Genomic DNA, 461,373 nt, shown 5'->3' on the forward strand with positions numbered 1-461,373 from the left:
CACCGCGGGAGCGGAGTGAAAAAGAACCTGAAACCGTGCGCTTACAAGAAGTCAGAGCCCAATTAAGGGGTGATGGCGTGCCTTTTGTAGAATGAACCGGCGAGTTACGTTTGCATGCAAGGTTAAGTTGGGAAGACGGAGCCGCAGCGAAAGCGAGTCTGAATAGGGCGAAAAAGTATGCAGGCGTAGACCCGAAACCGTGTGATCTACCCCTGTCCAGGGTGAAGGTGCGGTAACACGCACTGGAGGCCCGAACCCACGCACGTTGAAAAGTGCGGGGATGAGGTGGGGGTAGCGGAGAAATTCCAATCGAACTCGGAGATAGCTGGTTCTCCCCGAAATAGCTTTAGGGCTAGCCTTGGAGTCGAGTATCATGGAGGTAGAGCACTGATTGGGTGCGGGGCCCGCGAGGGTTACCAAGTCTAGTCAAACTCCGAATGCCATTGATATATATCCAGGAGTCAGACAGTGAGTGCTAAGATCCATTGTCAAGAGGGAAACAGCCCAGATCATCAGCTAAGGCCCCCAAGTGTGTGTTAAGTGGGAAAGGATGTGGAGTTGCACAGACAACCAGGATGTTGGCTTAGAAGCAGCCACCATTTAAAGAGTGCGTAATAGCTCACTGGTCGAGTGACTCTGCGCCGAAAATGTAACGGGGCTAAACACACCGCCGAAGCTATGGCAAGTCGTAGGTTTCACTTCTTCTTTGAAGAAGTGTTTAGCGACGATTAACATTCGTCGAAATCAACCGCTAAGGTTGTTCAAGAATTCGACTAAATGTATGTTCTTCAGCTAAACACAAACCATCGAAGTTGAAGTGAAGCCTACGAATTGGGTAGGGGAGCGTTGAATACGGGTTGAAGTCATACCGTAAGGAGTGGTGGACTGTATTCAAGTGAGAATGCCGGTATGAGTAACGAAAAGATAGGTGAGAATCCTATCCGCCGTAAGCCTAAGGGTTCCTGAGGAAGGCTCGTCCACTCAGGGTAAGTCGGGACCTAACGCGAGGCCGAAAGGCGTAGTGGAAGGACAACAGGTTGAAATTCCTGTACCACCGTAGTTGTTTGAGCGAAGGGGTGACGCAGAAGGATAGTGACGCGGACTGATGGATGTCCGTCCAAGCAGTGAGGCTGGTGAGTAGGCAAATCCGCTCATCGAAAGGCTGGGCTGTGATGGGGAGCGAAAATTGCAGTAGCGAAGGTCATGAGTTCAGGCTGCCAAGAAAAGCCTCTAGTGAGACGAAGGTGCCCGTACCGCAAACCGACACAGGTAGGCGAGCAGAGCATGCTAAGGCGCGCGGAAGAACTCTCGTTAAGGAACTCGGCAAAATGACCCCGTAACTTCGGGAGAAGGGGTGCCCCGGTAGGGTGAATAGCCCGAGGGGGCCGCAGTGAAAAGGCCCAATCGACTGTTTAGCAAAAACACAGGTCTGTGCAAAGTCGTAAGACGACGTATACGGGCTGACGCCTGCCCGGTGCTGGAAGGTTAAGGGGAATGGTTAGGCGTAAGCCGAAGCTATGAACCGAAGCCCCAGTAAACGGCGGCCGTAACTATAACGGTCCTAAGGTAGCGAAATTCCTTGTCAGGTAAATTCTGACCCGCACGAATGGCGTAACGAATTGGGCGCTGTCTCAACGAGAGATCCGGTGAAATTTTAATACCTGTGAAGATGCAGGTTACCCGCGACAAGACGGAAAGACCCCATGGAGCTTTACTGCAGCTTGATATTGGACTTTGGTACGATCTGTACAGGATAGGTGGGAGCCTAGGAAGCATGAGCGCCAGCTTGTGTGGAGGCGCCGTTGGGATACCACCCTGATCGTATCGGAGTTCTAACCTGTCGCCCTGAATCGGGCGAAGGGACCGTGTCAGGTGGGCAGTTTGACTGGGGCGGTCGCCTCCTAAAGCGTAACGGAGGCGCCCAAAGGTTCCCTCAGAATGGTTGGAAATCATTCGAAGAGTGTAAAGGCAGAAGGGAGCTTGACTGCGAGACCCACAAGTCGAGCAGGGACGAAAGTCGGGCTTAGTGATCCGGTGGTACCGAATGGAAGGGCCATCGCTCAACGGATAAAAGCTACCCTGGGGATAACAGGCTTATCTCCCCCAAGAGTCCACATCGACGGGGAGGTTTGGCACCTCGATGTCGGCTCATCGCATCCTGGGGCTGAAGTAGGTCCCAAGGGTTGGGCTGTTCGCCCATTAAAGCGGTACGCGAGCTGGGTTCAGAACGTCGTGAGACAGTTCGGTCCCTATCTGTCGCGGGCGTAGGAAATTTGAGAGGAGCTGTCCTTAGTACGAGAGGACCGGGATGGACGTACCGCTGGTGTACCAGTTGTTTCGCCAGAAGCACCGCTGGGTAGCCAAGTACGGAAGGGATAAGCGCTGAAAGCATCTAAGCGTGAAGCCCCCCTCAAGATGAGATTTCCCAAGTAGTAAGACCCCTTGAAGACGACGAGGTAGATAGGCTGGGGGTGGAAGTGCAGCAATGCATGGAGCTGACCAGTACTAATCGGTCGAGGGCTTATCCTAAATGATTCGTAAGATGAAAACTTTCTATCCAGTTTTGAGGGTGTAAACCCCATGTTTGGTGACAATGGCGAAAGGGAACCACGCGTACCCATCTCGAACACGACCGTTAAGCCTTTCAGCGCCGATGGTACTTGGACCGAAGGGTCCTGGGAGAGTAGGACGTTGCCAAGCAAAGAAGAAGTCTACTGCATTTGCAGTAGGCTTTTTTGTTTTGCATCGTTTATGCAAAGGTTTTGTTTTGTATAATGAAAGCTATTTTTAAGTAGTACTGTAATGCTATTTTTAAGTTTATTAGAAAATCCACTTGTACGTGATGCAGCAGATGGATATATAATGCCTAGAGTTCCTTTAACTAATCGCTCTGATGTTGCTCAAGTTATGCTTAAAGCAATAGTAGATCAATCTACTGTAGGAAAAGAACTGATTGTGGCTTCAATACCAGAAAACAGTTAACAGTAAAGAAGCTGGCTTAAAATGCGCACTTATGTAAATCATTTAGTGAGCGATAGCTGATAGGTTCAAGTCTTGCTTAGCTGCACAAAAAAGAACCTTTCATCAGAAAGGTTCCTTGAAAAAGTGGTTGCCATACCACTAATTTTTTATAAATAATTTAGGCGCTTGTCCGAAATATCTATGTCATTATTATAGTTAATTTTATTGCAGCAATCCACTAGTAAATATAGGTATGCCAGTGAATGAAAAATTGAATATATGATAACTTAAATTGATTCATAGTCGATGTTCCCAGGCAATCCTAGTCCACCGCGTTTATTTAACAGTATTTCGCAATCGTAATAAATGAGCAAGGGTTGTACCTTCAATTGATACAATTACGCCCTCCATTGCCCGTATATGTCGCTCTGCTGTTCTGATATGTCCATAAGCCTTTTCCATTGCGGCAAGGGCAAGGAATAATACTGTAAAACCATTAAGAAGCTTTGAGCAAATGATGAAAAATGCTTAATCCTTAGAGCAGTTCACTAGTCGCATTTGCCATTTACTTTTTATGAGTGTTGCTTACCTAATACGCTGGCAAGGAAAATAAATGATTAATTGTCTCAATTTATATTTGCATAAAAATGCTAGTGTATTGACATTACACTATCGTCCTTCTTAACACTAGCATTAAATTTAAGACACTTCTTCATAAACGGAAACCTTGTTCCGGCCATTACGCTTAGAACGATATAGTGCTTGATCGGCATGAATTAATGCTACCTGCAATGTATCCTCTGCTTGTCGATCCACCTCGGCAACGCCGAAGCTTGCTGTTACTTTTAATTCAAGGTAATTTGCTTTCAGCGGATGATCACTTACGTACTGTCTTAAGATTTCAGCAAAATGTTCTGCTTGATCAAGATTATAATTGATTGGAGCGAACACAAATTCTTCACCGCCAAATCGAGCTAAGATCGCATTGTCTGGCAATAGTTTTTTGCAGCAGCCACTTATATGAATAAGCAAACGGTCGCCCATATCATGCCCATAGTTATCGTTAACTGATTTAAATCGATCAACATCTAATAAAACAAACGAAACAGGAACAGTTTGTTCGGTATCGTTAAGCTGTTGATTGACCAGCTTGAAAAAATGCGTACGATTATATATCTTAGTTAAGCCATCATAAAATGCCAGCTGCTCTAATTCACCTTGTAGTTGTTTGAGCTCTGTAACATCAATAAACATCATAAGGCTACCTACGATCTTATTGTTATATTGTTTAATTAATGAAGTTCGTACTTGAAAATGTTTAGGTCCAGTTTCACTTATTAAGGAAAGTTCATGGATTTTATGAGGGTTATTTTTATAGTTCGGTACGTTTGCTCCTGTGAGATCTTTCCATAACTGATTTACACTGTAACCAATCATTCCTTTCTTTAATTGTGGAAACATAAATTTAGCTCGTATATTATAATCAACTAATCGCTGATTACGATCTAACACAATTACTCCTTCGCTCATATTATCAAATATCGTTTCTTTGGCGATTGGGATGAGTGATAACATATTTTCAGATAGAACCGCCCATATATAGAGAGCAGAGGAAATAAAGATAACGATCGGTACAGGATCGATACCAGCAGGAGTTACACCAATTAAATAAAGGAAAGCTGTAATCATCGGAATGAACTGACCTAGAAGTAAAACGACGATTGTAGCGCGCGAGCCCTTTTTCGTTACGATTAATCTCATGAATAGAATAATAATCGCATACAATAGGCAGCCAAACGTAAGAACTCCTTGTACCACATACCAAGGCCCAATTTCAATTTCGACAAATGGCAGTCCGTATTGAGGATGTTCCACTATCGATTTGTAATAAAGATGATGATACGAATTTGTTGCAACTAGGATAAAAGTAATCATTGGTATTGCAAATAAGATGAATAAATAGCGAAGCTTTATCCTCCTGCCTAAGCATTGCATAATAACACATAACCCAAGAGGAACTGAGATTGGCATTCCTATATATTCAATTGTTGTCCAAAACATAACCTGTTCCAAAGTGCTGCTTGTTAAGCCAATCGCATAGGCAAAGCAATAGACGCAGAGGGATAGTGTATATACGATAAATGTATTGGCACCTTGAATATCTTTCTTGCGAAAGAAAGCATACGTACAAAGAAAAAAATTAAAAACACCTGACACACAAATAAGAGTGATATATGTTGTTAGAGTTGAATCCATTCATGTCAGTTCCAATTAGGAAAATATGACTATAGTGTTAAGTGTACCATAAATCACAATATATGCAGTTAAAGTTAATGTAAATTTTAAAGAGTTTATTTTCGGTTGACAATCAATTTATGATTGGCTATACTGTCTGTAATCTAATATGTAATACTATGAAGGAGCGAAGTAGTAGCTTTGCCGCTGTTCTAGAAAGTCAGGGGGCGATGGAACCTGATACATGCAAAGTTTACGAATTACACTCTGGAGTACTTGGGTAATGCCAAGCGGCTTAGCGACCGATATTTCGCAATGAGTGGCATAGTACGATTATACTATATACTATGCAATTTGGGTGGTAACGCGGTGAATCATCGTCCCTTTTTCTGCTGATCAGAGAAAGGGACGTTTTTTATTTAAACAAAATATAGGGGTGGTTAGATGAATATTATTGAAGAATTGGAGTGGCGCGGTGCGATTAATCAGCAGACAGATGCTGAAGGCTTGCGCAAATTAACTGAGGAAAAGTCGGTTTCTTTATACTGCGGAATTGACCCTACCGGAGACAGCATGCATATTGGACATTTAATTCCGTTTATTATTTTGAAAAGATTCCAGCTTGCTGGTCATCGTCCTGTCATTTTGATTGGGGGTGCTACTGGTACGATTGGAGATCCTAGTGGACGTACCTCTGAGCGGACACTGCAAACGCTTGAGCAAATTCAAGCGAATGTTGATGCATTAACGGTTCAAATGAAAAAGCTGTTTGTTACTGAAGGCGATAATGCAGTTCGATTAGTAAATAACTATGATTGGATTTCAAAAATTAATGTTATTGAGTTTTTACGAGATTTCGGTAAAAATTTCAGTATAAATAATATGCTGGCGAAGGATGTAGTCGCAAGTCGACTAGAGAGCGGTATTTCCTTCACGGAATTTTCTTATCAAATTCTTCAGTCAATTGACTTTTTACACTTATATCGTCATGAAGATGTGCAATTGCAAATTGGCGGCTCAGATCAATGGGGAAATATTACAGCAGGACTTGATTTGATTCGTAAGAAGGAAGGCGCAGAAGCAAAAGCGTTCGGTTTAACGATTCCTCTTATGCTGAAATCTGATGGAACAAAGTTTGGTAAAACTGCTGGCGGCGCTGTTTGGCTTGATCCGAAAAAGACTACGCCATATGAATTCTACCAATTTTGGGCAAATACTGATGACCGCGACGTCATTAAATATTTGAAGTACTTTACGTTCCTAACAAAAGATCAAATTGATGAGTTAGCTGAAAAAGTGGCTACTGAGCCGCATAAGCGTGAAGCACAAAAAGCGTTAGCTGAAGAAATGACTCGTTTTGTTCACGGAGAAGAGGCGCTAGCACAGGCAAAACGTATTACCGCTGCACTATTTAGTGGTGATATTGCTTCGCTAACTGCAGAAGAAATTGAGCTAGGTTTTAAAGAAATGCCGACATATACAGCAACGAAAGAATCCAAGAACATTGTTGATTGGTTAGTTGATCTAGGCATTGAGCCATCAAAGCGTCAAGCTCGTGAAGATGTATCCAATGGTGCTATCTCCATGAACGGAGAAAAAATTAATGATTTGAGCTTTGTTGTAACAGCAGAGCACGCAATTGGCGGTAAATTTATTATTATCCGCAAAGGTAAGAAAAACTACAGCCTTGTACGTATCGAGGAATAATAGAAAATGGCTAGAAGCTCACATAGCTGGAGGAGCTTCTAGCCATAACTAAATGTTTCCTTCAATTATTAGTTGGAGCTCAATTGAAAAAATACTTGTTCTCGGTCTGAAATTTACTGTCTGCGAAGCTTATAGTGAACGACAGCGGTATAGAGCATTTTTTCATGTAATGGGTGAAATGTTGCTTGATGAGTGACGCTATAAGGTTCAAGCAACAGTGCCTTGTTATTATCGATTTGCTGAGCTATTTTATTTTCTAGCTCTTGAAGTGAAAACGCTTCATAAAACTCGATTTTATTTTCCATTAAATCCAGTTGAAAACCCATAATTTATCATCCTTTTCATATATTGTTCATATTTTTTAACAATAGTACAGTTGTTTTAGTGTACACTATGTATAGCACAGGAAAGGAGGGGGCATTGTGGCAGATGTACCTGGATCCGTATGGTTTTTTAGTGTAATTATTATTGCCATAATAACTTGGATTACATTATGGGTAACTAAAAAAGCATACTCCAAGAAATGGGATAAAGATGAATAAATCAATTCGTAGCTGTTTCTAAATCCTAAGAGGGAGAAGAAGCAGCTATTTTTATTGATTAAAAATAAAATGAAAACAAAAAAACTTCTTCGCCATAAGGAGAAGAAGAATGAGTCAAAATGGTGCCGCCTAGAGGACTTGAACCCCCAACCTACTGATTACAAGTCAGTTGCTCTACCAATTGAGCTAAAGCGGCGCAATATAAGTGCCACAATATGAAAGTGACGATTGGAAAAATGGTGCCGCCTAGAGGACTTGAACCCCCAACCTACTGATTACAAGTCAGTTGCTCTACCAATTGAGCTAAAGCGGCACAACAGATTTCGTCGAGCACGTTTGTTATTATTGCACAGAATGTTTCAGAAATCAATACTTGAAATTAAAGATTAAATTTTTCGACAATTAAGTGGTATAAAATAGAGGCTGGGACAAAACCCAGCTAAATGAAAGAAAACTCCTGGTGCTCTACAAAGTAGAATGCCAGGAGTTCATTTTTTACATACAAAAGGAACACTTTCTGTTAAAATTTAAGTATCTCACCCCAAAAATTTCAAAAGAAAGGTGTTCCTTATGTTTAAAGATTATAACATGAATCAATTAGTTTTGCCTCTAAATTTAGAAGTTAAATTAGATAAACATGATATCGCATTTGCCATTCATCATTTGGTCGAAAGTATTCCAGATGAAGCGTTTCGTTCGTTTGTTCGTCGTGACGGTTGTCCAGCCTATCATCCGCGCATGATGCTCAAGATCATTCTATGCGGCTACACTCAATCTGCCTTTTCTGGTCGTAAAATTGAAGCTCTTACGAAAGACAGTATTCGGATGATGTGGTTAGCTCAAGGCTATGAACCTTGCTACCGTACGATTAATCGTTTCCGTGTTCATCCTGTGATGAAAGACTTACTCCGCCAGTGCTTCGTTCAATTTCGCTCGAAGTTAGTGGAAGAAAAGATCATTACCCAAGAAGCGATGTTCATTGATGGAACCAAAATTGAAGCCAATGCGAATAAGTTCACCTTTGTATGGAAAAAAGCCGTGGACAAACATCATGCTCGGCTCATTGAAAAGTCGAATCAACTGTACAACGAGTTATTGGAACAAAAGATCATTCCAGAGCTTGAACATGAGCAAGAACTCTCTACGGAAAACTTACTGGAGATCGCAGAACACCTTGAGCGAGTGGTTGAAAGCTATACAGAAAAGATCGCAGCATCCGAAGATACGAGTGAACGAAAACAATTACGAAGCAAGCGAAAAGCACCAAAACAACTACTCAAGCAAGTCCGTGATTGGATGGAACGAAAAAACATGTACAAGCTTCATCAACAACGATTCGGAAAGCGCAACAGTTATTCCAAAACCGATCCTGATGCAACCTTCATGCGAATGAAAGATGACTACATGAAGAATGGACAATTGAAGCCTGGATACAATGTACAAATTGCAACCGAAGGACAATACACACTGGCTTATGGTATCTATTCCAATCCAACGGACACCAAGACGCTTATTCCTTTTCTTGATGAAATTGAAACCCATTATTTTGACTTGCCTACCTATATCGTAGCGGATGCCGGATATGGAAGTGAGCAAAACTATGAGGATGTGATCACGAAGCGCAAGCGTGTTCCATTAATAAAGTATACGATGTATGAGCGTGAGCAAAAGAGAAAGTCTAAAACCGATCCATTTCAAACAAGTAACTGGCACTATGATGCCGAAAAGGATCGTTATCTTTGTCCAAATGGACAGGAACTAACGTTTCAACGCTATACCATACGCAAAGATAAAGATGGGTTTGAGCGACAATTCAAGATCTATGCTTGTGCGGATTGTACAGGATGTCCTTTCCGATCCTCATGTACGAAAGCACAAGAAGGAAGACACCGACAACTGATGATCAATGCACGTTGGGAACAACAAAAAACCTATGTAAGAGAGCAGCTTTCAGGAGAAAAAACAGGGGAGATCTACCGTCAACGAAAAATTGACGTAGAACCAGTTTTTGGATTCTTGAAGGCTAATTTAGGTTTCACTCGCTTTTCAGTTCGAGGAAAACGGAAAGTTGAGCATGAGATTGGACTTGCCTTAATGGCAGTAAACTTAAGGAAATATGTGCTACGAACGTAGCATAGCATTAGAAAAACAGAGCCTAAAATGAGCAAACGGTGAAATCTTTGAACAGATTTCACCGTTTGCTTGTTTTAAGAGACAAGTTTTGTCCCAGGCTCTTTGGTTTTTATTATTTTTTATATCTATTGATTAAGCCGTTTCTTCATCAGTGGCTACTATTCGTTCATTAATTTGCATTTCAATTTTGCGAATACGGTTTTTGCTTGTTTCACGCACAATAAACGTTAGGTTTTCATAATCTAATCTTTTTCCTGGTTTCGGATCTTGCAAATTACTATAAATCCAGCCGCCAATTGTTTCTACCTCTTCTTCCTCGAAGGATACTCCCGTAAGTGTATATAACTCGCTTAATAATACTTTACCGTCTAGTAAATAACAATTTTCATCCAACAGTTCGATTTCTTTGCGCTCATCTGTATCAAATTCATCACGAATTTCCCCGACAATTTCTTCAATAATATCTTCGATCGTAATTAGCCCTGATGTTCCTCCATACTCATCAACTAATATTGCAATATGAACGCGTTCTTGCTGCATGCGTCTAAGTAGAGTTTTAACCGGAGTAACTTCTGACACGGTTAATACAGGATGAATTAGTGATTTAAGATCAAAATCAACATTATCCCGACTATATTCAAGGAAAAGCTGCTTCGTATTGATCATCCCAACAATATTATCTTTATTTTCCATTGCAACTGGGAAGCGTGTATATTGTTCTCGACGAATAATTTCTAAGTTTTGTTCAAAGGAATTATTAGTATATAAACATACCATGTCAGTACGCGGTACCATTATTTCTTTTGCAAGCAGCTCATCAAAAGCAAAAATACGACTTACATAACCATATTCCGTGTTATTAATTTTGCCACTTTGATAACTTTCATTCAAAATAATTTGAATTTCTTCCTCAGTATGGGCTTCCTCATGTTCCGTAGCAGGCTTTAACCCAAACATTTTTACTAGCCCATTAGCAGATCCATTTAATGTCCAAATAAAAGGATAAAGTAACTTATGAAACCAAATTAATGGCTGAGCTACAAGAAAAGTGATTTGCTCTGCTTTTTGAATCGCCATCGTCTTCGGGGCTAGTTCGCCAACAACGACATGTAAAAAAGTAATTACGATAAAGGCAATTCCAATAGATAATGGATGGCTAAGATTTTCTGATAAGCCAAGATCGTCGAATAACGGAGTTAAGATTGCTTTTACTGTAGGCTCGCCGAGAAAACCAAGACCCAAAGCTGTACATGTAATTCCAAGCTGACAAGCGGATAAGTAAGCATCAAGATTACTAATAATTTTTTGAACTGAAAGAGCTCCTTTTTTTCCTTCTAGCGTTAATTGATCGATTCGGCTAGAGCGTACCCGAACAATTGCAAATTCCGCCGCAACAAAAAAACCAGTTAAAAAAATTAATAATGCAACCATGAACAACTTCAGACCTATGTCCATTTTTTTTCTTCACTATCCTTTTTCTTTATAATAGTTTTACTTCCTTAATTTATATCATAGCGAAAACACCGATGATGGTTCAACTCGACAAAGGCTGTGAAATAACGTTATTATTACCTTTTGTCGCAAAAAGAACAGTAAACAGATGAATAAAGCTATTTTACATAAGAAGCATCATGTTTTCGCTTGTTATCACAGTTTTATGTAGTAGCTGGTGATTTATTACCAGTTATTTTTCACTTAGGTGAAAACGCTAATCTGTGATATACTAAAAGATATATGTGAAATCAACTATTAAATTCTTAAAATAATTGCCGATAAAACTTTATATAGTGTTGTGTGAACTGGAGGATGACTGATGGATATCAATGCTATGAAGGCAGCTAGTCTTCAACAGGCGAAATCACAGTTGAATTATTATACAGGAAAAACTGTACAAGATTCAGATAATAGAACTTTTCAAGAGTTGCTAGAGCAACAAGCGCAACAAAAAGTTTGGGATCCTAAGCTTGGTGAAGCAATTCAACAAGATCAGCAGGCTGAACAGCAAGTTTGGGGCAATTTAAACGGCGTAAGTTATGTTCAGGAATATGGACAATTTGAAGCAACACCAGTATATGGTGGACTTAGTGCAGCAAGCGCTGGTACTATAGGCTCAAGCTCAGTCGGTTCTAGCCCAAGCAGCTACGATGATTTAATCGAAGCTGCGGCTGCGAAATATGGTGTGCCTTCAGCATTAATTAAAGCAGTAATACGTACGGAATCTAATTTTAATGCAAACGCTATTTCTTCTGCAGGGGCAAAAGGCTTAATGCAACTGATGGATGGCACAGCAAGAGGACTAGGGGTAAGTAACTCTTTAGATCCTGCACAAAATATTGAGGGCGGAACCAAATATTTATCTATGCTTTTGAAAAAATATAATGGTCAAGTTGATATAGCACTAGCGGCATATAACGCTGGACCAGGACGAATCGATTCACTTGGCATTAAGTCTATTGCGGATTTCAAGGAAAAATACAGCTTATTGCCTAGAGAAACGCAAAGATATGTAGGTAAGGTTAATGCTGCAATGGCTTAATTTTGAATGAATGATTAAATGATATAAGGACGGGAATTCGTGCTTCGCCAATTGAAAAGGTGGCGGGGGTTTCGCGGTTCCCGTTTTTGTTGTATATTGTACGTTGGTGATGGAAACTGTACGGAAGAAGGGAACAATTATGCTTTATTTTGACCATTGTGCATCAACTCCTCCACATGAGGATGTTGTGCGTACGATGATGGAAGTGATGACAAAGCATTATGCTAATCCGTCTTCACTTCATGGTGGCGGCGTTGCGGCTGCTAGGCTGTTAGAAAAAGCAAGAGAACAGCTTGCTTCATTAATGAAAACAGAAAAAGGTCGCTGGATATTTACTTCCGGAGGAACTGAATCAAATAATTTAGCTATAAAAGGTGTAGCAAAAGCATTACAGTCACGCGGTAAACATATCATTACGAGCAGTATTGAGCATGCTTCCGTTTATGAAACTATGGCACAGCTTAAAGCAGAGGGGTTTGAAATAACAGAGCTTCCTGTAAGTCGCGATGGGCACGTACAGCTCGATGATGTGAAAGCTGCGCTGCGTGATGACACCATATTGGTAAGTATCATGCATGTTAATAATGAACTTGGAACGGTTCAGCCAATTGCAGAAATTGGACGCATGTTACAATCTTATCCAAAACTTAAATTCCATGTAGATGCAGTGCAAAGCTTAGGTAAGCTGCCAATTGATATTGAAGGCTGGGGAATTGATTTATTGAGCGGCTCTGCTCATAAGCTGCGAGGTCCAAGAGGAGTAGGTTTTCTTTACGTGCGGAATGGCTTGCAGCTTGCACCTATACAGACAGGCGGTTCACAGGAGTTTTCTCTCCGCGCAGGAACTGAAAACGTTGCAGCTATTGTAGCAAGTGCGAAAGCATTGCGTCTGGCAATAACGAGTCAAGAGAAGCGAGCGCAAACGGCTGAGCAGCTCGCTGCTCATTTACGAGCAGGAATTGCAAAGCTACCAGAGCTAAAATTAAATGGCGGTGCACCACTGTCTCCGTTTATTGTACATTTTTCGTATCCAGGTATGAAACCTGAGGTTGTCATTCATATGCTGGAGCAACATGGAATTTTAGCATCGACACGATCTGCTTGTTCATCTAAGGACGATAAGCCAAGTCGTGTCCTATTAGCGATTGGTGCAACGCATAGCGAGGCTGCAGGCGGTATTCGCATTAGTTTTGGCGAGGAACATACTATGCAAGACGTAGACAAGCTGTTAAATGCACTGCATCAAATTATACAATCACTTAAACACCTTGAGAGGGGAAGTAAACATTGAAATACGATCGCATCGTGCTGCGATATGGTGACTTAACGATGAAAGGTCGCAATCGCAAAGTTTTTGAAGATAAAATGCTGAAGTCAGTTAAACGTGCTATGAAGCCATTTCCTGAAGTGACGTATTGGCGCACCTATGGGCGGATGCATGTATTACTAAATGGCACAGAGCATCAGCCGGTAATGAATCGCTTAAAGGATTTGTTCGGAATTGTCTCCATTAGCCCGGTTATTTCAGTTCCTTCAGAGCTGGAAAAAATACAGGCGGCCGCTTTAGAAATTATGGAATCATTGCCCAAAATGCCTGCAACGTTTAAAGTGACGGCTAGACGCGTATGGAAGGCATTTCCACATGGATCGCATGAAATGAACCATTTGGTTGGAGCTTATATTTTGCCTCGCTTTGCAGATTTGAAGGTTGATGTGCATCATCCAGAACTAGAGCTTAAGCTTGATATTCATGAGGAAGCAACTCATATTTATTGGGAGACGATTCCAGCCTCAGGCGGGTTTCCATACGGTACAAGCGGTAAGGCGATGCTGCTATTATCAGGAGGGATTGATAGTCCGGTTGCTGGTTGGTTAGCTCTGCGTAAAGGTTTGGAACTTGAGGCAGTGCATTTTCATAGCTATCCATTTACGAGCGAGCAGGCAACTGAAAAAGTTAAGACGTTAACACGCCGACTTTCTTATTACAGCGGTGTACCAATTCGCTTGCATTTGGTACCATTTACTGAAATTCAAACAAGATTTGCCCACAGCAATCAAGAAAATTTGACGATTACGCTTATGCGTCGGGCTATGTTGCGAATTACTGAGCAGCTTGCTGCAAAAGTGAAAGCAGGCGGTATAGTTACTGGAGAAAGCCTAGGCCAAGTAGCTAGTCAAACTTTATCAAGTATGAACGTTATTGGGCGTGTCGCTAATTTGCCGATGATTAAGCCGTTAATTACAATGGATAAACAAGAGATCATTGAAATTGCTCGAAAAATTGATACGTACGAAACTTCTATTTTGCCGTTTGAGGATTGCTGTACGCTGTTTTTACCAAAATCTCCAAGCACAAATCCTAATTTGCGTGTTGTAGAACGAGTGGAAAGCAGTATGGAAGATTACGATGAGCTAATCGAGCAAGCTGTTGAACGTACAGAGACTGTACTGCTAAGCTACAATGAACCTGGTTTTAAGGAACAAGATGAGGAAGACTGGTTCTAACATAAATAAGCACCTATTAGAGCTTCTATAAATTTGAGCTCCAATAGGTGCTTTCTTTAATTACATCCATTAAGAATTAGCAGACTTTTGTTTTGCTTCTTTACGTTTATTAACGATATAACCAGAAGCAATGATAATCACGACAATTGCAACCACAAATCCCCAATACATAACAGGACGATCCGCAAAAAACTCTTTTAGATTAAAAACTTTTGCTTTTTCACTTGCAATCATTTTAGCAGCAGTAAATGCTAACACTCCACCGCCAACATAAAGAATCCATTGGAAACGATTGACGAGTTTAATAAATAGCGTGCTTCCCCATACCACAACTGGAATACTAATAAGTAATCCGAATATAACAAGCATCATATGACCGCTTGCTGCCCCAGCTACAGCAATTACGTTATCAAGCCCCATAGCTGCATCTGCAATTATAATGGTACGAATGGCTTGCCATAATGTAACACCAGCTTTAATATCGCTGTGCTGATCTTCTTCTTCTTGGACCAAAAGCTTAAATGCGATCCAGATGAGTAACAATCCTCCAGCTAAATGTAGCCACGGTAAATTCAGTAGGTTGACTACTAATAGTGTAGCTAAAATTCTGATGACAATGGCACCGCCTGTTCCCAAAATAATAACTTTTTTCTGTTTATCGCTTGGCAGGTTACGAGCTGCAAGAGCAATAACAATTGCATTATCGCCAGCCAGCACAAGGTCGATAAAGATGATATTCAGCAAGGATAGCCACCATTCTGCTGAAGTAATATCCATTTGTCGGTTCCTCCTTAAATGATACAATGCGGGCAATCCAATGAAATGTCCATATAGAAGCTTACACCAAATTGTGCCATACGTGAAGTGAAATTTTTAAATCAGTTCATATTTCAACTTCCAAGTACATACCTCTAATAGAGGTGGTTGTCCATCGAACTTTTCATTTCACAATGAAAAGTTAAGGAGGGATATGAATTGGATAGTTTGCTTATATTTTTAGAAATTATGTTAATCAATTTACTGCTCAGTGGTGATAATGCGATCATTATTGCTATGGCCAGTAACAAACTTCCTGCAGCACAACGTAATGCAGCAATGTGGTGGGGAACGCTTGTTGCTGTTGTACTGAGATGCTTACTGGTTGTCATAGCGTTGCCACTGTTAAGCATTCCATATTTACAAGCAATTGGCGGTATACTTCTGCTTTATATTGCTGTTAAGCTGTTTATCGATACACAGGGTGCAGACCATAAGTTGCCAGATGCAAAGGCAAAAACTTTTATTGGCGCTATTTGGACCATCGTCGTTGCAGATTTTGTTATGAGCCTTGATAATGTGCTTGCTCTTGCTGCTATTGCCAAAGGGGATCTTGTACTTATTATGCTCGGAATTATCGTTAGCATTCCTATGATTATTTGGGGAAGTAAGCTGCTTGAGCAACTGCTAAGGCGATTTTTCTTTCTTAGCTATGCTGGGGCTGCCTGTTTAGCATATGCTGCTGGAGAAATGTTGGTAAAAGACGAAGGACTGCAATCGATAATTTTATACAAATTTCCGCATACTTTTGAATTCATTCCTTTACTATGCATCCCGCTTGTTATAGCAGCAGCATTAGTGAAGCTGCACGTAATAAAATAATGGTTACTAAAGCATATTCCTAATTGTTTATGAATTGGGAATATGTTTTTTTATGTAAAACCTTATTATAAGCCTAGTTTTTTTCAACTAATTCCGTTAAACTAATAAAGTCAAGTATGAACAAATAATGTAAGGAGCGGAATGCTGAATGAATAACAAATATTCCGCTGGAATTTTGTTGTTGATTGTTGGTGTTTTGATACTGCTAGGAAAAGCGGGTTTATTTAGCTTTCTAGGTATGATTTTCTGGCCGATACTTGTACTTATACCTGGTATACTAATTCATGTGCTATATTTCGGCAGAGTTCTTCCAGCATCGACATTAGTTCTGGCAGGTTTGTTAGTGGTATATGCACTGTTGTTTATGTTATGTAATATTATTGGATGGGACAACTTACGTTATTTGTGGCCGCTGTTTATTTTCGGTATTGCAGTAGGTTTGTTCGAGTATCATTTATTTGGTTCACCGAGACAGCGCTATGTTAAAAATTTGGCAATTGGTCTCGGAGGAGCGTCACTTGGGTGTTTGTTATTAATCGCGTTGTGGGGCTGGGGCATTTATGTGGTGGCTTTGCTGCTCGTTTTAGCAGGGCTTTACTTGATGTACGGATCGCGCAGACGTTGGTAAATATAAAATTAAATAAAAAATGGAGTGGAAGCATTTAATGAAAGACAGACAATTAATACGTAATATTGCGATTATTGCGCACGTTGACCATGGTAAAACTACATTGGTCGATAAACTTTTACAGCAATCAGGTATCTTTAAAGAGCATGAAGCAATTCAAGAACGCGCAATGGATTCCAACGATATTGAGCGTGAACGCGGTATTACGATTCTTGCTAAAAATACAGCAATTACCTATAAAGATTATCTTATTAATATTGTAGATACACCTGGACACGCCGACTTCGGTGGTGAGGTTGAGCGTATAATGAAAATGGTTGATGGCGTATTGCTTGTTGTTGACGCATTTGAAGGCTGTATGCCGCAAACGAAGTTTGTATTGCGTAAAGCGTTAGAGTCAAATTTGACTCCAATTGTGGTCGTTAATAAAATCGACCGTCCTAACGCACGTCCAACTGAAGTTATTGATGAAGTGCTTGATTTATTCATTGAGCTAGGGGCGAATGATGAGCAGCTTGACTTCCCAGTTGTTTATGCATCAGCACTTATGGGAACTTCAAGTCTTGATCCAGAAAAACAAGATGAAAATATGTTAGCTTTATATGAAACAATTATTGATCATATTCCGTCTCCTAAAGAGAGCACAGAAGAATCATTACAGTTTTTGGTGACATTGCTTGATTACAACGAATATTTAGGTCGAATTGCAATCGGTCGTGTAAACCGCGGAATGATTAAGCAAGGACAACCTGTAGCGGTTATTAATCATGATGGCGTTGTTAGACAAGCAAGAATTGAAAAACTGTTTGGTTTCCAAGGCTTGAAACGTTTGGAGATCGAACAGGCTGGGGCAGGGGATATTGTTGCCATTGCCGGTATTAAAGAAATTAATATTGGGGAAACCGTTGCTGATCCAGCAAATCCTGAGCCATTGCCAGTATTAAAAATTGATGAGCCAACACTGCAAATGACATTCCTAGTAAATAACTCTCCATTTGCTGGTCGAGAAGGAAAATGGGTAACGTCACGTAAGTTGCGCGAACGTCTTTATAAGGAGCTTGAGACAGATGTGGCGCTTCGTGTCGAAGATACAGAGTCGCCAGATGCATTTATTGTTTCTGGTCGCGGTGAATTACACCTAAGTATTTTGATTGAAAATATGCGTCGTGAAGGCTATGAGCTTCAAGTTTCTAAGCCAGAAGTTATCGTGCGTGAAATCGACGGAGTAAAATGTGAGCCATATGAGCGTCTGTTAATTGATGTTCCAGAGGAAAGTATGGGTGCCGTTATGGAATCTCTTGGTACTCGTAAAGCTGAGATGGTTAACATGATCAATGAAGGTAATGGTCAAGTTCGCTTGGAATTTATTATACCTTCCCGCGGTTTGATTGGTTATCGTACGATGTTTTTAACAATAACTCGTGGCTATGGTGTAATGAACCATGCATTTGACAGCTATGGACCTTATGTGCCTAATACCGTTGGTGGACGTCATCAAGGTGTGCTTGTAAGTAGTGAGACAGGTGTTAGTACGTTCTATGGCATGCTGAGCGTTGAGGATCGCGGCATCTTATTTGTTGAGCCAGGAACAGAAATCTACGAGGGTATGATCGTTGGTGAGCATAATCGTGACAACGACATTGTCGTGAATATTTGTAAAGAAAAACAATTAACAAACGTTCGCTCTGCTACAAAGGATGAAACGGTCAAACTTAAAACTCCTGTTATCTTCTCACTAGAACAGGCACTTGAATATTTGAATGACGATGAGTATTGCGAAATTACACCGAAATCTGTACGTTTGCGTAAAAAAGTATTGAATAAAAGTGAACGTGAACGTGCTGAGAAGCATCGTAGAATGGCACAAGCAAATTCTTGATGTTGAGGAGGCGTTGCAATGCAAGCTTGGTTTAGCGATCACCCGCTCGTTTCGTATCTTCTCATTCTTGGAATGACATTTTTTATATTCCAAAATGTTTTTCGACCACAGCAGGTAAAATTACCGCTGATCAAAGCTATTTTTATGTATTTAACGATGATAGTTGGCTCCGGGATATTGTTAATATTGCAAATTGACAAGCTGCCGATTATTCAGTGTATGGGAGTAGCAATTATTATGATGGTAATGCTTCGTGCTCGCCAAATCTATGATAAATGGAAGAAAAAAACTTCGACTGCTGACTAAACTATTATGTAGGATAAGAATTAGCAGCACCTGTAAACCATTACCGGTGCTGTTTTTTCTTAAGCAGTTTGACTGAGGAAGGAAAGGTGAGAGGATGGCTAATCAAATGCCTGAACAGCAAGTAACAGCTAGCCGAGTAGCAACAAAGGGGAAAAGAAAAAATAAAAAGCAAAAGAAAAAAATGAACCCCTTCTTAAAAGTGCTCTTATTTATTGTTATCTTTGTCATTTTAGCGGTAGTCGCTTTTGGTGCTTACATATTTGTTAAAGGTAAGGGTGCAATTGGCGAAATCAGTATTGCTAATACGGTAAACGAAATTGGAGAAAAAATTAGTATACCAGTAAGCGAATCAGTAAAAGAAAAGCCGGTTACGTTTGCTTTAATTGGTATTGACCAACGTAGCGGAGCTGGCGGATTAAATACAGACGTTATTATGGTTGCTGCACTCAATCCAAATACGAAGAAAGGCGCAGTTGTCGGCATGTCACGTGATACGAAAATTACGTACGATGGCCATACAAGAAAAGCAAATGCTTTTTATGCAAATTATTATGTCGCTGCTCAGAAAAAAGGTGCTGACAAAGTAGAAGCGATGCGTCAAGCAAAAACTGCGATGAAGGACTTGCTTGGACAATTTTACGAGATTCCAGTTCAATATGCGGTATCTGTTAACTTCCAAGGCTTCCGCGATGTCATTGATGTGCTTGGAGGAGTTGAGGTTGATGTTGATATGAGGATGAAATGGACGGATTCTCATGATAATACGAATATCGACCTTTATCCTGGATTGCAAACCTTAGATGGCAAAAAAGCTCTTGATTTTGTGCGTTTCCGTCAATCTAAAGAGAATCGTAACGCTTCAAGTGACTTTGAACGTAACGTTCGTCAACAAGTTGTCGTTAAGGCAATGCTGGATAAAATGTTGTCGCTTGGCGGGATTGCAAAAATTGGCAATGTAATTGATGAAATTAGTGAAGATGTGTTCACCGATATGCCGAGTGAAGAAATTGAACGTTTGTTGACCACATACTACAACATTAATTTGGACGATATTACTTTTACGACAGTACAAGGGAAATGGGTAAGTCCGTATGTTGAAGCTGATGAACAGTCACTTGCTGAAGCAAAGCAATTGCTGCAAAGCATAATAAACGAATGAGTAAAGCCTATCTATCATATACTGTACTAATCAAGCATCTTTTGTCCCTAATATAGGTGAGGAGGCAATAAAATGGTTAGTGTAGTAAAGGTAGTTACTTGCAGATTAGTTGATTAAAAGCCTAGTTATTGATAACTAGGCTTTTTGTGCTTTTACTTAGCTTTTATTTTTTGTTCATGCTCATTAATAATATCTTCTGGTTTTGCATATTTACCTTTGTTATCATTTTTATTTTTTAAGTTATTTGACTCGATGGTGTTTTCTTTTGCTGCAGGCATTAAATCTGCTGGAATTTGCGGTACAATTCTGCCTACAATATCAGATAACTCTTCGATTACACCTTGCACTGGTCGTCCCGCTGAAATATCTTCTGAAATTTCAGCAATTCTTTGTCGTAAATCAAGATCAGCAGTTACGATTGCATTTACTCCATATGGATCCTTACTTAATGCCTCAGCAACAGAATATTTAATTGTTCCGACACGGGAACGTTCGAGCGAAGGGTCTACATCAATTCCAACAACCGCTGTTTTACCAATTAAGACGACATGAGCGTCATTAACACCATCAATTCCTTTTGCTAAATGTTCAAGATAACTTGCAGTGTCCTCACGATTGTTTACTTTATTCACGTCATCAGCATTATCTGCAATATGATCATGATTTGCTGTGGATTGCGGCTTAACCTGCTGCATATTCATACCATTGTGATTAGTTTCGGAAGGTGGGGTTGCCTGCGAGTTACAGCCAGCTAACGTTACGAGCAATATTGACAATATGAGAAGTTCCTTTTTCATATCATTCACCTCAAAATTGAATAACTTTCAAATGTAGTGTGCGCTTAGCTACTTCTTTCTATGTACAATGATGCGAAATGGGGAGGGAGCTCTATGAGCCAAATTATAGTTCTTGATACCAATGTGCTGCTGCATGACCCGCAAGCAATATTCGCATTTCCTAAAGACGAAGTGGTCATTCCTGCAATTGTATTGGAGGAAATTGATTCTAAGAAGCGACTAGCTGATGAACTAGGCCGCAATGCTCGTTCAGTCTCTCGTCTCTTGGAAAAGGTAAAGGAAGGAGGGCATCTGCATAGTGGGATTCAGCTGCCAAGCGGGGGAATGATTCGCGTCGAGCTAAATCATCGCAACTTGGCACGCGTACAACAGTTATTTGGCGATGTAACGAATGATCATCGGATCATTGCTGTAGCATTAAATTATCAGTTAGAGCAGGAGCAACTGCAAGAGGCGGAGCGAAAGCAGGTTGTACTTGTCAGTAAAGATGTGCTAATGCGAATTAAAGCTGATGTATTGGGCCTACAAGCGCGTGACTACCTTTCTGATCCGAATTTAGATAAGGATGAGCGCTATGCTGGCTATTTTACGATATATGTTCATCCTGCTGTTATTGACGAGTTTTATACTTATCGCCATTTAATTATTAACGATCTTGGCTTAAAGCAACGTTTGAATCCGCATGAATTCGTTATACTTAAGGATGAAATGGGGACAACAAAGTCAGCGTTACTAAAAGTAAATGGAGCGGGTACAAGATTAGAGCCGCTTTATTTAAGCAATGAGCCGATTTGGGGAATTACTGCCCGCAACGCACAACAACGTATGGCGTTAGAATTGCTAATGAACGATGACATTCCGCTCGTTACATTAACGGGTAAGGCAGGGACGGGAAAAACATTACTAGCTCTTGCAGCAGGGCTATTAAAGGTGGAAGATGAGCATAAATATAAAAAGCTGCTAATCGCTCGACCAGTCGTCCCAATGGGGAAAGATATTGGCTATTTGCCAGGGGAAAAGGATGAGAAATTAAGACCGTGGATGCAGCCAATCTACGACAATCTAGAATTTTTATTTGATACAAAAAAGTCTGGTGACATTGAGAAAATTTTAATGGGTCTTGGCAGCATTCATGTAGAAGCGCTGACCTATATTCGCGGTCGTTCGATCCCAGGGCAGTTCATTATCATTGATGAAGCGCAAAATTTAACTAGTCATGAAATTAAAACGATTGTCTCTCGTGTAGGGGAAGGTAGTAAAATCGTATTAGTGGGCGATCCTGAGCAAATCGACCATCCGTATTTAGATTCATTAAGCAATGGTTTAACGTACTTAGTTGAAAGATTTAAGCATGAAAGCTTAAGCGGTCATGTAGCGTTGGAAAAGGGAGAACGTTCTAAGCTAGCTCAATTAGCTGCAGATTTACTGTAAATGAGTTAAGTTTTTGCATTGAAAGTGAGACATTGAACAAAGATGGTAATTAAAGCTTCGTCAATTGTACAGAAATTGTATGCTGACGAAGCTTATTTAAGTTTGTATAAAATACAGCATTGTACTTTTTAGGAAAATCAAAAAAATGAAAGCGATTTACGTAAGCGCTAGATATGATATACTAAGAATATCCCTTCGCAAAGGAGACAGGCTGTGTTTACTAGAAAAACGATTCCATTAATGTTTGGTTTACTTTTGCTAGTAGCTGTTGCGTTTATTTTTTTATCGCGTTCGATAAATTGGACGTATGTTTCTGAATTGTATAAAGATGAGCCAACGGTTAATATCGAGCCAACGCCGCAGATCCAGCCTCCAATTAAGCTCGAAATAGCGGTTAGTCTAAACGAGCAAGAGTATCAGGAGTTGCTAGAAGCTTCCGAACAAGTAGCGGAGCAATATCCTTATTTTGAATTAGAGATTACTAACTATTATGATAAGAAGCTTAGTTACTCAGATTGGGAAAGACTTGCTAGATTAGGCAAGCTCGGTGATATTCAACTAGTACCTAATGAATGGGTTGTACCTTTAGCTATTCAAGGATTATATCAACCTGTAGATCGCTTAATAAGCAATGAAGTGTTAAGCGACCAAATGCCAAGTATCGTTGATGCTTTAAAGTGGAATGGCTATTTATGGGCTCTTCCGTATGAAACCGATCCTTACCTAATATTTATTCATAAGCAGGGTGAGGCTTTGTTTGAAACTTATATTGAAGAATTTAGAGAGTTAGAACAACAAATGGATAGAACAACAGATCCCGATGCATCAAATAAGGAAGAAACGTTAACAGCTGACGCAATGGCAAATGACATTATGTCCAAAGTAAGCGTCTTAACAAATCTATCAAAAACTGAATCAAGTCATATATCTAGCAATCAGCCTATTGAATCAGATTCACGCAATTTAATAACTGAGTTGAGCTTTAATCGTTGGGCGGAGCTTTATGAGCAAATAACTGACTTTGCTGGTCCGTTACTAAATGTCGAAACCGATGATTTTGGCAGTTTGTTAACTTGGTTATCATTATGGTCAAGTTCTGAGCAAGACTATATGATGCTTACTGCTTTTAATGAGCAGCAGCAACAGTTTTTGCACTATATAGATACCCATACAGAGCATATTGCAACATCTAGCCCGACTTTAACTAAAGCCGAGCAACAGCCTTTATTTTATTTAACAACAGCTAGTCAATATTTTGAGCAGAATGACATTATCTCAGAATACTATGATTTATCTGGAGTGATTGCTCCGCTTCCTTGGCTGAATGGTAAAAGCTTTATGCTAAGTGCGAGTACATTTGGTTCTGAAAAAAATGATGCAGCGATGCGATGGATGGAAATGCTCAATGGTTCACATCCTAATGGAACGCTTAGTCACCGAAAGTTTACTGCATTATTAAGCAGTAATGTTGTGCAAGCTGAGCTTGGGGAAAAATTTCAGGAAAAGTTAATTAATAAGCAGCTTTTTCAAGTGGATCGTAATTGGGTAGAGGATTATGAAAGGATGCAGCAGCATTGGCGAACAAAAGAGCTGCTGCAAGACAAGCTCACGTTATGGCTGCGAAATTAGCTGGCTTTATTGTCGCAGCAAACGAAATGTTTTAATCAATTAAGCATTTCGTTTGCTGCGACATTTTTATTTAACTATTAATGAAGATCAATCCGTTTTACAATGATAGCTTTAATTTGATTGTAAGCAGTTCTTCGCTGACCTCTACGGAGGAGGCGCGCAGTAATTTTAAGATATTACCTGGATAAAAGTTTAAATCAAATTGTTCCATAAGCTGGTTGCTTGTTGTATCAGGTAGAATGAATCCATTAAATAGCAGTTCATCGATCGTAAAGGCGATGTAATTCGTAGGCTCATTTACGACATCATAATGTCCCGTTATTTCTATTGATAACTTCTCATTTTGTCCTCTCGCAGTGATAAATCCTTCAGTAAATTGAAATTCAAACAATTCGAACATTGGATCGTACTGACGTAAATACTCGTTCAATGCTTCTTGAGGCAATGAAATGGTGTAATTAAATCCTTTGTTGCTAATGTATTCTTTATGCTTTTGCAACCATTGCGGCAACTGGTTCATCGCCCCAGCAAGGGCATTAAAATATTTATTAACCTCTTTAATTCCTTCGTTTTGCCAGTAGGAGGTAAGCTGTTTAATCAATAGTTCGACGCGCTCTGCATCGCTTCGGCTGCTTAGATCCTCATTGATTTGCTTCTCTAATGCTAACACTCGCTCACGTTGTTCTTGTAATTGCTGTACGATCTGCTGTAAATTCTCTTGTTCCTCTGCGTATTGTTCATAGAGATTACGTAATTCCTCATACTGCTCCTTATAAGCAGTAAGTATTTGACGATCTTTTCGGAAAATATATTTAATCATATCTAAAGCAAACATTAACTGTTGAAATGAATCCACCTTTAATAGACTAAAAAAAATGCCGCTACGTTCTCCCTTATAGTAAGCGACCAATACTTGACCAGCTTCGACGCGTTTTTGCTCGATTGCCATTTCCTGCTCATAAAGCAGCAACTCAGTATCTAATAACTGTTGCTGCAACTGTTGCTCCTTAAGTTGAATGCGCTCGATTTCTTTATCAATTTCAACAATTGAAAGACTCGATTGAAGTATGCGTTGAAGTTCCTCGTCCTCTTCTGAAAGGAGGGGAGAAGCATACTGTGGAGCGTTTTCTGCAGAAATAGGAAAATTGACAAGCAATAGTGAGAGGATCGTTATAAGGCAGAAAGCAAGCTTTAACTGTTTGTTCATTATGTTCAAAGCGCTCGTCCCTCCTTGTTTCCATTGTATGCAGAAGGTGGTCGCAATATATCTTTACAAAACAACAAATAGGTCGTACAAGAATAGCTTGTACGACCTATTTTACGCAAGTAAATGTCGTTTAGTAAGGTAAACTCATTTTGAAGACAGACCAATAAGTGAATCCAACAAATGAGACTATCATGTACCCCCAAAACATCGTTATGTAAGTTTTTTCAGAAAATTTTAGATAGCCTAGAAATACGAATGCGGCTGCTTGAGCCAAGAATAAGAGTGAAAATTCATACATATGACCGGCAAAAGCCATTAGACCAATCACTAGACAAAAGAAGCCTAGTACGCGATACATACGTGCCATGCAGCAACCCCCTTTCTTGTTGAACGCCCCAATTTCCTATGTTCATTATATCGTTAGCTTCCTAAAGTGTAAACTATGCCCATGACGAAAAAGTGAACATATTTAGTCATAATTGTGAACTTGTTCATAGTATGTTCATAAATATAAGGGATTATGTATGAGATTTTTTGAAAATGGTTATACAAAATAGTAACCAATTGATTCTATGAATTCTATTAAGGACATAGAAATAAATAAGACCATATTAGACGTAATTAAAAGGAATATGTGATTAATTAAGGAGGGTTTATAGCATGACAGCTATTAGACAGGATGCTTGGACACCTGATGACGATCTTATGCTTGCGGAGGTGACACTACGCCATATTCGCGAAGGCAGCACACAGCTTTCAGCTTTTGAAGAGGTAGGAGAACGTATAGGACGCACATCTGCTGCTTGCGGTTTTCGTTGGAATAGCTTCGTTAGAAAGCAATATGAAGAAGCGATTCAAATTGCTAAGCAGCAACGCCATAAACGCAATTATTTGAAAAAACAATCTGCATCTTTACCGCAGGTTTCATCTGTGTCGACATATGAATATCAAGATAAAAAAACAGAGGACGAACCATTATCACTAGATTCAATTATACGATATTTGAGGGACTGGAAGTCTACGTATCAAGATCTTTCTCGACAAGTGCGACAGCTCGAGAAATCGTTAAAAGAGAAAGAAGAGGAAATTCAAAAACTGAAACAAGAAAATGAAAGATTAACAAAAGAGGTTAATACTGTACAATCAGATTACCTAGCGGTGAATGATGATTATAAAACATTAATTCAAATTATGGATCGTGCGCGTCGCCTTGCAATTTTGAATACAGAAGAAGAGAACAAGCCAAAATTTAAGATGGATGCAAACGGTAATCTAGAACGAATAGAATAGATTTTAATTACAAAAAGTGCTGCACATTGCTGGTAGCGCTTTTTTTGTTGTTCATGTATGCTGATAAGAGAATCAAGTAATAGGTTTAATTAATAGATAGGGGATAAACATGCAATTTGAAATAATTGGTACAGGCGCGATTGGCTTATTATTTGCAGCTAGATTGAAAGCTGCTGGATTTCGTGTACGACTTTGGACAAGAACTGTGGAAAAAGCGAAGCGAATAATGGAAAGCGGCATAACCTATTATTCACCAACAGGGGAAAAGCAGATTATATGCGGTATCCCATGCAGTATATTAACAGATAACTTTTCTCATGCTACTATGAGCTCTGAAAGCGAAACATCCTTACATACTCAGCGTATAGCTGAGGACAAGCAAACTTATCTATTACTCACTGTAAAGCAAACGCATATCAATGAATCCCTGTTAACGAAACTTCGCTCACTAACTTCACAAAGCCATTATGATGCGGTCGTAGCGTTGCAAAATGGATATGGGCATATCGAAAAATTATCCCAGTATATCAGTCTTCCTTTGTTAACTGCGGTTACGCGTGAGGCATCAAAGCGTTTAGACGACAGTTCGCTCGCCCATACAGGACAAGGTGTAACATGGATTGGAGATGAACTTGAGCGCGATCGAGACGCTACACATCAGAAAAATATCGAGAGTGCCATGCAAAAGGCAGGATTTGGTGTGTTTATGTCGAAAAACATCAGGGAGCACGTTTTTCGCAAACTAATTAGTAATGCCGTTATTAATCCGTTAACTGCTTTGTTTAATGTGAAAAATGGCGATTTACCTGAAAATAGACAGTGGTTAACGCTAATGGAAGCTCTATTTAATGAGAGTAAAATGATTTTGATGATAGAAGAACCGGCACTTGCCAAAAGTTCCTTTAATGAGATAGTAGAACTTTGTCATGCAACTGCCAGCAATACATCCTCAATGAGAGCTGATTTGCTAAATGGAGTAGAAACAGAGGTTCTTTATATTAATGGAGCAATTTCGGCAATTGCGAAGCAACACCAGTTAAGCGCAAAGTTAAATGAAAGCATCGTACATATGATCGAAGCACTACATCCTGTTAAGTAAGGAGTGAGCGTTCAGAGCTTATGGAGGTACTAAAAAATATATTTGCGGCGATTGCTACCATTCCTATTTTACCGTTCGTTATTGTCTTTTTTGGTTTTTACGCATTTGGCAAAGATAAAAAGAAAGCGATACGATTGGCGATGGACGTATCAAACATCTTTTTTATTGTAAATGTAGCAGCTATACTCAACAAATTATTAAATAATTCATTTGCATTGTACGGTATCTTTTTGGTTATGATTATTGGAGCAGGGTTATTGGGCAATAGTGCATATCGAAAAACTCAGGAAATTCCGTGGAAACGAATAATTCGAGTTGTATGGCGTGTTACTTTTTTTATAATGGCACTGCTCTACATCATTTTAAATATTTATATATTGCTAAAGCTTGCATTTACCGTTTAACTGAATTTTATTCTGACATGTCTCTGTGTCTGCAGAGACTTTGTTGTTTCTACTTTAAAAAATAAAGTGTACTTTGCCGCGATAATCATGTATCGTTATAAAGGGAACTAGCACAACATTCAGGAGGTAGGTATCGTGGTAGAAGGTCAAAAATATGTATTGCCGATCGCACAACAGTTAAGTGCGGATTACATAAATGGAAAGCAGTCAGTCATTGAAAACATCTATGGCTACTACAGTGGAAATAAGGAAGATTGGGTAACTCGTTCGGCTCGACTAGAGCAATTAGCAGATAAACGCTTATCTTCGCAAAAACTAGCTAATGTGCTGCGTCAATATCATCAGCGATTCCAGTTAAGTGAACAGCAATTATTGAATTTACAACATATTGAGCAAGGAGCACAGGTTGTTATCGGTGGACAGCAGGCTGGGTTATGGACTGGTCCGTTGCTTGTGGTACATAAGGCAGTTACGATCATTAAAGCTGCTGCTGAAGCTACTGAGCAGCTTGGTCGTCCAATTGTACCTGTATTTTGGATTGCCGGTGAAGACCATGATTGGGATGAGGTTAATCATACTTATCTTATTTCGACCGATCAAAGTTTGAAAAAGTTAACGATTCAAAAACCTGATCAGTCTCGTACTTCGGTAAGCCGTACTTTTATATCAGAGAAACAATGGCAAGAAGTGCTTGATGAGCTAGCAGAGCATTTGCCAAGTTCTGAATTTAAGGAAGGCTTAATTGAAGAGCTGAAAAACATTTGCTTTGCAAGTTCTTCGTTAACAGAATGCTTTGCTGCGATAATGCATCAATTGTTCGCTTCATATGGCTTATTATTTATTGATTCGGACTTTGCGTCATTACGTGAGCAAGAACAGCCGATGTTTAAGCAAATATTAGAGCACAACGATGCGCTAGGAGAAGCATATTTAGCTGCTGCCGATTTACTAACAGAAATGGAATACTCGCTGCAAGCAGATGTTGCTGCAAACAGTTCCAACTTATTTTTGTTTGCCAAAGAGCTTGGCAATGATCGAGTATTGCTTTATAAAGAAAATGGTGAATTTCAAGATCGAAAAGGGCAAAAACATTGGAGCTATGAGCAATTATTGCAGATGATAGAGCAGGAACCAACACGCTTTAGCAACAATGTGTTAACTAGACCGTTGATGCAGGATTATGTTTTCCCTGTTTTAGCTACAGTGCTTGGTCCTGGGGAAATTTCATATTGGGCGTTAACGCATAAGGCGTTTAAAGTGCTTGGTATGGAAATGCCGATTATTATGCCTAGAATGTCCTATACGTTAGTCGAGGGAATAATTGCGAAAAATATGAATAAATACAACTTAAGCTTTGCTGATGTGATGGATCGTTTTCTGGAGTGTAAAAAAGAATGGCTGCAAGATCAAGATAAGCTAGGAATTGAGCAACGTTTTGCAGAAGTAAAGAAACAGTTTATTAAAATGTATGAGCCGTTGTTACAAATGGCTGGTTCCATTCAAAGTGGCTTAACGAAACTTGGTGATACCAATATGGCGAAAATCGTTGAGCAAATTACGTATATGGAAACAAAAACGATGGATGCTCAGCAGAAACAATTTGAAGCTGCAATTCGTCAATTTGATCGTATAGAGCTTAGTTTGAAACCTAACGGAAAACCTCAAGAGCGAGTGCTGTCGATGATTTCTTACTGGAATCGTTATAATCTAGCATGGCTAGATGCTTTGCTTCATGCCCCTTTCTCTCGAACAGGCGGTCATGAAATTGTTTATTTGTAATGTTATAGATTAACTTTCGTAGTAACTTTTGTTGCAAGGAACGTTATCTATATACCTAAAAAGTTTTAGGAGGGTTTTTATGTCTGCGAAAGAAAATAGTATGATCGCTGATTTATCATTAGCGCCGGAAGGACACTTAAAAATTGATTGGGCGAGCAGCCACATGCCAGTACTAAATGCTGTGCGTAAGCAATTTGAAAAGGAGCAGCCTTTTAAAGGATTAAAGGTTTCGATCTCTCTTCACTTAGAGGCGAAAACTGCTTATTTGGCTAAAGTAGTACAAGCTGGTGGCGCTGAAGTAACAATTACAGGCAGCAATCCTCTCTCAACTCAGGACGATATATGTGCAGCTTTAGTGGAGGATGGTATTACGGTTTTTGCAAAATACAATCCGACAATGGAAGAGTTTAAAGCATCTAATATTAAGGCATTGGAATCAAGACCTGATCTGATTATTGACGATGGCGGAGATCTTGTCACTCTATTGCATTCCGAATGTAAAGAATATGGAGTTAATTTGCGTGGCGGTGCAGAAGAAACAACGACAGGAATTATTCGATTAAAGGCGCTTGAGAAAGAAGGAACGCTTAGCTTCCCAATGGTAGCAGTAAATGATGCTTATTGTAAATATTTATTTGATAATCGCTACGGAACAGGTCAATCTGTGTTCGACGGACTTAATCGTACAACAAATCTTGTCGTTGCTGGTAAAACGGTAGTTGTTGCTGGTTATGGATGGTGCGGTAAAGGGGTAGCGATGCGTGCCAAAGGACTAGGAGCTCAAGTCATCGTTACCGAAATTGATCCTATTAAAGCAGTTGAAGCTTATATGGATGGCTTTACTGTTATGCCGATGATTGAAGCAGCAAAACTTGGAGATATATTTGTAACGGTAACAGGTAATCGAGATGTTATCCGAAAAGAACATTATGAAGTAATGAAGGACGGTGCGATTCTGTCTAATGCAGGTCACTTTGATGTTGAAGTGAATAAAATCGATCTTGCTGAAATTAGCGTTAGCAAGCGTACAGTGCGCCGCAATATTGAAGAATATGCTCTAGCTGACGGACGTAAATTCTACTTAATAGCTGAAGGACGCCTTGTAAACCTTGCTGCTGGAGATGGGCATCCTGCCGAAATAATGGATATGACATTTGCATTACAGGCGTTAAGCTTGAAATATGTAAATGATCATTATAAAAAGTTAGGATCTGTTGTCGTAAACGTGCCTTATGAAATCGACCAACAGGTGGCAAAATTAAAGCTTGAAGCTATCGGAATGGGGCTAGATACCTTGACTCAGAGCCAAAAGGACTATTTAGATAGCTGGAAATAAATAATTTGAACTATTTTTTAAAAATCCTGCTAATTTAGCAGGATTTTTTTCGTGTGTGGCGAAATATTGTGTTTGAGTGGTGAAAAGTGGGGGGAAGTGGAGCAAAGAGGGAGAGAGGTGGAGCGAAATTATGTTTATGGGAGAATATCAACATTCTATCGATGACAAAGGCAGATTGATTATCCCAGCAAAATTTCGCGAACAATTAGGCTCTACCTTTATTGCCACCCGAGGACTTGATAACTGTATCTTTGTCTATCCTGCCAGTGAATGGGCGCAATTAGAACAAAAGCTAAAATCACTGCCACTTATGAAATCTGATGCGCGTGCATTTACACGATTTTTCTTCTCAGGTGCTACTGAATGTGAGCTTGATAAGCAAGGCCGAGTCACTATTCCGCCTCATTTGCGCGAGTATGCTAAGCTAGAGAAAGAATGTATGGTACTTGGAGTATCCAATCGTGTGGAGGTATGGAGTAAATCAACTTGGGAAGGCTATTATGAGCAGTCTGAGCAAGCCTTTAATGAAATTGCTGAAAAGCTTGTAGAATTCGATTTTAATTTCTAGTAGACGAGGAAAACGGAGGATGTAAGTAAGTGTTTGCGCATACAACAGTTTTGTTAGAAGAAGCAGTAGAAGGTCTTAATATTAAACCAAACGGTATTTATGTGGATTGTACACTAGGTGGAGCAGGACATAGTGCCCGCATTGCTGCAGCCCTTGGTGAAGGCGGTAGATTAATTGCCTTTGATCAGGATGATTGGGCTTTAGATAATGCAAAAATTAAACTTGCTCCTTATCTCGATAAAATAACGTTAGTCCGCAGTAACTTTCGTTATTTACAACAACAATTGGCAACCTGTAATGTTCCAATGAAGGATGGTATTCCCCAGGTTGATGGAATATTATTCGACTTAGGCGTTTCTAGTCCGCAGCTTGATGAAGCAGAGCGCGGTTTTAGCTACAATCATGATGCACCGCTTGATATGAGAATGGACAGAGAACAGGAGCTTACAGCTTATCATATTGTTAATGAATGGGATGAACGCGAAATATCACGCATACTCGATCGCTATGGTGAGGAAAAGTTCGCTCGCAATATTGCTCGCAGTATTATTAGAGAGCGACAACAATCACCTATTGAAACTACTGGACAATTAGCCGGTATTATTAAAAATGCGATTCCTGCAGCTACTAGACGAACTGGTGGTCATCCAGCTAAACGCTCCTTTCAAGCGTTGCGTATCGCAGTTAATGATGAGCTAGGAGCTGAGGAAGAAGCACTTGAAGCAGCGATTCGCTGCCTTGCCCCTCAGGGAAGAATTTCAGTTATTACCTTCCACTCATTAGAGGATCGCATTTGCAAGCAAAGTTTTGCGCAATATGTTGAAAAATGTACTTGTCCTCCGGACTTTCCAATGTGTGTCTGTGGAAATAAAGGAGTATTAAAATTAGTAAATCGAAAGCCAATCGTACCGAGTAACGCGGAATTAGAAGCGAACCCTCGTGCAAGATCGGCTAAGCTAAGAATTGCAGAAAAGCTGTAGGGGGGAATTTTGGTGGCATATCATTATGGGAATCTAGCAATGAATCCTAAACGAAAAGAGCAGCAAGATTATGTTATACGTGAAACGAGAAAAAAAGTAGTAAAAAGAAAAACTATTCCTGTAGGGGAAAAAATGTTATATTTACTTACTGTACTGATAGCTGCGGTAGTTGCTAGTTTTATCATCTTTCAGTATGCACGTCTCTACGATATTAGCTTGCAAATAAAGCAAGTGAATTCTGAAATTCAAAGCTTTCAGCTGGAAAAAGAACAATTGCAGCGAGAGGTCCAAACCTTAAGTAACCCAGAGCGAATTCGTAAATTTGCCCAAGAAAACGGAATGTCCAGCAGCTTAGATAACGGTATCGTGGTGAAAAAGTCATCGGTAAGTGATGGTATGGCCAAGCTTGAATAGGAAGTGAAAGCATGATTAAACGAATGAAATTACGGACATTAGTGCTTGGAGGGTTTATTACCCTCCTTTTTGTCTTTCTTATTGTTCATCTCTATAAAACACAGATTGTTAACGGAGAACAATGGCTCGCGATGGCAGAAAAGCGTTGGTCAACCTCTGAAGTTTTTCCTGCAAAACGAGGTACAATTACCGATCGCGATGGCAATGTACTTGCAATGGATGCGATCGCCTACAATGTCTCGATAAACCCGACACTTATTCATAACCTTGACTTGGAACAAAAAGTTACAGATGGGCTATCGACGATATTGGATGTAAACAAGAATTACATTTCCGAACAAATTAATCTTAAGCGAGAAGATGGCAGTTACTATTCTAATCGTGAGTTGCGAAAAGGCGGTTGGCAAATTGAAAAAGAAGTTGCTGACAAATTAAAAGAGTTTATTGACGAATTGAAGGCTGAATTAAAGGCCGAAAAGAAAGGAACGGATACAGGGATATACATCACTGAAACGTTTGAGCGATTATATCCACGTAATAAGCTGGCCTCGCAAATTATTGGCTACATAAGTCTGGATGGCGAAAATAAAATCGGCTTAGAATCGATGTATGATGATATTTTGCAAGGAGAAGACGGTTATATTTCATACAAAAAGGACGGCAAGCGTGTGCAGATCGTTGGCAGTGATGTGGAGTATGTTGCTCCTAAAGATGGTCAGACGATTCAGCTAACGCTTGATAATGACATTCAGCTATACGCTGAAGAAGCTTTACGCTCGGTTGCCAAAAAATATAATCCCAAATCAGCGACGGCGATTGTTGCCAATCCAAATACGATGGAAATATTAGCAATGGCTAATTATCCGGATTTCGATCCAAATGAATATTGGGAATCAAAATATGAATCTATGTACAATCATGCAGTAGGTTCCTTATATGAGCCAGGCTCCACCTTTAAGATTGCAACTTTAGCTGCGGCAATTGAAGAGGGAGTTTTTGACCCGGATGAAGTCTATCAATCTGGTAGTATTATGGTCGGCAATGACCCGAACCCAATTCGAGATCATAATCGTGTTGGTTGGGGGAAAATTACGTTTCTTGAAGGGCTGAAGTTATCAAGTAACGTTGCTTTTGTTAAATTAGGCTATGAGCGCCTTGGAGCAGAAAAGCTTAGAGAATACTTAACGAATTTTGGCTTTGGACAAAAAACAGGAATTGAGGTTTCAAATGAATCCTCGGGTACAATTCGTTTCCAATATCCGCGTGACGTTGCAGCCGCGACTTTTGGTCAAGGTGCCGTGCTCGTAACACCGATACAGCAGGTAGCAGCCGTAGCGGCTGTTGCTAACGGCGGTTTGTTAATGAAGCCGCATCTTGTTAAAAGTATTACTGATCCGGTCACAAAGACAACAACGGTGACAGAGCCAACAGTTGTTCGGCGCGTTATTTCTGAGCAAACCTCCAAGTTAGCCAGTGAATATTTGGAGCAGGTTGTTTCTGACCGTGAAATAGGTACTGGACGTAATGCTTATATTGAGGGCTATCGTGTAGCTGGTAAAACAGGTACAGCCCAGAAGGTAACTAGAGGAAGTTCGGGTTACTCTACTGATCGATTTGTCGTATCATTTATCGGATATGCGCCAGTTGAGGATCCGCAGCTTATCGTCTATGTTATCATTGACGAGCCGAATGACTCGTTAGCCGGCGGGGGAGCTGTAGCTGCTCCTGTATTCCGTGAAATTATGTTAAAAAGCTTGCGTAAGCTTAATATCGCACCAAGCTATTTAACACAAGAGAAAAAAGAAGGCGAAAATACTAGCGAGGTCGTAGCGCTAATTGAAGCTCCTGATGTAACAGGAATGAAAGGGGCACTTGCAAAAGAAAAAGTAAAAGCTTCTGGACTAGCGTTCGAATTTGTTGGTGAAGGAACCATTGTTGAAACGCAAATTCCTGCTGCAGGCTCACTCGTTCATCCTACGCAAAAAATATATTTGATTACAGAAAAGAAAGAGCAGTTGGTTGTTCCGGATTTAACAGGTGCTTCCTTGCGTGATGCTGTAGAGATAACAGCGCTGCTTGGAGTGAAGCTGAAAGTAGAAGGCAGCGGCTATGTTTACGAGCAAAAGCTAGTAGAAGAGGAAGGTAAACGGGTGCTGGAAATTAAGCTTAAGCCGATGGAAGTCTCAGAATATACGTTAGCCTCTCCTACACTAGAAAAGTTGCTAAATGAAGAGCTTGAGGCAACTGATCCTAATGCGACTGACGATTCAGCCGAGTCCAGCTCTAACGAAGAAGAAGCTGCAAGCACTGGTGCTGATAAAGACGAGAGTAAACAAGAAACGAATGAATAGTCCTAGTACAAATAAGGAGAATGTTGCGCTAAAGCACTTCTCCTTTCTCATTTGCTTGTAACGTACAAGTTCTATCTTGTCCGAGCATTGAATAGGCATGAAGAATAAGAGTATCGCTTCGACATGCAACTTCAATGTAAGGAGGATGGAGATGAAAGTTTCCAATGTTACAGTGAGACGGCGACTATTTGCAATATTGATAATCGCTATCTTCGCTTTTATTGGTTTGATCGTTCGTTTAAGCTACGTTCAGCTTGTAAAAGGGGCAGAGCTTTCAGAGAAGGCAGAAGATTCATGGCGGAGAAACATTCCTTATGTAGCTAAGCGCGGCGAAATTTGGGATCGAAATGGTGTAAGGCTAGCCTACAATGTAAGTACACCAACTGTATGGGCGATTCCTGTGCAAGTAAAAGATAAACAAGGAACAGCAAAAACACTTGCGCCTCTTCTGAATATGACAGAAGAAGAAATTTTAAAGAAAGTATCTAAAAATCAAATGATTATTCAGCTTGGACCTGGCGGTAGAAAAATGTCGACCGAGCTTGCAGCGGAAATTAGAGCATTGAACTTGCCGGGGATTGTTGTAGCTGAAGATAGTAAGCGATATTATCCATATGATGAACTCGCCGCTCATTTACTCGGTTTTACAGGCATTGATAATCAAGGCTTAACAGGGTTAGAGCTGACTCATAATGATAAGCTTACAGGTACAGGAGGGATGGTCAGCTTTCTCTCTGATGCAGCGGGTCGACAAATGCCTAACTCAACAGATACCTATGTTGAGCCGCATGAAGGGCTGACGCTGCAATTAACGATCGATAAAGATATTCAGACGGTGATTGAGCGTGAGCTTGATCAGGCGATGATTGGCTTAAATGCTGATGCAGTAATTGCCATTGCCATGAATCCAAATACAGGTGAAATATTAGGGATGGCAAGCAGACCAACCTATAATCCAGCCAACTATCAAGACTACGACCCAGAGATTTACAATCGTAACTTGCCGATTTGGATGACTTACGAGCCGGGCTCTACCTTCAAAATTATTACTCTAGCTGCAGCACTTGAGGAGAAAAAGGTTGATTTGAAAAATGAACGTTTTTACGATCGCGGCTCCGTAGAAATCGGAGGAGCTAAGCTGCGTTGCTGGAAGCGAGGCGGGCATGGCAGTCAAACATTTTTAGAGGTAGTTGAAAATTCCTGTAACCCAGGGTTTGTTGAGCTTGGTAATCGATTAGGAAAAGACACATTATTCCAATATATACGAAACTTTGGTTTTGGTCAGAAAACAGGAATAGACATTGGCGGAGAGGAAAACGGCATATTATTTAAATTAAGTCAAGTTGGGCCTGTAGAATTAGCGACAACAGCCTTTGGTCAAGGCGTTTCAGTTACTCCAATTCAGCAGATTACGGCTGTGTCGGCTGCCGTGAATGGAGGGACGCTGTATAAGCCGTACGTAACTAAGGCGTGGATTAATCGTGAGAGCGGAGAAGTGATACAAGAGAATGAGCCAACAGTTGTTCGCCAAGTAATCTCTGAATCAACTTCGAAGCAAGTGCGTGAGGCGCTAGAAAGTGTTGTAGCGCTTGGAACAGGTCGTAATGCATTTATTGATGGTTATCGTGTAGGCGGTAAAACTGGAACTGCACAGAAGGTCGTAAATGGACGCTATTCAACTTCCGAGCATATTGTTTCATTTATCGGCTTTGCTCCAGCAGACGATCCGCAGATCGTCATTTATGTCGCTGTTGATAATCCAGAAGGGATTCAATTTGGCGGTGTTGTCGCGGCACCAATTGTGCGCAACATTATGGAGGATGCCTTGCAAATTCTTGAAGTTCCAAAGCGCGAGAGGCAAATTGATCGCCTTTATCGTTATGGGGAGACGCCAATTGTTACAGTACCCAATTTAATTGGCAAAACTGTTGCAGAAATCTATGAAGACTTAAATATGAACTTCAACTTGACAAGTGCAGGAAGCGGCAACACAGTTATTAAGCAGGCGCCCCCTGCTGGAGAAAGAGTAGAACGAGGTTCTACAATTCGAATTTATCTTGGCGATGAATCTGATTTACCAGAAAGTGAAGCCCATAATCATTAGACAGACATTAAGGAAAATTAACCTGGCTTGCCAGAAGCTACTCTTTTTACACCTATATCATCATGCTATAATAAGTGAGTATGTTTATTAGCTATCTACATATTTGTTATATTTGTTAAAAATAGCTATTGAACTGGCAAGCCATTGCGATGTAGTATATTGTTCGGGCTATGACAACATAATGTCATAGCTGCAGAACGGGAAAAAGGAGATAATGATATTGATTACTAGAACCGTTGCACAGCTCGTAGATATGAGCGGTGCAATTCTAAAATCGGAGCATAGGGATTTAGTGATAAAAGGCGTAAAGACCGATTCTAGAATGGCAGAAGGCGAGTTGTTTGTGCCGCTTGTAGGGGAACGCTTTGATGGTCATGCCTTTATCCATCAAGCGATTGAAAATGGAGCAAAGGCGGCACTATGGAAAAAAGGTGTGCCTGTACCTGAAGATTTAACAAATTTTCCTTTCCTATTTGTACGAGATACCTTAGCAAGCTTACAAAAATTAGCGATGAACTATCGAAGCGAGTTATTCACTAGAGTTGTTGCTATTACAGGTAGTAATGGTAAAACGACAACAAAGGATATGACGGCGGCTTTGCTGAGCACTTCTTATAAGGTTAGTCGCACAAAAGGAAATTTAAATAATCATATCGGCTTACCGCTTACAATACTTGCACTTGAAGAAGATACAGATGTAGCTGTAGTAGAGCTTGGGATGAGCGGCTTTGGCGAAATTGAGCTGCTAACGAAAATTGCTCAGCCTGATGTTGCAGTAATTACGAATATCGGTGATGCGCATATGCTTCAACTTGGCTCAAGACGCGGAATTGCTCAAGCGAAGCTAGAAATCGTGCAAGGTTTAGATGATGACGGCATATTTATCTATAATGGGGATGAGCCATTATTAGCCGAAGAAATGGCGAAAATGACAATTTCTGAGTCGATTGAACGGAAAACCTTCGGTTTGGGAAGCCATAATGAATGGTCAGCGCAAAATATTGAGATTGACCCATTTGGCTGCACCTTTGACGTTACTTATTTGGGCGAGCCATGCAGTGTTGGAAAGCAACATATCGGAATTTCAGGTCGTCATAATGTTAGCAATGCCCTTGCAGCAATTGCAGTTGCCAGATTGTTTGGTGTACCTGGAACAAAGATAAAGCAAGGCTTTGCCGATATGCAATTAACGGGCATGCGCATTGCTCCTACCAAAGCCTATAATGGTGCAATTGTGCTAAATGATGCATATAACGCTAATCCAACTGCTACAAGAGCCGCGATTGACTTATTGGGAAGCTTGGCTGGTTATCGTAAAAAGTGGCTAGTATTGGGAGATATGCTGGAATTGGGACCTGACGAAGTGCAGTTTCATCGTGAGATGGGGCAATATGCAGATTCAACAAAGGTTGATGCAGTTATTGCTTATGGTAAGCTTGCTGCACATATTGTTGAAGGGGCAAGTATGCATTTTACTGACAGCGAGCAATTGCAACATTTCACTACAAAAGAAGAATTAATTGCGTGGCTATTGCCGCGGATTAAAGCTGATGATCTAGTGCTTGTAAAAGGTTCAAGAGGTATGAAGATGGAGCAGATTGTCGAAGCTTTGGAAAAGGGGTGAGTGTATGGACATGATGGTCATTTTACTATCATTAGGAATATCTTTTATACTATCAGTTTTACTCGGACCATTGTTCATACCGCTGTTAAGACGCTTAAAATTTGGACAGCAGATACGTACAGAAGGCCCGCAAAGTCATTTGAAAAAAAGTGGCACGCCGACGATGGGCGGTATCATTATTATGTTGGCGATGCTTGTTGCTTTTATTAAATTTGCAAGCAAGGGCGATGAATTTTGGGTGCTGCTTACTGCATCACTTGGCTTCGGAATCATCGGCTTTCTCGATGACTATATTAAAATTGTGTTTAAACGATCGCTAGGCTTAACAGCTAGACAAAAGCTATTAGGTCAATTGCTGTTTTCAATTATTGTTTGCTGGCAGTTGTACAATATGGGACATAGTACTGAGCTGCTTATTCCTGGTACAACTCTAGGAATTGATTTAGGTTGGTTCTATTATCCGTTTGTTGTCATCATTATGTTTGCAGCTAGTAACTCTGTTAACTTTACAGACGGCGTCGATGGATTGCTCGCTGGTACAAGCGCGATTGCCTTCGGCGCATTTACAATTGTTGCTTTAAAGCTAGTTGAGTATGATGCAGCGATTTTCTCTGCTGCAATGATTGGTGCTGTACTAGGTTTTTTAGTTTACAATGCGCATCCTGCTAAGGTGTTTATGGGAGATATGGGCTCGCTTGGGATTGGCGGCGGTATAGCTGCGGTCGCTATTTTGACAAAAACTGAGCTTCTCCTTATTGTAATCGGCGGTGTGTTCGTTCTTGAAATGCTTTCTGTCATTATTCAAGTAACATCCTTTAAGCTGCGTAAAAAACGTGTGTTTAAAATGAGTCCTATCCACCATCATTTTGAATTGTCTGGATGGTCTGAATGGAAAGTTGTTTCGGTGTTCTGGGCAGTAGGCTTATTGTTTGCTGTGCTCGGACTATTATTTATACTATAAAATCGTTGCTACGGTTCTCGCAAAGCGAGGACCGTTTCGGCTTACAGTAAAAAGTGAGGTCTATATGATGAAGCATCCATCGCAGTATAAAAATGAAAAGGTTGTTGTGCTAGGATTGGCTCGTAGTGGAGTTAGTGTAGCAAAGTTGTTTCATGAGCTCGGAGCAAACGTATGTGTCAACGATCGAAAACCGCGTGAGCAGTCTCCAGAAGCTGAACAGCTTGAAGCATTAGGGATTAACGTTATTTGCGGCTATCACCCTGAAGATCTGGTACAGGAGGATACAGCACTGCTTGTAAAAAATCCAGGTATCCCTTATACTGCTCCGCCTGTTGCCGCGGCACAGGAGCTTGGAATTGAGGTTGTAACTGAAGTTGAAATTGCTTACTGGCTAAGTAAAGCGCCAATCATCGGAATAACTGGCTCTAATGGAAAAACGACAACCACTACATTAATTGGTGAGCTGCTGCAAGCGGCTGGTCTTAATCCTGTTGTTGGCGGCAATATAGGCTTGCCGCTTTGTGAAATTGCAAGAGAAGTTACTGAGGAGCAGTGGATTGTTGCAGAGTTAAGTAGTTTTCAGCTCAAAGGGACAGTTACTTTCGCTCCACGTATTGCCTTAATTCTAAATCTTGCAGAGACACATCTTGATTATCATGGGGATATGCAGGATTACATAGACTCGAAGGCGAAAATATTAGAGAATCAGCAAGCAAATGATGTTGCTGTTTTAAATTGGGATGATCCAGTAACAAAAGGATTAATCAATAATTGCAAGGGACGGAGTTTTCCGTTTTCAATATATGAGAGATTAACTGAAGGCGTCTATGTGGAACCACCTTTTCAGCCAATTGTAGAAGGTGAACCGTTGCCTAATGCTGCTGAGGAGGCTGCAGTTCGTAATATCGTCTATCGTATGTCTTCTAATGAACCTGCAGTAATCGTAATGCCAGTAAAAAATATCGGTATTCCTGGACGTCATAATGTCGCTAACGCAATTGCAGCGATTGCAGCATGTTTAATGGCTGGTGCAGAGCCTGCTAAGCTGGTTGCACCATTAGAGCAATTTCGTGGTGTTGAGCATCGCTTAGAATACGTTAGAGAGCATCAAGGAGTTAAATATTACAATGATTCAAAAGCAACAAATTCGATTGCAACAACGATGACTATTCGCTCTTTATCAGCTCCAATTGTATTAATTGCAGGTGGATTAGATCGAGGATCGGATTACAAAGAGCTGCTTCCAATATTGCGGGATAGAGTAAAAGCGCTTGTTGCATTTGGGCAAACTGCTAAAAAATTGGAACATGTGGCAAAGCTAGCAGGTTTAGAAGCTGTGCAGATCGTCGAACCTAGAGCTAGTGCCGAACAAACGCTTGACGCTGCAGTGAAGCAAGCTGCAACGCTGGCACAAGCTGGAGACATTGTTTTGCTTTCGCCAGCATGCGCAAGCTGGGATATGTTTTCTTCATATGAACAAAGAGGAAGCATGTTTAAACAATCGGTGCATACCTTGTAAGTAGGGGGGTTGTCCCTACTTTTCAGTTATAGAGGTGTGTAGAAATGGTTAAAGCTCGCTTCTCTCCTGATATTTGGCTCCTAATATCAATATTGCTTATATTAGGAATTGGATTGCTAATGGTGTATAGCGCCGGTGCAGTAAAAGCTTTTCATGAATTTGGTGATCGGTTTTACTTCGTGAAACGACAAGCGATTTTTGCTGGTTTAGGACTGCTATCGATGATGGTGTTATCACGTATTCATTATAGTGTGTGGAAAAAATGGGCTCCGACATTGCTAATCATCTGTTTTGGACTATTGATCATTGTGCTTATTCCAGGAATAGGTGTTGTGCGAGGAGGGGCTCGCAGTTGGTTAGGAATTGGCTCGTTTGGCATTCAGCCTTCCGAGTTTATGAAGCTAGCGATGATTATTTTTCTAGCTAAATGGCTATCAAATGAACAACAAAAAATCACTCAATTCACGAAAGGCTTATTACCACCATTAGGACTTGTTTTTCTAGCATTTGGTTTAATTATGCTACAGCCTGATTTAGGTACTGGCGCAGTAATGGTCGGTGCATCCATGATCCTTATCTTTACAGCAGGAGCGAGACTCTCTCATTTAGGCGGTTTGGCATTAGTTGGCGTGGTCGGTTTTGTTGGCTTAATCCTTGCAGCCCCATATCGCTTAAAGCGAATTACTAGCTTTCTTGACCCTTGGTCTGACCCGCTTGGTGGCGGCTATCAAATTATTCAGTCATTATTTGCAATTGGACCGGGTGGTTTAGTTGGTTTGGGACTTGGAGCAAGCCGACAAAAATATAGCTACTTGCCAGAGCCGCAAACGGATTTTATTTTTTCGATTTTGGCAGAAGAGCTTGGCTTTATTGGAGGCTCGACGCTTATTTTACTTTTTCTAATTGTTATTTGGCGCGGCGTGCGTACCGCGATTTCTGCTCCAGATACATTTGCCAGCTTAATGGCGATTGGCATTACAAGCATTATCGGTGTGCAGGTGCTAATTAATATCGGTGTTGTTATCGGCATGATGCCTGTAACAGGAATTACGCTTCCGCTTGTAAGCTATGGTGGTTCCTCGTTAACGCTGCTATTAACGGCGCTTGGCATATTGCTTAATATTTCTCGTTATTCGAGGTGAAGATATGAAAATTTTATTGACAGGCGGAGGGACTGGCGGTCATATATATCCTGCACTAGCAATTGCAAAATATATGAAACAACAAGATCCAAATACGGAATTACTATATATCGGCACAACAAAAGGGATGGAAAGTAAGATTGTGCCAAATGCAGGAATTCCTTTTGAAAGTATTGAAATTAGCGGGTTTAAACGTAAACTGTCCTACGATAATGTACGGACAGTTATCCGTTTTTTTCAGGGTGTATCCCGCTCTAAAAAATTAATTAAAGAATTCCGGCCAGATGTCGTCGTTGGAACTGGCGGCTATGTATGTGGTCCTGTTGTATATGCAGCAGCTCGTCTTGGAGTTCCAACCTTTATTCATGAGCAAAATGCGATTCCTGGATTAACGAATAAATTTTTAACGAAATTTGTTTCTCATGTTGGCGTTAGTTTCGAGGATTCGCTAGCCGCTTTTGCGAAAGCAAAGCAAGTCAGCTTCACAGGCAATCCATGTGCTAGCCAAGTACTTGAAGCGGTACCAGGACGAGGCAGAGCATCACTTGGGCTCGAGCCTAATCAACGCTATGCACTTATTGTTGGCGGCAGCCGCGGAGCTAGAGCCTTCAATGAGGCGGTTGTAGCTATGGCAGAGGAACAAGAGCTATTAGATCAGCTAACGCAGCATGTAATTGTTTTTGCAACAGGAGAAATATACTATGAAGAAACAAAGCGCAGATTAGCAGATAATGAGGCAGTGAAAAACGGTAAAATTATGCTGCTTCCTTATATTAATAATATGGCAGAGGTGCTTACCGACGCATCCATCGTAATAAGTCGGTCAGGTGCTTCCTCATTGGCTGAAATAAACGCATTAGGTAAACCTGCTATACTTATACCTTCACCTAATGTTACGAACAATCATCAGGAAGCAAATGCCCGCAGCTTGGAGGCGGTAGGTGCTGCTGAAATTATTTTGGAAAACCAGCTAACAGGAAGATCTTTACTGGAAAAAATGGTCAGCCTATTACTTGATGAGCATCGTTTAGCTAAAATGTCACAGGCCTCATCATTTTTAGCTGTTCCAGATTCGGCAAGCCGCATTGCACTGGCGTTAAGCCGTATTTCCTCGAAAAAATAATATCGTTTGGGCGATTGTCACATAAATGAGTGTTGAGGCATAAAATACCGTATAATTCGTGATCAGAGCTATGCGATAAGCCGATTAGCACTCATTGAACTGTAATGGCTTGAGAATGACAATGAATTCTCAAAGGGAGGAGAACGTAATGAATGAATTTATAGAGGAGCTTGAAGAGTTAAAACTTGGGGAATATCTCTTCAATGAACCGCTATCGAAGCACACTACATGGAAAATCGGCGGAAACGCTGATGTGATGGTCTATCCTCACGGCAAGGAACAGCTCATTGCGCTAATTAAATTGCTGAATAAGCACGGAATCCCATGGACAACGATTGGCCGTGGTTCAAATATGCTAGTCAGCGATCAAGGAATTCGCGGCGTCGTCATTAAACCTGACAAAGGACTTGATTATGTCAGTTTTAATGGTAGCACAGTTACCGCAGGTGCAGCTTATTCTTTTATCAAATTAGCAGTAACAGCTGGGAGAAAGGGGCTTACTGGTTTAGAGTTTGCTGGTGGGATTCCTGGTACAGTTGGTGGTGCTGTTTATATGAACGCTGGGGCGCATGGATCTGATGTATCACGTATTTTTAAGTCTGCTGAGATTGTACTGTCAAACGGAGAATTGGTTACCTACACAAGCGAAGATATGAAATTCTCATATCGCCATTCCATTTTGCATGAAATATCTGGTGTTGTTCTTGAGGCAACCTTCCAGCTTGAAGAAGGAGATCGCCAGAAAATTTCTGCTGAAATGGGAAAGCACAAGGAACGTCGCTTACAAACGCAGCCGTTGCAAATGGCTTGTGCGGGTAGTGTATTTCGAAATCCGCCAGGAGATTATGCTGCAAGGTTAATTGAGGAAGCAGGCCTCAAAGGGTTCCAATGTGGAGGAGCAAAAGTATCCGAGCTACATGCCAATTTTATCGTTAACACAGGACAGGCGACAGCTAATGACGTACTCGCGCTAATTACCCATATTCAAGGCGTAATTAAGGAACGTTACGGTATCCAATTAATGCCGGAGGTATTGGTGGTGGGCGAGCGGTAATTCGGAGGTGATACATTGGACAGATTGGTGATTGAGGGCGGAAAGCCTCTGTCAGGAACGGTTATAATCCAAGGCGCCAAAAATGCGGTGCTGCCGATTATGGCTGCCAGTCTGCTGGCTGAAGGAACAACCGTACTAGAAAATGTTCCTCATTTGCTTGACATCGAAGTAATGATTTCAATTTTGCGAGAGCTTGGATGTCAAGTTGAGCATAAGGGAAGTACGATTATCATCGACACAAAGCATGCAGCGGCATCGCATGTGCCTGAAGGGTTAATGAAGCAGATGCGGTCTTCCATTTTTTTAATGGGTCCATTGCTCGCGAAGTATGGCAAAACAAAAGTGTATCAGCCTGGTGGCTGTGCAATTGGTGAACGGAAAATTGATATTCATTTAGAAGGCCTAAAAGCACTTGGTGCAAAGATTGAAGAAGTCGGCAATAGTATTATTTGCAGTGCCGATAAATTAGTAGGTGCAGATGTATACTTGCATTTCCCAAGTGTTGGCGCAACTGAAAATATTATGATGGCAGCAGTGTTAGCAGAAGGACGGACAACAATTAGCAATGCTGCACGCGAGCCAGAAATTCAAGACCTGCAAAACTTTTTAAATGCAATGGGAGCCAAGGTGCTTGGTGCAGGAACAGATACGATAACGATTGACGGTGTAAAAGAGTTAAAACCGTGCCAACATACCGTCATTCCTGATCGTATAGTAACAGGTACACTGATGCTTGCAGCTGCGGCTACAAGGGGGCATATTACACTCCATAAAACTCAGCCGGGTCATCTTAGCTCTCTCATTCATGTAATGCGTCGCGCAGGTGTTCAAATTGGTGTAGACGGTGATATAATTAGAGTCGACAGTCGATTACGCTGCAAAGCAGTGGAGAAAATTGTAACTGCACCATATCCTGCATTTCCAACAGATCTTCAATCGCAAATGATGGTAATGCTTGCTTTGGCAGACGGAGTAAGTGTTATTAAGGAAACGGTGTTTGAAGGTCGACTGAAACATGTTGATGAGCTTGCAAGAATGGGAGCGGATATACGAGTCGATATGAATACCGCATATATTAGAGGGGTTCCTCGATTATATGGAGCAACGGTTGAAGCAACAGACTTGCGAGCAGGTGCTGCACTAGTTATCGCAGGACTTGCTGCACAAGGAAGAACGGTAGTTGAACGTGTTCATCATATTGATCGTGGATATGATCGTATTGAAAATATGCTCTCCATGCTTGGAGCAAAAATAACACGCTTAACGACACTTTCTAAGAATGAAACTTATGCTCAGTAGTCATCGGAATGATAATCGGCTTCCTCATCATCGGTGAGGAGGCCGCATTGTATTAAGGAGAGGGTTACTTGATGGAAACTGGAGCCGACTTGCCGGTGCTTAGAGAGCCCGAGCCTAAGAAAAAAAGCAATGTCAGGCTGATCGTCATATTAGTATTATTATTTGTCGCACTGCTAGCTGTTATTTTCTTTAATTCTCCACTAAGTAAAATAACCGAAGTGCAAATTACAGGTACTCAATTTACGAGCAGTGCTGATGTGATTAAGGCTGCTGATCTTGCAGTAGGAGATTCTTATTTCTTTAATTCAGCTAGTAAAATTGAACAGCGATTACTGAACAGCAATACTATACAGCATGCAACCGTTACAAAAAAATTTCCTGGCTTAATAAAAATTCATGTTCAAGAATATAAGGTAGTTGCTTTCGAACTTTCTGAAAATGGTGATCTTGTCGCTTTGCTCTCAAGTGGCGCTAGTATTGTGACCAATAGTGAACGAATGCAAATTATGGACAAGCCTATTCTTACCGGTTGGAGTGCTGATGATCTCAATAAAAAGGAGCTTGTAAAGCAACTAGGAAATATAAGCAGTGCGCTATTATCTGATATTTCCGAGATAACTCCAATTCCGTCCCAGGCATTTCCTGATCGTATATTAATATATACGCGCACTAAGTTCGAAATTATAACAGCAATTAGCTTACTTTCAGAGAAGATTGTTACGATTAATGGTGTCATTGAGACTCAATCACCTGGTCGACTAACGCTCTTATTAGCAGATACTTTTGTACCATTTCCACAAATTGGCGAGAGCAAATCTGACATTGAGGAGTAAATCAAGGAAAAAATACTCTACTCAAGCTTCATAAACAGTGGTAAAATTTTATGTATGGATGAACTGGCATAGTAAATCGTGAGAAAATAGGACTTATTATCTATACTATCGCTTAAACTACTTAAAAATAGGATTAGACTACTGTATTTTAAGAAAAATTGAGAAAAAAATGTTGAAAAAAGAGGGAAAGGCTAATATTTGTTGAATAAAACATAGTGGGCCAATTCGATAGCAAATTAGAAGCGGTAGAATATCCTGATATTCATCGTTATCATGATAAACATTTTTGAAACGGAGGTGCCGCGAAGTGAGCAACGGTGACATTATTGTCAGTTTGGACATCGGTACATCCAAGGTTCGAGCAATAATAGGTGAAATCAACGATGGTGGAATAAATATCATTGGTGTTGGTACATCAGACTCTGAGGGTATTCGTAAAGGTGCGATTGTTGATATTGACCAAACGGTTCAATCGATAAAAAATGCAGTTGAACAAGCGGAACGAATGGTAGACATTAAGATATCAGAGGTTTACGTTGGCATACAAGGAAGTCATATTGGTGTGCAGACGAATCACGGAGTAGTAGCAGTATCTAATGAAGACCGTGAAATTGGCGAAGAGGATATCGAGCGAGTGCTACAAGCTGCAAAAGTCGTTACTTTACCACCAGATCGTGAAATTATTAACCTAGTACCGAAACAGTATATTGTCGATGGTCTGGAAGGTATTTCAGATCCAAGAGGAATGATAGGTGTTCGCTTGGAAGTAGAAGCTACTGTTATTACAGGTGCCAAATCTGCTGTACATAACTTAGTGAGATGCGTAGATAAAGCTGGATTAAAAATAAATGGCGTTATTTTACTATCACTAGCTTCTGGTGTCATGACATTATCTAAGGAAGAAAAAACAAACGGTACCGCATTGGTTGACATAGGCGGCGGATCTACTACACTAGCCATTTATGAAAATGGCGGAATTTCTGCTATTTCTACTATACCAATCGGTGGTCAGTATGTTACAAATGATATTGCCTATGGATTACGTGCTCAAACTGACCATGCTGAAAAAATTAAGCTGAAATTTGGTTGTGCCAATGTAGCAGATGCTGCAGAGGATGTAAAGTTTAAAGTAACACGTATGGGTAGCAATGTGGAAAAGGAATTTTCCCAAAAGGACTTAGCAAGTATTATTGAACCGCGCATGCAAGAAATTTTCCAGTTAATTAAAGCGGAAGTTGCAGCACTAGGCTATGCTGATAAAGTAGATAGCTATGTATTAACAGGAGGCTCAGTTTCCTTGCCAGGTACACTGTCTCTTGGTCAGCAAGAACTCGATGCCAATGTAAGAATTGCTGCTCCACATTATATTGGTGTTAAAGATCCATCTTATAGCAGCGGAGTAGGAATGATTCAATACGTTTCAAAATACATGGGTGTTCGAGGAGCTAGTACAACGAAAAAGCCAATTAGTCGCAAAAAAGACACTCCAGCTTCGTCCAAACCCCGTATGTTAGAACGATTAAAAAATATGTTTCAGGAATTTATTTAACAGGGGGAATACAGTAGATGTTGGAATTCGACTTAGAACTAGAGCAACTTGCTCAAATTAAAGTTATTGGTGTTGGTGGCGGCGGTAGTAATGCTGTTAACCGAATGATTGAAAACGGAGTAAAAGGTGTAGAATTTATAACTGTTAATACTGATGCACAAGCGTTAAATTTAGCAAAGTCCGAGCATAAGCTACAGATTGGCGATAAATTAACTCGTGGTCTTGGCGCTGGGGCAAACCCTGAAGTAGGAAAAAAAGCTGCTGAGGAATCCCGTGACCTTATAGCGAATCAGCTTAAAGGTGCTGACATGGTATTCGTAACAGCCGGTATGGGCGGTGGCACTGGTACTGGTGCTGCACCTGTTATTGCTGAAATCGCTCGTGAATGCGGTGCACTTACAGTTGGTGTTGTAACACGTCCATTTACGTTTGAAGGTCGTAAACGCTCTTCACAAGCTGAATCAGGGATTGAAGCACTTAAGGATAAAGTTGATACATTAATCGTTATCCCTAATGATCGCCTGCTAGAAATCGTAGATAAGAAAACTCCGATGCTTGAAGCATTCCGTGAAGCAGATAACGTGCTTCGTCAAGCTGTACAAGGTATTTCTGACTTGATTGCTGTACCAGGGCTTATTAACCTTGACTTTGCTGACGTAAAAACTATTATGACTGAGCGTGGCTCTGCATTAATGGGTATTGGTGTTGCCTCTGGTGAAAATCGTGCAGCAGAAGCAGCTCGTAAAGCGATTCAAAGTCCACTTCTTGAAACTTCAATCGACGGTGCTCGCGGTGTGATTATGAACATTACTGGCGGCAGCAATCTGTCACTTTATGAAGTTAATGAAGCAGCGGAAATTGTTATTTCTGCATCTGATCCTGATGTAAATATGATCTTCGGTGCTATTATTGATGAAGAAATGAAGGATGAGATTAAAGTAACTGTTATTGCTACTGGCTTTGAATCAAAAGCAACTGAAGCACCTGTAAGAAAGCAAGTTGGACATGCTGGTGAAGCAACTGAGCCAAAGGCTTCTGCTTCTAGACCAATCGGCACGAATTTGCCTGGTGACTTAGAAATTCCAGCTTTCTTACGCCGTAAATAGGAATAATTTCTTTAGTATTAATTAACTTATAAAGCTGTCTATTTGTAGCTTAGGCTATAGAATAGACAGCTTTATTTGTATATTTTTCTTTGGCTAAGCAACGTGTTAAATAGGTAAGTTTAGCAACGAGATTAAGTGATGTTATGTGACAAAAATAGAAGAAGAAGCACGACATAAACTGACAGACTTTGGAATATATATCATCTATACTGTCTACATTGTTAATTTACAAGCGGAGCTAGATTACACTTGAAGCAAGAAACGGCTTGGAGTTGGTAGAATTGACCGTCTACGCTGATATTATCCTATTACGAGAGCTGTTATTTGATGGAATTATTTTAATGCTCGTAGGTTGGGTACGAGGAGTTCGTGCCAAGCCATGGCGGCTTCTGCTAGCTGCAAGCATTGGGGCTTGCTACACAATCGCGATGCTATTTCCAAGCCTAGCAATGCTATATCATTTTCTAATAAAGCTCTTTGTTTCCTTTGTAATGATTTATATTAGCTACGGTTATCTATCGCTACAAACCTATTTGCGTGACCTGATAAGCTTTTATTTAATTAGCTTTGTTTTAGCTGGAGGACTAATGGGACTGTATTACATGTTAATGAGCAGCTCCCAACAGGTATGGGCAAATCTCATCTTTATTGGTGGAGAAGTAACGAGTAAATGGCAAATGGGCATTTTCTATATCATTGTATGTAGCTTACTTATTATTTATTTATGGTTATGCTTTATGCGCAGCAAACAAAAGCATCAGCTGCTGACGCAGCATTTGTCAAGTGTAGAGTTTCAAATAGCTGGACAGGTTATCCACTGTCAAGGACTGATTGATACAGGCAACCAATTATACGACCCGCTAAGTAAAACACCAGTTGTTATTTTACAAATAAGTGAGCTTGCCCACATCTTGCCTTCAGCACTTACAGAGGCGCTTAAGCAAGGAAATATGGATAAAGCACTATTGTCGATTACCGATAATCCAGAGATGAGTAGATGGCAGGAGAGAATCCGTGTTGTACCATACCGCGGTGTAAATCGCAATGCTCAGTTTATGCTTGCGTTAAGGCCTGACCTTATCAAAATAAAGCACCAGGAACAGGTCTATCAAACAGCTAAAGTGCTAATTGGCTTTGATGGGGGACAGTTAAGTGCAGATGGTTCCTATCAAGCGATTATACATCCTTCGCTAATCGCTCACTAAACTGGACAACTTTTGCTTAACTCATGCTTTCGCTGTACTTTTTATGACAGTAATTAAACTCAAGAATGCATCATAAAAAGTTTTAGGAGGAATATTTATGCTGGCCCGATATAAGTTAATTGCTCAGTTAACTTACTATAAAATTTTAATGCGGTTAGGCTTAAAGTCAGAAACAATTTATTATATTGGGGGAAGCGAAGCTCTTCCTCCTCCTTTAACACGAGAGGAAGAAGAATACTTATTACAGCGTCTGCCATCTGGAGATGAAGCAGTTCGTGCAATGCTAATTGAACGAAACTTGCGCTTGGTTGTATATATTGCTCGTAAATTTGAAAATACTGGAATTAATATTGAGGATCTCGTTTCAATTGGCGCTATCGGATTAATTAAAGCAGTTAATACATTTGATCCCGAGAAAAAAATTAAACTCGCAACTTATGCAAGTAGATGCATTGAGAATGAAATTCTAATGCATTTACGTCGAAATAATAAAACCCGAACTGAAGTAAGCTTTGATGAGCCGCTAAATATCGATTGGGATGGCAATGAATTGCTGTTATCTGATGTATTAGGAACAGAGAATGATACGATTTACCGCAACATCGAGGAGCAGGTGGATCGCAAGCTTTTACAAAAGGCGTTGGAAAAATTATCCGAGCGTGAGCGTCTAATTATGGAGCTTCGATTTGGCTTAGCAGATGGACATGAGAAAACGCAAAAGGACGTTGCTGACTTGTTAGGCATTTCGCAGTCCTATATTTCACGATTAGAGAAACGTATTATTAAAAGACTACGAAAAGAATTTAATAAAATGTTGTAGTTTAGGTTACAGATTTAAAAGTCTAGATGTTGTACACTTTTGAGATGGAGTGACATATATTATTATGACAACTGTTTGAGAGGATGTGTAGTAGGTCATGCCTTACAGCACGACGTCCACAGAATCTGTTTCGCTAGGAGATTCAAGCTTTGAAATCACATTTAGCAATATAGAGTTACAACGTGATACGCAAGCAGTTATTGTCAAATGTAATATGATGAACTCTGGCAAGACCGATAAAGTGATTAGCAGTCAATATTTTTTACTAACAACAGATAAGGATAGAGCGTTTCCTAAAGTAAGTTATATAAGTGAATTTAATAAACCAGGGATGCTATGGTCTTGGAAAAAGCTGAAGCCCAGAGAAACTTGCACGATTATTTTGCGTTATCAGCTTCCATCTAGTACAGGTCATTACAGCTTTCATTACTTGTATCGTCAGCAAGCAAAGTTGATAGGAATATTTGATTTGAATGAATAAGTAAATTTTATAAAAGGAAATTTATATGAAGCCTGTTTCTGCCCTGCAAAGGGATAGTGAAGCAGGTTTTTATTTTTTTTTCACTTGCTTAGCATCTTTTTGCTAATGTCGTAAATTGTCATCTAAGGAATAAAATCATCACCTCAGGAGATACTGAATCTTAATGTTTCTCCTTAGGAGGTAATGAGAATGACGCGTAATAAAGTTGAAATTTGTGGTGTAGATACCGCTAAGCTACCAGTGCTTACCAACGTTGAAATGCGTGAACTATTCACCGCTCTGCAAACCCGTAATGAATGGGGAGCTAGAGAAAAATTAGTAAACGGTAATTTACGATTAGTTCTCAGTGTAATTCAGCGATTTAATAATCGTGGAGAATATGTTGATGATTTATTTCAGGTTGGCTGCATCGGATTGATGAAGGCGATTGACAACTTTGACCTTAGCCAAAATGTAAAATTCTCCACTTATGCTGTTCCGATGATAATTGGAGAAATACGCAGATATTTACGAGATAATAACCCAATTCGTGTATCTCGCAGCTTAAGAGATATCGCATATAAAGCGCTGCAAGCTCGAGATAATTTAACGAATAAGTTATCTAGGGAACCAACGGTGCAAGAGATTTCAGAACAACTTAATGTACCGAAAGAGGATGTTGTTTTTGCCTTAGATGCTATTCAAGATCCTGTTTCACTTTATGAGCCGATCTTCAATGACGGCGGGGATCCGATTTATGTTCTTGATCAAATTAGCGATGAAAAAAATAAAGATATAACTTGGATCGAAGAAATTGCACTTAGAGAGGCGATGCAACGACTAAATGAACGTGAACAAATGATCTTATCTATGCGTTTTTTTGAAGGTAAAACGCAAATGGAGGTAGCAGATGAAATCGGCATATCACAGGCACAAGTATCTCGACTAGAAAAGTCAGCTATCGGTCAGATGCAAAAATATGTAAATGCTTAAGTGCAAACGGAGGCTGTCAGTACAATTCACACTGACAGTCTTTTTTCATGCATCTCGTACATATTAAAGAAATACTTTCCTTCCTGCTTCATATACTAGTCTCATCATGATCTAGTCTTATCATGATGCGGGAGGGTGAGTAGATGAAAATATCAGAATTTAAGATGAAGGATGTCATTAATATTGTGAATGGCAGAAAATTAGGAAATATTAGTGATGTTGAGCTCGATCCCAGACAAGGCACTATCGATGCGATAGTCGTTCCACAAATTCAACGAATATTTGGCTTATTTGGTTCTGCGGATGCAGCTATCATTATACCTTGGGATAATATTGTGAAAATTGGCGAAGATGTCGTGCTTGTTCGGGTAGAGGAAATACCGGCAATTGCACGGAAAGAGGATTTGCATCCACGTGCATAACAGGCTACACTTATGTAAAAAGCGTTGTAGGGGGAGCGGGTTATGGAAGTATTTCAGCAGCAGAGTGCATCAGCACATCAGCTTTTGCTGCAAAAGTGGATAGATCTTGATAGCAATTTATCAGCAGGCTTTACGACTCGCAATGGCGGGGTTAGTTTGCCGCCATATCATACCTTTAATATTGGATTGCATGTGCAAGATAATCCGGAAGCAGTTATAACTAATCGACGAAAACTGGCTGAAAGTGCAGGTTTTAGCTTTGATGCATGGACCTGCGGAGAGCAAATACATAGCAATAAAGTTGCCATTGTTACGAAAAATGAGCGAGGGCGAGGCAATATCAGCATGGAAGATACGTTGCCTGGTGTTGATGGGTTGATTACAAATGAAAGGGATATTCTATTAACTTCATTTTATGCTGATTGTGTACCGCTATATTTTTGGGATCAAGAACATTCGATCATTGGTTTGGCACATGCAGGCTGGAAAGGGACGGTATCAGCTATTGCACTTAATATGATACAAACGATGCAAGCAACATTTGGCTCAAAGCCTGAGCAGTTGCGATGTGCGATCGGTCCATCTATAGGTGATTGCTGTTATGAGGTGAATGAAGTCGTAATTGAGCGAATTGTCGAGTTGTGGCGAGAGCTGGAGCTACCATCAGATTTGTTAGAGGTAGTCATAAAGCCACAAAATGAAAAATTTGCCTTAATAAACTTGAAAGAAATAAATCGACAGATTATGATTAAAGCAGGAATTATAGCGAGTCATATCGAAATAAGTGATTGGTGTACTGGCTGCAGAACTGATTTGTTCTATAGTCACCGTATGGAAAATGGTAAGACAGGACGTATGGCAAGCTGGATTGGTTTACGAAAAGGATGAGTGGTACTATGAGTATACAGCAGCGCCTACAAACGGTACAAGCTCGAATAGCAGCAGCTGCTGAACGATCTGGTCGCTCCGCTTCTGATATTCATGTTGTCGGAGTAACAAAATATGTATCGATTGAAGGTACGATAGCAGCACTAAAGGCAGGAGTAAAAGAGCTAGGCGAGAACCGCTGGCAAGTTGCTAAACCGAAATGGGAATATATACATGAACATCGTGCTGAATTGCCTGAACCAATTTGGCATTTTATCGGCACGTTACAAAGCAATAAAGTAAAAGATGTTGTTGGTCGTTTTCACTATATTCACTCATTGGACCGACTTTCATTAGCACAAGCCTTGCAAAAGCAAGCTGAGAAGCTGGATGTTACCGTAAAATGCTTTATTCAAGTGAATGTGTCCGGCGAACAGTCTAAGCAAGGAATGCAGCCGCAAGAGGTGCGTCAGTTTATTAAAGATATGGAGTCTTATGACAGAATCCAATTAATAGGCTTAATGACGATGGCTCCATTTGAATTAGAAGCTGAACAAACTAGACCAGTGTTTTCAGCATTACGGCAGCTTCGTGATGAACTTGTACAGGAGTTTGGACCAAGCTGTACAATTACGGAACTGTCGATGGGCATGTCAAATGATTTTGAAGTTGCTATTGAAGAAGGTGCCACATTTGTTCGACTAGGCACGATTTTGATAGGAACAGAGGAGGATGAATGATGAGCATTTACGGTAAGATTATGAACTTTATTGGTTTACAGGAAGAAGAAGAGATCGTTGAACAAGAACGAGTTCCTGTGCAAGAGGAGCAAGAAGTTGAAACGAATCGATTTGAACAACGTAAACAATCAAGAAGTTCACATTTAACAAGTGTAGGCGGCAATGTAGTTAGTCTTCATACACAAAAAAATACGCGTGTCGTTCTTTGCGAGCCTAAAAGCTATGATGAGGCACAACAAATTGCTGATGAGCTTCGTAATCGTCGCTCTGTAGTCGTAAACTTGCAGCGTGTAAGAGCTGATTTAGGATTGCGAATTGTTGATTTCCTCTCTGGAACGGTTTACGCGTTAAGTGGTTCCATTTCGAAGCTTGGTCCAAATATTTATTTGTGTGCGCCTGATAATGTTGAGGTACATGGAGCTATCACTGAGCTGTCTAACGATCATTACTAAACATAAATGAGGTGACAGGTTCTTGTTTCTTACTATTTCTGGAGTTATTAGCTCCCTATTTATGGTATACAGATATATTTTGTTAGGGTATATTATTTTGTCCTGGTTCCCTAATGCACGAGAAAGCTCTATTGGTCAATTTTTAGCTAGATTGTCAGAGCCGTATCTGTCTATTTTCCGTAGGTTCATACCACCAATTGGAGGCATGCTAGATATATCGCCGATAGTTGCCTTTATTGCTCTGCAGTTTATTTATTCTGGTGTAATGTACTTGTTAAGTATGCTGGCGGGCTTATTTTAATAATAAACATAGTCTCAACATAATAAACGTTTTAAGGTGAGAATGTATATGAACAGCGGATTTTATAGTCATTTTCATCCTGAAGAAAGAGCGTTTGTTGATCGTGCGCTGGAATGGATTGAACGGTCCGCCGAGCTCCATGAGCTTAGGCGGACTGATTTTTTAGATCCGCGTCAACAGCAAATTTTGCAATCGCTCGCTAATCGTAATGGGATGGTAAATGTTAGGTTGGACGGTGGATATGAGGGAGCTGAACGAAAACGTGCTTTGATTGCCCCTGAGTATCGAGATTTGGAATACGAGGATGCAGAACTTTCGATTTTACAGGTTAGCAGTCAGCAGGACAAATTTCAAGAGCTTGAGCACGGTGATTTTTTAGGTGCTTTACTTGGTCTTGGCATTAAACGCGATGTTATTGGAGATATTCATTTACATGATACTTTTTGCCATATTGTTGTGGCAAATAAAATGTCTCAATTTCTAGACATTAGTTTACGTCAGGTTCATCGAATTCAAGTGCTTACAGATGTATTGCCAATCGAAAGCTTACAACCTGTGCAGCAGCAGCTTGAGGAAATGTCGTTCACTGTAGCGTCAATGCGACTTGATGGCATTGCTAGTGATACATATCGCATCAGTCGCACGAAAATCGTTGAGCCAATAAAAGCTGGGCGATGTAAAGTAAATTGGAAGTCAGAGGATGATCCATCGACTATGTTACAGGTAGGAGATGTCGTATCCATTAAAGGTTTAGGTCGATTTAAATTGCTTGAAGTCGATGGAATTACAAAAAAAGGTCGTATCCGTGTTAAAATCGGTAAATATGTTTAGAATTATGCAGGAATTTGCTTAGCGTTGTCGAATAGAAGTGTTAAGAAAATTATATGTTACGTTCTATTTTTGTTATTTTCATAGGAGGTGCTCCAATGCCACTGACACCATTGGACATACATAATAAGGAATTTTCACGCAGAATTCGTGGTTATGATGAAGATGAAGTTAATGAGTTTCTTGATCTTGTAATTAAAGACTACGAAGCATTAATTCGTGAAAATAAGGAAATGCAAAATCAGATCCTTAGCTTGCAGGAGCGATTAAATCATTTTTCTAACCTTGAAGATTCACTAAGCAAAGCAATTATTGTTGCTCAAGATGCTGCTGATGAAGTGCGTAATAATGCGAAGAAGGAAGCGCAGCTAATCATTAAGGAAGCTGAGAAAAATGCAGATCGTATCGTGAACGAAGCGTTAAATAAATCACGTAAAATTTCACTCGATGTTGAAGAGTTGAAAAAACAAGCAGCGATATACCGTGCTCGCTTCCGCACACTTGTAGAAGCACAGCTTGAACTGCTTACAGAGGAAGCATGGGAAAGTCTTGATATTAGCAAGGATGAGAATCCAGTTGCTGCTACGGAATAATCGTAGCAGTTTTTGTTTGACAACTGTTGTTGAATCAGCTATAAATATTATTAAAATACTATTCGATGACGAGAACAAGTACATAGCTGCTCTTGCTACAGAGAACCGATGGCTGGTGGAAATCGGTGCAACGACAACTATGGAATATCCTCTCCGAGAAGCTGCACTGAACAGAGGTAATGCTCTTAAGTAAGTGTAGACGGCTGTCCCCCGATATCGGGATGTCAGATGGAATTCATCTGAACTGAGTGTCGCTTCATTGTGCCTTTTGCACATTGAGCGGAACAAGGGTGGTAACGCGAGGTCGCCTCGTCCCTTCCAAGGGACGAGGCTTTTTTGATCGATGTTTAAAACTCGAATCCCATGACGCTGTTAAGCTATGTAACTTGCTTAACTGTTATTGAAGTCTTGAAATTAATAAGCTCAGACTTGTGACAGTTCTGGGCTTAGCATTTGTTATATTTGAAAGGAGCTGTCAATATGCAACGCGTAGATGTAAAAGAGCGTGCGCGTGCTCGTGAAATGCGAGTACTAGAAAAATGGAGTAAGGAAGATACTTTTAAAAAATCTATTGAAAATCGAGCTGGAAAGCCGAATTTCGTATTCTATGAAGGACCGCCAACTGCTAATGGTAAGCCGCATATCGGTCACGTGCTTGGACGTGTAATTAAAGACTTTATTTGTCGTTACCGTACAATGAGAGGCTATCGTGTAATTCGTAAAGCTGGTTGGGATACGCACGGCTTACCGGTTGAGTTAGGTGTTGAAAAACAGCTTGGCATTTCTGGTAAGCAAGAAATCGAAGAATACGGTATTGAAAAGTTTATTAAGCAATGTAAAGCTAGTGTATTTGAATATGAAAAGCAATGGCGCGAACTAACTGAAGCAATCGGTTATTGGACAGATATGGATCAACCGTATATTACACTTGATAATAATTACATTGAAAGTGTATGGCATATCCTTGGTACAATCCATGAAAAAGGATTGTTATATCGTGGACATCGCGTAAGCCCATATTGTCCTTGCTGTCAAACAACACTAAGCTCCCATGAAGTAGCGCAAGGCTATGAAGATGTTAAAGATCTAAGTGCTACTGTAAAATTTAAGTTGAATGATGCAGATGAATTTATCCTTGCATGGACAACTACGCCTTGGACATTGCCTGCGAACGTTGCGCTAGCAGTAAATCCAGAGTTGACTTACGTAAAAGCTTCCAAAAATGGCGAAGTATATATCGTTGCAGAAACACTAGTATCATCTGTATTGAAAGAGGACTATGAAGTATTAGGAACAGTCAAAGGCAGCGAACTTGTTGGCCGCAGCTATACTGCACCATTTAATTATGTAGCAGTTGAAAAAGGTCATATCGTAATCGCTGGTGACTTTGTTAGTGATTCAAGCGGTACAGGTATCGTTCATATCGCACCAGCCCATGGTGAGGATGACTATCGTGTAGCTAGACAAAACGGTATCAGCATGCTGTCTGTTGTGAACAATGCTGGATGTTATGTTGATGCAGTAACGGATTTGGCAGGTCGCTTTGTAAAAGACTGCGACGTAGATATTGTAAAAATGCTTAGCGAAAAAGGACTGCTATTTGCTAAAGAACGTTATGAGCACAGCTATCCATTCTGCTGGCGTTGTAAATCTCCATTATTGTACTATGCGACTGAGAGCTGGTTTATTGAAACAACAGCAATTAAAGATCAGTTAATTAAAAACAATAGTGAAGTAGATTGGTATCCAGGTCATATTCGTGAAGGACGTTTTGGAAAATTCCTTGAAGACCTTGTTGACTGGAATATTAGCCGCAATCGTTATTGGGGTACACCGCTAAACGTTTGGATTTGTGAAGCTACCGGCAAACAGTATGCACCTAAAAGCATTGCTGATCTTCGTGCACGTGCAGTTGGTGACGTACCAGAGGATATTGAATTGCATAAGCCGTATGTTGATGAAATATTGCTAAAAAGCCCATTTGCTGAAGGGGCTGTTATGCGTCGTACACCAGAAGTTATTGACGTATGGTTCGATAGCGGTTCAATGCCATTTGCTCAACATCATTATCCATTTGAAAACCAAGATACGTTTGCAGATCAATATCCTGCGGATATTATCTGTGAAGGGATTGACCAAACACGTGGTTGGTTCTACAGTTTGCTTGCTGTTTCAACACTTTACAATGGCAAAGCTCCATATAAAGCGGTTATTTCAACAGGTCATATTCTTGATGAAAATGGACAAAAAATGTCTAAATCAAAAGGAAATGTTATTGACCCTTGGGAAATTATTGAAGAGTTCGGTACAGATGCTTTCCGTTGGGTAATGTTAGCTGACAGTGCGCCTTGGAACAGCAAACGCTTCTCAAAAGGTATCGTGGCAGAAGCAAAATCTAAAGTTATTGATACAATTGTTAATACTCATGCATTCTATGCGCTTTATGCAACAATCGACGGTTATGTGCATGATCAACATGAGTTTAAGCTGTCGCAAAACAAGCTTGATCGCTGGATTATAAGCCGCTTAAATAGCTTAATTAAAGTTGCAGTTAAGGGCCTAGATGCAAATGACTTCTTGAATCCAGCTCGAGCAATTGAAGACTTTGTAGATGAGCTAAGTAACTGGTATATCCGTCGTTCACGTGACCGTTTCTGGGGCAGTGGTTTAACTGAGGATAAAATTGCTGCATATCAAACATTGCACAATGTGCTAATTACGCTAGCTAAAATTATCGCTCCGTACACTCCAATGCTTGCAGAAGATATCTTTAGCAATCTTGGCGGTGGCGAAAGTGTGCATCTAGCAGATTACCCTGTAGCTGATGAAGCGCTAATCGATTTAGAGCTAGAACGCGATATGGAAAGTGCAAAAGTTATCGTGGAGCTTGCTCGTAACGTGCGTAATGAAACAAGCATTAAAACTCGTCAGCCTCTATCCGAGTTAATCGTATCGCTAGATCGTGATTTCGAATTAGCATCGTATGAGGAAATTATTAAAGATGAAATTAATGTGAAGAATATTACAGTGCAAAATTCTGACAGTGGCTTCGTTGACTTTACACTGAAGTTGAATCTTAAAGTTGCAGGTCGCAAATTTGGTAAATTAGTAGCTCCAATTCAATCTGCCTTTAAGGAAATGACGCCAGAGCAAACCAGAGAAATCGTTCAAGCTGGGCAATACGTGTTTACAACTGAAGACGGTGAGCAAGTCGTTGTAGCTTTAGATGAAATTCTTGTTGAGAAAAAAGCAAAAGCTGGCTTTGCATCGGCTTCAGGCAATGGTATTACCGTTGCGTTAAATACTGACATTACACCTGAGCTAGAGCAAGAGGGCTGGGTTCGTGAAGTGATTCGTGCGGTACAAGACACACGTAAAAAACTTGATTTGCCAATTGAAAAACGCATTGATTTGCAATTGCATGTTGATGATGAGCTAAAAGCTGCGCTTGAAACGTTTAATGATTTATTGCATGAAAATTTACTTTTGCAATCTGTTACTTTTGGACAGACTGAAAATATGGAAATTGTTCAGCTAGGTGAAAAAAGCGTGGGCATTTTCATTAACCGATAATGATATATTAAGAAAGCCCGCTTCGCCAAGTGGCGAGCGGGCTAACTATTAGTTAATTAGTTCGGTGCAACAGGAAGGATGACAACGATGGCTGAAAATGATCGAGAGGAGCTTAATAAGCTTAGACAATCGTTAGATTCAATCGAACAAAAATTAATTAAGGTTACTCATGATCTTGAACGTGCGCAGATTGCAGACTATGTGAATTTGATGAATAAACCACTAAAACTGTTATGGCGCAACTTTTTAGCTGGCATGGCAAAGGGAGTAGGCACAGCAGTAGGTTGGGTATTTTTAGCTACACTTATCCTTTATTTATTACAAATGCTTGGTGCATTAAATCTTCCGATTATTGGTGATTACATAGCTGATATTGTAAGAATTGTTCAAACTCAACTGAATGTTGATGTCGAGCACTAAAGGTTAAAGCTCTTCGAGCTCTTGATCGCCTTCTTCATGCTTCATATAACGCTGATAGGCGTTGTTGCGCACGATGTATACATGTTGACCTGTAATATCGGTAGCGACAAAGCTTTCCATAGGCTCACAAAAGCCATCTAATTCATCAACAAGCTCTTCAGCAAATTCATTGTCTAGCATGGAAATTGCTTCATCATAAGATGAGTTACCATAGCTTAATACCTCTTGAATGCTATCTTCGCCATCAAAGCCATTAAATTCACGGTCATCCATATTGATTTGCTCCATAGCGATTGGCACATATTCATAAGAAGCTGTAAAGGCGTGAGTTTGGGGTCCATGCTCTATACAAGTAGCTGCTTCAGGAAGTGCCTCAAGACGATTTAGCTCAATAGGCTGCTGACAAACGACACAAAAGCCATACGTTTTATTTTCAATGCGCGATAGTGCTTCCTCAATTCGTGCAAGTCGGCGCTCTTGAGCATCATAAAATGCAATTTCTCGTTCCTGCTCGTATATTTCTGTCGCTTGATCGGCAAGATGATTATCTATTTTTGCCAGCTCTGACGATAAATTAAGATCAGTGCTCATTTGCTTGGTGAAGGTTTCTTCATCTAAAATATTTTTTCGTAATTGGAGAAGCTTTCTTTTGAAATGCTGTAGCTTTTTCTCTGATAAATGGGGTTGCATATGATTACTTCACCTCACTTTATATAAATGCTTCATTATTGTGCTTCAAATTTAAGCATTATAATAGAGAAAAGCTTGGATATGCTGGTGATTCTAGGGAGGAGCAATCGAACGAGCTGCTTAATGCTGTTGCAAGTAGAATGTACCGCCAACATATGCTAAACTTACAATTAGCTTGCAAATTATTTGAGGTACGGTATTTCTGAACAAAGCTAATAAACATTACAAGATAGGAGTGAAATGATGCGCATTGTTTTTTTTCTAGTCGCATTTTTAGCGTTTGTACTGGATTATATATCGAAGTACTGGGTTAAAACGAATATGAAAATAGATGAACAATTTAGTGTAATTGGGGACTTTTTTCTTATTACGTCACATCGTAATCGCGGTGCAGCGTTTGGTATTTTACAGGAGCAACGCTTATTTTTCATTATTATTACGATAATAATCGTCATTGGTATTTTATGGTATGCCCATATTATGCGTGAAAAAGGAAGTAAGATATTGCTTATTGGTCTTGCATTAGTGCTGGGCGGGGCAATTGGTAACTTTATTGATCGCTTACGCTTTGGCGAAGTCGTAGACTTTTTCAAATTTAACTTTGGCAGTTACACTTTCCCGATTTTTAATGTGGCAGACTCAGCAATTGTCGTTGGCGTAGCACTTATTATTTTGGATACATTATTAGAGTTAAAACGAGAGCAGAAAGGTAAGGTTGCAGCATCGAATGAAGAATGAGGACTTTGATCTAAATCTTGAAGATGAACGTATAGAAGTATTAACCTTTGAGGCTGCAGAGCAGCATCGCGGCATGCGTATTGATAAATTTGTTCCTGATCAATTAGAAGATTCTTCAAGAACGCAGGTGCAACAATGGATCAAGGACGGACATGTGCTTGTAAATGGCAAGGCAATCAAAAGCAACTATAAGCTCGCAACAGGAGATCATATTCTTATTCAAATTCCTGAAGCAGAGGAGCTGGAAATTGTTGCAGAAAATATTCCGCTTGATGTCATTTATGAGGATAGCGATGTTATTGTTGTAAACAAGCCAAGAGGCATGGTTGTACACCCAGCACCTGGCCATGGCAGCGGGACGTTAGTCAATGCGCTTATGTATCATTGTAAAGATTTATCGGGTATTAATGGTGTATTACGACCTGGTATTGTTCATCGTATCGATCGTGACACGACCGGGTTAATTATGGTTGCAAAAAATGATATGGCTCATATTTCGCTTGCAGAACAGCTTAAAAAACATACAGTAACACGTCGTTATTTAGCGCTGGTCCATGGCAATTTACCGCATGATGAAGGCACAATTGATGCCCCGATCGGTCGGGATCCTCATGATCGTAAGCTCTTTACTGTAACCGAGCATAATGCAAAGAAAGCGATCACCCATTTCCGCGTAGTTGAACGAATTGGTCATGATTTTACATTGGTGGAGTTACAGCTTGAAACGGGCAGAACCCATCAAATTCGCGTTCATATGAAATATATCGGCTATCCTTTAGCTGGGGACCCTGTTTATGGGCGAAATAAAACGGTAGCACTTAACGGACAAGCTTTGCATGCTGGGGTGCTTGGTTTCGATCATCCGCGAACAGGAGAACGCTTATTGTTTGAAGTGCCAATTCCTGAAGATATGAATAACGTATTAATTAGTCTGCGTTCACGTTAAGAGCGCAGGCTTTTTTTATCTTTGAGAATGCAAACATGGCGAAATTTTTAGGTGGATTAAATGTCGATATGTACAAATATTTGACTAGTTACTGCATTATGTTTTCGCGTTATGTAAGTTATGCTTAAAACATGTTACATTGACGCGAAAAGGATTGGTGAAAAAATGGCAACCGTGAATCAACATTTTTTAGACTTACAAGGTAGTTATTTATTTTCTGAAATAGCAAAACGTAGAACGAAATATGTTGGGGAAAATCCAAATGCAGATATTATTAGCCTAGGTATTGGCGACGTTACACGCCCATTGCCGCAAGCTGTTATCGATGCAATGCATCAAGCTGTGGATGAAATGGCTAATTCCAGCTCATTTAAAGGATACGGTCCAGAGCAAGGATATACATTTTTAACAGACCAAATCATTGCTGGGGACTATCGCTCACGTGGCGTTGAGCTTAGCAATGATGAAATATTCGTAAGTGACGGCTCTAAATGTGATGTTGGAAATATTCAAGAAATATTTAGTACAAGCAGCGTAATTGCTGTACAGGATCCTGTATATCCTGTATATGTAGATACAAACGTTATGGCTGGTCGTGCAGGGCACTTTAATACTGAGCTTGGACGTTATGAAAAAATCGTATATTTAGATTGCAATGCTGAGAATGGTTTTAAACCAAGCCTTCCTACTGAAAAAGTAGATCTTATTTACTTATGTTACCCTAACAATCCTACGGGTATGACGCTAACGAAGGATGAACTAAAAGTATGGGTCGATTATGCGCTTGAAAATGAGTGCATCATTTTATTTGACTCTGCATATGAAGCATATATTACTGAAGATAATGTGCCGCACAGCATTTATGAAATTGAAGGTGCGCGTAAAGTTGCAATTGAATTCCGCAGCTTCTCTAAAACTGCCGGCTTTACTGGTATTCGTTGCGCATATACAGTTGTGCCAAAAGAATTAAAAGGAAAAGATGCATCTGGTAATTTAGTTAGCATTAATGAGCTATGGAATCGCCGTCATACTACTAAATTTAATGGTGTTTCTTATGTAACGCAAAAAGGTGCAGCTGCTATCTACTCTCCTGAAGGCAGAGCGCAAATTCAAGAAATCATTAAATATTATATGGAAAATGCTGCTATGATTCGCGATGGCTTAAAAGATGCTGGCTTTACAGTGTTTGGCGGCGTAAATGCACCATATATTTGGTTGAAAACACCAGAAGGCTATGACTCTTGGAGCTTTTTTGATTATTTGTTAAGTAAAGCAAATCTTGTTGGTACTCCTGGCGTAGGCTTTGGTCAATGTGGAGAAGGTTACTTCCGCTTAACTGCATTTGGCAGTCGTGAAAATACGGTACGCGCAATTGAGCGTATTAAGCAATTAAGTTTTTAATCAAATAAGTAGTAAAATAAGTTCTAATAAGCCATAAATATGGGGTTGGAAGAGAGACAGTTGCGCTCTCATCCAACCTTTTTTATTTACTCACTGCAATTTGCTTACATATGCGTATTTGCATCAGTCTATCTTACTGCTCAAGCAACTACGAACGATATAGGATGTTATTTTTTACCTTCCAACTTTACAAAGAACCTTATAAAATTAGAACGAACATCATTTATTTAAAGTATTTAAAGGGGCGTGCCATTATGGGGATTTTTGACCGATTCACAGGAAAAGAATTGGCTCAAAGTATCGATACATATACGAATCAATATGCCGAAATTTTGCTTGGCATGCACCAGCAGATCGTTAAACATCAGCAGCAGCTTAGCAATTTGCAAAAGCAAGTGAATTTGCTAATTGAGGAAAAAGAGCGTTATCCGCACATTTTAGATATAGATAAGGAAATCTTTGCAATCAATGTTCAGTTGACTGCTTTACAAGAAGAGCTTAAGGAAAATGAAAGACGTCTTGATGATAACTTACGATCGGCAATTGCAGAAGTGCATGAAACGTTTAGTGATGAGCTTTCTAATGTGCAGCGAATGATACAAGATCAGTTGAAAGATATGAATGAGCTTTATTTGTCTAGAATGAGCGATTTAAATAGTAAATTGCTAGCTCTTGAAAATGAAATTAGCAGCAATCATCAGCAACTTGTAGAAGCGAATCATCAATTACAACAAAGATTATCAGCTTCGGAAAGCAAATATAAAAAAATATCGCTTATTTTAGGGGCTTTCATCTTTCTTCTAGTGGGATGGGAAATAATTCAGTTTTTCACTCAGTGAGTAATATAAAAGCGCCTGCTATAACCTAGACAGGGGAGGTTAACTTAATGAATTACGAGCAAATCGAGGAGCTGCGTCGAGTTTACCGAAGCAACACTTCTAATTGGAAACGGGAAATTCAGTTATTATATCAATATTATGCACATAATAAAGAAAAGGCGCTTCTGGATATTGCAGCAATGACTGCTGCGCTAGGTGCGATGGCACTTACGAAAAATAGTAACGAAATCAATTTGACTCCGCAAATGGAAGAAGCATTTCATTTGCAATATCCAAATGTTGATTTAAATCAAGTGCTAGCTGAAGGAAATATCGAGGATTATTTGAATGGGTGGAAAGGAAAATATTTCGAAGTACTGGTGCGTGATGAGTTAAACAACGGAGAGATTGTTGGCGATATTCAATTGACTGATGGACAGGTGGCTTATTTGGCAGACAGTCCGACTCAGCCGGGCTGGGATTTGCAAATTGTGAACAGTGACGGAACGGTTGCCCAAGAATTGCAACTTAAGGCAACAGAGTCATTGAGTTATGTGAAAGAGGCATTGGAGAAATATCCAAATATCGAAATTTTAACTACGGATGAAGTTTTTCAAAATGGCGGTTCGGCAATCGAGGCGCTTCATAACAGCGGCATTTCAGATCAACAGTTGGAGGACTTGCTAATTAACTCTACTTCTAGTACAGCAGAGACTGCGGTTGATGCTGCAGATTTTCTTTTTCCTGGTTTTTCTATAGCGGTCATCGAGGCTGGGACAAAACCCAGCTAAATGAAAGAAAACTCCTGGTGCTCTACAAAGTAGAATGCCAGGAGTTCATTTTTTACATACAAAAGGAACACTTTCTGTTAAAATTTAAGTATCTCACCCCAAAAATTTCAAAAGAAAGGTGTTCCTTATGTTTAAAGATTATAACATGAATCAATTAGTTTTGCCTCTAAATTTAGAAGTTAAATTAGATAAACATGATATCGCATTTGCCATTCATCATTTGGTCGAAAGTATTCCAGATGAAGCGTTTCGTTCGTTTGTTCGTCGTGACGGTTGTCCAGCCTATCATCCGCGCATGATGCTCAAGATCATTCTATGCGGCTACACTCAATCTGCCTTTTCTGGTCGTAAAATTGAAGCTCTTACGAAAGACAGTATTCGGATGATGTGGTTAGCTCAAGGCTATGAACCTTGCTACCGTACGATTAATCGTTTCCGTGTTCATCCTGTGATGAAAGACTTACTCCGCCAGTGCTTCGTTCAATTTCGCTCGAAGTTAGTGGAAGAAAAGATCATTACCCAAGAAGCGATGTTCATTGATGGAACCAAAATTGAAGCCAATGCGAATAAGTTCACCTTTGTATGGAAAAAAGCCGTGGACAAACATCATGCTCGGCTCATTGAAAAGTCGAATCAACTGTACAACGAGTTATTGGAACAAAAGATCATTCCAGAGCTTGAACATGAGCAAGAACTCTCTACGGAAAACTTACTGGAGATCGCAGAACACCTTGAGCGAGTGGTTGAAAGCTATACAGAAAAGATCGCAGCATCCGAAGATACGAGTGAACGAAAACAATTACGAAGCAAGCGAAAAGCACCAAAACAACTACTCAAGCAAGTCCGTGATTGGATGGAACGAAAAAACATGTACAAGCTTCATCAACAACGATTCGGAAAGCGCAACAGTTATTCCAAAACCGATCCTGATGCAACCTTCATGCGAATGAAAGATGACTACATGAAGAATGGACAATTGAAGCCTGGATACAATGTACAAATTGCAACCGAAGGACAATACACACTGGCTTATGGTATCTATTCCAATCCAACGGACACCAAGACGCTTATTCCTTTTCTTGATGAAATTGAAACCCATTATTTTGACTTGCCTACCTATATCGTAGCGGATGCCGGATATGGAAGTGAGCAAAACTATGAGGATGTGATCACGAAGCGCAAGCGTGTTCCATTAATAAAGTATACGATGTATGAGCGTGAGCAAAAGAGAAAGTCTAAAACCGATCCATTTCAAACAAGTAACTGGCACTATGATGCCGAAAAGGATCGTTATCTTTGTCCAAATGGACAGGAACTAACGTTTCAACGCTATACCATACGCAAAGATAAAGATGGGTTTGAGCGACAATTCAAGATCTATGCTTGTGCGGATTGTACAGGATGTCCTTTCCGATCCTCATGTACGAAAGCACAAGAAGGAAGACACCGACAACTGATGATCAATGCACGTTGGGAACAACAAAAAACCTATGTAAGAGAGCAGCTTTCAGGAGAAAAAACAGGGGAGATCTACCGTCAACGAAAAATTGACGTAGAACCAGTTTTTGGATTCTTGAAGGCTAATTTAGGTTTCACTCGCTTTTCAGTTCGAGGAAAACGGAAAGTTGAGCATGAGATTGGACTTGCCTTAATGGCAGTAAACTTAAGGAAATATGTGCTACGAACGTAGCATAGCATTAGAAAAACAGAGCCTAAAATGAGCAAACGGTGAAATCTTTGAACAGATTTCACCGTTTGCTTGTTTTAAGAGACAAGTTTTGTCCCAGGCTCTTTATTGACAGGTAAGAAAACATTAGAAATGGCGCGAAGCGACCTGCTCAGTCGAACATTAAAAGCTGGAGCATCACTAAGTGTAGGTGCTGCGGTACATTTTCTTGATGGAGGCTTGTTTAGTATCCCGGCTACGCTTTTAACTCGCATCGGAATTGATCGCATCGAAATATATCGAAATATGGAGCGTTCTACGCAGGCTAAAACAGAAGAGCTTGGCAAATTATTGCCGCAACTTAGCTTAAACACGTCACATTAAAAGATCGGATGATGAATGTTCAATTTTCTTAGATTTGAAACAAAAAGAAAGGGCAGTTTTTCTGCATCAATAGTTGACATTTGATGTCGAACGTGGGATAATTTTTTTGATAGTGATGTACCTTTAATTCAGTCCCGTGAGGCTGGCAAGGTAACGTGAATAATTGGATAAGAAGACTACTTTTTGTGAAGAATCGACCATTTCACAATGGTCGATTCTGAGCTGTCTTTCTTGTCGTGATTTTCATTACTCCTTGCAAACTTCGCAAGGAGTTTTTTTGTTACCGAAGATAAGGTTACAGTAAGCTAGATACTGAGGTGGGATGCTAATGACTGAGAGAGAATGTCATATTTTAATGGATGAAGCAGCTATTCGTCGTGCGCTGACAAGAATTGCTCATGAGATTGTTGAAAAAAACAAAGGAATTGATAATTGCATCATCGTTGGAATTCGCACAAGAGGCGTACATCTCGCTAAGCGCATTGCTGAAAGAATATCTGATATAGAAGGGATTCAAGCTCCAGTTTATGAACTGGATATTACGAAATATCGTGACGATCGCACTGATAGTTTTGAACTGGAGAATGTGGATCACGAACATCAGTTAACGGCTGCCGATGTAAAAAATAAAAAAATCATCCTGTTTGACGACGTACTCTATACAGGACGAACCATTCGTGCGGCAATGGATGCGATTATGGACTGTGGCAGACCACAAAGTATTCAGCTTGCTGTGCTCGTTGACCGTGGACATCGCGAACTACCAATACGTCCAGATTATATAGGTAAAAATATACCTACCTCAAAGCATGAAAGCATTAAGGTCGAACTTACCGAGGTTGATAATCAGGACCAAGTAACGATTTACCATTGAACCATTAGGAGGCGACTATATGAGCACTGCAGCTATTTCAACAAGAAGTTTGCTCGGACTCAAAGATCTTAGTCAACAGGAAATTCAATCCATTATTGATCGAGCGGCATATTGGGAGAAACATCCAAGTAAAACACATGAGCTGCTTAAGGGTAAATTTATCGCGAATATGTTTTTTGAAAATAGCACGCGTACACGTACATCTTTCGAAGTGGCTGAAAAGCGACTTGGTGCAGAAGTAATTAATTTTACAGCAGCAGCCTCCAGCGTAGAGAAAGGCGAGTCTATCTACGATACTGTACGAACGCTTGAATCTATGGGAATCGATGCTGGTATCATTCGCATGAAGCCAGTTGGCTTATTGGCAGAAATCGCACAAAAAATACGTGTTCCGCTTATCAATGCAGGTGATGGTAACAATGAGCATCCGACACAGGCATTACTTGATTTATACACGATGCAAAAGCATTTTGGAGATATAAAAGGCTTAAAGATAGCGATTATTGGGGATATTTTGCATAGTCGCGTAGCACGCAGTAATTTGTATGCTTTGCGTAAATTTGGTGCAGAGGTCGTATTCTGTGCTCCAGATAATATGAGAGCAACTGAGCTTGATGTGACTTATGTAACGATGGAGGAGGCAATTAAGGCGGATGTAGTGATGATGCTGAGAGTTCAGCTTGAGCGTCATGCTACAGGCATGCTAAAGTCTGCTGAAAGTTATCGTGAAAGCTTCGGATTAACTGTAGAACGCGCAGCAAAAATGCAGTCGCATGCAATTATTATGCACCCTGCTCCTGTAAACCGCGGAGTTGAAATTGACAGTGAGCTAGTAGAAGCGCCAAACAGTAAAATCTTCCCGCAAATGTCAAATGGCGTGCCAATTCGAATGGCAGTTGTAGAACGAGCTTTGTCATAACAAATATAGTAATCAATATGGAAGTATAAGCTTTAGGAGGCTATCTAATATGTCTTTATGGATTTTGAACGGTCAAGTTTGGAATGAAGCGAATGGGGAGCTTGAAAGCAAACACATTCACGTAAAGGACGGAGTTATTGCTGAAATTGTAAGCAGCAGTGAGCAAGTCAACACAGAAGGCAGTGAGGTAGTAGATGCAGATGGCAAATTAGTATCGGCAGGATTTATCGATATGCATGTGCATTTGCGTGACCCAGGCTTTACACATAAGGAAGATATTATTACTGGTGGTCGTGCAGCAGTGAAAGGTGGGTTTACAACAATTGCTTGTATGCCTAACACTCGTCCAGTAACAGATACTCCTGAAACAGTAACATATATTATTGAGAAGGCAAAAGAAGCAGGCACTGCTAAAGTGTTGCCATATGCATCAATTACTAAAAATGAGCTTGGACGTGAATTAACAGATTTTGCAGCGCTTAAGCAAGCGGGAGCTATTGGGTTTACAGATGATGGCGTCGGTGTGCAAAATGCGCAAATGATGAAGGATGCAATGACACTTGCAAAATCGCTAGATATGCCGGTTATTGCACACTGTGAGGATGAATCCCTTGTTAAGGGAGCGTGGGCAACAGAAGGTGCGTTCTCTCGCAAGCATGGTATCAAAGGAATTCCTAATGAATCAGAAGCGATTCATGTTGGACGTGATGCACTGCTAGCTGAAGCAACAGGCGTGCATTACCATGTATGTCACGTCAGCACTGAGCAATCTGTTCGCTTAATACGTCTAGCTAAACAAGTTGGCGTTAAGATTACTGCTGAGGTTTGTCCACATCATTTGATTCTTTCAGATGAAGATATCCCAGGGCTTGATGATGCGAATTGGAAAATGAATCCTCCGCTTCGTACACCGCGCGATGTACAAGCTGTAATCGAGGGATTAGAGGACGGCACGATTGATATTATCGTAACTGACCATGCACCGCATAGCGCTGAAGAAAAAGCAAAAGGTGTTGACCTTGCTCCATTTGGTATTGTGGGACTTGAAACAGCATTTCCATTGCTATATACGAAATTCGTGGAAACAGGTCGCTGGACGCTAGGCTTCTTGCTGCAACGAATGACTAAGGATCCAGCAAGAGTGTTTGGACTTGAACAAGGCAGCCTGGAAGTTGGTAAGCCTGCAGATATAACAATTGTAGATTTAGAAACAAGCGAAAAAGTAGACCCAAGTACGTTCTTATCAAAGAGTACAAATACACCGTTCGGTGGCTGGGAATTAAAAGGATGGCCTGTAACGACTATCGTAGATGGCAAAATTGTCTGGACAAAATAGAATCAACGATTGAGGAGTGAATCAAAAACATGCAAGCAAGATTATTGTTAGAAGATGGAACGTTGTTTACTGGAGTATCTTTTGGTGCGGATACAACTAAAATTGGTGAGGTCGTATTCAATACTGGGATGACAGGCTATCAAGAGTTACTATCTGATCCATCCTACTGTGGACAAATTGTTACAATGACTTATCCACTAATCGGTAACTATGGCATTACGCGTGATGACTTTGAAGCGGTTCGTCCTAATCTGTTTGGGATGGCAGTTCGTCGCTACGAGCCAATTCCAAGTAACTGGCGCGCACAATTTTCTCTAGGTGATTTATTAAAAGAATACGAAATTCCAGGCATTGCTGGTATCGACACACGTATGTTAACTCGCAAAATTCGTCAATTCGGTTCAATGCGCGGGTTGCTTACAACAGGAAATGAGCATGTTGAGGAGCTATTGGAAAGATTAAAATCTACTCCAGTGTTGCGCGACCAAGTTGCTCGCACATCTACTAATCATATTTATCACGTTCCAGGCAGAAAAGAACGTATTGTTGTACTGGATTGCGGCTCTAAAAACGGTATCGTTCATGAGCTTTCCAAACGTAACTGCGATATTATCGTTGTTCCGCATACAACAACTGCTGAGGAAATCCGTCGTATCGCTCCAGATGGCGTTCAATTGTCTAACGGCCCTGGGGACCCAAAAGACAATATGCATGTTGTTGAAACCATTAAACAACTGCTTGGTGAATTCCCAATCTTCGGAATTTGTCTAGGACATCAGCTATTATCGCTAGCTTGCGGTGCTGATACTGAAAAACTTAAATTTGGTCATCGCGGCGGTAACCACCCAGTTAAGGAGCTTGAAACTGGACGTTGCTATATTACTTCACAAAACCATAGCTATGCAGTTAATGAAGAATCAATCAAAGGTACTGACCTAGTTGTTACACATATCAACAATAACGATAAAACAATCGAAGGCGTGAAGCATAAAACCTATCCTGCATTCTCGGTGCAATATCATCCAGAGGCAGCGCCTGGTCCAAATGATTCTAGCTATTTGTTCGATCAATTTATCGAGATGATTCGCAAGCACAAAGCGAATAATCCACAACGACCTCGTCAAGCTGTATTGTCTGAAATGTTGAGAGGAGAACTAAAAAATGCCTAAAAATACGAAGCTTAAAAAAATACTAGTTATTGGTTCTGGTCCAATCGTTATTGGTCAAGCGGCTGAGTTTGACTACGCGGGAACACAAGCGTGTCAAGCATTGAAAGAAGAAGGTTACGAAGTTGTACTTATTAACAGTAACCCTGCAACCATTATGACAGATACAAATATGGCTGATAAAGTTTATATCGAGCCAATTACATTAGATTTCGTTGCACAAATTATTCGTCAAGAGCGTCCAGATGGCTTGCTTCCAACACTTGGCGGTCAAACTGGTCTAAACATGGCAGTTGAGCTAGCAAGAGCTGGAATTCTTGAGCAAGAAAATGTACAACTGTTAGGTACACAACTTACAGCAATTGAGAAAGCGGAAGACCGTGACTTGTTCCGCGAGCTTATGCGTGAGCTTGAGCAACCAGTACCTGAAAGTGACATCGTTACTAGCGTTGAAGAAGCGGTTGATTTTGCAAATAAAATTGGCTATCCAATTATCGTTCGTCCAGCATATACGCTTGGCGGTACTGGCGGCGGTATTTGTGCTAATGAAGAAGAATTGCGTGAAACAGTAGCATCCGGTATTCGTTATTCACCAATTAGTCAATGTCTAATCGAAAAATCGATTGCTGGTATGAAAGAAATTGAATATGAAGTAATGCGCGATGCAAATGACAACTGTATCGTTGTATGTAATATGGAAAACTTTGACCCTGTAGGTGTGCATACTGGTGATTCCATCGTTGTAGCACCTTCACAAACATTGTCAGACCGCGAATATCAAATGCTTCGCTCTGCATCACTAAAAATTATTCGCGCATTGAACATTGAAGGGGGCTGTAACGTTCAGTTTGCACTAGACCCACACAGCTTCCAATACTATGTAATCGAGGTTAACCCACGTGTATCTCGTTCTTCTGCACTAGCATCGAAAGCAACGGGTTATCCAATTGCTAAAATGGCAGCAAAAATTGCCGTTGGCTACACATTAGATGAAATTGTTAACCCAGTAACTGGTCAAACATATGCTTGCTTTGAGCCGGCACTTGACTATGTAGTATCCAAAATCCCTCGTTGGCCATTCGATAAATTTGTTGACGCTAACCGCAAACTAGGTACACAAATGAAAGCGACTGGCGAGGTAATGGCAATTGGCCGTACGTTCGAGGAATCGATTCATAAGGCAGTTCGCTCACTTGAAATTGGTGTTCATCGAATTAACCTAAAAGAAGCAAAAGAATTGTCTGATGAAGTGCTTCGCACACGTCTGCAAAAACCGGATGATGAGCGTTTGTTCCTTATTGCAGAAGCGTTCCGTCGCGGTTATGCATTGCAAGAAATTCAAGATATTACGAAAATTGACTGGTGGTTCCTTGATAAAATCGAAGGCATCATTAAATTTGAAGATAAACTTCGTACTACAGCTGAATTAAGCGAGGAACTATTGTATGAAGCAAAACGCTTTGGCTTCTCTGACCGCTCAATTGCTGAGCTTCGTCAAGAAGGCTTCCCAGGCGGCGAATACACAAATGAGCATGATATTCGCGCATTCCGTAAATCATTGAATATTGTGCCTGTATATAAAATGGTTGATACTTGTGCGGCTGAGTTTGAAGCTGTTACACCATACTACTACTCTACTTATGAAGTAGAGAATGAAGTTACAAAAACAAATAAAGAAAAAATTCTAGTACTTGGTTCAGGTCCAATTCGTATCGGTCAAGGTATCGAATTTGACTATTCTACTGTGCATGCGGTTTGGGCAATTCAACATGCAGGCTATGAAGCAGTAATTATTAACAATAACCCTGAAACAGTTTCAACAGACTTCAGTACATCAGACAGACTATACTTCGAGCCTCTATTCTTCGAAGATGTAATGAATGTTATCGAGCAAGAAAAACCAGTTGGCGTTATCGTCCAATTCGGTGGACAAACTGCAATTAACCTAGCAGAGCCGCTTGCAAAAGCAGGAGTAAAAATTCTTGGTTCTAGCCTTGAAAGTATTGATACTGCAGAAGACCGTAAAAAATTCGAAGCATTGCTTCGCAGCTTAAATATCGCACAACCAGAAGGTAGTACAGTAACTTCAGTTGATGAAGCAGTAGATACTGCAAAACGTCTTGGCTATCCAGTGCTTGTTCGTCCATCTTATGTCCTTGGCGGTCGTGCAATGGAAATTGTCTACTCTGACGAAGAACTATTGAGCTACATGAAGGTAGCGGTAAAAATCAACCCTGATCATCCAGTCTTAATTGACCGCTATATGCTTGGTAAAGAGGCAGAGGTTGATGCAATTTGTGATGGCGAAACCGTGCTAATTCCAGGGATTATGGAGCATATTGAGCGCGCAGGTGTTCACTCTGGTGACTCTATTGCGGTGTATCCGCCACAAACGTTGTCAGAAGAAATTAAACAGCAAATTGTTGATATTACAATTAAAATTGCAAAAGCGCTAAAAGTAGTCGGCTTAGTAAATATTCAGTTCGTTATCCATGATGAAAAAGTATATGTAATTGAGGTTAACCCACGTTCATCTCGTACAGTACCTTTCTTAAGTAAGGTTACGAACATTCCAATGGCAAATTTGGCAACTAGAGCGATTTTGAACCAAAGCTTAGCTGAGCTTGGTTATGTCGATGGTCTATGGAAAGAAGACAACCATGTGTCTGTGAAAGTGCCAGTGTTCTCCTTTGCGAAGCTTCGCCGCGTTGACCCTACGTTGACTCCAGAAATGAAATCAACTGGTGAAGTTATGGGTCGCGATGAGCAGTTTGCAAAAGCATTGTACAAAGGCTTGCTAGGTGCAGGTATGAAGATTCCAACTTCTGGTACGATTCTAGTAACAGTTGCAGATAAAGATAAAGCAGAAGCAGTTGAGCTAATGCGCGGTTTTGCAAACTGTGGTTATAAGCTAATGGCTACTGGCGGTACTGCAGATGCGCTTGAAGCAGCTGGCTTATATGTAACTCGAGTGAACAAGTTAAGTGAAGGTTCGCCAAACATTCTTGATCACATCCGTGAAGGTCATGCTCAATTTGTAGTTAACACATTAACAAAAGGTAAAACTCCTGAGCGTGACGGCTTCCGCATTCGCCGTGAGGCTGTTGAAAATGGAGTTGTATGTTTGACTTCACTTGATACGGTACGTGCTTTGCTAACGATGATGCAAACTATTAACTTCTCATCTCGTTCAATGCCTGTATCTCATCAAAGATAAATAGAAATGACTAACTCTCGATGCTACTTCACATAAAGTGAGGTAGCATCGAAAACTATATATCGCTTTTTGAACAGTGATAAAGCTTCCGGTGCACTTTTCGTTGCAAGGAAGTAATTTATAGTGTGAAACGAAAGTATTAGGAGGAAAAAGAATGGCGGGCTTAACGAGGGAGCAGGCTGCTGCGAAAGTAATGGTAGCGCTGGACTATCCAAATGCAACAGCTGCTGAGCAGTTGCTTGAGCAAATTAATGGTATTCCATGCTATATTAAAGTTGGTATGCAGCTCTACTATGCTGTTGGTCCAGCATTTATTGAGCGCTTAAAGGGGCAAGGCTTTAATGTATTTCTTGATTTGAAAATGCATGATATACCTAATACAGTTAAGGGCGGTGCCTCAAGCATCACATCCCTAGGTGTTGATATGTTTAATGTTCATGCAGCTGGCGGACGAGCAATGATGGAGGCTGCTATGGAAGGAGTAGACCGTGCACTTTCAAGTGGCAGCAAGCGTCCTACTGTTATCGCAGTAACCCAACTTACTAGCACTTCACAGCAGGTGATGAATGATGAAATCGGCATCCCTGGCACTGTGGAAAATGCTGTGCTTGCCTATGCACGTCTTGCCCAAGCAGCTGGACTAGATGGAGTAGTTGCATCCCCTTCTGAAGTTACAGCGATTAAGAGTGCTTGCGGCAGCAGTTTTCAAACGATTACGCCTGGAATTCGTCCAGTTGGTGCTGCGTTAAATGATCAGTCACGTATAATGACACCTAGTGAAGCTTTAAAGCAAGGAACAGACTATATGGTTATAGGTCGTCCAATAACGGCAGCCGAGAATCCACGCATGGCACTTGAAACTATTATAGAGGAGCTAGTTAACTATGAGTAATGTTGCACTTGAGCAATTAGCAAAAGATATTGCTAAATCATTGTTAGATATTGAAGCGGTCGCTCTTTCGCCAAATGAGCCATTTACTTGGACATCTGGTATTAAATCACCAATTTATTGCGATAATCGATTAACGATGGCATATCCAGAAATTCGTAATAAAGTAGCTGACGGCTTTGTTACTCTAATAAAGGAATTGTACCCAGAGGCAGAAGTAATTGCAGGAACGTCTACTGCCGGTATTCCGCATGCTGCTTGGGTATCACAAAAATTGAATTTACCAATGGCATATATTCGCGATAAAGCGAAAGGTCATGGCAAACAAAATCAGATTGAAGGTCGCATTTTGCCGGGACAAAAAGTTGTCGTTATTGAGGATCTTATTTCGACTGGCGGCAGCTCACTTAAGGCAGCACTTGCAGTACGTGAAGCTGGGGCAGAGCCGTTAGCTGTTCTAGCAATATTTACTTATCAGTTCCAATCAGCATTGAATGCCTTTGCTGAGGCAGGTATTCCACTTCATACACTTTCGAACTATTCTGTGCTAATTGAACAGGCAGCAGAAGCAGGTAAAATTGCTCAATCTGATATTGCTGCACTGCAAGCATGGCGTACGAATCCGCAGGAGTATGGAAATTAACTATCGGTTTTGTAGCGAATCTTTAACTTTAAAATATAATAGTGTGAATTAAATTAAGTAGAAAAAGCTATTATTTTCGTTTTGAGCGGCGAAGTAATAGCTTTTTTTATTCTCAATCATGAAGCTAGCAATCACTAGAAAATATTTTCAGAAAAAATATGAAATCTGTAACCTTTTATTAGTTTATAACGTCTGTAATATAGACTAAGTATGGGGAGTGTCGTGTATTTAATGGAAAAGAAAGCTGAAGTACATAATGATGAAGCTAGCAACGCTCCTTTATTAGAAGTAAAGGATATGGAGCGGAGTTTTCAGGTTGGCTCGAAAGAGCTTCATGTGCTCAAAGGAATTAATATGAAAGTAGAGCGACAGCAGCTAGTAATGCTTAAAGGCCGCTCTGGTTCGGGGAAGACAACATTATTAAACAGTCTTGGCGGCTTGGATACACCAAGCAAAGGAATGATCTATTTTAATGGACAGCCTTTTAGCACATTAAGCGACAAAAAAAGAACGATTATTAGACGTAATCAAATGGGCTTTATCTTTCAAGCATTTGCTCTAATGCCGCTACTTTCGGCTTATGAAAATGTAGAGCTCTCGCTGCGAATGGCGAATCGCCCTAAAAAGGAATGGAAGGAAAGGATTGAAGAATGCTTAACGCTAGTCGGTTTGGAAAAACGGATGCACCATCGGCCGTATGAGCTTTCTGGTGGTGAGCAGCAGCGTGTTGCGATTGCAAAAGCAATTGCGCATCGTCCAATTTTATTGCTAGCCGATGAACCGACTGCAGAATTAGATACAGCGATGTCAGCACAGGTAATGGCATTATTTCAAAATATTATTCGTACTGAAAAAATATCAATTTGTATGACTACACATGATCCTACAATTTTGGAGGTTGCTGACCATGTCTATGAAATGGTTGACGGGAAATTTATTTCGTAAAATTAGTATTGTAAGTATTGCTGCTGCACTTATGCTTAGTGGTTGCAGCTTATTACCAGATGAAAGAGAAGAAGAGGTTTTACCAGAAATTAAACCACCACAAATATCACAGAAGCCTGAGTACGAAGTAACAACAAAAACGTTAATATCAGATGTAAAAGTAATGGGTAAAGTGATTTCGCTTGAGGAAGAAACGGTATTTTTCACAATCGGCGATCGTAATATTAAGGATGTTTATGTAAAAGTTGGCGATACAGTTGAAGCTGGTGATCCAATCGCTGCTTTAGACACCAGTGAATTAGAAAAAACATTGCGTAACGAACGTATTTCCTTCCAACGTAATGAGCGTGATATGAAAGAAATATTGCGTAAGCGTGATGAAATGAATCAGTCTGAATTTGAGGAGCAACGCATCGCATTTGAAGAAAAGCGTCAAAAGCTTGCTGATATGGAAGAAGAGATTTCTAAGGCGACAATCACAGCTCCTTTTTCAGGGACAGTTGTTTCTCTGTCTGTAAAAAAAGGAGATATGGCAAAGGCATATAGTCCTGTTGCAATCATTGCAAATACAGATATGCTTGTACCTGCAGCTAAGCTTACTAAATCAGAGCAAGAAAAAGTTGCAATTGGAATGGATGTAGTTGTAACGATTAGCAATGGCGGTGCCATTAAAGGTAAAGTTAAGCAGTTGCCTGTGCAAACCTCTGATAATTCAGGAGGAGGGACAGGCGGTGGAAATAATTCTGAAATTGAACGTGTGGAGGATTTCATGATTATTGAAGTAGAGAAATTACCAGAGGCAGCAGCACGCGGGGTTCCTGCTTCAATTCAAATCATTACGAAGCGTACTGAAAATGCAGTTGTAATTCCTCCATCTGCGCTTCGCAGTATCGGCAATCGTACGTATGTTCAAGTTGTCGATGAAAATGGGAAGCGTGAAGTTGATGTAGAGGTTGGACAGCAAACTGCTACAGAGGTTGAAATTTTACAAGGTTTAACACCTGGTCAGAAAGTTGTAGGTCGATAGCCGATGAGGTTACCATTCTTTCGTTTCATTTTCCGTAAAATGTGGAATACTCGTTGGCTCACGATAAGTACACTAGCAGGACTTATCGTTGCTGTCGCTTTTGCCTCCAGTATTCCCATGTATGCGGATGGAGCTTTAAAGCGAGTAATCGCCAAACAACTAGAAAATGACAGTGTTGACTCACCTGCAGGTTCTTTGCTTATGAAGTATCAAGGACTAGCTTCAGCACCAACAAACTTAGATGATTTACGAGCTGTTGAGCAATATATTCAGCATCAGTTGCCTGAGGAAATTGGCTTTGATTATTTAACATTTGTTCAGGAATATGGTATTCGTAATGCTAATGTTATTCCTACTGATACTTCACTAATTGATGCAAGTCGTACAAGAACGCTTGCGATTCAAAGCATGAGCGGTTTGCAGGAGCATAATGAGCTTGTGCAAGGTAAATGGTTTAGTGATAAGGTGGATGGCAGTGGCGTCATCGAAGCGGTAATGCTTGAAGAAGGGATGTTCCGCAATGATGTTCACGTAGGTGATGTATATCAATATCGTATTGCGAACAGCTCGCAAGCTTTGCTTGTCAAAATCGTTGGAGCTATTACACCTAACGATATGACGGATTCCTATTGGATGTTAGGATTAGAGAGTAACTTTACAACATTATTTGTTTCTGAAAATGTAATGATGGACTATTTGCTTAGTCAGAAAAAAATCGTGCTGCAAAATGCTTCTTGGTATTATAATTTCGATCTTTCTCAAATTAAAAGCAGCCAAATTAATGATCTAGCTGCAAAGCTAAAGCGTCTTGATATTGAGTTGTACTCATTACTAAAGGATACTCGAGTAGATAAATCATTTGCTAGCACACTCGATGAGTTCCGTAAGCAAAGCACGCAGCTGCAATCATTGCTCTTTACTCTGGCAGCGCCAATGCTTGCAATGGTGTTTTACTTTATTACCATTAATGCTAAACAGGCTCTAGATAAACAGCGCAGCGATATTGCTGTTCTTCGCAGCCGCGGGGCTGGAACGAGACAAATTGTCTCGATGTATATAGTTGAAAGTATTTTACTAGGGATCGTTGCTTTAGTGCTCGGACCGATGCTAGGCTGGTTTATGTCGAAAAGTATAGGTTCAGCGGATGGTTTCTTATCATTTGTAAATCGTAAATCGATTACGATAGGCTTTTCAATTGAAACAGTTATTGCTGCTCTTATTGCAGTCTTTATTGCTATGCTGGCTACAATTATTCCAGCAATTCAATATGCGAGAGCTTCAATTGTTAGCTATAAGCAAAACTTAGCGCGGTCAGATAAAAAGCCTTTTTGGCAAAAATGGTTTTTGGATGTTGTCCTAGTTCTGATTGCGGCTTATGGTTGGTATTTATTTAATGAACGTCAGCTATTGTCGATAAATTCAGGAATAAGTGCAGACGAAATGCAGGTACAGCCATTCCTGTTTTTTGTTCCTGCGATTGCTATTTTTGCAATTGGCTTAGTTTGCTTGCGTATCTTCCCATGGATATTGGCAATATTCAAATGGCTAGGTAAAAAATATTTACCTGTCTCAATTTATTTAACACTTACTCAGCTTTCTCGTTCATCGAAAGGCTATTATCCGTTGATGACGCTACTTATTTTAACTATCGGTCTTGGGGTTTATAACGCATCGGCAGCAAGAACAATTGATCTTAACTCAACAGAGCGCACGTTATATGAATTTGGTACTGATGTCGTTATTCAAACTGTTTGGGATGGCATTCCAGAGCGACAAACAGGTCAGAATAACGGCGGTGGCAATGGCGGCGGCACTGGTGGTGGCACCGGTGGCGGCGGCGGTACCGGTGGCGGACCAGGCGGCGGTCCAGGTGGCGGTCCAGGTGGCGGTAATGGCGGCAATCAACCACCACCAAAATTGCTCTATACCGAACCTCCATTTGAAATATTCCGTAATAGTCCTGGTGTAGTGGCAGCTGCTCGTGTTTTGCAATCGGAGAATAACATTATTGTTTCAGGTAAGTCGATTGGCAAAGGTACGATTATGGGGATAGATAACAAGGACTTTTATGACGTGGCTTGGTTCGGCAATGATTTATACCCTATTGATCCAGCTTATCCGCTTTCTTATTTAGGTGAGTTTGAGCATGGAGCGATTATTCCGCAAAATGTTGCAGATGAATATCAATTAAAAGTAGGGGACTATGTATCCGTTAGCTTTACAGACGGTACAGTTGAATTTTCAATTGTTGGCATTGTTCCTTACTGGCCAAATCTTTATCCAGATGATAAGCCATTCTTAATTGCTAATCTAGATTATATTTATGATCAAATACCGCTTATTCCTTATGAGGTATGGTTAAAAATGGAGCCTGATGCCGAGGTTGCGCCAATTCTTCAAACATTGGCAGCTGCCAATATGGAAGTTAACAGCGTAAAAGATGTACGCAATGAGCTAATTATTCAGTCTAAGCTGCCGACTCGAGGTGGCGTATTTGGAATATTGAGCTTAGGTTTTCTTGTAACGGTTGCAATTACGTTAGCAGGCTATCTATTATATTGGTTCTTTAACTTATCGGGTCGCGTCGTTCAATTCGGTGTACTAAGAGCAATGGGCTTATCTAAATCAGAACTTACAAGCATGCTCTTGTTGGAACAGCTATTTACAGCAGGTCTGGCGATTGGTTTAGGTTTTGGAATTGGTAAACTAGTCAGCTATATCTTTTTACCTTTCTTGCAAGCAACAGAATCTGCAACGAAGATGGTTCCACCATTCCGAGTTGTGTTCAAAGCAAGTGATACGAATCAATTATTAATTGTAGTGCTTATCATGATGCTAATTGGAGCAGGATTCTTATTTACGCACATCCGTAAATTGAAAGTTCATCAAGCGGTTAAGATGGGAGAGGAGCGGTAACTCATGATACATTGTGAAGGCTTAGTTAAAATATATAAGACAGACGATCTTGAGGTAGTTGCCCTACAAGGACTAAATCTGACCGTTAAGCAAGGTGAGCTAATGGCGATTATAGGAAACAGCGGAAGTGGTAAATCGACATTATTAAACACGCTAGGAGGGCTTGATCGCCCTTCTGCGGGACAGGTTAGAGTCGGTAAATGGGATTTGCTTAAAATGACGGAGGAACAGCTTGTCGAGTATAAACGGGATACAGTAGGCTTTATTTGGCAAAACAATGCTCGAAATCTATTGCCTTACTTAACTGCATTAGAAAACGTTGAAATGCCAATGATGCTCTCAGGCAAGCATGATCGTGCCTATGCGAAGCAGCTTTTAGAATGGGTTGGTTTAGGTCACCGTATGAATAATAAGCTGCATCAGTTGTCTGGTGGTGAGCAACAGCGTGTAGCGATAGCAATTTCCTTAGCCAATCGTCCGCAACTGCTATTAGCTGATGAACCGACGGGATCGGTTGATACTGCTACTTCAAATATGATTATGAATATTTTCCGTAAGCTTAATAAGGAATTAGGCGTTACAATCGTTATCGTTACCCATGATATGGAGCTTGCTAGTCAAGTTGACCGTGTAGTAGCAATACGAGATGGATTAACAAGCACAGAGTTTGTTAAGCATAATCCTGAACTAGGCGCTCATCGAGATGGCTTCGTTTCCTTTAGTAAACATCAGGATAAAGAAAATGCACATGTTGCTTATGTTGTTGTAGACAGAGTAGGCAGATTGCAAGTACCTAAAGAATATTTGCAGACTATGAATATAAAGGATAAGGTGTTAATGGAGTTTGATGGCGAAAAGATCATTATTAAATCGCCAGAGCTTCTGAATAAACCAACAGAGGACAATTCTGAAAACTTAGAGCAAGAGAGTAATCAAGAGAGTAATAAAGACGTAGCAGAGGTTACTAACTCTTAAAAAACGCCCAGCAGCGAATTAAACGTTGCTGGGCGTTGTTATCTTTTATGCGAAATGCTAAGAATCAATTTATAACAAAAACTTGCCCAATAAGAAGTATGAATAAGCAGGAAATGGGTACGCTATCCGTGTAAATACCGGAGGTGACTTAAAATGTGGATATATTGGATAAGACTATATGATTCAAAATTTCAAGCAAGTTGTGTAATGCAACGTATGGAGCATGATTATTGGATGTATGGTATGGAATATCCACAAGAAATTGAAATCTATAAATCAAAACGAGGCAGATACGGCGTTAGATTTATGGTATCAAAGCGATAAAAGTAAAAATAATTAAACATTAATTTAATCACTAATAAATGTAAAAAAAAAATAATAAGAAAAACTTACTAAAAAAAGCTTGACGTCGATTATATGTTTGTAGTATATTAATATATGTCGCTGCTACGAAATGATGTTTCTGACGCGGGGTGGAGCAGTTCGGTAGCTCGTCGGGCTCATAACCCGAAGGCCACAGGTTCAAATCCTGTCCCCGCAACCAAATAAACTTTTCGGAATTGTATATGACATCATTTATTGAAAAATGAAAATCTTCGGGCCTTTAGCTCAGTTGGTTAGAGCAGTCGGCTCATAACCGATTGGTCGGGGGTTCGAGTCCCTCAAGGCCCACCAACTGATAATTATTTTTTTACTGTGCCGGGGTGGCGGAACTGGCAGACGCACAGGACTTAAAATCCTGCGGTTGGTGACAACCGTACCGGTTCGATTCCGGTCCTCGGCACCATTTATTGAAGTAAGATTGTTTGTTAAAGTCTTTATTAGTAGGTTTAGGTTAGTAGTTTCATAGTATACTTAATTACATAAAAAAGTATACATAGTAATGTGCCGGGGTGGCGGAACTGGCAGACGCACAGGACTTAAAATCCTGCGGTTGGTGACAACCGTACCGGTTCGATTCCGGTCCTCGGCACCAGTTCTTAAATGAGATTAAGCCTTTTGTTGCTTCTAATTGGGAAATAAACAATTCCCATGAACATGAAGAACAAAGGCTTTTTTTGTGTTCTGTAGAAAGGTTATGTAATAACATGTAACTAGATAAAATTTTTTATAGATTAAGCAGATGGAGAGATAGTTTGCTATAATGATGCACTTTTTGTCTTTCTGCGAATGTACACGCATTGAAATGACGATTATGTTAGCTAAAGGTCTTGATTTAGAAAATGAGCAGGCTGCAGAGGTAACGTTTAAGGATTATGCTGACATACCAGCATGGATGCAACGCTATGTTGCAATTGCTGTGAAGCTTGACCTTACTAAAGGTAATACAGATGGAGCATTTAAACTAATCCAAGCTGCTACTCTTGCAGAAGCAATTGTAATTGCATTGCGTGCGTTAGATTTTAACAAAACAAAAGAGCCTGGGACAAAACCCAGCTAAATGAAAGAAAACTCCTGGTGCTCTACAAAGTAGAATGCCAGGAGTTCATTTTTTACATACAAAAGGAACACTTTCTGTTAAAATTTAAGTATCTTACCCCAAAAATTTCAAAAGAAAGGTGTTCCTTATGTTTAAAGATTATAACATGAATCAATTAGTTTTGCCTCTAAATTTAGAAGTTAAATTAGATAAACATGATATCGCATTTGCCATTCATCATTTGGTCGAAAGTATTCCAGATGAAGCGTTTCGTTCGTTTGTTCGTCGTGACGGTTGTCCAGCCTATCATCCGCGCATGATGCTCAAGATCATTCTATGCGGCTACACTCAATCTGCCTTTTCTGGTCGTAAAATTGAAGCTCTTACGAAAGACAGTATTCGGATGATGTGGTTAGCTCAAGGCTATGAACCTTGCTACCGTACGATTAATCGTTTCCGTGTTCATCCTGTGATGAAAGACTTACTCCGCCAGTGCTTCGTTCAATTTCGCTCGAAGTTAGTGGAAGAAAAGATCATTACCCAAGAAGCGATGTTCATTGATGGAACCAAAATTGAAGCCAATGCGAATAAGTTCACCTTTGTATGGAAAAAAGCCGTGGACAAACATCATGCTCGGCTCATTGAAAAGTCGAATCAACTGTACAACGAGTTATTGGAACAAAAGATCATTCCAGAGCTTGAACATGAGCAAGAACTCTCTACGGAAAACTTACTGGAGATCGCAGAACACCTTGAGCGAGTGGTTGAAAGCTATACAGAAAAGATCGCAGCATCCGAAGATACGAGTGAACGAAAACAATTACGAAGCAAGCGAAAAGCACCAAAACAACTACTCAAGCAAGTCCGTGATTGGATGGAACGAAAAAACATGTACAAGCTTCATCAACAACGATTCGGAAAGCGCAACAGTTATTCCAAAACCGATCCTGATGCAACCTTCATGCGAATGAAAGATGACTACATGAAGAATGGACAATTGAAGCCTGGATACAATGTACAAATTGCAACCGAAGGACAATACACACTGGCTTATGGTATCTATTCCAATCCAACGGACACCAAGACGCTTATTCCTTTTCTTGATGAAATTGAAACCCATTATTTTGACTTGCCTACCTATATCGTAGCGGATGCCGGATATGGAAGTGAGCAAAACTATGAGGATGTGATCACGAAGCGCAAGCGTGTTCCATTAATAAAGTATACGATGTATGAGCGTGAGCAAAAGAGAAAGTCTAAAACCGATCCATTTCAAACAAGTAACTGGCACTATGATGCCGAAAAGGATCGTTATCTTTGTCCAAATGGACAGGAACTAACGTTTCAACGCTATACCATACGCAAAGATAAAGATGGGTTTGAGCGACAATTCAAGATCTATGCTTGTGCGGATTGTACAGGATGTCCTTTCCGATCCTCATGTACGAAAGCACAAGAAGGAAGACACCGACAACTGATGATCAATGCACGTTGGGAACAACAAAAAACCTATGTAAGAGAGCAGCTTTCAGGAGAAAAAACAGGGGAGATCTACCGTCAACGAAAAATTGACGTAGAACCAGTTTTTGGATTCTTGAAGGCTAATTTAGGTTTCACTCGCTTTTCAGTTCGAGGAAAACGGAAAGTTGAGCATGAGATTGGACTTGCCTTAATGGCAGTAAACTTAAGGAAATATGTGCTACGAACGTAGCATAGCATTAGAAAAACAGAGCCTAAAATGAGCAAACGGTGAAATCTTTGAACAGATTTCACCGTTTGCTTGTTTTAAGAGACAAGTTTTGTCCCAGGCTCTAATTATTTTGATTATGGTAGGACGGGCGGGGATCGAACCCGCGACTTCTACCCTGTCAAGGTAGCACTCTCCCGCTGAGTTACCGTCCTAAATTCTATGATAATAGCAACAATAAATATATTAGCACAGCAAAAACGGATAGGCAAGCATAAAATTCCCAATGTACTTCCGTTTAAACACATAGGAAATTTGACTTATTTTTACTCGATTTTCTAGTATACTGCAACAATTAGTAACTAATTTACGTTTAGTTTTACGAAAAACAAAATAAAATTTCTTGCATGTGCCAAAATGAATACAAGCTAGAAATAAGGAGGTAGCAACATGAAAAAAGGTAAACGTATGGCAGTGATTGCTGCATCAGTACTTGCGCTAGTTGCGGTAACACCTGTTACTTCTGCATTCAGTGATATTAAAGGATTTAAAGGTGAGCAGCATATTCTTCATTTGAAGGAACGAGGCATTGTGAAAGGAAATGCAAGCAATAACGATAAGTTTAATCCGCATGATAAGCTAAGCTATGCGCAAGCGGCAGTTTTACTTGATGAAGCATTTGAATTAAGCCTCGCTCACATTAAATTTATTAAGCAACCGCTTGCAAGCGACTACTATAATAAGGTGAAAGATAATCAATGGTATTCGCAAGCTTTTATAGACGGATATCACAACGGATTAGTATTTGACAAAAATATCAATCCTAATGGTTCTATTAGTCGAGCTGAATTTGCATCGCACCTTATTAAGCAAGTGGATCGAAAAGTGGACTATGCGATTATTGAAATGTATATCGACTATAAAGATGCTGATAAGGTAAAAGAGGAATATCGTGGCGATATTCAAAAGCTGCTATTATTGAAATTTGCTGAATTAGATAAAAACGGCAAGTTTAATCCAGATCAGCCAATTACACGTGGTGAAGCAGCGACATGGCTGGATCGAGCATTAACCTTTGTGGAAGAATCATTAGCTAAGCAAGAAGAAGCTTCTGTTCTGCACGATGTGAAGCACACAGTAACTGCAGTTTCAAAAGAGGTTAATAAAGTAACGATTAGTGCAACGGTTCCGCACCCTGGCTATGGCATTGAAGTTAACTCGATTGTATTTGATGGTGACATTGCTTATATTTCTGTTTCTAAGGTTGACCCTGATCCGGATAAGATGTATCCGCAGGTGATTTCTACCGTTTCTGTAGACACGTATATTGCATCCAACTATAAAATTCAAGTTACAGTAAGTAATTAACACTGAGAAATGACTATAAGATAAATTTACATCTATAAAAATGCGTTAAATTAAATAGGTTAGAAAATTTAAACATGTCGATTGTGTAAAAGTCGCAGATTAAGATGACTCGTCATCTTGGTCAGCGACTTTTCGTTTTTACATAATTTTTCGATTTTAATCAGTTCTTAATTGACATCTGAGAAAAAAACTTCATAATAATAGCAACACAATAAATGAGGTGAATGGTGATGAAGGCATTAATTGTCATTGACTATACAATTGATTTTGTTACGGGCAAGCTACCTTGTGGAGAACCTGCAATTGAGATTGAAGATCATATTTGCTTGTTAACTAAGCAATTCGTTAATGACGGGCATTTTGTTGTAATGGCAGTAGATTTGCATGAGGAAAATGATCCTTATCATCCGGAAACGAAGCTGTTTCCTCCACATAATATTAAAGGAACAGAAGGCCGAACACTATATGGCAAGCTGCAAGAAATTTATGAAGCGGCTAAGAATGATATTTATTGGATGGATAAAACTAGGTATAGTGCTTTTTGTGGCACAGATCTTGAGCAGCGCCTGCGTGCACGAGGAATTACTGAGTTGCACCTTGTTGGTGTATGCACAGATATTTGTGTGCTGCATACAGCGGTCGATGCGTACAATAAAGGATTTAAAATTGTTGTACATAAAGGAGCTGTTGCAAGTTTTAATGAAGCAGGGCATGAATGGGCGCTTGCACATTTTCAAAACACACTAGGAGCATCGGTTGTTTGAGACAGAGAGGAAGGTTAGGGCATGACAGAAGAGCATTTAATGCTGCATACAGATAAATATCAGATCAATATGATGTATGCTCATTGGAAGAATGGTACACAAAAACAAAAATCGGTATTTGATGTTTATTTTCGCAAGCTGCCTTTTGGCAATGGCTTTGCGGTTGCAGCAGGCTTAGAGCGTGTGGTGCGTTACATTGAAAACTTACGCTTTTCGGATGCGGACATCGCTTTTCTTGCAACACAAGAAGAGAATTACGATTTAGCTTTTTTAGAGGAACTGCGTAATTTTCGCTTTCAAGGTGATATTTACGCTGCGGTAGAAGGTACATTAGTTTTCCCGAACGAGCCAATTTTACGGGTTGAGGCATCTATATTTGAAGCACAAATTATTGAAACTGCGATTTTAAATTTTATAAATTTTCAAACGTTAATTGCTACTAAGGCTGCACGGATTAAGCTAGTTGCACCGAATGATACATTAATGGAATTCGGCACTCGTCGGGCGCAGGAGGCAGATGCAGCGATTTGGGGAGCAAGAGCAGCATGTTTAGTAGGGTTTCACGCAACAAGTAATTTACGTGCGGCTATGCTGTTTAATTTATCTGCGAAGGGAACGCATGCTCACGCTTGGGTTCAAATTCATAACAGCGAGCAGGAAGCCTTTGATCGATATGCTGAGGCATTGCCAGATGATGTTACACTGCTAGTCGATACGTATGATACGTTGCGTGACGGTGTTCCGCATGCAATTGAAACTGCAAAAAAGCTTGCAAAAAAAGGGAAACGATTAAAAGCGATTCGCTTAGATAGCGGGGATTTGGCATACTTATCAAAACGCGCTCGGGCAATGCTCGATGAGGCAGGTTTGCATGATGTCAAAATCGTTGCTTCGAACGATTTAGATGAAAATATTATTGTGGAGTTAAAAGCTCAAGGTGCGAAAATAGATAGCTGGGGAATAGGAACGAAGCTAATTACCGCTGCAGATAATCCTGCTTTAGGTGGAGTGTACAAGCTCGTTGCTAAGGAGAAGGATGGGAAGTATGAGCCTGTTATCAAAATCTCCGGTAATCCAGAAAAAATTACGACACCTGGCAAAAAAGATGTGTATCGAATTATTAGCAATGAGACGGGTAAAGCAGAGGCAGATTATATCGTCATGCATGACGAGAAGCTTGAAAACACCAACGAACCGCTAATGCTTTACGATCCAACTCATCCATTTATTCGTCGAAAAGTAGAAAATTATCGAGTTGAGTCGATATTACAGCCTATTTTTGTAAATGGTCAATTAGTTTATAAACTCCCTACAGTGCAAGAGATTGCACAATATCATCAGCGGCAATTAGATCTATTCTGGCCTGAGACGTTGCGCAAGCTTAATCCAGAGAAATATCCTGTTGTATTAAGTGATTATTTGTGGAATGTAAGAAAAGCATTAATTAACCAGCATACTATAAAATAAATAAGCTGAACGATATTAGAAACATAAAAAGCTGTCCAGATTGTAAGTGCTGCTTCCTCAAAATTAGAATCATCAAATCTAACTTGAGGAGTAACACTTTCTGGGCAGCTTTTTTATCCACTAAAAGGTTGGCAATTGATCCAAATTATTTTCAGCTATACCATCAGGTACAGAACGAATATGCTGTTCATGATCGCGACCTTTAAATAGCTGAAGATTTTTTATTTCACCATTCGCTACCATATTTTGCGCAGTAATATAATCGACGACTTCACCTGATGACAGCTTGAACTCCACGATACTTCCCTCTGCATTGCGACGGACAGCTACGACTTCATGCTGTGACATACAACCACTCCTTATTCGATAATAGACGGTACTCCTTGTTTAACAATTGTCATTTCACCCGTCTTACCGATATAATTCCCAATTGTATCGCCATAATGCATAAGCTTAATTTTTCGTTGCAGCTCGACAGGCAATGTTAGCAGCTGATCTAGGGATGCATGGACGACTCCTGGACTTTCAAGCTGGCAATCGTGGTAGAACGTATGAACACCTGCTTCATGAAGCTCAAAAAGCAATTTTGGATTAAAGACCATATCTGCAGAATAAAAGAAATGATGATTAATTAAAAATGAAAAACTATCTTTGCCAGGTATATGAGCAGTTTTAATTAGTCTAACGGTTAAATCTTTAGCTAACTGAATATCTTGATCTGGTTGAAGAGGGATAACATGAAAAAAACAATCTATAGATTTAAGCTCGCCTTGCGTTAATCCACCTTGCAATGATTTACTCCACAGCGGCTCGATTAATGACTCAGCTATATATAATACAGGTTTTTTTCGATATTTAAACATCATTTGAAAAGCATACTCTTCCAAGCCGCCAATATGATCAGCATGAATATGACTAATTAATACTCCATCTAATTCATCAAAAGATCTACCTGCATGATGTAAGGCATAGGGCAATGTGATGCCGCAATCGATTAATAACTTCATATGACTAGTTTCGACAAGAGCATTATTATTAAAGTACTCTTTGGCAAAGGCATTACCTGTCCCAATCATCGTTATTTTCAAAACATAGCCCCCCTATAGATAGACAACTTCACTGTATCACAAATGCATTTTTAATTCTGTAATGTTGATCACAAACAGAAACATCTTTTACAATTTGAACTTTGCTAAATTGTGCTGTTTCTTGCATTGTAGCGAATGAAATGAACATATTCAATATGTATAACGTTTTCAATAAGTTATTTTATTGACAATCATGAGTAACTATTAATTTTTTTTCATAATAAACCGCAACTTTTTTTAAACTTATAAGTCTAATTACGTAATAAAGTTCAATTATAGGAGGTTTAGCTTGCGATGAAGCTAAAAAAAGGCATGCTGTTCGTTTGCGTAACGCTGATATGGTGTTCAACGATGATATTTGCTAGTGCATCGACAGCGAAAATTAAAGTATTAGTTAATAGCGTCAATTTAGGAGAAGTTGGTGCGCTAATCGATAATACATCGTATTTACCTTTGCGAAAAGTTGGCGAAGCCTTAAATGCAATAGTTGATTGGGATTCTCACAATAAAGTTGCGAAAATTTACAAACCTAATGTTCATATGTTTGTCTACAATAGCAGTAACGGCAGCGAAACTACTTTTGGCGAAGTATCAAAGGGCTTTAGCGGTAAAATTAAAGTATTCGCTCAGGTTGACAACGTATCTTTTAAATTAAATGCTGTGCGATTTACGATTGAAGATCCTAACGGAAAAGAAACTGTGCTGCAAAAAATTTCTGTAGATAAGGATCGCGATAACTACTGGTTTGTGACTGATGAGAGTAGCTATCGTTTTAGTTCTACAGGAAAATATACGATCCGCTGCTATATGCAAACAGAATTTAGTAATGATTGGGTAGTTACCTCTGAAAAGATAATTACTTCATCATAATTCAGTTTGACCGTCACTCTACATTCTGTTAGGATGAAGGTGTTGGGTAAAATTTTTAATTGAAATGAGGTAACAAGCGTGAGTGAACATCAACATGGGCCAGATTGCGGCTGCGGACATGACCACGAACATGAGGAGCATGTATTTATTATAACAGACGACGAGGGCGAAGAACGTGAGATGGTAATGGTATACACATTTGAAGCTGATGAAAATATGTATGCTGTACTCCTTGATCGTCAAGACCCTGAGCGTGACGGAGTAATTTTCCGTTTTGAAGAAGAAGGAGACGAAACCTTCCTAGTTGGTATTGAAGATGATGAAGAATGGGCACGCGTTGAAGCAATTTATGAAGAAATTGCGCGTGCAGAAAATGGTATCGAGGATTAATTTTCATTAGAAAATTAGTTTTGCGTTTTGCCAAACGGTAAAAAAAGGACAGCGGTAAGCTTTCAACCAATCCATTGTTTGTACAATGGAAGGAAAAGCTTGCGCTGTCCTTATTTGTTTATTTACTAACAATATGCTTCTTCGCTTCAACGAATTAGGAAATCGCTGTTTCTTCTACGATAACCTTAACATATTCAATGCTGCGATCCTCTGGTCCTTTAACTGGTAAGCCTACCTCAATATGCTCGATAATATAGTCGATATTGCGCTGAGAGATGACTTCACCAGGTAACAGAATTGGAATGCCTGGAGGATAAACATAAATAAATTCCGCCATAATGCGTCCTGCAGATTCCCTAAACGGAATAACCTCTGTTTCAGCATAAAACGCATCACGAGGAGTCAAAGAAAGATGCGGAATCTCTGGAACTTTAATAATCAATTCACGTGCCTCTGCACCCTCAAAAAACGTTTCAGATAATGTTTTTAAGGCAATAATAAGCTTTTGTATTGACTCTGCATTATCTCCAGGGGTTACAAGGCAAAGAATATTGTACATATCGCTTAACTCGATTTCAATATTAAAATGCTCACGTAACCAGTTTTCTGTATCATAGCCGGTTATGCCGAGATGTCTTACATGAATCGTTAGCTTAGTTGGATCGTAGTCATAAGTTGCTTCATCCCCAAGAATTTCTTCACCGAAGCAATATAGACCAGGTATTTGATTAATTGCTTCACGTGCTTGATTAGCTAAAGCAATTGCTTGATCCGCGATGCGTTCACCGTACAATGCTAACTGGCGGCGAGCAGTATCCAGTGAAGCGAGCAGCGGGTAAGACGTTGATGTCGTTGTCAGCATACTTAATATCGTTTGCACACGCTGTGGATTAACCAAGCCTTTGCGAACATTAAGCACAGAACTTTGTGTCATAGAACCGCCAAGCTTATGCACACTTGTTGCAGCCATATCAGCGCCGGCTTCCATTGCTGACATAGGAAGCTTTTTATTAAAATGAATGAGTACACCATGAGCTTCATCAACAAGTACTGGAATGTGGTAGCTATGGACTAGATCAACAATTTCTTTTAAATTGGCACAAATTCCAAAATAGGTTGGATTAATCACAAGCACAGCTTTAGCATCAGGATGACGCTCTAATGCACGACGTACTGAACGTGTTGTAATACCGTGATCAATACCAAGATTTTTATCCTGTGCAGGTGAAATAAACACTGGTCGTGCACCAGCAAAAATGATCGCTGATAACACTGATTTATGGATATTTCTTGGAATGATGATTTTATCACCAGGCGAGCAAACGGATAAAATCATCGCCATTATCGCTCCACTAGTGCCTTGCACAGAGAAGAACGTATAGTCAGCACCAAATGCGTCTGCAGCAAGGCGTTGAGCTTCTTGAATAACACCTGTTGGTTGGTGCAGGTCATCAAGCGGTGCAATATTAATCAAATCAATTGACAAAATGTTTTCGCCAACAAAGGAACGAAATTCAGGATCACTTCCCATTCCTTTCTTATGCCCTGGAATATGAAATTGGATTGGACTTTGTGCAGCATGCTCTTTGAGCGATGTAAAAAGTGGAGTGCGATGATGATCCATCGTCGACATCCCTGCCTTTCATCAGATGTACAAACAAATAGAGTATAACAAAAACAAAATGAGATGCAATACATTTTTGATAGAAACCTGCTGAAATGAAAATTTTATAATTAAAACTTGTGACGAAAAATTCATACTTTGCTTTGGACAAGTTATGATAGGATTAATGAATGGAGGGATAACGAATAATGGATAAACGAATGATAGTGGCAATGGCCATTTTAATGACAACATTTGTAGGGTTTGGTATTATCATTCCTGTCATGCCAGAAATCATTTTACAGTCAGCGTCGGACAATGCAGAATTACATAATGGAGCCATTTTGGCAATATATTCTTTAGTTTCATTTATTTTATCGCCTTTTTGGGGTGGTTGGTCTGATCGCATTGGCAGAAGAACGATTATTATCGTTGGCTTGATCGGTTTTGCGATTAGCTTTTTATTTTTTGGTTTAGCGGCTGGAAATTTGCCTTTGATGTACGTTGCTAGAGCACTTAGTGGTTTATTTTCTGGTGCAGTGACCTCTGTCATTGTTGCGTATGTTGCGGATATTACTACTGCAGAAAATCGGACCAAAGGAATGGCATTTGTCGGAATTTCTATCGGTTTTGGCTTTATGATTGGTCCTGCGGTCGGCGGAATGTTAAGTGTTCTTTCTTTAAGAACTCCGTTTTTTGTCGCAGCAGCGCTTTCCTTAGTTACCGCATTTTTTGCAATTGCCATTCTGAAAGATACTGGTGTGCGCACATCTAAGGAAGCAAGAGTATCACGTTGGAAGGCGTTCGAAGGGGTATCAAAGTTTCTTTATGTATTAGCTTTCTTTGTTACCTTTACACTTGCATTTTTAGAAGCAACGTTGCAATTATTTGGGATTCAGCGATTTGATGTTACACCAAATCAAGTCGGGCTTATGTTTTTATATTGTGGCTTAGTAGGGGCATTAATACAAGGCGGGGTTATTCGTCGTTATGTTAAACAGGGACAAGAGCCCAAATTTATTGTAGCGGGCTTAATTATATCTGCTGTTGGTTTCTTTATGCTACTAGGCGCCCATTCCTTTGCTTGGGCAACATTTTCCCTTGTAATTTTCGGGATCGGCAATGGCTTGGCAAGACCTTGTATCACTTCCCTAATTACATTGAAAACGAGAGTAGGTACAGGGGTTGCATCTGGTCTTAGCAATTCTATGGACAGTCTTGGACGTATTGCAGGACCATTAATTGGTTCGTTGTTATTCCATTTTTCTATTACATTGCCGTATTCCGTGGCAGGAGCGTTATGTCTGCTTGCGCTACTTCTTCTATATGGATTCAAGTTAGCGGATCGTAAAGCAAGTCATGCTGTCTCGGAATTAAAATAAGACAAGTAAGTTTAACCTCATAAACGAAAAGCCTTTGATTATCACTAATTATGCGTTTCATGCATAATTAGCAATGAACAAAGGCTTTTTCGTTATATTTGCTACATTAAGGACGATAGTCAGCTTAAGCTTGGCAAGCTTTTTGATAAAGCGGCATTAATTGTTGATACGTTTCTGCTGCATAGGCGATAAGTGCCTGCTCATCAGCAACGATCGGATCATTAGGCTTAAGATGGCGTCCAATTAATAGCTCAGCTTTACCTACATCACGAAAACGAGTGAGAATGTTAGTCCAATCGGATTCGTTAAGCTCACTGACAGGGGTAGCTTCTTTTTTCATATGATCTTGAGAAATTACATAATCATTAGGAACAAGCTCGATAACTTTATCCAAATCATTGAGCAAGGCAGTAGCAATATTGCGTTTATTTGGTAACTCATAAATAAATGCCAGCCAAATAAATAAATGATCATCAAATAGTCCTAACTGAAAATGAGGATGTGCCTTATATCCGCGTTTATTAGCACATAGAGCAAGCCAAGTATCATTTGGCGGATTTACTGTACGGCGTGCATGCTTGGCAATATGTAAAAACATTTCATTGCCTGCAAGCGGACTAACTTCTGCGGAAAGCTGCTCCCCAATACGTTGAAATTTCGGTCTAATGTTTTCAATTATCCCTTTCATACGTTCATTAAGTCCATCTATATGAAATACAGCAAAATCTTCACTAGTAAAGCCAGTTTTTGTCTTGATCGTCATGCATTTCGTCCTTTCTGTAATTATTGAGAAGTTTTATCATTTAATAATAATTATAACATATTCTTAGCTTAATGTCCGTATTATTTCAATAAAAGCAGAGAAAATAGTCAATAAACCAAGTTGCCAATACATAAGATGAAGTATAAGATAATGGTAAGAGGAAATAGTCAGAACATTTCGCCTATTTTCTCACACTAGCATAGGAGGGATTGCCGTGAATAGAAACTATGAAGTGGAATACTGCAACCTTGAGCTTCGTTTCGAGCGGCGGCAAATCCAAAATTTAATACGGGAGCTAATTCAGGAAGGATATTCACTTTATTGGAGTGAGACAGACGGAAAGTTTCTTGTTTCGATTCGCACAGGAAGAAAGCTTGTAAAGCTTCACTTCGAGAAAGTTAATGGATGCTACCGTATTGTTGGGGATTATGTGATTAAGGATGAACGTTTATCCGAGCTGCTTGAAAAGCTAATTAATGACTCACGCGGGCATGCTGTAGTAAAAAGAATCAAGGATCGTCAAATCGTAATCGAAAATATTATGTTTGGCGAAATCATTCGATTGGTGGAGGTGTCTGGTATGGAACATCGTATTATTTATCAGAAAAAACCTTTCGTTACCTTTGAAGACATGATTCAAGCTTTTCAGTCTAAACGTGCAGAAGAAAGAATAGGTGTACTACGATTAGAGCTGGATTATGAATTAAGTAATCTGCAGGAGGCCATTCAAAATAATGATAAAGCAAGAATTAAAGAAGTTACCGACAAATTGCAAGCTTTACGGATTGAGATGTTGCAACTTGAAGTCTAAACGTAAAGTTTTTGTAAAGGTACAGTAAAAAAAACGAGTGACGTAAATTATCACTCGTTTTTTTTACTTTTTTTGCATAAGATATAACAAGATATAAAAGAAACGCAGGTCTGCAATTGATAATCGTGATAAGAGAATTTATACAAATGTTGTTTTCTTATCAGGGCAAAAGGAGTAAAATAAAGACATTGTAAAAATTATAGCAAAGGGATGGAAAAACCAAATGTCTAAACAACAAATTGGCGTTATCGGTATGGCTGTTATGGGTCGCAATTTAGCCCTTAACATTGAAAGTCGTGGCTTTACAGTTTCTGTTTACAACCGTTCAAGAGAAAAAACAGATGAATTAATGGCTGAAATTGAAGGTCAAGGTAAAAATCTTGTGCCTACATACAGCATTGAGGAGTTTGTACAATCTCTTGAAGTCCCTCGCAAGATTTTAATTATGGTACAAGCTGGTGCTGGTACAGATGCAACAATTAACTCATTAGTTCCGCATCTTGACAAAGGGGATATCATTATCGACGGTGGTAATGCTTACTTCCCTGACACTCAACGTCGCAGCAAAGAGCTTGAAGCACTTGGCTTCCGCTTTATCGGTACTGGTGTATCAGGCGGTGAAGAAGGAGCGCTTAAAGGTCCTGCAATTATGCCAGGTGGACAAAAATCAGCATACGAGCTTGTTGAACCAATTTTAACAGCAATCTCTGCTAAAGTTGGCGACGACGCTTGCTGCACATACATCGGTCCAGATGGTGCAGGCCATTATGTAAAAATGGTTCATAACGGTATTGAATATGGGGATATGCAGCTAATTTGCGAAGCATATGATCTGTTGAAAAATATCTTAAATGTTTCCACAGAAGAATTGCATGAAATTTTCACTGAGTGGAACAAAGGCGAGCTAGATAGCTATCTAATTGAAATTACACGTGACATTTTCTCTAAATATGATCCTGAGACAGGCAAACCAATGGTTGATGTTATTCTTGACTCTGCTGGTCAAAAAGGTACTGGTAAATGGACAAGCCAAAGCTCTTTGGATCTAGGTGTACCTTTGTCCATCATTACAGAGTCTGTATTCAGCCGTTTCTTATCCGCAATGAAAGAAGAACGTGTTGCAGCAAGCAAAGTGCTTAAAGGACCTGAGCGTCCAGCATTTACTGGCGACAAAGCTGAATTTATTGAAAAAATCCGTAAAGCATTGTACGCAAGTAAAATTTGCTCATACGCACAAGGCTTTGCTCAAATGCGTGCAGCATCTGAAGAATATGGTTGGGATTTGCGTTATGGTGACATCGCGATGATCTTCCGCGGCGGTTGTATTATCCGTGCACGCTTCTTGCAAAACATTAAAGATGCATATGATCGTGATCCAAATCTTCGTAATCTATTGCTTGATGAGTACTTCAAAAATGTAGTTGAGTCTTATCAATCTGCATGGCGTGAAGTTGTGGCAACTGCAGTTCAATACGGTGTGCCTGTTCCAGCATTCTCTAGTGCGCTAGCTTATTTCGATAGCTACCGTTCTGAGCGTTTGCCAGCTAACTTGTTACAAGCACAACGCGATTACTTTGGTGCGCACACATTTAAGCGTGTAGACAAAGAAGGAACATTCCACTTCAACTGGCTGCAAGCTTAATGACTGAACAGGAAATTCGCCTTTCATCACTGTAATGTAATGAAACTGAAGGCCTTGAAGCCTTTGAATTCCAGCAACGAGTGATGAAAGGTGAATTTAATCATGGATTCCATGTAAAGCCTCGCGCAACCAATTGCGCAAGCGATCCGCTTCATGCTGACAGCTTGAGCTACGGCTAATTAATGCCATTGCTGCTTCTGCATAAGCATGGAAATTTTGTAAAAGACGTGGCTGCGATAGGCTCAGTATTGCTGGGTCTTGATCAGCCACTTTTTTCGTTATATAGCCAAGTATCCATATGACATCATCACGGGATAATGGGTGTGTAGGGTCTAAAATTTGTGCTATTTTTTGATTGGTTTGATCTTGAAAAGCGTGCCCAGGATGCTCTTTCATAGTAATTCCTCCTAAAATTAACGTATGGTTAATCGCTCAAATCTCTATCCATCATCCGCGGAAACTGTTATTATAGTGAAGATAAGCTCTTATAAAGGATGATTGCTATGAAAACCTTCAATAAAATTATCCTTATCGGTTTTATGGGGACTGGAAAATCAAGTGTAGCTGCTGGTCTAGCCGCAGAGTTAGCAATTCCCCATATAGATATGGATGCTGAAATTGTAAAAGCTGCTGGAAAAAGCATTTCTGACATTTTCGCAGAGCAAGGAGAACAAGCTTTTCGTGATTTGGAAAGCAAAGTCCTTCAATCATTGCTTCAAGATAATACTAGCGCTGTAATTGCAACAGGCGGTGGCGCAGTGCTTAGACCAAGTAATTGTGAACTTATGCTGCAGCATGGCTTTGTCGTTGCTCTAACTGCTAGTGAGCAAGTTATTATATCCCGTGTACAGCAAGATACAAGTAGACCTTTGCTACAAGGCGATGTAGCTGAGCGTGTTCGTGCTTTAATGCAGACACGTGCGAAAGCGTATGATTTTGCTCAATTAACAATTGATACATCAGAGCTCTCTATTGAAGAGATTGTCGCACAGATCAGTCAAGCTTGGCGTAATAAAGCTGTAAATAGCTAGAAAAAGGAGATTGAAACATGGATGTAATCGTTACCCCTACTCCGAACCTGCAAGGCGAAATCGGAGCGTTGTCTTCCAAAAACTATACAACGCGTTATTTACTTGTTGCAGCATTAGCTGAAGGAACAAGTACAATTTACTACCCTGCGCACAGTGAGGATAGTGATGCAATGCGCCGTTGTATTAAAGATTTAGGTGCAATTTTGGAAGAAGATGATGAAAAAATCGTAATTACTGGTTTTGGCCGCAATCCAAAAGATGTTAAGCAATTGGATGTTGGTAATGCTGGTGCTGTATTACGTTTCTTGATGGCAATAGCTTCTTTATGTCCAGAAGTTACATTTATTAATCGTTACCCAGACTCTCTAGGCAAGCGTCCACATGGTGACTTAATTGATTCGTTAACGTCAATGGGAGTGGAAATCGAGCATAACGAAGGAAAGCTGCCAATAACGATTCGAGGAGGTCGTCCTCGCGGTGGACATATTAAAGTTTCGGGTCAAATCAGCTCACAGTTTTTAAGTGCATTATTGTTTCTAACTCCGCTGCTTGAAGAAGACAGTGAAATTGAAGTGCTGCATGATTTGAAATCAAAAGTTGTTATTGGACAAACTCTTGAGGTATTAGAGCAAGCAGGTATTGTTATCCATGCAAGTGAAGACTATATGCACTTCAAAGTTCCAGGCAGACAATCCTATCAAGCGCGTGAATATACAGTTCAGGGCGATTACCCTGGATCAGCTGCGATTTTAGCTGCAGCAGCAGTAACTAATTCTAATGTTATTGTACACCGTTTAATGGAAAATAGTAAGCAGGGTGAACGGGCAATTGTTGATGTTTTGAAAATGATGGAAGTGCCATTAACGCATGAAAACAATACAGTTCATGTGCAAGGTAATTCCAAGCTAAAAGCAGTGGAATTTGATGGGGACCATGCAACTGACGCTGTGCTGGCAATGGTTGCTGCAGCAGTCTTTGCTGAAGGAACTTCACGCTTCTACAATGTTGAGAACCTCCGCTACAAAGAATGCGATCGTATTACTGATTACTTGACTGAGCTGCGCAAAGCAGGAGCGAATGTTGAAGAACGTCAAGCGGAAATCATTGTGCATGGTCGTCCAGAAGGTTTGCCTGGCGGTGTAGAAATTAATGCTCATTATGATCATCGCGTAATTATGGCGTTAAGCGTCGTTGGCTTGCGCTGTCAAAAACCTCTTCGCATAAAAGATGCTCATCATGTTGCGAAGTCATATCCTAATTTCTTTGATCATATGAAGGCGCTAGGTGCACAAGTCGAATGGGTTGAAGCCTAAGACGTATTTTGCTTACAAAGTTATTAAGCCGTTTTTTGTAGTTAAAGCTTCTAAAACAAGTTAGCAATTATGGAGCTAAAGCCTACTGTTGTCTAGTAATGCAACAGTAGGCTTTTTGCATTGGATGTAAGCTTTCCCTTTTACTTATTTATGTGATACTTTATTGATATATACTGAATAAAGAGGTGACATGTAATGCCATTTCAAAATCCAAGCCGTGAAGAAATTAAGGAAATACTAAAGCAATCAGAAGTTATTGCTGTTGTTGGTTTATCCCCTTCTCGTGATCGCGTTTCCTATATGGTTGCAGAGGCGATGCAACAGAAGGGTTATCGTATTATTCCAGTCAATCCAAATGCGAATGAAATTTTGGACGAGGTTTGCTATCCAACTCTTTCAGATATTCCTTTTCCAGTAGATATTGTCAATGTGTTTAGAAGAAGTGAGCATACACCGGAGGTTGCAGAGGAAGCAGCGAAAATCGGAGCAAAGGTATTATGGCTGCAGCTTGGTATTTATTCAGAAGAAGCGGCTCAAATTGCTGATGCAGCAGGAATGAAGGTGATTATGGATCGCTGCATTAAAGTAGAGGACTCTATTTTATTGCCTCATGGAAAATAAGCAGCTGAATGGTAAATTCCTTTTCCAAGGCTGAAGTGCTCAATTAAGGAGTCTTCAGCCTTTACTTTTGTTAGTATACTGAACAGAAACTTTGACAAAATGTAGACTACCCTTTAACATCGTTATAGAACTTTTTGTAGAAGATTTAAATTGGACAATACATGATGTTTATTTAGATAGATATAGAATGGAGGTAAGCTATGCCGTTTCTTGGGAATTTTCAGCAGCTAGGACGAGCCGTGATGCTTCCAATGATTGTTTTACCGGCAGCAGCAGTTTTTCAGAGCCTAGCGCAGTTACCATGGCAGCAATTTGGCTTATCGCAAATGGAAAGCTATTTAATGCTTGCTTCTACAGCCATTTTCAAGTTTTTACCTTATATTTTTGCACTTGGAATTGCACTTGGTCTTACAAGTAATGGACTTGGGGCAGGAATGGCTGCATTAGTCGGGATGTTTATCTATTCTGGTATAACCGCACATTATGAACCAGGAATAGAACCAACGGTGCTAATTGGTACGATTATTGGAATTATTGCAGGTGTCTCGCATTTACGCTTTAAAGACTTGCGCTTGCCTGAGTATATACAGTTTTTTGGCGGACCTCGTTTCGTTCCGCTGTTTGTCAGTGTTGTTACCCTTATTTTTTCAATGTTGCTTGTAAATGTGGCGAAGCAACTTGAATGGCTGCTCATTGAATTAGGAGAAGTCGTTAACATTGCAGGTGGCTTCGGTATTTTTTTATTTGGTTTTGTACATCGAATTTTAGTGATTTTTGGTTTGCATCATTTAGTAAGTCACCTTTTTTGGTTTCAGATCGGTGCCTATGAAACAGAAGCAGGTTATTTAGTTTATGGCGATTTGCCGCGTTTTTTTGCTGGCGATCCTGCTGCAGGAGCTTATATGGCAGGGCTTTATCCAACAATGATGTTTGCTTTACCTGCGATAGCCATAGCCATTATTCATGAAGCACGTGAGGATTTAAAACCAAAAATTAGTAGAACGTTTACATTGGCGGCGCTTTCCTCTTTTTTAACAGGGGTTACAGAGCCGGTTGAATTCGCATTTTTATTTGTAGCTCCTTATCTTTATGTCGTTCATGCGTTATTATCTGGTTTAATTATGTGGTTAACTTATGAGCTTGGAATTTTGCATGGTTTTTCATTTTCTGCAGGGGCAATTGATTATATTTTAAATATGCATCTCGCAACGAAAGGCTGGTTAATTATTCCAATTGGAATATTATCGGGGATTGTTTATTATTTTCTGTTTCGCTGGGCAATTCGAAAGTTTCAAATCCCTACTCCAGGTCGTGAGGAAGGTTCGTCACTTGATGAGTGGGTCGGAGATATTCCTTATCGAGCTCCGCTTATTTTGCAAGCGATTGGTGGGAAAAACAATATTATTCAGATGGAATCCTGCATCACAAGATTAAGGCTTAAGCTGCGTTCTGAGAAAGAAATGGATCTTAACGCACTAAGGAGCTTAGGTGCAGCCGGTATTATTCGTTTAGGCGGCGGTCATGTACAAATTGTATTTGGCACATATTCTGAGCTAATACGAGAGCAGATGCTAAAAACAATGCAACGGGATCAGCATCAAATTTCATTTCATTCACCTGTTCAGGGGAAAATGATTCCATTATCAGAAGTGCCTGACCCAATTTTTTCAGGGCAATTAGTTGGTAATGGAGTTGCTTTTATTCCTGAGCGCGGTGAGCTTGTATCGCCTGTGTCTGGTAAGGTAAGTTTAATCTACCCAACGATGCATGCCATTGGCTTAGTGACCGAGGAAGGGCTAGAGGTGCTGCTTCATATCGGAATAGAAACTTCTAAGCTTACTGGCGGTCAATATTTTAATGCAGTTGTTAAAGAAGGAGACCAAGTTGAGCCTGGTCAGCTATTAATTAAATTCAATTTGCATAAAGTAAAAAAAGACAGCAAGTCTCTTGCTACTCCAATGGTTATAACAAACTCAGAAGTAGTCAAAGCATGGCGGTTTGCTCCGTTCATGTCAGTGAAAAAGGGGCAATCTTCGATTATGTCAGTAGTGCTGGATGAGAGCAAGAGTGAGGGGGAAGTTCGATGATTCAAGGGATTGGTGCTTCAGCAGGGATCGCAATCGGCAAAGCATTTGTTCTGCCGAATTGGGAACTAGAAATTCCAGAAGAACGAATAGATGTGGCTGATTTTGCCAGAGAGTTCGAACGCGTTTATGAAGGCATTAGAACGTCGAAAGATGAGATAAAGCAAATTAAAGATGAACTTAGAGATACTGTAGGTGAACAGGAAAAACAAATCTTTGATGCACATCTAGCGATTCTTGATGATCCTGTCTTCATGAATGAGATACAGGGAATTATTCAGCGTCAATACAAGGCTGCAGAGGTTGCCGTTAAGGAGGCAGTTGATCATTTCGTAACGATGTTCGATTTGCTGGAAGACGAATATATGAAGGAGCGGGCGCTTGATATTCGTGATGTAGGGAATCGTTTGCTTAAGCATTTGCTTGGAGTACCTGAAATTCAGCTTCCAAGTGATAACCAGCCGTTTATTCTTATTGCAAAGGAGATATCTCCTTCTCAACTCGCTCATCTGAATCCTGAAAATGTATTAGGGATTATTACGTTAACAGGGAGCCCTAGCTCACATGCGGCAATTATGGCTAGAGCGTTAGGTATACCACTTATTGTTGGAGCAGAAGGAAAGCTTGTAGAATCGATTGTGACCGGTCAAATTGTAATTATGGATGGAAGTGACGGTACGGTATATGTGGAGCCTACAGAGCTAGTTGTAGAGCGTTACAAGCAGCTTCAAGCACAGCAAAGAGAAGCGAAAGAAATGCTGCAGCATCTTGCCAACTATCGTTCAGTAACTGCTGATGGTAAGTTTGTAAGACTAGAAGCAAATATTAGCTCACTTAAAGAGCTTGATATTGCGTTAAAAGGCGGTGCTCAAGGAGTAGGCTTATTCAGAACAGAGTTTCTTTATATGGATCGCCATTATTTCCCTTCCGAGGAAGAGCAGTATGCGGTATACGCCAAAGTTGCTGAAAAGCTGCATGAGAAGGGGGACACGCTCGTTATCCGCACCTTGGACATCGGTGGAGATAAGCAGCTTGATTATTATGAAATAGATGAAGAGCAAAATCCATTTATGGGGTATCGGGCGATAAGGATTTCTCTGGATCAGCCTGAACTGTTCAAAACACAGCTTCGCGCTATTTTGCGTGCTAGTGTATACGGTAATATTAAAATCATGTTTCCGTTTATAACTTCGATTACGGAGGTTAAGGTAGCTAAATCACTCCTAGAGGAAGCAAAGCAGGAGCTGCGCGAGAAAAACATAGAATTTGCAGAGAATATCCCTGTTGGCGTTATGATTGAAGTGCCAGCCGCAGTGATGATTGCCGATATTCTTGCTAAGGAAGTGGATTTCTTCAGTATTGGTACAAATGATTTAGTGCAGTTTACCCTGGCTGTAGATCGGATGAATGAACGAATATCGCAAATGTACGATCCATATCACCCAGCGATTATTCGCATGCTTATCTCAATCGTTGAAGCAGCAAAGCGCAATCACTTACCGATAAGTGTATGCGGTGAGTTGGCAGGAGATATAAGAGCATTGCCAATTTGGTTAAGCTTAGGGGTAGATTCTTTAAGTATGTCGGCTCATTCGATATTGCAGCTAAAATCCAAGCTGATTTACGCATCGCAGGAAGAATGCAGAGTCATTTTTAGCGAGGTGTTAAATTGCACGACAAATGAGGAAGTTAAAGCAGCGCTTGATCAATATATGGAGATCTATGATTTGACAGCGAATGGTTAACCCATTCGCTGTTCTAATGCTTGGACAAAAGCGAGAGCATAAGCAGGAAGATCAGGAGGGCGACGTGCAGAAATAAGATTGCCATCGACTACTACAGCCTCATCAACCCAGATTGCTCCTGCATTTTCCATATCATCTCGAATTCCTGGGGTAGATGTAACGGTTCTGCCTTGTAAGATTTTTGCGGAAATCAGCACCCAGCCTGCATGACAAATTTGTCCAATCGGCTTGTTTTGCTCATTAAGTTGACGTACGATTTCGAGAACTTTTGGATAGCGTCTTAGCTTATCCGGAGCCCAGCCGCCTGGAACAAGTAAACCGTCAATTTGATCGGCATCCAGTTCATCAAAGGAAAGATCGGCTACAGCAGGCACTCCGTACTTCCCAATATGTTTTGCTCCTTTTGTCGGACCAGCAAAAAGTACAGTTGCACCTGCTTCACGTGTACGATAAACCGGATACCAAAGCTCTAAATCTTCAAACTCATCATCTAATAGACAAATTACATTTGCATTTTGCATTGACATTTAAGATTTCCTCCATTTGAGATTTTAATTGTATTGTAATGAACCTGAAAGGCGGAAGCAAATGAAGAATGAAAAAAGAAATGTGCTAAATGAAAATCGTAACAAGGGAGTAACCCGAAGCAAGCGGCATAAGCTATTTCGCTGGTTGCCTGCATTAATTTGGATGGGAGTCATATTTTATTTGTCATCGAAAACAGGAGATGACTTAAATCGCGTAATTCCATTTTTTCAAAAGTTCTTTCCTTTCATGGAAGATTTTAATTGGGGACATTATGTCAGTTACTTTATTTTAGCAATTTGTGTTGATTTCGGATTAGGTAGTAGAGCAAGAAACTGGAAAGGCAAAATACTTGTTGTCGTAATTTGTATTTTATATGGAATAACAGATGAGATTCATCAATCGTTTGTCGGCGGTCGGATGATGGACATTATTGATGTGCGTAATGATGGGATCGGCGCAACTTGTTGGGTTTTGCTAGAATGCATCCCATTTATCCGCAGCTTATGGAAAAAATTAAGTTTAGCTGTTTAGCAGGAAATTAATCAAAAAATGTCGAATTCCTTTTACATACCATCTATATGTGAGTACACATATGTGAGATCGTGTGAGGGAGTGAAATCTCATGCAAAAGCAATGTAATTGTGGTGAGATCATGCATTTGAAGTTAAGAACGGTTATTTTTTCTGGTAAAGTTGAAATTGATAACGTACCGATTTATACATGCAATGCATGTAGCCATAGTGAAGTAATTTCAGCGGTAAAGGCTGATTTATCTGGATTAATTCAAGAATTAGGCGCGGATCCGCAAAAACAAAGCTATTTGTTTAATGAATGTAACGAATGGGCAAATATACTAGTAGAGTATAAATTGGCGCAAAAAACAGCTGAAACGGCTGTATATAAGCTGGAACAAATGATAGAGCAACGAACAAATGATTTGCTTGATCTTTATTTATTAGCCCAATCATTGCAAGACGAAGAATGGTTAGATTCTATTCGCAAACGACTTCAACAATTAGGTAAACAGTTGATGTGTTAGTGCAACATTATACATACAGACATATATTCAAAATTTGTATGTTACATTGGAGAAACATTGCGAAATTTGCTTTTTTACAGTATTATTATTCCAATATGTGATGAACGTATCAACCAATTTAATTTATAGTAAATGGAGAGAGTGCTCGTGACGGTAACAATATATGATGTAGCAAGAGAAGCAGGAGTTTCAATGGCAACTGTATCGCGTGTTGTGAACAATAATCCTAACGTTAAACCAGCTACACGTAAAAAAGTGTATGAAGCTATTGAACGATTAGGTTATCGTCCCAACGCAGTTGCTCGAGGTCTAGCTAGTAAGAAAACAACGACAGTTGGCGTTGTAATTCCTGATATTTCGAACGCGATTTTTGCTGAAGTTGCGCGAGGAATTGAAGATATTGCAAACATGTATCATTACAATATTATTTTGTGTAATGCAGACAAAAAGAAAGAGAAAGAAATTCGAGTAATCAATACTTTGCTTGAAAAACAAGTTGATGGTCTATTATTTTTAGGTGGAGCTGTGACAGAAGAGCATCAGCAGGCTTTCCGCACTGCGAATGTTCCTATTGTACTTTGTGCTACATCAGACGAGTCAGGTAATATTCCTTCTGTTGATATTGACCATGAGCAAGCGGCTTATGATGCTGTACAAGCATTAATTAAGCAAGGGCATAAAAAAATTGCGATGATCAGCGGTACACTTGAGGATCCATCCAACGGATATGCTCGTTTTAGCGGCTATAAAAAGGCATTGGCAGAAGCAGGTATTGATTATGATGAAGCTTTGGTTCGAATCGGCAACTATCGTTATGAATCAGGAGCGGAAGCAATGCGTTATTTCCTTGATTTAGCTAATCGCCCAACTGCAGTATTTTCTGCAACAGATGAAATGGCAATTGGAGCGATTCATGCTATTCAAGACCGTGGTTTACAGGTTCCAGAAGATATTTCAGTAATTAGCGTAGATAATAGCCGCATGGCATCAATGGTTCGTCCACAGCTTACAACTGTTGCTCAACCAATGTATGATATTGGCGCAGTATCCATGCGTTTGCTTACAAAGTTAATGAAAAAAGAGCATGTTGAACATGCGCAAGTCGTTTTGCCGCATGAACTTATTTCTCGTCAATCTGTTGGAGGAAACAAGGCATGAGCTTCAACAAAATTGGTATAATCGGTGCCATGGTTGAAGAGATAGAGCTGCTTCATCAAAACGTTAAAAATATTACTGAAACCAAGAAAGCCGGTATTACTTACTTTGCCGGCACTTTACATGGGAAAGATGTTATTTATTGCAAATCAGGAGTTGGAAAAGTGAATGCAGCTATTTGCACGCAGGTGCTGCTTTCATTTGGCGTTGATGCCGTCTGGTTTACTGGTGTTGCAGGAGCATTAGACCCTAAATTAGAAGTAGGCGATATTGTTATTTCTAGTAGTGCGCTGCAGCATGATATGGATGTAACACCGCTTGGTTTTGCTAAAGGAGTAATTCCTTTTCAAGAGCAATCTGAGTTTCATGCAGATCCAGCATTAATAGAGCTAGCTGAACGAGCTGGACAAGCTTTATTCCCTAATCGTACATTAATCGGCAAAGTGCTATCAGGTGATCAATTTATTGCTGATAGAGAAAAGGTTAAGGAATTATATGAGCAATTTGCAGGAGCTTGTGCCGAGATGGAAGGCTCAGCAGTTGCACAGGTTTGCACGGCAAACGAGACACCTTTTGTCATTATTCGTTCGATGTCTGATAAAGCAGATGGTTCTGCAGATGTTACATATCAAGAGTTTGTCGTAACAGCAGCCAATAATTCGTATGCAATTATTGACTATATGCTTTCAGAGCTTAGTCAATAACTTATGAATATCATTAATATAAAGCTGATGGCTTTTGGCATTGCATGTCTAAGTCATCAGCTTTTTGCTTTAAAATCCTTGAATTGCAAGTTGAGCGATTTGAGCATTGCGAGCAGTAATTTCTTCACGACGCGGAATTTGCTCAATTTCACCTTCAACATCTTGCCAATATAGCGGCAGTGGTTCAGTTGCTAGCGTCTTCCATTTGTCGATCCACTTAGCAGGAAGCGGGGTATATTGTTTGCTTTTAGTTGCTCGTTTTAGTTCCAACCGTAATGGATGCTGACTCATTTCTAGCCATACTAATGCCCAAGCACGAGGTACAACTCGCCACAAGTCATAGCCACCTCCGCCAATTGCAACCCATCTGCCATCACAATGTTGGTGAGCCAGCTCATGGATTAGCTCAGGGATACGCTCATAAATTTTCATTGAGCAATGTAAATGAGAAAGCGGATCAAATGCATGGGCATCACAGCCATGCTGACTTACAATTAGATCGGGCTTATAATGCTCTATTGTACGTTTTACTGTCAGCTCAAAGCTGTTTAGCCAAGATTCGTCCTCTGTATAGGGCTCTAAAGGGACATTGACTGTTGCTCCATAGCCTTGCTCTATGCCTCGCTCATATTGGTAACCGGTTCCTGGGAACAGATATTTACCAGTTTCATGAATCGAGTAAGTGCAGACGGAAGGATCAGCATAAAATGCTAGTTGTACACCGTCCCCATGATGCACATCGGTATCGATATATAACACACGCAACTGATGTCTTTGCTGTGCAGCACGAATGGCGATAACAGCATCGTTATATATACAAAAGCCAGAGGCTCGATTAGGCATCGCGTGGTGCAGTCCTCCCGCCATATGATAAGCATGCTGCATATTGCCGTTTGCGACCTGCTCGACAGCAAAAACTGTACCAGCAACAATTGCACAAGCTGCCTCATGCATTCCGCGAAAAAAAGGCGTATCATCACCATGCAAACCGTACTGCTCTGCACTATCCATTGCTTCACTGGAAGGATGTTCAGAGCTTAGCTCTTTTATAGCTTGTATATACGATGGTTGATGTGCTAATGGCAGCAACGTATCCATATCATAAGTTGGAGGGAGAAGGATGTTCTCTTTCGTTATCGCATGAACATGCTCTAGCAGTGAAATTGTTAATAAATAACGTACGGGACTAAAGGGATGATCCGCTTGAAAAGAATAGCTGTTAGCGGTGCTCGAATGAATAAAGCATATATTAGACCTTGTCATATAAGGACACTCATTCCTTTCTAATTAGTGCAATAGCACTAATACATAAAACGGTTGCGGAAGCGAACTCGGTCAAATTGCTCAACAGAGGATAGCGGCACTTCCGGACCAATCTTTACCATTAAGCAATTAGCTGGGTGGGAGCAAATTTCAGGATCATCTGTTGCGTACCAAATCATATCAACAGATTGCATAAGCTTTTCCATCATTTTGCGATAATCCCAAACGTTCAGACCACTGCCTTCTAAGTCCCAATGCCAATAGTATTCCGTAGTATAGACGATTACATTGTCGAGCTGGCCTTCAGCAAACGCTGTTTGAATCATTGCTTTACCAAGACCCACTCCGCGATAAGCATCTGCTACTTCTACAGCGCCTAATTCTATAAGATCTTCCATATTGCCTTCTGACCAACGCTCGTATGGATCAGGATAATGAAAGGTAACATAGCCTACAATATGTCCATCAAGATGAGCTGCAATAATTCTCCCCTCTGGCAAACCAGCGATTTCGACTAAAGCGGCATGTTGCTCATGCGGTCTGCGAAAGGCATCCAGTGTTTCATCTAATTTCATTTTTTCTAAACGCTCAGGAGGAATTGGACCTTCAATCAAAACGGTTTGATTTAAAGAAGTGATGTAATATTCCTTACACTGGAAACGCTTTCTATGTTCCATATGTTGCTCCTTTTCTATTAAATAAAATCTAATGATAGTGTAGTAGCAATAATAATATATAATATACAGAAATATTCATGATAAGGAAAGAATAGTAATTTTTAATATGAATATGTTATAATAGTTTGTTGTAAGCGCATACTTTGGATTTTATTCGAATAGTTAGGAGAGTGAAAATATGATCGACACGCATCAAGAACGCATTCCTGCAACTGTTAAAGATGGAAATTTGCAAGATTATGAAGCTGCAAAACAAAATTTTTCTTGGGAGCAGATAGAAGCTCAATTTAGTTGGGCAAAAACTGGCAAAGTCAATATAGCCTATGAGGCAATTGATCGACATCTTGAGCAAGGGCGTGGCGAGAAAGTCGCTCTAATTTATAGTGATCCACAACGTGAAGAACAATATACATTCGAGCAGTTGAGCAAAGCCAGCAATCGCTTTGCTAACGGAATCCGAAAGCTTGGGATAAAAAAAGGAGATCGTGTCTTTATTTTCATGCCTCGTACTCCTGAGCTTTATATAAGTGTACTTGGAAGCATAAAAGTAGGCGCAATCGTTGGTCCGCTATTCGAGGCTTTTATGGAAACTGCAGTTAAAGATCGATTACTTGACAGTGGTGCAGTCGCTATAGTTACGACTCCAGCATTGCTGCCTAGAGTAAAAGTGGATGAATTGCCGGACTTGAAACATATTATATTGTTAGACGGTGAATCTGAGCTAGCAGATAAAATACCTGGCGTAGTGCGCTACAGTGAATTGTTAGCTGGAGTAAGTGATGAAACAGAAATCGAATGGGTGGACCGTGAGGACGGTTTAATCTTGCATTATACTTCTGGCTCAACAGGTAAACCGAAGGGAATTTATCACGTGCATAATGTGATGATCCAGCAGCTCTACACTGGTCAAATCGTACTTGATTTAAAGGAAAATGATATATACTGGTGTACAGCAGACCCAGGCTGGGTAACTGGCACGTCGTATGGTATTTTTGCTCCTTGGCTCAACGGAGTTACCAATGTCGTACGGGGCGGACGATTTAGTCCAGCAGACTGGTATAGTGTCATTGAAAAGTACGGTGTTACAGTGTGGTATAGTGCGCCAACAGCGTTCCGTATGCTGATGGGTGCTGGTGATGATGTCGTAAAGAACTATAACCTAAGCAGTTTACGTCATGTGCTTAGTGTCGGTGAACCTTTAAATCCTGAAGTTGTTCGCTGGGGCTTAAAGGTTTATGGTCAACGAATACATGATACATGGTGGATGACAGAAACGGGTGCGCAATTAATTTGCAATTATCCTAGTATGGATATTAAACCTGGTTCAATGGGCAAGCCAATTCCAGGTGTTGATGCAACAATTCTTGATGACCAAGGAAATGAGCTTCCGCCTTATCGTATGGGGAACTTAGCTATTCGAGTAGGTTGGCCGTCCATGATGCGCAAAGTATGGAACAACGAAGCGAAATATGTTGAATATTTCCGATTTAATGGCTGGTATATTTCTGGCGATTCTGCCTACCGCGATGAAGACGGATATTTCTGGTTCCAAGGACGTGTTGATGATGTAATTAACACTTCTGGGGAACGGGTTGGTCCATTTGAAGTAGAATCTAAGTTGGTAGAGCATCCGGCTGTTGCTGAAGCAGGAGTTATTGGCAAGCCAGATCCAGTTCGTGGAGAGGTTATTAAAGCCTTTATCTCATTAAGAGAAGGTTACACTCCATCTGAAGAGCTTGAGCAAGATATTAAGAAATTTGTCAAGGAAGGTTTATCTGCTCATGCCGCTCCGCGCGAAATCGAATTTAAGGATAGGCTACCAAAAACAAGAAGCGGTAAAATTATGCGTCGTGTGTTAAAAGCATGGGAGCTGAATTTGCCAACAGGAGATCTATCAACAATTGAGGATTAATGATGATTGATTCATAGAGTTTGAAATGGTATTATTTCAAATAGTATTATATATAATGATTTCATAAATGTTTAGACTAGTCTGTCATATTCTCCTTAAAGTAGGGAGCTGTGGCAGGCTTTATTATGGAAGGAATAGGAGTGGAATAATGAGTATCCAGCTAGAGAGTGTGAATACGACTGAACAATATGAACTTGTAGCTAATTTAGCGGAAAGAATTTGGAATGAATATTACATAACGATTATTACTCAAGAGCAAGTCGATTATATGCTTGATCGTTTTCAATCAACTGAAGCAATTCAGCGTCAAGTAGAACAAGAAGGATACAACTACTTTTTTATCGTAAATGAGCAGGGCGAGAAGGTTGGTTATACGTCAGTTAAATCAGAAAATGGCAAACTCTTCTTAAGTAAATTATATGTATTAAAGGAGCAACGTGGTCAAGGCTATGGTAGTGCTGCACTTGCAGCAATTAAGCAATTTGCTAAGGCGCAAGCGTGCACCTCAATTTGGTTGACCGTTAATCGTGATAACGCTGCATCGATCTCGACATACAAGCGTAACGGTTTTGTTATCGCTTCTGAGAAAGTTGCAGATATTGGAAATGGCTTTGTTATGGACGACTATATTATGGGACTAAGTCTATAGGCAAATTAAGAGATAGATACAAGAGTTCTAGAGGAGTAAAAGATAGAGCAAGGCGAGCGCTCTGATTTTATATGATGAAGTAACGAAAAAAAGAGGCAGGATAGAACTTGTGTTTGACATTCTATCCTGCCTCTTACTCATTTTAAATATCCATTACTGAGCCACGAGACTAGCGGAATAACTTGACTCACCAGCATCATTTACCGCAGTAACGACGTAAGCACCACCAGATTGAGCACCGCTATGTTCAAAGAAGGCTGTGTTTGAAGAGCCAATTTTAACATAGTGACCATCATTATTTTCACTATAATAGATGCGATACTCAGTTATTTGCTCACTAATCGGGTTATCTGTCCAACTAAGCATCAGATTTATACCGACATATTCTCCATGTAATCCCGTTGGCGCAGAAGGAACTGTAAGCTCTATGCCCTCATTATTGTCAGTATCTTCCCCGTTGCTATTTTCATTACCATTATTATGACCATCATTAGGTTGATTACCTTGATTTCCATTTGGAGAATCATCAGGTGAGGATGGATCATTGATGTCAGGCAACGGATTAAAGTTACCGTATTCAGCAGTTAGGCTTGGCTTCGATTGCTTGCCGACTACGTCTACAGCTACTACATAAAAGCTTGTATGCTGACTAGGATCAACATTTACTGTAACAGAGTATTTATCTTTACTATACAGCACAGAGTTTCCATACTTTTCATAGTCTCCACCGTTTACCGAGCGGAAAATACGATAACCTACAACGTCTTGCGAGCTACTGTTTTCAAAGCTTAACACGAATGAACCGTTGTCGCTACGATTCAATCTAACGTTAGGCGGTGCAACAGGATCAGCGCCGTCATCTTTTCTAGGGTCAACAATTGACGGAGCATCGCGACCAGCATCTGCTGGAATATAAATAGATAGATCGCGACGACTGCTTGCAGGTAATTTCGATTGTGCTTCTCTTAGGTCAACCATTAATTGGTCTAATGGCGTTTTGCGCACAATTACGACCTTCTCAATAAGCATGTCTTCTGGAGTTAGCTCATTTGGCTTGTAGTTAATGCCGTTATATTCAATAATTTTCATTTTAACGAGCGTCTCATCGACTTTTTTAGGAAGATACTGCTTATTAAACCAATCTGTAACTAATAATCCTTCAGCTTTATTTAATGCAGATGGCAATAGACCGCTAGTAGAAGAAACAGTTGCTTTTACTACTCCATCTGGTTTAGTAAACTCTTTATTTTCGAACAGGTCAGGACGTTTTTCTGTTAGTTCATTCATAATGAGCGCCCAGACTGAACGAGCTCTTGTTCGACCATTAGTTGAAAGTGTATGGATAGGTTTTTCGTAACCAGCCCATACCCCTAAAGTAACATCTGGCGTGAAGCCTACAAACCAAACATCGCCATAGCTTTGGGTAGAACCTGTTTTACCAGCAAAAGCGATAGATTTATAAGCTTTTAACTGATTGCGTAAGGATGCACCTGTACCTGCGCCGTCAGCAATTACGGTGCGAAGCATATCCGTCATCAGAAACGCAGTTTGCTCAGAGAAAACTCGTTTCGGAGTTAGCTTATGTTCATATATAACTTTTCCGTTTGGATCAGTTATTTTTTCGATCATATAGGAATCATTAAGCTCACCCATATTAGGAATTGCACCATAAGCATTTGTCATTTCTTCTACAGTCACACCACGTTCTAGACCACCGATAACCCCAGTTTTTGCATAATAGTCTGAATCTGTTATCGTAGTAATACCTAGCTCTTTAACAAAATCGAGAGCAACAGGAATCGTTAACTCTTCATTGTAAATTTTTAGAGCTGGTATATTAAGTGAACGATTTAAAGCTTCACGAGCTGTTACAAGTCCGAAAAACTTGCGACTCGAGTTGAGCGGAATATGATATCCTTTTTGTCCATCCGTTAAAATTAACGGTGAATCGTCAATAATACTAGCTGGCTGTACAAGCCCTTTTTCTATTGCAGGCAAATAGGCAGCTAACGTTTTCATTGTAGAGCCGGGTTGACGTACCATTTGTGTTGCATGGTTCATTTGCTCTTTATAGAAATCTCGGCCTTCCAGCATGCCAAGAATCGCACCAGTAGAATGATCAATTAAAATAGCTCCAACTTGTTCGATTCCTTTTTCAGGGCTGTCTGGTGTGAAGTTATCTGGATTGCTCCCAATTTCATGCATAATATCATAAACTTCTTTATCGATCGTAGTATAGACATGATAACCACCGCGAAGAAGCGCATCGCGGGCATCCTCAACTAAATGAGCATTTTCTTCCTTATTTAAATCCTCTAAAGTAAGGTCACTGTTTTGCTGAAGCAATAATATTTTTGCAGCTTCTCGCTCAGCTTCAAGCATTAGGAAAGGATACGTATTGTAGGCCTTTTCCGTAGGCTCTGCAATTGATGAACGAATATCAAAATTAAGTGCCTCTGCATATTGTTCATTCGTAATTTTACCTGTTTCTAGCATTCGTTTTAATACAGTATGTTGACGTCTAATCGCATTTTGAATGCCTTCCTCATTATAGTTGCCGCTTCCAGTAAACGCTGTATATTTGGATGGAAGCTGAGGCAAACCTGCTAAATAAGCTGCTTGAGCAATATTCAACTTATTTAAATCTTCAATTCCAAATATCCCTTTGGCAGCAGCTTTAATCCCAAATACTTGATACCCGTTTGAACCGTTACCAAAAGGCATTTTATTTAAGTATGCTGTAATAATTTCTTCTTTTTTCAAGTAACGTTCCATACGAATGGATAAAAAGATTTCTTTAATTTTACGACTTTCAGTACGATCTAGACTTAAAAATACTCGTCTAGCTAACTGTTGCGTTAATGTACTACCACCAGTTTGTGTATCTTCATTAAGCAATCTTTCCTTTATCGCACGTCCTAGTCCGTAAGCATCGATACCAATATGATGCCAAAAATTTTGATCTTCTGTGGCTACGAGTGCATCAAGCACAATTTGCGGAATTTCATCGTATGTAACGACAATGCGGTCTTCATCAGTACGCAATTGTCCGACCAGTGTTCCATCATTAAAGTAAACATAGCCAGTCATTGAATATTCCTCAATTTTACTTTGAATATAAGATTGAGATCGTATTTCCTCGTCCTTAACATTGGCTGCGACATAACCAATGACTGTACCACCGGCAAGTAAGCCGCCAAAAATTAAAAATAGAATGATCCATTTCAAAGCTAAGAAGCTAATAAGGCCAAACCACCGTAAAGCGCCATAAGGACGCAAGTGCGGTTTTTGATCACCGTTCATTCGTTTACATACCTCCTCCAGCATATCCTCATTATTATATCATAGAATAGTTACGATTCGCATTTTTTTGTAATTAATGAAACGGATTACATCCAAAAATAGTATAATATAGTGGATAGGAGACATTGCCAATTACGTAATCTTATGGTTTATTCTTAAAAAGCTGGATGAGGCAGCAATGTAAACCTTTCTACATTTGTTATAAACCATTTAGGAGGAGGGAGTATGGTAACAGTATTTTGGGTATGTTTTCTAGTTGGCGTGCTCTTTACGTTAGTGGTCGTTATTTTTGGTGATGCACTATCTGGGGCTTTAGAGGCGCCTGCTGAATGGCTTTCTATTAGCCATCTTCCTGCTTTGCAGCCGACGACGTTACTAGGCGGTATAACCGTCTTTGGAGGAGCTGGCATATTGATGGATAGACTTACAGATTGGTCTATGCTGACCATCGTTTGCTTAGCATTTTTGGCTGCTTTACTCGGTATCGTGCTTATCTATTATATCTATATTAAACCAATGGCTAACGCCGAAGTATCGTTAGGATATTCAATCGTTGAATTGGTTGGTAAAGTTGCTCAAGTAACGGTACCCATCCCTGCTGAAGGCTATGGTGAAGTCATCATTAAAACATCAGGCGGTATTGTCAATCATATCGCGTCAAGCTTTGATCGTGTTGCAATATCAAGTGAAGCTACAGTAGTTGTAGTTGATTTGCACGATGGTGTTCTGCTAGTCTCAGAAATTGACTTAAAGTAGAGAGGAGAATGCTGAATGTTTGATAATTTTACAATAACGATTGCAGTAATTATTGTAGGTGTATTTGTTGTACTTGGCTTGGCTTTTTGGGCTAGATATAAAACGGTAAGTCCAGATGAAGCGATGTTGGTAACAGGTTCATTTCTTGGCTCGAAAAATACGATGGTTGACGAATCGGGGAGAAAAGTCAAAATTATTCGCGGTGGCGGTGCATTTATTATTCCAATTTTCCAACAAGCCCAATACTTATCTTTACTTTCTCATAAGCTGGATATTGCTACTCCAGAAGTTTACTCGGCTCAAGGTGTCCCAGTATTTTCTAATGGCGTAGCAATTATTAAAATTGGCGGTTCCATTGAAGATATTGCAACAGCAGCAGAGCAATTTCTCGGAAAGCCAACCGAGGCCTTAAAAACAGAGGCTCAGGAAGTGCTGGAGGGTCATCTACGAGCGATACTTGGTACGATGACAGTTGAGGAGATTTATCGAAATCGTGATAAATTTGCTCAAGAAGTGCAAGGCGTAGCAGCTCGTGATTTAAAGAAAATGGGACTGCAAATTGTTTCCTTTACGATAAAAGATGTGCGGGATAAGCACGGATACTTAGATGCGCTAGGTAAGCCAAGAATCGCAGCGGTAAAAAGAGATGCAGAAATTGCAGAAGCTGAAGCAGCTCGCGATGCTACGATTCAAAAAGCTCTAGCAGAGGAGGCAGCTAAAAAAGCTGAGCTGATTAGAGATACAAACATATCTGAGGCAGAGCGCGATAAGGAAATGAAAATCGCGTCCTTCAAGAAGGACCAAGATACTGCTAAAGCGGAAGCCGATCAAGCATATGCAATACAGGAGGCAAAAGCGAAGCAAATTGTCGTCGAAGAGCAAATGCGTGTTGAGCTGGTTCGTAAGGAGCGGGAGATTGACCTTGAAGCAATGGAAATTGTTAAACGTGAAAAGCAATATGATGCTGAAGTGAAGAAAAAAGCAGACGCCGACCGCTATGCGGTAGAGCAAGCTGCTGAAGCGAATAAAGCTAGACAAATTCGTGAAGCAGACGCACTGCAATATCGCATTGAAGCAGAGGCAAAAGCTGTAGCAGAGCAAAAACGTCTTGAAGGTTTGGCTGCTGCAGAAGTTGAACGCGCTCAAGGTACAGCTACGGCGGAAGTTATTCGTCTTAAAGGTTTGGCAGAAGCGGAAGCAAAGGAAAAATTGGCGATGGCATTCGAGAAGTTTGGCGAAGCGGCTGTACTCGATATTGTATTAAAAATGCTTCCTGAGCTTGCAGGCAAAATTGCCGAACCGCTCGGTAAAATTGATAAGCTGTCTGTTGTGGATACTGGCAATGGTGAAGGGGCAGCGAGAGTTAGCAATTATGTAACTTCTTTAATGGCGACTGCTCCAGAAATGCTGGAAAATGTGACTGGTTTAAATATTAATCAGCTCATTACTTCTTTAACAAGCGGCAAGGCAGCAACTGCTGAAAATGTACCTGTTATTGAGCAGACGGCAGCAGCTAAAGAAATATTAACGAAAAAACAGGATAATTAATGAAATTCCAGCATAACAATATAAAAAAAGGACTGCATATAAAAATGCAGTCCTTTTTATAACAGCGATTAACGGCTGTAGAACTCGACAATTTGTTTTTCGTCGATTTCTTGAGAAAGCTCAGCACGTTCAGGCAAACGAACGAATTTACCTTCTAGCGCTTGGTCATTGAACTCAAGGTAGTTTGGCAAATGAACGCGAGCTTCTAGTGCTTCTTTAACGGATTTCAAGCCGCGGCTACGTTCACGTAGACCGATAACATCGCCAATAGAAACAGAATAAGAAGCGACGTCAACTTTTTTACCGTTAACAGTAATGTGACCGTGAGCTACAAGCTGACGAGCACCTGCACGAGAGTTAGCAAAGCCTAGACGGTATACCAGGTTGTCCAAACGACTCTCAAGAAGAATCATGAAGTTTTCACCGGCAATACCTTTCATTTTTGTAGCTTTGTTATAAAGATTGCGGAATTGTTTTTCGCCTAGACCATACATATGGCGAAGTTTTTGTTTTTCCATAAGTTGCATACCATAGCCGCTTACTTTACGGCGAGAGTTTGGACCGTGTTGTCCTGGAGGGAACGGTCTTTTAAGATCTTTACCAGTACCGCTTAGAGAAATTCCAAGACGGCGACTTAATTTAAATTTAGGACCAGTATAACGTGACATGTGTCGATTAACTCCTTCATCAAATAAAATTATTGTGAATGGGGTTTGTTTCGCGGATAAGTAGGCGTAGCTCGGAAAAAGCTACACTGCCGGGCATTTCAGCCGCAGGCCCAACAGTCCATACAAATCCTGAGGGTGACACAAAACCGTACGCCCATAATTCCATCATCATTAATATTATAAAGTTTGAATTATAATTGTCAAGAAATGAAAGCGTTATATTTTCTGCTGATAAATAATCTTTTAACCACACAGCCTTAAGACCTAATAATTTGGATGTTATTAGTGCAAAATTCTTAAAAATAGAGTATGATTAGTACAGAGAACACTCATCTCCTTAGGTTAGTGAAGGAAAGGGTTGGGTATTATGAAGCTAGACAGAAGTACAGATATATATAAGCCTGCACTTTGGTTTAAAAATGAAGATTTTCAAGACGCTGACGAGCCATATTTACCAGAGCTTTATGAGGAAAGCTTTAAAGCTTGGTATGAAGATGCAAAGGATATCGAGGCGACTCAGCTAGGATTGTTTTGGCTATATACCAAAAGTGCGCGTATATACACCACAGAAATGCCCACTGAGAATGCTTTAGTTGCTGCTAACTGGGATTCTGCAATGAAAAAAATAGCAGAGCGATGTTTGCAGGAGGAAGCTTATATTAGCCTTGTGGAGAATGGGGTACAGTACAATGCAGTGCCTGTTTCAAGACGTAAAGACGAAAAAGTTTTTGCTGCTTTTCTTTTCGCTACGAATGAACAACATGCAATTAGCAAATCTGAAATGCAAAGCTACATGAAGCATTTTCGCCTACACTTTTACCGCGTATTTGAAAATGTATTCGTAAGAGAGATTATGTTGCAAAAGACGTTGATTGATAAGGAAGCTACTCATCGAGAACGCCTTTTTTTAATTTCTAAGCGATTATATGATCAATTTGACGCAGAAAGCGTAGTTAGGGAAATGCTACACAGCCTTGAAGATTTGTATCAAGATTCAGAAATCTTATTATATTTATCTCAAGATCATCTTGAAGGTGACAGTCGAGTTAGGCCGTTAGAGTTTCGCAATTCAGCAAACGATATTGTGACTGAGGCTTTTCTTGAAGGGAAATGCTGTACAGAACGAGACGCGTCAGGCTACATTCGTTTAGCTATTCCGATGAATGGTAAGCAAGCTGCGTACGGCGTGCTATGTATTAAAATTAATATGGCACATTGGGATGAATCCGATCTGCCTGCATTTATGCTTATTGCAGATACGGCTGGATCGGCATTTGAAAATGCTAAGCTCTATGAACAGTCTACTCTTCTGATAAATGAATTAAGAATCATTAATGAGATGACGAAGCGTTTAAACCAATCGTTACGTTCACGTGAAATATTTCAATATGCAACACTTGAACTATTGAAAGTTTTTGAAGCAGATTATTGCTGTATATTGCAGTTGGATCGGCAAAGTTGTGAGTTCAAAGTGCGTGCAAGCAATTTAGAATCACTTGTAGGTAAAAGTTTTGCCAATAACTATGGCTTTACTGGTGTTGTTTATCATACTCGTGAAGCGCTTATTACATCTGATTACAAAAGAACAAATTCAGTTGTATCAGAGTTAATGGAACAGACGAATTCACGATCATTGATAGGGGCTCCCATTTTTGTGGAGGGAGAAGTAACAGGTGTTATTTTAGTTACACACCGCAATGCCAATTATTTTTCCTACGATAATTATAAACTATTACAGGTAGTCAGCACGCATATAGGGCTTGCCATAACAAATGCTTCACTGCATGCCGAAATGCGCAAAATGATTATAACGGATAATTTGACGAATTTGTATGTTCGACACTATTTAGATGAAGAAATTCAGCGTAAACAGCGAACAGACAATCAGGGTTCGCTTATTCTTGTTGATATTGATTATTTCAAGTCAATTAATGATACGTACGGACATCAAGTGGGTGACCGTATTCTTATTCAAGTAAGCTCCATTATTCGTTCCTCCATTCGAAATGGAGATATTGCTGCACGTTGGGGTGGAGAAGAATTGGCGATTTATTTACCTAATGTTCCAGCTTCTCATGCCGTTCACATTGCAGAACGAATTCGCTTGCGTGTGGAAACTGAAACTGATCCGCATGTAACTGTATCTTGTGGGATCAGTGAATGGGATACGACTCATGAAAAAATAAGTGTAGAATCACTATTTTATCGTGCAGATATGGCATTATATCAATCGAAAAACAGTGGCCGTAATCGAGTAAATATCGGTTAATTACTCTAGTGCAAACTGCTGACCGCTATGCCTTTCACTATCACTGCATAAAAAATTAGTGAAGCGATTATACTCGAAAATCACTATGTTTGATTAAAGACTGCATCCATTAGCTGCACATAGACTTTTAGCACAGGAGTATGACAAGTTTGATAATCAAGTGCTCCGACATTAAGCTTACTTAATGGAAAGCTGCAAAAAGCATAATACCTCAGTACTAAAAAGCTGCTCAGCTCGTCAGACTTTTACTGGCTTGCCAAGCAGCTTTTTATGTTTTGCTTTATGCATAAGTTGAAGTTGTTTGAGTTACGCTACATAGTATTATGGACTATGAGGTGAACTATGCGTAGAAGCAAAAATAGTAGTTTTATCGGCTTGTTAATATGCTCGTTTGTCATTGCTGCATGCAGTATTATTACTGACAATCGCACGGCAGAAAAGTGGCTTCAGCTTGTTCATGCTGGAATGATTGCAGAGGATAACTATCGGTTTAACGGTTCTGTGATCATGGGATTTGAAGGCAGCAAAGAGCTTTCGCCATTAGCATTTGAAGGCGAAATTTTACAGCATAAGCAAATTGCCTTTCATGTGCAGCAAAGCAATAGCTTTGTCAACAGTCCGGTTAACGAGCTTGAGTTTATCGTAAACAATCTTGCGCAAGCAGAAATTATTCGAAACGAGCTTAATGAGACCAATAACGAAAATGTCGTTGTCATTCGCGCAGAAGTTAAACCTGAGGCAGCAACGGCTCGCTGGAAAGACCAGCTTAAGCAGGAGCTTCGCAATATATCCCTACAGGCACTCTCAGAGGTGCAACGTGACAAACAGCGTCTAGAACGAGTACAAGCTGAGGTAGAGCGTTCAGAGCAGGAGCTTGAGTCAATGCTTGAGCGTTTAGAAGTAACATCGCAATATGAAATTACAATTGAACCAACAAGGGTTGTTGCATTACATATGAATGAACAAGTTCATTTAAAATATGTAAAAGAGGGGAGTGAAGTCAAAGAGTATCGAAAAAGCAATATTACATTTGATTTAACACCAAATTAGATGATACGATGAATTTATAAATTCAGTTTACTTAGAAAGGGGAACACACATGAGAGATCCGAGAATTCAACGTCTGGCCCAAAACCTAGTACAATATTCAGTTGATGTTCAACCTAATGAAAATATATTGATTGAAATGATTGGCGAGGAAATAGAACTTGTAAAGGCATTGGTAGAGGAAGTTAGCAAACGAGGCGGCAGACCATTTGTAGAGCTTAATCCTAGAGAAATTACTCGCAGTCTCTTGCTAAATGCTAGTAAGGAACAGATCGAGCTATGGGCAGAGTTTGACTTAGCACGAATGAAGCAAATGCACGGTTATATTGGTATTCGTTCAGGAGGCAACGTAAATGAGCTGAGCGATGTACCTGAGCAGGCTATTAAATGGTACGAATCGATTCATCGTGCAAAGGTACATATGGAGCAGCGGGTTAAGCATACAAAATGGGTAATTTTAAGATATCCAAATCCATCGATGGCACAGCTTGCAGGCATGAGTACGGAGGCATTTGAAAACTTCTATTTTGATGTATGTAATTTGGATTATGCAAAAATGGATAAGGCAATGGATGCACTATACAATCGCATGAGTAAGGCGGATAAGGTAAGAATTGTTTCACCTGGTACAGATTTAAGCTTCTCAATAAAAGGAATCGGAGCTCAAAAATGTTCTGGCCGTCGAAATATTCCTGACGGTGAAGTTTACTCTGCACCGATTCGTGATTCTGTCGAGGGTGTTATTCAATATAATACGCCAACTGTATATTCTGGAACGACCTTTAAGAATGTCAAACTAACCTTTAAGCAAGGTAAAATTATTGAGGCGGAAGCTGGAGATCAAACCGAAAAGCTCAACAAAATTTTAGATACTGATGAAGGGGCACGTTATATTGGTGAATTTGCTATAGGCTTTAACCCCTACATATTGCATCCGATGAATGATATACTATTTGATGAAAAAATTGCTGGAAGCTTACATTTTACCCCTGGTCAATGCTATGAGGTATGTAATAACGGCAATAACAGTGCCATTCATTGGGATCTTGTGCTTATACAGCGTCCAGAATATGGTGGTGGTGAAATCTATTTCGATGGTGAGTTAATACGAAAAGATGGAAGATTTGTTGTGAGTGATTTACAAAGCCTTAATCCTGAAAATTTAAAAGCTTAAATAGATTTTTGTTTGGAAAATGCTTGATGGATAACTCTTTTCAAGGTATGATGGTACTGATAAAACTTATTTTCGATGGAGGGATCTCCCATGTCAAATAATGCAGCTATCGTAGAAATTTCACAAACTGCGAGTAAATTTACTTCTTCAATCGTTCTTCAAGCAGATAGCAAATACATTGATGTTAAAAGTATTTTAGGTCTTTTTACAACACTTGTAGGTAATCAATCGTATGAGCTTCATGTGCATGGTCCAGATGCCGAAGAAGCGAAAAAAGCAATGACTGAGGTATTTGCTAAACACGGTTTAAGTGTAAAAGTAGTTTCTGAGTAATGATGAGGCGCTTCTCTGTTACAGGGAGGCGTTTTTTTGTATGGGTCTATATTTTATATTTACATATTACTGTGAATATTAAAAAGCTAAGCGATTATGAGATAGCGCAATTTAAGTTCTTCAATTTTCTTGTTAATTTATTTTAGAGGGATGCTCGATTTATTCTTGTACTAATTTCATTTTTCGTCTAATATAAAGAGAGTATAAGTTGTTGGAGAAGGTGTGAAGGAGGGGTTCGATGTCTGCACTAGATCGCGCTGAATTATTATCCGAACGTGCACTACGTCTTCTGCAAGAAGATGCAGCTAAAATAGAAAAGCTTATCGAAGTCCAGATGGCGAATCTTACTACCCGGCAGTGTCCGTTGTATGAAGAGGTTTTAGATACACAAATGTATGGATTCTCGCGTGAAGTTGATTTTGCTACTCGTGCCGGATTAATCACCGATATCGAGGGTAAAGATATATTAAGTCGACTAGAGCGTAATCTAGCTGTATTATATGAAGCACTAGATCAGAAAGGACGATCTCAATAGAGATTGTTCTTTTTTTGTTGTTTCGACATTTTATTGCTAGCAGCTCGCTCTTTATTTTGGACTCTAACTTGATTAAGGTAGTGTTATCCTTTACAATGTATATATATGGCATAATGAGGAGTGAGTGACATGACCGAGGAACTTCAAAATGGTGTAATTCGTATCTCTGATGATGTAGTAGCTACAATAGCGGGACTTGCAGCACTCGAAACGCCTGGTATAGCAGCAATGTCTGGAGGAATCTCTGAAGGACTTGCCAAAAGACTAAGTGGAAAAAACGTACAAAAAGGTGTAACAGTTGAAGTTGGTCAATTAGAAGCAGCAATTGACCTTCGTATCATTGTTCATTACGGTATTCCAATTCAAGAGGTTTGCCGTCAATTACAGTTAAATGTACGTGAAGCTGTGTCAAATATGACCGGACTTCAAGTTGTCGAAGTGAATGTAAAAGTTGAAGGTGTAGTGTTTAAAGAGGATGAGCCTGAAGAAGTAGTTGTACGTTTGAAATAATAACGTATCCATCATAAAAGCGACTGTCACCCTACATTTCGTAGGGTGTAGCAGTCGCTTTTGTTGTTGTTGTAACAGAAGTTACCGACGTTTTGTTCGTAACACGATAGTATTCACGCGATATGCTTAACAATACCCCCATACTCATTAACATGACTAATAAGGAGGAGCCACCATGACTAATAAATGGCAGGGTAACACCTGTTAGTGGAATTGCTCCGGTTACACCACCGATATTAATAAAGGTCTGAAAAGCTAATAGTGATGAAATTCCAATTCCTGTTAACATTCCAAATGTATCAGGACAGCGCACAGCAACGATAAAACCACGCCATATAAAGACAATCATAAATAGCAGAAAAAGAGCTGCACCAATAAAGCCAAATTCTTCGGCGATGATTGCAAAAATAAAGTCGCTATGTGCGTATGTTAAATAATGAAGCTTTTGCACACTTTCACCAAAGCCTGCTCCTGTTAACCCGCCATGACCAAGCGCTTGCAACGAGGAGATAAGCTGAAACGATTTACCTTCGGCATGAGATAGCGGGTCAAGAAAGGCGGTAAAGCGGTCCATCCGATACTCCCAGGCTTTTGGATTTCGCTCAATCGAAATTAATACAATCGGCGTAATAACCGCAATAGCAGATACAAGCGTTAGCAATAAGTGCTGAAGCTTTGCTCCCGCCGCCCAAACAATCATTGCTGAACAGCCTGCGATAATAATGACTGCACCCAAGTCTGGCTGCATCATAATTAAGCCGCAGACGAAGCCGATAATAATAAGAACCGGGAGTAAGCCGCGTTTAAAATCTCGAAACTTTTCTCCCTTTTTGGCAATTAAAGCCGCTAGATATAAAATAAGTGCTAGCTTAGCGGGCTCTGTTGGCTGTATACCGAGCCCTCCAATACCAAACCAACTGCGAGCGCCATGAATTTCAACTCCAATGAACGGCACTAGCATTAGCATAATGACGACCACGAGAAAAAATAACACTTGTAGCTTTTTCAGTCTTCGGAATGGAATGTTCATCGTAATAAACATTACCACTAATCCGATACCAGCCCACATTAGCTGACGTTTTGTAAAGTAAAGAGGGTCATTATTATACATATCGGAAACAACTGCAACACCTGAGCTCGCGCTAAACACCATAACAAGACCAAATCCAACTAGCATCAAAGTCATAATAAGCAGTAGAAAATCAGGTCTACCTTTACTTGCTTTTTGCGGAGCTTTCATTGTTTATCCCTCGTCATTAGCTCAATACTGCATGCAATTGCTTAATGACATTGTTAACAGTGTTCATAATGGATTTAGGAATTTCAGATTCGTATTCCAAGCCATGCGGGAAGGTTGCACGACCGATATAAACATCTTCAATGACAAGTACAGCATGCGGCTGCTCTAACTTTCCTTCGACAGCGCGAGTATTAATTCGAAGATAGTAAGTATTGCCAGACTCATTATCTTCTAATTTAAGATCATATGTAGCACGATAATATTCCCATTGCCCTCTAAAAAAGCCGAGCTTTTCAGTAACTTCGTCAAGATAACCAAGCTCGCTTTTTAATCCGTTCAGTCCGGAATTCTCGATAATCATTCCATTTCCTCCTATAAGATAAGATGAATGTATAGATTTCCTTTCATAATGATAGTATGTTTCTAGCGCTTGTGCAAGCATTACTGCAATATGATAGATTAACAACAATACATTTACTAGAATGAATACCGCCAAACCTAATTTTCTGTTAAACTGTAAATATAATGTTATCAATGCTATAGGAGGTAACTGACATGGACATAATGACATATTTGGAGGACTTTACAGAGCAAATATATAGCAAAGTAGTGTCTTGGCGTCGTTATCTTCATCAATATCCAGAGCTTTCATTTCAAGAGCAGCAAACCTCAGCTTGGATTGCAGAGCAGCTTAAAGCGATGGGCTGTGAAGAGATTATACGTTGTCAAAATAATCACGGTCTTATCGTGAAAATCAAGGGGGCTAGACCAGGCCCTACAATTGCATTGCGAGCAGATATGGACGGTTTGCCGATTCAAGATGAGAAGCAAACAGAATATGCATCGAAAGTAGCAAATGTTATGCATGCTTGCGGTCATGATGGCCACACTGCAACGTTGCTTGCTGTAGCGCAGTTTTATATAGAGCATCAACATTTATTACATGGTGAACGAAGGTTGTTGTTTCAACCAGCGGAGGAGCTTTGCCCAGGGGGAGCCGCTTCGATGATTGCTGAAGGTGCATTAGATGGTGTAGATGTAATTTATGGAGTTCATTTATGGACGCCGCTTTCATACGGTAAGGTTTCCACTAAGGGTGGCAACTTTATGAGTGCAGTTGATGATTTTCAAGTTGAGATTAAAGGACATGGCGGACATGGCGGTATGCCGCATCAAACGATTGATTCGATTGTTATTGGAGCGCAAATTGTGCAAAGTTTGCAAACGATTGTCAGCCGAAGCATTAATCCAATTTCACCAGCGGTAGTATCAGTTGGTTGTTTTCAAGCAGGTCAAGCAAATAACGTTATTGCAGAGCGATGTGTGTTAAAAGGCACGATAAGAACCTTTGATGAGGAAAGCAGAGTATTAGCACAGCAAAAGGTGGAGCAAACGATTAAGCAAATTTGCGCTTTGCATGGTGCAAGTTATGATTACGAGCTTAAAAAGGGTTATCCTGCCGTTATTAATGACGGCAAGGAGGCAGAACGCGTCTTGCAAGTCGCAAAAACTGTTGTTGGCAAGCAGGGAGCTGAGCTTGCCTCGCCAATTATGATAGCTGAAGACTTTGCTTATTATCTAAAGGAGATAAAAGGCTGCTTTATGTTCGTTGGAGCGGGGAACGAGGAGATAGGTGCGAATTACGCGCATCACCATCCACGCTTTGATATTGATGAACGTGCAATGAAAAATTCGCTGCGCATGCTTATCGCAACTTCTGAGGATTATGCAAAGCACGCATTGAGCAACGTATAGCGTTTTTGCTACATGATACAAAAAAGCTGATTACCGAAGGACTTATTCAGTCCATTCGGCAATCAGCTCATTGTTAGCATTATATAACTCCGCACTTTCTTTTTCTGACAGCGACCAAACGAAATCATTTCCCCAATATAACGTATGCTCTTCAGAAGTATGTTCAATGCTTTTAGCATATACAACAACATTTTCTCCTGGTTCCAGCACAATATCCTCGAAAATATAAATTTCATTTCCTGTAACACTAACCAGCTTCCAATTATGAATATCTAATTCGTTGGACGTATAATTTGAAATAATTGCTTTTTGGTCCTTCTTAATGACGGAAAGTCGAATTCCTTTATAGGTTGTTTCTTTGAGTTCTACATCCACATTGCTTGTTTCCTCGTCGTCATGCCATATTCCCTTTTTATTGCTTTTTGCTAATTGTTCGTGTTGCTTGTATTTGTTCTCCATCTTAATATTCGGCTCAACAATAAGTACTTTTGCAAATCCAGCTTCGAGCAGTAACTCATTTAACGAATTTCCGTCCTTTAATTGCACAACCGCTTGCAATTGACCAGTTTCATTGCGAGTCTCTTGATCGAAGCTAAGAGAAACCTCAGCAGAGGCAGTAAGCTGATCTAAAATAAATTGATATACTTCATCACCAAGTAATGGATGATTAATATCAACCACATCAAGTGAAAGAAACGTTACTTGTTCAATTCGATCGCCTACGATAATTTCAAATGTGTCATTACTAATTATTTTCCCAATTGGATACCAGGTATTCTCTTTTATAGCATTTGAAGTCGCTGTCGGTAAGTTCGTGCATGATGCTAATAAAGCAATTGCCGTAAAGCATACGACAAAGATCAAATTTCTCATGCAAGAATATCCTCCACCATGTCGAAAATCGTAAAAACACGATAATTATACGTATTATAGCATATAATCTAAAGAAAAATATAGATTATATTAAAATCCAGCCCTTAAGTAGCATAAAAGCAACGATAAAACTCAATACTGATAGAGAGTACAAAAGAAGGGCAGGAAAGATTGATGCAGCGCAAGGAAATCATTATTATGCAGCGTGATATGACGATGCTGCTAGATCGAAATTCAAACGTAGCGCAAGAAGCTCGCATAGCTATAGCTCCTTTTACCGAGCTGTTGAAAGTGCTTGGACAATTTGAAGTATATGAATGCACCCCTTTAACTGTATGGAATGCACTAGCGCTAGGAATTAAAAGTGAGCGTATTATACAAAGTCTGCAAACCTATTGTCGGGGAGGTTTATCCAATGCTTGCGGAGATAGAATTAAGCTATGGATATCCCGTTATGGCAAGCTTAAGCTGAAATTAGTAGAGCAAGAGCTTGTATTAACTGGCGATAGCACGTTAATGCAGGAATTAGAGAAAAATCATATAGCTGCAAGCTGGATTGAAGAGCGACGGAGCAAGGATAAATGGGTTATTAAGCGCGAGGGACGCGGCTTTATTAAGCAAGAGCTTGCTCGTGCAGGTTATTCTGTTCAGGACGAAGTAGGTTTTCGCGAAGGAGAAAATCTAACAATAGAATTATTACCTGTGACGAAGGCCGGAAAAATGTTTCAGCTGCGTGATTATCAGCGAAAAGCAATTGCTGCCTTTCATCGTGATGTAATCGGTGGAAGCGGAGTTATTGTATTGCCCTGCGGTACAGGAAAAACCGTAACCGGGATCGGCATTATGACAAGTTTGCAAACTGAAGCACTAATCGTTACTTCAAGTGTTACTTCAGCCCGTCAGTGGCAGGCTGAGCTGCTTGATAAAACGTCGATTTCTCCAGCCGATATTGGCATGTATTGCGGTCGCGAACGAAACGTAGCTAAAGTAACGATTGCCACCTATACAATACTCACGCATCGCAGCAATAAATCACAGCAGTATGAGCATATGAAGTTGTTTTCCGAGCGAAATTGGGGATTAATCATTTATGACGAGGTGCAAATGCTGCCAGCTCCGATATTTCGCATGACAGCGATGCTTCAGGCAACAAGAAGATTAGGGCTTACCGCAACGTTAATTCGTGAAGATGGCTGTGCAAGTGATGTTTTTTCTCTAGTAGGCCCTAAGCTTTACGATATGAATTGGAAGCAAGCAGAAAATGAGAACTATATTGCTAAAGTCCACTGTATCGAGGTACGTGTTCCGCTTTCAACTGAGCAGCAGCAGCTTTACAATGAAGCAACTCCAAGGACCCGCCTAAAAATAGCTGCACAAAATGTTAATAAAATGACAGTTGTAGAAGCGATTTTGAAGCAGCATCGGGAAATGCCAACCTTAATAATTGGACAATATATCGAACAATTACAGCAGATCGCCGAAACGTTTCAATTGCCGTTTATTTCGGGCAACACGAGCTATGAACAGCGTGAGCAAATATTTGCCCAGTTTCGTTGCGGCAAAATTAAAGTGCTAGTTGTTTCACGCATTGCTAATTTGGCAGTAGATTTACCAGATGCTTGTGTGGCGATTCAAGTATCAGGAAGTTTCGGCTCACGTCAAGAGGAAGCACAACGGATAGGTAGGCTGCTTCGCCCTAAGCAGGGCTTAAATGAAGCATGGTTTTATACCTTAGTGACCGAGCAAAGCAAAGAAACTGAATTTGCCCTGAAACGTGGAATGTTTATGCTTGAGCAAGGTTATCAGTATCGTTGTTTATCGCAGGCTGAGGTGATGCTATGAACAAGCTTTATGGCTGGGAAGCGATATATGCTGAACCGCTAAAAGCTCAATTTATGGAAAGTCCTCATTGGACCCAAAATACGGACAAGCTCCCTAGAAAATGGGAACAAGTGGTGCTTGAACGTTCACTAATTAAACGTGTGTTGTCAAACTTAACTGAAACTGAAAGGCAAGTTCTAGCGTGTTTGTTAAGCGGCTGTCTGATAAACCCACAGCAGGAGCAGCAATTACTTGACTTGCTTTCCCATATGCTTTGCAAGCCTAAGCGACAATGTTATGAAGCACTCATTAGTTTAGCTCAAGCAGGCATAGTCAGCTGTATGAATCATTCCTGGTACGGCATATATTGGTTTATGCCTTCACCTATTTTTCAGCATTGGCGTGCTGAGCTCCTGCAATGGCGGGAGGAACATGAATTAGCGAGTGAGCATGTTGAGGAGGAGCTGGCTTGCTTTGAGTTGCTATCTGAACTGCCAAATGAGCTGCTAGGAGAAAGCTGTTATGCTCATGCCGTAAACTTTCCTGTAGCTTTTCTATTATTTTTGCATGAATTATCAATTCAACCCCTGCTCTTTACTAAGCAAGGCAATCTTAATAAAAAAATAGCCAAAAATCTTTTGAAGCGGCTAGATAAATATATGAATAGCAAAGCATTACATCAGCTATGGGACAGTTGGTTTTTACAAAAGGAACGTGCTAGTTTAGGCAAGAAAGAGGATCATATAAGCGGCGCTTTATATTTACTACTTGAGCTTGCTTATGATATGGGGATTATTGATAAGGAGCATTCACATGGCTTCAATAACGCTAAGCTTATGCAATGGCTTTCGTTAAGTCAGCAGCAACAAGATGACATTATCTGGCATTGGCTGCTGGAACATTTTATTACGACATTAGATGAGCAGTATAAAAAGTCATGCTTCATGCGCCGTATTTTGCTATATTTGCTGGATTTGCCAAGAGACAAGGATTGCTGGCTTAGCTATAAGCGAAAAGTGGAAGCAGGTACATATGATGATGAGCAAGAAGAAATGCTGCAACTGCTTAGACTATTAAGAGAATGTGGCTTCGTCTCCTATGCTGCTGAACTTTTACCAACTGCCGATAAACATACGAATTTATTAGATAGTGAGAAGCATAACCAGCGAAAAACAGATGCGGAAGAAATATCAAGTATTTTCAAGCAATTATTTGCTAAACGCGAACAAGTTGCATCTAGCTATAACATGCTTCATCTTGAACCAAATGGTGAGCTGTTTCTTTTACCTGGAACGTGTCCAATCCTTTTATGGCAAGCCTTGGAGGTAGCAGAGCTAGTTGATGTACAGGAAATTGTCCAGTTGCGTCTTACCGTTTCATCCCTCAAGCGCTATATGAACAACGGACATTCGCTCGAACTGCTTGAAGCATGGTTATTGGGCTTATCCAATCATATGCTGCCTGATTTAATTTCGGCGATGCTTCAAGGGGTCAAAGGTGAGGTGGAAAATGGGGACAAAAGCGAGGCCAGAAGCCAAGAAACGGTTCAAAAAGAGTTTTTACATACTTTGTTAAGCAAAAATGCTATAACCCCTGTACCAGTTGATTACGAGCTTAATTCAATATCTAACTGGGGAAACTATTGCTTAAGTCCATTAGGCAAGCTAAATGATGGACAGATGCTAACTCCCCAGCAATTAAAAAATGAGCTGCGCAATCTGGATTTACAACAGATACCGCGAAATTGGCTTAAAGAGCTGCGCCGCTATCATAAGTCAACGACGCTGCAAATCGTCGAAACTGCCCTGCAATATGATTTAGCTTTGTATGTTCAGTTTGATGGAAATTTATGGCATGTTGTCCCTAAAGCCTTGCAGGAAAACGAAGGAAAATGGTATCTAACGGCGGTCATCTATGCAAGGCCTAAGCAACCGTTTCTTGAGATTGATTTAGAGAAAATAGAGGGGATTCAGCTTGCTAATGATGCATGAAAAGCTGAACAAAGCTATTGGCAGACTTCTCTTAGTATGATAACGTATATGATGTAGCAAAATTAAAAAAGAGGTGGTATGAATGTACGAATACGGACAAGCTGTTGCCACCGAACCAGGAGCTGGGACGATAGATATGGGCTCCTTAGTGCTCAAAGCGTATGAGCTTGGTGATACAATTATTGCATCTAAACCGGTTGCTGATTATTTATACTGGCAATCTGAGGTTGCTAAAAATACAGAGGTTAAACAAATTCAACGTGAGTTTGAACGTGCGAAGGAATTGTTTGAGGAAACTGAGCGATTCGGTCGCTTTCATCCAAACTACCATGAAGCACGTCAACGTGTGAAGGAGGTGGAAGCGCGACTAAATAGCATTCCTTGTGTGCAGCAATTTAAGCAATGTGAAGCACAGCTTGATGAATTGTTGCATGAGGTAGCTACTGTGATCGCGCGCTCTGTTTCAGATACAATAAAAGTACCAAGCAATGAGAAGGACGCTTTAAGGGGCTGCGGTAGCGGCGGCTCATGTAGTTGTGGCAGCGGCGGCTGCGGTTAGAATTGCTATGACTGAGAGGGGAGTCATTCATGTTACCTGAGCGTACAGGGTTTATTGTATGGGTCAGTGATTTAAAGGCAGCTCGTGGCTTAGAACGACTTGGAACTGTACACTATATGTCGCGCAAGTTGCATTATGTTGTGCTTTATATGAACTCTGATAAAGTTGAAGAAAATTTAAAGCAGCTACACCGATTATCTTATGTACGTAAGGTAGAGCGTTCCTATCGTAACGAGATAAAAACAGAGTACAGCAAAGATGTCGAAGATAAGACAAGAGCATATAGCATTTAGTTTTATGTAAAACGCCTTGACGAGCGCAGCGCTCAGCTCAAGGCGTTTTTTTGACTTATCTTTGTAAGGAAAATGTTGTATAATTTCAAACATCAAGAAAGGAAGTATGTTAGATGCCGTTAAATTTTCATCAGCTTCATATTTTTTATACAGTTGCTGAACGCGGCAGCTTTTCTGCTGCTGCACAAGCGTTATATATGACCCAACCTGCAGTTACGATGCAAGTGCAATCGCTGGAAGAATATTTTGGCTGCAAGCTCTTTATGCGTTCCACGAAAAAAATTGAACTGACAGAGGCAGGTAAAGTACTGCTTCCGTATGCCAAACGCAGCATTGAGCTTATTCGTGACACCGATCAAGCAATGGCTAATTTTACACAGCAACAAAAGGGCAGGTTAACATTAGGAGCAAGCTTAACGATTGGTGAATCGATATTGCCGCGTTGGCTAGGGCCATTTGGTAAAGAATATCCGAATATAGGAATAAGTATGAAGGTAATGAACACCTCCAACTTAATCGAGGAAATTGAATCTCATCAGCTTCAATTTGCCATTGTTGAAGCATTAATTCAGCATCCAGATTTACAGATCGAAGCAGTTATGGAAGATGAACTTATGCTTGTCGCTCCCGCAGATCATCCTCTAACAAAATTAGAAGTCATTACACTTGAGGATGTGCTGAATTATCCATTTATTTTGCGAGAGCAGGGCTCAGGAACACGGCAAGTTATGGAAGAAAAGTTGATGGAAAATGGATATAACCCGCAACAGCTAAAAATTGTAATGGAGCTTGGCAGCACGGGGGCAATCAAATCTGCTGTTGAGGCTGGTTTAGGTATTTCATTCTTATCGGTTTCATCGGTTAAGCATGAGGTTGCACTAGGGCTAATTAAGACACTTCCGATTGAAAACGTAACGTTTAAACGTAAATTTTATTCCGTATACTTAAAGTCTACGCTGCTGCCAATTGCAGCAGTTACATTTTTGAACTTTTTACGAGAAAGGGATTTAAGTCAATGGCTGTAAATAATGTTATTGATATGCATGTTCATTCAACCGCCTCTGATGGTCAGTTTACTCCTACTGAAATCGTTCGGATGGCAGCGAAATTAAATATGGCTGGCGTGGCGTTAACCGATCATGATACGATTGCTGGAATTAAAGAAGCGATGGAAGCAGCGCAAGAGGTAAGAATAAAGTTTTTGCCAGGCATTGAAATTAGTACGGTGGCAGAAGGAAAAGACATTCATGTGCTTGGCTATTTTACCGATAACGAGGACAAGCTTTGGCTTGAACGGATAAGTAAACTCGGCGCTACGCGTGAGGCAAGAAACCAATCGCTGCTTAAAAAGTTAAATGAGCTAGGAATTCCGTTGACGATGGAGGAGGTTATCGCTGTAAGCGGAGATAAAGGCTCTGTAGGCAGACCTCATTTTGCTGAGGCGCTTATTGCTCGCGGGATAGTGTCAAGCAAGCAGCAAGCGTTTGATGAATATTTAGGGGAAAATGGAAAGGCATTCGTCCAGCCGCTTAGAATTCATCCCATTGAAGCATTCCAATGGATTAAGGAAGCGGGGGGTGTAGCTGTATTAGCTCATCCAGGAATCTATGGTGATGATGCACTGGTTGAGCAGTTATTAGCTGCAGGTCCCGATGGCGTAGAAGTTAAGCATAGTGATCATACGCCAGAACAAATTCAGTACTATAGCGAGCTTGCAGCTAAATACAAGCTACTTGCTACAGCAGGCTCAGATTTTCATGGCTATTATGAACAGGGACAAAGCTTTCATGGCGGCTTAGGCTCTGTTACAGCATCTATTGAAGTTTATGAGCAAATATACGCTCTTCAGCAACAGCGTAAGGAAAAATTAGCAAATGAATAGAAATCATATAACGTTGCAAAAGAAAAAGCCTGCGACGCTCCTATGTTGTAAATTAGGAAACGTTGCAGGCTTATTACTTAGTGAAGCTTAAAAAGATTTACTCAAAGCGCATTTCTAGCTCTAAGCACTATTTTTATTTATTTAATGACGTAAGGAAGATTTTTAATTTTCTGCTCGTCTGGCGTGATAAACAATGTTTTTTGATGATCGTATATAACAAAGCCCGGCTTTGCTCCGCTAGGCTTTTTCACATGACGGATTAATGTGTAATCAACTGGTACCATGCTGGACGATTTAGCCTGTGAGTAATAGGCAGCTAGCATTGCTGCTTCCTCTAACGTTGCATCGCCAAATTGTGTGCTGCGAATGACAACATGAGAGCCGGGTATATCTTTGGTATGCAGCCAAGTGTCGTTATTGCTTGCTAAACGGTTTGTTAAGTATTCATTCTGCAAATTATTTTTTCCAACGAATATTTCAATTCCTTCAGACGAGGTATAGCATAGCAGAGAAGGTTTATTGCTTTTTTTACGCTTCATGCCTTTTTTCACTCTTTCGCGCAAATAACCACCCGCTACTAACTCCTCGCGAATTTCTTCAATATCGTTTAACGAAGCATATTCTAGCTGAGCAAGCAGTGTATTAAAATAGTTTAGCTCTTCGTTGCTTAGCTCCATTTGCTCCTTCACACTAATAAGCGAATTTTTAGACTTCGTATAACGTTTAAAGTATCGCTGAGCATTTTCTGACGGTGTTAACTGCGGGTCAAGCTGAACGGTTATAGTAGCTCCATTCTCATCGTAATAGTTGACTAGTTCAACCTGTTTATCTCCGCGGTTAATTTGATGCATATAAGCAGTGATTAATTCCCCGATAATGCGATACTGCTCAGCATCCTGTGCCTCCTGTAACGTAGCTTCAAGCTTCTTGAGCTTTTGCTCGTTTTTTGCAATTTCATTTGAAACAAAGCGAATCAGGTCACTTGCACGCTGTTTGATCGTATCTCGTTCAGCCTTATCGCCGTAAAACCCTTCAAGCATTTCACTTACTGAAGCAAATTGTTGAACTTCACCATCAATGTGAGTAAGGGCGACCACTGAGAAATAAGACTTATCATTATGCTTATCTGTAACGATCATCGGGCGATATTGTCCTTGTTGCAACGCAGTCATCATACTATGAAAGCTTTGCCATAAAGAATCTAAATCGTCAATTTCTAACGAGCCTCCCAGTTGCATTGGGCGCTCCGAGCTATCTAACCAGCTATCATAAACTCCTGTTAGTGCGCGATAAATACATTCGGTAGCAAGCAACGGGCTAAAGCCGCTGAAGCTGCTTACAAGCGTTTTGCTGTTGATAGTGGGTGCTTGGTCTGTCTCCTCTAGAAAATTATCTCTAGAAGGCTCTGTCTGCTCCTGACGGGCAGATTGTAAGTTAGAGCTGGTTTCAAAACCGTTTCCTGCTTTTTTGCTTTGCTTAGAAGTTTGCAAAGCTGCAATAAATTGCTCCTTATTCGTAATCGACAATGGATCGATCTTATGCTGCTCTGGCGGAGCTGTATATTGACTGCCAGGCATAATGATCCGATAGCTGCTTAACGCAGGCGTCACATGATGAATCCCGTCATGAATCGTATTAGTTGCAGGATCAACTAAAATAATGTTGGAATGTCGTCCCATAATTTCAATAATGATGCGTTTGAGCGACGTATCACCGACTTCATCACGATGACGAATATCGATATGGATAATTCGTTCACGTCCAACTTGATGAATTGCCTCAATAACTCCACCCTCGCAATATTTTCGCATTAACATACAAAACATTGGCGCTTCAAGCGGGTTTACGAAGCTTGCTTGTGTAAAATGAACTCGCGGATAAGTTGGGTTTGCAGAAAGCAGAAGCTTTCCATTAACTTGATTTCCTCGAATACTAAAAACTAGCTCTGAGTTAGTTGGTTGATGAATTTTATGTATACGTGCACCGATGCAGCGTTGCAGCTCATCGACTAATCCTTTAATTACAATTCCGTCTAAAGACATACTGTATTCCTCTTTTCATGGATTCATATTTATTATCATGCCATATCTTCGGCAAAAACTTAATAGCTTTAGGGATATTTTATTGTTTGTCCGAATACATTTACGGTAATAGAGGTTGTCTAGCAAGTTGGACAAATACAGGAGGGAAGCTGAGAATGAGTCAAATGATGTGGCATCAATTGAACAAAGAAGAGCTCTTGCAAACCGTCAACAGCTCTGAACAAAAGGGACTAAGCATAGAAGCCGTTAATGAACGGTTAGAGAAGCATGGCTGGAATGAGCTCGCCCAGAGCCAAAAGCTGTCGCCTATTACGTTATTTTTAAACCAATTTAAGGATTTTATGGTTCTTGTGCTGATGGGGGCGACATTAATTTCTGGACTTCTAGGAGAGTACTTAGATGCGATTACTATTTTAGCTATTTTAATTCTTAACGCAATTCTCGGATTTATTCAGGAATTTCGAGCAGAGCGCTCCTTGAATGCACTAAAAGAGCTTTCTGCGCCAACGGCTAAAGTGCTGCGTGACGGGAAGACGTACACGGTACCAGCGAAAGAGATCGTCATTGGCGACATTGTGTTAGTTGAAAGTGGAGATCGGGTTCCTGCCGATATACGCTTTCTCGAAGCAAACAACTGCTATATTGAGGAATCTGCCTTAACTGGAGAATCAATTCCTGTATCTAAACATGCAGCACCAATCTCAGATGAGGAATTGCCACTAGGCGACCAACGTAATCTTGGCTTTATGGGCACACTTGTAACAAGAGGAACTGCAAAAGGTGTCGTTATTCGTACTGGAATGGCAACAGAAATGGGGAATATTGCAAATTTAATCCAAGCAACAGAAGAAATGCAAACCCCATTGCAGCATCGGTTAGAGCAGCTCGGTAAAATTTTAATAGCGGTAGCTATCGCACTTACCATTATGGTTATTATTGCGGGAATTATGCATGGTCAACCTGCTTACGGCATGTTTTTAGCTGGAGTCAGCTTGGCGGTAGCCGCAATTCCTGAAGGGTTGCCAGCAATTGTTACAGTTGCCCTCGCATTAGGAGTGCAACGTATGATTAAGCGCAAAGCTATCGTTCGAAAGCTGCCTTCCGTCGAAACATTAGGCTGTGCCTCGGTTATTTGCTCAGATAAAACGGGTACTTTAACACAAAATAAAATGACCGTCACCACATTATGGCTTAGTGATCGCACCATTAACATAACAGGAGAAGGTTATGAGCCAGTCGGCAAGGCGCTTGAAAATAATCGCGAGGTTGATGTACGGCATGATGGAGCGCTCAAACGTCTTTTGCAAATTAGTGCGCTTTGTAATAATGCGAAGCTAGTAAAGCAGGAAGCGAGCAAACAACGAGGTAAAGCCACAGCCGCTCAAGAGGAATGGGTGCTTAATGGCGATCCAACCGAAGGAGCATTAGCTGTACTAGCTGCTAAGCTTGGCTCGCCAGCACGATTACTAGAGACACAATATAGTCGGATTAAGGAGTTTCCATTTGATTCAGAGCGTAAGCTGATGTCGGTCGTTTTGCAGCATCAGGGAGGACGGATAATCGCAACGAAGGGAGCTCCCGACGTGCTGCTTGATCAGTGCAGCCATATTTTATGGCAAGGAAAAGTGCTTAGTTTAACCCCTTCACTTAAAGCAAAAGCCCAGGTAGCTAATGAAAAAATGGCACAGAACGCATTGCGTGTACTGGCGGTTGCATATCGCGAGCTGGGGAGCTATGAAGAATGTGAAACGGCTGCTGACGCTGAACGAAATCTTATATTTGTCGGCTTAACTGGTATGATTGATCCGCCGCGCGCTGAGGTTAAGGAGGCAATTGCTACTTGTCGGGCAGCGGGAATTCGCACAGTGATGATTACAGGAGATCATCAACTGACAGCAGAAGCGATTGCATCGAGCTTAGGAATATTACCACGCGGCGGAGAAACGTTATCTGGCAAACAGCTTGACCAATTAACCGATGATGAGCTTGATGAACATGTAGAAAATGTATATGTTTACGCTCGTGTATCACCTGAGCATAAGCTGCGAATTGTTCGCTCTTTGCAGCGTAAAGGACATGTCGTTGCAATGACGGGAGATGGCGTAAATGATGCACCTGCGATTAAAGCGGCAGATATTGGGATCGCAATGGGGATCAACGGTACCGATGTATCAAAGGAAGCATCTTCCCTGATACTAAGTGATGATAACTTTTCAACAATAGTAGCAGCGATTGAAGAAGGAAGAGGCATCTATGAAAATATCCGCAAATTTATTCGCTATTTGCTAGCATCAAATGTTGGTGAAATCCTCGTTATGTTTTTAGCGATGATGGCAGGCTTGCCGCTTCCGCTAGTGCCGATTCAAATTTTATGGGTTAATCTTGTAACAGACGGCTTACCTGCTATGGCGCTTGGGGTAGACCAAGCAGAAAATGATTTAATGAAGCAAAAACCGCGTAAGGCAAAAGAAAATATATTTGCTCGCAGGCTTGGCTGGAAAATTATTAGCCGCGGTATATTAATAGGGGTTTGTACACTTGCAGCCTTCTGGCTCACACTGCTAGAGGGGGATTTAGTAAAGGCACAAACCGTCGCATTTGCCACGCTAGTTATGGCACAGCTTATTCATGTATTTGATTGTCGCAGCTCACGCTCGATCTTCCATCGAAATTTACTAGAAAATAAGTCATTAGTACTGGCAGTGCTATCTTCACTTATTTTAATGCTAGGAGTAATGTATGTCGAAACGCTTCAACCAATCTTTAATACGGTGGCACTTGGCTTCCGTGAGTGGTGCTTAGTTATCGTCATGGCAGCTTTCCCAACGATCTTTTTTGGGATTGGCAGTGTACTTAGCGGCAGAAAGCCTAAAAGAAGCAAGAAATTGCATTCTGCAGCAAGAGCTGCCTAACTGATAATTAGTGCAAATAATCATTCACATCTTGAATGGTGCTTCTCCTCGCCTTTTATTATGCTTATCTACACAAGATATCTGATAGGCGAGGAGAGATTTAGCATGGAATTCACAAAAATGCACGGTCTAGGAAATGACTTTATTATCGTATATGGAGAGCAGCAATTGCCTGCCAATGCTTCAGAGCTTGCGCTGAAATTATGCAATCGTTACTTTGGTATCGGAGCGGACGGGCTAGTATATATTTTGCCTTCTGAGCAAGCAGATTTCCGTATGAGAATCATTAATTCTGATGGTACGGAAGCAGAACAATGCGGTAACGCGATTCGTTGTGTTTCGAAATATGTTTACGATAACGGCTATATTGATCGTGATGAAATTACGATTGAAACTTTAGGTGCTGGTATACAAAAAGTGCAACTAACTGTTGTTAACAATAAAGTAGAAAAAGTACGTGTGGATATGGGCGAACCAATTTTGAATGGTTTACAAGTGCCTACAACGATTGATGCTGCACAAGTTGTTGAGCATCCAATTGAAGTAGCTGGACAAAAATATAACTTTACCGCAGTTTCTATGGGTAATCCACATTGTGTAATTCCAGTTGAGGATGCAGCTAACTTTGACTATTCTGTTATAGGACCGCTATTAGAAAAACATGAGCTCTTTCCAAAAAAAATTAATGTAGAATTTGTCACCGTATATAATCGTAATCATGTAGAAATGAGAGTGTGGGAACGCGGTGCAGGACCAACGCTGGCTTGCGGTACCGGAGCATGCGCTACACTGGTCGCTTCTGTTCTTCGCGGTGTAACTGATCGTGAAGCAACGATCTCTTTGCAGGGAGGAGATCTTTACATTGAGTGGAATTCAAGCGATAATCATGTATATATGACAGGACCTGCAGAAGAGGTGTTTCGCGGCAGGTTCGAGTAGAGTGATATAGGTGGCGTGGAAAGAATGGAATTAAATCTTAGGGATGCGCTTAAAGAGCGTATCTTAATTGGTGACGGAGCGATGGGAACCTTTTTATTCACTAAGGGGTTCCCTATTGGTGTTCCATATGAACAACTTGTCATTTCCAAGCCTGAAGCCGTGCTCGAAGTGCATCAACAATATGTGGCAGCAGGTGCACAGGTTATTCAAACAAATACATACCAAGCGAATGCAGTGAAATTTGCACGTTATGGGATCGAAGATCAAGTAGAAGCAATTAACGCTGCTGCTGTTCGCTTGGCACGTAAGGCTGCAGGCAATCAAGCTTATGTCGTTGGGACAGTAGGCTCTGTGCGTGATGGTAAGCGTGGCAATGTAAGAACATTAGCTTTAACCGATGCATTGCATCGCCAAATTCATGCGCTGTTAAATGAAAATGTTGATGGATTGTTGTTTGAAACTTTCTATGACCTTGACGAAATGAAGCTTGCTCTACGTATTGCACGTGAGGAAAGCAATGTTCCGATCATCTGTCAATTTGCTGCTGAAGACTCTGGCAGAACTGTAGATGGTTATGCTTTAGAGGAAGCGTTTAATCGCTTGCTAGATAGCGGGGCAGATATTGTTGGCTTTAACTGCCGTTCAGGTCCGAATGGTATTCTTAAGTTAATCGACGGCATTGGAGCACATAAGCTACCGTATTCAGTTTATCCAAATGCCGGTGCAGCAAGCTTTATTGATGGCAGATATGAATACTCCGCTGGCCCAGACTATTTTGCTGATATGGCACAAAAGTTTGCTGATCGCGGGGCTCATCTTATCGGCGGCTGCTGCGGTACAACCCCGGAGCATATTGCAGCAATAGCAGATGCATTGCGCGATTATACTCCGAAAACTGTCGTGGAAACTCAAGCTGCGCCAAAGCAAGAGAGAATCGTCGTTCAGGAGTCTAAGGATAATTCAGATTTACCAGCATGGAGCAAGGCGCGCAGACAGGCTCCTAGCTTAGTAGAACAAGTAAAAAAGCGTCATACCGTAATTGTTGAGCTAGATCCGCCGCGCGATTTAGATATTTCTAAATTTATGGAAGGTGCTCAGGCTTTAAAGGATTGCGGCGCAGACGCAGTGACAATGGCCGATAATTCGCTAGCCGTAACGCGTATGAGCAATCTAGCACTTGCTGCGCTTGTTAAGGAGCACATTGGACTGACTCCACTTATTCATATTGCTTGTCGTGACCGCAATTTAATTGGTACACAATCTCATTTAATGGGACTGGATGCTCTTGGAATTAATCATGTGCTAGCAGTAACGGGAGACCCTGCGAGATTTGGTGATTTGCCTGATTCCAGCTCCGTCTTTGATTTAACTTCCTTTGAGTTAATTCGAATGACAAAGCAATTGAATGAGGGAATTGCTTTTTCTGGTAAACCATTAAAACAAAAAGCTAACTTTATAGTCGGCGGTGCGTTTAATCCTAATGTGAAGCACTTAGATAAAGCCGCACAGCGTTTAGAGCGAAAAATTTCTGCTGGTGTTGACTTTATTATGACTCAGCCGGTATACGATGCTGGATTAATAGAACGAATTGCTGAAGTAACAAAGCATCTTTCTGTACCGATATTCCTTGGTATTATGCCGCTTGCCAGCGGACGTAATGCTGAATATTTGCATAATGAAGTGCCAGGCATCCAGCTATCTGATGAGGTTCGCGCTCGTATGGCTGGGCTTGAAGGAGAAGCAGGCAGAGCTGAAGGTGTAAAAATCGCAAAAGAATTAATTGATTGTGCAATAAAGCATTTTAATGGAATCTACATTATGACGCCGTTTCTTCATTATCGAATGGCAGTAGAATTAACACAATATGTTCATAAGAAAACTGAAGAAATTTCACGATAAAGCTTGTTCTGATGACAAAAATCAATTAAAATGGAATTCATGCTATCAAAATAGCTGTATGTGAATAAATATTTTCGTCAACACTAGCTTATAAGTATTGTTATAATAGTTATTGCTAATGGTGTGGAGCATTTGTATCCAAAATGATGAATTAGGGTGCATGCGGAGGGGGATCTGGCTTGGCAATTAAGCTTATTAATATTGGATTCGGAAATATCGTCTCAGCGAATCGGATTATTTCTATTGTGAGTCCTGAGTCGGCTCCAATTAAGCGCATTATTCAAGAGGCACGAGATCGTCATATGCTGATTGATGCTACCTATGGTCGTCGGACACGTGCAGTCATTATTACAGATAGCGATCATGTTATTTTATCTGCTGTGCAGCCAGAAACCGTTGCACACCGCTTATCTACTAAAGACGATGATAATGATGAATAATACGAGGAGTTTAGAATAATGGGATTGTTAATTGTTTTGTCTGGTCCAGCGGGAGTAGGAAAAGGTACCGTATGCACTGCATTGCGTAAACGTATGCCTGAACTTGTATACTCTGTATCTGCTACGACTAGACAGCCGCGACCAGGCGAAATTGATGGAGTAAATTACTTTTTCAAAACAAAAGAAGAGTTTCTGCGATTAATCGAAAAGGATGAAATGCTGGAATATGCTGAATATGTCGGCAATTATTACGGAACTCCGCGCAGCTTTGTTGAGGAGACGCTTGCTGCTGGAAAAAATGTCATTCTTGAAATCGAAGTGCAGGGCGCTGTAAAAGTAAAGGAAAAGTTTCCAGAGGCAGTGATGATATTTTTGCTTCCACCGTCATTTGATGAGCTGAAAGCAAGAATTACAGGTCGTGGCACTGAGTCAATGGATACGATTAATACTCGTATGAATGTGGCTGCGCAAGAAATGAGCTTGTTAAGTCACTATGACTATGCGGTTATGAATGATGAGATAGAAAAAGCCTGCGACAAAATACGTAGTATTATTTTGGCAGAAAATTGTCGTATCGAACGTCTACCTGCCCATATTTTACATATGGCTTCTGCCGCAGAGAAAGCTTAAGTAAGGAGGATGCTTTTTATGTTGTATCCATCGATTGATGAATTAATGAAAAAAGTTGACAGCAAATATACATTAGTAGTTGCTGCTTCTAAACGTGCAAGAATGCTTCGTAATGGAGCGAAAACTGAACTTACTAATCCTCGTTCTCACAAATCTGTAGGTTTTGCCCTAGAGGAAATTTACCACGATTTTATTAAGGTCGAATATGTTCCTGGTAAAGAGAAGGACGAGCAAAAAGACGAGCGTCAGCAAGATAAAGTTAATTAATGCGATTATCTTTGCATAAAAAAAGCGCACAGCTTAGCCTGAGCTGCAAACCAATTGCTAAAATTAGTTAGCAATTGGTGATGCGGTAACTTAGCTGTGCGTTTTTTTATTTGTAATGAAAAAGTAATGTCCAGTCTTATGAATTCATTTACTTTTTGGGGGGAAAAAAGAAAATAAATAGTCAGTTTCTCCATTTTTATAGAATAAAAGTATCTAATCCTGTATGATTAAAGATAACCCATATCAGTTATTTCAGCAAAATAAAAAAGAGTGGAGGAGTGGGGAAAATTGAAAAATGAAAAAATAAGCAATAAAACGACGTTATTGCTTATACTATTTGTTATAGCATCTCTGGAGTTTTTATCTAATATGTCCTTTGTCTTTACTAGAATTGTTAGTGATCAATTGCTTATTCAAAATGTAGAATTCACCTTTTTGTGGATTCTGTTTGAAACTGACAAGTCCACTCTAAAAGTATTTAATTCTTTAGCAGTTATTTGCTTATTGACCGCTGTAGACTTTATGCTCCGCTTTTTATTCGAAAAGGAATGGAAGCGATTTAAAAGTTAATATTGCGTGTTGAGCTAAATAATGTGTTTATAAAAAATGTATAAAAAGCAGAAAGGTGAAATCCGCACACGGATTTCACCTTTCTGTTACGCGATAAGTTTGATTTGTCCCTTTGTTAAAATTTAAAGCGACTAGCTTGACGTTGTAATTCTTCAGCAAGCTGGGTTAAGTTATGCACTGAAGAAAGCATTTCCTCCATCGCTTTAAGTTGCTCCTCCGAAGCTATAGAACTTTCAGTGGATAAGTGGAGTCCTTCCTCAGATATTTTATATACATGTTCAATTTCCTCTGCAATATGTTTGCTAGAATCTTTTATTTCATCAACAGAAGCCGTTACCTCTTTTACTTGACGGGTTACGTTATTGATCGCTGTCTCAATATCTGTAAAAGCATGTTTTGCTTCATTCGTGCTTGTTAAGCCAGTTGCAATGAGCTGATTTTCCAATTCCATAAATGTAACCGCTTCTTGAATTCCTTTTTCGATTAACGTAATCATATCTATTACCTGTTCTGCAGAGCTGCGAGAATCCTCCGCCAGTTTATGAATCTCATTAGCAACAACCGCAAAGCCTTTGCCCTGTTCTCCCGCACGTGCTGCTTCAATAGAGGCATTTAAAGCTAGTAAATTCGTTTGCTGTGCTATCGTTGTAATCATTGACACAACCTCACTAATGTTACGAGAGTGTTGTGCCAGCGTACGGATGACTCTTGTTGTATTTTCTGTCGTTGCGCTAATATCATTCATTTGTGTAACAACATGATCCATTAAGGTGACAGCTGTATCTGTTGCTTTTGTCGAGTGGATAGTATCTTCTAACATCTGTTTACTAGATTGTGAAATTTGTTCGACCTCATTTACGATTTGCTCAATTTTACTGGACGTTTCTTTAAATGATTCAAGTTGTTTTTGAGCCCCTACAGTGCTTTGACGAGCATATTCTACGACACGTCCAGCAGTAGATTTACTTTGTTCTGAGGAAGCAGCTAATTCCTCTGTAGAAGCTGCTAAATAGTCACTTGATTGTGAAACTTTAGCTAACATTTCGCCTAAATCCTGTTTCATGACATTCATTGAATTGACCATATCCCCGATTTCATCACGGTTGCTTACGTGAATCGATTCGATTGAAAAATCTCCATTTGCCAAACGTTCCATTGTTTTTGAAACTTTTACTACTGGTTTAGAGATTAAACGGCTAATAATGATACTAATCGCTATACTCATAACAATGGCGATTATGGATGCCCAGCCAAGTAATGTATTAATGTCTTTCGTCTTTTGCGCAGTTTCAATTTTATCTTGTCCCATAATATTAGAGGCAGTAGCTAAAATAAGACTGATTTGCTCGTTGTAAGATTGCTCGACTTCAATTAACTTCTCAGAATGCAGTAAATCTAAGGCTGCACTTTCATTGGAGAGAGCTAGTTCCTTAATTTGATCAAGCAGAGCATAATAGCTTTCGTAAGTGCTTTTAAGATCGTCGATTTGTTTTTTGGCACTTTCATTTGGAGCTGTTACTTTAAACTTTTCAAACGCTTGATTATATTCATTCAATGAATTTTCATATTCTTGTATGTATTTTTCATTTTTAGTGAGAAGAAGTCCTAAAACGGCTTTTTCTTGAACAATCGCTTCAGTTTTTAGATGATTAACATTCTCAACAACGTTTTCACGCCTTACGAGCAAATTGCTATATGAATCATCGACAATATTCACTTGCTTCATTGAAATGAATGAGACTGCTGTAAATAAAATTAGTACTGCGGTAAATCCAAGAATGATCTTTGCAGAAATTTTTAACTTCCATTTACTGTTCTTCATGATGTCATTAACAACCTCCGAAATTTAACTTCAATAATGTAAGCAACTTTTATAGTATAAATCTTTTATTGTTTATTTTTGTTCACAAATATATTTTATAATTTGGAATTTAATTCCTAATTAAAAAATACAGTATTTGTTTGTCGGTTTGCTCACTATAAGTGATTGGCTGACAAATTGGGCAGCATTTTTTTTGGTAATGAATGACTGCAAAGGTGAGTAAAATTAATTAAAATAATTTGCACAAAAAGAAGGTTAATTTATACTTTCTGTCGAACTTTTATCAAGTCAATCAAATGTGTTATGATAGTCATACAAATTTAAAAAGTGCTATAAATCCAAGCTTGTAGCAATGTTCACTATTATTTCTCTAGGAGGGATTATGATGGAAAACTTGAATTATCCAATCGGAAGATTTGTGTTTGAAGGCATGACTGCATCACAAAAAGACGAATGGATTCAACAATTACAGGAATATCCGAGCAAGCTGAAATCACTTGTTGAAGGCTTAACGGAGGAACAACTAGATACGCCTTTTCGTGCAGGAAGCTGGACGATTCGTCAGGTTGTACATCATGTTGCAGATTTTTCGATTAACGCGTTAATCCGCTTTAAGCTTGCGTTAACAGAAAATAACCCAACAATTAAACCTTTCCGCGAGGATGAATGGGCGTTGTTAAGTGATTCTACTAAAATGCCAATCAATGCAAGCTTATCTATTATTGAAGGAACATACTCTAGAATGGCGGCTTTGCTACGTTCAATGAGCATGGCTGATTTTGAGCGAGAGTTTTATCATCCAGAAAAGGTTACTCAAATGTCATTAAAGCATTTTCTAAGCTTTACTCGCTGGCATTGCTATCATCATATGGCGCATATCCAAGGGGCAAAACAAAGAAACAATTGGTAAAGATGAAACTAAGTTGACGAGATAGATATTTTCTGAGTAAATTAATAAAGCTATGGTTGTTCAAGTTTTTACGATAGACAGATGGTTAGGAGATGACACAGTGCTAAAGGGGAAAACGATTTTACTTGGCATAAGCGGGGGAATTGCTGCATATAAGGCAGCGACGATCTGCAGTAGATTAGTGGGGCTTGGAGCAGAGGTTCATGTCATTATGACGAAGTCGGCGACGCAGTTTATTACGCCGTTAACTTTACAGACCTTATCGAAAAATAGGGTGCATATTGATACATTTCAAGAGCTAGATCCTCAAGTTGTGACGCATATTGATTTAGCTGACCGTGCTGATCTCATCTTGCTTGCCCCTGCTACTGCCAATATTATCGCTAAGCTGGCACATGGTATTGCTGATGATATGTTGAGTACGACGTTGCTGGCTGCCACTAGTCCGCTTGTCATTGCTCCAGCCATGAACGTTCATATGTATGAACATCCAGCTGTTCAGCATAATATGGAGCTGCTTGCACAGCGTGGGGCGTACTTTATTGATCCAGGCACGGGACAACTTGCATGCGGATATGTTGCGAAAGGTCGGCTTGCCGAGCCTGAGGATATTGTTCTAGCGGTGCAGCAATGGCTAACAAAGCCGCAAATTTTAAGCGGGAAAAAGGTATTAGTAACAGCAGGCGGTACGATTGAACGACTTGATCCAGTTCGTTATTTTACAAATGATTCTTCAGGTAAAATGGGTTATGCAATAGCCGAAGCTGCTCGTGAGATGGGGGCAGAGGTAACAGTGGTTGCAGGAAGAACAAGTGTAAGTCCGCCGCAGGGTGTAAAGCTTATTCGTGTTGAGTCTGCGGATCAAATGTTGCACGCTGTGCTAGCAGAATATGAGCAGAGTGATATAGTCATTAAAGCGGCAGCAGTGGCAGATTACCGTCCTAAACAGGTGCATTCGCAAAAGTTGAAAAAAGGAAATGCAGATCAGCTAGTGCTGGAGCTCGAAAAAACACCTGATATACTAGCAACTCTTGGACAACGTAAAACCCATCAGATATTAGTTGGCTTTGCTGCGGAGACGGATCAGGTTGAAGCCTATGCTTTAGATAAATTAAAACGGAAAAACTGCGATTTTCTTGTGGCAAATGATGTGTCACAAGAAGGGGCAGGCTTTAACTATGATACAAATGTGATTACGATATACAATAAAGCTGGAAATGCAGAACAGCTTCCATTAATGTCAAAGCGTGCTGCTGCAGAGCGGCTGCTGCAAATAATTGCTGCTGCACAGTAAGCTTGCAAGCTAAGGATGATGAATGTGATCGCAAATATTATTGTCGATGTGCCGAGCCGTCAGACGGATCGGCCTTTTGATTATTTGGTGCCTAAAAATTTGCAGCCTTGGATTGAAGTGGGCAGTCGTGTTGGCGTGCCTTTCGGTCCACGCGTTCTGCAAGGGGTAGTTATTGGTCTTTCGAGCGAGAGTGAATATGAATCAAGTAAATTAAAGCATGTAAAGGAGCTGCTTGATCCGCAGCCGCCGCTCCTGCCAGATTTAATAGAGCTTTCTGAGTGGGTAAGCGATAAATATTGCTGCTCTCGCATTGCTGCCTTACAGGTAATGCTGCCAACTGCGTTAAAAGGCAAAGAGGTCAAATATATTGCCCTGGATGAAGATGCAGATGCTAGTCTATTTGCAGATTGCTTATGGCTTGCTGCTTTGCGACAGGAGCATCAAGCGATCAAATTTGATAAGCTTATGGAAATGTTTCCTGATGAACATAAGACGATTAAGCAAGCTCTTCAGCAAGGCGTGCTCCAGCTGTCCAGCAAAGTAAAAGATCGCATGAGCATTAAAACTGTAAAAATGGTGTTCCCAATTGCAGATCTTGCAGAAGCAAATGAAAAGCTTGCTGCCAATAAGCAAGCTCGCAAGCAAGCAGAAGTTATGCATTATTTGCTTGCGAATCCTGAGCCTATTGCGCTGTCTCAATTAGTGGCAGAACTTCATACAAGCTCTAGTGTTATTCAAGGTTTAGCGAAAAAAGGCTTAGTCGAAATTAAAGATGTAGAGCAAAAACGAGATCCTTATCGCCATAGTGTGTTTAAAAAAAGTTCACCGCTAGCCTTAACGGAGTTACAGCGGCATGCCTATGAGCGAATTGTTAGCGAAATGGATCGACGTACCGGCCAAACGATGTTGCTGCATGGGGTGACGGGAAGCGGGAAAACAGAGGTTTACTTGCAAGCTATTGCTCATTGTCTTGAACAAGGCAGACAAGCGATTGTGCTTGTTCCTGAAATTTCTTTAACTCCGCAAATGGTTGAACGATTTAAATCAAGATTTGGCGACGCTGTAGCAGTGATGCACAGCCGCTTATCTGAAGGAGAACGCTATGACGAGTGGCGTAAAATTCGCAATGGACAAGCTGATGTTGTTGTAGGTGCTCGCTCTGCAATTTTTGCTCCGTTTGCCAGCATCGGCTTAATTATTATTGATGAGGAACATGAGTCCTCCTATAAGCAGGACGATACGCCTAAGTATCATGCACGTGATGTGGCTGTACGCCGTGCTAAGCAGCATGGGGCGGTTGTTATACTAGGTTCTGCCACTCCATCGTTAGAAACATATGTAGCGGCTAGTCGTGTGCCTAAGGGAGCTGCGGTTGCTCCGCTAATTTCAATGCCTGAACGAGTGGCTGGTCAGCATATGCCAACTGTACATATTGTTGATATGCGTCAAGAATTATCTAATGGCAATCGCTCGATGTTTAGCAGTGCCTTATATGAGGCATTAAAGCAACGCCTAGAGCGTCAAGAACAAACGGTGCTGTTGCTAAATCGCAGGGGGTATTCAACGTTTGTAATGTGTCGCTCTTGCGGATATACTGCAAGTTGTCCGCATTGTGATATTTCATTAACCTATCATCAAAAAAATCATGTGTTGCGCTGTCACTATTGCGGCTATACCGAGCAGGAGCCAAAAACTTGTCCAGAATGTCAATCTGAACATATTCGTTTTTTTGGCACAGGCACGCAAAAGGTAGAAGAAGAACTAGCAAAGCTATTTCCTGGGATTCGTGTCATCCGTATGGATGTGGATACAACAACGGAGAAAAATGCGCACGAAAAGCTGCTGCAAGCTTTTGGAGAGCGAAAGGCAGATGTTTTATTAGGAACCCAGATGGTTGCAAAAGGACTTGATTTCCCATATGTTACATTAGTAGGGGTAATTGCCGCAGATACAACGTTAAATTTGCCAGATTTTCGTTCTGCTGAGCGAACGTTTCAACTGCTTACTCAGGTGGCAGGACGCGCAGGACGTCACCATTTGCAGGGTGAAGTTTATGTTCAAACCTATAATCCTGAGCATTATGCAATTTTGGCGGCAGCAGAACATAATTATGAGCAATTCATTGCGCAAGAGCTTGAGCTAAGAATGAGTATGATGTATCCACCATATTGCCGTTTAATATGTATTACGATGTCCTCGGAACGTCTTGATCAGCTGGTGGATGTTAGTATGCGCTTTGTTAACGAGCTTAAAGAGATTGCGCAATTTGAAGGTGTTCTCGTACCGTTAAATAGTAGAATGATGCGAGCGATGGAAGTTTTAGGTCCAGTAGCTTCTCCGCTAGCAAGAATCAAAGATCGCTACCGTTATCAATGTGTGATAAAATATCGAGGTAGCATTGACGCTTCTGCTCTGGTTGAGCGTGCTATGGAGCCATTTGTTGCAGGTAAAAGCAATAAGCAGGTAACGTTTAGCGTTGATGTTGACCCACAAGTCATAGTATAAATCGATTATAGTGTTATACGAGCTTTATATGTTTTAATGCGTATGAAAAGTAAATTGATTTTAAATAAGTGAGGGAACAAAATGAGTATTCGAATAATTGTAAAAGATCCAGATCCTGTGCTGCGCGAGGTTGCAAAGGAAGTAACAAAATTTAACGCTAATCTTAAAAAGCTGCTAAAGGATATGGCAGATACGATGTATGATGCGGATGGTGTAGGTCTTGCTGCACCGCAAATTGGAATTTCAAAGCGTGTTATAGTCGTTGATGTAGGGGATGAACATGGTCTAATTGAAATGGTTAATCCAGTTATTTTAGAGCGTGAAGGGGAGCAAATTGGTCCAGAAGGCTGTCTAAGTATTCCTAACCTAAATGGTGAAGTACTGCGCGCTGAACGTATCGTTATCCAAGGACAAAACAGTGATGGCGAAACTTTTACGATGGAAGCAACTGGATTTTTAGCACGGGCATTCCAGCATGAGGTCGATCATTTGAATGGCGTTTTATTTACAGACATTGCATTAAATACGTACGATATTTCTGATCGTGTGAAAAAAGGCGGCGAAAAATAACGATGCGTATTGTTTTTATGGGGACGCCAAGCTTTGCTGTACCGTCATTGCGCGCATTAATTGAACAGGGCTACGAGATTGTGGCGGTCGTTACTCAACCAGACCGCCCAAAAGGGAGAAAAAAACTGCTTACACCATCTCCTGTCAAAGAAGTGGCTTTAGAGCTTGGATTACCGGTTTTACAGCCCGAACGAATGAGAAATGAGGAAGCGATAGCTGAGGTTGCGTCGTATAAGCCAGACTTAATTATTACGGCGGCCTACGGTCAAATTTTACCGAAGGCTATATTAGAATTGCCAAAGCATGGCTGTATTAATGTTCATGGCTCGCTGCTTCCAAAATATCGCGGCGGTGCGCCGATTCAGCGTTCGATTATTAATGGAGAAAAAGAAACAGGTGTAACGATTATGTATATGGCAGAGGGGCTTGATACTGGTGACATGATTAGCTCTGTGACGCTGCCAATTTTACATGAGGATACATCAGGCACTATGTTTGAAAAGCTAAGTATTGCAGGTGCCAAGCTTCTCATTAAAACTTTGCCACCTCTATTAAGAGGAGAGCTTACCGCTACGCCACAGGATGAGTCACTTGCTACTTATGCACCGAATTTAACTCGTGAGGATGAGGTTATCCATTGGGAGAAAAGCGCAGAAGAGATCTATAATCAAGTGCGCGGTTTATCACCAATGGCAGGGGCATATACGCTGCTGAATGGCGAAGTATTTAAAGTATGGGGCTGTCAGCCGCTAAACGATAAGGATGCAAGTAATGCCGCTCCTGGTGTTATCGTATCTGCTTCGTCAGAAGGGATCGTTGTACAAACAGGCAAAGGTCAATTGCTGTTAACGGTTATTCAGCCTGCAGGAAAACGTAAAATGGATGTAAAGGATTGGATACAAGGTGCTCGCTCAATTGTAGGAACGAGCTTTAGCAATGAGGTATTATCATGAGCATTTCAAAGCAAAACCGACACAATAATGGAAAGCAACATTCGGTAAAATCGAATTCAACTAATAAAAATAGCGCCAAATCAGTGCAATCTAGACAGGCTGAGTCGTTGGCTAGTTCAACTAATAAATCAGCTCGACTGCTTGCTCTTGAAATTTTAATTAAGGTTGAACAGTCGGGTGCATATAGTAATTTGCAGCTAAACCGCAGTTTGCAGGAGCAACACTTGTCACGTCAGGATGCTGCGCTTGTAACAGAATTAGTCTACGGCACAATTAGTCGCAAGCTAACGATTGATTATTGGTTAGCGCAGCTTGTAAGTAAAGGGCTACATAAGCTCGAATTATGGGTACATCAATTGCTGCGAATGAGTATTTATCAGCTTATTTGGCTCGATCGTATCCCTGCCCATGCTGCCGTTAATGAGGCAGTAAAGATTGCGAAGAAAAAAGGGCATCAAGGCATATCGGGCATGGTCAACGGTGTGCTGCGTAATGTGTTGCGTCGGCAAGGAGAGCTAACAATCGACAATATTGTTTTAGACGATATTGCAGAAACTTTAAGTGTGCGGTACTCATTTCCGTTATGGCTAGTCCAACGCTGGATTAATATTTATGGCAGCGAGATAACGGAAAAGCTGCTAGCAGCAAGCAATGAACCGCCTCATAATTCGATTCGAATTAATACGATGAAAACGTCGGTTAAGGAAATGCTTGAGACGCTGAACGAGGAAGGAATAAGCGCAACCCCGTCGCCTTTAGCAGCGGCAGGAATAAATGTGGAGCGAGGAGGAAATCTTGCTAACCATCCTAACTTTTTTGCTGGATATTGGTCGATGCAGGATGAAAGCTCGATGCTCGTTGCGGAAGTACTGGATCCTCGACCAGGCATGACGATTTTGGATGCATGTGCTGCTCCAGGCGGAAAAAGTATGCATATCGGAGAGTTGATGCAGGGACAAGGAAAGCTGCTTGCAAATGATTTGCATGAGCATAAGCGTAAGCTTATTGCTGAGCAAGCTGTGCGACTTGGGCTATCTCATATCGAAACATCCAGTGGTGATGCAAAAGAGCTTGCATCAAAGCTTTCTCCAGCAAGCTTTGATGCAGTACTGCTTGATGCGCCCTGCAGCGGTTTAGGGGTTATTCGTCGTAAGCCGGAAATTAAATGGAGCAAGTCAGAAGAAGATATAGCTTCTATAGCTAAAATTCAAGCGGAGCTGCTAGAAGCGGTGAGCGGACTCGTTAAGCCTGGCGGCACGCTAGTCTATAGCACATGCACGATCGCAAGCGAAGAAAATGAGCAGCAGATCGCTGCATTTTTAGCTAACCATCCAGAATTTGAACTTGATCGTAATTGGCAGCCAGAGTTGCTTGAACGTTTAAAAAAACTCAATATGGTTAGTGCTGATTTTTCTGGACAATTGCAAATAATGCCTTATCATGCCGGTAGCGATGGATTCTTTATTGCGCGCTTACGAAGAATGGATAAATAAAGCATGAGAAAAATAATTAGTGAAGAAAATGTGACGGACAGCAACTTTTTGACAGCACATACGTCACAATAGCTGTCATGCAATGTTTGTGTTAAAATAGTGGCAGTGCTGAATGTAAGAGCGCAAAAGACTTATTAAAATTGAATACAGGTGTGATATAATGAAACCTTTTATTTATGACTATACACATGATCAGTTAAAAGAATGGATGAGCGAGAATGGTGAAAAATCATTCCGCGCTGATCAAGTATTTGACTGGATATATGTGAAGCGAGTAAAAAGCTTTGATGAGATGACGAATTTGTCTAAAAGCTTACGTCAAAAGCTTGCTGATCATTTTCAGTTTGTTACGTTAAATGAGATTACAAGGCTAGAATCGCGTGATGGTACGGTTAAGTTTTTGTTCGGTCTGCATGACAATCATGCAATTGAAACAGTTATTATGCGTCACAGTTACGGCAACAGTGTATGTGTAACGACTCAAGTTGGCTGTCGGATTGGATGCACATTTTGTGCCTCAACGCTAGGTGGACTAAAACGAAATCTTACCGCAGGGGAAATTGTTGCGCAGGTCGTAACTGCACAACAAATGCTTGATGCATCTAATGAGCGCGTTTCAAGTATTGTAATTATGGGTTCAGGAGAACCTTTTGAAAACTATGATGCAACGATGACCTTTTTAAGAAATATGATTCATGAAAAAGGGTTGAATATTGGTCAACGCCATATTACGGTGTCGACAAGCGGTATTGTACCGAGCATTTACAAATTTGCTGATGAGAATACCCAAATTAATTTAGCTTTGTCGATTCATGCACCAAATGATAAGCTTCGTTCTAAGCTTATGCCTGTCAATCGTCGTTATCCATTTGACGAGGTAATTAAGGCAATTCGTTATTACCTAGATAAAACTGGTCGACGCATTACATTTGAATATGCGTTAATTGGTGGAGTTAACGATCAGGTTGAGCATGCCGAGGAGCTGGCTAGCGTCATTAAGGACATGCTCTGTCATGTCAATTTGATTCCTGTCAACCACGTACCTGAACGAAATTATGTTCGTACTCCGCGTAACGATATTTTTGAGTTCGCAAAGACACTTGAAAAACACGGCATCAATGTAACTATTCGTCGAGAGCAAGGACATGATATTGCAGCAGCATGCGGTCAGCTACGTGCAAAACATATGGAATCTACGACGGGGTGATGAAGCGTGTTAATGGTTAACCGTAGTGATATTGGTAGGGTTCGTCAAGTTAATGAGGATTCAGCCTTGACTGGAGTGATTAACGACCAGCTGGCATTTGCCATCGTTGCAGATGGTATGGGTGGTCATCAAGCTGGCGATGTAGCTAGTCAAGTTGCAGTTGAAGCGTTCAAACGCGTAGTTCAGCAGCACGTTGATATTGAAAACTGGACTGCGGAGGATGCAAAGCGATTAATGCGTATCGCAATTCGCCAAGCCAATGATGAAATCTATAGCCTTGCGAGACAATTAACACAATATCATAATATGGGCACAACGATTGTTGCGGCATTAATAATTAATCAGCTTGTCGTAATCGGACATGTTGGTGACAGCAGAGCTTACCGCATAAATAGTGAACAGTTGGAATTGCTTACTGAGGATCATTCGCTAGTTAATGCCTTAGTTCGTTCAGGACAATTAACTGCTGAGGAAGCCGAACATCATCCTCGTAAAAATGTACTTACTCGTGCAATTGGTACGGAAGATGATATTGAAGTTGACGTGCGAATTTTAGAGTGGAATAAACAAGATATTTTGCTTCTTTGCAGTGATGGCTTAAGTAATCGTGTAAGTGAAGAAGAATTGCATCGTACGGTAGCTTCCGTAGCTCCGCTTGAGCAGCGTGCAGATGAGTTAATTCAGTTAGCGTTGCAGGCAGGCGGAGATGATAATATTACTCTTATTTTATGTGATATGTCACAAGATCCCGATGTAAGGGAGGCAGCGCAATGATCGGAAATGATTTGGCAGGACGTTATGAGATCATCTCTCGCATTGGCGGTGGAGGGATGGCGCTTGTCTATAAAGCACATGATGTGTTGCTTAATCGCAAAGTTGCGGTTAAGGTATTGCGTCAGCAATTTGTCAACGATGAGGAGTTTATTAGTCGGTTCCGTCGCGAAGCGCAAAGTGCTGCTGCGTTGTCTCATCCGAATGTGGTAAGTATATACGATGTTGGGCAGCAAGATGATATTCACTATATTGTTATGGAGTACGTGGAAGGTCATAATTTGAATGAAATTATTATGGAGCGTGCACCGCTGCAAATTGAGGAAGCTGTTCATATTGCTCAGCAAATCTGTGATGCTCTAGATCATGCGCACTCGAACAATATCATACATCGCGATATTAAGCCGCATAATATATTAATTGGCAATAATGGCAGAGTAAAGGTAACTGACTTTGGGATTGCTCGCGCAGCAACTTCCTCGAAAATTACACAGACAGGTTCAGTTGTTGGTTCCGTTCATTACTTTTCCCCTGAGCACGCAAAAGGCGTAAATACTGGAGAAAAGTCGGATCTATATTCATTAGGTATTGTGCTGTATCAAATGTTAACTGGCAAACTGCCTTTCTTAGGTGAAAGTCCGATTAGTATTGCACTTAAGCATTTGCAAGAGGATTTTGAAGAGCCGCGTAAGGTGAATCGACTTATCCCGCAAGCATTAGAAAATATCGTGCTGAAGTCGATGCGGAAAAACCCTAGTGAGCGTTATGAGTCTGCAAGAGCGATGCTTGACGATCTTGAAACTTGTTTATTGCCGCATCGTCTTAATGAGCCTAAGATTACGTTTTATGAGTCTGTGGATATGCAGGAAACAAAAGTTATGCCTGCGATTCGCTCTTCATCTACTAGCAGCTATGGTGATATGAGTAATACGATGGTACGCAGCGGAGCTACTGGACAATATTCAAATACTGCTACTGGGCGATATAGCAATACTGGAGCAGTAAATACGAATACTGCACGCTGGGCAGAGAACGAAGAGGAAAAATCATCAGGCACTTGGAAAAAGCCATTATTGGTTGTTGTTATAACTCTTGTGTTTTTAGCTGTTCTTATCTTTGGTTTTATAAAGTTAGTCGATTCCTTTAAGACTGAGGATGTTGAAGTTCCATATGTCGTTGGGATGACTGAAGAAGCAGCTCGTGAAGAGCTGATGAAAGTTGGCTTAAATGTAGAGGAGCCGATAGAGCGAGAATTTAGCAAGCTTGTGCCTAAGGGCGAAGTGATGGCGCAATCGAAAATGAGCATGAAGGTGAAAAAAGGCGCTTATATTAAGCTGACCGTTAGTGATGGACCAGAACTTAAAAAGCTGCTTAGTTATGTTGGGTCTACTAAGCAGCAGGCACTTAATGCGCTTATCGAGCTTGGAATTAAAGAATCGCAAATTACCTTCAAGGAGATTCATGATGATTCTCCTGCAGGAACAATTTTAGAGCAAACTCCAGAAGCTGGAGAAGATATTAATCCTGATGAAGCTCAAATTACTTTTGTTGTCAGTGCCGGTCCAGAGCTAGTTGAAATGCCTGATTTGACGGATGCTCGTTTGAAGGATGCAAAAGTATTGCTTGAGTCACGCGGGCTTGTTTTAGAAGAAAAGAATATTAAATATGAGCCGAGTTACTTATTTGAAAAGGATCATATTATTTCACAAGAAAGCGCTCATCCTGGCGAGCAAATTGCTAAAGGAAGCAGTGTATCAGTTACGGTAAGTTCTGGCTATCCTAAGGATGCGAAGACTTATCAGTTCAATGTGCGAATTTCTCCAGCCAAATTTGGTGAATCGAGTGAAGTGAAAATTTATTATTCAGATGCTCGAGGAGAAAACTTGGAGCTAGATACACGTACGATTACAAGTACAGTCGATATTCCAGTAACCCTTGTGCTTGATCCGGATACAGTTGCGAAAGTTTCTGTTCATCGCGACGGTGTGTTTATGGATATACGAAGCATAAAATATAGCGATATTAATAAGGGAACACATGAGATGGTTATTCCTGGAGAAGAACCTACACCAACTCCAACACCATCCCATGAGAACTCTTGGGAAGATTCTGAGCAAGAAGATATGGAGGCAATGAATCATGAGCAAAGCGATCAACAGGCGCACCAAACAGAAGAATGAACAAGTGTTGTCTGATTCATCAGCATCACTGCCTGGTGTGATTGTGAAAGCTTTAAGCGGGTATTACTACGTTCAGCCTCGAGATGAGCAAACTTCCTCTAGCACGGTGCAATGCCGTGCTAGAGGAGTTTTTAAAAAGAAGGGGATTACTCCGCTTGTTGGTGATGAAGTATACTATGTGCTAACAGAGAACGGCGAGGGGACAGTAGTTGAAATTTTGCCCCGCTCTAGTGAGTTAATTCGTCCTCCTGTAGCGAATGTAGATTTGGCTGTACTCGTTTTTTCTGTCGTAGAGCCTTCGCTTAGCTTTCAACTGCTAGATAAGTTTCTAGTCCATATAGAACATTCTGGAATTAAACCTATCCTTTGCTTAAGCAAGCAAGACTTTGCTTATGCAACTACGGAAGAGCAGCAAAATATACAAGCAGAGGCAAAGCAAACGATAGAGAAAGTGCAGCAAATTTATGGGGATCTAGGCTATGAAATTTATAATACAAGCTCTCGTGATCACCAAGGAATTGAAGCGCTACATGAGCGCTTAAAGGGTCATGTAGCTGTTTTTGCAGGGCAATCTGGGGTTGGAAAGTCTTCGTTGTTAAACGCGCTTGTTCCAGGATTGCAATTAGAAACAAATATGATTAGTAATAAACTTGGTCGAGGTAAACATACAACTCGCCATGTTGAATTAATTGATATTGGCGGAGGATTCGTTGCCGATACGCCAGGATTTAGTCAACTAGATTTTTCTGAGCTCGGAATATCAGATTTAGGTTATGGGTTTGTAGAAATTCGTGAGCTTTCACCCGAATGTAAGTTTAGAGGATGCACGCATGTACAGGAGCCAGGCTGTGCTGTGTTAGCTGCTCTAGAAGCTGGTAAAATCTCATCAAGCAGATATCAACATTATCTGGCTTTTCTTGCAGAGTTTAAAGAACAAAAGCGGAGGTACTAACTGAAATGACAATAATTGCACCATCAATTTTATCAGCTAATTTTGCTCAATTGGGCGCTGAAATTAAATCTGTGGAAGAAGCAGGAGCAGACTGGATACATATTGATGTTATGGACGGCCATTATGTGCCAAACTTAACTTTTGGACCGCCAGTAATTAGTGCTGTTCGACCAGTGACACAACTAACCTTTGATGTACATCTTATGATAGAACGTCCAGAGCTAAGCTTGAAAGATTATATTGCTGCTGGGGCAGACCGTATTACAGTCCATGCAGAAGCTTGTACGCACTTGCATCGCACTATTTATGCGATTAAGGAAGCGGGACTGCCAGCAGGTGTGGCGATTAATCCAGCAACGCCTGTATCGGTGTTAGAGTCTGTGTTAGACGATGTAGATCTTGTGCTAATTATGACTGTTAACCCTGGCTTTGGTGGACAAAGCTTTATCCCTTACTCCACAAATAAGCTTCGTCAGCTTAGAGCTATGCTTGCAGAACGTCAGCTTTCTCATGTCGATGTACAGGTTGACGGAGGAATTAATGCGCAAACAGCTAAATTAGTGCGTGACGCAGGCGCAAATGTGCTCGTTGCAGGTAATGCAGTATTTACTCATCCAGATCGCGCAAAAGCTATCGCAGAACTTCGTTAAAATTAGGAGAAAATAAAATATGAAATCTAAGTTTGCAACTACTATGTGGGTGTTATGGTATGCGTTGTTAGCTGGTGCGACATTAACCATGTTTTCAATCATTCCTAGTATGTTGAAATACATTTTTTCATTGCTTACTCTTTATATTGGATTTCGTTTTTTTCGTCGCTTCGAATCTATTGGCTTGCGCATCGCATTTATTTTAGTCGGAATTGTGTTCTATTTCCTTTTCGTTCTTATTACGACTATGATTCAATACCTTAAGGAACATCCAGAGTTATTTTCAGGGGCAGTATAATGAATTAATGTGCAATCTCTTTTCTAACAATGGTCTATGTTGCTCAGTTTCCGCATAATATGTTTTACGAGAGTGGGGATTCGTTGGGCATGAGTCACTGCGTTTGGAGGAGGGGTGAGCATGAAATTTTATACGATTAAGCTGCCAAAATTTTTAGGTGGATTTGTTAAAGCTATACTAAATACGTTTCAAAAGAATTAATTGTATAAAAACCGTTGGATGATCCATTCTTGAATGGTGAATTGAACAACAAAAAAGCACCTGAATATCAGGTGCTTTTGTCTATGGCAAATTAAACACGAGTCACTTTGCCAGATTTCAACGCACGAGCGCTGACGTATACACGTTTTGGTTTACCGTCAACCAGAATACGAACCTTTTGTACGTTAACTCCCCAAGTACGGCGAGTCGCGTTGTTAGCGTGAGATACGTTATTACCTCTTCTTGGCGCTTTTCCAGTTACGAAACATTTGCGAGACATGAAAACACCTCCTTCATGGGTTATCCAATATCAGCTTGACCGTTCATTCTCGTTAATGAAACTTGTTTAAGTTCATATTACAAACATTTAAATATAAACACGCCTAAATATCATATCATAATGTTACAGTTCAAGCAAGTTAATTTGGTAGCTGTTCAACGAATTTTACAATTGACTTCTATAAAACGCTAGTTTATAGTACAATGGATTTCAGTCCATACTATTTTGTAGGGAGTGATTGGCATGCCAATTCAGATAGACAATGATCAAGGACGTATCTTGATATCTGATCGAGTGATTGCGACAATTACTGGCTACGCTGCATTAGAGTGTTATGGACTTGTTGGAATGGCATCACGAAACGGGTTGAAGGATGGAATAGCAGTTCTACTAGGTCGGGACAATTGGACTAAAGGTATTGAAATAAGACAAGTGCCAACTGGAATTGATATTGACCTGCACATTGTTGTTAGCTATGGTACAAAAATTTCAGAAGTAGCAAATAATATTCGATCTAAGGTAAAATATGTTTTAAATGATGTGATTGGCCTAAACGTAAATGAAGTAAATATTATTGTGCAAGATGTAAGGGTATCTACCTAGCAGGAAGGGGAATTTTTTTGGGTAAGCGAGTTATTAACGGATCAGATTTTACAGCGATGGCATTACAAGGCGCTAGCGTACTAAAAAGTAATGCTGAAAAAGTAAACTCACTCAACGTGTTTCCAGTGCCAGATGGAGATACTGGAACGAATATGAATCTGACTATGACTTCAGGAGTTACAGAATTAAAGAAAAAGCCATCAACTGATATTGGGAAGGCAGCGGAAGCACTCTCTAAAGGTTTGCTAATGGGAGCTCGCGGCAACTCAGGCGTTATCTTGTCACAATTGTTTAGAGGCTTTGCTAAATCGTTAGCAAACAGTAAAGAAGCTACCGCAATTGAAATTGCAGCTGCATTTCAACATGGTGTAGATTTTGCCTATAAAGCAGTTGTAAAACCAGTAGAGGGAACCATTTTAACCGTTGCAAGAGAGGCTGCACGTCATGCTGTGCAATATGCACGACGCAACACAGATGTTGATGAATTAATGCGAGAAGTGCATAGCAAAGCGCAAGAGGCACTGTTAAAAACACCTGAGCAATTGCCAGTCTTAAAACAGGTTGGTGTTGTCGATTCAGGCGGTCAAGGACTTGTATTTATTTATGAAGGATTTGTTCAATACTTATCTGGCACTGTGGCTGAAGAAGCTGAAGAGTTCGTTTCTGAAGCAGCACCAGCCGAGGTTTATGTTCCAGAGCATGTCGAGCCAATATCAGCTCAAGCTAAGCTGGAAACATTAGATATCGAATATTTTTATGATATGGAATTTTTTATCAAACGTAATTTACCGGGAACATCGGTGGCAGAATTTGATGAATCCGCTTACAAAAAAGCATTAGCTAAGGATGGAGATTCTATTCTTGTAATTACTGATGATGATGTCATAAAAGTACATGTACATTCCCGTAAACCTGGTGATGTAATTAATTTGTCCGTACAATATGGTGAGTTGACAGATATTCATATTTTAAATATGCGTGAGCAACATCGTGAAATTTTAGCGGAGCAAAATCAACAACCAGATGCAGTTAATTTAACTGCAGCTGAATTGCTTGCAGGACAGGCTATCGATAACCGTCCAACAGAACATGGGATTGAACGTGCACCATACGGAATCATTGCTGTCGCGCTTGGAGACGGTGTTTCTGAAATTTTCTCCAGCAGTGATGTAGATATTGTTTTAAGTGGCGGTCAAACGATGAATCCGAGCACAGAGGATTTTGTAAAAGCAATAGAATCTCTGTCTGCAGAGCACATCTTCATTTTACCTAACAACAGTAATATTATTCTTGCTGCAGAGCAAGCGATTGAGCTTACAGATCGTTCGGTAACAGTCATCCCAACGAAAACTATTCCGCAAGGTATTGCTGCGGTGTTGGCGTTTAAAGAAGATGAAACTCCTGAGCGTAATAAGGAATGGATGATTAGTGCTGCGAGTATGGTAACTTCCGGTCAAGTGACGAAAGCTGTTCGCGATACGAGCATTGACGGAGTGAACGTTCAAGAAGGACACTATATCGGAATTAAGGAAAAAACAATTGTAACGTCGCAGCCTGAATTGCTGGCTGCATCCAAAGCATTGCTAGAAAATATGCTTGCTGAGGGAGCAGATATTTTGACAATACTTACTGGTGAAGGTTCCACGGAAGAAATTACTTCAGAGCTATGCGAATGGATAACTGAAAATTATAGTGATATTGAAATTGATTTGCAGTATGGAGGGCAACCTCTTTATCCGTATGTATTTGCTGTTGAATAGATCGAAGGCAATACAATTTAAGGAGGACAATCGTTATGAGTAAGGTTCGTATTGTGACAGACAGTACTGCAGATATTCCATTAGAAATTCGCGAAAAATATGACATCAAAATGGTTTCCTTGAAAGTGTTGTTTGGAGAAGAAACTTATCGTGACGGAGTAGACATAACTGCAGAAGAGTTTTATGCGAAGTTAAAATCTTCGCCGATTACGCCAACAACTTCTCAGCCATCACCTGCTGACTTTGTTGAAGTTTTTGAAGCATTGCTTAAAGAAGATCCAGATGCGCCAATCATTTCTTTCCATATTGCATCTGTATTAAGCGGAACATTTCAATCAGCAACGATTGCAAAAAGCATGCTTGAAGAGGCTGGTGAAAACATTCATGTCGTTGACAGTCGTTCGGCATCAGCTGGTCACGGGATGTTAGTTGTGTTAGCTGCTCGACTTGCTCAGCAAGGAGCATCCGTTGAAGAAATTTTACAAGCTGTCGAGGAACGTAAAAAAAATACAGAAATTTATTTCTTAGTTGATACCCTTGAATATTTGCAAAAAGGCGGACGTATCGGTAAGGCTGCAGCATTTATTGGTTCACTACTAAATATTAAACCGATATTGTCTTTAGAGCCGAATGGTTCTATTTATTCAGTGGACAAAGCACGCGGTACGAAGAAGGCGATCGCTCGCATTGTAGAATTGTTAAAGGCAAGCTACGGAGATACAGAAGTTGGATTAATTGTTTCTAAGACGGATGAGCAAACGATACCTGATGAATTGGAAGCAAAAGTTACAGCAGCACTAAATGTGAAAGAAATCAATCATGCACACATAGGTGTTGTTATTGGAACTCATACTGGTCCCGGAACTTCAGCTGTATTTTTATATAAGGTGTGACGAAGCAATGATCAAACTTGATCAAATTCCAGTGAGGCAGTTGAAAGGCGTGAGTGCTCTTAAAGAAAAAGAGCTCCACGCCTTTGGCTTATTTACCGTAAATGATTTGTTACTATATTTTCCGTTTCGTTATGAAGATTATAGAGTGCGTGACTTGACAGAAATTAAAGCGGGAGAGAAAGCGACGATTATCGGTATTGTCAGAGGGATACCGATTCTACAACGCTACGGTAAATCAAAATCACGTCTAACTTGCAAAATTCAAGTAGGTTTGCAATTAATTACAGCGACTTGGTTTAACCGACATTTTTTACGTGAGCAATTAACGCTTGAACGAGAAATTATGCTTACAGGAAAATGGGATCCTTCTCGTTTACAACTAACCGTTTCAGAGTCTGAATTTCTAGATGGTGATAAAGTTTCTGGCAAAATCAATACATTGCAGCCAGTTTATTCGGTAGGCGGTAAAATTACGCAAGTCTGGATACGTAAATTAATTAGTACCGCGCTTGAGCAGTATGGGGCAATGATAGAAGAAATTTTACCTTATTCCCTATTAGAAAAATATAAACTGATGAATCGAGCAAAGGCAGTTTCCTTAATCCACCTGCCAGGTGATATACGGCTAGGACAAGAAGCGCGGAGACGAATGGTATATGAGGAGCTTTTCTTGTTTCAACTTCGTCTGCAAGCCTATCGTGCGCTCTCGCATCGACGTCAGTCAGGTATCGCCATGCCAATTAAAAGCGAATGGATTAGAGAGTTTGCAGCCACATTGCCGTTTCAGCTTACTGATGGGCAAAAGCAGGCGATCAATGAAATTTCGGTAGATATGCGACGGAAATACAGTATGAATCGCTTGCTTCAGGGTGATGTTGGCTCTGGTAAAACGGTAGTTGCGGCAATTGCGATGTACAGCGCAGTCCGAGCTGGGTATCAGGCAGCCCTAATGGTTCCAACAGAAATTCTGGCAGAGCAGCATATGAAAAGCTTATCTCGATTATTCGAGAATACAGGATTTCAAATTCGCCTTTTAACAGGCAGCTTATCGGAACGCAAGCGCCGGGATTTGCTGGCAGAATTGCAAATGGGACTTGTTGATATTGTGGTTGGTACGCATGCGTTAATTCAAGAGGATGTATTTTTTAATCGACTTGGACTTGTTGTTGTCGATGAACAGCATCGCTTCGGTGTAAATCAACGCAGTATTTTGCGACGCAAAGGGATTCATCCTGACGTCTTAACGATGACGGCTACACCGATTCCTAGGACATTAGCGATTACTGCTTTTGGCGATATGGATGTTTCGACCATTAAGGAAAGACCGCAAGGTCGCAAACCTATTCAAACTTATTGGCTAAAACCGTCATCATTGGAGCGAGCTCTTCAATTTATCCGTAAGCAGGTTGCAGAAGGTAGACAAGCTTATGTCATTTGTCCATTAATTGAGGAATCTGAGAAGCTGGATGTAGAAAATGTACTCGATGTACATATGATGATTCAAGGAGCATTTCCTGATTTAACAGTAGGGCTTTTACATGGCAGAATGAGTGCTGCTGAGAAGGATGCAGCAATGGCAGCATTTGCAGCAAATAAGGCGCAAGTTCTTGTCGCAACTACAGTTGTTGAGGTTGGTGTTGACGTACCAAATGCGACCATTATTATGATTATGGATGCGGAACGCTTTGGCCTCTCTCAATTGCATCAATTGCGTGGTCGTGTCGGGCGAGGCGAACATCAATCATACTGCATATTGTTAGCTGATCCGAAGTCTGAAGTAGGGCAAGAGCGGATGAAGATAATGACAGAGAGCAACGATGGATTTGAAATTGCTAGACGAGATTTGGAGCTACGCGGACCGGGAGAATTTTTCGGAACAAAGCAAAGCGGCTTGCCAGAATTTAAGCTAGCTGATATGGTTGCAGACTATGAGCTGCTCGAGCAAGCTCGCGATGATGCAGCAGCTCTTGTAGCGACTGAAAGCTTCTGGAAGGATGCTAGTTATGCCAGATTAGTAGATTGGCTAAGAAATGATCCTTTATTTCAAGGAGAGCAAATAGATTAGTCAAGAATTGTCTCTTTTCTGCATATAGTTAACTCATTAGAGTACCTTTTTATGGAGGTGGATTGCTAATGAGTTATCAACGATATGGGATTAGTCCTCAATTAGTTGAACGTGTTAAGCTTAAGCTGAAAAATCCGGTAATTAAGGAAAAAATCAAAAATTTGCTTGCTGATGTAACTAAGCATGATTTGCAAGATCGGGCTAAAGTACGTAAGCTAACGCGGGATTCAGCGAAAATATTGCAGGAGAAATTAAGCGAAACTCAGGAGGAGCAAATTATTAATTTTGTTCTTGCACAAAAAATAGACCCTAATAATACGTTCCATTTGTTAAAGTTATGGGGAATGTTTCGCTAAGCTATCGAATGAGGAGAAGCTAAACGCAGCATGTTTATTAGCATGCTGCGTTTTTTTCTAATAGAGTTATATGGTAATATGAAGGAAAACAAGAAAGAGGTCACTTCAATGGAAAAGAATATGAACTTCCAAGTGAATTTAACTGGTTTGATCGATTTGCTTTCAAATCATCTATATTCTAATCCTGGTGTGTTTATAAGGGAGCTATTACAAAATGGAGTTGATGCAATAACAGCACGCAAAAGGTTAGGACATACTTTTGCTCCGAGAATTCATATAGAAACCTACTCCAATCATATGATCTCTATTCAAGATAATGGAGTAGGTTTGACGGAAAGTGAGATTATTCAGTTTTTAGCAAGTATCGGAAGTACGACAAAAAAGGATAATTTAGATGCTGCAGATGATTATATTGGTCAATTTGGAGTTGGGTTATTATCCTGCTTTATTGTTAGTGATAAAATTGTTTTACTAACCCGTTCGGCACTAGAAGGGGATTCATTAGAATGGAAAGGAAATCCTGATGGTACATATCAAATTCGCAAGCTAGATTATGAAGTGCCGATTGGTTCTACTGTTTACTTAAAAGCTAAAGAAGAATACAAGGAATTGTTTGAATATTATGAGCTAAAATCACTTTTGACCAAATACGGAGAGTTTTTAGATGTTCATATTACCTTGCTAGATGAAGGTTATGAAGAAAACATTAATAAGCTGCAGCTCCCTTGGAAAATGAAAAAGGAGCAAGCAATTGAATTTGTTGTGGAAAGTACAGGAAATCAGCCTTTAGATATTATTCCGCTTGCTTCGGATTTAGGGGGGGTTGAAGGCTTCGCTGCAATCTTGCCTTATTCAGTCAGCCCACAGGAAAAGAAACGACATCGTGTTTACTTGAAAAATATGCTGCTTTCAGATGAGTTTAGTGACATCTTGCCAAGCTGGGCTTTCTTTGTTGACGCCTTTATTAATACAACCAGCTTAAAACCGACTGCTTCACGCGAAGCATTTCAACAAAATGATCTGTTTTATCACGTTCAAGAGGAATTGGGCGCAAATATTAAGCAGTATTTTATTAAATTAGCTGAAGAAAATCGGGCTTTGCTAGAAAAAATTCTTTCGATTCACTATCAAACGATAAAGTTAATCGCGATTGAGGATTGGGAGCTTTATGAGTTATTTATTCCTTATCTTAAGTTTGAAACCTCGCATGGTGAACTTGAAATGTCTGAAATTATGAAGAATACAGATAAACTGTATATTGCTGCAACTGTAGATGAGTTTCGCCAAATTGCTAGAGTTGCAAAGTCTCAAGGCTTGCTTGTTGCAAATGGCGGTTATCAGTACGATTTAGGTTTATTAACTAGAGTGAATCAAGTATGGCGAGATGTAGAAGTTGAAGTCATCGATGTTATGAGGTTTTCTGGAAGATTCACTCCTTTAAGCATAAGTGAGCAGGATGAAGCTCGGCCTTTTCTATGGCTAGCAAGAGAAATATTAAATTGTTATCAATGTACTTGCAATCTTCGTTACTTCGAGCCTGTTGACATCCCTGTGCTGTATACGACCAATAAAGAAGTAAACTTTTGGAAAATGATGAATGAGAGCATAAAGACGGCAGAACCAGTCTTTTCTGATTTATTAAGTACATTGCAAGGGGAATTAATCGAGCAGCCATTGTCGAATCTATGCTTTAACTATAATAATCCAATGATTCGCAAAGTCGTAGCTGCACGAGATACGAACCTGCAACGAAAAGCTATTGAGTTGTTTTATACTCAAGCATTGCTGATGGGGAATTATGCGATGAGTAATGACGAACTTAAGCTAATGAATGAAGCGTTACGTTATTTTATGAATATGGGCTTAATGCAGGTAGGTGAAGCTAGCGATGAAACGTAGATTTGATGCAATCCGCTCAAGAATTTGGAATACAGAAGATGAAGGACAAATAATGGCGTTGTATGAGGAAGCAATTGTTCTTGCTGATAAATATTTAACGGAGAACGATGCCTATCAAACTCGTATGGATTATACGAATAAAGCAGTAGAGTACGGTTTGTATGATAAAATGCTCATTTCTTTTTCTTGGTGCTGGTCAACCTTTAATAAGCATCCTGAACGTTACTCGGCATTTTATATTTTATGGAATTTTAAGTGGGTAGTTGAAAATTTAAGGAAATGTGCCCTCTTTTCTGCCGAACAGCTAGAACAGCTTTTCACGCTTTTTAAAGAGCAATGTGAGAAATATAGTTACTCGCTAAGGCCGTACTATGAAGCTTATATGCACTATTTGTTACATTCTGGGAAAGAAGAAGAAGCACGCCAATATTATCATTTATGGCGTAATGCCAAAAATGATAGCTTAACTAACTGTCGCGCTTGTGAGCAGCATGCGGCAGCAGGTTACTACTTTAGCAAAGGGCATTATAAACGAGGGATGCAGTTGGTCAAGCCGATTTTAGAGGGCAAGATTACTTGCCGTTCTGTGCCAGAATCTACCTATGAATCATTAATATTACCGTTAGTGGCACTTGGTCGGTATGAGGAGGCAGCGACCTATGCGAATAAAGCATTTCGCAGCTTAAGCGGTAGCGGGCATTTGTACGAATTCGGCACATTGCTTGCTTTCTATTCTGTTATTAATCGCAGACGAGCTCATCAAATTTTCCGTAATTGTTATGCCGAGGCTCTTTCAAACGTGAATGATTGGGATAAGCTGCATTATCTTGTTGGCGCACAATTCTATTTAGAGCAATGTGAAGGAAGCTTAAAAAGAAAGCGTAAAACGGAGTCCAATGAGCAAGGAATCGATAAGGAATATGTCCAAAATGAGCTGGAACGCTTAATTACTTCCTTTGATTCACGCAGTCAAAACAGCTATATGAGAAGTAGAGTTGGCAATTTGCGGAAGCAATACGCTAACTTAGTGAAATGTTATTGCGAATCGGCGAAGTGAGATAAATGGGCTATTTCTTTAAGGCGAAATATATGTGAAAATTATCATATCAAATTGAATGTTATATTTATATATGAAAGTGTAGCTATGGTGTGAAAAAGATGAATGATAGAAAGAGCTGCAATATTAATTCAATCCTAATAAAAATCTATACCGGGTTATTACAGCCTTTATGGATTTTCTTCATTCTTATGGTGATATTTAGCTTGCTGTATCTATTTACGAAAGAAGCAAGCTATTTATTGCTGCTTCAATGTATAGCAATTGGAGTTATAGCAATTACCATTCATGAGTTAGGTCATTTTATCATTGGAAAAATCGTAGGCTTGCATCTGCATTTTATGTCAGCTGGATTTCTTTTGCTAATTCCTAAGAAGAATGAGCATAAAACTACGATTAAATGGAATAGACAGCTTCCTCTTTCGTTTGGGATGACGAGCATGTATTTTGCAAATCATCGTTTATCTGAACGGGAAATGCGCAGAAAACTGATTCCTTATCTATTAGGCGGTATATTATTTAACAGTGTCACGGTAATATGCTGTCTTTTACTGAAAACTAGCTTTGCAATGTCTTATTTTGCTATAGATTTTCTCAATTATATGCTCATTATTAATATGGCAATTATCGTTGCGACCAGCATCCCGCTTAAACATACGGATGGTTATACATGCTTTAGTTTGTGCTGATTGACTTTATAAAAGATAAAACTATAGACGAAGCGGAGAAAATTTTACGCGAAATAAAGCCATTTTACGGTCAAACCTTTTATAACTTAAGTCAGGGAGTAATTAACTAAAAAAAGGCAATGTTTTAATGACTAAAGCATTATTAAACAAAGCACTAAGCGCAAAATCAGAATTATTGGATGAAAACCAGGAGCAAATGATTGAACATATTATTGGAGAAATAAAAGAAATGCTACAGTGGAGCGCGTCTACAAAAACAGCTCTTAGCGAGAGAAAGTAGCTCAAGGAAAGAACAGCGGATTGAAGCAATCAGGAGCAGTGATGCGCAGGAATAAAAGCACAGCGTCTAGTGAAGGAATAGATAGCCCTGAAAGCGAAGCGGGCAATTTAACCTTGATACTTGAAATTGCGATTGAATGAATCTGATTTTAACTGCGCCTGCAAGGGCTATCTCATTCCGAAGCGATGATTTAACTTATGATAATGCAGCGATATTGAAAAACTTGTACTTGCGTTTTCCAACAGCTGCTTTCTAAGCCACTATACAAACTTGCTCTTAAAAATTTCCGTAATCAAACTGCTGCTGTAGCTTGTAACAATGCACAACTCTTGTTTAGGCAGCGGCAACTCCGTTTTTAGTTCCACAAGCTCGCCGCGCGCGATCTCCTGCTGTACCATTGATTTGGTAGCAAAAGCTATTCCGTATCCTCGTTTTGCAAACTCCACCATCATATCAATGCTGTTTAATTCTATATCTGCATTAATCGTGTAGCCTTGGGCAGCAAACCACACTTCAAGCATATTGCGCGTTAAGCTGCCTGCAGATAACAAAATTAAAGGAAGATTTGTCAGCTGTTGAATCGAGAGCGGTTGCTCATCGCCATAATGTTTTAACTTGCCGCCTGCGACAAAGCAATTTTCAATAGTTTTTAACGGAGTAATGACAACCTCAGAGTCACGAATTGGCTGATAAACAAATCCTACATCAAGTTTGCCTTCCTTAATTTGCTCGACGATTACATTTGTTTGTGACTGCAATAGCTGAATACGTATATCGGGGTATTCAATATGAAATTTGTCCAGTACTGGTAAGATCACATCTTTTATAATTGCACCGTTTGAACCTATGCGAATATAGCCCATCTTAAATTGCTTTAGCATTTGGATAGAGTTCTCTGCTGCTGCAAACTGATGAAAAGCTTTCTCAACATAATCAGCAAGCATTTGACCTTCTTGAGTCAATTTTACACCTTTAGATAATCGAGTTATTAAAGTAACTCCAAGGTTCTGCTCAAGCTGTTTAATCGCATAACTGACAGATGGCTGGGTAATATGTAATTGCTGGGCAGCCTTCGTTAAATTTTTAGTCTTCGATACACTTAAAAAGATACGATACCATTCTGTATTAATATTCATTTGACATTAAACCCTTCTATGACAAAAATAACTATACATTATTTTACTTATTTCATTATTATAGTAATGCTTTCTCGAAAAAACAATGAAAAAGGGTTTATTGATGAGGGATTTGGACCAGGCTTTATGTAATGACTGGCGTTAACTCTAATTTTGCTTGGCTAACGCCAGTCTAAGTTAAATTAATCTTTTAGTAACCCTTTATTTTTATAGTAATTATCGTTATAGACAATACTTGGATGTTTAGGATTTAACTCCTTTGCTTTCTTATGATGCTCGACTGCTTTTTCGTAATCTTTTATTCGGTCATAGCAAACAGTTAGCTGTAAATGAGGTAGCCAGGTTGCTGTAGCAGGGTTATGAAAGCTCATATCAGAATTGTATTGTGAAGTAAATAGTGCTTGGTTGTACCAATAAATCGCTTCATTATATCGTCTTAAATCTGCAAAGATTCCTCCCATTTCACAACAGAAATCTGGACGTGGTGGGGTATATTCTAGTGTACGGAGTAGGCTGCGTAATGCCATATCGTAATTGCCTAGTTTGATATAGCAAAATTTTTTGCGTGAGCAAGCATTAATATTGTCTTCGATCCAGCCTCGTTTGCCATCAAGAAATTTATCATACCACTCAATCGCTTCCTCGTAGCGCCCGTGTTCACGTAACTCATTGGCAAAATAATACTGATCACGCGGCGAAAAAGATTCTCCCTGCTCCAAGCGCGCTAAGTAGATATTGATGTTACGATCAGTTGAATGTCGAATTTTTCGATGGGTAACGGCAACATCGGAATGATACGTTTTTCCATAGACAGCTAAATATTCATGTACTGGACCAATCCATTGAAAATTATTACTTCGCTTTACAAGACGATTACGGCGGTAGCTATAGGTTGGTTTTCCAGCATCATCAAACGCAAGATGGTACTTCATCGTTACTGTATCATAATCAAATCCAGGTTGTTTTTTTAACTCGATTAATTTCTCTAAATCCTCTGGCATAAGCACATCATCTGCGTCGAGCCATAGAATATAATCACTGGTCGCTTGCTTAAAGCTGTAATTACGTGCAGCAGCAAAATGATTAGTCCATTCATAATCATATACTTTTGCGCCAAGTGCGGCTGCAATTTCCTTAGTAGAATCTGTAGATCCAGTGTCTACAATAATGATTTCATCAACGGCAGGCTTAACACTGTTAATACAGCGCTCAAGTACATCTTCTTCATTTTTTACGATCATGCATAAGCTGATAGATATCAACATCATCACCCTTTATATATCAAATTGAAACGTGCTACGTTAAAATCTCCTTGTATTAGTCTATTAACCGTAAAAGCTAAAAGTGCTGGTCAAAGTCCTAAAAATTTAGGGGGTATTCAACCTTAGTTTTATTTGTTATAATGTGGGAAGCTTGACCAATTGAATAGTCACTTCGGGAGCTAAGAATACTTGGCTGAGAGGAGAACTGTTTTGTTCTCGACCGTGATACCTGAACTGGATAATACCAGCGTAGGAAATGTGCACTTGCTAAATCGGCAGTCATTTTCTATGTCGATTTTTATTTTGCCGTATTAATGAAATTTGGCGAAATTCGGCATAGTAAATATGCACTGTTTTGCATGATTGTGGAGAAAAAGAGGAATTCTATTTTCTGCATAATATCATGTGAAGATTGCTTGTTACAGGCATCCTTCCTGGTGTGAAGGATGCCTTTTTTCGTAGGGATGCTCGGTACTAACTGTTCAATTGGACAGCAATAGAAAAAAAGGAAGTGGAGAAGAGAGATGAAAAACGTAGCTTTGAAATCGTTATTAATCACAGCGCTAATTATGCTTTTAGCGGCTTGTGGCAACGGTGGTGCTAACAACAAAGAGCAAAATGTTAAGCAAGCAGAATCTGCAACTAATGTCAACGAGCAGCAAGGGGGAAATGAAGAACTGCAAAAAGTACGCTTAATGCTGGACTATACGCCAAATACGAATCATACTGGATTATATGTTGCACGTGATCTTGGCTATTTTGCTGAGCAAGGGCTAGAGGTAGAATTTATTGCTCCAGCAGATGGTGGTGCAGATGCACATGTTGCATCAGACAATGTTGAGTTTGGAATTAGCTATCAAGAAAACGTCACATTAGCGCGGATTGCTGGTTTACCAGTTGTTTCGCTTGCTGCAATTATTCAACATAATACTTCAGGCTTTGCTTCACCTAAAGCGAAAGGAATTGAAACTCCAAAGCAATTTGAAGGTATGCGCTATGGAGGTTGGGGTTCGCCAATTGAGCAAGCGACTATTGAATCATTAATGATAGCTACTGATGCTGACTTTAGCAAATTAAACATTATAAATATGGGCAACAGTGACTTTTTTTCAGCAATTGAACGTGATATTGACTTTGCATGGATTTTTTATGCATGGACTGGAATAGAAGCTGAGCTACGCGGCGTTGATCTTAATATGATTTATATGAAGGATTATAATGAGAATTTAGATTATTACACACCGATCGTCGTTACGAGCGAAAAGCTAATTGCTGACAATCCTGATTTAGTGAAACGCTTTGTTGCCGCGGTTGCAAAGGGTTATCAGTACAGCATTGACAATCCAGAGGAAGCGGCGGATGTTTTAATTGCAGCAGAGCCAGATTTAAATCCAGAGCTTGTTAAGGCAAGTCAGCAATGGTTAAGTCCACGTTATCAGGATGATGCAAAACGTTGGGGCGAGCAAAAGTTAGAAGTATGGCAAGGTTATGCGAACTGGATGTATAGCAATGGCTTGCTTGAAGGTGAGCTTGAAGCGGAAAAAGCGTTTACTAATGAGTTTTTACCAGAATAATAAGGAATGTTTAAGCTTAAAAGAGGTAATTTAGTTAGAGGATTAGTTAGAGGAGTGATTATGATGGCAAACGCATTGTTAAGTATCCAAATGATTCCTAAGACAAATAACGGTGAAAGTGTAATTCCATATGTTGATCAAGCTATCGCAATTATTAAAGCATCTGGCTTGCCATATCGTGTTGCCCCACTAGAAACAACGATAGAGGGCGATCTAGCTGAGCTATTATCGATCGTTCAGCGCATGCATGAAGCAATGATAGAAGCAGGCTGTCCTGGGGCATTATCGCAAATTAAAATCTCCTATAACCCGCAAGGCGTATCAATGGAAAAGCTATTGGAGAAGTATCCAAATGGACAATAAAAAATCAATTTGGCGGACAATTGTTCCGCCAATTGTTATGATTGCAATTCTTTTTATTTTATGGGAACTTGTCGTTCGAATTGAGCTTGTTGACCGATGGCTCATACCTTCACCAATCGAAGTAATAAAGGAAATAGGGACAGGCTGGGGAAGATTGCAGGAGCATTGGCTTGCCACGATTCGCCTTACCTTGCTTGGGTTTGCTTGCGGGGCTATATTTGGAATTTTACTGGGCATGCTGCTTCATTTTCTACCGTTATTTCGCAATGCGATGTATCCAGTATTAATTTTATCGCAAAATATTCCGGTTATTGTTATTGCGCCAATTATTACAATGTTACTTGGCTTCGGGATATTGCCAAAAATCTTATTAATTACGTTAGTGTGCTTTTTCCCAATCAGTATTGCAATGCTAAGCGGATTAGCCCAAGTTGATCACCATCTGAAAAATTATATGGGGATGATTGGCAGTAATAAATGGCAGCAGTTTCGACATTTAGAGCTTCCTGGCTCATTAAGCAGTTTATTTAGCGGCTTGAAAATTGCGGCATCGTATAGCGTACTGACTGCAGTTGTTGCAGAATGGTTATCCCCTAAAATTGGCTTAGGCGGCTATATGATTCTTTCATCACGTGGCTATATGCCAGAACGTGTTTTTGCTGCAGTAGTATTAATTGTTTTTACAAGTTTGCTAATGTTTTGGTTAGTAGCTTTAATTGAAAAGCTTATCGTGCGCTGGCGCCCTAAGAAGGAGGTTTCCTAATGCTTAAACTAGTTGGAATTAGTAAAGCATTTGTTAATAAAGGAACGAGACATGAAGTTCTGCACAATATTAATCTTACTGTTCAAGATGGGGAATTTGTCTCTATAATAGGTCCTTCTGGCAGCGGCAAAACGACGCTTTTTCAATTAATTGGCGGCTTGCAGCAGGTTGATGCAGGGGAAGTTTGGCTGCAAAATAAAAATATTACTGGAAAAAAGGGGCATATTGCTTATATGCCACAACATGCATCGTTGCTTCCATGGTATACAGTGAAACGCAATGTAGCTTTAGCGTTGCAAATCGCAGGGATTGCTAAGAAGGAGGCGGAAGAGCAAGCTGAACACTGGTTAGCTCAAGTCGGGTTAGCGGAATATCGCGATGAATATCCACATAAGTTGTCTGGTGGAATGAGTCAGCGAGTTTCTTTCTTGCGCGCCCTGTTATCTCCACAGAAGCTGATGCTGCTAGATGAGCCATTTGGTGCTTTAGATGCATTGACAAGATTGCATATGCAGCATTGGCTGCTATCCATTTGGGAGCAGCATCGTCGCTCGGTATTGTTAGTTACGCACAGTATTGAGGAAGCATTATTATTATCTGATCGGATCATTGTATTTTCAGCAAATCCAGCAACTGTGGTTGATGAAATCACAGTACCGTTTGCTCGACCTCGCAATAACGAACTTTGGAGTGACACTCAGTTTAATGAACTGAAACAGCGGATATATGAGCAGTTAGAGGCATGAAAATAATGATTTAATGGCATCAATAGATATTACCGACAGGCTCTTTGAAGTTAAACCGATAAGCTGTGAAAGGAGAATGTAATGTTTAACTATATCGATGCTCACATCCATCTTGAACAATACTCTCCAGAGCAAAGAGAAGTGCTATTAGCTAATGCGCATGTAGCAGGGGTCACTCATATCGTTGCAGTTTCGATGAATTTAGCAAGTTCTCAAGCGATCTATGAGTTAGCTTCCCAGTCTTCAGATGGTCAACAGCCAATAATTGTGCCAGCTTATGGTTTTCATCCTGAACAACCGTTATTATCGACAGAAGCGGAAGAGGAGCTATTGTCTTGGATTAAACAACGCGCTGATGCAGGTGAGACTTTTGCGATAGGAGAGGTTGGACTACCATATTATACGAGACTTGAAGCAAAGGAAAAAGGTGAGCACTTCGATGATAGCGATTATATTCGGCTGCTTGAGCGTTTTATTATAGTAGCTAAGGATCTTAATCGCCCGATTGTGCTTCATGCAGTTTACGAGGATGCTAAAGTTGCTTGTGATTTGCTAGAAAAGCATGGCGTAAAGCGGGCTCATTTCCATTGGTTTAAAGGGGATGAGCCAATTATTCATCGAATGATTGCTGCGGGATATTTTATCTCAATTACTCCCGACGTTATTTATGAACAAGAGATTCAACAACTGGTGAAAGTTTATCCGATTGAGCAAATGATGATAGAAACAGATGGACCTTGGCCATTTGAGGATAAATTTGCTGGTCAAATGACAGAGTCTTCGATGATCGTACAAGTTGCAGAAAAGATCGCTCAGCTAAAGCAGTTACCACTGAAGCAAGTAGCAGAGCAGCTCTATTTTAACAGTAAATCATTTTATTTAGCGTAACATAGCTATTGAAGTTGATTGCCCTTATCGTAAGAAGTTTTACGATAAGGGCTTTTTGCGTATTGGGGATGGGATTGTGCTGATAGCCGTTGCCTCGCTCTCTTAAATACATATGATAGTAGAAATACTAGTTTTATAGTATTGCTAAATACTAGAATGAAAGAGGAGAGGTGGGCATGACAAAGCTATCGCGAACGCAGTTTTTTGCAGCAATTGCTCCGATTGTAATGTTTGTACGTCAACAAGGCTCTCCAATATTCCCTTCCGTTCGTTTGGCACAGAGTTTGCTTGAAACTGGTGGAGATATTCCTGCATGGAATAATCTGGGTGGTATCAAGGCTGGAAGCGGGAAACTAACCAATTATTGGCGAGGGGATGTAGTTATTAAAGATACATGGGAGTATCGTAGCGGTGCAAATATAAAGGAACAAGGAGCATTTCGCGCATATCGTACCCTTTATCACTATTTTAAGGATCAGGACCTTCTGTTTACAAACAGCCGATATCGTAAAGTAGTTGCTGCAAAGACTCCAAATGAGCAGGTTGATCAACTGCAATTAGCAGGCTATGCTACTGACCCTAACTATGCAACAAAGCTTATTGCACTAATAAAACAGCACAATCTAGAACAATACGATTCTGCAACTACAAAGATTAAAGTGCCAAAGACATTTGCTAAATCTCAACTTGTCCCAATTTATGCTGAACAGCAATTTATTGCCTCGGCTTATTATATGGATTATGTCAATTATGTACCTGTTCGCAAAGTAGCTGAATTTTTGGGGGCAACTGTGCTTTGGATAAATAAAACAGTTTTAGTAAACAGCCAACCGATAGAGGTTACCGTAGAAGAAGGAGTTAGCTATGCTAGGGCTAGTCAGTTAAGTTATATATTGAAAATGTCACTAGAGTGGGATAACTATGCTAAAGTTCTTTTTATCAATTAATTATGTGGACTTTAAGCAAATTCAGGAGGATGGTTCAATGAAGGTTAACTATAGAATTGATCATATCCCCATATCGACACCGAATAATCGACGTCCAGGAATCAAGCTTGAAGCGACGACGATTACGATTCACAATACGGCTAACCCTTCAAGTACTGCACGAAACGAACGTGCTTGGTTGACAAATAGATCTAATACTAGAACTGCCTCATTTCATATTGTTATCGATGATAAAGAAGCGATTGAGGTTATTCCTCTTAATGAAGTGGCTTGGCATGCCGGAGATGGAAGTAGTGAGGCAAGCGGTAATCGCACATCGATCGGGATTGAAATTTGTGAAAGCGGGAATTACGAGCAAACTTTAAAAAATGCAGTGGAGCTTATAGCATCGATGCTATATGAGCGGGGGTGGAAAACAGAGCGATTACGCCGACATTATGATTGGAGCGGGAAAAACTGTCCAAGGTTAATGAATAATGATGGAAAATGGTCAGATTGGCATTCATTTGTTGCAAAGGTTAATACTCGCTTGAAAGAACTTGCATCAGAGCAAGGCAATGAGAATGATGAGAACGAGGGAGTGGTAACTATGACAGCGGATGATGCAAATAAAATCATTCGTTTTTTAAGCGCAGCTTATATGGCTACGAGCAGCAAAGAGGCGCGCAATGAATTTCATCGTTTGGCAAATGAACTAAGAAAAGCAAGCGGTCAACAACCTGTTTCAGACTAAAAAATAGCGGGGTCCCTGTTACAGGACCCCTTATCAAAAAAATGGGAGAGGAGAAACCGGATGAAGAGCTTATGGGGAAACGTAAGTCCTCTACACGGTTTTCTGCGACATCTAAGTTTTTTCAAAGATGCCGATGAACATATTGTGGTCGAATCATCTCATAATTATACATTGCTGATAAAAAAATTCAGCTTCGCTTTTACATAAGCTTTAATCAGCAAAAGTAGTATGATACGATAAGATGGATGGGGATGGCAACGAACGTTTTTTTCATGTATGATGAAGTAATCTCCATAAGCAAGTAAAAAATAATACTAACAGATCAGTTGCTGCTAGGGAATTTTATTAAACATGAGTTTTATTAAACATGAGTTAAGATTATGCTTACGAAGTATTTTTTACTTATCATGATCAATTGAATAGGCTGTTCTCAAATTACATTCATGATAATGGAAAAGTTTTGGGAGGAAAGGTTTTTGAGAGTTATTGCAGGAAAGGCTAAAGGCAGAGCTTTAAAAGCTGTACCAGGACAAGGGACAAGACCTACAACCGATAAGGTGAAAGAAGCGATTTTCAGCATGATCGGTCCATATTTTGACGGTGGCAATGCCCTTGATTTATTTGCTGGTACAGGTGGACTCGGAATAGAAGCGTGGAGTCGAGGTATAGATAAAGTCATTAGTATTGATAAAGAAAAGACAAGTATTGATATTATTCGCAGCAATGTAGCAGCAGTAAATGCTGAGTCAGCATTTGAAATCTATCGTAATGAAGCTAGCAGAGCGATAAAAGCTCTTGCCAAGCGCAAAATGGTTTTTGACATCGTTTTTTTAGATCCGCCATATGTAATGACCGATATGGATCAGTGGCTAATCCAAATGCTACAGCTAGAGCTAATAGCGTCTGGGGCGATTGTCGTAATCGAGCATGACAGTAAGGTGAGTTATCCTCAGAGAATTGAAAGCTTAGAGCAAATTCGCCACGCACAATATGGAGATATTGCAGTTTCGATATACAAGAATATTTAGGAGAGATAAAATGAACAATTCAGCACAGAAAAAGCGAGTTGCAGTTTATCCAGGCAGCTTTGATCCAGTTACATATGGGCACCTAGACATTATTCAGCGTGCTGCTCGGCAATATGATACGATTATCGTTGCCGTGTTAAACAATACAAGTAAAAACCCTATGTTTACCGTTGAAGAGCGAAAAGAAATGCTTCGTGAGGTAACGAAGCAATATTCTAACGTTGAAATTGATAGCTTTCGTGATTTACTTGTCCGTTTTATGCGGATGAAACAAGCGAATGTTATTGTGAGAGGAATTCGCTCAGTAACCGATTTCGAATATGAATTGCAGATGGCTTCAACGAATCAAATGCTGGATGAGGGGATTGATACAGTGTTTATGATGACACATCCCAAATACTCATATGTTAGCTCCAGCATGGTGAAGGAAATTGCTAGATTTCATGGAGATGTGTCGCAAATGGTACCGCCAGAAGTGGAAAAGTGTTTGCGAGAAAAATGCGGTCCGCAACGACCATTAAGCTAATTTAATCAAAGCAAAAAAGTAAAGATGATTTGCATCATGGAATTGCCATTCAGTATGCATGCTATTGCAACGTTGGCAATTCCTTTTCATTCATATAAGCTTTCTTATATCATATTTAGTGTCTATTCTTTATGTTTTTCGACAAATGCGTTAGCGCAGCAAAAATAAAGAGCAGCAGACAAATGAATAAGCTTGGAAGCCAAATTTTTGCAAGATTAAACTCTATCGTGGCGCTAGGATGCGTAATATAGAGCGTTGTTTTTGATGCACCTTGCCATCTGTTAAAAATATAGTGTAACGGTTTCCATAACATAACAAGTACGATAAAGCTAAAAACAGCATGTACAATGCGGTAGCGAAGAAAACGAAGCATGGAAACGCCAATTGATGAACAATAATAGCTTACTTGCAGCAATCCGCTTAACCCCGTAAAGCTAAGGCAGGCAGCGATTAAGGCCAGTGCAGTTACGATGGATTGTTGCTGCGAAGACCAGTTCGCAATTGCAAAGCTCCCAATATGCTGCTCTAGCAATGCTTGCTCGATGAACGGCAAACTTGGGAAAAGAAAGCTTGTAATTGGTTTTAGGAAAGCTGCAATCACGGAGGCAAATATAATAAACCCGCCTATAACAAACAGCTTTTGTACGCTGCTGGAAACACTATCTCCCAGTACTCGTCCAAAGCTGCGTCCGTCAAGGCTTTGACCGAATTGTAATTCTGTAAGGAAGCTTAATTTTGCTTTAGGTGTAGCAGCTTGCTCAGTATGGTCTCTAGACTGCCACTGGGCATGGAGAATCATTAAAAGGAATGCAGCAATCCAAACTGACAGCAAAATAATATAGCCATAAAGCGGTAAATGAAAAACGCCAGAGCCAAGAATAACGACAATAAAGATCGGATTAGGTAAATGAATATATGAGATTAATCGCTCTGCTTGCGCAAGCGAGAGCTTATTTTCCTGCAGTAATTTAACTGCTGGCTCTACTCCGCTTGGAAAACCGCTGCAAAGACTCATAATTAAGGGAAGCCCTGCAGCAGGGGGGAGCTTGAGCAAGCGAGTAATAAAAGGGGCAAGCAATGCATTTATTCCATGAATAAGCCCAAATGCCAGCATAAACTCATATAACATAATAAACGGCAATAAGGCGGGAAATACTAGATTCCACCATACAGAAATGCCAGATAATGACGCTTGCAAAGCAAGTTCAGGGGAGAGCACGACAGCAAGCACGAGAAAGATCATTGTAGTGGCAATTAAGAGCGTTTTGTGCAACTTCAATCTCTCCTTTGCAGTGGGTTGGACAACTCATTTTTTATTGTTACGCCAAAACTTGCTAATTTAGAACAATGGAATAGACTGGTGGTTCAGTAATCTATTCAGAATCTATTCAATTACATATTTTTTTGTCCAAGGGGGAGGACATGGGACGCTTTCAAATAAATATACGCACTGTTATTATTACAGTGGTTTTTACTTTTTTTATAATGTTAATCTTGCTTTATGCACCGTCTCCATTTGTTGTAACGAAGCCAGGCATTGCTGTATCAACTGAGCAGTTTGTCTCACTGACAACTCATAATATTGATCTAGATGCAGCGGATACGCCATCAGCGCAAAATACTCAAAATGAAAATAGCAATGAGGAAGGACAACTTTTCCTTACTGCGGTATTACTAGAGACTCCAAATATTTGGAAAAGTATAGCAGCAATATTTGAACCTGGCTCTAATGTTAGCTTTAAAGCTGATGTTTTAGGCGGAGCTTCGATAGAGGAGTATGCTAATACAGTAAAAACGACGATGAAGGGCTCGCACCAAAACGCGCTTGAGGCTGCATATCGTTATTTATCAATTGATTATTCCATAAAATCACAGCAGGTTACAGTGCAGCAAGTGAACCATCAGGCTGTAAAAATGCCTCTGTTTAAAGATGGAGATATTATAGTAGCGGGAATCGACAGCACAGGTGAGCAAGTCAATATTCAAAGTATTGCTGATCTTGCTGCATGGCTTAAGTTGCAAGCTGCTAACGGCAAAATTATGGACGGGACTAGCTTAATCGTGCAACGAGATGAGGAGCAGCTGTTTATAGCACTTGATGATATTGAGTTAGATAACGGGCTTTCGGATGAGAAAATGTTAGCAGAAGCTTTAGTTGTTCATAGCTTTGTTGAACTTCGCGATGTAGTTCCTAATGATGAGCGCTATAAATTAACGATTACTACTGATAATATTGGCGGTCCATCTGCAGGGCTTGTCTTTGCTCTTACTGTAATCGATAAGTTAACTGCAGGGGACTTAACAAAAGGCAAGCAAATTGCAGCTACCGGTACGATCGATCCTGCCGGCAATGTTGGTGCAATTGGCGGGATTGTGCAGAAAGTATATACAACAAGCAAGCAGGGAGTTGATCTGTTTTTAGTGCCGAAAAAGAATGAAAGGGCAGCGACGCGTACATTAAAAAAGCTTGATACGTCCATGCAAATTGTAGGAGTATCAAGCTTAGAGGAAGCTATCCAGGTAATAACTTCGTTCCAATAAGGAGCTTCATTGGCTTTTATGACGAATAGGTGGCTGAGTGAAATCAGCTAGTCGAAGTTTAGGATTGTTAGGATATTGTGTCTGCATATAACAGCTTGTAGCAGCAATATCAAGCTGTAAGTAAGCTGGCTTTTCCCTAAGCTGAACAGGGCTATGAATAATCGGCAAATGAGCCTGCTTCTTCATAATTTTTAAAAGCTGCTGTCCCTTTTCAGTAAAACCAAGCACTCGTAAGTATGTAATTCCTGTAGCTAAAGCTTCTCTCGTAAACAGTTCCTTGCGATGCTGAAGTAGGATCGCAAGCAATGCACGTTGCAGCTTTGTCCGTGTATATCGTTTAGTTTTTATTGCGGCTAGCAGTTCATTGACGGAATAAGTCTCAAGCTGAGCAGCACATTGTAAAATGCGATGCTCTAAGCCTTCTTCAATTTCTCTAAACTGAGACAATGTTTCTGGCGGCTGCACAGCTAACTGATAAAATAGAGCTTGTGCGAAACATTCCCAGCTCATACCGCTTTGCTGCGTTGAAATGATATGCTGTTCCAATATACGATATGTGGTGCTAGGGACATAAGGCATAATATTAGTAATCTGTTGATGCTCTTGTAATAGTTTACGTATTGCGGTTGCGCTAGCAATTGAATGACTATCAGATACGGTTGTGTCGTGGTATTGTGCTTGTTGACGTGATATTGTGTAAGGTGCAATATCACTTGTTAATTTTTCTAAGGCGACTAAATAATGAAGCCCAAGCGTGTGATTAGGCTGAGCAAGCTCTAATGCTTGCTGTTGCCATAGCTTGTCTTGCTGCAGCATAGATTCTAGCGCATAGCTAAATGCTTTCGGGTAGTTCATTCCAAGCTGCAATGCTTCGTTTAACTTGTTCTGCAAAGCAGGAGGATGCTCCGCGACAATTTTTGCAGCGGCTTGCAGCGGCTGCAGTTTGCCGCTTTCTGTACCGAAGCAAATGCTGTCCACAACACCTGTCGCATGCAGGGTAGCGATTGCGCCATAAGCAAACCACTCTGCAGAGGATGTAGCATAAGCAACAGGCAGTTCTAATACAAGGTCACAGCCTCCAGCTAACGCCATTTTTGTGCGGGTCCATTTGTCGAGCAATGCAGGCTCGCCTCGCTGTAAAAAATGACCGCTCATCACTGCGACGACTGCATCTCGATTGGTTATTTTTTTCGATTGTTGCAAATGATACTGATGTCCGTTATGAAAAGGGTTGTATTCTACGACAAGTCCGACTGCTTTCATTATGCTAGCGTCCTTTCCTTAAAAGTTCTTTAAGATAATATAGCATATTGAAAGCAGAAGGGACATTGTGAGAACAAATCATCCGATTAATCTTGACAAAACATGAGCAGGATAGATATAATAAACTTTGTCTGTTTGGGGTGATATTATGCAGTTTCGTTTGCAGCAATTGTTAGCAAAAGGTCAAACAGTGAGCGTGAATGAACAACTGGATGTATCTGAGCTATTTCGTAATCGTCAAGACGTAATTTCGACTGGCCCTGTACATATTAACCTAAAGGTTCACCCTGAAGGTGGAATAGTATTCGTAGAGGGTATGCTTGATATAGATATGGAATTAGCCTGCTCTCGTTGTCTTGAGTCAACGCATGTACACTCAAGCATTCCATTCGCTGAGCATTTTAAGCCTGTTGAATTCCTTAGTGAAGAGGCTGAAGATGATGAAGAAGATGTGATCGAAGTTGCTGATGAAGTTCTTGATCTAGTTCCTTATATTGAGGAATATGTGCAATTATTTATGCCGTTTGCTCCGCTTTGTAAGGAAGATTGTAAAGGTTTATGTCAGCAATGCGGATCTAATCTTAACCTTGAAACATGTAAGTGTAGTAACGAAAGAATCGATCCGCGACTAGAAGCGCTGAAAGATTTCTTAAAGGAATAATGCTTCTTGAATTTGTGAAGGAGGTGGGAAACATGGCAGTACCTCAACGTAGAACATCCAAGACTCGCCGCGACAAACGTCGTACGCATTTCAAACTTGCAGTACCAGGTATGGTGAAATGTGAGCAATGTGGAGAGCTTAAACTAGCTCATCACGTATGTAAAGTTTGTGGATATTACAAAACTAAAGAGATTATTTCTCAATAATAATCACTGCTATAGCATTCTATCCGTAGGATAGAATGCTATTTTTTTATTTTTCATTGTTTATTGTCTCATTTGTTATTTTCTGCTAGTTTTTGTCGTTTTCATTTGAATTTATGTATAGAAATTGAAGGAAATAAATAAAATAGATTGCGATAGTTCCTATTTTGAACTATACTGAATTAGTACCTGGTATTAAATTTAGATGCTAAACAGGAGAGTGATGCCGACATGGCGAAATTATCAAAGCGTGAACGGCATCAGCTGCTGATCCAATATATTAAGGATAATCCTTTCGTTACTGATCGCGAGCTAACAAGAGCGTTAAAAGTCAGCATCCAAACGATTCGTTTAGATCGAATGGAGCTAGGCATTCCAGAATTGCGTGAGCGGATGAAGGAAATGGCTGAGCGTACGTTTGACTCTGTACGCTCTCTGCAGCTTGATGAAGTTATCGGTGAGATTGTCGATTTACAATTAGATCATAGTGGCATTTCATTATTTGAAATTCGTGAAGAGCATGTATTTTCAAGAACTGGAATCGCACGCGGACATCATTTGTTTGCACAAGCCAATTCTTTGGCGGTAGCTGTAATTGACTGTCCGATTGCCTTAACGGCTAGTGCAGAAATTCGTTTTTTAAGACCAGTACGTCTTGGAGAAAAATGCATTGCCAAAGCGTATGTTCGCACCAATGATGAAGAACGGAATAAATCGAGAGTAGAATTGAATACATATGTAGGAGATGAGCTTGTCTTCCAAGGAAGCTTTATCATCTATCGTTCCGATACTACTACAACTCAGGAAGGAGAACAAAGTGAAAATCGCAATTGATGCAATGGGTGGAGATTTTGCGCCAGAGCAAATTGTGGCGGGAGCAGTAGCTGCTGCTAAAGAGCATAATGATATTGAAATTTTGCTCGTTGGAGATGAGCAGCAAATTAAAGCTCATATCCAAGAAGCAGTACCAAGTAATCTTACAATTGTACATGCTTCGGAAGTTATTGAATCGGAGGACGAGCCTGTTCGAGCGGTTAAGCGTAAAAAGGATTCCTCAATGGTCGTCGCTGGGCGTCTAGTAAAGGACAAGCAAGCTGATGCAATGTTGTCAGCAGGTAATACCGGAGCGCTAATGGCGACAGGAGTACTTGTAGTAGGCAGAATACCAGGCATTGAGCGTCCTGCACTTGCCCCGCTTTTACCATCCCTTGATGGAGTAGGTATGCTAGCCCTTGATTTAGGAGCAAATATGGATGCTAGTGCCGAACAATTAAACCAATACGCTTTGATGGGAAGCATTTATCGTGAGCGTGTGCAAGGTATAAAATCGCCGCGCGTAGGTCTTCTTAATGTTGGTACAGAAGATAAGAAGGGAAATGAGGTTACGAAGCATGCCCATGAGCTGCTTCGTAATAGCGGTTTGAATTTTGTTGGTAATATCGAATCAAAGCATATGCTGGAGCGCCCATGTGATGTATTGGTTTGTGATGGATTTTCAGGGAATATTATGCTGAAGTCGTATGAGGGTGCTGCCTCAGTTATTTTTAACGAATTAAAAAGCTCCTTTAAGCAAACTTGGCTGACGAAACTAGCTGCTGCTATTATGTTGCCGAAGCTTAAAGGTTTGAAAAAAACATTGGATCCGAATGAATTTGGCGGAGCACCGTTACTTGGAATTAATGGACTTGTTTTGAAAATCCATGGTTCCTCGGATGCTCGTGCCGTACAAGCTGCAGTTAAACAAGCAAAAACAGCTGTTGCAGGCAAGCTAGTTGAGTCTATTACAGCTGAAATCAACAAGGAGTGATCAGCATATGGTTTCTGTGGGTGTATTAGGAACTGGTAAATACGTTCCAGAACGAGTATTAACCAATCAACAACTAGAGCAAATGGTAGAAACAAACGATGAGTGGATCGTCACTCGTACAGGAATTCGGGAACGTCGCTTAGCATCTAACGAAGAGGCTACCTCAGATTTAGCCTTTAAGGCTGCAGAAGAGGCATTAGCTAATGCAGGGATAACTGCTAACGAGCTTGACTTGATCATCGTTGCAACAATTACCCCTGATATGATGTTTCCTTCGACAGCATGTTTAGTTCAAGAAAAGCTTGGTGCAACTTGCCCAGCATTTGACCTATCGGCTGCTTGCTCTGGTTTTATTTACAGTTTAGCGACTGCGAACGGATTAATTCAAAGCGGATTGTATAAAAAAGTGCTAGTGATTGGTGCTGAAACTTTATCACGTATTACGGATTACACAGATCGCAACACTTGTATTTTGTTCGGGGACGGAGCGGGAGCAGTAGTTTTAGGTGAGGTTCCTGCTGATCGTGGCTTTAAGTCGTTTGTTCTTGGAGCAGATGGTAAAGGCGGAGAATTGCTTAAATTAGCTGGCGGCGGCTCACGAAAACCAGCTTCGCTGGAAACGATCCAAAATCGCGAGCACAGCATTTATATGGCTGGAAATGAAGTATTTAAATTTGCAGTGCGCATTATGGGCAGTGCTGCAGAAGAAGCAATTGAAAAAGCTGGTCTAGAGAAAAAAGATATAGATTTCCTTGTTCCGCATCAAGCGAACATTCGTATCATTCAATCTGCTCTAAATCGCTTGGAACTGACAGAAGATAAAGCACTAATTAATATTGATAGATACGGTAACATGTCTGCAGCTTCTATTCCTGTTGCATTAGCAGAGGCAGTAGAGCAAGGAAAAGTTAAACAAGGTGATACGCTTTGCTTAGTCGGCTTTGGCGGCGGCTTAACTTGGGGCTCAACCGTTTTGAAATGGTAGATAAAAAATCATAGAACTATGCTTAATGTTTGGAGGAGAACGTTGTGGGGAAAATTGCATTTGTATTTCCTGGACAAGGTGCTCAAGCTGTTGGCATGGGTAAAGACATTTACGAGCATGACAGTGACGCACGAGCTGTTTTTGAAAAAGCCAATGAAGCACTTGGTTTTTCATTAACTGATCTTATGTTTAATGGTCCTGATGAGGCTTTAAAGCAAACGGCAAATACGCAACCAGCACTATTGACTGCAAGTGTCGTTTTTTTGAAGCTAGTTGAAAAATCTGGCTTGAAAGCTGATTACGTAGCGGGGCATAGTCTTGGTGAATACAGTGCGCTTGTGGCAGCAAACGTAATGAGTTTCGAGGATGCAGTACGTACCGTACGTGCACGCGGTCAATTTATGGAGCAAGCCGTACCAAATGGACAAGGCGGTATGGCAGCAGTGCTTGGTGCTGAGCGAGAAGCGCTGAAACAACTTTGTAATGAAATTACGAATCAAGGTGCAAGCGTAGAGCTAGCAAATGTCAACTGCCCAGGACAAATTGTTGTATCTGGTACAATTGAAGGGGTACAGCAGGTTGTAGCGAGAGGCAAAGAAATTGGTGCTAAGCGAGTCATTCCGCTTGAAGTAAGCGGACCATTCCATTCTTCCTTAATGAGCAGTGCGGCAGAGCAACTTGGCGGTGTGCTAGGGCAAATTTCCTTGCAAGATGCTTCAATTCCTGTCATTGCAAATGTAACAGCTTCTTCTGTTACTGCTGCAAGTGAAATTAAAGATTTGCTACAACGTCAAGTATGTGCACCAGTGCTTTGGGAAGATAGCATCAATAAGTTAGTCGAACTTGGTGTTGACACCTTTGTGGAAATCGGCTCAGGCTCTGTATTAACAGGCTTGATTAAAAAGATTAATAGAGATGTAAATACAATTACGATAAATAAGCTTGAAGCACTGGATTTATTGTCTGAGCTTGCTTCAGTTTAGTTTGGCATATGCTTCCGAGATACTTTTTATTTACATGAAGAAAATTAAGGAAGCCCATAAAAAGTAATAGTTTATACTTTCGAAGCACTTTTTGTGTGTAAGAAAGTATATCGGTGAAAACACAAAAAGTTTGAGGAGGTAGGGGTATGTTTGCAAGCTTGGAGGGCAAGAAGGCGCTTGTTACAGGCGCTTCACGCGGGATTGGTCGAGCAATTGCAATTGCGCTAGCAGAAGCTGGTGCAGACGTTGCTGTTAACTACTCTGGCAGTGAACAAGCAGCTGCTGAAACTGCAGAAGCGATTAAAGCATTAGGACGCCAAGCGATCATTATTAAAGCAAATGTTGGCAAGCTAGACGAGTTTGAAAACATGGTAAAACAGGTTGTCGATGAGTTTGGCAGCATTGATATATTAGTCAATAACGCTGGCATTACGCGTGATAATTTAATTATGCGAATGAAGGAAGAGGAGTTCGATCAAGTTATCGAAACAAATCTAAAAGGCGTATTTAATGGTATTAAAGCTGTTACTCGTCCAATGATGAAGCAGCGTTCTGGTAAAATTATTAACATATCATCTGTTGTTGGTGTGTTAGGTAATCCTGGACAAGCCAATTATGTTGCTGCAAAAGCAGGTGTAATTGGTTTGACTAAAGCTAGTGCGCGAGAGCTCGCAGCTAGAAATATTACTGTGAATTGCGTCGCACCTGGATTTATTCAGACAGATATGACAGACAAGCTGCCTGAGGATTTGAAGCAGTCATTGGCTACACAAATTCCATTAGCTAAGCTTGGGGTTGCGGAAGATATTGCGAATGCAGTTCGCTTTTTAGCCTCTGACGCTGCCTCTTATATGACTGGCCAAACCATCCATGTTGATGGCGGCATGTATATGTGATTTCACTTTTGATGCAAACTTTTATGAGAAGTTTCATCTAAAGATAGCTATTTTTAATTCGTTTTCGTATAATACGTAGAGGAGGTGAATCGGATGTCCGATGTATTAGAGCGCGTAACAACGATTATTGTTGATCGCCTAGGCGTACCTGCAGAAAAGGTGACTCTTGAGGCTTCTTTCAAAGAAGATTTGAATGCTGACTCACTTGATGTAGTTGAACTTATCATGGAACTAGAAGATGAGTTTAACCTTGAAATTTCTGATGAAGATGCTGAAAAGATCTCTACGGTAGGAGAAGTTGTAGAATACATACAATCTCATACCTAATGATGGTCGAGTCCCGTTATTGACTAACGGGACTCAATCCTTATTTTTTCTGCATTAATAAAGGATACGTAATAAGTGTAAGGTTAAAGAATTGTGTGGCAATTCTTTTGAATATAGATGGGATTAGATATAAAGTAGAGGTGATCGATATGAAGCGTAGAGTTGTTGTTACGGGAATGGGCATCTTATCTTCGCTTGGCTCGGAGCTTGAGCAATTTTGGGGAAATTTATTGGAAGGAAAATCAGGTGTTTCATTAATTGAATCATTTGACACTTCCGATTATCCTACAAAAATTGCCGCAGAGATTAAAGATTTTGATCCAGTTGCTTTCGGCATTGATAAGAAAGATGCTCGTCGTATGGATCGCTTTGTGCAATTTGCCGTTGCTACAAGCTTAAAAGCTATTGAGGATTCAGGATTAAAGATAGGTGAACATATTCCAGCAGAACGCGTTGGCGTTATCGTTGGTTCTGGTATTGGCGGACTTGGTACATGGGAAGAGCAACATCGTATCCTGTTAGAAAAAGGTCCAAAACGTGTAAGTCCATTCTTTATTCCGATGATGATTGCAAATATGGCATCCGGACAAGTTTCCATGATTGCAGGTGCGAAAGGACCGAATACTACAGCTGTGACAGCTTGTGCTACGGGAACTCACTCTATTGGGGATGCTTATAAAATTATTCAACGCGGAGACGCAGAAGTTATGATTGCTGGCGGTGCTGAGGCTACTATTCGTCCTACAGGAATGGCTGGTTTTTGTTCAATGCGTGCCATGTCAACACGAAACGATGAGCCTGAAAAAGCGAGCCGACCTTTCGACATCGACCGTGACGGTTTCGTTATGGGTGAAGGCTCAGGTGTTCTTATTCTTGAAGAATTAGAGCATGCATTAGCTCGTGGGGCTAAAATTTATGCTGAAGTTATCGGCTATGGAATGAGTGCTGATGCACACCATATGACTGACCCTGATCCAGATGGTGCTGCACGTTGTATGGCAAATGCGATTAAAGATTCTGGTCTTGAACCAAGTGCAATTGACTATATTAATGCACATGGAACAAGTACACCTCCTGGAGATAAATCTGAAACAACAGCGATTAAGAAAACGTTTGGCGATCATGCGTATAAATTAGCTGTTAGCTCAACAAAATCAATGACTGGACATCTTTTAGGTGCTGCTGGTGGCGTAGAAGCAGTAATTCTTGCATTAACTTTGAAGAACGGCGTTCTTCTTCCAACAATCAACCTTGACAATCAAGACCCAGAGCTTGATCTTGACTATGTGCCAAATGTACCTCGTCAAGCAGACGTTAAGGTTGCTTTATCAAACTCTTTTGGATTTGGTGGACATAACGCGTCTATCATGATGAGAAAATATGAAGCATGATGGATTTGAAGAGCTGCAGCAGAAGCTGCAGCTCAATTTTACAAAAACAAAACTTCTACGCCAAGCTTTTACCCATACTTCTTATGTGAATGAGCATAAACGAGGTTCAATCCAGGATAACGAACGTTTAGAGTTTCTGGGGGATGCTGTTTTACAGCTTCTTGTCTCTGAATATTTGTTCAAAACATATCCTAAGCGTCCTGAAGGTGAATTAACGAGAATGCGGGCTTCTGTGGTTTGTGAGCCGTCCCTTGCAAATTTTGCTGAGCGCTTAGAACTTGGACAATATGTGTTGCTTGGAAAAGGGGAAGAACAACTAGGCGGCAGACATCGTCAAGCGTTGCTGGCAGATTTATTTGAATCGTTTGTAGGTGCATTATATTTAGATGCAGGTGTTGAAGCAACGCGCGCATTTTTAGAGCAGCATATGTTTCCATATATTGATTCCAATAATTATGGTTTGCTGATGAAGGATGCCAAGTCGAAGCTGCAAGAGCGTGCGCAACATGTTGGTCTTGGTACAATTGAATATCGCATACTCGAAGAGAGAGGTCCTGCTCACGATCGTGAGTTTGTCATCGAGGTAACGATAGATGATGTTTGTTATGGGGTAGGCGTTGGTCGCTCCAAAAAAGAAGCAGAGCAGCGGGCTGCTGCAGAAGCTTGGAATAAATTAGCTGAACAATAAGGGCAGCTTTGATGTTCAAACTTAGCGAAGACCTTTTCGAACATACAAAAAGCATTTCAGTGGACAATTGTCCAAAGAGATGCTTTTTGTATGTCGTTTGCCTAAAGGAATTCATCACGGCAGGATAATATATGTGGTACAATGTACTATGAGGTGAAAACCAAACTATGTTTTTAAAAAGAATTGAATTAACAGGCTTTAAGTCTTTCGCAGATAAAACAGAGCTTGAATTTGTTAACGGCATAACCGCTGTAGTTGGACCAAACGGTTCAGGTAAAAGTAATATCTCTGACGGTATCCGCTGGGTTCTAGGTGAGCAAAGCGCTAAGAGCCTTCGTGGCGGTAAAATGGAGGATGTTATTTTTGCTGGTAGTGATGCACGAAGAGCAGTGAATTATAGTGAAGTATCGCTAACGTTAGATAATTCAGACGGCTCATTACCGCTTGAATACAATGAGGTTACTGTAACTCGACGTGTGCATCGCAGCGGTGATAGTGAGTATATGATTAACAAACAAGCTTGCCGATTACGGGACATTACTGAACTATTTATGGATACAGGGATCGGTAAAGAGGCCTATTCGATTATCGGACAAGGGCGTATAGAGGAGATATTAAGTACTCGCTCCGAGGATCGGCGTGGAATCTTTGAGGAAGCTTCAGGTATCGTAAAGTATAAATCTCGTAAAAAAGAAGCACAGCGTAAGCTTGATGATACTGAGCAAAATTTGCTTCGGATTCACGATCTCGTTTCAGAGCTTGAGGATCAAGTTGAGCCATTGCGCAAGCAATCTGAGGTTGCCCTGCATTATAAGGAACTAAAAGAGCAGTTGAAATCGAAGGAAATTGCTTTGTATGTTCATCAAATTGAGACGCTACATAAAGCATGGTCCGATTCAACTGCGAAGCTGCAAGCGTTGCAGGAGGAGCAGCTTAAACTATCAGCAGTAGTAAGTAAGCATGATGCCTTACTAGAAAGTGATCGGATGCAGCTTCGTGAGATTGAAAAGGAGCTTGACGAACTTCATCAAACGATGCTGCAGCTTAGTGAAGATGTGGAAAAATGTGAGGGATATAACGAAGTTATTAAAGAACGTATTAGTCACAATGAGCAAACTTCTTTAGCTGTTGAGCAAAATATTGCTGTTACAGATGAACGTATCTTGAATTTATCCAAGGAAGAAGTGGCTATTCGCAGTAAAGCTGCTGAGCTGGAGGAACGTCTAAAGGAGCTACGTTTAAAGCTGCAGGCTGAAGAAATTCGTATGCAGGGGGTAGCTACTGGCAGTAGCCAGGATGAAGAGGAGCGTCTGAAAGATGAACTTCTCACTGTGCTTAGCACGGGGGCTCAGCTACGCAATGAAATTCGTTATGCGCAGCAGCAGCAAGAAGCTTTGCAGCATCGAATGGAGCGAATTGGCGAAGATGAGGCAAAGTGGCAGCAGCAACAACGTGCGTTAGATGCGAAAAAACATGAATTAGATAAAAGGCTGGAAGCATTAATTAATGAATACGAGCGATTGCGCACGAAGATGCTTGAGGAAGCAGACGAAGCACGTAAGCTCAACATTGAGATTGAGTCCTCTATTTCCCAACTTAGACGATTAGAGCAAAAGCTAGATAGTGATTTATCTCGTCGAGACACACTTAAAGAAATGCAAGATGCGATGGACGGCTTTATGCTCGGTGTAAAAGAGATACTAAAGGCAGCTCGCAGACCGCAAGGGGGCATTGAGGGGGTACATGGGGCTGTAGCTGAACTTATTATCGTACCTCAACGAATTGAGCTTGCTGTGGAAACGGCACTTGGTGGTGCATTACAGCATATTGTAATGCAAGATGAACGTACAGCTCGTGCTGCAATTAGCTATTTAAAGCAGCGACAGCTTGGACGAGCTACCTTTTTACCGCTTGATGTAATTCGCGGAAGACGAATTAGTGAGCAGGAACGCCGCATTCTCTCTGAATTAGACGGTTTTGTTGGAATTGCTGCAGAGCTAATACAAACTGATGATAAATATAAAGAAATCGTATTTAATCTGCTTGGAAACGTGCTGTTAGCAGAAAATTTGGAGCAAGCAAACCGAATTGCTGCTCGCTGTCAATATCGTTATCGTGTCGTCACACTTGAAGGTGATGTTGTTAATGCCGGCGGTTCTATGACGGGCGGTAGCTTGCAGAAAAAAGGAGCAAGCTTGCTCGGTCGACATCGTCAAATCGAACAGCTTGACGAGGCGATTCAGTTATTGAAGGAACAAATTCAACAGCAGCGTTTGCAGCTTGATGATAAGCGTAAGGAAGCTTCAATCCGTACGCAAAATGCTGAGCAGGCAAGAGAAAAATTAGAGCAAAAACGTCTTGAAGAGCAAAGCATAAAAGGTGAGCAACAGCAGCTAATGCAAGAGATGAAGTTTCTAAGTGAACAACAGGCGCTTTCACTTACAGAAAAACAAGCACAAGCAACGGAGCAGCAAGCGGCTGCAAAACAAATCGCAGAAGCACAGCAAAAGCTTGCCGAGCTAAGCGAGCAGGAGGCAGCACTCCAGGAAGCTATTAAGCTAGCAGAGCAAAAACGTAAGTCGAGTGAAACAGAGAAAGAAGAGCTGCAATCGCAGCTTACTGATCTGAAAATTAATGTAGCAAAACTAGATCAAGAGTATAGCAATTATGAGGAGCAAGCAGCTCGCTTACGTGAAGAAATTAATCGTGCGAAGCAGGAGCTTAAAGGCTATCAGCAACAACGTCAGCAATTGCAGGAGCAAGCTGTTCAGTTAGCTGAAGAAGCAGCGCAGCAAACGACTCGGCTGCAGCAGCTTAGAGAGAGTAAGCAGGCATGCAGTGAACGGACAGATGCCTATCGCTTAAAACGTCAGGAGAAGCTAAGCGGACTTGAGCAGGGCGAAAGTGCTACGAAAGAGCAGCGAATTGCGCTGCGCAATATTGATGAGCAAATAAGACAAACCGAAATAGTTCTTAATCGTCAAGATGTTGAGCTTGATCATACAATTAAGAAGCTATCTGAAGAATATGGTTATAGCTATGAATTTGCTAAACAGCAATATCCTATAGTTGAAGATATTGCAGCGATTGAGCTAGATGTACGTGATTTAAAACGTAAAATTAGCAGCCTTGGTGAAATTAACCTAGGGGCTATTGAGGAATATGAGCGTGTGAAGGAGCGCTTTGATTTCCTAAACGAGCAAAAAAATGACTTGATGGAAGCCAAAGCTACTTTATATCAAGTTATTAAAGAAATGGACGATGAAATGTCCAAACGCTTTAAATCAACCTTTGATGAAATTCGTAAACATTTCATTGTAGTCTTTAGTAAACTGTTTGGCGGTGGACGTGCAGATCTTATTCTTGTTGATCCATCCAATATACTAGAGACAGGGATAGATATTGTGGCTCAACCTCCAGGGAAAAAGCTGCAAAATTTACAGCTCCTTTCTGGTGGAGAGCGTGCATTAACAGCGATTGCTTTATTATTTGCAATACTCCAAGTTAAGCCTGTGCCGTTCTGTGTGCTTGACGAGGTTGAAGCAGCATTAGATGAAGCAAACGTATCCCGTTTTGCACAATATTTACGTGAGTTTTCCGATTTAACACAATTTATTGTTGTTACACATCGTAAAGGTACGATGGAAGAAGCCGATGTTCTATATGGGGTAACGATGGAAGAAGGCGGTGTCTCCAAGCTAGTTAGTGTGAAGCTAGAGGAGGATCATAAGGCGTTTGACGGAGTAACTGCTTAGCGCGTAATTGTAATACTCTAGATTATTTCAATAAAGTCGGAGGGTAATGAATGAGTTTTTTTAAGAAACTTAAGGAAAGTATAGCTGCTAAAACTGAAGCAGTAACTAATGTATTTAAGGAAGGGCTAGCGAAAACAAGAACAGCGCTAGTTGAAAAAGTAGAGGAGCTCATTACTCGTCGTAAAAAAATCGATGAGGAATTTTATGAAGAGCTTGAAGAAATTTTAATTGGTGCTGATGTAGGCGTAACTACGGTTATGCAGTTAATTGATGAACTGCGTGATGAAGTGAAAAAACGTAAAATTGAAGATGCTTCAGAGCTTCAACCAGTTCTTTCAGAAAAGCTTGTTGCTATGCTTAAAGGTGAGGATAACACAAAGCTTGCAGTTGCTCCTCCAGGTGAAATTACGGTTTACTTGTTTGTTGGGGTAAATGGTGTAGGTAAAACAACAACGATTGGTAAGCTGGCTCATAAGCTGAAAAGCGAAGGGAAAAATGTACTACTTGCTGCAGGGGATACATTCCGTGCAGGAGCTATCGAGCAGCTTGAGGTTTGGGGACAACGTGTGGGAGTCGATGTTATTAAGCAGGCTTCGGGTGCAGACCCAGCAGCGGTTATTTACGATGCCGTTCATGCTGCTAAACAACGTAAAGTTGATGTGCTTATTTGTGATACGGCAGGTCGTTTACAAAACAAAACAAATCTTATGGAAGAGCTTAATAAAATATATCGCGTTATTCAGCGCGAATTACCTTCAGCACCTCATGAAGTACTGCTTGTGCTTGATGCTACAACTGGGCAAAATGCACTTAGTCAAGCGAAGCTGTTTGGAGAAAAAAGCGGTGTCACTGGTCTAGTACTTACCAAACTTGATGGTACTGCAAAAGGTGGTATCGTTATTGCAATTCGCAATGAGTTAAATTTGCCAGTTAAGCTGGTTGGTCTTGGTGAAAAAATGGGAGATTTGCAGGAATTTGATTCCGAGCAATTTGTACACGCCTTGTTTGCTGGATTAATTCAGAAGGAAGAAGAAGCTGAACAGCAAGCTGGACAATAAATTGCTTAATAAGGTCGAAATATATGAAAGAGGCTGGGACAAAATAACCCAGCCTAACTAAAAACGGCGGTGACGTTTACGAAAGTAAAATGTCATCGCCGTTAAATTTTTAAATACAAAAGGAACACCATCTGTTAAAATTTTAGTACTCCTACAAAAACATTAAAGAAGGTGTTCCTTATGTACAAACAGTATAACATGAACCAATTAGTTTTGCCTCTAAATTTAGAAGTTAAATTAAATGAAAAAGATATTGCGTTTGCCATTCATCATTTGGTCGAAAGTATTCCCGATGAAGCGTTTCGTTCGTTTGTTCGTCGTGATGGTTGTCCATCCTATCATCCTCGCATGATGCTCAAGATCATTCTATGTGGCTACACCCAATCTGCCTTTTCTGGTCGTAAAATTGAAGCTCTAACGAAAGACAGTATTCGGATGATGTGGTTGGCACAAGGCTACGAACCTTGCTACCGCACAATCAATCGTTTCCGTGTTCATCCTGAGATGAAGGAATTAATCCGCCAGTGCTTTGTTCAATTTCGCTCGAAGTTAGTAGAAGAAAAGATCATTCACCAAGAAGCGATTTTCATTGATGGTACAAAGATTGAAGCGAATGCCAACAAGTTTACGTTTGTATGGAAAAAAGCCGTGGACAAGCATCATACTCGTCTAATCGAGAAGTCGAATCAATTGTACAACGAGTTATTGGAACAAAAGATTATTCCAGAGCTCGAACATGAGCAGGAACTCTCTACGGAAAACTTGTTGGAGATCGCAGAACACCTCGAACACGTGGTTGAAAGCTATACAGAAAAGATGGAAGCATCCGAAAATACGAGCGAACGAAAGCAATTACGAAGCAAGCGTAAAGTGCCAAAACAAATGCTCAAGCAAGTCCGTGAATGGATTGAACGAAAGAAAAAATACAAGCAGCATCAACAACAGTTTGGAGATCGAAACAGCTATTCGAAAACCGATCCGGATGCGACGTTTATGCGGATGAAAGATGACTATATGAAGAATGGTCAGTTAAAGCCTGGATACAACGTACAAATTGCGACAGAAGGACAATATACACTGGCGTATGGGATCTATCCTAATCCAACAGACACGAAGACGCTCATTCCTTTTCTTAATGAAATTGAAAACCAATACTTCGACTTACCTACCTACATCGTGGCGGACGCAGGCTATGGAAGTGAACAAAACTATGAGGATGTCATCACCAATCGCAAGCGTGTTCCATTGATGAAGTATACGATGTATGAGCGCGAACAAAAGAAGAAGGTAAAGAACGATCCCTTTCAACCGAGAAACTGGCAGTACGATACGGAGGAAGATCGATATACCTGCCCTAATGATCAATATCTCACCTTTCAACGCTATGCTACTCGTAAAGATAAAGGCGGGTTCCAACGTCAGTTTAAGATCTATTCATGTTCGGATTGTACAGGCTGTTCCTTCCGAACAAGCTGCACAAAGGCAGGAGAAGGACGAAATCGACAACTGTTAATAAACGATCGTTGGGAACAACAAAAAATATATGTACAAGAACAGCTTTCAGAAGAAAAAACAGGTGAACTCTACCGTCAACGTAAAATCGACGTAGAGCCAGTTTTTGGATTCTTGAAGGCTAATTTAGGTTTCACTCGTTTTTCAGTTCGTGGAAAACGAAAAGTAGAACATGAGATAGGACTAGCCTTAATGGCAGTAAATTTAAGAAAATATGTGTTACGAACGTAGACGAGTACAGAGAAAATAGAACTTAAAATAGGAAAAAGGTGAAATCCACTTGCGGATTTCACCTTTTTCTTGCTTTAGAGACTAGTTATGTCCCAGCCTCTTTTCATTTTAAATGACGTCAAAGGCAACCACTTTAAATGGCGGCATAGAAGTCTATGTATGATCATATTATTACGTAATTTGATAATATTCTAAAGGAACCTCTTTTTTTGGAAAAAAATCCATGTTAATCTATATGAATAATAAGAATAATTGGTGGTGATTCTCTTGAATATTGAAAATATAGAAGCCTTTGTCTACGTTAATCATTACGGAAGCTTTAACAAAGCGGCTGAAGTATTATTTTTATCACAGCCATCAGTGACTGCACGAATCCAGACGTTGGAGCGTGAGTTAAATAGTAAACTATTTGAACGACAAGGCAAGCAAGTCGTTCTATCAGAGAAAGGGAAACAGTTCTTGCCATATGCCCAGCAAATTTTACAAACCTATCAAACTGGCAAAATGAAGATTCAGGATCATAGTGTATCCTCTATGGAAATAAGAATCGGCAGCACAGTTTCGATATCGAATTATATTATTGCTGATTTATTAACAATCTTAAAAAATAGTTTTCCTGATTTGACGTATAAGCTCGTAACTGCCCCTTCTGATAAACTAATTGAAAAACTATTGGATCGTGAAATTGATTTAGCATTTGTTCGTAAACTTGCCCATCCATCACTCCAAACGTTTCCATTTCACAACGATCCGATACGGCTTTATGTAAATGAAACTCATCCTTTTGCACGGATGGAGAAAGTAAGTATCCAAGACGTTAGTAAGGAGCTGTTTGTTTTTTTTGAATGCGGGTCATTGGATTGGCAACGCGTTCATAAAGTTTTTGAGCATTTAGAGCATCCATTAAACATTGTTTTTCATGTTGATAATTCAGAAACCGCAAAGAAATTAGTTTTACAAGGAGCGGGCATTTGCTTTTTGCCTGATCTTTGCGTACGTGAAGAAGTTAATTGTGGAAAACTTATTCCGATTGAGATTGAGGAGACAAAAGGGATTTCCCTGCAAACAAATCTTGTTAGCTTAATTGGCGAACATTCAAAGATCATTAAAACCATTCGTCAGCATGTCCTGTATCAGTTTTAACAATTCTAACGATGTTCTATTGATTAATAGAGAAAGTCTATAACTAATTAACGTGAATAGATGGTAAATTATTATCAACATAATCCTTACTAAACTAATAGGTATTGTAAGGATAATGATTTATATTTTACGTTTTATATATAGCTATCTATTAACGTAATGATAAAACTAAAGCAGGGGGAATGCTGACTATGAGTCAATTGGACTTGCAAGCTTATTTAAATACGTATACTGAATTAACGAATGCCATTCAAGATTTATCTGAGAAGGAGTTAGTTTGGAAGCCAGCTCCCAATAAATGGAGCATTACCGAAGTTCTTACTCATCTAGCTGATCATAATCTCGTTGTGTCCGTTCGTATCCGTAATATTTTAGCAGCAGGTGATGGTCCATTTTTAACCTTCAATCAGGATGGCTGGGTTTCTGGACAGCTGGCAAATAAGGAGAAAGCAAAACATGTGCTGCAGTTTTTTCAAGCATTGCTTATTTATAACCATTCACTGCTTTCAAGATTAGCAGATGAAGATTTAAGTAAAAGTACGATAAATGCAAAAGGCGATAAGGTGAATATCTATGACATTGTTAGCTCATTTACAAATCATGTACACCATCATATCAGTCAAATAAAACGAATACAGCAAGCATATGCTCAGGCAGCAATCAATTAGAAAGGGATGGTGACAGGAATGAGCAACAAAAAGCAGTTGAAGCTAGGTGCAACCTTACATGGGGTTGGCAATAGCACATCACTTTGGCGTCATCCTGAAATGAAGGCTGATGCAAGTATCGATATTCATTATTATAAAAATCAGGCAATTAAAGCTGAACAAGGAATGCTTGATTTTCTGTTTATTGCAGACGGATTATATATTACAGAGCATTCATTACCTCATTTTTTGAATCGCTTTGAGCCTTTAACTTTATTAAGTCACTTAGCTGCAGTAACCGATCATATTGGTTTAGTTGCAACTGTTTCGACAACCTACAGCGATCCATTTACAATAGCACGACAGTTTGCCTCATTGGATCAACTAAGCGGCGGTCGTGTTGGATGGAACATTGTTACATCTCCACTGGAAGGTACCGCTGCTAATTTTAATAATAAGCCGCATCCATCTCATAGTGAGCGATATGCAATTGCAAAAGAGTTTTTACAGGTAACTAGAGGGTTATGGGATTCATGGGAGGATGATGCATTTATACGCGATAAAAAGAGGGGTGTCTTTTTTGACCGTACTAAGCTGCATACATTAAATCATCAAGGGAAATATTTTTCCGTCAAGGGTCCATTGAACGTCGCAAGATCAAAGCAAGGTCAACCTGTTATTTTTCAGGCTGGCTCATCAGAAACAGGGAAAAATTATGCAGCTGCAGAAGCAAATGCAATTTTTACAGCGCAAGAGTCTTTTGAAGAAGCGACAGCTTTTTATCAAGATGTGAAGCAACGAGTTGAGGCGTTCGGCAGAAGCAAGGAGGAAGTACTAATTATGCCAGGGATCGCTCCGATTATTGGTGCAACAGAGGAAGAAGCAGAACGCAAATATTATGAAGTAGCATCTCTAGTATCGATCGAGGATGCATTAGTCTATTTAGGACGTTACTTTGAGCACCATGATTTTTCACAATATGAACTAGATGCGCCATTTCCTGAGCTAGGCGAACTTGGACGCAATAGTTTCCAAAGTACGACAGATAAAATAAAGCAAAAAGCAAAAGAGCTAGGTTTGACACTTCGTCAAGTTGCGCTTGAAACAGCTACTCCAAGACCAACCTTTATCGGAACACCGAGTCAGGTAGCTGATCGCATAGAGCAATGGTTTACAGGAGGAGCAGCGGATGGATTTATTGTTGGCTCGGCAGTGCCAAACGGTCTAGAACAATTTATTGATCAGGTAGTGCCAATTTTACGCGCAAGAGGCTTATTTCGCGAGGAATACGAAAGTGATACGTTGAGAGGTAATTTAGGGTTAGCGATCCCGCAAAATATTTATGCTGCGCGAAGGGAGCAAGCAGAAATATCTCATTGAGCTTACATAAAATCCGAGTTAGTCGATGAGATAACAAAGAAATAATAGAGAGGAGAGATTAAGATGTCAAAACAATCTTTAACAACGCTAAGTTTGTTATTATCGCTCGCTTTACTAATATCGGCTTGCGCTTCTGCGAATAATGCTAGTCAATCATCCTCAGGAAAGATTAATAGTGAAGTAAATGATAATGAGCAAACATCATCAGAGCAGTTAAATATAGGTGGTAATTTAAGCTTCGCCTTAGCGACATCCCCAGATACTTTAGATCCACATCGCAGTGGCTTAGCTGTTGCCGTTCGTGTACTAAGAACTATTTATGATTCACTGGTTGTACAGCTTCCAGACAATTCTATTCGTCCTTGGTTGGCAACAGAATGGACAATTTCAGAGGACGGAAAAAGCTATACGTTCAAATTAAGAGAGGACGTAAAATTCCATGACGGAACACCATTTAACGCAGAAGCAGTTAAATATAACTTTGATCGAATAGTAAACCCTGAAACAAAGGCAGCCAATTCAGTGGCATTGCTAAAACCATATGAATCATCAGAAGTGCTTGATGAGTATACAATCAAAATTAATTTGTCAACACCTTCACAAGCGTTTTTAGGCAACTTAAGTCAGGCGTTGCTAGGAATTGTTTCTCCGACTGCGGCAGAAAAATATGGGGATCAACTGGGGCAGCATCCCGTTGGAACTGGTCCATTTATATTTGAAAGCTGGGAAGAAAATGCACAAATTGTAGTCAAGCGGAATGATGCTTATGCATGGGCACCAGAACTAGTTAACAATCAAGGGGCTCCATACTTGGAAAGCATTGCTTTTCATATCGTTCCTGAAGAAGCTACTCGAATTGGCAGTGTGCAAAGCGGACAGATTTTAGCTGCAGAGACAGTGCCTCCGCAAAACATTGCTGCATTCCAAAGTGATCCGAATGCTCAAGTGTTCACAGTAAATACGGTAGGTCTGCCTTACACATTGTTTTTTAATCTAGATCATGAGCCATGGAATGAATTAAAAGCAAGGCAAGCCGTTCAATATGCGGTTGATGTTAAGAGCATTGTGCAAACCTTATATTTTGGAACGTATCAGCAAGCATGGTCGCCGTTGACCCCAGGTATATTGGGCTATGATTCATCATTAGAAAACAGTATCACTCCTGATCTTGATAAAGCTAATCAATTGTTGGATGAACTTGGCTGGGTAAAAGGAGCAGACGGAATTCGAGAAAAAGATGGTAAAAAACTTACATTAAAGTATGTGGATGGTACACCAAATCGTGAAAAACGTAACGATATTGCGGTTATTGTCCAGCAGCAGTTAAAAAATATTGGCATTGATGTTCAAATTGAAATTACGAAAGATGTGAAAACCGTCGTTTACACCAATTATGACTATGATTTGTATGGCAATAGCCAAGTGAATTCTGATCCGAACGCCCTGTATGCCTTCTATCATTCCTATGATCCAAATGGACAAAAATCATTATCTAAGCTGCAAGATCCGAAAGTTGACGAGCTGCTTGAACAAGGTTTAGTAGAAACGGATCCTGAAAAACGTGCCAACATTTATAAAGAGGTACAGCACTACATTATTGATAATGCCATTATAATTCCAATTTATGTATTTCCGTATACGGTCGGGGCACATATTTCGGTGAAAGATTTACTGTTTGATTTTCTTGGTTATCCAATTTTTAACGATGTCTATATTGCTCAATAGAAAAGGATGTGCATCTCAATGAGAGGGCTAATCGTTAGCCGCATCATTAACTCCTTACTTGTCATATTAGGTACACTTGTGCTTGTATTTACAATTCTATATGTATTGCCAGGTGATCCGACGGACAATTTACTAGATCCGACAATGGCAACACCAGAGCAAATAGCAAGCTTACGTCAGCAATTAGGGGTCGATCAGCCTTACCACATCCAATTATGGAATTATTTATCGAGCATGCTGCAAGGTGATTTTGGAAATTCGCTGCTGAATTCTGAGCCGGTACTTAGCAAAATATTAAAGCATTTTCCAGCTACATTAATGTTAACAATTGCTAGTTCAACAATTTCCATTGTAGTGGGCATTAGCTTAGGGGTGTTCTCAGCAATTCATCGTAATAGCGTAATTGATGCAGCAGCACGACTAATTGGTTTGTTTGGCATTTCAATGCCGACATTTTGGTCAGGAATATTGTTAATTTTGCTCTTTAGTATTCATTTGGGCTGGTTTCCAGCAATGGGTTCTAATGGCTGGAAAACTCTTGTTCTGCCTGCAATGTCACTTGGCTTTATTGGAGCAGGATATATAGTCAGAATGGTACGCAATAGCATGCTTGATGTAATTAATGAACAGTTTATGATGACTCTACGCTCAAAAGGGTTACCTGAGCGAATGGTCATGTATCAACATGCATTGCGTAATGCACTTATTCCGGCAATTACGATGATTGGGATGATTATCGGAGAGATGTTAGCTGGTACAGTCGTAATTGAAACAGTTTTTGCTCGTCAAGGCATTGGAAGAATTATTGCAGATGCAATTATGGCAAAGGACATTCCGATTGTGCAAGGGGTAATCTTTTTTTCAGCGATAGTCTATGTCATTGTCAATCTGCTCGTCGACTTATCTTATTCGTTTATTGATCCGAGAGTACGTCGCTCAATTTAGCAAGAAAGGAGATGCTGCTATGGATGATATTGTAGCTGCAAAGCCGCTGCTGAGAAAAAAAGAAATTGCTGCAAAACGTTATTTCTCATTTGTTCAACTGTCTTTTAGCAAAATACTCGTTGTACTAGCAATGATTTATCTGTTGTTTATGTTAATTTGTGTTCTTTTTCCCAGATTAATAGCCCCATATGAGCCAACAGATATGAATATATCCAGTATTATGCAGCCTCCTAGCGTTCAACACTATTTCGGCACAGACTATTTTGGCAGAGATATTTTTAGTCTAGTCGTACATGGCAGTCGAGATTCATTAATGATTGGTTTTGCATCAGTCATTGTCGGCGTGTTATTTGGCGGGGCAATTGGAGCAGCTGCAGGTTATATTGGGGGCAAGCTAGACTCATTGTTAATGCGATTAATCGATGTACTTATGACAATTCCAGGGATTTTATTAGCGCTAGCGATTGCAGGTGCATTGGGACCTAGTCTATTTAATATTGTGATAGCCATTGCGATATCCTCGATTCCAGGATATGCAAGAGTGATGCGAGCACAAATTATGAGCATAAATAGTCGAACGTATATTATTGCTGCTCGAGCCATTGGCGTTAAACCTATATCGATCTTTTTCAAGCATGTTCTACCTAATGCATTGTCTCCATTATTAGTGATGTCAACAATCGGAATTGGAACTGCAATTTTAGCTGGTTCGGGATTAAGCTTTCTTGGTTTAGGTGTTTTGAAAGAAATTCCGGACTGGGGAACGTTGCTCGCCCAAGGCAGAGGCTATTTAACGATCGCTTGGTGGATATGTACGTTCCCTGGTTTAGCAATTACTTTATTTGTTCTGGCGATCAACATTATTGGTGATTATTTACGAGATTATTTAGATCCGAAAAATAGATATTCAAATTAAAGGAGGACAAAAAATGTCAAAAAGAAAGCAGTTGAAGCTAGGTGCAATTATTCATGGAGTCGGTGGTCATATTGGAGCGTGGCGTCATCCTGATGCGATTACCGATGCAAGTGTAAATATTGACTTTTATAAACGACAAGCTCAAAAAGCGGAAGAAGGAAAGTTTGATCTCGTTTTTATCGCAGATGGTTTGTACATTACTGAAGAATCGATTCCGCATTTTCTAAATCGTTTTGAACCTATTACGATTTTATCTGCACTAGCAACAGTTACAAAGCATATTGGACTTGTTGGAACGGTGTCAACAACTTATAGTGAGCCTTTTACGATAGCTCGTCAATTCGCTTCTTTAGATCATATAAGTCGCGGGCGTGCAGGATGGAATGTAGTTACTTCGCCTTTAGAGGGGTCCTCGAAAAACTTTAACAATAAGCCGCATCCATCGCATGCAGAGCGTTACAAAATCGCTACAGAATATTTGGAAGTAGTTCGTGGGCTTTGGGATTCTTGGGAAGATGATGCCTTTGTTCGCAACAAGGAGACTGGTCAGTTTTTTGATCCGAAAAAGCTGCATCGTTTAAATCATGTAGGTCAATATTTTCAAGTGCAAGGCCCACTAAATATTGCTAGATCAAGACAAGGCCATCCTGTAGTTTTTCAAGCGGGCTCATCAGAGGCGGGGAAAGATCTTGCAGCCAAAAGTGCGGATGCTGTTTTTACCGGTCATGAATCGTTAGCGGATGCAAAGCTTTTTTATGCTGATGTTAAACGCAGAGCTGAGCAAAATGGACGTTCAAGAGATGAAATTGCAATTTTTCCTGGAATCGGTCCGATTATCGGCAGAACAGAAGAAGAGGCAGAACAAAAATATGAACAGTTAGCAAGTCTAGTAACGATTGATAAGGCTTTAGAATATCTGGGAAGATTTTTCGATCATCATAATTTCAAACAATATCCGCTGGATGAACCGTTTCCGGATCTTGGCGATTTAGGTAATAACAGCTTCCAAAGAGACACTAACCGAATTAAAAAGATTGCGAAGGAGCAAGGATTAACGTTAAGAGAAGTTGCATTGCGAATTGCAACACCTAAACCATCATTTATTGGTACACCAGATAAAATCGCTGATCTTATTCAGCAATGGTATGAAGAAGAAGGAGCAGACGGCTTTATTATTCACTCCTCGTATCCAGGCAGCTTTGAAGAATTTGTCGATCTTGTTGTTCCGATTCTTCAAGAGAGAGGCATTTACCGCAAGGAATATGAAGCGGAAACACTTCGCGGCAATTTAGAACTGCCAATTCCTCGTAACCGTTATTCATTAGAAAAAAGTAATGTCTAGTTATATTTCGTTAATTGACAATCATTACAATTTAGACAAATGAAAGATGGGAGCTACGTATGAAACTATATAAAGGACAAATCGCTGTTTTATTAATTGGTGTAATCTCACTTTTAGTTACAGGATGCGGATCATCCTCTGAACCTGCTAACAAGAAGAGCGATGTAAAAAAAATTATTGTGGGCACAGGAACGGGGTTTCCTAATGTATGCTTTATTGATGAACAAGGTAACTTAACAGGTTATGATGTTGAACTGATCCGAGAGATTGATGCACGATTGGAAGATTATGAGTTTGAGTTTCAAACAATGGATTTTTCAAATTTGCTACTTAGCTTAGAAACTGAAAAAGTAGATATTGTTGCCCATCAAATGGAAAAAAATCCTGAACGTGAAGAGAAGTTTTTATTTAGTAATGAACCATATAGCATTTTTTTATCTAAAGTAGCTGTGGATAAAAATGATACGACTATTCAATCGATTAAAGATCTGCACGGAAAAAAAGTATATACTTCACCAACTAGTAACCAAGCCTACTTCTTAGAACAATACAATAAAGCAAATAATCATGCGCTAGAAATTGTTTATTCCAGTGGGGCAGCTAATGATTTAGTTAGTTTAATTCAATCGAAACGGATAGATGCTACGTTAGCTACAGATTTTGCACTTAATTTCTATCCAGGAGATGATGGGTTGCCTGCATTAAAAACGGTTGGAGAACCGCTTATTCAATCAGAAGTGTATTTTGTTTTGCGCAAGGATAGCAAGGAGTTCGCAGATGTGCTTGATCGTGTTGTCAAAGAATTGAAAAATGACGGTACACTTTCACGCTTAAGCACAGAATGGTTAGGTCAAGATTTTACAAAAACATTGGAGGAAGCTATTACTCAATAATTCAAGCATGCTGCGAGGAGAGGTGATTGTATGGGCAGACCTTTTGATTTTAACTATGTGCTTGAATTTTTACCAAGGCTATTATCCTTCCTTCATATTACATTATGGATAGTTTTTGCCTCGATCGTGCTAGGTATTATGATAGGATTTCTTATTGCCTTGCCAAGATTATATAAAATACCGATATTACAGCGCTTTTCTCAAGTCTATGTTTCGTTTTTTCGCGGAACGCCGATTCTAATTCAACTTTTTCTTATCTATTATGGTGTGCCTGAGTTAATGAAACTGTTTGGTATCGATTTATCGAGAACCGATGTGCTAGTGTTTGTCATTTTGTGCTACGGCTTGCACACTGGCGCTTTTGTATCAGAAGGAATACGCGCAGCAGTATTAGCTGTAGATCGCGGGCAGGTGGAGGCAGCTTATTCTCTTGGAATGAGCGGCTTCCAAGCCTTCTATCGAATTGTTTTGCCTCAGGCCTTTGCTATCGCTGTACCGATTTTAGCTAATTTAGTAATTGCAAATTTAAAAGATACTTCACTTGCTTTTTCTCTTGGGGCAATGGAGATGACTGGAAAAGCTCAAACTCTTGGTACAGCAACACAACATTTTCTTGAAACTTATATAGCTTTATCCTTCATTTATTTTGTAATTAGCACGATATTGGAGCGGATATTTTTACAGGTGGAGCGACGCATGCAGCGCCATCAGCTAGCAATTGTGCAACAATTAAAAATAAGTAGAAAATTGCCAATATGGTCAAACAAGCTGACAACTCGCAAAGAGGGGGCATAATGTTTGGTACTTGATTTTAGCTTTATTATTACTGCTTTTTTAAGTCTGCTTAAAGCGTTGCCTAATACGCTATACATAACGATCGTTTCAGTAAGCTCTGGCTTTGTTATAGGCACAATCATTGCTCTTATTCGAGTTCATCGAGTTCCAGTGCTTGCACAAATTGCTGCTGGCTATGTCATGTTTATTCGCGGAACGCCAATGCTTATGCATTTATTGCTCATTTACTTTGGGTTGCCAAAGCTGTTAGATGGGGTGTTTCTCGCACTGGGGCTGCCCTACACATCAACGGTTATTCCGCTAATTGGCTTTGCTTATATTTCATTTTCGATTACAGCCAGCGCTTATATGTCCGAAATTGTGCGTTCAGGAATCAGTGCAATTGATCGCGGACAACTGGAGGCAGCTTATTCTATTGGCATGTCGACAGTGCAAGCCTTTCAACGCATTATTATGCCGCAGGCGCTTGCCGTAAGTTTACCTAATCTATCGAACAGTTTGATCGGCATGCTGCATGGTTCGACGTTGGCATTTACTGTATCGGTTGTTGAAATCAATGCACAGGCACAAATTGTTGCTGCAACTAACTGGAAATTTTTAGAGGCATACATTGCTGCGGCTATTCTTTTTTGGGGATTAACAGTATTGATTGAACGCTTGGCAGCAGTCCTTGAAAGAAAGATTGCACGTTATAACAGAGGTGGTGTGACATGATCGAATTAACAGGGATAACAAAATCATTTGGCAAGCAGCAAGTCTTAAAAAATATTAATTTAAAAGTTGCCAAAGGCAATGTTGTTGCCATATTAGGACCTAGTGGTTCAGGTAAGACTACGTTATTGCGCTGCATTAACTATTTAGAACGGCCAGAACAAGGACGAATTCGGATTGGCAAATATGAAGTGGATTGTGAAAAGGTAAGCAAGAAAGAGATCTATCAACTTCGTCAACGAACAGCAATGGTATTCCAGCATTACAATTTATTTAAGCATAAAACGACAGTGGAAAATGTGATGGAAGGATTACTTGTCGTTCATAAGCTACCGAAGCAAGAGGCCTATGAACGGAGTGTTCAATTGCTAGAAAAGGTAGGTTTAGGAGCTAGGTTAAATGCCTATCCAAGTCAACTTTCTGGAGGACAACAACAAAGAGTAGGGATTGCCCGTGCTTTAGCGCTAAATCCAGATGTAATTTTATTTGATGAGCCTACATCCGCTTTAGATCCTGAATTAGTTGGAGAAGTTTTAGATGTTATTCGAGCAATTGCTCAAGAAGGGATTACGATGATTATCGTTACGCATGAAATGAGCTTTGCCCGCGAGATTGCTGATTATGTTGTGTTTATGGATGGCGGAAATATCGTAGAGGAAGGAACGTCCGAACAGCTTTTTGGTTCACCTAAGGAAGAACGAACGAAGCAATTTCTTAAAAGGTTTAGTGCAGAGTGGACATATCATATTTAGCCGGGAGGAGAACAGAATGAAGGAGATTAAACTTAGTATTTTGGATCAAAGTCCGATTTATGACGGAGAAAAGGGAACAGATGCGTTTGCACATACAGTTGCTTTAGTTAAACGAGCAGAGGAGCTTGGGTATTATCGGTTTTGGGTATCGGAACATCACGACGGGATGCTGGCAGGTTCTTCTCCTGAAGTGCTAATTGCCTATTTAATTCCACAAACGAGAGGGATTCGTCTTGGTTCAGGTGGTGTGATGTTGCAGCACTATAGCCCATATAAGGTGGCGGAAAACTTTAATATATTATCGACTCTAGCACCTGGAAGAATTGACCTTGGCATTGGGCGTGCTCCGGGCGGTTTGCCGAGATCGACGTTAGCATTGCAGCGTGGTGTCTCAAACAATTTAACATTAGAAGAAAAGCTAGAGGAATTAAAGCACCATATTGAGCAAACATTACCAGATGATCATGAGCTAGCGGGGATTCAAGCATCTCCGATACCTGATGTTCCACCGCATCTTTTTTTACTTGGCACAAGTGAAAGCAGTGCTCAACTAGCAGCAGAAAAAGGGTTAGACTATGTGTTTGCGTTGTTTATTAATAGTGATCAAATTGCTTTAGCAGAGGCGTTTAGTCAATATCGCGCGCTGTATGAGCAAAAATTTAAGCGCAAGCCACGCACAATCTTAGCAGTTAATGTGATTGTTGCAGATACGGACGAATCTGCCAATTCCTTGATTACCCATCGTAAAAATGTACGTGTGACGTTAGCTGACGGTCGTTCATTGAATTTGCTATCAGTGGAGCAAGCAGAGCAGTTTGGGAAAAATTCAGGTCAAAATTACACAATAAAGGAACGTGATGCGTTTTATATTAGCGGATCTAAGCAATCTGTACGGGAACAATTGCTTCAGCTTGCAGAGCAATACGGGGTAGATGAATTTATTGCCGTTACGAATGTTTCAGATTTTAATGCTAGATTGAAGTCTTACGAATTGTTAAGTGAAGCATTGTCACATACCTCAGTTAACTCATAAGTCTTCACACTTTATGTATTGATAGGGAGGGAAAGGTATGCTGCAAAGCATTGATAAAAGAGAGCAGCAGTTAGCAGAGCTGCTTATCGGCTTTCGACGTCATCTTCATCAATTTCCTGAGCTTTCTAATGAGGAGTTTGAAACGACTGCCTCAATTAAAAGCTGGCTGCAACAGGCAGGGATTAATGTGCTAGATTTCAATTTATCTACAGGGGTTATCGCCGAAGTAGGTAACTCCCCTGACAGCAGAAATATTGTTGCTGTTCGTGCAGATATTGATGCATTACCGATTCAAGAAGAGACAGGTTTACCGTTTGCTTCTACTATCAAAGGCAAGATGCATGCATGCGGGCATGATTTCCATACTGCAGTAATTTTAGGTGCTGCCATTTTATTAAAGCAGCGAGAAGCTCAATTAAAAGGAAAAGTTCGTTTTATATTTCAACCTGCTGAAGAAAAAGCAAAAGGGGCGCAGCAAGTGATTGCCAGCGGGGCGCTGCAAGACGTAAAAGCAATACTGGGGCTGCACAATAAGCCTGACTTGCCGTTAAATGCCGCAGGAATCAAGTCGGGACCAGTAATGGCTGCTGCGGATGGTTTTTATGTAGAAATTGATGGTATTGGCGCACATGCAGCCGTGCCAGAGGCAGGAATTGATCCCATTGTGGTAGCGGCTCATATTGTTACTGCGGTTCAGTCGATTGTCAGTCGCAATATCGGCATGCAGCAGCAAGCTGTCATAAGTATTACAAAATTGCACAGTGGAACAGCTTGGAATGTTATCCCTGAACGAGCGATATTTGAAGGAACAATCCGTACCTTTGATCGCGACGTTAGAGAAAAAGTATTGTATAGATTTCAACAAGTTGTTGAACAGGTAGCCGCAGCATTTGCAACGACAGCAAGAGTACGATGGATTGAAGGACCACCTCCAGTAGACAATAATAAAGCGCTAGCTGAGTTAGGGAAAAACGTTGCAGAACGTTTAGGGTTATCGATTGTTCATCCGCTATCTTCCCCTGCAGGAGAGGATTTTGCCTTTTATCAAGAGCAAGTTCCAGGGCTATTTATTTTTTGGGGAACTGAGCAAGGTAAGGAATGGCATCATCCGCAATTTGATATTGATGAACGTGCAATTTTGCCAGCCGCTCAATATTTTGCTGAATTAGCTCAAAGTACTTTAGAGACTTTTACTGTTGTGGAGGGAAAAGCAAATGAGTGATTCAATCGTTATTAGAGATGCGCTGCCTGCAGATCGGGAGGCTATATTAAATGTGTTGTTAGAGGCGTATCGGCAATATGAACAAGTAATGCCTCAAGAAGGCTGGCTGATGTATCAGCAAGATATTATTCACTCAGTTGATGATGGAAAGCCACATGCTAGAATTGTAGCTGAGCTAAATGGGGAAATCGTTGGAAGTGTGCTGCTATTTTCTTCCTCTGATTTGGCATACGGTAATCCTGAAATAAATATCAATGCTCCTGTTCTTAGATTATTAGCTACGACACCTAAAGCACGAGGCAAGGGTGTCGCTACTTCGTTAATTAATGAATGCATTGAACGTGCGGCGAAGCTAGGAGCAAATTCGCTTCATCTCCATACTTCGGATATGATGAGCGCTGCAATTTCATTATATGAACGACTCGGATTCGTAAGGGATTATACAAATGAAATCTATAAGGGCGACATTTTAGTAAAATGCTACAAATATCTCATTAAGGAGGACTCTGTATATGGGGGCCTTGCTTGAGATTCAGCATCTTTCAGTTGATTTTAAAACAAAGAACGGCACACTCTCTGCGGTTAAGGACGTGTCATTAACGATTGCTCCAGGTGAGACGGTATGTTTAGTTGGTGAATCGGGAAGCGGGAAAACTGTAACTTCGAAAGCGATAATGCGCTTAATCGATTTTGAAAATGGCTTTATTTCAAGCGGTAAAGTTTTGCTGGGAAATTTGGATTTAACTCATTTATCTGAGACTGAGTTGCGCAAAGTAAGAGGAAAACGGGTGGCCATGGTTTTCCAAGAACCAATGGCTGCCTTTGATCCAGTGTTTACAATTGGTGATCAAATTATCGAGACGATTTTGACGCATGAACACATTAGCAAAAAAGAAGCATGGAATAGAGGGATCGAACTAATAAAGCGAGTTGGAATTCCTGATCCTGAACTAAGAATGAAACAGTATCCTTCCCAGCTTTCAGGCGGAATGCTGCAAAGAGCAATGATAGCAATGGCGTTATCATGTAATCCTGATATTTTAATTGCGGATGAGCCGACAACTGCGCTAGATGTAACAATTCAAGCTCAAATTTTGCTGCTTTTGCAGGATTTAAAGCGAGAATACGGGATGTCCATTTTGTTAATTACGCATGACCTTGGTGTAGCAGCAGAAATAGCCGATCGAATTGTCGTTATGTATGCGGGTCAAATTGTAGAACAGGCTTCAACCCAGGAGTTATTCGCTAGTCCTAGGCATCCATATACACAAGGGCTCCTAAATTCAATTGCTAGATTAGATTCGGAAAAAGGAACACGACTATTCGCAATTGAAGGCTCTATTCCCAGCTTACAATCCCTGCCTACAGGTTGTGTTTTTCATCCGCGCTGTGCCTATGCAAGTGAACGCTGTCGACATGAGCAACCGCGTCTTATTAAGCATGCTGGTACAACCGTTGCATGCTGGCATCCACTTGAAGCTAATCATGCGTTAGTGAAGTCAAACAGCCTAGTGCTGCAGCAAGAACAGAGGTCACAAAGTAATAAGTTGTCAATCAGCGAGGGAGCTATCGTGGAGAATGAACAGGATGAACAATATTTATTTGAAATAAGAGGCTTAACTAAACATTATCCACTCAAAGGCAATGCTTTCTTATCGTCCAGATCAACTATAAAAGCGTTGGAAGATGTCAGTTTTAAAATTCGTAAACAAGAAATATTTGGTCTTGTCGGTGAAAGCGGCAGCGGAAAGTCAACTTTAGGAAGAGTATTGCTTCAATTAGAGCGAGCAACGGCTGGAGAAGTACTATTTAAAGGAAGAAATTTATCTAAATTAAAAGGTAATGCGCTGCGCAGCTTAAGAAGTCAGTTGCAAATTATTTTTCAAGATCCGCACAGTTCACTAGATCCGAAATGGACAGTGGGCGATAGTATTGCCGAACCATTAAATGTACATAGCTCACTTTCAGCGAAGGAGCGGGAGCAAAGAGTTGCTGAGCTATTATCATTAGTTGGATTAGACCCTGCGATTGCCAAACGATACCCGCATGAATTTTCAGGTGGTCAACGTCAACGAATAGGCATCGCTAGAGCAATTGCATTAAATCCTTCATTTTTATTAGCTGATGAAGCAGTATCTGCTCTGGATGTTTCAGTGCAAGCTCAAATTATTAATTTATTGCAAGATTTACAGCGTAAGCTTGGCTTAACGATTTTATTTATTGCCCATGGTCTGCAAGTTGTACGGCATATTTCTGATCGAATTGGCGTGATGTATTTAGGCAAGCTCGTTGAAATCGCGCCAAGTGATGAATTGTTTAAACAACCTGCACATCCATATACAAAAGCATTAATTGCATCTATACCGCAACCGGATCTGACTTTGCGCAGAGGATTGCGTTCGATTGAGGGAGAAATTCCGTCACCTTCAAAACCACCGCAAGGTTGTCGCTTCCATCCTCGTTGCCCGTTTGCTGCAGAAATTTGCAAACATCAGGAACCGCAGTTTCAAAAGATAGACGAAGAGCGATATGTGAGCTGTCATTTTCCGCTCATCTAATGCACGTTTAAAGTTAATGCTTTATTGCGTCAAAAAGGGGGAGTATGCTTGTCTACAGAAGCAGCCGCCATAAAAGCCAATGAATCAAGTTCATCATTTTGGATAATAATCGGTATCATATTTTTTGGCTCTTTTGTTGGCATGTATCATGTTGTTTCCTTAAATGTGTCATTACCAGGGTTTATGGGAGTGTTTGATGCAAGTTTACAAGAGGTGCAATGGATTGTTACCAGTTTTATGCTTACTTGTGGACTAATAGCCCCTTTATCTGGTTTTCTTATCGAGCGCTTTGGTATAAAGCACGCCTTTCAATTCACATTAATTGGAATTACAGTGACTTCATTGCTCTGTGGCATGTCTTGGAGCATTGGGTCACTCATTATTTTTCGTGCGCTGCAAGGGTTATTTTGCGGGTTAATTTCTCCAATTACGCTTGCAATGGTTTACCAGCTCATCCCCGAGCGGAGACAAGTTATGGCACTTAGCATATGGTCGTTCTCCACCATTCTCGGTACTTCAATTGGACCAACATTGAGCGGTTGGCTGCAAAGCTACAATTGGCATCTCATTTTTATGACAACTATACCGCTTGGAATTATTGTTATTATTTTGGCAGGTTTTATTTTAGAACGGGAGCAGGGAGACGCTTCTCTAAGTTTTGATTGGTTTGGTTTGCTATTAGCATCAACCGCAAGTGCAGCTTTATTGCTTATGTTCGGGAATTTAAATGTTTGGGGCTGGAGTCATCCATGGACATGGTTGCTAATGATAACAGGAGCAGGCAGCAGTTTATTATTCGTTTTTTATGAGCTGCGTAAAAAACAACCTTTGCTGCAGCTAAGATTATTAACAAATGGATTATTTATGCAAAGTTTGCTTATGTCGTTATTACTTGCTTTTGCTTTACATTCAGGCATTTACTTTGTTCCTTTATTTTTAGAAGAGATTCATGAAATGAGTGCGTTTGAAATTGGTTTAGTTTTTCTTCCTGCTTCACTTAGCTTAACAATTGCTACTTTTTTATCTGGCAGACTGTACAATACAAAAGGACCAATACTATTAGTATTGCTTGGAAGTTGCATTCTATTCGTAACGACTTTATTGTTGGGCTTTATTTCGGCAACAACAAGCCTGCTAACAATTACACTTATTTTAACGATTCGTAATTTTGGCACAGGTTTGTCGATGACTCCTTTGACGAATGTAAGTATGTCGTCTGTAACACCACAAGAACGAGCTCATGCATCAGCACTTGTGAATTGGCTAAGACAACTGTTTAGTGCAATTATCATCGGTATATTCACTTCTTTTTTTAATGCACGTCAGCATTTCTATTCTGAAAAATGGGATTCACTTTCAATGATCGCTAATAAACTGCAATATGTGAAAATATATACATCAAGTCATCGCGATTCTTTCTTATTAGCAGGCCTGTTTTTATTACTCGTTTTTCCACTGACGCTGAAAATGCAGCGAAATTTTCGAGTCATTAAGCAAGATCAAAAACAACAGGCATATGACAGTGAAACTACTACATCTTTATCTGCACATGAGCAAGTTTAATCGAACTGAAAGAGGCTGAGTACAGCCTCTTTTTCTATTTCGCCTAAAGATTTTGCTTAACTTTTATCTATGACAAGGTAAAATGCTTGACAGAGGTAACGCAATAGGATATGATGAATAAGGTTGATCGTCTGTAAAGGATTTAACCTTGACAGTACTTAACGAGCTGGGAGGGATTATGATGGAGCGAATTGAGCCAGATGCCCTAACCAAGACAACTCGAATAAATATGTTGCTTGATTTTTATGAAGAATTGTTAACGGAAAAGCAACAAACGATACTTAGCTATTACTATCGCGATGACTTTTCTCTTGGTGAGATCGCCTCAGAATTTGGCATTAGTCGTCAAGCGGTATATGATAATATAAAACGAGCTCAACAAGCTTTAGAAAATTATGAAGAAAAGCTTGAATTGCTTGCAAGATATGAACGAATCAATCAACTGACAGAGCAGCTGGAAGCTTCATTAGCTAGCTTGTCAATGGAGCAACAGCAACGGAATGAGCTAACAAAAATTATTGAGCAGCTACGTTTAGTAGATAATTAAGGCAAGAATGGAGGCGATAAAGAATGGCAGCATTTGAAAGCTTGACTAGCAGGCTACAAAGTGTTTTTGGCAAGCTGAAAGGCAAAGGGAAGGTTACGGAAAATGATGTCGCTGAAGCGATGCGCGAAGTTCGATTAGCTTTGCTAGAAGCGGACGTAAACTTCAAAGTCGTGAAGGACTTTATAGCCAAGGTTAAAGAGCAAGCGCTTGGTCAGGAAGTAGCTAAAAGCTTTACCCCAGGCATGGTCATTGTTGATATTGTTCATAAAGAACTGATCGAGCTAATGGGTGGAACGACGGCGAAGCTTGAAAAAGCAAATAAACCGCCAACTGTTATTATGATGGTCGGTTTACAGGGTGCCGGTAAAACGACTTCCTCTGGTAAATTAGCTCGCTTGCTGCAACGCAGTAACAATAAACCTTTGCTAGTTGCCTGCGATATTTATCGACCAGCAGCAATTAAACAGTTGCAGGTGCTTGGTGAGCAAATAAAAGTACCTGTATTTTCAATGGGTGATCAAGTATCTCCGATTGAAATCGCACGTAATGGTTTGCAGTTTGCTCGCGATAACGGACATGATTACGTTATTCTCGATACTGCAGGTCGTCTGCATATCGATGAAGCATTGATGGACGAGTTAAAACAAATTCATAGCATTGTTCAGCCGCATGAAGTACTGTTAGTTGTCGATGCAATGACAGGTCAAGATGCTGTGAATGTGGCGCAAAGCTTCCATGAGCAGTTGGATTTAACAGGTGTTATTTTAACTAAGCTAGATGGCGATACTCGTGGTGGTGCAGCACTATCTGTCAAAGCTGTAACTGGCAAGCCGATTAAGTTTGCAGCGATGGGTGAAAAAATCGATTCACTTGAACCTTTCCACCCAGAGCGTATGGCTTCTCGTATTCTCGGCATGGGTGATATGCTATCACTCATTGAAAAGGCTCAAGCTGGAATTGATGCTGAAAAAGCAGCAGAAATGGAACGTAAAATGCGTAATGCAGAATTTACGTTTGATGATTTTCTTGAGCAAATGGAACAAGTCCGCAAGCTTGGTCCATTGGAGCAAATTATGGATATGTTGCCTGGCATGGGTAAACTTAAAGGTAACATGAAGGATTTGAAGGTTGATGAGCGCCAGCTTGCACGAGTAGAGGCGATTGTCAAATCAATGACTAAAGAAGAAAAGCAAAACCCGGACTTGCTAAATCATAGCAGACGCAAACGTGTTGCTGCGGGTAGTGGAACGACAATTGTAGAGGTCAATCGACTAATTAAGCAGTTTGACGATATGCGTAAAATGATGAAACAATTTAGCTCAATGATGGGCCCTGGCGGACCGAAAATGCCAAAAGGTATGAAAGGTCTTAAGGGCGGGGGTAAGGGCTTGAAAGGTCTAATGGGCAAGCGATTCCCATTCTAGGCTTTGATCACGATGTAATTCATTGTTGTTATTTCGACATCGAATATGGCATTCATCGGAAGCCTGCGGTGCTCATGTACATTTAGTTGTACACTGCGCTCCTCGTTTCCTAACTTCATGCCATCTTCTCGGTGCTGAAAGCCTAGAACTAGGCTTCGATCATGATGTAATTCGTTGTTGTTAACTCGACATCGAAACGATTTTAAGGTAACCCACCATCAAATCCCTGATTTGATGTGATATAAATTTCTATTTTGTTGAAGGAGGTGAATGAATAATGGCAGTACGTATTCGTCTAAAACGTATGGGTGCTCACAAAGCTCCATTCTACCGTGTAGTTGTTTCCGATTCTCGTTCTCCACGTGATGGACGTTTTATCGAGGAAATCGGTACTTATAATCCAGTTGCACAACCAGCACAAGTAAACATCAACGAAGAAAAAGCGTTGAAATGGTTACAAACAGGTGCTCAAGCATCTGACACTGTGCGCGATTTGCTATCTAAAACGGGTGTATTGAAAAAATTCCATGAGCTTAAACAACAAAAGTAATTAGTGCGAACTGATTGCTGTTGAGAAGCGGAGGGCTTTGTCATGAAGGAGTTAATTCTTGTCATTGCGAAGGCTTTAGTGGATCATCCGGAAGATGTGCGCGTTCATGAAAAAGAAGACGAACGCAGTACGATTTATGAGCTTTCGGTTCATCCATCTGATGTCGGTAAAGTTATCGGTAAGCAAGGACGTATTGCAAAAGCGATGCGAACAGTGGTGAACTCGGCAGCTACAAAATCGAATAAGCGTGTGATTGTCGATATTCAATCATAATGCGGCGTCGTCTAGGGTAGGATGAAAATCCTGCCCTTTTTTGTTATACTAAGGACTATCATGTGATGAAAAGGATGATTTAATGAGTGAAAATTGGTTTAACGTAGGTGTGATTGTCAATACGCATGGTATTCGCGGCGACTTAAAAGTATTGTCTAAAACAGATTTTCCTGAAGAACGTTTTGCTAAAGGAAGCAAACTAAGAATGTTTGATGATGCTACTGGACAATCTGTACCTATAGAAATAGAATCGGCTCGCGAGCATAAAGGAATGTATCTTGTAAAGCTTAAGGGCTATAACAATATTAATGATGTAGAAAAATATAAAGGTTGGGTAATTCGCGTTTCCGCTGAAGATCAAGCAGAGCTTGAAGAAGGAGAATACTATTACCATCAAATCATCGGCTGCGAGGTTTACACTGAAGAAGGTGAGTTGCTTGGTACGGTTACTGAAATACTTTCTCCAGGCGCAAACGATGTGTGGGTAGTTACTCCAGCACAAGCAAAACGTAAACCTATTTTGTTGCCGGTCATTGATCCAGTCGTACAGAAGGTTGACGTTAATGAACGTCGTATTACTGTACACTTGCTTGAAGGGCTGATTTAAATGAAGATAGATGTGCTAACGCTTTTTCCTGAAATGTTTACTGGCGTTTTTTCAAGCAGTATTTTAGGCAAAGCGCAGGAAAAAGGGATAGTTGAGCTACAAGCGATTAATTTTCGCATGTATGCCAACAATAAACATAACCAAGTAGACGATTATCCATATGGCGGCGGAGGAGGTATGGTATTAAAGCCAGAACCTATTTTTGCTGCTGTGGAAAGTCTTTGTGAAGGAACACAGGAGAAGCCTAGAGTGATTTTAATGTGTCCGCAGGGTGAACGATATACACAACGAAAAGCTGAGGAATTAAGTCAGGCGAAGCACCTCATTTTTATTTGCGGACATTATGAAGGCTATGATGAACGTATTCGCCAATATCTTGTTACGGATGAAATTTCAATTGGAGACTATGTTTTAACTGGCGGTGAACTTCCTGCGATGACGGTCATTGACAGCATTGTACGTTTATTACCGGGCGCTCTTGGTAACGAGACAAGTGCTGTAACTGACTCACACAGTACTGGTTTACTAGAGTATCCGCATTACACTCGTCCAGCCATTTTCCGCGATATGAAAGTGCCAGATGAATTGTTATCAGGGCATCATGCAAAAATAGAAAAATGGAGACGTGAGCAGTCGCTTATTCGCACGTTAGAGCGTCGTCCAGATATGCTGGAAACTGCCAACTTAACTGAAGCAGAGCGAGAATGGATTGCAAAATATAAAAAGTCAAATAATATTCAGTAATTGCAATGTTTTTTTGCCTAAAAATAGTTGTATTATTAACTCCTTTATGGTATATTTATAAATGTTGTTTTTTGTATAACGGATGGTCCGCTATAAGTGCAGAGGTAATCATTAGTGATTAAGGAGCTTATAAGAACATCTATGGTGAAAGGAGTTGAGTGTGTTGAATATCGTACAAGCAATTACTCAAGAGCAACTTCGTCAAGACGTACCTAATTTCCGTCCTGGTGACACATTGAAAGTGTACGTAAAGGTTATCGAGGGATCTCGTGAACGTATTCAGCTATTCGAAGGCGTTGTTATTAAACGTCGTGGTGGCGGAATTAGCGAAACTTTTACTGTACGTAAAATCTCTTATGGCGTTGGCGTGGAAAGAACTTTCCCACTACATTCTCCAAAAGTTGATAAAATTGAAGTAGCACGTCGCGGTAAAGTTCGTCGCGCGAAATTGTACTACCTTCGCAACTTGCGCGGTAAAGCTGCAAGAATTAAAGAAATTCGCTAAACTGAACTATCAGGAGGAGCTTGGTCTAACAAGCTCCTTTTCGTGTTTTAAGAGGTCTTTAACTGAGGGTTACTATAAAAAATTTGTAGTGAGATTTCAATAGAGTATATAATATAATAGAACGGCGTACCTAGTTTGAGGAGGTAAAGGAATGGAGCGTAACGAGAAAATTACAAATAGCGAACATTCTTCAACGATTAGCCAAGCTACTAACAATGAACATGCTTCTGCTGAAGGTTCAACAGAGTATACTACTCCTCTCCCAGGCCGTAAAGCTGATCGACAAGATAATAAGGCATTTAAGGAAATCGTTGAATGGATTAAAGCAATTGCGATTGCTGTGCTACTTGTGTTTGTAGTTAGAACGTTTCTGTTTTCCCCATTTATAGTTGATGGTGAATCAATGGAGCCAAACTTCCATACAAGAGAGCGAGTTATTGTTAATTTATTAGTTTATAAGTTAAAAGAACCACGCTATGGAGATGTCGTTGTATTTAACGTTCCTCAGGAAGGAAGACGATTCATTAAACGTATTATTGGTCTTCCAGGAGACACAATAGAAGTACAAGGTGACGATGTATATATTAATGGCGAGCGTATAGATGAACCATATTTAGCTGAGGTAATCGCCGAAAGTCATGCACACGGTGAAACATATAATGGTGTGTCGGGTAGCTATAGTTTCCCTAATGACTTGTTTTCTGAAAATGTCGTACCAGAGGGCCATTATTTTGTAATGGGCGACAATCGCAGTGACAGTAAGGACAGTCGAATGATTGGCTTTGTTTCTAAAGAAGATATTATTGGTCGCGCTGATGTCGTAATGTGGCCTTTAAGTGAAGTGAAGATAATTAAGCATTACAACTAGATGAGGTGAAGGAATGGCAATTCAATGGTTTCCGGGACATATGACCCGTGCGAAGCGCCAAATACAAGAAAAATTAAAATTAATTGATCTTGCTATCGAGCTTTTGGATGCTCGTGTTCCAAATTCAAGTCGTAACCCGATGGTTGACGAAATATTGCAAGGAAAGCCTAGATTAATTATTTTAAACAAATCCGATCTAGCTGACCCTAAAATGAATGAACAGTGGAAACAATACTTCCAATCGGAAGGTCATACATGTGCCATTGTTGACTCAAGTACCGGAACAGGGGTAAACCAAATCGCTAATTTAGCGAAGGAAATATTAAAGGAAAAAATAGAACGTCAAATTGCGAAAGGGATGCGTCCGAGATCGATTCGCAGCCTTATTGTTGGTATTCCTAACGTGGGAAAATCTACATTAATTAATCGCTTGGCAGGAAGAAATGTTGCGATTACTGGAGACAAGCCAGGTGTAACAAAAGGTCAACAGTGGATTAAGGCTGGCAATGATTTTGAACTTCTTGATACTCCAGGTATTCTTTGGCCGAAGTTTGAGGATCAAATGGTTGGTTACCGACTAGCGATAACTGGGGCGATTCGTGAGCAAATCTTAAACCTTGATGATATTGGCTACTATGCAGTAAAAATGCTGTGTGAGCGCTATTGGGATGCATTAGCAGAGCGTTTCGGGCTTAGTGAGCCGCCAAAGGATCTTGAAGATAACATGGAAATCATTCGTGTTATGGAGGAAATTGGCAGAAAACGCGGTTGTCTCATAAGCGGCGGTAATATTGACCTTGAGAAAACATCTAGCATTGTTTTACGTGAACTAAGAGCTGGCAAGCTAGGAAGAATAACACTTGAAGGTCCTTATGATGATATGCCCGTAAGAGAGGTTGATTAGATGGAAGAAGTAATCGACCTGCTCTCATTTGAAAAACAGCTTTGGGAACAAGATATAGAGTTTATAGCTGGTGTTGATGAGGTTGGACGCGGATGTTTGTTTGGTGATGTGATAGCAGCAGCTGTAATTTTACCAAAAGGTTTTGTGCTTGAAGGGATAAATGATTCTAAAAAGCTAACAGAAAAAAAACGTGAGCAATTATACGATCAAATTATTGAAGCTGCTGTTGCTTATCACATTGCAGCGATTCCTGCGCCAATTATCGATGAAATCAATATTAAACAAGCAGCTAGAAGAACGATGAAACTTGCTGTGGAAGGGTTAAAAATTACCCCACAACATATTTTAGTCGATGCAGAAACAATTGATTTACCTTATGACCAGCAAGCTATTATTAAAGGGGATGCACGAAGTCAGACTATTGGTGCAGCATCCATTTTAGCTAAGGTAACAAGAGATCGTTTATGTAAAGGTGAATGGCATGAACGCTATCCTCAATATCAACTACCTAAACATAAAGGATATGGAACAAAGCTGCATAATGAGCTTATTTTACAGCACGGTCCTTCTCCAATGCATCGAAAAACGTTTCTAAAAAAGCTGCTCGGTGAAAGACTTGAACAAGAATGGGAGCATATGATGGCAATACATAGCGACTATTAGGCATTTGCCTAATGTCGCTTTTTTTATATAAAGATATTCACTTCTATATCATCATTAGCCGATATTATAATATATCGAAGGAAAGGAGAGCAACGTTCATGAACATTAATAATGTAAATGGCATTTTGGGCGATGCCGTTAGTAATGAAGTAAGAACCTTAGAGCTGCGAGTCGGCCAAATTGTGCGTGGCGTTGTTCTACAACAACACCCTAATAATGAAGCAACTGTTTCAATTAACGGTGTTCAAATACGTGCAAAGCTTGAAATACCTTTAATGGAGGGACAAGCTTCACTTTTACAGGTGCAGCCTGACTCTAAAAATGGTCAAATCTATTTAAAACAAGTTGATCCGACATCAATGGGACTGCAAGACCCATTAAAAGATATATTAAAATCTTTAAGTCTGCCAGATCGAGCGTGGGCACATGAGTTAGTTAAAGACTTAAGAAGAGAAGGTTTTGCACTAAATAAGGAAACTGCAGCAGCTTTTCAACGTGCAGCTCAGCTTATGCCACCGGGAGCTAATCAAGAGCAATGGATGAATGCAGCAGCAGCGGCATTCAAAAGAGGTCTTCCTATGACCGCCTCAACAATATCTGCTATGAATCAGTTGCAAAATGGCGCTCCAATCCATCAATTGCTCTCTCAGCTACGTGGTGATATCGCTCAATTGCTGCAAAATAATAGCAATCCACAGCTTCAACCGTTATTGTCCCAGTTGTCCACACAGCTAGCACAGGGGAATAACATATTGAATCAACTGTTTGGAGCTGGTGAGCAAAATTTGAATCAATCCAGTCAGACACAGCAAACATCTGCCCAGCAAAGATTGCCAAATGGTGCTAATCAACCAGGAACTGGAGCTGCTTCTTCTGTACAAGGAAATACTTTATCAGGTGCCTCACAAGGGGCGGGGAATCAACAGGTAAGCAACGCTGGAATACAGAGCTCACAGTCAGCAGCAGAAGGTATGTCGCAGCAAAATTCGGTTACGGCGAATGTTAATCAATCTGGCGCTAATAGCAATCAGCAGTTGTTGCCGCAATTATTGAAATGGCTAGGTGTTAATCACGAGGCGATTTTAGCCAAATCGATATTTAATCAATCTCAAGCTAATGCTGCAGCTACAGCACCTTCGACAAATGCTCAGCAAGGAACAGGGATAACTTCTCCAATGCAAAGTTTGGCACAGCAGGCTGGATCAGCCTCTCTACAAAATAATGCGAATTTGCAACAAACATTTCCTGGCGGAATGCAAACTAATTCTGTAGCAACTGGAGCGGCTCAGCAAGCAACCAATCAAGCTGGAACGGCTAAAGCTCCTGCTCCATCAATTAGCAGCATGCAAACTACTGTGCAACCAGGTACAGTGCCGTTTTTATCAGGGGAAGGAACAGCAGCTAACAATAGAGGGCAAGCTACGCTTACTCAGAGTAATGGACAGCCAGTAAATATACAGTCTGGAAGCGGTCATGAAGCCAATTCACAAGCCGCCAATGCGCAAGGGGCTGGTACTCATCAATCTGTGAATAGTCAAGCAGTGAATACGCATGCGACGAATGCCACGGGTGCTAATTCATTAGCTAATCAAGCACATGTTCAGACAGGAAATCCGCAAGCATCTAATACAGCAGCAAGTCAAGTTGCTGCTAATCAAATGAATGCTGCAATGCAGCACGAAGGTCAAGCTTTGCAACATAGTAATTCTTTACAGACACAGGGGCATGGAATGATGCCGGCCCAGCATGCTGAAGTCGCAAATGCTTCTAGCTTAGGGCAGTCAAATCAAACGCTTGCTCAAGAAAGCTTGAAAGCAACAATAATGCAATTGATTCAGTCCCCTGACGTGCCAAGTGGTGTTAAGGAAACTGCACAGCAATTGCTTAATGCAATAACTGGACAGCAATTGATGCTCTCAGCAGAACGTAATCATTCTATGTTATCTCACGTAACAATGTATATTCCGATCCATGATGGCGAGAATGGTCAAACAGCAACGATCCATGTTCAAACTAGAAGAAATCGCAAGGGCGAACTAGATTCTGATAACTGTCGAATTGTGTTTGATTTGCAAATGAAAACAATCGGACAAACATTAGTGGACATGAACATTGTAAATAAAATCGTGAGCTTAAATTTGTGGAATGATCATCCAGTCATTGCACCAATCATAGATTCAATCAAACCAGATATTCAAGCAGGTTTACAAAATTACGGTTATTTGCTTTCTTCAGTTCGGACAACACCTATTCCGCAAAAAAATGAGGTGTCTGAAACTGTGCAGGAGGAAGGCAAAGCTGTTGTAATTCCGCCAGATATTGATCAAATAAACTCCACGCGCTACAAAGGAGTAGATTTAAAGATATGAGTGAAAATATGACCAAGCTAAAAAAAGCAGTCGCAATGAAATACGATCCATTAAACAATGCTGCACCTGTCATAGTAGCGAAGGGACAAGGGGAATTAGCCGAGAAAATATTAGAGAAGGCCAAAGAAAACGAAGTGCCTATTCAAGAGGATAGTTCATTAGTTGAAGTTTTGTCGAAGCTTGACATCGATCAAGAGATTCCCCCAGAGTTATTTGCAGTAGTGGCAGAAATATTAAGTGCAGTATATAGAGCAGATCGTAAAGCGAGTGATTGGGAGCTATAATGAATCGGAAACAGCTTGGACATCAAGGCGAGCAGTTTGCGGCGGAATATCTTCAGCGGAACGGTTTCAATATCATCGCGCGGAATTGGCGCTGCTTCTCTGGAGAGCTAGATATTGTTGCACTTGATCAAAACGTTCTAGTATTTGTAGAAGTTAGAACTCGTTCTAAATATGAGAGCGGCGTGGAACGGTTTGGCTCAGTTTTGGAGGCAATCCCGCCATCCAAACAACAGCAAATTAGGAAGCTGGCAGAAATCTATATTTATCAAAAAAAGCTGTATGATCGTTCCATACGTTTTGATGTTGTGCTAATTGAGCGTAAGCAAGAAGTGTTGAAAGCCATTCATATACGGGATGCTTTTTGAAACAGGATCAAACGATTAAATTTTAATCAATTATGCTTATCTAGTTAAGACAATTTGCCCATATTTGTGACTTGCTTAAGGGAAATGATTCTTGTAGTTGGTTGGCAAATATGGGCTTTTTATATACTTTTGTGATAGTTAAATAAGTCGGGCTTGCTATCCTATTTTTTTTCTAAAATATCTAATTTGCGATATTGCACAGCTTCTGCCACATGCTCAGTCGCTATTTGCTCAGCTCCTTCTATATCAGCGATTGTGCGAGCGATTTTAATAATGCGCTCATACCCTCGCATACTTAAACCTAGCTTAGTGAAAGCATGATCAAGCAAAACTGCTGCTTGTTTTGGAATTGGTGCGTATTTACCGAGCGCAGAAGGTGGAAGCTGGCTGTTAAAGCTAAAGGACTCATGCTGATAACGTTGCTGCTGTCGCTCAACTGCAAGCATCACCTTTTCTCTTAGTTTGCTTGAACGATATTCCTCATCTTGACCAGAATCGTTGAGAGTCTTAGGCTTTGCCATATCAAGCTGAATATCGATTCGATCAAGCAATGGACCTGAAAGCTTGGCGCGATAACGGTGAATCATAACTTGGCTGCAACTGCATTGCTGCCCGTCTGAGCTAAAACCAAAATAACCGCAAGGACATGGATTATATGAAGCTGCTAACATAAACGAGGCAGGAAATGTGACATGACTTTGAGCACGCGACAGCGTGACGATATGCTCCTCTAACGGCTGCCGCAATAGCTCTAACACTTGGCGAGAAAACTCAGGCAGTTCATCAAGAAATAATACACCATGATGAGCTAAAGTAATTTCGCCTGGCTTTGGAAAACTGCCGCCGCCAATTAGTCCAGCAGTTGAAATGGAATGATGCGGGGCACGAAATGGGGGCTCACAATGAAGGTGAGGAGCAGCACCTATCAGTTTTCCAGCAACACTGTATATTTTCATAACTTCAATCGCTTTCGTTTCATCTAAAGGCGGCAATAATGTTGGCAATCTGCGCATTAGCATCGTTTTACCTACTCCAGGAGGACCACAAACAATAATATTATGTCTGCCTGCAGCAGCAACTAATAGAGCTCTTTTAGCTTCATATTGCCCGATAACATCTGCAAGATCTATGGTTTCTTTACTGTTGAGCCTTGTATATAATGAATGATTCGGTTGAGAAGAACGAAAGTTCAGCTCGTTTAACTCATTTAAATGAGTAATTGGACATAGCTGAAGTTCAGAAATTAAATCTGCTTCCCGTTCGTTTTCTTTTGGAAGGATAACTTTTTGAAATCCTGCCTGTTTAGCGTATTGAAGCAAAGCAAGCACACCTTGAATCGGACGAACATGTCCATCGAGTGATAATTCTCCAACAAATAATGTATGATCGAAGTGATGCTGCAGTTGATTGGATGCCTGCAATAAACCAGCAGCAATTGCCAGATCAAGGCCGCTTCCTTGCTTTCTTAGTGCTGCAGGAGCGAGATTAATCGTTATACGCTCGAGCGGATATTTAAAACCGCTGTTGCGAATTGCTGAACGTACGCGCTCTACTGATTCTCTTACTGCTGAATCAGGCAATCCTACAACAGATATTTGTGGCAGACCACTTGTAATATCTGCTTCAACCGTTACGCCGACCCCATCAACACCGACTACTATTGCACTATAAATTTTTGCATACATAAAAACACCTCCAACAAATATCGGAGGTGCTTCCTCACAGCACTATATAAAATAATTACTTTCAAAATATTTCAAATGTTATCAAGAACCTATCTATTTTTAGCATATCATAGAATTTCAATTGCTAAAAGATGGAATGGCAACATCGCATGAAATCTATTAAAGCCTACTAGTTATTCAATATGAAATATGGCATACTAGGAAATGAAATGTCAATACAATCTCATTTTGAGATTAGTATGATAGCAAACTTCTCTTACTCATTTTTCGCAAAAATGAAGATAATCGTGACGAAAGATGATACAATGTAAGCAGTTTCTTTACATATGACTGCAATTAGTCTGTGAAATGGAGGATTTCAACATGAACATCCATGAGTATCAAGGTAAGGCTATTCTGAAACAATATGGCGTAGTTGTACCGGAAGGTAAGGTGGCTTTTACAGTTGATGAGGCAGTAAAGGCTGCAGAGGAACTTGGCTCAGACGTCGTTGTTGTTAAAGCCCAAATTCATGCTGGCGGTAGAGGTAAAGCTGGAGGAGTTAAAGTAGCAAAAAACATTGATGAGGTTCGCAAATATGCCTCTGAAATTTTAGGTAAAACGTTAGTGACTCATCAAACTGGACCAGAAGGTAAAGAGGTTAAGCGTCTACTAATCGAGAAAGGCTGCGACATTAAGAAAGAATATTATATTGGCGTAGTGCTTGATCGTGCGACTGGTCGCGTAACAATTATGGCTTCTGAAGAAGGCGGAACTGAAATTGAAGAAGTAGCTGCTAAAACGCCTGAAAAAATCTTCAAAGAAGTGGTTGATCCAGCAATTGGTTTGCAAGCGTTTCAAGCGAGAAAGCTTGCATACGCTATCAATATTCCAAATGAATTAATTAATAAGGCTGCTAAATTTATTGTTAGCCTGTATAATGCTTTCGTTGATAAGGACTGCTCTGTTGCAGAAATCAATCCATTAGTAGTGACTGGCGATGGAGAAGTAATGGCATTGGATGCTAAATTGAACTTTGACTCCAATGCGTTGTTCCGTCATAAAGATATTTTAGAGCTTCGTGATTTAGACGAAGAAGATCCAAAAGAAATTGAAGCATCCAAATACGATTTAAGTTATATTGCGCTTGACGGCAACATTGGCTGTATGGTTAATGGCGCTGGACTAGCTATGGCAACAATGGATATTATTAAATACTATGGTGGTGAACCAGCTAACTTCCTTGATGTTGGCGGTGGTGCTACGACTGAAAAAGTAACTGAAGCATTCAAAATTATTCTATCTGATGAAAAAGTAAAAGGGATTTTCGTAAACATCTTTGGCGGGATTATGCGTTGTGATGTAATCGCTAACGGTGTTGTAGAAGCTGCTAAGCAAGTCGGCCTAGATCGTCCGCTTGTCGTTCGCTTGGAAGGAACAAATGTTGAGCTAGGTAAACAAATTCTTAACGAATCTGGTCTTAACATTGTTGCTGCTGATTCAATGGCTGACGGTGCACAAAAAATCGTTAATTTAGTGAAATAGTCGCTAAGAAGTCTCTTTACATGAAAACATTCAGAGGATGTGAGATAAGTGGCAATTTTGGTAAATCGTGATACAAAAGTAATTACGCAAGGGATTACAGGCGCTACTGGCTTGTTCCATGCAAAAGGTGCCCTTGATTATGGTACGCAAATGGTAGGCGGCGTAACTCCAGGTAAAGGTGGCACAAATGTAGAAATTACTTTAGAAAATGGTTCAGTTGTTTCAATCCCTGTATTTAATACCGTTCAACAAGCGGTTGATGCTACAGGTGCAACAGCAACTGTTATTTACGTACCGCCAGCTTTTGCTGCAGAAGCAATTATCGAAGCAGTTGATGCGGGGCTAGAGCTGATTATCTGTATTACTGAAGGTATTCCAGTGCTTGATATGGTAAAAGTTAAGCGCTATATGGAAGGTAAAAAATCCGTTCTAATTGGACCTAACTGTCCAGGTGTAATTACTCCAGGACAATGTAAAATTGGAATTATGCCAGGATATATTCATGCACCAGGTCATGTTGGGGTTGTATCCCGTTCTGGTACTTTAACTTATGAAGCAGTTCATCAATTGACTACTCGTGGTATTGGACAATCTACTGCAGTAGGTATTGGTGGAGACCCTGTGAAAGGTTCAGAATTCATTGATATTTTGCGTCGTTTTAACGAGGATCCTGACACATACGCCGTTATTATGATCGGTGAAATTGGCGGTACTGCTGAAGAAGAAGCTGCTGAATGGATTAAAGCGAACATGACTAAACCTGTCGTTGGCTTTATTGGCGGTGCAACTGCTCCTCCTGGAAAACGTATGGGACATGCTGGTGCGATTATTTCAGGCGGAAAAGGTACTGCAGCGGAAAAAATTGCAACACTTGAAAGATGCGGTATACGTGTAGCACCGACTCCTTCTGAAATGGGTTCTACTTTAGTAAGCCTGCTTGAAGAAAAAGGCATGTTAGATAAAGTTATTACAATTAAATAATTTAGAAGGCAAGAAGCCTCATCTTCTTAACGAAGATGGGGCTTTTTTCTTTCAATTCAGTTATTTTATGAGCAATACTTGCAAATAATAGTGTAAATAAGGCAAAATGAAGAAGTGACCTTGCAAGCTTTGCTCCTTAATTGGGGTGAATGTATGAATAAGCTGGAGCTCAAGTACTATATAATTGAAGCTTTAAGCATTCAAGGTGTTGGCTGGCATAGTGTTGATCGGATTATTAGCAATGAATTATATATGAATAGAATTTGGACAGAGGAGCAGCTAGAAGCATTAGGATTTCAGAAAAAAATAGCTAGTAAGCTCTGTCATTTTCATAATCATTATCGCTACCCGTCGCTTGATGAGTTATTAGAGCGAGAAGAAAGCAGTGAGTATGTAGCAATCGCTTACTGGGATGAATTATATCCGGGGCTCTTAAAGCAAATTTCGCAACCGCCATGGATTATTTTTGCGATGGGACGGTTAGATCTCCTTACTCAGGAGGCTATTGCAATTGTTGGTACAAGATACCCGAGCAATTATGGCAGACAGTGTACAAGGCAATTTGCTAAAGAGTTTGCAGAGTCTGGCATAACTATTGTCAGTGGATTAGCAAATGGCATAGATACAATTGCGCATAAGGAAGCGATTTCCTATCCTGCTAGTACAATTGCAGTTCTGCCAAGTGCAATTGGTCATTGCTATCCTGCAAATAACTATAATCTCTATCAGCAATTAAAAACTGAAGGCTTGTTATTGTCAGAAAGTGTGCAACCGATGCCAATACATCCTGGTCAATTTCATGCTCGAAACCGTATTATTGCTGGACTTAGTCGGGCGACCATTGTTATCGAAGGTGAACGAAAAAGCGGTTCGATGATTACTGCGAGACATGCACTTGACATGGATCGGGAGCTGTTTGCTGTGCCAGGTTCCATTTATTCTAAGAAAAGTGAAGGTCCTAACTTTCTTATTGAGAAGGGATATGCTAGAATGCTATTGTCCTCACAGTCGTTATTTGATGAGCTATTATGGTTAAGAAAAACTTCTAACCTTGAACAGGATCTAGCAGGCTCAAAGTTGACGAGGAATGTTGAAGCGTTATCACCCGAAGAGCACAAAATTTATACATTTATTAAAGAACAGCCTCGTACAATTAATGAAATTATAGAGTTTACTTCACTTCCGTTTGGACATTTGAACGTACTTCTGCTACATTTATGTATAAAACAATTGATAGAGCTACAACCTGGGTCTATATATATTGCACTGTAACTTGTTTCGAAAGAGGAGGCACCTCGAATGGCAGATTCGTTAGTCATTGTAGAATCACCCGCCAAAGCCAAAACGATTGGTAAATATTTAGGTAGTAAATATATTGTGAAAGCGTCCATGGGACATATTCGCGATTTGCCGAAAAGCCAGCTTGGCATTGAAGTGGAAAATGATTTTAATCCAAAGTATATTACGATACGTGGTAAAGGAAGCATATTAAAAGAGTTAAAAGATGCTAGTAAAAAAGTAAAGCATATTTATTTAGCGGCCGACCCTGACCGAGAGGGAGAGGCGATAGCATGGCATCTTGCTCATTACTTAGAAATAGATAAGAATGAACCTTGTCGTGTTGTATTTAATGAAATTACAAAACAGGCGGTAAAAGAAGCCTTTAAAACGCCACGACAAATAAATATGGACTTAGTAAATTCGCAACAAGCACGTCGAATACTAGATCGTTTAGTAGGTTATAAAATTAGTCCATTATTATGGAAGAAAGTTAAAAAAGGACTTTCCGCTGGGCGTGTTCAATCGGTTGCTGTAAAGTTAATCATTGATCGGGAAAATGAGATTGAAGCATTTATTCCAGAAGAATATTGGTCAATAACAACTCTGTTGAATCATAAGAACCAAAATTTTGAGGCTAAATTTTATGGCATTAACGGCAAGAAAAAAGAGCTGAACAATGCAGAAGAAGTAGAAGCAATTCTAAAGACGATAGACAATCAAAACTTTACAGTAACGGAAGTTAAAGAGAAGGAACGTCTTCGTCATCCTGCTCCTCCATTTATTACTAGTTCTTTGCAACAGGAAGCTGCCCGTAAATTAGGTTTTCGCGCTGCGAAGACGATGTCCGTTGCTCAGCAACTCTATGAGGGCGTTGAACTAGGTAAAGAAGGAACCGTCGGTCTAATTACATATATGAGAACAGACTCGACGCGTATCTCTCCTGTGGCGCAGGAGGAGGCGCGTAACTACATCAGTGAAAAGTTTGGGACAGAATACATCCCATCCGAACCAAGACAATATGTGAAGAAAAATAGTAATGCACAGGATGCTCATGAGGCCATCCGACCAACCTCGATTCATCGAAATCCTGATTCATTAAAACCTTATTTATCTCGAGATCAACTTAGATTATATAAATTGGTTTGGGATCGTTTTGCAGCTAGTCAAATGTCTTCGGCAGTTCTCGATACGATGACTGTAGACTTGAATGCTGGTGAAGCTACTTTTCGTGCTTCTGGTTCTAAAATTAAATTTCAGGGCTTTATGAAGGTTTATGTGGAAGGGAACGATGATGAAACTGATGAAGAGTATACGTTTCTTCCAGCTTTACAGGTTGATGAGAAGTTAAAACCGCAAAAGATTGAACCAAAGCAGCATTTTACTCAACCACCTCCTCGTTATACTGAGGCAAGACTTGTTAGGACGATGGAGGAGCTAGGGATTGGACGTCCAAGTACGTATGCACCTACGCTAGAAACAGTGCAAAAACGCGGATACGTTGCACTGGAAGATAAAAAGTTTTATCCTACAGAGCTTGGTGAGCTTATTAATCAAATGATGGAGGAGTTTTTTCCTGAAATTTTGAATGTTGAGTTCACGGCAGAGATGGAAGGTAATCTCGATCATATTGAAGAGGGTACCGAGGATTGGGTTAAAGTTCTTTCAGATTTCTATGAGACGTTTAAAAAACGTTTAGAAGTAGCAGAAGAAGAAATGAAGGAAGTTGAAATTCAAGACGAAGTCTCAGATGAGCTGTGTGAGAAGTGCGGAAAGCCGTTAGTTTATAAAATGGGGCGGTTTGGTCGTTTCTTAGCTTGCTCAGGATTTCCAGATTGTCGCAATACAAAGCCAATCGTTAAAGATATTGGAGTTGTTTGTCCAAAATGTCTTAAGGGTCATATTGTTGAGCGCCGCAGTAAAAAGGGTAGAATTTTTTATGGCTGCGACAGCTATCCAGAGTGTGATTATGTTTCTTGGGATAAACCAACTAATAAAACATGTCCGAATTGCGGGCAAGTGCTTGTAGAAAAAAGGAATCGTAATGGCGCTCGATTGCAATGTGTGGGGTGTGATTATAGTGAAGAGGTTATCGAAGAATCCCAAGACATATTAGAGGATGTTTAATTTACGTTCTTTGATGACGAAGTAGCACAGAATAGTTATTACGACGTCGAATATGGAACTCAACCGAAATTTGCGGTACTCACGTACCATTATGCGTACGCTGCCTCAATCTCTAGTTTCGTTCCATCTTCTCGGTCCTGAAAGCTTGTAAATTAAACTAAGATTGAAAGAGGATGTTTAATTAGCGGACTTTGATGACGAAGCGGGGCGCAGCAGTGAATTCCGCACAGTAGTAAATTCGCCATCGAATATGACGCTTAGCCGAAAGGCATTTGCTTCGAAGGTGTTTTTTCGTAATTGATAAGCATTGTAAGTCCTATTTGTCCTCCCAAGTTTCTGGGAGGATATTGTCTTTCTATAATTAACAGTATGATTAAAGTTTCATGAGAGGAAGAAACAAAGTGAATACACAAAAGGTAACGGTTATTGGTGCTGGCTTAGCAGGTAGTGAAGCTGCATGGCAAATTGCTAGCCAAGGGGTGGAAGTAGTTCTTTATGAAATGCGCCCGGTTAAGCAAACTCCTGCACATCATACGAATCAATTTGCTGAATTAGTTTGTAGTAATAGCTTGCGAGCTAATGGTTTAACTAATGCAGTTGGTGTTTTAAAAGAAGAAATGCGAATGTTAAATTCAATTATAATGAGCTGTGCAGATAAGCATGCGGTACCAGCAGGTGGAGCATTAGCTGTCGATCGTGAAGGCTTTTCAGGAGAAGTAACTGAGCGTCTTCGCAACCATCCGCTTGTTGAAATAAGAAACGAAGAAGTTAAAGAAATTCCGCAGGATGGTATTGTTGTAATTGCAACAGGACCGCTTACAGCAGAATCACTTTCAAATGAAATTAAGGCATTATTAGGCGAAGAGTATTTTTATTTTTACGATGCAGCAGCTCCAATTATCGAGAAGGATTCCATCGATATGAGTAAAGTATATCTTGCTTCTCGCTACGATAAAGGAGAAGCTGCTTACTTGAATTGTCCTATGACTGAGGAAGAGTTTGACGCCTTTTATGAAGCGTTAATTACCGCAGAGGTTGCTCAGCTTAAGGATTTCGAGAAAGAGGTTTATTTTGAAGGGTGCATGCCGATAGAGGTTATGGCAGCACGCGGCAAGCAAACTGTATTGTTTGGTCCGATGAAACCAGTAGGACTTGTTAATCCACATACTGGCAAGCTACCTTATGCAGTAATCCAATTACGACAAGATAATGCTGCAGGTACACTTTATAATATGGTTGGTTTCCAAACTCATTTGAAGTGGGGAGAGCAAAAACGTGTTTTTAGAATGATCCCTGGTCTTGAAAATGCCGAATTTGTTCGCTATGGTGTAATGCATCGCAATACATTTATAAATTCGCCAAGTTTGCTTAAGGCAACTTACCAGACGAAAAAACGTGAAACTTTATTTTTTGCTGGTCAAATGACAGGAGTAGAAGGCTACGTTGAATCTGCAGCCTCAGGTTTAATTGCAGGGATTAATGCGGCTAAGCTAGCAAAAGGAGAGTCGCTGGTTGAATTGCCAAAAGAAACTGCACTAGGAAGCATGGCACATTATATTACTACTGCTGATTTCAAACATTTTCAGCCAATGAATGCAAACTTCGGTCTTTTTCCTCCGCTAGAGAATAAAATACGAAACAAGAAGGAAAAAAATGAAGCAATTGCAAGACGTGCCTTGAACTACATTGCTGAATTTAAAGAGCAGCATTTACAATAAAACATGTGACTGAATTTAATATCCAAATTTTTATAAATGATGTTATTTTAGGAGGGATAAGACATGGAAATGAAATTTCACGCCACGACGATTTGTGCGGTTAGACATAATGGTAAAGGAGCAATCGCAGGCGATGGTCAAGTGACCTTTGGCAATTCCATGGTCATGAAGGGTACAGCCAAAAAAGTACGTCGTCTATACCGTGGTCAAGTAGTAGCGGGTTTTGCCGGTTCTGTTGCTGATGCGATTACCTTGTTTGAAAAATTCGAGTCAAAGCTAGAGGAGCATCATGGAAACTTACAACGTGCAGCAGTAGAGCTTGCAAAAGAATGGCGTTCTGACAGAGTGCTGCGTAAGCTTGAAGCGATGATGATCGTGATGGATAAGACGGGAATGCTGCTTATTTCTGGTAACGGTGAAATTATAGAGCCAGACGATGATATTATTGCAATAGGCTCTGGTGGCAGTTTTGCACTTTCTGCGGCTCGCGCATTGAAACGCCATGCTACAGGTATGGAAGCAAAGGAAATGGCAAAGGAAGCTCTTACAATCGCTGCAGAAATTTGTGTATATACGAATCATAATATCATTGTAGAAGAGATTGTATAGGAACACCTATTTGTATATGATAAGCTATTGGAGGCGATAGGGATGAATAACAAAGCATTGACTCCTCGTGAGATTGTTGCCGAGTTAGATAAATATATTGTAGGTCAAAAAGAAGCAAAACGTTCAGTAGCTGTGGCACTTCGTAACCGTTACCGGAGAAGTATATTGGATGAAAGCTTAAGAGATGAAATCGTGCCAAAAAATATTTTGATGATTGGTCCTACTGGTGTAGGTAAAACCGAAATCGCTCGTCGTTTAGCAAAGCTTGTAAAGGCGCCTTTTGTTAAAGTTGAGGCGACGAAGTTTACTGAGGTTGGTTATGTTGGACGTGATGTTGAATCAATGGTACGTGACCTCGTAGAGACAGCTATTCGCATGGTGAAATCTGAAAAAGTTGTTTTCGTTCAGGATGAAGCTGAAAAACTAGCGAATGAACGACTTGTTGAACTTCTCGCTCCCGCTCAAAATAAGCAAAAAGCTAGTAAAAATCCTTTTGAGATGCTATTTGGAAATATACAAGGGGAGCAAAACAACGATAAAGATAATGAGGCAGATCATGGATTAGCTGAGCGTCGCGCGAAAATACGAGAGGATTTAGCGGCAGGAAAACTTGAAGATGAAAAAGTTCTAATTGAAGTTGAGGATACAACACCTTCAATGATGGATATGTTAATGAATGGTCAAGGCATGGAAGGCATGGGAATGAATATGCAAGACTTGCTAGGCTCTCTGATGCCTAAAAAACCTAAGAAACGTTCATTGACTGTAAAAGAAGCGCGCAAGGTGTTAACACAGCAAGAAGCGAACAAACTTATCGATATGGACGAGGTTATTGTCGAATCTATTGCCCGAGCAGAGCAAAGCGGAATAATCTTTATTGATGAAATTGACAAAATTGCTGCACCTTCAAGAGGGGCTGGTCCAGATGTGTCACGCGAGGGAGTGCAAAGAGATATTTTACCGATCGTTGAAGGTTCGACAGTTATGACAAAATATGGTCCAGTTAAGACTGATTATATTTTATTCGTTGCAGCAGGAGCTTTCCATATTGCCAAGCCATCAGATCTAATTCCAGAGCTGCAAGGTCGTTTTCCAATCCGTGTCGAGTTAACCTCACTTTCAGAGGATGATTTTATTAGAATTCTTACAGAACCGCAAAATGCGCTAACTAAGCAATATACTGCGCTTCTTGAAACAGAAGGAATTAAAATCGAATTTTCTGAGGGTGCGATTAAAGAATTAGCAAAAATTGCAGCAGAGGTTAATCGAAATATGGAGAATATTGGAGCGAGACGTTTGCATACGATTTTAGAAAAGCTATTAGAGGACTTATCCTTCGAAGCTCCTGAAATGAATCTTGACCATATGACTATAACACCCGAATATGTCCAAGCAAAATTGGGCGGAATTGCAAAAGATAGAGATTTAAGTCAGTATATATTATAAAAATTGTAAATCTTCTGATAATGAACACTTCAAGGACTAGGCTACATTTTGGCAATCCTCCTTTAGTACCATTTATTAGGAGGTTGTCGATTCCTGCAAGTTATAATCGCTAGTTTCATTACAGTATTGCTGGCATAGTTTTAGGAGGAAAATTTTTGATGAGCCTATTGAATAAAACAAGAACATTGAATCGATTACTGCAACGAACTGCAGGTAAACCAGTGAGCTTTAGAGAGATGGCAGAAGTCTTGTGCACGACTTTACAGGCAAATGTGTTCGTGATTAGTCGACGAGGCAAAATATTAGGCTGTGCAGCCTTAGATGTGTATGCACATGATTATTTACGGACACTTGATGCAGATGAATTGCGCTTTTCTAGTGTAAGTAACGGCATTATTATGTGTGTCGAAGAAACAAGCACTGAAATTCCACCAAGTGCACTTCAGTCTGATCTTTTTGAAAAAATTGGGGATAACGAATTTATGACTATTGTACCAATTATTGGTGGTGGAGATCGGCATGGAACATTACTTCTGACTCGGAATTCGGGTAGTTTTACAGATGAAGATTTAGTTCTGGCTGAGTATGGAAGCACTGTGGTAGGAATGGAAATTTTACGTGAACGAAGTGAAGAAATTGAACAAGAAGCCCGCAGCAGGGCGGTTGTTTCCGTGGCAATGAACTCGCTGTCTTATAGTGAGCTTGAGGCAGTAGAGCACATTTTTGAAGAGCTTGAAGGCAAAGAAGGTTTGCTGGTAGCATCGAAAATTGCAGATCGAGTAGGAATTACTCGCTCCGTTATCGTAAATGCTCTTCGAAAATTGGAAAGCGCAGGGGTTATAGAGACCAGGTCGCTTGGAATGAAAGGAACATATATTAAAATATTAAATCATCAACTACTTCAAGAATTAGAAAAAAACAAAAATTAGTGACTTTCGTGTAAATTTCATGAATAGTAGTTGGAAAGCCCTAATGTCGAAAGAAGTTAGGGCTTTTTTCTTATTGTGCAAAATAAAATATTTGAAGATGATATAGGTATATGATTCCATCATGATTCGACGTAATATTATTTTTTTTTAATCTTTTTGTAGGAAAATAGAGGATTTTGTAATAGTAATGTTGAATAAAAGAGATTAGCAGTATTATGAAAGTGGTGAAAAAGAATGAAGCTTGTTAACAGTATGTCATTTCAGCGAATGGAATCAGCTTTATATGCTGCTGAGGCGAGACAGCGAGTAATTTCTAATAATATCGCTAACGCTGAGACACCAAATTACAAAAGATCAGAGCTAATTTTTGAGAATTTACTATCTGAGCAATTGGGTTCAGGTAAAGAAAAGATTAAAGGTAGAGTAAATCATGAGAAACATATTGCCATTGGAAAGGGTAGTTTGGGCTTGCCTAAGGCAAAATTAGTGACGGATGAAAATTCTGCAATGAATCCGTTGACTAATAACAATGTTGATCTCGATGCAGAGATGACATTGCTCGCCAAAAACCAGTTAAACTATAACTTTTATGTGCAGCAATTGAACCACGATTTTACAATGATGCGAATTGCAATAACTGGACAAAAATAACAGGAGGTAAGCATAAGTGAAAATTTCAAATGGTTTTGACATATCTGCTTCTGCTTTAACCGCAAATAGAATGCGTATGGATGTCATTTCTTCTAACATTGCTAATGCGGAAACGACAAGAGCTGCTTATGTAAATGGTGAATATGTGCCATATAAGCGTAAGATGGTTGTTATGAAATCGCAAGAGCAATCCTTCAATCAAATCTTCAATAAGACTTTGTCAGGTACAGATGCTAGCAACAAGTTCAAAGGAGTTAATGTGACAAATATCATTGAGGATACTTCCCCTTTTAAGCTAGTATATAATCCTTCCCATCCTGATGCGAATGAAGAAGGGTACGTACAAATGCCGAATGTTGACATAGCGACTGAAATGGTCGACATGATTGGTGCTGTTCGTGCTTATGAATCAAATGTAACAGCATTGAATGCTTCAAAATCTATGTTTATGAAATCATTAGAGCTTGGTAAATAAAATAATAGATTAAGATAGAGAGGATTGAGATGTTTTATGATTGAGCAGATTTCTTTATCAGGTGTAACACCTATCAGCAACAAGAATGCCATGAACGTTTCAAGCCAGGACAAAACCGGTGCTGAAATTACTAAATCTTTTGGACAATTTTTAAGTGATGCTTTAAGCAGTGTTGAAGCACAGGAAGCAAATGTCCAAAAATTAAATGATCAATATTTAGCTGGTCGCGTCGACGCTACTGAAGTATTGGTTGCAGCTAGTCAATCTCAATTAAGTTTGCAATTAACCTCAGAGATTCGTAATAAAGTAGTGGCGGCGTATCAGGAAATAATGAGAATCCAAGTTTAATTGCTTGGTACCCCCATAGAACTTGGATGAGGTGAAAACGTGAACGAAAAAGTAGCCCAATATGTAAATAAAGTTAAAAGTAGTTTTCAGCAAATGGGCAGAAAACAAAAAATATGGTTATCCGCTTCAATAGTCGGAATTATTGTTGCAGTTGTATTGGCAATTGTTATTTTTACACGTACTGAATATGAGGTAGCTTTCCAAAAACTTGATTCTACTGACTCCGCAGCAGTAATCAATTATCTTGACTCAAATGGCATTCCTTATAAATTGAATGCTTCAGGTACAGAAATTTCAATTCCTGCGAAAGATGCTGCTCGTGTAAAAATAGCAGTTGGATCAGAAGGACTAATTAAAAATGGTACACTGGGCTTTACTGAAACTTTCGGCATTGGTACAAGCTCATTAGGAACAACTGAAAATGAATTTAATGTTAAATATCAAAATGCGTTAAATGGTGAAATCCAACGCTTACTAAATGGTTTGAACGGTATTGAAAGTTCAAAAGTTTTAGTAACTCAACCAGAAAAAAGTGTGTTCTTATCAACAGAAGACGCTGAAAAAACTACTGTTGCTGCAGTGTTAAGTTTCGTCCCAGGTTATCGACCAACGCAAAAAGAAATTGATGGTTATTATAACTTGATTAAAGCTGCTGTTGGCGGTATTGATGTTAAAGATATTACAATTTCAAGTCAACAAATGGGAGAACTGCTATCTTCTGAAGCAAGTGATTTGCTCAGTGGTGGAACAAACTCTATTGAAACACAATTTAATATTCAGAAAAAATATGAGCAAGAAATTAAAAATACGATTCAACAATATTTAAGCCAAATCTACGGTGTTGATAAAATCGTAGTTAGCGTATCTAGTAGCTTGAACTTTGATAAAAAGCAAAGTCAAGAAAGTCTAGTATTGCCGCTTGAAAATAACAACAACAGCGGTATCGTAGTTAGTGAACAAATAGACACTAGCAGTAGTACAAGCGCGAATTCGAATGGTGGCGTTGTCGGAACAGGCGAAACTGATGTGCCGACGTATCAAACCAGTCAATCTGGCGGAGAAAATAGCTCCGAAAGCAATTCCACAATTCGAAACTATGATTATAACCGTATTAACAATATTATTGAATCACAAGCTTATGTAGTAAAAGATCTATCTATCAGTGTTGGTTTTGAAGCTTCTGAAATAACAAATCAAGCTGATCAAGAAGCTATTACCAACTATTTAACTAGTTTTGTTAGAAGTCAGTTAGCAAATTCAGGTCAAGATTTAACTAATGATTTGGCTGTTCAACAAAAAGTGACATTAATCTCACGTGATTTTGAAGCTGAATCAGAAACTAATGCTTCAAATAATGGATTGTCCATTGGTTGGGTAATCGGTCTTGGAGCGTTAGCATTAGTTCTAATTCTTGCAATTGTTTTCCTAGTAATGCGTCGTCGTAAAGGAAATGACGTAGAGGAAGAAATTGAAGTAGAAGATATTCCAGTACGACCTGCATATGAATCAATCGATCTTGATAACATTCAAAATGAAAGTCAAGCTCGTAAAAATCTTGAAACGCTTGCCAAACGCAAACCTGACGAATTCGTTAACTTGCTACGTACATGGCTAGTAGATGAATAGAGGTGCTTTACTTTGTCTAAAACAGCTCAAGGATTGACGGGACGTCAAAAGGCAGCCATCTTATTGATCACGCTTGGGCCTGAGGTGTCTGCGCAAATATTCAAACATTTACGTGATGATGAAATTGAACAACTTACGCTGGAAATTGCGAATGTTCGCAAAGTTGACAGCGATGATAGAGAAAACATTTTACAAGAGTTCCATCAAATTTGTATGGCTCAGCAATATATCTCCCAAGGCGGTATCGCTTATGCTAAAGAAATTTTAGATAAAGCGTTGGGTGAAGATAAGGCAAAAGAAGTACTAGCTCGACTTACAGCAACCTTGCAAGTAAGACCGTTTGATTTTGCGAGAAAAGCTGATCCAGCACAAATATTGAACTTTATTCAAAACGAGAATACACAAACAATTGCATTAGTGCTTTCTTATTTACAACCTGAACAAGCAGCGGTAATTTTATCCTCCTTACCACAGGATAAGCAAGCTGATGTAGCTAAAAGGATCGCGTTAATGGATAGTACTTCTCCAGAAGTCATTGCACAAATTGAACATATTTTGGAACAAAAGCTATCCTCTACTGTTACACAGGACTACACAAATGCTGGTGGTATCGATTCTATCGTTCAAATTTTGAATGGTGTAGACCGTGGTACAGAACGCACAATTCTAGATGCGCTTGAAATTCAAGATCCTGAGCTTGCAGAAGACATTAAGAAACGCATGTTTGTATTTGAAGACATTGTTAATATTGACAATCGCTCCATTCAACGCATTATTCGCGATGTTGAAAATGCTGACTTGCAGCTTGCGCTTAAAGTATCTAGTGAAGAAGTGCGTGAGGCTGTATTCCGAAATATGTCGAAACGGATGGCGGAATCTTTCCAAGAAGAAATGGAATTTATGGGACCTGTACGCTTACGTGATGTTGAAGAAGCACAAACTCGCATCGTAGCTATTATAAGACGACTTGAAGAGTCAGGTGAAATTATCATCGCGCGTGGCGGAGGAGATGATATAATTGTCTAATTTAATCAAGTCCTCACATGTATTAACGCTTGATGAGTATAAAAAGTTGCGCTCTAATCATCGAATTAATCAAATAATTTCTCAGGTTAACTCTGAATTGCCAGAAAAAGAAGAAGATAAACCTGATGAAGAAACGATTTCTTTACGAGATCAGATTATTAATGATGCTAAGGTAGCAGCTGATGCAAGAGTAAAGGAAGCTGCTGAAGAGTGCGAAAAAATGCTCGAGGACGCTAAAGCTCAAATTGAGGTTTGGTGGCTCGAGAAACGCAACGAAGATGAGCAGCTTCGAGCGCAGCTCCAAGAAGCTGGCTACCATGAAGGCTACAATCAAGGTCTCGCAGAGGCTGAAGCTAAAATTAGAGGCGAATGGGAGCATAATCTAGCTGAAGCTGCCACAATTCTAAAAGAAGCGTATCATACTCGCGAAAGATTAATTCAAGAAGCAGAACCTTACATTATTGAATTAAGCTGTGCAATAGCTGAAAAGATTATAGATCAACAGTTATCACTTGAGCCTCAGCTAGTGGTCGAGCTAATTACTCGCACCCTTGCGAGACGGCGTGAGCAAGGTGAAATTACACTTTGCGTAGCGCCAAGCTCCTTATCATTTGTCCAAGCTGCACGAGAGGAATTGAATGCAGCTATAGACTCGCAAGCAGAGCTTGTCATTATTCCTGATGCTTCAGTGAAAGACAAAGGCTGCGTTATTCGTTCTAAGTTTGGTAGTATTGATGCACGAATTGACACTCAGCTGTCCGAAATTAAACGTGAGCTGATGCATATCGCACATCAAAGCATTGAAGAAAGAGGTCAGGCAAATGACCAAGCTTAATATTCAAATGGATAAATATAAGGAGCATCTTAATAACATTGATCCTGTTCGTATTAACGGAAAAGTAACACAGGTCATTGGATTAACAGTTGAATCACAAGGTCCAGATGCTTCAATCGGTGATTTATGTTATATCTATCCATTAAAATCAAACAAACCATTGAAAGCTGAAGTTGTAGGCTTTCGTGAAAATAAAGTCATCCTAATGCCATTAGGTGATCTTCATTCAATTAGTCCTGGTTGTGATGTTGTCGGAACAGGGAAGCCGTTAACTGTACAAGTCGGCTCAGAATTGCTTGGCAAAGTGCTCGATGGGCTTGGTAATCCTTTAGATGGAAGTTTTCTGCCAAGCACAATGCCATCATATTCGACTCATCATACACCTGACAATCCACTTGCTCGTCCTAGGGTAACAAAGCCACTAGGTACTGGTGTAAAAGCAATTGATGGACTGCTAACTGTTGGTGAAGGTCAGCGTGTTGGTATTTTTGCTGGGTCCGGTGTTGGTAAAAGTACTTTATTAGGTATGATTGCTAGAAACACCGCGGCCGATGTCAACGTTATTGCTCTGATTGGTGAGCGCGGCCGGGAAGTGTTAGAGTTTATTGAGAAAGACCTCGGTCCAGAAGGTTTGGCTCGCTCTGTTGTAGTTGTCGCAACATCGGATCAACCTGCACTAATTCGGATGAAAGGTGCAATGATTGCTACCTCGATTGCGGAATATTTTAGAAACCGCGGCTTGAATGTGATGCTGATGATGGATTCCGTAACACGTTATGCAATGGCAATGCGTGAAGTTGGTCTTGCAATAGGTGAACCTCCAGCAACAAGAGGTTATACTCCTTCTGTATTCGCTGCACTGCCTAAACTTTTAGAGCGAGCTGGAACAAGCACTAAAGGCTCTATCACCGCCTTTTATACTGTATTAGTAGATGGCGATGATATGAATGAACCAATCGCTGACGCAGTACGCGGTATTCTTGATGGTCATATTGTGTTAAGTCGAGCATTGGCACATAAAGGACATTACCCAGCGATAGATGTTCTTGCTTCAGTCAGCCGTGTTATGAATCAAATTGTTACGGAAGAACAGTTGGATGCCGCTAATGAGCTAAAAAGATTGCTAGCAATCTATCGAGATTCAGAGGATCTAATCAATATCGGAGCTTATCAACATGGATCAAACGAACAAATTGACTTAGCAATTCAATATATCGATTTAATTAACTCATTTACAAAACAAAGAACTAACGAAAAACTAACGCTTGAACAAATTCAGCAGCAGTTAATTGCGAATTTTAGTAGGAGTTGATTATCGTAATGGCATCATTTAAATATAGCTTTCAAAAAATCGTTGATTTAAAAGAAAGTGAAAAGACACAAGCCGAATGGTTACTTTCCGATGCAATTAGTGCACTGAATGCTGAAAAGCAACAACTTAAGTATTTGAAGCAACAGCAACTGGAGTGGGAACAAAAGTTGGATAAAGCTGTGCGTGAAGCTTCTCCCTTAGGAGATATTGTTACTATTAACCAATATATCGAATATTTTACCCAGAAAATTAAGAGTAAATGTAAAGATATTTGTGCAGCTGAACAAAAAGTCGAATCTTGTAGAAACAAATTAGCAAGTAAAATGAAGGAAGAAAAGGTATGGCATAAGGCTAAAGAGCATGCGTATGCTAAATTCCAATACGATATGCTGCTTAAAGAGCAACTTGAGCTAGACGAGATGGCTACCATCCGTTTTATGTCACCTGCTCCATAAGATATTTGTGCGATAGGGGAGTGAATGGAATTGGCTGCCGTTGATGAAGAAAAGGAAGAAAGCAGTTTTATTGAGAAAGCAGTGTTTGTAATAACTCCATTATTGTTCGTAGTTGTCCTGCTGGGATTGGTTGTTACGTTTTTGAATGTAGATTTTCGTAATAAAGCTTTAGAAATCGGAAATAACATTCCAGTCATTAAAAATATATTGCCTGAGCCTACAACAAGTGCAACGGTTTCAGATGATGAACTGCGAAATGAAAAGTTTACAAAGCGAATTCAAGAGCTTGAGGCTCAACTAGCTGCAGTTCAAGAGGAATTAGAAGCAGCAACTGCCAAAACGGTAGAGCAAGAGCAAACGATAAGCAAATTAGAAGAGCAAAAAGAAGCAGCGAAACAGCAAACGACGGCAACTGCTGCAACCGATGAGGAGTATTCTGCGCGAATTCAAGAGCTAGCAAGTATGTTTTCTAAAATGACGCCAAGTAAAGCAGCGCCAATTATTCAAAGCATGACATTAGATGAAATGGCATTACTATTTAATAGTATGCGTGCTGATGACAGAGTGCGTATCATGGAGAAAATGACTCCTCAAGTTGCTGCAGATGTTACGCTTAAGTTGAAAGATATTGAAAGCTCCAAGGATTTAGAGATCGCTGCATTGCAATCTCGTATTCAAGCGTTGCAAACAGAGGGCAAAAGTGATACAAGCTCTACTCAAGTAAGCGATAGCGACTTGGCTGCTACATTTGCTGCAATGGATGCTTCTGCAGCAGCGGAATTGCTATCTAAAATGATGGATATTAGCTCCAGTAAAGTTTTAAGAGTACTTCAGGCAACAAATAGCACTGCGCGTTCTGCAATTTTAGAAGAAATGGCTGAAATAGATGAACGTTCTGCAGCAATGCTTGTAACAAAATTAATGGAAAATTGATGAAGGCCTAATACAAAGCAATAATTTACAAGATATTATCGAAAGGAGGTGAAATTATGGATGCTATGACTTTATTCAATAGTCTTTCGATGACATCTAATGCTTCACAGCTGGCAGGTAATGCTGCTAATAGCGGTAATGGTACTGTTGGAAGTGGTGAAGGTGACTTTCAAAAGCAATTATTAAATGTGATGGGGACACAAGATGCAAACAAAACAGTGCAAGGGACAACTGCTCCGACAGCAACTGTTGCTGAATCAGAGGTTGCAGATCTGCAACTGACAGAATTAATCGCATCTGAGACTAATGCCTTAGTTCAATCAATGTTGCTGGCGAATAATGCCTCCCAAATCTCATCGGAAGAACTGACTGAAGAAGGTTTGGATGCAATTATTGAACAACTGCTTGATCAACTTGACCAGTTGACAGATGCTGATTTAACTGAAGAACAGCAAAACATGCTTGCTTCATTACTACAGCAGATAAGCGCGCTTGTTGCTTTAATTCTTGGTTCAAATCATGGTGCAAAGCAAGAACCATCGTTTGATGTTGCCCATTTGATAGCTTCTGCTGATATGTCCTTTAATTCAAAAGAAACTATCAATAAATTGTCTGATCAATTGTTAGTTTTACAGCAAGCTCTGCAAACTAATGCGAATAAAGTCATTTTTGGTCAATCGGCTAATTCCTTGTTGCAGGATCAGCTTCAAGTTGTGCAAGCAAAATTAAATGAGCTTTTATCTAATGTGAAGCAAAAAAGTAATGAGCAAGCTAACAGTCAACAAGAAATTGTTGTGCCAAAGCTAACTTCTGACAGTAATGTTACTAATCATTTGCAACGTTTAACACAGGAAGCTTCATTTAATCCTGTTGCACAAAAGGTTGCAGAGTTGAATACTAATATTGCAGTACAAGCTGTTCAATCTGGACAAACAAGCCAAGCAACTGCAGCGACACAAGTTGTTGAAACTGTACAAGCTGCTGAATTGACTCAACCAGTACAAGCGTCTAACGCTGAAACTGTTCCAGTTCAAACAGCATTACCTGATTTTCATTTAAAAGCTGATAATGCGAAAGATTTTCTTCTTCAACTATCTAGAAGCACTTCTGGTTCAACAAGTGCTTATGTAATTGCAGATGAATTTGCTGAAACGATGAAAGAGCTTGTTGTTCAACGTTTCAACATTTCTAATCTGAATGGTGTAACAGAGGCGAAAATTTCACTTACTCCTGAACATCTAGGTCAAGTTGATGTGAAGCTTTCAGTGCAAAATGGAGTGCTAACAGCAATTTTCCAAACAGAAACTGCAATGGCTAAAGATGCACTAGAAAATCAAATTTTGCAGCTTCGTACTTCACTTGCTCAACAAGGGATAACAGTTGAAAAAATTGAAATATCCCAAAGTGAACTGGCTTCTGGCTTGAATCAAGGTCAAAAACAGCGTTCAAGTGGCAATCAACAAGGCCAAGAGCAATCTGGATCTGGTACGAAGGAAGAAACCTTTGAGGAAGAATTGTTGATTAATGTAGCGAGTCAACAGCTTGGCTTTGGTAGAGCTGTTAACGAAATCGTTTAATGTTAAATATTACAGACTGTGGGAGGTGAAAAATATGTCAACTCCAATCACAAGTTCACCAGTATGGCCTAACTATAGTAAAACGAATGTTGCTAAAGCTTCGACTAAATCAACTGCACTTGGTAAAGATCAATTTTTAAGTTTATTCGTTGCCCAATTAAAAAATCAGGACCCGCTATCTCCAATGGATAATACTCAGTTTGTCGCGCAAATGGCACAGTTCTCATCTGTAGAGCAATTGCTAAATATTGCAGATGAAATTAGCTTGCTAAGACAAAATATTGGAACAGCATCAAGCTTGATTGGTAAGTATGTATCGTGGCAAGAATATGATTCCAATGGACAAGTGGTTACGGGTACTGGTATTGTCGAATCAATTGTAACGAATGACAATAAACTTTATGTTGAAGTAAATGGCAAACTTGTAGGAATCGATTTTATTAATCAAATTTCAGTGAATCAAGCCAGTGAATCAAGCGATAGCTTTGAAAGTGATTCGACTCAATTAGCTTCAAATGATACACAGGAGGGCAATGAGGTGAGTGGTTCATGAACAGCGGAATAAAGGTTGGACAACTATATCCGATGCAAGTGAATCCTAACAGCTTTGTCAATAAAAGTAACACCGTTAAATCAAACTCTGCAGAAGGCAAAAAGTTTTCTGAAGTATTTGATCAGCAAATGCTAAAGTTTAGTCATCATGCAGAGATACGTATGGCACAACGAGGGATAAGCTTGCCGCAAGAGGGATTGAATCAAATTAATGAAGCAGTTACCTCGGCAGCAGAAAAAGGTGCAAAAGACTCCTTAATCATTTATCGAGATATTGCAATGATTGTCAATGTACCTACTAGAACAGTTGTCACAGCGCTAGATGGCGGCCAAATGAAAAGTAATTTATTTACTCAAATTGATAGTGCAATTATTCTTACATAGGCTGGACCTAAAAGGGAGCCTTGAGCTGCTGAACGACTGATGCAGCTTTAAACGTTAAAGGAGGATTAGGGATGCTAAGATCAATGTATTCTGGGGTTTCTGGAATGAGAGGATTCCAAACTAAGCTTGATGTAATTGGTAATAATATTGCTAACGTAAACACAATAGGCTTCAAATCAGGTCGCGTAATGTTTTCTGACATTTTGAGTCAAACCGTAAGCGGGGTTACAGCACCTGAAGAAGGAACAAGCGGGGGCGTAAATGCTAAGCAAGTTGGTCTTGGTTCCGCTATTGCATCAATCGATACAGTGCATACTGCTGGTAGTGCGATGACAACTAACGAATCGACTGATTTACGTATTAATGGTGATGGTTTCTTTGTTCTTCAAGCTGGGGATGATGGTGAACAAGTACTAACGAGAGCTGGTAACTTTAAACTAGATGCGAATCGCCAACTTGTAAATGCTGATGGTCTGTTCGTTCTTGACACTGGTGGTCAGCCAATCATTTTGGATGAAGAAATTACTTCATTTACGATCTCTCAAGATGGTTTTATTATTGGTAATACTGCAGATGGTCAAGTTGAAGGACCACAAATTGGTCTTGTTCGTGTTGCTAACCCATCTGGTCTTGAAAAACTTGGTGGTAACCTATATCGAATGACAGTAAACGCAAACCCTGAAGGTGAAATGGAAATTGTTGCACCAAATGATGCTGAACTAGGTACTGGTGCAATTATCTCCGGACAGCTTGAAATGTCTAACGTTGACTTAACAAGCGAGTTTACGGAAATGATCGTAGCGCAACGTGGCTTCCAAGCAAACTCACGAATTGTTACAACCTCAGATGAAGTTTTGCAAGAAGTAGTTAATTTGAAGCGCTAAGTTAAATAGTAAGCTAGGAGGGGGAATCCCTTCCTAGCCATTAGGAGGAAGCGATGATTACTGTAACGAGAATTAATGGTCAGTCTGTTACAATTAACGCATTGCTTATAGAATCAGTTGAAGAAGCTGCAAATACAGTAATAACTTTAACTACTGGCAATAAAATTGTTGTGAAAGAAACTACGGCTGAAATTATTGAATTAAATAATAAGTTTTTACAATCAATTGGACTTGTTGCAGCTTCACAAAAGAGTGAACAGAAAAAGGAGCATTAGCGATGAAAAAGATGCTACCATGGTTAATAACCATATTATTATCTATTACTTTGATTGCAGTGGTAGGCATTGTTGTGTATAAAACGATGTTTGATGATGCTTCCACGGCAAATGCTGAAAATGAGCCTGTAAAAGTTGAAGTGCTTAGTGCAGAAGAACGCGTTGAGGTAACTTCAGTATTAACAGATTTCCGTAGAAATTTAAAAGATCCTAAAGATTTAGTTATCATTAATTTCGCTTTCCAATTAGATAGTGCTAAAGCTAAGGAAAGCTTTGATCAAATCATGGAAATTGAAATTAAACCTATTATAAGCAGAACACTTGCTGATATGACCGCAGAAGAATTAAACGGCTCTCAGGGTGAGGATGCTTTAGAATCGAAGCTGTTAAATTTAATTAATCCGATTCTGCCTAAAGGAAAACTAGTAAAAGTAGAAATTACTGATTTTATGATTACTAGAATCTAGTTTTTGAAATTCCTCCAAGGAGGTGAGAGACATGGTTGATGTTTTATCTCAGAATGAGATTGACGCTTTGCTTGCGGCCTTATCATCTGGTGAGATGGACGCGGAAGAATTAAAGAAGGAAGAACCGACAAAGAAAATTAGTGTATACGATTTTAAGCGTGCGGTACGCTTTTCCAAGGATCATATTCGTAGCTTAACTCGAATTCATGAAAACTTTGCTCGCTATCTGACAACTTACTTTTCTGCACAGCTAAGAACATTTGTGCAAATTAACGTAGTTGATGTTGAGCAATTGCCTTATGATGAATTTATTCGTTCGATTCCAAAGATGACAATTTTAAATCTCTTTGAAGCCGAGCCTCTTGAAGGACGAATGGTGCTTGAAGTAAACCCTAATGTTGCTTTTGCCATGTTAGATCGCTTACTCGGCGGTCCTGGAGCAGCACCTTCTAAGATGAATGCGTTGACTGAGATTGAAACCAACATTTTAGAAAGAGTATTTGCTAGAGCGTTTGATAGTCTCCAAGAGGCATGGAAGACTATCATGGATATTAAGCCAAAGCTAGAAGGCTTAGAAACAAATCCTCAATTTATGCAAATTGTTTCTCCTAATGAAACGATTGCTTTGATTTCCTTCAGTACAAAAATAGGAGATACAACTGGGATGATCAACTTATGTATTCCGCACGTTGTACTGGAGCCAATTATGCCAAGACTGTCTGTTCATCATTGGTTTGTTTCTCAGAAAAAAGAACGTATACCAGAAGAAGTAGAAATTCTTGAGCAACGTGTTAAAAATACTAAGCTTCCAATTGTTGCTGAGCTTGGTGAAACTACCATCACGATTCAAGAGTTTTTAAGCTTAGCTCAAGGTGATGTGTTATCGTTAAACAAATCTGTTGATGAAGGACTTAAAATAAAGGTAGGAGATAAGTTGAAATTTATTGGAAGTCCCGGATCAATTAAAGATCGCCTAGCGATTCAAATTGATGAGATAGTGAGTGAAGGAGAGGAAGAAGAACATGACGAGTAAGGATTATTTGTCTCAAGAGGAAATTGATGCATTGCTTCGTCAATCCTCCGGCGACTCTGCTGAGGAAGAAAGCTTGCCTGTTCCAGCAGGCGGCGGAGAAGTATTAGAAGACTACCTTTCTTCACTTGAGCAGGATGCACTAGGGGAAATCGGAAACATCACATTTGGTAGTGCTGCTACAGCGTTATCTACTTTGCTTGGTAAAAAAGTAGATATAACCACACCATCTGTTTCACTAGTTAGAAAAAGTGAACTAGCGACTGTGTTTCCAAAGCCACATGTAGCAGTAAGCGTTCAATATGTAGATGGCTTTGAAGGAATTAACTCCCTCGTCATTCGTACCAATGATGCACAAGTTATAGCTGACCTAATGCTTGGCGGAGAAGGTAATGTAACTGAACAAGAATTGAATGAAATTCATATTTCTGCGGTACAGGAAGCAATGAATCAGATGATGGGTTCTTCAGCTACTTCGATGTCTACCATTTTTAATCGCTTAGTTAACATCTCTCCACCAGGAATTAATATTCTTGATGTAGAGTCAGGCGATGGAGTTGATCATTTACCACCTGATGATGTCATGATTAAAGTATCTTTTCATCTGACAATTGGTGATTTGATAGATTCAACAATTCTTCAACTATTGCCAATTTCATTTGCTAAGCAAATGGTTGCGACATTAATGGGAACTGAAGCAGAAGCTCCTGCGGCGCTGGAAGCACCACAACCACAGCCAACAGCTTCTCAACCAGCTCCTGTACAAGCTCCTGTAACGCCTGTACAAGAGCCTGTAGTACAACAACCCGTACAACCTACTATGCCGCCTAATGTGCCGCCAGCGGGATATTATCCGCCTCAACAAGGGGGGTATGGTCAACCTATGGATTATCAGCAGCATAGCTATAATACGAATGTAAATCGCAATGTAAATGTACAGCCTGTGCAATTTGCTTCGTTAAATCATGGTCAATATGCTCAAACTGATGGTACAAATCTGAATTTACTACTCGACATACCATTAAAGGTCACTGTAGAATTAGGAAGGACCCAAAAACAAATTAAAGACATACTCGAGTTGTCACAGGGGTCTATCATTGAACTAGATAAACTTGCAGGTGAACCAGTAGATATCCTTGTTAATAACAAGTTAATTGCAAAAGGTGAAGTCGTTGTTATTGATGAGAACTTTGGTGTCCGTGTAACAGATATCGTGAGTCAATGGGACAGAATTCAAAAACTACAATAAGAGATTTCTAGGAGGAAGAAAAAACAATGGCTAATCGTATTTTGATTGTTGATGACGCTGCATTTATGCGAATGATGATTCGTGATATTTTAACGAAAAATGGGTATGAAGTTGTTGGTGAGGCACCAGACGGTTCACAAGCAGTAGAAAAATTTAAAGAACTAAAGCCTGACCTTATTACTATGGACATCACAATGCCGGAAATGGACGGTATTACAGCACTAAAAGAGATTCGTAAATTGGATCCTAATGCAAAAGTGATTATGTGCTCAGCTATGGGTCAACAAGCGATGGTTATCGACGCAATTCAAGCTGGCGCTAAAGACTTTATTGTTAAACCATTCCAAGCTGATCGTGTAATTGAAGCAATTAAGAAAACACTTGGTTAATGAGAGTAGGCGCATAATGCGAAAATTAGCAATTTTAATAATAAGCAGTTGCCTATGTACTTCAATTCCTATGCTCACTGTTGCTGCTTCCAGTAATGGTGAGCTAGGAAATGATTTAACTACAGATTTATCTAATGGAAGCAATGCTTCGCTTCTTCAAACCAATCCGATATGGGACATCGTTAAGGTACTTATTGGACTTGCAGTTGTTATTACACTGCTGATGTTTACAATAAGATGGCTGTCAAGACGAAATCGTTCTTGGTCTAGTCAGCGTGGTTTACGTTCGTTAGGCGGTATTAGCTTGGGTCAAAATAGTTCACTGCAAGTAATCGAAATTGCTGGTCGTTTATATATTGTTGGGGTTGGAGAAAATGTCACATTACTTGATAAAGAAGTTGACCCAGAGCAAGTTGCTATTATTACGCAAGCTCTTGAGCTGCAAGAGCAAAGTAATTTGAGCTTTACTTCAATTAAGCAATTTTTAGCTTCACGCAATAAGATGAACAGTCGCAGTAACAAGGATAGTGTTTCCACTGAGAGCTGGAATGATGTGGGATCATTTGAAGATTTATTACAAGCCAAGCTAGATAAGCAAGCGGAACGTAAGCAACAGCTTGAATCTATCCTTAAGGATAAAAAATAATGAATGGTTGATGGACAATGAAAAAAAAGTGGCTGCTTATTGTACCGCTGATGATCACATTCCTTCTTATAATGGTACCTTATGCATATGCCGAACCGATTCCGGATATATCCATTAACATTGGTAATAGTGATGGGGATGCTCAAGGAACGAGTACACTATCGATTCTATTATTAATCACAGTGTTAAGTGTTGCTCCTGCAATATTAGTTTTAATGACGAGCTTTACGCGAATCGTTATTGTACTAAGCTTTGTGAAAACATCGATGGGAACAAATACAGTTCCGCCTGCACAAGTTCTAGTCGGACTTGCTATGTTTTTAACATTTTTCGTGATGGCACCGACGTTTAGCGAAGTGAACGAGGTAGCGTTGCAGCCTTATATCCAAGGCGAGATTACACAGGAGCAAGCATTTGAGGAAGCGGCGAAGCCCTTGAAGCGTTTCATGATTAATCATACGCGTGAGAAGGATCTAATGTTGTTTATGAATTATACAGGTGAGGATAAACCAGCTACGTATGAGGATATTCCAATTACAACATTAATACCTGCATACGCAATTAGTGAATTAAAAACGGCATTTCAAATGGGATTTATGATTTTTATCCCGTTCTTAATTATTGATATGGTCGTTGCTAGTACATTAATGGCGATGGGGATGATGATGCTTCCACCAATTATGATTTCTTTGCCTTTTAAGATTCTGTTATTTATTCTCGTAGATGGTTGGCACCTAGTTGTAAGATCATTGCTGCTAAGCTTTAGCCCATAAAAATGTTTTAGGAGTGTAGACATTGAGTGCAGAATTTATTCTTGGAATTGCTGGTCAAGCGGTATTTACTGTCCTAAAAGCTTCGGCTCCGATGCTAGTCTTAGCATTAATTACAGGCTTAGCAGTGAGTATCTTTCAGGCAACAACACAAATTCAAGAACAAACGCTTGCGTTTGTCCCAAAAATTGTTGCCGTGTTAGTTTCTGTCATCATTTTTGGTCCATGGATACTTAATACAATTGTTGATTTTACTTATAACATCTTCAGCAATTTGCATAATTACATTGGATAGGCTGTGAATGATATGACAGAAGTTTTTATAGAAGCACTTCCTATTTTTTTGTTAATTTTTTGTCGAGTAACAGCTTTTTTCGTCGTTTCTCCTATCTTTAGTCATAAAAGTGTACCGACGATTTTTAAGATTGGTCTCGGCTTTTTTATTTCTTTATTAGTATTTTCAGTGCAAGGCTTAAATCAAACTCTAGTACTTGATTTACAGTATGTTTTGATGATTTTGCGAGAAGTATTAATTGGCATTATGATGGGCTTTATTGTGCTAATCATGTTTTTAACCGTACAAACAGCTGGCGGTATTAACGATATGCAAATCGGTTTTTCAATGGCTAATATCGTTGACCCGACTTCAGGTGCTACTATGCCTTTGATTGGTAACTTTAAGTATCTTCTGCTGCTAATTATCTTTCTCTCAATGAATGGTCATCATTATTTGCTTGCTGGATTAATGGACAGTTATCTCTATATGCCAATTGAAAATGCTTGGTTTGCTCGTATGGCTGATGGTAGCTTAGCTGAATTTATTACAAATGCAGTTGTATCGAGTTTGGCTATTGGAGTGCAGATAGCATTGCCGATTATGGCTGCTATGTTTTTAACCGATGTGGGATTAGGCTTTTTAGCCAAAACTGCTCCACAGTTTAACGTCTTTGTCATTGGTTTTCCAATCAAAATTATGTTAGGTCTATTTTTGATTGCTTTATTAATGCCAGGTTTAGCAACGATTTTTGAGAAACTATTTTCTATTATGTTCAATACACTTGAGCAAATGTTTGGGATTGTGCAAGGTCCGCCTGCATAGATTGGAGGCAAGTAGTGCGTAAATATCGTTTAGTTCTCGATCTCCAGCTATTTCAAGAGAAGACAGAGAAGGCGACTCCTAAGAAGCGGGGAGATGCTCGTAAAAAAGGGCAAGTTGCGAAGTCACAGGAATTGCCGGCAGCGATTGTGGTTACATTAGCTTTTGCCTCGTTCGCAATGTTAGGTAATTATTACTCAACACATATGACTTCACTGCTTAAAGATTTGTTTGAAAACTGGCTCTTAATGGATGTAACAATTTCAAATTTAGGGGAAGTATTCCAACGAATTTTATTGGAATGTCTACTGCTTTTAGCACCTATTTTTGTAATTGTACTTGTTGCAGGATTTGTATCAAATATTGCTCAATTTGGTTTTTTATTAACTTCTGAATCATTAAAACCAAGCTTAAAGAAATTAAACCCTATTTCAGGATTTAAACGTATTTTTTCTATGAGAAGTTTAGTTGAGTTTGCAAAAAGCTTACTCAAGGTGTCAATTGTTGCAGTGGCAGTTTACACAATAATTAAGAGCGAATGGAACAAAATCTTTGGGCTTGGTATGGAGCCTATAGAATCAGTTGTTTCTTATCTGTCAGCTTTAGTAATTCGTCTTGGAATAACGACTGGCGCTATTTTGATTGTTTTAGCACTTTTTGATTATCTGTATCAGAGATATGAGCATGAAAAAAGCTTAAAAATGTCCAAGCAGGACATTAAGGATGAGTATAAGAGATCTGAAGGGGATCCGTTAACTAAACGAAGAATTCGTGAAAGACAAACGAAAATGGCAATTTCTCGTATGATGCAGGAAGTTCCTAATGCAGATGTTGTCATTACGAACCCAACTCACTTTGCTGTTGCTTTAAAGTATGATGCGTTGAGCATGGAGGCTCCTGTTGTTGTTGCCAAAGGGATGGATCATCTTGCTTTAAGAATTAGAAAAGTAGCTGAAGAGAACAATGTCATAACGATGGAAAATAAGCCATTAGCACGTGCATTATACAGCCAAACTGAAATAGGGGATGCAATTCCACAAGACTTGTTCCAAGCTGTTGCTGAGGTGCTGGCATATGTATATAGAATTAAAGGTAGAGCTAGTAATAAACGATAATTGAGGGAGGGAACATCATGAAGCTAAAAGAGATTATTATAACATGTGGCCTTATCGGTATTATTCTCATGATGATCGTACCGCTCCCTATTATATTAATTGACTTTCTATTAATAGTTAACATTACGGTAGCGATCACTATTTTACTTGTTGCAATGAATACGAAATCAGCACTTGATTTTGCGATATTTCCAGCGATTTTGCTCGTAACAACGCTATTCCGTCTAGCGCTTAGCGTTTCTACTACGCGAAGTATTTTATCAAATGCAGAAGCGGGAGAAGTTATCGAAACATTCGGGCAATGGGTCGGCGGCGGTCAGGTTGCAATCGGCTTTGTCATTTTCCTAATTCTCGTTGTTGTACAATTTATCGTTATTACAAAGGGTTCAGAACGTGTTGCTGAAGTAGCTGCACGCTTTATGCTTGATGCTATGCCTGGTAAACAGATGAGTATTGATGCCGATTTGAACTCCGGATTAATCAATGAACAAGAAGCAAAGGAACGTCGCGCAATTATTTCGCGTGAAGCTGATTTTTATGGAGCAATGGATGGTGCCAGTAAGTTTGTTAAAGGTGATGCCATCGCGACTATTATTATGGTAATCATTAACCTTATTGGCGGTTTTATTATTGGTATGGTTTATTGGGATTTAAGCTTCCAAGAGTCTCTAACCACTTTCTCAATTTTGACGATTGGTGATGGTTTGGTTGCACAAATTCCAGCTCTGTTAATTTCAACATCAGCAGGTTTGATTGTTACTCGTTCTGCTTCTGAGGGCAATCTAGCAGAGGATATTACGACTCAGCTTTTCAAATACCCTAAGCTGTTATATATTGCTGCAGGAGCGCTTGCTCTTTTAGGTTTAACACCAATTGGTATTTTGCGGACTTGGCCTTTTGCTATCTTGCTGGCAGGTGCAGCTTATATGCTAAGTCGTTCGCAACTGAAAAAAGCAGAACAGGATGAGCTGCTTGTGGAAGAACAACAAATTGAAGAAGTTAGAAGTCCAGAAAGTGTGATTAGTCTGCTGCAAGTGGATCCAATCGAATTTGAATTTGGATATGGACTTATTCCGCTTGCTGATACACAGCAAGGCGGAGACTTGTTAGACCGAATTATAATGATTAGGCGACAATGTGCGCTAGAGCTTGGTTTGGTCGTACCAGTTATTCGAATTCGTGACAATATTCAATTAAGACCAAATGAATACGTTATTAGGATTAAAGGTAATACTGTAGCTCGAGGAGAATTGTTACTCAATCACTATTTGGCAATGAGTCCAGGTATAGATGATGAGAATATTCACGGTATTGAGACTACAGAGCCAGCTTTTGGCTTACCAGCGATTTGGATTGACGAGTTAACAAAAGAAAGAGCAGAACTGTCTGGCTATACTGTTGTTGACCCACCATCTGTTGTTGCGACCCATTTAACTGAAATTATTAAGCGTCACGCACATGAATTAATTGGACGTCAGGAAACTAAAGCACTTGTGGAAAATCTTAAGTCTAATTATCCAGCGCTTGTTGACGATTTAATACCTGGTATTTTGTCATTAGGTGACGTGCAAAAAGTATTAACTAAGTTATTGCAAGAAAAAGTATCGATTCGTGATCTCGTAACTATTTTTGAAACGTTAGCAGATTATGGGCAATATACAAAGGATACCGACATTCTTACAGAGTATGTAAGACAAGCGTTATCCCGTCAAATTACTCAACAATACACAGCTAATGGTCAATCATTACGCGTTATAACATTAGGAGCACAGTTAGAAAAGAAAATTTTGGAGTCCGTACAACAAAATGATCAAGGCAGCTATGTATCTTTGGATCCAGTTAGTTCTCAACAGATCTATCAGCGCTTGAATGAGCAAGTAAATCGCTTGCTACAATCTGGTCAACAGCCAATTGTATTGACTTCACCTTCAATACGCATGTATTTAAGACAGATCGTCGCTCGTACAATGCAGGACTTGCCGATCTTATCTTATAGTGAGCTAGAGCCAAATATTGAAGTACAAAGCGTTGGGGTGGTTAACCTGTGAGAGTAAAACGATATGTTGTTGACGAATTGTCCGAGGCAGTACCCCTTATTCGTAATGAGCTAGGTAAAGATGCTGTTATATTAGAGTCAAAAGAAGTTAAAGTAGGCGGCTTTTTAGGGATGTTTCGTAAACGTAAGCTAGAGGTTCTTGCTGCAATAGAACCGAATGCAACAAGTAATAAGCCTAAAAAGGAGAAAAAGCTTACTGAGGATCAAGTTGATCTTGTCATTGAGCAAATATTAAAAGCATCGCAACGTCCTAAGGTACAAGAATCACCAGCAGCTTCTGAAGCAACTGCAGCACAGTCTGTTTCTAATCAGGAAAAAAGTGCTAACGTTTCATCGACAGAGAAGTCTGCTAATCCCAATTTTGCAGCTCGTGTTTATTCAAGTGCTAATGCTGGTCCTAATATTGGTCAAAATGGAGCAGCTAAAGCTGCTAATACACAGCCAAATCCAAATGCTTTAGAACAAGAACAAGCGTTGCATTATAAAAAGGCTCATTCCGATCAGGCTGTTAAAATGACGGCTATCGAGCAGTTTATTGTGGATGAGATTCAAAGCCTAAAGCAAGAAATGCTAAAAATGAGTAAAAAGGGCTTATCTAGCATACAGCTTTCTGACTCGCTCCAAGCACTCAAAAATCGTTTGATCGAGCAGGAAGTTGATAATCAATGGATTGATACAATAATTGAGGAATTTCTGGAAAAAGAGCAAAACGGCAGTAATCCATTATCGGCTGAAGAACTTTGGCAGCTAGCAAAGGCGAGGTTTTATGAATGGCTTGCACCATATCAGCATGGAAACCTTTTGTCTACGACGAGATTTGTTCAGTTTGTTGGACCAACCGGTGTTGGGAAAACGACAACGATCGCTAAGTTAGCTGCAAATTACAGTATTAAGGAACAGAAAAAGTTAGGATTAATTACAGCGGATACTTATCGGATCGCAGCAGTTGAACAATTGCGCACTTATGCGAATATATTAAATATTCCTTTAGAGGTTGTTTTTTCTCCGCTTGAGCTTGAACGAGCGATAACCTCACTTGATAATGCAGAGCTGATTTTAATGGATACTGCAGGTCGCAATTACAAAAGCGATTTGTTTGTATCAGAAGTAAATAGTTTACTGCCTAATGATGAGCATAGTGAATCTGTGTTAGTTATTAGTTTAACTAGTAGAACTGCTGATATGAAAATCGTTGCAGAAAAATTCAGCAAGTATGGTGTCAGAAAGGTTGTTTTTACTAAGTTAGATGAAACAAGCAGTTACGGAATTATTTTCAACTTGATTATGTTATACGGCTTAACTCCTTTGTTTGTGACAAGCGGTCAAAATGTACCAGATGATATTAAGGCATTTAATTTAGAGAAGTATATTGATTTAATGCTAGGAGAGCCACAACATGTATGACCAAGCCGAGGCTTTACGCAAGCTAGTACAACAAAATACCGAACGTCAACATCGAAGGAATACTAAGCTTATATCAATTACAAGTGGAAAAGGCGGAGTTGGGAAATCTAATTTCAGCTTAAATTTTGCGCTTGCTCTGCAACGATTAGGAAGAAGTGTGCTTTTGATTGATGCAGACTTTGGCATGGCGAATATAGATGTGTTAATGGGGGCAAACGCCCATTACAATCTATATCATCTAGTAAAAAATGAAAAAAATGTTTGGGAGATTATTAGTGTCGGACCAGATGGCTTAAATTTTATAGCAGGTGGTTCTGGATTTTTAGATTTGGTTCGACTTTCTGATGAGGAGATTAAACGGTTTTGTAATGAAATTATTAAACTGCAAACGCAATATGATTTCATTATTTTTGATACTGGAGCCGGGCTGTCTAAAGAGGCAGTTCAGTTTATTACAGCTTCTGATGAAACGATTGTTGTTACTACTCCTGAGCCTACTTCTATTACAGATGCATATGCGCTAATAAAAATGGTCTACTCTGTCGAAGAAAAAACTTCTTTTAGATTGGTTGTAAATCGCATTAGTGATCGAATGGAAGGAATTAGAACAGCTAATAATGTTGCTAGCGCTACCAAGCGTTTTTTGGATATTGATATCCCAACAATGGGATTTATTTTTGACGACATACATGTATCTAAATCTGTGAAAAAGCAAGTGCCGTTACTACTGTTATTTCCGGACTGTGAAGCCTCTAAATCTATTAATGGTATTGCTCAGCAATATCTTAATCTTCCAGTCACCAGTACTTCCAATGGTATAAAAGGATTTCTACATAAATTTTTTAAGCTAACAAGATAATCCTGAGTAGGGAGGCAAAATTATGGAACGGTATCGTGTATTGGTAGTAGATGATTCAGCATTTATGAGAAAGATAATAACGGATCTAATAGAACGTGATCCTAAATTCTCAGTAGTAGGTACTGCTGAAAATGGATTAGATGCTGTGATGTGTATAGACCAAACAAAACCTGACGTCATAACGCTAGATTTAGAAATGCCTAGAATGAACGGATTAGAGGCGTTACAGCTTATCTTAAAAAAGCATAAGCTGCCTGTCATTATGTTATCTGGCATTAGTGAAGCAAATACGAAAGACACGATTAAAGCTTTGCAATATGGCGCATTTGACTTTATTCGGAAGCCTACCATGGTAGGAGCGAAGGCACAGGATATACACGCGGTTGGAGAAATTCTACTAGATAAGTTGAGAATTGCGGTACTTACACGTCGCAAATTTATAGCGCCGAAGCCAATTGTGCCCAAAATTCAAAAAAGTAGTAATTTACTTGACAATTTAGAGAAAAATGAACCGCTACTCCCAAAAAATGATAAAATAAAAGCAAATCAAAAATTGTCGAAATCTTCTTCTCAAACTATCAAATCCCAAATTGAAGAAAAAGATACGACTAAAAAAGTAAGTAAGAAGCCGAAGCCGGTGCAACAAACAGTTGTTACGAAAAATCCGATTGTTTACAACAAGTCAACGGATGAACGTGCTGCACCAGCTGGAACAGAAAGTAAAAATGCAAGATTAAGCAGTCAAGTAACATCAATCGTAGCTATTGGTACATCAACTGGTGGTCCAAGAGCATTGCATGAAGTTATTTGTAGCTTGCCTAAAGATTTTCCGGCTCCGCTCGTCATCGTTCAGCATATGCCCCCGCGCTTTACGAAGTCGTTGGCTCAGCGACTTGATAGTTTAAGTCAACTTGACGTGTATGAGGCAGAGGAAGGTATGAAGCTAGAAAATGGTAAAGCTTATATAGCACCAGGCGGCAAGCATATGAAAGTTACTCGTCAGCATGGACAATATAAGATTGCTTTAAGTGATGAACCATCCGTTAATGGTCACCGTCCATCAGTAGATGTGCTATTTGAATCATTACTAGATGTACCAGAGCTTGAGCGACATATAGTTCTTATGACCGGTATGGGTAGCGATGGGGCACAAGGTATGAAAAAGCTTGCTGATCAAGGTGTTGCTTCTACAATAGCTGAAGCCGAGGAAAGCTGTATTGTTTTTGGTATGCCAAGGTCTGCTATAGAGCTGGGAGCTGCTAACACAGTAATACCATTAACACAGATTGCTCCAGAATTAATAAGAGTTTTAACCCACTAAGAGCAATACAACTAATAGGAGGTGTCATGTTATGGATATGAATGCTTATCTTTCAATGTTTATTGACGAATCACATGATCATCTACAGGCACTTAATGACAATCTAATGAGACTAGAAAGTGCACCTGATGATATTTCAATCGTGCAGGATATTTTCCGCTCTGCCCATACACTTAAAGGGATGTCTGCAACGATGGGCTTTGAGGACTTAGCATCGTTAACCCATGAGATGGAAAATGTACTAGACCTAGTGCGTAATGAAAAACTAAGTATGGATGATTTTATTTTTGACACATTGTTTAAAGGTCTAGATGCACTAGAATCAATGGTAGAGGATGTCGTTCAGGGTGGTACTGGTAAGCTAGATGTTTCTGCGATTGTAGCCAATCTTACAAGTATTGTCAAAGGTGAGCATAAAAATGGCGGTGTTGGAACAGTTACTCCTGCAGCAGTAACTAAAACTAATTCTAGCTCTGATACAGGAATGCTTGATCAATATCAATCTTCTGTATTAAAGCAATCTATCGAAAGCGGCTTACAAGTATTTTATATTAAGGTTACTTTAACAGAAACCTGTGTCTTGAAAGCTGCTCGTTCATATATGGTATTTGAGGTGCTAGAAAATTCTGGCGAAGTAGTAAAATCAGATCCTTCTGTTGAAGATTTGGAACAAGAAAAGTTTGATCGCTCATTTACTGTATTTACAATTAGTTCAATTAGTCAAGAAGAATTGGTTGATAGAATTAATAGAATTTCAGAAATTGAATCAGTAGAGGTTCTACCGCTTGACGAGGAGTCCCTTGCTAACCTTGCAAGTACTGGTCAGCAGCAAGCAGCAGCCGCAGCGGCAGCTCCAGCAGCAAAGCCTGCTGAAGGTAACAAAGCTAGTGCCGACGCAGCAAAAGCTCCTGCAAAAGCAGCTGCCAAATCAAATGGTGCACCAGTAGCTAACCGCACAATCCGTGTCGATATTGAACGTCTTGATTCATTAATGAACCTTTTCAGTGAAATGTTAATCGATCGTGTGCGCTTAGAGCAGCTTGCTAGCGAAATAAAACGTCAGGATTTGATAGAAACTGTCGAGCATATGGCACGTGTAAGTTCCGACTTGCAAAATATCGTCTTGAAGCTGCGAATGGTGCCTGTCGACACAGTATTTAACCGATTCCCGCGTATGGTTCGTGACCTAGCTAAGTCATTAGATAAAAAAATCGACCTTATTATTACAGGTGCTGACACAGAACTTGACAGAACCGTTATTGATGAAATTGGTGACCCGCTTGTCCATTTGCTGCGTAACTCCGTTGACCACGGTATCGAAACGATTAGTGATCGGATTGCTGCGGGTAAACCGGAAACAGGTACTGTTTACTTACGTGCCTTCCATAGCGGAAACCATGTATTTATTGAAGTTGAAGAAGATGGCCGCGGAATTAACACGCAAAAAGTGCTTGAAAAGGCTATTAGTAAAGGAATTGTTAAGCCGGAAGAAGCTAGCAAATTGTCCACTGATGAAATCAATTCTCTAATTTTCGCACCGGGCTTTAGTACAGCTGAAGTTATTTCTGATATTTCTGGTCGCGGCGTAGGTCTTGATGTTGTACGTACAAAAATTACGTCTCTTGGTGGAAATGTTTCAGTAACTTCAGTTCAAGGAAAAGGTACGAAATTCTCTGTACAGCTTCCATTAACATTGTCCATTATTTCTGCGATGTTAATTAAGCTTGGCGATGAAAAATATGCGATTCCGTTATCTTCGATTGTGGAAACTGCAATTATTCAGCGTTCGAATATTCTAAATGTACATGGCAGTCCAATGGTCAAATTTAGAAATGCTGTTATTCCAATTATTTCACTTTCTACTTTATTTGATTCTCCTAGCTTTAGTGAAGAGAATGAAGACGAACATGAAATTATCGTAATTCAAAAAGGCGATAAATGGGCGGCACTTATTATTGATGAGTTTATAGGTCAAAGTGATATCGTCTTGAAGTCACTAGGCAAGTATTTAACAAATATTGCAGGCATATCTGGTGCTACCATCTTAGGGGATGGTCAAGTAGCGCTAATTATTGATCCAAATGCTTTAATTAAATAAGGAGGGGTTAACATGAGTGAAGAATTAAAAGTAATCGTTTTTGGACTAGGCAGTGAGGAATATGGCATCGAAGTAGATAAAGTTCGTACGATTGAGAGAATGTCTCCTATTACACGCGTACCTAAAACACCTTCTTTTATCAAAGGAGTTATTAATTTGCGCGGAGTAGTTGTGCCTGTTATTAATTTGAGTGGTCGTTTTAATTTGCCAGAAACTGAAGTGACTGAGCATACTCGTATCATAGTTGTTGCTGTTAATGATATGGAGGTAGGCTTTATCGTAGATTCTGCAAATGATGTAATTGATATTAACAAAGATATTATTGATACTCCACCTGAAATTGTAGGTGGTATTCAAGCTAAATATTTAGATGGAATTGCAAAAATCGGCGAAGATCGATTATTGATTATGTTGAATCTTTCTGAGGTGCTTAATAAATCAGAAATTATTCAATTAGAGCAATTAGAGGTGTAAACATTGACCAACTTTAACCGGTTTAAAGCTTTTGAATTTGATGTTTTGAAAGAAATCGGTAATATTGGAGCGGGAAACGCAGCAACTGCTTTGTCTACACTTCTTAATAAACCTGTCGATATGTCTGTTCCAAGTGTGAGGATATTGCCATTTGAACAAGTTGCAGAAAAAGTTGGAGGCTTCGAGCAAATCGTCATTGCCGTTTTCTTGCGAGTAGAAGGCGATACGCCAGGTAATATGTTTTTTATTATGCAGGAGCATTATGCTGAAAAGCTAATGAAGGAATTGTTGCCAGGGGAGCATAAAAATGATGGAACATATACGGAGCTTGAAATGTCAACGCTTTGTGAGATTGGAAATATTCTTGCAGGCTCCTATCTTTCTTCACTTGCAGATTTTACCAAGCTGCAAATGCAACCCTCCGTTCCTGTAGTATCGCATGACATGGCTGGAGCAATTTTAAGCTATGGAATTATCCAATATGGAGAAATGGGCGATTCTGCACTGCTTATTGAAACAAGTTTTCTTGAGGACTGTGAGACAGTTGAGGGCCATTTTTTCTTAATTCCAGATCCGAACTCATTTGAAACGATTTTTAAAGCCTTAGGAGTAGAAATCGATGATAAGTGAGAAGATGATCAAAGTTGGAATGGCAGACCTCAATACTGGAACAAACGGCGAGGTTCTTAAAACAACTGGGCTTGGTTCTTGTGTAGGAGTATCACTATTTGATCCAATTGTGAAGATTGCTGGATTAGCACATGTTATGCTTCCTTCTTCATCAATTGCGAGAGAAACTCCAATTAATGTTGCCAAATATGCTGATACCGCTATTCCTGAACTAATTGAACGAATGATTGCGTTAGGCGCAAACATTCGTTCAATACAGGCTAAGTTAGCTGGAGGAGCTCAGATGTTTACTTTACCTGGTCAAACTGATTCATTGCGAATTGGTCCAAGAAATGTTGAATCGTGTATTTCCATGTTAGAGCATTATAAAATTCCGTTGATTTCACAAGATACTGGTGGGAACTATGGACGAACAATCGAATTAAGTTCAGAGAATGGAATACTAACCATTCGCAGTGTGCAAAAAGGTGTAAAGGAGATCTAAAATGTATGGAAGCTGGCGCTGGAATGTAAGTTTCGGGTTGTTTGGCTTAGTGTTAATTTTCTTATTAGGGTTAGTCAATAATCCTTGGGAAATTTCACTATTACGAGGTGGATACTCGTTTCTATTGTTTTTCATACTTGCCTATGGTGTACGTTACATTATAGGCAGTTTAATTAACAATCACTCAGCTAAAGCTGAAGTCAATGCGGATGCAAACGAGCAATTATCAGGCTCTAATATTGATTTTGTTACACCTGATGGTGAAGAGGATTTAAGTTCGATATTGCGTGAGCAAATGGTACAAACTAAACCAGAAGTAAATGAATCGAGCAATATTGAGGACGATAAATCGTCTCAATTTCAACCATTAAAACCTAAGAAACTTGTAACTACTGATAAATTGCAAGCAGAAGACCTGACTAGAGCAGTACGTCACCTAACAGGAGAGTGAACCGATGAAAGAGCAAAAAGTACCTCACCTGACTTCTATGGATTTATGGCGAGCATGGCGCGAACATGGTGATTTAAATGCTAAAAAGGATCTTATTGAAAAATATTTATTGCTAGTGGATTATGTTACTAATCGAATGTCGATTGGATTACCTAAAAATGTTTCAAAAGAAGATTTGGCAAGTCATGGCGTCATTGGTTTAATTGACGCCATTGAAAAATTTGATTATTTACGTGGTTTACAGTTTGAAACCTATGCTTCATGGCGAATTCGCGGAGCGATTATTGACGGGTTACGCCAAGGTGACTGGGTACCACGCTCGGTTCGCGAAAAAGCCAAAAAGGTCGATGAAGCCTATCAGGTGCTAGAACAGCGATATATGAGATCGGTCACTGATGCTGAAATATGTGAATATCTTGATATTACAGAAAAAGATTTTGCGAATATTATACAGGACATCTCTTTATCAACTGTGTTTTCATTAGAGGAACCATTACGTGAGGAAGAAGCAGAGACACGTATGTCTCTTTTAATAGATCAGTCAGCAAAAAGGCCTGAGTCAACTGTTGATGATGTGTTTTTAAAGTCAAGCCTAGAAAAAGGGATTGACCGATTAACGGAGAAGGAACGTACAGTAATTTCTTTGTTTTATTATGAGGATTTGAGCTTAAGTGAAATTGCTGAAGTAATGCAACTATCCCCTTCGCGAATTTCTCAGCTTCATTCTAAAGCTATTCAACGTTTACGAGGAGTTTTAGAGCAGCATAAAGCAGAATTATTTCAATGACTATTATTAGGAGGTGTAGGTATGGACAATGAAAAACTTGATTCCAGTGTTATTCTTGAGGTTTCTACCGATAAACTGTCTGCCTGGTTGAGTTTTAAAACCATTTATGATGATGAAAATTATGCACCGCAAGAGCTGGAACAATTTATTAAATCAAAAGGAATTGTCCATGGAATACTGCACGACAATCTTTCCTTAATATGTAATAGACCTATATTATATATGAATAAGAAAATTGAAATAGCTAAAGGTACTGCTGCAAGTAAAGGTGAGGACGGCTATGTTCAATTCGTTGATGTAAACAAAAAGCAAAATCTGGAGCAAAGTGAACGCGACGTTATCGATTTTAAGCAAGTGACACAGCTTGATAACGTTGTGCGCGGCCAATTAATTGCTCAGCTTGTACCGCCCCAAATCGGAAAACCAGGGATGGACATTTATGGTGACGTCATCCCTGGTGTATTAGGAAAGCCTGCTCGATTTAAAGTGGGTAAAAATGTTGTTGTTAATAATGATGGAAACACCCTCTATTCAGCTATTGATGGACTAATATCGATTACTGAAAAAGATAAAATTAATGTTTTTCCCGTTTATGAAGTAAAAGGCGATGTTGATTATCGAGTTGGAAACGTTGACTTTGTAGGTACAGTAGTTATTAGCGGTAATGTGTTAACAGGATTTAAAGTTAATGCAGGTGGAGACATTCGCATCGTAGGTGGAGTGGAAGGCGCTGATTTAATTGCTGCTGGTTCGATTGAGATTACTGGCGGGATTATGGCTTCTGGAAAAGGTCACATCAAAGCAGCAAAAGATATTAAATGCTCATTTATCCAAGATGCAAATGTTGAAGCTGGCGGCAATGTTACAGTTAGTCAAAGTATACTGCATTCTAATGTGAAAGCGGGTAAAAAAGTAATATGTGATGGCCCTAAAGGCTTAATTGTTGGCGGAAATATTCAAGCGGGAGATGGCGTAATCGCAAAAACAATTGGTAATGCGATGTCCGCTGCAACTTCAATAGAGGTTGGTATTAATCCTACTTTCCGTGACGAGCAAATTAAATTACGAGCAGCTATTAAAGAACATTCTGAAAACTTGGATCGTACAGAGAAGGCTCTAGCAATCCTTGATCAAATGGCTGTATCTGGTAAACTTACACCTGACAGACTAGCAATGCGTCAAAAGCTTTTAGTCACAAAAAAACAAACCGTAGAGCTGTTAAGCGATGCGAAAGAGCAATTGATCGAACTAGAGAAACAGCTTGAAGATGCTGAATCAGCTACAGTTGTCGTTAAAAATCAAGCATTTGGTGGAGTTAAGATTGTTATTGGTCGTTATACACGTTATATTAAAGATACAACAAGCAGAATTGTATTTAAATATGAAAATGGCGAGATCGTAATGATGCCTTATTACTAAGGAAACGATTGGGGTTGAGGAATATGGAAATAAATCCATTAAATCTCCAACTATCCGTACCACGTGCTCCAGAACTGAGTAATCTACAACAGCAAATGATTAATCGTCCAATTACCGAACAAACCATTCTTGAGACTATGGTTGCAAAGGAAACGGAAGAAAAAAGGACACAGACATCGGCAGTTGATGAAGTGGAGAAAGGAATTATCCGCGAGGATGAACGTGATCGAGAAGGCGAATCATCAGAGGGTAAAGGAAAAAAGCAACGAAAGAAAAAGCAAGAGCTTCGTGAACAAGATGGGGTACATCACCCGTATAAAGGACATAACTTAGATATTCGACTTTAATTAGGATGCAAGGCGGGATATTCATGGATTCATGGCAGTATATTGCATTACTTGGAGCAGTAATTGTTGTTGCTGCTCTATTGCTACCTAGAGGAAAAGACAAAGCAAACAATAACGCTAGTTCATCTGCTCAAATTGAGCAACTCGAGCTAGCGTTTGAGCAGTTTATGGAGAATATGGAGAAAGAGCACCAGGATTTAGTGCAGATGCTAACTGACTCTTTGCAGAAGCTGCGTGAAGAAGAACGTGTGAAAAGTGAAATGATTGCACGTCTAGAAAAGCGTAATGAGCAGGCTGAGGAGCAGCTAGCAAAGCTCTCACAGCAATGTGCAGCATTAGAAGCTAAACTGCAAATGTTAAGCCAATCTGCTGCTCCTCTGTCAATAAATGAAACTCAAGGGAATGCTGAAAACGGTAACGGAGAAACAGAAAAAACTATTGTCAGTTTACCTGAAAATAGTATACATAAGCGTTATGCAGATGTTTTTGAGCTGTATCATGCAGGGAAATCCATCGAGTCAATTGCTAAAAAGCTAGGAAAAAATAAAGGAGAAATACAACTTATTATTCAACTAGCTGAGCAGGAGGAGAAGGCATACCATGCATAAACGTTCATTACTCGTTGGAATTGGACTTGGTATTATAATTGGGGCTTTATTGTTGGAACTGTTTCAGCTAGGACAAAAAAGCGAGCAGCAATTAACGGAAATAGAACAGCAATTAAATGAAGTTGCATCTCCTACCCCATCTGTGGAACCTACTTCTGAAGCTGAGACTATGCCTCATGCTTCTCCTGAAGCAACGAATGAACAGCCTAAGCAAACTGATACTGTAGAAACAGAGGAGCTGGAATCACCTAAAGCTCCAAATACGCCTGAAGTAAATAACGCCGAGCCATTAACAGAGCCATCTGTTGATGAGGTTGCTAAACCTAAAACATCTTACATTCTTAGAGTGCGTCATGGTGATCCGATAAAAAAAACAGCCGAGCAATTAGTTGAGCATGGCGTGATTGAGGATGCAGACGCATTTATTAACTATTTTAAAAAGAAGGATTCATTAATTCGCGCTGGTTATTTTGAAGTCGAGGAGCAATCTGATTTAGAGGATTTGCGTAAGTTGTTTACTAGTCAACCGCTTACTAAAGCTGAGGCGACAAAGCAAATTTCAGAAAAGAGCTTAACGTTAATCGAATAAAGCAGATTTATTAAATAATTTGCTTGCTTCTAATAGTACAATATGGTATATTAATTTTCGGTGTTGAAAACACACGCTTTTCAATTATGTTATCGGTGCTTGCTAGCTGCAAGTAATAACATAAAGTGCGAGAAGCGGAGGAAAATAAAAAACCAAAATAGGAGGTGTTGAATATGGCGGTTATCTCTATGAAACAGCTTCTAGAAGCTGGGGTTCACTTCGGTCATCAAACACGCCGTTGGAATCCAAAGATGGATCGTTATATCTTCACAGAAAGAAACGGTATTTACATTATTGACTTGCAAAAAACAGTAAAAAAAGTTGATGAGGCTTATAACTTCATTAAATCTGTAGCTGCTGAAGGCGGTACTGTGCTTTTTGTAGGTACAAAAAAACAAGCTCAAGATTCTGTTAAAGAAGAAGCAGAACGTTGCGGCAACTTCTACATCAACCAACGTTGGTTGGGTGGTACTCTAACTAACTTCCAAACGATTCAAAAACGTATTGAACGTTTGAAATCTCTTGAGCAAATGGAACAAGATGGTACATTTGATGTACTTCCTAAAAAAGAAGTTATCCTTCTTAAAAAGGAAAAAGATCGTCTTGAGAAGTTCCTTGGCGGTATTAAAAACATGAAAGAACTTCCAAGCGCATTGTTCGTAATCGATCCTCGTAAAGAGCGCATTGCTGTTGCAGAAGCTCGCAAATTGGGCATCCCAATTGTTGGTATCGTTGATACGAACTGTGACCCAGACGAAATTGACTACGTTATCCCTGGTAACGATGATGCAATTCGTGCGGTTAAATTGCTTACTGCTAAAATGGCAGATGCAATTGTTGAAGCTAACCAAGGTGAGCAAACAACTGCATAATAGCAATGTTTGAATAAACAACAAAGGGTGGTCAGATGGTGAAAGCCTCTCGCTACCCTTTTTTTGAACGAAAAAGGACATACAATCTAACTTTTCAGGAGGTTTTCTATATGGCAGTAAACGCAAGTGCAGTAAAAGAACTACGTGAAAGAACTGGAGCAGGGATGCTTGATTGTAAAAAAGCGCTAGAAGCAGTAGGTGGCGATCTTGATAAAGCAATCGCTCATTTGCGTGAAAAAGGTCTAGCAGCTGCTGCAAACAAAGCTGGCCGTATCGCAACTGAAGGTCTTGTTGAAGCTTATATACACTCTAATGGTCGTATCGGTGTACTTGTTGAAGTAAACTGTGAAACTGACTTCGTTGCTAAAACTGATCAGTTCAAAGAATTTGTAAAAGATGTTGCAATGCACATTGCGGCTTCTAATCCAAAATATGTTCGTCGTGAAGAAGTTCCGGCTGAAGAGCTTGAAAAAGAAAAAGAAATTCTTAAAAATCAAGCACTTAATGAAGGCAAACCAGCACATATCGTTGAAAAAATGGTTGAAGGCCGTATGTCTAAATACTATGAAGAAAATTGCTTGTTAGAACAAGCATTTATTAAAGATCCAGACAAAACAATCGCTACTCTAGTTAATGAAAAAATTAGTACGATTGGTGAAAACATTTCTATCCGCCGCTTCGCTCGTTTTGAGCTAGGTGAAGGTCTTGAGAAAAAAGTTGAAAACTTTGCTGAAGAAGTAATGGCTCAAATCAAACGTTAAAATCCGAACTCAACCAAGAGGGGCGGGGCTTCTGCCCCGCTTTACTTGTATAAACATAGAATTATACTTAAATCCTCTACTAAGAGGTGTAAGATGGAGGTTAATAAGTTGGAACATCCTGTATATAAACGCATCGTATTGAAAGTGAGCGGTGAATCACTAGCTGGTCAAGAGGGCTATGGCATCGAAGCATCTGTCATATCTTCCATCGCTAACCAAGTTAAAGAAGTTGTTGCACTTGGAGTAGAAGTAGCAATTGTTGTTGGCGGCGGTAATATTTGGCGTGGAATTGCTGGGACTGCTAAAGGAATTGACCGTGCAACTGCTGATTATATGGGTATGCTTGCTACTGTAATGAATTCATTGGCATTGCAAGATGCATTAGAGCAAATTGATGTACCAACTCGTGTACAAACCTCAATTGCAATGCAACAAATTGCAGAACCATATATTCGTCGTCGTGCGATTCGTCATCTTGAAAAAGGTCGTGTAGTTATTTTTGCTGCTGGTACTGGTAATCCTTTCTTCTCTACTGATACTACGGCTGCACTTCGAGCTGCAGAAATTGAAGCAGAAGTTATTTTGATGGCGAAAAATAAAGTAGATGGCGTATATTCAGCAGATCCATTTAAAGATGCTACTGCAGAGAAATTTGATGAACTAACATATTTGGATGTTTTGAATCGCAACTTAGGTGTAATGGATTCAACTGCTTCATCCCTATGTATGGATAACAATATTCCACTTATCGTTTTCTCTATTACAGAAAGTGGAAACATTAAGCGTGTTGTGCTAGGTGAAAAAATTGGTACGATTGTGAAAGGAAGTGGAAAATAATGCCGCAAGCAATTAAAAAGTCAGCTGAAGAAAGAATGGAAAAGGCAATTGCAGCACTAAAACGCGATTTTGCTTCCTTACGTGCTGGCAAAGCTAGTCCATCTTTACTTGACCGTATTACGGTTGAATATTATGGAACGCAAACTCCACTTAATCAGTTGGCTAACATTTCAACACCTGATTCTCGTACGCTATTAATTCAGCCTTGGGATAAGTCTTCTCTTGCTGAAATTGAGCGCGCAATTTTGAAATCAGACCTTGGTCTTACACCTTCAAACGATGGCGCTATTATTCGTTTAACTGTTCCAATGTTAACAGAAGAACGTCGTCATGAACTTGTAAAACAAGCAAAGAAAATTGCAGAGGAAGCGAAAGTTGCGATTCGCAATATTCGCCGCGATGCAAATGATAGTATTAAAAAGTTAGAAAAAACAGAGCTTTCTGAAGACGAATCAAAACGTTATCAAGATGATATTCAAAAGCTTACTGATAAATTTATTGCAGAAAGCGATAAAATATTAGCTACAAAAGAAAAAGAAATATTGGAAGTTTAAGTTGATAAGCCCCTCCATAAGGTGGGGTTCTTTCACTAAATAGCGACATTTCTAGGATTTCTTTGCTGGGGAGGGAGCCAATTGTTAAAGCGATTTTGGACTAAAAAAGGGGAAGAGGATCGTCAAATTCAATTACCAGTTCAGCTTGATAATATACCTGAACATATTGCCATTATTATGGACGGTAATGGAAGATGGGCTAAACAAAAAGGGTTACCTCGTATTGCAGGGCATCATTCTGGTATGAAAACCGTAAAACGGATTACGATTGCTGCAAATGATATTGGAGTAAAATATTTAACCCTCTATGCCTTTTCAACTGAAAACTGGAAGCGTCCAAAAGAGGAAGTTGAGTTTTTGATGAAGCTGCCCCAGCAATTTCTTGAACTTGAAATTGATGAATTAATGGAAAACAACGTTCAAGTAAGAGTAATGGGAGATCGAGAACAATTACCTTCATACACGCGTAAAGCTGTTGAGGAAGCGATGAATAGAACAGCGAACAATAGTGGGCTTGTTCTTAATTTTGCGTTAAATTATGGTGGTAGATTAGAATTACTGCAAGCAGTTAAAACTATAGCTCAGCAGGTAGAAGAAGGTAAATTGCAAATTGATCAAATTGATGAGCAGTTATTTTCAAGCTACATGCAGTCGAAAAACATGCCAGATCCAGATTTATTAATCCGAACTAGCGGTGAAATTCGTTTAAGCAACTTTATGCTTTGGCAATTAGCCTACAGTGAATTTTACTTTACGGATGTATATTGGCCTGAATTTACCGAAGCGCACTTTTTAGAAGCAATAAAAGAATATCAACGGCGCGCACGACGTTTTGGCGGAGTGTAGGTCACGTTAGAGGTGGAGTAGTGCGATGAAGCAAAGAGTGATTACTGGTGTCCTAGCAGGTGCAGTCTTTTTGGGCTTAATGATTGCAGGAGGGCATTTTTATGTAGCACTAATCGTTGCAATGGCATGTATAGCATTATTTGAATTTCTAAGAATGAATAAAATGAGCTGGAGTAATCCTCTAGCTTTAGCAGCATATATTGCTTTACTAGCACTCGTATTACCATTTCAATGGTATGGAGTTAGCTGGTTATCAGATATGACGATTGTTTGGCTGTTGATGTTTGTACTACTTGCACTAACTGTTTTCACAAAAAATAAATATAGTATTGATGAAGTAGCACTTACTTTAATAGGAACAGTTTATTTAGGAATAGGTTACGCGGCAATGATTGACGTGAGATTAATGGATAATCATGCGCTATGGTGGAGCTTCTTAGCATTTTGCACGATTTGGGCTAGTGATATTGGAGCTTATTTTTGCGGTCGTGCATTTGGAAAGCATAAGCTTGCCCCATTAATAAGCCCTAATAAAACGATTGAAGGCGCAATTGGTGGAGTATTAAGCTCTATCGTAACTGCGATTGTCTTTGCATTAATCGCACCAAGCATCGTTAGCTTAGGGCACGCAGCTTTAATTGGCTTAGTTGCTGCTATTGCAGGACAGCTAGGAGATTTAATGCAGTCTGCTTATAAACGAGTACGCGGGATTAAGGATATGAGCAATATATTACCGGGACATGGTGGAATTATTGATCGTACGGATAGTTGGATTATTGTCTTTCCTATCCTAGTTTTAACTGGATTAATCCCAATGTAAGCGGAGGGAATTTGTGAAAAATATTTCATTACTCGGATCAACAGGCTCTATTGGCACGCAAACGTTAGATATCGTTGATCAACATAGAGATAAATTTAACATTGTAGCTCTGTCAGCAGGAAGTAATATTACATTACTTGCTGAGCAGATCCAAAAGTTCAAGCCGCAGGTAGTAAGTGTAGCGACTAAGGAGCTAGCTGAAAAATTAGCTGGATTGCTTTCATCACCAGTTAAAATCGTGTATGGAGAGCAAGGTTTGATAGAGGTTGCTTCGATTGAGGAAGCAGATATGGTCATTACCGCAATTGTCGGCAGTCGCGGCCTTCCAGCAACGCTAGCTGCTATTGAGGCTGGCAAGCATATTGGTTTAGCAAATAAAGAAACGTTAGTTACTGCAGGACATATTGTTATGGAATCTGCGCAAAGACGCGGAGTTCAAATTTTACCCGTTGACAGCGAACATTCAGCTATTTTTCAATGCCTTAATGGGGAATCAAATGAAAGGATTAACCGCATAACATTAACTGCGTCAGGCGGATCTTTTCGTGACTTTACACGCGAGCAGTTGAAAAATGTGACGGTTGAACAGGCATTAAAGCATCCAAACTGGTCAATGGGAGCTAAAATTACCATTGATTCTGCAACCATGGCTAACAAAGGCTTGGAAGTTATAGAAGCCCATTGGTTGTTTAATGTCAGCTATGAACAGATCGATGTACTTATTCATCCAGAGAGTATTATCCACTCCTATGTGGAATTTGTCGATCATAGCATTATTGCCCAGCTTGGTGTGCCTGATATGCGCGTGCCGATTCAATACGCTCTTTCTTATCCAGAACGCATTTCAAACAATAGTGAACCATTAAACTTGGCAAAACTAGGTCAGTTAAATTTTCGACAAATGGATTTTGCTCGCTATCCAATGTTGCGGTTAGCTTATGAATGTGGAAAAGCAGGGTTGTCTGCACCAATTGTATACAATGCTGCTAATGAAATTGCTGTGGATCGCTTTTTGAAGCGGGAAATCGCATTTCTAGATATTGAGCGTGTAGTTGAAAAAACATTAGACAAGCATTTGGAATGCAAAGTAGATACGCTTGAAGCTATCGTTGCAGTAGACCAAGAGGCAAGAGCTATCGCAACAGTAATTTAATGACTATTGTTAGTTCTCTTGTGTCGCATAGTAGAATAATGATAATCTATGTACAGGCCGTAACGATAGGAGGCTATTAATATATGCAAATGATTCAAACGGTACTATTAACCGTGCTCGTGTTTTTTGTAATTGTTACAGTCCATGAGTGGGGACATTACTTTTTTGCTAAACGTGCCGGTATTCTTGTGCGAGAATTTGCAATCGGCTTTGGGCCTAAGCTTTTCTCATTTAAACGAGGCGAAACAAGGTATACACTGCGTTTAATCCCTGCTGGTGGATTTGTAAGAATGGCAGGAGAAGATCCAGAGCTTATCGAAATACAGCCAGGTCAAACGATAGCGATACGTCTAAAAGATGGTATTGTGCATCGTATCTACTTAGATCGCCTTGATGAGCGAAGAGAGACAATACGTGGAGAGGTCGTCTCCGTTGATATGGAGCGTAATCTACATATTGATTTGGAGCTTGACGGCCAGGTAGAGCATTATAAGCTTCATCCGCAGGCACTTATCATTGCACGTGGCAACGAAACTCAAATTGCACCACTTGACCGACAATTTGGCGGAAAAACTGTTGGACAACGAGCAATGGCGATCTTTGCTGGTCCAATGATGAATTTTATTCTAGCCTTTATTTTATTTATCCTGTATGTGCAAATGGCAGGTGTTAAGGAAAATTTGCAAATTGGCGAATTAACTCCGGAGATGCCTGCAATTGAAGCGAAATTGCAGGAAGGAGATATCATAACGGCGGTTGATGGAGAAAAAATTGGCACGGATGTTAATCGGATGATCGATATCATTGCTGAGCATCCAAATGTGCCGATTGTGATTGAGTATATTCGTGATGGCGTTGCTGGTTCTGTTACTGTAACTCCAGTTCCAAATGAAAATGGAGAAGGGAAAATAGGCGTGCTGCCTGCTTATGGTACTAGAACGCCTAATCTTGGAGAAACCATAACTGGCGGTGCAACCTTGATGAAGGACATGACTGTTCTTATTATGGATGGGCTTAAAATGCTAGTTACCTTGCAAGTTGAGCTTGATGATTTGGGTGGTCCTGTTCGTACAGCAGAAGTAACAAGTCAAATTGCAAGACAGGGAATTGTTCAGCTTACGAGCTGGACGGCAACACTAAGTCTATACTTAGGTATTTTTAACTTGTTGCCAGTTCCTGCACTTGATGGTAGCCGTCTTATCTTTATTGGAATTGAAGCGATTCGCCGTAAGCCAATTAGTCCGAATAAAGAAGGCTTAGTGCATTTTATTGGTTTTGCACTATTGATGGTATTAATGCTAGTTGTCACGTACAATGACATAGTAAGATTAATTCGAGGGGAGTAAAGCTAGCCTATGGCTAAAGATAAACAATTTGTAACGGAAATTACACCTCAATCAGAGGATTTCTCGCGTTGGTATATTGATGTAATTAAAAAGGCTGAATTAATGGACTATTCTCCTGTACGCGGATGTATTGTTTTCCGACCTGAGGGATATGAACTTTGGGAAAATATACAGCGTGACCTTGATCGCCGATTTAAGGAAACAGGTCACCGTAATGCTTACTTTCCTCTATTTATTCCGGAGAGCTTTTTCCAAAAGGAAAAAGATCATGTTGAGGGCTTCAATCCTGAGCTGCCTTGGGTAACTGAAGCGGCTGGAGAGGTATTAGAGGAGCGTTTAGCCATTCGTCCGACATCTGAAACAATGATCGGTCATATGTATGCAAAATGGATTCAGTCCTATCGTGATTTGCCAGTGCTAATTAATCAGTGGGCAAACGTTGTGCGGTGGGAAAAAAGAACGTTGCCTTTCTTGCGTACGAGTGAGTTTTTATGGCAGGAAGGACATACTGCCCATGAAACAGAAGAGGAAGCTCGCGAAGAAACGTTAAAAATGCTTGATGTCTATACGGAGTTTGTAGAGGACTTTCTTGCGATTCCTGTAATTAAAGGAGAAAAAACACCTTCTGAACGCTTTGCTGGAGCAGTTAACACTTATTCTATCGAGGCAATGATGAAGGATGGAAGAGCGGTTCAAGCAGGTACCTCTCATTTTCTAGGTAATAAATTTGCAGTTGCTTTTGACATCAAATATTTAGATCGTAACAATGAACTGCAATATTGCTACACTACATCATGGGGAGTAAGTACTCGCTTAATTGGGTCACTAATTATGGTGCATGGTGATGATCGCGGGCTTGCATTGCCGCCAAAAGTAGCACCTACACAAGTAATTATGATTCCGATTGGACCTGCAAAAACACGTGATGCGGTTGTAGCACGCGTTGATGAGCTATATCAACAGCTTAAAGCTGCAGGAGTGCGCGTGAAAGTTGATGATCGTTCCGATGTAAGCCCTGGCTGGAAGTTTAACGAATACGAAATGCGCGGTATTCCGCTTCGTTTAGAACTTGGTCCGCGTGATATGGACAATGGACAAGTCGTGCTAGTATCACGGATTACGGGTGAAAAACGAGTTGTTGCTCAAGCTAATCTTGTCGAAGAAGTGCAAAAAATGTTAGATGAAACACAAAAAGAAATGTTTGAGCGTGCGAAGGCATTCCGTGCTGAAAATTCTTATTCTGTAGATACACTTGATGAAATGAAAGCTGCAATGGAGAAAAAACGTGGATTTGTTGAAGCTGGTTGGTGCGGCTCAGATGCTTGTGAGAAACAAGTTAAAGAGGAAACTGGCGCAACTAGCCGCAACATTCCGTTTGAGCCAGAAAATCATAAAACAAACTGCTTAGTTTGTGGTGAAAAAGCTAAGCATACCGTTATCTTTGCAAGAGCTTATTAATGCTCTAATAAAGGTTGAACGTTCTTGTTTAAGTATGGCTTTGAAATGTTAGAAGGTAAGGAGAGCGTTCCTGCTCCTAACCTTCTAAAATAGTTAGGAGTGATAACTATGAACCCTACTGATGGCAAGCGTCAACGCTTTGAGATGCTGCTTGAGCAAGCGGGATTGCCGCAGGATCTCATTCAGGCTTATTTTGCCGACGGCTATATTGAACAAGTTATCGTAAATAAACACAACAATGATTGGACGTTTTGCATTCGCAAAACGTCCTTAGTACCTTTACAAGCCTATAATGGCTTTATGCACGGGGTTCGTAAAAAGTTTGCGCATATTGCGAGTACTTCATTTGTATTGATTTACGATGACGTTGTTGCTACTGAAAACATTGTTTTGCAATATTGGCCTCTATTTTTAGAGTGGGCGCAAAAAAATATTCCTTCTGTTAATGGCTGGCTGCAAAAAGCTACAGTAGAAGCAGCAGGAGCTAATTTAACGCTTGGCTTACTTGATGCAACAGGGCTAGAGCTAGCACGTAAGAAGAAAATTGATGAGTCAGTCAAAAATTATTACTTGCAATATTTTTCCCGCTCCATTCATGTGAAATTGCAGCTTGCCCAGCGCAATGAAGAAGTATATGAGCAATTTATGGAGCAAATTGAGCAGGAAAATAATGAAGCTATTCAACAGCTAATGGCACAAGCTCAAGCAGAGGTGCAAGCTGAGCCAGAGGAAGATGGGGAAGAGCCTATTCGTCTTGCAATCGGCTATGATATTCGTGACGACATTGTGCCGCTTATGAATGTCGTAGATGAAGAGAAGAAAATTGCTGTTCAAGGGATGGTTTTCAACTTAGAGGTAAAGGAGCTGCGTAATGGCAGCACTTTGTTTACGTTTAATTTGACGGACTTCACGGATTCCTTAGCGATGAAAGTGTTTGCTAAGACGAAGGAAGACGTAAAAATATTAAGTAAGTTAAGCAATAAAAAATGGATTAGAGCTCGCGGGAAAGTAGAATATGATCGTTTTATGCAAGAGCCTGAGCTTGTAATGATTCCAAATGATTTGCATGAAGTGAGTGCTCCGCCGAGTCGCATGGACCACGCAAAAGAAAAACGAGTGGAATTTCATTTGCACACCTCGATGAGTACAATGGATGCTGTTACGCATGTAGGCGAATATATTGCAACAGCGGCTAAATGGGGCCATAAAGCTATTGCCATTACCGATCATAGTAATGTGCAATGTTATCCTGATGCAGTAAAAGCTGCAAAAAAGCATGATATAAAGGTTCTGTACGGGGTTGAAGCAAATCTCGTTAATGATGCTGTTCCTATTGTTTTGAATGCTAGAGAAGACTCTCTTGAAGAAGCAACTTATGTCGTATTTGATATTGAAACAACAGGCCTATCGGTCATTCATAATAAAATTATCGAAATTGCAGGCGTAAAAATGCGACAAGGTAAAGAAATTGAACGTTTCAGTTCCTTTATCAATCCACATGAAAAAATACCTTATAACATTCAACAGCTTACAAATATTACTGATGAAATGGTTGCAGATGCACCTGAATTGGAGCCAACGCTGCGTCAATTTGTTGAATTTGTAGGGGATCATATTTTAGTTGCGCATAACGCTCGCTTTGATATTGGCTTTATTCAAGCGAATTTAAAAAGATTAGGCATGCTAGAACTGAACAATCCTGTCTTAGATACGCTTGAGCTTGCAAGATTATTACATCCAACGATGAAAAATCATCGTCTTAACACATTAGCAGATAAATATAAAGTATCATTAGAAAATCATCACCGTGCGATTGACGATACGATCGCGCTTGGTGGAATTTTAAATGGTTTAATTAAAGATACATTAGAGCGCAAAATTGTAAAACTGTCTCAGCTTAATGATTATGTCGGTTTGGATTTATCTAATGTTCGTCCATTCCATTCTTGCATATACGCCTTAAATGCAGTTGGTAAAAAGAACTTATTTAAACTAATTAGCTTATCGCATACCGATTATTATCATAAAATGCCTACGATTCCTAAAAGTAAGCTAATGGAGTTGCGTGAAGGCTTATTAGTTGTTTCTGGCTGTGAAAAAGGCGAATTTTTCGAAACCGTTCTTAATAAGTCGCAGGAAGAGGCAGAGGAAGTTGCACAGTTTTATGATGTGTTAGAAATTCAGCCGCTTGATTTTTACATTCATCTTGTGGAGAAGGGACTTGTTGCCAGTCGCGCTGAGCTTGAAGATGCACTTAGACGGATATATCAAATTGGTGTAAAGCTTAACAAGCCAGTTATCGCAACAGGCAATGTCCATTACTTAAATCCACAGGATAAAATTTATCGAGATATTACGATCCATGGTATCACTGGCTTTAGTCCATTGAAGTCGATGCGTAAGCCAGACGCACATTTCCGCACGACAGATGAAATGTTACAGGAATTTATGTTTTTAGGTGAGGAAATTGCTTACGAGGTCGTAATCAAAAATCCAAATGAGCTGGCAGATCGCTTTGAAGTATACGATATGTTTCCTAAGCAGCTATTCGTTCCTAACATTGAAGGAGCGGATGATGAAATTCGCAATACTTGTTATACAACTGCTAAAGAGATGTATGGCGAACCATTGCCGCAAGTTGTTATTGATCGCTTAGAGAAAGAGCTTGTGCCAATTATAAAATATGGTTTCTCGGCAAACTATCTAATTTCCGAAAAGCTGGTAAAAAAATCAAATTCTGATGGCTATCTCGTTGGATCGCGGGGCTCTGTAGGATCCTCCGTAGTAGCGACGTTTTTAGGCATCTCTGAGGTTAATCCATTGCCAGCCCATTACTTATGTCTTAACAAGGAATGTAAGTACAGTGAATGGTTTTTAGATGGTAGCGTGCCGAGCGGATTTGACTTGCCTAACAAGGATTGTCCGAAATGCGGAAAGCCGCTAAAAGGGGAAGGACAGGATATTCCGTTTGAAACATTCCTTGGCTTTAAAGGCGACAAAGTTCCCGATATTGACTTGAACTTCTCAGGTGAATATCAACCACATGCCCATAACTATACGAAGGTGCTGTTCGGTGAGAAAAACGTATTCCGTGCAGGAACAATCGGTACAGTCGCGGAAAAAACAGCGTATGGCTTTGCCAAAAAGTATCAGGAAGAGCACGGCAAGAAATGGCGCAGTGCTGAGCTTGCTAGATTAGCAAGCGGATGTACCGGGGTTAAACGAAGCACTGGTCAGCATCCTGGCGGTATCGTCGTTGTCCCTGACTATATCGAGGTAGAAGATGTAACCCCAGTTCAATATCCAGCTGATGATACTTCTGCAGAATGGAAAACAACGCATTTTGACTACCATGCGTTCGATGAAAACTTGCTTAAGCTCGATATTCTTGGTCACGATGATCCGACAATGATGCGGATGCTGCAAGACCTAACTGGTGTTGATCCGACGACCATTCCTATGAATGATCCGAAGGTAATGAGCTTGTTTAACTCGACAGAGGCATTAGGCGTTACGCCGCAGCAAATTCGTAGTGCTGTTGCAACATATGGGGTACCAGAAATGGGAACGAAATTCGTTCGCCAAATGCTTGAAGAAACACAGCCGTCAACCTTTGCTGACTTGCTGCAAATTTCTGGGCTATCCCATGGAACAGGCGTATGGCTTGGCAATGCTCAAGAATTGATTAAAAATAAAACGTGTACGATTAAAACCGTTATCGGTTGTCGTGACGATATTATGCTTTATTTAATTTATAAAGCTGGAATGGATGCATCTCTTGCGTTCAAAATTACCGAGAGCGTTCGTAAAGGTAAAGGCCTTACTCCAGAATGGATTGAGGAAATGAAAAAATGCAATGTACCGCAGTGGTATATTGATTCCTGTCTAAAGATTGAGTATATGTTCCCGAAAGCCCATGCGGCAGCTTACGTTATTTCGGCAGTGCGTACAGCCTTCTTTAAGCTGTATTACCCGATTGAGTTTTATGCAACTTATTTTACCGTCCGTGCGGATGATTTTGAGCTTGACTTATTATGTCAAGGTTACGATGCTATATACAAACGTATAGAGGAAATTGAAGCAAAAGGCTTTAATGCTACGGCAAAAGAAAAAGCGATGCTATCTCAATTGGAAATGAGCCTTGAAATGACAGCTCGCGGTTTCTCATTTAAGCCGATCGATCTGTACCGTTCTGATGCAGAGAAGTTTCTTGTGGATGGAGACTCACTTATTCCGCCGTTTTCCGCGGTTGCTGGGATTGGTGTTAACGCTGCACGTAATATTGCTGCAGCAAGGGAAGGCGGAGAGTTTTTATCAATTGAGGACTTCCAAATGCGCACGAAGGCTTCAAAAACGATCATTGAATTGCTAAATGGAATGGGCTGTTTCCGCGGCTTACCTGAATCGAATCAGCTTTCGTTATTTTAAGCAATTAGAAATCATTTCTTGTCACTATAATATGATTATGGTATAATTTTTCTGGCAATGATGATAAGGAATTGGCGATTAAAGAGTGGGGAAACCCACTCTTTATGTGTTGTTTACAAAAAAATTTGTAATGCTAACGCATTTTCTAGTGTATAGCGAAAGCTTCCGGAGTACTTTTGTTAAGGGAAGCCTAATTGATTTTGCTACAAAAGTAAAGCCTATGCTTCCGAGGTACATTTCATGTACGCAGTGGAGCAACAGGCTGTACATGAAATGTTAAAGTGAATGCTTCCGAAGTACTTTTGTATACAGGGAGCAAATTCTTTTACGCTACAAAAGTAAAGCCTATGCTTCCGAGGTACATTTCATGTACACAGTGGAGCAACAGGCTGTACATGAAATGTTAAAGTGAATGCTTCCGAAGTACTTTTGTATACAGGGAGCAAATTCTTTTACGCTACAAAAGTTGTAGGAGGAAAAAAATTTGAGTGCATCAGCAATTAAATCGGCAGTTGAAGCGATCGTTACACCATTTCTTGAAGAAAATGGATTTGAATTGGTGGATATTGAATACGTAAAAGAAGGTAGTAACTGGTATTTACGTATTTTCTGTGATAAGGAGGGCGGGATTGATATTGATGAATGCGTCCGAATTAGTGAATATGTAAGTGAACAGCTTGATATTCATGAGCCGATTTCGGGTGCTTATTTCCTCGAAGTATCTTCGCCTGGCGCGGAACGCCCGCTTAAAAAGTCTGAGGATGTACACAAGGCAATTGGTAAAAATGTTTTTATTACAACATATGAACCAATTCAAAAAATGAAGGAATTTGAAGGCCAGCTTCTTGCATTCGACGGTGAACAATTAACCGTCCGTGTAGGAAATCATGACTATACAATACCTTATGCTAAAGTTGCAAGTGCAAGACTTGCAATTATTTTCTAGCTTTTTATTCGTGAAAGGAGGAACAGAATTCCAATGAGTATGGAGTTTATTGAAGCACTGCAAGAAATTGCGAAAGAAAAGGGAATTTCGCAAGAAGTGCTTTTAGACGCAATTGAAGCAGCACTAATTTCCAGCTATAAACGCAACTTCAATACTGCACAAAATGTTAGAGTAGAGATTAATCGTCACAATGGTGTTATTAAAGTATATGCCCGTAAAACAGTTGTTGAGGATGTATTAGATCCTAGATTGGAAATTTCTCTAGAATCTGCTCGTGAGGTAAATCCTCATTATCAACTTGACGACATTGCAGAAATTGAAGTTACGCCACGTGATTTCGGTCGAATTGCGGCACAGACGGCAAAGCAAGTGGTTATGCAGCGCATTCGCGAAGCTGAGCGAGGCCTAATCTATAATGCATTTATTGATAAAGAAGAAGATATTGTTACAGGCCTTGTACAGAGACAAGATACGCGCAATTTATATGTGGACTTAGGCAAGGTTGAAGCTGTTTTGCCGCTAACTGAGCTTATGCCGACAGATAAATTTAAGCATCTTGATCGCGTAAAGGCTTTTATTACAAAGGTAGAAAATACAACTAAAGGACCGCAAATTATTTTATCTCGTACTCATCCAGGACTATTAAAACGACTTTTTGAACTTGAAGTACCAGAAATTTATGATGGTGTCGTTGAAATTCGTTCCGTTGCGCGTGAAGCGGGTTTTCGTTCCAAAATTGCTGTACACTCTCGTAACAGCGAGGTTGATCCAGTAGGCTCCTGTGTTGGTCCTAAAGGAATGCGTGTACAAACAATTGTGAACGAACTTAAAGGCGAGAAAATTGATATTGTACGCTGGTCTGACAATATCGAAGAATATGTTGCTAATGCACTTAGTCCTTCTAAGGTGCTTGAGGTTATCGTATTCGAAGCTGAAAAAATGGCTCGTGTAATCGTTCCAGACTATCAATTATCGCTTGCGATTGGAATTAAAGGTCAAAATGCACGTCTAGCAGCTAAGTTAACTGGCTGGAAAATAGACATTAAATCCGAAACTCAAGCAGAACAGGAATTTGGGCGCCCTAAAACTTCGCAAGAAGTGATGCATCAAGATTCTGTATCTATTGATTAGTTCATTCAGTTTGGAGGGTGTGCGATGAGACCAAGAAAAGTACCGCTTCGCAAATGTGTGGCTTGCCAAGAAATGATGCCGAAGAAGGAACTAATTCGGGTCGTACGGACACCGAACGAAGAAGTTCTAATCGATCTGACTGGAAAAAAATCAGGTCGTGGCGCTTATTTATGCGGCAAGCTAAGTTGTTTTAAGCTGGCAAAAAAAAGCAAGGCACTCGATCGTGCATTGAAGCAGCCTGTAGCTAATGAAATTTATGATCAGCTTGAAGCAGATTTTATTAAAATTGAGGATGAATTTCTCGCTAGTAAGGAGTTAGCTGATGAATGATAAAGCATTATCGGCCCTAGGCATGGCAATGCGTGCAGGTAAGCTAGCTACTGGCGATGAAATCGTACTTAAAGCAATTCGAACAAAAAAGGCGCAGCTAGTTATTATTGCAGGCGATGCTTCACAAAATACAAAGAAGAAATTTCAAGATAAATGTAATAGTTATCAGGTTGCTTTAGTTGAAGCTTATGATCGCTTTAGTCTAGGGAGAGCAATCGGGAAGCCAGAAAGAGTTGTAATCGCAGTAGTTGACGTGCAATTCGCTAGATTGATTGCTGGTCACTTAAGCCAAAATATGGAGGTGGATCTTACTTGAGTAATAAACAAGATAGTAAGGAAAATAAAGAAAAGCTGCGAGTTTATGAATATGCAAAATCCATGAATATGAGCAGCAAAGAAATAATCACCATACTTAAAAGGCTAGGTTTACCTGTAAACAACCATATGAGCGTCATGGAAAATGAAATGGTAGCTAAAGTCGAAGGATTTTTTCGTGAAATAAAGGAGAACGCTGCAGTTAAGAAAACAAATGCTGAGTCAAATGTTGATAAAGCAAAAGAAACTAGCAGTACCCAAGCGGCAAATGTTCAAGCTACACCACAAGCAAAAAATCAAAATCAAAATATAGAAGAAAAAAGACAGGGGACAATGAATTCGAATAATATGAGCGAAAATCAAACACGTGAGCAACGTCCACAACAAACACAAGCTGGACGAACATCAGGAAATCATGAACAGCGCGATCAAAAATCAAAAGCGCAACAAGGTCAAGGACATAAAGACAGAGGTCAAAACAATAATCGTCCACAAGGGAATAACCGTCCGCAAAATCAACAACGTTCTCATGGCGGTAATAATCGTCCACAAGGCGGCGGACAAACTGGAAATCGAAATCAAGGAAATAACCAAGGTTCAGGGAATGCTCGTACACAAAGCGGAAACAATAACAACAGCATTCGTTCTACAGTAATGGTTACTCCACCAACGATTCCAGCAAAAGGCTTTGAGTCACGTTACGACAATTCAAAAGACGATCGTATCAATAAAGGCAAACATAGTAATAAACGCTTTGAAGATGGTCGTACAAGCATTAATTTTAAACCAAACCGCAATAATAAAGGAAAAGGTAAAAACAACAATCAGCAACAGCCTCCTCGCGAGAAAATCGACAATACACCAAAGAAAATTATTGTTCGCGGTACATTAACCGTTGGCGAGCTTGCGAAATTGTTGCACAAAGATGCTTCTGAAGTGATTAAGAAGCTGCTTTTCCTTGGGGTTATGGCTACAATCAACCAAGAGGTTGATATGGATGCAATCATGCTCATTGCTGGTGAGTATGGTGTTGAGGTAGAAGTGAAAATTCCTGTAGAGGAAGATAACTTCGAAACAATTGAAGAAGTGGATGATGAAGCTGATTTGTTACCTCGTCCACCAGTTGTTACAATTATGGGACACGTTGACCATGGTAAAACAACATTGCTAGATGCAATCCGCAAAACGAATGTAACAACAGGAGAAGCGGGCGGTATTACACAGCATATTGGTGCATATCAAGTAGAGATCAATGGTAAAAAGATTACATTCCTTGATACACCAGGTCACGAAGCATTTACATTAATGCGTGCACGTGGTGCACAAGTAACCGATATTACAATTATCGTGGTTGCTGCAGATGACGGCATTATGCCGCAAACGGTAGAAGCGATTAACCATGCTAAGGCAGCAAATTGTCCAATCATTGTTGCTGTTAACAAAATCGACAAACCAGAGGCAAACGTAGATAAAATTAAGCAAGAAATGACCGAATATGAGCTAGTACCAGAAGAGTGGGGCGGCGATACGATCTTTGTTGAAGTTTCAGCGAAACAACGTATCGGTCTAGAAAACCTGCTTGAAATGATCTTGCTAGTTGCAGAGGTAAATGAATATAAAGCTAATCCAAACAAACGCGCTCGCGGTACAGTTATCGAAGCGGAGCTAGATAAAGGTAAAGGTCCAGTTGCTACTGTACTAATCCAACATGGTACGCTAAAAGTTGGAGATGCGTTTGTAGCTGGAACTTGCTTCGGACGTGTCAGAGCGATGGTGAATGATCGTGGACGTCGCTTAAAAGAAGCTGGTCCATGTACTCCGGTTGAGATTACTGGTCTAACTGAAGTACCACTTGCTGGCGATCCGTTTATCGTATTTGAAGATGAGCGTAAAGCACGTTCAATCGCTGAGAAACGTGCAGTTAAACAGCGTCAATCTGAAATGGGTGCAAACACTCGTGTTACACTCGATGACTTGTACAACCATATTAAAGAAGGCGAAATGAAAGAACTGAACGTCATTATAAAAGCAGACGTGCAAGGTTCCGCCGAAGCGTTAAAAGGTTCACTTTCTAAAATTGAAGTTGAAGGTGTGCGCGTTAAAATTATTCATAGCGCTGCAGGTGCGATTACTGAATCTGATATTAACCTTGCTGCAGCATCGAATGCGATCGTTATCGGCTTTAACGTACGTGTTGAGCCACAGGCTGAACCAACAATCGCACAAGAGAAAGTTGACGTTCGTTTGCATAGCATCATTTACAATGTAATTGATGAAATCGAACAAGCGATGAAAGGATTGCTTGAGCCAGTTTATAAAGAGGTTGTTATCGGTCATGCTGAAGTTCGCAACGTCTTTAAACTTTCAAAAGTCGGAGCAATCGCTGGTTGTATGGTAACGGATGGCAAAGTTACTCGTTCCGCTGAAGCTCGTCTAATCCGTGATGGTATCGTCGTTTATACAGGGAAAATTGATTCCTTGAAACGATATAAAGATGATGCGAAAGAAGTTACCCAAGGTTTTGAGTGTGGTATCACGCTTGAGCGCTTTAGTGATATTAAAGTAGGCGACGTAATCGAAGCGTTTGTTATGGAGTCAGTTGAGAGGTGAGTAAGAAATGTCTAAAATTCGTGTAGGGCGTGTAAGTGAACAAATTAAAAAGGAGCTTAGCCAAATTATTCAAACTGAGCTAAAGGATCCTCGCATTGGCTTCATTACTGTAACAGGTGTTGAAACAACAAATGATTTGTCACTATCGCGCGTATATTTAAGTGTGCTAGGCAATGACGAGCAAAAGGAAGCGACCTTGCAGGCATTGTCTAAAGCAACAGGCTATTTACGCTCTGAGCTTGGCAAACGTATCAAACTTCGTCACACACCTGAATTACAATTTAAATTCGATAGCAGTATCGAATACGGCAGCCGCATTGAAGCGTTATTATCTGAAATCAATGGGGATGTTGAAACAAAATGAAAACTAACGCGTCTTACGATGCTCAACTAGAAGAAGCAATAGCCTTTTTACAAGGCTATTCTTCTTATTTAGTTGTTGCACACGAAAATCCTGACGGTGATGCAATAAGCTCATGTGCTGCGATGAGCTGGTTGCTTGAACAATATGGAAAAGAAGTAACAATCGTAAATCAAAGTTCACTTCCTGGACGTTTAAGTTACTTGTACCGTTACGATGACATTTTAAAATACGATCAGAATTTAGCGTTAAACTTCGATGCTGTTGTTGCACTGGATTGTGCGGATGCATTGCGCATTGGAGATGTTTACGAGCGCATTAAGCAAAGTGGCGTTCCATTATTAAACATCGATCATCATCCAACAAATAATGGCTTCGGTGATCTAAATATCATCCGACCAGATGCTGCTGCAACAGTTGAAATTTTGTATGATTTAATTCAAAAAACTCCATTTACACCTGATTTGTCATGTGCAAAGGCACTTTATTCAGGACTATTGACAGATACAGGTGGTTTTCGTTACTCCAATACAACACCTGCAGTTTTAGCAATGGCTTCACATTTACTCTCACTTGGTGTATCTGCCTATGAACTAGCTGATCATTTACTTGAAAAGATGACGATGGGCAAGCTTAAGCTTTTACAATCTGCCCTTAGTCGAATTACGTTCAATGAAGACCAACGAATTGGCTGGGTTGTCATTTTAGAAGAGGACTTTACGAAATTTGGCGCACTCGCAGAGGATGTTGAAGGGATTGTCAATTACATACTGAATGTTGAGGGTGTTGAAGTCGGTATTCTATTTAAGCAAACAGATAGCGGAGTATTTAAAGCAAGCATTCGCTCAGCAGGTAAAGTAAATGTGTCAAAGGTTGCCCAAAGCTTTGGTGGAGGCGGACATGTACGTGCCGCAGGATGCAAGTTAACTGACAACATTGATGAAAGTGTAAACATGCTTGTTGAAGCAATTAGAGGAGAATTAACATAATGGATGGCGTATTAGCAATATGGAAGCCTGCTGGCTGGACCTCGCATGATGTTGTTGCTAAATGTAGACGAATGCTTGGAATGAAGCGAATCGGACATGCAGGAACGCTTGATCCGATGGTCACGGGTGTGCTTCCACTTTGTTTAGGAAGAAGTACACGAATTGTGGAATATTTGCAAGAGCGCCCTAAAGCCTATGAAGCAACAATTGTGTTAGGAATTGCAACAGACACGGAGGATATATCCGGTAATATTGTAGAACAAATAGATCACGTTCATGTTACTGAGGAACAGATTCGTAAAGTGATTCATTCATTTATTGGAGATATTCCACAGGTTCCACCTATGTATTCCGCTGTCAAAGTTGACGGCAAACGTTTATATGAGCTTGCCCGTGAAGGGATTACGCTTGAGCGAAAAGCAAGAACAGTAACGATTCATGAAATTGAATTGCTGTCTTTCGATTTGGAGCAAGCGCGCCCTCAGTTCACTTTTTCTGTCACTTGCTCAAAAGGGACGTATATCCGTACGCTTTGTGTAGATATCGGCAAGGCATTAGGTGTGCCTGCAGCAATGGCTGCGCTAACTCGTACGATGTCAGGTGGCTTGACCCGAGAACATTGTGTTACACTGGAGCAATTAGAGCAGCATATTGCTAACGGAACAGTGGAAGAAGCATTAATTGATCCAGCGAAAGCCATAGATCATCTTCCAGCTGCAGTGGTGATAGAAAAAAAACGTAAATATGCAGTTCAAGGTCAAAAGCTGTATTGGAATGACGTAACGGGACATCAAGAACTTAAAGATGGGGCACTTATTCGTATTTTTGATGAAGCTGGACTTTTTTTAGGTATTTTTCAACTGAACAAAAAACAGCAAATCGTTGCACCGATCAAAGTATTTTCTTGATGTAAAATGTTAATGATGAAATGTAGGTGTGTCAACTTTGAAAATCATAACTTTGACTTACCCTATATCTCTTAATGATATAGAGCTAGACGATCAAAGCTTCTCAATTGCGCTTGGACATTTTGATGGTGTTCATCGCGGGCATCAGCAAGTGATTCAGAAGGCGATCAATACTGCAAAGGAACGAGGCATTGCTTCTGCAGTAATGACGTTCCACCCACATCCTAAAGCTATATTGGGACAAGGTGAGCAGTATTATCAATGCTTAACGCCATTAAAGACTAAACTGGATTATTTTGCGGAGCTGGGTGTCGACTATGCCTTTGTTGTTAGCTTTGATAAGACATTTTCAAATATCACGCCTCATGCCTTCGTAGAGGAGATATTGAAGCAGTTATCAGTAGTTAACGTCGTTGCTGGCTTTGATTTTCGCTTTGGAGCAAAAGGAGCAGGCAACACGGAGAGCTTAAAAGAGCTTTGTGAGCCTGAAATCACGGTTGAAATAGTTGAAGCCTTTGAGTTAGATGGCTTAAAGGTAAGCAGCACCATCATTCGTGAATATTTGGAGCAAGGGCGGATTGAAGAAGCAAATCATTTGCTCGGCAGAAGATTTTCAGTAGAGGGAAAGGTGGTAACAGGCGATCAACGAGGGCGGACAATAGGTTTTCCTACAGCTAATTTACAGTTTACTGAGCCTTATGTCACTCTTGCCCTTGGTGTTTATGCTATAAAAGCATACATTGGAGATCGTCAGTTTCATGGTGTGTTAAATCACGGGATGAAGCCTACCTTTAATGCCGATGAGATTGTTCCAGTGATGGAGGCGCACTTGTTCGATTTTTCAGAGAATATTTATGAGCAGCAGATTCGAATTGAGTTTGTTTCCTTTATCCGCAAGGAGCAACGTTTTGCTAGTATTGAGCAATTAATTGAGCAAATCGGCCAGGATGCGGCTCAAGCAAAAGCAATACTAGCTCAAAACTAAACTCGACAAATTCTTTTGAAGTATGTTATACTAGTACTTGTTGTCAGGCTAGCCTGCTCAACTGAACCTTAGCTTGGATTTCGAGCTCACCGCCGAATGCTAGGCTAATGGCGATTATACAAGGAGGTGAATCAGGATGGCAGTTACTCAAGAGCGTAAACAAGAACTTATCGAGACACATAAAACGCATGCAAGCGATACTGGGTCTCCTGAGGTTCAAATCGCTATCCTAACGGAAAACATCACTAATTTGACAGAGCATTTACGTACGCACAAGAAAGATCATCATTCGCGTCGTGGCTTGTTGAAAATGGTAGGTCAACGTCGTAAGTTGCTTGCTTACCTTAAAAAGAAAGATGTTAATCGTTATAGCGCATTGATTGAAAAACTAGGCCTACGCCGTTAAGATCAGTGTAATGAAAAGCAACCTGGCAGTCTTTAAGTTGATCCTTAATCGGATCTGGAGGCTTTCGGGTTGCTTTTTCGTAATAGAAGAGGAGGGTTTAAATGCAACATCGTGTAGAAACGACATTGGGCGGAAGACCACTTGTTTTTGAAACTGGTCGTTTGGCCAAACAAGCGAACGCCGCTGTAATGGTTCGTTATGGCGAAACAGCTGTTCTATGTACAGTTACAGCATCTTCTGAGCCTAAAGACTTGGATTTCTTTCCGTTAACTGTAAACTATGAGGAACGTTTGTATGCAGTTGGTAAAATTCCTGGCGGATTTATTAAACGCGAAGGTAGACCGAGTGAAAAAGCAATACTTTCAAGTCGTCTAACTGACCGTCCAATTCGTCCATTGTTCCCTGAAGGCTTCCGTAATGATGTGCAAATTGCCAACATCGTTATGTCAGTGGATCAAGATTGCTCACCAGAAATCGCTGCAATGATTGGTACTTCTGCAGCTTTGACAATTTCTGATGTACCTTTTAATGGTCCAATCGGAGGAGTCATTGTTGGTCGTATCAACGGGGAATTTATTATTAACCCAACCGTTGAACAAGAACAGCAATCGGATATTTATGTCGTTGTTTCAGGAACGAAAGATGCGATTATGATGGTAGAAGCAGAGGCAAATGAAGTTCCAGAGGAAGTAATGCTTGAAGCGATTATGTTTGGTCATGAAGCAATTAAGCAATTAATTCCTGCAATTGAAGAGCTTCAACAGCTTGCTGGAAAAGAAAAAATGGAAGTCGTTTTACATACAGTCGACGAAAACGTAAACGATGCTGTTCGTGCTTTTGCAGCTGAGCGCTTAATTGAAGCAGTTAAAATTCCTGAAAAACAAGCACGTCAAGAAGCAATTGATGCGATAAATGCTGAAACCGTTGCACATTTTGAAGAAGTTTATGCAGAAACACCTGAGCTAATTAACGATGTGAAAGAAGTTCTTTACGATATTGTGAAGGAAGAAGTTCGTCGCTTAATTACTCATGATAAAGTTCGTCCAGATGGTCGTGCTTTAAATGAAATTCGTCCGATCGAATGCGATGTAGCATTATTGCCTCGCACTCACGGTTCTGGTTTGTTTACGCGTGGACAAACCCAAGCATTAAGTGTTTGTACACTTGGCGCACTTGGCGATGTGCAAATTTTAGATGGTCTATCTACAGAAGAAACAAAACGCTTTATGCATCATTATAACTTCCCACCATTCTCTGTTGGTGAAGCAAGACCGCTTCGTCCACCTGGACGTCGTGAAATTGGACATGGTGCGCTTGGTGAACGTGCACTTTCCAAAGTTATTCCATCTGAGGAAGAATTCCCTTACACAATTCGTCTTGTGTCCGAGGTCTTGGAGTCTAATGGTTCGACATCACAAGCAAGTATTTGCGCAAGTACACTAGCTATGATGGATGCAGGGGTTCCAATTAAGGCACCAGTTGCAGGGATCGCAATGGGTCTAATTAAAGATGGTGATCACTTCTCGATCTTATCAGACATTCAAGGTATGGAAGATCATCTTGGTGACATGGACTTTAAAGTTGCTGGTACAGCAGAAGGCGTTACAGCGATTCAAATGGATATTAAGATTGCAGGTATTGATCGTGCAATTTTGAAACAAGCATTAGAGCAAGCAAGAGAGGGGCGTTTGTTCATTTTGGGTAAGATGGAAGAGGTTATGAAAGCTCCTCGTCCGACTCTATCTAAGTACGCTCCAAAAATACTTAGCATGAAAATTAATCCTGATAAAATTCGTGATGTTATCGGTTCAGGCGGTAAAATTATTAATAAAATTATCGAAGAAACCGGCGTGAAAATTGATATTGAGCAAGACGGTTCAGTATTTATCGCTTCTGCAAATGAAGAAATGAATCAGCGTGCAAAAGCGATTATTGAAGGAATCGTCAAGGAAGTCGTTGTTGGTGAAATTTATCTGGGGACGGTAAAACGAATTGAAAAATTCGGCGTATTTGTAGAAATTTTACCGAATAAAGATGGTCTTGTGCATATTTCTCAGCTATCAACTGAGCGCGTAGCGAAATGCGAAGATGTTGTAAAAATTGGTGACCAAATTACTGTTAAAGTAACAGAAATCGATGCGCAAGGACGTATTAATTTGTCACGTAAGGCGGTTATCCAAGCTGAAGAGCCTAAAGCATAAGCAACTAATAACGATAAATAAGTGAGCGAGAAGAGTCAGAGTGCATCTGTCTCTTTTTTTGCGTTTTCATATAGCTGAACACATATTATTCACTAGCCATTCATAGCATATAGTACAGGCTAGGCTTGTACGTAAAGGAATCTATGTAATGAGTGGAGTGAGTAAAGTGAAGTGGTTACAGTGGAAGAAAGCATCCTTCATAGCAGCCAGCACATTGATGGTTATTGTTTTAATAAAACTAAATGGAAATGTAACTAGCTTTATTCAGCATGTTAAAGAAAATGATGCTGTTTATACGTTTTTTCAGGTTAATCTTACAAATGAAGAGAAACATCAGCTGTTACAGCAAATTAAAGCTGAAGCAGAACGTAATCGCATTCCCCCGATTAATGCTCGTATCGATAGAGTTTATAAAGCAATTCCTGGCTATAACGGACTTGAAGTTGATATTGAAGCAACCTTTGAAGCCAACTTAAATAAGGCTCGCGGCAGTAAGCTGCAACTTATTTATCGCGAGGTAGAACCTGCAGTGCAACTAGAAGATTTGGGCAGTCAGCCAATCTATAAGGGAAACCCTGAGAAAAAAGCAATCGGTCTGATGATTAATGTTGCATGGGGGAATGAATATATCGAGCCTATTCTTGAAGTATTGCGCAAGGAAGAGGTTAAAGCAACGTTTTTTATGGATGGCACATGGCTAAGCAAAAATAAAGAGCTAGCTCTGCGTATTTTAGAGGAAGGACATGAGCTTTCCAATCATGCTTATTCTCATCCCGATATGGCAAAGCTTTCTGAATACGATCAAAAGCAACAAATTCTTAAAACCGAATCACTCTTAAAAGAACTTGGTGTACATAATAAATGGTTCGCGCCGCCCTCTGGTTCATTTAATGCAACGACAGTAAAAGCAGCGAGAAATCAAGGACTGCTAACTGTACTTTGGACGATAGATACGATCGATTGGCGCAATCCAACAGTAGAGCAAGTAATTGCTCGTGTTAGCAATAAGTTAGAGCCAGGAGCATTAATCCTTATGCATCCAACCTCGGCAACAGCCAACTCATTGCCGCAATTGTTAACGATTATAAAAGAACGAGGGTATTCCCCAGGTACGGTATCGCATACTTTATCTTCTGATCGACTAGAACAAAGGTCGACAGGATTGGACATATTTTAATATCGTGTTATCATTGTAATTATATTGAATGCAGAGTAAGCAAATAGTTTTAAGCATTTAACCCTGTCTCTAGCATTCTAAATTTGGGAGGATTACAATGAGTTTAAAGGGAAAAGATAGCTCAGTTATCGAAGAAGTAGGCTTAGATTATGCATGGCAGCAAGTTCGGGAGTTTCAAATTGCCTTTAATCATCCAGCTCATGATAAGCCAACACTGTTAGATGCTGAACGTGCGGTTAAACGTATGAATTGGATTAAGGAAGAGGTTCAAGAGTTTCTTGATGCAGAAACAATTGCTGATCAAGCTGACGCGATGATTGATGTTATTTATTTTGCGCTTGGCACGTTAGTAGAAATGGGAGTTCGTCCTCAGCAGCTAATGGATATTGTGCAGCATGCGAATATGAGTAAGCTTGGAGAGGATGGCAAGCCGATTTATGGACAGGATGGCAAAGTAAAAAAACCAGAAGGCTGGCAAAATCCATATCCAAAGCTACAAGCAGCAATTGCCGAGCAATTGGCAGCAAAGTAAGCAGGTCATTTGCAAGTGAGCTGCTTATTGCTGTTATATAATAAAAAAATTAAAGCTTCTGCTGTAACGTTTGTTACAAAGAAGAAGCAAAAGCATAGCAATTTATAAGTAGAAAAGGCTTCTGTAAGTAATGTAATATACAAGGAAGCAATACATTGAAGCAACATTTTAGGAGGAAATGCTTGGTGGATAAATACAAGCTTAGCAATGGCATGACTGTCGTTGTGGAACAGATTCCGACAGTACGCTCTGTGTCTTTTGGGATTTGGGTGAAAAATGGATCTCGCAATGAAACAGAACATAACAACGGAATTTCACATTTTATAGAACATATGCTTTTCAAAGGGACAGAAAAGCGTACAGCTCGTGATATTGCCGATCTATTTGATGGCATTGGCGGCAATGTGAATGCTTTTACAGCAAAGGAGTATACCTGCTATTTTGCTAAGGTGTTAGATTCTCATTTACCGCTTGCTGTAGATGCGCTGGCTGATATGTTTTTTAACTCACAAATGGATGAGGAAGAGCTAGCTAAGGAGCGTAACGTTATTCTCGAGGAAATCGCAATGTATGAGGATACACCAGATGATCGGGTTCACGATGAAGCTGCCAAAGCGGCATATGGCAATCACTCACTTGCTTATTCTATTCTTGGCACAAAGCAAACTTTAGAAAACATGAATGGTGACACACTTCGTCAATTTATGAAGGAACGTTATACAATTGAAAATATTGTATTAAGTATTGCTGGCAATGTAGAGCCTTCTAGTTTGCTTGAACTGCTAGAAACCTATTTCGGACATTATAATAATCACGCAACAGAAAATATGGTGCTTTCTGCTCCTAGTTTTATCAGTGACTATTCATTTTTTCAAAAGAAAACAGAGCAAAATCATATCTGTATTTCTTTCCCGGGTTGTGCAATGGGATCACCGCTGCAAAATGCGATGGTGCTTTTAAATAATGCTCTAGGTGGAGGAATGAGCTCTCGTTTGTTCCAAGTTATACGTGAGGAGCGGGGCTTAGCTTATTCTGTCTATTCCTATCATAGCGCTGCTGCTGATTCAGGTTTGTTTACGATTTATGCAGGTACAGCTCCAAAGCAGACGAAGGAAGTTGTTAATTTAACAATGGATATTCTTCATGAGGTTGGTCAAAAAGGACTGACTGAAGCTGAATTACAGCGTGGTAAGGAACAATTAAAGGGTTCGCTTATTTTAAATTTGGAGAGTACGAGCAGTCGCATGAATCGCAACGGCAAACATGAACTGATGCTAGGTAAGCACAATACGCTAGATACGTTACTAGCTCGGATTGATGCAATATCAATGGAAGACATTAAGCAAGTAACAAAAATGGTGCTGTCTACTCCATTTGCAATATCTATGGTTGGCTCTAGCGATAAAGGGATTAGTAACATTAGGAGGGATCAGCTTGTATCAAGTATTGTTTAAACGTATGCCTGGAAATGAGGATTTGGCAATTCCAAAGCGAATGACAGAAGGCTCTGCTGGCTTTGATTTGCAGGCTGCAGTGGAAGAGCCAGTTACGCTTGCTCCTGGAGAACGCAAGTTAATTCCAACTGGCTTTGCTATGGCAATGCCAAATGAGCTTGAAGCACAAATCCGTCCACGAAGTGGACTAGCCTATAAGCATGGCATAACTTGCTTAAATTCACCAGGAACAATTGATGCGGATTATCGTGGCGAGGTTAAAGTGCTATTAATTAATCTCGGGGATAAGCCTTTTACAATTGAGCGCGGTGAACGAATTGCGCAAATGCTATTTGGATTAGTTCCTAAAGTAAGTATTGAGGAAGCAGAGGAACTTCCAGAAACAGTTCGTGGAGCAGGCGGATTCGGCCATACAGGGGTATAACCGAAACTAATCATTTCAATTGCAAGATTTGCTCATGTAGGAGGGCTGCTCAAACGTCATCATGACATTGGGGCAGCTTTTTTCTTTATTTTTTGCTTTACAGTTTCCTTGCGCAGTTAAGCTTTTTTCCTTTAAAGCTTATGCTCACTAATCTTTCACAGGCTAGTTATACACCTATCAAGCCTAAGCTGCATAGTATAGCATATATTTTTGAGCCAGAAAGGAGTGTGCCCCATGTTGACGGGCGTCAATGTACTTCTGCTTGGCGGAGATGCAAGGCAGCTGGAAATCATTAATCGGCTTTGCGAAAATAATGCTACTGTGCGCATTTGCGGCTTTGAACAGAAGAAAGAGATTCATGAGAAAGCTATTCCTATAGAGCTGACAAAGGAAGAATTTGCTAAGCTGGATGCATTACTGCTACCAGCATTAAGCTGCGACGATGAGGGATACGTGCACACAGTATATAGCAGTGAGTCGATTCAGTTAACTGATGAGCTGCTGGCAGCTTTACCTACCACATGCGTCATTTATACAGGCATTGCTAAACCATATTTACAGAAAAAATGTGAGCGTTATTCGATCCCATTAGTGGAGTTGTTTGAGCGAGATGATATTGCGATATTCAATTCGATTCCAACCATGGAAGGCGCACTAATGATGGCAATCCAGCATACCGATTTTACGATTCACCGTTCACAATCGATGGTGCTGGGCTTTGGTAGAACAGGAATAACGATGGCAAGAGGTTTACAGGCACTTGGTTCAAACGTGTGGGTTGGTGTAAGGCGTCCTGAGCATATTGCACGAGCCTATGAAATGGGCTTCCAGCCCTTCTATATCAAGGAACTTGAGCAAATTGTGGCGAATATTGACTTGCTTTTTAACACAATTCCGACTATGATAATCACAGCGCAAATAATTGATAAACTACAAAAAAATGCAGTCATCATCGATCTTGCAACAAAACCAGGAGGCACCGACTTCCAATATGCGGAGTCTAAAGGGGTAAAAGCTTTGCTTGCCCCAGGACTTCCTGGAATCGTAGCTCCAAGAACTGCAGGTCTAATTCTCGCCGATTGCTTAAGCCAATTATTATTGGAACAAAAGTCGAATCGGAGGGAAGTATGATGGATTGGAAAGGTAAAACTGTAGGTTATGCGCTGTCAGGTTCACATTGCACATTTGAAGAGGTAATGCCACAAATTCAACGTTTTGTTGATGCGGGAGCGAATGTCATTCCGATTGTTTCTCATTCGCTTTTAACGACAGATACACGTTTTGGCACAGCGGAAAAATGGCGCAATGAGCTGACTAGAATTACAGGTAATGAAATTATTTCTTCAATTGTACAGGCGGAGCCGCTGGGACCATCAAAATTGATTGATGTTCTGACGATAGCTCCATGTACAGGAAATACAACAAGTAGGCTTGCTAATGCAATAACCGATAGTCCAGTATTAATGGCTGCAAAAGCGCAAATGCGCAACGGCCGACCGATCGTTATTGCTATTTCCACAAATGATGGGTTAGGATTAAATCTAGCAAACATTGCAAAGCTGCTTGTTACGAAAAATATTTATTTTGTGCCGTTCGGTCAAGATGATCCGATAAATAAGCCTAATTCGTTAGTTGCGCGGATGGACTTAATCATGGAAACATGTGAGGCAGCTCTGCAAGGCAAACAATTGCAGCCGTTGTTAGTCGAACGGCATTAATATATAAGCTATGAGGGGAGAAACCAAGCTATGTCAAATCAAAAATTATTTAATGTTGCTGTTGTAGGTGCTACTGGAGCAGTAGGGGAACAAATTATTAAGTTGCTAGAATCGAGAAACTTCCCTATAAACAAAATTAAATTTTTATCCTCAGCTCGTTCAGCTGGTAAAACTGTTGTGTTTAAAGGTCAAGAGCATGTTATCGAGGAAGCAAAACCAGAGAGCTTTGATGGCATTGAAATTGCCTTGTTCAGCGCTGGCGGAGATGTAAGTAAAGCATTAGCTCCTGAAGCTGCAAAACGCGGTGCAGTATGTATCGATAATACAAGTGCATTCCGTATGGATCCAAACACACCGCTTGTAGTGCCTGAAGTAAATCCAGAGAAAATTAAAGAGCATAATGGTATTATTGCAAATCCTAACTGTTCTACAATTCAAATGGTTGCTGCATTAAAACCGCTACATGACCGTTATACAATTAAACGCATTATCGTATCAACTTATCAAGCAGTATCTGGAGCAGGAGCTCGTGCGATTCAAGAAACATTACGTCAATCGCGTGCTGTACTTGATGGCGAGGAAGTAAACCCAGATATTTTACCGGTAGGCGGTCTACCAGTTAAACATCAAATTGCCTTTAACGCAATTCCGCAAATCGACAAATTTACAGATAATGGTTACACATATGAAGAAATGAAAATGACTAACGAAACGAAAAAAATTATGGGCGATGACTCCATTCAAGTTTCCGCTACATGTGTTCGTATTCCAGTTATTTATGGTCATTCAGAATCTGTTTATGTTGAATTTGCAGAGCAATATGATGTTGAAGAAGTAAAAACACTTCTTGCAAATGCTCCTGGCGTAACACTTGTTGATGATCCTGCAAATCAAGTTTATCCGCTTGCGACTGATGCAGCTGGTAAACCAGATGTGTTTGTTGGTCGTATTCGTCGTGATCTTACAAGTGAAAAAGGATTAAATATGTGGATTGTTTCTGACAATCTATTAAAAGGTGCAGCATGGAACGCTGTACAAATTGCTGAATATATCGTAAAAGGATAAGCAATAGTGAACTTAGCAGCCTAGGTTAGTCATCTTGGAGGCGAAGCTATGCGAATTATAGTTCAAAAATTCGGCGGTACTTCATTATCAACTAGCGAAGCAAAGGAACGAGTAATCCATCATATAAAACGCGAACGAGACAACGGCTATGCCGTTGTCGTCGTTGTATCTGCGATAGGTAGACGCGGAGAACCGTATGCAACCGATACGCTATTAGATCAGCTAAATCCATATGCTTCCTATATTGACATGAAGGAAAGAGATATGTTGCTTAGCTGCGGTGAAACGATAAGTGCAACGCTGCTAGGAGCGCAAATTCGTGCTGCAGGTATGCCAGCAGTTGTGTTTAACGGGGCACAAGCTGGAATTGAAACTGATGAAGATTATGGCTCAGCAAAAATTGTTGCGATTCATCCTGAGCGGATTATTCAAGCATTAAAAGCTGGGCAAGTTGTTGTCGTAACTGGCTTTCAAGGTGTAACCAAGCAAGGCTTTGTTACGACCTTAGGCAGAGGAGGAAGCGATACTTCCGCAACCGCCTTAGGTGCGGCTCTTCGTGCAGAAATCGTAGATATTTATACAGATGTGAATGGAGTACTAACGGCTGATCCTAAGCTAGTAAGTGAAGCTAAACCGATCGCTCAAGTAAGCTATGCTGAAATTTGTCACATGGCAAGAGAGGGAGCAAAGGTCGTACATCCACGAGCAGTGGAAATTGCACAGCAGGCAAGAATTCCTGTGAGAGTTCGTTCTACATTTTCTGATGAAGAAGGGACATTGGTACAGGATATTGAGTGGCAGCATAATGAGCACGCAGTCTTAGATCGTCATGTGACGGGATTAGCTCATGCGACTGGTATTACCCAACTTCAAGTTAGCGGGTCAGAGCATAAGCCGCATAACCCGCAGCTTATTTTCGAATGCTTAGCCGAGCATGGAATAAGTGTTGATTTTATTAATGTAACAGCCGCTCAATCCTTGTTTACTGTTCAGAGTGAGCAAGCAGATCTAGCTTATCAGCTGCTAAACGAGCAGCAATTAAAGATTAAGCTGGAACCAAATTGTGCAAAGGTGTCAATTATCGGTGGCGGCATGAATGGCCAACCTGGGGTAATGGCAAAGATTGTTGCAGCATTACAACAACAAAATATTCCAATTTTGCAATCTGCTGATTCCAATGCTGCGATCTGGGTGCTAGTTAAGGAGCAAAATATGGCTGCCGCGCTGACCTGCTTACATTCAACGTTTGACCTAAATCGGTAAAGGTTTTACAATGATAAAGTACTGAATAGAAGATGAACTATGCATGATCGCATATCATAGTAGGAGGAGTTCGAATGGATTTCGGAAGACTGATTACTGCGATGGTAACCCCTTTCGACAATGAAGGTAACATTGATTGGTCTACGACAGAGCGCTTAGTTGAAAGATTGATTGTAGATGAGCAAAGTGACAGCATTGTTGTAGCGGGAACTACTGGTGAATCACCAACATTAACTCATGCTGAAAAACTTGAGCTGTTTTCCTTTGTTGTAAAACAAGCTGCAGGCAGAGTTAAAGTTATCGCAGGAACAGGCAGTAATAATACGCAAGCTTCAATTGAGCTGTCTAAAGAAGCAGAAAAATGTGGTGTCGATGGCTTATTATTAGTCGCACCGTATTATAATAAACCTTCGCAAGAAGGACTATATTTGCATTTCAAAGCTATAGCTGAAAGTGTAAATCTTCCAGTTTTGTTATATAATGTGGAAAGTAGAACGGGGGTTAATGTCTCTGCACAAACAACACTTCGTCTTGCTGAAATTCCGAACATCGTTGGTACAAAGGACTGTGCTAATTTAGAGCAATTGACAACGATTGCCAAAGGAGCTCCAGACGGCTTTCGCGTATATACTGGTGATGATGCGAATGCGTTACCGGCACTTGCTGTAGGCGCATACGGTATTGTTAGCGTTGCAGCACATATTGTTGGTAAAGAAATGAAGCAATTGATTAATAGTCACCTTTCAGGAGATGTTACGACTGCATCTAAGCTTTATCAAGAGCTATTGCCATTATTCAAAGGCTTATTTCACTGTCCGCATCCAACACCTAACCCAGTGCCAGTTAAGCACGCCTTGGCGCTAACAGGCTTACCTGTTGGATCGGTTAGATTACCGCTTGCACCAATTACTGATGCAGAAGCAGCGTATGTTGCAAGCTTGCCATATATTCAAAAACGTTCGCAATCATAGTGCATTATAGTTTTGCTTATCAACTGCATGTCTAGACATGCAGTTTTTGATTTTAAAGTGAATATGCAGCAATTTACGAACGGAATTTTAAAAATTAATAAGGGAATAATACATATTAAATTAAGCCATCATCGTAGGACCTGTACGCTCTCTCGTAATTTGCACGGATAAAGATGATCGTCATATTTTTCCTCGTGACTTGTGTAATCGCTTTTTAATCATGTATAATAGTGTTAAGTGAATGGGTGCGGCAAATTTAATATTTAATCATTAACGTTTGTAAATTCCGTCAGAGCGGCATCTGGCGTTTTTTAGTAATATATAATTAATCAACCATAGGAGGCATAGATTCACTTGTCAAAAAAGAATAACCAAGACAAATTACTGATTTTCGCTTTGGGCGGTGTCGGTGAGATTGGTAAGAATATGTATGTCGTCCAGTATAATGACGACATTGTAGTTGTTGATGCTGGTCTGAAATTTCCAGAGGAGGATATGCTAGGAATTGATATTGTCATTCCAGATGTTAGCTATCTCGTGGAAAATCAAGACAAAGTACGTGGCATCATTATCACTCACGGTCACGAGGATCATATCGGCGGTTTGCCTTACGTGCTAAAAAGCTTGAATGTGCCCGTATATGCGACCAAGCTTACACTTGGACTTATCGAAGTCAAATTGAAAGAGGCAGGAATTCTAGGAGATAGTAAACGGATACTAATTACTGCAGATAGTGAGTTGCAGCTCGGTTCAATTAAAGCAAGCTTCTTTAAGACAAATCACAGTATACCAGATTCGGTCGGCGTATGTTTAGATACCCCTGAGGGGACGGTCGTTCATACAGGAGACTTTAAATTTGATCATTCTCCAGTCAATGATCAGTATGCGGATTTACAGCGAATTGCTGAAATTGGAAAAAAAGGTGTGTTAGCATTACTGTCTGACTCTACCAATGCTGAGCGTCCAGGCTTCACACCATCCGAGAAAAATGTTGGAAATCGTTTAGAGGAAATTTTCCGAACAGCTACACAACGTGTTGTTGTTGCTACATTCGCTTCAAACGTACATCGTATACAACAAGTTATTAACGCCGCGATTGCAACTCGCCGCAAAATTGCAGTCGTTGGACGTAGTATGGTAAACGTTGTTACTATCGCACATGAATTGGGATATTTAAATATTCCTGAAGGTATGATTATTGAGCCAGAGGAAGTAAATCGTTTGGCTGCAGATAGAGTCGTTATTTTATGTACAGGCAGTCAAGGCGAGCCAATGTCTGCTCTAACAAGAATGGCTAGATCTACTCATCGTAAAGTAGATATTTTACCTGGAGATACGGTGATCATTGCCGCGACACCAATCCCTGGTAATGAGCGTTATGTAGGTCGAACTGTTGATGAATTGTATCGTTTAGGCGCTAATGTCATTTATGGATCAGGATCTGTATCAGGTGTTCATGTTTCTGGTCATGGCAGTCAGGAAGAACTAAAGTTGATGCTTAATTTAGTTAAGCCTAAATATTTCATTCCAATTCATGGTGAGTATCGCATGCTTCGCATCCACGCATCACTTGCTGAAGAAGTTGGAATTGAGCCGGAAAATATTTTTGTACTCGACAATGGAGATACCGTTGAATTTCAAAATGGTCAGGCTTCACGAGGTGCTAAAGTACCAGCAGGACGTGTATTAATTGATGGCTTGGGCGTAGGTGATGTGGGTAACATCGTATTGCGTGATCGCAAGCTATTGTCACAGGATGGAATTTTAGTAGTTGTCGTAACGTTAAGTAAAGAAGACGGTACAATTTTATCTGGTCCAGATATTATTTCACGTGGCTTTGTGTATGTACGTGAATCAGAAGGTTTATTAGATGAAGCTAATCGTATTGTAACCTCAACCTTAAATAAATTAATGAATGACCAAGTCAATGAATGGGCATCGTTAAAAACGAATGTAAAAGACGCACTAGGTAGATTTTTGTACGAACAAACTCGTCGTCGTCCAATGATTTTGCCGATCATTATGGAGGTATAGCTAATACTCTAAAGCTTTCCATTCACCTAAAATAACTAGCTAATTTTGCTTTTCTAAGCAGAATATAGCTAGTTTTTTTATGCTCTTTTTATATTGGGATAAAAAAAGCAATGTCAACCATACTAATGACATAATTCCATGAAAAGGAGCGTACATTGAGATATGCTGAAAATGAATGAAGAGCCAGCTAAAGAGACTGAAAATAAGCCAACAATGGAAGGAGCAGTTCAAGCGATTCAGCAATTAGGAGTGACCAATGTCCCTGCTACGCAAGAGAGTAATATTCACTGTATAACGATTGTTGGGCAAATTGAAGGGCATCTTATTTTACCGCCGCAAAATAAAACTACAAAATATGAGCATATTATTCCTCAGCTAGTTGCTGCAGAGCAAAATAATAAAATTGAAGGAATTCTTATTATTTTAAATACGGTTGGCGGAGATGTTGAGGCAGGACTTGCAATTGCAGAAATGATTGCATCGTTATCTAAGCCGGTGGTTACCCTAGTTTTGGGTGGCGGTCATTCCATTGGTGTGCCGATTGCAGTTGCGGGCGATACTTCCTTTATCGCCGAAACGGCTACAATGACGGTTCATCCGATTCGAATGAATGGACTTGTTATTGGTGTACCGCAATCTTTTGAATATTTGGAAAAGATGCAGGAGCGAGTAACCCGATTTGTAATTGCTCACTCCAATGTGTCGGAAGAAAAATTTAAGTCTTTAATGTTAAAGACTGGAGAGTTAACACGTGATATTGGCACGACCGTAATTGGCGCTGAGGCGGTTTCTTATGGATTGATTGATAAAGTAGGTGGAATTGCTGATGCCTTAAAAGAATTAAAAACATTAATCGCCAAGACGAAAGGAGAGGGTGAGGAGTGCTTTATTCAGTAATGCCAACCGAAGTCGTTTTTCGTGAGTCTACTCCACCTGAACATATTGTTGACTATGTTTATAAAGGATTGCTTATGGAGGTAAAACCACTTACAACAGGGCAAGCGATGATCGTTCGTTTAATCAATCCGCCGCTTGACTGCTACCTTGATCCAAAGCTTGCTCCTGGTGCTCTTATTCCATTTCAACCGAAATCATAACAAAAAAGCGGTCGATTTCACTTGGAAAATAAGTGAGTGGGATCGACCACTTCTGTTTTTCGCTCCGCTCCTTCATAGCTCATGCCTACAGCATGTGTTATAATTAATGAAGGGGTGAAAAATTTGGCAAAGAAACGAAGAAAAAAACGTTCGATTGGCGCACAATTGAAATATGAAGTATACGGTATTTTAATTATTACAATTTCAATGATTGCCCTCTCAGGTGAAGCAGCAGTTGGACGTGCTTTATCTAGATTATTTGGAGTTATTCTTGGTAAATTTTATTTTGTATTAGCAATTACCGGTATTGCGGTTGGTCTTTCAGTAATGATTAAACGGGCTTGGCCAAAAGGTTGGTCGCAGCGAAGAACTGGGATAGTAATTGCAGTATTAGCATTAACATTGAGCAGTTCAATTTCACATATTAATTCACGCTATTTAGGTTTAGATGATGCAGCAGTAACCGGGCGAATGATTTTTCAAACGCTTGACCAAGAGTTGCGCAGCCAGTTATTTGCAAAAGAGCTTGCACCTGAGCAATCTATTCGCGACCTCTCGATTAGCGGTGGATATGTCGGGGCAATTCAATACTCGCTATTATACATGCTATTTGGCTTTTACGGCGCATTAGTCTTAAATATCGTGCAATATTTAATTGGATTTATGCTTATTACAGGCAGGTCCTATGTTGAAATGCTGCGCTTTGTCAATGGGAAAGTACGACGCATTGTCAAACTAATTGCTGCAAAATTAAAATTACAGCAGGAGAGAAGAAGAGCAATAGCGAAAGCACAGCATATCCAGCCGTTAGATGACAGCGAAGTAATTGATGATGAGGACGATTATGATACATCAACAGTTGCGAAGCAGTCTAAAAAGTCATGGTTCTTTAATTTTAATCCATCAGCAAAAGAGCAGCATGATGACTGGGAGCTAAATGATGGACAAGATAGTTATGAGGAAGCAAATGTACTAGAAGGTTATACATATCAACCAAATGAACAAAATGAAGACGAGCAAGAAGGTTCTCCAACCATTCATGTTCGAGTAAAGACTCATCATGAGGCGAAAGAGCCGTTAGATGATTCTTATCATGCTTCCGATGACATAAATGATGAGAACGAATTCGTGAATGATATAGATGCCGAGATTTCTACAACGTCCAGCTATGATGAGTCTTATGACAGCTTCATGGATCAAGATGAAGAGAAGCAGTTAGATGTTGATAGCGATAAGCATAAAATCGCTGCATTTGCTGATCAATTAATAAAGGAGCAGGCTGGCGAGCAGAAGTCTGCTGAAACAGAAGACGAGTTTGATTATCCTGAAGGACAAGCGATTACTTCAGATGCATTAATTACTGAAGCTAATCTTCATGAGGAATCAGGTCATGTACATGCTCCACTGGCTCCACAGCCAGTTCCGTATGAGCTGCCTCCGTTCTCTTTGCTGCATCCACCTAAGCAGCAAAGCAAGATGACAGATGGTCATGAAATGTTTGATGCTCGTCGCAAGCTAGAGGCGACATTAGAGAGCTTTGGCGTTCGAGCAAAGGTACTGGACGTAGTACGCGGGCCTGCTGTTACACGCTATGAAGTACAGCCAGCTACTGGTGTAAAGGTTAGTCGTATTGTCAGTCTAACCGATGATATTGCGCTTGCATTAGCAGCGAAAGATGTGCGTATGGAAGCACCGATTCCTGGTAAATCTGCTATCGGGATTGAGGTGCCAAATAGCGAAATATCTGTTGTTACAATGCGAGAGGTTATGGAAACTCCTGTATTTATGAATGCTCAATCCAAGCTTTCCATTGCTTTTGGTCGTGATATATCAGGTCAAACCATCGTTGGCAATTTGGCAAAAATGCCGCACTTATTGGTTGCAGGGGCAACGGGTTCAGGTAAATCGGTATGCATTAACGGAATTATTGCAAGCATTTTGTATAAAGCAAAGCCTGATGAAGTTAAATTTTTAATGATTGACCCTAAAATGGTTGAATTGAATGTCTATAATGGAATTCCGCATTTGATTGCACCCGTTGTGACAAATCCTAAGCGAGCAGCGCTAGCTTTGAAAAAGATCGTTGTTGAAATGGAAAAACGTTACGAGTTATTTTCTAAGTCTGGCACTCGTAATATCGAAGGCTATAACAATCTAATGAAAGATGAACCAAGCAACTTGCTGCCATATATCGTCGTCATTGTTGATGAGCTTGCAGATTTAATGATGGTAGCTTCCAATGAGGTCGAGGATTCAATTGCGCGACTGGCACAAATGGCTCGTGCAGCAGGTATTCATCTGATTATTGCAACACAACGACCATCAGTTGATGTTATTACAGGTGTAATTAAAGCAAATATTCCTTCACGTATTGCGTTTGGGGTTTCCTCCCAAGTTGACTCTCGTACGATTTTGGATTCGGCTGGTGCAGAAAAGCTGCTAGGTCGAGGCGATATGCTCTTTTTACCAATGGGTATGAACAAGCCAATACGTGTTCAGGGAGCTTTCTTGTCTGATGATGAGGTAGAAGCGCTTGTTAGCTTCGTGCGTGCACAAGGTGAAGCAAAATATAACGAAGAGCTTGTTCCAGAACTTGACGAGGAAAGTGAAGACAGCTCAGTCGATGATATGGATGAATTGTTTGATGAAGCAGCGCGTATTGTGATGGAAGGCAATCAAGCCTCAGTTTCTTTATTGCAACGTCGTTTACGCATTGGATATACACGGGCAGCACGCTTAATTGATCAACTTGAAGCTAAGGGCATCGTTGGTCCATATGAGGGAAGCAAGCCAAGAGCTGTACTTGTGACAATGGATCAATGGAATGCCAAAGGATAAATTGTTACATTGAAGTATATTATTAGGCGCCTTATCTCATACTATTTTCATGTCACTAGCTGACTATGAAAATGCATCAAGAGAAAGGCGTACTGAATATGAAATTTCGTAAACTGATAGTGTTCAGCATCGTAACCCTATTATTTACTTGTCTTGTCCTTGTTAATTACACTAGGGGGCCGCTCGTTGAACCTACCTTTAGCTCTGCAACATTGAAATATGGCTCGTCTGGATCTGATGTCTCTGAACTACAGGGCAGACTAAAATATTTAGGTTATTATGATGGAGAAATCGATGGTCAATTCGGCTCCAGAACAAAAAATGCTGTTACATGGTTTCAATGGGAATTCGGATTGAAGTCTGATGGAGTAGTCGGTTCAGCGACAAAAAATAAGCTTGTTAATGCAACGAAAAATTGGAGTCCGTCGATGCACGCAGAGGCTGGTTCTGGAAAAGGTTCTAGCGGCTCCAGCTCAAATTCCTCGATGCAATCCAATTTATTAGGGTTTACGGAAAATGATTTAAATTTAATGGCGAATGCAGTCTATGGTGAAGCGCGAGGAGAGCCTTATGAAGGGCAGGTTGCAGTAGCGGCGGTAATTCTTAATCGCGTTAAACATCCCGATTTTCCTAATACCGTATACGGCGTCATCTTTCAGCCACGTGCATTTACTGCAGTGGATGATGGCCAAATATATTTGACACCAAACGAGACTGCGAAAAAAGCAGTGCGGGATGCGATTAATGGCTGGGACCCAACCTATGGCTGTATTTACTATTTCAATCCTAATACAGCGACAAGTGCTTGGATTTGGACAAGACAACAAGTCTTAACAATTGGTAAGCATATATTTTGTAAGTAGGATGTAGTAAGAAGGGAGAAGAAGCAATCATTGGGGAAACGTCTAATGGTTGCTTCTTCCATTTGTAATACGTTAGAATAAAGAACAGGCAAGAACGAAAGGAGTCCTGATCATATGGATTTTCAGGTAGGAAGATTTAAATCATTAAATATTCATGTTTTGCCAACAAATCGTTTTAAAACCTATTCCATCACGTTATTTGCTGGTACTCCACTTAAAGAAGAAACGGTAACAACGACAGCACTTATTCCATATGTCTTGCGTCGTGGAACAGCTCGTTTTCCAGAAAGTATTCAGCTTAGAGAACAGCTTGATAATATGTATGGAGCGGGCTTTGGATTTTCAACAGTAAAACGTGGCAATACACAATTTGTCCAAATGAAAATGGATGTTATCAATGATCGCTTTGTTAATAGCGAGCAGTCATTGTTAAAAGAAGCTCTAGCTTATTTAGGGGATGTGTTAACGAATCCGTTGCTTGAAAATGGAAGCTTTCGCGAGGCGTATGTAGAAGCGGAAAAAAGTACATTGCAGAAGCAGCTTGAATCGATTATTAATGATAAAATTCAATATGCAGCAGAGCGCTGTATTCAAGAAATGTGTGCAAATGAACCTTACCGCTTAAATGCCTCAGGACGAATCGAAGATCTTCCGCAAGTTACTTCTAACCATCTTTATGCTCGCTATAAGCAATGGCTAGAGGAAGCGAAGTTTGACCTTTATGTTGTTGGAGATACTACGTTAGAAGAAGTCATTCAATTTGTAGAGAGCTCCTTTCAGTTGCCCGATACAACAGCAAGTATTCCTTATGCCTCAGTTGAGTCGCACAGCCGTGTGGAAGCAGTTAAAACGGTTGTCGATCGCTTAGATGTGAATCAAGGGAAGTTAAATCTAGGTTTGCGGATTAATACGCTATATGCTGATGAAGATTATCCGAAAGCATTGGTATATAATGGAATACTTGGTGCATATCCTCATTCTAAACTGTTTGTCAACGTGCGTGAAAAGGCAAGTCTTGCATACTATTGTGCTTCACGCTACGATGCCCATAAAGGAATTTTGACAATTCAGTCTGGTATAGAATTTGCCAATTATGAGAAGGCGCTAGATATAATTCAGGAGCAACTTGAGCATATGAGACAAGGTAAGATTAGCGATGAGGAATTAGATCAAACAAAAGCAATGCTTACTAATGCTATGCGTGAAATTTTGGATAGTGCGAATGATATAGCTGGCTTTGATTTCAATAAGCAGTTTTCAGGTGTTGATCGCTCGGTAGAATCGGTAATCCAACAAATTGCAGCAGTTACAAAAGAAGATGTTCAGCAGATTGCTTCAGGTGTTGAGTTAGATACGATTTACTTCTTACGCGATCTTCAGGAGGTGTAACTATGAATGTCTTAAATTATCCACAAGTTGAAGAAACCTTGTATCAAGAAGTGCTAGATAATGGATTGGAAATTATCGTATTGCCTAAACCAGGGTTTCAAAAAACATATGCGACGTTTGCCACGAAGTATGGTTCAATTGATAATCATTTTGCTGTTGGCGATGAAGAACCGTTAAAGGTGCCAGATGGTATAGCTCATTTTCTAGAGCATAAAATGTTTGAAGAACCAGACGGTCGTGATGTCTTTGCTACTTTTTCGAAGCAAGGCGCGGCAGCGAATGCCTATACCTCCTTTGATCGTACAGTCTATTTATTTTCCGCAACAGAGCGTATTGAAGAAAATTTAATGACATTAATTGATTTTGTGCAACGTCCTTATTTCACAGAGCAAAACGTTGAAAAAGAAAAAGGCATTATTGCGCAAGAGATTAATATGTATAATGACAATGCCGATTGGCGAGTATATTACGGCTTGTTTGAAGCATTGTATCAAAAGCATCCTATTTCCGTTGATATTGCAGGAACTGTGGAATCGATCTACCAAATTGATAAAGATTTGCTTTACCGCTGCTACAATACATTTTATCATCCTTCAAATATGTTGTTATTTGTTGTTGGCGGTGTGGATGCAGAAAAAATTATTGAGCTTGTTAAGCAAAATCAAGCCCAAAAGAACTTTCCTCCACAAGGAGAAATTCATCGATTTTTTGAGAAAGAACCAAAGGAAATTCGTGAGCAACGAAAGGTTAAACATTTGCCAGTATCTTTGCCTAAATGCATGATCGGGTTTAAAGAGGCAGAAGTAACGAAGCAAGGTGAAGAGCTATTAAAGCATGAAGTGGAAAGTAAACTAATGCTAGATATTTTATTTGGCAGCAGTTCTCCGTTTTATCAATCGTTATATGATCGACAACTAATCTTTGATTCGTTTGGTCATGAATATAACTGCTCTGAGCAATATGCGTTTTCCGTAATTGGCGGAGATACGCCTGATCCCGATGCGCTTATTTCAGCAGTTACTGAGTATTTAAAGAAGACGCTGCAAGACGGAATTGATTCCAAGCGGTTTGAAGCAGTTAAGCGTAAAAAGATCGGAAATTATTTACGTATGCTGAATTCCCCTGAATCTATTGCAACGCAATTTACACGCTACCGTTTCCGTAATTGCGATATGTTTAATGTGCTTAAATTTTATCAGGAGTGCACATTGGATGATGTTCATGCTCGATTGCGTCAACATTTTGACTTTGAGCAAATGGCAGTATCCATTGTCGTTAGTCCAACTAACTAATGGAAAAACCTTTAAATGATATGACGGTGCTGATTACAGGGGGAAGCCGAGGCATAGGAGCTGCAATTGCAAAGCGCTTTGCCAAGGAAGGTTATCGCATCGTAATTCATTATTTGCAAGGACATGAGCAGGCGAATGAAACTGCGCGCGAATGTATTGCATTAGGTGCCGAGGTGCTAACGATTGCTGCAGATTTGGGCAGCCGAGAGCAACTTTTAAGAATGAAGGAAAAGCTTGATAGTTTAGGGATTAAGCCTGACATTGTTGTAAACAATGCAGGTGTCTCCCATTATGGTATGCTTTGTGATGTTACCGAGCAGCAATGGGATCATGTGATGAACATAAATCTTAAAGGGTTGTTTTTATGTACACAGCTCTTTATGCCTCATATGATTCAGCAACGCTATGGTCGGATCATTAATATATCTTCGGTATGGGGGATAACAGGAGCGGCCTGTGAGGTGCTCTATTCAACGACTAAAGGAGGCATTAACGCCTTTACGAAGGCGCTGGCGAAAGAGCTTGCTCCTTCTGGAGTAACCGTAAATGCAGTAGCTCCTGGCGTAGTTGAAACAGATATGATGAGCAGCTTTGATCAGACAGAAAAGGAAGCACTTGCTCAAGAAATTCCGATTGGCCGGTTTGGCTCTACAGAAGAAATTGCCTCACTTGTATATTTTTTAGCTTTGCCAGAATCTTCTTATATTACTGGTCAAGTGATAAGCCCTAATGGCGGATGGTTGACGTAAAAAGTTCCAGTGCTTGCAATTACTGAGTCGAATACTGTTTAGCAGATTGCATAAACTAAGCACGTTGAAATCATTCAACAAATGACTTCATATGGAGGGAAGCTAAATGTCAACCGTACTTGATCAATTTGATTCCTGGAAAAAGTTTTTGAAGGATCGCGTGCAACAAGGGAAAAACCTTGGTTTATCTGAGGAAACGATTTCTAATCTAGCATACGAAATTGGTTCTTTCTTAGATGAACGTGTTGATCCTAAAAATAGTGAGCAAGCAGTTCTCAAAGAATTATGGGATGTTGGTGATGAGAGCGATCGCCATACCATTGCAAAATTGATGGTTAAATTAGCTGAAAAATCATAAAGAGTGAAATAAATGAAAAAAATTTAAACTTGGTTATAGTGCTATGTAAATATGCTGTTTGTGAGAAGCCTCCGCTTGGAGGCTTTTCGCTGATGAATTTGCATTTATTGCAGGAAAGTGTTGAATTTTGTAGAATACATATGTTAAACAGTTTTACATAGTAATTAGGATGGTGACTTCTTTGGAACAAAAGCAGTGGTACATGGAGTACAAAATTCATAAAAACAGACCGGGCTTGTTAGGGGATGTTGCATCTTTGCTAGGGATGCTTGAAGTAAATATCGTTACAATTAACGGTGTCGATAATCATACGCGTGGCTTACTCCTGCAGACGGATGATGATGAGAAAATAGAATTATTGGGTAAGCTATTAAAAAAAGTTGATGATATTACCGTCAACAAGCTGAGAACTCCAACCATTGTTGATATATTAGCAGTAAGACATGGACGTTATATTGAACGTGATTCTGATGACCGCAAAACCTTTCGCTTTACACGCAATGAGCTGGGGATTTTAGTTGATTTTCTTGGCGAGGTATTTAAGCGTGAGGGCAATTATGTTATTGGATTACGCGGTATGCCGCGCGTCGGTAAAACAGAATCCATTATTGCGGGCAGTGTTTGCTCGAATAAAAGATGGACATTTGTTTCTTCTACATTGCTAAGACAAACGGTGCGTTCCCAGCTTTCCGAGCAGGAGATGGATCCTAACAATATTTTTATTATTGATGGCATTGTTAGTACGATTCGTTCGAATGAACGTCATCATGCATTAATTCAAGAAATTATGGAGATGCCGTCAACTAAAGTAATCGAGCATCCAGACATTTTTGTACGTGATTCCAACTACGATTACAGTCATTTTGATATTATCGTGGAGCTGCGCAATACACCAGATGAAGAGATTACGTATGAGACATTTACTAATTATGGAGAAGATTTTTAGCGAAAAGGAGGTAGTATTGTGTCAGAGTTAGGTGAACTGCTAAGAAAAGCTCGAGAGGAAAAAGGCTTTTCTTTAGACGATGTTCAGGAACAAACAAAAATTAGAAAGCGATACTTGGAAGCATTAGAAGCAGGCGATTATGATGTCCTGCCAGGCAAGTTTTATATACGTGCATTTATAAAAAATTATGCAGAATTCGTTGGATTAGATGCCGATGAGGTGTTAAAGCATTATAATGTGGAGACTCCAGAGCCAGAAATGCCAGTTAACGAAGCGATTCCATCGCGCAAACCGCGTCGTATGCGTTCTGCTAAATCAGAACGCTTCGGTAAAGTATTATTCAATATTTTACTATGGGGATTTTTAGTGCTTGTATTGTTTGTCATTTGGTATTATCAAGTGAGAAATGATGGGAAGCCTGCGAATGAAGTAGACCCTACGCAAATCACTGATAACAGTGATTTCAAACCTACACCAACGCCAACTGCAACGGACCAAGCAGCGGCAACATCAACACCGACTCCAACACCAACGCCAACTCCGGAGGCTGTTACTATCACATCTGTGAAAGTGAGCGGCAAGGAGGAAACATTTGATGTTACTCCCAAGAAGGAAAGCTATGAGCTTGTTATTACAAGCAGCGGTGCAGCAAGCTGGTTAGAAGTTTATGAAAATGGTAAAAATGGAAACAAGCTTTATTATGGAAATATCCAAGACGGAACGACTGAGCGTTTTACCGTTTCAGGTGATGTCTATTTGAATTTAGGCAGACCAGGAAATATTGAAGTGACACTTGATGGAGTATTAGTCGAAGATGGCGACAATAACAAAGGCTCCAAACGCATTTTACTGCAAATGAAGGGTGCTGAAACGACAGCAGAATAGCTGTCGTTTTCTTTAAGTCAAAGATAGCTGTTAAGAAAGGAGAATGTTTTATGAGTGATTATTCATTTGATATTGTGTCTAAGGTGGATCTGCAGGAGTTAAATAATGCTGTTACACAAACAGAACGTGAAATCGGCACACGCTTCGACTTTAAAGGAAGCAAAACGGAAATCACCCTTGATAAAGACGAAATCACCATTCTTGCTGATGATGACTATAAGCTTAAAGCAGTAATTGATATTTTAATTGGGAAAATGGTTAAGCGTAATGTTCCTACGAAAAATTTAGATTATGGCAAAATTGAACCAGCCTCGGGAGGAGCGGTTCGCCAAAAAGTAAAAATTCGTCAAGGCATTGAGCAGGATATAGCGAAAAAAATTAACAGTTTAATTAAGGACTCAAAATTAAAAGTGAAAAGCCAAATTCAAGGCGATCAAATTCGTGTTTCTGGTAAAAGCAAGGATGATTTGCAGGCGGTTATCGCTATGCTGCGCAATGCAAAGATTGAGCTAGATTTGCAATTCATCAATTTTAGATAGATAATAAGATTATTGATATGTTATGAAGGCGAAAGGGTCTTAGTTCAGACATCGTTTGTTTGAACAGTAATGGGGGGAAAACGTTGAATTTAGCTAACAAAATAACGATAGCTAGAATATTTTTAGTGCCAGTCATTTTATTTTTTCTGCTTGTCAATTTTGATTTAGGTGCACTGAAAGTTGCTGATGTTCATATCTCGTACAATCAAATTGTTGCTGTTTTAATCTTTATTGTTGCGGCAAGCACGGACGGATTAGATGGATACATAGCTAGAAAAAATAAATTGGTGACGAATCTAGGAAAATTACTAGATCCGCTTGCTGATAAACTGTTGGTTGCTTCCGTTCTTATCGCTTTAGTTGAAATGGACAAGCTAAGTGCGCTTGTTGCAATTGTTATTATTTCACGTGAGTTTGCAGTTACCGGCTTACGGCAAATTGCTTTGTTAGAAGGTAAGGTCGTTGCTGCAAGTAAATGGGGCAAATGGAAAACAGCTATTCAAATTACGATGATTATTGCCATATTACTCAATAACTTCCCATTTGAGCTTATTGATTTCCCATTTGATATCATTTGCGCTTGGGTTGCAGCGCTTATTACAGTGTACTCAGGTATTGATTACTTTGTAAAAAATAAATCATTAATTCCGATTGAATAATATAATGCACTCTCTTGTTATTTTCAGGGGAGTGCATTATTTGGTCTGAACGAAAATTGAGAGGTGCATTTATGAAAGCAGAAATTATTGCAGTAGGAACTGAAATGCTATTAGGTCAAATTGTAAATTCTAATGCACGAGACATTTCATTAAAGTTAGCAGAGCTTGGCATTGATGTATATTTTCAAACGGTTGTTGGAGATAATGCTGCTCGTATTGAGCAAGCGATTAACATCGCTAGAGGACGAGCTAATCTGTTAATTTTTACTGGCGGACTCGGACCGACACAGGATGATTTAACGAAAGATGTACTAGCATCTTATTTAGGCCGCAAACTAGAAATAGATCAGCCAGCTTTGCTGAAAATAAAGGCCTTGTTTGAAGGTCGTGGAATTGAAATGGTAGAAAGTAATATCCGTCAAGCACATACGATTGAAGGTGCGGTGACGTTACCTAATGAAGCAGGGCTTGCCGTAGGTAATGCACTAGTTGAGGATGGCACGTATTATGTGTTGCTTCCTGGACCGCCTAAAGAAATGAATACGATGCTTAATGGACCGGCTGTAGCCTGGCTGCGTGAGGTTATGCGGGGAGAGCAGCAGCCTCTCTACTCCAAGCTACTGAAATTTGCTGGAATCGGTGAATCCAATTTGGAGGCAAAGCTGCTTCCATTAATTGATGGTCAAACTGATCCAACACTTGCTCCATATGCCAAGGAGGGTGAGGTTACAGTTCGTGTCTCTACAAAGGCAAGCAGTGAGGATGAAGCAAATATTAAACTGCAGGCAACGATCGAGCAGGTTAAAGCGATAGTTGGCGATTATTTATATGCAGTTGAGGACATTCCAATTGAGCGACAAATCGTTCGTATGCTGCAAAGTAAAAATTATACACTTGCTTCTGCAGAAAGCTGCAGTGGTGGCTTATTTGCCGAACTGATTACTAAAGTTCCTACTGGTTCTTCATGCTTTGTCGGCGGAGTAGTTACTTATACGAATGAGATGAAGCATAAGCTGCTTAACATTCCTATGTCGCAGTTAGAAGGGGAACATGCGCCAGGAGCGATTAGCAGCTCTACAGCCCAGCTTATGGCGGAAAAGGTACGTGAGCTGCTTGACTCTACTTTTGGCGTTTCTATTACTGGTGTAGCAGGTCCAAGCACAAGTGAAGGTAAACCTGTCGGTCAAGTGTTTATTGGTATTGCTGAAAAAGGAAAAGAAACGAAAGTATTTGAGTTAAAACTTACTGGTGATCGAGCATCAATTCAGCTTAAAGCGGTGAAAAATTTACAGTTCCGCTTATGGCAAGCACTTAAAGAACATGTAGATTTATTAAATTAACTAGAATTGGAAAAAAATCACTTCATATCTTGTAGAGAAAGCTGGATTTCGATACAATATAATTATTCATGGAAGAACCGTGACGGAACGCTGTTTTGTCGCGGTTTCTCTTTTTTAAATGCAAAGAGATGCATCGCGACACAAAAAATACGAATGTGTGTTCGAAAAAACTATTGGCAAGAAGGGATAAGTAAGGTATTATACTAATATAAACATTGAAGGATGTGAATTTCGTGAGTGATCGTCGTGCAGCGCTTGACAATGCGCTTCGTCAAATTGAAAAGCAATTTGGTAAAGGCTCAATTATGAGATTAGGTGAATCTACACATATGCAAGTAGAAACCGTTTCTAGCGGTTCCCTTGCTCTTGATATTGCATTAGGAATTGGTGGTTATCCACGAGGTCGTATTATTGAAGTATATGGACCAGAATCTTCTGGTAAAACAACAGTTGCTTTGCATGCTATAGCTGAGGTTCAACGTGCTGGTGGACAAGCTGCTTTTATTGATGCAGAGCATGCGCTAGATCCGCTATATGCCAGCAAACTGGGCGTTAATATTGACGAGCTGTTGCTGTCCCAACCTGATACAGGGGAGCAAGCGCTAGAAATCGCTGAAGCACTTGTACGCAGCGGTGCTGTTGATATCGTTGTTATTGACTCTGTTGCTGCTCTTGTACCGAAGGCAGAAATTGAAGGGGATATGGGCGATTCTCATGTCGGCTTACAAGCACGCCTAATGTCACAAGCGCTGCGTAAGCTTTCAGGTGCGATTTCAAAATCAAAAACAATTGCCATTTTTATTAACCAGCTTCGTGAAAAAGTTGGCGTTATGTTCGGAAATCCAGAAACAACGCCTGGTGGTCGTGCGTTAAAGTTCTACTCCAGCGTTCGTTTAGATGTTCGCCGTGTTGAAACTTTAAAGCAAGGCAATGAAATGGTTGGTAACCGTACTCGTATTAAAGTAGTTAAAAATAAAATGGCTCCTCCATTTAAGCAAGCTGAAATCGATATTATGTACGGAGAAGGTATTTCCAAAGAGGGCAGCATTATCGATATTGGTGTTGAAATGGATATCGTTCAAAAGAGTGGAGCATGGTTCTCGTACAATGGTGAGCGTTTAGGTCAAGGCCGTGAAAATGCTAAGCAATTCTTAAAAGAGCATCCTGAAATTGCTCAAACCATTGAAAGTCAAATTCGTGAATCTTCAGATCTTACTGCTGCTCTTCCTGCTAGCTTTGCTGAGGAAGAAGAGGATGAGCTAGACGAACTATTTTAAGCAGCGTTTCTAACTAAATTCATTAAGGATTAGACTATTCTAGCTGCAATATAGCACTCCGAGCAAAGGAATAAACGTCTGGAAAACGGGAGAGATCTGCCCTCAAAGCCTGTTGCAGTCACAGAAATTAATAAATGCAACAGGCTTTAAAAAGCGGAAGAAAGAGGATTATTCCGGAACTATTCTGGAGCGTTATTAAGCTGTTCAGCTTGTCAGTTTCTCGCTGACATCCTGAACAGCTTCTTCATTATAACGAGGTAATTTGCTGAAAATGAGGTGAGCAAGCAATACGATGAAACAAGCAGAAGGACTAATTACATCTGTTAAAGTAAGCAGCAAGCAAGCGAAAATTTATCGCATTACAATCGATATTTTGCCTGAACCATTAGAGGTGCATGAGGATATTTTTATTTCTTATCAGTTGGTAAAAGGTAAGAGTTTAACTTCTTCTCTAATTGACGAAATTATAGATGAGAACGCAAATTATCTTGCGTACATTAAAGCAATTCGTTACTTAGCTGCCAAGGCGCGCAGCAGTCAGCAGCTTGCCCTTTATTTAAGAAGACAGCAATTTAGCGAACAGCACATCTCGAACGCACTATCTCGCTTAACAAGTGAAGGATATATGAACGATAAAGAATATGCAATGCAATATGTGAATGCGCGAATGGGCAAACAGGGAAAAGGCAAATTGCGAATCGCAATGGAGCTTAAAGGGAAAGGGATTTCAAGTTCAATTATAGAGCAAGCACTGGCAAAGGTGGACGAAGAAGCTGAGCTTGCAGGGGCTTACAAGGCTGCGCAAAAAAAACTGTACAGTCTGCAAGGAACAGAAGTAGAAATTCGTCGAAAACTGATGCAATTTCTTGTACGTCGTGGATATTCACGAGCAATTAGCCGAGAAGTTATGAAAATGCTAGAAAATGATGCAAAAAAGAGAGCAGACGAGGGATAATTCGGGAATTGCTTGACAATTGATTTTCCGAAAAGATAAAATGAAGGAGTATTCCTAAAATTTTTGTATCAATTTTACTTCCAAAAATTGATGCGAAATGTTTGTTTTTCGTCTAATGGCGTAATTAATGCGGTGTGGAAACCGGTTAAAACCAAACAACATCTCAGGGCTCGACCCTGGGTATGCAACAAGGAGGTGAACAAGATGGAACATATAATCTGGGCCCTCGTTTGTATCCTTGTTGGCGCAATTTTCTTTGGAATTGGTTACATGATACGAAAATCGATTGCTGAAGCAAAAATTTCTAGTGCAGAAGAAGCTGCCGTTCAAATTATAGAGAATGCGAAGAAGGAAGCTGAAGCTGTTAAGAAAGAAACTGTGCTTGAAGCAAAAGATGAAGTCCACAAACTGCGTACTGAAGCTGAAAGGGACATTCGTGAACGTCGTAACGAAACACAACGTTTGGAAAGACGATTGCTTCAAAAAGAAGAATCGCTGGATAAGAAACTAGAGATCTTAGAACGCAAAGAAGAGGCTATAGCCAGCAAGGAGAAACGAATCGAGGAAACACAGCAACAGATCGATTTGCTCTACAAGCAACAGCTCAGTGAATTAGAACGTATTTCCAATCTGACGATGGAAGATGCTAGAACGATAATTCTATCCAATGTGGAACAAGAGGTGCGTCATGAGACTGCACAGATGATTAAGGATATTGAGCAGCAAGCAAAAGAAGAAGCTGATAAAAAGGCTCGAAACATTATCTCACTTGCGATTCAGCGCTGTGCAGCTGATCATGTAGCTGAAACAACGGTTTCGGTTGTAACGCTACCAAATGAAGAAATGAAGGGACGTATTATCGGGCGTGAAGGTCGAAATATCCGCGCACTGGAAACCTTGACCGGTATTGATCTAATTATCGACGATACACCGGAAGCGGTCATATTGTCTGGCTTTGATCCAATCCGACGTGAAATCGCTCGTACTTCACTTGAGAAGCTTGTTGCGGATGGTCGTATCCATCCTGCACGTATTGAGGAAATGGTTGAAAAATCACGCAAAGAAATCGATGATCGTGTACGTGAATATGGTGAACAAGCGACTTTTGAGGTTGGTGTGCATGGTCTGCATCCAGATCTCATCAAAATCCTTGGTCGATTAAAGTATCGTACAAGTTATGGTCAAAATGTGCTTAAGCACTCTATGGAGGTTGCTTATTTAGCTGGCTTAATGGCTGCAGAGCTAGGTGAAGATGTAGTTTTAGCTAGACGTGCCGGTCTATTACATGATATTGGTAAAGCACTCGATCATGAGGTTGAAGGCTCACATGTCGAGATTGGTGTTGAACTTGCTAAAAAGTATAAAGAACATCCTGTCGTTATTAACAGTATTGCATCTCATCATGGTGATACAGAAGCGACCTCGGTTATTGCAATGCTTGTAGGAGCAGCTGATGCATTATCTGCTGCAAGACCAGGTGCTCGTCGTGAAACATTAGAAACGTACATTAAACGTTTAGAGAAGCTTGAAGCGATTACGGAATCATTTGATGGTGTCGAAAAATCATACGCGATTCAAGCGGGGCGTGAAGTTCGTGTTATGGTTCAACCTGATAAAATCGATGACACAGAAGCATTCCGTCTTGCTCGTGACATTACGAAGAAAATTGAAAGCGAGCTAGACTATCCAGGTCATATTAAAGTTACGGTTATTCGTGAAACGAGAGCCGTTGAATATGCTAAGTAAGAATGCTCGTAGGGGAGTGGCTGGGAACAGCCACTTCTCTATTTTATGTAGGATATAGATAAGGATGGTTACAAATGAAAGTACTATTTATTGGTGATATTGTTGGGAGTGTCGGCAGAGAAGCAGTAAAACGCGTTTTGCCAGCATTAAAAGATAAGCATAATCCGGACATCATTATTGCTAATGGTGAAAACGCAGCGGCAGGTAGAGGGATTACCCGCCAAATCGCCAATGATTTTTATGATTGGGGTATTCATGGCATTACAATGGGAAATCACACCTGGGACAATAAAAATATTTTTGAGTGGATGGATGATGAACCTCGAATTGTTAGACCAGCGAATTTTCATCATTCCGCACCAGGTAAAGGACTAGCAATCATTAATGCGAATGGTAAAAAGCTAGCGATTATCAATATTCAAGGGAGAACATTTTTGCCGCCGATTGACTGCCCATTTATGACCGCAGATAAATTAATTGAAGAAGCGAGCAAGATTACTCCGCATATTTTAGTTGATTTCCATGCTGAAGTCACTTCTGAGAAAATCGCGATGGGTTGGCATCTTGATGGTAAAGCTTCAATCGTAGTTGGTACACATACTCATGTTCAAACTAACGACGATACCATTTTGCCAAATGGAACGGCATTTATTACCGATGTAGGGATGGTTGGCTCCAAGGAAGGTGTGCTTGGAATGCAGAAGGAAGCTGTGTTACACCGTTTTCTTACTGGTATGCCATCGCGTTTTGTTGTAGATGAGGGGAAATGGCATTTTCATGCAATTGTTGCGGAGCTAGATAGTAAGAGCGGACGGGCAATAAAAATTGAAAAGATTAGATTAACAGAAGATTCATGGCTGCTTATGAAATAAGCGGCCTTTTTATTTTATCGTTCTTTTAAAATTCTGAATAATTCAAATAATAAAAATTTTGTGTGCAGGAATCTTTCTAAATTTCACGAATAATTATAGTATAGTAAAGTCCATCAAACATTCCAGGGGAGGTTCTTAATATGGATGTATTAAAAGTATCAGCCAAATCTAATCCGAATTCAGTAGCAGGAGCATTGGCAGGCGTACTTAGAGAACGTGGCGCAGCAGAGTTACAGGCAATTGGCGCAGGAGCTTTAAACCAAGCGATTAAAGCTGTTGCAATTGCTCGTGGCTTTGTTGCACCTAGTGGAGTAGATTTGATTTGTATTCCTGCATTCACGGATATTGTTATTGATGGAGAAGATCGAACGGCGATTAAGCTTATCGTTGAACCTAGATAATTAACAGCATGAATAACCAACAATGATTAGAAAATTATTTGTGTTTTAAATTCGTTATCGACCTGTTTACTCCAGGGTAAACAGGTTATTTGCTTTCATTGAGTAAAATTAACATTTCTAATCGTAGGAGGGGATGTAATGCGGAAAATTGATTTTCATTGTGACGTCATTAGTAAATTGCTAGTTGAACAAAGATTAGATTTTCACAAAGAAGATTTTTCAGAAAGACTTGATGTGACGTTACAATCTTTACTCGATGCCGATTACATGATTCAAGTATTTGCTATTTATATCCCATCAGACCATCCCAAAGATATAATTACGATTATGAAAAGTATTGATATTTTTTATGAGCGGATAACGAATCATCCCAATATCATTGTTGTTGACTCAGCAATTGATGTGGAGCGCTGTAAAGCGACAAATAAAGTAGGTGCGATACTGTCTTTGGAAGGAGTAGATGGCTTACAGGGGCACATCTTTCTAAGTTCATTGCTTTATCGTTTAGGCGTGCGCTTTGCAGGATTAACATGGAATGCTATGAATTGGGCAGCAGATGGAGTAATGGAGCCGAATGGTTCAGGGTTGTCCAGCTTAGGCAGAGACTTTGTCACACAATGCAATAAGTTAGGTATAACGATTGATGTATCTCATCTTTCTGAGCGAAGCTTTTGGGATGTAATGAAAATAAGCAGTAAACCAGTGATTGCCTCTCATTCCAATGCAAAAAGCATCTGCGATCATCCGCGAAATTTAACTGATGCACAAATAAGTGCGATTATTCAAAGCCAAGGATTAATTGGTATTACCTATGTACCTTGGTTTGTCGTAACAGGGGCTAAGGCAACAATGAACGATTTACTTAAACATATTGATCATATGTTAAAGCTTGGTGCAGAAAATCATATTATGCTAGGCTCTGATTTTGATGGGATCGATACACACATTGATGGATTAAGAACTCCCCGTGATGTAAATAAATTAGAAAAACTTCTGCTGCAGTACTACGATTATGAAATTGTGGAAAAAATAATGTGGCGGAACTCATATCAGTTTTTAATAAAAAATTTAAATGCGAAGCGATAAGTAGTTGAAAATAATTATGAAAATTTTGTGCGTATTTTCACAAATGCTTGTTCTTCGCTTTTAATAAGTGGTATGATAGAGGCATATGAGCGACATCATATGCCTTTTGAATGTTTTCGCAGAAGGAAGAACTTAAGGAGTGTATCGAGAAATGGAAAAAAAAGTGCCTGTAGGCGTATCAGCAAGACATATTCATCTATCACAGGAGCATGTAGAGCAGTTGTTTGGTAAAGGCTATCAACTGACTGAGTTCAAGCCATTATCTCAGCCTGGTCAATACGCTGCAAATGAAACAGTTGCAGTTATCGGTCCAAAAGGATCTTTCCCTAAAGTTAGAATTTTAGGTCCAGCGCGTAAAGCAACTCAGCTTGAAATCTCCCGTACAGATTCATTTGCACTAGGAGTTAAAGCGCCAGTTCGCGAATCAGGAGATATCGCTGGTTCAGCTGGTATTACAATTAAAGGGCCTGCGGGCGAAGTAACAATTGAAGAAGGCGTAATTATTGCAGCACGCCATATTCATTTCCATACTTCAGACGCTGAAAAATGGGGTATCACAGATAAACAAAGATTGCGTGTAGCTGTTGGTGGCGAGCGTGGTGTTGTATTTGAAAATGTAATCGCTCGTGTATCTCCAGACTTCGCTCTTGATATGCATATTGATACAGATGAAGCGAACGCTGCTGGTATTAACAATGGCGATACCGCTGAAATTATTGACTAACAATTTGGTTTTAACATAGATTAAAAATCAAGTCTGTTAGTTTATAGCAAATCATGATAAAATCCTTTTATGTAATAATGCGTTTCTGCATAAAGACATAAGAGGATTTTTGTTTTAAACTAGGAAAATATGAACTAGCTGTTTATCGTGTATAATATATGTTATAATGATGCATTGAGACTGTTAATTGTAATAACGATACTAAAGGAAGTGGATATATATGTCGTCAAAGGAAAGTAAAGACTACTCCAAATACTTTGACTTTTCTGATGCAAAGTTAATTAGCGAAGAAAATGGCAAAAAGACATATCGTATTAAAGGACGTAATATTCAAATAAATTCTGCACCTGATCATCGTGAAGAGAAAAAACGTGGCAAGCAAGAGGTGCAAGTGCATTATGATTTTGCCATTGCCGAAGAAATGAAGCAATTTGGGGCGGGAAGACGTTATTTAATCTACACATATGGTTGCCAAATGAACGAACATGATTCTGAAGTCATGAAGGGTATGTTCGAGGAAATGGGATATACTGCAACCGAAGATCGCAAGGAAGCAGATGTTATTCTATTAAATACATGTGCAATTCGTGAAAATGCCGAGGAAAAAGTGTTTGGTGAGCTTGGACATTTAAAAGCTTTAAAGCTAGAAAAACCAGATCTTATTATTGGTGTTTGCGGTTGTATGTCGCAAGAAGAAACCGTTGTTAATCGTTTATTGCAACGCTTTACGTTTGTCGATCTTATTTTCGGTACACATAATATTCATCGTTTGCCTCATCTGTTGCGCGATGCGTATTATAGTAAAGAGCTTGTTGTTGAGGTATGGTCTAAAGAAGGCGATATTATTGAAAATATGCCTAAGAAACGTGACGGTATGCGTGCTTGGGTAAATATTATGTACGGCTGTGATAAATTCTGTACGTACTGTATCGTACCGTATACACGTGGTAAAGAACGTAGTCGTCGTCCTGAGGACGTTATTGCTGAAGTTCGACAACTTGCAAGAGAAGGCTATCAAGAAGTAACGTTGCTTGGTCAAAACGTAAATGCTTACGGTAAAGATTTCGAAGATATTGATTATCGCTTCGGTCATTTGATGGATGATATTTCAAAAATAGATATTCCGCGTATTCGCTTTACAACAAGCCATCCGCGTGACTTTGATGATCATTTAATTCAAGTGCTGGCTAAGGGCGGCAATCTTGTAGAGCATATTCATCTTCCAGTTCAATCTGGTAGCTCGACTGTATTAAAACGGATGAGCCGCAAATACACACGTGAGCAATATTTAGAACTTGTAGCTAAAATTAAAGCTGCTATTCCTAACGTAGTGTTAACGACAGACATTATTGTTGGTTTCCCAGGTGAAACTGAGGAGCAGTTTGAAGAAACGCTAAGTCTAGTGCAAGAAGTTGGTTTTGATTCTGCATTTACGTTTATCTATTCTCCACGTGCAGGCACACCTGCTGCAGTGATGGAAGATGATGTGCCACTTGAAATGAAAAAACAGCGCTTATATCGTTTAAATCAACTGCTTGCTGATATTTCTCGCAAGAAAAATGAAGCATTGCTAGGTCAAGAAGTAGAAGTATTGATCGAAGGTTTAAGTAAAAATAATGATAAAGTGCTTTCAGGACGCACTCGCTCTAACAAACTTGTTCATATTGAAGGTCCAGAAGCATGGATTGGTAAACTAATCAAAGCAAAAGTGACGGTGGCGCAAAGCTTTTATATTAAAGCAGAGCCAATTGAATCTTCATTAGTGTCAAATATCTAATTTAGGGGCGAATAATAATGAAGTTGCTGCATCAATCAATAGAATCTAAGCTGTTTCTGCATGGCGGTGAGACAGGTGGGGCTTGCTCTCATAAAGGTGATCATGCAGAGATAAAGTCTTATCATATTGTTGACCTTCGAGTAAAAGAAGATGTGCAGGCAAAGGCAAGAGAGCTTGCTGATATGCTAGCTCAGTCTGAAGAGGTAGCATACTATCGCCGAGCAGAAGCCAAAATTAAAAATCACGAACGTGTTCAGCAGTTAATCGCACAAATTAAAAAGAAACAAAAAGAAGCCGTTGCATTTGAAAAAACTTTTAAAAATCCTGAAATGGTCAAAAAAATTGAAGCAGAAATCGATGAATTGCAGGATGAGCTTGATAGTATTCCGATTGTTAGAGAATTTCAGCAAAGCCAATCAGATATTAATTACTTGCTGCAGCTTGTCATTTCTATTGTTAGAGATACATTGACCGATAAAATTAATTTGGAAGATGCACCTAAAAAAGCAGAAGCTAGTGAATGTATTGACTAATGTAGCGTAAACAAAATAAGCATCCTTTCTTCATAAGCCGAAAGAGGCTAAGTAGAAAGGATGCTATTTTTTTGAGACTAGGATAGTAAAGCGGATTATGCATTAATCTGATTGTTATGTGAATGGTTGAGCGTTACTCCCTGCTCATTTCGGAATCCCATAAACTGCTTATGTAAAGCAATATAGAGAATTAAACCAATGACTGCCTTCATTGCATCTCCAGGTAAAAATGGCAGGCAAGCTAGTCCGAGAGCTTGAAAAAGCGTCATTTCATCTAAGACAGCCATAAACCATGGGACACCGACAACATAGGCAAACCAAGAGCTAAATGAAAGAAACAGGAGTAAGCAAAGGGCATATTTTGCAAAGCTAGCTGTAGAGAATTTTGCTTCTAAACGGCTAATGAAAAAGCTAATTATCATTGCGCCAAAAGGGAAATAAATGATAAATCCACCAGTAGGGCCTAAAATATGAGCAATACCGCTTTTGCCGCCAAAGACTGGCAAGCCTAGCAAACCGAGCAAAATAACGATAGCGATACTCATAAATGCAGCTCGCGGTTTTAGTATAATGCCAATTAAGATAACAGCAAATGTTTGAAAAGTAATTGGCACTGGAGAAAAAGCGAGTTTAAGTTGTAAGAAAGAAAATACGATAAATAGGGCACTGCCGAGTGCGGTGTAAACTAATGAGCGTATTGGAATTGAGTTCATTCCGTTCATCCTTTCAACTTGCTATTTTATTGTTAACCTATTATTATTAAAATTAAGTTAACAATAGGAGTGTAGCACAAACTATCTACTTTGTGAATAGGGGGATATAAATTTTTATGTTGAATCGTTCTATCATATATGCTGCTAAAAAGCTTCAACCTATTCGCAGTTATGATCGTTCTTTGCTATTAAAGTCTATAAATGTAACGATACATACTGGAGAATGGGTGTCCATAATTGGACATAATGGCTCAGGAAAAAGTACGCTTGCTACATTTATTAGTGGGCTGCGCCGTACGGGAATTAAGATAACTGGAGAGGAGCAGCGTCAGGGGAATGCAGTTTATCCAATAATCACTCAAGTAACCTCAGATTATTTGCTCGGTTCGACTCCATATGAGGACTTGCTAATAAGCTATGAGCAATATGGCAAGCCGATTGATACGGAACAGCTTGAGCAACTAATAAATGAGCTATTGCAAAGTCTTGGACTATTGGCATTAAAACATGTTCCGCTTGAATCGCTATCAGGTGGTGAACGACAGCTCGTCGCTATTGCAGGTGCCTTATTAATGGATGCTCCCTGCATTATATTAGACGAAGCAACATCTATGCTTTCTCAGGATAATAAATGGCGTGTATGTAAGATGATTCGTCAGCTTGCAAAGCAAAAAGGGATAGCCGTGCTATGGATTACACAGCAGCTTGATGAGCTTGAAGCTGATGATACCGTTTGGCTAATGCAAGACTTAGAGGTTGTTTATCAAGGTAAAGCAGCCGATTTGCTTTTAAATAAGGAGAACAGTTTTTTTAGTAAAGTTGAGCAAATCAATAATACTGAGCAACAACTGGCTGCAACTGCTGTATCTGTCACAAACTCAGAAATGTCGAATGGGAAAATTACAATTGATCGAATTCCTAATGCAGAAAACACAAACGAAGTGGTTATACATGAGCGTGGCATCTATAACGAAATAGCTAATGCGCAAAGCAAATTAGGCGCTAACCTCGTGCTTAAAGACGTAAAATTATTAGAAGAAAGCAGACATCCCATTAATTACTGCTTCGAGGGAGGAAAGCAGTATTTGTTAAGTGGGCAAAATGGAGTGGGAAAAACGACATTATTGCGCGGTTTAGCAGGGATAACTCCGGTCGTACAAGGCAGTATCCATGTTGATGGAAAAGCGCTCAGTACAGTTAAGCGGCGTTCTTCGACTCTATGGAATAAAGCTGTACTGCAACAAATTCATTATGTGCCACAGCATGTAGAGGAGATGTGGCTGTGCAGTACAATAGAGCAAGAATTGTCACTGGTCGCCAAGCAATATGCTTCAATTGACCAGGACTTGCTTCGTAAACTTAAACAAGCCGTGGAAGAGTTTGGTATTCCTTGTTCTAGACATAACAGCGAGCTATTAAGTATGAGTTTAGGGGAGCAGAAACGTGTTGCATTAAGTATTGCATTTTGCTTACAAGGGAAATGGTTGCTGCTTGATGAGCCGTTAGCTGGACTTGATGGAGCTGCAAGACAGCTTGTCATTGAAAAAGTTGCGTCAAGAAAGAAAGAGGGCAGAGGAACGATTATCGTCAGCCATCAGCTGGCAGAGCTAGTTCCAGTTATTGATTGTCATCTGGGGTTAACACATACAGGATTACAATTCGTTAATGAGATGAGCAGTGATTTAGACGAAAAACATGCGCTGCCTACTAATCAAAAGCTAATTGCAGACTCTAACATTGAGAATGTCTCAAGTTTCTTAATAAGCGATAGTCGCTATAGTAACGAAAAAGCTGTAAACAACGATCCGCATAACCGCGAAAAGCTAGCTCGTACGTTAACAAACATATTTGATCCGCGAGCATTAATGCTTTGTATGCTAGTATGCTCAGCGAGCCTATTTATATGGAATAGCTGGTATAGTATTGGCCTGTATGCTTTATTAGCGATTGTCGTTATGTTTCTGTTAGTCAGTCATATAAAGCAATCGCTTGGCATTATTATAGGTTTTAGCTTTATGGCGCTAATTCTTGTGCTTGTAGGAGGTTTATCATTTTCTCCATTAGCTTTTCACTTTACATCGGCATTATCTATTGCTCAACGGATGCTTAGTCTATTCATTATTATTGTACTTGGTTTGCCGTTATTGTCGCTAATGACACCATTTCGTTTACAGCGAGCATTACAGCAAAGTTTTAAGCATTGTCGTAAAAAGCTTCCCGCTTTAGACAGTTACGCATTACTGATATCGTTAATTTTTCGTTTTGTCCCGTTATTATCTGGGCGTTGGCTTTGGCTGCAGGCGCTAAGCCGTAGTAGATTTAAGCAAGTTCGCCGCATATCTTGGTCAATGCTGCCTGTGCTGCTATTAGCTTACGTTCGCAGCATTCTAAAGCTTGCAGATCAATTGGCAACTAGCTTGGAGTTAAGAGGCTATGATAGACCTAATAAACAGCCTCATTTTCATTCCGTAATTAAATGGCGCCTGCAGGATACTTGGTTAATGCTGATAATGATCGCAATGGCAATTATGAATATAACCATTTATCAACTTTATTAATCCAGTTACCTTGTGAGTCTGCTAATACTGTTTGCCAGCCAACGAGCTTAGCTGCATTTACATTTTTATTGCTATCATCAACAAACATTTTTTCATCAAGCTGAGGCAAGCTTTGATCAACGATTTGGAACCATTTTGGATTGGGCTTGCAAAGTCCTGTTTTATCTGAAATATAAATGCGCTTCAAATAGTTATTGTAAGGGTGCAGTAATGGCAGTAACCATTCCGAGCGATGGTTGCTCATAACGACAATACTGCAACGCTGCGCCCAATGCTCTAGCTTGTCGATGGCTGGAAGCGGACAGAGATGCTTGGCAATCAACTGATTGCTTTGCTCAAAGCTTAACTTAATTCCTTTGCTCATAAGCCAGCTTCGCCAATCCTCCTCAGAGCATAAACCACACCAAAGCCGCTCACTTAGCTCTCGTTTATACTCGCTATAAAGTGCTTGCTTGTCGCAATTGCCAAGTGAGGCTAAATGCTCCCATAATGTTGGAGTTAAATTGCTTGCAAGTACCCCGCCTACATCAAGGATTAATGTCTTATTCATGCTTGTTCGTTCCTTTCAAAAGAGCTGCCAATCATAATTTCATTCGTTTTTTCTGCTAAGCTTGCTTTTGTACGAGCTGCTTTTCTCTCTTGCAGCAGCCAATATAGGGTAAAAGCGGCAGCAGTAAAAGCAAACACGCCTCCAAGAGCAAAGCCATAATCGATCCCATAGGCTTTATTTAAATACCCTGCAATAAATGGACCACAAAACATTCCTAGCGCATAGAGTGCTTGATACAAGCCCATTGCCGTTGCTTTCATTTGCGGTTTAATATCAACAATTGCTAGGCTAAGAAAAAGCGGAGTGTGCAAGCCTTGGGCGAAACCATTTACAGCTTGTGTTACATACATCCATGGCATACTAGGAACGAGAATTAAGCCTAAAGTACAAGTTCCGCTAATTAGAAATGCCAGTAGTATCGTTCCCTCTGTTCCAAACTTAGGAATAAACCATTTGCTAGTTGCAATTGCTGCTAGCGCATGCGGCAGCATAAAGCAAAAGACAAGCAGAGTAAGCTCACTGCCTGTAGCGCCTAGCTCCGTAGCTTTAAGTGGTGTAAAGCCAAACATCGTTATAAATAAGACACTATGAGCTAATATAGATAACCAGCTGGCTTTTAATAAAGGTTTTGTTGTGATTACTTCGTTGAGCAGCTTCACGGACATACCGTTCTCTCGTTTTATCCCGCTTGGCGGCTCATAAAGAAATAGAGAAAGTAACAATCCAATAAATCCTACGACTGATCCAAAAATAAACGGAGTGCTCGTTCCGCTTAGATCAATTAGCCAGCCTGACAGCAGCATGCCGATCATTTCTCCAACTACGATTAATAGACTAATTTGCCCCATAGCTTTAGGCATTTCTTCATTAGAGAAGCCGCTTGCATACATAACAGTAAATGCGACCCATGTAGATGCACTTATGCCTGCTATTGCTCGTCCAAGCAATGGCCAAATCCATTGATCTGGGATTAAAAACAGTAGACAGCTTAATGTCGTGCTTAACATGCCAATAATGATAAATGGTTTACGCTTGCCTAATGTATCTGAAAGAATACCAATTGGAAACCGAATAAGTAATTGTACAAGTCCGTAGCTTGCTAGCACAATACCGATAAATTTTAACGAATAATTTGAAGCGGATAAGTATGGTGATAGAATAGGGACATAGATGTACATGGATACCCAAAACAATATGGTCACGATAATAAAGAGAATCCGCTGAACTTTTTTACTTGTTATTTGCATATCTTATCAACCCCCTCAAATACTGTACTAAATGTTCGTTTAGCTGTCACGTATTTTTCAACATCACGCATATATGCAACCTTTTTCAGTATTTAAACGTTATAGTAATTATGACAATTGTTTTAAAATGTATGTTAATGGAAAAAAAGAGCTTGGAAGCCTCAATAATGATTAAGTATTAAAAGGATAGGAAGGGGACTTTTTGTGAGTAAAAAGAGAAAATGGAGACGGTTCTATTTCCTGGTATGTTGTATAGCAATGTTAGCTATTTTTCTTCCAAATTATACAGCTCAGGCTACTGAAGAGAACAAGCCGAAGCAAACTAGCAACTTATTTGTTGAAGCAGAAGTTGGTTACAATGGGATGTATGTTAATGGTGTAAGTACACCTGTGAAACTAGAGCTAACCAACAATTTTAGTAGAGATTTAAAAGGGGATCTCGTTTTAAATATCATGAACAGCGAAGGAAACTCTGTTGCTCACATTATGCCGCTTGAAATAACTTCTGGAAGTACTATAGAAGCAAGGCTAACAGTAGACGGAACCTTTTCCAAGCAAGGCACTCTAATACAATTTTATGAAGGCGGCGTATCTAAAGGAGATACTGTTGCGATAAATGGCACACGTTATGTGGAAGGTCGAATGATTTCGAGCAATCAGGTGATCGGTATTGCTGCAAGCGATCCTGACACGTTGAACTTTGTTGCATTTTTTAACAATAACGGTATAGACGTTACGCCGATTGTACTAGGGGAAGATTTTTATGCAAGCACACATCATGACTTATCTATGTTTTCGATTATCGCATTAAATGATGTTGCGACTTCAGAGTGGTCAGAGGAGAAAGTTAAGGCGCTAAAAGACTGGGTTGCAAACGGCGGCACTTTGCTTGTTGGCGGTGGAGCTGGCTATAGTCAGACAGCTGCCAAACTTGCTGAGATCATGCCAGTTGAAGGCAGCAGTACTATGATCTGGGGTGAGACCAATAGCTTATCAAATTATGCCGAAAGCCAGGAACAGCTTGAACCTTTAACGATCGTTAACGGTAAGCTAATAAAAGGGAAGTCATTGCTTGAGTATAACGGTATTCCGATAATTGCTCATAGTTCTTATGGAGGCGGAAAGGTTTACTATATCGCCTTTGACCTAGGTTTAAAGCCTTTCGCTAATTGGGATGGCAGAACTTCATTCATTCAAAGAATATTAAATGCTGAACTGTTGACAAGAACCTTCTATCCGCCAGATTTCTGGTGGGGGCTTGATAACAGCACTAGCAATTTTCCAAGATTGCAATCACCAAACGTTGGTTGGCTATTACTTATTTTTGCTATTTATACCTTAATTGTTGCACCAATTTTATATTTAGTGCTGCGTCGAATGGATCGTCGTGAGTGGTCATGGTGGTTAATTCCTGTGCTAGCAGTATGTTCAACAATCATTATTTTATTTATTGGCACGAGAGATAAGTCCGAGCAATATGTTCATACTGTGAAAATTGCTCAAATTGAAGGTGAAGCTGTAAGAGAGATTGCGGCAAGTAAAGTGTTCGTTCCAAATAGTAAGGATATTACATTAACTTTGCCTGATAACAGCTATGCGCGTATTAATTACGCAAATCGAAATTATGTAAGTAACTCCGAAGTTGATACGAAGAAACATCAACGTATTAATATAGATGGAAATCAACGCACTGTTACTTTTACAAATAATAAATATTGGACAATGAAGAGTGTGTTGACAGGTGAGCAAATTTTTCCAACTGATCAATATGGCACTTTAAAGGCTAGTTACTTACAAGACAATAATGACGAGGCAATTCAAATAACTAACGAAACGAATCAAGCAATAAATCATTTGTCTCTTATCTATAATGGTCAATTATATTATATTGGGTCACTCGAAGCTGGAAAGGATATGACTTATCGTTTACCGTTTTCTGCATCTGCTAGCGGTCAACACTATGTAATTCCAACTTATTCTACTCGCTATTATGGTAACAACTACGGCGGAAATTTAGTTAGCGGGGCAAGACTGTCTTGGGATAAGTTAAATCGTGAAACAGCATTGCTCGATTATCCTTATGAAACTGTGCCTTACAGAGCTGCATTAGTTGGCTTTAGCTATGATGATACAGAAAAGTACTTGATCAACAACAAGCCAGTTAAAAGCGACGAGCTTACAATGTGGGTTGTTAATTTATCAGATCTCTTTACTCAATTTGGTCTGCAGAAAACTCTTTTCCCAGTATCTATTGACTTAGTTGGCGATGGTTCTTATGCAATTGACGACCAAGAATATTTCACTTTATATGAGGGTGAACTGTTGTTTAAATATTTTGTCCCTGTAAATGATGTTAGAGAGGATGCACCGTTATTAGGACAATTCGTTTTGAATTATATTTCGAATCAAGTAGGGATTAGCTACTCAATTTACAATGAAGAAAGTCAGCAATGGGAAACCGCAAATGACACTGAAATAGATCTTAAGCCATATTTATCAAAAAGTGGCATGATCCAGCTTAAATTAGATAATTCACAAAATTTTTATTATGAAGGCACAATACCGGTGCTGCTGCTAGATAGCGAGGTGCAGTAATGTCTGAATATATGATCGAAATTTCTGGTTTGAAAAAGCAATTTGGTAACTTCCATGCCTTAAAAGGAATAGATCTGCAAATAAAAAAAGGAACTGTATTTGGCTTTGTCGGTCCAAATGGAGCGGGTAAATCGACAACGATGTTAATTCTTGCTACGCTGTTGCTCCCTACTTCTGGTACAGCAAAGGTCGATGGGCTTGATGTCACTCAATATCCTCATGAGGTTCGTAAAAAAATCGGGTACATGCCTGATTTTTTCGGAGTATATGATCAATTTAAGACAGATGAATATTTACATTTTTATGGTGGAAGCTATGGAATTCCGCGCAAGGAGCGAGAAAAGCTAATTCCACAGTTATTGGAGCTAGTAAATTTATCAGATAAACGAGATGCCTATGTAGATTCGTTGTCACGCGGTATGAAACAGCGTCTCTGTCTTGCCCGTTGTCTTGTGCATGATCCTGAATTGTTAATTTTGGATGAGCCAGCCTCTGGATTAGATCCGCGGGCACGCATCGAAATGCGAGAAATATTAAAGGAACTTAAAAGCATGGGGAAAACGATAATTATTTCCTCTCATATTTTGCCGGAGCTAGCGGAAATGGTTGATGAAATCGGCGTAATTGAGCATGGTGAAATGATTGCCGTAGGGAATATTCAGCATATCCAACAGCAGTTAATGGCTAAACGTCAGCTCAGCATTAAGCTAGCTAATCGTCAGGATGAACTAAAGCAATATCTTAATGATCAACCATTTGTGCAAAGCACTTTTATTGATGGTTCGACATTAGAGGTACAGTTTTCCGGAGGAGATAAGGAGCAGGCTGCATTGCTAAGAAATATTATAGCTGCAGGATTTGAAGTGATCTCGTTTCAAGAGGCACAAACAGATTTGGAAGATATTTTCCTTGCGATTACTAAAGGAGGAGGTAATGAAGCATGAGCCAATGGTCACCCGTTCAATCGCTTAAACAGTTTTTTCTAAATCCTGTAATTGATAAGGAATATCGACTAAGAATGCGCAGCGCAAAAGCAATGTGGACTTTGCTAGCTTATTTAATAGCAATGGGGCTGTTTGCTGCTGTTATCTTTTCCATTGTCGGACTTAGTTCTGGTCGTAACGCTTATGACAATAACTACTCAGGGATTGCGTTTATTGTACTTTCTTTTGCTCAGCTTGGCTTAATTGCCTTTATGTCCCCAGGCCTTACCGCTGGAGTAATTAGCAGCGAGCGCGAAAAGCAAACATTAAATTTGTTATTAACGACCCAGCAATCGTCTTTTACGATTATTGTCAGTAAATTAATTAGCAGTATAAGCTTTATGTTTTTAATTGTTTTTGCTTCGCTGCCGCTGTATGGGATTGTCTTTTTGTACGGAGGTATTTCTCCTGATCAATTGTTGTCAGCATTTTTATTTTTCATCTTTAACATGCTTGTGTTCGGATCGTTCGGAATTATGTTCTCGACAATATTTAAGCGAACAATGATTGCGGTTATTGTAACATATGGTGTTGTCTTATTTATGTTTGCAGGGACTGGAATATTATTTTTATTGTTCATGAGTATCTTTAATGAGTATCTGTTTTCCGGCAATTCAAACTATGATTTGACTTGGATGCTGCATTTTCTTGCAGTAAATCCGGGATTTGCTCTTTACAGTGTTTTTGATAGCGGAGATTGGTATCTTGATATTGTGAATAGCCATAATTCAGGAAAAACATTTTTTGATTACGTCCCGTTATGGTTAGAATATGTCGTGTTTTATACAGTGATATTAGTTCTATCATTAGCTACTGCTATTAAAAAGCTTCGCCCATCGAAAAAATAACGATTGATTTGTTAATCGATCAATATGAGGGACACATTTATATCGTGTTTGTAATAATTTAGTTATTCCGTAGCATTTTTGCAAAGGATGTTTTGATCGTCAGTTAGTGCTGACTGTCTTAACATCCTCTTCTCATATTTGAATGCAGCTGTGAAAGGAGGGACTGATATGTCATCAATCATACAATCACTTAATAGAATAGCTCGCCGTTGGAACTGCGTTAAGCTGTTAATAGCCTTAGTTCAGGGTATCGTATACGGAGCAATATTACCATTTGTATTGCTGCTCCTTTCAAGATGGATACCGATACTTTACAGCAAATGGATTGCTGCGGGATTATGGTTGATTGGAATAGTGATCTTCTTAATTATGATGTGGTTTAAACGTATGCGTGTACTTGAGGCCGCAAAGCTTGTTGATGTTGAACTTGGTGAAGATGCCGTTGTAACCGCCTTAAACCTTAATGAGCAGAATAAGCAATCAATGATGGGACAGCTTGTCATTGAGCAAGCAGCGCTCTCAACCAAGCAATATGAGCAAGAATTAAGGGAACGGATTCCGTATAAACGAGGCTGGAATATAAAGAAATGGAGTTATTTAACGTCGTTAACTATTATTTTAGTCGGCTTTCTTTTCACATGGCCAAACGAACAAGACGCTGTTGCAAAACAAATCAAGCAAGCTGAAGAAATAAAAGAAGAGTTATCTGATAAGCTTGAACAAATACAAGAAGAAATTGAAGAGTCGTCATTAGAGCAAGCAGAGCAGGAGGAACTAATAAGCACACTAGAAGAACTTCAGCAGCAATTGAAACATCAAGAACAGCTTGAAATGGAAAATATTACAGAGCTTGAACAAGCCTTAGAGCAGCTTAAAGAATTAACTGAAGAAAAAGGAGCTTCGGCAGAGCAACTTCGTCAATTGCAAGAAGAAATGGAACGTCAACAATCATTGCAAGGTTTGCAACAAGCGATGAAGGAAGCGATGCAGCAGCAAGGTGCTCAGCAGCAGAATATGTTAAGAGAAGCACTTAAAGCACTTAATGAGGAACAGTCTGAAGCTTTACGTCAGCTGGCAGAGCAACTTGAAAAGCAGCAGACACAGTTATCTTCAATGTTTGATGAAGCTTCACAGCAATTGACAGAAGATGGGGAGATATCTGATCAAACCGTCGAGCAGCTTGCAAATGAACTATCACAATTGCTATCGGCTTCTCAGTTAAGCTCATTACTTAGTAATGCAAGTGACGAATTGGCAGAGCAGCTTTATAGTTTAAGCGATCTGCTGGCAGATTTAGATCCGTCATTAAGTGAAAGCTTAGCGAATGCAGTTAACCAATTTAAGAGCTCTATCGATGGCAACAATGCAGGTCAATCAAATGGCGGACAAGGAAATGGTGGTGACTCTGAGCAAGCTAACAGTGGATCAGGAGAGGGGAATAGTCAAGGACAAGGAAGCGAACAAGGTTCGGGTCAAGGGAATGGTCAAGGGCAAGGACAAGGTAATGGTCAAGGAGCCGGACAAGGAGCGGGACAAGGGAGTGGTCGCGGCGCTGGTGGAGGACAAGGCGGTAGCGGTGCAGGCAATGCTCCTGGAAATCATGCAATGATAACGACACCGCGAATTGCTGGGGAAAGCGAGATAAGTGTTGATGGTGGTCCAAGCACTGGCGGGCAAGTCATTTCAGGTGGAATTTCCCCAATGATTGACGGGCAGCAAGGAAATTATGCCGAGGTGTATCGTCAGTATGAGGCTGAAGCAAAAGACTCTCTAAATCGTTCTGCTTTACCGTCACATATGCAATCAAAGGTGCAACAATACTTTGATTCCATTCAACCAGAGTAACATAACATTTAAATATTGGTTTCAATCTGAATGGAGGAGCAAAATGGACAATCAAGGGATTACATTTCAACAAGCGCAGCAATGGATAGCTGATTTAAAGCAAGAAATAGGAAAAGTTATTGTCGGACAAGAGGTTGTAGTTGAGCAATTGCTATGGAGTGTAATAGCGGGTGGTCATGCTTTATTAGAAGGGATACCTGGACTAGGAAAGACAATGTTAATTCGTACATTAGCGGATGCGGTAGACTTACAATTTTCCCGTGTTCAATTTACGCCTGATTTAATGCCAGCGGATATAACCGGTACAATGCTGTTGGAATTAGCTTCTCACTCGCAAAAATTTAGCAGAGGACCGATATTTGCTAATTTAGTGCTGGCCGATGAAATTAACCGTGCCACACCTAAAACGCAAAGTGCTTTGCTTGAAGCGATGCAAGAAGGGACTGTAACAGCAGGGGGAGAGAGCTACTCATTGCCTAAGCCATTTTTTGTACTTGCAACACAAAACCCGATCGAGCAAGAAGGAACTTACCCATTGCCTGAGGCACAGCTTGATCGCTTTTTAATAAAAATAGGAATTGAATATCCTTCAAGAAATGAACTTAAAGAAATTGTCAAACGGACTACAGGAACAGAGAAAATAGCTGCAAATGCTATATTAAACGGTATGCAGTTAGAGCAGTTACAGCATTTAGCTAAACAAGTCATCTGCTCTGAGGACATGCTTGAACTAGCTGTCTCTGTTATTATGCGTACCCATGCTCATGAGGAGGATGCTCCTGCAATGATTAAACAGTACGTACGCTACGGAGCTGGACCTCGTGCATTGCAGAGCTTAATTTCAGTATCGCGCGTTCGTGCGCTTATGCAAGGAAGAGGGCATATTTCTTGGGGCGATATTGCAGTTACCGCAAAACCTGTGCTGCGCCATCGAATCGGTTTAAGCTATGAAGCACAAGCACAAGGTATAAGCAGTGATATGCTAATCGCGGAAATTACTAACTCAATTGAACAGGAGCGCAGCAAGCTTTAACTTTTTGCATGTCTATCCCTGTATGACATGTATTCCTATCGTGCATAACAAGAGTTTAATTAATGTAGAGAGGGTGAAGGAGAGCAAAAATGGATGATCAACAAGCTTCTTCACGATTGCAAGATTTAAAGCTGCTTTTTCCAGATGAGGGCTGGTTGTCTACTTTAGATAGCCTATTATTAAATGCAAATTTCAGAGCTAAAGGAATGCTGGCAGGAAAGCGAAAATCAAGCAGCTTAGGTAGTTCACTTGAGTTTGCTGATTATCGCCCATATATTGCCGGTGACGATATTCGCAGAATTGACTGGAACTTATATGGTCGAACTAGAAAAGCTTATATTCGTCAATATTGGGATGAGCAGGAGCGCAGCTTTTACCTTTATGTGGACAGCAGTCAATCAATGCTACGCTTTGGAGAAAATGAGCAAAATAAATGGATGTTTGCTCTTCGAGTTGCAGCAAGCATCGGCTATATTGCACTGCAAAATGAGGATCGAATGACATTAAGTTTATTTGACGAAAGTAGCATTAGCCAGCAGTTGCCTAATCTCTATGGAAAGCAGGCAAAGTTTACGATGCAGAAGCTGCTTGCAGAGATGATTCGTGCTAAGCAACAACAGCTGAAGTCAGAACCATCAACTGCTTATATTGATCGCTCTGATGCGATGTCAGCATTTCGTAAAGCAAGTAATTTGCCGAGACGTGCTGGGATTACTTGGATATTTTCAGATGGCTTATTCGAGCAAGGATTAGAGGAATTGCTTTCCAATTTGCAAGCTAGACAACAAGAAATTGTTTTCGTTCATATTTTACATGGTGAGGAAATAAAGCCAAATCTTGAAGGTGAATTGAAATTAATCGATGTAGAAACGAGCTCTGCAACCGAAGTCGCTATCTCGAGTCAGGTGATGGAGCGGTATTATCAAGGAGTAGCAGCATTTCAGAGTGAGCTGCGCAAAACCTGTGAATCTCGAGGTGTAGCTTATTATTGCTTAAATTCCAGCGAGCCGTTTACTCAATCCTTTAAGTCTTTGTTATTACAAGGGGATCAGCTTCGCTATCGATAAATATAACTAGGAGGTGGCAGCTTGCACTGGCTATCAACAGCATCGGCATGGTATGCGTTATCCTGCTTGCTTATTATCGCAATGTATATTTTAAAGAAGCGTTACGAGCCAAAGTCGATTTCAAGTCATTTACTTTGGCGCAGAGCATTGCAGGAGCAGGAGGCCAATAAGCCGTGGCAGCGCTTGAAGCAGCGGCTGCTGCTTTGGCTCCAGCTGATAACTGCTATCTTAATTGTATTAGCTTTAATGGAGCCTGTAATTGAAAAGCAGCTTACAGAGAAAAATCATGTAGTGATCTTGCTTGATCGCTCGAGCAGTATGGCAACATCAACATTAGCATCGGGTGATAGTTATTTGCAAAGCGCTAAACAAGAACTGATCGATTGGTTAGATGATGAATTAGTTGGAGGAGAGGTAACGCTTGTTACCAATGGTGATTATCCAACTATCGTGCTAAATCATGCTAAACGAAAGGCAGAAATTGAGCAGGCGATTAAAAATATTACTCCTTATTACGGAGTGTCAGATGATGAAGCAGCAATGAGTTTAGCGCGTGCTTTAGCTGAACAGGACGAGCAGTCATATGTTCATTATTTTGTTGATGAGCGCTATAAAGTTTCTGAGCAAACGCTCCAGAACACTAGCACTATAAATGAAACCTGGCATTTATACAGCAGCTCCGCTCATCAATTCGATAATTCGATTCGAAGCTTTACTTTAACTAAAACAGGCGAGAGAGTTTCTGCATTTGTAACTGTGTTGCATGCTCCTTTGCCTTCTAATTCACAATTAAAGGTGGAAGTTACTGCCTATGATGAGAAGGGCAAAGTTATCTATCAAGATGAATTGCAAAAACAAGCAGAGATTGGCGGCTTGACGACGTTTCAATTTGACGGCTTACCAAGCGCTTATTATTACTATAGTAAGCTAGTTTCGCAGGACAATGATCCGAATGTTTATAATAATGAACAATTTGGACTGATCGCAGAGCAAAATAGCTATGAGGCATTACTCATTTCCCAAGGAAATTTATTTTTGGAAAAGGCATTACAGCTAATGAATGTTGGGATTACAAAAATTACAGCAGAAGCTAATCCGCCAAGCGGAGAGACTTTGAAAAAAATACAGTTTATTATTGTCGATGGAAACTACGATTCTCTCAAGCAGCAAACAGAATGGTCGGAGTTGTTTTCAAACTTTCCAATTTGGGTGATCGATCACCCTGACGGATCTGAAGCAGCACAACTGGTTAATAAAGCGCCTGTCGTAAATGAACACCCGATCACGAACTATTTTTCGATGGAGGATACGTATATTTCAACAGTTAGAAAGCTAAGTACTGCTGAGCTAAGCAATGTTGATGTGTTAGTTGAATACGGTGGTTCGCCTGTCATTGTCGCTGGAATAAATGAGCAAAAGCCGTTTTTAAGATTTGCTTTTGCCTTACAGGATAGTGATTTGCCATTGCGAGCGACTTTTCCTATCTTAATGATGCAAAGCATTGAATATATGGCAAGCGGATCAGGCAGTCAGTTAGGTTTTTTACTTGTTGGTTCAGAGCCGACAATTTCGTTAATGGCAGGAACAAGCAGCAGCTATTGGCAGCAAATTGCAACGAAGGGTGAGCACAAGCTAGCTTCAAGCGAAAAAATAATGAATGAGTCTAATTTAAGGATTGTTGCTCCCGCTTTTCCAGGCGTATATGAGCTTGTTGAGGAAAATGAACAAGGTGAGCAATTGCAACGGCGGACTGCAATCGTAAGCGAAGATAGTACAGACTTTATTGCCGAAAAGATTACTGCCTTGCTGCCTAGCAGCAATGAGCAAGCAGATCAAACCGTTGCTAATGTCGCTACTAGCGGCTGGAGCAGCTTAGTTCCATGGCTGGCAGCATTGCTATTATTGCTTGTGTTTGCTGAGTGGGAGGTGTATAGACGTGGACTTTAGCTTTGGTTTAACAGCCGCATCTCCATGGCTATTATTACTACTAATCCTTTTACCACTCTTTATTTGGTATCAATATCGCTATACTTCACGAATAACTGGTACTCGTAAAACAATTGCCATAGCTTTGCGCAGTTTAATCGTGCTGCTTATTATTTGCTTAGTAGCAGGAGTTCAGCCTTATAGCAGTACTAAGCAACGGAATGTCGCAATTGTTGTTGATCGTTCAGACTCAATTGGCAGCGATAATGGAGCGCTAGCTTTCTTACAGAATATAAAAACAAATGATGAACGTAATCATTTGGCGATTATTTCCTTCGGCGAAAATGTATTAATTGATCGTTCATTGCAGCCGCTCGCTGGTCAATCTGCATGGAATGCTTTCCGTACCGTTGTGCAAGAGGGAGGCAGCAGCATTGCTGCGGCGTTGCGTCAGGCGGGAAGTATGCTTAACCAATACCGCGGCGGAAAAATAGTGCTGCTTACGGATGGTGTAGAAACTTCGGGTGACTTTTTAAAGGAAGCACAACTTTTGAAAGCAATGGATGTAACGGTTGATGTTGTTCAATTGCCACATAAAATTAATAAGGATGCGGCGATATCTGCCCTTAAAGTTCCGTCACAGCTAAAGCAGGGGGAGAAATATCAGCTGGCCATTACAATTGACAGCACTCATCAAGCAGGTGCAGAGCTACTTATTTATGAAGATGATGCTCTAATCGCCCAGCAAACGGTGGAGCTTGTGCAAGGGGAAAACAGCTATTTAGTAGATGCTGTTGCAACAAGCTCAGGCATGAAGCAATATCGTGCTGTAATTAGGATGGAGGGTGACACTGAGTCAAGAAATAATAGCAACTATAGCTTTAGTCGCGTAGCAGGGCCTGCAGGGGTGCTTATTGTTGAAGGTGAGCCAGGAAGCTCTCGCAATATCGAAGCAGCACTTTCTTCCTCCTTTATTGCTTATCGTACGATCTCACCGATTGAACTAAGCTATGAGTTAGCTTCTTACATTCAGTATGATGCAATTATTTTTAATAATGTAAGTGCAGTCGATTTGCCGCAAATAAAGATGGAGCATATTGCTGCTGCTGTACGTCAATACGGAGTAGGCTTTGTTATGCTTGGCGGAAATGACAGCTACGGGCCAGGAGGTTACTTTGATACGCCAATTGAAACTATATTGCCGCTTAATATGCAGCTTTCTGGCAAAAAAAGAATTCCTGACCTGCAATTAATGCTTGTTATTGACCAGTCAGGCAGTATGTATGGCGAGAAAATGGAGTTAGCAAAGGAAGCAGCAGCAAGAACTGTAGAGCTGCTCCGTTCAGTCGATACCGTTGGGGTAATTGCCTTTGATACAGTTCCCAATTGGGTCGTATCGCCAGTCAAGCTTGATGATAAGGAAAGTGTTATATCGAGCATTATGTCGATTCAGCCTGATGGAGGAACAGATATTTATCCTGCTCTTTCAGCTGCTTATAATGGCTTCGATTTACAAACTGATGCAAGAAAGCATATTATCCTGCTTTCAGACGGCATGTCAGCAAATACCCCGCAGTATCAAGAGTTATTGCGAAATTTAAATGAGAATAATATTACATTGTCAACTGTTGCGGTTGGTCAAGATGCTGATATTAGATTTTTACAGCAATTAGCAGCGGATGGTAACGGCCGATCGTATTATACCGATGACGCTTCAACGATTCCTGCAATCTTCTCACGAGAGGCAACATTAATGTCACGGGCATATATTGTGGAAGGTGAAATAACACCGGTTGAGGGATACGCAGGATCATGGTCGCAGCTATGGCGTGACGGATTGCCTAAGCTCGATGCATACGTCGCTACTAGTGCAAAATCGACTGCTGAGATTGCGCTTTGGTCTCCGCAGGAGGATCCGCTTTTAGCGCGATGGAATATTGGCGCAGGAAAAAGTGTCGCATTTACTTCAGATGTGAATGGTAAATGGAGTGCGGACTGGGTATCGTGGCCGAAATTTTCTCAAGTTTTTACTGAATGGGTAAGATGGACTTATCCGCAGTTTGTACAAACCCCGTATACTGTAGAAGCCAATGAGCAAGGGAAACTGTTGATTACAAGTCATGATCAGTCAAGTCAAGCCAATCTCGGCATGACTATTGAGCATGAGGGTGAAAGTAGCATTTTACCTCTTGTTCCAGTAGCTCCAGGACAATACGAGGTGGATATTAGCGACTTAGAAAGCGGCGTTTACTTTACGCAAATCGGGGAACAGCAAGGCACCGACACAGTAAACAACGGGATTACGACAGGCTTTGTCATACCTTATTCTGCTGAATATCGACTGGATGCAGTTCTGGAGCAAGCAGCTGATCGTCTTAAAACATTAGCTGAAATGACAGGAGGACAGCTTTTGTCACTGGATAATACTTCGTCCATTTTTTCGTTTAAGCCAGTTGAATTAAGGATGAAGGATGATTGGACAAAATATATATTGTTGCTTATTTTATTGCTGTGGCTAATAGATATTGGTAATCGTCGGCTATCTTTGCCGTGGCGAACTTGGTTTGCTAAATTTAGTTCAATAGCTAGCAGAATGTTTCAGCGCAGTTTGACTAACTCTGGAGAAAGCTCAGTTACTACTAGTCAGCGCTCTCTGTCTAGCAGTGAGTCATTACAAAGATTAAAGCAGCGCAAGCAAAGCGTTGCTGAGCGGACAAAGTTTATGCCGCTTGAAATGGATGCTGAAACGGAAAACTCAGCTCTTATCTTTAAACAAGCTAATCGTACTGCGGAAGGGAAAGCTTCCACAGAATCTGCTAAACATGAAAAGCAGGAAGCAGAGCGCTCTGCTCATGCATCAAATTTAGCTAACGGAGCTAAAGACAAAACAGTTCATGCGAAACATTCAGCAAACAGCTCGATGCCGCATGATCAACAGAATGGAGAAAGCTTTTCAGCACCAAAAGATTCAAAGGCTGAGACGATGAACCGACTACTCGCTGCAAAAAATCGTCGAAAAAAATAGACTAACGAGTAAAAGTAGACATTCCACTGTTCATTAGGTAAAATTTGATACAGAATGTTTGAAGATGAGAGGATGTTTTCAATGTATAAAGAAATTACAGCTGATGAATTACAGCAACGACTAGAAGCAGGAGATAAAATCAATTTAATCGATGTTCGGGAGCCTGATGAATGGGAGGCAGGGCATATTGCTCAAGCAAGACTTATCCCGCTTTCTGAATTTACTGCACGTGAACATGAGGTGCATGAAGTAGAAGGTGAAGTAATCTTTATTTGTCGTAGCGGGGCACGCAGCGGTCGAGTGTGTGAATATATGTCACGCCAAGGATATGAGGTTACAAATGTAAGTGATGGCAATCTAGGATGGCACGGACCAGTAGTTTATGGTAAATAAAGAAAAAAGCTAATGATAGAACCACTAGGGGTCATCGTTGTTGGAAACTAACAGCGCTGCTTCCTAGTGTTTTTTTTCACTTACTGCTGTATTTATTTGCTAAATTGTATATTCTTAATATAAGTGTAGTACATTATTGAAATATGTACGAGGCAAAGGACGGAAGAAAGAGAGTGAGCAGCAATGACGTTATCAATTGAGCAAATTAAAAGTTTACCAAAAATAGAGCTGCATCTTCATTTAGATGGCAGTGTTTTACCGCAAACATTAATTGATTTAGCAAAAAAACAGGGTAAATCATTGCCGACTTATGATCCGCAGGAGCTACTTAGCTATATGAGCGCGCCAGAAAATTGTCAAAGCTTAAACGATTATTTACGTACGTTTGATTTTGTATTGCCATTTATGCAAACTTATGACGCGATAGAAAGAGTTGCTTTCGAAATTGTGCAGCAATGTGCTGCTGCCAATGTTCAGTACGTTGAAGTGCGCTTTGCCCCACAGCTTCATCGTCAGCAAGGGCTTTCAGTAGCGGAAACTTATGAAGCTGTAATTGCAGGACTAGAACGGGGCGAGCAGCAATTTGGCATTATTGCTCGTTGTATCGGAATCGTTTTACGAGGACATAGTGAGCAGCAAAATATCGAAGTAATTACCGAAGCGGCACGCTTTTTACAAAGAGGTTTAGTCGCAGTAGATTTAGCAGGTGCAGAAGCGTTGTATCCACCTGAACTTTATTTGTCTGTTTTTCAAACAGCAAAGCGGCTTAATCTGCCAATAACGATTCATGCTGGGGAAGCAGCAGGAGCTGAAAGCATCGCAGTAGCAGTTGAGCAGCTTGGTGCGCAGCGAATTGGGCATGGGGTAAGACTGCAGGAAGATCAACAGCTACTTGAGCGCATTGCAGAGCAGCGAATTCCTCTCGAGTTTTGTCCAATTAGTAATTTACAGACAAAGGCTGTTGCAACGTGGGAGCAATATCCGCTTAAACGTTATATGGAGCAAGGGATTGTCGTTACAGTCAACACAGATAACTTAACTGTATCGCAAACATCATTGACCAAGGAACTTTATACGTTGCAGCAGAAATGCAACTTAACGATTGATGAAATGCTAACGTTGCAGCGTAATGCAGCGGAAGCTATTTTTCTTGACGAGCTGAGTAAAGCTCAATTTATCGAGCGGTTTAATCTGCTTCTTGCGAAATGGACAGAGCAAACCTCAGTTTAACTAACGTAACAGATTAAAAAGAGTATTAAATGACAGCAAATGAAAAGACAGCTTGTGAAAGGAGAGTGCATCATGAAGAAAAGCATTCGTAAGTACCGACTTAATGATATTGAGCATACAAAATCTAGTGAGGATCGTGAGGAGTATGAAAAGGATTATGCGAGATTAATTCAAACTCCTGCTTTTCGTCGGCTGCAAGGGAAGTCTCAAGTTTTCGGAGCTGGCTCTGGTGATTATTATCGCACTCGTTTAACGCATTCGATCGAGGTCTCACAAATTGCCCGTGAAATGACACGCAAGCTAGGCAAGCAATATCCATTTCTAAATAAGGATATTCATCCTGGTTTGAAACTTGTTCCTGAAGTAGTTGAAATTGCCGCACTTGCTCATGATCTCGGACACCCTCCTTATGGGCATCGTGGCGAGGAGGTCTTAAACCATATTTTACAAAGCAAGTACGGGGCACATTATGAGGGGAATGCTCAAAATTATCGAATTCTAATGTTTTTAGAAAAGCGAGCAGGAAGCGAACGAGGACTGGACCTGACGGCTGCTTCTTTACTGGCAATTAACAAGTACCCTTATCAGCTTGGTAAAGATGGAGCGACTAAGGGAGTTTATGAAACCGAATGGGAGGCAATTAAGTTTCTCCGTGATTTATGGGAAATGCCTCTAGGCTGTCGTACGTTAGAAGCACAGTTAATGGATTTATGTGATGATATTGCTTACTCCACCCACGATATTGAGGACGGAATTCGCGCCGGAAAGATTCAATTAACAGAAGACTTTTTACTAGAGTCTAGATTAATCGATAATGTCGTTAAAGAAATTACCGAGGATCCAGCGAGTATGTCTGCCCTACATTGGTCAAACATTGACATCAAACAGCTTGTAACAAATGTACTGGAAAATTATTATAAGCAATGGAAGAGCATTTTTGACCAATTTGGCAGAGATATTTCTCGCTCTAGACGTGAGATGAAGGCACAGTGGGTTAATCATTTTGCAACTCGAATTGGTATTATTGAGGATAGTCAGACAGCTGGCTGGAAAAAAATTACGTTTGTACGCGAAGGTGCGGAAGATGTGGAAACGTTGCGTACAATGGAGATCTTAAAAAAATTAGCTTGGGTCACCATGATTAAAGATTTTCGAGTACAGCGTCTGCAAAAGCGCAGTGAAAATATGCTTCATAAGCTTTGGGAAAGTATGGAGGATGAAGCAGCAGGCCGGTTAATTTTACCTTCTGATTGGATTGAGACATACGACCAACATAAAGCTCATTATCCTTGGTATCGTTTAATTACCGATTATATTGCAGGCATGACTGACCATTATGCAGAAAAGGTTTATACTGAGTTATATGCTAGTCGCAGCGGCTCAATCTATGAGCGAGATTAAACTATTACGTACGCTAAGAATCGAAAGACATCTACAGTGTTATAGCTGCAAATTTTGCAACAAAGAAAGTGAATAAACTGCTGTGCAGGATCGAAATCACTATAATTTATAAAGTGATCTCGGTCCTTTTTTGTTGAAGGGAAGGCATGTATGAGCGGGACAAAGCATATAGGTTATAGATAAGCGGTAGTTATCGTCTATATGGAATTGGAGGAAGCAATTATGCAGAAGCAGTTCCCTCACAAAAATGAATCAGTTGAAGATGAGTTAGTATTAACTGTTCTTGGAATGAATTGTTCAGCCTGTGCAACGCGAATTGAGCGCAGTCTATCGAAGCTGGAGCAGATTGAAGATGTGGCAGTCAGCTATCCGCTCAGAACAGCATGGATTAGAGGAAACGCAAATAAGTTGGATTTGGCTGGCATTATTGCAAAAATTAATTCGCTTGGATTTCAAGCATATCCATATACCTCGACGCTTGATGAGATGAAGCGGGAGAAGGAGCTTCTTAGAAAACGTTTGTTATTAGCGATTTTGTTTACTGTTCCGCTTATTTGCTCCATGGCTGAGCATATTCCCTTGCTTCATCCGCTGCTTGAAGTTTTACCGAAGTGGTTATTTGCTCCGTGGCTGCAATTAGTGTTAGCAACCTGCGTACAGTTTATTGTTGGTATTCCGTTTTATATTAGTGCGTATTATGCAATACGAGAAAAGCTTGCAAATATGGATGTGCTTGTTGTGATCGGAACGACTGCAGCGTATTTATATAGTCACTATGAGGTGTTTGCCCATGGATTACAAGGATTAATCGACTATGCAAGCACAACCCATCCGAGGTTATATTTTGAAACATCAGCAGTCGTTATTACCGTTGTGCTGCTTGGAAAATATATTGAACTAACGGCTTCCATCCGCTTGCAGGAGCAGCATGAGCCATTTGCTGAATTACAGATAAACGAGGTGTTTGTAGAGCGAGACGGGAAGTTAATTCCGCTGCGTGTAGAATATGTAAAAGCAGGAGATCGTGTTCATCATTCGCAGGCTCAACTTATTGGCATAGATGGTATTGTTATTGAAGGTGAGGCGTATGTTGATGAAGCACTTTTAACTGGAGAGCAGCAAGTTATCTTCAAAGGAAAAGGAGACCGAGTGTGGGCAGGGACAACATTGACGCAAGGAGAGCTCATAATAGAAGCAACAGCAACTGGAAAAGAGACTATGCTCAATGTCATTAGAGAGCTAGTTAAGCAAGGACAGCGCTCAAAAACAAGCATTCAACGTCAAGTCGATAATGTCGTGCGCTGGTTTGTACCGTTAATTGTGATGCTTGCGATTGGAACGGTAGTCGTCTGGCTATTATTAGGCGGACAACCAAGTGAGGCAGTTCTTAGTGGACTAGCGGTCTTGCTTGTAGCATGTCCTTGTGCACTTGGTTTAGCTGCTCCCATTTCATTAACGATTGCAAGCCGAAGATTGGTTAAGCATGGCGTTATTGTTAAAGATGCTGCTGTAATTGAGCGACTGCATCAGGTGCAGGAGGTCATATTCGATAAAACAGGAACTTTAACGGAAGGAAAGCTCAGTGTAAGTTACATTCACAGTTTCTTCGTTTCAAAAATAAAAATGATTGCTCTTGCTGCAGCATTAGAGGAGCACGCCCAGCATCCAATTGCTCAAGCGATTCGTTCGTTTAGTGAAGAACATGAAGTTGAAAAAGTGACCGTTGATAATGCTCAGCATCGAATTGGCTTTGGTGTGGTAGGGAAGTATGGACATCATACTTTACTTATCGGTAATGACCGAATGTTAGTTGCCGAGAAAAAACCGTTGCCGCCATATGTTCAAGTGTTAGCTGAGCAGCGCAAGCGGCAAGGTGAAACCGTTTGTTATGTTTATTTGGATGATCGCTGTATTGGAATTATTGGATTACAAGATCGCGTTAAGCAATCTAGTGCGCCTGCAATTGAGCATTTACAAAAAATGAATATTGCAGTCAGTATGGCAACTGGGGATCATGCTGGCTCGGCAAAACGTGTTGGAAATGAGGTAGGAATAGACAACTTCCATGCTGACCTGTTGCCTGAGCAAAAGCTTGAATTAATGCAGCGAAAGAAACAAAATCAGCAAGTTATTGCCATGGTAGGAGACGGCTGGAATGATGCTCCTGCGTTAGCAAGTGCGCCGATTGGCATTGCATTAAGTAACAGTACAGAGGCAGCCCTTCATGCAGGTCATATGACATTACTATATTCTAAACTTACCAGTATCCCCCTCGCAATCCAAATGAGCAAACTGGCTGTGAAAAATATTAGGCAAAACTTAAGCTTTGCGCTTGTTTACAACAGCTTTATGCTGCCAATTGCTGCATTAGGCAAACTTGAGCCTTGGATGGCAGGGATAGCTATGTCGCTTAGCTCACTTTGTGTAGTATGCAATGCATTGCTGCTTCATCGTCGTCTCAATAAAGTGGAGGTGAGCATGCATAATGCTAAGTAGCCTAATGCTAGTGTTTACGAGCGGCATAATGAGTGCAGCGCATTGTATGGGAATGTGTGGAGGGCTAGTCGCAGCAGTTACGATGCAATCAAGACGATCTGCGCTATTAAGTAATCTGCTGTATCATTTAGGCAGAGGCATATCTTATACGATATTTGGCACTGTGCTTGGCTTAATTGGTAGTTTCCTAGATGTGGCTGCTGCCTGGAGTGGAATAAAAGGAATTGCCTCAATTATCGGTGGCTGTATGCTGCTGCTTTGGGTATGGCGAAAGATTACGATTCCACAATTAGAAACTGCTTCCACATATATTCATGCCCATCTTGTTAATGTCATTAAATATTTTCGTGGTGGGGATAAGCTTTACTTGTTTATGACAGGCATCGCATTTGGCTTCATCCCTTGCGGATTAACGTATGCAATGGGGATGCAAGCAGCTGCCACTGGAACTTGGTATGGCGGCGGATTAACGATGCTAGTATTTTCCTTAGGAACCTTACCAGCTCTTGTGCTTGCAGCAACAGTTACCGCACTAGCCTCAAAGCGCTGGCGCAGGCTAATGGGGACAATTGGCAATTGTACCGCAATCATTATCGGATTTCTTGCAATTATGCGCGGCTTAGCAGCTAACAACGTAGTTCCATCCATTCATCATTGGCTTTGGTAGGATGATTGAGTAAAAAAATAGAAAACGTGAGAAAAAATAACGCAAGTTGGCTACTTATGCACTAAGTTACATAAGCAGCTAATCTGCGTTATTTTTATTACTCTAATCCGTTATCCTCACGTATTTTATATAATGCATTTACTATAGGTTCAGCAGGGTCGCGATTTAACAAATGTAATGTTAATAAAAATTGGATTGGCATAGCACACACATTATTGCCTTCTTTAATTGACGGAAATCCTGCTTCAACAACTGGACCTGCTTTTTCATGCATACTAAGTCCAATGTGAACTTTTTCATCATTAAACTCTTCTCTCACTGATTTAATACAATGAGGCATAATGACTTTATCGAACATTTTCGTAGTTTCCTCTTTAGATTGAGGTGCACTAGGTAACGGCTTATTAACTCCTTCATTGATCATGTCAATATAGAAGGAAGCAAGCCATTGTTGGGCTCCAGCAGGATCTTTATGCTTTTGCAATAATTCATTCAATAAGAAGCCGCAAGCATAGTGAACATCACTTTCATTGGACGTTAGCTGATAAGCGAATAGAGGTCCTAAGCTTAAATGATGAATAATTTTTCCTTCAACTTTAAATTCGGGAAACTCAGTTTGCAACATCTGCAATGTACGAGTATATATCGCTGCGACGAGCTTTTTAAATTCTTCTTCCCGTTCTTTTTGCTTATTTGGATTCACTTCAGTAGTCATAATTGCCCCCTTCCTTTTAACATTTTAACATGAACCATGAAAAAAGGAAGGGAAATGTGATGATTATTGCTTTGAGCATTGCTAAAATTGCTCTGATCAATGATTTTGTCGTATAGTTAGTTCATAGTTTAGCGAAACCTAGCGTTATTTTGAATAGGAGAAACAGCTTTAGATAAACTAAAGGTAGTTAAAACTTGAAGATTGTCACTGAAGGGAATGCTTAATATGCTGCAAGTACATAGTATCGAAGCTAACGTATTAAAAAATTTGCAAGAAAAAATAAAGATGCTGCCAACCGATAAAGGTGGGATTTACTTGGTCGGTCCTATTAAGCTGCCAATTAATCTAGATGGGAATACGCTACACTTTCAATGGTATTGCTGGCTTCGTTGTGAGGAAGCAACTGATAGTTTTGAGCAAATGCTTATTAAACTGCAATCGGCAAATTTAGCTGAATTTCAGCAATCTAGTGTATTAGTGCATGGAGATTTTGCGCAGGCTGATCATGCCCTAATTCGTTTTCATTCAATTTGTCATACGGGGGATATTTTTGGCAGCAAGCGCTGTGATTGCGGTTATCAGCTGAAGCAATCATTGAAGCATATTGCCGAACACGGGCAAGGAGCATTGTTTTATCTTGCAAATCATGAAGGCAGAGGAATTGGATTGTTCAGTAAAGCACTTGCTTATCTATTACAGGAAAATGGCTATGACACAGTCGATGCTAATCTAAAACTTGGCTTTGCTGATGATTCTCGAAATTATAGCGATGCAATTACAGTACTAAAATCATTACGTCAAAAACCAGTAACATTAATTACGAACAATCCGCGTAAATTAAACGCACTTCGTCAAGCTGGATTAGATGTGGAGGGACGTGTACAGCTCTGGGGAGATGTATCTAGCTATAATGAAAAGTATTTGAAAACAAAGATCGAGCGTTCAGGTCATCTTCAAGAAGCAGAAGGCTGCTGCAATAATGATTAATCTCATTAATTATTAATGATATAAAACGATAAAGCAGTAATAGAGCAGATGATGGAGGAAAAAGGAAGCAATGGGGAATCAAACAAAGGATATTGGTGCAAGCGATCGCTTTGAAATTGGCATTTATACGCTTGCAGATTTAGTAGCAAATCCAATTACAGGTGAAACGATATCAGCAGGACAAAGGTTAAAGGAGATTATCGATGCGGCAAAGCTTGCAGACGAAGCAGGCCTTGACATATTTGGTATTGGAGAGCATCATCGATTAGATTATGCAGCATCATCACCAGCTGTTATTTTAGCGTCAATAGCGCAGGTCACAAGAAAGATTAAGCTAACAAGCACAACAACCGTATTAAGCACGATTGATCCTGTAAGACTGTTCGAGGATTTTGCTACACTTGACCTGTTATCAGAAGGGCGAGCTGAAATTATAGTTGGTCGAGGAGCTTTTGTCGAGTCTTTTCCGTTATTTGGCTATGAGCTTGACGATTATGATAAATTGTTTGCTGAGCATTTGCAGTTGTTAGAGCAAATTAATGAGCAGAAAGTTGTGACATGGAGCGGACAATTTCGCCCATCACTTACGCAGGCTGAAATTGCTCCGCGTCCACATCAGGAGAAGCTACCAATTTGGCTTGGGGTTGGCGGTACAGTGGAAAGTGCAGCACGTGCAGGCAGCTATGGGATAGGTTTAGTAATCGCGATGCTTAGCGGCGATCCTGCACGATTTTTGCCATTAGCAGAAGCATATCGTCAAGCTGGGATAAATGCTGGGTATAATGAGCAAGCATTAAAAATTGGTATCACTGGACATAGCTATATTGCGGAAACGACCCAGCAGGCAAAGGATGAATTTTATCCGTACTATAGTAATTATCGAAATGCTGTAAATGCACAGCGTGGCATTAACTCCAAGCTTTCACGCGCTGAATTTGAACAGCTTGCAGAGCCAAGTACGGCGCTATTTGTTGGCAGTCCGCAACAAATCGTTGAAAAAATATTGCAGCAGTACGAGCTATTTGGACATACACGCTTTTTAGCGCAAATGGATATTGGCGGAGTGCCATTTAAACAAGTAGCAAAAAGCATTGAACTGCTGGCAACGAAGGTCGCACCAATTGTTCGTAAAGAATTAAGTTAACAAGCTTTAATCTATATGTTCAGTGAAAAACTGCAATCTAATTGATAGTTGAACTGCACCCCTATTGTTAGACACAGAAAATCTGTCTATCAAAGAGAGGTGCAGTTTTTTTATAAAGATGCAATTTTCCAATTAGTATAAAGGATTACGACAATCTAGTATAGAAACGTAAAATCATTTGATAAAAAGCAAATAAAATTTACTTTTGTAAAATTATTTGACAAACGTAAATAATATTGTTTTAATATGCATATGGGAGGTGCCCTATGCTTGATATGTATGAGAACGAAAGATTAGATCTCATTAAGCACTTACAACTTTCATTAAGGACAATAAGACAAATTATGGGTCTTAGCGCACAGGATTTAGGAAATTTAATTGGATTAACTCGACAAACAATTAACAATTTAGAAAATGTAAAAAGTCAAATGACGGCAACACAGTATGTTTCGATATGTGCGGTAATAGATAATTTTACAGCTAAAAAGCCTGAGCTTTTACCTGCAATATCCGCAGTATTAGAAGCTAGTGTGTTAAGTACCTCAGCAAATAAAGGTGAAATATTTAATACTTATCAAGGTTCATTTTTAAAAAGATGGTTTCTTACCTTTTCTGAGGGTGAGCAGCAAAAATCAATTTCAATTTCATCAGGTAAGCACCCTGACATGCTGAAAGAATTAGCGCAACACTATAAAGTTTTTATCGATAGCAGCAGTCTTCTAACAGTTGGAGCTGATCAATTTGTAGAACAGTTATTACCGCTATTAGTGGAAGCAAAGGCTGGGCTGATTGTTCCGCTAAGAGTAATTGAGTATTTGCAGCAGCTGACAGAAGAGGAGGATGCTGAGCTAGCAGAACAAGCAAGGCATGCGATTGCTCTATTAAGCAAAGTTCAAAAGCAAGGCGCTTTACAAATTAGAGGAGAGAAAAACGATGCTAATGCGTACAGCACCTTCATTTCTGTATTTGCCAAGTATAAAGCAACTTATCGACTGTTTTTGATTACTCAAGATGAATCACTTGCAGCTGATGTTCTTGGGATGAATGAGAAGGAATACATGGTCGGTTATCCGATTGGTGCTGGATATTTGGATGAGGAAGGAATATTGCAGCTGTATGGAGCTGAAGCGAAGCAAGAAGAAACGATTGCCGGGAAAGAGGAAGGTGAAGTAGAAAGCGTTGAGACTGATGGTATTCTATCTAGTAATATCATCAAAGGTTGGGACAGCATTGAATAAATAGGGAGGTAGAAGAATGCCAGCAGTCACAATAAAGCAAATCGCACATGCTTTAGAAATGTCTGAGGATGAGGCGAGATATTTTTTAATGGGAATAGGGATTCACGTTTCGGAGAACGATTATGAACTAAACGAGGAACAATTGCGAAAGCTTAATGAGGCAATTGAGGAAGTAAAGAATGCTGAAATTGCAGCTGCTGAAACGGCAGCTAAGCTTGATCGTCAAAACAGCCCTCACTCTAGACCAGTTAATAAATCAGAGGAAATAAGTTCGCAAGCTGATCAAGCCGAGAAAGTTAACGAGTCGGGCTCACCATCTTCTAAAACAACTAGGGAGCAGCGTAATGAGACAAGCTCACAATCCGAAACAGTTGAGCAAGCTGATGAATTAAGCTCAAATCCTGATTCCGCTGCCTTAAAGCAGCATTCCCACAATCATCTTGTTGACTGTATTACGAATCATAAAGTGTTTATTGACACGTGCAGTCTGTTACATACAGCGTCTGATCTATTCTGGGCTAACGTTATCCCTATTTTAGAGCAAACGGGCAACAAAATTATTATTCCTTCAAGAGCAATTGAAGAAATTCAAAAGCATAGCTCGCAGCAAATCAATTCTGAGCTTGCGAATAAAGCAAAGGAAGCACTTAAGCTAATTGATAAATTAATGCGTGCCGAACTTATTGATGTTCGTGGAGAAAAATCTGACAACTTTGTTGACAATGTTTTTCAAGTAGTATTTACCAAATTTAGAATGAACCATAAATTGCTGCTTATTACACAGGATGTCGACTTAGCAAGAGATATTTTGCAGCTGAATCATATCAAGTCCGTTCGTGCTAATCCTGTATTTGCAAAGCGAATAAATCGTTTTGGCTACTTAAGTAATTTTACTTTTAATAAGCAGCAAGCGAAAGAGCAGGACCATGAGAAATCACGAGGAACAGCTCAAGCGAAAGACGTGCAAGCCAAAGACTTAAATGAGGGTCCTGTTTTCAATGAGCAGAATAGTTTTAAGCTAACAACAACGTTGACGGATGTTTCCGAGGAGCTATTGCCGGTGTCTAAGCTGCCAGAGGCAGGAGAGCAAGTTATTGCTGACGATGGTAAGCAACAAAGCGTTATTCAGCTTGAACAATTAGTTGCATCAGGTGGGGAAGGACATATTTATTTAACAAATACGCCATTCGTAGCGAAAATTTATAAGCCAGAAAAAATTAATTTACGGCGCTTCGAAAAAATACGTTTAATGTTAAGTAAAAAGATTAAATGTGAAGGTGTCTGCTATCCTGTTGCAATGATTTACAATATGGACAAACAATTTGTCGGCTATTTAATGCCAAGGGCACAAGGGAAAGAGTTGCAGAAAAGTTTGTTTATTAAACCGCTTCTCATTAAAAATTTCCCAACATGGAAGAAAAGAGATACGGTTGAGCTTTGTGTAACCATTCTTGAAAAAATTAAATATTTGCATGAACGTAACATTATTTTGGGCGATATTAACCCTTGCAATATATTAGTAGTTTCACCAACAGAAGTCTATTTTGTCGATACCGACAGCTATCAAATTGAAGGCTTTCCTTGTCCTGTAGGCACGATCAATTATACAGCGCCAGAAATTCAGCGCAAAAACTTTGACTCGTTTTTACGTACATTTGGCAATGAATATTTCGCGGTAGCAACGTTACTGTTTATGATCATGCTGCCAGGTAAGCCGCCATATTCACAGCAGGGCGGGGAAAGCCCAATTGATAACATTATTAATATGGATTTCTCCTATCCGTTTGGTGAGCAAACGAACAAAAAAACGCCAGATGGACCTTGGCGCTTTATTTGGAGTCATTTGCCATATGATATTAAAGAAGCATTTTATCACACTTTCCGTAAAGATGGCGAAAACAACAGAGAAGACAATCGCCTTGATGTAAATGAATGGCTGCAAAAATTTAAGTATTATTTACATTTGCTAGATAGCGGAAAATTCGGCAATCAAGATAGTATGTCGCTAGAGTTATTTCCAGATCGACATAAGAAAAATCGCAATGTAACCTATATCACGTGCAGCATTTGCGGCAAAGAGCACCCTGAGGAATCTTGTAAATCTGGGATTTGTAACGGATGCTTAAATGAAGGTGAAGTCTATTACTGCACCGGCTGCGGTGAAGAATTACGATTTACAAACTATCAAAAGTATATTAAAAATGCTAGGAAACGTGAATATTGCTCAGATTGCTTTGAGCGACAAAATCGCGTATATATGACGCAGATTTGTACAAGCTGTTATCGCAGCTTCGATATTACAAATCGCCAAGCAGATTTCTATTTTTCTAAAGGGTATGATTTACCGAAACGTTGTGACGATTGTCGCAAAAATAAAACGACCTATACATCGTCATTTGCCAAACCATTTACGTCAACGATTCGTACAATGCCAGGATCGAGCACTAGCTCGCGTTCAAATTCAGCTTCTAGTTCAGGCTCAAGTTCTAGCTCTGGCAGCGAGCGCAAAAAATCCGGTTTGTTTGGCTGCTTTATTACAACGGCTGTTTGTCAATATTTCAATAAGCCAGATGATTGCTATGAATTAACGCTGCTGCGTCAGTATCGTGATACTTGGCTGCAGGCACAGCCAGATGGTGCAGCATTAATCGCGCACTACTATGAAATTGCACCTAAAATCGTTGAAAAACTAGAATTGTCCCCTAACAAGGATGAGATATACCGCAATCTATATGATAACTACATTAGTTCGTGCATTACGATGATTGAAAATGAGCAATATGATCGCTGTAAAGAGCATTATATTGCAATGGTCAATACGGTAAAAGCAAAACTGAAACTCAACTAAGAAAAGGAGAATTACTATGAATTCAAATCTATTATTAAGACTGCAAGACCTCGTAAATAATCCAACTCCTCGTGTACCGATTTGCTTATGTATTGACACAAGCGGCTCTATGGGGGCAGTTATTGGCGATGACTATGTGAAAACTGGAAAAACCATTTTTCAAGATGGGAAAACATGGAATGTTGTAACTGGCGGTAAAAGCAGAATTAGCGAGCTGCAAAAAGGAATTGAAAGTTTTTATGAATCGATTAGAGAAGACGAAATTGCACAATACTCTGCTGAAATTTGCATTGTAGAGTTTAATAGTACGGCGAATTGCATTGTAGATTTTGCGAATATTGACCGTCATGAGGAAATTCCAAAACTCATTCCAAAAGGAGATACTGCACTTGGTGAAGGAGTAAATTTAGCTCTTGATCTGCTGGAGCGCAGAAAATCCGAGTACAAGGACAAAGGGGTAGACTACTATCAGCCTTGGCTTGTTATTATGACAGACGGCGTAGCTAATGGTGATGAAGGGGAGTTAAACCGCGCAATTGCTAGAACGCAAGAACTTGTTAACACAAACAAGCTAACTGTGTTTCCAATCGGAATTGGCGATGAAGCAGGTATGGAAACGTTGAAGCTGCTCTCGCCAAAACGGATTCCGTTGAAGCTGCAGGGCTTAAAGTTTAGAGAGTTTTTTGCATGGCTAAGTCAAAGCGTTTCAAGAACCTCCCAATCTACACCAGGTGAGAAGGTTCCGCTAGATTTAGAAGGGTTAAAAGATTGGACAGAACTGTAATAGGAGATCCTTACTGGATTACCTGGAGAGGGATTGTTAATTATGTGGAAAAGTGTTCACTATGCGGAACGTGGCAGAAGCCACGTTTCGACAGGCACACCCTGTCAAGATAAAACGTTAGCTATCCGTAAAAATGGAGTTGACGTTATCGCGCTTGCCGATGGAGCGGGTTCGGCTCTATGGTCACATTTTGGTGCTGAAACGGTCATTAATACTGCAGCAGACTATTTATGCGAGCAGTTCTCAGCAATTGCGAGCAATCCAGACGGCAGACAGGTTAAACTAGATATATTAGAGCGACTACTAAGCGCATTGCATGCAAAAAAAGATGAGCTGCAATGTGAACTCAAAGATCTTGCTTCGACTTTGCTGCTAGTCGCTGTATATGAAGATACCTTTGTTATGATGCATATTGGTGACGGGGTAATAGGATATATTAAGGATGATATATTAAAAGTAGCTTCATCGCCTGAAAATGGAGAATTTGCGAATCAAACAACTTTTATCACATCTAGCAATGCCGCATTAGCGATGAAGCTCTTTAAAGGGAAGATCGAACGGATTGCAGGCTTTGTTCTTATGTCCGACGGTACGGCGGAAAGCTTATATCATAAGCAAAGTAATCAGCTTATTCCTGCATTACTTAAAATTATTCACCGCAATAGTATTATATCGCGTGAACGGATGTATGCCTTAATTGAGGATAGCTTTCACAATGTTATCGTTCCAAATACAATCGATGATTGCAGTATAGCGATAATGTCTCGACCAATTGGAGCCTTAATTGAGTATGAGTATATGTCACATCATCAAAAATGTGAGTTTTTGCAAATAAGTCCAATCAGCAGATCATCGCAAAAACGAGTAAAGCGTTATGATCGGATCCTAACTGAGCTAAGACAGCCTAAGACGGAATTAGAGATTAGTGAAGTTTTGCGATTAAAGCCGCAATATACTAATCGACATTTGCAGCGTTTGCTGGATGCTGGGCTGATTATGGAGCAGGATGGAAAGTATCGCGCGCTGAATTTGAAGCTATAAGGCTGAGGATAGCAGGCTTATCTTGTCGTTATTAACCCCGCTGCTTTCTGAACTAAAGGTAAGCAGCGAGGGTTAAGGTGATTCACTCCGTTGAGTATTGATTTCCTGATTTTTCAGAATATAATAAAAATAAATATCTGGTATGTGCAACTGGCGTAAACGTGGATAACCACGAGGGAGCACATATTTATATCGCCGTACGCCTGGGCAAAGTATTTGATCGATGATCAAATACTTTTTTTATTTCAATTATTTTGTAAGGTTGAAAGGTCAGGTGATTAAAAATGAAAATGGCTTTTATTTTTTTTTTGACGGGATGACAATGTTAGATTTTGTTGGTTTTTACGAAGCAGTAACCTGGATGAGAGTGCTAAAAGCGAAAGAAAATATGTCTTGGGATTTTTGTTCAAATAAAGAACAGATTTCCGATGATCGAGGCTTAACTGTAAAAATCAATCAAGTTTCCCCAGATCTGTCTGCTTATGATCTAATGTTTATTCCCGGGGGAATGGCAACTAGACAACTTAGATATGATAAAGAGTTTATTGCGTGGATTCAAACTGCACGTAATGTAGAATATAAAGTTTCTGTTTGCTCAGGAGCTTTAATTTTGGGAGCAGCAGGAATGTTAGAGGGGAAACGAGCAACTACAAATCCTTCCGTATATGATTTATTGCGACCTTATTGTGCAGAAGTGGTTGAGCAGCGCTATGTAAGAGATGGTAATACGTTTACAGGCGGAGGAGTTTCTGCTTCTATCGATTTGGGGCTATATTTTGTTGAATCACTTACGAATGAAGAAGTGTTGGAACAAGTAATATTAAAAATGGACTATCCATATTATCCAGCGAAAGGATCAAAAAATAGTGAGCTGATCTGAGACATAGGTTAAACAGGCAAACTTAAATAGTCAAACGAAAAAACGTAAAAGGATAGAGTTCACATAAATTTGTTGGCTCTATCCATTTCTGTTTAAAGTTTGGACAACTCGATGTACGTTATTGCTTTAATAATTTAGCAGAGCAAAAACCCAGAGGAAACCAAAGGGCGTAATTAAGAATAAATATAGTTGCATTAACTTCCAAAACTTCCAAGGAAATAAAAATAGACAAACCTAAAAGCAAGAAGCCAGATAATAGAATAATTAAATTAGAATGAAACAGCCTTAAAAAAATATTATTTGGTTAAAAGGTAAAATGTTAGAATTAATTTTACCACAATAAAACGTTAAAGCAAACGGAACGAAAATACAATACATCGCTCTATTAATAAAATAGATTACCAAATATTTGCTAGATTTGCCTAAAAATTATACACTAGATTAGTAATTTTATGTCGAAAGAGGGTTAATGATGGCGGCATTTGCCAATATTTTAATGGTTGATGATGAGTATGAAATCATAAAGTTAATGGAGATTTACTTAAAAAATGAGAACTATCAGTTGTTTAAAGCAAGCAATGGGGTCGAAGCGTTAGAAATTCTTGAAAAGCATCCGATTGATTTAATTATTTTAGATGTAATGATGCCGCAGATGGACGGAATTGAAGCCTGCATACGAATAAGGGAGAAACATCATATTCCAATTATTATGTTGTCAGCTAAGGGACAGGACATGGACAAAATTAGCGGTCTAAGTGTTGGTGCAGATGATTATGTAACGAAGCCATTTAGTCCTTTAGAGCTAGTCGCAAGAGTAAAATCTCAATTGCGGAGAGCAAATCAATTTCAAAAACCAGTAAAGAAGCATGAGCACGAGATTCGGATTGATCAATTGTGTATTAATACCGCTTCGCATATTGTTACAGTGGAAGATAAGGAAATCAAACTAACCCCAAGAGAGTTTGCCATTTTACACCTGCTTGCAACTCATGTTGGTCATGTGTTAAGCATGGAGCAAATCTATGAGCATGTATGGCAAGAGCGTTATCTTGATTCAAAAAATACAGTAATGGTACATATTCGAAAACTTAGAGAAAAAATTGAGACTGATTCGCAAAATCCTCACTATATTAAAACCGTATGGGGAATTGGCTACAAGCTCGAAAATCACGGCGAACGAGGTTAGGTGACAGGGATGCAACGACAATGGATTATATCTATACGCTGGAAACTATTGTTTGCAGCGTTGATTAGCGGGGGAATAACTGCAACAGTACTTTACGTTGTTTATACGCTTGCTACTAGTTTAATAGATGAAGAACCATTTAGTGACATTATTAAATGGGGAATTAATAATTTTGGTTCTAAAATTATATTAACTTTGCTAGGCACAGTATTGTTTGTGACCAGTTATCTGTTTTTAACTCGTACGGTCATTGAAGGTTTGCAGCAATTGCATAGATCATTAATTCGTATAGGTGAAGGCGACCTGCAGCCTCCAGCAACAATTGATACACGGGATGAAATAGGCAGTCTTTCCCGCGCTGTCCATGATTCGATGGGAGGACTTAATGAGTATATTAACGAAATGATTGAAGGTCTTGCGTTAATGGGAGAAGGACAACTGACTCATCGCATTCCCGTACGTGATGAGCATAAGCTTGGAAAGGTTGCACAGCAAATTAATGAAATGGCAGAGCAGCTTACAAAGTCTATTGAGGAAGAACGACTTGCGGAAAAAAGTAAAAATGATTTGGTTACAGGTGTTTCTCATGATCTACGAACTCCGTTAACGTCAATTCTCGGTTTTCTTGAGGTTATTCAGCAAAATCGATACCGCGATGAAGTAGAAATGATGCATTATGTTGATATTGTCTTTAATAAAGCAGAGCATTTAAAGCGTTTAATTGACGATCTTTTTGAGTATACACGGATGAACAACGGGATGCCAATTGAAAAAGAGCCGTTACTGCTAGATGATTTTCTTCAGCAGCTTATGGAAGAATATGTACCGATTATGAGTAAAGAAGGGCTTGAAGGGCGGTTAATCATTGAACATCGTCGACTTAAAATTGCTGCAGATGGTGAACTGCTCGTTCGCGCAATCGGTAATATTATGCAAAATGCGATGCGATACGGTAAAGAAGGAAAATATGTTGATGTCACACTGCGTCTTGAAAATCAACAAGCTTTAGTTGTTATTGCAAACTATGGAAATCCAATACCATCCAGTGATTTACCATATATTTTTGAACGCTTTTATCGGGTGGACAAGTCACGCTCTCTGGAAGGTGGCGGAACAGGACTCGGTCTTGCGATTTCACGCAGTATTGTTGAACTTCATCAAGGGACAATTACAGCAGAAAGTGATCTTCATCGGACGGCATTTAGATTAAGTTTTCCAATAGTTTCATAGATTTATAGTGCAACTCTTTTCTAATCGTTTGCGTCAATAGTAGGGCTGAATCCTATTTTTTAATCAAATTATTATTTCAACTTAAGAAAGTCTTAAGATTTTTGATAGTAGGATATTAAGCAATCACCACTATAATGACATAAAACAGGTTCTGGAGGAGATTAAGTTGAAATCGCGGTATTATATTTTGTGTTGGATTGCACTGCTATCCTTACTATTATTTGTAGGCGCATGTTCTGGCAAAACAGTAGAGGTTAAACAAGTGGAGCCAACCATCAATTTAAATGGAGAGAAGCTAGAAAATAGTGGACTTGTTCATAAAGGCAGTACAATGTATATTCCCGCTTCATTTGTTACAGAGATACTTGGTGCAGAATTTATAGAACCTACTGCAGAGGAGCTCGAAGCTGCTAATGATCAGCTTCCGGAGGGAGTTTATTATCGGAATAAAGTTGGAGTATTAATGTACCATGCCATTATGGATGAACCAACTAAAGATAGTATCATTTCAACAGAGCAATTTCGTGAGCATTTACAATGGCTGAAGGATGAGGGATTCGTTCCGATTAGCATTGAACAGTACGCAGCATTTTTGCAAAAACAAGAAGAAGTTCCAGATAATGCAGTATTAATTACGTTTGACGATGGCTATGAAAATTTTTATACGTATGCTTATCCGCTTTTGAAACAGTTTAACTACCCTGCTGTTAATTTTGTAATTGTTTCTGGGGTAGACGATCCGAGCTTGCCAGGAGACAAGAAACTTTCTTGGGATCAAATGCGCGAAATGAAGCAGCATAATATCGCATTCCATAATCATACGTATAAAATGCACGAGTATGTTGCTGTAGATGAAGCAGGTACTAAGCTGCCGCTAGCGATAAGTAAACGATATATTCCAGAAGAAAATAGAGTAGAAACTGATGAGGAATATACGACTCGTGTCACTGAAGACCTTCGGAAAGCAGAAGAACGTTTGCAGGAGGAATTGGGCAATACCCTTTCAGCAATTGCATTTCCTTATGGAGCGTACAACGATCAACTTTTAAGTATCTGTCATTCATTAGGTATCAATATTAGCTTTACAGTAGTAGAAGGCATTAATACTTCTGGGGATATTAATGGTTATCGGATTAATGCGGGTCGCTCTGATCTTTCAGCCGAGGAGCTTCTTTCCCCTTTAAAACCGAAGCCGCTTGTTGAAGATGGAAAAGTTATGAAGTTAAATGGGAAGTTAATTGCCTTCTCGAGTGTAATTGAACAACAAGGAGATAAGGCAGCACTTTATCCACTGCGAGAAATAAGCAATGAGCTTGGCGTTTTTGTTGGTTATACTAAAGCATCAAATACGGTTAATTTAGTTTACTAATTTAGTCTACTAATAATAAAAAGGCTGTTCGGCTCGTCAATAATTGGTTGTCGAGCTGGACAGCCTTATTGTTTAGACATTTGCTTAACGAAAAAAGAGAGATTAATGAATAAAGATAGTTCAGTTTAAAGCACTTGAAATTGATAGGATAGAGCAATTGTTTCATTGCTATTTTCAAGCTGGAAGGTTGCAGTGGCTACCCAAACACCTTTCATTAAAGGAGCGGCATCAACAACGTACGCATTAGGATCAGTATCACTTGCTAATGGGAATGCTTTTACGGTACCACAGTTCATATCTAGCATTTGCAGTGTAATCATAATGTTTTTAAGCTGTGGGAAATTTTGCTTATTCGTATAGATTTGGATATTGTCGTTTTTAGCTAAAGCATTTTGTATTGCAGGAGAGTTTGCAATTTGCAAAACAAATTGACTATTTTGTAAGGCATAGTGCTGTTCGTTTGTTGCGAACAGCTGAATGGAAAACCCACCTGCCTCATAATAACTAGAAACTGCTTTGGCTGGAGAGGCATGAAAGCTAGTTGCGACAAAAAGAAAACAGCCGATTGTAAGAAATAAAAGGAGAAAAGTAAACGTTTTTGAATTGAAGAGCTGTTTGATAAAACGTTGTTCCATTGACAAGCCAGCCCCTTTCAACTAATGATGTTATGTGCAAGCCTATTGTAAGTACATAGAGCAGACGTGCATAATAATTTGATACAAGATTATATGTAGATAGGCTAGTTTATTATTCACTGCTAGACAGCATGTCCCAAAATGTGTATATTATATTTTATAAACAGCATATTGTGAGTTTAGGTTCTATGCTGAGGCATAGATTAAAAGGGAAGCTGGTGAAATTCCAGCACGGACCCGCCACTGTAACGATGAATTCGCTAGAATAAGGTGTTGTCATTTGTCACTGATAAGGATAGCTTATTGGGAAGACGACAATACTGATCATCGAAGTCAGGAGACCTGCCTAAGCTTGTGCAAACATATTCCTACGTGGATTTAGGAAATGTTGGAACCAGGTTCATCTTTGAACTAGTTATTTGTCGCGTCTCCAACATTGGCAGGCGCTTTTTTATTTGCATCATTTTTTAGTGCAATAATGGAGCGTCTCTATATGTCTGCAAGCAGTATGACTACATAAATGGGATAGGAGATAGAGACAATGAAAAAGGTAAGTTCAAACCTCATGAAGCATCTTTTCATCATTATGCTAATGTTGCTGCTAATGGCTATGACAGCATGCGGTGATGGCAGCAACGCTGCGAACAGTAAGCAAGCAAACAATGAATCACAGCAAAATGCAGCAGAAGCCAACAATAATAATCAGGCAGACTTCCAAGAGAATAGCGGAGAAAATAGTAATCAAGCTGCCGAGACGACTTATCCATTAACCGTCACAGATATAACAGGAGTTGAAGTTGTTTTAGAGCAGGAACCGCAACGAATTGTTAGTCTTGTTCCAAGTGAAACTGAGATTGCTTTTGCAATCGGTGCTGGAGATCGTGTTGTAGGGGTTGACGAGTACAGCAATTATCCCCAAGAAGCCACAACGCTTGCGAAAGTAGGCGATGTAAACACTAACATTGAAGCGGTGATGGCGTTAAATCCTGATCTAATTTTAGCTAACGAAAAGATGAATTCTGAGGCGATTGCTAAGCTGCGTAATCTTGGCTTGACTGTTTATACTTCAGATCCAATTACGTATGATGAAACGGTAGCCCATATTGAGCAATTGGCAACTATGCTAAATACACAAGAAGCTTCCGCTGAAGTGATTAATCATATGAAACAAACAAAAGAGGATATAGTTGCTAAGTTGCAGGGTGCAGAAAAACGAAAAGTGTACCTTGAGTTCTCACCAGGTTGGACGATTGGTAAAGATACGTATATGGACGACCTTGTAACGATCGCTGGCGGGATAAATGTCGCTGCTGATCAAGCAGATTGGTATGAAGTAGATGGTGAAGCGATTGTTGCTAAAAATCCTGAAGTAATCATTTATCCTGATTTTGGAGAGGAGCAAAGCTCAATCTTAGCTGGGATTCAAAGTCGTCCCGGCTGGGAAGTGATTGATGCTGTGAAAAATAAGCGGATTGTAGCAGTTGATAACGATCCACTTGTTCGTGTAGGTCCTCGACTTGCAGAGGGGCTGTACAGTATTGCAGCAGCAATTCATCCAGAGCTGTTTCAATAGATATGAAAAAGTTACTAATGTTATATGGAGGAGCAGCAATGCTCCTTCTTCTATTAACGATTGTAACCGCCATTTCACTAGGCTCGGCGGGGATTTCTTTTATTGATGTCTGGAAAATATTATGGTTAAGTCTGCCATTTAATAACGGTGCAGACAGTTTATACAGCAGTGGCGAAATCGCAATCGTCATGCAGGTTCGTTTATCGCGTGTATTATTAGGTGCATTAGTTGGCGCATGTCTTTCATTAGCTGGAGTCGGTTTTCAAGGAGTATTGCGCAATCCGCTTGCTGATCCTTATACATTAGGTGTAGCATCAGGCAGCTCAGTAGGTGCAGCATTTATTATTTTAATGGGCTATCAGTTGCTGCTTGGAATATGGACTATCCCTGTCGTTGCCTTTATAACAGGTATGCTAACATTATTAGGTGTTATCGCTTTGGCTCGCTATAAAGGATCGATGCAAATTCAGACACTTGTCCTTGCAGGCGTTATTATTCAATCATTTCTCGGATCTTTTGTATCTTTAATGGTTTCGTTGTCTGACGGGGTAGTGAATGAGATTTTGTTCTGGATAATGGGCTCGATTGCGATGAAAAGCTGGGAACATGTTTATTTGCTTATACCTATTGTATTGCTTTCTTTACCGATCTTAATGCTATATAGCAGACAATTGAACCTATTTACGCTTGGTGAACGAGAAGCTGCATATCTTGGAGTTGATGTTGAACGAAGTAAATTAGTTATCCTTATTGTTTGTACATTATTAACCGCAGCGGCAGTATCTGTTTCAGGAGTTATTGGCTTTGTCGGACTTGTTGTTCCGCACTTGCTTCGTTTACTTGTTGGTCCAGATTATCGCTTGCTTGTCCCATTGTCTGCAATTGCAGGTGCGATTTATATGATTGGCGCAGATACGCTTGCCAGACTTCTTTTATCACCAAAGGAGTTGCCGCTTGGCGTTGTTACTGCACTGATTGGTGCGCCGCTGTTTACTTATTTACTTGTAAAGCGGAATCGCCAGGAGGGGGTTAACTCAATATGATCCAATTACAGCACCTTTCTTTTCAATATGATCAGCGAAAGATAGTTAATGACATTAACTATTCCTTTGAACAAAATATGATTTATGGCATCATTGGTCCAAATGGTGTGGGTAAATCAACATTACTGCAATTAATAGCAGGTGTTCGTAAACCTAGCTTAGGTTCAATTTTGTTAAAGGGAAAGCCATATGCTCACTACTCACGAAAAGAAATTGCTAAAAAAATTGCCGTATTGCAGCAAGGCGGTTTACCGTCTCTTAGCTTCACAGTTAGGGAAGTCGTGGCGATGGGACGTTTTCCTTATCAAAATTGGCTTGGTACTGATACTGATAATACAGAGCAGTTAATTGACGAGGCGATCCAGGTAACAGGTTTAAGCAAGCTTGCAAACCGAAAGCTGGAAGAACTAAGCGGAGGAGAACGGCAGCGAGCAGCGCTAGCAAAAGTATTAGTGCAGCAACCAGAAATATTACTGCTAGACGAACCGACAACGTATCTCGATATTGGCTATCAGCAAATGATTATGGAGTTAGTGAAAGAATGGCAAAGAAAAGAAGAACGATTAGTTATTGCAGTAATGCATGATTTGAATTTGGCTGCACTTTATTGTGACAGGCTGCTTGCTATACAGCAAGGGGAAATTATTGTAGAGGGTGAGCCTAAAACAGTTCTTAGCAATGAGTATATGGCAAGGCTTTATGAGGCAGACACGGTAGTCATTAATCATCCGCAGCACAATGTGCCGCAATTATTGCTAAAAGTAAAGGGGAACTAAGAAATGAATCAATTATGGACAGAGCAAACATTAAAAAGTTACACAAGTACTATTAAACTTCCTGATCAAAGCATCGCGGAAGCGGCTCAACAGCATAGTGACCAATTAACGAAGCCGCCAGGCAGTCTAGGTCGGCTTGAGCAAATTTCAGCGCAAATCGCTGCTATTACAGGAAAGCTTTGGCCAGATCTTTCGAAGCGCTGCGTTGTCATTATGGCAGGCGATCACGGTGTATGTGAGGAAGGAATAAGCGCATTTCCGCAATCGGTAACACCGCAAATGGTGCACAATTTTCTCAATGGCGGTGCCGCTGTTAATGTGTTGGCAAGAGCAGCACAGGCAGAAGTAGCGTGTGTAGATATTGGCGTTGCTGCAGATATTCAGCATGAGCAATTAATTAGTAAAAAAGTAATGTACGGTACAAAAAATATGGCTAAAGGTGCTGCAATGACTCGCGAACAAGCGATACTAGCTATCGGCGTTGGAATTGAAGTGGTTGAAGCTCTATATGAAAAAGGTCATCGCATGTTTGCAACTGGTGAAATGGGGATTGGCAATACAACGGCAAGTGCTGCAATTGTTGCAACGATGACAGGAATTTCTGCAGAGCAAGCTGCAGGTCGTGGTACAGGAATCAGTGATCATATGCTGGAGCACAAAATAAACATTATTAAGCAAGCTATTTCCATTAATGCCCCTAAGACAGAAGAACCGCTTGATGTGCTTAGCAAAATTGGTGGAGTTGAAATTGCAGGTTTAGTTGGGGTAATTATCGCTTCAGCAAAATTGGGTTGTCCTGTTGTATTAGACGGATATATTTCAACCGCTGCTGCCCTTATTGCCGCTGCCCTAGTACCAAATTGCAAATATTATATGATTTCTTCACATCAATCGCAGGAACAAGGTCATGTACATGCGTTATCATCATTAGGACTTGCTCCTTGTATTCAGCTAGATTTACGAGTTGGAGAAGGAACGGGCGCAGTTCTTTGTTTTCACTTTATCGACGCAGCATTAAAACTAATGCAGGAGATGGCTACATTCGCAAGTGCGGGAGTAGATGGGAAATCTGCAACGAATTAATTGCTTAAAAATAGATTGGATGTAAATATGAGGTTAGTCTTTTAGAGGCGAGGAAGGAGTTAGGACAATGGCGGTGTTCGTTACTGGTGGTGCTCGAAGCGGAAAAAGCAGATTTGCAGAGAAGCTAGCTGCTCATCGGCATAAACAAGGAATATATATTGCAACGGCAGAAGCCTTGGATGAGGAGATGGCAGAACGCATTGATAAGCATCAAATTGATCGTCAACAATCAGGTTTTGCTTGGCAAACGATTGAGGAACCATTGCATCTTGCTTCTTGTTTGCAAAATTTAAAAGAAGAGGCTAGCCGGCAAATGGAGCAGACTGTAGTATTAGTAGATTGCTTGACGCTTTGGTTAAGCAATTGGTTTTTTAAGCTTGATGTTCCTAGTAACGGTACTAAGCTGCTTCATGAGCAAGTTCGTATACTAGCCGATCAGGTTTATAGCTATCCTTACCCGCTAATTATCGTTAGCAATGAGGTTGGTGACGGAATAGTACCTGCTGACCCGCTAAGCCGCACTTATCGTGATGAGGTTGGCCGCCTGAACGCTCTAATCGCTGAACAATGTGAACAAGTATTTCTCGTCACTGCTGGAATACCGATAGAATTAAAATCAATTGCCTATCGGTTAGAGGAATCATGATTCTAGATTACTCGCGCTGCTGTCGAGACGGTGTCAGAAAATATTGTCGATGCCGTAATTTCTCCTATATTTTGGGCATTGCTAGGCAGTGCTCCGTTTGCAATGTTTTACCGTGCAACGAATACGTTAGATTCAATGGTTGGATATCGGAATGAGCGTTATTTGTACTTTGGTAAATGTTCTGCTCGCCTCGATGACGTGTTAAATTATATTCCTGCACGTTTGACAGGAGTTTTGAATGCATTAAGCTCACTCATTCTTCCATTCTGTAGCTGTTCGAGAGCTATAGCAGCAATGCGTCAATTTGCTCATCAACATCCTAGTCCAAACAGCGGTATCCCTGAATCTGCTGTTGCAGGAGCGTTAGGATTTAGCTTGGTAGACGCAACCGATATTTTGGATTTTGGGAAACAAGAGCAATTATGGGATGGGAGCTCAACAAGCTTTCAGCGATACATATTAAAAAAAGTGTTATAATCTTATATATTGTATCGATAATGATTTGGCTAGGAGTGATGTTAATGTGGCTAATACTGAGCGTGAACAAGTGAAGGAGTATGCCGAAGCTTGTGTTGCTGCCTTTCAATTTTTAACGCGTATTCCGATTCCTCTAGAGGTTTCGTTTGATAAGCGAACGTTGCATCGCAGTCTAATATTTTTTCCGATTGTCGGAGTAATTCTTGGCTTAATTTTAAGCTGTATAGCTACACTGCTTAGTTTTATAGCCCCTCCTTTAATCTCGGCAGTTCTTGTTGTAGGGTTTTGGATTTTTTTAACAGGCGGTTTGCATTTAGATGGATTAATGGATACAGCCGATGGCGTATTTAGTGGACGCCAGCGAGATCAAATGTTGGAAATTATGAAGGATAGTCGGGTCGGGGCATTCGGTGTCATTACAGCAATCTTTGTTATATTACTGAAATTTGCAGGCTTAGTTTATTTGTTTGAGCAGGTAGAAGCAGATAGCATAGGGCTTTCATGGATTGTACTAGCAATCTCTGCTGCGACGATGTGGAGTCGTTGGTGGATGGTTATTAGTATATCGAGCTGGAAGCCTGCACGCTCGGAAGGTATGGCGCAATTATTTAATGGCGTTAAACTTCAATATATAAGCGTAATGACAGCAGTAGCTCTATTTATCTATTTAATGGCATTAATGATCTATGGAATTATTGTAGATGGGCACTTGTATTATGTTTGGTTATCATTGCTATTGCCAATTTGTTCAGCCATCCTGGGCTGGCTAATTGCAAAATGGCTAAAACGTAAACTAGGCGGTTTAACCGGGGATACATACGGTGCAATGAATGAAATCGTTGAATCATTGATTATTTTACTTGTTGTATTGTTTTTGCATCAGTTATCACTCGGTTAGTAGCGTTTTTTGAGAAAAATGTGCGAAAGATTAACTTCGCACATTTTTTTATTTTTCTATTTATCCATACCCTGCTCAACGAGAGCTTAAAGAGGCGATAGCTCGCAAACACGATTTATCACCAACAAACATTGTTGCCGGCAATGGAATTTTTCAACTCCGTCCGTTTATTCAGATCACTCAACCATTTCGAGAGTCTAAAACAATCGGAGCTATCATGCCGGAACAATAAATCTATTTATTTGGCTAGATACAAGAATGAGTGAGGCGGCAATGGTCAATGCTATTATGACGGCTACTGAAGCAAAGAGTGCAGCTTTAGCTGATTTGGTTGTGGAAGAAAAAGCTAATGAATGAATAGCAACTGGCACATCGACAGATGCGATATTTTTTGCCGTTTCGCAAAATAAAAAATATCCCAATGAGCATCAATATGCAGAAGCGGCGAATGAGCTAGAAAGTCAATTGGCCCAACTGGTTTATGCTATGGTCACATTAGCAGTTCAAACACAACACGAAACTTAACTGTTTGAGGAGAGTTCAGTGAATGAATGCAAACGATAGCTATCTCTTTAGAAAAATACATTGGGTAAAGCTGTTGTGTTCTTTTGTGGTACTATTAGTTGCTGCAGCAATGGTTCAAATGACGGAAACTAGTCAGGCAATGCGCTATACAACCGACAAATCCAAGGTGAAAACACTCCATTATGATATTAAGGAAAATAAGCTGTATCTTAATGAAGAAGCGGTAAATCTTGATTCAAGTCCAGTTTACATTGACAGTCAACTTTACGTGCCGCTCAAATTTTTGACGGATTTTTTTGGACTAGCACTGAATTATGATGCGGCAACTAATAATGTTTTGGTTGCGAAAAAAGATTTTTACTTATTTTTAAATATGAAGTCAAAGCAATTCCAGCTTAACGGTGAAGCGTTGGAAAATGAGAAAGTTGCCTTGTTGATGGATGGGCGAATTTTCATTCAGCTATCTTGGCTAAGTAAGCAATTAAGTGAGCAGCTAGTTGTAAAATACGAGGAACAACAAGAAAACGATCAAATCGTTGTAACTTACATGGAACCTGATGATATAGATGCAGCTGCAGCAATGAATGCTAAGCCAATTGCAAAGTTTGTCATAGATAAAGAGCAGTATGCAATGGGTGAAAAGATTACGTATACAAATTTAAGTTATGATCCCGATGGCGATGCGATTGCACTAACTTGGGAAGGGAAACAAGATGCTTTTTTTACGCCAGGTGAACATATTGTTAGTCTAGTTGCAGTTGACCAATATGGAAATCGCAGTGAGCCATACAGTAAAGCGATCTACATAACAGAGCAAGCAGTGACCTCAGAATTTGAATTTCATATTAAACATGAACTGGCTGGTGAGTATTTTGCTGCAAGCGATGCATTGTTTAATGCTGCGATTTTCGAATTTCCTGAAATAAAAAAGAAGCGGCGAAATGGCGAAAACCGAACATTGTTAGTTAGCGATAGTCCTGAAACAGTTACTCAATCAGGCATTTTATATCAAGATACGCTCGATGGTCCTGCTCGTTTATACACTAATCATCTTAATGGAAGTACGCAAGTATTGTCGCTATACATCTTAGCAACAAATACAACTTCTAAATCAATTAAGCTGACGACAAGCAGGCAAGGGGAATCGGCTCCCTCCAAGCTGGCAATGCTGGTTGGAAGTGAAACAACGATCGATTTTTTAATTGATGATGGGAAGCAGTTGGACGAACCGAATGAAGCAAATGCCGTATCAATTGCTCCTGGTGAATCAATCATTTATCGACAGTTCCCTGCGCTTCCTCCGCAATACAGTATTAATGCAATGTATGATGTAGAATCAACTGGTGAATTGCTGATAACTTTTGTTGCATTAACCGATGAGCAATTTTCATACACGGAATCCCAAGTTTTACTACAGGCAGAGTCGGTTACATCTATACCTTTGGATGCCGAACTTGCAACGGAACTATTGCAGCTACCGAAGTTACCGTATAATGGTCATGTACGTGGCAGCTTTCCGCAAGCTTCAATCAAATTAGATGTTTATCCGCGTAAGCGTGATAAGCATACGGTACAGCGCTTAGTGCTTGGTGATGGAGTTAGTGACCCATTTATTGAGGGATATGATGCGCAACAGCAGCGCCCTGCAACCCTATATGGCAATTATGGGGTTGTCTACGATATTCACATTCATAAGCCACGTCGCATGGCCATTTTATTGATGGCAAGAGGAGGCGCTTATAAAGGAGCAGTTAAAGTAAATGGACAATTTGTACGTGTTCCTGGATCGGGAATATTAGAGCCGATGAAGGGCGTTGTAAGTTTAGGCAAAACTGAAGGAACGGAAAAGATGGTGCATTTACAGTTTATAGCTCCGGCTGGCTCATCCTTGCCAATTATGCTGTTTTTCTATCCGTTAAATGAGTAAGGATGGAATAGCATACGAGCCAGTCGTTGGTATTAGCTTTAACAATTGCGTATTTTAGTCTCTTGCTAGAGCCTGCTGTTTATGAAATGAATTATGAATAACAGCAGGCCTTCATTATTTTAAATCAAAACTTCCACTACTTTTTCATCTCCCCATATAGTAAAATGAATCATATTACTCGTAACTATCGACTGGAATGACAAGGAGGTATGATAGGAATGGATAATATTTTTTTGTGGATTGTTGGTTATGTCTTATTTCTTAATATTTATTTGTATTGGCTAATGGGGAAAGATAAGGAATTTGCTAAAAAAAAGTTGCAGCGCATACCTGAGCGTCATTTCTTTATTTTTAGCGCTTTAGGCGGAGCAACGGGGGCCTATCTTGGGATGCAGGCCCATCGACATAAAACACAGCATCGCAGCTTTAAAATAGGCTTGCCTATTATGATCGCTGTTCATCTAGTAATTGTTATTCTTATTGTAGGAGTGCTAATCTAATGGATTTACGAATGCAGTATTTATCCTTTTTTGTTATCCAATCGGAAACGGATAAAGAAGGAACAAGCAGCTTTAAATCGTTTAAGCATTATCAGACGATGGATGGTTATGAATATGAAGATAGTGCCTTAAAAACATTTTTAGATGAAGAATTTATTAAAATATTGAAGCGCAATGCAGAACGCCATCCGAATACAGCGAATCCACCGACTAAAATCGGGATGTTTATGGTTGAACCAGGCTACGAACTTGACAGCAATCCCAATTATAATTTATTTCAACGAATTCGCGAGGCAGATTCTAAAGAGCGGTTTCATAGCTTAACTGATGAGCTAATTCGAATTTATATGGACACCTCTGCTGTGCGCGGAGGTGCTTTTATTGTGGCTCTATCTACACTTAACACATTTTTTGATGAGCCTTTCTTATTTATACTTAAATGTGACTTTGAACAGAAAATTGCGCGAATTGCCGATGAAAAGCAGCTTATTTCAGAAGTTGAAATGGCGATTAGTGCGCGAAGCATAAAAAGTATTCAATATCCTCATATGGAGCAGGATGGAATGATGGAGCGTTGGGAGCTAAAAATCCATCAAGCTTCACATGCTCGATATTTTGAGGACTTTTTGAAGTATGTTAGCTATGAAAAACCGATTCCTGAAGTAATGAGTGAACAAGTTGTTGAAATGGTGCAGCAATTTATTGAGACGAAATATCAGGAAAACGATAATGTTGAACCAGCGGAGCGGGCTCAGGAGCAGGAGGCGGTGGAGCTATGGGCTGCAAGTGAAAAACGTGAGCTGCAGGAATGGTGGACTCCGGAGCAAGTACAAGAAGCGAATTTCAATTTAATTGCATTAAAGGAAGACTTAACGATGAGCTTTAAGCTCGGCAATGTGACGGTCAAAGGCTTACTTTCTGATTTTGGTGACAGTGTTCATATTGCTAAACATAACGGTCGCTATGTCGCAGTTATCGAAAGTGATTTTATTCAATTTGAAAAAGGAAAGTCTCCTATAGAATTGCTTGCACCGCCGCCGCTTGAGGCTATATTGCCGTTCATTGGCGGAGACAAGGGGAAAGCGTCGCATAACTTTGACAAACCATTTACTCCATCTGACTCCTATAGTCCTGAGGAAAATGAAGAAAAAGCAACAGAATATGATGAGTCGCCACCATGGTAACATTGGCGCATGTTAGGCGTTAACGAATAATTCACCAAGCTTGGGGTAACCTTAGTCAATAGATGTGACTAAGGGGGCTTTTTTATGGTGTTGAACATCGTTGCCTTTATCGTGTTGCTCATTCTAACTGCATTTTTTGTAACAACTGAATTTTCGATTATTCGAGTTCGTCCTAGTCGAGTACAACAGCTATTAAGTGAAAATGTTAAAAACTCACGTTCACTTAAGGAAGTAACGTCGAATTTAGATGGATACTTATCCGCATGTCAGCTTGGCATTACGATTACTGCCTTAGGTCTTGGGTGGTTAGGTGAACCTACAGTGGATAAGCTATTGCATCCGTTATTTGCTTTAATGCCCTTTAGTGCTGATATTATCGCTTTAGTTTCGTTTTTAGTGGCGTTTCTTATTGTGACGTATTTACATGTAGTCATTGGTGAACTTACCCCGAAAACGGTGGCGATTGTTCAAGCAGAGGAAGTTGCGCTTAAACTATCCCCATACATTGTTTGGTTTCATAAAATAGCCTATCCCTTTATTTGGCTACTTAATGGCTCTGCCAATGGTCTTGCTAAACTGTTGGGCTATCAGTTTGTAAGTGAAACAGAGGCGCATAGTGAAGAAGAAATTAAATTGATTCTTAACGACAGCTATGAGAGCGGTAAAATAAATGGGACAGAATTTGGTTATATGAGCCGAATTTTCGAGTTTGATACGAGACTGGCCAGAGATATTATGGTGCCTCGTACCGACATGGTTTGCTTATATGTGGAGGATAGCCAGGAAGAAAATATTACAACGATTATGGAGGAGCGTTATACGCGTTTCCCTGTCGTGCAGGGCGATAAAGACAACGTAATCGGTATACTTAATACAAAAGTATTTTTATTTCATGCAATGAGCGATGGAAAAAAGGAGCTCGATATTCGTGATATGCTGCAAGACGTTACCGCAGTTCCGGATACGACACCGATTCGAAAACTGCTAACGATGATGCAGCGTGAACGAATTCATATGGCGATTTTGCTTGATGAATACGGTGGAACATCAGGTTTAATAACGATTGAGGACATTATCGAGGAAATCGTTGGCGAAATTCGCGATGAATTTGATGCTGATGAAAAAATGGAAATTGATCGAATTAACGAATTTCGCTATTTAGTTGAAGGTCGGGCACTTATTGAAGATGTTAATGAAATGACAGGATTGGAATTAGAAGGCGGGGAAACGCATACGATTGGCGGTTGGCTGTATCAACTTCAACCTGATCTAGAAGAAGGTGTAGCGTGGAAGCATGATTCCGCTACCTTTATTATTCGTGAACGGGACGAAAATCGAATACGCAGCATTGAAATTATTGTGGAATCTGGAGAACAGGATATGTCCGGCGTTGGTCATGCATAAAATAGAAAGCGTACAAGTTATGTCGCTTTCTATTTTATTTTCAGGAGGAGTAACTATGTTCGAAATTATATCCGCCATCATTATGGGAATAATCGAAGGGCTAACAGAATTTTTACCTGTATCTTCAACGGGACATCTTATTTTAACTGCGCATTTATTGGGATTTGAAGGGGAAAAGGCAAAAACTTTCGAGGTCGTTATTCAATTCGGTGCTGTGTTAGCGGTGTTTGTACTTTATTTTAAGAAGTTTATGCGCATTTTAAGCTTTAAGCTAGGTGCAGGGGTCAATATTATACATATTGCTTTAGCAATGCTTCCTGCAGGCATTGTAGGGGTAGCGGCACACTCCCTGATTAAGCAGTATTTATTCGGACCGCAAACGGTATTGATCGGCTTAGTGCTTGGAGCGATTTTGATCATTGTAGCTGAACGCAGCAAACGGGCTGTCACTGCGGAACAACTCGATGATATAACCTACAAACAAGCCTTCTTAATTGGTTGCTTTCAAGTATTAGCATTGTGGCCAGGCTTCTCCCGCTCAGGCTCAACGATTTCCGGAGGGATGCTTGTTGGAACAAGTCAAAAGGCTGCTGCAGAATTTACCTTTATCGTCTCCGTTCCAATTATGGGAGCAGCAAGTTTACTTGATTTAATTGAAAACCGGGCAGGCCTTACAGGGCATGATTTACCGCTTTTTCTAATCGGACTATGTGCATCCTTTATTGTTGCAATGCTGGCTGTAGTAACATTTGTCAATATGATGAAAAAGCTTAAATTATCTTGGTTTGCATACTATCGCTTTATACTTGCGGCGATTTTCTTTATCATCATCTTTTAATTAATGGCATTAAATATTTTTAAATTAAAAAAGCAACAGCTTATTATGACAGGCTGTTGCTTTTTAGATTTTTTAATGCTATTAAGGTAAGTGTATGACTCAACCATCCAAATTGCAGCTATTTTCAATTTTGCTTGCCAATTGCCCCATACCAAAAAATTTGAATCATTTCATCGACGAGCTGCTCTAACGGCATCGTGCGCAAAGGAAGATGGTTTTTCATCGTCAACAGTGAACTGTATAGATGCGCTAGAACAATAGGAGAATGCTGAGCTGAAACTTCGCCTTCCTTAATCGCTTGTTCAAATGCGGCAATTAGCGCATCCTTTAATTTTGCTTCCGCTTGTCGAATTTCACTGCTTTGATGCTCAGTTAACTCCTTCGAAGCATCACGCATCATGGTTTCAAAGTCTAAATGTTCATTTTGCATTTGCTTCAAGGCGATTTTTCGAAGCTTGTCCTTTAAGTTTATCGGTTCCTGCATAATATTCATTGTCGCCTCATAAGCGATGGTTAGCATATAAGTTAAACAAGCTGTAAATAAGCTTGCTTTGTTTTGAAAATAATAGTAGACACTTGCTTTAGTTATTCCGCTACTCTTTGCTACGATTTCTAAAGAAACCTTTTCATACCCAATTTCCATGAATAATAAGGCGGCAGTTCGCAGAATTTTCGTTTTCGTTTCAGAATTTTGAAGCTTAGGTCTGCCAGGCTTTCGTTTCAATGGTTGTGAGGGCTTGTTCATATTATTATTCCTTTCATACAATTTTCAAAAATAATCATTGCTTGTTAGAGCGATATCGTTTTATAATTAATTAACCGAACGGTATATAAAAATAAATATATTAAGGAGCGAATAAAATCATGATTGATAAAATCACATCCTGCTTTACTGGGAAAGTGAGCAGATGGGTTACCATTTTCGTATGGGTTATGCTTGCTATAGTATTAACCTTAACATTACCAAGCTCAAGCGACAAGGTGCAAAATAATACGGAAAGTCTTCCAAGTGATGCACAATCCATTGTCGCAGCAGAAATGCTTGAGCAATATTTTCCAGATGACTCAGGAGTCCCTGCTCTGCTAGTTTTGGAGCGGGAGGGAGGACTGGTAGAGTCAGACTATGCTGCATTACAAGGTTTAACTGAACAATTAACAAATGAGCCTTTGCCAAATCAATCAGCTGTTATTCCGCTTCATATGATTCCATCAATGGCTTTGCCGAGCATGGCCTCTGAAGATGGCAGTACATTTATATTAGCGATTAGCTTTGAAGCTGAGACTGAAACAGACACCTTAAAAGAAAATCTTTCATCGATCAAACAGGCAATAAATGAACTTGTCGGGTCTGATCTTTTTGAAGCTGAACTAAGTAGCGGCTTATTTGCAAGAATAACTGGTCCAGTAGGAATTGCCGTGGATGCAACCGGATTGTTTCTAAATGCAGACTTTACATTGTTAGTTGCAACCGTATTACTTGTACTTATTTTATTATTAGTTATTTATCGTTCACCATTACTAGCTATTATACCACTTGTAGGTGTAGGTTTTGCTTATTTGGTAACGTCACCTTTATTGGGCTGGATGACGGATCTGGGCTGGATAACGATCGATTCGCAGTCGATTAGCATTATGACAGTGCTATTGTTTGGTGCAGGCACAGACTATTGTCTTTTCCTAATTACTCGTTATCGTGATGAGCTGCAAGAGGAGCGCAATATCGTTACAGCGCTTAAGAAAGCTTTTAAAGGAGCTTCTGGAGCGATTGCAATGAGCGGCTTTACAGTCGTTTTTGCATTGCTTGCCTTGTTACTTGCGAAATATGGCTCCAGTCATCGTTTTGCAGTTCCGTTTTCTTTGTCCATATTTATAATGATGCTTGCTAGTTTAACACTGATACCAGCTATGTTAGCCGTTTTAGGACGTTCCTCATTTTATCCGTTTGTGCCGCGCACTGAGGAGATGGAGCGCGAGCGTGCAGCAAAACGTAACAAGCCGGTTAAGCCTCGCAAAGAGCAGCATCGTTTTTGGTTGAACATTGGCGATCTAGTTACTAAGAAACCTTGGCTAATCATCATTACAACAATGGTCATATTAATTGGTCTTGCTTTAGTTTCTACCGGTACAAAATATAAGTATGATTTATTATCTTCATTCCCTGAAGATATGGAATCGCGAGAAGGCTTTACAGTTATTGGAGAAAAGTTTAGCGAAGGGGAATTAGCTCCAATTACGGTGTTAATGAAAGCTGTTGATGCTGAAAGCATAAGTCAAGCCATCAACGATGACGAACTTGTCCATCATGTTTCAGCAGTAAGAACAAGTGATGTCGATGATCAGTACAGCACATTTACAGTTACATTAAATATTGATCCATATTCGAATGAAGCTATGGACTATATTGCGGTATTGCATGACGAGCTGGAGCAGTTAGCTGGTGAAGGGAATTATTGGATTGCTGGTCAAACTGCTGAACAATATGACACACAGAGTTATACCGTGCGTGATAACCAGATAGTAATGCCTGTCGTTGTTTTGTTAATTATTATTCTCTTGCTGGCTTATTTGCGCTCAATAGTAGCTACATTCTATTTAGTCGTTACGGTATTAATTTCTTTTGCGGCTTCTTTAGGATTAGGTTGGCTAATTTTACACTATATGATGGGATTTGATGCGATTCAAGGCGCGATACCGTTGTATGCCTTCGTATTTTTAATTGCACTTGGCGAAGATTATAACATCTTTATGATTTCTGGCATTTGGAAGAGAGCCAAGCATATGCCGTTAAATCAAGCGATTAAAGAAGGAGTAGGTCAAACTGGCGGTGTGATAAGCAGTGCTGGTCTAATATTGGCCGGAACCTTTTTTGTACTATGTCAAATGCCAATTACAGTACTAATGCAATTTGGTGTAATTACAGGGATAGGAGTATTGCTCGACACATTTATTGTGCGTCCATTCCTCGTTCCTGCAATTACGCAAGTATGCGGCAAATGGTCGTTCTGGCCAAGTAAGCTTAAGTAATTCAAATAAGATTGCAGGAAGTAGATAGTAACCCTATGTAACTTTTAAACCCTCTTTTTCGTTTATTTTATAGAGCTAAACGAAAAGAGGGTTTTTTATGAGAGGGAAATGGATTGCACTTCCATTATTTATCGTTGTATTTCTTAGTGTTATGCTTGTTTCAGCTATAGGAGCAGAAAGAGTCTATGCTTGCTCTTGCATGCCTTTTGAAAATTATCGGGCAGCCATGGAAGCCAGCAGTCACGTACTTGATGCAACTGTAATAAGTAAGAAGGAGAAAAAGAATGGTAACATCATTGTGACTTTAGCTGTGTCAGCTGTTTGGAAAGGGACAGCTGAGCAGTCAATGGAAGTTACAACAGCCTCTGATTCAGCCGCTTGCGGCTACGATTTCCAAAAGGGACAACGATATGCTGTGTTTGCAAATGAATATGAGGGTGAGCTGCAAGTATCTCTCTGTAGTGCGACTACATTAATTACAGACGATTCTCCCATATTTGATGAACTCGATCAGCCTGAAGAGATAGTCTCTACTCTGCTTGAAGAAGGGGGAGTGGCGTCATCGCCAGCTTTAGCAGTTTCAGAAAATGATGGAGAACCATATCATCCTGAGCAAATTCAACGGTTCGCCACACAAACAGAGCTTGAGCAGAAACTCGAAAGCAGAAAAACTGGGCTCATTAAAACGTTTTTCATCGTAGGAGTCGTGCTTATTGTAGGCGCGGTGTTTTTATTGTTTATGCGCAGAAAGCGTTAAGTTTCAATTCAACGCATTAAACGCATTATTAGTAAAGGTTAAAATAATAGAATAATAATCGCCACTATCGTTGTAACAGCCAATCCTAAAAGCACTGGTTTAATGTTACGGCGCGCTAGTTCAAATGGGCTTACACCGCAAATAGCTGCAGCAGGGATTAGCGCCCAAGGAATTATAGTGCCGCCGCCAACCCAGATCGCTGCGATTTGTCCAAGCGCGGTTAAAGTTGCAATGCCTGAACCAATGGCTTTGCCGAATAACAAGGCGATAGAGCCAACTAAGGAAATACCAGAGAAACCAGAGCCATCTAGCCCTGTAATTGCACCAACAACAGTAAGCGTAATGCCAGAAACCGCTTCATTGACAGGTACATAGTGCGCTAATGCTAAGCCGAGATCATTGACGATTCCTGTAGACATTTCCGGCAGCTTTTCTCCGAATAGCTCAAAAAAGCCACTATCTCCTAAATAGAAGAAGGCAGCAATTGGAATAACAGGACCGAACACTTTAAAGCCAAAGAGGAAGCCTTGAATTAAATATTGTGTAGCTTGTTCAAGTCCTGCAGCGTGGTGTGAAAGCATCGTAATGATAACCATAAGTAAAATCGCTGTACCACCTACAAGTGCCGTTGCATCGCCGCCTTGTAATTTAAGAATAAACATTGCTGCAACATCGAGTGCAAAGCAAATTGGAACGATGATAGCTAAAATACGTTTAGCTTTTAGTGAAAGATAATTAGCAGCTTCCTGTTTTTCCTCCTCAGTATGCATAGCGCTTTCAATTAATCCGTCACGCCATGTTCCTTTGCGCATATCACGTTTCATAAGCCAGTATGCACTAATTGTTGTTACTAAGCCCATCGTTATTACAAGCGGAATACTTGCGCTCATTACGTCAACGACAGGAATGCCTGCAGCATCGGCAGTTAGCTTCGGTGCGCCTTGAATAATATAATCACTTGACAAGGCTATGCCATGACCGAATAGATTCATCGCTACAGCAGCTCCTAGTGCAGGCAAACCAACTCTAGTAGCAACAGGCAGCAGTACTGCACCAATAAGAGCAACTGCTGGAGATGGCCAGAAAAACCAAGAAACGACCATCATAATAATTCCGATTCCCCAAAAAGCTAATCCGGGGGTTTTCATAAAGACGGTAAATGGTTTAATCATCAGTTCATTGATGCCCGTTCGAATAAGTACACGACTGAGCGCAACAATGATGGAGATAATTAGAATCGTTCCCAGCAGTTCCTTAATTGCGTAGATAAAGCTGTTAAATACTCCGCTTATCGAACCTTCTAGCGTGAGTGTTGCCAGGGCTCCTAATGTTACAATTGCAGCAATACAGACTAGAGTAGTGTCTTTTCGCAAAATCATAAAGACAATAATTGCAAGGATAAAAAATAAATAAATATAATGGATTGCGGTTAATTCGAAGACCATCGTAACCGACCTTCTTTCGCATTTGGTATACACCAAGTTCTAGGTGTATGCATAGTGTATGCAGCCATTTGCCTGCGTGTTAATAAGTTATCTAAGAATGCTAACTTGCATTGTAAAGTTAGACATGCTATGTTACTTTATGATGTCTGATTTGAAATAGTAGGAGGAACATAAGATGAAAATAAACATCATTCAGGCAGCAATGACGTATACGAAAGGTGATGGCTATGTCGGCTCTGTACACTTTGAAGTCGAAGGGCATCAGCAAGGATACGAGATAGCGCTGCAAAGTAAGCGCGGGGATGATTGGGGATACGGCTTGTTTTTCTTGTCTGGCTCAGGAAATGAAGAACAATTGCTTGAAGTAGAGGATGAAATCGAGGAAAACGACGAGTTGTTTGAGCAATTAATCGAAGCAGCGAAATCGAAGCTAGAGCAGTAGGCTTTATCGCGTGCATTTATATTACATAATCCAATTTTGGAACAAAAAATAGCCGTATCAACATGGCTTGATACGGCTAATTTAGTTTTATATTGAATTATTGCTATTATTGCTTTTTCGTTTTAAACGATACTTTCTTACTGCTAAAATCGTAAGCAGAAATGCAATGCTTGCTAAAATCACATAGAAGATTGATTCATAGCGATTAATGATACGTAAAATATCCGGAATTTGATCACCTACGAAATGACCAAGCGTATAATAAATGGCTGCCCATAAAGAAGCAGCGGGAAACCCAAGGATGATAAAGCGAGTAAAACGTAGCCGATTTACTCCCATAATATAAGGAGTGGCGTGACGTAAAAAAGGTAAAAATACACTAATTGGAATTGCATATACGCCGTGCTTTTCAACTAGCCGCTGTGATTTTTCGTAAATGGCGCCAAAACCGTGCTTATCATTCATCCATTTTGACAATTTGCTGCTCGTAAATCGTCCTAGACTGTAATTGAAGGACATAGCTGAGCACATACCAAGTATTAGCATAATATAAGCAAGTATTTCGTGTAAAAGACCGTTTTCTGCTAATGCGCCTCCAGTCAAGGCTACGGCCTCATTCGGTATGGGCAGACCTATTAAGCCAAGACAAAGCACTAAAAATAAAGCAAGCGGACCAAAATACTCAATAATTTGTAATAATAAGTCGTACCCCACAATCATTCTCCTAAAATCTATAATGTGTTATATTCAATAAGAAAACACACAATCTGCTTTAATAATCTGTAAAATAAGAATCATTATTTGAGAAAGGATGTCGTCATGTTTAAAGATTCAAGAACTAATGTTGTCATAGCATTGTATTTGGCGACGTTTCTCGCAGCAATTGAAGGAACAATCGTAGCAACTGCAATGCCGATCATCGTAGCTGATTTAAAAGGTGCACATCTGTATAGCTGGGTTAATACGATTTACATACTGGCAATGATTGTAGCAACACCGTTATTTGGTAAATTGTCAGATATGTACGGCAGAAAAAAGCTTACTATTCTTGGAACGATCATCTTTTTAGTTGGATCCGCTTTATCAGGTATTGCTTGGAGCATGAGCTCGCTTATTATTTTTCGTGCAATACAAGGTATAGGCGGGGCTTCGTTATTAACGCTCCCGATGATTATTATAACTGATCTGTATGATCTTGAGCAAAGATCCAAAATTCAAGGCTGGCTATCAAGTATTTGGGGAATTGCAGGCATACTTGGACCACTTGTAGGTGGCTTATTAGTTGATTTTGTCTCCTGGCGTTCCGTGTTTTATTTGAATGTTCCGTTTGCTTTTGTTGCCTTACTGCTTCTGTTTAAGTTTTTACCGAAACAAACCGTTCGTAAGCAAGTAAAAATCGACTTTGCTGGTATTTTTACTTTCTCAAGCGGAATTATTTTATTACTGTTTGGCTTAACGCAATTTGTAGAAACAAATGGCAATATGCAGAAATTGCTGTACGCTGTTTTAATGTGCGGCGGTATACTGTTACTTCTGCTGTTCCGCAGAGTGGAGCATAATAAATCTGAAGCCTTTATGCCATTAGAGATTTTCCGCAGTCGTCAGTTTTTATTTGTACTGCTTAGCGGGCTAGTAATTAGTATTATTAATGTGGCGATTATCTTCTATATCCCTTTATGGATGCAGAACGTTAATCATAGCTCTGCGAGACTTTCGGGCAGCGTTATGATTCCGTTATCGATAATGTGGCCAATTGGATCGATTGTAGCGGGAAACATTACGATCAAGCTTGGCATTAAGCGAATGATTATACTTGGAAGTGCCTTCTTATGTATTGGAAGTATTGGAATGGCAACGATAGCAATCGATTCTTCTTATTGGCTAGTAATGGTTTATAGCGCTTGCTCAGGTTTTTCATTCGGAATTTTATTAACAGCATTAATGATTTTAACAACAATGATAGCTTCTGAGCGTATTCGTGGTGCTGGGATGTCAGCAGTACAGCTGTTTCGTTCGATTGGACAAGCGGTTGGACTCGTTATTTTTGGCATATTTTTATATAATGATACCGAAAACCCCAAATATTCATTGCATTTACACGACAGCTTGCATCTCATCTTTATGATGGTTGCGGGTTTGTCATTGTTACTAAGTGTCTATATGTTATGGATTGCTTATACAGAAAAAGGAGAGTATCGCTCTATATACGAGGGTAAAGCTAATAAAGCTGAGTTAGGAAAAGCAGCTATTGCAGGTGAAAAGAAAAAATAATTAAGAATTCATTTAGATCTATGATAAGAGCAATTTTAATGATTGTTAAATAGATAGGAGAATGAGAAGTGGAATTTAGACCATGTATTGATTTACATGATGGGAAAGTTAAGCAAATCGTTGGAGAAACTTTAAACACCGAGTTAATTGAAAATTTTGTTTCTGAGCATGATTCAACCTATTATGCAGAGTTATTCAAGACTGACGGTTTGCGTGGCGGTCATGTCATTATGCTAGGGCCAAATAATGAACAGGCAGCTAAGGCAGCTCTAGCAGCTTATCAGGGAGGCTTACAGGTCGGTGGCGGCATTAATGCAGATAATGCAATGCAATACTTAGATGCAGGAGCATCCCATGTTATTGTAACCTCATATATTTTTAAAGATGGTCAGTTAAATTGGGAACATCTAAACAAGATTGTTGAAAGAGTAGGCAAAGAACGTCTAGTAATCGATCTGAGCTGCAAATCACGTGATGGACGCTGGTATGTCGTTACGAATCAATGGAAGCAATTTAGCGATTTTGAAGTAAACCAGGAGAATATTGCGAAGCTTGAGCAATACTGCGATGAGTTGCTTGTTCATGCGGTTGATGTTGAAGGAAAGCAATCCGGTATTCAGCAAAGCTTAGTTCGAGACTTAGCTGAGTGGACTACAATTCCAACCACTTATGCAGGCGGTGCTCGCTCTTTAGAGGATATTGATCTGTTTTATAAGTTAAGTAAGGGCAGATTAGGGTTAACAATCGGTAGTGCGTTATCTATTTTTGGTGGTGCCTTAGATTATTATAAAGTTTTAGAGACGTTTAAAAAGTATGAGAAGTAGTGTGTAATCCTTAATTACAATGCTGCGCCTTCAATTGTTAGCAATAGACAACGGAAGGTTCAGCATTTTTTTAAAAATTAACTGATATGGTGTGACATCGCTAAACGCAATTATCCATAATAATAATTATGTAAACTAATTCGATAAAAATTTATACGTATTAAAAGGTGATGCAGAATCGTCAGTTAGTGTCAAATATAGTTCGCAAAAAGCATCAGTACCTCACATCGGTTTATGCAGCAAGTAGTCGTTTTTCTTGAATTTGTTGAATAATCTTAGGATGAATGTAGGAACGTCCACTAGACCATTCCTCACTGTACTCGATCAGATAACTAGTGACTAAGCGAATGTAGGAGTCCTGGTTGGGGAATACCCCCACTACACGCGTACGTCTTCGTATCTCTTTGTTTAAGCGTTCAAGTAGGTTGGTAGAGGATATTTTACGACTGTCCATTTCTTCAAAGTGGAAGAATTGCAGGGTATCCTCAAGTCCTTCCTCTAACGTTTGAATCGCAGCAGGATACTGTTTTTCCTCCGTATCCATGAGATGCTCAGCGTAAGATAAAGCAGTTTGGTAATCAGGTTGTAACCAGATTTGTTTTAGTCTAGCAGCAAATCTCTCTTTGTCACGACTTGGAATATGCGCTAAGACATTGCGCATCATATGAACTTTACAACGTTGCCAAGAACAACCAAGGAATGACTCACGAATGGCTTTAGAGAGCCCCTTGTGAGCATCACTTACGACAAGCCAAACGTCTTGTAGCCCTCTAGCTTTTAGTCCTTCAAAGAGCGTTTTGTAGGTCGCTTCGGACTCTTCCAGCATCGGTTCAATCGCTAAGATCTCACGTTTACCTTCTAGATCCATGCCGATGACAACCTGCACAGCCATGTTTACGACACGATGCCCATCACGAATTTTCTCATACAAGGCATCGACCCACAGCACAGGATATGTGTCGGCTAATTGACGGTTGCGGAAGGCTTCTACTTGCTCGTTGAGCTCTTTGGTAATATGAGAGACTTGACTAGCTGAAATGGATTCAATGCCTAATGAGCTTGCAAGCTTCTTGATCTTGCGCGTGGATACGCCTTGAATATAGGCTTCCTGAATCACTTGAAGCAAGGCGGTTTCTGAACGTGATTTCTCTGTGACAAAGAACGGCACATAGCCTCCTTTCCGCAACTTCGGAACAAAGAGATACATCGTACCCATACGCGTGTCAAAACGACGCACACGGTAGCCTGATCGGTAAGCCTCTCTGCTATCTGTGCGCTCAGATTTTTGAGCTTGTACTTTCGCTGTAACTTCTGCTTCCATGAGTTGCTCACATAGCCATTGTAGCATCGATAACATCGGGTCCTGCTCCGACATAAATTGCAATAGCATTTGTTCTAAGTTTCCATTAAAATGAGGGTAGGTCATCGGTTATCTCTCCTTCTGGTTTGCTCGACACTTACCAATTCGGAGGTACCGATGACTTTTCCTTTTTTATATTTGCGAACTTAATTGTACGTTATCAATCGTCAGTCAACTAAACTCGAAATTCTATTTACTTACAATGTAACAAAATTAAACCATATTACATATTCTATACGTGTTGTTAGGGGAATATATAGGGATTGACATGCAATCGCTTTACGACTACATTATATCTAGCAAGGCTACACATATTGTTTATGCATAGTGGCATAATTATGAGAAAGAGAAAGATAAATATATTGGATAGAGGAATATGACCTTGAAGGAGTTACTGTATGTTAAATGCAATGATCGGTAGTTTTATTTCAGCGATGGCAACTGTACTTGGAGCGTTACCATTATTGTTCGTAAAGAAATTGTCTGAAAAGTGGAAAGATATTCTCGTTGCATTTACAGCCGGTATTATGGTAAGTGCTACAATGTTTGGACTAATTCCACAAGCTTTAAATGAATCCACCATATGGATACTTACATTGGGGTTGCTGGTAGGAATTTTGGTTTTAGACATAATCGAGAGAAATGTACCACATATTGATGTAGAGCAAAACAAAGCTATTAAGCAATTTGATGCAAAATCGTTATTAGTTATTATTGCTTTGTTTATTCATAACATTCCTGAGGGTCTAAGTACAGGTTTTAGTTATGCTAGTTTGAATGAAGGACTTGGTCCGATGATTGCGATTGCAATTGGTGCGCAAAATGTCCCAGAAGGGCTTATACTGGCAGTGTTTCTGATGCAGTCGCAAGTTAGTAAAGCGCGTGCGATTTCAATCGTTACGGTAACTGGATTAGTTGAAGTAGTTTCTGCGGTAATTGGCTATTTTACAGCTTCGTATATTTCCTCGCTAATAGGATTTGGTCTATCGTTCGCAGCTGGAGCAATGTTATTTATCGTATACAAAGAGCTTATTCCAGAAACACATGGTCATGGATATGAGCGTTCAGCGACTTATTCATTTATTTTCGGCTTATTAGTTATGATTTATATTAGTTACTTTTTTGGTTAATGATGTGAACCGTAATAGCTGATACTTTGATGATAGTCAAACATTGATAGTATGACCGTGTAGCAACATTATGTTTGATAAATTAATTCTATTGAATTGAAGGATCGATTGAACTTAAAGCAATCGGTTCTTTTTTTATTCGCTAATAACAACGTAAATATAATTATGTAAACTAATGCTAGATAAATATTTTAATTTTAAAAAGGGGGGTAAATTTACCAAAAAACACCAATTAGTTCTTATCTGATTGAATTAGAGCCTTATTAGCGACTCTTAGAAAAGAAACACCTACAAAACGATGACATATTCTTTGTGTAAAGGTTTTCATTGTTTTGGTGCAGAATAAGTTAATGAACCGTGTAATAAAATCAAATAATTGAAATGTGCAGATTTAATTAATATATGTAGATTCATAAGAATTGAAATCTAATTAAGCAATTTGATATCTAAGACAAGAAGTTAATTAAAGTTGATTAAACTAATGCAGCTAAACCGATTAAATTGTATAAGTTATGCAGCAAAATGAAATTAATATTTAAGACAGACAATAATAAATTTGAAGTAACCAAGTAATCCAAGTAATCGAATTTGGATAGCAACCAGACAGTTAAAATCGAAGTCCTTTTTAGATCTGCATTACTACTTCACAAAACTCGTATTTTGTACATATGTATATATGATGATAAACACCTTTATCTAACTGAATATTGATATGCTTCACTGAATTTTTAGCTTGTTTTTTATTTAAGTAAAAACCTCCACTAATTATAAGTGAAGGCTAAAATATAGTTGATGTTTGCTTAATGAGCAGGATTTTAATGTTCAGTTTCAGTAAACTGGATCGAATGGATAATTTCAGTTGACGGTTCAAATTGGATGACTACCAACACTCCAAACTCTTTACCTGTCTTACTCCTAATCCAAAGTTTAAATTTTTCCTCAGACATGTTTGAGGTTAGATTAGACCGTCCGATATGCTTATAGTCAATAATTTCTGCATTATATCTTTCTTTTGTTTTTTCTACTGCAATTTTCCCCCATTTTGCGTATGTAGGAGCAGCCTCTACTGATACTGTGAAGGAACATAATAAAATTAAAAGGGTTATCAGCAATTTTTTCATTGTAACCGTCCACCTGGTGACTTTTTCATTAATATACCCTATATTATCAAAATTTATCATATGTAATCTTACTATCAGCAAGATTTAATAATCACTAAACTATTAGTATACAACAAGTGCTAATTAAGCGAGGCATCAATCAGTTTATTTTCCGCTACATTAAATCTATATAATCTAATCCTTCAAAACCATCATGCTCTGCGCCAATCCACTGAAAACTTACACTAAGCTGGTCATTATCTTCCCAGTTCAAAAATCTAAAGTATGGGTCGGGACGAGCTTCGTTTACCGTTGTTTCAGCATTTAAAAAATTACGCACCTGTTCAATAGATGGCAAGGTGATCTTTTCCTTACTGACAGTATCTACGACAAACGTTTCTCCAGAAATTCTTGATTCCGTATATACTGCCACATATCTATTGTTAGGAGACCATACGAAGGAATGTGTATAGTAACCAGGGGACATTGACCATAACACTTGTTCTGACTCAATTTCCACCAATCGAATACCTTCAGCAGCATATAGTCCGCCTGCAGTAGAGTCATTTAACACTCCATATGTTTCAATACGATAGACTCCGTCAGACGATATTGCGGAAGCATGGTCAACATGCGCCTCGACGACAACTTCTTCTATATTCTCATCTTCTACGCTACTCTCTTCTTCTAGCTTGTCAGGAAGAAGTTTATTCTCCTCTGATGATATTTTTTTAGTATTAAGCTGGTCAGTTTCGATCTCCTGCTCGGTTTCTGTATATTCATGTCTTGTTATTTCTTCTTGTTGATATGCATTGGTACATGCTAAGCAAAGGACTAATGTAATTAAGATTACGAGGGTAAGTATTTTTTTGGCATATATATCTCCATATCAAATACGAATTCATTTATTTTAATGAATATATTTTATATCTTTAGTTTTAATAATTCTCTAAATTCTATTGCCTGATCACAATCTGGATGTAATCCACTATATTTATCTGATGTAAAGGGTACCCATTGCCAGTCCTCAGAACCAACAAATGCTAATCTTGACCAATGATCTAGAAATTCCATAAAGTTCTTTCCTATAACATAACCGTGTCCCTCTCCATCATCATGGCTTAAATACACTACAGGAGGATCTGCATCCCCATTTAAGTCAAACGCAATATAATCGCCATTTCCTACTTCTAAAAATGCTAATTTATTGTGCCATACTTTATCATAATAATCTAAAGGGTTAGAAAAAACACTTTTAACCCAATCTTCCTTGCCAGCATCAATTTCAAGTATACGTGATAAACTCCAGTAAGGTCTGCCGCTGAAAATGCCTTCAAATTTACCCGGCAAACTAAAGCCATCAGGCAAAAACCAGCGAAAGCTAAATTGTGAAGAAAACTGAAGCAATACTTTTTTAAAGCTGACAGGAAGTTCGTAACGAAGCTGATTTTCAATAATTAATATTTCCTTTGGAGAAGCAGGCGGATCAATAATTAGCTCTTGAACTTCTCCGCCTATTTCATGAATTCTATTTGAAATTATTTGAAGTCGTTCTTTAAATAATGAATAGTCCATATGTTCCTCCAATAGTCTGATATGCTTATTTATATTAGCCTCCATTCCAGTAAAATTTATAAAGTAAATTCATGTTAACGCTTACTCATAACAATACATTCTATACATTCTATTTTTTATTTAAAATCCCTTCTTTTACAAGGTTTGTCGTAAAAAAAAGGAACCTCATTTTAATGGGGTTCCTACAATATGTATTTTACTACCCAATGTGGCAATTCAATAACGGCAGAAGAAAGAGAAAATTTGATTTGGTTCAATCATTATAATAATGTTTCTGCACCGTCAATATAAATCTCTGTTCCCGTAATATGACTTGAATTATTAGAAGCTAAAAATGCTACCAAGTCAGCAACTTGCTCAGGTGAGCCAGGTTTATGTTCAAGCGGCTGGCTTCCTTCTGGATACTGTACAGGTATTTTTATTTTCTCAACTTCAGGCTGTGTAAACGTATTTTCACCGATATTTGTTTCAATAGCCCCTGGGCAAATTACATTTACTCTTATTTTATAGCGAGCAAGTTCTAACGCAGCCATTTTAGCAAATGCAACTTGTCCTGCTTTTGAGGCGCTATATGCTGACATGCCAAATCCTGAGAATTTGCGATTGCCGTTAATAGAACTTGTAACAATCACACTTCCACCTTTTTTCTTCATATGTGGAATGGCATATTTTAAAGTGAGAAATGTACTTTTCAAATTAGTGGTTAACGTTTCATCCCATTGCTCGGCAGTCAAATCCTCGATCGGTGCAACTGTACCATTAATCCCTGCATTTGCGAAAATAATATCAATTGTACCGAAGTGCCGGATGGTTTGCTGTATTGCTGACTCTACACGCTTAGGGTTTGCTACGTCTGTATCTACAAAAATGCTTTCGCCTCCTAGCTTTTTAATTTGTGCTAAAGTTGCTTCTGCACGATCATCTATTAAATCGACTAAAACAACTTTACAGCCTTCCTTTGCTAATTTAATTGCTGCAGCTTGTCCAATTCCTGATGCAGCACCTGTAATAAAGGCAACCTTATTTTTTAGACTATCGTATGTCATCTAATTTCCTCCAATTTTTACGATATCTTTATCAGATTGGCCCATTTCATTAAATCTTATGCTAATCTAAATATTTAAGTAAAAAAGCGTTATAGGTACAAACTTGGCTAGCTAATTTGCTTCAATGAGTTAACTTTACTTGTTAAAAACATCACAATCGACCAGTTAGGGTTTGCGTCGATACGTTTAAGCTAGTTCATGAATTTCATCGGCTTCTTGGTATTTACTTATGATCCAATCTGCCGCATCTTTGAGGCTAGCCGCTATTTTCATCTAGCCTCGTTAATCTCTTTTACCTCAATTTTCTTTTCGTTAAAATGATACGTTACAGCAACATTCTTTATAATCGCAGTGTCCTCATAGGAAAGCGAGCTTTCAAACAACAACGTATCACTGTCAGTCCATTCGATATTATTGATGTAGCTGTAATTCTCGTGATCAGTTCGTATCCAAGTATCTAATTTTTGCTCTGCTCCAAACTTTACTCTTGCGGATTCGACTAATTCCGGGCTAATTATCTCGTTCATAACATCATAAATTACAACGAATTCACTTTTATTTGAGCATGTTACTATAGCAATTCGTTTACGATCCGGAGAAGGAATCATTTTCGTAATATACATGGATGGTTCAGAAAAGCTAAAATCGGCCTCAAGCACATCATCTTTTATTTTCCAAAGAACATTATGACTTCCATAATCTGAGTAATTGTTAAACATCGTAAAGACGCTACTACCGTCAGCTAATTTTACAAGATAAGGACTGTTATACGTTTGGGAAAGAATATCTACAGCAAAGGCAGCTGCATCAGCTATTTTCTCATTTTCACTGTTTACAAACGGCTTAATTTCTTTTAGCGCTTTTTCTCTTAAACTTTGATCGTTAAAAGTTTCAATTAGCCGATTAATTGCGATATAAATATGTTCATTATTATTGCTTTTTAAGGCGTTAAAGAATTTATTTGCATCGAATTGAGTATCTGGTTGCAGTTCCATACTTTCAGCAGTTAAATAACGGATATAGGGCTCAGAATTCTGGTTGCTCATATAATTTTTTGCTAATAAAGCAGTAGCGGTTGAGCTGTACAGAACTAGACAAGCAACTAATATAGCCCACTTTTTAGAAGACATTTTCTTTTTCTTCTCCATGCCACTTTCCCCGGCGGCAATGATTAAGTTTTCGTCAATTAATCCGATCTCCTTATACAGATCTTCTCTTTTCATACATTAACCCCCTCTTTAGTTAAATAGTCTTTAAGCTTGTTTCTTGTTCGGAATAAGATGGATTTTACTTTATTATTGCGCATATTAAATCTTACACAGAGTTCAGCTATAGAATCTGAATACCAATACCTGCGGATAAATAAATTTCTAGTTTGCTCATCTAAAGTGTATAGAAATTGATTAATTAAGTTAGCTACTTCACCTGCTTCATAAGCTGTTTCTACGGTTTCAAAAGAAGATAAACAGCCTTCCAGTTCTGTTAAAATGATCTCGAACTCACGATTACGCTTTTTCGCAGAATTATAGGCATGCTTATCCAGCGCAATATTACGTGTAATTCTGCCAAGAAAAACTGCAAGTCTTTGGGGCAAATTTGGCGGTATTGCATTCCATGCTGCTAAATAAGTGTCATTCTCACATTCTTCAACATCGGAATTATTGGAGAGGATATTTCTTGCAATCGCTCTGCAATATGCCCCGTATTTAGCCCTTGTCTCTGAAATGGCTTGCTGAGAGCGTTGCAAATACAAGTGAAGAATTTGATGGTCTTCCATTTCCTATTCTCCTTTTGTCACAAAACTTTTTTGGATGATTTATGGTACACCTATATAGTAGGAAAATCGAATTGCAGGTTGCATGTCGAAATGAATTATTTTCAAAAAAATATCCTAGCATATAAGAGATAGTAAGCATCTTATATACTAGGACTGGGTAGCCTATTTTCCTAATTTGAGTTTAGTAAGTTCTTCTGCATATGTATAGTGATTAGCCTTCTGTCCTCTATCTTCAGATTGAGTAAAGCTGCAAATTGCTTCTAAATCTTCTTGATGAAGCTCTCTATGGCTGAACATATCACAATCACCTTTGTGCTTTGGAATATCATGTTATCTTAATTTATCGACTGCATTAGAATTTCCTCTAAATTTTAAAAAACTGCTTAACATTATCATTGTTATAAAGAATCTTCAATCAAACCATTCGCTGATTTTTTTTGTTTTTGTAAAGCCTAAATATTTATAATGAATTGTTACTTCTTGAATTGGCTCTTTGTCGTATCGGATGGCAATACCGTAAAAGATTGGAGTTGGCTGCTTGCTGTGGTCTAAGTTTGCCATTACTTCTTTAATCTGCTGCGGGGTAAGTTGTTGTTTGATCGCAATTTCATTTAACTCAATAAATTTAGTATTGGGGTAGGTGTCTTCACCAAAGTATTGGACTAAGTGAGTAGAATCATAGGTAACTCCAAGCTTAGCAAAATCTGGCTTCATTCCGTAATTGACCGTTACGTCCTTAATTTCTATGTCGAAAAGACTTTCATTGATCAATTCTATTGTATAAACCGTGTGTCCATCGTTTGGATCTGAATAGATCGTCGCCCCATAGCTAGTCAGTGGATCTGTTCTGAAGTACCATAATGCTGCAGAGCTAATCGCTGCTAATAGCAAACATATAATAGCTATTAATGTAAATCTTTTTCTAGTTAATCGTTGAATCACAGGCCTTCGCCCTCTCTTTTCTATTATTCGCACCATTAACTTGAACAAGCATTATTTAACAGGAATGTATGATCATTGACTTCTTAACCCATTTTCTCTGCTCTCTATATAACGAAAAAAGTTTAGATAATGTTTCGATTAGAAGATACATCCAGAAAACTTAATAGTAAAAGCCTATACGCCCAATAACTACTAATTAGACGCATAGGCATTCAAAGTGAAAATTATTTATAAATCCATGTCTGCTTCAGTACAAACATTGCTAAAGTGCGCACATCAACCAATTTAGCTAGGAATTTTAGCTAGAAACAAATGTGCAGACTTCAGTCAATCATTACATTTAAGGTTTTACCAAGATTTTTGCTTGCTTAACATCATTCATTAGTTGGTGAAAACCTTCTTCAACAATATCATCAAGGGCTATCTTTTTGGTTATGACTTGCTTAACATCTAATTGTCCCGTAGAGATCATATCAATAACTTCAGGGAAAACATGTCGATATGCGAGTGTGGACGTTATATCAGCAGCCTTAAACATGACTTGTCCCATATCTACACTAACGGGTTTTGTATAAACGGCAATCGCCATTACTTGACCGCCTTGTCTTACTGAAGCAACTGCATTTGTCATCGTAGCTTGTACTCCAGCGCACTCATAAGCGACACTAACGCCGCCATTTGTTAATTGAAGTATTGTTGCAACAATATCTTCTCGATGACCATCAATTATCGTTGTAGCCCCTAATTCACTTGCTTTTTTAAGTCTTTCTTCAGATAAATCAACGACAATAATTTTTGTCGCGCCTGCTGCTTTTGCTGCTAACAATGCTAGCAGTCCTATTGGACCAGCGCCAAAAATAGCTACAGAGTCACCTGGTTTTAGTTTACTTTCTCTTACAGCATAAAATGAAACTGCTGCTGGTTCGACTAATGCAGCTTCTTCAAAGCTTACATTTTCAGGGATTAAATGTATCATATTTTCATCAACAATTGTATATTCAGCAAAGCCGCCATCTCGGTTTAAACCTACAAAACCTACTTTGCTGCATTGATTATAATAGCCTCGTTTACAAGCAAAACATTCTCCACAATAAATTAGCGGTTCAATCGCAACTCTGTCTCCAATTTTGAATTTAGTCACCTTATCGCCGATTTCAACAATGGTTCCTGAAAATTCGTGGCCAAGCGTTAATGGCGGTTTTTGTCCTGTTAATGGATGCGCTTCCATGGATAAACCGTGCGAAAAAGCATGAAGATCACTTCCGCAAATTCCAGCCCACTCAACTTTTACTTTAACTTGATTAGATAATGCGCTGGGGGCTGCTATTTCCTCGACACGTAAATCTTTAGCGTTATGTAACACTGCTGCTTTCATTTTTTTCATAAACTATCGCATCCCTTCTTTTATGTGTTTATAACTATAGTATAACAAGATAATACGATGAAAGGAATTATGGACAGTTAAAAGTTAACGCAAGTAGATTTGTAAGTTTATAGCTTTTTATTGCTTTATTTAACGATTACATCAGCTAGCAATTCCCATAATGATATGCTCATATAGATTGCAAGAAGCCAAATAATGAGCGCTGATACCTTGTTTAGATTTGAAATAATCTTACCCTTTGCATCAAACTTTACTACCTTGCGACCAATGTACGCTAAGCTAAAAAACCAAATCCATGAGACGAGGATAATGCTGATTGTAAATATCCACTTCTCTGCCCCGCTATAATTTAATGAGTTAATGCCAATGACACCGATTGTATCAAGAATCGCATGAGGATTCATTAAGGAGACAGAAAGGGCAAACAGTATCTGCTTTTTTGCATCGCTTTTTTGCTGCGGTGTGCTTTCATTAGGAGCACTCTTCCAGATTACCCATCCCATATAAATTAAAAAGAAAAATCCGAAGCCGTAAAGTACGAGTTTTAGCCAAGAATAAGTTAATACAACCAATGACACACCTAATACAGCGGCCGAAATCAAAATTGTATCACAAATAGATGCCGTGATAATAGCAGGCAGTGCTCTATAATAAGTAGGTTGATTTGCCCCTTGATTAAAAATAAATAAGTTTTGTACCCCTAGTGGAAGAATAAGTCCAAAACCTAAAAGTAAACCATGAATAAATATTTCTAGCATCATTGTTTTCTCCTTTCCTGTAACGAACACTATCTAGTATAGTTTGTTCTCGAAATTCGTCTCCAACCAAATGGATGACTATAAAACCAACCAAATGTTATACTAGACTAGCGAGACTGATTGAAAAGGAGAGCAACCTAATATGGATTGGCAGCCTGACTTCTCATCCAACACGCCACTTTATATTCAAATTAAAGACTTTATTAAGCAAAAGATTTCACTTGGCGAATGGGCTGTAGGAACCAAAATTCCGTCACAGCGCGCATTGGCTAAGCTTTTTAATGTGAATCGAAGTACGGTTGTACATGGCTTAAGTGAATTAATCGCTGAGGGACTGCTTGAAGGAAATACAAAAGGTGGAACTAAAGTCATTAATAACTCCTGGAACTTGCTCGCTGCGACTCCTCCGCCCGATTGGAGCACTTATGTGGAGGCAGGCAGCTATTATCCAAATCAGCCTGCTATCCAGCATATCAACCAAGCTGAATTTCAAGCTGGGATTATTCGACTTGGCACGGGTGAGCTATCACCTGATTTGCTTCCCTCTGGGCAGATGCAGTTAATTTTAAATAGATTTTCATCTAATTCATTTTCATTAGGCTATGAAGAGCCGCAAGGGAATCGGTATTTGCGCGAACAAGTTGTAAAATATTTAAGCAGCTTTGGTATGCATACCTCACCTTCAAATATTTTAATTGTTTCTGGCGCACTTCAAGGATTACAGCTTATTTCAATGGGATTACTTCAAAGAGGTGCTTCTATTTTATTAGAGAAGCCATCTTATTTATATTCCGTACATGTTTTTCAATCTAACGCTATAAAGATGATAGGTGTACCAATGGACAAAAACGGTATCCAGGCAAATTTAATAAGGCGATACAAAAGAGGCTATAACGCATCATTGCTTTATACGATACCTTCTTTTCATAATCCAACAGGCTGTCTTATGACAGAGACTAGGCGCCAAGAACTTATGAAGGCTTGTACAGATGAAGGGCTCCCAATAATTGAAGACGATGTTTATCGCGAGCTTTGGCTTGATAATCCCCCTCCCTTGCCTCTTAAAGCAAATGATCCCAATGCTTTAGTTCTCTACTTAGGGAGCTTATCCAAATCTTTAAGTCCAGGATTAAGAATTGGTTGGGTAGTCGCACCTGAACCTGTGATTGAGCGCTTAGCAGATATAAAGATGCAATTTGATTACGGTTCAAGCTCGCTATCGCAATGGGCGGCGGCTGAATGGCTGGCAAGTGGCTTCTATCAGAAACATGTAGTTTATATTAGAGAACAGCTTAAGAAACGAAGAGATCTAACCGTTCAACTGCTAGAGCATTACTTTGCGGGAATTGCCACATGGACTGTTCCTTCAGGTGGTTTTTACATTTGGCTCCAACTAACAGGAGATATACAAATGCAAATATTAATAGAGCGTGCCTACAAAGAAGGGATTTTATTAAATCCTGGCTCTATTTACGATAGAAATGCAGGAAGGTTATTACGTATTTCCTACGCATATGCTAAACCTGATGAACTAGAGTGGAGTATACGTAAACTAGCAGATTTAGTTAAACAGCTCAGTTTATCCGCAACGAAATAATGATGGAGATTCCTTTTTGCTTGAAATTAAAAGGCTAACTTACAATGAACGACGGTTGTAAGTTAGCCAGGACATAATCTAGCGATATTAAAGTAAGTAAATCCATAAATTGATAGTAATGCTTAAAAGAACTGACTCAAGCTTTATTAGGTTTACTCATATTTAAAGTAAATTCCATCTTCATTGCTATCTATGTATAATGGAGCTTCTTTAATAATCCATTCATCGCTTTTTTCAACAAAAAATTGAATGCCACCGATCGATTTAATGATTGCAGGATCAATAGGATCGGCACTAACGTTTATTCCAACAGAAAACGCATCTTTTCCGCCACCAACGTATTTAGCATAAATTCGTACATATTGTCCTTCCTTTACATCCCACTAGCTTTTAAAGGTATGGAGTGCTTCGTCTGAGACTGTAAAAGCCATCAATTTTCATCTCCTCTAGCAAATTAGACTTTTTTAGCAACAATAAATGATCATCGTACAGCTCATGCCGAACTAGACGATGATCATATAAACAGACTAATCTTATTTTATTTTAGTGCTTCTAAAAACTTCTCGATTTGCTGATCAAGTTGTTCTTTATCCTCAGCTGATAATGTAAATACTCCAGTTTGAAAAGCTTCCATGCTTAAAGCTATACCAGTTCTTACTTCCAATGGATTCATAGCCATACGAGTTAATAAACCATTCAATTCCTCTAGCACGTATGCTGCTTTTGAACTTCCCGCTGCACCACTAATTGCTACTAATTTGTCTTTTACAAATTCAGGAGCGCCGTATACACCTTGCTCAACAGGACGTGATATCCAGTCTAACATATTTTTCAATGGACCAGGAATACTACCATTATACTCTGGCGTTACAATCCAAAGAGCTTCAGCTTTTTTTTATTCTTCGCGAATTGCAGCTACAGACTCTGGTGCAGGAAATTCGATATCTTGATTTATAAAAGGTAAATTAGAAATATTAAGCTCTGTTACAGAATAGCCTTTAGCTTCAAGTTTTTCTTTTACATACTCTACAATCGTTTGATTAAATGAGTTTTTACGTAATGATCCATTAACAATTGCAATAGTTTTTGTCATGATGCTTACCTTCTTCTGTTATTTTATTTTTTTTAGTAATTTACCAAACATCAGCAATTCTTCATCCGAAAAGTCCTCGTAAATTTTTAGAATCATTTCTTGATGTATTGGTAAATAATCTTCTGTTTTTTTTCTCCCTTTAGGAAGCAGCCCAATTACACTGGTTCGTTTGTCAGTCTCAGAGGAATGACGATAAATCCATTGTTTATCAATCATGTTTTTAATTACAACGGTCATATTCCCTTTCGTTGCACATAATTGATTCATTACCTCAGTAATACTTAACTCACCTTGTGTGTATAGGAGCTCTAGAATATTGAACTGTAAAGGTGTAAGTCCGGATTTACTTAGCGCTGAACTTAATGCAAGCTGTACTTTCCTATGACTTAAGCGATATAATTTCATTGTCTCTAATACATTGGTTAGATTCTGATTCATTTTTATATTATACCCCTGTATTTAAATCACAATGTATAAGTTAATTATCTACCATAAAGTTCCTATACAGTGCATCCATATCTTTACTAATCTCGTTCATCAATATAAGACAGTTCTGTACTAGCTAGTACTAATACAGTTTAGTTTTAATTAGTACTTTTGTCAAATATGTTTCTCCATTAGTTTGTAAACGAGTTGTTCTTGGTAATTAAAGATTATGTAATATGCTCCTAAGTCTTTTTCAAGCTAGTTATTTTTTTCATATAGTTCCTTAGCTTTTTTGATTAACTTAGTATAATCAAGCTTTTGAAGATTCCATAATAAAAAAATTAAACCAACAGATAATAAAATTACTCCCACCCATTTATTAATATTAATATACTGTTCCATAACTAAAAGATACTGGGTAGAGTCAATACTTCCTCCTGCTTTCGTTATTAAATAAATATCTGCAGACTCTTTTCCCCAAGCTACAGAATTTATTAGAAAGTTAGTGCCTACTATAGCTAATACGGCAGAGATAATGGCAATAATGATAGAACTAATATTTTTCACAATTACAACCTTCTTTCTCTTATTTTTTCAATAAAGAAAAAAATGATTCATTTAGTTTATATTACCATTTTATTGGTTGACATAGTTAAAATAAAAAAGCTAGTTCAAGTTCATTTTCGAACATTAAACCAGCCAGTTAACTGCAATTATTAATTTATATAATAAACCAAAAAAATATATGCTCTGCAGATGTCTGCAATTTATTTCGCAAGCTCATAACCTTCATAATGGGAAGGCATTATTTGTCTAAATTGCTCCGACACCGTTTTATATATTAGCTTATAGCCTGCTTCGTTTGGATGAATGCCGTCCTCACACATTAAATTCTCATATTGAGGTTTTAGAAGAAATGCTGAGCGAATATCAATTAATGGTACGTCTAATTTACTAGCTAACAATGTAACCTTTAGATTGTAGAGCTCTTGCCAACGATATATTTTATTTATATCTCCGCCCAACCACGCTTTGATGTTTTCTTTATTAAGATTTTTTGACAACCAAGCAAAGTACTTATCTGGTACAAGTGGCGGCAAAGTTAACATAATCGGCTGACAATTACGTGCACGAATTTTTTCGATCATCTCTGTATACTTATGCTGAAAAAGTGGAATAGGCGTGTTACATTCGTGATCAATGTTAGGATTTTCTGAAATTTCTTTCCAGTTATAATCACAATCATTACCGCCAAATTCTAATAACACATGCTGAAATTGTTTTACTTTATCGATTTGACGATCCAAAACAGATAATCCCTTTGTAATTGTGCTTCCCATCATACTGAAGTTTTCAATAGATATTTTTCGTTTGCTTAAACCAATTAATTGATTTAAATCTATTTTTATCGTACGATACCGTTTTGATTCTGGGTGTAACAATATTCCTTTTCCTATTGAATCTCCAAAAATTCCAATGTTTAAACTAGTGCTCAGCATTTTATTTCCCCCTGCTCCGTACAATCTCTTATCTTTATTATAGACCTTTCCGGAACAAATACGTAGGTGATAAGTGTCATAAGTTTATGGTGACACTTATGACAAAATGCTGAGCTCTAAATTTTTATCGATATTTTAAGCCGTACCACTGTGAATATAATTTTACGTTGCATTTATCCAATACCAGTTTTTGTCAAACCGTTTGATTTCGATTAACTTACTGAATAGTGTTTCATCAGGAGCTTTTTCATTAGTTGTATAAAGAAATCCAGCATAATTATCAACTACTCCTCGATAAGTAAAGAAGAGAATATACTTATCTTGTCCACTATCTTTTACTACCACTTCTCCTCCGCCCCTTGATAAATGTTCAAATTCCTCGGACAAATGGATTAACTCAGAATTGTGTGAAACGTTTGGTGATAATTCTCCTTGCAAAATTAAGGATACTACTTTATCTCGTTCAGATTTGTTAAGCTCATAATCAAGATTGATTATTAACGCAGTAAAAGGTAAAAAGCAAACGATAATTAAAGTTGTAAGAACGATGATCAATGGAGTTACGTTTCTTGTTCGTTTCTTTGATTTACTAAAGATAGATTGTCAAGCTAAGTGCGACAACTCGTCCATAATCGCTTCGTGAGAAGTTTTCCAACCTAGACATTTACGTGGTCTATGGTTGATTAAATCTAAAGCACATTCAAGTTCAGCTTGATCTATCGTGTTTAAGTCGAACTTCTTAGGAAAGAATTCTCTGAGAAGCCCATTGGCATTTTCGTTACTGCCTCTTTGCCAAGATGAATAAGGATCAGCAAAGTAAACCATCAAGCCGTGTTCTTCTAACAATGCTTGATGGCAAGCGAATTCCTTCCCACGGTCAACGGTAGCTGTAAACATAGGTAAAGCAAGTTCTTCTAAAGCCGTAGCAACAGCTTTCTCCATAGACAAGGCTGAACGGTCAGGCATTTTTACAGCGTAGTAATAGCGTGTTTTTCGTTCGACAAAGGTAGCCAAGCAGCCTTTACTTTTACCACGGCTAGAAACGACAGTATCAAGCTCCCAATGACCAAAGGTTTCACGTTGCTTCACTTCTTTTGGACGTTGCCTGATGGATAATCCAAGATTAAAGCGACCTCTGCTTTCACGAGGCTTTCTACGCTTTCCCTTGTGTCGCAAGAAGATGGTGTTTCCTTGGACGAGCTTCCCCTGGTAAATCCAGCGATAGATGGTCTTAAAGGATACCGCGTGCTCAGGATCGTCTTGTTTCATTCGACCTTCAATTTGTTCTGGAGACCATGTTGCAGCCAGAGTTTGAGTAAGGTAATGTGCTCTGTCTTTGTTCCACTTTCCTTTTGGTTTACTTTGCATCCGCTTGTGCTGATAATCGGCTTGTGCGTCGCTAGCCTCATAAGTAGAAGAGTGGTTATTCATGCGTTGTATTTCACGAGAAACCGTAGAATGGTGGCGCTTGATCTGCTGTGCAATGGCTCTTGCACTCCATCCTAAATGTAATAATGTTTCTATTTTTGTACGCTCGTTTATGGTAAGATGTGTATAGCTCATGACGAGTTCTCCTTGTAGGTGGTGTCTGGTAACTTCATTCTACACGAATTCGTCATGAGTTATTTTTTTAGGTGTCGCACTTCATATTACAATCTTTCATCTGAAAATAACATGTATACTTTTATACAGCCCATATCCTAAAAGAAATCCTAGACTGTTTAAGATGATATCATCATAGTATCCAATCTCCATGACGATCAAAGTCAATACTTATTCATTTATGTAATCTAAACCTCTGGTAACTTATTGAGAATAACGATTAGTAATTAATTCTCTGAATAATTCAATCGGTTCGATATAATGTGGCTTATATATCATGGTGTTTAACCATGTGTTCAACGCAAATGGATGATCAAATTCAACCATATGACTATAATGTGTCATTTCAGTCATCGTACCTAATACACTTCTGTCATTTGTTTTTCCGATAACGATTTCACCAGCTTCAAGGAAATACTGATCAATTTGACTTTTCTTTAGACCTTCATATAGTAAATATTCTTTCGCTTGTGCTTTAAATTGTTCTTGCAGCTTCTCAAGTTGAGAGGTTCTTATCCCTTCAACCACTATGCTTAACCGACTATAATCATTTACAAAAATGATATATTTCTTTCTTAATTGCAATATGTTTGCATGCCAACTAAATAAAGGATCCACCTCACTTAATTGCTCTGCCTTTGTTACTTTCATGTCCTTTAACAGTTTCTGAGTAAATTTAAGTGCAAGCATGTTCTGTTCTCCTTTTTCTGTCTCATTGTATGTTCCTGATTATGAATCCTTACGCGATATTTCTGCAATTAACTCACAATATTATCTATTGCTCGAGTGCTTTTTATTGATGGCAGTCATTTCGAGCTTGAGCGAGTTCTTCATGAGAATATTGCAGAGGACTTTGATTCCATACATGCTCTAAAATAGCTAAGCCAACGTTAACTGCTTGCAGTCTTTTTTTTCACTAAAGTAGTATTTGCTTTGATTTGTGTCATAATGCAAATGATAAACACCCACTTCAGATATAGTTGCTCTTTAGTGGGTGTCATGATGAGTAAGCTAATATTAGCATTCTATTTATTCTAGTTATAACTTATTTTTATTCTCTTCTGTTAACAGCTTTTCTGCTGTTTCGTTTAACTGATTTAAGGATGATTGAATTTTATCCATTTTCTTTAATGCAGCGTACTGGTTGCTTAATAAAGCAATTACAGCAGCGACGCCAATAATAAATAATAGTAAATCCATTTTACACTCCTTATATGCTCCAACAACATAAAGAATTTCTTTAGGTTGATCGCAGCGCTTATTTATTGCTTACTGTTTTTTTAGATCAATAAATTAATGATTAAGATTGCATTGACTATAAAAGCTAGTATAACGAAACATGCAAAAAATGTTAAGACAATAACAGGGTTAATTCCTTTTTCTAAATAGTTGCTTTCTGCATTTCCTCTAGTAACAATATAATATAGAATAACTAAAAGTAATTGACTGTATAGCAAGGAAGAATCAATGCTTGTATTGTAAATTAGATCTCCAATGATAAGTAAGAAAGCAAGTAATCCAATTGGAAATGCCGCATAATCAAACTTTTTATAAAATAGAATTGAACCAATTTTCATATCACATTCCTCCAAAATCTTAATATCCACCAATGTCTCCCGTAAATAACCGAACTGTTCATACGCTATTAGATTAGGTTTTGTTGCAAAGTCTATCCTATCCTATCCTCTTGCAGCAATTGCTTGCTTCTCTATTTGCCCTTTTGCAAATAGAGTAATCCAAATCTATGCATATTCCGCTATTTTATTTGTAGACCGAATCCGCCAATAAGAAGGTAGCTTACTTTTAGACTTATTATTTCTATAATATTCCAGAACAATATTTTCCAAGCTACAAGGTATCGAACAGGCTTTTTATGCGTCAAATAGAGTTAATGCTGTTATCGATATATTTTCGCTTTTTGGATGTCTTCTGATGTGAACAGAGGCGGGCTTACTAAGACCAGATTTACTTAAAGCTTGACTATACATATTTTGTACAGAGCCTCTATAAAGAGGTTGGATTAAATTTTTAGCAATTAAACAACTAAACTCAACAGAATGTTTTTGAATAGAAAGTACAATTATCCAGAAAAACTATCAATTCTTCTTTATCATTCGACTCATTTATTGATAATCCCTCCTTATTTTACAATTTAATGTACGATAAACAGAGAAAAAAGAGCTGGCAATGATTAGCCAACTCTCCTATGCTTATATTTCAACAGACTCTCCTGGTGCCAAGTTGTGACCAATTTGCCCTTGCTCGTTTAATGCTTGAACAAAGCTCTTACCATCTTGAACAATTGGCGGGAATGTATTGTAATGGATTGGGATTACTTGTTTAGCTTTCGTCCATGATGCAGCAAGCAATGCTTCTTTCGGACCCATTGTGAAATGATCCCCAATTGGAATCGCAACGATATCAATATTATGCAATTCACCAATTAATTTAATATCTGAAAATAAAGCAGTATCTCCCATATGATAGAGCACTTTATCGCCAACAGTTAATATGACGCCCTGCGGTTGTCCTGCATAATAGGCTACACCGTCAATCGTATATGATGAGCTATGGAAAGCAGGCACTAGCTTAATTGATATATTCTCATCAAATTTGTATGTACCGCCAGTATTCATGCCAACAGTTTGTGCTCCTGAGCGTGAAATAAGATCCGCTAGCTCAACAACTGCAATGATTGGGCAAGAATTCGCTAAAGCTACGGCTGGCGCGTCATTCGTATGATCCTGATGACCATGAGTTAACACAATAAGATCTGCTTTTAATTGGTCTGCAGGAATAGCGGCTAAAGGATTGCCTGTTAAAAACGGATCAATAACGATACGTTTACCGGCTCCTTCCACTAATAAACCAGCATGACCTAAGTATGTAATTTTCATATTCCTCAACCTTCCTTCGATTGATTACTAATTAAAGTTTTCTCGTTAATATAAATACTCTAAAAAAGCTCAAATACCTCCATTCAAATGTAAATGAGCACGCTTAACAGGTGAAACTAGAAGCGTGCTCATCAATAATATTTAACGTCATTAACAAAAAACTCTTTTTATAAATTTAGTTCTTCCTTTATTTAGATTCTGCTATTTAGATTCTGCTATTTAGATTCTGCTCGACGATCTGCTTTTTCTGCTCTTTCAAGCGCTTCTAGATCATCTTCATCCGCAAGTTCTCTAGAAAATTCTACATCCTCAGCTTTAGCGATTGGTAATTTCTTATTAGATTGTTTTTCTTTTTCTGTCACCTAGTTCACCTCGCCTTCTTAATCAATAATGTTTTAACATCCCCATAATTTCCTAAATTCATTCACAGGATTGCTTACTAAAAGCATTCCAAGCGTAATGTAAAGATAAGTTATTGAAATCATCTTTGAAGAAGCCATAAGGAAAGAAAAACCAAAAATAACTAGTTCTTTGCCCACTCTTCTCCTCACTTAGCCACATATAATTGCTTAAAGGAGTGAGAATAATGGCAAACTACTCAATTATCGTTGATTTATCTGATCGCATGCTATATTTGTTGGATAATCATATTGTGGTCAGAGGCTTTCCTGTAGGAATCGGGAGGATGCTTAGCCAAACTCCTGTAGGGGAATTTACGATTATTAATAAACAGCGCAATCCTGGAGGTCCTTATGGGGCATTTTGGCTCGGCTTATCGAAGCCGCATTACGGGATTCATGGAACAAATAACCCCGCTTCTATTGGACATCAAGTCTCTCAAGGCTGTATTCGAATGTATAATGAGGATGTATTACAGCTCGCCGCCCTTGTACCAGTTGGCACCAAAGTTACAATTCGCCCTTAATAGGGACAAAACTAAAACTAGCCCATACTTTAGTAGGCTTTCACCATACAGCATGGGCTAATGTTTTAGTTAATTATCCGGCATATTTACAGTGCTCCTACAACCTTATGTGGAACATACGGTTCTTCAAGCGCTTTGATTTCTTCCTCACTAAGTTTGAACTGAAGTGAACCGACACATTCTTCAAGCTGTGCTATACTGGTTACCCCGATAATTGGGGCAGTGACCCCTTCCTTCTGTAATAACCAAGCGAGGGAAACATGTGATCTTGGTACACCATGACGCTGGGCAATGGTTGACACGACGTCAGCGATCAATTTATCACTTTCTTTAGTTGCATCGTATTTATTTTTTTGCGCTTGATCTGTTTCTGAACGCAAAGTAGTTGCGTTCCATTCGCGTGCTAATCTGCCTGATGCAAGAGGACTGTAAGGAATAACGCCGATTTTTTCTTCCTTACATAACGGCATCATTTCTCGTTCTTCTTCACGATAGATTAAATTCATATGATTTTGCATGGAAACAAAGCGAGTCCAACCATGCTTTTCTGCAACAAATAACGCTTTTTGAAACTGCCATGCGTACATCGCTGAAGCACCTATGTATCTCACTTTTCCTGCTTTCACTATATCATGCAGCGCCTCCATCGTTTCTTCTATTGGTGTATGATAGTCCCAACGATGTATTTGATATAAGTCGATATAATCTGTACCTAATCTTTTTAAGCTATTATCTACCTCATGTAAAATAGCTTTACGAGAAAGTCCGCCTCCATTTGGTCCTTCCTTCATGTTAAAAAATACTTTTGTTGCAATTACAACATCATAACGATTTGTAAAGTCTTTTAGTGCTCGACCTACGATTTCTTCACTTACTCCAGTTGAATAAATGTTTGCTGTATCGAAGAAGTTAATCCCTAGATCAAGCGCCTTTTTAATAATTGGGCGACTTTGCTCTTCATTTAGCAGCCACTGATGATTCCATCTCGTTACATCGCCAAAGCTCATGCAGCCTAGACAAATTCGTGAAACATCTAGCCCTGTATTTCCGAGTTTAACATATTCCATCCTTAGCCCACCCTTTCACTAATTATTCCTAGACAGTTACCAAATACTTGTAGCTGAAACTTATCATAGCTTCTTTCCTCTCTTCAATCAACTCTAAGTTAATTATTATCAAAATAATTAACCCTATTAATTTTCTCTCTAAATTCGAGGTCAATTGGATAAATAAAAAAGGCTAATCCTTTCTGATATGCTCCCCTCAAAGTAGACACCTGAAATAACAAAAATCAGGACTACTTTTGAGGGGAGTTTTCTATGAGTAGAAAAGGAAAAGGAATTAGCTATGAACTAAAATTAGAGGCAGTAGAAAAATATCTCCGTGGACAAGGAAGTCTACGAAGTATTGCACGTGAATACGGAATCGGGAAAACTACTTTTCGGCAGTGGATCGCGAATTATGAATCCATGGGTCCATCAGGACTTCTCACTACGAATACAAACAAACGATATATTGCAGGGTTGAAAACCGCAGCGGTCCAAGCATATCTTCGTGGAGAAGGAAGTCTGGAGGAGATTTGCAAGAAATTTAAAATCCGTAGTAGAACACAGCTTCGCAACTGGATCACGTTGTATAATAATGGTCATATAGATCGATGGGAAAAAAGCCAAGGGAGAGGGTTCTATATGACCAAGGGACGAGCTACCACATTGGACGAGCGAATCGAAATGGTAAGCTTCTGCTTAGCTAAAGGCAAAGACTATGGCTTAACCATGGAGAAGTACAACGTATCCTATCAACAGATTTATAGCTGGGTACGTAAATACGAAGAACGAGGTGTAGATGGACTCATTGACAGGCGGGGGAAACGTAAAACGCTAGACGAAATGAGTGAAGTCGAACGGTTACAGGCAGAGAATAAAATGCTTAGAGCCGAAATCGAACGAAAGGAAATGGAGAATGCGATCTTAAAAAAGCTTCAGGAAATCGAAAGGAGGCGGTACTAAGCGGAGTACGCCAGGAAAAGCTTTACCTAGTTGTAAAAGAGCTTCATGAACAAGAAGGATATCCGATCGCAAAGATTTGCGAGTTCCTGGACTTAAACAGATCATCCTACTACAAATGGCTACGCCGCGAAAAAAGTGCTCGGGAGCGAGAGAATGAAGACTTGCTCCACAAGCTTGGGGCTATCTACGCAGAAGTTTATGGGATATATGGATATAGGCGACTGACAGATGAACTGAACGCAAGGTACGAGACCCAGTACAACTACAAGCGAATTTACCGCCTGACTCAGCTAGCTGGCATCAAAGCGGTGATCCGGAGAAAGCGTCCACATTACCAGCGTTTCACACCAGAGGTTACGGCAGAAAACATATTGAATCGAGACTTTACGGCTGAGAAACTAAATGAGAAATGGTTAGCTGATGTCACAGAATTCAAGTATGGCAATAACGAAAAATTGTATTTAAGTGCGATTCTCGATCTGAAGGATAACAGCATTATCTCCTTTGCCATGGGCAAGAGCAATAATAACCGACTAGTATTCGACACCTTTGACTTAGCCGTATCCAGATACCCTGATGCACGCCCCATCTTTCATAGCGACAGGGGATTTCAGTATACCAGCAAACAATTTAAAGCCAGATTAGACAAGGCGGGGATGGCGCAGAGCATGTCGCGTGTAGGTCGTTGTATCGATAACGGCCCAATGGAAGGGTTCTGGGGCATCCTCAAATGTGAGATGTACTACCTGAACGGACATTTTGAGAATTACGAAAGCCTTGCTAAGGCAATTGAGGACTACATACACTTTTACAATTACAAGCGTAGACAGAAAAGGTTAAACAAGCTGCCTCCGATGACCTACCGTCAGCAGCTTGAAAATGCAGCATAAAAATGGACCCCGTAATTAACGGAGTCCAGACATTACGATTTTTGTTATTTCTACTGTCTACTTGACAGGGAGCAGTTCATTCCTTGTACGCTGAAAGAATTAGCCTTAAATGGTTCACAAAAATATAATATATAGCTCTAATTAATAGGAGTCATCGGTGAAATCATTTTACGACCAGCACTGGGCAATTTGCACGTTTTACGACTTTATGACTAACACTGCCAAGCACCATTTCTTGCAATGTATTTAAACCGCGACTGCCAATAATTACGAGATCAATGTCATTTTGATTAGCAAATTGAACAACGGTAGGCGCTGGCTCACCATGTAAAATATGCACGTAATATTGTAAATTGTTCTGCTTAAGCAGCGTTTCGATAGGCTCCAATCGTTTGCGGCGTACCGCTTGAAGCTGTTCTCCAAAGCCGACCTGAAGCAGCTCACTTTTTGCTTTATCAATATCTGCAACAAGTACAACCTCAATGCTGCAATCTGGCAGCATTGAAGCAAGGTAAACTCCATGCTGGGTAGCCCGTAAGCTATGCTCTGAGCCATCAACTGCCAACATAATACGCTTATACATCCCTTTTCCTCCCCAAGAACCAACCTAATTAATGACTTGCTAATGTCGGCTTGCTATGACTTTGCTCAATTACTTTGTCAACCAATTTTTTGCTTGCAGAGTTTAAGCCAATAAGCTTAACCTCATTATGATTCTCACGAAACTTCATTAACAGCTTATCTACAGCATCAACCGCAGAATCGTCCCAAATATGTGCATCTGAAAAATCGATCGTAATTTTTTGATGAGATACAGATGTATCAAAGGCTTGGGTAAAACCAGTCGTTGATGCGAAAAATAATTGGCCATTTACCTTGTAGTACGGTGAATCGTCATTCAGTTGCTGTGTCACTTTTATTTTTGAAATTTTAGCAACAAAGAAAATGGCACTAAGCAGCACACCGACGATAACGCCTCGTGACAAATCATGTGTCCAAAGCACGACGGCTACAGTCACAAGCATTACGAGTACATCAGTTTTAGGAGCTTGACGGATAAACTTGAACGTCGACCAATCGAATGTACTAAAGGAGACCATCACCATAATGCCTGCCAGCACTGGCATCGGGATTTTTAATACGAGATCGCCCATTACAATAATTAAGAACATTAGAAATGCTCCTGCGACAAATGTTGATAAACGCCCTCTTCCGCCGGATTTCATATTAATAATCGATTGACCAATCATCGCACAGCCAGCCATACCGCCGAAAAATCCAGTAATGATATTGGCAATTCCTTGTCCTCTTGCTTCTTTATTTTTATTACTGCTAGTTTCTGTCATATCATCAATAATCGAACTCGTTAACAACGATTCCAGCAAACCAACGATCGCAAGTGCAAGCGAGTAAGGAAGAATGATCATTAATGTCTCTAAATTAAAAGGTATATCCGGTAAAAGAAAAGTCGGCAACGTTTTTGAAATCGTCCCCATATCTCCCACAGTGCGCAAATCAAATCCAGCGAAAATGACAACTGCAGTTAAAACAACAATTGCAATAAGCGGTGCTGGAATGACTTTCACATAACGCGGCAAAATATAGACGATTGCCAGCGTAATTGCAACAAAGACATATGTTAAGGCAGAAATACCAACAATATGTTGCAGCTGTGTTGTGAAAATTAAAATCCCTAAAGCATTCACAAAACCAAGCATGACGGCTCGTGGAATAAATCTCATTAAATTAGCGATTTTGCATATGCCAAAAATAACTTGAATAATCCCTGTCAATATTGTAGCTGCTAATAAATACTGCAGACCGTACTCCTTTACAAGCGGCATCATCAATAGTGACATTGCTCCAGTCGCAGCAGAAATCATCCCTGGTCGTCCGCCAACAAAGGAAATGATGATGGCAATACAAAATGAAGCATATAAGCTGACCATAGGATCAACACCAGCAATGATCGCAAAAGCCAATGCCTCGGGAATTAATGCAAGCGCAACGACAATACCTGAAAGAATGTCTCCACGTATGTTTCCAAACCACTCTCTCTTTATCTTTTCTATCATCTCTCCACCTCATGCTGCTAGTTTCACTTGATTTATTTTAAACACAGCGTATAGTTTAACATCATTTTCAGGTTGTTGTAACTATTAATTTAATTCTTTTTAAACAATCATCTTAAATAAAAAACGTTTTGCAATTGACTATTAACATGCAATAATAAGCTTGATATTATTTTTATGTAATGTAAATCAATATAAAATAAGGAGAAAAAATGACACAAAAAACTTCCTGGTATTTAAAAAAGAAAGCCCTAATCTTTTTCTGTATTGTTACTCCACCAATTGGTTATCTAATCTTAGTTCTCAATTTAAAAAAGTTTGAGCATGCTCAAAAAATAGAATATTTATCTCTGGCAACGATTATGATGTCAATTTGGTTATTGAAGTTTCTGCCAGAAAAAATCAATAACTTTGTATGGGCGATTATTATTACAATTTTAGTAGGCAATGCGGTTATTAAGCTTATAGAGAGAAATAAGCAAAAATAATTGAATATGCGCTATTTATGCTCTTGAGATTTTGAAAGAAACTCTTATTGTTTTCAAAAGAACTAACTTAATTGGCTTTCATATAAACAATCCGATGACAGATCCGATTTAGTAAATGGGTATCGTGACTAACAACAAGTAAGCCAAGTTTCCTTTTCTCAACTAGCGATAGTATTGCCTGCCAAATTTGTGCCTGAGTAATAGAATCAAGCATTGTCGTCATCTCATCAGCTAGTAAAAATTCTGTTTTCGGACTTAATGCACGTGCAATACAGATCCGCTGTAATTGTCCGCCGGACAACTCTGATGGATAACGCTTTAGCCATTCTTGCTCTATTTGAAGTTCTTCTAATAAGCTCTTATCTGGCTGCCATCCTTCATTTAGAATTTGCTCGATTTTCCAGCGAGGATTTACTGCACTTTCAGGATGTTGGAAAATAAGCTGGACAGGATGAAAAACTCTTGGCTGCCGTTGAATGATGCGAAAGCTGTTCTGTTTTGGCTTAAGCGTACTAATGCCATTTAGCAAAACATCCCCCTGATCCGTCGCTTCCATGCCAGCCAAAATACGACATAGCGTTGATTTACCGCAGCCACTTTCTCCTTGAAGTCCAACAACTTCTCCTTTGCCTATTTGTAAACTCTTATTTTGGAAAAGCCATTTCTGCGCAAGCGTAGGATGTCGTTTACTAATAGAAATCGCTTCTAGCGCCATTACTCCACCACCCTTGCTGCAAAAAATTGATGTTGCGGAAGTGAAAGCCATAGTGAACGAGTATAGGGATGCTGCAGTAATTGACCGTCAGTTGAAAAATGTGCTGCTGGAACTCGATCAATTAGTCTTCCATCCTTTATAACCGCAACAGTATGAGCGATTTGTGCTGCGGCAGCTAAGTCATGGGTAATGAACAAAATAGCAGTTCCCTTTGCTGCAAGTTGTTTAAAAATCTCCAATGTTTGCTGGATAACGTCTTGATGAAGACCAGGAGTTGGTTCATCGGCGATAACCAGCTTAGCCCCACTTGCGATAGCTGTTGCTACAAGTATACGTCTTGCCATTCCTCCAGAGAGCTGAAACGGAAATAGCTTTTCCGTTCCCTCGGGCAAATGTAAGCTGCGAAAGATATGCTCCCTTTGCAGCTTTGGATCACCGTTTTGAACTGCATGCTCAACCTGCTTGCCAACTGGCATTAACGGATCAAGATAATTTAACGATTGTGGAATAAGGGCAATTTCTTTACCACGTAATTTCGCTAATGTTTTCGCATTTAGCCTATTCCCTTGATAGGAAATTAATCCTGTTTTACTGGCATTAGCTGGCAGCAAGTCTAGAATCGCATGCGCGAGCAAGCTTTTTCCTGAACCACTTGCGCCAACTATCGCTACAATCTCCCCTGCTTCAATAGCAAGTGACAGTTCGTCGATCACCTGTTGAACGGTCTTCCGCAGAAAACGATCGTACATTGTAAAGGAAATGGACAAGTTTTCAATATTCAGTAAGGTCAATGGTTAGCCCTCCCTTTTACTGATGTTGAATCTGGGCGTACAAGCTGAAGTAATGTACGAGATAAACGATCAAAGGCGCGAACAACGAGAAACAAACAGAATCCTGGAAAAACAGCAAGCCACCACATTCCTGTTGATAAATACTTCATCGACTCAGATAAAATAATTCCAATTGCCGGCTGATGCGGGGGCAACCCCATGCCAAGAAAAGTGATCGCTGCTTCATGAAGTATCGCATGCGGAAATAACAGCAGCGTGCCTACAATAAATTGTGGAATTAAGTGAGGCAGCATGTGGCGAGTCGCAATCCACCATGATGACCTTCCCATTTTTCTAGAGATTAGAACAAAATGGCTTGATTTTAACGTCAAAATTTCAGCACGCATTAATCTTGCAAGACTTGGCCAGTGAGAAAGGGCAACCGCAATAATAACTCCCCTCATTCCCCCGCCTAAGACAAACGAAATAAGCAGGAGCAGCACTAAATGTGGGACACTTAAACATAAATCGATTAGCCAAGTAATTGCACGATCTACTCCTCTGCCAAGTGTTGCTGCCATAAGTCCCAGCGCCCCAGCAATAACTCCGCTTATTGTGGCAGCAAGTAAGCCGATACCAATACTAATTGTCAAACCTTTCATTGTACGAGTAAACATATCTCGACCAAGCCAATCTGTACCAAACCAATGTTGTAGACTAGGTGGTAAATTTCGCGCAGTTAGTTGCGTATTCAGTCCATCAATGCTTAGCAAAAGGGATAAAATAAAGGGCAGTATAAGTACAACGGATGAAACAGATAAAGAAATGAGTATTTTACGCTTCACGCTCGTAACCCTCCTTTATCCGCGGATCAACGAGGCGATAAAGCAGCTCGGCTATCGCATTACCTGCAAAGACGAAACATGCGCTAAAGAGGACAATGCCCATCAATAACGGTACATCGCCTTTAGTGCTTGCCTCCACAATAGCTTGTCCTAAGCCGGGATATGAAAACACTTGTTCGATTAACACTGCTCCGCCAAACAATTCACTAAACGAAGCAAATTGTAACGTGATCGCCGGCATCAATATATTGCGAAGACCATGACGCTGCCAGAGCGTAAAGCCATGCTCGCCTTTCGCTTTGGCGAAAAGTACATAATCGCTATGCAATACATTAATGAGCTTCTCTCGTGTATGTAAAGCAATATTGGATATCCCAATGATGCTTAACGTACATGCCGGAAGCACTAAATGATATACTCGATCTAGCAAGGTTACATCAGCAGCGCCAACCCCAGCAGGAGCAGCTAACCCAACTGGAAATATCGGAAGCCATACGGTAAATATAATAAGCAGCAATAACCCTGCCCAAAACGTAGGTGTCGATGATAAAGCATAACAATACCATTGAATGAAGCGATCTATCCATGTACCTTGCTTCATAGCCGCGATTGAACCTGCGACAAAGCCAAATATTCCTGATAACAGCCAAGCAATAAGTAATAGAATAAAAGAATGCGAGAATCGGTCTAATATAAAATCAAGTACAGGTTCACGATAAATCATTGATGTGCCAAAATCTCCATGCAGCAGCGCATTTAACCAATGAAAAAATCTATTGATAGGCGGCTGATCAAGTCCCCAATATGAGGCAATCGCAGCGCGTTGTTCTTCACCTACACGCAGCATATCAGCGCCAATATACGCTTGTACAGGATCAATTGGCGACAAGCTTATTAAAGTAAACGAAATAATGCTAACAGCAGCAATTAATAAAATAAACTTAAGCAGACAATAAAGAAGCAGCTTTATGATGTTCATCTTTCATCCATCCACTTCCATGATTCGATATTGCTTGTAATTGGCCAGCCATGTCCGTGTGGATGAATCGACTGCTGTCCAATATCTAGCTTATCATTGACTAAGTACAAATGGTGAACATTAACAAGCCATGCCCAAGGTGCATCGCCTAATGCGCTTAAGCCAGTCGTTCCATCCCATTGCGCTTTTTTCCAAAGCTGATTCGCTTCTTGTTCATCGGTTGCCGCAAGCGCCTGCTGCATATATAGATCGACGGTATCATTTCGATAATAACCAGGGTTATAATAACCAACACCGGCAAATTGACTGCTGTAAACATGAACCATCTCCAATGGATCAAGACTTCCCCAACCAAGTAGTACCGCATTGGAATACATTTCTTTGCTAATTTCGTTCCAGCTTTTCCCTTCTACCTCGATGGCAACGCCTATCGGCTGAATCATATCTGCTGCAGAAAGCGCCAATGATTGACGAAGCTCATCGCCTGCTGGATATAAAAGTTTAAATTGTGCCTTTATTCCATCCTTCTCGACAATTCCGTCACCATCTGCATCATGCCAACCATTAACTTGAAGTATTTGCTTTGCTGCTTCAGGATCATTATCTTCAAATACGGTAGACTCGTTCCACCAAGGTAATTTGTCATTTAAGGAATAAGCAGGACTGCCATAGCCCTCTAGCACTCCATCAACGAGCAATTGGCGGTCAAGTGCAATATTGATCGCTTGACGAATCGCTACATCACTTGTTACATCGTTGCCAATAGGATAACCTTCAGCGGTGGTTGATCCAGATTGCACATAAGGAAACATAATTCCGCGATTATCCACGGTTTCCATAGCTTCAAGTCGCATTCCCTTAACTTTTTGCTTACTGAAAGAAGCCGGAATTGCTGCAATATCTACTGTCCCAGCTTTAGCTGCAGCAAACGCAGCATCCTCTGAGAGGAATAAAAACGTAAGTTGAGTAAACGGTGGTTGTTCCCCATAATACAGTTCATTACGCTCGACAATTAACTGCTGACCGCGATCCCATTGAACGAACTTATATGGCCCTGAGCCAATTGGATGTTTGGCATATTCTGAACTATAGGCATGCTTTGGAACAATTCCTATAGAAGCTAATACATTGACAAAGGTTGACTGTGCAGTTTTTAACTGAAATTGTACAGTGTATGTTCCCAATTCAGTTATTTCCGCCACATTTGTTAAGTCAAGAACAGATTGACTTTCCTTTGCTTGCTGAAACGTAAACACAACATCCGTTGCTGTTAAAGGCTGACCATCGCTAAATAATGCGTCTTCACGCAAGTTTACTGTCCAAATTAATCCATCTTCACTAATTTCGTATTCCTTTGCTAAATCACCAACAATTTCTAATTTTTCATTTCTCTTTAACAAAGTACTTTGAAACAATGGAGAGCCATATCTTCCCCAGCCGACCGTAGGATCAAAGCCATCATCCGGTTCTCCGCCTATTGCTAATACTAACTGTTGCTTTGGAGATGAAGTCAGTTGAGATTGGCTAGTATGATTAGCATTAGTAGATTTTGTCAACGTTTGAGCGCAGCCTGATAACAGCACGATGGCTGTGCAGCTAATAGCTAGAAAACTTCGAAAACCTCTACTTCTATTCATTCTCTCCCTCTTATCCTCTCTCTATTATCAATTTTACGATGATGTCACTTGTATACTAGAGTTGCATGTATAATGTAACATAATTTAGCATTCCTTAACAGCTACTGTGTAGAATTAGTATTCGAAGTTAAACACACCTTAGTCTGTTCTCTCCTAAAGCCCGCTTAGCACCGATCAAGCTCTACAATTTTGCTTGCGATTTGCTCCAAAAACATGAAATCATGCTCGACAAATAATAATGTCGGTCTATATTCCAGCAGCAACTGCTCAATCTGCATACGAGAAATCACATCAATGAAATTTAACGGCTCATCCCAAACATATAGATGTGCTTGTTCGCAAAGGCTTCTTGCTATTAGCACCTTTTTCTTTTGACCTGCACTAAAGCTAGCCATATCCTTATCAAATTGATCCCGTGAGAAATCAAATTTACGCAATAGCGTTTTAAATTGAGCCTCATCAATGCCATGCAATGCAGCATAATCTCTTAAATTACCCGATAAATGCGAGGTCGTTTGCGAGACATAGGAGATTTTTAATTGACTGCCAAGAGATAAGCTGCCCTGATAAGCAATGTTTTCTCCACAAATTAGCTTTAGCAAGGTCGATTTCCCTGAACCATTTTTTCCTGTAATTGCAATTCGATCTCCTTGCTCAATCGTAAAGCTTACTGGTTTACAAATTTCTATATTATTTTGCTTAAGCACGAGCTGTCTAGCTTCCACTAACTGCTTCTTATAATAATCTAATGGTGTAATTTTAATTGGAGCATTGAGTTCAATATTTTTTAAGAGCTTAGCTTTTTCTTCAAGTGCATCCTGTTGCCTTCTCTCCATCGACTTGGCACGCTTCATCATTTTCGCTGCTTTATGACCGATATAACCTTTATCTGGCTTGGAGCCGTAATGCAGCGTGCCATTTTTCGTTTTCTCAACCTCATGCGACCAATTGCTAGTTCGTTTAGCAGCTTGTTCTAGACGTTTAATATCTTTTTTAAGCTTTTCATTTTGTGCCAGCTCAAAATTATCCTGTAGCTGTTTATTGCTCCACCAGCTTGAAAAGTTTCCTCGCCTAATTTCAATATTGGTTTTATTAATCGATAAAATATGATCGACACATTGATCAAGAAATGCTCGATCGTGTGACACAAGAATAAAGCCCTTTTTCTTTTTTAAATATTGGCTAACAATTTCTCTGCCTTCGCGATCAAGATGATTGGTTGGTTCGTCAATAAGAAGAAACTGATGCTCCTTTAAGAATAAAACCGCCAGCGCAATTTTACATTGCTCGCCGCCAGATAACGATGAAAAAGGTCGATATAAAAGCTCTTCCCCAACCTGAAGCAAGTGCAATTCTCGCGCTAATTGCCAATATTCATAATTCGGATTAAGTTCATCAATAATATCGATCGTTAATCTATCCTGGTTCTCGATTGAATAAGGGAAATATTCAAACTGAACATTGCTCGTAATACTCCCCTTATATTCATATTTGCCAAGCAGTAATTGAAGAAAGGTTGTCTTGCCTCGACCATTTCTCCCAGTGAAGCCAAGTTTCCAATTCGTATCTATTTGAAAGCTGACATTTTCAAAAATATTATCGTAACTGCCCTCATAAGCGAAAGTTAATTGATTTACTTGGATTAAAGCCATATTAAAGTCCCCCTCTAACAGCTGAAATAAAAAAGAGCTGCAAGAAAGTTACTTTCTTACAGCTCAAATAATAACAGCTTATCCGGTCTGCTGCTTGATATTCAACTAGGAAATTATCCAATGCCTAGTACAAGCGCGCAAACTTAAATAAGGGGTTAAAGGAGCCTGTAATGTAACTTTCCTGCACATGGTTCATTAAAGCCATACGAAATAAAGGCAGCTTTTTACTAAAAGCTACAACATATGACGTATAAAGCTCTACAGTCCATTAGCAAGAAATATACATTACACCGTCCAACTCCTTTTATGAATTTATATGAATTTTACCATAACTGTCTAGCTCTCGCAATAAGTGGCTATTTCGATCGCATTACATTTGCCACTTTATTAGTAAACCCATATGAGTTAAGCCACCGCCAAAGCCATAGAGCAGCAAATGCTCCCCTTGCTTTATTTTACCTTGCTTAACAGCCATATCAAGTGCCAGCGGAATCGTTGCTGATGATGTGTTCCCATAGTATTCAAGGCTATATAATGCCTTATCTAAGCTATAGTTTAATCGCTCACATATGGATTCAATCATTCGCAAATTCGCACTATGAGGAATAAACCAATCTACTTGCTCCATCGTCATATTTGCTTTGTCTAGCAAAGTATTTACACCCTCTGGCACAGTTGTCACTGCCCAACGATAAACTTCTCGTCCATTTTGGACGATTTTATTGTTACTTTTAATCGGCTCATTAAATAGTTGCGGACTTAAAAAGCTACAGTACAGGTTTTTACTCTTTTCCCCATCAGTTCCCATATGATGGGCAATAAAGCTTGGATTTTCTTCATCGTACTCTACTAATGCTGCTCCTGCCCCATCGCCGAATAATATGCATGTAGTTCGATCACTGTAATCGGTTAGCTTGCTTAATGTTTCCGCTCCAATAACTAATATTTTTTTATGAAGTCCAGCAGTAATTAATCCATTCGCAACATGTAACCCATACGTAAATCCTGCACAGGCAGCATTCAAATCGATTGCACCTGTAGCTTTTAGCCCTAGCTTTGCTTGGATAATGGCTGATGCGCTAGGTGTAGCTGAATCAGGACTAAATGTACAGCAAATAATTAAATCAACATCGTCAATCGTTTTATTATAACGGGTAATTAAATCTTGAACTGCCATATATCCTAAATCGCTTGTAAATTGATTTTCAGAAGCGATTCGTCGTTCTCTCATTCCAGTTCGAGTAACAATCCATTCATCACTGGTGTCAATCATTCGCATAAAATCCTCATTTGACATTACTTTCTCTGGTACGTATGAACCGATAGCAGTAATTTTAGCTTTGGATTGAATTGGTAACACCTCCTAAAATAAGTTCATTATCATCATAACATAAATTAGTACCAGATACTAATATCAAATATTAAAAAAGACCTCGCTTTAAATCGACATGCGAGGTTTATGAAGATCACGGTATTCTTGCGGAGAGTAACCGGTAGAATTTTTGAAGAATCTAGTAAATGAGGTAGCAGTTTCATAGCCAACCTGTCTTGCTATTTCGTTAATTTTTAATTGATCGCCAGCTAATAATTCCTTTGCCTTCTGAATACGGGCAGTATCTATAAATTCAGTCAAATTCCGTTTCGTTTCTTGCTTAAAAATTCGTGATAAATAGGACGGATTCAAATATACTTGCTCAGACAAGCGTACAAGAGACAAATCTTCATTAAGATGGTTAACAATAAATTGTTGCAGGAAGGAAATGACATGATCCGCCCTTTTCTTTTGCTCCATGGATTGCAGTTCAAAGATATAGCTAAGCAATATACGTAAATAAGCTGCAGCTTCCGCCCAGTTCATAAAGCTAGCAGTATTCAAGAGTCGAATTCCGCCTGCTTTTTCATTGATTTTTTCTGCTAATCCCCACCGATTAATATAAGACAAAATACACATTGATAGAGAGCAATAGGCTTGTTGTCCGACTAAGTTATTTAAGTGAAGCAGCTTGCTTAAAGGAGTTAACAGTTGCTCAACTTCCTCAAAAAATTTATCCCTCTGTCCTGATTCAAGATATTGCTCTAAACGGCTAATGATGCTGGAGCTTAATAACGATAATAAAGTTTGCTCAATTTCATATTGCTCATCTTTACATGGCAAGCTGTCAGCAGGCTCTTTAGAAACTATTTCGTCATCAGCTAGTAAAATCGCTCCAGCCTTACCGATACGATAATTTAATAATGAATGCAATTCCGCATAGCGCTTAGCAACTTCATGCCAATTAGCCGGCCGGCTTCCCGCAGTAAAACTTATCGAATGATTTAATTTGTCTTTGCAGGTTTGTTGAATAGACTCCAGCATTCCCTTTAAATAACTAATCGTTGACTCGTATAACTCTGCAGAGCTGGCATGATCAGCTGCTTCTTTAGGCTGGATAAGAATTGTAAAATCAAATTGATCGTCTGAAATAATCACATTTCGTAAATTGAGTGAAAGATAGCGTTTTATAATCTGTCTTATTGAATAAACTTGATGAGTTTTTTGCATATAGGTCATTTCTTCATGATTATCTAAGCGACCTACAGCCATAATGACAGGTGCATCAATACTAAAAGGTAATGATAGCTGTTCAAATTGCTCCTTCGTTGCACGAATAACTGAATTTCCTTTTAGCAGACTAAGCAAATAATTCTCTTGAATCATTTCAAAAGCCATATCGATCTTTTCTTTTGCTTCTCGCAATAAATCTCCCGTTTTTATTTCTTTGCGAATTTTATTCACAGTGTCTTCAACAACTTGAATGACTTTATCTAAATCTTCGACTTTTAACAAATAAGCAACATCGGGGTGTTGTATTGCTTTATATACATAACTAAATTCACTATGTCCAGTTAAAAATATGACTTTACATTGAGGCCAGCGGATAAAGATTTCCTCCATAAGTTGGAGCCCGTTAATTTTAGGCATATCAATGTCGGTAAGCACAATATCCATCCTTGTACGCTGCAGCCATTCAATCGCCTCTTCTCCACTGTAAGCCTTATAGACGTCCAGCTCCAAATGATCCATCCCTTTAAACACTTCAACAAGATGATTCACGATAATTTCTTCATTGTCTACGATTAATAACCTTAGCATACCGCTTCCCTCGTTCCAGGATTTATTTGAAGATTAACTTTTAATCCGCCCAACCTGCTGCGTTCAACCTCGATGCCATATTGCTCACCATAAATTAACTGAATACGTCGATGAATGTTGTTAAGTCCCGATGCCTCACTGCTTGCGTTATGTCTAAATTGTGCTTGCAATTCTTGCAGCTTTGTATCTGTTAATTGCGTCCCGTTATCCTCGACTATGATACTCCATTTATCATTTTGCAATTGAAAATAAACTAAAATTGTAATCGTTCCATTGGAATGCTCAACGGCATACTTAAACGCATTCTCAATAATTGGTTGAATAATTAGTCGCGGCACCATTATCTCTTTAAATGAAGCGGGACATTGCTCAAAGTCAATGGTCAGTTTGCTAGGGTAACGCATTAGCTGAATTTCAGCATAAGTTCGTGCATGTTCAATATCATCATATAATGACACAAAATCAGAGTCGTTTTTCGTAATAAATTGAAAATACTCGCCCAGTAGCTTTGTAAAAGGAATAAGATTCTCATCTTGCACCTTCGCCATTGTATGAATAAGAAAAAAACTGTTATACAGAAAATGCGGACTAATTTGCGATTGAAGATGTTTTAATTCTGCTTTTTGCTCTAAAATTTTGTGCTTATATACTTGGTCAATTAAGTTTGATACGTTTTGCACCATCGAATTAAAACCTTTGTTTAAATAATCAAACTCATTATTTTGATTAACTTGAACTTTCACATTGAAGTTACCCTTCTCCACACTGCGAAATGCTTTAACAAGTTCTTTCATCGGTCGATTTATCAATTTATTTGTATAAGCGTAAATAATCACTACAAGCAATAAAATTGCACCAGTAAAAATCCATACCCAAATATAGAAGCCTTCTAAAGGACCGAGGATAATGTCTTTCGGAATAAAGCGAAACAACACCATATTCAAGTAATCCGATTTCTCGGCAATAATTAACGTATCACCGTGATTTGTTATCTTTCCTATTTTGATATCGCTTTCATTATTTAGGTACGATTGAATGACTCCTGCAAATTCCTCTCTTGTTTCGCTGCTGCTGTGGAAAGTTATTTCATTTGATAAATCTAATAAGATAGAGCCACTGTCAGGGTATGTATCAAATTGCTTTAAGTCTTGAGCAAATACCTCTGAATTTAACTCTATCTCAATAATATATAATGGATTGATGCCTGCATTCCCCATTAAATTGGTCGTTAGATGCAGTTTGTCATTATACATAATGAGTTGTGCCCCTGTCATTTCTTTCGGAATGAACAGCGACTGGACTTTATTAAGATTAAGCTGATTTACTGAAGTTTTAGAAGATAATGTCTTGTTTATTGGAATAATATGGGCGCTAACATCTGAAATATATGCGTTGCTATTATGGATAGATACTAAACGATGATGAAGCTTTCTCATACTTTCCATCATTTCATATTCGTCCATAATCGGATAGCGAATAGCAAGCTTGTTTAAATCTTCATCATTTAGCACATCATATTGCAATATTTTAATTCGATCAATTTCTGCTTCAAGACCTTCTAAGTAGAAACTAGCCTGTGCTGAAGTCGATTTAATAATTTCATCTTTTACCGTATTCAAGCTCCAAACATACATATAGAAGCCTAATGCAGCAATGACGATGATCGCAGCCAAAATTGTTGCCATTAATCTAACAAAGATGCTGGATTTAATCGTCACCAACTCCTTTATGATAAAATATCACTTTCCTATTTTTCCACATTTTATCATAAACTATCTTTTGTTAACATTGACTTCTTACATGATTTTACTTACATATCGAAAATTATCCTTTAACACTGCCGATTACCATACCTTTTACAAAATAGCGTTGTAAAAATGGATATACACAAATAATTGGCAATGCACCTAAAAAGATTTGCGAAGCTTTCAACGTTTTATCAGATATTTTCATCATAATTTTTGCTTCCTCAGGTGTTAGTGTAGTAAATGATTTTTGCACTACAACTGTCTGAATATAGCTTTGCAACGGATAATTTTGCGGATGATTCATATAAATCAAACCGTCAAACCAACTATTCCAATGACCAACTAAAGAAAACAGGGTTATAGTAGCGATTGCAGGCATGGAAATAGGAATATATACACTCCATAGTGTTCTCCAATGCCCTGCCCCATCGATAAATGCTGCTTCACTTAACTCTTTAGGTGTTTGTCTAAAGAAATTTAAGAGAATAACTACACTAAATACAGGTACTGCTCCTGGAAGAATTAACGCCCAAATTGTATCGATTAATTTCAAATCTTTAATCAGCATATAGGTTGGGATTAAGCCAGCATTAAAGATCATTGTAATAAAAAATGTCCATGCATAAAATGTTCTCAAACTAAACTCATGTTTTTCTTTTGACAAAGGATAAGCAACCATTGTCGCTAAAATTAAATTTATCGCACCGCCTAAAACAATACGCTTTATAGAGACAAGCATCGAGTCCCAAAATGCTTTACGTTGCGCAACAAATTCATATGAAGTTAAAGAGAAATCTTTCGGCCAAAACGTCACTGTTCCTGTAGCAGCTACTGCACTAGACGATAAGGAGATTGCTAATATATGAATCATTGGAAGTATACAAATTGCAGCAACACAAATAAGAAAAATATTGTTAACGATTAGAAACCAATCTATCTTTTTTCGCTTGTTCATGTTGTTACCTCCTAGAATATTCGGTAGTCAGCAATTTTGTATGCAAACAGATAAGAAGCAGAAACTAAAATTAACGCAATGAGAGATTTAAATAGCCCGACAGCTGTTGCCACACCAAATTGTGCATCCAATAAGCCAATCCGATAAACAAATGTATCAAGAATATCTCCGCTTTCATATACCATTGGACTGTACATATTAAAGATTTGGTCAAATCCTGCATTTAGCAAGTTCCCTAAGCTTAATACCATAAGTAGGACGATAACCATTTGCATCCCTGGCAAACTAATATGAATCATTTGTCTAAAGCGGTTCGCACCGTCAATTTGTGCTGCTTCATAAAGATTAGGATTAATCCCAGTTAAAGCTGCTAAATAAATGATTGTTCCGTAGCCAAATTCCTTCCAAGTATCTGTAAAAATCATTGTATATGGAAACCACTTATTATCTCCGAGGAAAAAGATCGGCTCAAAACCTAATGCTTTGATGAAATTATTTACTAAACCGTCTGTAGGGGAAAGCATATCGATAAAAATACCGCCTAATACAACCCATGATAAGAAATGCGGCAAGTAGATCGCTGTTTGAATACTGCGCTTTAACAAAGCATGACGCATTTCATTTAATAGTAAAGCAATAATAATTGGTACAACTAAGCCTAAAATAACCTTCATCGTGGCAATAAAAAACGTGTTCCATAAAATATTATCGAAGTTAGGCAAGCTCATTACATATTTGAAATTATCTAGCCCTACCCATTTTTGATCACCAAATAGCTTTTTTGCAGGAATAAAGCGTTGAAATGCAATGATTATGCCAGCCATCGGTATATAACTAAAAATGATAATAAAAATAAATCCCGGCAATATCATGAGATTTAGTGGCAATTCCTTCTTTAATTTTTTTAAAATCTTCATCTCACTCACCTTTTCTCATAAGCTATTTGATTAAGTTGGAAAGCAAGGAGAATCTCCTTGCTTTCCGAAAATGCATTATTTATTAGATTGATACCATTCATTCACTTCTTTTGTAATTGCTTCGCCGCCGACTTTATACCAGTTCTCAACGAATTTATCGAATTCATCCAACGGTACTGCGCCCATAATAATTTTGATAAATGTTTCTTTCTCTAAATCTTCAAGAGAAGACAATCTTTCAGCCATTGTATCTGTAGGCGCGCCAGCAAATGCCTCATACATGAATAAGTTTTCCTCCATATATTTCACGCCATGACGATAAACCCCATGCTCACCATAGATCTTCGGCCATCCCCATTGTGATGTGTCGCCATTTTGGAAAGCAGTAATATTGCGTTGAATTGCCAATGCTTCACCTGTTAAGCTGTCTAACGAATTGCTTTGTCTAGCTTTTTCAATCTCTTGATGTGCGCGAATGTTCTTAAATGCTGAGGCAGGTTGAACTGGAGAATATTTCCACACACCTACACTATCATTTTCTGCTGGCATGTAATAATAATTGAAGTCGCCAGATTCACCCCAGTTAAGCTCTACGTGCATATTAAACAACTTAATTAGTGCTTCAGGATGCTTGAAACCTTTTTTCACTACCCAATAACCTTCCGCTTGGAACTCTTGTGGGGAAAGCGCTGGCTTATCGTCGATGGAAACTAGCGAATAACCAACCCAATCTGCGTTAGGATCATTTTGATAGTTACTAATTAACGGATACATTGGATTCCATTGTGCGCCAAAATCGATACCGATCTTACCTGCCGCAATGCTTTCCGCTACTTTACCGCCGTCTTTTACGCCAAACTCTTTATCCAGTTGACCTGCTTTATACATTTCATTTAATACTTTTAATGCTTCTTTAACTTCAGGCAGTGTACTTCCCCATACTAAATTTCCTTGACCGTCATCAATCCACATATTAGGGTAAGCATGGTACCCTGCAAAAAATCCGTTTAATCCCATTGCACCGCCATACAAATCCTTCGTAATCGCTAAACCGTACGTATCATTTGCTCCGTTGCCATCAGGATCTTGAGTTGTGAACGCTTCCGAAATTCGCAATAAATCTTGCATTGAGGTTGGCTCAGGAAGTTGCAGTTTATCTAACCAATCTTTGCGAAGCCATAAATATACGCCATCGCCATATACATCTGCTTTGCCAATTCCCATTAGTTTTCCATTAATAGTTGAAGAGTTTAATACAGCAGGGCCTTGCTCATTATATAGTTCCTTCAGATCATCAGAGGCATATTTATCCCAGTATGGTGTTAAATCTTCAATAATATCTGCTTCTGACAGCTGCTTTAATTGTGCGGGTGAAACGAAAAACATATCAGGTAATTCACCAGAGGACAATGTCACATTCATTTTTTGATCATATGCATCTCCAGTGTTTGCGGTCCAATCATAAACAATATTAATGTTTAATTTTTCTGAATACGCTTTCAACCAACGGTTGTCATCAACATTTTCGCCTGGTGTTTTAGGGATAATGTTGTCCTGCATATCGTTATCTGTATAGCGTGAGAAATGAATCGTAATTGGCTCTGGATACTTTCCGAACGGACCGTCTCCTTCAAACGTTTCGTTATCGCTGTTGGTTGAGTTGTTTGCCCCATTATTCGTTGAATTACTTGGTGCTTGATTTGAAGTATTTGAGTTGTTATCTGAGGTGTTGCTCGAGTTAGAACTACAAGCGGATAGTAGTCCGCTCAAAAGCATTACTGAAGCTAGAACAATTATTGCACGCTTTTTTTTCTTTTGCTTCATAACTTTTCCCCTTCCTCAAATGAATTGTAATTTCAAGCTCATCTCAATTGTAAGCGATTAACATCGCACAGTATATTTACAAGTCATTACTTCACTATCGTCAGTTTACTACATTGACAGCTCGTCATTTTACATTTTTTTAGATCATTATCATTTTTTTACTTCTGGTGAATATTTGAAATCACATTATCAAATACTAAAAGAGTCATATCTAATTTTGATTGCTGGAGGTTAAGATGAGTAATTTAAAAATCGGGATAATTTTAGGAAGCACGCGAGAAGGCAGAGTCAGCCCGCAAGTAGGTCAATGGGTTAAAACTCTTGCAGATAAACATGGCGGCGCACAATTCGAAATCGTTGATATTAAAGACTATAATCTTCCTTTACTTGGCGAAACAGAGGCTTCTGAGCAAGTAGGTCGTTGGAATAATAAGCTGTCTGAGTTAGATGGCTTTATTTTTATTGTTAGTGAATATAATCATAGCATTAGCGGGGCATTAAAAAATGCGTTAGATTTAGCACGCGAAGCGTGGAATAATAAAGCAGCAGGTATTGTAAGCTATGGCTCAGTTGGCGGAGCTCGTGCTGCAGAGCATTTGCGCGGCATTCTTGGCGAGCTGCAAGTAGCTGATGTTCGTACTCACCCTGCTTTATCGTTATTTACGGATTTTGAAAATTTCTCAGTGTTTAAGCCGCAAGCGATACATGAGAAAAATGTTAATGAAATGCTTGACCAACTACTAAGCTGGAGCAAAGCATTAAAGACAATAAGATAACCTTCAAAACGATAAGATCAAACTAATATGTATAAAATGAAGCAACACAGCTTAATAGACAGATGAAATGAACCTATCTGAATGATTTTCTTTTTAGGATAGGTTCTTTATTTACGTGTTGCATCAAATCAATTTAACTTGTAATTGTAAAAAAGCACCTCCAACTGCTTGCTAGTGAATTGCCCGCCATAAGAAGTGCATAACAACAGACTCTCTTATAGGGATGTCAAGCAATTGGGGTGCGATTAAAATGCGATAATATCGATTATTTCTCGTAAGGATGAATAGTAACGATTGTACCATCTTCATTGTATTTCAGCTCAGTGAACTTAATACAACGTTTATGATTTACACCGCCAGAAAGGGAGCTATCATGATAGAACAAATACCATTTTCCATTAAACTCAACAATGGAATGATGTGTTGTCCAGCCGATCACTGGCTCTAAAATTCTTCCTTTGTAAACAAAAGGGCCAACTGGCGAATCACTAACAGCATATACAAGATAATGTGTAGTACCAGTTGAATAGCTTAAATAATATTTGCCATTATATTTATGCATCCAAGGTCCTTCAAAATATCTTCTATCTTCATCGCCAGCAAGGATCGGATTGCCTTGCTCATCGACAATTTGTACAGCTTGAGGCGTAGTTTTGAATTCCAGCATATTGTCCGCTAGTTCAGCCACCATAGGTCCTAATGCAGGAGCATTGCTAGCTGGTTCTGCGCCGTTTTCATCATATTGTCCACTTTGCCACTTTTCAAGCTGTCCTCCCCATAGACCGCCGAAGTACATATATGCACGTCCATCATCATCGACAAACACTGCTGGATCAATGGAAAAACTACCTGGAATATAACTGTCCTCTGGTTTGAATGGTCCTTCTGGATTTTTACTTGTTGCTACTCCAATTCGGAAAATTCCGTCATGATCGCGTGCAGGGAAATATAAATAATACGTATTATTTTTGAATGCACAATCTGGTGCCCACATTTGCTTGCTGGCCCATTTTACATCGCGAACATGCAAAACTTCTCCGTGATCAATGACTTCCCCATCAACACTTTCCATGGAAAAAACATGATAATCCTCCATTTGATATTGATCTCCGTTATCATTATCTGGACCATCATGTTCAAGGTCATGTGATGGATAAATATAGATTTTATTATTAAATACATGTGCAGATGGATCAGCAGTATAAATATGAGTAACTAGCGGTTGATTAGGCTTTGCGCGTTCAGTCATAAATGATCTCTCCTTCAAAATGAAAACGTTTTATGTACACGCGTACATTATCGCCTATTTTTTTGCTGTCGTCAATATGTAAACAATTAATCTTAAATTATTTTATTATTTAGTTTAAAAAGTTAAGTAATGCAGAGCAAAGAAATGCTATTAACACTCCGCCGATAACCGTGAACGTTAAATAACTAGCAGCGGCTAGTCCTCTTTTTTGTTGAACTAGTGTAAACAGCTCATAGCTAAACGTAGAAAAAGTTGTGTATGCTCCAACAAATCCTACTCCTATTAATTGCCATACCCAATCGCTAATCCACTCCATCTCATGCATTCCATATAATAAACCAAGCATTGCTGATCCTGTTATATTTATCAATAGTGTGGCATATGGAAAAGCTCCGCCACCCCATTTCAGCTTTTGACTTAAATAAAATCTAGCCATTGCACCTAATCCGCCAAAAATCCCAGTACCTAATAGTAACAATTTAACGTTCTCCCTTCTGTCGACTCATTAACTTAATACCTGCCCAGCTAGCCGTTAGTCCGCCTAACAAACTTAGGGCAATATAAAGTACTGCTGCAACAATTTGCTGGCTATTTAGCAATCGAACGATATCGACTGAAAAAGTAGACATCGTTGTGAATCCCCCCATCAGTCCAACTCCAAGTAACCAACGCATTTGCTGCCCTAATCTTGTGACGGATGAAAAAGACGTATAAATAAGCGCTAATAGAAAACTGCCAACTATATTGATTGCTACAATATGGAATCCATTTTGTAATGGGAATAGCTGACTAATGATTGCGCGCAATATTGTACCAGTAGCACCGCCTGCGGCAACCCATATATAGGGTTTCATAGCTCCACTCCACTTTCTGATTGATACATCATCTTAAATATCTCTGTAAATTAGTATCTTATCTATTCTGTAAATCCAAAAGAATCATAGCATACCGCTTTTTATGTGTCATTTAACATATTAAAAAATCCAAGGCCAGATGGAATTAGTGAATAATTTTGTTTTTTTTAGGCATGATAAACAAATGCAAACCAACATATTGGACGGAGTGAAGCGCGATGAGAAAAGAACAGCAACAGCGGAATCAACACAGCATCAAGCAACAAGAACGTCGATTGATCATTACTTGCTTTACTGTAGGAGGAATAATGCTAATTTCTCTGATTAGACATTACTTTTAAGGAGTAGTTATGATGAACTTGTTATATACCTATGATCCAGTAGTTTTTAGTCGATTGTTAACGTCATTAACTTTAGGCTTCCACATTATTTTTGCTACCATTGGCGTTGGTGTGCCGCTGTATATTGGACTAGCAGAATGGATTGGGATAAGAAAAAAAGATTTTCATTACATCTTATTGGCAAGACGCTGGTCGCGCGGTTATGTAATTACAGTAGCGGTTGGCGTTGTGACAGGGACAGCGATCGGACTTCAGCTTAGCTTGCTATGGCCAAGCTTTATGCAAGCAGCAGGTCAATCTATTGCCTTACCTTTGTTTATGGAAACATTCGCCTTTTTCTTTGAAGCAATCTTTTTAGGAATTTATATCTACACTTGGGATAGATTTTCTAATCCTAAGATACACCTTATCTTTTTAATTCCTGTAGTGATTGGTTCTGGTGCATCCGCTATGTTTATAACGATGGTAAATGCCTTTATGAACTATCCTGTCGGCTTTACTTATGCTGATGGAGTATTCATTGATGTAAATCCAATAAAGGCAATGCTTAGTCCAGCAGTACCTAGTAAAGTTGCCCATGTATTAGATTCTGCTTATTTGACTTGTGGGCTAATTTTAGCAGCCATTGCTGCTTATGCCTTGTTAAAGGGACAACGAAATACATATCACCGCAAGGCGTTAAAGCTTACAATGATCTGCTCATTTGTTTTTATGGTTGCAACGGTTATTATTGGAGACCTGTCAGGGAAATATTTAGCAGTTTATCAGCCTGAAAAGCTTGCAGCTACAGAATGGCATTTTCATACGTCAAGCTATGCCCCGCTTGTATTCGGTGGTGTGTTACAAGATGACTATACAATAAAAAATGGATTAAAAATTCCGTACGGATTAAGCATACTCGCCTTTAGCAGACCTTCTGCTGAAGTTGTGGGACTCGATCAATTCCCTAAGGAGCATTGGGCTCCGCTTTGGGTGCATTACTTATTTGATATAAAAATGATGTTAGTTGGCGTTTTAGCGCTGATTACATTTCTGTTTATTATTCAACTGGTGCGTAAAAACGGAAATATATATGCGAAATGGCTGCTTTCTCTTGTCATTGTGGCAGCTCCTGTTGCGATGCTGACGATTGAACATGGTTGGATTTTTTCTGAAGTTGGCAGACAACCATGGGTTGTACGAGGAATAATGACAACAGCCGAAGGCGCAACGCAATCTGGACAAGTCGATCTAATGCTGCTTCTGTTCCTTTTGCTTTATTTAGTTCTCGGTATTTCTTCTGCTAGAGTTTTGATACGAATGTTCAATCGCAATAAGGTTGAGGATGAATTAGCGATATATAACAAAGAAAGCTGAGGTGAAGGTTGCGATGAATTTTGAATTGTTAGGAATTACGGTATTGTGGACGTTTCTGTTTGGCTATCTCATCGTAGCCTCAATCGACTTTGGTGCAGGTTTTTTTATGTATTACAGTACAATTAGCGGCACTAGACATCTTATTCATAGTATGATTGAGCGCTATTTGTCGCCTGTATGGGAAGTAACTAATGTTTTTTTAGTCTTTTTCTTTGTAGGCATCATTGGTTTCTTCCCTGATATTGGCTATTACTTAGGGACCGCTTTACTTATCCCTGGAAGCATCGCGATTATTTTATTAGCAATCCGCGGGTCATATTATGCGTTTACCTTTTATGGAAAACGAACAAACGCGCTCTATCAGTTTTTATACGGAGCAAGCGGCTTGCTTATTCCGGCAGCTTTATCTACCGTTCTCACCATTTCCGAAGGCGGCTATATAAACGTATCTAATACAGGAAAGGTAATTTTTGATGCAAAAAAGCTTTTTACAAGCCCTTACTCTTGGAGTGTTGTACTGTTAGCGTTAGTAAGCGTGCTTTATATTTCAGCGATGTTCCTTACCTATTATGCTGACAAAGCATCAGATAAAGGAGCATATGCGGTGGTGCGAAGTTATGCTTTATTATGGAGTGCCCCGACCATTCTGTGCAGCTTATTCGTCTTTTTTGCGATCTATCAGCATAATCGAGAGCATTTTGAGAACCTAGTGGATCTTTGGTGGATGTTTGCCCTTTCGCTTGTTTGCTTTGCTGTAGCTGTCACACTCGTTTATCGCAATAAACAGCTAGGCTTGGCTTTTATTATGGTAATGGCGCAATTTGGCTTTGCCTTTTATGGCTATGGTGCAGGTCATTTACCTTATATTATTTATCCGTATGTAACGATTTACAACAATTTCACGAATACGAATATGGCAGTAGCATTGGTCATTGTTTTTATACTTGGCTTAGTGCTGCTTTTACCATCACTATACTTGCTCCTTCGCCTCTTTCTGTTTAATTCAGATTATGTGAAAGGAAGACATGGCTATGAACCTCGATAAATTTCTAATTCTTATTTGTCCATTACTCGTTATTTTTATCTCGATCGTGCTATTGATTTTGTGGGGAGCATATGGCAATACTGATGAAAAACCGCAGGATTAAGCCTTCCCTATTATATATAAAGCTTGTTGCTTTTAGTAAAAGGAATTAAAAGCAACAAGCTTTAATAAGCATGAAGAATCAGGCTAATTTGTAATCATAACATTATTTGCTTTGAATTCATTGAAGTGAGGCAACCAACAGAACAATAACAATAAGAACTCCGGGAATAAAAACTGAAAAATTAGTTAATGACATTAATTAGTTGTATTAATTTATAAAATCAATTTGAATTTGTACAATTTCCGACTGTGATCCAATACGAATTGGCGGTCCCCAAAATCCATATCCAGAGGAAACAATCGTATGCAGCGTTCCTTTTTGTAAATAACCCCAATCGTTCTCAAAAATCGCCCCAGTAATTAGATTACCAGGCATAATCTGTCCATAATGGGTATGACCAGATACGACTAAATCTACCCCAGCCGCTACAGCTTCATCATATTGATAAGGCTGATGATCAAGTAAAATAATTGGTAAATCCTTGTCATAAGGAGCTGTAAGATCAGCAGTTTCCATTCTAGCCCCCTCGGAATAATCTTTTCTTCCGATTAATACAAGACCTTCGTCGATTACAATGCCTTCATCATATAACAAATCGATATTTGAGCTTTCAATTGCGGCAATTAATTCATCCATTTTACCTTTATAACGATCATGATTTCCTAACGAGCCATACACACCTAAAGGTGCCTGCAGCTCAGTAAGTATTGAAAAAATGTCTTTCTTTTGCACAATTTCTAAATCATCATCAATAATATCACCAGGAATAAGAATTAGATCAGGCTTGAGCGCATTAACTTCCTTAACTAGACGCTTAGCGTGCTTTACTCCAGACAAATAACCAAAATGCATATCAGAGAACATGACAACATTTAAATCTTGCTTATAGCTTTTATTAATTTTTATCGTATATTGATTCACTTTCGGAGTATAAGCCATATAGCTGCCATAACCAAGTGTACTTAACAGAACGACTAAAGTTAATATAGTAGCAGTAATTCTCGTCTTATTGCGGTCTAGTTTAGTAAAGCGTAAAATAAGCATAATAAGATGTACAATTGGAAGTATCATTAACGATAAGCTAAACAATGCTAGCCAGTAGTTGCCGATAATCGATAGAATAGCCGCTCCGCCTACAACTCTCCCAAGGATAAAGGAAGTCGACAGCAGTACGATTAGTATGATGTAGGCAATTAAAAATACTTTATTTTTCACACCGAAGCCGCGATAACCACTCCAACCAACATAAAACACTAATGCTGCATAAATTAGAAGCGCTAATACAATGCCTAAAATCACAAGTATTCAGACTTCCTTTCTGTTATGTAGTCCTTCATATCCGTTAAGAAATGAGGTAATTAAATGAATATCGAGCAATATAAGGATAAAAAAATATTACTATATGACGGAGAATGTTCTTTCTGTAACCGTGCGGTGCAATGGATAATTCCGCGCGATCCAAAATCAACAATTTACTTTGCTGCACAGCAAGGCGAACTCGGTAAGCTACTAAGAGTGCATTATCGCATTGCTGCGGACATCGATTCGCTTATCTTTATCGAGAATGGCAAAGCTTATCTTTACTCTGATGCTGTGCTGCGGGCCAGTAAATATTTGCATCGTGCTTGGCCTCTAATCCAGTTATTAGCTATTATTCCTAGCTTTATTCGCAACTCATTTTATCGTTATTTTGCAAAAAATCGCTATCGTTGGTTTGGAAAGCAAAAGGCTTGTTTATTGCCGACTCCTGAAATTAGAGCTCGCTATCTTGATTAAGGTTTTAATGTCGGAAGTTCTATATTTGCAATTGCCTGTTTCTTCTCTTCTTCATGCACGTGGGTATAAATCATCGTCGTTTCAATGGATGTATGCCCCATCAACTCTTTTACGATACGAATATCAATTTGGTTTCGCAGCATTAATGTAGCAAAGGAATGTCTAAGTTTATGACAGCTTAACTTCATCCCTTGCAATTCACTATGTTCTTCCTTCATTGCGGCAAACATCGCAGCAATAATCTTTTGAATTTGTCGAATTGAGAGCCTTCTTCCTTTTTGAGAAATAAAAAAAGCATCATCTTGCTTACGGTATGGCTGCAAACGCTCTTGCTTAACTGCCTTCATAAAAACGTTGACCTCTGGCGCAAGCGGTACCTCGTTCCATTTTCGTCCTTTGCCGAGAACAGTAAGCACGCCTTTTTCTTCGTCGTAATGAGACAAATTTAGACGATGCACCTCACCTACACGAAGACCAGAATACGCCATTAATAGCAGTAAAGCAATATTGCGATTACGATATTTTCCATCTATATATTGTATCGTTTGCTTAAGCTTATCCTGCTCCAAATAAATCGGTCTGCGATTACGCTCTGTTTTTGTTTTCTTTACCTCGTGCGCAGGATTGCTGCTCATAAGCTCAAAATCAATCATCGCTTTAAAAAAGCTTCTTAAAGCAGCTAAGCTGCGATTGCGTGCCCCATCAGAGACATTTTCTTTTTCCTGAACAAGATAACTTACAATCGTTAATTTTTTTACCTTATTTAATGGCAGTCCATCTAAGTATGTTAAGAAGTTTCGCACTTCGCGTCCATATTCTTTTTTTGTAGTTTCAGAATAACCTGCTTGCTTCATCCATAAATTAAATGCAGTGATTGGTTCGTCATATTGTTCAAATAACATCAACTTCTAGCTCCTTACATGTAATTGTTCGTTTAAATTGCATTTGTGCTGAGGAACCGACAAAAATAATAAAAAAAAGTAAAGGATTTTACCCAAGCAGCCAATAAAAAATCGTTCTAAATCAAAAGTGCGCAAAATCTATATTTTGCGCACTTAATTATAGCATAGGATCGGCTATTTGCACCAATTTAATGTTGCTTGGTATGCAAAATTTTTTACACGGATATTACATGTGTTTTTAGCAAAACTAATTAAATCTGCATTATCTAATAAAAACTCCAACAGCTCGTTTTCCGACTCTTGGAGTTTTTATCTCATATGCTAATGATTCAGCTTAAAGTTATTTTTGTTAAATTAAGTTATCTAGGATCCGTACAGTTTATGAACAACTTTACTTGCTTCCTCATTTGAATCTGCTGGAAAAACAATATAACCAATCTCATTTAATTGCAGTGAAAAATGACTTAAATTTTTACTCATTTTAAGAAATCCTTCAACTTTGTTCGGTTTAGATGATATTCCAGCAACATATCCTTTGTTGTTTTGATCAGAAGATAAAATTTTATAAGTAACCCCATTTAACTTAACTTCTCCAGTTAACTTATAGAAGTTGAAAAATTTAGAAAGTGAAATGTTAACATCAACATCAACCTTTTGATCCGAGATAACGCCCGGTATTGTTTTTCCGTCTTGTATGACAAAATCGTTCACTTGTATACCTGAAAAATCAGCAGCTACCTTAATATACTTATAATAAGCACCAAACGCAATCAATAACAATATAATCATAAGATTAAGCAATATCCATAACATGCTTCGCTTCATACAAAATTCTCCCCTCCTCGTTCATTTTTTAAGCGCTCGTTAAATCATTTTAACTGTACAAATTAATCTTTATCGTTTTACATAAGCTCATTTAAATATTATAAAAAAGACCTCTGAATTTACCAGAAGTCTTTTTTAATCAACTGTCCTTGAAAGGTTATACGAAGTGCAGTCCTAACCAGTGATGCGCCATTTCTACCCATTTTGCTGCTGTAGGCTGAATTTGACTAGGATTTGATGCAGTCGTAACGTCTGCTAAGGATAAGCCATGTCCACCCTTCTCAAAAATATGCATCTCATGTGGAATACGATGTTTATTTAATTCAAGAGCGAAGCTTAAGGAATGAGCGGTTAAAACCAAATCATCTTCAGAGGTGTGCCATAAAAACGTTGGCGGTGTATGCGGACCAACATAATGAATTGGACTTAACTGTTTAAGCTGTTCTTCATTTGCTTCTTGATCGCCAAACATCGCTTTATTAATTAGATCATACATCTCTTTATACTTTTCTTTCTCTTCATCCGTCATCCATTCAATTGCAAGCTGATTATCAATTAATGCGTACGAAAGAATTAATGCATTTGGTTTAAACATTTCATTATTTAAACCAAGATGTTCGGCAACATAGTCTTTATTCCAATGAACACCAATGCTTGCAGCAAGATGACCTCCAGCAGAAAAGCCAATGACAGCTATATGATCAGGGTTAATATTCCACTCCTTTGCACGTTGACGAATCGTTGCAATAGCTTTTGCTGCATCAAAAAGCGGCTGTGGAAACTTCACATGCGGATTAGGATTTTGCTCTCGCTCTTTTGAATAAGGAGCCGGTCCAAAATATGTATTATAGTGTAAAACAAATGCACGGTATCCTAATGACGCAAAACGTAGGGCAATTGGCTCTGCCTCACGATCAGAGGTGTACAAATATGCGCCGCCTGGTAAGATTAAAATCGCCGGTTTTGGATTAGCAGGTTGTTCCTTGGCAATTTCATATGGAATATAGGCGGTTAATGTTACTTGCGGAAACTGTTCCCAAAGCTGAATTGTTTCAATATGCATATGCTTTCTCCTTTAATCACTATTATCGTGTACCGCTAATTGAACAAAGTGCCAATCCTTACACTGTAATAACGTATGTAGAGATTGGCACAATATGTCTTATCTATTCAACTGAAAATTAATCCTCAAGATTAACGTTATGATATACTTGCTGAACATCGTCCAGATCCTCAAGCGCATCAATTAACTTTTCAAATTGAGCACGTGCTTCTGGCGGTAGTACGACTTCATTATTAGGCAACATTGTAATTTCTGCAACAGTGAACTCTGTAATACCAGCAGCTTTAAATGCATCCTGTAAAGTTTGGAATTGGTCTGGTTCAGCGTAAACAATAACATCCTCATCTTCAACGATAATGTCACGCGCATCAATGTCCGCTTCGATAAGCAGCTCCATAACTTCCTCTTCTGTTTTACCTGAAACCCCAATTACTGCAGTTTGTGTAAACATATATGAAACAGAACCGCTAACTCCCATGCTGCCGCCATTTTTATTAAATACAGAGCGCACTGCAGGAGCAGTTCGATTCACATTATTTGTTAATGCATCAACAATAACCATAGATCCATTAGGCCCGAAACCTTCATAGCGAAGTTCTGAATAAATTTCATCAGAGCTTCCTTTTGCTTTTTCAAGCGCACGGTCAATAATTGCTTTCGGTACGTTATATGTTTTAGCACGTTCTAAAACAACCTTTAATGCGCGGTTAGATTCTGGATCAGGCTCTCCTTTTTTAGCCGCAACATAAATTTCAATACCAAACTTAGCATATATACGACTTGTATTTGCATCTTTATTTGCTTTTTTTTCTTTAATATTGTTCCACTTACGACCCATTTTGTTCCCACTTTCTGAATAAAATATACATGTTTATTATACCACTGATTGTGACAATAAAAAAACTGTATACGCTCACCTTTATCATAAAAATCTGTTATTACGTTAATTTTATTAGAGCCATCACTGCTTTTTATATGTGTTATTTACATAAAACAGTTTTTAATTGTCTGAAATAACGTTATTTTTAAGGAATATAAAATCGACTAAATCTAAAGACCAAATATTTAGATTGTTTTTTGCACTTTTCAACCAATTTCTTATACTTTTTTTACTTGCCAATAAACTAAGCGTCGGTTATAATTCGCCATTATACAAATAAATTTTTTTGATTAAATAAGTTAACATAATTATTGTTATGTATTACTTTATTAAAACCAAATTGGTCTCATGTTTAATTGTTTACATAATTATATATACGTTACTTTGGTTCGGACTTATGCCACAGTCATTGCTTTTCAAAGCATAACTTTTTCTTAAGCTTCCGTTAATTTATCTATTTTCTTCATAAACTTTATAAATAATATACTTATTTTCCGAAACAAGAACAAATGTTCTATCGTTAAATAATAACAGGCATTTAAAGAGATAGCAAATAGTAAACTGTTATGTTAGCTGCGCTAATGCTCATATTGCATAATCATTTGTTTACATAATTAGTTTTACGTATAGATTAATCATATTCCCTCTTCTGCATTGCTTATTTTGCTAGTATGTAAAAAAGAGTATTAGAGCGTATTACAATTTGCTCTAATACTCTTCATACATTAATTTATCTGCGTAATATTAAACATCATATTCCATCATTCGCTTAGCTTGTCCGATTAGCTCTAGCGGCGTTATTGCACTGCTGGAATCAAATTGTGCAGTTCCTACTCTAAGCTGCAACTCAACATTGTATTTTTCTTTAAATTCAAACTTATTTAATTCATTAATTTTTGACTTAATTCTGTTAATTACAATTTCTGCTCCTTTGATGTCAGTAAATAGCACTATTCCCCATGTTGGCGGCTCACTGTTAAATAAATATAAACAATCGTTGCTACGGACAAGCGATTGGCTAATATCAGATACTTCTAATAATACATTAGAGAATTTTTCTGTGTTCATAAATCGTTTAATCTCATCCCAGTACTTCACATTCAGCAACAGCAACGTTAACGGAATGTTGTAACGTTCCGATAGAGCTATAAAGATTCGCATATCTTGTTGAAACGATAATAAATTTTTAAGCTTGGTCGTTTCGTCGATTGTAGCCAAAGTTGAGTTTTGATTGCGCAACTTATCATTCTCTTCCTGCAACATACGATTGCTTTGCATAAGCAGCCAAGTAAGGATCGTAATAATGGGAGTTGCTAACAACCAAAAATAATTTGTTGTGCTAATAGCATCCCCAGCGGTTGCGACCTGATATAACGTATATGAACCATATCCAAACAGAAAGATTAAATTCAGAATAAGCCCTGTCACGATCGTAGTAAAATACGTTATGATCGCAATGAGAAATGCTGCATTCAATAAAATCATATTGACAACATAGTCATTTTGATTGTTTGCAATAAACATTAACGTGACAATACATGTTCCAACAAATAGCAGGAAAGCAACATCAGAAATTAAGCTGTTTTTAAATCTTCTCATTGTTCCTCCCTCCTTTTACGCCAATATTTACGTATCAGGAATAAGGTGGCAACAAGAGCTAAGCATAGTGTTAATATTGCGGAAATAACAAAGGTCAACACATCTTTTCTTGTAAAAACATCTACAACTGATGAGCTTCTTGCTAATTTTTCCTTAAAACGATAAGAGGATAATTCTCCGTTTTTATCAACAACGATTGCATCGCCATACAGCTTCCAAAGCTTGTTCTCTGAAATAAGCAACTGTGAAGCCATTTCATAATATTGCGGCTCAGCACCAGTAATAATTAGCACGCCATAGTCTTCACTATATGGAGACGCAATTAATTGAAGTGAACCAATGCGTTTTCCATATTCTTGTTCAATGCTCATTTTTTCATTAGAGACAAAACCTTCACCATTTGCAGAGTATCGGAAAAACATTTGATCATTTAATTGACGAATAAGCTGATTATTATTATACGAACCAATAACAATTAATTGCTTATTTTCCAGCTCCGCTGGATCAACATTATCATTGTATACCTTTACCTCTCCATGATTACTTTGTGCATATCTGCCCATTAGATGAAAAACATTGGCTATTGTAGAGTAGTCTGATTGCGAAAGCTGACTTGGCAGAACAACTGCAATCGCATTAAAGCTTCCATTACGCATAAAGCTCGAAGGATAAAAATTAAATAGCAAATCATGTCGGTCCACAGTATTTAATTGAAGCACTGAAGACGGATCGATATATGCCCAAGGCGTTTGCTCTTGATTATACGTACAAATTAAGCTAGAGATCTCCAAATCAAAGGCAACAGTTACTGTAAAATTACCGTTTACGTCCAAATTTTGCGGAATATCAAGCTCCAACACATCTTCGTTAGCAGCAACCTCACTTAGCTTCTTGCTGCCAATTGGTTTATCATTAATTAGAATGGTAACTAAAGAACGTTTGAAATCAAGATTTTGCGCATAACGCATTGCTAATCTAATTTTGCTGGCATCTGCAATTGCTTGGTTTGCAGGTAATGAAATAAAATAGTTTTTTTCTTGATGCATTGGACCAATTAATTTATCCCCAGTTTCCGTTAAATTAATTATCTGATTGGCTGGCTCAAATGGAGACAACACATCTGTATTTTCATCAATCCGTTTTTCATTTGCTTCTGTTTGCTGCATTAATTGTTGATTGGCAACATAACGACCAGCCTTCACTAACAATTCATCATCATTAGCTGTAACAACCAGCAGCAGTTGCTGATCCATTGAAATTAGTTTAATTAAAGCTTGTCCATTAAGATCGACAGAGCCCAATTTCTCTTTAATTACATTTGGCAACGTTTCATATTTACTAATATATACGGCATATTGCTTACTGCCTCGAATATCATCATTTTCTTTAAGCAAAGGGATTTGTTCATTGTCCTCATCCTTCTCCTTTGCCAATCCAGCAATACTGTAAATTGCTGTTTCTAGCTCTGCAGTTGAAGGGTTTTCATTAACTACAATGGCATAATTCGAATTTTTAACAGTATCTAATCCGGTAAAACGTTCATAAAAATCGCTAATCGTTTGACTCATTGGCTTATTTTGATAAGAAATTGTAATCGTTGATGACTCATGTATAGTTAGCCAGTTGTCAGTTACCTCATTATCATCGCATATATTGTATAGCTCTTGCTCGTCATTCGTTGTTTGTTTCCCTTCAATCATTAACGTATTTACCCCAGCAGTTATTAATTCACGCGGAATAATAACCGATATTTTGCTTTCGTTTTCAGCATCTATTCGGAATGAATGAAACGGAGCTCCATTTAACGAAAGCGTTATGCTCGATTTTTCTTTATTAACTAGCGATGAAAAATTATAATCCAATTGAAGTTCTGCCTGCTCAATATTCCAATAATTCTCTATCCGAAAATACTGGTAATTTACTGAATGCACTCCTGATAAAGATACTGAGGAAAGGTTTTGTGTATAAATTTTTGAGGCTTCCTCAGCATTAACCTTTATTGTAAAACAGTAACAGAGCAATAAAACTAAAAAGATAATACTGTTATATATCCTTTTTTTATTCATTCTCGATCGCTTCCTTGTAGTCATTAAAATCGTTCTGTTTTATACCATTTGACTTCTCTTTTGAATACAATATCCTTCAAATAGTTCAACAAACCATTCGCTGCAACAATCATCCATAACTGACAGTAGGTAATATACATAAGCATAATTATCCATATGTTCGATAGTCGCATCTCTCCTTTTTCAGTAATTAACGTAATAAAAGTGCCTACTATAAAAAGGATAATCGCTAAAATCCATAAAAAGGTACTAAAACTGGCAAGTGTTGTTTTAATTAATCCAAGGGAGTTAAGAATAAGAATCGTATCAGATAAAATTAACGATGTTAACAATAAAAAATAAATAGACAGAAAGTACAGAATATCAAACCTAACCTTCTTGGCAGAGGGACTAAACAATAACGGAATGTTTTTTATAATGACATAAATGTTCCCCTTTGCCCATCTGGAGCGTTGTTTAAACCAAACCTTTAATGTTTGCGGTTCTTGCTCCCAAGTGACAGATTTTGGCTGGAATTTAATTTGATAGCCTAATCGATAAATTTGAAAGCTAATTTCAGTATCCTCTGCAATCGCTTTTGTATCCCATCCGCCAATCATTTTAATGATCTCTCGACGGATAATAAAATTTGTGCCTGGAATCGTACAAAGCTTAAATAAATTCCATCTGCCAGCTTGCGCCATCCATTGAAAGGATAACGTTTCGATATTAATAAACCTTGTTAATAAATTGACATTTCGATTACGTGTTCTAAACTTACCGATAACTGCACCTAAACGAGGATCATGAATCAGTTCAGCGACTAAATAACGCAGTGCTGTTTTCTCTGGTGTATTGTCTGCATCATAAATTGCGATTATTTCACCTTTACTTTGACTAAAACCAATGTTTAATGCATTGGATTTTCCTTTTCCGCCAGTTACAGCATCAGTGTTAATAATAATTAACTGCCGTCCTTTATATTGCATTTCCAGCTCATGCAGCAACTGACTGCTGTTATCAGAAGAATTATCGTTAATTACGATAATTTCATAGCGATCATGAGGGTAATCAAGCGCTAATAATGCCTTTACCGTTTGAATGATAACCTTTCCCTCATTATGAGCTGGCACCATTATAGAAACGAAAGGATATTCACCTTCAATTTGCGGAACAGGCTGTTTTTCATTTTTTATATAATATAAATACCCAGCAATAATTAAAACAATATTGACAAGCAGCAGCGTCCAAATGCAAAATACGGAAAAAAGCATTAGTATATCTGATATTGTCATTGAAATCCCCTACACCTAATATTTTTGTCTGTACATGCGATACCCGATAACCAGCAATACTGAGAAAATCATTAGTACGATAATGATAATGACAATAAATATTTTATTTTGCACAGAGAATAAGCCCTGCAAACTAGCTTTTGTTTCTTCGACGTTGGCTTCGTCTGCTTCAATTTCTTGGTAGCTGTCTTTAAGCTTTATCGTTTGACCATTAATCGTTAATAAACCTTGATTAGAACTGATTGTTGATACTTCAGTCGATACAGTATGGTTTAATGAATTGTAATCCGCAAACAATATCCATGAATCTCCTAGAGCTTGCAGGACATCATCCATATCTTGGCCATGTTGTTGCATATCAACGATTAAAGCGATATTTAGCGGCATAGCATCAATGATTTGATCAGGTTTTACGTATTGTTGCCACTGTTCAAGCTTGACTGCAAACGGTGAATTGGAAAATGCCTGTAAATGATTTGTCGGTTGAATTGGCATTAATTTTACATTAGGCAGCATAATCGCAGAATTATAAAAGCTTAAACCCATTGGCACATAATAGTTATCTTCAAACCAGTATTGCTCTGCACTTGCAGCTAGCGGTGCTACACCATTTTCGGCTAAATAATCAATAAAAGAGGAAAGATCATTTTTTAATGTTGTTAAATCTGTACTAATGGTCTGTGAGGAAACAACTGGTGCATCAATAATGATGGAACCATTTCGAGTTTGTACGTATTTTAATGTTTCTACATAACGAAGTGCAGCATAATAATCATAGTTGTTAAAAAAAGGAGCGATACTTACGAGAAATGGAATGCCTAACTCGTAAAGTTGATCGCTTATCTCTCTAAGCTGCTCCAAGTCAGAAAATGGATTAATTTCAGTTAGCAGGACATAAATTCTCCCTTCCTGCTCTACCTCAAGCCAATCCTTCAGTATATAGCCCAATGCCCACTCACTTAGATCAGCTTGATGATAATAGGACACATATGTGTATTTATCCTTCACAACGGTATAAGGATAGGAGGCTTGTTCACCACTTATTTTGAGCGTTCCGTACCTTTTTGCTGACTCATCAAAAGAACTTACCAATACAAAATGATTATCTAAGATCAAACTACTTGAAAATTGATCCATAAATAACTGCGCAGCTACCTCTTTTTTAGTTTCTAATTTTAGATGTAACGCATTACTAAGATTTTCTGAAGGCTGTGCGCCTATATGCATATATTTTCCTTGAAACGTTGATAAATCGCTCATCACCTTATCAAGCATATGAGATTGATCAGGCTTATTCCTTAAAATGATGACATGTGAAAAATTTGAGAGCATGCCCTTATCATAATTTTCAGCATCGATAGAAATGACTGTCATTCCGTAACTCGCGATTATTCGTTTAAGCGAATCAACATTTCCTTCATTGCTTGTTCCGAAAGCAAGACTATCATAAACGAGCAGCACTTCCTGCTCATTCGGCACATTTCCTTCAGCCGCAAAAAGGGTTAATTGGTTCGATAGCAAAAACAGAACAAACAGCATTAGCATACAATATCGTTTCAAGGCATCCCCTCCTTCCTGTCTTCACCAAAGCTGACGATTGATTAAGCCCGATACAGTAACAAAGCTGATTACATCGAAGCTTGCTGTAAATAAAAACTGATGCTTAGCAAGATCTGCGTCACCTGCTCCGACAATAGATACGACAATTGCTGATAAGCCAATTCCAATTAGCGAAATGATAAACGGAAGTTGCAGCATCGCTCTGCGATCTCGATGGTTTATTGCTTTCACAAAACTAGGAACAAATAAGCCAATGACAATAATGCACCATACAACAATCAAAATAAAATTATTTGGCGTCAGTCCTTGCTTAAATTTACTGTAGAAGGAGAAAAATGAAGTTTGTGCAGCAAAAGGTTTGCCGACTGATTGCTCATAATTCCCCATTGCTGCTGGACGGATAGCAAAGCTATTTTTTGCTGCCAAGTTTAACATTTCTCCTGCTTTATCTGGATGCGTAATATAGTAACGTAAAATCGAGCCGTAACCATATTTATTAAAGAAATCCTCTTGTAAATTGTCTGAGTTTACATCGACAGTCGTAAATGGCGAATAGTAAATTTCTCCGCTAAGCAATGAATATTGTGGATCAATATCAAAAGTTTCTAAAGCTGCCTCTGGGTCAGCTTCGTTTAAAAGAATGCCCCGATTCATCGCATGATATTTATTAATGTTTTTAAATTCATCGCTGATCAATGTATAAGAGCCGATTCCAGCAAGTAAAATAATTGCTAAGGAAATTGCAGCCACTGAGCGATATAGTTTATTGCGTTTTATAAACAACAGCATAATACCCGCAACAGCAATAATAATACCGACTGGAGCATTTTGTTGCTTACTGGTTGTTAAAAAAATACTTGCCAATGTAAACATGATAAGCAGTAAATAGTCGTTGTAGCGGCTTCGGTAAATAAGTACAATTGCAGCCGTTAAATAAATCAAAGCAATAATTACCACACTTTCACTGTAAAAAGAATTAAAGTATGCTGTATAAGCTGTATCAGCAAAAACTAAAATAGATAATAAGCTAATCAAATAACTATGTTGCTTATCGAGCTTCCAAGTTAATGCCTCTACCAATAAATAAATGCCAACTGTGTAAAAAACAAGGTAAAGCCCTGCTTGAAACCTAATATCAAATATTTCCTTACTGAAAAACCATTGATTTAATACCATCGCTAGCTTAATAAAAAGGGATTGGGATGAAAAAATCGTCGCACCATTTTCGTTAAAATATTGCAAAATACCGTATTGCTTCACAAAATAACCCAGATATTGATTAACATAATCTGGGTCATTAAAATATAGTCCGTTGCTGTACAATATCCGAAAGTAGTCTCCGTTATCAGCCATCCCAATATAAGGAGGGGTAAATAATGCAATTACGGATATAATAAAAACTCCAATTGCTGCTACAAAGGCAGGTGTTAAATAAAAACGCTGTTCTATGTTTGCCAAGGTATTATTCAGCTTCATGTTTTTATACGCCTCTTTTTGATTAGTATGTGTATGAAAGTAATGCCTGCAAGTTATCAAAAGAATAAGCTTGTCTTGTTTCAAGATTTCCGTAAGCACCATATAGTTCATGTTCAGTTTGCAAAATTTGAAATTGCTCCATCCTGTTTATACTTGCTTCATATAAATGCTCGTCTCCAAGCTCTGAGCCGATCATTGCAGCTATCGCATAAATCGCTGTTGATTGAACATCCGTTAGCGGCACCCCTTCTCGTGAATAGCGTCCAACAAGTTCTCCATTTTCTACTTGTTGCTTAATAAATTTGATGCTTGAAGGCTGATGCTCACCAACCTCAACTAAGTGTAAAATAGTTAGCAACGACTCAATTGTATTAATTTCCTCCGACTGATACATTTCTTTGTCATATATAAATCTTGTTTCATAAAATGGAAACTGATCTGATATATATCCTTTTTTTGTAATGTTAAGCATCGCTTGATATAGCTTACCCTGCTCCTTCTTGCTGTCAATAAGCTTCAATGTTAGCAAATCAATGTAGCAGAGTGTAATAAAGTTGTTCGTTAGCTTATATTGATTATCATAAAAATCAAATAATCGTTCATCTTTACTGTTATATGTCAAAAAGCGAGCGCCTAGTTCTTCTGCCAATTCCTTGTATTGATTGTCATTAAACTGCTCAGCGGCTTCAAACAACGCTCGAATGATTCTTAAATCATCAATCGCTGCATTCACGGTATATTTTTGCTCGAGCTTGTCACTATAGCGATAACTAAAGCCATCCTCCATATTTAATTGATTAAGAAGGGCTGACCATGTCATCTGAAACGGCTGCTGCAAGCCAGCTCGTGCGTAATAACGCATTGCAAGTCCCATCGATTCACTCAATACTTCATGTCCTGTAGCTACCTGGGCATTTTGCTCAGAGTCAACATAATTGGTATAAATACTGCCATCATCATTGGTGAGCTTAGCTTGAACAAAATGCAGCAAGAGCTGTTCACGCTGCTCATATTCAGGTTTTTCTCCATAATGATCTGTTGGAATAAGCTTAATCTGCGGTTCATTTTTGTTGCAAGAGGTTAACATAAGAAGAAATAATATTAAGGAAAAAAGACGGTTATATTTAAATGGAGTCATAAAATAATGTACCCCTCCCAACTTTTACTATTTTATCGTTTATTTATATATAATAGGAATTTAACATTTAATACAAGTTACTTAAATAGTTATACCACACATTTATTTTTTTCGAAATACACTTCAAATAATTTTTAAAATAATACTAATTATTAACATTATTAAACAAATAGTTTTATTAATAAAATATTATAACCAATATATAAAAAAACCTCCAACGCTTCGTGCAATAGGTTGGAGGTTTGCTTTATCAAAATGTTATTTTGATTTATTAAAACACTTTAGTTGTCCACGATTCACAATTCCAAATTTCAGTTACAATATCACGATAAAATTCAGGTTCATGAGAAATTAACAAAATTGTTCCTTTATACGCTTTTAATGCTCGTTTTAGCTCATCCTTGGCGTCAACATCCAAATGGTTTGTCGGCTCATCCAGAACAAGTAAATTGCTTTCACGATTAATAATTTTACATAAGCGAACCTTCGCTTTTTCACCACCGCTAAGCACTTGAATTTTACTTTCAATGTGTTTAGTTGTTAATCCGCACTTTGCAAGCGCAGCACGCACTTCAAATTGCGTAAAGGAAGGAAACTCCTGCCATACTTCTTCAATACAAGTATTGTAGTTATCTTCTTTTATCTCCTGCTCAAAATAACCAATTTCCAAGTTTTCTCCACGTACAACTTCGCCGCTTACTGGAGGGATTAGTCCTAAAATGGATTTCAATAAGGTGGATTTACCAATTCCATTCGCACCAACTAGCGCAATCTTTTGACCGCGCTCCATTTTTAAATCAAGCGGTCTAGAAAGCGGCTCCTGATAACCAATTACAAGCTGCTTTGCCTCAAAAATCAATTTGCCAGAAGTACGACCTTCTTTAAAATTAAATTGCGGCTTTGGTTTCTCCTTTGCAAGCTCAATAATTTCCATTTTATCAAGCTTTTTCTGTCTCGACATCGCCATATTCCGCGTTGCTACACTTGCTTTATTGCGAGCAACAAAATCCTTTAGCTCAGCAATTTCTTGCTGCTGGCGTTTATAGGCTGCTTCAAGCTGCTGCTTTTTCATTTCATAAACTTCTTGGAAATGATAATAGTCGCCAACATAACGCTCAAGCTTTTGATTTTCCATATGGTAAATAAGATTAATAACACTATTTAAGAATGGAATATCATGTGAGATCAAAATGAAGGCATTTTCATATTCCTGCAAATATCGTTTTAGCCATTCAATGTGCTGCTCGTCCAAATAGTTCGTCGGCTCGTCTAGCAGCAAAATATCTGGTTTTTCCAGCAATAGCTTTGCAAGCAATACCTTAGTCCGTTGACCGCCGCTCAAATCATTGACGTCCTTATCAAGACCAATATCCGTCAACCCTAAACCGCGAGCAGTTTCTTCAACCTTTGCATCGATCAAATAAAAGTCTTGATTAGTTAACGTATCTTGAATCGTACCAACTTCCTCAAGCAGCTTGTCCAGCTCTTCAGGCGATACCTCACCCATTTTCATGTACATTTCATTCATTTCTTGCTCAAGGTCAAACAAATATTGAAATGCGCTTTTTAACACATCGCGGATGGTCATTCCTTTTTGCAGTACAGCGTGCTGATCCAAATAACCGACACGTACTCGGCGCGACCATTCCACCTTACCTTCATCTGGTTGAAGTTTTCCGGTAATAATATTCATAAACGTTGATTTACCTTCACCGTTTGCCCCGATTAAGCCAATATGTTCCCCATTTAATAAACGGAAAGATACATCATTAAAAATTGCACGGTCACCAAAGCCATGACTTAATCGTTCTACCGTTAAAATACTCATGACAACACCCTATCCTTTGTTCATATCTCGCTATATTATAAGCGGAAGTTACTATGTTCCTCAACTATTTCCTGAAAGTTATAGATAAATATTGTTCTATTAAACTATGAATCCGCACTTTTGTCGATAAGTATATGTATTCTCACATACAGAAAGCGACAAACTTTGTTTATCGTCTTTGATACGATGATTGTAGATTTATACTAACTTATTGAGGTGACGTTTGAATGGAATTAAGCTTAATTATGAACGAGCATTTTCAAAATGAAACGATCTGTTTTGATGGATTCGCGTTTAAAAACTGTATTTTTACGAACTGTATCATTTTAATTACGTGCATGGATTTTGAATTTGTAAATTGCTCGTTCTTCGGATCAACGCTACATATTGATCCGTCTCTACCAATCTTTGAAATCTCCCATCAGCTTTCGCAATCCTTCTACGACGAATCGACAAACTGCTATCGTAATGAGGTTCAGTATTCACAGTATTCGACCTTAAACAAGTAATGTTTCTATAAATAAAGAAAAAGCGGAGACGACCAAACGCTCGTTCTCCGCTTTCTTGATTATATAGCTATGTCACTTTGCGATGAGACTATTCAACTTGATGGATTTTAATTAAATTCGTTGCTCCAGCACGTCCAGTTGGAATACCTGCTGAAATAACAACATAGTCACCAGACTCAACATAGTTTGAACGAACACTATTGCGAATAGCAGAGCTAAACATTTCGTCCGTAGTTGATACATACTCTCCTTTAATTGGAACAACCCCACGCGCTAATGTTAGTCGGCGCAATGTTTTTTCATTAGGAGTAATTGCAATAATTGGAGCTTTAGGACGATATTTAGATACCATACGTGCAGTGAAGCCACTTTCAGTTGGTGTAAGGATTGCTTTAGCACCAATTTGCAATGAGCTGTTAACAACTGCTTGTGAAATAACTTCAGTAACTGAAGTCGATTCTGTATTCATCAACTTTCTGAAGTTTTCTTTATGATCGATTGTACTTTCTGTACGCTCAGCAATCATTGCCATCATTTTAACTGCTTCAAGCGGATATTTACCTGCTGCAGATTCACCAGAAAGCATAATTGCATCAGCACCTTGAAGTACTGCGTTAGCAACGTCACTAACTTCAGCGCGAGTTGGACGAGGGTTAACTTGCATAGAATCTAGCATTTGCGTTGCAACGATAACTGGCTTACCAGCTTTGTTACATTTATCGATCATTACTTTTTGAATCAAAGGCACTTCCTCTGCAGGAATTTCTACCCCTAGATCGCCGCGTGCAACCATAATACCGTCAGAAGCTTCGATAATCGCATCAAGATTATCTACACCCTCTTGGTTTTCAATTTTTGAAATAATTTGAATATGACTTGCATTATTATCTTCTAGAATTTGACGAACTTCTAGAACATCCTCTGCTTTACGAACAAAGGACATTGCTATCATATCGATATTTTCTTCAATACCAAACATAATATGCTTAATGTCGCGTTCAGTCACACCAGGTAAAGTTGTACTAATTCCTGGTAAGTTGACCCCTTTACGCGGCTTTAATGTACCACCGTTCATTACCTCACAGTGCATATCGCTGCCTTCAACAGACTTAACTTTCAATTCGATTAGACCATCATCAAGCAGGATAGTGTCACCAGCTTTAATCACGCTAGTCATATCAGCATAGTTTACACTTACACGTTGTCCATTACCTGTTATTTGCTCAGTAGTTAGTGTAAAAGTTTCACCAGCTTTTAATTCGTAACTAGCTTCCTCTAAAGTACCAATACGAATTTCAGGACCTTTAATGTCCATCATTGTTGCTACAATTTTGCCTGCTGCCTCTGCGGCTTCACGTACAAGTTTAATTCTTGCGCTATGCTCGTGCAGCTCACCATGTGCCATATTTAGACGAGCAACGCTCATACCAGCAAGCATCATTTCTTTAAGAATTGAGATCGAGTTACTAGACGGACCCATTGTACATACAATTTTCGTGTGATTCATTTCAGATACTCCTTTGTGAGGTCGAGATTCATAAGTAAATAACATTGATGTTATAATTGTAGAACTTTTCTGAGCAGGAGTACATGAAATATAGTATAATGGATGAAAAATAGTATACTGAGGTGAAGGAATGCTCCAGCAGCTTACGATCGATTATCAGCAAGGAACGAACTGGCAGCGAGAAATACTGAACGAAGAATTACAATTTCATTTTTATGTTATTACATATGGAAGCTGCGGCTTTCAATTGGAAAATGGTGAACTCCTTATCGCCAATAAAGGCTGCTTTGTACTTGCTCCTCAGCAATGCCAATATATCGAGCAATCGTTAAATAATAGCTTACATCAAAAATATTGTATCGGCTTTAGAGTGACACCAATACTGCTTGAAAAACTGCCGCAATTACAAACCACTGGCTGGCTAATTACTCAAGCTGGTATCTATGATCGAAGTATTGACCTTTTGCGTACAATTTGGAAGGAAGCAAGCGAATCTGTTCCCTATATCGAATTGCGTATCGCCTCCTTCCTGCTTGATACGTTTGCTCTCTGGCAGCGTGAACTAGATCGAGGTGAGCTAGCGCCAGCTTCACTCATCCATATTGAACGAATGAAGCAATATATTCAAACACATTATCGGGAAAAAATAACGAAGAATGTGCTAGCTGATTATATTCAGCGAAGTCCCAGCTATGCGGCATCACTTTTTAAGAGGGGCACTGGGCAAACAATTAGTGAATATGTTCATGCTGTAAGAATGAAAACAGCGATGTATATGCTTTCTGCTTCACTGCTTACGATTACGGAAATATCTGAATATCTTGGCTATGCCGATGTTAGCTATTTTCAGCGATTATTTAAACGAACCTACGGTCAGCCGCCAAGTGACTTTTTACAGGATCGTCGTGAACATTGAGTATACTACATCTCTATGCTTTAACGAAAAACACTCATTAACCTTGAACTCCCCTGGAATTCATCGAAATAACCAATGGTTTTCCAATGATTATTCTAAGGATGAATATCACCTTTTAATCCGGTTAATGAGTGTTTTAATTAGCATATATTTCAAAGATAAGACTGAGAATCTCAGAGGCCTATAGTTTATAACGAATCGTTGATTGAATACTAGTCTCCGATTCTACAAAGTTATATAAAATTCCATTTAACAGAGCCTTCATCGATTGTGTTTTTCCATAACTGAGTTGAGATAAGTCCAAGCTATTTTTCGTAATCATTTTCATAATGTCTGCCATTACGTCGATTTTATAACCGTCTTTAACCATGGAGACAGTGGCCTGCACGTATGGATCTTCAGCAATTTTAGTTATATCAATACTAATCAGCATTACATTTGCATGGTTAGAAGCAACAGACAATTCCAATGTTGAGCCTTCCACTAGATGATTAGCTTTCACCTCATAGCCGCTTTTTTGCAAAGATGAAATAAGCTGCGATTGGCTGTCCAAAGCTGGCAATAACACCGGTATCGATGGATCCTGCTCAATAACTGCTTTCTTCAGATGATTGGATTGGCGATTATCTACAAACGACTTAATAAATTTAATCGCTTCTGCTCTAGTTAGAAGTTGTTTAGGAGCATAACCTACATAAGTTTTTGATGTTTTACCCTCTGACATCTTATTATCAAATAAATATTGCACCGCATCAATCTCGCGCAAAAATATGATTCCATCTGCACTAGCAATTATTTTCGCAGCTTCTCCCCTAGTAATCTGCTTATTACGATAGGTTGATGAATCTTGTGCAATTCCATCTGCTAACCAGTTATTATCTTTTGCTATTTTATAATAAGGGTCATACCACAGCTCTCCGTCTTTAGGAAGTTGAATTTCATACGTTGCAACGATCATTTTCAAAAACTCTGCCTCGGTTATTTTATCATTGGGACGAAATGTGCCGTCCCTATACCCTTGAATAATCCCTTCACTTACTCCCCATAATATATAATCTTCAGCCCAATGGCCTTCTTTTACGTCTTTAAATAATGATGCTGCAAACGATAAATTGCCAAGCAGCAGAAGGCACATTGCTACGCCAATAGCTAGTATCCCCTTTTTCATCGGGTAACCTCTCCTTAGACGTTATTCATAAGCTCACGCTTTGTATGTTTACCAAAACGCTGGCGATAACCGCATTTGCGACATAGCTCCTCAACTGCTTGTCTGCGTGAGAAGCCATTATATATCGCAGTTGCACGTTCACCATTAATGATCTCATCGAAGCTAGTTTCATTAATGTTGCCGAGATTTAGAATCCCTTCCCCGTCTAAACAGCACGGAATAACCGTGCCATCAATCAGTACCCCAGCTTGATTGCGCAGCGCATAGCAAAAGCCAACACCATCATCCTCTGGTTCATCTAACGCTGGCCAACGAAATTGCGGATCTTGATTTAAATATACACGCTCAGCAATTTTTAGACCGGAGCCCGTTCCAGGCTTATACATTTCCTGAATTTCATAAGGTAATTGAAATGCTTCTTCAATCATTGCAAGCAGTTCACGATTACGTTTTTTCTTAACATTTTCCTCATTATCTTCAGATAGATTCCATAATCTAAATGAAGTGATTAAGTCAGTATCTTTAGCTAATGAGACAAATTCTAAAATATCAGCTAAATACTGCTTCAAATCTCGATTTCCCGGGTCACCGTCAAAGCTGTGCAAGGAGAAGTTAATTTGTCTTAATGCAGGCTTACCTAATAGCTTTGCAGTATTTTTACGAATCAATGTTCCGTTTGTTGTAATAGTTACTTTGAACCCATGTTGATGAGCAATATCTAGCAATATATCAATTTTCGGATGTAACAGCGGCTCACCCTTTACATGCAAATAAATATAGTTAGTATACGGCTTAATTTGCTCAAGTGTATGCGTAAATTGCTCAATCGAGATAAAGCCTTTAGCACGTTCTGTCGGCGGGCAAAAATAACAGGATAAATTACATATACTTGTTGTTTCAATATAAAACTTCTTAAATCTTCGCATCGCTTTCATGTCCTTTTATAACGTTTATAACTACATCATACCACAACTTACAAAAAAAGCAGCAACATAACACGGGCTGCATGTAAGCAATACAAGACCATGCTATTTGTTGCTGCTTCTTATTTCACGAATTAAATATCAAACTCATCTTTAGGCTTACGCGGTTTGCGTGGCACTTTATTTTGTACCGCTGGCAAATGTCTCATGCTGCGCATCATTGGCCCTTTACATAATGGACAGGTTTGATTTGGTTGGGCGAATTCCTCACGCACCCAAGCTTTGCATTCTGGATTTTTACATTTAAGAATTTTTGTTGGTTTTAAATCAGAAGATGTATTTGTCGTGCTCACTTTACTTTCCTCACTTGCAAATAATTCTTGTTATAGGTTTATAGTTGTACTGGTACTAAGCAAACAGGTTTTGTGGAGAAAAATTCTTTCTCTGTTTCACTTAGTTTACCGCTTGCCTCATCACGAGCAAGTACTACAATATTGTTATTGTCACGATTAGCAACAAGCAGATGACGTCCAGATGGCGTTAACGTAAAATGTCTTGGATGTCCGCCACCAGAAGAAATATGCTGAACTGCCGTTAATTTCCCTTGTTCATCAACTGCAAATACAACAATGCTATCATGTCCACGATTAGAGCCATAAACAAAGCGGCCATCTTGCGAAACAACAATTTCAGCAGTACCATTTTCTCCCGTAAAGCCTTCTGGCAACGTAGAAATATGCTGCAATGCCTCTAGCTGACCTGTTGCTGCTTCATAACGAAAAACTGATACAGTCGAATTAAGCTCATTAATAACATAAGCAATTGGCAAATGCGGATGAAATGCCAAATGTCTTGGACCTGCTCCTGCTGGTAAATTTGCTTCTCCTGCAGCGACAAGCTTTTGCGCATTACGATCTAATTTATAAATAAGCAGCTTATCAAGTCCTAAATCTTGCACATACAAGTAGTTTCCATCATTGCTAAAGAAGCTAGAATGCGGATGTGGACGATCTTGACGCTCAGGATTAACGCTGGAGCCAGTATGTTGGACAACGTCAACAACTTCACCTAAGCTGCCGTCCTCATTTAGCTTAATTAAACCAATCATGCCACCATGATAGCTTGTTACAATTAGAAATTGATTTAACGCATCACGTTGTACATGACAAGTGGTTCCTTTAACTGTTGAAATTTGCTTAACCAATTGCAGGCTATCGCTTGTATATTTGAAATGCGCTAGCGCACCTGACTTGCTGCCATCCTCATTCACTTGCTCACAAATGGCATATAAGCTGCTGCTACCTGGATTAACATTTACAAAAGTAGGATTTTTTAATCCTACGTATTCTGCCTTTTTTGTTAAGCTAACGCTTTCTTCGTCAAAATGAAACAGCTCAACACCTTGATCGCTTGTCTCAGCATAAGATCCAACAAATAATAACACGAAAAATTTCCCCCTCCTACTTGTTTATACTTTACAGCCATCTGGTCCGCATATATCATCATTAGAATGCTCGTTCTGCAACGGCTGCAAGCTTCCTGAACGTTCACTCCACACTTTATTTAGCGTTTCGATAAACATCTCAACTGGCTGAGCTCCGCTAATTGCATATTTACGATCAATGACAAAAAACGGAACACCGCGCACACCTAGCTGCTGTGCTTCTAGCTCATCAATTCGTACATGCTTATTGTACTCTTCTGAATTACTTAGCACACCAGTTACATCAAGTCCTACCGAGTTCGCTAACTCAATAAGTACTGCATGGTCCGATAAATTTTTATTGTCTGTAAAATGAGCATAGAACAAAACTTCAGCAAGCTCATGAGCCTTGCCAAGCGTTGCCGCATACTTCATAATCCGATGGCAATCAAATGTATTGACATCAACCATATCATCAAAGTGGAAAGCAAGCCCAACTTCTGCTGCACGTTGAGCTACTCCAGCGGTCATTTCTTTTGCTTTTTCCTTACTCATGTCGTATTTTTCAGCTAATGAATGAATCGTTAAACGCTTTTCCTCTGGATTCACGTTTGGATCAAGCTCAAAGCTTTTATATTCTGTAACAATCTGCTCACGATACGGAAGCTTAGCAAGTGCCTGCTCATAATTTCTTTTTCCGATATAGCAGAACGGACATACAAAATCAGACCAGATTTCTATCTTCACCACTTTCAACCCCCTTTATCTTCTTAACTTTACCAATATGTAACCTTAATCGCTACAATGTTATTAATCACTAATCCATAGCAGCAATCTAATTCTCAATTATTGTACCCCAAGCCGTCAGTTGGTACAATATTGACTAAATAAGCTTTTTGATTTATAGAAGAGAAATTAGAGGAGTATCGAAAATGAATATTATTAAAGAAAAGGACCGGCAAGAACTTGAACGTAAGCTCCCTTCTATGCCTTGGTATGTTGAACAGTTTATTCAGTACAAGCTGCCTGACCTTTCACCATCCTCGCTATTAGAATATATTCGTGACTATGAGACCTTTTTTCGCTGGCTTATGGCCGAAGGTCTGTCACAAGCAACATCTGTACGCGATGTTAGCTTATTAGAACTTGAACAATTACGAATGGAATCTATTGATGGCTTTAAGCTTTATTTATCGACATATAAGGATGAGCGAAATAGCAGAACGACCATTACACGTAAATTATCCTCGCTTCGCTCTCTATTTCATTATTTAAGTCAAATTGCTGAGGATGAAAATTTTTACCCGCTGCTTAAACGCAATGTAATGGCTAAGGTAGCAATAAAGCGAACGCATAAACCAAAGGATACAGCTGCCAAGCTAGAAGGTAAGCTGCTGCAAGAGCATGAAATTGAAGAGTTTCTGCAATTTGTTCGCTGTGATTATGGCAAAAAAATTGCACGCAATAAGCAGGCACTTTATTCCTATAACTTGAATGCTGTACGAGATAGCTGCATTATTAGCTTAATTCTCCATTCAGGCTTACGTGTATCTGAGGTTGTAAATCTAAATGTAGATGATATTGATTTGAAAAAAAAGCTATGCTACGTCTTCCGTAAAGGTAAAAATGATGAAACGTTTAAGACACCGGTTTACTTCCGTAATGCTGCTACTGAAGATTTACAGCGTTATTTAGAATTAAGAGAAACCACTTATAAAGCAGCAAAACGCGAAAAAGCTCTGTTTTTAGCAATTGCAAACGGTAAACATGAAGGCTCACGTATGACAAAACGCGCAATTCAAGCGATGGTCATTAAATATGCCACACATTTTGGCAAACCATATTTATCTGTGCATAAGCTGCGCCATTCCTTTGCCACTGACTACTATTTGCGCAATGACA

423 protein-coding genes, 7 tRNA genes, 2 rRNA genes, 5 pseudogenes, 3 riboswitches and 2 other annotated features (2 of these 442 only partly in view) are annotated in these 461,373 nt (G+C 39.6%); of the genes and pseudogenes, 339 read left to right on the top strand and 98 right to left on the bottom strand.

The features are described from left to right. Together AC2TDL_RS17160 and rrf are read left to right on the top strand one after the other, a co-directional pair. Nucleotides 1-2,529: ribosomal RNA gene (locus AC2TDL_RS17160) — 23S ribosomal RNA — on the top strand (it extends 529 nt beyond the left edge of the window). A 54-nt stretch (nucleotides 2,530-2,583) separates the two neighbouring features. Then, nucleotides 2,584-2,700, top strand: a 5S ribosomal RNA gene (rrf, locus tag AC2TDL_RS17165). A 960-nt stretch (nucleotides 2,701-3,660) separates the two neighbouring features. On the opposite strand, the gene AC2TDL_RS17170 is transcribed toward rrf, so the two are convergent. Further along, entirely contained in the window at nucleotides 3,661-5,217 is a 1,557-nt protein-coding gene (locus AC2TDL_RS17170; protein ID WP_484697276.1) for a histidine kinase N-terminal 7TM domain-containing diguanylate cyclase, read from the bottom strand. 149 nt (nucleotides 5,218-5,366) lie between these two features. Further along, nucleotides 5,367-5,584 (top strand) — a binding site (T-box leader). A 56-nt stretch (nucleotides 5,585-5,640) separates the two neighbouring features. Here AC2TDL_RS17170 and tyrS point away from each other — a divergent pair. Next, nucleotides 5,641-6,903: a tyrosine--tRNA ligase gene (gene tyrS, locus AC2TDL_RS17175; protein ID WP_484697277.1), complete on the top strand. Its 1,263-nt coding sequence runs from the start codon at nucleotides 5,641-5,643 to the stop codon at nucleotides 6,901-6,903. Nucleotides 6,904-7,016: 113 nt separating this feature from the next. On the opposite strand, the gene AC2TDL_RS17180 is transcribed toward tyrS, so the two are convergent. From AC2TDL_RS17180 to AC2TDL_RS17190, 3 genes are all read right to left on the bottom strand, one after another. Continuing rightward, nucleotides 7,017-7,229, bottom strand: a complete 213-nt coding sequence (locus tag AC2TDL_RS17180) for a DUF2536 family protein (RefSeq protein WP_484697278.1) — start codon at nucleotides 7,227-7,229, stop codon at nucleotides 7,017-7,019. 336 nt (nucleotides 7,230-7,565) lie between these two features. After that, nucleotides 7,566-7,641 (bottom strand) — tRNA-Thr (locus AC2TDL_RS17185). Nucleotides 7,642-7,682: 41 nt separating this feature from the next. Continuing rightward, a tRNA-Thr gene (locus AC2TDL_RS17190) sits at nucleotides 7,683-7,758 on the bottom strand. A gap of 257 nt (nucleotides 7,759-8,015) precedes the next feature. Between AC2TDL_RS17190 and AC2TDL_RS17195 the strand changes: the two are divergent. After that, nucleotides 8,016-9,563, top strand: a pseudogene (locus AC2TDL_RS17195) (IS1182 family transposase); the annotation flags it as partial. Between the two features lie 147 nt (nucleotides 9,564-9,710). On the opposite strand, the gene AC2TDL_RS17200 reads toward AC2TDL_RS17195, so the two are convergent. Further along, nucleotides 9,711-11,033 carry a hemolysin family protein gene (locus AC2TDL_RS17200; protein WP_484697279.1) on the bottom strand — a complete coding sequence of 441 codons (1,323 nt, stop codon included), beginning with the start codon at nucleotides 11,031-11,033 and terminating at the stop codon, nucleotides 9,711-9,713. A 358-nt stretch (nucleotides 11,034-11,391) separates the two neighbouring features. Between AC2TDL_RS17200 and AC2TDL_RS17205 the strand changes: the two genes are divergently transcribed. The 3 genes from AC2TDL_RS17205 (at nucleotide 11,392) to thiI (ending at nucleotide 14,619) form a co-directional block, all read left to right on the top strand. After that, on the top strand, nucleotides 11,392-12,114 hold the full coding sequence (locus AC2TDL_RS17205; RefSeq protein ID WP_484697280.1) for a lytic transglycosylase domain-containing protein: 723 nt from the start codon (nucleotides 11,392-11,394) through the stop codon (nucleotides 12,112-12,114). A gap of 139 nt (nucleotides 12,115-12,253) precedes the next feature. After that, nucleotides 12,254-13,405: a cysteine desulfurase family protein gene (locus AC2TDL_RS17210; RefSeq protein ID WP_484701255.1), complete on the top strand. Its 1,152-nt coding sequence runs from the start codon at nucleotides 12,254-12,256 to the stop codon at nucleotides 13,403-13,405. Then, nucleotides 13,402-14,619, top strand: a complete 1,218-nt coding sequence (gene thiI / locus AC2TDL_RS17215) for a tRNA uracil 4-sulfurtransferase ThiI (protein WP_484697281.1) — start codon at nucleotides 13,402-13,404, stop codon at nucleotides 14,617-14,619. The genes AC2TDL_RS17210 and thiI overlap by 4 nt, the downstream gene beginning before the upstream one ends. 69 nt (nucleotides 14,620-14,688) lie before the next feature. Here the strand turns inward: thiI and AC2TDL_RS17220 are convergent, their stop codons facing one another. Continuing rightward, complete coding sequence (locus AC2TDL_RS17220; protein ID WP_484697282.1) at nucleotides 14,689-15,396, bottom strand: TerC family protein; 708 nt, start codon at nucleotides 15,394-15,396, stop codon at nucleotides 14,689-14,691. Between the two features lie 198 nt (nucleotides 15,397-15,594). Between AC2TDL_RS17220 and AC2TDL_RS17225 the strand changes: the two genes are divergently transcribed. The 5 genes from AC2TDL_RS17225 (at nucleotide 15,595) to AC2TDL_RS17245 (ending at nucleotide 20,229) form a co-directional block, all read left to right on the top strand. Further along, on the top strand, nucleotides 15,595-16,257 hold the full coding sequence (locus AC2TDL_RS17225) for a YjbE family putative metal transport protein (RefSeq protein ID WP_484697283.1): 663 nt from the start codon (nucleotides 15,595-15,597) through the stop codon (nucleotides 16,255-16,257). Between the two features lie 148 nt (nucleotides 16,258-16,405). Further along, complete coding sequence (locus AC2TDL_RS17230; RefSeq protein ID WP_484697284.1) at nucleotides 16,406-16,885, top strand: hypothetical protein; 480 nt, start codon at nucleotides 16,406-16,408, stop codon at nucleotides 16,883-16,885. Between the two features lie 37 nt (nucleotides 16,886-16,922). Next, nucleotides 16,923-18,764 (top strand): translational GTPase TypA, encoded by a 1,842-nt coding sequence (typA, locus tag AC2TDL_RS17235; protein ID WP_484697285.1) that lies wholly within the window; start codon nucleotides 16,923-16,925, stop codon nucleotides 18,762-18,764. Nucleotides 18,765-18,782: 18 nt separating this feature from the next. Beyond that, a complete protein-coding gene (locus AC2TDL_RS17240) occupies nucleotides 18,783-19,070 on the top strand; it encodes a YlaH-like family protein (protein ID WP_484697286.1) in 288 nt (95 codons plus the stop codon). A gap of 94 nt (nucleotides 19,071-19,164) precedes the next feature. Beyond that, nucleotides 19,165-20,229, top strand: a complete 1,065-nt coding sequence (locus tag AC2TDL_RS17245) for an LCP family protein (protein ID WP_484697287.1) — start codon at nucleotides 19,165-19,167, stop codon at nucleotides 20,227-20,229. A gap of 152 nt (nucleotides 20,230-20,381) precedes the next feature. Here AC2TDL_RS17245 and AC2TDL_RS17250 read toward each other — a convergent pair whose 3' ends face one another. Beyond that, entirely contained in the window at nucleotides 20,382-21,026 is a 645-nt protein-coding gene (locus AC2TDL_RS17250) for a YhcN/YlaJ family sporulation lipoprotein (protein WP_484697288.1), read from the bottom strand. A 93-nt stretch (nucleotides 21,027-21,119) separates the two neighbouring features. Between AC2TDL_RS17250 and AC2TDL_RS17255 the strand changes: the two genes are divergently transcribed. Both AC2TDL_RS17255 and AC2TDL_RS17260 read left to right on the top strand, forming a co-directional pair. Next, on the top strand, nucleotides 21,120-22,457 hold the full coding sequence (locus AC2TDL_RS17255) for a PhoH family protein (protein ID WP_484697289.1): 1,338 nt from the start codon (nucleotides 21,120-21,122) through the stop codon (nucleotides 22,455-22,457). A gap of 213 nt (nucleotides 22,458-22,670) precedes the next feature. Next, nucleotides 22,671-24,086: a type 2 periplasmic-binding domain-containing protein gene (locus tag AC2TDL_RS17260; RefSeq protein ID WP_484697290.1), complete on the top strand. Its 1,416-nt coding sequence runs from the start codon at nucleotides 22,671-22,673 to the stop codon at nucleotides 24,084-24,086. A gap of 97 nt (nucleotides 24,087-24,183) precedes the next feature. Here the strand turns inward: AC2TDL_RS17260 and AC2TDL_RS17265 are convergent, their stop codons facing one another. Both AC2TDL_RS17265 and AC2TDL_RS17270 read right to left on the bottom strand, forming a co-directional pair. Further along, entirely contained in the window at nucleotides 24,184-25,302 is a 1,119-nt protein-coding gene (locus AC2TDL_RS17265) for a hypothetical protein (RefSeq protein ID WP_484697291.1), read from the bottom strand. 121 nt (nucleotides 25,303-25,423) lie between these two features. After that, nucleotides 25,424-25,660 (bottom strand): DUF2626 domain-containing protein, encoded by a 237-nt coding sequence (locus AC2TDL_RS17270; RefSeq protein WP_484697292.1) that lies wholly within the window; start codon nucleotides 25,658-25,660, stop codon nucleotides 25,424-25,426. Nucleotides 25,661-25,953: 293 nt separating this feature from the next. Here AC2TDL_RS17270 and AC2TDL_RS17275 point away from each other — a divergent pair, with 293 nt between their 5' ends. The 33 genes from AC2TDL_RS17275 (at nucleotide 25,954) to AC2TDL_RS17435 (ending at nucleotide 61,502) form a co-directional block, all read left to right on the top strand. Continuing rightward, nucleotides 25,954-26,583 carry an RsfA family transcriptional regulator gene (locus tag AC2TDL_RS17275; RefSeq protein WP_484697293.1) on the top strand — a complete coding sequence of 210 codons (630 nt, stop codon included), beginning with the start codon at nucleotides 25,954-25,956 and terminating at the stop codon, nucleotides 26,581-26,583. A gap of 109 nt (nucleotides 26,584-26,692) precedes the next feature. After that, the gene (locus tag AC2TDL_RS17280; protein WP_484697294.1) at nucleotides 26,693-27,682 is read left to right on the top strand and encodes a ketopantoate reductase family protein; all 990 of its coding nucleotides are present in this window, start codon (nucleotides 26,693-26,695) and stop codon (nucleotides 27,680-27,682) included. Nucleotides 27,683-27,702: 20 nt separating this feature from the next. Continuing rightward, nucleotides 27,703-28,086 carry a DUF3397 domain-containing protein gene (locus AC2TDL_RS17285; protein ID WP_484697295.1) on the top strand — a complete coding sequence of 128 codons (384 nt, stop codon included), beginning with the start codon at nucleotides 27,703-27,705 and terminating at the stop codon, nucleotides 28,084-28,086. A gap of 135 nt (nucleotides 28,087-28,221) precedes the next feature. Next, the gene (gene bshC, locus AC2TDL_RS17290; protein WP_484697296.1) at nucleotides 28,222-29,865 is read left to right on the top strand and encodes a bacillithiol biosynthesis cysteine-adding enzyme BshC; all 1,644 of its coding nucleotides are present in this window, start codon (nucleotides 28,222-28,224) and stop codon (nucleotides 29,863-29,865) included. A 79-nt stretch (nucleotides 29,866-29,944) separates the two neighbouring features. Further along, nucleotides 29,945-31,201, top strand: coding sequence for an adenosylhomocysteinase (locus AC2TDL_RS17295; protein ID WP_484697297.1), 1,257 nt, complete (start codon nucleotides 29,945-29,947; stop codon nucleotides 31,199-31,201). A gap of 130 nt (nucleotides 31,202-31,331) precedes the next feature. Next, nucleotides 31,332-31,769: a division/cell wall cluster transcriptional repressor MraZ gene (gene mraZ / locus AC2TDL_RS17300; protein WP_484697298.1), complete on the top strand. Its 438-nt coding sequence runs from the start codon at nucleotides 31,332-31,334 to the stop codon at nucleotides 31,767-31,769. A 29-nt stretch (nucleotides 31,770-31,798) separates the two neighbouring features. Next, a complete protein-coding gene (gene rsmH / locus AC2TDL_RS17305; RefSeq protein ID WP_484697299.1) occupies nucleotides 31,799-32,749 on the top strand; it encodes a 16S rRNA (cytosine(1402)-N(4))-methyltransferase RsmH in 951 nt (316 codons plus the stop codon). Between the two features lie 12 nt (nucleotides 32,750-32,761). After that, the gene (gene ftsL, locus AC2TDL_RS17310) at nucleotides 32,762-33,163 is read left to right on the top strand and encodes a cell division protein FtsL (protein WP_484697300.1); all 402 of its coding nucleotides are present in this window, start codon (nucleotides 32,762-32,764) and stop codon (nucleotides 33,161-33,163) included. An 11-nt stretch (nucleotides 33,164-33,174) separates the two neighbouring features. Then, the gene (locus AC2TDL_RS17315; RefSeq protein WP_484697301.1) at nucleotides 33,175-35,514 is read left to right on the top strand and encodes a penicillin-binding transpeptidase domain-containing protein; all 2,340 of its coding nucleotides are present in this window, start codon (nucleotides 33,175-33,177) and stop codon (nucleotides 35,512-35,514) included. 151 nt (nucleotides 35,515-35,665) lie between these two features. Beyond that, nucleotides 35,666-37,618: a stage V sporulation protein D gene (locus AC2TDL_RS17320; RefSeq protein WP_484697302.1), complete on the top strand. Its 1,953-nt coding sequence runs from the start codon at nucleotides 35,666-35,668 to the stop codon at nucleotides 37,616-37,618. A 214-nt stretch (nucleotides 37,619-37,832) separates the two neighbouring features. Next, entirely contained in the window at nucleotides 37,833-39,242 is a 1,410-nt protein-coding gene (locus tag AC2TDL_RS17325; RefSeq protein WP_484697303.1) for a UDP-N-acetylmuramoyl-tripeptide--D-alanyl-D-alanine ligase, read from the top strand. Nucleotides 39,243-39,246: 4 nt separating this feature from the next. Further along, complete coding sequence (mraY, locus tag AC2TDL_RS17330; RefSeq protein ID WP_484697304.1) at nucleotides 39,247-40,203, top strand: phospho-N-acetylmuramoyl-pentapeptide-transferase; 957 nt, start codon at nucleotides 39,247-39,249, stop codon at nucleotides 40,201-40,203. A 67-nt stretch (nucleotides 40,204-40,270) separates the two neighbouring features. Further along, a complete protein-coding gene (murD, locus tag AC2TDL_RS17335; protein WP_484701258.1) occupies nucleotides 40,271-41,722 on the top strand; it encodes a UDP-N-acetylmuramoyl-L-alanine--D-glutamate ligase in 1,452 nt (483 codons plus the stop codon). 44 nt (nucleotides 41,723-41,766) lie between these two features. Continuing rightward, nucleotides 41,767-42,864, top strand: a complete 1,098-nt coding sequence (gene spoVE / locus AC2TDL_RS17340) for a stage V sporulation protein E (RefSeq protein WP_484697305.1) — start codon at nucleotides 41,767-41,769, stop codon at nucleotides 42,862-42,864. A gap of 4 nt (nucleotides 42,865-42,868) precedes the next feature. Further along, a complete protein-coding gene (gene murG, locus AC2TDL_RS17345) occupies nucleotides 42,869-43,987 on the top strand; it encodes an undecaprenyldiphospho-muramoylpentapeptide beta-N-acetylglucosaminyltransferase (protein WP_484697306.1) in 1,119 nt (372 codons plus the stop codon). 148 nt (nucleotides 43,988-44,135) lie between these two features. Then, nucleotides 44,136-45,041 carry a UDP-N-acetylmuramate dehydrogenase gene (gene murB, locus AC2TDL_RS17350; protein WP_484697307.1) on the top strand — a complete coding sequence of 302 codons (906 nt, stop codon included), beginning with the start codon at nucleotides 44,136-44,138 and terminating at the stop codon, nucleotides 45,039-45,041. Nucleotides 45,042-45,056: 15 nt separating this feature from the next. Further along, nucleotides 45,057-46,340: a UDP-N-acetylglucosamine 1-carboxyvinyltransferase gene (gene murA, locus AC2TDL_RS17355; RefSeq protein ID WP_484697308.1), complete on the top strand. Its 1,284-nt coding sequence runs from the start codon at nucleotides 45,057-45,059 to the stop codon at nucleotides 46,338-46,340. A gap of 71 nt (nucleotides 46,341-46,411) precedes the next feature. After that, a complete protein-coding gene (locus AC2TDL_RS17360; RefSeq protein ID WP_484701261.1) occupies nucleotides 46,412-47,173 on the top strand; it encodes a cell division protein FtsQ/DivIB in 762 nt (253 codons plus the stop codon). 307 nt (nucleotides 47,174-47,480) lie between these two features. Continuing rightward, complete coding sequence (ftsA, locus tag AC2TDL_RS17365; RefSeq protein WP_484697309.1) at nucleotides 47,481-48,722, top strand: cell division protein FtsA; 1,242 nt, start codon at nucleotides 47,481-47,483, stop codon at nucleotides 48,720-48,722. A gap of 17 nt (nucleotides 48,723-48,739) precedes the next feature. Continuing rightward, complete coding sequence (gene ftsZ / locus AC2TDL_RS17370) at nucleotides 48,740-49,828, top strand: cell division protein FtsZ (RefSeq protein WP_484697310.1); 1,089 nt, start codon at nucleotides 48,740-48,742, stop codon at nucleotides 49,826-49,828. A gap of 266 nt (nucleotides 49,829-50,094) precedes the next feature. Then, entirely contained in the window at nucleotides 50,095-51,033 is a 939-nt protein-coding gene (spoIIGA, locus tag AC2TDL_RS17375) for a sigma-E processing peptidase SpoIIGA (RefSeq protein WP_484697311.1), read from the top strand. A gap of 97 nt (nucleotides 51,034-51,130) precedes the next feature. After that, entirely contained in the window at nucleotides 51,131-51,853 is a 723-nt protein-coding gene (gene sigE, locus AC2TDL_RS17380) for an RNA polymerase sporulation sigma factor SigE (RefSeq protein WP_484697312.1), read from the top strand. 97 nt (nucleotides 51,854-51,950) lie between these two features. Next, nucleotides 51,951-52,334, top strand: a complete 384-nt coding sequence (locus AC2TDL_RS17385; protein ID WP_484697313.1) for a hypothetical protein — start codon at nucleotides 51,951-51,953, stop codon at nucleotides 52,332-52,334. 189 nt (nucleotides 52,335-52,523) lie between these two features. Continuing rightward, nucleotides 52,524-53,306 (top strand): RNA polymerase sporulation sigma factor SigG, encoded by a 783-nt coding sequence (gene sigG / locus AC2TDL_RS17390; RefSeq protein WP_484697314.1) that lies wholly within the window; start codon nucleotides 52,524-52,526, stop codon nucleotides 53,304-53,306. A 143-nt stretch (nucleotides 53,307-53,449) separates the two neighbouring features. After that, nucleotides 53,450-53,728 carry a PRC-barrel domain-containing protein gene (locus tag AC2TDL_RS17395; protein WP_484697315.1) on the top strand — a complete coding sequence of 93 codons (279 nt, stop codon included), beginning with the start codon at nucleotides 53,450-53,452 and terminating at the stop codon, nucleotides 53,726-53,728. 42 nt (nucleotides 53,729-53,770) lie between these two features. Continuing rightward, nucleotides 53,771-54,616: a peptidoglycan editing factor PgeF gene (gene pgeF / locus AC2TDL_RS17400; RefSeq protein ID WP_484697316.1), complete on the top strand. Its 846-nt coding sequence runs from the start codon at nucleotides 53,771-53,773 to the stop codon at nucleotides 54,614-54,616. A gap of 8 nt (nucleotides 54,617-54,624) precedes the next feature. After that, the gene (locus AC2TDL_RS17405) at nucleotides 54,625-55,335 is read left to right on the top strand and encodes a YggS family pyridoxal phosphate-dependent enzyme (protein WP_484697317.1); all 711 of its coding nucleotides are present in this window, start codon (nucleotides 54,625-54,627) and stop codon (nucleotides 55,333-55,335) included. Further along, nucleotides 55,335-55,787, top strand: coding sequence for a cell division protein SepF (locus AC2TDL_RS17410; RefSeq protein ID WP_484701264.1), 453 nt, complete (start codon nucleotides 55,335-55,337; stop codon nucleotides 55,785-55,787). Before AC2TDL_RS17405 ends, AC2TDL_RS17410 begins: the two co-directional genes overlap by 1 nt. A 61-nt stretch (nucleotides 55,788-55,848) precedes the next feature. Continuing rightward, nucleotides 55,849-56,088, top strand: coding sequence for a YggT family protein (locus AC2TDL_RS17415; RefSeq protein ID WP_484697318.1), 240 nt, complete (start codon nucleotides 55,849-55,851; stop codon nucleotides 56,086-56,088). 48 nt (nucleotides 56,089-56,136) lie between these two features. Continuing rightward, complete coding sequence (locus AC2TDL_RS17420) at nucleotides 56,137-56,919, top strand: YlmH family RNA-binding protein (protein ID WP_484697319.1); 783 nt, start codon at nucleotides 56,137-56,139, stop codon at nucleotides 56,917-56,919. Between the two features lie 95 nt (nucleotides 56,920-57,014). Next, nucleotides 57,015-57,509, top strand: a complete 495-nt coding sequence (locus AC2TDL_RS17425; protein ID WP_484697320.1) for a DivIVA domain-containing protein — start codon at nucleotides 57,015-57,017, stop codon at nucleotides 57,507-57,509. Between the two features lie 56 nt (nucleotides 57,510-57,565). Next, nucleotides 57,566-57,829: a binding site (T-box leader), on the top strand. 160 nt (nucleotides 57,830-57,989) lie between these two features. Continuing rightward, entirely contained in the window at nucleotides 57,990-61,082 is a 3,093-nt protein-coding gene (ileS, locus tag AC2TDL_RS17430) for an isoleucine--tRNA ligase (protein WP_484697321.1), read from the top strand. Nucleotides 61,083-61,169: 87 nt separating this feature from the next. Next, nucleotides 61,170-61,502, top strand: a complete 333-nt coding sequence (locus AC2TDL_RS17435) for a DUF5665 domain-containing protein (RefSeq protein ID WP_484697322.1) — start codon at nucleotides 61,170-61,172, stop codon at nucleotides 61,500-61,502. A gap of 3 nt (nucleotides 61,503-61,505) precedes the next feature. Here AC2TDL_RS17435 and AC2TDL_RS17440 read toward each other — a convergent pair whose 3' ends face one another. Further along, nucleotides 61,506-62,192, bottom strand: a complete 687-nt coding sequence (locus tag AC2TDL_RS17440; protein ID WP_484697323.1) for a TraR/DksA C4-type zinc finger protein — start codon at nucleotides 62,190-62,192, stop codon at nucleotides 61,506-61,508. A gap of 249 nt (nucleotides 62,193-62,441) precedes the next feature. Here AC2TDL_RS17440 and lspA point away from each other — a divergent pair, with 249 nt between their 5' ends. The 25 genes and pseudogenes from lspA to AC2TDL_RS17565 form a co-directional block, all read left to right on the top strand. After that, nucleotides 62,442-62,930 carry a signal peptidase II gene (gene lspA / locus AC2TDL_RS17445; RefSeq protein WP_484701267.1) on the top strand — a complete coding sequence of 163 codons (489 nt, stop codon included), beginning with the start codon at nucleotides 62,442-62,444 and terminating at the stop codon, nucleotides 62,928-62,930. After that, complete coding sequence (locus tag AC2TDL_RS17450; RefSeq protein ID WP_484697324.1) at nucleotides 62,920-63,876, top strand: RluA family pseudouridine synthase; 957 nt, start codon at nucleotides 62,920-62,922, stop codon at nucleotides 63,874-63,876. Before lspA ends, AC2TDL_RS17450 begins: the two co-directional genes overlap by 11 nt. Nucleotides 63,877-64,041: 165 nt before the next feature. After that, nucleotides 64,042-65,277 carry an LL-diaminopimelate aminotransferase gene (locus tag AC2TDL_RS17455; RefSeq protein WP_484697325.1) on the top strand — a complete coding sequence of 412 codons (1,236 nt, stop codon included), beginning with the start codon at nucleotides 64,042-64,044 and terminating at the stop codon, nucleotides 65,275-65,277. Between the two features lie 254 nt (nucleotides 65,278-65,531). After that, nucleotides 65,532-66,116, top strand: coding sequence for a hypothetical protein (locus AC2TDL_RS17460; protein ID WP_484697326.1), 585 nt, complete (start codon nucleotides 65,532-65,534; stop codon nucleotides 66,114-66,116). Between the two features lie 47 nt (nucleotides 66,117-66,163). Then, complete coding sequence (locus tag AC2TDL_RS17465) at nucleotides 66,164-66,886, top strand: hypothetical protein (protein ID WP_484697327.1); 723 nt, start codon at nucleotides 66,164-66,166, stop codon at nucleotides 66,884-66,886. A gap of 127 nt (nucleotides 66,887-67,013) precedes the next feature. Further along, nucleotides 67,014-68,561, top strand: a pseudogene (locus AC2TDL_RS17470) (IS1182 family transposase); the annotation flags it as partial. Nucleotides 68,562-68,681: 120 nt separating this feature from the next. Further along, entirely contained in the window at nucleotides 68,682-68,936 is a 255-nt protein-coding gene (locus AC2TDL_RS17475; RefSeq protein ID WP_484697328.1) for a hypothetical protein, read from the top strand. Nucleotides 68,937-69,258: 322 nt separating this feature from the next. After that, on the top strand, nucleotides 69,259-69,810 hold the full coding sequence (pyrR, locus tag AC2TDL_RS17480; protein ID WP_484697329.1) for a bifunctional pyr operon transcriptional regulator/uracil phosphoribosyltransferase PyrR: 552 nt from the start codon (nucleotides 69,259-69,261) through the stop codon (nucleotides 69,808-69,810). Between the two features lie 19 nt (nucleotides 69,811-69,829). After that, entirely contained in the window at nucleotides 69,830-70,729 is a 900-nt protein-coding gene (locus AC2TDL_RS17485) for an aspartate carbamoyltransferase catalytic subunit (protein WP_484697330.1), read from the top strand. A gap of 49 nt (nucleotides 70,730-70,778) precedes the next feature. Further along, on the top strand, nucleotides 70,779-72,065 hold the full coding sequence (locus AC2TDL_RS17490; RefSeq protein ID WP_484697331.1) for a dihydroorotase: 1,287 nt from the start codon (nucleotides 70,779-70,781) through the stop codon (nucleotides 72,063-72,065). A gap of 29 nt (nucleotides 72,066-72,094) precedes the next feature. Beyond that, the gene (gene carA, locus AC2TDL_RS17495) at nucleotides 72,095-73,234 is read left to right on the top strand and encodes a glutamine-hydrolyzing carbamoyl-phosphate synthase small subunit (protein WP_484697332.1); all 1,140 of its coding nucleotides are present in this window, start codon (nucleotides 72,095-72,097) and stop codon (nucleotides 73,232-73,234) included. Continuing rightward, nucleotides 73,227-76,448 carry a carbamoyl-phosphate synthase large subunit gene (gene carB / locus AC2TDL_RS17500; RefSeq protein WP_484697333.1) on the top strand — a complete coding sequence of 1,074 codons (3,222 nt, stop codon included), beginning with the start codon at nucleotides 73,227-73,229 and terminating at the stop codon, nucleotides 76,446-76,448. Before carA ends, carB begins: the two co-directional genes overlap by 8 nt. Nucleotides 76,449-76,602: 154 nt before the next feature. Beyond that, nucleotides 76,603-77,340, top strand: coding sequence for an orotidine-5'-phosphate decarboxylase (gene pyrF / locus AC2TDL_RS17505; protein WP_484697334.1), 738 nt, complete (start codon nucleotides 76,603-76,605; stop codon nucleotides 77,338-77,340). After that, entirely contained in the window at nucleotides 77,333-77,980 is a 648-nt protein-coding gene (pyrE, locus tag AC2TDL_RS17510; protein WP_484697335.1) for an orotate phosphoribosyltransferase, read from the top strand. Before pyrF ends, pyrE begins: the two co-directional genes overlap by 8 nt. A 231-nt stretch (nucleotides 77,981-78,211) precedes the next feature. After that, the gene (locus tag AC2TDL_RS17515) at nucleotides 78,212-78,925 is read left to right on the top strand and encodes an ABC transporter ATP-binding protein (protein WP_484697336.1); all 714 of its coding nucleotides are present in this window, start codon (nucleotides 78,212-78,214) and stop codon (nucleotides 78,923-78,925) included. Then, the gene (locus AC2TDL_RS17520; RefSeq protein WP_484697337.1) at nucleotides 78,888-79,952 is read left to right on the top strand and encodes an efflux RND transporter periplasmic adaptor subunit; all 1,065 of its coding nucleotides are present in this window, start codon (nucleotides 78,888-78,890) and stop codon (nucleotides 79,950-79,952) included. The genes AC2TDL_RS17515 and AC2TDL_RS17520 overlap by 38 nt, the downstream gene beginning before the upstream one ends. A 3-nt stretch (nucleotides 79,953-79,955) precedes the next feature. Next, a complete protein-coding gene (locus AC2TDL_RS17525) occupies nucleotides 79,956-82,868 on the top strand; it encodes an ABC transporter permease (protein WP_484697338.1) in 2,913 nt (970 codons plus the stop codon). A 3-nt stretch (nucleotides 82,869-82,871) separates the two neighbouring features. Continuing rightward, complete coding sequence (locus AC2TDL_RS17530; RefSeq protein ID WP_484697339.1) at nucleotides 82,872-83,843, top strand: ATP-binding cassette domain-containing protein; 972 nt, start codon at nucleotides 82,872-82,874, stop codon at nucleotides 83,841-83,843. A 153-nt stretch (nucleotides 83,844-83,996) separates the two neighbouring features. Continuing rightward, nucleotides 83,997-84,167: a hypothetical protein gene (locus tag AC2TDL_RS17535; RefSeq protein ID WP_484697340.1), complete on the top strand. Its 171-nt coding sequence runs from the start codon at nucleotides 83,997-83,999 to the stop codon at nucleotides 84,165-84,167. Between the two features lie 143 nt (nucleotides 84,168-84,310). Continuing rightward, nucleotides 84,311-84,387: transfer RNA gene (locus tag AC2TDL_RS17540), tRNA-Met, on the top strand. Between the two features lie 54 nt (nucleotides 84,388-84,441). Then, nucleotides 84,442-84,518: transfer RNA gene (locus AC2TDL_RS17545), tRNA-Ile, on the top strand. A gap of 23 nt (nucleotides 84,519-84,541) precedes the next feature. Then, nucleotides 84,542-84,630 (top strand) — tRNA-Leu (locus AC2TDL_RS17550). 100 nt (nucleotides 84,631-84,730) lie between these two features. After that, a tRNA-Leu gene (locus AC2TDL_RS17555) sits at nucleotides 84,731-84,819 on the top strand. Between the two features lie 168 nt (nucleotides 84,820-84,987). Beyond that, on the top strand, nucleotides 84,988-85,284 hold the full coding sequence (locus tag AC2TDL_RS17560; protein ID WP_484697341.1) for an S-layer homology domain-containing protein: 297 nt from the start codon (nucleotides 84,988-84,990) through the stop codon (nucleotides 85,282-85,284). Between the two features lie 127 nt (nucleotides 85,285-85,411). After that, a pseudogene (locus tag AC2TDL_RS17565) lies at nucleotides 85,412-86,959 on the top strand (IS1182 family transposase); the annotation flags it as partial. Nucleotides 86,960-87,090: 131 nt separating this feature from the next. Here the strand turns inward: AC2TDL_RS17565 and AC2TDL_RS17570 are convergent. Next, nucleotides 87,091-87,165 (bottom strand) — tRNA-Val (locus tag AC2TDL_RS17570). A 235-nt stretch (nucleotides 87,166-87,400) separates the two neighbouring features. Between AC2TDL_RS17570 and AC2TDL_RS17575 the strand changes: the two genes are divergently transcribed. From AC2TDL_RS17575 to AC2TDL_RS17585, 3 genes are all read left to right on the top strand, one after another. Next, on the top strand, nucleotides 87,401-88,318 hold the full coding sequence (locus tag AC2TDL_RS17575; protein WP_484697342.1) for an S-layer homology domain-containing protein: 918 nt from the start codon (nucleotides 87,401-87,403) through the stop codon (nucleotides 88,316-88,318). A gap of 230 nt (nucleotides 88,319-88,548) precedes the next feature. Beyond that, a complete protein-coding gene (locus AC2TDL_RS17580; RefSeq protein WP_484697343.1) occupies nucleotides 88,549-89,082 on the top strand; it encodes a cysteine hydrolase family protein in 534 nt (177 codons plus the stop codon). A 21-nt stretch (nucleotides 89,083-89,103) separates the two neighbouring features. Continuing rightward, a complete protein-coding gene (locus AC2TDL_RS17585; RefSeq protein WP_484697344.1) occupies nucleotides 89,104-90,549 on the top strand; it encodes a nicotinate phosphoribosyltransferase in 1,446 nt (481 codons plus the stop codon). A 120-nt stretch (nucleotides 90,550-90,669) separates the two neighbouring features. Here the strand turns inward: AC2TDL_RS17585 and AC2TDL_RS17590 are convergent, their stop codons facing one another. Together AC2TDL_RS17590 and AC2TDL_RS17595 are read right to left on the bottom strand one after the other, a co-directional pair. Beyond that, nucleotides 90,670-90,897 carry a DUF3892 domain-containing protein gene (locus AC2TDL_RS17590; protein ID WP_484697345.1) on the bottom strand — a complete coding sequence of 76 codons (228 nt, stop codon included), beginning with the start codon at nucleotides 90,895-90,897 and terminating at the stop codon, nucleotides 90,670-90,672. A gap of 11 nt (nucleotides 90,898-90,908) precedes the next feature. After that, complete coding sequence (locus AC2TDL_RS17595; RefSeq protein WP_484701270.1) at nucleotides 90,909-91,625, bottom strand: MBL fold metallo-hydrolase; 717 nt, start codon at nucleotides 91,623-91,625, stop codon at nucleotides 90,909-90,911. 306 nt (nucleotides 91,626-91,931) lie between these two features. Here AC2TDL_RS17595 and AC2TDL_RS17600 point away from each other — a divergent pair, with 306 nt between their 5' ends. Together AC2TDL_RS17600 and AC2TDL_RS17605 are read left to right on the top strand one after the other, a co-directional pair. Next, complete coding sequence (locus AC2TDL_RS17600; RefSeq protein ID WP_484697346.1) at nucleotides 91,932-92,507, top strand: stalk domain-containing protein; 576 nt, start codon at nucleotides 91,932-91,934, stop codon at nucleotides 92,505-92,507. 78 nt (nucleotides 92,508-92,585) lie between these two features. Then, nucleotides 92,586-92,897 (top strand): DUF1292 domain-containing protein, encoded by a 312-nt coding sequence (locus AC2TDL_RS17605; protein WP_484697347.1) that lies wholly within the window; start codon nucleotides 92,586-92,588, stop codon nucleotides 92,895-92,897. Between the two features lie 154 nt (nucleotides 92,898-93,051). On the opposite strand, the gene AC2TDL_RS17610 is transcribed toward AC2TDL_RS17605, so the two are convergent. Then, a complete protein-coding gene (locus AC2TDL_RS17610) occupies nucleotides 93,052-94,521 on the bottom strand; it encodes an aminotransferase class I/II-fold pyridoxal phosphate-dependent enzyme (RefSeq protein WP_484697348.1) in 1,470 nt (489 codons plus the stop codon). Nucleotides 94,522-94,709: 188 nt separating this feature from the next. Between AC2TDL_RS17610 and AC2TDL_RS17615 the strand changes: the two genes are divergently transcribed. Beyond that, nucleotides 94,710-95,882 (top strand): MFS transporter, encoded by a 1,173-nt coding sequence (locus tag AC2TDL_RS17615; RefSeq protein WP_484697349.1) that lies wholly within the window; start codon nucleotides 94,710-94,712, stop codon nucleotides 95,880-95,882. A 124-nt stretch (nucleotides 95,883-96,006) separates the two neighbouring features. Here the strand turns inward: AC2TDL_RS17615 and AC2TDL_RS17620 are convergent, their stop codons facing one another. Then, complete coding sequence (locus AC2TDL_RS17620; protein WP_484697350.1) at nucleotides 96,007-96,645, bottom strand: YktB family protein; 639 nt, start codon at nucleotides 96,643-96,645, stop codon at nucleotides 96,007-96,009. Nucleotides 96,646-96,859: 214 nt separating this feature from the next. Between AC2TDL_RS17620 and AC2TDL_RS17625 the strand changes: the two genes are divergently transcribed. Next, nucleotides 96,860-97,456, top strand: coding sequence for a hypothetical protein (locus AC2TDL_RS17625; RefSeq protein WP_484697351.1), 597 nt, complete (start codon nucleotides 96,860-96,862; stop codon nucleotides 97,454-97,456). 199 nt (nucleotides 97,457-97,655) lie between these two features. After that, nucleotides 97,656-99,098, top strand: coding sequence for an NADP-dependent phosphogluconate dehydrogenase (gene gndA, locus AC2TDL_RS17630; protein WP_484701273.1), 1,443 nt, complete (start codon nucleotides 97,656-97,658; stop codon nucleotides 99,096-99,098). 96 nt (nucleotides 99,099-99,194) lie between these two features. On the opposite strand, the gene AC2TDL_RS17635 is transcribed toward gndA, so the two are convergent. Next, entirely contained in the window at nucleotides 99,195-99,494 is a 300-nt protein-coding gene (locus AC2TDL_RS17635) for a hypothetical protein (RefSeq protein WP_484697352.1), read from the bottom strand. 107 nt (nucleotides 99,495-99,601) lie between these two features. Here AC2TDL_RS17635 and AC2TDL_RS17640 point away from each other — a divergent pair, with 107 nt between their 5' ends. The 5 genes from AC2TDL_RS17640 (at nucleotide 99,602) to ptsP (ending at nucleotide 105,892) form a co-directional block, all read left to right on the top strand. After that, complete coding sequence (locus AC2TDL_RS17640) at nucleotides 99,602-100,129, top strand: shikimate kinase (RefSeq protein ID WP_484697353.1); 528 nt, start codon at nucleotides 99,602-99,604, stop codon at nucleotides 100,127-100,129. 17 nt (nucleotides 100,130-100,146) lie between these two features. Then, nucleotides 100,147-101,442, top strand: a complete 1,296-nt coding sequence (gene aroA, locus AC2TDL_RS17645) for a 3-phosphoshikimate 1-carboxyvinyltransferase (RefSeq protein ID WP_484697354.1) — start codon at nucleotides 100,147-100,149, stop codon at nucleotides 101,440-101,442. A 195-nt stretch (nucleotides 101,443-101,637) separates the two neighbouring features. Next, complete coding sequence (locus AC2TDL_RS17650; RefSeq protein ID WP_484697355.1) at nucleotides 101,638-102,063, top strand: CoA-binding protein; 426 nt, start codon at nucleotides 101,638-101,640, stop codon at nucleotides 102,061-102,063. A gap of 200 nt (nucleotides 102,064-102,263) precedes the next feature. Further along, the gene (locus AC2TDL_RS17655) at nucleotides 102,264-104,150 is read left to right on the top strand and encodes a glucose PTS transporter subunit IIA (protein WP_484697356.1); all 1,887 of its coding nucleotides are present in this window, start codon (nucleotides 102,264-102,266) and stop codon (nucleotides 104,148-104,150) included. Continuing rightward, entirely contained in the window at nucleotides 104,147-105,892 is a 1,746-nt protein-coding gene (gene ptsP, locus AC2TDL_RS17660) for a phosphoenolpyruvate--protein phosphotransferase (protein WP_484697357.1), read from the top strand. Before AC2TDL_RS17655 ends, ptsP begins: the two co-directional genes overlap by 4 nt. On the opposite strand, the gene AC2TDL_RS17665 is transcribed toward ptsP, so the two are convergent. Further along, nucleotides 105,889-106,419, bottom strand: a complete 531-nt coding sequence (locus tag AC2TDL_RS17665) for a type 1 glutamine amidotransferase domain-containing protein (RefSeq protein WP_484697358.1) — start codon at nucleotides 106,417-106,419, stop codon at nucleotides 105,889-105,891. The genes ptsP and AC2TDL_RS17665 overlap by 4 nt on opposite strands. 61 nt (nucleotides 106,420-106,480) lie before the next feature. Between AC2TDL_RS17665 and AC2TDL_RS17670 the strand changes: the two genes are divergently transcribed. The 4 genes from AC2TDL_RS17670 (at nucleotide 106,481) to AC2TDL_RS17685 (ending at nucleotide 109,318) form a co-directional block, all read left to right on the top strand. After that, on the top strand, nucleotides 106,481-106,951 hold the full coding sequence (locus tag AC2TDL_RS17670; protein ID WP_484697359.1) for a VanZ family protein: 471 nt from the start codon (nucleotides 106,481-106,483) through the stop codon (nucleotides 106,949-106,951). A gap of 91 nt (nucleotides 106,952-107,042) precedes the next feature. After that, nucleotides 107,043-107,459, top strand: a complete 417-nt coding sequence (locus AC2TDL_RS17675; protein WP_484697360.1) for a hypothetical protein — start codon at nucleotides 107,043-107,045, stop codon at nucleotides 107,457-107,459. Nucleotides 107,460-107,606: 147 nt separating this feature from the next. Continuing rightward, a complete protein-coding gene (ccpA, locus tag AC2TDL_RS17680; protein ID WP_484697361.1) occupies nucleotides 107,607-108,617 on the top strand; it encodes a catabolite control protein A in 1,011 nt (336 codons plus the stop codon). After that, on the top strand, nucleotides 108,614-109,318 hold the full coding sequence (locus AC2TDL_RS17685) for a 5'-methylthioadenosine/adenosylhomocysteine nucleosidase (RefSeq protein WP_484697362.1): 705 nt from the start codon (nucleotides 108,614-108,616) through the stop codon (nucleotides 109,316-109,318). The genes ccpA and AC2TDL_RS17685 overlap by 4 nt, the downstream gene beginning before the upstream one ends. A gap of 69 nt (nucleotides 109,319-109,387) precedes the next feature. Here AC2TDL_RS17685 and AC2TDL_RS17690 read toward each other — a convergent pair whose 3' ends face one another. Together AC2TDL_RS17690 and AC2TDL_RS17695 are read right to left on the bottom strand one after the other, a co-directional pair. Beyond that, complete coding sequence (locus AC2TDL_RS17690; RefSeq protein ID WP_484697363.1) at nucleotides 109,388-110,581, bottom strand: acetoin utilization protein AcuC; 1,194 nt, start codon at nucleotides 110,579-110,581, stop codon at nucleotides 109,388-109,390. A gap of 38 nt (nucleotides 110,582-110,619) precedes the next feature. Then, nucleotides 110,620-111,258: a GNAT family N-acetyltransferase gene (locus AC2TDL_RS17695; RefSeq protein WP_484697364.1), complete on the bottom strand. Its 639-nt coding sequence runs from the start codon at nucleotides 111,256-111,258 to the stop codon at nucleotides 110,620-110,622. Between the two features lie 178 nt (nucleotides 111,259-111,436). Between AC2TDL_RS17695 and acsA the strand changes: the two genes are divergently transcribed. Then, nucleotides 111,437-113,170 (top strand): acetate--CoA ligase, encoded by a 1,734-nt coding sequence (acsA, locus tag AC2TDL_RS17700; RefSeq protein WP_484697365.1) that lies wholly within the window; start codon nucleotides 111,437-111,439, stop codon nucleotides 113,168-113,170. A gap of 148 nt (nucleotides 113,171-113,318) precedes the next feature. Continuing rightward, entirely contained in the window at nucleotides 113,319-113,819 is a 501-nt protein-coding gene (locus AC2TDL_RS17705; protein WP_484697366.1) for a GNAT family N-acetyltransferase, read from the top strand. A gap of 153 nt (nucleotides 113,820-113,972) precedes the next feature. Here the strand turns inward: AC2TDL_RS17705 and AC2TDL_RS17710 are convergent, their stop codons facing one another. Then, nucleotides 113,973-117,122, bottom strand: coding sequence for a transglycosylase domain-containing protein (locus AC2TDL_RS17710; RefSeq protein ID WP_484697367.1), 3,150 nt, complete (start codon nucleotides 117,120-117,122; stop codon nucleotides 113,973-113,975). 225 nt (nucleotides 117,123-117,347) lie between these two features. Here AC2TDL_RS17710 and AC2TDL_RS17715 point away from each other — a divergent pair, with 225 nt between their 5' ends. Together AC2TDL_RS17715 and floT are read left to right on the top strand one after the other, a co-directional pair. Then, on the top strand, nucleotides 117,348-117,878 hold the full coding sequence (locus tag AC2TDL_RS17715) for an NfeD family membrane protein (protein ID WP_484697368.1): 531 nt from the start codon (nucleotides 117,348-117,350) through the stop codon (nucleotides 117,876-117,878). Between the two features lie 15 nt (nucleotides 117,879-117,893). After that, on the top strand, nucleotides 117,894-119,426 hold the full coding sequence (gene floT / locus AC2TDL_RS17720) for a flotillin lipid rafts scaffold protein FloT (protein ID WP_484697369.1): 1,533 nt from the start codon (nucleotides 117,894-117,896) through the stop codon (nucleotides 119,424-119,426). 68 nt (nucleotides 119,427-119,494) lie between these two features. Here floT and rpsD read toward each other — a convergent pair whose 3' ends face one another. Continuing rightward, on the bottom strand, nucleotides 119,495-120,094 hold the full coding sequence (gene rpsD, locus AC2TDL_RS17725; RefSeq protein WP_484697370.1) for a 30S ribosomal protein S4: 600 nt from the start codon (nucleotides 120,092-120,094) through the stop codon (nucleotides 119,495-119,497). Between the two features lie 367 nt (nucleotides 120,095-120,461). Between rpsD and AC2TDL_RS17730 the strand changes: the two genes are divergently transcribed. The 6 genes from AC2TDL_RS17730 (at nucleotide 120,462) to AC2TDL_RS17755 (ending at nucleotide 125,962) form a co-directional block, all read left to right on the top strand. Beyond that, on the top strand, nucleotides 120,462-122,363 hold the full coding sequence (locus tag AC2TDL_RS17730) for a sensor domain-containing diguanylate cyclase (RefSeq protein WP_484697371.1): 1,902 nt from the start codon (nucleotides 120,462-120,464) through the stop codon (nucleotides 122,361-122,363). Between the two features lie 342 nt (nucleotides 122,364-122,705). After that, entirely contained in the window at nucleotides 122,706-123,413 is a 708-nt protein-coding gene (locus AC2TDL_RS17735) for a hypothetical protein (RefSeq protein ID WP_484697372.1), read from the top strand. A gap of 49 nt (nucleotides 123,414-123,462) precedes the next feature. Further along, nucleotides 123,463-124,584 carry an aminopeptidase gene (locus tag AC2TDL_RS17740; protein ID WP_484697373.1) on the top strand — a complete coding sequence of 374 codons (1,122 nt, stop codon included), beginning with the start codon at nucleotides 123,463-123,465 and terminating at the stop codon, nucleotides 124,582-124,584. A 90-nt stretch (nucleotides 124,585-124,674) separates the two neighbouring features. Then, the gene (locus AC2TDL_RS17745; RefSeq protein WP_484697374.1) at nucleotides 124,675-124,917 is read left to right on the top strand and encodes an HPr family phosphocarrier protein; all 243 of its coding nucleotides are present in this window, start codon (nucleotides 124,675-124,677) and stop codon (nucleotides 124,915-124,917) included. Nucleotides 124,918-125,155: 238 nt separating this feature from the next. Further along, nucleotides 125,156-125,452: an Fpa/YlaN family protein gene (locus tag AC2TDL_RS17750; RefSeq protein ID WP_484697375.1), complete on the top strand. Its 297-nt coding sequence runs from the start codon at nucleotides 125,156-125,158 to the stop codon at nucleotides 125,450-125,452. Between the two features lie 129 nt (nucleotides 125,453-125,581). Next, nucleotides 125,582-125,962 (top strand): Asp23/Gls24 family envelope stress response protein, encoded by a 381-nt coding sequence (locus tag AC2TDL_RS17755; protein ID WP_484697376.1) that lies wholly within the window; start codon nucleotides 125,582-125,584, stop codon nucleotides 125,960-125,962. A gap of 31 nt (nucleotides 125,963-125,993) precedes the next feature. Here the strand turns inward: AC2TDL_RS17755 and ftsW are convergent, their stop codons facing one another. Together ftsW and AC2TDL_RS17765 are read right to left on the bottom strand one after the other, a co-directional pair. Beyond that, nucleotides 125,994-127,202 carry a putative lipid II flippase FtsW gene (gene ftsW / locus AC2TDL_RS17760; RefSeq protein WP_484697377.1) on the bottom strand — a complete coding sequence of 403 codons (1,209 nt, stop codon included), beginning with the start codon at nucleotides 127,200-127,202 and terminating at the stop codon, nucleotides 125,994-125,996. A 16-nt stretch (nucleotides 127,203-127,218) separates the two neighbouring features. Next, nucleotides 127,219-127,563 (bottom strand): YugN family protein, encoded by a 345-nt coding sequence (locus tag AC2TDL_RS17765; protein ID WP_484697378.1) that lies wholly within the window; start codon nucleotides 127,561-127,563, stop codon nucleotides 127,219-127,221. Nucleotides 127,564-127,757: 194 nt separating this feature from the next. Between AC2TDL_RS17765 and AC2TDL_RS17770 the strand changes: the two genes are divergently transcribed. Continuing rightward, complete coding sequence (locus AC2TDL_RS17770; protein WP_484697379.1) at nucleotides 127,758-128,957, top strand: amidohydrolase; 1,200 nt, start codon at nucleotides 127,758-127,760, stop codon at nucleotides 128,955-128,957. Nucleotides 128,958-128,999: 42 nt separating this feature from the next. On the opposite strand, the gene AC2TDL_RS17775 is transcribed toward AC2TDL_RS17770, so the two are convergent. After that, nucleotides 129,000-129,830: a lamin tail domain-containing protein gene (locus AC2TDL_RS17775; protein WP_484697380.1), complete on the bottom strand. Its 831-nt coding sequence runs from the start codon at nucleotides 129,828-129,830 to the stop codon at nucleotides 129,000-129,002. Nucleotides 129,831-130,004: 174 nt separating this feature from the next. On the opposite strand from AC2TDL_RS17775, the gene AC2TDL_RS17780 reads away from it, so the two are divergent. From AC2TDL_RS17780 to AC2TDL_RS17805, 6 genes are all read left to right on the top strand, one after another. Beyond that, nucleotides 130,005-131,672: a DNA repair helicase XPB gene (locus AC2TDL_RS17780; protein ID WP_484697381.1), complete on the top strand. Its 1,668-nt coding sequence runs from the start codon at nucleotides 130,005-130,007 to the stop codon at nucleotides 131,670-131,672. Continuing rightward, nucleotides 131,669-133,642 carry a hypothetical protein gene (locus AC2TDL_RS17785; protein ID WP_484697382.1) on the top strand — a complete coding sequence of 658 codons (1,974 nt, stop codon included), beginning with the start codon at nucleotides 131,669-131,671 and terminating at the stop codon, nucleotides 133,640-133,642. Before AC2TDL_RS17780 ends, AC2TDL_RS17785 begins: the two co-directional genes overlap by 4 nt. Before the next feature lie 82 nt (nucleotides 133,643-133,724). Next, on the top strand, nucleotides 133,725-134,201 hold the full coding sequence (locus AC2TDL_RS17790; RefSeq protein ID WP_484697383.1) for a YlbF/YmcA family competence regulator: 477 nt from the start codon (nucleotides 133,725-133,727) through the stop codon (nucleotides 134,199-134,201). A gap of 29 nt (nucleotides 134,202-134,230) precedes the next feature. Then, nucleotides 134,231-134,494, top strand: coding sequence for a YlbG family protein (locus tag AC2TDL_RS17795; RefSeq protein ID WP_484697384.1), 264 nt, complete (start codon nucleotides 134,231-134,233; stop codon nucleotides 134,492-134,494). A 113-nt stretch (nucleotides 134,495-134,607) separates the two neighbouring features. Next, a complete protein-coding gene (locus AC2TDL_RS17800) occupies nucleotides 134,608-135,519 on the top strand; it encodes a selenium metabolism-associated LysR family transcriptional regulator (RefSeq protein WP_484697385.1) in 912 nt (303 codons plus the stop codon). After that, the gene (locus AC2TDL_RS17805) at nucleotides 135,510-136,376 is read left to right on the top strand and encodes a PHP domain-containing protein (protein WP_484697386.1); all 867 of its coding nucleotides are present in this window, start codon (nucleotides 135,510-135,512) and stop codon (nucleotides 136,374-136,376) included. The genes AC2TDL_RS17800 and AC2TDL_RS17805 overlap by 10 nt, the downstream gene beginning before the upstream one ends. A 137-nt stretch (nucleotides 136,377-136,513) precedes the next feature. Here AC2TDL_RS17805 and AC2TDL_RS17810 read toward each other — a convergent pair whose 3' ends face one another. Then, a complete protein-coding gene (locus AC2TDL_RS17810) occupies nucleotides 136,514-138,418 on the bottom strand; it encodes an Rqc2 family fibronectin-binding protein (RefSeq protein ID WP_484697387.1) in 1,905 nt (634 codons plus the stop codon). Nucleotides 138,419-138,573: 155 nt separating this feature from the next. Here AC2TDL_RS17810 and AC2TDL_RS17815 point away from each other — a divergent pair, with 155 nt between their 5' ends. The 6 genes from AC2TDL_RS17815 to rpoZ all read left to right on the top strand — a co-directional run bounded on the left by AC2TDL_RS17815 (nucleotide 138,574) and on the right by rpoZ (nucleotide 145,505). Beyond that, nucleotides 138,574-141,330 (top strand): calcium-translocating P-type ATPase, SERCA-type, encoded by a 2,757-nt coding sequence (locus AC2TDL_RS17815; RefSeq protein ID WP_484697388.1) that lies wholly within the window; start codon nucleotides 138,574-138,576, stop codon nucleotides 141,328-141,330. A 105-nt stretch (nucleotides 141,331-141,435) separates the two neighbouring features. After that, complete coding sequence (dapF, locus tag AC2TDL_RS17820; protein WP_484697389.1) at nucleotides 141,436-142,269, top strand: diaminopimelate epimerase; 834 nt, start codon at nucleotides 141,436-141,438, stop codon at nucleotides 142,267-142,269. 24 nt (nucleotides 142,270-142,293) lie between these two features. Then, complete coding sequence (locus AC2TDL_RS17825) at nucleotides 142,294-144,168, top strand: bifunctional homocysteine S-methyltransferase/methylenetetrahydrofolate reductase (protein ID WP_484697390.1); 1,875 nt, start codon at nucleotides 142,294-142,296, stop codon at nucleotides 144,166-144,168. Between the two features lie 179 nt (nucleotides 144,169-144,347). Then, nucleotides 144,348-144,608 carry an extracellular matrix/biofilm regulator RemA gene (gene remA, locus AC2TDL_RS17830; RefSeq protein ID WP_005548256.1) on the top strand — a complete coding sequence of 87 codons (261 nt, stop codon included), beginning with the start codon at nucleotides 144,348-144,350 and terminating at the stop codon, nucleotides 144,606-144,608. A gap of 18 nt (nucleotides 144,609-144,626) precedes the next feature. After that, nucleotides 144,627-145,238 carry a guanylate kinase gene (gmk, locus tag AC2TDL_RS17835; RefSeq protein WP_484697391.1) on the top strand — a complete coding sequence of 204 codons (612 nt, stop codon included), beginning with the start codon at nucleotides 144,627-144,629 and terminating at the stop codon, nucleotides 145,236-145,238. Between the two features lie 18 nt (nucleotides 145,239-145,256). Further along, nucleotides 145,257-145,505: a DNA-directed RNA polymerase subunit omega gene (rpoZ, locus tag AC2TDL_RS17840; RefSeq protein WP_484697392.1), complete on the top strand. Its 249-nt coding sequence runs from the start codon at nucleotides 145,257-145,259 to the stop codon at nucleotides 145,503-145,505. A 685-nt stretch (nucleotides 145,506-146,190) separates the two neighbouring features. Here rpoZ and AC2TDL_RS17845 read toward each other — a convergent pair. After that, on the bottom strand, nucleotides 146,191-147,897 hold the full coding sequence (locus AC2TDL_RS17845; protein ID WP_484697393.1) for a methyl-accepting chemotaxis protein: 1,707 nt from the start codon (nucleotides 147,895-147,897) through the stop codon (nucleotides 146,191-146,193). A 382-nt stretch (nucleotides 147,898-148,279) separates the two neighbouring features. Here AC2TDL_RS17845 and AC2TDL_RS17850 point away from each other — a divergent pair, with 382 nt between their 5' ends. The 13 genes from AC2TDL_RS17850 to spoVM all read left to right on the top strand — a co-directional run bounded on the left by AC2TDL_RS17850 (nucleotide 148,280) and on the right by spoVM (nucleotide 161,881). Then, complete coding sequence (locus tag AC2TDL_RS17850) at nucleotides 148,280-148,807, top strand: YfiT family bacillithiol transferase (RefSeq protein ID WP_484697394.1); 528 nt, start codon at nucleotides 148,280-148,282, stop codon at nucleotides 148,805-148,807. A 100-nt stretch (nucleotides 148,808-148,907) separates the two neighbouring features. Continuing rightward, the gene (gene coaBC / locus AC2TDL_RS17855; protein WP_484697395.1) at nucleotides 148,908-150,101 is read left to right on the top strand and encodes a bifunctional phosphopantothenoylcysteine decarboxylase/phosphopantothenate--cysteine ligase CoaBC; all 1,194 of its coding nucleotides are present in this window, start codon (nucleotides 148,908-148,910) and stop codon (nucleotides 150,099-150,101) included. A gap of 18 nt (nucleotides 150,102-150,119) precedes the next feature. After that, nucleotides 150,120-152,606 carry a primosomal protein N' gene (priA, locus tag AC2TDL_RS17860; protein WP_484701275.1) on the top strand — a complete coding sequence of 829 codons (2,487 nt, stop codon included), beginning with the start codon at nucleotides 150,120-150,122 and terminating at the stop codon, nucleotides 152,604-152,606. Between the two features lie 81 nt (nucleotides 152,607-152,687). Then, a complete protein-coding gene (gene def / locus AC2TDL_RS17865) occupies nucleotides 152,688-153,176 on the top strand; it encodes a peptide deformylase (RefSeq protein WP_484697396.1) in 489 nt (162 codons plus the stop codon). A gap of 2 nt (nucleotides 153,177-153,178) precedes the next feature. Continuing rightward, nucleotides 153,179-154,129: a methionyl-tRNA formyltransferase gene (gene fmt / locus AC2TDL_RS17870; protein ID WP_484697397.1), complete on the top strand. Its 951-nt coding sequence runs from the start codon at nucleotides 153,179-153,181 to the stop codon at nucleotides 154,127-154,129. After that, on the top strand, nucleotides 154,126-155,622 hold the full coding sequence (gene rsmB / locus AC2TDL_RS17875) for a 16S rRNA (cytosine(967)-C(5))-methyltransferase RsmB (protein WP_484697398.1): 1,497 nt from the start codon (nucleotides 154,126-154,128) through the stop codon (nucleotides 155,620-155,622). The genes fmt and rsmB overlap by 4 nt, the downstream gene beginning before the upstream one ends. Before the next feature lie 160 nt (nucleotides 155,623-155,782). After that, entirely contained in the window at nucleotides 155,783-156,829 is a 1,047-nt protein-coding gene (rlmN, locus tag AC2TDL_RS17880) for a dual-specificity RNA methyltransferase RlmN (protein ID WP_484697399.1), read from the top strand. Nucleotides 156,830-156,841: 12 nt separating this feature from the next. Beyond that, a complete protein-coding gene (locus tag AC2TDL_RS17885) occupies nucleotides 156,842-157,603 on the top strand; it encodes a Stp1/IreP family PP2C-type Ser/Thr phosphatase (RefSeq protein ID WP_484701277.1) in 762 nt (253 codons plus the stop codon). Continuing rightward, complete coding sequence (pknB, locus tag AC2TDL_RS17890; RefSeq protein WP_484697400.1) at nucleotides 157,600-159,780, top strand: Stk1 family PASTA domain-containing Ser/Thr kinase; 2,181 nt, start codon at nucleotides 157,600-157,602, stop codon at nucleotides 159,778-159,780. Before AC2TDL_RS17885 ends, pknB begins: the two co-directional genes overlap by 4 nt. Beyond that, a complete protein-coding gene (rsgA, locus tag AC2TDL_RS17895; RefSeq protein WP_484697401.1) occupies nucleotides 159,740-160,732 on the top strand; it encodes a ribosome small subunit-dependent GTPase A in 993 nt (330 codons plus the stop codon). The genes pknB and rsgA overlap by 41 nt, the downstream gene beginning before the upstream one ends. Nucleotides 160,733-160,737: 5 nt before the next feature. Beyond that, nucleotides 160,738-161,382, top strand: a complete 645-nt coding sequence (gene rpe / locus AC2TDL_RS17900) for a ribulose-phosphate 3-epimerase (protein WP_484697402.1) — start codon at nucleotides 160,738-160,740, stop codon at nucleotides 161,380-161,382. Nucleotides 161,383-161,401: 19 nt separating this feature from the next. After that, on the top strand, nucleotides 161,402-161,680 hold the full coding sequence (locus AC2TDL_RS17905) for a hypothetical protein (RefSeq protein ID WP_484697403.1): 279 nt from the start codon (nucleotides 161,402-161,404) through the stop codon (nucleotides 161,678-161,680). A 120-nt stretch (nucleotides 161,681-161,800) separates the two neighbouring features. Then, a complete protein-coding gene (spoVM, locus tag AC2TDL_RS17910) occupies nucleotides 161,801-161,881 on the top strand; it encodes a stage V sporulation protein SpoVM (RefSeq protein WP_010345573.1) in 81 nt (26 codons plus the stop codon). 91 nt (nucleotides 161,882-161,972) lie between these two features. Here spoVM and rpmB read toward each other — a convergent pair whose 3' ends face one another. Then, nucleotides 161,973-162,161, bottom strand: coding sequence for a 50S ribosomal protein L28 (gene rpmB, locus AC2TDL_RS17915; RefSeq protein ID WP_484697404.1), 189 nt, complete (start codon nucleotides 162,159-162,161; stop codon nucleotides 161,973-161,975). Nucleotides 162,162-162,404: 243 nt separating this feature from the next. Between rpmB and AC2TDL_RS17920 the strand changes: the two genes are divergently transcribed. The 9 genes from AC2TDL_RS17920 to AC2TDL_RS17960 all read left to right on the top strand — a co-directional run bounded on the left by AC2TDL_RS17920 (nucleotide 162,405) and on the right by AC2TDL_RS17960 (nucleotide 171,763). Then, entirely contained in the window at nucleotides 162,405-162,764 is a 360-nt protein-coding gene (locus tag AC2TDL_RS17920; RefSeq protein WP_484697405.1) for an Asp23/Gls24 family envelope stress response protein, read from the top strand. Nucleotides 162,765-162,781: 17 nt separating this feature from the next. After that, a complete protein-coding gene (locus AC2TDL_RS17925) occupies nucleotides 162,782-164,524 on the top strand; it encodes a DAK2 domain-containing protein (protein WP_484697406.1) in 1,743 nt (580 codons plus the stop codon). A gap of 35 nt (nucleotides 164,525-164,559) precedes the next feature. After that, a complete protein-coding gene (locus tag AC2TDL_RS17930) occupies nucleotides 164,560-165,417 on the top strand; it encodes a DegV family protein (RefSeq protein WP_484697407.1) in 858 nt (285 codons plus the stop codon). Nucleotides 165,418-165,424: 7 nt separating this feature from the next. After that, the gene (gene recG, locus AC2TDL_RS17935) at nucleotides 165,425-167,482 is read left to right on the top strand and encodes an ATP-dependent DNA helicase RecG (RefSeq protein WP_484697408.1); all 2,058 of its coding nucleotides are present in this window, start codon (nucleotides 165,425-165,427) and stop codon (nucleotides 167,480-167,482) included. A 68-nt stretch (nucleotides 167,483-167,550) separates the two neighbouring features. Beyond that, nucleotides 167,551-167,838: a stage VI sporulation protein F gene (locus tag AC2TDL_RS17940; protein ID WP_484697409.1), complete on the top strand. Its 288-nt coding sequence runs from the start codon at nucleotides 167,551-167,553 to the stop codon at nucleotides 167,836-167,838. Nucleotides 167,839-167,946: 108 nt separating this feature from the next. Beyond that, nucleotides 167,947-169,737: an HSP90 family protein gene (locus AC2TDL_RS17945; RefSeq protein WP_484697410.1), complete on the top strand. Its 1,791-nt coding sequence runs from the start codon at nucleotides 167,947-167,949 to the stop codon at nucleotides 169,735-169,737. Continuing rightward, the gene (locus AC2TDL_RS17950) at nucleotides 169,727-170,794 is read left to right on the top strand and encodes a hypothetical protein (protein WP_484697411.1); all 1,068 of its coding nucleotides are present in this window, start codon (nucleotides 169,727-169,729) and stop codon (nucleotides 170,792-170,794) included. Before AC2TDL_RS17945 ends, AC2TDL_RS17950 begins: the two co-directional genes overlap by 11 nt. A gap of 101 nt (nucleotides 170,795-170,895) precedes the next feature. Further along, entirely contained in the window at nucleotides 170,896-171,483 is a 588-nt protein-coding gene (locus tag AC2TDL_RS17955; protein WP_484697412.1) for a zinc metalloprotease, read from the top strand. Between the two features lie 127 nt (nucleotides 171,484-171,610). Beyond that, entirely contained in the window at nucleotides 171,611-171,763 is a 153-nt protein-coding gene (locus AC2TDL_RS17960) for a hypothetical protein (RefSeq protein WP_484697413.1), read from the top strand. A gap of 260 nt (nucleotides 171,764-172,023) precedes the next feature. Here the strand turns inward: AC2TDL_RS17960 and AC2TDL_RS17965 are convergent, their stop codons facing one another. Further along, a complete protein-coding gene (locus tag AC2TDL_RS17965; protein WP_484697414.1) occupies nucleotides 172,024-172,899 on the bottom strand; it encodes a LysR family transcriptional regulator in 876 nt (291 codons plus the stop codon). Nucleotides 172,900-173,081: 182 nt separating this feature from the next. After that, nucleotides 173,082-174,140, bottom strand: a complete 1,059-nt coding sequence (locus tag AC2TDL_RS17970) for a glycosyltransferase (RefSeq protein ID WP_484697415.1) — start codon at nucleotides 174,138-174,140, stop codon at nucleotides 173,082-173,084. Nucleotides 174,141-174,323: 183 nt separating this feature from the next. Next, nucleotides 174,324-174,435: riboswitch (TPP riboswitch) on the top strand. 250 nt (nucleotides 174,436-174,685) lie between these two features. Between AC2TDL_RS17970 and AC2TDL_RS17975 the strand changes: the two genes are divergently transcribed. From AC2TDL_RS17975 to coaD, 9 genes are all read left to right on the top strand, one after another. Then, on the top strand, nucleotides 174,686-175,735 hold the full coding sequence (locus AC2TDL_RS17975; RefSeq protein ID WP_484697416.1) for an ABC transporter substrate-binding protein: 1,050 nt from the start codon (nucleotides 174,686-174,688) through the stop codon (nucleotides 175,733-175,735). 63 nt (nucleotides 175,736-175,798) lie between these two features. Continuing rightward, entirely contained in the window at nucleotides 175,799-176,098 is a 300-nt protein-coding gene (locus tag AC2TDL_RS17980) for a thiamine-binding protein (protein ID WP_484701279.1), read from the top strand. Beyond that, entirely contained in the window at nucleotides 176,088-176,861 is a 774-nt protein-coding gene (locus tag AC2TDL_RS17985; RefSeq protein ID WP_484697417.1) for an ABC transporter permease, read from the top strand. The genes AC2TDL_RS17980 and AC2TDL_RS17985 overlap by 11 nt, the downstream gene beginning before the upstream one ends. Beyond that, complete coding sequence (locus AC2TDL_RS17990) at nucleotides 176,861-177,607, top strand: ABC transporter ATP-binding protein (RefSeq protein ID WP_484697418.1); 747 nt, start codon at nucleotides 176,861-176,863, stop codon at nucleotides 177,605-177,607. The genes AC2TDL_RS17985 and AC2TDL_RS17990 overlap by 1 nt, the downstream gene beginning before the upstream one ends. 81 nt (nucleotides 177,608-177,688) lie before the next feature. Next, nucleotides 177,689-178,495, top strand: a complete 807-nt coding sequence (locus AC2TDL_RS17995) for a TatD family hydrolase (RefSeq protein ID WP_484697419.1) — start codon at nucleotides 177,689-177,691, stop codon at nucleotides 178,493-178,495. Nucleotides 178,496-178,671: 176 nt separating this feature from the next. Beyond that, the gene (locus AC2TDL_RS18000; RefSeq protein WP_484697420.1) at nucleotides 178,672-179,442 is read left to right on the top strand and encodes a glucosaminidase domain-containing protein; all 771 of its coding nucleotides are present in this window, start codon (nucleotides 178,672-178,674) and stop codon (nucleotides 179,440-179,442) included. Nucleotides 179,443-179,479: 37 nt separating this feature from the next. Further along, entirely contained in the window at nucleotides 179,480-180,175 is a 696-nt protein-coding gene (locus tag AC2TDL_RS18005) for a peptidoglycan recognition protein family protein (protein WP_484697421.1), read from the top strand. Nucleotides 180,176-180,651: 476 nt separating this feature from the next. Further along, nucleotides 180,652-181,203 (top strand): 16S rRNA (guanine(966)-N(2))-methyltransferase RsmD, encoded by a 552-nt coding sequence (gene rsmD, locus AC2TDL_RS18010; RefSeq protein WP_484697422.1) that lies wholly within the window; start codon nucleotides 180,652-180,654, stop codon nucleotides 181,201-181,203. 10 nt (nucleotides 181,204-181,213) lie between these two features. Continuing rightward, complete coding sequence (gene coaD, locus AC2TDL_RS18015) at nucleotides 181,214-181,729, top strand: pantetheine-phosphate adenylyltransferase (RefSeq protein ID WP_484697423.1); 516 nt, start codon at nucleotides 181,214-181,216, stop codon at nucleotides 181,727-181,729. A 115-nt stretch (nucleotides 181,730-181,844) separates the two neighbouring features. On the opposite strand, the gene AC2TDL_RS18020 is transcribed toward coaD, so the two are convergent. Then, nucleotides 181,845-183,002 carry a hypothetical protein gene (locus tag AC2TDL_RS18020; RefSeq protein ID WP_484697424.1) on the bottom strand — a complete coding sequence of 386 codons (1,158 nt, stop codon included), beginning with the start codon at nucleotides 183,000-183,002 and terminating at the stop codon, nucleotides 181,845-181,847. 212 nt (nucleotides 183,003-183,214) lie between these two features. Between AC2TDL_RS18020 and AC2TDL_RS18025 the strand changes: the two genes are divergently transcribed. Next, nucleotides 183,215-184,270: a S16 family serine protease gene (locus tag AC2TDL_RS18025; protein ID WP_484697425.1), complete on the top strand. Its 1,056-nt coding sequence runs from the start codon at nucleotides 183,215-183,217 to the stop codon at nucleotides 184,268-184,270. Nucleotides 184,271-184,276: 6 nt separating this feature from the next. On the opposite strand, the gene AC2TDL_RS18030 is transcribed toward AC2TDL_RS18025, so the two are convergent. Then, complete coding sequence (locus tag AC2TDL_RS18030) at nucleotides 184,277-185,533, bottom strand: nucleotidyltransferase (protein ID WP_484697426.1); 1,257 nt, start codon at nucleotides 185,531-185,533, stop codon at nucleotides 184,277-184,279. A 148-nt stretch (nucleotides 185,534-185,681) separates the two neighbouring features. Between AC2TDL_RS18030 and AC2TDL_RS18035 the strand changes: the two genes are divergently transcribed. From AC2TDL_RS18035 to AC2TDL_RS18240, 42 genes are all read left to right on the top strand, one after another. After that, nucleotides 185,682-186,194 carry a YceD family protein gene (locus AC2TDL_RS18035; protein ID WP_484697427.1) on the top strand — a complete coding sequence of 171 codons (513 nt, stop codon included), beginning with the start codon at nucleotides 185,682-185,684 and terminating at the stop codon, nucleotides 186,192-186,194. A gap of 32 nt (nucleotides 186,195-186,226) precedes the next feature. Beyond that, entirely contained in the window at nucleotides 186,227-186,400 is a 174-nt protein-coding gene (rpmF, locus tag AC2TDL_RS18040) for a 50S ribosomal protein L32 (protein WP_006036546.1), read from the top strand. Between the two features lie 228 nt (nucleotides 186,401-186,628). After that, a complete protein-coding gene (gene fapR, locus AC2TDL_RS18045) occupies nucleotides 186,629-187,231 on the top strand; it encodes a transcription factor FapR (RefSeq protein WP_484697428.1) in 603 nt (200 codons plus the stop codon). Beyond that, entirely contained in the window at nucleotides 187,215-188,204 is a 990-nt protein-coding gene (gene plsX, locus AC2TDL_RS18050; RefSeq protein WP_484697429.1) for a phosphate acyltransferase PlsX, read from the top strand. Before fapR ends, plsX begins: the two co-directional genes overlap by 17 nt. 7 nt (nucleotides 188,205-188,211) lie before the next feature. Beyond that, on the top strand, nucleotides 188,212-189,189 hold the full coding sequence (locus tag AC2TDL_RS18055) for a beta-ketoacyl-ACP synthase III (protein WP_484697430.1): 978 nt from the start codon (nucleotides 188,212-188,214) through the stop codon (nucleotides 189,187-189,189). A 44-nt stretch (nucleotides 189,190-189,233) separates the two neighbouring features. Then, nucleotides 189,234-190,172, top strand: coding sequence for an ACP S-malonyltransferase (gene fabD / locus AC2TDL_RS18060; RefSeq protein WP_484697431.1), 939 nt, complete (start codon nucleotides 189,234-189,236; stop codon nucleotides 190,170-190,172). A 146-nt stretch (nucleotides 190,173-190,318) separates the two neighbouring features. Further along, a complete protein-coding gene (fabG, locus tag AC2TDL_RS18065; protein WP_484697432.1) occupies nucleotides 190,319-191,068 on the top strand; it encodes a 3-oxoacyl-[acyl-carrier-protein] reductase in 750 nt (249 codons plus the stop codon). Nucleotides 191,069-191,161: 93 nt separating this feature from the next. Next, nucleotides 191,162-191,395, top strand: coding sequence for an acyl carrier protein (gene acpP / locus AC2TDL_RS18070; RefSeq protein WP_484697433.1), 234 nt, complete (start codon nucleotides 191,162-191,164; stop codon nucleotides 191,393-191,395). A gap of 149 nt (nucleotides 191,396-191,544) precedes the next feature. Beyond that, a complete protein-coding gene (gene fabF, locus AC2TDL_RS18075) occupies nucleotides 191,545-192,786 on the top strand; it encodes a beta-ketoacyl-ACP synthase II (RefSeq protein WP_484697434.1) in 1,242 nt (413 codons plus the stop codon). Then, nucleotides 192,776-193,474, top strand: coding sequence for a ribonuclease III (gene rnc, locus AC2TDL_RS18080; protein ID WP_484697435.1), 699 nt, complete (start codon nucleotides 192,776-192,778; stop codon nucleotides 193,472-193,474). Before fabF ends, rnc begins: the two co-directional genes overlap by 11 nt. Nucleotides 193,475-193,641: 167 nt before the next feature. Continuing rightward, the gene (gene smc, locus AC2TDL_RS18085) at nucleotides 193,642-197,229 is read left to right on the top strand and encodes a chromosome segregation protein SMC (RefSeq protein ID WP_484697436.1); all 3,588 of its coding nucleotides are present in this window, start codon (nucleotides 193,642-193,644) and stop codon (nucleotides 197,227-197,229) included. Nucleotides 197,230-197,279: 50 nt separating this feature from the next. Further along, complete coding sequence (gene ftsY / locus AC2TDL_RS18090) at nucleotides 197,280-198,287, top strand: signal recognition particle-docking protein FtsY (protein WP_484697437.1); 1,008 nt, start codon at nucleotides 197,280-197,282, stop codon at nucleotides 198,285-198,287. A gap of 180 nt (nucleotides 198,288-198,467) precedes the next feature. Next, a complete protein-coding gene (locus AC2TDL_RS18095; RefSeq protein ID WP_484697438.1) occupies nucleotides 198,468-200,030 on the top strand; it encodes an IS1182 family transposase in 1,563 nt (520 codons plus the stop codon). A gap of 267 nt (nucleotides 200,031-200,297) precedes the next feature. Continuing rightward, nucleotides 200,298-201,173, top strand: a complete 876-nt coding sequence (locus tag AC2TDL_RS18100) for a LysR family transcriptional regulator (protein WP_484697439.1) — start codon at nucleotides 200,298-200,300, stop codon at nucleotides 201,171-201,173. 191 nt (nucleotides 201,174-201,364) lie between these two features. After that, nucleotides 201,365-201,841: a DinB family protein gene (locus tag AC2TDL_RS18105; RefSeq protein ID WP_484697441.1), complete on the top strand. Its 477-nt coding sequence runs from the start codon at nucleotides 201,365-201,367 to the stop codon at nucleotides 201,839-201,841. Between the two features lie 18 nt (nucleotides 201,842-201,859). Beyond that, nucleotides 201,860-203,200, top strand: a complete 1,341-nt coding sequence (locus AC2TDL_RS18110) for an LLM class flavin-dependent oxidoreductase (protein ID WP_484697442.1) — start codon at nucleotides 201,860-201,862, stop codon at nucleotides 203,198-203,200. A 63-nt stretch (nucleotides 203,201-203,263) separates the two neighbouring features. Further along, entirely contained in the window at nucleotides 203,264-204,925 is a 1,662-nt protein-coding gene (locus AC2TDL_RS18115; protein WP_484697443.1) for an ABC transporter substrate-binding protein, read from the top strand. Between the two features lie 18 nt (nucleotides 204,926-204,943). Beyond that, nucleotides 204,944-205,870: an ABC transporter permease gene (locus AC2TDL_RS18120; RefSeq protein ID WP_484697444.1), complete on the top strand. Its 927-nt coding sequence runs from the start codon at nucleotides 204,944-204,946 to the stop codon at nucleotides 205,868-205,870. Nucleotides 205,871-205,889: 19 nt separating this feature from the next. Further along, nucleotides 205,890-206,786, top strand: a complete 897-nt coding sequence (locus tag AC2TDL_RS18125; protein ID WP_484697446.1) for an ABC transporter permease — start codon at nucleotides 205,890-205,892, stop codon at nucleotides 206,784-206,786. A gap of 13 nt (nucleotides 206,787-206,799) precedes the next feature. Further along, nucleotides 206,800-208,128, top strand: a complete 1,329-nt coding sequence (locus tag AC2TDL_RS18130) for an LLM class flavin-dependent oxidoreductase (protein WP_484697448.1) — start codon at nucleotides 206,800-206,802, stop codon at nucleotides 208,126-208,128. A gap of 59 nt (nucleotides 208,129-208,187) precedes the next feature. Further along, complete coding sequence (locus AC2TDL_RS18135; RefSeq protein WP_484697450.1) at nucleotides 208,188-209,021, top strand: transporter substrate-binding domain-containing protein; 834 nt, start codon at nucleotides 208,188-208,190, stop codon at nucleotides 209,019-209,021. Between the two features lie 30 nt (nucleotides 209,022-209,051). Beyond that, the gene (locus AC2TDL_RS18140; RefSeq protein WP_484697451.1) at nucleotides 209,052-209,816 is read left to right on the top strand and encodes an amino acid ABC transporter permease; all 765 of its coding nucleotides are present in this window, start codon (nucleotides 209,052-209,054) and stop codon (nucleotides 209,814-209,816) included. Between the two features lie 3 nt (nucleotides 209,817-209,819). Continuing rightward, nucleotides 209,820-210,530: an amino acid ABC transporter permease gene (locus AC2TDL_RS18145; protein WP_484697454.1), complete on the top strand. Its 711-nt coding sequence runs from the start codon at nucleotides 209,820-209,822 to the stop codon at nucleotides 210,528-210,530. Then, nucleotides 210,527-211,279, top strand: a complete 753-nt coding sequence (locus AC2TDL_RS18150; RefSeq protein ID WP_484697455.1) for an amino acid ABC transporter ATP-binding protein — start codon at nucleotides 210,527-210,529, stop codon at nucleotides 211,277-211,279. The genes AC2TDL_RS18145 and AC2TDL_RS18150 overlap by 4 nt, the downstream gene beginning before the upstream one ends. Before the next feature lie 16 nt (nucleotides 211,280-211,295). Continuing rightward, on the top strand, nucleotides 211,296-212,312 hold the full coding sequence (locus AC2TDL_RS18155) for an LLM class flavin-dependent oxidoreductase (protein WP_484697456.1): 1,017 nt from the start codon (nucleotides 211,296-211,298) through the stop codon (nucleotides 212,310-212,312). A gap of 37 nt (nucleotides 212,313-212,349) precedes the next feature. Continuing rightward, a complete protein-coding gene (locus tag AC2TDL_RS18160; protein ID WP_484697458.1) occupies nucleotides 212,350-213,534 on the top strand; it encodes an amidohydrolase in 1,185 nt (394 codons plus the stop codon). Further along, nucleotides 213,527-214,063 (top strand): GNAT family N-acetyltransferase, encoded by a 537-nt coding sequence (locus AC2TDL_RS18165; protein WP_484697459.1) that lies wholly within the window; start codon nucleotides 213,527-213,529, stop codon nucleotides 214,061-214,063. Before AC2TDL_RS18160 ends, AC2TDL_RS18165 begins: the two co-directional genes overlap by 8 nt. Beyond that, the gene (locus AC2TDL_RS18170) at nucleotides 214,047-216,092 is read left to right on the top strand and encodes an ABC transporter ATP-binding protein (RefSeq protein ID WP_484697460.1); all 2,046 of its coding nucleotides are present in this window, start codon (nucleotides 214,047-214,049) and stop codon (nucleotides 216,090-216,092) included. The genes AC2TDL_RS18165 and AC2TDL_RS18170 overlap by 17 nt, the downstream gene beginning before the upstream one ends. Before the next feature lie 48 nt (nucleotides 216,093-216,140). After that, nucleotides 216,141-217,655: a DHA2 family efflux MFS transporter permease subunit gene (locus AC2TDL_RS18175; RefSeq protein WP_484697462.1), complete on the top strand. Its 1,515-nt coding sequence runs from the start codon at nucleotides 216,141-216,143 to the stop codon at nucleotides 217,653-217,655. Nucleotides 217,656-217,833: 178 nt separating this feature from the next. Then, nucleotides 217,834-218,202: a putative DNA-binding protein gene (locus AC2TDL_RS18180; RefSeq protein WP_484697464.1), complete on the top strand. Its 369-nt coding sequence runs from the start codon at nucleotides 217,834-217,836 to the stop codon at nucleotides 218,200-218,202. Nucleotides 218,203-218,225: 23 nt separating this feature from the next. Then, nucleotides 218,226-219,626, top strand: a complete 1,401-nt coding sequence (ffh, locus tag AC2TDL_RS18185) for a signal recognition particle protein (RefSeq protein ID WP_484697466.1) — start codon at nucleotides 218,226-218,228, stop codon at nucleotides 219,624-219,626. A 277-nt stretch (nucleotides 219,627-219,903) separates the two neighbouring features. Further along, nucleotides 219,904-220,176 (top strand): 30S ribosomal protein S16, encoded by a 273-nt coding sequence (gene rpsP / locus AC2TDL_RS18190; RefSeq protein ID WP_484697467.1) that lies wholly within the window; start codon nucleotides 219,904-219,906, stop codon nucleotides 220,174-220,176. Between the two features lie 42 nt (nucleotides 220,177-220,218). Next, nucleotides 220,219-220,449 carry a KH domain-containing protein gene (locus AC2TDL_RS18195; RefSeq protein ID WP_484697469.1) on the top strand — a complete coding sequence of 77 codons (231 nt, stop codon included), beginning with the start codon at nucleotides 220,219-220,221 and terminating at the stop codon, nucleotides 220,447-220,449. Nucleotides 220,450-220,531: 82 nt separating this feature from the next. After that, a complete protein-coding gene (gene rimM, locus AC2TDL_RS18200; protein WP_484697471.1) occupies nucleotides 220,532-221,056 on the top strand; it encodes a ribosome maturation factor RimM in 525 nt (174 codons plus the stop codon). Next, nucleotides 221,057-221,800, top strand: a complete 744-nt coding sequence (gene trmD, locus AC2TDL_RS18205) for a tRNA (guanosine(37)-N1)-methyltransferase TrmD (RefSeq protein ID WP_484697472.1) — start codon at nucleotides 221,057-221,059, stop codon at nucleotides 221,798-221,800. Between the two features lie 163 nt (nucleotides 221,801-221,963). Then, nucleotides 221,964-222,305 carry a 50S ribosomal protein L19 gene (gene rplS / locus AC2TDL_RS18210; RefSeq protein ID WP_484697473.1) on the top strand — a complete coding sequence of 114 codons (342 nt, stop codon included), beginning with the start codon at nucleotides 221,964-221,966 and terminating at the stop codon, nucleotides 222,303-222,305. 151 nt (nucleotides 222,306-222,456) lie between these two features. Beyond that, complete coding sequence (lepB, locus tag AC2TDL_RS18215) at nucleotides 222,457-223,173, top strand: signal peptidase I (protein WP_484697474.1); 717 nt, start codon at nucleotides 222,457-222,459, stop codon at nucleotides 223,171-223,173. Between the two features lie 13 nt (nucleotides 223,174-223,186). Next, on the top strand, nucleotides 223,187-224,077 hold the full coding sequence (gene ylqF / locus AC2TDL_RS18220; protein ID WP_484697475.1) for a ribosome biogenesis GTPase YlqF: 891 nt from the start codon (nucleotides 223,187-223,189) through the stop codon (nucleotides 224,075-224,077). Continuing rightward, nucleotides 224,078-224,740: a ribonuclease HII gene (locus AC2TDL_RS18225; protein WP_484697476.1), complete on the top strand. Its 663-nt coding sequence runs from the start codon at nucleotides 224,078-224,080 to the stop codon at nucleotides 224,738-224,740. Between the two features lie 98 nt (nucleotides 224,741-224,838). Then, nucleotides 224,839-227,109 (top strand): hypothetical protein, encoded by a 2,271-nt coding sequence (locus tag AC2TDL_RS18230; RefSeq protein ID WP_484697478.1) that lies wholly within the window; start codon nucleotides 224,839-224,841, stop codon nucleotides 227,107-227,109. After that, nucleotides 227,106-227,393, top strand: a complete 288-nt coding sequence (locus tag AC2TDL_RS18235) for an EscU/YscU/HrcU family type III secretion system export apparatus switch protein (RefSeq protein ID WP_484697480.1) — start codon at nucleotides 227,106-227,108, stop codon at nucleotides 227,391-227,393. The genes AC2TDL_RS18230 and AC2TDL_RS18235 overlap by 4 nt, the downstream gene beginning before the upstream one ends. Beyond that, nucleotides 227,393-227,758, top strand: coding sequence for a YraN family protein (locus tag AC2TDL_RS18240; RefSeq protein WP_484697481.1), 366 nt, complete (start codon nucleotides 227,393-227,395; stop codon nucleotides 227,756-227,758). The genes AC2TDL_RS18235 and AC2TDL_RS18240 overlap by 1 nt, the downstream gene beginning before the upstream one ends. Nucleotides 227,759-227,919: 161 nt before the next feature. On the opposite strand, the gene AC2TDL_RS18245 is transcribed toward AC2TDL_RS18240, so the two are convergent. Further along, nucleotides 227,920-229,443 (bottom strand): YifB family Mg chelatase-like AAA ATPase, encoded by a 1,524-nt coding sequence (locus AC2TDL_RS18245; protein WP_484697482.1) that lies wholly within the window; start codon nucleotides 229,441-229,443, stop codon nucleotides 227,920-227,922. A 363-nt stretch (nucleotides 229,444-229,806) separates the two neighbouring features. On the opposite strand from AC2TDL_RS18245, the gene sucC reads away from it, so the two are divergent. The 98 genes from sucC to AC2TDL_RS18735 all read left to right on the top strand — a co-directional run bounded on the left by sucC (nucleotide 229,807) and on the right by AC2TDL_RS18735 (nucleotide 328,898). Further along, nucleotides 229,807-230,967 carry an ADP-forming succinate--CoA ligase subunit beta gene (gene sucC, locus AC2TDL_RS18250; protein WP_484697483.1) on the top strand — a complete coding sequence of 387 codons (1,161 nt, stop codon included), beginning with the start codon at nucleotides 229,807-229,809 and terminating at the stop codon, nucleotides 230,965-230,967. Between the two features lie 48 nt (nucleotides 230,968-231,015). Then, nucleotides 231,016-231,948, top strand: coding sequence for a succinate--CoA ligase subunit alpha (sucD, locus tag AC2TDL_RS18255; protein WP_484697484.1), 933 nt, complete (start codon nucleotides 231,016-231,018; stop codon nucleotides 231,946-231,948). Nucleotides 231,949-232,101: 153 nt separating this feature from the next. Next, a complete protein-coding gene (gene dprA, locus AC2TDL_RS18260) occupies nucleotides 232,102-233,220 on the top strand; it encodes a DNA-processing protein DprA (protein ID WP_484697485.1) in 1,119 nt (372 codons plus the stop codon). Between the two features lie 27 nt (nucleotides 233,221-233,247). Next, nucleotides 233,248-235,353 carry a type I DNA topoisomerase gene (gene topA, locus AC2TDL_RS18265; protein WP_484697486.1) on the top strand — a complete coding sequence of 702 codons (2,106 nt, stop codon included), beginning with the start codon at nucleotides 233,248-233,250 and terminating at the stop codon, nucleotides 235,351-235,353. Nucleotides 235,354-235,754: 401 nt separating this feature from the next. Next, complete coding sequence (gene trmFO / locus AC2TDL_RS18270) at nucleotides 235,755-237,071, top strand: FADH(2)-oxidizing methylenetetrahydrofolate--tRNA-(uracil(54)-C(5))-methyltransferase TrmFO (RefSeq protein WP_484697487.1); 1,317 nt, start codon at nucleotides 235,755-235,757, stop codon at nucleotides 237,069-237,071. A 63-nt stretch (nucleotides 237,072-237,134) separates the two neighbouring features. Beyond that, complete coding sequence (gene hslV, locus AC2TDL_RS18275) at nucleotides 237,135-237,680, top strand: ATP-dependent protease subunit HslV (protein WP_484697488.1); 546 nt, start codon at nucleotides 237,135-237,137, stop codon at nucleotides 237,678-237,680. Between the two features lie 42 nt (nucleotides 237,681-237,722). After that, nucleotides 237,723-239,126, top strand: coding sequence for an ATP-dependent protease ATPase subunit HslU (gene hslU, locus AC2TDL_RS18280; protein WP_484697489.1), 1,404 nt, complete (start codon nucleotides 237,723-237,725; stop codon nucleotides 239,124-239,126). A 158-nt stretch (nucleotides 239,127-239,284) separates the two neighbouring features. Continuing rightward, the gene (gene codY, locus AC2TDL_RS18285) at nucleotides 239,285-240,055 is read left to right on the top strand and encodes a GTP-sensing pleiotropic transcriptional regulator CodY (protein WP_484697490.1); all 771 of its coding nucleotides are present in this window, start codon (nucleotides 239,285-239,287) and stop codon (nucleotides 240,053-240,055) included. Nucleotides 240,056-240,289: 234 nt separating this feature from the next. Then, nucleotides 240,290-240,706 carry a flagellar basal body rod protein FlgB gene (gene flgB / locus AC2TDL_RS18290; protein ID WP_484697491.1) on the top strand — a complete coding sequence of 139 codons (417 nt, stop codon included), beginning with the start codon at nucleotides 240,290-240,292 and terminating at the stop codon, nucleotides 240,704-240,706. Nucleotides 240,707-240,722: 16 nt separating this feature from the next. Continuing rightward, complete coding sequence (gene flgC, locus AC2TDL_RS18295; RefSeq protein ID WP_484697492.1) at nucleotides 240,723-241,181, top strand: flagellar basal body rod protein FlgC; 459 nt, start codon at nucleotides 240,723-240,725, stop codon at nucleotides 241,179-241,181. Between the two features lie 36 nt (nucleotides 241,182-241,217). Further along, nucleotides 241,218-241,529, top strand: a complete 312-nt coding sequence (fliE, locus tag AC2TDL_RS18300) for a flagellar hook-basal body complex protein FliE (RefSeq protein ID WP_484697493.1) — start codon at nucleotides 241,218-241,220, stop codon at nucleotides 241,527-241,529. A gap of 39 nt (nucleotides 241,530-241,568) precedes the next feature. Then, nucleotides 241,569-243,155, top strand: coding sequence for a flagellar basal-body MS-ring/collar protein FliF (gene fliF, locus AC2TDL_RS18305; RefSeq protein WP_484697494.1), 1,587 nt, complete (start codon nucleotides 241,569-241,571; stop codon nucleotides 243,153-243,155). Nucleotides 243,156-243,167: 12 nt separating this feature from the next. Continuing rightward, on the top strand, nucleotides 243,168-244,181 hold the full coding sequence (gene fliG, locus AC2TDL_RS18310; protein WP_484697495.1) for a flagellar motor switch protein FliG: 1,014 nt from the start codon (nucleotides 243,168-243,170) through the stop codon (nucleotides 244,179-244,181). Continuing rightward, the gene (locus AC2TDL_RS18315) at nucleotides 244,174-245,016 is read left to right on the top strand and encodes a FliH/SctL family protein (RefSeq protein ID WP_484697496.1); all 843 of its coding nucleotides are present in this window, start codon (nucleotides 244,174-244,176) and stop codon (nucleotides 245,014-245,016) included. The genes fliG and AC2TDL_RS18315 overlap by 8 nt, the downstream gene beginning before the upstream one ends. Next, a complete protein-coding gene (gene fliI, locus AC2TDL_RS18320; protein WP_484697497.1) occupies nucleotides 245,003-246,328 on the top strand; it encodes a flagellar protein export ATPase FliI in 1,326 nt (441 codons plus the stop codon). Before AC2TDL_RS18315 ends, fliI begins: the two co-directional genes overlap by 14 nt. An 8-nt stretch (nucleotides 246,329-246,336) precedes the next feature. Next, nucleotides 246,337-246,783 (top strand): flagellar export protein FliJ, encoded by a 447-nt coding sequence (gene fliJ / locus AC2TDL_RS18325; protein WP_484697498.1) that lies wholly within the window; start codon nucleotides 246,337-246,339, stop codon nucleotides 246,781-246,783. Between the two features lie 24 nt (nucleotides 246,784-246,807). Then, a complete protein-coding gene (locus AC2TDL_RS18330; RefSeq protein WP_484697499.1) occupies nucleotides 246,808-247,716 on the top strand; it encodes a MotE family protein in 909 nt (302 codons plus the stop codon). A gap of 56 nt (nucleotides 247,717-247,772) precedes the next feature. Next, entirely contained in the window at nucleotides 247,773-249,293 is a 1,521-nt protein-coding gene (locus AC2TDL_RS18335) for a flagellar hook-length control protein FliK (RefSeq protein WP_484697500.1), read from the top strand. Between the two features lie 34 nt (nucleotides 249,294-249,327). After that, nucleotides 249,328-249,846 (top strand): flagellar hook capping FlgD N-terminal domain-containing protein, encoded by a 519-nt coding sequence (locus AC2TDL_RS18340; protein WP_484697501.1) that lies wholly within the window; start codon nucleotides 249,328-249,330, stop codon nucleotides 249,844-249,846. Continuing rightward, nucleotides 249,843-250,229, top strand: coding sequence for a TIGR02530 family flagellar biosynthesis protein (locus tag AC2TDL_RS18345; RefSeq protein WP_484697502.1), 387 nt, complete (start codon nucleotides 249,843-249,845; stop codon nucleotides 250,227-250,229). The genes AC2TDL_RS18340 and AC2TDL_RS18345 overlap by 4 nt, the downstream gene beginning before the upstream one ends. Nucleotides 250,230-250,300: 71 nt before the next feature. Further along, entirely contained in the window at nucleotides 250,301-251,113 is an 813-nt protein-coding gene (gene flgG / locus AC2TDL_RS18350; RefSeq protein WP_484697503.1) for a flagellar basal body rod protein FlgG, read from the top strand. A gap of 53 nt (nucleotides 251,114-251,166) precedes the next feature. Further along, nucleotides 251,167-251,388 carry a flagellar FlbD family protein gene (locus AC2TDL_RS18355; protein ID WP_484697504.1) on the top strand — a complete coding sequence of 74 codons (222 nt, stop codon included), beginning with the start codon at nucleotides 251,167-251,169 and terminating at the stop codon, nucleotides 251,386-251,388. A 2-nt stretch (nucleotides 251,389-251,390) separates the two neighbouring features. Then, a complete protein-coding gene (locus tag AC2TDL_RS18360; protein WP_484697505.1) occupies nucleotides 251,391-251,855 on the top strand; it encodes a flagellar basal body-associated FliL family protein in 465 nt (154 codons plus the stop codon). A 31-nt stretch (nucleotides 251,856-251,886) separates the two neighbouring features. After that, nucleotides 251,887-252,888 carry a flagellar motor switch protein FliM gene (gene fliM / locus AC2TDL_RS18365; RefSeq protein WP_484697507.1) on the top strand — a complete coding sequence of 334 codons (1,002 nt, stop codon included), beginning with the start codon at nucleotides 251,887-251,889 and terminating at the stop codon, nucleotides 252,886-252,888. After that, nucleotides 252,878-254,134, top strand: coding sequence for a flagellar motor switch phosphatase FliY (fliY, locus tag AC2TDL_RS18370; protein WP_484697509.1), 1,257 nt, complete (start codon nucleotides 252,878-252,880; stop codon nucleotides 254,132-254,134). Before fliM ends, fliY begins: the two co-directional genes overlap by 11 nt. 26 nt (nucleotides 254,135-254,160) lie before the next feature. Further along, nucleotides 254,161-254,523 (top strand): response regulator, encoded by a 363-nt coding sequence (locus AC2TDL_RS18375; protein WP_484697510.1) that lies wholly within the window; start codon nucleotides 254,161-254,163, stop codon nucleotides 254,521-254,523. A 70-nt stretch (nucleotides 254,524-254,593) separates the two neighbouring features. After that, nucleotides 254,594-255,169 (top strand): flagellar biosynthetic protein FliO, encoded by a 576-nt coding sequence (locus AC2TDL_RS18380; protein WP_484697511.1) that lies wholly within the window; start codon nucleotides 254,594-254,596, stop codon nucleotides 255,167-255,169. A 17-nt stretch (nucleotides 255,170-255,186) separates the two neighbouring features. Further along, nucleotides 255,187-255,942: a flagellar type III secretion system pore protein FliP gene (gene fliP / locus AC2TDL_RS18385; RefSeq protein WP_484697512.1), complete on the top strand. Its 756-nt coding sequence runs from the start codon at nucleotides 255,187-255,189 to the stop codon at nucleotides 255,940-255,942. Between the two features lie 22 nt (nucleotides 255,943-255,964). Next, nucleotides 255,965-256,234, top strand: a complete 270-nt coding sequence (fliQ, locus tag AC2TDL_RS18390) for a flagellar biosynthesis protein FliQ (protein WP_484697513.1) — start codon at nucleotides 255,965-255,967, stop codon at nucleotides 256,232-256,234. 12 nt (nucleotides 256,235-256,246) lie between these two features. After that, the gene (fliR, locus tag AC2TDL_RS18395; protein WP_484697514.1) at nucleotides 256,247-257,038 is read left to right on the top strand and encodes a flagellar biosynthetic protein FliR; all 792 of its coding nucleotides are present in this window, start codon (nucleotides 256,247-256,249) and stop codon (nucleotides 257,036-257,038) included. A 14-nt stretch (nucleotides 257,039-257,052) separates the two neighbouring features. Next, nucleotides 257,053-258,150 carry a flagellar biosynthesis protein FlhB gene (flhB, locus tag AC2TDL_RS18400; protein ID WP_484697515.1) on the top strand — a complete coding sequence of 366 codons (1,098 nt, stop codon included), beginning with the start codon at nucleotides 257,053-257,055 and terminating at the stop codon, nucleotides 258,148-258,150. Nucleotides 258,151-258,167: 17 nt separating this feature from the next. Then, nucleotides 258,168-260,198, top strand: a complete 2,031-nt coding sequence (gene flhA / locus AC2TDL_RS18405) for a flagellar biosynthesis protein FlhA (protein WP_484697516.1) — start codon at nucleotides 258,168-258,170, stop codon at nucleotides 260,196-260,198. After that, complete coding sequence (gene flhF, locus AC2TDL_RS18410) at nucleotides 260,195-261,610, top strand: flagellar biosynthesis GTPase FlhF (protein WP_484697517.1); 1,416 nt, start codon at nucleotides 260,195-260,197, stop codon at nucleotides 261,608-261,610. The genes flhA and flhF overlap by 4 nt, the downstream gene beginning before the upstream one ends. Continuing rightward, nucleotides 261,603-262,469, top strand: coding sequence for a MinD/ParA family protein (locus AC2TDL_RS18415; protein WP_484697518.1), 867 nt, complete (start codon nucleotides 261,603-261,605; stop codon nucleotides 262,467-262,469). The genes flhF and AC2TDL_RS18415 overlap by 8 nt, the downstream gene beginning before the upstream one ends. A 22-nt stretch (nucleotides 262,470-262,491) precedes the next feature. Further along, on the top strand, nucleotides 262,492-263,790 hold the full coding sequence (locus AC2TDL_RS18420) for a protein-glutamate methylesterase/protein-glutamine glutaminase (protein ID WP_484697519.1): 1,299 nt from the start codon (nucleotides 262,492-262,494) through the stop codon (nucleotides 263,788-263,790). A gap of 31 nt (nucleotides 263,791-263,821) precedes the next feature. Beyond that, nucleotides 263,822-265,888, top strand: coding sequence for a chemotaxis protein CheA (locus AC2TDL_RS18425; RefSeq protein WP_484697520.1), 2,067 nt, complete (start codon nucleotides 263,822-263,824; stop codon nucleotides 265,886-265,888). 12 nt (nucleotides 265,889-265,900) lie between these two features. Further along, the gene (locus AC2TDL_RS18430) at nucleotides 265,901-266,362 is read left to right on the top strand and encodes a chemotaxis protein CheW (RefSeq protein WP_484697521.1); all 462 of its coding nucleotides are present in this window, start codon (nucleotides 265,901-265,903) and stop codon (nucleotides 266,360-266,362) included. Nucleotides 266,363-266,365: 3 nt separating this feature from the next. After that, the gene (locus tag AC2TDL_RS18435) at nucleotides 266,366-266,992 is read left to right on the top strand and encodes a chemotaxis protein CheC (protein ID WP_484697522.1); all 627 of its coding nucleotides are present in this window, start codon (nucleotides 266,366-266,368) and stop codon (nucleotides 266,990-266,992) included. Continuing rightward, nucleotides 266,982-267,476, top strand: a complete 495-nt coding sequence (locus tag AC2TDL_RS18440; protein ID WP_484697523.1) for a chemotaxis protein CheD — start codon at nucleotides 266,982-266,984, stop codon at nucleotides 267,474-267,476. The genes AC2TDL_RS18435 and AC2TDL_RS18440 overlap by 11 nt, the downstream gene beginning before the upstream one ends. A 1-nt stretch (nucleotide 267,477) precedes the next feature. Beyond that, the gene (locus AC2TDL_RS18445; protein ID WP_484697524.1) at nucleotides 267,478-267,927 is read left to right on the top strand and encodes a hypothetical protein; all 450 of its coding nucleotides are present in this window, start codon (nucleotides 267,478-267,480) and stop codon (nucleotides 267,925-267,927) included. Nucleotides 267,928-267,931: 4 nt separating this feature from the next. Further along, nucleotides 267,932-268,714: a FliA/WhiG family RNA polymerase sigma factor gene (locus AC2TDL_RS18450; RefSeq protein WP_484697525.1), complete on the top strand. Its 783-nt coding sequence runs from the start codon at nucleotides 267,932-267,934 to the stop codon at nucleotides 268,712-268,714. A gap of 21 nt (nucleotides 268,715-268,735) precedes the next feature. After that, nucleotides 268,736-270,133 (top strand): DUF342 domain-containing protein, encoded by a 1,398-nt coding sequence (locus AC2TDL_RS18455; protein ID WP_484697526.1) that lies wholly within the window; start codon nucleotides 268,736-268,738, stop codon nucleotides 270,131-270,133. A 23-nt stretch (nucleotides 270,134-270,156) separates the two neighbouring features. Continuing rightward, nucleotides 270,157-270,480: a hypothetical protein gene (locus AC2TDL_RS18460; protein WP_484697527.1), complete on the top strand. Its 324-nt coding sequence runs from the start codon at nucleotides 270,157-270,159 to the stop codon at nucleotides 270,478-270,480. 23 nt (nucleotides 270,481-270,503) lie between these two features. Continuing rightward, nucleotides 270,504-271,088: a DUF6115 domain-containing protein gene (locus AC2TDL_RS18465; RefSeq protein WP_484697528.1), complete on the top strand. Its 585-nt coding sequence runs from the start codon at nucleotides 270,504-270,506 to the stop codon at nucleotides 271,086-271,088. Next, entirely contained in the window at nucleotides 271,081-271,677 is a 597-nt protein-coding gene (locus AC2TDL_RS18470) for a hypothetical protein (protein ID WP_484697529.1), read from the top strand. The genes AC2TDL_RS18465 and AC2TDL_RS18470 overlap by 8 nt, the downstream gene beginning before the upstream one ends. A 173-nt stretch (nucleotides 271,678-271,850) precedes the next feature. Continuing rightward, nucleotides 271,851-272,549, top strand: coding sequence for a 30S ribosomal protein S2 (gene rpsB / locus AC2TDL_RS18475; protein ID WP_484697530.1), 699 nt, complete (start codon nucleotides 271,851-271,853; stop codon nucleotides 272,547-272,549). Nucleotides 272,550-272,584: 35 nt separating this feature from the next. Beyond that, on the top strand, nucleotides 272,585-273,310 hold the full coding sequence (gene tsf, locus AC2TDL_RS18480; RefSeq protein ID WP_484697531.1) for a translation elongation factor Ts: 726 nt from the start codon (nucleotides 272,585-272,587) through the stop codon (nucleotides 273,308-273,310). Between the two features lie 108 nt (nucleotides 273,311-273,418). Then, nucleotides 273,419-274,147, top strand: coding sequence for a UMP kinase (pyrH, locus tag AC2TDL_RS18485; RefSeq protein ID WP_484701281.1), 729 nt, complete (start codon nucleotides 273,419-273,421; stop codon nucleotides 274,145-274,147). Next, on the top strand, nucleotides 274,147-274,701 hold the full coding sequence (gene frr, locus AC2TDL_RS18490; RefSeq protein ID WP_484697532.1) for a ribosome recycling factor: 555 nt from the start codon (nucleotides 274,147-274,149) through the stop codon (nucleotides 274,699-274,701). The genes pyrH and frr overlap by 1 nt, the downstream gene beginning before the upstream one ends. 81 nt (nucleotides 274,702-274,782) lie before the next feature. Continuing rightward, the gene (gene uppS, locus AC2TDL_RS18495) at nucleotides 274,783-275,547 is read left to right on the top strand and encodes an undecaprenyl pyrophosphate synthase (RefSeq protein WP_484697533.1); all 765 of its coding nucleotides are present in this window, start codon (nucleotides 274,783-274,785) and stop codon (nucleotides 275,545-275,547) included. A 25-nt stretch (nucleotides 275,548-275,572) separates the two neighbouring features. Beyond that, nucleotides 275,573-276,367, top strand: a complete 795-nt coding sequence (locus tag AC2TDL_RS18500) for a phosphatidate cytidylyltransferase (protein WP_484697534.1) — start codon at nucleotides 275,573-275,575, stop codon at nucleotides 276,365-276,367. Nucleotides 276,368-276,380: 13 nt separating this feature from the next. After that, the gene (locus tag AC2TDL_RS18505; RefSeq protein ID WP_484697535.1) at nucleotides 276,381-277,520 is read left to right on the top strand and encodes a 1-deoxy-D-xylulose-5-phosphate reductoisomerase; all 1,140 of its coding nucleotides are present in this window, start codon (nucleotides 276,381-276,383) and stop codon (nucleotides 277,518-277,520) included. A gap of 83 nt (nucleotides 277,521-277,603) precedes the next feature. Then, nucleotides 277,604-278,866: an RIP metalloprotease RseP gene (rseP, locus tag AC2TDL_RS18510; RefSeq protein ID WP_484697536.1), complete on the top strand. Its 1,263-nt coding sequence runs from the start codon at nucleotides 277,604-277,606 to the stop codon at nucleotides 278,864-278,866. 9 nt (nucleotides 278,867-278,875) lie between these two features. Continuing rightward, nucleotides 278,876-280,324, top strand: coding sequence for a proline--tRNA ligase (proS, locus tag AC2TDL_RS18515; RefSeq protein WP_484697537.1), 1,449 nt, complete (start codon nucleotides 278,876-278,878; stop codon nucleotides 280,322-280,324). A gap of 108 nt (nucleotides 280,325-280,432) precedes the next feature. Then, nucleotides 280,433-284,752, top strand: coding sequence for a PolC-type DNA polymerase III (locus AC2TDL_RS18520; RefSeq protein WP_484697538.1), 4,320 nt, complete (start codon nucleotides 280,433-280,435; stop codon nucleotides 284,750-284,752). A 484-nt stretch (nucleotides 284,753-285,236) separates the two neighbouring features. Further along, complete coding sequence (gene rimP, locus AC2TDL_RS18525) at nucleotides 285,237-285,698, top strand: ribosome maturation factor RimP (protein ID WP_484697539.1); 462 nt, start codon at nucleotides 285,237-285,239, stop codon at nucleotides 285,696-285,698. Nucleotides 285,699-285,731: 33 nt separating this feature from the next. Next, entirely contained in the window at nucleotides 285,732-286,829 is a 1,098-nt protein-coding gene (gene nusA / locus AC2TDL_RS18530) for a transcription termination factor NusA (RefSeq protein WP_484697540.1), read from the top strand. Nucleotides 286,830-286,853: 24 nt separating this feature from the next. Further along, on the top strand, nucleotides 286,854-287,159 hold the full coding sequence (rnpM, locus tag AC2TDL_RS18535; protein WP_484697541.1) for an RNase P modulator RnpM: 306 nt from the start codon (nucleotides 286,854-286,856) through the stop codon (nucleotides 287,157-287,159). Further along, a complete protein-coding gene (locus AC2TDL_RS18540; protein ID WP_484697542.1) occupies nucleotides 287,152-287,475 on the top strand; it encodes a L7Ae/L30e/S12e/Gadd45 family ribosomal protein in 324 nt (107 codons plus the stop codon). The genes rnpM and AC2TDL_RS18540 overlap by 8 nt, the downstream gene beginning before the upstream one ends. Before the next feature lie 62 nt (nucleotides 287,476-287,537). Next, nucleotides 287,538-290,084: a translation initiation factor IF-2 gene (gene infB / locus AC2TDL_RS18545; RefSeq protein WP_484701283.1), complete on the top strand. Its 2,547-nt coding sequence runs from the start codon at nucleotides 287,538-287,540 to the stop codon at nucleotides 290,082-290,084. Between the two features lie 7 nt (nucleotides 290,085-290,091). Further along, nucleotides 290,092-290,448, top strand: a complete 357-nt coding sequence (gene rbfA / locus AC2TDL_RS18550) for a 30S ribosome-binding factor RbfA (RefSeq protein WP_484697543.1) — start codon at nucleotides 290,092-290,094, stop codon at nucleotides 290,446-290,448. After that, entirely contained in the window at nucleotides 290,445-291,434 is a 990-nt protein-coding gene (locus AC2TDL_RS18555) for a DHH family phosphoesterase (RefSeq protein ID WP_484697544.1), read from the top strand. Before rbfA ends, AC2TDL_RS18555 begins: the two co-directional genes overlap by 4 nt. Continuing rightward, nucleotides 291,434-292,342, top strand: coding sequence for a tRNA pseudouridine(55) synthase TruB (gene truB / locus AC2TDL_RS18560; RefSeq protein WP_484697545.1), 909 nt, complete (start codon nucleotides 291,434-291,436; stop codon nucleotides 292,340-292,342). The genes AC2TDL_RS18555 and truB overlap by 1 nt, the downstream gene beginning before the upstream one ends. Before the next feature lie 37 nt (nucleotides 292,343-292,379). Beyond that, nucleotides 292,380-293,327, top strand: a complete 948-nt coding sequence (locus AC2TDL_RS18565; RefSeq protein WP_484697546.1) for a bifunctional riboflavin kinase/FAD synthetase — start codon at nucleotides 292,380-292,382, stop codon at nucleotides 293,325-293,327. A 136-nt stretch (nucleotides 293,328-293,463) separates the two neighbouring features. Then, nucleotides 293,464-293,733 (top strand): 30S ribosomal protein S15, encoded by a 270-nt coding sequence (gene rpsO / locus AC2TDL_RS18570; RefSeq protein WP_484697547.1) that lies wholly within the window; start codon nucleotides 293,464-293,466, stop codon nucleotides 293,731-293,733. Between the two features lie 101 nt (nucleotides 293,734-293,834). Next, nucleotides 293,835-295,934 (top strand): polyribonucleotide nucleotidyltransferase, encoded by a 2,100-nt coding sequence (gene pnp / locus AC2TDL_RS18575; protein WP_484697548.1) that lies wholly within the window; start codon nucleotides 293,835-293,837, stop codon nucleotides 295,932-295,934. A gap of 166 nt (nucleotides 295,935-296,100) precedes the next feature. After that, the gene (locus tag AC2TDL_RS18580) at nucleotides 296,101-297,111 is read left to right on the top strand and encodes a polysaccharide deacetylase family protein (RefSeq protein WP_484697549.1); all 1,011 of its coding nucleotides are present in this window, start codon (nucleotides 296,101-296,103) and stop codon (nucleotides 297,109-297,111) included. 97 nt (nucleotides 297,112-297,208) lie between these two features. Then, on the top strand, nucleotides 297,209-297,643 hold the full coding sequence (locus AC2TDL_RS18585) for a pyrophosphohydrolase domain-containing protein (RefSeq protein ID WP_484697550.1): 435 nt from the start codon (nucleotides 297,209-297,211) through the stop codon (nucleotides 297,641-297,643). Nucleotides 297,644-297,828: 185 nt separating this feature from the next. Next, nucleotides 297,829-299,097, top strand: coding sequence for a M16 family metallopeptidase (locus AC2TDL_RS18590; RefSeq protein ID WP_484697551.1), 1,269 nt, complete (start codon nucleotides 297,829-297,831; stop codon nucleotides 299,095-299,097). A gap of 4 nt (nucleotides 299,098-299,101) precedes the next feature. Beyond that, nucleotides 299,102-299,521 carry a dUTP diphosphatase gene (dut, locus tag AC2TDL_RS18595; protein ID WP_484701285.1) on the top strand — a complete coding sequence of 140 codons (420 nt, stop codon included), beginning with the start codon at nucleotides 299,102-299,104 and terminating at the stop codon, nucleotides 299,519-299,521. A 234-nt stretch (nucleotides 299,522-299,755) separates the two neighbouring features. Next, nucleotides 299,756-300,652, top strand: a complete 897-nt coding sequence (dpsA, locus tag AC2TDL_RS18600; protein ID WP_484697552.1) for a dipicolinate synthase subunit DpsA — start codon at nucleotides 299,756-299,758, stop codon at nucleotides 300,650-300,652. Next, the gene (locus AC2TDL_RS18605) at nucleotides 300,652-301,239 is read left to right on the top strand and encodes a dipicolinate synthase subunit B (RefSeq protein WP_484701287.1); all 588 of its coding nucleotides are present in this window, start codon (nucleotides 300,652-300,654) and stop codon (nucleotides 301,237-301,239) included. Before dpsA ends, AC2TDL_RS18605 begins: the two co-directional genes overlap by 1 nt. A gap of 30 nt (nucleotides 301,240-301,269) precedes the next feature. Continuing rightward, the gene (locus AC2TDL_RS18610; RefSeq protein WP_484697553.1) at nucleotides 301,270-302,304 is read left to right on the top strand and encodes an aspartate-semialdehyde dehydrogenase; all 1,035 of its coding nucleotides are present in this window, start codon (nucleotides 301,270-301,272) and stop codon (nucleotides 302,302-302,304) included. A 48-nt stretch (nucleotides 302,305-302,352) separates the two neighbouring features. Beyond that, nucleotides 302,353-303,567: an aspartate kinase gene (dapG, locus tag AC2TDL_RS18615; RefSeq protein ID WP_484697554.1), complete on the top strand. Its 1,215-nt coding sequence runs from the start codon at nucleotides 302,353-302,355 to the stop codon at nucleotides 303,565-303,567. A gap of 74 nt (nucleotides 303,568-303,641) precedes the next feature. Further along, the gene (dapA, locus tag AC2TDL_RS18620) at nucleotides 303,642-304,538 is read left to right on the top strand and encodes a 4-hydroxy-tetrahydrodipicolinate synthase (protein ID WP_484697555.1); all 897 of its coding nucleotides are present in this window, start codon (nucleotides 303,642-303,644) and stop codon (nucleotides 304,536-304,538) included. Nucleotides 304,539-304,892: 354 nt separating this feature from the next. After that, nucleotides 304,893-306,572 carry a ribonuclease J gene (locus AC2TDL_RS18625; protein ID WP_484697556.1) on the top strand — a complete coding sequence of 560 codons (1,680 nt, stop codon included), beginning with the start codon at nucleotides 304,893-304,895 and terminating at the stop codon, nucleotides 306,570-306,572. A 171-nt stretch (nucleotides 306,573-306,743) separates the two neighbouring features. After that, nucleotides 306,744-307,469, top strand: coding sequence for a ClpP family protease (locus tag AC2TDL_RS18630; protein ID WP_484701289.1), 726 nt, complete (start codon nucleotides 306,744-306,746; stop codon nucleotides 307,467-307,469). Continuing rightward, nucleotides 307,454-307,669, top strand: coding sequence for a YlzJ-like family protein (locus AC2TDL_RS18635; protein WP_484697557.1), 216 nt, complete (start codon nucleotides 307,454-307,456; stop codon nucleotides 307,667-307,669). Before AC2TDL_RS18630 ends, AC2TDL_RS18635 begins: the two co-directional genes overlap by 16 nt. Before the next feature lie 123 nt (nucleotides 307,670-307,792). Further along, nucleotides 307,793-310,507, top strand: a complete 2,715-nt coding sequence (locus AC2TDL_RS18640) for a DNA translocase FtsK (RefSeq protein WP_484697558.1) — start codon at nucleotides 307,793-307,795, stop codon at nucleotides 310,505-310,507. Between the two features lie 98 nt (nucleotides 310,508-310,605). Next, nucleotides 310,606-311,370: a spore cortex-lytic enzyme gene (gene sleB / locus AC2TDL_RS18645; RefSeq protein WP_484697559.1), complete on the top strand. Its 765-nt coding sequence runs from the start codon at nucleotides 310,606-310,608 to the stop codon at nucleotides 311,368-311,370. A 114-nt stretch (nucleotides 311,371-311,484) separates the two neighbouring features. Next, a complete protein-coding gene (gene yfmF / locus AC2TDL_RS18650; protein WP_484697560.1) occupies nucleotides 311,485-312,759 on the top strand; it encodes an EF-P 5-aminopentanol modification-associated protein YfmF in 1,275 nt (424 codons plus the stop codon). A 2-nt stretch (nucleotides 312,760-312,761) separates the two neighbouring features. Continuing rightward, the gene (gene yfmH / locus AC2TDL_RS18655; RefSeq protein WP_484697561.1) at nucleotides 312,762-314,051 is read left to right on the top strand and encodes an EF-P 5-aminopentanol modification-associated protein YfmH; all 1,290 of its coding nucleotides are present in this window, start codon (nucleotides 312,762-312,764) and stop codon (nucleotides 314,049-314,051) included. After that, complete coding sequence (gene ymfI, locus AC2TDL_RS18660; protein WP_484697562.1) at nucleotides 314,051-314,800, top strand: elongation factor P 5-aminopentanone reductase; 750 nt, start codon at nucleotides 314,051-314,053, stop codon at nucleotides 314,798-314,800. Before yfmH ends, ymfI begins: the two co-directional genes overlap by 1 nt. Before the next feature lie 106 nt (nucleotides 314,801-314,906). Then, complete coding sequence (locus AC2TDL_RS18665) at nucleotides 314,907-315,158, top strand: DUF3243 family protein (protein ID WP_484697563.1); 252 nt, start codon at nucleotides 314,907-314,909, stop codon at nucleotides 315,156-315,158. 181 nt (nucleotides 315,159-315,339) lie between these two features. After that, nucleotides 315,340-316,104 carry a DUF3388 domain-containing protein gene (locus AC2TDL_RS18670; protein WP_484697564.1) on the top strand — a complete coding sequence of 255 codons (765 nt, stop codon included), beginning with the start codon at nucleotides 315,340-315,342 and terminating at the stop codon, nucleotides 316,102-316,104. A gap of 18 nt (nucleotides 316,105-316,122) precedes the next feature. Further along, nucleotides 316,123-316,989 (top strand): RodZ domain-containing protein, encoded by an 867-nt coding sequence (locus AC2TDL_RS18675; RefSeq protein ID WP_484697565.1) that lies wholly within the window; start codon nucleotides 316,123-316,125, stop codon nucleotides 316,987-316,989. Nucleotides 316,990-317,039: 50 nt separating this feature from the next. Then, complete coding sequence (locus AC2TDL_RS18680; RefSeq protein WP_484697566.1) at nucleotides 317,040-317,528, top strand: YajQ family cyclic di-GMP-binding protein; 489 nt, start codon at nucleotides 317,040-317,042, stop codon at nucleotides 317,526-317,528. An 83-nt stretch (nucleotides 317,529-317,611) separates the two neighbouring features. After that, nucleotides 317,612-318,187, top strand: coding sequence for a CDP-diacylglycerol--glycerol-3-phosphate 3-phosphatidyltransferase (gene pgsA / locus AC2TDL_RS18685; protein WP_484697567.1), 576 nt, complete (start codon nucleotides 317,612-317,614; stop codon nucleotides 318,185-318,187). 71 nt (nucleotides 318,188-318,258) lie between these two features. After that, nucleotides 318,259-319,527: a competence/damage-inducible protein A gene (locus AC2TDL_RS18690; protein WP_484697568.1), complete on the top strand. Its 1,269-nt coding sequence runs from the start codon at nucleotides 318,259-318,261 to the stop codon at nucleotides 319,525-319,527. Nucleotides 319,528-319,760: 233 nt separating this feature from the next. Next, a complete protein-coding gene (gene recA / locus AC2TDL_RS18695; protein ID WP_484697569.1) occupies nucleotides 319,761-320,804 on the top strand; it encodes a recombinase RecA in 1,044 nt (347 codons plus the stop codon). Nucleotides 320,805-321,096: 292 nt separating this feature from the next. After that, nucleotides 321,097-321,759 (top strand): regulatory protein RecX, encoded by a 663-nt coding sequence (locus AC2TDL_RS18700; protein ID WP_484697570.1) that lies wholly within the window; start codon nucleotides 321,097-321,099, stop codon nucleotides 321,757-321,759. Nucleotides 321,760-321,963: 204 nt separating this feature from the next. Continuing rightward, on the top strand, nucleotides 321,964-323,505 hold the full coding sequence (gene rny, locus AC2TDL_RS18705; RefSeq protein ID WP_484697571.1) for a ribonuclease Y: 1,542 nt from the start codon (nucleotides 321,964-321,966) through the stop codon (nucleotides 323,503-323,505). Nucleotides 323,506-323,579: 74 nt separating this feature from the next. Further along, nucleotides 323,580-324,377 carry a TIGR00282 family metallophosphoesterase gene (locus tag AC2TDL_RS18710; RefSeq protein WP_484697572.1) on the top strand — a complete coding sequence of 266 codons (798 nt, stop codon included), beginning with the start codon at nucleotides 323,580-323,582 and terminating at the stop codon, nucleotides 324,375-324,377. A gap of 140 nt (nucleotides 324,378-324,517) precedes the next feature. Then, entirely contained in the window at nucleotides 324,518-324,778 is a 261-nt protein-coding gene (locus tag AC2TDL_RS18715) for a stage V sporulation protein S (RefSeq protein ID WP_025335291.1), read from the top strand. 138 nt (nucleotides 324,779-324,916) lie between these two features. After that, complete coding sequence (locus AC2TDL_RS18720; protein ID WP_484697573.1) at nucleotides 324,917-325,864, top strand: dipeptidase; 948 nt, start codon at nucleotides 324,917-324,919, stop codon at nucleotides 325,862-325,864. Nucleotides 325,865-326,015: 151 nt separating this feature from the next. After that, entirely contained in the window at nucleotides 326,016-326,588 is a 573-nt protein-coding gene (locus AC2TDL_RS18725; RefSeq protein WP_484697574.1) for a phosphate propanoyltransferase, read from the top strand. A 220-nt stretch (nucleotides 326,589-326,808) separates the two neighbouring features. Then, on the top strand, nucleotides 326,809-328,365 hold the full coding sequence (gene miaB / locus AC2TDL_RS18730; RefSeq protein WP_484697575.1) for a tRNA (N6-isopentenyl adenosine(37)-C2)-methylthiotransferase MiaB: 1,557 nt from the start codon (nucleotides 326,809-326,811) through the stop codon (nucleotides 328,363-328,365). 17 nt (nucleotides 328,366-328,382) lie between these two features. Further along, nucleotides 328,383-328,898, top strand: a complete 516-nt coding sequence (locus tag AC2TDL_RS18735) for a YlbF/YmcA family competence regulator (protein WP_484697576.1) — start codon at nucleotides 328,383-328,385, stop codon at nucleotides 328,896-328,898. Between the two features lie 95 nt (nucleotides 328,899-328,993). Here the strand turns inward: AC2TDL_RS18735 and AC2TDL_RS18740 are convergent, their stop codons facing one another. Beyond that, nucleotides 328,994-329,611: a biotin transporter BioY gene (locus AC2TDL_RS18740; protein ID WP_484697577.1), complete on the bottom strand. Its 618-nt coding sequence runs from the start codon at nucleotides 329,609-329,611 to the stop codon at nucleotides 328,994-328,996. 116 nt (nucleotides 329,612-329,727) lie between these two features. Between AC2TDL_RS18740 and AC2TDL_RS18745 the strand changes: the two genes are divergently transcribed. Next, nucleotides 329,728-332,169: an ATP-binding cassette domain-containing protein gene (locus AC2TDL_RS18745; protein ID WP_484697578.1), complete on the top strand. Its 2,442-nt coding sequence runs from the start codon at nucleotides 329,728-329,730 to the stop codon at nucleotides 332,167-332,169. On the opposite strand, the gene AC2TDL_RS18750 is transcribed toward AC2TDL_RS18745, so the two are convergent. Further along, nucleotides 332,138-332,719: an HAD-IA family hydrolase gene (locus tag AC2TDL_RS18750; protein ID WP_484697579.1), complete on the bottom strand. Its 582-nt coding sequence runs from the start codon at nucleotides 332,717-332,719 to the stop codon at nucleotides 332,138-332,140. The genes AC2TDL_RS18745 and AC2TDL_RS18750 overlap by 32 nt on opposite strands. Further along, nucleotides 332,716-333,966: an MFS transporter gene (locus tag AC2TDL_RS18755; protein WP_484697580.1), complete on the bottom strand. Its 1,251-nt coding sequence runs from the start codon at nucleotides 333,964-333,966 to the stop codon at nucleotides 332,716-332,718. Before AC2TDL_RS18755 ends, AC2TDL_RS18750 begins: the two co-directional genes overlap by 4 nt. 258 nt (nucleotides 333,967-334,224) lie before the next feature. On the opposite strand from AC2TDL_RS18755, the gene AC2TDL_RS18760 reads away from it, so the two are divergent. The 13 genes from AC2TDL_RS18760 (at nucleotide 334,225) to AC2TDL_RS18820 (ending at nucleotide 353,475) form a co-directional block, all read left to right on the top strand. Then, on the top strand, nucleotides 334,225-336,561 hold the full coding sequence (locus AC2TDL_RS18760) for a DUF7408 domain-containing protein (RefSeq protein WP_484697581.1): 2,337 nt from the start codon (nucleotides 334,225-334,227) through the stop codon (nucleotides 336,559-336,561). Nucleotides 336,562-336,572: 11 nt separating this feature from the next. After that, entirely contained in the window at nucleotides 336,573-337,505 is a 933-nt protein-coding gene (locus tag AC2TDL_RS18765) for an ABC transporter ATP-binding protein (RefSeq protein ID WP_484701291.1), read from the top strand. Continuing rightward, complete coding sequence (locus AC2TDL_RS18770) at nucleotides 337,502-338,392, top strand: ABC transporter permease (protein WP_484697582.1); 891 nt, start codon at nucleotides 337,502-337,504, stop codon at nucleotides 338,390-338,392. Before AC2TDL_RS18765 ends, AC2TDL_RS18770 begins: the two co-directional genes overlap by 4 nt. 168 nt (nucleotides 338,393-338,560) lie before the next feature. Further along, the gene (locus AC2TDL_RS18775; protein ID WP_484697583.1) at nucleotides 338,561-340,237 is read left to right on the top strand and encodes a hypothetical protein; all 1,677 of its coding nucleotides are present in this window, start codon (nucleotides 338,561-338,563) and stop codon (nucleotides 340,235-340,237) included. Between the two features lie 43 nt (nucleotides 340,238-340,280). Continuing rightward, nucleotides 340,281-341,270: an AAA family ATPase gene (locus AC2TDL_RS18780; protein WP_484697584.1), complete on the top strand. Its 990-nt coding sequence runs from the start codon at nucleotides 340,281-340,283 to the stop codon at nucleotides 341,268-341,270. An 89-nt stretch (nucleotides 341,271-341,359) separates the two neighbouring features. After that, nucleotides 341,360-342,337, top strand: a complete 978-nt coding sequence (locus AC2TDL_RS18785) for a DUF58 domain-containing protein (protein WP_484697585.1) — start codon at nucleotides 341,360-341,362, stop codon at nucleotides 342,335-342,337. A gap of 21 nt (nucleotides 342,338-342,358) precedes the next feature. After that, nucleotides 342,359-344,284: a vWA domain-containing protein gene (locus AC2TDL_RS18790; protein WP_484697586.1), complete on the top strand. Its 1,926-nt coding sequence runs from the start codon at nucleotides 342,359-342,361 to the stop codon at nucleotides 344,282-344,284. Further along, the gene (locus AC2TDL_RS18795) at nucleotides 344,274-347,288 is read left to right on the top strand and encodes a VWA domain-containing protein (RefSeq protein ID WP_484697587.1); all 3,015 of its coding nucleotides are present in this window, start codon (nucleotides 344,274-344,276) and stop codon (nucleotides 347,286-347,288) included. Before AC2TDL_RS18790 ends, AC2TDL_RS18795 begins: the two co-directional genes overlap by 11 nt. Nucleotides 347,289-347,369: 81 nt before the next feature. After that, on the top strand, nucleotides 347,370-347,681 hold the full coding sequence (locus AC2TDL_RS18800) for a rhodanese-like domain-containing protein (protein ID WP_484697588.1): 312 nt from the start codon (nucleotides 347,370-347,372) through the stop codon (nucleotides 347,679-347,681). A 183-nt stretch (nucleotides 347,682-347,864) separates the two neighbouring features. Further along, nucleotides 347,865-348,911, top strand: a complete 1,047-nt coding sequence (gene add / locus AC2TDL_RS18805) for an adenosine deaminase (protein ID WP_484697589.1) — start codon at nucleotides 347,865-347,867, stop codon at nucleotides 348,909-348,911. A gap of 72 nt (nucleotides 348,912-348,983) precedes the next feature. Then, on the top strand, nucleotides 348,984-350,312 hold the full coding sequence (locus AC2TDL_RS18810; RefSeq protein WP_484697590.1) for a deoxyguanosinetriphosphate triphosphohydrolase family protein: 1,329 nt from the start codon (nucleotides 348,984-348,986) through the stop codon (nucleotides 350,310-350,312). 222 nt (nucleotides 350,313-350,534) lie between these two features. Continuing rightward, complete coding sequence (locus AC2TDL_RS18815) at nucleotides 350,535-352,808, top strand: heavy metal translocating P-type ATPase (protein ID WP_484697591.1); 2,274 nt, start codon at nucleotides 350,535-350,537, stop codon at nucleotides 352,806-352,808. Then, nucleotides 352,798-353,475 (top strand): sulfite exporter TauE/SafE family protein, encoded by a 678-nt coding sequence (locus tag AC2TDL_RS18820; protein WP_484697592.1) that lies wholly within the window; start codon nucleotides 352,798-352,800, stop codon nucleotides 353,473-353,475. Before AC2TDL_RS18815 ends, AC2TDL_RS18820 begins: the two co-directional genes overlap by 11 nt. A gap of 97 nt (nucleotides 353,476-353,572) precedes the next feature. Here the strand turns inward: AC2TDL_RS18820 and AC2TDL_RS18825 are convergent, their stop codons facing one another. Then, nucleotides 353,573-354,190 carry a hypothetical protein gene (locus AC2TDL_RS18825; protein WP_484697593.1) on the bottom strand — a complete coding sequence of 206 codons (618 nt, stop codon included), beginning with the start codon at nucleotides 354,188-354,190 and terminating at the stop codon, nucleotides 353,573-353,575. Nucleotides 354,191-354,415: 225 nt separating this feature from the next. On the opposite strand from AC2TDL_RS18825, the gene AC2TDL_RS18830 reads away from it, so the two are divergent. The 10 genes from AC2TDL_RS18830 to AC2TDL_RS18875 all read left to right on the top strand — a co-directional run bounded on the left by AC2TDL_RS18830 (nucleotide 354,416) and on the right by AC2TDL_RS18875 (nucleotide 366,897). Beyond that, complete coding sequence (locus tag AC2TDL_RS18830) at nucleotides 354,416-355,177, top strand: GTP cyclohydrolase II (RefSeq protein WP_484697594.1); 762 nt, start codon at nucleotides 354,416-354,418, stop codon at nucleotides 355,175-355,177. A gap of 70 nt (nucleotides 355,178-355,247) precedes the next feature. After that, nucleotides 355,248-356,321, top strand: coding sequence for an LLM class flavin-dependent oxidoreductase (locus tag AC2TDL_RS18835; RefSeq protein ID WP_484697595.1), 1,074 nt, complete (start codon nucleotides 355,248-355,250; stop codon nucleotides 356,319-356,321). 266 nt (nucleotides 356,322-356,587) lie between these two features. After that, the gene (locus tag AC2TDL_RS18840) at nucleotides 356,588-357,559 is read left to right on the top strand and encodes a hypothetical protein (RefSeq protein ID WP_484697596.1); all 972 of its coding nucleotides are present in this window, start codon (nucleotides 356,588-356,590) and stop codon (nucleotides 357,557-357,559) included. A gap of 16 nt (nucleotides 357,560-357,575) precedes the next feature. Next, a complete protein-coding gene (locus AC2TDL_RS18845) occupies nucleotides 357,576-360,407 on the top strand; it encodes a CFI-box-CTERM domain-containing protein (RefSeq protein ID WP_484697597.1) in 2,832 nt (943 codons plus the stop codon). Nucleotides 360,408-360,423: 16 nt separating this feature from the next. Beyond that, entirely contained in the window at nucleotides 360,424-361,191 is a 768-nt protein-coding gene (locus tag AC2TDL_RS18850) for a vWA domain-containing protein (protein WP_484697598.1), read from the top strand. 42 nt (nucleotides 361,192-361,233) lie between these two features. Next, the gene (locus AC2TDL_RS18855; protein ID WP_484697599.1) at nucleotides 361,234-362,232 is read left to right on the top strand and encodes a PP2C family serine/threonine-protein phosphatase; all 999 of its coding nucleotides are present in this window, start codon (nucleotides 361,234-361,236) and stop codon (nucleotides 362,230-362,232) included. A 136-nt stretch (nucleotides 362,233-362,368) separates the two neighbouring features. Beyond that, nucleotides 362,369-362,448, top strand: a riboswitch (ZMP/ZTP riboswitch). A 58-nt stretch (nucleotides 362,449-362,506) separates the two neighbouring features. After that, entirely contained in the window at nucleotides 362,507-363,112 is a 606-nt protein-coding gene (locus AC2TDL_RS18860) for a DJ-1/PfpI family protein (RefSeq protein WP_484697600.1), read from the top strand. A gap of 472 nt (nucleotides 363,113-363,584) precedes the next feature. Continuing rightward, a complete protein-coding gene (locus AC2TDL_RS18865; RefSeq protein ID WP_484701293.1) occupies nucleotides 363,585-364,298 on the top strand; it encodes a response regulator transcription factor in 714 nt (237 codons plus the stop codon). Between the two features lie 9 nt (nucleotides 364,299-364,307). Beyond that, nucleotides 364,308-365,528 (top strand): sensor histidine kinase, encoded by a 1,221-nt coding sequence (locus AC2TDL_RS18870; protein WP_484697601.1) that lies wholly within the window; start codon nucleotides 364,308-364,310, stop codon nucleotides 365,526-365,528. Nucleotides 365,529-365,694: 166 nt separating this feature from the next. Further along, complete coding sequence (locus AC2TDL_RS18875; RefSeq protein WP_484697602.1) at nucleotides 365,695-366,897, top strand: polysaccharide deacetylase family protein; 1,203 nt, start codon at nucleotides 365,695-365,697, stop codon at nucleotides 366,895-366,897. Between the two features lie 125 nt (nucleotides 366,898-367,022). Here the strand turns inward: AC2TDL_RS18875 and AC2TDL_RS18880 are convergent, their stop codons facing one another. Further along, nucleotides 367,023-367,532 carry a hypothetical protein gene (locus AC2TDL_RS18880; RefSeq protein ID WP_484697603.1) on the bottom strand — a complete coding sequence of 170 codons (510 nt, stop codon included), beginning with the start codon at nucleotides 367,530-367,532 and terminating at the stop codon, nucleotides 367,023-367,025. Between the two features lie 164 nt (nucleotides 367,533-367,696). After that, nucleotides 367,697-367,896: riboswitch (cobalamin riboswitch) on the top strand. Between the two features lie 177 nt (nucleotides 367,897-368,073). On the opposite strand from AC2TDL_RS18880, the gene AC2TDL_RS18885 reads away from it, so the two are divergent. The 13 genes from AC2TDL_RS18885 (at nucleotide 368,074) to AC2TDL_RS18945 (ending at nucleotide 380,406) form a co-directional block, all read left to right on the top strand. After that, complete coding sequence (locus AC2TDL_RS18885) at nucleotides 368,074-369,105, top strand: ABC transporter substrate-binding protein (protein ID WP_484697604.1); 1,032 nt, start codon at nucleotides 368,074-368,076, stop codon at nucleotides 369,103-369,105. A 2-nt stretch (nucleotides 369,106-369,107) separates the two neighbouring features. Next, nucleotides 369,108-370,148, top strand: coding sequence for a FecCD family ABC transporter permease (locus AC2TDL_RS18890; protein WP_484697605.1), 1,041 nt, complete (start codon nucleotides 369,108-369,110; stop codon nucleotides 370,146-370,148). Continuing rightward, entirely contained in the window at nucleotides 370,145-370,924 is a 780-nt protein-coding gene (locus AC2TDL_RS18895; RefSeq protein ID WP_484697606.1) for a heme ABC transporter ATP-binding protein, read from the top strand. The genes AC2TDL_RS18890 and AC2TDL_RS18895 overlap by 4 nt, the downstream gene beginning before the upstream one ends. A gap of 3 nt (nucleotides 370,925-370,927) precedes the next feature. Continuing rightward, nucleotides 370,928-372,007: a nicotinate-nucleotide--dimethylbenzimidazole phosphoribosyltransferase gene (cobT, locus tag AC2TDL_RS18900; protein WP_484697607.1), complete on the top strand. Its 1,080-nt coding sequence runs from the start codon at nucleotides 370,928-370,930 to the stop codon at nucleotides 372,005-372,007. A gap of 67 nt (nucleotides 372,008-372,074) precedes the next feature. After that, the gene (cobU, locus tag AC2TDL_RS18905) at nucleotides 372,075-372,653 is read left to right on the top strand and encodes a bifunctional adenosylcobinamide kinase/adenosylcobinamide-phosphate guanylyltransferase (protein ID WP_484697608.1); all 579 of its coding nucleotides are present in this window, start codon (nucleotides 372,075-372,077) and stop codon (nucleotides 372,651-372,653) included. A 30-nt stretch (nucleotides 372,654-372,683) separates the two neighbouring features. Beyond that, a complete protein-coding gene (locus AC2TDL_RS18910) occupies nucleotides 372,684-373,130 on the top strand; it encodes a CobD/CbiB family cobalamin biosynthesis protein (RefSeq protein WP_484697609.1) in 447 nt (148 codons plus the stop codon). Between the two features lie 46 nt (nucleotides 373,131-373,176). Beyond that, nucleotides 373,177-374,028 (top strand): adenosylcobinamide-GDP ribazoletransferase, encoded by an 852-nt coding sequence (gene cobS / locus AC2TDL_RS18915; protein WP_484697610.1) that lies wholly within the window; start codon nucleotides 373,177-373,179, stop codon nucleotides 374,026-374,028. A 258-nt stretch (nucleotides 374,029-374,286) separates the two neighbouring features. Continuing rightward, on the top strand, nucleotides 374,287-374,385 hold the full coding sequence (locus AC2TDL_RS18920) for an adenosylcobinamide amidohydrolase (RefSeq protein WP_484697611.1): 99 nt from the start codon (nucleotides 374,287-374,289) through the stop codon (nucleotides 374,383-374,385). Between the two features lie 190 nt (nucleotides 374,386-374,575). Next, nucleotides 374,576-376,480 (top strand): stalk domain-containing protein, encoded by a 1,905-nt coding sequence (locus AC2TDL_RS18925; protein WP_484697612.1) that lies wholly within the window; start codon nucleotides 374,576-374,578, stop codon nucleotides 376,478-376,480. A 218-nt stretch (nucleotides 376,481-376,698) separates the two neighbouring features. Continuing rightward, the gene (locus tag AC2TDL_RS18930; RefSeq protein WP_484697613.1) at nucleotides 376,699-376,980 is read left to right on the top strand and encodes a DUF1294 domain-containing protein; all 282 of its coding nucleotides are present in this window, start codon (nucleotides 376,699-376,701) and stop codon (nucleotides 376,978-376,980) included. Beyond that, on the top strand, nucleotides 376,980-378,164 hold the full coding sequence (locus tag AC2TDL_RS18935) for a DUF3900 domain-containing protein (protein ID WP_484697614.1): 1,185 nt from the start codon (nucleotides 376,980-376,982) through the stop codon (nucleotides 378,162-378,164). Before AC2TDL_RS18930 ends, AC2TDL_RS18935 begins: the two co-directional genes overlap by 1 nt. A gap of 84 nt (nucleotides 378,165-378,248) precedes the next feature. Next, nucleotides 378,249-379,568 (top strand): hemolysin family protein, encoded by a 1,320-nt coding sequence (locus AC2TDL_RS18940; protein ID WP_484697615.1) that lies wholly within the window; start codon nucleotides 378,249-378,251, stop codon nucleotides 379,566-379,568. Between the two features lie 55 nt (nucleotides 379,569-379,623). After that, a complete protein-coding gene (locus AC2TDL_RS18945; protein WP_484697616.1) occupies nucleotides 379,624-380,406 on the top strand; it encodes an undecaprenyl-diphosphate phosphatase in 783 nt (260 codons plus the stop codon). Between the two features lie 124 nt (nucleotides 380,407-380,530). Here the strand turns inward: AC2TDL_RS18945 and AC2TDL_RS18950 are convergent, their stop codons facing one another. After that, complete coding sequence (locus tag AC2TDL_RS18950) at nucleotides 380,531-381,151, bottom strand: TetR/AcrR family transcriptional regulator (protein ID WP_484697617.1); 621 nt, start codon at nucleotides 381,149-381,151, stop codon at nucleotides 380,531-380,533. A 119-nt stretch (nucleotides 381,152-381,270) separates the two neighbouring features. On the opposite strand from AC2TDL_RS18950, the gene AC2TDL_RS18955 reads away from it, so the two are divergent. Both AC2TDL_RS18955 and AC2TDL_RS18960 read left to right on the top strand, forming a co-directional pair. After that, nucleotides 381,271-383,430 carry an MMPL family transporter gene (locus AC2TDL_RS18955; RefSeq protein WP_484697618.1) on the top strand — a complete coding sequence of 720 codons (2,160 nt, stop codon included), beginning with the start codon at nucleotides 381,271-381,273 and terminating at the stop codon, nucleotides 383,428-383,430. A 97-nt stretch (nucleotides 383,431-383,527) separates the two neighbouring features. Next, the gene (locus AC2TDL_RS18960) at nucleotides 383,528-384,187 is read left to right on the top strand and encodes a hypothetical protein (RefSeq protein ID WP_484697619.1); all 660 of its coding nucleotides are present in this window, start codon (nucleotides 383,528-383,530) and stop codon (nucleotides 384,185-384,187) included. Between the two features lie 38 nt (nucleotides 384,188-384,225). Here the strand turns inward: AC2TDL_RS18960 and AC2TDL_RS18965 are convergent, their stop codons facing one another. Further along, nucleotides 384,226-385,632, bottom strand: a complete 1,407-nt coding sequence (locus tag AC2TDL_RS18965; RefSeq protein ID WP_484697620.1) for a hypothetical protein — start codon at nucleotides 385,630-385,632, stop codon at nucleotides 384,226-384,228. A 175-nt stretch (nucleotides 385,633-385,807) separates the two neighbouring features. On the opposite strand from AC2TDL_RS18965, the gene AC2TDL_RS18970 reads away from it, so the two are divergent. After that, complete coding sequence (locus AC2TDL_RS18970; protein WP_484697621.1) at nucleotides 385,808-386,074, top strand: hypothetical protein; 267 nt, start codon at nucleotides 385,808-385,810, stop codon at nucleotides 386,072-386,074. A gap of 87 nt (nucleotides 386,075-386,161) precedes the next feature. Here AC2TDL_RS18970 and AC2TDL_RS18975 read toward each other — a convergent pair whose 3' ends face one another. Beyond that, complete coding sequence (locus tag AC2TDL_RS18975; protein WP_484697622.1) at nucleotides 386,162-386,788, bottom strand: DedA family protein; 627 nt, start codon at nucleotides 386,786-386,788, stop codon at nucleotides 386,162-386,164. Nucleotides 386,789-386,893: 105 nt separating this feature from the next. Between AC2TDL_RS18975 and AC2TDL_RS18980 the strand changes: the two genes are divergently transcribed. After that, nucleotides 386,894-388,345, top strand: a complete 1,452-nt coding sequence (locus tag AC2TDL_RS18980; RefSeq protein ID WP_484697623.1) for an MDR family MFS transporter — start codon at nucleotides 386,894-386,896, stop codon at nucleotides 388,343-388,345. A gap of 68 nt (nucleotides 388,346-388,413) precedes the next feature. Continuing rightward, entirely contained in the window at nucleotides 388,414-389,169 is a 756-nt protein-coding gene (gene hisA / locus AC2TDL_RS18985; protein ID WP_484697624.1) for a phosphoribosylformimino-5-aminoimidazole carboxamide ribotide isomerase, read from the top strand. Nucleotides 389,170-389,401: 232 nt separating this feature from the next. Here hisA and AC2TDL_RS18990 read toward each other — a convergent pair whose 3' ends face one another. Beyond that, entirely contained in the window at nucleotides 389,402-390,595 is a 1,194-nt protein-coding gene (locus AC2TDL_RS18990; protein WP_484696305.1) for an IS256 family transposase, read from the bottom strand. A 332-nt stretch (nucleotides 390,596-390,927) separates the two neighbouring features. On the opposite strand from AC2TDL_RS18990, the gene AC2TDL_RS18995 reads away from it, so the two are divergent. Beyond that, nucleotides 390,928-391,659: a ZIP family metal transporter gene (locus AC2TDL_RS18995; protein WP_484697625.1), complete on the top strand. Its 732-nt coding sequence runs from the start codon at nucleotides 390,928-390,930 to the stop codon at nucleotides 391,657-391,659. An 815-nt stretch (nucleotides 391,660-392,474) separates the two neighbouring features. Here the strand turns inward: AC2TDL_RS18995 and AC2TDL_RS19000 are convergent. From AC2TDL_RS19000 to AC2TDL_RS19045, 10 genes are all read right to left on the bottom strand, one after another. Further along, on the bottom strand, nucleotides 392,475-392,780 hold the full coding sequence (locus tag AC2TDL_RS19000; protein ID WP_484697626.1) for a DUF3889 domain-containing protein: 306 nt from the start codon (nucleotides 392,778-392,780) through the stop codon (nucleotides 392,475-392,477). 154 nt (nucleotides 392,781-392,934) lie between these two features. Then, entirely contained in the window at nucleotides 392,935-393,333 is a 399-nt protein-coding gene (locus tag AC2TDL_RS19005) for a hypothetical protein (protein ID WP_484697627.1), read from the bottom strand. Between the two features lie 350 nt (nucleotides 393,334-393,683). Continuing rightward, nucleotides 393,684-394,334, bottom strand: a complete 651-nt coding sequence (locus AC2TDL_RS19010) for an SMI1/KNR4 family protein (RefSeq protein WP_484697628.1) — start codon at nucleotides 394,332-394,334, stop codon at nucleotides 393,684-393,686. A gap of 260 nt (nucleotides 394,335-394,594) precedes the next feature. Further along, nucleotides 394,595-395,380 (bottom strand): SDR family oxidoreductase, encoded by a 786-nt coding sequence (locus AC2TDL_RS19015; RefSeq protein ID WP_484697629.1) that lies wholly within the window; start codon nucleotides 395,378-395,380, stop codon nucleotides 394,595-394,597. 269 nt (nucleotides 395,381-395,649) lie between these two features. Then, nucleotides 395,650-396,603, bottom strand: a complete 954-nt coding sequence (locus tag AC2TDL_RS19020) for a hypothetical protein (RefSeq protein WP_484697630.1) — start codon at nucleotides 396,601-396,603, stop codon at nucleotides 395,650-395,652. Then, entirely contained in the window at nucleotides 396,600-397,157 is a 558-nt protein-coding gene (locus AC2TDL_RS19025; RefSeq protein WP_484697631.1) for an RNA polymerase sigma factor, read from the bottom strand. Before AC2TDL_RS19025 ends, AC2TDL_RS19020 begins: the two co-directional genes overlap by 4 nt. A gap of 162 nt (nucleotides 397,158-397,319) precedes the next feature. Next, entirely contained in the window at nucleotides 397,320-397,454 is a 135-nt protein-coding gene (locus AC2TDL_RS19030) for a hypothetical protein (RefSeq protein ID WP_484697632.1), read from the bottom strand. A gap of 114 nt (nucleotides 397,455-397,568) precedes the next feature. Then, nucleotides 397,569-398,135: a hypothetical protein gene (locus AC2TDL_RS19035; protein ID WP_484697633.1), complete on the bottom strand. Its 567-nt coding sequence runs from the start codon at nucleotides 398,133-398,135 to the stop codon at nucleotides 397,569-397,571. A 304-nt stretch (nucleotides 398,136-398,439) separates the two neighbouring features. Then, complete coding sequence (locus AC2TDL_RS19040) at nucleotides 398,440-399,474, bottom strand: 2,3-butanediol dehydrogenase (protein ID WP_484701296.1); 1,035 nt, start codon at nucleotides 399,472-399,474, stop codon at nucleotides 398,440-398,442. Between the two features lie 134 nt (nucleotides 399,475-399,608). After that, complete coding sequence (locus AC2TDL_RS19045; protein ID WP_484701298.1) at nucleotides 399,609-400,241, bottom strand: LysE/ArgO family amino acid transporter; 633 nt, start codon at nucleotides 400,239-400,241, stop codon at nucleotides 399,609-399,611. Nucleotides 400,242-400,383: 142 nt separating this feature from the next. On the opposite strand from AC2TDL_RS19045, the gene AC2TDL_RS19050 reads away from it, so the two are divergent. Continuing rightward, complete coding sequence (locus AC2TDL_RS19050) at nucleotides 400,384-401,838, top strand: aminotransferase-like domain-containing protein (RefSeq protein WP_484697634.1); 1,455 nt, start codon at nucleotides 400,384-400,386, stop codon at nucleotides 401,836-401,838. Between the two features lie 538 nt (nucleotides 401,839-402,376). Here AC2TDL_RS19050 and AC2TDL_RS19055 read toward each other — a convergent pair. The 11 genes and pseudogenes from AC2TDL_RS19055 to AC2TDL_RS19105 all read right to left on the bottom strand — a co-directional run bounded on the left by AC2TDL_RS19055 (nucleotide 402,377) and on the right by AC2TDL_RS19105 (nucleotide 409,717). Then, nucleotides 402,377-402,931: pseudogene (locus tag AC2TDL_RS19055) on the bottom strand (NADPH-dependent FMN reductase). An 18-nt stretch (nucleotides 402,932-402,949) separates the two neighbouring features. Further along, nucleotides 402,950-403,369: a MarR family winged helix-turn-helix transcriptional regulator gene (locus AC2TDL_RS19060; protein WP_484697635.1), complete on the bottom strand. Its 420-nt coding sequence runs from the start codon at nucleotides 403,367-403,369 to the stop codon at nucleotides 402,950-402,952. Between the two features lie 246 nt (nucleotides 403,370-403,615). Beyond that, nucleotides 403,616-403,924 carry a hypothetical protein gene (locus AC2TDL_RS19065; RefSeq protein WP_484697636.1) on the bottom strand — a complete coding sequence of 103 codons (309 nt, stop codon included), beginning with the start codon at nucleotides 403,922-403,924 and terminating at the stop codon, nucleotides 403,616-403,618. Nucleotides 403,925-404,124: 200 nt separating this feature from the next. After that, nucleotides 404,125-404,856 carry an SGNH/GDSL hydrolase family protein gene (locus AC2TDL_RS19070; RefSeq protein WP_484697637.1) on the bottom strand — a complete coding sequence of 244 codons (732 nt, stop codon included), beginning with the start codon at nucleotides 404,854-404,856 and terminating at the stop codon, nucleotides 404,125-404,127. 162 nt (nucleotides 404,857-405,018) lie between these two features. Next, nucleotides 405,019-405,411 carry a hypothetical protein gene (locus AC2TDL_RS19075; RefSeq protein WP_484697638.1) on the bottom strand — a complete coding sequence of 131 codons (393 nt, stop codon included), beginning with the start codon at nucleotides 405,409-405,411 and terminating at the stop codon, nucleotides 405,019-405,021. A gap of 48 nt (nucleotides 405,412-405,459) precedes the next feature. Next, the gene (locus AC2TDL_RS19080) at nucleotides 405,460-406,419 is read right to left on the bottom strand and encodes an IS30 family transposase (RefSeq protein ID WP_340834498.1); all 960 of its coding nucleotides are present in this window, start codon (nucleotides 406,417-406,419) and stop codon (nucleotides 405,460-405,462) included. A 243-nt stretch (nucleotides 406,420-406,662) separates the two neighbouring features. Beyond that, nucleotides 406,663-407,148 carry a DUF6933 domain-containing protein gene (locus AC2TDL_RS19085; protein WP_484697639.1) on the bottom strand — a complete coding sequence of 162 codons (486 nt, stop codon included), beginning with the start codon at nucleotides 407,146-407,148 and terminating at the stop codon, nucleotides 406,663-406,665. Nucleotides 407,149-407,496: 348 nt separating this feature from the next. Beyond that, complete coding sequence (locus AC2TDL_RS19090) at nucleotides 407,497-407,658, bottom strand: hypothetical protein (protein WP_484697640.1); 162 nt, start codon at nucleotides 407,656-407,658, stop codon at nucleotides 407,497-407,499. 80 nt (nucleotides 407,659-407,738) lie between these two features. Continuing rightward, a complete protein-coding gene (locus tag AC2TDL_RS19095) occupies nucleotides 407,739-408,065 on the bottom strand; it encodes a hypothetical protein (RefSeq protein WP_484697641.1) in 327 nt (108 codons plus the stop codon). 603 nt (nucleotides 408,066-408,668) lie between these two features. After that, nucleotides 408,669-409,355: a metal-dependent hydrolase gene (locus AC2TDL_RS19100; RefSeq protein ID WP_484697642.1), complete on the bottom strand. Its 687-nt coding sequence runs from the start codon at nucleotides 409,353-409,355 to the stop codon at nucleotides 408,669-408,671. Nucleotides 409,356-409,570: 215 nt separating this feature from the next. Beyond that, a complete protein-coding gene (locus AC2TDL_RS19105; RefSeq protein WP_484697643.1) occupies nucleotides 409,571-409,717 on the bottom strand; it encodes a YfhD family protein in 147 nt (48 codons plus the stop codon). A gap of 224 nt (nucleotides 409,718-409,941) precedes the next feature. Between AC2TDL_RS19105 and AC2TDL_RS19110 the strand changes: the two genes are divergently transcribed. Further along, nucleotides 409,942-410,280: a L,D-transpeptidase gene (locus AC2TDL_RS19110; protein ID WP_484697644.1), complete on the top strand. Its 339-nt coding sequence runs from the start codon at nucleotides 409,942-409,944 to the stop codon at nucleotides 410,278-410,280. Between the two features lie 86 nt (nucleotides 410,281-410,366). On the opposite strand, the gene AC2TDL_RS19115 is transcribed toward AC2TDL_RS19110, so the two are convergent. Further along, the gene (locus AC2TDL_RS19115; RefSeq protein ID WP_484697645.1) at nucleotides 410,367-411,347 is read right to left on the bottom strand and encodes an aldo/keto reductase; all 981 of its coding nucleotides are present in this window, start codon (nucleotides 411,345-411,347) and stop codon (nucleotides 410,367-410,369) included. Nucleotides 411,348-411,599: 252 nt separating this feature from the next. Here AC2TDL_RS19115 and AC2TDL_RS19120 point away from each other — a divergent pair, with 252 nt between their 5' ends. Together AC2TDL_RS19120 and AC2TDL_RS19125 are read left to right on the top strand one after the other, a co-directional pair. After that, entirely contained in the window at nucleotides 411,600-412,289 is a 690-nt protein-coding gene (locus AC2TDL_RS19120) for a helix-turn-helix domain-containing protein (RefSeq protein WP_484696083.1), read from the top strand. A gap of 20 nt (nucleotides 412,290-412,309) precedes the next feature. After that, a pseudogene (locus AC2TDL_RS19125) lies at nucleotides 412,310-413,179 on the top strand (IS3 family transposase); the annotation flags it as partial. 163 nt (nucleotides 413,180-413,342) lie between these two features. Here AC2TDL_RS19125 and AC2TDL_RS19130 read toward each other — a convergent pair. Together AC2TDL_RS19130 and AC2TDL_RS19135 are read right to left on the bottom strand one after the other, a co-directional pair. Beyond that, complete coding sequence (locus tag AC2TDL_RS19130) at nucleotides 413,343-413,762, bottom strand: universal stress protein (RefSeq protein ID WP_484697646.1); 420 nt, start codon at nucleotides 413,760-413,762, stop codon at nucleotides 413,343-413,345. 28 nt (nucleotides 413,763-413,790) lie between these two features. Next, nucleotides 413,791-415,254, bottom strand: a complete 1,464-nt coding sequence (locus AC2TDL_RS19135) for a SulP family inorganic anion transporter (protein WP_484697647.1) — start codon at nucleotides 415,252-415,254, stop codon at nucleotides 413,791-413,793. A 209-nt stretch (nucleotides 415,255-415,463) separates the two neighbouring features. Between AC2TDL_RS19135 and AC2TDL_RS19140 the strand changes: the two genes are divergently transcribed. Then, nucleotides 415,464-415,739 (top strand): hypothetical protein, encoded by a 276-nt coding sequence (locus AC2TDL_RS19140; protein ID WP_484697648.1) that lies wholly within the window; start codon nucleotides 415,464-415,466, stop codon nucleotides 415,737-415,739. 67 nt (nucleotides 415,740-415,806) lie between these two features. On the opposite strand, the gene AC2TDL_RS19145 is transcribed toward AC2TDL_RS19140, so the two are convergent. The 12 genes from AC2TDL_RS19145 to AC2TDL_RS19200 all read right to left on the bottom strand — a co-directional run bounded on the left by AC2TDL_RS19145 (nucleotide 415,807) and on the right by AC2TDL_RS19200 (nucleotide 430,914). After that, the gene (locus AC2TDL_RS19145; protein ID WP_484697649.1) at nucleotides 415,807-416,454 is read right to left on the bottom strand and encodes an ABC transporter ATP-binding protein; all 648 of its coding nucleotides are present in this window, start codon (nucleotides 416,452-416,454) and stop codon (nucleotides 415,807-415,809) included. After that, nucleotides 416,454-417,245, bottom strand: a complete 792-nt coding sequence (locus AC2TDL_RS19150) for an ATP-binding cassette domain-containing protein (RefSeq protein WP_484697650.1) — start codon at nucleotides 417,243-417,245, stop codon at nucleotides 416,454-416,456. The genes AC2TDL_RS19145 and AC2TDL_RS19150 overlap by 1 nt, the downstream gene beginning before the upstream one ends. Then, the gene (locus AC2TDL_RS19155) at nucleotides 417,242-418,069 is read right to left on the bottom strand and encodes an ABC transporter permease (protein ID WP_484697651.1); all 828 of its coding nucleotides are present in this window, start codon (nucleotides 418,067-418,069) and stop codon (nucleotides 417,242-417,244) included. Before AC2TDL_RS19155 ends, AC2TDL_RS19150 begins: the two co-directional genes overlap by 4 nt. After that, a complete protein-coding gene (locus AC2TDL_RS19160) occupies nucleotides 418,059-419,048 on the bottom strand; it encodes an ABC transporter permease (RefSeq protein ID WP_484697652.1) in 990 nt (329 codons plus the stop codon). Before AC2TDL_RS19160 ends, AC2TDL_RS19155 begins: the two co-directional genes overlap by 11 nt. Continuing rightward, nucleotides 419,045-420,685, bottom strand: a complete 1,641-nt coding sequence (locus AC2TDL_RS19165) for an ABC transporter substrate-binding protein (RefSeq protein WP_484697653.1) — start codon at nucleotides 420,683-420,685, stop codon at nucleotides 419,045-419,047. The genes AC2TDL_RS19160 and AC2TDL_RS19165 overlap by 4 nt, the downstream gene beginning before the upstream one ends. A gap of 164 nt (nucleotides 420,686-420,849) precedes the next feature. Next, nucleotides 420,850-422,337 carry a ribosomal protection-like ABC-F family protein gene (gene abc-f, locus AC2TDL_RS19170; protein ID WP_484697654.1) on the bottom strand — a complete coding sequence of 496 codons (1,488 nt, stop codon included), beginning with the start codon at nucleotides 422,335-422,337 and terminating at the stop codon, nucleotides 420,850-420,852. Between the two features lie 370 nt (nucleotides 422,338-422,707). Beyond that, nucleotides 422,708-423,688, bottom strand: coding sequence for a beta-ketoacyl-ACP synthase 3 (locus tag AC2TDL_RS19175; protein ID WP_484701300.1), 981 nt, complete (start codon nucleotides 423,686-423,688; stop codon nucleotides 422,708-422,710). 87 nt (nucleotides 423,689-423,775) lie between these two features. After that, a complete protein-coding gene (locus AC2TDL_RS19180) occupies nucleotides 423,776-425,470 on the bottom strand; it encodes a response regulator transcription factor (protein ID WP_484697655.1) in 1,695 nt (564 codons plus the stop codon). Further along, nucleotides 425,464-427,155 (bottom strand): sensor histidine kinase, encoded by a 1,692-nt coding sequence (locus AC2TDL_RS19185; RefSeq protein ID WP_484697656.1) that lies wholly within the window; start codon nucleotides 427,153-427,155, stop codon nucleotides 425,464-425,466. The genes AC2TDL_RS19180 and AC2TDL_RS19185 overlap by 7 nt, the downstream gene beginning before the upstream one ends. Nucleotides 427,156-427,294: 139 nt before the next feature. Then, on the bottom strand, nucleotides 427,295-428,173 hold the full coding sequence (locus AC2TDL_RS19190) for a carbohydrate ABC transporter permease (RefSeq protein WP_484697657.1): 879 nt from the start codon (nucleotides 428,171-428,173) through the stop codon (nucleotides 427,295-427,297). A gap of 11 nt (nucleotides 428,174-428,184) precedes the next feature. Beyond that, nucleotides 428,185-429,090 carry an ABC transporter permease gene (locus tag AC2TDL_RS19195; protein WP_484697658.1) on the bottom strand — a complete coding sequence of 302 codons (906 nt, stop codon included), beginning with the start codon at nucleotides 429,088-429,090 and terminating at the stop codon, nucleotides 428,185-428,187. Between the two features lie 75 nt (nucleotides 429,091-429,165). Then, on the bottom strand, nucleotides 429,166-430,914 hold the full coding sequence (locus AC2TDL_RS19200) for an extracellular solute-binding protein (protein ID WP_484697659.1): 1,749 nt from the start codon (nucleotides 430,912-430,914) through the stop codon (nucleotides 429,166-429,168). A gap of 236 nt (nucleotides 430,915-431,150) precedes the next feature. Between AC2TDL_RS19200 and AC2TDL_RS19205 the strand changes: the two genes are divergently transcribed. After that, entirely contained in the window at nucleotides 431,151-431,690 is a 540-nt protein-coding gene (locus AC2TDL_RS19205) for an NADPH-dependent FMN reductase (RefSeq protein ID WP_484697660.1), read from the top strand. 265 nt (nucleotides 431,691-431,955) lie between these two features. Here AC2TDL_RS19205 and AC2TDL_RS19210 read toward each other — a convergent pair whose 3' ends face one another. The 3 genes from AC2TDL_RS19210 to AC2TDL_RS19220 form a co-directional block, all read right to left on the bottom strand. Continuing rightward, nucleotides 431,956-432,939, bottom strand: coding sequence for a glycoside hydrolase family 43 protein (locus tag AC2TDL_RS19210; RefSeq protein ID WP_484697661.1), 984 nt, complete (start codon nucleotides 432,937-432,939; stop codon nucleotides 431,956-431,958). Between the two features lie 109 nt (nucleotides 432,940-433,048). Next, nucleotides 433,049-433,417 carry a fluoride efflux transporter CrcB gene (gene crcB / locus AC2TDL_RS19215; RefSeq protein ID WP_484697662.1) on the bottom strand — a complete coding sequence of 123 codons (369 nt, stop codon included), beginning with the start codon at nucleotides 433,415-433,417 and terminating at the stop codon, nucleotides 433,049-433,051. Nucleotide 433,418: 1 nt separating this feature from the next. After that, a complete protein-coding gene (locus AC2TDL_RS19220) occupies nucleotides 433,419-433,793 on the bottom strand; it encodes a fluoride efflux transporter FluC (RefSeq protein WP_484697663.1) in 375 nt (124 codons plus the stop codon). A 350-nt stretch (nucleotides 433,794-434,143) separates the two neighbouring features. Between AC2TDL_RS19220 and AC2TDL_RS19225 the strand changes: the two genes are divergently transcribed. The 3 genes from AC2TDL_RS19225 to cydS are packed head-to-tail and all read left to right on the top strand — an operon-like array spanning nucleotide 434,144 to nucleotide 436,638. Next, the gene (locus tag AC2TDL_RS19225; protein ID WP_484697664.1) at nucleotides 434,144-435,490 is read left to right on the top strand and encodes a cytochrome ubiquinol oxidase subunit I; all 1,347 of its coding nucleotides are present in this window, start codon (nucleotides 434,144-434,146) and stop codon (nucleotides 435,488-435,490) included. Between the two features lie 13 nt (nucleotides 435,491-435,503). Continuing rightward, nucleotides 435,504-436,535 carry a cytochrome d ubiquinol oxidase subunit II gene (locus tag AC2TDL_RS19230; RefSeq protein ID WP_484697665.1) on the top strand — a complete coding sequence of 344 codons (1,032 nt, stop codon included), beginning with the start codon at nucleotides 435,504-435,506 and terminating at the stop codon, nucleotides 436,533-436,535. Then, nucleotides 436,522-436,638, top strand: coding sequence for a cytochrome bd oxidase small subunit CydS family protein (cydS, locus tag AC2TDL_RS19235; protein ID WP_484697666.1), 117 nt, complete (start codon nucleotides 436,522-436,524; stop codon nucleotides 436,636-436,638). Before AC2TDL_RS19230 ends, cydS begins: the two co-directional genes overlap by 14 nt. Before the next feature lie 207 nt (nucleotides 436,639-436,845). Here cydS and AC2TDL_RS19240 read toward each other — a convergent pair whose 3' ends face one another. Beyond that, on the bottom strand, nucleotides 436,846-437,937 hold the full coding sequence (locus tag AC2TDL_RS19240) for a metallophosphoesterase (RefSeq protein WP_484697667.1): 1,092 nt from the start codon (nucleotides 437,935-437,937) through the stop codon (nucleotides 436,846-436,848). Nucleotides 437,938-438,000: 63 nt separating this feature from the next. On the opposite strand from AC2TDL_RS19240, the gene AC2TDL_RS19245 reads away from it, so the two are divergent. Further along, a complete protein-coding gene (locus AC2TDL_RS19245) occupies nucleotides 438,001-438,414 on the top strand; it encodes a thiol-disulfide oxidoreductase DCC family protein (protein WP_484697668.1) in 414 nt (137 codons plus the stop codon). On the opposite strand, the gene AC2TDL_RS19250 is transcribed toward AC2TDL_RS19245, so the two are convergent. The 12 genes from AC2TDL_RS19250 to pyk all read right to left on the bottom strand — a co-directional run bounded on the left by AC2TDL_RS19250 (nucleotide 438,411) and on the right by pyk (nucleotide 455,041). After that, nucleotides 438,411-439,316, bottom strand: a complete 906-nt coding sequence (locus tag AC2TDL_RS19250) for a tyrosine-type recombinase/integrase (RefSeq protein WP_484701302.1) — start codon at nucleotides 439,314-439,316, stop codon at nucleotides 438,411-438,413. The genes AC2TDL_RS19245 and AC2TDL_RS19250 overlap by 4 nt on opposite strands. 363 nt (nucleotides 439,317-439,679) lie before the next feature. After that, entirely contained in the window at nucleotides 439,680-440,141 is a 462-nt protein-coding gene (locus tag AC2TDL_RS19255; RefSeq protein ID WP_484697669.1) for a hypothetical protein, read from the bottom strand. Nucleotides 440,142-440,298: 157 nt separating this feature from the next. Next, on the bottom strand, nucleotides 440,299-441,204 hold the full coding sequence (locus tag AC2TDL_RS19260) for an alpha/beta hydrolase (protein WP_484697670.1): 906 nt from the start codon (nucleotides 441,202-441,204) through the stop codon (nucleotides 440,299-440,301). A gap of 118 nt (nucleotides 441,205-441,322) precedes the next feature. Continuing rightward, the gene (locus AC2TDL_RS19265) at nucleotides 441,323-442,042 is read right to left on the bottom strand and encodes a YebC/PmpR family DNA-binding transcriptional regulator (RefSeq protein ID WP_484697671.1); all 720 of its coding nucleotides are present in this window, start codon (nucleotides 442,040-442,042) and stop codon (nucleotides 441,323-441,325) included. A gap of 786 nt (nucleotides 442,043-442,828) precedes the next feature. Beyond that, complete coding sequence (locus AC2TDL_RS19270) at nucleotides 442,829-443,683, bottom strand: GGDEF domain-containing protein (RefSeq protein ID WP_484697672.1); 855 nt, start codon at nucleotides 443,681-443,683, stop codon at nucleotides 442,829-442,831. After that, nucleotides 443,680-445,749: a cellulose biosynthesis cyclic di-GMP-binding regulatory protein BcsB gene (locus AC2TDL_RS19275; protein WP_484697673.1), complete on the bottom strand. Its 2,070-nt coding sequence runs from the start codon at nucleotides 445,747-445,749 to the stop codon at nucleotides 443,680-443,682. The genes AC2TDL_RS19270 and AC2TDL_RS19275 overlap by 4 nt, the downstream gene beginning before the upstream one ends. A 23-nt stretch (nucleotides 445,750-445,772) precedes the next feature. After that, nucleotides 445,773-447,023 carry a glycosyltransferase family 2 protein gene (locus tag AC2TDL_RS19280; protein WP_484697674.1) on the bottom strand — a complete coding sequence of 417 codons (1,251 nt, stop codon included), beginning with the start codon at nucleotides 447,021-447,023 and terminating at the stop codon, nucleotides 445,773-445,775. A gap of 15 nt (nucleotides 447,024-447,038) precedes the next feature. After that, nucleotides 447,039-448,583 carry a DUF2334 domain-containing protein gene (locus AC2TDL_RS19285; RefSeq protein WP_484697675.1) on the bottom strand — a complete coding sequence of 515 codons (1,545 nt, stop codon included), beginning with the start codon at nucleotides 448,581-448,583 and terminating at the stop codon, nucleotides 447,039-447,041. A gap of 21 nt (nucleotides 448,584-448,604) precedes the next feature. After that, nucleotides 448,605-450,059, bottom strand: coding sequence for a glycan biosynthesis hexose transferase WsfD (gene wsfD / locus AC2TDL_RS19290; RefSeq protein ID WP_484697676.1), 1,455 nt, complete (start codon nucleotides 450,057-450,059; stop codon nucleotides 448,605-448,607). Between the two features lie 22 nt (nucleotides 450,060-450,081). Continuing rightward, nucleotides 450,082-451,146 carry a hypothetical protein gene (locus AC2TDL_RS19295; RefSeq protein ID WP_484697677.1) on the bottom strand — a complete coding sequence of 355 codons (1,065 nt, stop codon included), beginning with the start codon at nucleotides 451,144-451,146 and terminating at the stop codon, nucleotides 450,082-450,084. Nucleotides 451,147-451,468: 322 nt separating this feature from the next. After that, nucleotides 451,469-453,025, bottom strand: a complete 1,557-nt coding sequence (locus AC2TDL_RS19300; protein WP_484697678.1) for an ABC-F family ATP-binding cassette domain-containing protein — start codon at nucleotides 453,023-453,025, stop codon at nucleotides 451,469-451,471. A 597-nt stretch (nucleotides 453,026-453,622) separates the two neighbouring features. Then, nucleotides 453,623-455,041: a pyruvate kinase gene (pyk, locus tag AC2TDL_RS19305; RefSeq protein ID WP_484697679.1), complete on the bottom strand. Its 1,419-nt coding sequence runs from the start codon at nucleotides 455,039-455,041 to the stop codon at nucleotides 453,623-453,625. A gap of 130 nt (nucleotides 455,042-455,171) precedes the next feature. Here pyk and AC2TDL_RS19310 point away from each other — a divergent pair, with 130 nt between their 5' ends. Beyond that, nucleotides 455,172-455,957, top strand: a complete 786-nt coding sequence (locus tag AC2TDL_RS19310) for a helix-turn-helix transcriptional regulator (protein WP_484697680.1) — start codon at nucleotides 455,172-455,174, stop codon at nucleotides 455,955-455,957. 181 nt (nucleotides 455,958-456,138) lie between these two features. On the opposite strand, the gene AC2TDL_RS19315 is transcribed toward AC2TDL_RS19310, so the two are convergent. The 5 genes from AC2TDL_RS19315 to AC2TDL_RS19335 form a co-directional block, all read right to left on the bottom strand. Further along, the gene (locus AC2TDL_RS19315; RefSeq protein ID WP_484697681.1) at nucleotides 456,139-457,125 is read right to left on the bottom strand and encodes an S-layer homology domain-containing protein; all 987 of its coding nucleotides are present in this window, start codon (nucleotides 457,123-457,125) and stop codon (nucleotides 456,139-456,141) included. Between the two features lie 14 nt (nucleotides 457,126-457,139). Beyond that, nucleotides 457,140-458,051: a radical SAM/SPASM domain-containing protein gene (locus AC2TDL_RS19320; protein WP_484697682.1), complete on the bottom strand. Its 912-nt coding sequence runs from the start codon at nucleotides 458,049-458,051 to the stop codon at nucleotides 457,140-457,142. 131 nt (nucleotides 458,052-458,182) lie between these two features. Next, the gene (locus AC2TDL_RS19325) at nucleotides 458,183-458,401 is read right to left on the bottom strand and encodes a cold-inducible protein YdjO-related protein (protein ID WP_484697683.1); all 219 of its coding nucleotides are present in this window, start codon (nucleotides 458,399-458,401) and stop codon (nucleotides 458,183-458,185) included. A gap of 38 nt (nucleotides 458,402-458,439) precedes the next feature. Next, the gene (locus tag AC2TDL_RS19330; RefSeq protein ID WP_484697684.1) at nucleotides 458,440-459,492 is read right to left on the bottom strand and encodes a lactonase family protein; all 1,053 of its coding nucleotides are present in this window, start codon (nucleotides 459,490-459,492) and stop codon (nucleotides 458,440-458,442) included. 24 nt (nucleotides 459,493-459,516) lie between these two features. Further along, nucleotides 459,517-460,218: a DsbA family oxidoreductase gene (locus tag AC2TDL_RS19335; RefSeq protein ID WP_484697685.1), complete on the bottom strand. Its 702-nt coding sequence runs from the start codon at nucleotides 460,216-460,218 to the stop codon at nucleotides 459,517-459,519. Between the two features lie 185 nt (nucleotides 460,219-460,403). On the opposite strand from AC2TDL_RS19335, the gene xerS reads away from it, so the two are divergent. Beyond that, on the top strand, nucleotides 460,404-461,373 hold the 5' portion of the coding sequence (gene xerS, locus AC2TDL_RS19340) for a tyrosine recombinase XerS (protein WP_484697686.1). The gene runs 113 nt beyond the window's last position; only the first 970 of its 1,083 coding nucleotides appear in the window; its start codon is at nucleotides 460,404-460,406; the stop codon falls past the right edge of the window.

The organism is Paenibacillus sp. plas6 (assembly GCF_057221655.1).

Coding starts and splice junctions, on each gene's coding strand:
- AC2TDL_RS17170 (WP_484697276.1), bottom strand. CDS start 5,217: ATGGATTCAACTCTAACAACATATATCACTCTTATTTGTGTGTCAGGT.
- tyrS (WP_484697277.1), top strand. CDS start 5,641: ATGAATATTATTGAAGAATTGGAGTGGCGCGGTGCGATTAATCAGCAG.
- AC2TDL_RS17180 (WP_484697278.1), bottom strand. CDS start 7,229: ATGGGTTTTCAACTGGATTTAATGGAAAATAAAATCGAGTTTTATGAA.
- AC2TDL_RS17200 (WP_484697279.1), bottom strand. CDS start 11,033: ATGGACATAGGTCTGAAGTTGTTCATGGTTGCATTATTAATTTTTTTA.
- AC2TDL_RS17205 (WP_484697280.1), top strand. CDS start 11,392: ATGGATATCAATGCTATGAAGGCAGCTAGTCTTCAACAGGCGAAATCA.
- AC2TDL_RS17210 (WP_484701255.1), top strand. CDS start 12,254: ATGCTTTATTTTGACCATTGTGCATCAACTCCTCCACATGAGGATGTT.
- AC2TDL_RS17220 (WP_484697282.1), bottom strand. CDS start 15,396: ATGGATATTACTTCAGCAGAATGGTGGCTATCCTTGCTGAATATCATC.
- AC2TDL_RS17230 (WP_484697284.1), top strand. CDS start 16,406: ATGAATAACAAATATTCCGCTGGAATTTTGTTGTTGATTGTTGGTGTT.
- typA (WP_484697285.1), top strand. CDS start 16,923: ATGAAAGACAGACAATTAATACGTAATATTGCGATTATTGCGCACGTT.
- AC2TDL_RS17240 (WP_484697286.1), top strand. CDS start 18,783: ATGCAAGCTTGGTTTAGCGATCACCCGCTCGTTTCGTATCTTCTCATT.
- AC2TDL_RS17245 (WP_484697287.1), top strand. CDS start 19,165: ATGGCTAATCAAATGCCTGAACAGCAAGTAACAGCTAGCCGAGTAGCA.
- AC2TDL_RS17250 (WP_484697288.1), bottom strand. CDS start 21,026: ATGAAAAAGGAACTTCTCATATTGTCAATATTGCTCGTAACGTTAGCT.
- AC2TDL_RS17255 (WP_484697289.1), top strand. CDS start 21,120: ATGAGCCAAATTATAGTTCTTGATACCAATGTGCTGCTGCATGACCCG.
- AC2TDL_RS17270 (WP_484697292.1), bottom strand. CDS start 25,660: ATGGCACGTATGTATCGCGTACTAGGCTTCTTTTGTCTAGTGATTGGT.
- AC2TDL_RS17275 (WP_484697293.1), top strand. CDS start 25,954: ATGACAGCTATTAGACAGGATGCTTGGACACCTGATGACGATCTTATG.
- AC2TDL_RS17280 (WP_484697294.1), top strand. CDS start 26,693: ATGCAATTTGAAATAATTGGTACAGGCGCGATTGGCTTATTATTTGCA.
- AC2TDL_RS17285 (WP_484697295.1), top strand. CDS start 27,703: ATGGAGGTACTAAAAAATATATTTGCGGCGATTGCTACCATTCCTATT.
- AC2TDL_RS17295 (WP_484697297.1), top strand. CDS start 29,945: ATGTCTGCGAAAGAAAATAGTATGATCGCTGATTTATCATTAGCGCCG.
- mraZ (WP_484697298.1), top strand. CDS start 31,332: ATGTTTATGGGAGAATATCAACATTCTATCGATGACAAAGGCAGATTG.
- AC2TDL_RS17315 (WP_484697301.1), top strand. CDS start 33,175: ATGATTAAACGAATGAAATTACGGACATTAGTGCTTGGAGGGTTTATT.
- AC2TDL_RS17320 (WP_484697302.1), top strand. CDS start 35,666: ATGAAAGTTTCCAATGTTACAGTGAGACGGCGACTATTTGCAATATTG.
- AC2TDL_RS17325 (WP_484697303.1), top strand. CDS start 37,833: ATGATATTGATTACTAGAACCGTTGCACAGCTCGTAGATATGAGCGGT.
- mraY (WP_484697304.1), top strand. CDS start 39,247: ATGGACATGATGGTCATTTTACTATCATTAGGAATATCTTTTATACTA.
- murD (WP_484701258.1), top strand. CDS start 40,271: ATGAAGCATCCATCGCAGTATAAAAATGAAAAGGTTGTTGTGCTAGGA.
- spoVE (WP_484697305.1), top strand. CDS start 41,767: ATGGTTAAAGCTCGCTTCTCTCCTGATATTTGGCTCCTAATATCAATA.
- murG (WP_484697306.1), top strand. CDS start 42,869: ATGAAAATTTTATTGACAGGCGGAGGGACTGGCGGTCATATATATCCT.
- murB (WP_484697307.1), top strand. CDS start 44,136: ATGAATGAATTTATAGAGGAGCTTGAAGAGTTAAAACTTGGGGAATAT.
- AC2TDL_RS17360 (WP_484701261.1), top strand. CDS start 46,412: ATGGAAACTGGAGCCGACTTGCCGGTGCTTAGAGAGCCCGAGCCTAAG.
- ftsZ (WP_484697310.1), top strand. CDS start 48,740: ATGTTGGAATTCGACTTAGAACTAGAGCAACTTGCTCAAATTAAAGTT.
- sigE (WP_484697312.1), top strand. CDS start 51,131: ATGCTGGCCCGATATAAGTTAATTGCTCAGTTAACTTACTATAAAATT.
- AC2TDL_RS17385 (WP_484697313.1), top strand. CDS start 51,951: ATGCCTTACAGCACGACGTCCACAGAATCTGTTTCGCTAGGAGATTCA.
- sigG (WP_484697314.1), top strand. CDS start 52,524: ATGACGCGTAATAAAGTTGAAATTTGTGGTGTAGATACCGCTAAGCTA.
- AC2TDL_RS17395 (WP_484697315.1), top strand. CDS start 53,450: ATGAAAATATCAGAATTTAAGATGAAGGATGTCATTAATATTGTGAAT.
- pgeF (WP_484697316.1), top strand. CDS start 53,771: ATGGAAGTATTTCAGCAGCAGAGTGCATCAGCACATCAGCTTTTGCTG.
- AC2TDL_RS17405 (WP_484697317.1), top strand. CDS start 54,625: ATGAGTATACAGCAGCGCCTACAAACGGTACAAGCTCGAATAGCAGCA.
- AC2TDL_RS17410 (WP_484701264.1), top strand. CDS start 55,335: ATGAGCATTTACGGTAAGATTATGAACTTTATTGGTTTACAGGAAGAA.
- AC2TDL_RS17415 (WP_484697318.1), top strand. CDS start 55,849: ATGGTATACAGATATATTTTGTTAGGGTATATTATTTTGTCCTGGTTC.
- AC2TDL_RS17420 (WP_484697319.1), top strand. CDS start 56,137: ATGAACAGCGGATTTTATAGTCATTTTCATCCTGAAGAAAGAGCGTTT.
- AC2TDL_RS17425 (WP_484697320.1), top strand. CDS start 57,015: ATGCCACTGACACCATTGGACATACATAATAAGGAATTTTCACGCAGA.
- ileS (WP_484697321.1), top strand. CDS start 57,990: ATGCAACGCGTAGATGTAAAAGAGCGTGCGCGTGCTCGTGAAATGCGA.
- AC2TDL_RS17435 (WP_484697322.1), top strand. CDS start 61,170: ATGGCTGAAAATGATCGAGAGGAGCTTAATAAGCTTAGACAATCGTTA.
- AC2TDL_RS17440 (WP_484697323.1), bottom strand. CDS start 62,192: ATGCAACCCCATTTATCAGAGAAAAAGCTACAGCATTTCAAAAGAAAG.
- AC2TDL_RS17450 (WP_484697324.1), top strand. CDS start 62,920: ATGAAGAATGAGGACTTTGATCTAAATCTTGAAGATGAACGTATAGAA.
- AC2TDL_RS17455 (WP_484697325.1), top strand. CDS start 64,042: ATGGCAACCGTGAATCAACATTTTTTAGACTTACAAGGTAGTTATTTA.
- AC2TDL_RS17460 (WP_484697326.1), top strand. CDS start 65,532: ATGGGGATTTTTGACCGATTCACAGGAAAAGAATTGGCTCAAAGTATC.
- AC2TDL_RS17465 (WP_484697327.1), top strand. CDS start 66,164: ATGAATTACGAGCAAATCGAGGAGCTGCGTCGAGTTTACCGAAGCAAC.
- pyrR (WP_484697329.1), top strand. CDS start 69,259: ATGCTAATGACTGAGAGAGAATGTCATATTTTAATGGATGAAGCAGCT.
- AC2TDL_RS17485 (WP_484697330.1), top strand. CDS start 69,830: ATGAGCACTGCAGCTATTTCAACAAGAAGTTTGCTCGGACTCAAAGAT.
- AC2TDL_RS17490 (WP_484697331.1), top strand. CDS start 70,779: ATGTCTTTATGGATTTTGAACGGTCAAGTTTGGAATGAAGCGAATGGG.
- carA (WP_484697332.1), top strand. CDS start 72,095: ATGCAAGCAAGATTATTGTTAGAAGATGGAACGTTGTTTACTGGAGTA.
- carB (WP_484697333.1), top strand. CDS start 73,227: ATGCCTAAAAATACGAAGCTTAAAAAAATACTAGTTATTGGTTCTGGT.
- pyrF (WP_484697334.1), top strand. CDS start 76,603: ATGGCGGGCTTAACGAGGGAGCAGGCTGCTGCGAAAGTAATGGTAGCG.
- pyrE (WP_484697335.1), top strand. CDS start 77,333: ATGAGTAATGTTGCACTTGAGCAATTAGCAAAAGATATTGCTAAATCA.
- AC2TDL_RS17515 (WP_484697336.1), top strand. CDS start 78,212: ATGGAAAAGAAAGCTGAAGTACATAATGATGAAGCTAGCAACGCTCCT.
- AC2TDL_RS17520 (WP_484697337.1), top strand. CDS start 78,888: ATGTCTATGAAATGGTTGACGGGAAATTTATTTCGTAAAATTAGTATT.
- AC2TDL_RS17525 (WP_484697338.1), top strand. CDS start 79,956: ATGAGGTTACCATTCTTTCGTTTCATTTTCCGTAAAATGTGGAATACT.
- AC2TDL_RS17530 (WP_484697339.1), top strand. CDS start 82,872: ATGATACATTGTGAAGGCTTAGTTAAAATATATAAGACAGACGATCTT.
- AC2TDL_RS17535 (WP_484697340.1), top strand. CDS start 83,997: ATGTGGATATATTGGATAAGACTATATGATTCAAAATTTCAAGCAAGT.
- AC2TDL_RS17560 (WP_484697341.1), top strand. CDS start 84,988: ATGATGCACTTTTTGTCTTTCTGCGAATGTACACGCATTGAAATGACG.
- AC2TDL_RS17575 (WP_484697342.1), top strand. CDS start 87,401: ATGAAAAAAGGTAAACGTATGGCAGTGATTGCTGCATCAGTACTTGCG.
- AC2TDL_RS17580 (WP_484697343.1), top strand. CDS start 88,549: ATGAAGGCATTAATTGTCATTGACTATACAATTGATTTTGTTACGGGC.
- AC2TDL_RS17585 (WP_484697344.1), top strand. CDS start 89,104: ATGACAGAAGAGCATTTAATGCTGCATACAGATAAATATCAGATCAAT.
- AC2TDL_RS17590 (WP_484697345.1), bottom strand. CDS start 90,897: ATGTCACAGCATGAAGTCGTAGCTGTCCGTCGCAATGCAGAGGGAAGT.
- AC2TDL_RS17595 (WP_484701270.1), bottom strand. CDS start 91,625: ATGATTGGGACAGGTAATGCCTTTGCCAAAGAGTACTTTAATAATAAT.
- AC2TDL_RS17600 (WP_484697346.1), top strand. CDS start 91,932: ATGAAGCTAAAAAAAGGCATGCTGTTCGTTTGCGTAACGCTGATATGG.
- AC2TDL_RS17610 (WP_484697348.1), bottom strand. CDS start 94,521: ATGGATCATCATCGCACTCCACTTTTTACATCGCTCAAAGAGCATGCT.
- AC2TDL_RS17615 (WP_484697349.1), top strand. CDS start 94,710: ATGGATAAACGAATGATAGTGGCAATGGCCATTTTAATGACAACATTT.
- AC2TDL_RS17620 (WP_484697350.1), bottom strand. CDS start 96,645: ATGACGATCAAGACAAAAACTGGCTTTACTAGTGAAGATTTTGCTGTA.
- AC2TDL_RS17635 (WP_484697352.1), bottom strand. CDS start 99,494: ATGAAAGAGCATCCTGGGCACGCTTTTCAAGATCAAACCAATCAAAAA.
- AC2TDL_RS17640 (WP_484697353.1), top strand. CDS start 99,602: ATGAAAACCTTCAATAAAATTATCCTTATCGGTTTTATGGGGACTGGA.
- aroA (WP_484697354.1), top strand. CDS start 100,147: ATGGATGTAATCGTTACCCCTACTCCGAACCTGCAAGGCGAAATCGGA.
- AC2TDL_RS17650 (WP_484697355.1), top strand. CDS start 101,638: ATGCCATTTCAAAATCCAAGCCGTGAAGAAATTAAGGAAATACTAAAG.
- AC2TDL_RS17655 (WP_484697356.1), top strand. CDS start 102,264: ATGCCGTTTCTTGGGAATTTTCAGCAGCTAGGACGAGCCGTGATGCTT.
- ptsP (WP_484697357.1), top strand. CDS start 104,147: ATGATTCAAGGGATTGGTGCTTCAGCAGGGATCGCAATCGGCAAAGCA.
- AC2TDL_RS17665 (WP_484697358.1), bottom strand. CDS start 106,419: ATGTCAATGCAAAATGCAAATGTAATTTGTCTATTAGATGATGAGTTT.
- AC2TDL_RS17670 (WP_484697359.1), top strand. CDS start 106,481: ATGAAGAATGAAAAAAGAAATGTGCTAAATGAAAATCGTAACAAGGGA.
- AC2TDL_RS17675 (WP_484697360.1), top strand. CDS start 107,043: ATGCAAAAGCAATGTAATTGTGGTGAGATCATGCATTTGAAGTTAAGA.
- AC2TDL_RS17685 (WP_484697362.1), top strand. CDS start 108,614: ATGAGCTTCAACAAAATTGGTATAATCGGTGCCATGGTTGAAGAGATA.
- AC2TDL_RS17690 (WP_484697363.1), bottom strand. CDS start 110,581: ATGACAAGGTCTAATATATGCTTTATTCATTCGAGCACCGCTAACAGC.
- AC2TDL_RS17695 (WP_484697364.1), bottom strand. CDS start 111,258: ATGGAACATAGAAAGCGTTTCCAGTGTAAGGAATATTACATCACTTCT.
- acsA (WP_484697365.1), top strand. CDS start 111,437: ATGATCGACACGCATCAAGAACGCATTCCTGCAACTGTTAAAGATGGA.
- AC2TDL_RS17705 (WP_484697366.1), top strand. CDS start 113,319: ATGAGTATCCAGCTAGAGAGTGTGAATACGACTGAACAATATGAACTT.
- AC2TDL_RS17710 (WP_484697367.1), bottom strand. CDS start 117,122: ATGAACGGTGATCAAAAACCGCACTTGCGTCCTTATGGCGCTTTACGG.
- AC2TDL_RS17715 (WP_484697368.1), top strand. CDS start 117,348: ATGGTAACAGTATTTTGGGTATGTTTTCTAGTTGGCGTGCTCTTTACG.
- floT (WP_484697369.1), top strand. CDS start 117,894: ATGTTTGATAATTTTACAATAACGATTGCAGTAATTATTGTAGGTGTA.
- rpsD (WP_484697370.1), bottom strand. CDS start 120,094: ATGTCACGTTATACTGGTCCTAAATTTAAATTAAGTCGCCGTCTTGGA.
- AC2TDL_RS17730 (WP_484697371.1), top strand. CDS start 120,462: ATGAAGCTAGACAGAAGTACAGATATATATAAGCCTGCACTTTGGTTT.
- AC2TDL_RS17735 (WP_484697372.1), top strand. CDS start 122,706: ATGCGTAGAAGCAAAAATAGTAGTTTTATCGGCTTGTTAATATGCTCG.
- AC2TDL_RS17740 (WP_484697373.1), top strand. CDS start 123,463: ATGAGAGATCCGAGAATTCAACGTCTGGCCCAAAACCTAGTACAATAT.
- AC2TDL_RS17745 (WP_484697374.1), top strand. CDS start 124,675: ATGTCAAATAATGCAGCTATCGTAGAAATTTCACAAACTGCGAGTAAA.
- AC2TDL_RS17750 (WP_484697375.1), top strand. CDS start 125,156: ATGTCTGCACTAGATCGCGCTGAATTATTATCCGAACGTGCACTACGT.
- AC2TDL_RS17755 (WP_484697376.1), top strand. CDS start 125,582: ATGACCGAGGAACTTCAAAATGGTGTAATTCGTATCTCTGATGATGTA.
- ftsW (WP_484697377.1), bottom strand. CDS start 127,202: ATGAAAGCTCCGCAAAAAGCAAGTAAAGGTAGACCTGATTTTCTACTG.
- AC2TDL_RS17765 (WP_484697378.1), bottom strand. CDS start 127,563: ATGATTATCGAGAATTCCGGACTGAACGGATTAAAAAGCGAGCTTGGT.
- AC2TDL_RS17770 (WP_484697379.1), top strand. CDS start 127,758: ATGGACATAATGACATATTTGGAGGACTTTACAGAGCAAATATATAGC.
- AC2TDL_RS17775 (WP_484697380.1), bottom strand. CDS start 129,830: ATGAGAAATTTGATCTTTGTCGTATGCTTTACGGCAATTGCTTTATTA.
- AC2TDL_RS17780 (WP_484697381.1), top strand. CDS start 130,005: ATGCAGCGCAAGGAAATCATTATTATGCAGCGTGATATGACGATGCTG.
- AC2TDL_RS17785 (WP_484697382.1), top strand. CDS start 131,669: ATGAACAAGCTTTATGGCTGGGAAGCGATATATGCTGAACCGCTAAAA.
- AC2TDL_RS17790 (WP_484697383.1), top strand. CDS start 133,725: ATGTACGAATACGGACAAGCTGTTGCCACCGAACCAGGAGCTGGGACG.
- AC2TDL_RS17795 (WP_484697384.1), top strand. CDS start 134,231: ATGTTACCTGAGCGTACAGGGTTTATTGTATGGGTCAGTGATTTAAAG.
- AC2TDL_RS17800 (WP_484697385.1), top strand. CDS start 134,608: ATGCCGTTAAATTTTCATCAGCTTCATATTTTTTATACAGTTGCTGAA.
- AC2TDL_RS17805 (WP_484697386.1), top strand. CDS start 135,510: ATGGCTGTAAATAATGTTATTGATATGCATGTTCATTCAACCGCCTCT.
- AC2TDL_RS17810 (WP_484697387.1), bottom strand. CDS start 138,418: ATGTCTTTAGACGGAATTGTAATTAAAGGATTAGTCGATGAGCTGCAA.
- AC2TDL_RS17815 (WP_484697388.1), top strand. CDS start 138,574: ATGAGTCAAATGATGTGGCATCAATTGAACAAAGAAGAGCTCTTGCAA.
- dapF (WP_484697389.1), top strand. CDS start 141,436: ATGGAATTCACAAAAATGCACGGTCTAGGAAATGACTTTATTATCGTA.
- AC2TDL_RS17825 (WP_484697390.1), top strand. CDS start 142,294: ATGGAATTAAATCTTAGGGATGCGCTTAAAGAGCGTATCTTAATTGGT.
- gmk (WP_484697391.1), top strand. CDS start 144,627: ATGGGATTGTTAATTGTTTTGTCTGGTCCAGCGGGAGTAGGAAAAGGT.
- rpoZ (WP_484697392.1), top strand. CDS start 145,257: ATGTTGTATCCATCGATTGATGAATTAATGAAAAAAGTTGACAGCAAA.
- AC2TDL_RS17845 (WP_484697393.1), bottom strand. CDS start 147,897: ATGAAGAACAGTAAATGGAAGTTAAAAATTTCTGCAAAGATCATTCTT.
- AC2TDL_RS17850 (WP_484697394.1), top strand. CDS start 148,280: ATGATGGAAAACTTGAATTATCCAATCGGAAGATTTGTGTTTGAAGGC.
- priA (WP_484701275.1), top strand. CDS start 150,120: ATGAATGTGATCGCAAATATTATTGTCGATGTGCCGAGCCGTCAGACG.
- def (WP_484697396.1), top strand. CDS start 152,688: ATGAGTATTCGAATAATTGTAAAAGATCCAGATCCTGTGCTGCGCGAG.
- fmt (WP_484697397.1), top strand. CDS start 153,179: ATGCGTATTGTTTTTATGGGGACGCCAAGCTTTGCTGTACCGTCATTG.
- rsmB (WP_484697398.1), top strand. CDS start 154,126: ATGAGCATTTCAAAGCAAAACCGACACAATAATGGAAAGCAACATTCG.
- rlmN (WP_484697399.1), top strand. CDS start 155,783: ATGAAACCTTTTATTTATGACTATACACATGATCAGTTAAAAGAATGG.
- AC2TDL_RS17885 (WP_484701277.1), top strand. CDS start 156,842: ATGGTTAACCGTAGTGATATTGGTAGGGTTCGTCAAGTTAATGAGGAT.
- pknB (WP_484697400.1), top strand. CDS start 157,600: ATGATCGGAAATGATTTGGCAGGACGTTATGAGATCATCTCTCGCATT.
- rsgA (WP_484697401.1), top strand. CDS start 159,740: ATGAGCAAAGCGATCAACAGGCGCACCAAACAGAAGAATGAACAAGTG.
- rpe (WP_484697402.1), top strand. CDS start 160,738: ATGACAATAATTGCACCATCAATTTTATCAGCTAATTTTGCTCAATTG.
- AC2TDL_RS17905 (WP_484697403.1), top strand. CDS start 161,402: ATGAAATCTAAGTTTGCAACTACTATGTGGGTGTTATGGTATGCGTTG.
- spoVM (WP_010345573.1), top strand. CDS start 161,801: ATGAAATTTTATACGATTAAGCTGCCAAAATTTTTAGGTGGATTTGTT.
- rpmB (WP_484697404.1), bottom strand. CDS start 162,161: ATGTCTCGCAAATGTTTCGTAACTGGAAAAGCGCCAAGAAGAGGTAAT.
- AC2TDL_RS17920 (WP_484697405.1), top strand. CDS start 162,405: ATGCCAATTCAGATAGACAATGATCAAGGACGTATCTTGATATCTGAT.
- AC2TDL_RS17930 (WP_484697407.1), top strand. CDS start 164,560: ATGAGTAAGGTTCGTATTGTGACAGACAGTACTGCAGATATTCCATTA.
- recG (WP_484697408.1), top strand. CDS start 165,425: ATGATCAAACTTGATCAAATTCCAGTGAGGCAGTTGAAAGGCGTGAGT.
- AC2TDL_RS17940 (WP_484697409.1), top strand. CDS start 167,551: ATGAGTTATCAACGATATGGGATTAGTCCTCAATTAGTTGAACGTGTT.
- AC2TDL_RS17945 (WP_484697410.1), top strand. CDS start 167,947: ATGGAAAAGAATATGAACTTCCAAGTGAATTTAACTGGTTTGATCGAT.
- AC2TDL_RS17950 (WP_484697411.1), top strand. CDS start 169,727: ATGAAACGTAGATTTGATGCAATCCGCTCAAGAATTTGGAATACAGAA.
- AC2TDL_RS17955 (WP_484697412.1), top strand. CDS start 170,896: ATGAATGATAGAAAGAGCTGCAATATTAATTCAATCCTAATAAAAATC.
- AC2TDL_RS17960 (WP_484697413.1), top strand. CDS start 171,611: ATGACTAAAGCATTATTAAACAAAGCACTAAGCGCAAAATCAGAATTA.
- AC2TDL_RS17965 (WP_484697414.1), bottom strand. CDS start 172,899: ATGAATATTAATACAGAATGGTATCGTATCTTTTTAAGTGTATCGAAG.
- AC2TDL_RS17970 (WP_484697415.1), bottom strand. CDS start 174,140: ATGATCGTAAAAAATGAAGAAGATGTACTTGAGCGCTGTATTAACAGT.
- AC2TDL_RS17975 (WP_484697416.1), top strand. CDS start 174,686: ATGAAAAACGTAGCTTTGAAATCGTTATTAATCACAGCGCTAATTATG.
- AC2TDL_RS17980 (WP_484701279.1), top strand. CDS start 175,799: ATGGCAAACGCATTGTTAAGTATCCAAATGATTCCTAAGACAAATAAC.
- AC2TDL_RS17985 (WP_484697417.1), top strand. CDS start 176,088: ATGGACAATAAAAAATCAATTTGGCGGACAATTGTTCCGCCAATTGTT.
- AC2TDL_RS17990 (WP_484697418.1), top strand. CDS start 176,861: ATGCTTAAACTAGTTGGAATTAGTAAAGCATTTGTTAATAAAGGAACG.
- AC2TDL_RS17995 (WP_484697419.1), top strand. CDS start 177,689: ATGTTTAACTATATCGATGCTCACATCCATCTTGAACAATACTCTCCA.
- AC2TDL_RS18000 (WP_484697420.1), top strand. CDS start 178,672: ATGACAAAGCTATCGCGAACGCAGTTTTTTGCAGCAATTGCTCCGATT.
- AC2TDL_RS18005 (WP_484697421.1), top strand. CDS start 179,480: ATGAAGGTTAACTATAGAATTGATCATATCCCCATATCGACACCGAAT.
- coaD (WP_484697423.1), top strand. CDS start 181,214: ATGAACAATTCAGCACAGAAAAAGCGAGTTGCAGTTTATCCAGGCAGC.
- AC2TDL_RS18025 (WP_484697425.1), top strand. CDS start 183,215: ATGTTAATCTTGCTTTATGCACCGTCTCCATTTGTTGTAACGAAGCCA.
- AC2TDL_RS18030 (WP_484697426.1), bottom strand. CDS start 185,533: ATGAAAGCAGTCGGACTTGTCGTAGAATACAACCCTTTTCATAACGGA.
- AC2TDL_RS18035 (WP_484697427.1), top strand. CDS start 185,682: ATGCAGTTTCGTTTGCAGCAATTGTTAGCAAAAGGTCAAACAGTGAGC.
- rpmF (WP_006036546.1), top strand. CDS start 186,227: ATGGCAGTACCTCAACGTAGAACATCCAAGACTCGCCGCGACAAACGT.
- fapR (WP_484697428.1), top strand. CDS start 186,629: ATGGCGAAATTATCAAAGCGTGAACGGCATCAGCTGCTGATCCAATAT.
- AC2TDL_RS18055 (WP_484697430.1), top strand. CDS start 188,212: ATGGTTTCTGTGGGTGTATTAGGAACTGGTAAATACGTTCCAGAACGA.
- fabG (WP_484697432.1), top strand. CDS start 190,319: ATGTTTGCAAGCTTGGAGGGCAAGAAGGCGCTTGTTACAGGCGCTTCA.
- acpP (WP_484697433.1), top strand. CDS start 191,162: ATGTCCGATGTATTAGAGCGCGTAACAACGATTATTGTTGATCGCCTA.
- fabF (WP_484697434.1), top strand. CDS start 191,545: ATGAAGCGTAGAGTTGTTGTTACGGGAATGGGCATCTTATCTTCGCTT.
- rnc (WP_484697435.1), top strand. CDS start 192,776: ATGAAGCATGATGGATTTGAAGAGCTGCAGCAGAAGCTGCAGCTCAAT.
- smc (WP_484697436.1), top strand. CDS start 193,642: ATGTTTTTAAAAAGAATTGAATTAACAGGCTTTAAGTCTTTCGCAGAT.
- ftsY (WP_484697437.1), top strand. CDS start 197,280: ATGAGTTTTTTTAAGAAACTTAAGGAAAGTATAGCTGCTAAAACTGAA.
- AC2TDL_RS18095 (WP_484697438.1), top strand. CDS start 198,468: ATGTACAAACAGTATAACATGAACCAATTAGTTTTGCCTCTAAATTTA.
- AC2TDL_RS18105 (WP_484697441.1), top strand. CDS start 201,365: ATGAGTCAATTGGACTTGCAAGCTTATTTAAATACGTATACTGAATTA.
- AC2TDL_RS18110 (WP_484697442.1), top strand. CDS start 201,860: ATGAGCAACAAAAAGCAGTTGAAGCTAGGTGCAACCTTACATGGGGTT.
- AC2TDL_RS18115 (WP_484697443.1), top strand. CDS start 203,264: ATGTCAAAACAATCTTTAACAACGCTAAGTTTGTTATTATCGCTCGCT.
- AC2TDL_RS18120 (WP_484697444.1), top strand. CDS start 204,944: ATGAGAGGGCTAATCGTTAGCCGCATCATTAACTCCTTACTTGTCATA.
- AC2TDL_RS18125 (WP_484697446.1), top strand. CDS start 205,890: ATGGATGATATTGTAGCTGCAAAGCCGCTGCTGAGAAAAAAAGAAATT.
- AC2TDL_RS18130 (WP_484697448.1), top strand. CDS start 206,800: ATGTCAAAAAGAAAGCAGTTGAAGCTAGGTGCAATTATTCATGGAGTC.
- AC2TDL_RS18135 (WP_484697450.1), top strand. CDS start 208,188: ATGAAACTATATAAAGGACAAATCGCTGTTTTATTAATTGGTGTAATC.
- AC2TDL_RS18140 (WP_484697451.1), top strand. CDS start 209,052: ATGGGCAGACCTTTTGATTTTAACTATGTGCTTGAATTTTTACCAAGG.
- AC2TDL_RS18150 (WP_484697455.1), top strand. CDS start 210,527: ATGATCGAATTAACAGGGATAACAAAATCATTTGGCAAGCAGCAAGTC.
- AC2TDL_RS18155 (WP_484697456.1), top strand. CDS start 211,296: ATGAAGGAGATTAAACTTAGTATTTTGGATCAAAGTCCGATTTATGAC.
- AC2TDL_RS18160 (WP_484697458.1), top strand. CDS start 212,350: ATGCTGCAAAGCATTGATAAAAGAGAGCAGCAGTTAGCAGAGCTGCTT.
- AC2TDL_RS18165 (WP_484697459.1), top strand. CDS start 213,527: ATGAGTGATTCAATCGTTATTAGAGATGCGCTGCCTGCAGATCGGGAG.
- AC2TDL_RS18170 (WP_484697460.1), top strand. CDS start 214,047: ATGGGGGCCTTGCTTGAGATTCAGCATCTTTCAGTTGATTTTAAAACA.
- AC2TDL_RS18180 (WP_484697464.1), top strand. CDS start 217,834: ATGATGGAGCGAATTGAGCCAGATGCCCTAACCAAGACAACTCGAATA.
- ffh (WP_484697466.1), top strand. CDS start 218,226: ATGGCAGCATTTGAAAGCTTGACTAGCAGGCTACAAAGTGTTTTTGGC.
- rpsP (WP_484697467.1), top strand. CDS start 219,904: ATGGCAGTACGTATTCGTCTAAAACGTATGGGTGCTCACAAAGCTCCA.
- AC2TDL_RS18195 (WP_484697469.1), top strand. CDS start 220,219: ATGAAGGAGTTAATTCTTGTCATTGCGAAGGCTTTAGTGGATCATCCG.
- rimM (WP_484697471.1), top strand. CDS start 220,532: ATGAGTGAAAATTGGTTTAACGTAGGTGTGATTGTCAATACGCATGGT.
- trmD (WP_484697472.1), top strand. CDS start 221,057: ATGAAGATAGATGTGCTAACGCTTTTTCCTGAAATGTTTACTGGCGTT.
- lepB (WP_484697474.1), top strand. CDS start 222,457: ATGGAGCGTAACGAGAAAATTACAAATAGCGAACATTCTTCAACGATT.
- ylqF (WP_484697475.1), top strand. CDS start 223,187: ATGGCAATTCAATGGTTTCCGGGACATATGACCCGTGCGAAGCGCCAA.
- AC2TDL_RS18225 (WP_484697476.1), top strand. CDS start 224,078: ATGGAAGAAGTAATCGACCTGCTCTCATTTGAAAAACAGCTTTGGGAA.
- AC2TDL_RS18230 (WP_484697478.1), top strand. CDS start 224,839: ATGAACATTAATAATGTAAATGGCATTTTGGGCGATGCCGTTAGTAAT.
- AC2TDL_RS18235 (WP_484697480.1), top strand. CDS start 227,106: ATGAGTGAAAATATGACCAAGCTAAAAAAAGCAGTCGCAATGAAATAC.
- AC2TDL_RS18240 (WP_484697481.1), top strand. CDS start 227,393: ATGAATCGGAAACAGCTTGGACATCAAGGCGAGCAGTTTGCGGCGGAA.
- AC2TDL_RS18245 (WP_484697482.1), bottom strand. CDS start 229,443: ATGTATGCAAAAATTTATAGTGCAATAGTAGTCGGTGTTGATGGGGTC.
- sucC (WP_484697483.1), top strand. CDS start 229,807: ATGAACATCCATGAGTATCAAGGTAAGGCTATTCTGAAACAATATGGC.
- dprA (WP_484697485.1), top strand. CDS start 232,102: ATGAATAAGCTGGAGCTCAAGTACTATATAATTGAAGCTTTAAGCATT.
- topA (WP_484697486.1), top strand. CDS start 233,248: ATGGCAGATTCGTTAGTCATTGTAGAATCACCCGCCAAAGCCAAAACG.
- hslV (WP_484697488.1), top strand. CDS start 237,135: ATGGAAATGAAATTTCACGCCACGACGATTTGTGCGGTTAGACATAAT.
- hslU (WP_484697489.1), top strand. CDS start 237,723: ATGAATAACAAAGCATTGACTCCTCGTGAGATTGTTGCCGAGTTAGAT.
- codY (WP_484697490.1), top strand. CDS start 239,285: ATGAGCCTATTGAATAAAACAAGAACATTGAATCGATTACTGCAACGA.
- flgB (WP_484697491.1), top strand. CDS start 240,290: ATGAAGCTTGTTAACAGTATGTCATTTCAGCGAATGGAATCAGCTTTA.
- fliE (WP_484697493.1), top strand. CDS start 241,218: ATGATTGAGCAGATTTCTTTATCAGGTGTAACACCTATCAGCAACAAG.
- fliI (WP_484697497.1), top strand. CDS start 245,003: ATGACCAAGCTTAATATTCAAATGGATAAATATAAGGAGCATCTTAAT.
- fliJ (WP_484697498.1), top strand. CDS start 246,337: ATGGCATCATTTAAATATAGCTTTCAAAAAATCGTTGATTTAAAAGAA.
- AC2TDL_RS18330 (WP_484697499.1), top strand. CDS start 246,808: ATGGAATTGGCTGCCGTTGATGAAGAAAAGGAAGAAAGCAGTTTTATT.
- AC2TDL_RS18335 (WP_484697500.1), top strand. CDS start 247,773: ATGGATGCTATGACTTTATTCAATAGTCTTTCGATGACATCTAATGCT.
- AC2TDL_RS18340 (WP_484697501.1), top strand. CDS start 249,328: ATGTCAACTCCAATCACAAGTTCACCAGTATGGCCTAACTATAGTAAA.
- AC2TDL_RS18345 (WP_484697502.1), top strand. CDS start 249,843: ATGAACAGCGGAATAAAGGTTGGACAACTATATCCGATGCAAGTGAAT.
- flgG (WP_484697503.1), top strand. CDS start 250,301: ATGCTAAGATCAATGTATTCTGGGGTTTCTGGAATGAGAGGATTCCAA.
- AC2TDL_RS18355 (WP_484697504.1), top strand. CDS start 251,167: ATGATTACTGTAACGAGAATTAATGGTCAGTCTGTTACAATTAACGCA.
- AC2TDL_RS18360 (WP_484697505.1), top strand. CDS start 251,391: ATGAAAAAGATGCTACCATGGTTAATAACCATATTATTATCTATTACT.
- fliM (WP_484697507.1), top strand. CDS start 251,887: ATGGTTGATGTTTTATCTCAGAATGAGATTGACGCTTTGCTTGCGGCC.
- fliY (WP_484697509.1), top strand. CDS start 252,878: ATGACGAGTAAGGATTATTTGTCTCAAGAGGAAATTGATGCATTGCTT.
- AC2TDL_RS18375 (WP_484697510.1), top strand. CDS start 254,161: ATGGCTAATCGTATTTTGATTGTTGATGACGCTGCATTTATGCGAATG.
- AC2TDL_RS18380 (WP_484697511.1), top strand. CDS start 254,594: ATGCTCACTGTTGCTGCTTCCAGTAATGGTGAGCTAGGAAATGATTTA.
- fliP (WP_484697512.1), top strand. CDS start 255,187: ATGAAAAAAAAGTGGCTGCTTATTGTACCGCTGATGATCACATTCCTT.
- fliR (WP_484697514.1), top strand. CDS start 256,247: ATGACAGAAGTTTTTATAGAAGCACTTCCTATTTTTTTGTTAATTTTT.
- flhA (WP_484697516.1), top strand. CDS start 258,168: ATGAAGCTAAAAGAGATTATTATAACATGTGGCCTTATCGGTATTATT.
- AC2TDL_RS18415 (WP_484697518.1), top strand. CDS start 261,603: ATGTATGACCAAGCCGAGGCTTTACGCAAGCTAGTACAACAAAATACC.
- AC2TDL_RS18420 (WP_484697519.1), top strand. CDS start 262,492: ATGGAACGGTATCGTGTATTGGTAGTAGATGATTCAGCATTTATGAGA.
- AC2TDL_RS18425 (WP_484697520.1), top strand. CDS start 263,822: ATGGATATGAATGCTTATCTTTCAATGTTTATTGACGAATCACATGAT.
- AC2TDL_RS18430 (WP_484697521.1), top strand. CDS start 265,901: ATGAGTGAAGAATTAAAAGTAATCGTTTTTGGACTAGGCAGTGAGGAA.
- AC2TDL_RS18440 (WP_484697523.1), top strand. CDS start 266,982: ATGATAAGTGAGAAGATGATCAAAGTTGGAATGGCAGACCTCAATACT.
- AC2TDL_RS18445 (WP_484697524.1), top strand. CDS start 267,478: ATGTATGGAAGCTGGCGCTGGAATGTAAGTTTCGGGTTGTTTGGCTTA.
- AC2TDL_RS18450 (WP_484697525.1), top strand. CDS start 267,932: ATGAAAGAGCAAAAAGTACCTCACCTGACTTCTATGGATTTATGGCGA.
- AC2TDL_RS18455 (WP_484697526.1), top strand. CDS start 268,736: ATGGACAATGAAAAACTTGATTCCAGTGTTATTCTTGAGGTTTCTACC.
- AC2TDL_RS18460 (WP_484697527.1), top strand. CDS start 270,157: ATGGAAATAAATCCATTAAATCTCCAACTATCCGTACCACGTGCTCCA.
- AC2TDL_RS18465 (WP_484697528.1), top strand. CDS start 270,504: ATGGATTCATGGCAGTATATTGCATTACTTGGAGCAGTAATTGTTGTT.
- AC2TDL_RS18470 (WP_484697529.1), top strand. CDS start 271,081: ATGCATAAACGTTCATTACTCGTTGGAATTGGACTTGGTATTATAATT.
- rpsB (WP_484697530.1), top strand. CDS start 271,851: ATGGCGGTTATCTCTATGAAACAGCTTCTAGAAGCTGGGGTTCACTTC.
- tsf (WP_484697531.1), top strand. CDS start 272,585: ATGGTGAAAGCCTCTCGCTACCCTTTTTTTGAACGAAAAAGGACATAC.
- frr (WP_484697532.1), top strand. CDS start 274,147: ATGCCGCAAGCAATTAAAAAGTCAGCTGAAGAAAGAATGGAAAAGGCA.
- AC2TDL_RS18500 (WP_484697534.1), top strand. CDS start 275,573: ATGAAGCAAAGAGTGATTACTGGTGTCCTAGCAGGTGCAGTCTTTTTG.
- rseP (WP_484697536.1), top strand. CDS start 277,604: ATGCAAATGATTCAAACGGTACTATTAACCGTGCTCGTGTTTTTTGTA.
- proS (WP_484697537.1), top strand. CDS start 278,876: ATGGCTAAAGATAAACAATTTGTAACGGAAATTACACCTCAATCAGAG.
- AC2TDL_RS18520 (WP_484697538.1), top strand. CDS start 280,433: ATGAACCCTACTGATGGCAAGCGTCAACGCTTTGAGATGCTGCTTGAG.
- nusA (WP_484697540.1), top strand. CDS start 285,732: ATGAGTATGGAGTTTATTGAAGCACTGCAAGAAATTGCGAAAGAAAAG.
- rnpM (WP_484697541.1), top strand. CDS start 286,854: ATGAGACCAAGAAAAGTACCGCTTCGCAAATGTGTGGCTTGCCAAGAA.
- AC2TDL_RS18540 (WP_484697542.1), top strand. CDS start 287,152: ATGAATGATAAAGCATTATCGGCCCTAGGCATGGCAATGCGTGCAGGT.
- infB (WP_484701283.1), top strand. CDS start 287,538: ATGAATATGAGCAGCAAAGAAATAATCACCATACTTAAAAGGCTAGGT.
- rbfA (WP_484697543.1), top strand. CDS start 290,092: ATGTCTAAAATTCGTGTAGGGCGTGTAAGTGAACAAATTAAAAAGGAG.
- AC2TDL_RS18555 (WP_484697544.1), top strand. CDS start 290,445: ATGAAAACTAACGCGTCTTACGATGCTCAACTAGAAGAAGCAATAGCC.
- truB (WP_484697545.1), top strand. CDS start 291,434: ATGGATGGCGTATTAGCAATATGGAAGCCTGCTGGCTGGACCTCGCAT.
- rpsO (WP_484697547.1), top strand. CDS start 293,464: ATGGCAGTTACTCAAGAGCGTAAACAAGAACTTATCGAGACACATAAA.
- pnp (WP_484697548.1), top strand. CDS start 293,835: ATGCAACATCGTGTAGAAACGACATTGGGCGGAAGACCACTTGTTTTT.
- AC2TDL_RS18585 (WP_484697550.1), top strand. CDS start 297,209: ATGAGTTTAAAGGGAAAAGATAGCTCAGTTATCGAAGAAGTAGGCTTA.
- dut (WP_484701285.1), top strand. CDS start 299,102: ATGCCTGGAAATGAGGATTTGGCAATTCCAAAGCGAATGACAGAAGGC.
- dpsA (WP_484697552.1), top strand. CDS start 299,756: ATGTTGACGGGCGTCAATGTACTTCTGCTTGGCGGAGATGCAAGGCAG.
- AC2TDL_RS18605 (WP_484701287.1), top strand. CDS start 300,652: ATGGATTGGAAAGGTAAAACTGTAGGTTATGCGCTGTCAGGTTCACAT.
- AC2TDL_RS18610 (WP_484697553.1), top strand. CDS start 301,270: ATGTCAAATCAAAAATTATTTAATGTTGCTGTTGTAGGTGCTACTGGA.
- dapG (WP_484697554.1), top strand. CDS start 302,353: ATGCGAATTATAGTTCAAAAATTCGGCGGTACTTCATTATCAACTAGC.
- dapA (WP_484697555.1), top strand. CDS start 303,642: ATGGATTTCGGAAGACTGATTACTGCGATGGTAACCCCTTTCGACAAT.
- AC2TDL_RS18630 (WP_484701289.1), top strand. CDS start 306,744: ATGAATGAAGAGCCAGCTAAAGAGACTGAAAATAAGCCAACAATGGAA.
- sleB (WP_484697559.1), top strand. CDS start 310,606: ATGAAATTTCGTAAACTGATAGTGTTCAGCATCGTAACCCTATTATTT.
- yfmF (WP_484697560.1), top strand. CDS start 311,485: ATGGATTTTCAGGTAGGAAGATTTAAATCATTAAATATTCATGTTTTG.
- yfmH (WP_484697561.1), top strand. CDS start 312,762: ATGAATGTCTTAAATTATCCACAAGTTGAAGAAACCTTGTATCAAGAA.
- ymfI (WP_484697562.1), top strand. CDS start 314,051: ATGGAAAAACCTTTAAATGATATGACGGTGCTGATTACAGGGGGAAGC.
- AC2TDL_RS18665 (WP_484697563.1), top strand. CDS start 314,907: ATGTCAACCGTACTTGATCAATTTGATTCCTGGAAAAAGTTTTTGAAG.
- AC2TDL_RS18680 (WP_484697566.1), top strand. CDS start 317,040: ATGAGTGATTATTCATTTGATATTGTGTCTAAGGTGGATCTGCAGGAG.
- AC2TDL_RS18690 (WP_484697568.1), top strand. CDS start 318,259: ATGAAAGCAGAAATTATTGCAGTAGGAACTGAAATGCTATTAGGTCAA.
- AC2TDL_RS18700 (WP_484697570.1), top strand. CDS start 321,097: ATGAAACAAGCAGAAGGACTAATTACATCTGTTAAAGTAAGCAGCAAG.
- rny (WP_484697571.1), top strand. CDS start 321,964: ATGGAACATATAATCTGGGCCCTCGTTTGTATCCTTGTTGGCGCAATT.
- AC2TDL_RS18710 (WP_484697572.1), top strand. CDS start 323,580: ATGAAAGTACTATTTATTGGTGATATTGTTGGGAGTGTCGGCAGAGAA.
- AC2TDL_RS18715 (WP_025335291.1), top strand. CDS start 324,518: ATGGATGTATTAAAAGTATCAGCCAAATCTAATCCGAATTCAGTAGCA.
- AC2TDL_RS18720 (WP_484697573.1), top strand. CDS start 324,917: ATGCGGAAAATTGATTTTCATTGTGACGTCATTAGTAAATTGCTAGTT.
- AC2TDL_RS18725 (WP_484697574.1), top strand. CDS start 326,016: ATGGAAAAAAAAGTGCCTGTAGGCGTATCAGCAAGACATATTCATCTA.
- miaB (WP_484697575.1), top strand. CDS start 326,809: ATGTCGTCAAAGGAAAGTAAAGACTACTCCAAATACTTTGACTTTTCT.
- AC2TDL_RS18735 (WP_484697576.1), top strand. CDS start 328,383: ATGAAGTTGCTGCATCAATCAATAGAATCTAAGCTGTTTCTGCATGGC.
- AC2TDL_RS18740 (WP_484697577.1), bottom strand. CDS start 329,611: ATGAACTCAATTCCAATACGCTCATTAGTTTACACCGCACTCGGCAGT.
- AC2TDL_RS18745 (WP_484697578.1), top strand. CDS start 329,728: ATGTTGAATCGTTCTATCATATATGCTGCTAAAAAGCTTCAACCTATT.
- AC2TDL_RS18750 (WP_484697579.1), bottom strand. CDS start 332,719: ATGAATAAGACATTAATCCTTGATGTAGGCGGGGTACTTGCAAGCAAT.
- AC2TDL_RS18755 (WP_484697580.1), bottom strand. CDS start 333,966: ATGCAAATAACAAGTAAAAAAGTTCAGCGGATTCTCTTTATTATCGTG.
- AC2TDL_RS18760 (WP_484697581.1), top strand. CDS start 334,225: ATGTTAGCTATTTTTCTTCCAAATTATACAGCTCAGGCTACTGAAGAG.
- AC2TDL_RS18765 (WP_484701291.1), top strand. CDS start 336,573: ATGATCGAAATTTCTGGTTTGAAAAAGCAATTTGGTAACTTCCATGCC.
- AC2TDL_RS18770 (WP_484697582.1), top strand. CDS start 337,502: ATGAGCCAATGGTCACCCGTTCAATCGCTTAAACAGTTTTTTCTAAAT.
- AC2TDL_RS18775 (WP_484697583.1), top strand. CDS start 338,561: ATGTCATCAATCATACAATCACTTAATAGAATAGCTCGCCGTTGGAAC.
- AC2TDL_RS18780 (WP_484697584.1), top strand. CDS start 340,281: ATGGACAATCAAGGGATTACATTTCAACAAGCGCAGCAATGGATAGCT.
- AC2TDL_RS18785 (WP_484697585.1), top strand. CDS start 341,360: ATGGATGATCAACAAGCTTCTTCACGATTGCAAGATTTAAAGCTGCTT.
- AC2TDL_RS18800 (WP_484697588.1), top strand. CDS start 347,370: ATGTATAAAGAAATTACAGCTGATGAATTACAGCAACGACTAGAAGCA.
- add (WP_484697589.1), top strand. CDS start 347,865: ATGACGTTATCAATTGAGCAAATTAAAAGTTTACCAAAAATAGAGCTG.
- AC2TDL_RS18810 (WP_484697590.1), top strand. CDS start 348,984: ATGAAGAAAAGCATTCGTAAGTACCGACTTAATGATATTGAGCATACA.
- AC2TDL_RS18815 (WP_484697591.1), top strand. CDS start 350,535: ATGCAGAAGCAGTTCCCTCACAAAAATGAATCAGTTGAAGATGAGTTA.
- AC2TDL_RS18820 (WP_484697592.1), top strand. CDS start 352,798: ATGCTAAGTAGCCTAATGCTAGTGTTTACGAGCGGCATAATGAGTGCA.
- AC2TDL_RS18825 (WP_484697593.1), bottom strand. CDS start 354,190: ATGACTACTGAAGTGAATCCAAATAAGCAAAAAGAACGGGAAGAAGAA.
- AC2TDL_RS18830 (WP_484697594.1), top strand. CDS start 354,416: ATGCTGCAAGTACATAGTATCGAAGCTAACGTATTAAAAAATTTGCAA.
- AC2TDL_RS18835 (WP_484697595.1), top strand. CDS start 355,248: ATGGGGAATCAAACAAAGGATATTGGTGCAAGCGATCGCTTTGAAATT.
- AC2TDL_RS18840 (WP_484697596.1), top strand. CDS start 356,588: ATGCTTGATATGTATGAGAACGAAAGATTAGATCTCATTAAGCACTTA.
- AC2TDL_RS18845 (WP_484697597.1), top strand. CDS start 357,576: ATGCCAGCAGTCACAATAAAGCAAATCGCACATGCTTTAGAAATGTCT.
- AC2TDL_RS18850 (WP_484697598.1), top strand. CDS start 360,424: ATGAATTCAAATCTATTATTAAGACTGCAAGACCTCGTAAATAATCCA.
- AC2TDL_RS18855 (WP_484697599.1), top strand. CDS start 361,234: ATGTGGAAAAGTGTTCACTATGCGGAACGTGGCAGAAGCCACGTTTCG.
- AC2TDL_RS18865 (WP_484701293.1), top strand. CDS start 363,585: ATGGCGGCATTTGCCAATATTTTAATGGTTGATGATGAGTATGAAATC.
- AC2TDL_RS18870 (WP_484697601.1), top strand. CDS start 364,308: ATGCAACGACAATGGATTATATCTATACGCTGGAAACTATTGTTTGCA.
- AC2TDL_RS18880 (WP_484697603.1), bottom strand. CDS start 367,532: ATGGAACAACGTTTTATCAAACAGCTCTTCAATTCAAAAACGTTTACT.
- AC2TDL_RS18885 (WP_484697604.1), top strand. CDS start 368,074: ATGAAAAAGGTAAGTTCAAACCTCATGAAGCATCTTTTCATCATTATG.
- AC2TDL_RS18890 (WP_484697605.1), top strand. CDS start 369,108: ATGAAAAAGTTACTAATGTTATATGGAGGAGCAGCAATGCTCCTTCTT.
- AC2TDL_RS18895 (WP_484697606.1), top strand. CDS start 370,145: ATGATCCAATTACAGCACCTTTCTTTTCAATATGATCAGCGAAAGATA.
- cobT (WP_484697607.1), top strand. CDS start 370,928: ATGAATCAATTATGGACAGAGCAAACATTAAAAAGTTACACAAGTACT.
- cobU (WP_484697608.1), top strand. CDS start 372,075: ATGGCGGTGTTCGTTACTGGTGGTGCTCGAAGCGGAAAAAGCAGATTT.
- AC2TDL_RS18920 (WP_484697611.1), top strand. CDS start 374,287: ATGAGTGAGGCGGCAATGGTCAATGCTATTATGACGGCTACTGAAGCA.
- AC2TDL_RS18925 (WP_484697612.1), top strand. CDS start 374,576: ATGAATGCAAACGATAGCTATCTCTTTAGAAAAATACATTGGGTAAAG.
- AC2TDL_RS18930 (WP_484697613.1), top strand. CDS start 376,699: ATGGATAATATTTTTTTGTGGATTGTTGGTTATGTCTTATTTCTTAAT.
- AC2TDL_RS18935 (WP_484697614.1), top strand. CDS start 376,980: ATGGATTTACGAATGCAGTATTTATCCTTTTTTGTTATCCAATCGGAA.
- AC2TDL_RS18940 (WP_484697615.1), top strand. CDS start 378,249: ATGGTGTTGAACATCGTTGCCTTTATCGTGTTGCTCATTCTAACTGCA.
- AC2TDL_RS18945 (WP_484697616.1), top strand. CDS start 379,624: ATGTTCGAAATTATATCCGCCATCATTATGGGAATAATCGAAGGGCTA.
- AC2TDL_RS18950 (WP_484697617.1), bottom strand. CDS start 381,151: ATGAACAAGCCCTCACAACCATTGAAACGAAAGCCTGGCAGACCTAAG.
- AC2TDL_RS18955 (WP_484697618.1), top strand. CDS start 381,271: ATGATTGATAAAATCACATCCTGCTTTACTGGGAAAGTGAGCAGATGG.
- AC2TDL_RS18960 (WP_484697619.1), top strand. CDS start 383,528: ATGAGAGGGAAATGGATTGCACTTCCATTATTTATCGTTGTATTTCTT.
- AC2TDL_RS18965 (WP_484697620.1), bottom strand. CDS start 385,632: ATGGTCTTCGAATTAACCGCAATCCATTATATTTATTTATTTTTTATC.
- AC2TDL_RS18970 (WP_484697621.1), top strand. CDS start 385,808: ATGAAAATAAACATCATTCAGGCAGCAATGACGTATACGAAAGGTGAT.
- AC2TDL_RS18980 (WP_484697623.1), top strand. CDS start 386,894: ATGTTTAAAGATTCAAGAACTAATGTTGTCATAGCATTGTATTTGGCG.
- AC2TDL_RS18990 (WP_484696305.1), bottom strand. CDS start 390,595: ATGACCTACCCTCATTTTAATGGAAACTTAGAACAAATGCTATTGCAA.
- AC2TDL_RS18995 (WP_484697625.1), top strand. CDS start 390,928: ATGTTAAATGCAATGATCGGTAGTTTTATTTCAGCGATGGCAACTGTA.
- AC2TDL_RS19000 (WP_484697626.1), bottom strand. CDS start 392,780: ATGAAAAAATTGCTGATAACCCTTTTAATTTTATTATGTTCCTTCACA.
- AC2TDL_RS19010 (WP_484697628.1), bottom strand. CDS start 394,334: ATGGACTATTCATTATTTAAAGAACGACTTCAAATAATTTCAAATAGA.
- AC2TDL_RS19015 (WP_484697629.1), bottom strand. CDS start 395,380: ATGACATACGATAGTCTAAAAAATAAGGTTGCCTTTATTACAGGTGCT.
- AC2TDL_RS19020 (WP_484697630.1), bottom strand. CDS start 396,603: ATGAAAAGAGAAGATCTGTATAAGGAGATCGGATTAATTGACGAAAAC.
- AC2TDL_RS19025 (WP_484697631.1), bottom strand. CDS start 397,157: ATGGAAGACCATCAAATTCTTCACTTGTATTTGCAACGCTCTCAGCAA.
- AC2TDL_RS19030 (WP_484697632.1), bottom strand. CDS start 397,454: ATGTTCAGCCATAGAGAGCTTCATCAAGAAGATTTAGAAGCAATTTGC.
- AC2TDL_RS19035 (WP_484697633.1), bottom strand. CDS start 398,135: ATGGTGCGAATAATAGAAAAGAGAGGGCGAAGGCCTGTGATTCAACGA.
- AC2TDL_RS19040 (WP_484701296.1), bottom strand. CDS start 399,474: ATGAAAGCAGCAGTGTTACATAACGCTAAAGATTTACGTGTCGAGGAA.
- AC2TDL_RS19045 (WP_484701298.1), bottom strand. CDS start 400,241: ATGCTAGAAATATTTATTCATGGTTTACTTTTAGGTTTTGGACTTATT.
- AC2TDL_RS19050 (WP_484697634.1), top strand. CDS start 400,384: ATGGATTGGCAGCCTGACTTCTCATCCAACACGCCACTTTATATTCAA.
- AC2TDL_RS19060 (WP_484697635.1), bottom strand. CDS start 403,369: ATGAATCAGAATCTAACCAATGTATTAGAGACAATGAAATTATATCGC.
- AC2TDL_RS19070 (WP_484697637.1), bottom strand. CDS start 404,856: ATGCTGAGCACTAGTTTAAACATTGGAATTTTTGGAGATTCAATAGGA.
- AC2TDL_RS19080 (WP_340834498.1), bottom strand. CDS start 406,419: ATGAGCTATACACATCTTACCATAAACGAGCGTACAAAAATAGAAACA.
- AC2TDL_RS19085 (WP_484697639.1), bottom strand. CDS start 407,148: ATGCTTGCACTTAAATTTACTCAGAAACTGTTAAAGGACATGAAAGTA.
- AC2TDL_RS19090 (WP_484697640.1), bottom strand. CDS start 407,658: ATGGATTTACTATTATTTATTATTGGCGTCGCTGCTGTAATTGCTTTA.
- AC2TDL_RS19100 (WP_484697642.1), bottom strand. CDS start 409,355: ATGAAAATTACATACTTAGGTCATGCTGGTTTATTAGTGGAAGGAGCC.
- AC2TDL_RS19110 (WP_484697644.1), top strand. CDS start 409,942: ATGGCAAACTACTCAATTATCGTTGATTTATCTGATCGCATGCTATAT.
- AC2TDL_RS19115 (WP_484697645.1), bottom strand. CDS start 411,347: ATGGAATATGTTAAACTCGGAAATACAGGGCTAGATGTTTCACGAATT.
- AC2TDL_RS19120 (WP_484696083.1), top strand. CDS start 411,600: ATGAGTAGAAAAGGAAAAGGAATTAGCTATGAACTAAAATTAGAGGCA.
- AC2TDL_RS19130 (WP_484697646.1), bottom strand. CDS start 413,762: ATGTATAAGCGTATTATGTTGGCAGTTGATGGCTCAGAGCATAGCTTA.
- AC2TDL_RS19135 (WP_484697647.1), bottom strand. CDS start 415,254: ATGATAGAAAAGATAAAGAGAGAGTGGTTTGGAAACATACGTGGAGAC.
- AC2TDL_RS19140 (WP_484697648.1), top strand. CDS start 415,464: ATGACACAAAAAACTTCCTGGTATTTAAAAAAGAAAGCCCTAATCTTT.
- AC2TDL_RS19145 (WP_484697649.1), bottom strand. CDS start 416,454: ATGGCGCTAGAAGCGATTTCTATTAGTAAACGACATCCTACGCTTGCG.
- AC2TDL_RS19160 (WP_484697652.1), bottom strand. CDS start 419,048: ATGAACATCATAAAGCTGCTTCTTTATTGTCTGCTTAAGTTTATTTTA.
- AC2TDL_RS19165 (WP_484697653.1), bottom strand. CDS start 420,685: ATGAATAGAAGTAGAGGTTTTCGAAGTTTTCTAGCTATTAGCTGCACA.
- abc-f (WP_484697654.1), bottom strand. CDS start 422,337: ATGGCTTTAATCCAAGTAAATCAATTAACTTTCGCTTATGAGGGCAGT.
- AC2TDL_RS19180 (WP_484697655.1), bottom strand. CDS start 425,470: ATGCTAAGGTTATTAATCGTAGACAATGAAGAAATTATCGTGAATCAT.
- AC2TDL_RS19185 (WP_484697656.1), bottom strand. CDS start 427,155: ATGGCAACAATTTTGGCTGCGATCATCGTCATTGCTGCATTAGGCTTC.
- AC2TDL_RS19190 (WP_484697657.1), bottom strand. CDS start 428,173: ATGAACAAGCGAAAAAAGATAGATTGGTTTCTAATCGTTAACAATATT.
- AC2TDL_RS19195 (WP_484697658.1), bottom strand. CDS start 429,090: ATGAAGATTTTAAAAAAATTAAAGAAGGAATTGCCACTAAATCTCATG.
- AC2TDL_RS19200 (WP_484697659.1), bottom strand. CDS start 430,914: ATGAAGCAAAAGAAAAAAAAGCGTGCAATAATTGTTCTAGCTTCAGTA.
- AC2TDL_RS19205 (WP_484697660.1), top strand. CDS start 431,151: ATGAGTAATTTAAAAATCGGGATAATTTTAGGAAGCACGCGAGAAGGC.
- AC2TDL_RS19210 (WP_484697661.1), bottom strand. CDS start 432,939: ATGACTGAACGCGCAAAGCCTAATCAACCGCTAGTTACTCATATTTAT.
- AC2TDL_RS19220 (WP_484697663.1), bottom strand. CDS start 433,793: ATGAAACCCTATATATGGGTTGCCGCAGGCGGTGCTACTGGTACAATA.
- AC2TDL_RS19225 (WP_484697664.1), top strand. CDS start 434,144: ATGATGAACTTGTTATATACCTATGATCCAGTAGTTTTTAGTCGATTG.
- AC2TDL_RS19230 (WP_484697665.1), top strand. CDS start 435,504: ATGAATTTTGAATTGTTAGGAATTACGGTATTGTGGACGTTTCTGTTT.
- cydS (WP_484697666.1), top strand. CDS start 436,522: ATGAACCTCGATAAATTTCTAATTCTTATTTGTCCATTACTCGTTATT.
- AC2TDL_RS19245 (WP_484697668.1), top strand. CDS start 438,001: ATGAATATCGAGCAATATAAGGATAAAAAAATATTACTATATGACGGA.
- AC2TDL_RS19250 (WP_484701302.1), bottom strand. CDS start 439,316: ATGTTATTTGAACAATATGACGAACCAATCACTGCATTTAATTTATGG.
- AC2TDL_RS19255 (WP_484697669.1), bottom strand. CDS start 440,141: ATGAAGCGAAGCATGTTATGGATATTGCTTAATCTTATGATTATATTG.
- AC2TDL_RS19260 (WP_484697670.1), bottom strand. CDS start 441,204: ATGCATATTGAAACAATTCAGCTTTGGGAACAGTTTCCGCAAGTAACA.
- AC2TDL_RS19265 (WP_484697671.1), bottom strand. CDS start 442,042: ATGGGTCGTAAGTGGAACAATATTAAAGAAAAAAAAGCAAATAAAGAT.
- AC2TDL_RS19270 (WP_484697672.1), bottom strand. CDS start 443,683: ATGAGAAGATTTAAAAACAGCTTAATTTCTGATGTTGCTTTCCTGCTA.
- AC2TDL_RS19275 (WP_484697673.1), bottom strand. CDS start 445,749: ATGAATAAAAAAAGGATATATAACAGTATTATCTTTTTAGTTTTATTG.
- AC2TDL_RS19280 (WP_484697674.1), bottom strand. CDS start 447,023: ATGACAATATCAGATATACTAATGCTTTTTTCCGTATTTTGCATTTGG.
- wsfD (WP_484697676.1), bottom strand. CDS start 450,059: ATGAAGCTGAATAATACCTTGGCAAACATAGAACAGCGTTTTTATTTA.
- AC2TDL_RS19295 (WP_484697677.1), bottom strand. CDS start 451,146: ATGTTAACCTCTTGCAACAAAAATGAACCGCAGATTAAGCTTATTCCA.
- AC2TDL_RS19300 (WP_484697678.1), bottom strand. CDS start 453,025: ATGAGTATTTTAACGGTAGAACGATTAAGTCATGGCTTTGGTGACCGT.
- pyk (WP_484697679.1), bottom strand. CDS start 455,041: ATGAATCACACGAAAATTGTATGTACAATGGGTCCGTCTAGTAACTCG.
- AC2TDL_RS19310 (WP_484697680.1), top strand. CDS start 455,172: ATGCTCCAGCAGCTTACGATCGATTATCAGCAAGGAACGAACTGGCAG.
- AC2TDL_RS19315 (WP_484697681.1), bottom strand. CDS start 457,125: ATGAAAAAGGGGATACTAGCTATTGGCGTAGCAATGTGCCTTCTGCTG.
- AC2TDL_RS19320 (WP_484697682.1), bottom strand. CDS start 458,051: ATGCGAAGATTTAAGAAGTTTTATATTGAAACAACAAGTATATGTAAT.